This window comes from Micromonospora sp. CP22 (genome assembly GCF_009712475.1).
Lineage (GTDB): Bacteria > Actinomycetota > Actinomycetes > Mycobacteriales > Micromonosporaceae > Micromonospora.
Genome location: NZ_VCJO01000002.1, coordinates 1 through 461,373, shown reverse-complemented (window position 1 = coordinate 461,373; position 461,373 = coordinate 1). Strand labels below are relative to the sequence as shown.

384 protein-coding genes, 3 tRNA genes, 1 other RNA gene and 2 pseudogenes (1 of these 390 only partly in view) are annotated in these 461,373 nt (G+C 71.0%); 229 read left to right on the top strand and 161 right to left on the bottom strand.

Annotated elements, in window-relative coordinates:
* Positions 1-825 carry the 5' portion of a steroid 3-ketoacyl-CoA thiolase gene (locus FF096_RS05405; protein ID WP_309222731.1) on the bottom strand. 372 nt of this gene lie to the left of the window's left edge, so only the first 825 of its 1,197 coding nucleotides appear in the window; the start codon lies at positions 823-825; the stop codon falls past the left edge of the window.
* A complete protein-coding gene (locus tag FF096_RS05400) occupies positions 789-983 on the bottom strand; it encodes a ferredoxin (protein WP_155215223.1) in 195 nt (64 codons plus the stop codon). The genes FF096_RS05405 and FF096_RS05400 overlap by 37 nt, the downstream gene beginning before the upstream one ends.
* Positions 984-1,061: 78 nt before the next feature.
* On the opposite strand from FF096_RS05400, the gene FF096_RS05395 reads away from it, so the two are divergent.
* Complete coding sequence (locus FF096_RS05395) at positions 1,062-2,657, top strand: AMP-binding protein (protein ID WP_309222730.1); 1,596 nt, start codon at positions 1,062-1,064, stop codon at positions 2,655-2,657.
* On the opposite strand, the gene FF096_RS05390 is transcribed toward FF096_RS05395, so the two are convergent.
* The 5 genes from FF096_RS05390 to FF096_RS05370 are packed head-to-tail and all read right to left on the bottom strand — an operon-like array spanning position 2,591 to position 17,234.
* Complete coding sequence (locus FF096_RS05390) at positions 2,591-3,343, bottom strand: alpha/beta fold hydrolase (RefSeq protein ID WP_309222729.1); 753 nt, start codon at positions 3,341-3,343, stop codon at positions 2,591-2,593. The genes FF096_RS05395 and FF096_RS05390 overlap by 67 nt on opposite strands.
* Positions 3,336-4,466 carry a Gfo/Idh/MocA family oxidoreductase gene (locus tag FF096_RS05385; RefSeq protein ID WP_309222728.1) on the bottom strand — a complete coding sequence of 377 codons (1,131 nt, stop codon included), beginning with the start codon at positions 4,464-4,466 and terminating at the stop codon, positions 3,336-3,338. Before FF096_RS05385 ends, FF096_RS05390 begins: the two co-directional genes overlap by 8 nt.
* Positions 4,463-5,548 (bottom strand): NAD-dependent epimerase/dehydratase family protein, encoded by a 1,086-nt coding sequence (locus tag FF096_RS05380; protein WP_155215221.1) that lies wholly within the window; start codon positions 5,546-5,548, stop codon positions 4,463-4,465. Before FF096_RS05380 ends, FF096_RS05385 begins: the two co-directional genes overlap by 4 nt.
* Entirely contained in the window at positions 5,545-10,731 is a 5,187-nt protein-coding gene (locus tag FF096_RS05375; RefSeq protein WP_155215220.1) for a non-ribosomal peptide synthetase, read from the bottom strand. The genes FF096_RS05380 and FF096_RS05375 overlap by 4 nt, the downstream gene beginning before the upstream one ends.
* A complete protein-coding gene (locus FF096_RS05370; protein WP_309222727.1) occupies positions 10,728-17,234 on the bottom strand; it encodes a non-ribosomal peptide synthetase in 6,507 nt (2,168 codons plus the stop codon). Before FF096_RS05370 ends, FF096_RS05375 begins: the two co-directional genes overlap by 4 nt.
* A 135-nt stretch (positions 17,235-17,369) precedes the next feature.
* Between FF096_RS05370 and FF096_RS05365 the strand changes: the two genes are divergently transcribed.
* Positions 17,370-18,566 (top strand): cytochrome P450, encoded by a 1,197-nt coding sequence (locus tag FF096_RS05365; protein ID WP_155215219.1) that lies wholly within the window; start codon positions 17,370-17,372, stop codon positions 18,564-18,566.
* On the opposite strand, the gene FF096_RS05360 is transcribed toward FF096_RS05365, so the two are convergent.
* Both FF096_RS05360 and FF096_RS05355 read right to left on the bottom strand, forming a co-directional pair.
* Positions 18,553-19,590 (bottom strand): methyltransferase, encoded by a 1,038-nt coding sequence (locus FF096_RS05360; RefSeq protein ID WP_309222726.1) that lies wholly within the window; start codon positions 19,588-19,590, stop codon positions 18,553-18,555. The two genes, FF096_RS05365 and FF096_RS05360, sit on opposite strands and share 14 nt — an antisense overlap.
* The gene (locus FF096_RS05355; RefSeq protein ID WP_230462280.1) at positions 19,587-20,543 is read right to left on the bottom strand and encodes a ferritin-like domain-containing protein; all 957 of its coding nucleotides are present in this window, start codon (positions 20,541-20,543) and stop codon (positions 19,587-19,589) included. Before FF096_RS05355 ends, FF096_RS05360 begins: the two co-directional genes overlap by 4 nt.
* Positions 20,544-20,589: 46 nt before the next feature.
* Here FF096_RS05355 and FF096_RS05350 point away from each other — a divergent pair, with 46 nt between their 5' ends.
* A complete protein-coding gene (locus FF096_RS05350) occupies positions 20,590-21,912 on the top strand; it encodes a condensation domain-containing protein (RefSeq protein WP_196222464.1) in 1,323 nt (440 codons plus the stop codon).
* On the opposite strand, the gene FF096_RS05345 is transcribed toward FF096_RS05350, so the two are convergent.
* The 4 genes from FF096_RS05345 to FF096_RS05330 all read right to left on the bottom strand — a co-directional run bounded on the left by FF096_RS05345 (position 21,892) and on the right by FF096_RS05330 (position 27,027).
* On the bottom strand, positions 21,892-22,863 hold the full coding sequence (locus tag FF096_RS05345) for a ParB/RepB/Spo0J family partition protein (protein WP_155215216.1): 972 nt from the start codon (positions 22,861-22,863) through the stop codon (positions 21,892-21,894). The two genes, FF096_RS05350 and FF096_RS05345, sit on opposite strands and share 21 nt — an antisense overlap.
* Before the next feature lie 146 nt (positions 22,864-23,009).
* Complete coding sequence (locus FF096_RS05340; protein ID WP_155215215.1) at positions 23,010-23,342, bottom strand: hydroxyisourate hydrolase; 333 nt, start codon at positions 23,340-23,342, stop codon at positions 23,010-23,012.
* A gap of 4 nt (positions 23,343-23,346) precedes the next feature.
* On the bottom strand, positions 23,347-25,797 hold the full coding sequence (locus tag FF096_RS05335; RefSeq protein ID WP_196222463.1) for a BTAD domain-containing putative transcriptional regulator: 2,451 nt from the start codon (positions 25,795-25,797) through the stop codon (positions 23,347-23,349).
* 192 nt (positions 25,798-25,989) lie between these two features.
* Positions 25,990-27,027 (bottom strand): methyltransferase, encoded by a 1,038-nt coding sequence (locus tag FF096_RS05330; RefSeq protein ID WP_155215213.1) that lies wholly within the window; start codon positions 27,025-27,027, stop codon positions 25,990-25,992.
* A 122-nt stretch (positions 27,028-27,149) separates the two neighbouring features.
* Here FF096_RS05330 and FF096_RS05325 point away from each other — a divergent pair, with 122 nt between their 5' ends.
* Genes FF096_RS05325 through FF096_RS05315 form a run of 3 tightly spaced genes read left to right on the top strand, consistent with a single transcriptional unit; the run spans position 27,150 to position 30,836 of the window.
* The gene (locus tag FF096_RS05325; protein ID WP_309222725.1) at positions 27,150-28,196 is read left to right on the top strand and encodes a pyridoxal-phosphate dependent enzyme; all 1,047 of its coding nucleotides are present in this window, start codon (positions 27,150-27,152) and stop codon (positions 28,194-28,196) included.
* Positions 28,193-29,629, top strand: coding sequence for a lyase family protein (locus FF096_RS05320; protein ID WP_155215212.1), 1,437 nt, complete (start codon positions 28,193-28,195; stop codon positions 29,627-29,629). Before FF096_RS05325 ends, FF096_RS05320 begins: the two co-directional genes overlap by 4 nt.
* Positions 29,622-30,836: an ATP-grasp domain-containing protein gene (locus FF096_RS05315; RefSeq protein WP_309222724.1), complete on the top strand. Its 1,215-nt coding sequence runs from the start codon at positions 29,622-29,624 to the stop codon at positions 30,834-30,836. The genes FF096_RS05320 and FF096_RS05315 overlap by 8 nt, the downstream gene beginning before the upstream one ends.
* Before the next feature lie 33 nt (positions 30,837-30,869).
* Here the strand turns inward: FF096_RS05315 and FF096_RS05310 are convergent, their stop codons facing one another.
* Together FF096_RS05310 and FF096_RS05305 are read right to left on the bottom strand one after the other, a co-directional pair.
* Entirely contained in the window at positions 30,870-33,236 is a 2,367-nt protein-coding gene (locus tag FF096_RS05310) for an amino acid adenylation domain-containing protein (protein WP_155215210.1), read from the bottom strand.
* 36 nt (positions 33,237-33,272) lie between these two features.
* Positions 33,273-34,769, bottom strand: a complete 1,497-nt coding sequence (locus FF096_RS05305; protein ID WP_196222462.1) for a hypothetical protein — start codon at positions 34,767-34,769, stop codon at positions 33,273-33,275.
* A 264-nt stretch (positions 34,770-35,033) separates the two neighbouring features.
* Here FF096_RS05305 and FF096_RS05300 point away from each other — a divergent pair, with 264 nt between their 5' ends.
* Both FF096_RS05300 and FF096_RS05295 read left to right on the top strand, forming a co-directional pair.
* The gene (locus FF096_RS05300; protein WP_155215208.1) at positions 35,034-35,777 is read left to right on the top strand and encodes an SDR family NAD(P)-dependent oxidoreductase; all 744 of its coding nucleotides are present in this window, start codon (positions 35,034-35,036) and stop codon (positions 35,775-35,777) included.
* A 175-nt stretch (positions 35,778-35,952) separates the two neighbouring features.
* Positions 35,953-37,401: a family 43 glycosylhydrolase gene (locus FF096_RS05295; protein ID WP_196222461.1), complete on the top strand. Its 1,449-nt coding sequence runs from the start codon at positions 35,953-35,955 to the stop codon at positions 37,399-37,401.
* A gap of 69 nt (positions 37,402-37,470) precedes the next feature.
* On the opposite strand, the gene FF096_RS05290 is transcribed toward FF096_RS05295, so the two are convergent.
* From FF096_RS05290 to FF096_RS05280, 3 genes are all read right to left on the bottom strand, one after another.
* Positions 37,471-38,262 carry a peptidase gene (locus FF096_RS05290; protein ID WP_155215207.1) on the bottom strand — a complete coding sequence of 264 codons (792 nt, stop codon included), beginning with the start codon at positions 38,260-38,262 and terminating at the stop codon, positions 37,471-37,473.
* A gap of 3 nt (positions 38,263-38,265) precedes the next feature.
* On the bottom strand, positions 38,266-39,549 hold the full coding sequence (locus FF096_RS05285) for a VWA domain-containing protein (protein WP_309222723.1): 1,284 nt from the start codon (positions 39,547-39,549) through the stop codon (positions 38,266-38,268).
* Positions 39,550-39,634: 85 nt separating this feature from the next.
* Complete coding sequence (locus tag FF096_RS05280) at positions 39,635-40,291, bottom strand: 4'-phosphopantetheinyl transferase superfamily protein (RefSeq protein WP_309222722.1); 657 nt, start codon at positions 40,289-40,291, stop codon at positions 39,635-39,637.
* A gap of 250 nt (positions 40,292-40,541) precedes the next feature.
* On the opposite strand from FF096_RS05280, the gene FF096_RS05275 reads away from it, so the two are divergent.
* Entirely contained in the window at positions 40,542-40,814 is a 273-nt protein-coding gene (locus FF096_RS05275; protein ID WP_375335288.1) for a hypothetical protein, read from the top strand.
* Positions 40,815-41,162: 348 nt separating this feature from the next.
* On the opposite strand, the gene FF096_RS05270 is transcribed toward FF096_RS05275, so the two are convergent.
* Positions 41,163-42,851 carry a dolichyl-phosphate-mannose--protein mannosyltransferase gene (locus FF096_RS05270; RefSeq protein WP_375335287.1) on the bottom strand — a complete coding sequence of 563 codons (1,689 nt, stop codon included), beginning with the start codon at positions 42,849-42,851 and terminating at the stop codon, positions 41,163-41,165.
* A gap of 66 nt (positions 42,852-42,917) precedes the next feature.
* Here FF096_RS05270 and rsmI point away from each other — a divergent pair, with 66 nt between their 5' ends.
* Complete coding sequence (gene rsmI, locus FF096_RS05265; protein ID WP_375335286.1) at positions 42,918-43,784, top strand: 16S rRNA (cytidine(1402)-2'-O)-methyltransferase; 867 nt, start codon at positions 42,918-42,920, stop codon at positions 43,782-43,784.
* 32 nt (positions 43,785-43,816) lie between these two features.
* Here rsmI and FF096_RS05260 read toward each other — a convergent pair whose 3' ends face one another.
* On the bottom strand, positions 43,817-44,737 hold the full coding sequence (locus FF096_RS05260; RefSeq protein WP_309222721.1) for a hypothetical protein: 921 nt from the start codon (positions 44,735-44,737) through the stop codon (positions 43,817-43,819).
* A 158-nt stretch (positions 44,738-44,895) separates the two neighbouring features.
* Here FF096_RS05260 and metG point away from each other — a divergent pair, with 158 nt between their 5' ends.
* Positions 44,896-46,713 (top strand): methionine--tRNA ligase, encoded by a 1,818-nt coding sequence (gene metG, locus FF096_RS05255; RefSeq protein WP_155215203.1) that lies wholly within the window; start codon positions 44,896-44,898, stop codon positions 46,711-46,713.
* 100 nt (positions 46,714-46,813) lie between these two features.
* Here metG and FF096_RS05250 read toward each other — a convergent pair whose 3' ends face one another.
* On the bottom strand, positions 46,814-47,665 hold the full coding sequence (locus tag FF096_RS05250; protein ID WP_155215202.1) for an alpha/beta fold hydrolase: 852 nt from the start codon (positions 47,663-47,665) through the stop codon (positions 46,814-46,816).
* Positions 47,666-47,855: 190 nt separating this feature from the next.
* On the opposite strand from FF096_RS05250, the gene FF096_RS05245 reads away from it, so the two are divergent.
* The 6 genes from FF096_RS05245 (at position 47,856) to FF096_RS05220 (ending at position 53,845) form a co-directional block, all read left to right on the top strand.
* Positions 47,856-48,764 carry a TatD family hydrolase gene (locus FF096_RS05245; RefSeq protein WP_155215201.1) on the top strand — a complete coding sequence of 303 codons (909 nt, stop codon included), beginning with the start codon at positions 47,856-47,858 and terminating at the stop codon, positions 48,762-48,764.
* Between the two features lie 18 nt (positions 48,765-48,782).
* Positions 48,783-49,655 carry a 16S rRNA (adenine(1518)-N(6)/adenine(1519)-N(6))-dimethyltransferase RsmA gene (rsmA, locus tag FF096_RS05240; protein WP_155215200.1) on the top strand — a complete coding sequence of 291 codons (873 nt, stop codon included), beginning with the start codon at positions 48,783-48,785 and terminating at the stop codon, positions 49,653-49,655.
* A 74-nt stretch (positions 49,656-49,729) separates the two neighbouring features.
* Entirely contained in the window at positions 49,730-50,677 is a 948-nt protein-coding gene (locus FF096_RS05235; RefSeq protein WP_309222720.1) for a 4-(cytidine 5'-diphospho)-2-C-methyl-D-erythritol kinase, read from the top strand.
* Between the two features lie 100 nt (positions 50,678-50,777).
* Positions 50,778-52,583 (top strand): ABC-F family ATP-binding cassette domain-containing protein, encoded by a 1,806-nt coding sequence (locus tag FF096_RS05230; RefSeq protein WP_309222719.1) that lies wholly within the window; start codon positions 50,778-50,780, stop codon positions 52,581-52,583.
* Between the two features lie 151 nt (positions 52,584-52,734).
* A complete protein-coding gene (locus tag FF096_RS05225) occupies positions 52,735-53,190 on the top strand; it encodes a DUF4383 domain-containing protein (protein ID WP_155215198.1) in 456 nt (151 codons plus the stop codon).
* A 175-nt stretch (positions 53,191-53,365) separates the two neighbouring features.
* Positions 53,366-53,845, top strand: a complete 480-nt coding sequence (locus FF096_RS05220; RefSeq protein ID WP_155215197.1) for a DUF4383 domain-containing protein — start codon at positions 53,366-53,368, stop codon at positions 53,843-53,845.
* A gap of 3 nt (positions 53,846-53,848) precedes the next feature.
* Here the strand turns inward: FF096_RS05220 and FF096_RS05215 are convergent, their stop codons facing one another.
* Both FF096_RS05215 and FF096_RS05210 read right to left on the bottom strand, forming a co-directional pair.
* Positions 53,849-54,532, bottom strand: coding sequence for a TetR/AcrR family transcriptional regulator (locus FF096_RS05215; RefSeq protein WP_155215196.1), 684 nt, complete (start codon positions 54,530-54,532; stop codon positions 53,849-53,851).
* A 121-nt stretch (positions 54,533-54,653) separates the two neighbouring features.
* Positions 54,654-55,607 (bottom strand): acyl-CoA desaturase, encoded by a 954-nt coding sequence (locus FF096_RS05210; protein WP_155215195.1) that lies wholly within the window; start codon positions 55,605-55,607, stop codon positions 54,654-54,656.
* A 131-nt stretch (positions 55,608-55,738) separates the two neighbouring features.
* On the opposite strand from FF096_RS05210, the gene FF096_RS05205 reads away from it, so the two are divergent.
* From FF096_RS05205 to cysN, 9 genes are all read left to right on the top strand, one after another.
* Entirely contained in the window at positions 55,739-56,593 is an 855-nt protein-coding gene (locus FF096_RS05205) for a helix-turn-helix domain-containing protein (RefSeq protein WP_155215194.1), read from the top strand.
* Between the two features lie 26 nt (positions 56,594-56,619).
* A tRNA-Gln gene (locus FF096_RS05200) sits at positions 56,620-56,691 on the top strand.
* Positions 56,692-56,792: 101 nt separating this feature from the next.
* Positions 56,793-58,328 carry a bifunctional UDP-N-acetylglucosamine diphosphorylase/glucosamine-1-phosphate N-acetyltransferase GlmU gene (gene glmU / locus FF096_RS05195; protein WP_309222718.1) on the top strand — a complete coding sequence of 512 codons (1,536 nt, stop codon included), beginning with the start codon at positions 56,793-56,795 and terminating at the stop codon, positions 58,326-58,328.
* 64 nt (positions 58,329-58,392) lie between these two features.
* Positions 58,393-59,373 carry a ribose-phosphate diphosphokinase gene (locus tag FF096_RS05190; RefSeq protein WP_155215193.1) on the top strand — a complete coding sequence of 327 codons (981 nt, stop codon included), beginning with the start codon at positions 58,393-58,395 and terminating at the stop codon, positions 59,371-59,373.
* Positions 59,374-59,630: 257 nt separating this feature from the next.
* The gene (locus FF096_RS05185; protein WP_309222717.1) at positions 59,631-60,320 is read left to right on the top strand and encodes a 50S ribosomal protein L25/general stress protein Ctc; all 690 of its coding nucleotides are present in this window, start codon (positions 59,631-59,633) and stop codon (positions 60,318-60,320) included.
* Between the two features lie 119 nt (positions 60,321-60,439).
* Positions 60,440-61,030 carry an aminoacyl-tRNA hydrolase gene (gene pth / locus FF096_RS05180; protein WP_155215192.1) on the top strand — a complete coding sequence of 197 codons (591 nt, stop codon included), beginning with the start codon at positions 60,440-60,442 and terminating at the stop codon, positions 61,028-61,030.
* Between the two features lie 165 nt (positions 61,031-61,195).
* Positions 61,196-62,014, top strand: coding sequence for an inositol monophosphatase family protein (locus tag FF096_RS05175; protein WP_155215191.1), 819 nt, complete (start codon positions 61,196-61,198; stop codon positions 62,012-62,014).
* A gap of 74 nt (positions 62,015-62,088) precedes the next feature.
* Positions 62,089-62,997 carry a sulfate adenylyltransferase subunit CysD gene (gene cysD / locus FF096_RS05170; RefSeq protein WP_155215190.1) on the top strand — a complete coding sequence of 303 codons (909 nt, stop codon included), beginning with the start codon at positions 62,089-62,091 and terminating at the stop codon, positions 62,995-62,997.
* Positions 62,997-64,301, top strand: coding sequence for a sulfate adenylyltransferase subunit CysN (gene cysN, locus FF096_RS05165; protein ID WP_155215189.1), 1,305 nt, complete (start codon positions 62,997-62,999; stop codon positions 64,299-64,301). Before cysD ends, cysN begins: the two co-directional genes overlap by 1 nt.
* A gap of 101 nt (positions 64,302-64,402) precedes the next feature.
* On the opposite strand, the gene galK is transcribed toward cysN, so the two are convergent.
* Together galK and galE are read right to left on the bottom strand one after the other, a co-directional pair.
* Positions 64,403-65,572: a galactokinase gene (gene galK, locus FF096_RS05160; RefSeq protein ID WP_155215188.1), complete on the bottom strand. Its 1,170-nt coding sequence runs from the start codon at positions 65,570-65,572 to the stop codon at positions 64,403-64,405.
* A complete protein-coding gene (galE, locus tag FF096_RS05155; protein ID WP_309222716.1) occupies positions 65,569-66,552 on the bottom strand; it encodes a UDP-glucose 4-epimerase GalE in 984 nt (327 codons plus the stop codon). The genes galK and galE overlap by 4 nt, the downstream gene beginning before the upstream one ends.
* Before the next feature lie 80 nt (positions 66,553-66,632).
* On the opposite strand from galE, the gene FF096_RS05150 reads away from it, so the two are divergent.
* From FF096_RS05150 to FF096_RS05125, 6 genes are all read left to right on the top strand, one after another.
* A complete protein-coding gene (locus FF096_RS05150) occupies positions 66,633-67,631 on the top strand; it encodes a hemolysin family protein (RefSeq protein ID WP_155215187.1) in 999 nt (332 codons plus the stop codon).
* Between the two features lie 33 nt (positions 67,632-67,664).
* On the top strand, positions 67,665-68,690 hold the full coding sequence (gene trpS, locus FF096_RS05145; RefSeq protein WP_155215186.1) for a tryptophan--tRNA ligase: 1,026 nt from the start codon (positions 67,665-67,667) through the stop codon (positions 68,688-68,690).
* A 36-nt stretch (positions 68,691-68,726) separates the two neighbouring features.
* Positions 68,727-69,296 carry a 2'-5' RNA ligase family protein gene (locus tag FF096_RS05140; protein WP_155215185.1) on the top strand — a complete coding sequence of 190 codons (570 nt, stop codon included), beginning with the start codon at positions 68,727-68,729 and terminating at the stop codon, positions 69,294-69,296.
* A gap of 63 nt (positions 69,297-69,359) precedes the next feature.
* Complete coding sequence (locus tag FF096_RS05135; protein WP_309222715.1) at positions 69,360-70,283, top strand: YhjD/YihY/BrkB family envelope integrity protein; 924 nt, start codon at positions 69,360-69,362, stop codon at positions 70,281-70,283.
* Positions 70,284-70,302: 19 nt separating this feature from the next.
* Entirely contained in the window at positions 70,303-70,671 is a 369-nt protein-coding gene (locus FF096_RS05130; protein WP_309222714.1) for a GntR family transcriptional regulator, read from the top strand.
* 100 nt (positions 70,672-70,771) lie between these two features.
* Entirely contained in the window at positions 70,772-71,203 is a 432-nt protein-coding gene (locus FF096_RS05125; RefSeq protein WP_309222713.1) for a hypothetical protein, read from the top strand.
* A gap of 27 nt (positions 71,204-71,230) precedes the next feature.
* Here the strand turns inward: FF096_RS05125 and FF096_RS05120 are convergent, their stop codons facing one another.
* Positions 71,231-71,644, bottom strand: coding sequence for a nuclear transport factor 2 family protein (locus FF096_RS05120; protein WP_309222712.1), 414 nt, complete (start codon positions 71,642-71,644; stop codon positions 71,231-71,233).
* Between the two features lie 87 nt (positions 71,645-71,731).
* Here FF096_RS05120 and FF096_RS05115 point away from each other — a divergent pair, with 87 nt between their 5' ends.
* Positions 71,732-72,172: a MarR family winged helix-turn-helix transcriptional regulator gene (locus tag FF096_RS05115; RefSeq protein ID WP_155215184.1), complete on the top strand. Its 441-nt coding sequence runs from the start codon at positions 71,732-71,734 to the stop codon at positions 72,170-72,172.
* 159 nt (positions 72,173-72,331) lie between these two features.
* Here the strand turns inward: FF096_RS05115 and FF096_RS05110 are convergent, their stop codons facing one another.
* The gene (locus tag FF096_RS05110) at positions 72,332-73,963 is read right to left on the bottom strand and encodes a glycoside hydrolase family 13 protein (RefSeq protein WP_155215183.1); all 1,632 of its coding nucleotides are present in this window, start codon (positions 73,961-73,963) and stop codon (positions 72,332-72,334) included.
* A 179-nt stretch (positions 73,964-74,142) separates the two neighbouring features.
* A complete protein-coding gene (locus FF096_RS05105; RefSeq protein ID WP_155215182.1) occupies positions 74,143-75,222 on the bottom strand; it encodes a LacI family DNA-binding transcriptional regulator in 1,080 nt (359 codons plus the stop codon).
* A 330-nt stretch (positions 75,223-75,552) separates the two neighbouring features.
* Between FF096_RS05105 and FF096_RS05100 the strand changes: the two genes are divergently transcribed.
* From FF096_RS05100 to FF096_RS05050, 11 genes are all read left to right on the top strand, one after another.
* Positions 75,553-76,854 carry an extracellular solute-binding protein gene (locus FF096_RS05100; protein WP_155215181.1) on the top strand — a complete coding sequence of 434 codons (1,302 nt, stop codon included), beginning with the start codon at positions 75,553-75,555 and terminating at the stop codon, positions 76,852-76,854.
* Positions 76,855-76,943: 89 nt separating this feature from the next.
* Positions 76,944-77,960, top strand: a complete 1,017-nt coding sequence (locus tag FF096_RS05095) for a carbohydrate ABC transporter permease (protein WP_155215180.1) — start codon at positions 76,944-76,946, stop codon at positions 77,958-77,960.
* 1 nt (position 77,961) lies between these two features.
* Entirely contained in the window at positions 77,962-78,861 is a 900-nt protein-coding gene (locus FF096_RS05090; protein WP_155215179.1) for a sugar ABC transporter permease, read from the top strand.
* Positions 78,862-78,957: 96 nt separating this feature from the next.
* The gene (locus FF096_RS05085) at positions 78,958-79,299 is read left to right on the top strand and encodes a hypothetical protein (RefSeq protein WP_309222711.1); all 342 of its coding nucleotides are present in this window, start codon (positions 78,958-78,960) and stop codon (positions 79,297-79,299) included.
* Between the two features lie 277 nt (positions 79,300-79,576).
* Positions 79,577-80,638, top strand: coding sequence for a BMP family protein (locus tag FF096_RS05080; RefSeq protein WP_155215393.1), 1,062 nt, complete (start codon positions 79,577-79,579; stop codon positions 80,636-80,638).
* Between the two features lie 160 nt (positions 80,639-80,798).
* Complete coding sequence (locus FF096_RS05075) at positions 80,799-82,523, top strand: ABC transporter ATP-binding protein (RefSeq protein WP_155215392.1); 1,725 nt, start codon at positions 80,799-80,801, stop codon at positions 82,521-82,523.
* Positions 82,520-83,845: an ABC transporter permease gene (locus FF096_RS05070; RefSeq protein ID WP_155215177.1), complete on the top strand. Its 1,326-nt coding sequence runs from the start codon at positions 82,520-82,522 to the stop codon at positions 83,843-83,845. Before FF096_RS05075 ends, FF096_RS05070 begins: the two co-directional genes overlap by 4 nt.
* Before the next feature lie 3 nt (positions 83,846-83,848).
* Entirely contained in the window at positions 83,849-85,129 is a 1,281-nt protein-coding gene (locus tag FF096_RS05065; protein ID WP_155215176.1) for an ABC transporter permease, read from the top strand.
* Between the two features lie 15 nt (positions 85,130-85,144).
* Positions 85,145-85,846, top strand: coding sequence for a cytidine deaminase (locus FF096_RS05060; protein WP_155215175.1), 702 nt, complete (start codon positions 85,145-85,147; stop codon positions 85,844-85,846).
* A 193-nt stretch (positions 85,847-86,039) separates the two neighbouring features.
* Positions 86,040-87,320, top strand: coding sequence for a thymidine phosphorylase (locus FF096_RS05055; RefSeq protein ID WP_155215174.1), 1,281 nt, complete (start codon positions 86,040-86,042; stop codon positions 87,318-87,320).
* A gap of 105 nt (positions 87,321-87,425) precedes the next feature.
* Complete coding sequence (locus FF096_RS05050) at positions 87,426-88,106, top strand: DUF4272 domain-containing protein (protein ID WP_309222710.1); 681 nt, start codon at positions 87,426-87,428, stop codon at positions 88,104-88,106.
* Here the strand turns inward: FF096_RS05050 and FF096_RS05045 are convergent.
* A complete protein-coding gene (locus tag FF096_RS05045) occupies positions 88,103-88,978 on the bottom strand; it encodes a putative RNA methyltransferase (protein ID WP_309222709.1) in 876 nt (291 codons plus the stop codon). The genes FF096_RS05050 and FF096_RS05045 overlap by 4 nt on opposite strands.
* Before the next feature lie 58 nt (positions 88,979-89,036).
* Between FF096_RS05045 and FF096_RS05040 the strand changes: the two genes are divergently transcribed.
* A complete protein-coding gene (locus FF096_RS05040; protein ID WP_155215173.1) occupies positions 89,037-90,116 on the top strand; it encodes an adenosine deaminase in 1,080 nt (359 codons plus the stop codon).
* A gap of 19 nt (positions 90,117-90,135) precedes the next feature.
* Here FF096_RS05040 and FF096_RS26515 read toward each other — a convergent pair whose 3' ends face one another.
* On the bottom strand, positions 90,136-90,507 hold the full coding sequence (locus FF096_RS26515) for a hypothetical protein (protein WP_230462279.1): 372 nt from the start codon (positions 90,505-90,507) through the stop codon (positions 90,136-90,138).
* 433 nt (positions 90,508-90,940) lie between these two features.
* On the opposite strand from FF096_RS26515, the gene FF096_RS05030 reads away from it, so the two are divergent.
* The 4 genes from FF096_RS05030 to FF096_RS05015 all read left to right on the top strand — a co-directional run bounded on the left by FF096_RS05030 (position 90,941) and on the right by FF096_RS05015 (position 95,886).
* Positions 90,941-94,411 (top strand): sensor histidine kinase, encoded by a 3,471-nt coding sequence (locus FF096_RS05030; RefSeq protein WP_309222708.1) that lies wholly within the window; start codon positions 90,941-90,943, stop codon positions 94,409-94,411.
* Positions 94,408-94,812, top strand: coding sequence for a roadblock/LC7 domain-containing protein (locus FF096_RS05025; RefSeq protein WP_013731521.1), 405 nt, complete (start codon positions 94,408-94,410; stop codon positions 94,810-94,812). The genes FF096_RS05030 and FF096_RS05025 overlap by 4 nt, the downstream gene beginning before the upstream one ends.
* A gap of 101 nt (positions 94,813-94,913) precedes the next feature.
* Positions 94,914-95,291 (top strand): DUF742 domain-containing protein, encoded by a 378-nt coding sequence (locus FF096_RS05020; protein WP_155215170.1) that lies wholly within the window; start codon positions 94,914-94,916, stop codon positions 95,289-95,291.
* Between the two features lies 1 nt (position 95,292).
* The gene (locus FF096_RS05015; RefSeq protein ID WP_155215169.1) at positions 95,293-95,886 is read left to right on the top strand and encodes an ATP/GTP-binding protein; all 594 of its coding nucleotides are present in this window, start codon (positions 95,293-95,295) and stop codon (positions 95,884-95,886) included.
* A 104-nt stretch (positions 95,887-95,990) separates the two neighbouring features.
* Here FF096_RS05015 and FF096_RS05010 read toward each other — a convergent pair whose 3' ends face one another.
* From FF096_RS05010 to FF096_RS05000, 3 genes are all read right to left on the bottom strand, one after another.
* Positions 95,991-97,208 carry an ABC transporter substrate-binding protein gene (locus FF096_RS05010; protein WP_155215168.1) on the bottom strand — a complete coding sequence of 406 codons (1,218 nt, stop codon included), beginning with the start codon at positions 97,206-97,208 and terminating at the stop codon, positions 95,991-95,993.
* Positions 97,209-97,380: 172 nt separating this feature from the next.
* Positions 97,381-99,726: a transposase gene (locus FF096_RS05005; protein WP_309222707.1), complete on the bottom strand. Its 2,346-nt coding sequence runs from the start codon at positions 99,724-99,726 to the stop codon at positions 97,381-97,383.
* Between the two features lie 40 nt (positions 99,727-99,766).
* Entirely contained in the window at positions 99,767-100,714 is a 948-nt protein-coding gene (locus FF096_RS05000; protein ID WP_309222706.1) for a DNA primase, read from the bottom strand.
* A 146-nt stretch (positions 100,715-100,860) separates the two neighbouring features.
* On the opposite strand from FF096_RS05000, the gene FF096_RS04995 reads away from it, so the two are divergent.
* Positions 100,861-101,199: a PadR family transcriptional regulator gene (locus FF096_RS04995; RefSeq protein WP_155215167.1), complete on the top strand. Its 339-nt coding sequence runs from the start codon at positions 100,861-100,863 to the stop codon at positions 101,197-101,199.
* Between the two features lie 3 nt (positions 101,200-101,202).
* On the opposite strand, the gene FF096_RS04990 is transcribed toward FF096_RS04995, so the two are convergent.
* The 10 genes from FF096_RS04990 to deoC form a co-directional block, all read right to left on the bottom strand.
* The gene (locus FF096_RS04990; protein ID WP_155215166.1) at positions 101,203-101,874 is read right to left on the bottom strand and encodes a permease prefix domain 1-containing protein; all 672 of its coding nucleotides are present in this window, start codon (positions 101,872-101,874) and stop codon (positions 101,203-101,205) included.
* 67 nt (positions 101,875-101,941) lie between these two features.
* Positions 101,942-103,735: a thiol reductant ABC exporter subunit CydC gene (gene cydC, locus FF096_RS04985; protein WP_155215165.1), complete on the bottom strand. Its 1,794-nt coding sequence runs from the start codon at positions 103,733-103,735 to the stop codon at positions 101,942-101,944.
* Positions 103,736-103,786: 51 nt separating this feature from the next.
* Positions 103,787-105,499: a thiol reductant ABC exporter subunit CydD gene (gene cydD / locus FF096_RS04980; protein ID WP_309222705.1), complete on the bottom strand. Its 1,713-nt coding sequence runs from the start codon at positions 105,497-105,499 to the stop codon at positions 103,787-103,789.
* Entirely contained in the window at positions 105,496-106,503 is a 1,008-nt protein-coding gene (gene cydB, locus FF096_RS04975; RefSeq protein ID WP_155215164.1) for a cytochrome d ubiquinol oxidase subunit II, read from the bottom strand. The genes cydD and cydB overlap by 4 nt, the downstream gene beginning before the upstream one ends.
* Positions 106,504-106,513: 10 nt before the next feature.
* The gene (locus FF096_RS04970) at positions 106,514-107,770 is read right to left on the bottom strand and encodes a cytochrome ubiquinol oxidase subunit I (protein ID WP_155215163.1); all 1,257 of its coding nucleotides are present in this window, start codon (positions 107,768-107,770) and stop codon (positions 106,514-106,516) included.
* Between the two features lie 113 nt (positions 107,771-107,883).
* Entirely contained in the window at positions 107,884-108,789 is a 906-nt protein-coding gene (locus tag FF096_RS04965; RefSeq protein ID WP_309222704.1) for a M56 family metallopeptidase, read from the bottom strand.
* Positions 108,790-108,799: 10 nt separating this feature from the next.
* A complete protein-coding gene (locus FF096_RS04960; RefSeq protein WP_309222703.1) occupies positions 108,800-109,279 on the bottom strand; it encodes a BlaI/MecI/CopY family transcriptional regulator in 480 nt (159 codons plus the stop codon).
* A gap of 128 nt (positions 109,280-109,407) precedes the next feature.
* Positions 109,408-110,232 (bottom strand): aldehyde dehydrogenase family protein, encoded by an 825-nt coding sequence (locus tag FF096_RS04955; protein WP_155215162.1) that lies wholly within the window; start codon positions 110,230-110,232, stop codon positions 109,408-109,410.
* On the bottom strand, positions 110,225-111,655 hold the full coding sequence (locus tag FF096_RS04950) for an aldehyde dehydrogenase family protein (protein ID WP_155215161.1): 1,431 nt from the start codon (positions 111,653-111,655) through the stop codon (positions 110,225-110,227). The genes FF096_RS04955 and FF096_RS04950 overlap by 8 nt, the downstream gene beginning before the upstream one ends.
* Positions 111,656-111,660: 5 nt before the next feature.
* Positions 111,661-112,620, bottom strand: coding sequence for a deoxyribose-phosphate aldolase (gene deoC, locus FF096_RS04945; RefSeq protein WP_155215160.1), 960 nt, complete (start codon positions 112,618-112,620; stop codon positions 111,661-111,663).
* A gap of 132 nt (positions 112,621-112,752) precedes the next feature.
* Here deoC and upp point away from each other — a divergent pair, with 132 nt between their 5' ends.
* Both upp and FF096_RS04935 read left to right on the top strand, forming a co-directional pair.
* On the top strand, positions 112,753-113,385 hold the full coding sequence (gene upp / locus FF096_RS04940; RefSeq protein ID WP_309222702.1) for a uracil phosphoribosyltransferase: 633 nt from the start codon (positions 112,753-112,755) through the stop codon (positions 113,383-113,385).
* 50 nt (positions 113,386-113,435) lie between these two features.
* Positions 113,436-114,110 carry a GPP34 family phosphoprotein gene (locus FF096_RS04935; protein ID WP_155215159.1) on the top strand — a complete coding sequence of 225 codons (675 nt, stop codon included), beginning with the start codon at positions 113,436-113,438 and terminating at the stop codon, positions 114,108-114,110.
* A gap of 94 nt (positions 114,111-114,204) precedes the next feature.
* On the opposite strand, the gene FF096_RS04930 is transcribed toward FF096_RS04935, so the two are convergent.
* Together FF096_RS04930 and FF096_RS04925 are read right to left on the bottom strand one after the other, a co-directional pair.
* Positions 114,205-115,869 carry a phospho-sugar mutase gene (locus FF096_RS04930; protein ID WP_155215158.1) on the bottom strand — a complete coding sequence of 555 codons (1,665 nt, stop codon included), beginning with the start codon at positions 115,867-115,869 and terminating at the stop codon, positions 114,205-114,207.
* 47 nt (positions 115,870-115,916) lie between these two features.
* On the bottom strand, positions 115,917-118,010 hold the full coding sequence (locus tag FF096_RS04925; RefSeq protein WP_309222701.1) for a serine/threonine-protein kinase: 2,094 nt from the start codon (positions 118,008-118,010) through the stop codon (positions 115,917-115,919).
* Between the two features lie 204 nt (positions 118,011-118,214).
* Here FF096_RS04925 and FF096_RS04920 point away from each other — a divergent pair, with 204 nt between their 5' ends.
* Together FF096_RS04920 and FF096_RS04915 are read left to right on the top strand one after the other, a co-directional pair.
* Positions 118,215-119,798 carry a methylmalonyl-CoA mutase gene (locus FF096_RS04920; protein WP_155215157.1) on the top strand — a complete coding sequence of 528 codons (1,584 nt, stop codon included), beginning with the start codon at positions 118,215-118,217 and terminating at the stop codon, positions 119,796-119,798.
* A gap of 492 nt (positions 119,799-120,290) precedes the next feature.
* Complete coding sequence (locus tag FF096_RS04915) at positions 120,291-121,550, top strand: amidohydrolase (RefSeq protein WP_309222700.1); 1,260 nt, start codon at positions 120,291-120,293, stop codon at positions 121,548-121,550.
* Here FF096_RS04915 and FF096_RS04910 read toward each other — a convergent pair.
* Positions 121,507-122,478 carry a DUF4349 domain-containing protein gene (locus tag FF096_RS04910; RefSeq protein ID WP_155215156.1) on the bottom strand — a complete coding sequence of 324 codons (972 nt, stop codon included), beginning with the start codon at positions 122,476-122,478 and terminating at the stop codon, positions 121,507-121,509. The two genes, FF096_RS04915 and FF096_RS04910, sit on opposite strands and share 44 nt — an antisense overlap.
* Before the next feature lie 114 nt (positions 122,479-122,592).
* Between FF096_RS04910 and FF096_RS04905 the strand changes: the two genes are divergently transcribed.
* The 3 genes from FF096_RS04905 to FF096_RS04895 all read left to right on the top strand — a co-directional run bounded on the left by FF096_RS04905 (position 122,593) and on the right by FF096_RS04895 (position 124,962).
* Complete coding sequence (locus tag FF096_RS04905; RefSeq protein ID WP_155215155.1) at positions 122,593-123,225, top strand: MBL fold metallo-hydrolase; 633 nt, start codon at positions 122,593-122,595, stop codon at positions 123,223-123,225.
* A gap of 4 nt (positions 123,226-123,229) precedes the next feature.
* On the top strand, positions 123,230-124,153 hold the full coding sequence (locus tag FF096_RS04900; protein ID WP_155215154.1) for a hypothetical protein: 924 nt from the start codon (positions 123,230-123,232) through the stop codon (positions 124,151-124,153).
* 71 nt (positions 124,154-124,224) lie between these two features.
* Entirely contained in the window at positions 124,225-124,962 is a 738-nt protein-coding gene (locus tag FF096_RS04895) for a hypothetical protein (protein WP_155215153.1), read from the top strand.
* A 94-nt stretch (positions 124,963-125,056) separates the two neighbouring features.
* On the opposite strand, the gene FF096_RS04890 is transcribed toward FF096_RS04895, so the two are convergent.
* Positions 125,057-125,512 (bottom strand): gamma-glutamylcyclotransferase, encoded by a 456-nt coding sequence (locus tag FF096_RS04890; RefSeq protein WP_093406228.1) that lies wholly within the window; start codon positions 125,510-125,512, stop codon positions 125,057-125,059.
* Positions 125,513-125,618: 106 nt separating this feature from the next.
* On the opposite strand from FF096_RS04890, the gene FF096_RS04885 reads away from it, so the two are divergent.
* Positions 125,619-127,022 carry an NAD(P)H-quinone dehydrogenase gene (locus FF096_RS04885; protein WP_309222770.1) on the top strand — a complete coding sequence of 468 codons (1,404 nt, stop codon included), beginning with the start codon at positions 125,619-125,621 and terminating at the stop codon, positions 127,020-127,022.
* Here the strand turns inward: FF096_RS04885 and FF096_RS04880 are convergent.
* Both FF096_RS04880 and FF096_RS04875 read right to left on the bottom strand, forming a co-directional pair.
* Positions 126,956-127,636: a DUF998 domain-containing protein gene (locus FF096_RS04880; RefSeq protein WP_155215152.1), complete on the bottom strand. Its 681-nt coding sequence runs from the start codon at positions 127,634-127,636 to the stop codon at positions 126,956-126,958. The genes FF096_RS04885 and FF096_RS04880 overlap by 67 nt on opposite strands.
* A gap of 117 nt (positions 127,637-127,753) precedes the next feature.
* Positions 127,754-128,368, bottom strand: a complete 615-nt coding sequence (locus FF096_RS04875; RefSeq protein ID WP_309222699.1) for a VTT domain-containing protein — start codon at positions 128,366-128,368, stop codon at positions 127,754-127,756.
* Between the two features lie 488 nt (positions 128,369-128,856).
* On the opposite strand from FF096_RS04875, the gene thrS reads away from it, so the two are divergent.
* A complete protein-coding gene (gene thrS, locus FF096_RS04870) occupies positions 128,857-130,077 on the top strand; it encodes a threonine--tRNA ligase (protein ID WP_155215151.1) in 1,221 nt (406 codons plus the stop codon).
* Positions 130,078-130,313: 236 nt separating this feature from the next.
* Here thrS and FF096_RS04865 read toward each other — a convergent pair whose 3' ends face one another.
* The 3 genes from FF096_RS04865 to FF096_RS04855 are packed head-to-tail and all read right to left on the bottom strand — an operon-like array spanning position 130,314 to position 134,172.
* On the bottom strand, positions 130,314-131,753 hold the full coding sequence (locus tag FF096_RS04865) for a GuaB1 family IMP dehydrogenase-related protein (RefSeq protein WP_309222698.1): 1,440 nt from the start codon (positions 131,751-131,753) through the stop codon (positions 130,314-130,316).
* 14 nt (positions 131,754-131,767) lie between these two features.
* Positions 131,768-132,364 (bottom strand): LysE/ArgO family amino acid transporter, encoded by a 597-nt coding sequence (locus tag FF096_RS04860; RefSeq protein WP_155215150.1) that lies wholly within the window; start codon positions 132,362-132,364, stop codon positions 131,768-131,770.
* 56 nt (positions 132,365-132,420) lie between these two features.
* A complete protein-coding gene (locus tag FF096_RS04855; RefSeq protein ID WP_309222697.1) occupies positions 132,421-134,172 on the bottom strand; it encodes a biotin carboxylase N-terminal domain-containing protein in 1,752 nt (583 codons plus the stop codon).
* Positions 134,173-134,357: 185 nt separating this feature from the next.
* Here FF096_RS04855 and FF096_RS04850 point away from each other — a divergent pair, with 185 nt between their 5' ends.
* Positions 134,358-135,317: an ATP-binding cassette domain-containing protein gene (locus FF096_RS04850; RefSeq protein ID WP_155215149.1), complete on the top strand. Its 960-nt coding sequence runs from the start codon at positions 134,358-134,360 to the stop codon at positions 135,315-135,317.
* 17 nt (positions 135,318-135,334) lie between these two features.
* The gene (locus FF096_RS04845) at positions 135,335-136,090 is read left to right on the top strand and encodes an ABC transporter permease (RefSeq protein ID WP_155215148.1); all 756 of its coding nucleotides are present in this window, start codon (positions 135,335-135,337) and stop codon (positions 136,088-136,090) included.
* Between the two features lie 103 nt (positions 136,091-136,193).
* Here FF096_RS04845 and FF096_RS04840 read toward each other — a convergent pair whose 3' ends face one another.
* From FF096_RS04840 to FF096_RS04820, 5 genes are all read right to left on the bottom strand, one after another.
* Positions 136,194-136,847, bottom strand: coding sequence for an O-methyltransferase (locus FF096_RS04840; RefSeq protein WP_155215147.1), 654 nt, complete (start codon positions 136,845-136,847; stop codon positions 136,194-136,196).
* A gap of 9 nt (positions 136,848-136,856) precedes the next feature.
* Complete coding sequence (locus FF096_RS04835) at positions 136,857-137,513, bottom strand: nucleoside triphosphate pyrophosphatase (RefSeq protein WP_309222696.1); 657 nt, start codon at positions 137,511-137,513, stop codon at positions 136,857-136,859.
* Positions 137,514-137,605: 92 nt separating this feature from the next.
* Positions 137,606-138,760, bottom strand: coding sequence for a type VII secretion-associated serine protease mycosin (gene mycP / locus FF096_RS04830; protein WP_155215146.1), 1,155 nt, complete (start codon positions 138,758-138,760; stop codon positions 137,606-137,608).
* A 1,324-nt stretch (positions 138,761-140,084) separates the two neighbouring features.
* Positions 140,085-140,552, bottom strand: a complete 468-nt coding sequence (locus FF096_RS04825) for a hypothetical protein (RefSeq protein ID WP_155215145.1) — start codon at positions 140,550-140,552, stop codon at positions 140,085-140,087.
* Between the two features lie 123 nt (positions 140,553-140,675).
* Positions 140,676-140,888, bottom strand: coding sequence for an acyl-CoA carboxylase subunit epsilon (locus FF096_RS04820; RefSeq protein WP_155215144.1), 213 nt, complete (start codon positions 140,886-140,888; stop codon positions 140,676-140,678).
* A 91-nt stretch (positions 140,889-140,979) separates the two neighbouring features.
* Between FF096_RS04820 and FF096_RS27200 the strand changes: the two genes are divergently transcribed.
* On the top strand, positions 140,980-143,343 hold the full coding sequence (locus FF096_RS27200; RefSeq protein WP_155215143.1) for a serine/threonine-protein kinase: 2,364 nt from the start codon (positions 140,980-140,982) through the stop codon (positions 143,341-143,343).
* Between the two features lie 123 nt (positions 143,344-143,466).
* Here the strand turns inward: FF096_RS27200 and FF096_RS04810 are convergent, their stop codons facing one another.
* Entirely contained in the window at positions 143,467-144,219 is a 753-nt protein-coding gene (locus FF096_RS04810) for a GH25 family lysozyme (protein WP_155215142.1), read from the bottom strand.
* Positions 144,220-144,371: 152 nt separating this feature from the next.
* Between FF096_RS04810 and FF096_RS04805 the strand changes: the two genes are divergently transcribed.
* The 3 genes from FF096_RS04805 to FF096_RS04795 all read left to right on the top strand — a co-directional run bounded on the left by FF096_RS04805 (position 144,372) and on the right by FF096_RS04795 (position 146,553).
* Positions 144,372-145,112 carry a M50 family metallopeptidase gene (locus tag FF096_RS04805; RefSeq protein ID WP_155215141.1) on the top strand — a complete coding sequence of 247 codons (741 nt, stop codon included), beginning with the start codon at positions 144,372-144,374 and terminating at the stop codon, positions 145,110-145,112.
* 66 nt (positions 145,113-145,178) lie between these two features.
* Complete coding sequence (locus tag FF096_RS04800; protein WP_309222695.1) at positions 145,179-145,679, top strand: SigE family RNA polymerase sigma factor; 501 nt, start codon at positions 145,179-145,181, stop codon at positions 145,677-145,679.
* Entirely contained in the window at positions 145,672-146,553 is an 882-nt protein-coding gene (locus tag FF096_RS04795; RefSeq protein ID WP_155215140.1) for a hypothetical protein, read from the top strand. Before FF096_RS04800 ends, FF096_RS04795 begins: the two co-directional genes overlap by 8 nt.
* A 69-nt stretch (positions 146,554-146,622) precedes the next feature.
* Here FF096_RS04795 and FF096_RS04790 read toward each other — a convergent pair whose 3' ends face one another.
* Positions 146,623-148,206, bottom strand: a complete 1,584-nt coding sequence (locus FF096_RS04790) for an acyl-CoA carboxylase subunit beta (protein ID WP_309222694.1) — start codon at positions 148,204-148,206, stop codon at positions 146,623-146,625.
* A 75-nt stretch (positions 148,207-148,281) separates the two neighbouring features.
* On the opposite strand from FF096_RS04790, the gene FF096_RS04785 reads away from it, so the two are divergent.
* Together FF096_RS04785 and FF096_RS04780 are read left to right on the top strand one after the other, a co-directional pair.
* Positions 148,282-149,157: a biotin--[acetyl-CoA-carboxylase] ligase gene (locus tag FF096_RS04785; RefSeq protein ID WP_309222693.1), complete on the top strand. Its 876-nt coding sequence runs from the start codon at positions 148,282-148,284 to the stop codon at positions 149,155-149,157.
* A gap of 116 nt (positions 149,158-149,273) precedes the next feature.
* The gene (locus tag FF096_RS04780) at positions 149,274-149,831 is read left to right on the top strand and encodes a PH domain-containing protein (protein WP_309222692.1); all 558 of its coding nucleotides are present in this window, start codon (positions 149,274-149,276) and stop codon (positions 149,829-149,831) included.
* Positions 149,832-149,908: 77 nt separating this feature from the next.
* Here the strand turns inward: FF096_RS04780 and FF096_RS04775 are convergent, their stop codons facing one another.
* Positions 149,909-150,622 (bottom strand): GtrA family protein, encoded by a 714-nt coding sequence (locus tag FF096_RS04775; protein WP_155215138.1) that lies wholly within the window; start codon positions 150,620-150,622, stop codon positions 149,909-149,911.
* Between the two features lie 63 nt (positions 150,623-150,685).
* Positions 150,686-151,267: a GtrA family protein gene (locus FF096_RS04770; protein ID WP_375335297.1), complete on the bottom strand. Its 582-nt coding sequence runs from the start codon at positions 151,265-151,267 to the stop codon at positions 150,686-150,688.
* A gap of 391 nt (positions 151,268-151,658) precedes the next feature.
* Here FF096_RS04770 and FF096_RS04760 point away from each other — a divergent pair, with 391 nt between their 5' ends.
* From FF096_RS04760 to FF096_RS04750, 3 genes are all read left to right on the top strand, one after another.
* Positions 151,659-153,509, top strand: a complete 1,851-nt coding sequence (locus tag FF096_RS04760) for a phosphoenolpyruvate carboxykinase (GTP) (protein WP_155215136.1) — start codon at positions 151,659-151,661, stop codon at positions 153,507-153,509.
* A gap of 31 nt (positions 153,510-153,540) precedes the next feature.
* Positions 153,541-154,386, top strand: coding sequence for a hypothetical protein (locus FF096_RS04755; RefSeq protein WP_155215135.1), 846 nt, complete (start codon positions 153,541-153,543; stop codon positions 154,384-154,386).
* Positions 154,387-154,544: 158 nt separating this feature from the next.
* Positions 154,545-155,315 carry an isoprenyl transferase gene (locus FF096_RS04750; RefSeq protein ID WP_155215134.1) on the top strand — a complete coding sequence of 257 codons (771 nt, stop codon included), beginning with the start codon at positions 154,545-154,547 and terminating at the stop codon, positions 155,313-155,315.
* Between the two features lie 21 nt (positions 155,316-155,336).
* On the opposite strand, the gene otsB is transcribed toward FF096_RS04750, so the two are convergent.
* From otsB to FF096_RS04735, 3 genes are all read right to left on the bottom strand, one after another.
* Positions 155,337-156,161: a trehalose-phosphatase gene (otsB, locus tag FF096_RS04745; RefSeq protein WP_309222691.1), complete on the bottom strand. Its 825-nt coding sequence runs from the start codon at positions 156,159-156,161 to the stop codon at positions 155,337-155,339.
* A gap of 67 nt (positions 156,162-156,228) precedes the next feature.
* Complete coding sequence (locus FF096_RS04740; protein WP_155215133.1) at positions 156,229-156,582, bottom strand: hypothetical protein; 354 nt, start codon at positions 156,580-156,582, stop codon at positions 156,229-156,231.
* A 160-nt stretch (positions 156,583-156,742) separates the two neighbouring features.
* Positions 156,743-157,183 carry an XRE family transcriptional regulator gene (locus tag FF096_RS04735; protein WP_309222690.1) on the bottom strand — a complete coding sequence of 147 codons (441 nt, stop codon included), beginning with the start codon at positions 157,181-157,183 and terminating at the stop codon, positions 156,743-156,745.
* Between the two features lie 264 nt (positions 157,184-157,447).
* Between FF096_RS04735 and FF096_RS04730 the strand changes: the two genes are divergently transcribed.
* From FF096_RS04730 to FF096_RS04710, 5 genes are all read left to right on the top strand, one after another.
* Positions 157,448-157,792 carry a hypothetical protein gene (locus FF096_RS04730; protein WP_309222689.1) on the top strand — a complete coding sequence of 115 codons (345 nt, stop codon included), beginning with the start codon at positions 157,448-157,450 and terminating at the stop codon, positions 157,790-157,792.
* A gap of 28 nt (positions 157,793-157,820) precedes the next feature.
* Positions 157,821-158,249 carry a hypothetical protein gene (locus tag FF096_RS04725; protein WP_155215131.1) on the top strand — a complete coding sequence of 143 codons (429 nt, stop codon included), beginning with the start codon at positions 157,821-157,823 and terminating at the stop codon, positions 158,247-158,249.
* 440 nt (positions 158,250-158,689) lie between these two features.
* The gene (locus FF096_RS04720; RefSeq protein WP_309222688.1) at positions 158,690-160,105 is read left to right on the top strand and encodes a PhoH family protein; all 1,416 of its coding nucleotides are present in this window, start codon (positions 158,690-158,692) and stop codon (positions 160,103-160,105) included.
* 283 nt (positions 160,106-160,388) lie between these two features.
* Positions 160,389-161,066 (top strand): lytic transglycosylase domain-containing protein, encoded by a 678-nt coding sequence (locus FF096_RS04715; protein WP_309222687.1) that lies wholly within the window; start codon positions 160,389-160,391, stop codon positions 161,064-161,066.
* Between the two features lie 100 nt (positions 161,067-161,166).
* Complete coding sequence (locus FF096_RS04710; RefSeq protein WP_309222686.1) at positions 161,167-161,820, top strand: rhomboid family intramembrane serine protease; 654 nt, start codon at positions 161,167-161,169, stop codon at positions 161,818-161,820.
* On the opposite strand, the gene FF096_RS04705 is transcribed toward FF096_RS04710, so the two are convergent.
* Both FF096_RS04705 and glpX read right to left on the bottom strand, forming a co-directional pair.
* A complete protein-coding gene (locus tag FF096_RS04705) occupies positions 161,750-162,766 on the bottom strand; it encodes a DMT family transporter (protein WP_155215370.1) in 1,017 nt (338 codons plus the stop codon). The two genes, FF096_RS04710 and FF096_RS04705, sit on opposite strands and share 71 nt — an antisense overlap.
* A 5-nt stretch (positions 162,767-162,771) precedes the next feature.
* On the bottom strand, positions 162,772-163,803 hold the full coding sequence (gene glpX, locus FF096_RS04700) for a class II fructose-bisphosphatase (RefSeq protein WP_155215130.1): 1,032 nt from the start codon (positions 163,801-163,803) through the stop codon (positions 162,772-162,774).
* A 144-nt stretch (positions 163,804-163,947) separates the two neighbouring features.
* On the opposite strand from glpX, the gene FF096_RS04695 reads away from it, so the two are divergent.
* The 3 genes from FF096_RS04695 (at position 163,948) to FF096_RS04685 (ending at position 166,519) form a co-directional block, all read left to right on the top strand.
* Positions 163,948-164,574, top strand: coding sequence for a DUF4245 family protein (locus FF096_RS04695; protein WP_309222685.1), 627 nt, complete (start codon positions 163,948-163,950; stop codon positions 164,572-164,574).
* A gap of 144 nt (positions 164,575-164,718) precedes the next feature.
* On the top strand, positions 164,719-165,516 hold the full coding sequence (locus tag FF096_RS04690) for a hypothetical protein (protein ID WP_309222684.1): 798 nt from the start codon (positions 164,719-164,721) through the stop codon (positions 165,514-165,516).
* A gap of 172 nt (positions 165,517-165,688) precedes the next feature.
* Positions 165,689-166,519, top strand: a complete 831-nt coding sequence (locus FF096_RS04685; protein ID WP_155215129.1) for a hypothetical protein — start codon at positions 165,689-165,691, stop codon at positions 166,517-166,519.
* 82 nt (positions 166,520-166,601) lie between these two features.
* Here FF096_RS04685 and FF096_RS04680 read toward each other — a convergent pair whose 3' ends face one another.
* Together FF096_RS04680 and xseA are read right to left on the bottom strand one after the other, a co-directional pair.
* Positions 166,602-166,832, bottom strand: a complete 231-nt coding sequence (locus FF096_RS04680; protein WP_375335285.1) for an exodeoxyribonuclease VII small subunit — start codon at positions 166,830-166,832, stop codon at positions 166,602-166,604.
* Between the two features lie 47 nt (positions 166,833-166,879).
* Positions 166,880-168,046: an exodeoxyribonuclease VII large subunit gene (gene xseA / locus FF096_RS04675; RefSeq protein ID WP_375335296.1), complete on the bottom strand. Its 1,167-nt coding sequence runs from the start codon at positions 168,044-168,046 to the stop codon at positions 166,880-166,882.
* 208 nt (positions 168,047-168,254) lie between these two features.
* On the opposite strand from xseA, the gene FF096_RS04670 reads away from it, so the two are divergent.
* From FF096_RS04670 to FF096_RS04660, 4 genes are all read left to right on the top strand, one after another.
* On the top strand, positions 168,255-169,244 hold the full coding sequence (locus tag FF096_RS04670) for a 4-hydroxy-3-methylbut-2-enyl diphosphate reductase (protein WP_309222683.1): 990 nt from the start codon (positions 168,255-168,257) through the stop codon (positions 169,242-169,244).
* A 56-nt stretch (positions 169,245-169,300) separates the two neighbouring features.
* The gene (locus tag FF096_RS04665; RefSeq protein ID WP_155215125.1) at positions 169,301-169,747 is read left to right on the top strand and encodes a hypothetical protein; all 447 of its coding nucleotides are present in this window, start codon (positions 169,301-169,303) and stop codon (positions 169,745-169,747) included.
* 70 nt (positions 169,748-169,817) lie between these two features.
* A complete protein-coding gene (locus tag FF096_RS26270; protein WP_196222457.1) occupies positions 169,818-170,039 on the top strand; it encodes a hypothetical protein in 222 nt (73 codons plus the stop codon).
* Positions 169,997-170,311: a hypothetical protein gene (locus FF096_RS04660; RefSeq protein ID WP_155215124.1), complete on the top strand. Its 315-nt coding sequence runs from the start codon at positions 169,997-169,999 to the stop codon at positions 170,309-170,311. Before FF096_RS26270 ends, FF096_RS04660 begins: the two co-directional genes overlap by 43 nt.
* Positions 170,312-170,410: 99 nt before the next feature.
* Here FF096_RS04660 and FF096_RS04655 read toward each other — a convergent pair whose 3' ends face one another.
* The 4 genes from FF096_RS04655 to FF096_RS26265 form a co-directional block, all read right to left on the bottom strand.
* Positions 170,411-173,671, bottom strand: coding sequence for a S8 family serine peptidase (locus FF096_RS04655; RefSeq protein WP_309222682.1), 3,261 nt, complete (start codon positions 173,669-173,671; stop codon positions 170,411-170,413).
* A 163-nt stretch (positions 173,672-173,834) separates the two neighbouring features.
* Positions 173,835-175,004, bottom strand: a complete 1,170-nt coding sequence (locus tag FF096_RS04650; protein WP_155215123.1) for a DNA recombination protein RmuC — start codon at positions 175,002-175,004, stop codon at positions 173,835-173,837.
* 67 nt (positions 175,005-175,071) lie between these two features.
* Entirely contained in the window at positions 175,072-177,858 is a 2,787-nt protein-coding gene (gene ppc, locus FF096_RS04645; RefSeq protein WP_309222681.1) for a phosphoenolpyruvate carboxylase, read from the bottom strand.
* A gap of 321 nt (positions 177,859-178,179) precedes the next feature.
* Positions 178,180-178,881 (bottom strand): hypothetical protein, encoded by a 702-nt coding sequence (locus FF096_RS26265; RefSeq protein ID WP_196222456.1) that lies wholly within the window; start codon positions 178,879-178,881, stop codon positions 178,180-178,182.
* Between the two features lie 463 nt (positions 178,882-179,344).
* On the opposite strand from FF096_RS26265, the gene mfd reads away from it, so the two are divergent.
* The 4 genes from mfd to FF096_RS04620 all read left to right on the top strand — a co-directional run bounded on the left by mfd (position 179,345) and on the right by FF096_RS04620 (position 186,566).
* On the top strand, positions 179,345-183,013 hold the full coding sequence (gene mfd / locus FF096_RS04635) for a transcription-repair coupling factor (RefSeq protein WP_155215121.1): 3,669 nt from the start codon (positions 179,345-179,347) through the stop codon (positions 183,011-183,013).
* A 124-nt stretch (positions 183,014-183,137) separates the two neighbouring features.
* On the top strand, positions 183,138-183,884 hold the full coding sequence (locus tag FF096_RS04630) for a hypothetical protein (protein ID WP_155215120.1): 747 nt from the start codon (positions 183,138-183,140) through the stop codon (positions 183,882-183,884).
* Between the two features lies 1 nt (position 183,885).
* Positions 183,886-184,860: a nucleoside triphosphate pyrophosphohydrolase gene (locus FF096_RS04625; protein ID WP_155215119.1), complete on the top strand. Its 975-nt coding sequence runs from the start codon at positions 183,886-183,888 to the stop codon at positions 184,858-184,860.
* Between the two features lie 86 nt (positions 184,861-184,946).
* Positions 184,947-186,566 (top strand): DUF885 domain-containing protein, encoded by a 1,620-nt coding sequence (locus tag FF096_RS04620; protein WP_309222680.1) that lies wholly within the window; start codon positions 184,947-184,949, stop codon positions 186,564-186,566.
* Positions 186,567-186,577: 11 nt separating this feature from the next.
* Here FF096_RS04620 and FF096_RS04615 read toward each other — a convergent pair whose 3' ends face one another.
* Positions 186,578-187,270: a hypothetical protein gene (locus FF096_RS04615; protein WP_155215118.1), complete on the bottom strand. Its 693-nt coding sequence runs from the start codon at positions 187,268-187,270 to the stop codon at positions 186,578-186,580.
* 221 nt (positions 187,271-187,491) lie between these two features.
* Between FF096_RS04615 and eno the strand changes: the two genes are divergently transcribed.
* The 13 genes from eno (at position 187,492) to FF096_RS04550 (ending at position 199,126) form a co-directional block, all read left to right on the top strand.
* Positions 187,492-188,775, top strand: a complete 1,284-nt coding sequence (gene eno / locus FF096_RS04610; protein WP_309222679.1) for a phosphopyruvate hydratase — start codon at positions 187,492-187,494, stop codon at positions 188,773-188,775.
* Between the two features lie 29 nt (positions 188,776-188,804).
* A complete protein-coding gene (locus FF096_RS04605; protein WP_155215117.1) occupies positions 188,805-189,425 on the top strand; it encodes a septum formation initiator family protein in 621 nt (206 codons plus the stop codon).
* Between the two features lie 51 nt (positions 189,426-189,476).
* Positions 189,477-190,034, top strand: a complete 558-nt coding sequence (locus FF096_RS04600) for a DUF501 domain-containing protein (RefSeq protein ID WP_309222678.1) — start codon at positions 189,477-189,479, stop codon at positions 190,032-190,034.
* The gene (locus tag FF096_RS04595) at positions 190,031-190,543 is read left to right on the top strand and encodes an amino-acid N-acetyltransferase (RefSeq protein ID WP_309222677.1); all 513 of its coding nucleotides are present in this window, start codon (positions 190,031-190,033) and stop codon (positions 190,541-190,543) included. Before FF096_RS04600 ends, FF096_RS04595 begins: the two co-directional genes overlap by 4 nt.
* A gap of 151 nt (positions 190,544-190,694) precedes the next feature.
* A complete protein-coding gene (locus FF096_RS04590) occupies positions 190,695-191,639 on the top strand; it encodes a Ppx/GppA phosphatase family protein (RefSeq protein WP_309222768.1) in 945 nt (314 codons plus the stop codon).
* A gap of 111 nt (positions 191,640-191,750) precedes the next feature.
* Complete coding sequence (locus tag FF096_RS04585) at positions 191,751-192,437, top strand: dienelactone hydrolase family protein (protein WP_155215116.1); 687 nt, start codon at positions 191,751-191,753, stop codon at positions 192,435-192,437.
* Positions 192,430-193,170 carry a uracil-DNA glycosylase gene (locus FF096_RS04580; RefSeq protein WP_155215115.1) on the top strand — a complete coding sequence of 247 codons (741 nt, stop codon included), beginning with the start codon at positions 192,430-192,432 and terminating at the stop codon, positions 193,168-193,170. Before FF096_RS04585 ends, FF096_RS04580 begins: the two co-directional genes overlap by 8 nt.
* Before the next feature lie 75 nt (positions 193,171-193,245).
* Complete coding sequence (locus tag FF096_RS04575) at positions 193,246-193,974, top strand: DUF4129 domain-containing protein (RefSeq protein WP_155215114.1); 729 nt, start codon at positions 193,246-193,248, stop codon at positions 193,972-193,974.
* Complete coding sequence (locus tag FF096_RS04570) at positions 193,971-194,558, top strand: hypothetical protein (RefSeq protein ID WP_309222676.1); 588 nt, start codon at positions 193,971-193,973, stop codon at positions 194,556-194,558. Before FF096_RS04575 ends, FF096_RS04570 begins: the two co-directional genes overlap by 4 nt.
* Positions 194,558-195,565, top strand: coding sequence for a MoxR family ATPase (locus tag FF096_RS04565; protein ID WP_155215113.1), 1,008 nt, complete (start codon positions 194,558-194,560; stop codon positions 195,563-195,565). The genes FF096_RS04570 and FF096_RS04565 overlap by 1 nt, the downstream gene beginning before the upstream one ends.
* 6 nt (positions 195,566-195,571) lie before the next feature.
* Positions 195,572-196,957, top strand: a complete 1,386-nt coding sequence (locus tag FF096_RS04560; protein WP_309222675.1) for a DUF58 domain-containing protein — start codon at positions 195,572-195,574, stop codon at positions 196,955-196,957.
* A 123-nt stretch (positions 196,958-197,080) separates the two neighbouring features.
* Entirely contained in the window at positions 197,081-197,647 is a 567-nt protein-coding gene (locus FF096_RS04555; RefSeq protein ID WP_155215360.1) for a hypothetical protein, read from the top strand.
* Positions 197,648-197,800: 153 nt separating this feature from the next.
* On the top strand, positions 197,801-199,126 hold the full coding sequence (locus FF096_RS04550; RefSeq protein ID WP_309222674.1) for an NAD(P)/FAD-dependent oxidoreductase: 1,326 nt from the start codon (positions 197,801-197,803) through the stop codon (positions 199,124-199,126).
* Positions 199,127-199,200: 74 nt separating this feature from the next.
* On the opposite strand, the gene FF096_RS04545 is transcribed toward FF096_RS04550, so the two are convergent.
* Positions 199,201-201,057, bottom strand: coding sequence for a hypothetical protein (locus tag FF096_RS04545; RefSeq protein WP_309222673.1), 1,857 nt, complete (start codon positions 201,055-201,057; stop codon positions 199,201-199,203).
* 102 nt (positions 201,058-201,159) lie between these two features.
* Here FF096_RS04545 and FF096_RS04540 point away from each other — a divergent pair.
* From FF096_RS04540 to FF096_RS04530, 3 genes are all read left to right on the top strand, one after another.
* Positions 201,160-201,240 (top strand) — tRNA-Leu (locus tag FF096_RS04540).
* A 104-nt stretch (positions 201,241-201,344) separates the two neighbouring features.
* On the top strand, positions 201,345-202,178 hold the full coding sequence (locus FF096_RS04535) for a Bax inhibitor-1/YccA family protein (protein ID WP_309222672.1): 834 nt from the start codon (positions 201,345-201,347) through the stop codon (positions 202,176-202,178).
* Positions 202,179-202,320: 142 nt separating this feature from the next.
* Positions 202,321-202,650: a hypothetical protein gene (locus tag FF096_RS04530; RefSeq protein ID WP_309222671.1), complete on the top strand. Its 330-nt coding sequence runs from the start codon at positions 202,321-202,323 to the stop codon at positions 202,648-202,650.
* Positions 202,651-202,691: 41 nt separating this feature from the next.
* Here the strand turns inward: FF096_RS04530 and FF096_RS04525 are convergent, their stop codons facing one another.
* From FF096_RS04525 to FF096_RS04515, 3 genes are all read right to left on the bottom strand, one after another.
* A complete protein-coding gene (locus tag FF096_RS04525; protein ID WP_155215111.1) occupies positions 202,692-203,954 on the bottom strand; it encodes an acetyl-CoA C-acetyltransferase in 1,263 nt (420 codons plus the stop codon).
* A 92-nt stretch (positions 203,955-204,046) separates the two neighbouring features.
* The gene (locus FF096_RS04520) at positions 204,047-204,850 is read right to left on the bottom strand and encodes an SGNH/GDSL hydrolase family protein (protein WP_155215110.1); all 804 of its coding nucleotides are present in this window, start codon (positions 204,848-204,850) and stop codon (positions 204,047-204,049) included.
* Between the two features lie 52 nt (positions 204,851-204,902).
* Positions 204,903-205,955, bottom strand: a complete 1,053-nt coding sequence (locus tag FF096_RS04515; RefSeq protein ID WP_155215109.1) for an SGNH/GDSL hydrolase family protein — start codon at positions 205,953-205,955, stop codon at positions 204,903-204,905.
* A 139-nt stretch (positions 205,956-206,094) separates the two neighbouring features.
* Here FF096_RS04515 and FF096_RS04510 point away from each other — a divergent pair, with 139 nt between their 5' ends.
* On the top strand, positions 206,095-206,451 hold the full coding sequence (locus FF096_RS04510) for a YkvA family protein (RefSeq protein ID WP_155215108.1): 357 nt from the start codon (positions 206,095-206,097) through the stop codon (positions 206,449-206,451).
* A gap of 82 nt (positions 206,452-206,533) precedes the next feature.
* Positions 206,534-207,904 carry a cystathionine beta-synthase gene (locus FF096_RS04505; protein ID WP_309222670.1) on the top strand — a complete coding sequence of 457 codons (1,371 nt, stop codon included), beginning with the start codon at positions 206,534-206,536 and terminating at the stop codon, positions 207,902-207,904.
* 135 nt (positions 207,905-208,039) lie between these two features.
* Here FF096_RS04505 and FF096_RS04500 read toward each other — a convergent pair whose 3' ends face one another.
* The 9 genes from FF096_RS04500 to FF096_RS04460 all read right to left on the bottom strand — a co-directional run bounded on the left by FF096_RS04500 (position 208,040) and on the right by FF096_RS04460 (position 217,190).
* Positions 208,040-208,549 (bottom strand): GNAT family N-acetyltransferase, encoded by a 510-nt coding sequence (locus FF096_RS04500; protein ID WP_309222669.1) that lies wholly within the window; start codon positions 208,547-208,549, stop codon positions 208,040-208,042.
* A complete protein-coding gene (locus tag FF096_RS04495; protein ID WP_309222668.1) occupies positions 208,546-209,475 on the bottom strand; it encodes a ribonuclease Z in 930 nt (309 codons plus the stop codon). The genes FF096_RS04500 and FF096_RS04495 overlap by 4 nt, the downstream gene beginning before the upstream one ends.
* A gap of 319 nt (positions 209,476-209,794) precedes the next feature.
* Positions 209,795-210,988: an osmoprotectant NAGGN system M42 family peptidase gene (locus FF096_RS04490; RefSeq protein WP_155215107.1), complete on the bottom strand. Its 1,194-nt coding sequence runs from the start codon at positions 210,986-210,988 to the stop codon at positions 209,795-209,797.
* Entirely contained in the window at positions 210,985-212,880 is a 1,896-nt protein-coding gene (ngg, locus tag FF096_RS04485) for an N-acetylglutaminylglutamine synthetase (protein ID WP_309222667.1), read from the bottom strand. Before ngg ends, FF096_RS04490 begins: the two co-directional genes overlap by 4 nt.
* Before the next feature lie 2 nt (positions 212,881-212,882).
* Entirely contained in the window at positions 212,883-214,667 is a 1,785-nt protein-coding gene (locus FF096_RS04480) for an N-acetylglutaminylglutamine amidotransferase (protein WP_155215106.1), read from the bottom strand.
* Between the two features lie 277 nt (positions 214,668-214,944).
* Positions 214,945-215,607 carry a peptide-methionine (S)-S-oxide reductase MsrA gene (gene msrA, locus FF096_RS04475; RefSeq protein WP_309222666.1) on the bottom strand — a complete coding sequence of 221 codons (663 nt, stop codon included), beginning with the start codon at positions 215,605-215,607 and terminating at the stop codon, positions 214,945-214,947.
* 104 nt (positions 215,608-215,711) lie between these two features.
* On the bottom strand, positions 215,712-216,128 hold the full coding sequence (locus tag FF096_RS04470; protein WP_309222665.1) for an HIT family protein: 417 nt from the start codon (positions 216,126-216,128) through the stop codon (positions 215,712-215,714).
* A gap of 41 nt (positions 216,129-216,169) precedes the next feature.
* A complete protein-coding gene (locus FF096_RS04465; RefSeq protein ID WP_155215105.1) occupies positions 216,170-216,763 on the bottom strand; it encodes a hypothetical protein in 594 nt (197 codons plus the stop codon).
* A gap of 100 nt (positions 216,764-216,863) precedes the next feature.
* On the bottom strand, positions 216,864-217,190 hold the full coding sequence (locus FF096_RS04460) for a hypothetical protein (protein ID WP_155215104.1): 327 nt from the start codon (positions 217,188-217,190) through the stop codon (positions 216,864-216,866).
* A gap of 78 nt (positions 217,191-217,268) precedes the next feature.
* On the opposite strand from FF096_RS04460, the gene FF096_RS04455 reads away from it, so the two are divergent.
* The 3 genes from FF096_RS04455 to ilvA all read left to right on the top strand — a co-directional run bounded on the left by FF096_RS04455 (position 217,269) and on the right by ilvA (position 221,149).
* The gene (locus tag FF096_RS04455) at positions 217,269-218,411 is read left to right on the top strand and encodes a cystathionine gamma-synthase (RefSeq protein ID WP_155215103.1); all 1,143 of its coding nucleotides are present in this window, start codon (positions 217,269-217,271) and stop codon (positions 218,409-218,411) included.
* 16 nt (positions 218,412-218,427) lie between these two features.
* Complete coding sequence (locus FF096_RS04450; protein ID WP_309222664.1) at positions 218,428-219,837, top strand: amidase family protein; 1,410 nt, start codon at positions 218,428-218,430, stop codon at positions 219,835-219,837.
* 91 nt (positions 219,838-219,928) lie between these two features.
* Positions 219,929-221,149, top strand: coding sequence for a threonine ammonia-lyase (ilvA, locus tag FF096_RS04445; protein WP_155215102.1), 1,221 nt, complete (start codon positions 219,929-219,931; stop codon positions 221,147-221,149).
* A 59-nt stretch (positions 221,150-221,208) separates the two neighbouring features.
* On the opposite strand, the gene greA is transcribed toward ilvA, so the two are convergent.
* Positions 221,209-221,706, bottom strand: a complete 498-nt coding sequence (gene greA, locus FF096_RS04440) for a transcription elongation factor GreA (RefSeq protein ID WP_309222663.1) — start codon at positions 221,704-221,706, stop codon at positions 221,209-221,211.
* A 197-nt stretch (positions 221,707-221,903) separates the two neighbouring features.
* Entirely contained in the window at positions 221,904-222,338 is a 435-nt protein-coding gene (locus FF096_RS04435) for a DUF4307 domain-containing protein (protein WP_309222662.1), read from the bottom strand.
* 226 nt (positions 222,339-222,564) lie between these two features.
* Here FF096_RS04435 and mca point away from each other — a divergent pair, with 226 nt between their 5' ends.
* The 6 genes from mca to purE all read left to right on the top strand — a co-directional run bounded on the left by mca (position 222,565) and on the right by purE (position 230,383).
* Positions 222,565-223,446: a mycothiol conjugate amidase Mca gene (gene mca / locus FF096_RS04430; RefSeq protein WP_155215100.1), complete on the top strand. Its 882-nt coding sequence runs from the start codon at positions 222,565-222,567 to the stop codon at positions 223,444-223,446.
* A gap of 48 nt (positions 223,447-223,494) precedes the next feature.
* Complete coding sequence (locus tag FF096_RS04425) at positions 223,495-223,791, top strand: hypothetical protein (protein WP_155215099.1); 297 nt, start codon at positions 223,495-223,497, stop codon at positions 223,789-223,791.
* A 264-nt stretch (positions 223,792-224,055) separates the two neighbouring features.
* Positions 224,056-226,500 carry a bifunctional diguanylate cyclase/phosphodiesterase gene (locus tag FF096_RS04420; RefSeq protein WP_155215349.1) on the top strand — a complete coding sequence of 815 codons (2,445 nt, stop codon included), beginning with the start codon at positions 224,056-224,058 and terminating at the stop codon, positions 226,498-226,500.
* A 110-nt stretch (positions 226,501-226,610) separates the two neighbouring features.
* Complete coding sequence (locus tag FF096_RS04415; protein ID WP_309222661.1) at positions 226,611-228,650, top strand: thioredoxin domain-containing protein; 2,040 nt, start codon at positions 226,611-226,613, stop codon at positions 228,648-228,650.
* A gap of 51 nt (positions 228,651-228,701) precedes the next feature.
* Positions 228,702-229,898, top strand: a complete 1,197-nt coding sequence (locus FF096_RS04410; RefSeq protein WP_155215098.1) for a 5-(carboxyamino)imidazole ribonucleotide synthase — start codon at positions 228,702-228,704, stop codon at positions 229,896-229,898.
* A complete protein-coding gene (purE, locus tag FF096_RS04405) occupies positions 229,895-230,383 on the top strand; it encodes a 5-(carboxyamino)imidazole ribonucleotide mutase (protein WP_309222660.1) in 489 nt (162 codons plus the stop codon). Before FF096_RS04410 ends, purE begins: the two co-directional genes overlap by 4 nt.
* A 70-nt stretch (positions 230,384-230,453) precedes the next feature.
* Here the strand turns inward: purE and FF096_RS04400 are convergent, their stop codons facing one another.
* Complete coding sequence (locus FF096_RS04400) at positions 230,454-235,379, bottom strand: SCO7613 C-terminal domain-containing membrane protein (protein ID WP_309222659.1); 4,926 nt, start codon at positions 235,377-235,379, stop codon at positions 230,454-230,456.
* Between the two features lie 110 nt (positions 235,380-235,489).
* Positions 235,490-236,917 (bottom strand): UDP-glucose/GDP-mannose dehydrogenase family protein, encoded by a 1,428-nt coding sequence (locus FF096_RS04395; protein ID WP_309222658.1) that lies wholly within the window; start codon positions 236,915-236,917, stop codon positions 235,490-235,492.
* A 248-nt stretch (positions 236,918-237,165) separates the two neighbouring features.
* On the opposite strand from FF096_RS04395, the gene FF096_RS04390 reads away from it, so the two are divergent.
* Complete coding sequence (locus tag FF096_RS04390) at positions 237,166-238,329, top strand: acyl-CoA dehydrogenase family protein (RefSeq protein WP_155215096.1); 1,164 nt, start codon at positions 237,166-237,168, stop codon at positions 238,327-238,329.
* 60 nt (positions 238,330-238,389) lie between these two features.
* On the opposite strand, the gene FF096_RS04385 is transcribed toward FF096_RS04390, so the two are convergent.
* The gene (locus FF096_RS04385) at positions 238,390-239,046 is read right to left on the bottom strand and encodes a hypothetical protein (protein WP_155215095.1); all 657 of its coding nucleotides are present in this window, start codon (positions 239,044-239,046) and stop codon (positions 238,390-238,392) included.
* A 23-nt stretch (positions 239,047-239,069) separates the two neighbouring features.
* Between FF096_RS04385 and FF096_RS04380 the strand changes: the two genes are divergently transcribed.
* Positions 239,070-239,591, top strand: a complete 522-nt coding sequence (locus FF096_RS04380; RefSeq protein WP_155215094.1) for an acyl-CoA thioesterase — start codon at positions 239,070-239,072, stop codon at positions 239,589-239,591.
* 167 nt (positions 239,592-239,758) lie between these two features.
* Positions 239,759-241,747, top strand: coding sequence for an acetoacetate--CoA ligase (locus tag FF096_RS04375; protein WP_309222657.1), 1,989 nt, complete (start codon positions 239,759-239,761; stop codon positions 241,745-241,747).
* 423 nt (positions 241,748-242,170) lie between these two features.
* Here the strand turns inward: FF096_RS04375 and FF096_RS04370 are convergent, their stop codons facing one another.
* Entirely contained in the window at positions 242,171-242,902 is a 732-nt protein-coding gene (locus FF096_RS04370; RefSeq protein ID WP_155215093.1) for a TIGR03089 family protein, read from the bottom strand.
* A 150-nt stretch (positions 242,903-243,052) separates the two neighbouring features.
* Between FF096_RS04370 and FF096_RS04365 the strand changes: the two genes are divergently transcribed.
* Positions 243,053-244,198, top strand: coding sequence for a glycosyltransferase family 1 protein (locus FF096_RS04365; RefSeq protein ID WP_309222656.1), 1,146 nt, complete (start codon positions 243,053-243,055; stop codon positions 244,196-244,198).
* Between the two features lie 49 nt (positions 244,199-244,247).
* Complete coding sequence (locus tag FF096_RS04360; protein ID WP_309222655.1) at positions 244,248-245,339, top strand: sugar phosphate nucleotidyltransferase; 1,092 nt, start codon at positions 244,248-244,250, stop codon at positions 245,337-245,339.
* Here FF096_RS04360 and FF096_RS04355 read toward each other — a convergent pair.
* The 3 genes from FF096_RS04355 to cofD are packed head-to-tail and all read right to left on the bottom strand — an operon-like array spanning position 245,308 to position 248,018.
* Positions 245,308-245,922, bottom strand: coding sequence for an NUDIX domain-containing protein (locus tag FF096_RS04355; RefSeq protein WP_155215092.1), 615 nt, complete (start codon positions 245,920-245,922; stop codon positions 245,308-245,310). The two genes, FF096_RS04360 and FF096_RS04355, sit on opposite strands and share 32 nt — an antisense overlap.
* 27 nt (positions 245,923-245,949) lie before the next feature.
* Positions 245,950-247,038 carry a coenzyme F420-0:L-glutamate ligase gene (locus tag FF096_RS04350; protein WP_309222654.1) on the bottom strand — a complete coding sequence of 363 codons (1,089 nt, stop codon included), beginning with the start codon at positions 247,036-247,038 and terminating at the stop codon, positions 245,950-245,952.
* A complete protein-coding gene (cofD, locus tag FF096_RS04345; protein ID WP_155215091.1) occupies positions 247,035-248,018 on the bottom strand; it encodes a 2-phospho-L-lactate transferase in 984 nt (327 codons plus the stop codon). The genes FF096_RS04350 and cofD overlap by 4 nt, the downstream gene beginning before the upstream one ends.
* A gap of 97 nt (positions 248,019-248,115) precedes the next feature.
* On the opposite strand from cofD, the gene FF096_RS04340 reads away from it, so the two are divergent.
* The 3 genes from FF096_RS04340 to FF096_RS04330 all read left to right on the top strand — a co-directional run bounded on the left by FF096_RS04340 (position 248,116) and on the right by FF096_RS04330 (position 252,887).
* A complete protein-coding gene (locus FF096_RS04340) occupies positions 248,116-249,216 on the top strand; it encodes a hypothetical protein (protein ID WP_196222454.1) in 1,101 nt (366 codons plus the stop codon).
* 74 nt (positions 249,217-249,290) lie between these two features.
* On the top strand, positions 249,291-251,870 hold the full coding sequence (locus tag FF096_RS04335; RefSeq protein WP_155215090.1) for a bifunctional FO biosynthesis protein CofGH: 2,580 nt from the start codon (positions 249,291-249,293) through the stop codon (positions 251,868-251,870).
* 759 nt (positions 251,871-252,629) lie between these two features.
* Positions 252,630-252,887: a WhiB family transcriptional regulator gene (locus tag FF096_RS04330; protein ID WP_013731688.1), complete on the top strand. Its 258-nt coding sequence runs from the start codon at positions 252,630-252,632 to the stop codon at positions 252,885-252,887.
* Positions 252,888-252,950: 63 nt separating this feature from the next.
* Here FF096_RS04330 and FF096_RS04325 read toward each other — a convergent pair whose 3' ends face one another.
* On the bottom strand, positions 252,951-253,400 hold the full coding sequence (locus FF096_RS04325) for a metallopeptidase family protein (protein ID WP_155215089.1): 450 nt from the start codon (positions 253,398-253,400) through the stop codon (positions 252,951-252,953).
* Positions 253,401-253,552: 152 nt separating this feature from the next.
* Between FF096_RS04325 and FF096_RS04320 the strand changes: the two genes are divergently transcribed.
* The 20 genes from FF096_RS04320 to ahcY all read left to right on the top strand — a co-directional run bounded on the left by FF096_RS04320 (position 253,553) and on the right by ahcY (position 273,960).
* Complete coding sequence (locus FF096_RS04320; RefSeq protein WP_309222653.1) at positions 253,553-253,930, top strand: DUF3499 domain-containing protein; 378 nt, start codon at positions 253,553-253,555, stop codon at positions 253,928-253,930.
* Between the two features lie 283 nt (positions 253,931-254,213).
* Entirely contained in the window at positions 254,214-255,398 is a 1,185-nt protein-coding gene (locus FF096_RS04315; RefSeq protein WP_155215088.1) for a spermidine/putrescine ABC transporter substrate-binding protein, read from the top strand.
* Positions 255,343-256,545, top strand: coding sequence for an ABC transporter ATP-binding protein (locus tag FF096_RS04310; RefSeq protein ID WP_155215087.1), 1,203 nt, complete (start codon positions 255,343-255,345; stop codon positions 256,543-256,545). Before FF096_RS04315 ends, FF096_RS04310 begins: the two co-directional genes overlap by 56 nt.
* Before the next feature lie 22 nt (positions 256,546-256,567).
* Positions 256,568-257,473, top strand: coding sequence for an ABC transporter permease (locus FF096_RS04305; RefSeq protein ID WP_309222651.1), 906 nt, complete (start codon positions 256,568-256,570; stop codon positions 257,471-257,473).
* Between the two features lie 55 nt (positions 257,474-257,528).
* Entirely contained in the window at positions 257,529-258,347 is an 819-nt protein-coding gene (locus FF096_RS04300; protein ID WP_309222650.1) for an ABC transporter permease, read from the top strand.
* Positions 258,348-258,549: 202 nt separating this feature from the next.
* Entirely contained in the window at positions 258,550-259,365 is an 816-nt protein-coding gene (locus FF096_RS04295; protein ID WP_155215341.1) for a G5 domain-containing protein, read from the top strand.
* Between the two features lie 206 nt (positions 259,366-259,571).
* A complete protein-coding gene (locus FF096_RS04290; RefSeq protein WP_309222766.1) occupies positions 259,572-260,237 on the top strand; it encodes a response regulator transcription factor in 666 nt (221 codons plus the stop codon).
* On the top strand, positions 260,234-261,292 hold the full coding sequence (locus tag FF096_RS04285) for an ATP-binding protein (RefSeq protein ID WP_309222649.1): 1,059 nt from the start codon (positions 260,234-260,236) through the stop codon (positions 261,290-261,292). Before FF096_RS04290 ends, FF096_RS04285 begins: the two co-directional genes overlap by 4 nt.
* Before the next feature lie 268 nt (positions 261,293-261,560).
* Positions 261,561-262,703, top strand: coding sequence for a threonine/serine dehydratase (locus FF096_RS04280; RefSeq protein ID WP_230462276.1), 1,143 nt, complete (start codon positions 261,561-261,563; stop codon positions 262,701-262,703).
* A 59-nt stretch (positions 262,704-262,762) separates the two neighbouring features.
* Positions 262,763-263,887 (top strand): D-alanine--D-alanine ligase family protein, encoded by a 1,125-nt coding sequence (locus FF096_RS04275; protein ID WP_155215085.1) that lies wholly within the window; start codon positions 262,763-262,765, stop codon positions 263,885-263,887.
* Entirely contained in the window at positions 263,884-264,519 is a 636-nt protein-coding gene (locus FF096_RS04270) for a M15 family metallopeptidase (RefSeq protein ID WP_309222648.1), read from the top strand. Before FF096_RS04275 ends, FF096_RS04270 begins: the two co-directional genes overlap by 4 nt.
* A 106-nt stretch (positions 264,520-264,625) precedes the next feature.
* Positions 264,626-265,306 (top strand): hypothetical protein, encoded by a 681-nt coding sequence (locus FF096_RS04265; RefSeq protein WP_309222647.1) that lies wholly within the window; start codon positions 264,626-264,628, stop codon positions 265,304-265,306.
* 71 nt (positions 265,307-265,377) lie between these two features.
* Positions 265,378-265,698 carry a hypothetical protein gene (locus FF096_RS04260; protein ID WP_155215084.1) on the top strand — a complete coding sequence of 107 codons (321 nt, stop codon included), beginning with the start codon at positions 265,378-265,380 and terminating at the stop codon, positions 265,696-265,698.
* 121 nt (positions 265,699-265,819) lie between these two features.
* Positions 265,820-267,169: a hypothetical protein gene (locus tag FF096_RS04255; RefSeq protein ID WP_155215083.1), complete on the top strand. Its 1,350-nt coding sequence runs from the start codon at positions 265,820-265,822 to the stop codon at positions 267,167-267,169.
* A 69-nt stretch (positions 267,170-267,238) separates the two neighbouring features.
* Complete coding sequence (locus tag FF096_RS04250) at positions 267,239-268,618, top strand: phosphomannomutase/phosphoglucomutase (protein WP_309222646.1); 1,380 nt, start codon at positions 267,239-267,241, stop codon at positions 268,616-268,618.
* 62 nt (positions 268,619-268,680) lie between these two features.
* Complete coding sequence (locus FF096_RS04245) at positions 268,681-268,863, top strand: Trm112 family protein (protein ID WP_309222645.1); 183 nt, start codon at positions 268,681-268,683, stop codon at positions 268,861-268,863.
* Positions 268,860-270,056 (top strand): SIS domain-containing protein, encoded by a 1,197-nt coding sequence (locus tag FF096_RS04240; RefSeq protein ID WP_309222644.1) that lies wholly within the window; start codon positions 268,860-268,862, stop codon positions 270,054-270,056. Before FF096_RS04245 ends, FF096_RS04240 begins: the two co-directional genes overlap by 4 nt.
* Positions 270,053-271,006 (top strand): cation diffusion facilitator family transporter, encoded by a 954-nt coding sequence (locus FF096_RS04235; RefSeq protein WP_309222643.1) that lies wholly within the window; start codon positions 270,053-270,055, stop codon positions 271,004-271,006. The genes FF096_RS04240 and FF096_RS04235 overlap by 4 nt, the downstream gene beginning before the upstream one ends.
* A 3-nt stretch (positions 271,007-271,009) precedes the next feature.
* The gene (gene manA / locus FF096_RS04230) at positions 271,010-272,167 is read left to right on the top strand and encodes a mannose-6-phosphate isomerase, class I (RefSeq protein WP_309222642.1); all 1,158 of its coding nucleotides are present in this window, start codon (positions 271,010-271,012) and stop codon (positions 272,165-272,167) included.
* Positions 272,168-272,460: 293 nt separating this feature from the next.
* The gene (ahcY, locus tag FF096_RS04225) at positions 272,461-273,960 is read left to right on the top strand and encodes an adenosylhomocysteinase (RefSeq protein WP_155215081.1); all 1,500 of its coding nucleotides are present in this window, start codon (positions 272,461-272,463) and stop codon (positions 273,958-273,960) included.
* A gap of 82 nt (positions 273,961-274,042) precedes the next feature.
* Here the strand turns inward: ahcY and FF096_RS26260 are convergent, their stop codons facing one another.
* On the bottom strand, positions 274,043-274,195 hold the full coding sequence (locus tag FF096_RS26260) for a hypothetical protein (RefSeq protein ID WP_196222453.1): 153 nt from the start codon (positions 274,193-274,195) through the stop codon (positions 274,043-274,045).
* Positions 274,192-275,085: an RDD family protein gene (locus tag FF096_RS04220; RefSeq protein ID WP_309222641.1), complete on the bottom strand. Its 894-nt coding sequence runs from the start codon at positions 275,083-275,085 to the stop codon at positions 274,192-274,194. The genes FF096_RS26260 and FF096_RS04220 overlap by 4 nt, the downstream gene beginning before the upstream one ends.
* 41 nt (positions 275,086-275,126) lie before the next feature.
* Here FF096_RS04220 and FF096_RS04215 point away from each other — a divergent pair, with 41 nt between their 5' ends.
* A complete protein-coding gene (locus FF096_RS04215) occupies positions 275,127-276,095 on the top strand; it encodes a stage II sporulation protein M (RefSeq protein ID WP_309222640.1) in 969 nt (322 codons plus the stop codon).
* Positions 276,096-276,113: 18 nt separating this feature from the next.
* On the opposite strand, the gene FF096_RS04210 is transcribed toward FF096_RS04215, so the two are convergent.
* The 5 genes from FF096_RS04210 to FF096_RS04190 are packed head-to-tail and all read right to left on the bottom strand — an operon-like array spanning position 276,114 to position 281,173.
* Positions 276,114-277,424 (bottom strand): DUF58 domain-containing protein, encoded by a 1,311-nt coding sequence (locus FF096_RS04210; RefSeq protein WP_155215079.1) that lies wholly within the window; start codon positions 277,422-277,424, stop codon positions 276,114-276,116.
* Positions 277,421-278,392 carry a MoxR family ATPase gene (locus FF096_RS04205; protein ID WP_155215332.1) on the bottom strand — a complete coding sequence of 324 codons (972 nt, stop codon included), beginning with the start codon at positions 278,390-278,392 and terminating at the stop codon, positions 277,421-277,423. Before FF096_RS04205 ends, FF096_RS04210 begins: the two co-directional genes overlap by 4 nt.
* 11 nt (positions 278,393-278,403) lie before the next feature.
* Entirely contained in the window at positions 278,404-279,771 is a 1,368-nt protein-coding gene (locus FF096_RS04200) for a DUF4350 domain-containing protein (protein WP_196222452.1), read from the bottom strand.
* Positions 279,768-280,340 (bottom strand): DUF4129 domain-containing protein, encoded by a 573-nt coding sequence (locus tag FF096_RS04195; RefSeq protein ID WP_155215078.1) that lies wholly within the window; start codon positions 280,338-280,340, stop codon positions 279,768-279,770. Before FF096_RS04195 ends, FF096_RS04200 begins: the two co-directional genes overlap by 4 nt.
* Positions 280,337-281,173 (bottom strand): hypothetical protein, encoded by an 837-nt coding sequence (locus tag FF096_RS04190; protein WP_309222639.1) that lies wholly within the window; start codon positions 281,171-281,173, stop codon positions 280,337-280,339. Before FF096_RS04190 ends, FF096_RS04195 begins: the two co-directional genes overlap by 4 nt.
* Before the next feature lie 210 nt (positions 281,174-281,383).
* On the opposite strand from FF096_RS04190, the gene mtrA reads away from it, so the two are divergent.
* The 5 genes from mtrA (at position 281,384) to hpf (ending at position 287,238) form a co-directional block, all read left to right on the top strand.
* Entirely contained in the window at positions 281,384-282,073 is a 690-nt protein-coding gene (gene mtrA / locus FF096_RS04185) for an MtrAB system response regulator MtrA (RefSeq protein WP_155215076.1), read from the top strand.
* A gap of 13 nt (positions 282,074-282,086) precedes the next feature.
* The gene (gene mtrB / locus FF096_RS04180) at positions 282,087-283,844 is read left to right on the top strand and encodes an MtrAB system histidine kinase MtrB (protein ID WP_309222638.1); all 1,758 of its coding nucleotides are present in this window, start codon (positions 282,087-282,089) and stop codon (positions 283,842-283,844) included.
* Positions 283,841-285,640 (top strand): LpqB family beta-propeller domain-containing protein, encoded by a 1,800-nt coding sequence (locus FF096_RS04175; protein ID WP_309222637.1) that lies wholly within the window; start codon positions 283,841-283,843, stop codon positions 285,638-285,640. Before mtrB ends, FF096_RS04175 begins: the two co-directional genes overlap by 4 nt.
* 6 nt (positions 285,641-285,646) lie before the next feature.
* On the top strand, positions 285,647-286,345 hold the full coding sequence (locus tag FF096_RS04170; protein WP_309222636.1) for a phosphoribosyltransferase family protein: 699 nt from the start codon (positions 285,647-285,649) through the stop codon (positions 286,343-286,345).
* Positions 286,346-286,593: 248 nt separating this feature from the next.
* The gene (gene hpf, locus FF096_RS04165) at positions 286,594-287,238 is read left to right on the top strand and encodes a ribosome hibernation-promoting factor, HPF/YfiA family (RefSeq protein ID WP_309222635.1); all 645 of its coding nucleotides are present in this window, start codon (positions 286,594-286,596) and stop codon (positions 287,236-287,238) included.
* Between the two features lie 55 nt (positions 287,239-287,293).
* Here the strand turns inward: hpf and FF096_RS04160 are convergent, their stop codons facing one another.
* Together FF096_RS04160 and FF096_RS04155 are read right to left on the bottom strand one after the other, a co-directional pair.
* Entirely contained in the window at positions 287,294-288,418 is a 1,125-nt protein-coding gene (locus FF096_RS04160; protein WP_309222634.1) for a GNAT family N-acetyltransferase, read from the bottom strand.
* A complete protein-coding gene (locus FF096_RS04155; protein WP_155215073.1) occupies positions 288,415-289,560 on the bottom strand; it encodes a GNAT family N-acetyltransferase in 1,146 nt (381 codons plus the stop codon). The genes FF096_RS04160 and FF096_RS04155 overlap by 4 nt, the downstream gene beginning before the upstream one ends.
* Before the next feature lie 170 nt (positions 289,561-289,730).
* Between FF096_RS04155 and secA the strand changes: the two genes are divergently transcribed.
* Positions 289,731-292,646 carry a preprotein translocase subunit SecA gene (gene secA, locus FF096_RS04150; protein ID WP_309222633.1) on the top strand — a complete coding sequence of 972 codons (2,916 nt, stop codon included), beginning with the start codon at positions 289,731-289,733 and terminating at the stop codon, positions 292,644-292,646.
* Positions 292,647-292,791: 145 nt separating this feature from the next.
* Here the strand turns inward: secA and FF096_RS04145 are convergent, their stop codons facing one another.
* Together FF096_RS04145 and FF096_RS04140 are read right to left on the bottom strand one after the other, a co-directional pair.
* Entirely contained in the window at positions 292,792-293,457 is a 666-nt protein-coding gene (locus FF096_RS04145; protein ID WP_155215072.1) for an Rv3235 family protein, read from the bottom strand.
* A 112-nt stretch (positions 293,458-293,569) separates the two neighbouring features.
* Positions 293,570-293,803, bottom strand: coding sequence for a helix-turn-helix domain-containing protein (locus FF096_RS04140; protein WP_203991763.1), 234 nt, complete (start codon positions 293,801-293,803; stop codon positions 293,570-293,572).
* 208 nt (positions 293,804-294,011) lie between these two features.
* On the opposite strand from FF096_RS04140, the gene FF096_RS04135 reads away from it, so the two are divergent.
* Positions 294,012-294,530 (top strand): DUF6912 family protein, encoded by a 519-nt coding sequence (locus FF096_RS04135; protein ID WP_309222632.1) that lies wholly within the window; start codon positions 294,012-294,014, stop codon positions 294,528-294,530.
* A 46-nt stretch (positions 294,531-294,576) separates the two neighbouring features.
* Here FF096_RS04135 and FF096_RS04130 read toward each other — a convergent pair whose 3' ends face one another.
* Entirely contained in the window at positions 294,577-295,557 is a 981-nt protein-coding gene (locus FF096_RS04130; RefSeq protein ID WP_155215071.1) for a hypothetical protein, read from the bottom strand.
* A gap of 284 nt (positions 295,558-295,841) precedes the next feature.
* On the opposite strand from FF096_RS04130, the gene pruA reads away from it, so the two are divergent.
* The 8 genes from pruA to FF096_RS04090 all read left to right on the top strand — a co-directional run bounded on the left by pruA (position 295,842) and on the right by FF096_RS04090 (position 303,469).
* Positions 295,842-297,473 (top strand): L-glutamate gamma-semialdehyde dehydrogenase, encoded by a 1,632-nt coding sequence (gene pruA / locus FF096_RS04125; protein WP_155215070.1) that lies wholly within the window; start codon positions 295,842-295,844, stop codon positions 297,471-297,473.
* A 213-nt stretch (positions 297,474-297,686) separates the two neighbouring features.
* The gene (locus tag FF096_RS04120) at positions 297,687-298,205 is read left to right on the top strand and encodes a PadR family transcriptional regulator (RefSeq protein WP_155215069.1); all 519 of its coding nucleotides are present in this window, start codon (positions 297,687-297,689) and stop codon (positions 298,203-298,205) included.
* A gap of 169 nt (positions 298,206-298,374) precedes the next feature.
* Positions 298,375-299,496, top strand: a complete 1,122-nt coding sequence (prfB, locus tag FF096_RS04115; RefSeq protein ID WP_309222631.1) for a peptide chain release factor 2 — start codon at positions 298,375-298,377, stop codon at positions 299,494-299,496.
* A 118-nt stretch (positions 299,497-299,614) separates the two neighbouring features.
* The gene (ftsE, locus tag FF096_RS04110; RefSeq protein WP_013731749.1) at positions 299,615-300,295 is read left to right on the top strand and encodes a cell division ATP-binding protein FtsE; all 681 of its coding nucleotides are present in this window, start codon (positions 299,615-299,617) and stop codon (positions 300,293-300,295) included.
* Positions 300,296-300,362: 67 nt separating this feature from the next.
* Positions 300,363-301,238, top strand: coding sequence for a permease-like cell division protein FtsX (gene ftsX / locus FF096_RS04105; RefSeq protein ID WP_155215066.1), 876 nt, complete (start codon positions 300,363-300,365; stop codon positions 301,236-301,238).
* A 148-nt stretch (positions 301,239-301,386) separates the two neighbouring features.
* A complete protein-coding gene (gene smpB / locus FF096_RS04100; protein WP_155215065.1) occupies positions 301,387-301,866 on the top strand; it encodes an SsrA-binding protein SmpB in 480 nt (159 codons plus the stop codon).
* 106 nt (positions 301,867-301,972) lie between these two features.
* Positions 301,973-302,348, top strand: a transfer-messenger RNA (tmRNA) gene (gene ssrA, locus FF096_RS04095).
* 179 nt (positions 302,349-302,527) lie between these two features.
* Positions 302,528-303,469, top strand: coding sequence for a hypothetical protein (locus FF096_RS04090; RefSeq protein WP_155215064.1), 942 nt, complete (start codon positions 302,528-302,530; stop codon positions 303,467-303,469).
* A 50-nt stretch (positions 303,470-303,519) separates the two neighbouring features.
* Here the strand turns inward: FF096_RS04090 and mdlC are convergent, their stop codons facing one another.
* Positions 303,520-305,115, bottom strand: a complete 1,596-nt coding sequence (gene mdlC, locus FF096_RS04085) for a benzoylformate decarboxylase (protein WP_155215063.1) — start codon at positions 305,113-305,115, stop codon at positions 303,520-303,522.
* Between the two features lie 285 nt (positions 305,116-305,400).
* On the opposite strand from mdlC, the gene FF096_RS04080 reads away from it, so the two are divergent.
* The 3 genes from FF096_RS04080 to FF096_RS04070 all read left to right on the top strand — a co-directional run bounded on the left by FF096_RS04080 (position 305,401) and on the right by FF096_RS04070 (position 306,787).
* Positions 305,401-305,991: a YqgE/AlgH family protein gene (locus FF096_RS04080; protein ID WP_155215325.1), complete on the top strand. Its 591-nt coding sequence runs from the start codon at positions 305,401-305,403 to the stop codon at positions 305,989-305,991.
* Between the two features lie 90 nt (positions 305,992-306,081).
* Positions 306,082-306,154 (top strand) — tRNA-Ala (locus FF096_RS04075).
* A gap of 327 nt (positions 306,155-306,481) precedes the next feature.
* Positions 306,482-306,787: a hypothetical protein gene (locus FF096_RS04070; protein ID WP_155215062.1), complete on the top strand. Its 306-nt coding sequence runs from the start codon at positions 306,482-306,484 to the stop codon at positions 306,785-306,787.
* Positions 306,788-306,924: 137 nt separating this feature from the next.
* On the opposite strand, the gene FF096_RS04065 is transcribed toward FF096_RS04070, so the two are convergent.
* Positions 306,925-308,126 (bottom strand): IS3 family transposase gene (locus tag FF096_RS04065; RefSeq protein WP_375335284.1). Its coding sequence is split into 2 segments (ribosomal slippage): positions 306,925-307,839 and positions 307,842-308,126, totalling 1,200 coding nucleotides; the frame shifts between segments, so codons are not numbered across the junction.
* A 313-nt stretch (positions 308,127-308,439) separates the two neighbouring features.
* Between FF096_RS04065 and FF096_RS04060 the strand changes: the two genes are divergently transcribed.
* A complete protein-coding gene (locus FF096_RS04060; RefSeq protein ID WP_155215061.1) occupies positions 308,440-309,021 on the top strand; it encodes an RNA polymerase sigma factor in 582 nt (193 codons plus the stop codon).
* 692 nt (positions 309,022-309,713) lie between these two features.
* On the opposite strand, the gene FF096_RS04055 is transcribed toward FF096_RS04060, so the two are convergent.
* Together FF096_RS04055 and FF096_RS04050 are read right to left on the bottom strand one after the other, a co-directional pair.
* Positions 309,714-310,235, bottom strand: coding sequence for a peptidase inhibitor family I36 protein (locus FF096_RS04055; protein WP_155215060.1), 522 nt, complete (start codon positions 310,233-310,235; stop codon positions 309,714-309,716).
* Positions 310,236-310,642: 407 nt separating this feature from the next.
* Positions 310,643-312,145 (bottom strand): ISAs1 family transposase, encoded by a 1,503-nt coding sequence (locus FF096_RS04050; protein WP_196222451.1) that lies wholly within the window; start codon positions 312,143-312,145, stop codon positions 310,643-310,645.
* A gap of 70 nt (positions 312,146-312,215) precedes the next feature.
* Between FF096_RS04050 and FF096_RS04045 the strand changes: the two genes are divergently transcribed.
* Positions 312,216-312,815, top strand: a complete 600-nt coding sequence (locus FF096_RS04045) for a hypothetical protein (protein ID WP_155215058.1) — start codon at positions 312,216-312,218, stop codon at positions 312,813-312,815.
* Between the two features lie 668 nt (positions 312,816-313,483).
* Positions 313,484-314,203: a DUF4304 domain-containing protein gene (locus FF096_RS04040; RefSeq protein ID WP_309222630.1), complete on the top strand. Its 720-nt coding sequence runs from the start codon at positions 313,484-313,486 to the stop codon at positions 314,201-314,203.
* Between the two features lie 123 nt (positions 314,204-314,326).
* Here the strand turns inward: FF096_RS04040 and FF096_RS04035 are convergent, their stop codons facing one another.
* The 5 genes from FF096_RS04035 to FF096_RS04015 all read right to left on the bottom strand — a co-directional run bounded on the left by FF096_RS04035 (position 314,327) and on the right by FF096_RS04015 (position 320,271).
* Positions 314,327-315,229 carry a sulfite exporter TauE/SafE family protein gene (locus FF096_RS04035; RefSeq protein WP_309222629.1) on the bottom strand — a complete coding sequence of 301 codons (903 nt, stop codon included), beginning with the start codon at positions 315,227-315,229 and terminating at the stop codon, positions 314,327-314,329.
* Complete coding sequence (locus FF096_RS04030; protein ID WP_155215057.1) at positions 315,226-315,831, bottom strand: rhodanese-like domain-containing protein; 606 nt, start codon at positions 315,829-315,831, stop codon at positions 315,226-315,228. The genes FF096_RS04035 and FF096_RS04030 overlap by 4 nt, the downstream gene beginning before the upstream one ends.
* Before the next feature lie 90 nt (positions 315,832-315,921).
* Positions 315,922-317,334, bottom strand: coding sequence for an MBL fold metallo-hydrolase (locus FF096_RS04025; protein ID WP_155215056.1), 1,413 nt, complete (start codon positions 317,332-317,334; stop codon positions 315,922-315,924).
* 172 nt (positions 317,335-317,506) lie between these two features.
* Entirely contained in the window at positions 317,507-317,776 is a 270-nt protein-coding gene (locus FF096_RS04020; protein ID WP_309222628.1) for a metal-sensitive transcriptional regulator, read from the bottom strand.
* A gap of 230 nt (positions 317,777-318,006) precedes the next feature.
* The gene (locus FF096_RS04015) at positions 318,007-320,271 is read right to left on the bottom strand and encodes a N,N-dimethylformamidase beta subunit family domain-containing protein (protein ID WP_155215055.1); all 2,265 of its coding nucleotides are present in this window, start codon (positions 320,269-320,271) and stop codon (positions 318,007-318,009) included.
* Positions 320,272-321,662: 1,391 nt separating this feature from the next.
* Here FF096_RS04015 and FF096_RS04010 point away from each other — a divergent pair.
* The 17 genes from FF096_RS04010 to FF096_RS03930 all read left to right on the top strand — a co-directional run bounded on the left by FF096_RS04010 (position 321,663) and on the right by FF096_RS03930 (position 361,726).
* Positions 321,663-322,019 carry an acyl carrier protein gene (locus FF096_RS04010; protein ID WP_196222450.1) on the top strand — a complete coding sequence of 119 codons (357 nt, stop codon included), beginning with the start codon at positions 321,663-321,665 and terminating at the stop codon, positions 322,017-322,019.
* Entirely contained in the window at positions 322,016-325,171 is a 3,156-nt protein-coding gene (locus tag FF096_RS04005; protein ID WP_155215053.1) for a type I polyketide synthase, read from the top strand. The genes FF096_RS04010 and FF096_RS04005 overlap by 4 nt, the downstream gene beginning before the upstream one ends.
* Complete coding sequence (locus FF096_RS04000; protein WP_155215052.1) at positions 325,168-328,512, top strand: non-ribosomal peptide synthetase; 3,345 nt, start codon at positions 325,168-325,170, stop codon at positions 328,510-328,512. The genes FF096_RS04005 and FF096_RS04000 overlap by 4 nt, the downstream gene beginning before the upstream one ends.
* Positions 328,513-328,515: 3 nt before the next feature.
* The gene (locus tag FF096_RS03995; protein WP_155215051.1) at positions 328,516-333,921 is read left to right on the top strand and encodes a type I polyketide synthase; all 5,406 of its coding nucleotides are present in this window, start codon (positions 328,516-328,518) and stop codon (positions 333,919-333,921) included.
* A 1-nt stretch (position 333,922) separates the two neighbouring features.
* Positions 333,923-337,201, top strand: coding sequence for a non-ribosomal peptide synthetase (locus tag FF096_RS03990; protein WP_155215050.1), 3,279 nt, complete (start codon positions 333,923-333,925; stop codon positions 337,199-337,201).
* Positions 337,198-343,212: a non-ribosomal peptide synthetase gene (locus FF096_RS03985; RefSeq protein ID WP_155215049.1), complete on the top strand. Its 6,015-nt coding sequence runs from the start codon at positions 337,198-337,200 to the stop codon at positions 343,210-343,212. Before FF096_RS03990 ends, FF096_RS03985 begins: the two co-directional genes overlap by 4 nt.
* Complete coding sequence (locus FF096_RS03980) at positions 343,209-344,009, top strand: thioesterase II family protein (protein WP_155215048.1); 801 nt, start codon at positions 343,209-343,211, stop codon at positions 344,007-344,009. The genes FF096_RS03985 and FF096_RS03980 overlap by 4 nt, the downstream gene beginning before the upstream one ends.
* Complete coding sequence (fabG, locus tag FF096_RS03975; protein WP_309222627.1) at positions 344,002-344,739, top strand: 3-oxoacyl-ACP reductase FabG; 738 nt, start codon at positions 344,002-344,004, stop codon at positions 344,737-344,739. Before FF096_RS03980 ends, fabG begins: the two co-directional genes overlap by 8 nt.
* A complete protein-coding gene (locus tag FF096_RS03970) occupies positions 344,736-346,229 on the top strand; it encodes an MFS transporter (protein WP_196222449.1) in 1,494 nt (497 codons plus the stop codon). The genes fabG and FF096_RS03970 overlap by 4 nt, the downstream gene beginning before the upstream one ends.
* On the top strand, positions 346,229-347,125 hold the full coding sequence (locus FF096_RS03965) for a thiamine pyrophosphate-dependent dehydrogenase E1 component subunit alpha (RefSeq protein ID WP_155215046.1): 897 nt from the start codon (positions 346,229-346,231) through the stop codon (positions 347,123-347,125). The genes FF096_RS03970 and FF096_RS03965 overlap by 1 nt, the downstream gene beginning before the upstream one ends.
* A complete protein-coding gene (locus tag FF096_RS03960; protein WP_155215045.1) occupies positions 347,122-348,102 on the top strand; it encodes an alpha-ketoacid dehydrogenase subunit beta in 981 nt (326 codons plus the stop codon). The genes FF096_RS03965 and FF096_RS03960 overlap by 4 nt, the downstream gene beginning before the upstream one ends.
* A complete protein-coding gene (locus FF096_RS03955; RefSeq protein WP_155215044.1) occupies positions 348,099-348,374 on the top strand; it encodes a biotin/lipoyl-containing protein in 276 nt (91 codons plus the stop codon). The genes FF096_RS03960 and FF096_RS03955 overlap by 4 nt, the downstream gene beginning before the upstream one ends.
* On the top strand, positions 348,371-348,649 hold the full coding sequence (locus FF096_RS03950; RefSeq protein WP_155215043.1) for an acyl carrier protein: 279 nt from the start codon (positions 348,371-348,373) through the stop codon (positions 348,647-348,649). The genes FF096_RS03955 and FF096_RS03950 overlap by 4 nt, the downstream gene beginning before the upstream one ends.
* Positions 348,634-349,596, top strand: coding sequence for a 3-oxoacyl-[acyl-carrier-protein] synthase III C-terminal domain-containing protein (locus FF096_RS26510; protein WP_309222626.1), 963 nt, complete (start codon positions 348,634-348,636; stop codon positions 349,594-349,596). The genes FF096_RS03950 and FF096_RS26510 overlap by 16 nt, the downstream gene beginning before the upstream one ends.
* A complete protein-coding gene (locus tag FF096_RS03940; protein WP_230462275.1) occupies positions 349,596-350,759 on the top strand; it encodes a zinc-binding dehydrogenase in 1,164 nt (387 codons plus the stop codon). The genes FF096_RS26510 and FF096_RS03940 overlap by 1 nt, the downstream gene beginning before the upstream one ends.
* Before the next feature lie 160 nt (positions 350,760-350,919).
* Complete coding sequence (locus FF096_RS03935; RefSeq protein WP_155215042.1) at positions 350,920-359,376, top strand: type I polyketide synthase; 8,457 nt, start codon at positions 350,920-350,922, stop codon at positions 359,374-359,376.
* The gene (locus tag FF096_RS03930) at positions 359,369-361,726 is read left to right on the top strand and encodes a polyketide synthase (RefSeq protein ID WP_155215041.1); all 2,358 of its coding nucleotides are present in this window, start codon (positions 359,369-359,371) and stop codon (positions 361,724-361,726) included. The genes FF096_RS03935 and FF096_RS03930 overlap by 8 nt, the downstream gene beginning before the upstream one ends.
* Here FF096_RS03930 and FF096_RS03925 read toward each other — a convergent pair.
* The 5 genes from FF096_RS03925 to mgrA all read right to left on the bottom strand — a co-directional run bounded on the left by FF096_RS03925 (position 361,707) and on the right by mgrA (position 367,605).
* Positions 361,707-362,474 carry a thioesterase II family protein gene (locus FF096_RS03925; protein WP_196222448.1) on the bottom strand — a complete coding sequence of 256 codons (768 nt, stop codon included), beginning with the start codon at positions 362,472-362,474 and terminating at the stop codon, positions 361,707-361,709. The two genes, FF096_RS03930 and FF096_RS03925, sit on opposite strands and share 20 nt — an antisense overlap.
* Before the next feature lie 53 nt (positions 362,475-362,527).
* A complete protein-coding gene (locus FF096_RS26255) occupies positions 362,528-364,057 on the bottom strand; it encodes a hypothetical protein (protein WP_196222447.1) in 1,530 nt (509 codons plus the stop codon).
* Positions 364,054-364,974 (bottom strand): ABC transporter ATP-binding protein, encoded by a 921-nt coding sequence (locus FF096_RS03920; protein ID WP_375335295.1) that lies wholly within the window; start codon positions 364,972-364,974, stop codon positions 364,054-364,056. The genes FF096_RS26255 and FF096_RS03920 overlap by 4 nt, the downstream gene beginning before the upstream one ends.
* A 555-nt stretch (positions 364,975-365,529) precedes the next feature.
* Positions 365,530-366,531, bottom strand: coding sequence for a 2-hydroxyacid dehydrogenase (locus tag FF096_RS03915; protein ID WP_155215039.1), 1,002 nt, complete (start codon positions 366,529-366,531; stop codon positions 365,530-365,532).
* Between the two features lie 78 nt (positions 366,532-366,609).
* Positions 366,610-367,605 (bottom strand): L-glyceraldehyde 3-phosphate reductase, encoded by a 996-nt coding sequence (mgrA, locus tag FF096_RS03910; protein WP_155215038.1) that lies wholly within the window; start codon positions 367,603-367,605, stop codon positions 366,610-366,612.
* A gap of 113 nt (positions 367,606-367,718) precedes the next feature.
* On the opposite strand from mgrA, the gene FF096_RS03905 reads away from it, so the two are divergent.
* The 4 genes from FF096_RS03905 (at position 367,719) to FF096_RS03890 (ending at position 372,703) form a co-directional block, all read left to right on the top strand.
* Positions 367,719-368,687, top strand: a complete 969-nt coding sequence (locus tag FF096_RS03905) for an aldo/keto reductase (RefSeq protein WP_155215037.1) — start codon at positions 367,719-367,721, stop codon at positions 368,685-368,687.
* Between the two features lie 138 nt (positions 368,688-368,825).
* The gene (locus tag FF096_RS03900; protein WP_375335283.1) at positions 368,826-370,271 is read left to right on the top strand and encodes a magnesium chelatase; all 1,446 of its coding nucleotides are present in this window, start codon (positions 368,826-368,828) and stop codon (positions 370,269-370,271) included.
* Between the two features lies 1 nt (position 370,272).
* Positions 370,273-372,225, top strand: a complete 1,953-nt coding sequence (locus FF096_RS03895) for a VWA domain-containing protein (RefSeq protein WP_155215036.1) — start codon at positions 370,273-370,275, stop codon at positions 372,223-372,225.
* Between the two features lie 10 nt (positions 372,226-372,235).
* Entirely contained in the window at positions 372,236-372,703 is a 468-nt protein-coding gene (locus tag FF096_RS03890) for a DinB family protein (protein ID WP_309222624.1), read from the top strand.
* A 33-nt stretch (positions 372,704-372,736) separates the two neighbouring features.
* Here FF096_RS03890 and FF096_RS03885 read toward each other — a convergent pair whose 3' ends face one another.
* The gene (locus tag FF096_RS03885; protein WP_196222446.1) at positions 372,737-373,723 is read right to left on the bottom strand and encodes a GlxA family transcriptional regulator; all 987 of its coding nucleotides are present in this window, start codon (positions 373,721-373,723) and stop codon (positions 372,737-372,739) included.
* Between the two features lie 71 nt (positions 373,724-373,794).
* On the opposite strand from FF096_RS03885, the gene FF096_RS03880 reads away from it, so the two are divergent.
* Positions 373,795-375,096 (top strand): MFS transporter, encoded by a 1,302-nt coding sequence (locus FF096_RS03880; protein WP_309222623.1) that lies wholly within the window; start codon positions 373,795-373,797, stop codon positions 375,094-375,096.
* A 4-nt stretch (positions 375,097-375,100) separates the two neighbouring features.
* On the opposite strand, the gene FF096_RS03875 is transcribed toward FF096_RS03880, so the two are convergent.
* Positions 375,101-375,799, bottom strand: a complete 699-nt coding sequence (locus FF096_RS03875; RefSeq protein WP_155215034.1) for an RICIN domain-containing protein — start codon at positions 375,797-375,799, stop codon at positions 375,101-375,103.
* Positions 375,800-375,912: 113 nt separating this feature from the next.
* On the opposite strand from FF096_RS03875, the gene FF096_RS03870 reads away from it, so the two are divergent.
* From FF096_RS03870 to FF096_RS03840, 7 genes are all read left to right on the top strand, one after another.
* The gene (locus tag FF096_RS03870; RefSeq protein ID WP_155215033.1) at positions 375,913-377,292 is read left to right on the top strand and encodes an FAD-binding oxidoreductase; all 1,380 of its coding nucleotides are present in this window, start codon (positions 375,913-375,915) and stop codon (positions 377,290-377,292) included.
* A gap of 21 nt (positions 377,293-377,313) precedes the next feature.
* Positions 377,314-378,654 (top strand): class I SAM-dependent methyltransferase, encoded by a 1,341-nt coding sequence (locus FF096_RS03865; RefSeq protein ID WP_155215032.1) that lies wholly within the window; start codon positions 377,314-377,316, stop codon positions 378,652-378,654.
* A gap of 73 nt (positions 378,655-378,727) precedes the next feature.
* Positions 378,728-379,819, top strand: a complete 1,092-nt coding sequence (locus FF096_RS03860) for a hypothetical protein (RefSeq protein ID WP_309222764.1) — start codon at positions 378,728-378,730, stop codon at positions 379,817-379,819.
* Between the two features lie 31 nt (positions 379,820-379,850).
* A complete protein-coding gene (locus FF096_RS03855) occupies positions 379,851-381,344 on the top strand; it encodes a hypothetical protein (protein WP_155215031.1) in 1,494 nt (497 codons plus the stop codon).
* 517 nt (positions 381,345-381,861) lie between these two features.
* The gene (locus FF096_RS03850) at positions 381,862-384,153 is read left to right on the top strand and encodes a bifunctional diguanylate cyclase/phosphodiesterase (protein WP_230462274.1); all 2,292 of its coding nucleotides are present in this window, start codon (positions 381,862-381,864) and stop codon (positions 384,151-384,153) included.
* A 39-nt stretch (positions 384,154-384,192) separates the two neighbouring features.
* Complete coding sequence (locus FF096_RS03845; RefSeq protein WP_155215030.1) at positions 384,193-384,951, top strand: MerR family transcriptional regulator; 759 nt, start codon at positions 384,193-384,195, stop codon at positions 384,949-384,951.
* A gap of 169 nt (positions 384,952-385,120) precedes the next feature.
* Positions 385,121-386,239 carry a hypothetical protein gene (locus FF096_RS03840; protein WP_309222622.1) on the top strand — a complete coding sequence of 373 codons (1,119 nt, stop codon included), beginning with the start codon at positions 385,121-385,123 and terminating at the stop codon, positions 386,237-386,239.
* A gap of 9 nt (positions 386,240-386,248) precedes the next feature.
* On the opposite strand, the gene FF096_RS03835 is transcribed toward FF096_RS03840, so the two are convergent.
* Positions 386,249-386,608, bottom strand: a complete 360-nt coding sequence (locus FF096_RS03835) for a helix-turn-helix domain-containing protein (RefSeq protein ID WP_155215028.1) — start codon at positions 386,606-386,608, stop codon at positions 386,249-386,251.
* A 148-nt stretch (positions 386,609-386,756) separates the two neighbouring features.
* Here FF096_RS03835 and FF096_RS03830 point away from each other — a divergent pair, with 148 nt between their 5' ends.
* Positions 386,757-387,626: an NAD(P)-dependent oxidoreductase gene (locus tag FF096_RS03830; protein ID WP_155215026.1), complete on the top strand. Its 870-nt coding sequence runs from the start codon at positions 386,757-386,759 to the stop codon at positions 387,624-387,626.
* 74 nt (positions 387,627-387,700) lie between these two features.
* Here FF096_RS03830 and FF096_RS26505 read toward each other — a convergent pair whose 3' ends face one another.
* Positions 387,701-388,144: a MarR family transcriptional regulator gene (locus FF096_RS26505; RefSeq protein WP_309222621.1), complete on the bottom strand. Its 444-nt coding sequence runs from the start codon at positions 388,142-388,144 to the stop codon at positions 387,701-387,703.
* A gap of 108 nt (positions 388,145-388,252) precedes the next feature.
* On the opposite strand from FF096_RS26505, the gene FF096_RS03820 reads away from it, so the two are divergent.
* The gene (locus FF096_RS03820) at positions 388,253-389,476 is read left to right on the top strand and encodes a multidrug effflux MFS transporter (protein ID WP_155215024.1); all 1,224 of its coding nucleotides are present in this window, start codon (positions 388,253-388,255) and stop codon (positions 389,474-389,476) included.
* Positions 389,477-389,694: 218 nt separating this feature from the next.
* On the opposite strand, the gene FF096_RS03815 is transcribed toward FF096_RS03820, so the two are convergent.
* The gene (locus FF096_RS03815; protein ID WP_309222620.1) at positions 389,695-391,797 is read right to left on the bottom strand and encodes a choice-of-anchor J domain-containing protein; all 2,103 of its coding nucleotides are present in this window, start codon (positions 391,795-391,797) and stop codon (positions 389,695-389,697) included.
* A 521-nt stretch (positions 391,798-392,318) separates the two neighbouring features.
* Here FF096_RS03815 and yidD point away from each other — a divergent pair.
* Positions 392,319-392,573 (top strand): membrane protein insertion efficiency factor YidD, encoded by a 255-nt coding sequence (yidD, locus tag FF096_RS03810; protein ID WP_375335282.1) that lies wholly within the window; start codon positions 392,319-392,321, stop codon positions 392,571-392,573.
* A gap of 19 nt (positions 392,574-392,592) precedes the next feature.
* On the opposite strand, the gene FF096_RS03805 is transcribed toward yidD, so the two are convergent.
* A complete protein-coding gene (locus tag FF096_RS03805) occupies positions 392,593-393,582 on the bottom strand; it encodes a phosphotransferase family protein (protein WP_196222444.1) in 990 nt (329 codons plus the stop codon).
* 56 nt (positions 393,583-393,638) lie between these two features.
* On the bottom strand, positions 393,639-394,670 hold the full coding sequence (locus FF096_RS03800) for an MBL fold metallo-hydrolase (RefSeq protein ID WP_230462273.1): 1,032 nt from the start codon (positions 394,668-394,670) through the stop codon (positions 393,639-393,641).
* A 176-nt stretch (positions 394,671-394,846) separates the two neighbouring features.
* Here FF096_RS03800 and FF096_RS03795 point away from each other — a divergent pair, with 176 nt between their 5' ends.
* Positions 394,847-395,890: a DUF5937 family protein gene (locus tag FF096_RS03795; RefSeq protein ID WP_309222619.1), complete on the top strand. Its 1,044-nt coding sequence runs from the start codon at positions 394,847-394,849 to the stop codon at positions 395,888-395,890.
* Positions 395,891-395,984: 94 nt separating this feature from the next.
* Here the strand turns inward: FF096_RS03795 and FF096_RS03790 are convergent, their stop codons facing one another.
* On the bottom strand, positions 395,985-396,194 hold the full coding sequence (locus FF096_RS03790) for a hypothetical protein (RefSeq protein WP_196222472.1): 210 nt from the start codon (positions 396,192-396,194) through the stop codon (positions 395,985-395,987).
* On the opposite strand from FF096_RS03790, the gene FF096_RS03785 reads away from it, so the two are divergent.
* Together FF096_RS03785 and FF096_RS03780 are read left to right on the top strand one after the other, a co-directional pair.
* Complete coding sequence (locus FF096_RS03785; RefSeq protein WP_155215309.1) at positions 396,193-396,324, top strand: helix-turn-helix transcriptional regulator; 132 nt, start codon at positions 396,193-396,195, stop codon at positions 396,322-396,324. The two genes, FF096_RS03790 and FF096_RS03785, sit on opposite strands and share 2 nt — an antisense overlap.
* Positions 396,325-396,439: 115 nt before the next feature.
* The gene (locus tag FF096_RS03780) at positions 396,440-396,997 is read left to right on the top strand and encodes a class IV adenylate cyclase (protein ID WP_155215308.1); all 558 of its coding nucleotides are present in this window, start codon (positions 396,440-396,442) and stop codon (positions 396,995-396,997) included.
* Here the strand turns inward: FF096_RS03780 and tmk are convergent.
* The 9 genes from tmk to FF096_RS03735 form a co-directional block, all read right to left on the bottom strand.
* Positions 396,955-397,611 (bottom strand): dTMP kinase, encoded by a 657-nt coding sequence (tmk, locus tag FF096_RS03775; RefSeq protein WP_309222618.1) that lies wholly within the window; start codon positions 397,609-397,611, stop codon positions 396,955-396,957. The two genes, FF096_RS03780 and tmk, sit on opposite strands and share 43 nt — an antisense overlap.
* On the bottom strand, positions 397,608-399,122 hold the full coding sequence (locus tag FF096_RS03770; RefSeq protein WP_309222617.1) for a B12-binding domain-containing radical SAM protein: 1,515 nt from the start codon (positions 399,120-399,122) through the stop codon (positions 397,608-397,610). Before FF096_RS03770 ends, tmk begins: the two co-directional genes overlap by 4 nt.
* The gene (locus tag FF096_RS03765; protein ID WP_155215019.1) at positions 399,055-399,609 is read right to left on the bottom strand and encodes a hypothetical protein; all 555 of its coding nucleotides are present in this window, start codon (positions 399,607-399,609) and stop codon (positions 399,055-399,057) included. The genes FF096_RS03770 and FF096_RS03765 overlap by 68 nt, the downstream gene beginning before the upstream one ends.
* Before the next feature lie 314 nt (positions 399,610-399,923).
* On the bottom strand, positions 399,924-403,001 hold the full coding sequence (locus FF096_RS03760) for a DEAD/DEAH box helicase (protein WP_155215018.1): 3,078 nt from the start codon (positions 402,999-403,001) through the stop codon (positions 399,924-399,926).
* Between the two features lie 51 nt (positions 403,002-403,052).
* Complete coding sequence (locus FF096_RS03755) at positions 403,053-404,132, bottom strand: macro domain-containing protein (protein ID WP_155215016.1); 1,080 nt, start codon at positions 404,130-404,132, stop codon at positions 403,053-403,055.
* On the bottom strand, positions 404,132-404,818 hold the full coding sequence (locus FF096_RS03750; RefSeq protein WP_155215015.1) for a DUF4433 domain-containing protein: 687 nt from the start codon (positions 404,816-404,818) through the stop codon (positions 404,132-404,134). Before FF096_RS03750 ends, FF096_RS03755 begins: the two co-directional genes overlap by 1 nt.
* A gap of 3 nt (positions 404,819-404,821) precedes the next feature.
* Positions 404,822-405,532 carry a restriction endonuclease gene (locus tag FF096_RS03745; RefSeq protein WP_309222615.1) on the bottom strand — a complete coding sequence of 237 codons (711 nt, stop codon included), beginning with the start codon at positions 405,530-405,532 and terminating at the stop codon, positions 404,822-404,824.
* Positions 405,533-405,626: 94 nt separating this feature from the next.
* Positions 405,627-406,424 carry an inositol monophosphatase family protein gene (locus FF096_RS03740; protein WP_309222614.1) on the bottom strand — a complete coding sequence of 266 codons (798 nt, stop codon included), beginning with the start codon at positions 406,422-406,424 and terminating at the stop codon, positions 405,627-405,629.
* On the bottom strand, positions 406,421-407,230 hold the full coding sequence (locus tag FF096_RS03735; protein WP_196222443.1) for a DUF5919 domain-containing protein: 810 nt from the start codon (positions 407,228-407,230) through the stop codon (positions 406,421-406,423). Before FF096_RS03735 ends, FF096_RS03740 begins: the two co-directional genes overlap by 4 nt.
* A gap of 229 nt (positions 407,231-407,459) precedes the next feature.
* Between FF096_RS03735 and FF096_RS03730 the strand changes: the two genes are divergently transcribed.
* The 4 genes from FF096_RS03730 to FF096_RS03715 all read left to right on the top strand — a co-directional run bounded on the left by FF096_RS03730 (position 407,460) and on the right by FF096_RS03715 (position 409,874).
* Positions 407,460-407,714, top strand: a complete 255-nt coding sequence (locus FF096_RS03730; protein WP_155215012.1) for a hypothetical protein — start codon at positions 407,460-407,462, stop codon at positions 407,712-407,714.
* The gene (locus FF096_RS03725) at positions 407,711-408,001 is read left to right on the top strand and encodes a DivIVA domain-containing protein (RefSeq protein ID WP_155215011.1); all 291 of its coding nucleotides are present in this window, start codon (positions 407,711-407,713) and stop codon (positions 407,999-408,001) included. The genes FF096_RS03730 and FF096_RS03725 overlap by 4 nt, the downstream gene beginning before the upstream one ends.
* On the top strand, positions 407,998-409,275 hold the full coding sequence (locus tag FF096_RS03720; protein ID WP_309222613.1) for an FAD-binding oxidoreductase: 1,278 nt from the start codon (positions 407,998-408,000) through the stop codon (positions 409,273-409,275). The genes FF096_RS03725 and FF096_RS03720 overlap by 4 nt, the downstream gene beginning before the upstream one ends.
* 140 nt (positions 409,276-409,415) lie before the next feature.
* Positions 409,416-409,874: a nitroreductase family deazaflavin-dependent oxidoreductase gene (locus FF096_RS03715; RefSeq protein WP_155215010.1), complete on the top strand. Its 459-nt coding sequence runs from the start codon at positions 409,416-409,418 to the stop codon at positions 409,872-409,874.
* A 69-nt stretch (positions 409,875-409,943) separates the two neighbouring features.
* Here FF096_RS03715 and FF096_RS03710 read toward each other — a convergent pair whose 3' ends face one another.
* Positions 409,944-410,879: a cellulose binding domain-containing protein gene (locus FF096_RS03710; protein ID WP_155215009.1), complete on the bottom strand. Its 936-nt coding sequence runs from the start codon at positions 410,877-410,879 to the stop codon at positions 409,944-409,946.
* Between the two features lie 398 nt (positions 410,880-411,277).
* On the opposite strand from FF096_RS03710, the gene FF096_RS03705 reads away from it, so the two are divergent.
* Positions 411,278-411,733 carry a peptidase inhibitor family I36 protein gene (locus FF096_RS03705; RefSeq protein WP_155215008.1) on the top strand — a complete coding sequence of 152 codons (456 nt, stop codon included), beginning with the start codon at positions 411,278-411,280 and terminating at the stop codon, positions 411,731-411,733.
* 6 nt (positions 411,734-411,739) lie between these two features.
* Here the strand turns inward: FF096_RS03705 and FF096_RS03700 are convergent, their stop codons facing one another.
* Entirely contained in the window at positions 411,740-414,202 is a 2,463-nt protein-coding gene (locus tag FF096_RS03700) for a hypothetical protein (RefSeq protein WP_155215007.1), read from the bottom strand.
* A 256-nt stretch (positions 414,203-414,458) separates the two neighbouring features.
* On the opposite strand from FF096_RS03700, the gene FF096_RS03695 reads away from it, so the two are divergent.
* Positions 414,459-415,394 (top strand): S-4TM family putative pore-forming effector, encoded by a 936-nt coding sequence (locus FF096_RS03695; protein ID WP_155215004.1) that lies wholly within the window; start codon positions 414,459-414,461, stop codon positions 415,392-415,394.
* On the opposite strand, the gene FF096_RS03690 is transcribed toward FF096_RS03695, so the two are convergent.
* Positions 415,388-416,335 carry an alpha/beta fold hydrolase gene (locus tag FF096_RS03690; RefSeq protein WP_155215002.1) on the bottom strand — a complete coding sequence of 316 codons (948 nt, stop codon included), beginning with the start codon at positions 416,333-416,335 and terminating at the stop codon, positions 415,388-415,390. The genes FF096_RS03695 and FF096_RS03690 overlap by 7 nt on opposite strands.
* 113 nt (positions 416,336-416,448) lie before the next feature.
* Between FF096_RS03690 and FF096_RS03685 the strand changes: the two genes are divergently transcribed.
* Positions 416,449-417,033, top strand: coding sequence for a TetR/AcrR family transcriptional regulator (locus FF096_RS03685; protein WP_309222612.1), 585 nt, complete (start codon positions 416,449-416,451; stop codon positions 417,031-417,033).
* 77 nt (positions 417,034-417,110) lie between these two features.
* On the opposite strand, the gene FF096_RS03680 is transcribed toward FF096_RS03685, so the two are convergent.
* Entirely contained in the window at positions 417,111-417,413 is a 303-nt protein-coding gene (locus tag FF096_RS03680) for a GYD domain-containing protein (RefSeq protein WP_155215304.1), read from the bottom strand.
* A 279-nt stretch (positions 417,414-417,692) separates the two neighbouring features.
* Here FF096_RS03680 and FF096_RS03675 point away from each other — a divergent pair, with 279 nt between their 5' ends.
* The 3 genes from FF096_RS03675 to FF096_RS03665 all read left to right on the top strand — a co-directional run bounded on the left by FF096_RS03675 (position 417,693) and on the right by FF096_RS03665 (position 424,164).
* On the top strand, positions 417,693-419,291 hold the full coding sequence (locus FF096_RS03675; protein WP_309222611.1) for a DHA2 family efflux MFS transporter permease subunit: 1,599 nt from the start codon (positions 417,693-417,695) through the stop codon (positions 419,289-419,291).
* A gap of 72 nt (positions 419,292-419,363) precedes the next feature.
* A complete protein-coding gene (locus FF096_RS03670; RefSeq protein WP_309222610.1) occupies positions 419,364-420,743 on the top strand; it encodes an AAA domain-containing protein in 1,380 nt (459 codons plus the stop codon).
* A gap of 127 nt (positions 420,744-420,870) precedes the next feature.
* On the top strand, positions 420,871-424,164 hold the full coding sequence (locus FF096_RS03665) for an AAA family ATPase (protein WP_155214997.1): 3,294 nt from the start codon (positions 420,871-420,873) through the stop codon (positions 424,162-424,164).
* A 127-nt stretch (positions 424,165-424,291) separates the two neighbouring features.
* Here the strand turns inward: FF096_RS03665 and FF096_RS03660 are convergent, their stop codons facing one another.
* The 3 genes from FF096_RS03660 to FF096_RS03650 all read right to left on the bottom strand — a co-directional run bounded on the left by FF096_RS03660 (position 424,292) and on the right by FF096_RS03650 (position 427,458).
* Positions 424,292-425,149 carry an ABC transporter permease gene (locus FF096_RS03660; protein WP_155214995.1) on the bottom strand — a complete coding sequence of 286 codons (858 nt, stop codon included), beginning with the start codon at positions 425,147-425,149 and terminating at the stop codon, positions 424,292-424,294.
* Complete coding sequence (locus tag FF096_RS03655; RefSeq protein ID WP_155214994.1) at positions 425,146-426,162, bottom strand: ATP-binding cassette domain-containing protein; 1,017 nt, start codon at positions 426,160-426,162, stop codon at positions 425,146-425,148. The genes FF096_RS03660 and FF096_RS03655 overlap by 4 nt, the downstream gene beginning before the upstream one ends.
* Positions 426,163-426,471: 309 nt before the next feature.
* A complete protein-coding gene (locus tag FF096_RS03650) occupies positions 426,472-427,458 on the bottom strand; it encodes an aldo/keto reductase (protein WP_155214992.1) in 987 nt (328 codons plus the stop codon).
* Between the two features lie 191 nt (positions 427,459-427,649).
* Between FF096_RS03650 and FF096_RS03645 the strand changes: the two genes are divergently transcribed.
* Positions 427,650-430,826, top strand: a complete 3,177-nt coding sequence (locus FF096_RS03645; RefSeq protein WP_155214990.1) for an NACHT domain-containing NTPase — start codon at positions 427,650-427,652, stop codon at positions 430,824-430,826.
* 9 nt (positions 430,827-430,835) lie between these two features.
* On the opposite strand, the gene FF096_RS03640 is transcribed toward FF096_RS03645, so the two are convergent.
* Positions 430,836-431,066: a Rho termination factor N-terminal domain-containing protein gene (locus FF096_RS03640; RefSeq protein WP_155214989.1), complete on the bottom strand. Its 231-nt coding sequence runs from the start codon at positions 431,064-431,066 to the stop codon at positions 430,836-430,838.
* A complete protein-coding gene (locus FF096_RS03635) occupies positions 431,063-431,995 on the bottom strand; it encodes a ParA family protein (protein ID WP_155214987.1) in 933 nt (310 codons plus the stop codon). The genes FF096_RS03640 and FF096_RS03635 overlap by 4 nt, the downstream gene beginning before the upstream one ends.
* A 100-nt stretch (positions 431,996-432,095) precedes the next feature.
* Here FF096_RS03635 and FF096_RS03630 point away from each other — a divergent pair, with 100 nt between their 5' ends.
* From FF096_RS03630 to FF096_RS27440, 4 genes and pseudogenes are all read left to right on the top strand, one after another.
* The gene (locus tag FF096_RS03630; protein WP_155214986.1) at positions 432,096-432,599 is read left to right on the top strand and encodes a helix-turn-helix transcriptional regulator; all 504 of its coding nucleotides are present in this window, start codon (positions 432,096-432,098) and stop codon (positions 432,597-432,599) included.
* A gap of 97 nt (positions 432,600-432,696) precedes the next feature.
* The gene (locus FF096_RS03625; RefSeq protein ID WP_155214984.1) at positions 432,697-434,169 is read left to right on the top strand and encodes a serine hydrolase; all 1,473 of its coding nucleotides are present in this window, start codon (positions 432,697-432,699) and stop codon (positions 434,167-434,169) included.
* Positions 434,170-434,719: 550 nt separating this feature from the next.
* Positions 434,720-435,040 (top strand): annotated as a pseudogene (locus FF096_RS27445) (PA domain-containing protein); the annotation flags it as partial.
* An 81-nt stretch (positions 435,041-435,121) separates the two neighbouring features.
* A pseudogene (locus tag FF096_RS27440) lies at positions 435,122-435,847 on the top strand (M20/M25/M40 family metallo-hydrolase); the annotation flags it as partial.
* Between the two features lie 213 nt (positions 435,848-436,060).
* On the opposite strand, the gene FF096_RS03615 reads toward FF096_RS27440, so the two are convergent.
* From FF096_RS03615 to FF096_RS03605, 3 genes are read right to left on the bottom strand one after another with little or no spacing between them, the layout of a single operon-like run.
* Positions 436,061-436,762 carry a hypothetical protein gene (locus tag FF096_RS03615; RefSeq protein ID WP_309222608.1) on the bottom strand — a complete coding sequence of 234 codons (702 nt, stop codon included), beginning with the start codon at positions 436,760-436,762 and terminating at the stop codon, positions 436,061-436,063.
* Positions 436,759-437,532, bottom strand: coding sequence for an ABC transporter permease subunit (locus tag FF096_RS03610; protein ID WP_155214982.1), 774 nt, complete (start codon positions 437,530-437,532; stop codon positions 436,759-436,761). The genes FF096_RS03615 and FF096_RS03610 overlap by 4 nt, the downstream gene beginning before the upstream one ends.
* Entirely contained in the window at positions 437,529-438,461 is a 933-nt protein-coding gene (locus FF096_RS03605) for an ABC transporter ATP-binding protein (protein WP_155214980.1), read from the bottom strand. The genes FF096_RS03610 and FF096_RS03605 overlap by 4 nt, the downstream gene beginning before the upstream one ends.
* A gap of 133 nt (positions 438,462-438,594) precedes the next feature.
* On the opposite strand from FF096_RS03605, the gene FF096_RS03600 reads away from it, so the two are divergent.
* The 3 genes from FF096_RS03600 to FF096_RS03590 all read left to right on the top strand — a co-directional run bounded on the left by FF096_RS03600 (position 438,595) and on the right by FF096_RS03590 (position 441,224).
* Complete coding sequence (locus tag FF096_RS03600) at positions 438,595-439,842, top strand: histidine kinase (protein ID WP_309222607.1); 1,248 nt, start codon at positions 438,595-438,597, stop codon at positions 439,840-439,842.
* A 35-nt stretch (positions 439,843-439,877) separates the two neighbouring features.
* Positions 439,878-440,576: a response regulator gene (locus FF096_RS03595; protein WP_375335294.1), complete on the top strand. Its 699-nt coding sequence runs from the start codon at positions 439,878-439,880 to the stop codon at positions 440,574-440,576.
* Positions 440,577-440,690: 114 nt separating this feature from the next.
* Complete coding sequence (locus FF096_RS03590; protein WP_309222605.1) at positions 440,691-441,224, top strand: hypothetical protein; 534 nt, start codon at positions 440,691-440,693, stop codon at positions 441,222-441,224.
* A gap of 34 nt (positions 441,225-441,258) precedes the next feature.
* Here the strand turns inward: FF096_RS03590 and FF096_RS03585 are convergent, their stop codons facing one another.
* Positions 441,259-442,047: a D-Ala-D-Ala carboxypeptidase family metallohydrolase gene (locus FF096_RS03585; RefSeq protein ID WP_309222604.1), complete on the bottom strand. Its 789-nt coding sequence runs from the start codon at positions 442,045-442,047 to the stop codon at positions 441,259-441,261.
* A gap of 302 nt (positions 442,048-442,349) precedes the next feature.
* Here FF096_RS03585 and FF096_RS03580 point away from each other — a divergent pair, with 302 nt between their 5' ends.
* Entirely contained in the window at positions 442,350-442,979 is a 630-nt protein-coding gene (locus tag FF096_RS03580) for a DUF6642 family protein (protein ID WP_309222603.1), read from the top strand.
* Positions 442,980-443,092: 113 nt separating this feature from the next.
* Here FF096_RS03580 and FF096_RS03575 read toward each other — a convergent pair whose 3' ends face one another.
* Both FF096_RS03575 and FF096_RS03570 read right to left on the bottom strand, forming a co-directional pair.
* Entirely contained in the window at positions 443,093-443,737 is a 645-nt protein-coding gene (locus FF096_RS03575; protein WP_309222602.1) for an NAD(P)H-binding protein, read from the bottom strand.
* A gap of 133 nt (positions 443,738-443,870) precedes the next feature.
* Positions 443,871-445,103: a serine hydrolase domain-containing protein gene (locus FF096_RS03570; RefSeq protein WP_309222601.1), complete on the bottom strand. Its 1,233-nt coding sequence runs from the start codon at positions 445,101-445,103 to the stop codon at positions 443,871-443,873.
* 72 nt (positions 445,104-445,175) lie between these two features.
* Between FF096_RS03570 and FF096_RS03565 the strand changes: the two genes are divergently transcribed.
* From FF096_RS03565 to FF096_RS03545, 5 genes are all read left to right on the top strand, one after another.
* Positions 445,176-445,772 (top strand): pentapeptide repeat-containing protein, encoded by a 597-nt coding sequence (locus tag FF096_RS03565; RefSeq protein WP_155214975.1) that lies wholly within the window; start codon positions 445,176-445,178, stop codon positions 445,770-445,772.
* Positions 445,773-445,989: 217 nt separating this feature from the next.
* On the top strand, positions 445,990-446,922 hold the full coding sequence (locus FF096_RS03560; RefSeq protein WP_309222600.1) for a hypothetical protein: 933 nt from the start codon (positions 445,990-445,992) through the stop codon (positions 446,920-446,922).
* A 45-nt stretch (positions 446,923-446,967) separates the two neighbouring features.
* Entirely contained in the window at positions 446,968-447,315 is a 348-nt protein-coding gene (locus FF096_RS03555) for a DUF1330 domain-containing protein (RefSeq protein ID WP_155214974.1), read from the top strand.
* Between the two features lie 92 nt (positions 447,316-447,407).
* Positions 447,408-447,725: a hypothetical protein gene (locus FF096_RS03550; protein WP_196222442.1), complete on the top strand. Its 318-nt coding sequence runs from the start codon at positions 447,408-447,410 to the stop codon at positions 447,723-447,725.
* Positions 447,726-447,913: 188 nt separating this feature from the next.
* Complete coding sequence (locus tag FF096_RS03545; protein ID WP_155214972.1) at positions 447,914-448,195, top strand: adhesin; 282 nt, start codon at positions 447,914-447,916, stop codon at positions 448,193-448,195.
* Here FF096_RS03545 and FF096_RS03540 read toward each other — a convergent pair.
* Entirely contained in the window at positions 448,179-449,195 is a 1,017-nt protein-coding gene (locus FF096_RS03540) for a hypothetical protein (protein ID WP_309222599.1), read from the bottom strand. The two genes, FF096_RS03545 and FF096_RS03540, sit on opposite strands and share 17 nt — an antisense overlap.
* A 93-nt stretch (positions 449,196-449,288) precedes the next feature.
* Here FF096_RS03540 and FF096_RS03535 point away from each other — a divergent pair, with 93 nt between their 5' ends.
* Complete coding sequence (locus tag FF096_RS03535) at positions 449,289-450,167, top strand: sulfotransferase domain-containing protein (protein ID WP_309222598.1); 879 nt, start codon at positions 449,289-449,291, stop codon at positions 450,165-450,167.
* 113 nt (positions 450,168-450,280) lie between these two features.
* Here FF096_RS03535 and FF096_RS03530 read toward each other — a convergent pair whose 3' ends face one another.
* The 3 genes from FF096_RS03530 to FF096_RS03520 all read right to left on the bottom strand — a co-directional run bounded on the left by FF096_RS03530 (position 450,281) and on the right by FF096_RS03520 (position 452,878).
* Positions 450,281-450,739 carry a PepSY domain-containing protein gene (locus FF096_RS03530; RefSeq protein WP_155214968.1) on the bottom strand — a complete coding sequence of 153 codons (459 nt, stop codon included), beginning with the start codon at positions 450,737-450,739 and terminating at the stop codon, positions 450,281-450,283.
* A gap of 178 nt (positions 450,740-450,917) precedes the next feature.
* Positions 450,918-452,186 carry a HAMP domain-containing sensor histidine kinase gene (locus FF096_RS03525; RefSeq protein WP_155214967.1) on the bottom strand — a complete coding sequence of 423 codons (1,269 nt, stop codon included), beginning with the start codon at positions 452,184-452,186 and terminating at the stop codon, positions 450,918-450,920.
* Positions 452,183-452,878, bottom strand: coding sequence for a response regulator transcription factor (locus tag FF096_RS03520; RefSeq protein WP_309222597.1), 696 nt, complete (start codon positions 452,876-452,878; stop codon positions 452,183-452,185). Before FF096_RS03520 ends, FF096_RS03525 begins: the two co-directional genes overlap by 4 nt.
* 103 nt (positions 452,879-452,981) lie before the next feature.
* Here FF096_RS03520 and FF096_RS03515 point away from each other — a divergent pair, with 103 nt between their 5' ends.
* The 4 genes from FF096_RS03515 (at position 452,982) to FF096_RS03500 (ending at position 456,644) form a co-directional block, all read left to right on the top strand.
* Positions 452,982-453,461, top strand: coding sequence for a septum formation initiator (locus FF096_RS03515; protein ID WP_155214964.1), 480 nt, complete (start codon positions 452,982-452,984; stop codon positions 453,459-453,461).
* 246 nt (positions 453,462-453,707) lie between these two features.
* Positions 453,708-454,115 (top strand): hypothetical protein, encoded by a 408-nt coding sequence (locus FF096_RS03510; protein ID WP_155214963.1) that lies wholly within the window; start codon positions 453,708-453,710, stop codon positions 454,113-454,115.
* Positions 454,116-454,368: 253 nt separating this feature from the next.
* Positions 454,369-454,761, top strand: a complete 393-nt coding sequence (locus tag FF096_RS03505; protein WP_155214961.1) for a cupin domain-containing protein — start codon at positions 454,369-454,371, stop codon at positions 454,759-454,761.
* An 83-nt stretch (positions 454,762-454,844) separates the two neighbouring features.
* The gene (locus FF096_RS03500) at positions 454,845-456,644 is read left to right on the top strand and encodes a glycoside hydrolase family 15 protein (protein ID WP_155214960.1); all 1,800 of its coding nucleotides are present in this window, start codon (positions 454,845-454,847) and stop codon (positions 456,642-456,644) included.
* A gap of 6 nt (positions 456,645-456,650) precedes the next feature.
* Here FF096_RS03500 and FF096_RS03495 read toward each other — a convergent pair whose 3' ends face one another.
* Together FF096_RS03495 and FF096_RS03490 are read right to left on the bottom strand one after the other, a co-directional pair.
* Complete coding sequence (locus FF096_RS03495) at positions 456,651-457,844, bottom strand: threonine synthase (RefSeq protein ID WP_309222596.1); 1,194 nt, start codon at positions 457,842-457,844, stop codon at positions 456,651-456,653.
* A 15-nt stretch (positions 457,845-457,859) separates the two neighbouring features.
* Positions 457,860-458,906 (bottom strand): DNA polymerase ligase N-terminal domain-containing protein, encoded by a 1,047-nt coding sequence (locus FF096_RS03490; RefSeq protein ID WP_309222595.1) that lies wholly within the window; start codon positions 458,904-458,906, stop codon positions 457,860-457,862.
* A 97-nt stretch (positions 458,907-459,003) separates the two neighbouring features.
* Here FF096_RS03490 and FF096_RS03485 point away from each other — a divergent pair, with 97 nt between their 5' ends.
* Positions 459,004-459,792, top strand: coding sequence for an aldo/keto reductase (locus tag FF096_RS03485; RefSeq protein ID WP_155214957.1), 789 nt, complete (start codon positions 459,004-459,006; stop codon positions 459,790-459,792).
* A 99-nt stretch (positions 459,793-459,891) separates the two neighbouring features.
* Here FF096_RS03485 and FF096_RS03480 read toward each other — a convergent pair whose 3' ends face one another.
* Positions 459,892-460,428 (bottom strand): GNAT family N-acetyltransferase, encoded by a 537-nt coding sequence (locus tag FF096_RS03480; protein WP_155214956.1) that lies wholly within the window; start codon positions 460,426-460,428, stop codon positions 459,892-459,894.
* A gap of 221 nt (positions 460,429-460,649) precedes the next feature.
* Between FF096_RS03480 and FF096_RS03475 the strand changes: the two genes are divergently transcribed.
* On the top strand, positions 460,650-461,315 hold the full coding sequence (locus FF096_RS03475; RefSeq protein WP_196222441.1) for a hypothetical protein: 666 nt from the start codon (positions 460,650-460,652) through the stop codon (positions 461,313-461,315).
* Positions 461,316-461,373: the final 58 nt, after the last annotated feature.

Genomic DNA, 461,373 nt, shown 5'->3' with positions numbered 1-461,373 from the left:
CAGGCCGTACGCGCGGGCCCGCTCCGCCGACATCCACAGGATCGCCGCCGCGCCGTCGGAGAGCTGGGAGATGGTGCCGGCGGTGTGCAGCCCGTCGTCGACGACCGGGCGCAGCGCTGCCAGCCCGGCCGGGGTGGTGGCCCGCAGCCCCTCGTCACGGTCGACGCGGCGGGTGCCGTCGGCGGTCGGAGCGTCGACGGCGACCAGCTCGGCGTCGAACCGACCGGCGTCCCACGCGGCGGCGGCTCGTTCCTGCGACCGCACTCCGTACGCGTCGAGTTCGGCCCGGCTCAGCCCCTGCCGCCGCGCGATACGTTCGGCCCCGCCGAACTGCGCGTGCGGTGGGTCGTCCCAGGGATAGTCGCGGGTCTTGTAGTGGCCGGGCCCGAGGTGCAGGTTGCTGCCGATCGGCACCCGGCTCATCGACTCCACCCCGCAGGCGATGCCGACGTCGATCGCACCCGCCGCGATCAGAGCCGCGACGAGATGGTTGGCCTGCTGCGCGGAACCGCACGACACGTCCACAGTGGTGCACCCGACCGCCGGGCTGAAACCGGTGCTCAGCCAGGCGTTGCGGGTGACGTTGAGGCTCTGCTCGCCGATCTGTGTCACACAGCCACCGACGACCTGGTCGACCTCGTCCGGCTGGACACCGGCCCGGTCGAGGACCTCGCGCTGCACGATCCGCAGCAGCTCGACCGCCTTGAGGCCGGACAGCCAGCCGTCCCGACGACCGATCGGGGTGCGGGCGGCGGCGACGATCACCGGCTCACGGCCGCTGACCGACGTCACCGCTCCACCAGTTCGATCGCCAGCTTCGGGCACGCCCGCACGGCCTCCTCCGCTGCCGGTAGCTGCGGTGGGTCAAGCGTCGGTGTCCGTACGACGAGGACGTCGTCGGCGTCGAGGGCGAAGATCTCCGGTGCGATCTGCGCGCACAGACCGGTGCTGTCGCACTGATCGGTGTCTACCCGAACCCGCATTCTCCGCACGCTACCCGCGCCCTCCGGGGCCGCCTAGTGTGCTCGACAGTGGAGGCGTACACCGAGGTGGGGCGGGCTGTGGACATCGACTTGCTGGCCTGGACGCGACGCCCCCGCCCCGGCGGGTGGGTGCGGTTCGCGACCGCCGAGGGGTGGGACGAGTGGCCCTACGACGCCCTCGCCGCGCTGACCCGCCGGTCGGCCGGTGCACTGGTCGCCGCCGGAGTGCGTCCCGGTGACGTGGTGGCGCTCGGGCTGGCGGGCGGCCCACGGTTCGTCGCCATGTTCTTCGGCGCGCTGCTCGCCGGGGCGACACCGGCCCCGCTACCGCCGCCTGCGGCCTTCGCCAGCGCCGACCGCTACGACGCGCACGTCGACCGGATGCTCGGCTGGTCGACGCCGATCCTGGTGGTGCACGACGAGGCCGCCGTCCGCGCGGGTGAACTGGCGGCCGTGCGGGGCGTCGACGCCGCCCCGGTGGACGCGCTCCTCGGCGCGGCCCCCGACGCCGATCGCGAGCCGGGTCGGCCGCTGCCGGACGTGGCGATCGTCCAGTTCACCTCGGGCACCACCGGTCCCGCCCTTGGCGTACGGGTCGCCACCGGCTCGTTGACCGCCAACCTCGGCGCGATCGCCCGCTGGCTGGGCATGACACCGGCCGATCCGACCGCGTCATGGCTGCCCGTGCACCACGACATGGGGCTGGTCGGATGCCTGCTGCTGCCGGTGACGGTCGGTGGTGACCTGTGGTCGATGCCGACCGTCGAGTTCCTCCGCCATCCACTGCGCTACCTGGAGTGTTTCGGGCGGCACGGGGCCCGGCTGACCGCGATGCCGGCGTTCGGCCTCGACTACGTGACCCGACGGGTAGGCCCGGAGAGCCTCGTCGGCCTCGACTTCGGCGCCTGGCGCTCGGTCATCGTGGGCGCGGAACGGATCCCGCCGGCCACCCTGCGCCGGTTCGCGGAGTTGCTCGGACCGTTCGGTCTGCGCCCGACCGCGCTGCGACCGGCGTACGGCCTGGCGGAGGCGACCCTGGCGGTCACCGGGGTGCCGTCGGGCGCGCCCTGGCGCGCGGTGACCTCGCCCTCCGATGGTGAGGTGGTGGGGTGCGGCACGCCGCTGGCCGGGGTCACCGTGTCGGTACGCGACGCTGCCGGGCAGCCGGTGGCACCGGGACGGGTCGGCGAGATCGTGGTCGGTGGTACCGGCGTCGGGTCGAACCCGGTCCACACCGGCGACGCCGGTTTCCTCCTCGACGGGGAGCTGTTCCTGGTCGGTCGGCTCGGCGACGGGGTGAAGGTCCACGGCCGTTTCGTCTTCGCCGCCGACGTGGAGACCGCGATCGCCGCCGACGGTGACATTCCGCTGGGGCGGGTGGCCGTGCTGGCCGGTAGCCGGGGCGGCCGACCGACCGTGGTCGTCGTGCTGGAACGTCCGCAGCCCGGCTGGTGGCAGCGGTCCGCCGCGGCGCTGACCGGCCGGTTCGTCGGCGCAGACCTGGTGGGGGTGACCGCCACCGCCGGAGGCATCGCCCGCACCACCAGCGGGAAGCCGCGTCGAAGGGCGATGTGGGAGGCGTTCCTCGACGACCGGTTGGGCCCGGTTCAGCCGCTGACGCCGAGCCCGAGTTCGAGCGCCGAGACCACGGCGTCGAGTTCGTCGACGAGATAGAAGTGGCCGCCCGGCCGCACCAGCTGCCGGTACCGGCCGGTGGTGAAGCGCGCCCAGTCCGCCAGATCGGCCGGATCGACATCCGGGTCGTCGTGCCCGCCGAGGGCGGTGACCGGGCAGGACAGCGGGGGAGCGGGCGCCGGCCGCCAGGCTTCGATCAACTGGTAGTCGCCGCGCAGCGCCGGCATGATCAGGGACCGCAGCTGGGGATGGTCCAGGGTTTCCGCGCTGGTGGCGTCCTGTCGGCGCAGCTCGTCCCAGAGCGCGTCGTCGGAGCCCAGGTGCAGATCGCCGCCATGGTGCCGGGCGGGCGACGGGTGAGCGGAGACGAACAGGTGCCGTACGGCGAGGCCACGCCGGTGCTCCAGGCGGCGGGTCACCTCGTAGGCGACCGCGGCACCCATGCTGTGCCCGAACAGCGCCACGCCCGTGTTCCGGGTCAGCGGCATCAGGGCCTCGGTCACCCGGTCGGCCAACTCGTCCATGTCGGTGACGCAGGGCTCCGACAGGCGATCCAACCGGCCCGGGTATTGCACTGCCCAGGTCTCGACACCGTCGGGCAGCAGGGCACCCCAGTCGCGGTAGAACAGCGCGTTCCCGCTGGCGTGTGGCAGGCAGACCAGGCGTACCCGGGCGGTGGGGCGGGGGTGGAAGCACCGCAACCACTGGTCGACGAGGTTACTCACCGGCTGCGGCCTTCCCGGCCTGCGCCAGCGCGGCGACGTCGGCCGCGCCCAGCGGGTCCAGCTCACCACCGGTGATCAGTTCCGGCGGCCCGAGCAGCGCGCTGACGTCCTGCCAGAGCTGGCACAGGGTGAGTTGGTACTGACCGTCGGCCCGGGCCGGACCACCGGGGATGTCGCGTCGCAGCTGGTCGACGGCGGCGGCGACACCGGCCGGCCACATGGTGGCGAACAGTTCCTCGTAGGAGGCCGAGGTGTCCGGTCCGAGCACGACCGTGCTGGGTGCGGCCCGGACGTCGACCGCCTGGTCGAAGTGGGCGGACGCGCCCGGGTCGGCCACGGTACGGGGGAAGACCGGCCGGGCTGACCAGACGACCGGGCCGTGGGTGCCGACGAGCGTGAGGTTGCCCGCGTCGGTGCCGATGGTGACCCGGTGCAGCAGGTGGGCGTAGTTGTCCGGATCGGCGGGATCCAGCTCGTTCTGAATGCGGATCGTCGTGGGTACGCCGGCGAGCACCCCCTCCAGCGTGCGGAACGGTGGCGTCCGATCGGGCCGGACCGACGCCCCGGGCACCGCTGGTGGGTCGAAGGACCAGGGGCGTAGGCCGGACAGGGCCAGCCCGAGGATGTCGAACAGCGAGTAGGCGAGTTGGAAACCGCAGGCCGCGTCGACGTAGCGGGGGCGCTGCCGCCGGAGCAGTTCGCGGACCGCGCCGACGAACCGCCGGACCGGGGGCATGTGCCGGTAGAACGGGTTGAGCCGGTAGATGACCCCGTGTCGCCGGGCGGTCCGCAGGCAGTCGGCCAACTCGTCATGGTGCAGCGGGTGTTCCTGTAGGACGTGCACTCCGCGCGCCATGAGCCGGTTGGCGAGTTCGGTGCCGGGGCCGCCCAGCAGCCCGCCCCGGATCACCACGCAGGCGATGCGGACGTCGTCGGGCAGCTCGTCGGGGTCGCGGTAGAGCGGGACACCGTAGCGCGCGGCGCACGCCTGGGACCGCTCACTGCCCCGGGCCAGCACGCCGGCCAGCCTGATCGGCGCGTCGGTGGCCCGGAACGCCTCCAGGTAGACCTGCCCGAACCGGGTGCCGGCCACGACCACGGGGGTACGACTGTCACCGGTCACAATGTTCCCTCCCGCCAGTGGAGACCGTCGGTGCTGTCGACCTCGACGATCCGGGTGACCGCGTCGGCCTGTCGGAGCGCGGTGACGGTGGTGACCGGATCGAGCAGATCGGCGGCGTGGTGGGTGCCGGGCGGCCCGCCCTCGTCACGCAGCAGGATGGCGCAGTGGGCGACCATCGCTCCGGTCAGCTCGCTCGCCCCCCGCCCCCACAGCGCCACCGACCGTGCCGACCCGTCCGCCCCGCCGACCTCGACCACGATCACCTGGTACGGAGTGCGGCCGAACAGGTCGAGCCGGGCGGCCCGACGCAGCGCCTCGCCGGTGGGGCGCTCGGGTGACGCGGCTCCGCGCAGCAGTGCCGCCACCTGACCGTCGACGAAGGCCGAGTGCCAGCGCACCTCGGTCAGTCCGGCGGCGGCGGCGATGCGGGCGGCCTCGGTGCTGAGGAAGGGCATCGACAGCACGGGTTCGGGGAAGAACGGCACGGTGACCGCCCGGCCGGTGGGTGCCGACGGCACCAGGCGACCGGCGTGCCACTCGACGTGCGCGGTGCCGAACTCCTCGGCCCGCAGGTAGTCGGCGGCACCGGCCGGGCTGAAGTGGTCCCGGCCGCCCACGTGGCCGGTCAGCCGGTGTACCGGCGTCGGCGTGGTGGCGATCAGGTAGCGCGGCAGGACACCACTGAGTCCGGGCATCATGCCGGCGGAGAGCACGGCGCACCGGTCAGTGCCGGCGGTCAGGGGCGTGATCAGGTCGGCCAGCCGGTCGTCGCCGGCCGGGTCGACGTAGTGCGCGCCGACCGCGAGCGCGACCCGGGCGACCCGGTCGCCGACCACCGTCGACGGCCCGGCGCAGTTGGCGACCACGGCGGCACCGGAGCAGAAGTCGTGCAGGGCTGCCGTGTCGTCGACGTCGAGCCGGGTCACCGGGGTGCCGTTCTCCGCCGGTCGACGTGCACCCAGGCGCAGTGGTCCGCCGCCGCTGGCGGCCAGGTGACGAGCGGTGGCACGGCCGACCGCCCCCGAGGCGCCGACGACGGCGATGACACCGCCGTCCGGGGTGGTGCGCCGGCCGCCGATCACGTTCGCGTCCCGCCGTCGGACAGGGCCGCCGCGAGGGTCTCCGGCGCGGCCGGGAGGCGATGGCGGGGCGACGCCACCGTGACGACCTGCGCGGGGTCGAGACACAGGTCCGCCCAGAACTCGTCGGTGTCCTCGTCGTCGACCGGGCGGACGAGCGTGACGTCCCCGGCGTAGAGGGTGGGTCGGTGGGCGGCGAGGACGGTGTGCAGCGCGGTGAAGGTGGACAGCTCGTCGGGCGACGGTTCCCGGCCGGTCTCCTCGACGAACTCGGCCCGCATCGCCTCCGGATCCAGCGACCCGTGGGCGGGGCGGCCGCCGACGATCACCAGCTGGTCGACCACGACGCCGCTGTCGGCCAGCGCCCGGCCGATCTCCATGGCCAGCAGCGCCGTGTACCCGTAACCGACCAGCCGTACCGGTCCCGGGTCGGCGGCGCTGACCGCTCGGGCCAGCTCGGCGGCGAGGCGGTCCAGGTCGAGGCCGGTGCCGAGGGCACGCACCGTCGAGGCGTCCACACCCTGCACGAACGCCCCGTCGGCGGCTGCCGCGAAGGTCTGCCACAGGGCCAGGGAGCCGGCACAGTCGTGCACCACGGTCAGCGTCGGACCGTCGTCCGTCCGGCTCCGCAACGGCACCACCGGGGAGCCCTCACCGGTCACCGGTTCGTCACCGGCCGCCGGGGCGGTCGAGACGGTCCGGTCGGCGCCGATCCACCGGGCCAGTTCCCGTACGGTCGGATGCTCCAGCAGTTCGCGCAGCAACTCGTCGAAGTAGAGACCTTCGGCTTCCGGAATCTCGGCCTGCACCTGACTGGCGATCCGGGCCGAGATGAGGGAGTCACCGCCGAGCGCGAACAGGTTCGCGGTCGGCTCGACGGTGGAGAGCCCGAGCGCGGTGGCCCAGATGGCGGCGAGCCGGCGTTCCAGGTCGCTGCCGGGTGCGGCGGCGGAGATCCCGGTGGTGTCGGTCTGCGCGCCCTCAATGGCGGGTCTCGGTGCCAGGTCTCGCAGCGCCGCCCGGTCGATCTTTGCGTTGTCGGTCAGCGGCAGCGTGTCGAGCACCTGGAACGCGGACGGCAGCAGGTAGGCCGGAAGCCGCTCGGCCAGGTGCGCGGTCAACTCGTCGGGGGTGACGGCGGCCCGGTTCTCCTTGAACCGCGTGGCGAACAGTCCCATGCCGAGGGTGCCGGCGGGTTCGTCGCCGTCGGGCAGACTGACCGTGCTCGTGCCACCGGCTCCCGCCAGTACGCCGAGCCACGTCGCCGGATCGAGGAAGGTGTCGCCGGTGTCGGCGCGTACGTCGGTGAACTCGCCGGCCGCCCTGTCGGGGGAGAGCAGGAGTTCGAGCGAGGTCATGATCTGGTAGTGGTCGCGGGTCATCTCCAGCGCCACCAGCCAGCCGCCGGGTACGACCAGCTCGGCCAGGCTGCGCAGGGTGCGGTCCACGTCGGTGCACGCGTGCAGGACGTCACCGGCGATGACGAGGTCGAAGGTGTTGGGCGACAGCCCCTGGTCGCGGGCCGGGAGGTTGAGGTCGAGGGTGGCCCAGCGCATCCCGGCTTGTTCGGCGAACCGTTCCCGGCTGTGCGCGAGGAAGAACGGGGACAGGTCGGTGCACAGGTAGTCGACCTCGATCCCGTCGAGGGCGGCGAGGATCGCCGCCGTGGTGCCGCCGGCACCGGCACCAACCTCCAGCACCCGCAGCGGCGAGCCGGTCGGCCGGTCCGCCGCGATACGGCGTACCGCACCGGCTGCGGCGGCATTGGCCCACCTGTTGAACGGCGCGTCCTCGTAGAGCCTGCGGGAGATGTCGATCGACCCCTCCGGGAAGAGCAGGTCACGTGCTCCGGCGTGGTCGAGGAGCAGGTCCGGCAGCCGGTCCAGGCTGGCCCGGAAGTAGCCGACCAGGCTGGCGTCCTCCGGGGCGGTGAGCCGATCGACCTCCTGCCAGGCGGCGTCCACATCGGACTGCTCGACCGGCCGGTCGAGCCGTAGGCCGGTGCCGGTGGACGCGAGGTAGCCCTCGGCGGTGAGCGCCCGTAGCCAGCGACGGACCAGACGGCGTCGGGGGCCGGCCACCGCGGCGATCTCGTCGGGTGTGTGCACCGCGTCCGGGGCCCCGAACAGCCCGAGCCGCCGCAGTGCCAGCACCATCCCGGGCAGCGCCGCCCGGTCGAGCGCCGAGGTGAACCGGCGGTACGCCCCGAGGTCCACCCCGGGCAGCGCCTCGGCACCGGCGTCGCGGGCGCTGGCGGCGACCGGTGCCTCGGCGGCGGCACGGTCGGTCGGCGGGCGGCCCGGTTGGTGGGCCGGTTCGACGAAGGACACCAGCCGACGCCCGAGGGGTGGTTCGCCGACGGCGATCGTCACGGCGCGGCCGACGGCTGGATGGGTGACCAGCGCGGCGTCCACCTCGGCCGGTTCGATCCGGTACCCACGGATCTTGACCTGGTGGTCCTCGCGGCCGAGGAACTCGATGTCGCCGTTCGGTAGGTACCTGCCCAGGTCGCCGGTGCGGTAGAGCCGCTGCCCGGTCTCCGGGTGGATCGGGAAACGTTCGGCGGTGCGGTCGGCGTCGCCGAGATACCCGTCGGCCAGGCCGACGCCGCCGATGAAGAGTTCGCCCACCACGAGATCGGGACGGGGGCGCATGGCCTGGTCGAGGACGTGGAACGACTGGTTGGTCAACGGCCGCCCGTAGGGGATGCTCGGCCAGTCCGGGTCCACCTGGTCGATCGGGTGGAAGATCGACCAGATCGCCGCCTCGGTGGCGCCGCCGAGGCTCACCACGCGGGCCGCCGGTAGGTGCCGACGGACCGCGTCCGGCAGCGGCACCGGGATCCAGTCGCCGGAGAGCAGCACCAGCCGGAGGGCGTCGAGACCGGGGGTGGGCGTCGCGGTCAGGTAGTCGACGAGCAGCTGCATCTGGGCCGGGACGGAGTTCCAGATCGTCACGCCGTGGGCCACGACCAGCGCGGCGAGGTGCGACGGATCGTTGCGCCGGTCGGTGGCCGGCACGACCAGGCAGCCACCATGGCTGAGCGGGCCGAACATGTCGTAGACCGACAGGTCGAAACCGAGCTGGGAGAGGCCGAGGATCCGGTCGTCGGGTCCGACATCGAAGCGGACGTTGACGTCGGCGACGGTGTTGAGGGCGGCCCGATGGCTGATCATGACGCCCTTGGGCACGCCGGTCGAGCCGGAGGTGTGGATGACGTAGGCGAGCCCGTCGGGGTCCACGGGCGGGATCTCCGGCGGCCGGGCGGCGGGCGGACAGGTGGCCACGACGATCGAGGTCGTCCCCGGGCCGGTCGCGTACCCGGGGTCGGTGAGAACGAGCCGGATGCCGGCGCGTTCGATGATCTCGGCCCGGCGACGGGGCGGATGGGCCGGGTCGACGGGCACGTACACCGCGCCGGCCAGCAGCGTTCCCAGCACGGCGACGAGCTGGTGACAGCTGCGGTCGAGGGTGATGCCGACCAGCTCACCCGGGCGGCAGCCGGTCTTGAGCAGCGCGTCGGCGACACCGTTGGCGTGCACCAGCAACTCGCCGTAGCTCATGGTGCGGTCGGCGTCGATCACGGCCGGTCGGTCGGGGTGCCGGGTGGCCTGCGCGACGACGCCGTCGTGCAACAGACCGGCGGGCACCGGCCCGGCCGTGTCGTTGACCGTGGCCCGGCGCCGGGCCTGGGCTTCCGGCAGCCCGACCGGGTACGCGGCCGACCAGGCCGAACCGTCGGCGAGCCGGGCCAACAGGTCCTCGTAGGCGGCGAAGGCGTCGTCGAGCAGGGCGTCGGGAAGCACTCCCTCGCGGGCGTCCCAGGTGGTGGAGAGCCCGCCGTCGCGCTCGATGTTCTGGCAGTCGATCCAGACCTGCGGGGTCTGACTGATGCCGTGGCCGAGGGTCGGCGCGTCCACCGGGGTGGGCGTGTCCAGCCCGATCGCGCTGGTGAACACGATCGGGAAGATGGCGGCCCCGGCACCGCTGCGTCGGGTGATCTCACGCATCACCTCGACGCCGCTGAACGCGCGGTGGTCGATGTCCTGCCACAGCCGTAGCTGCGTCTCGCGGGCACGGTCGGCGAAGGTGGCCCCGGTGCCGTCGCGGGCCAGCAGTGAGACCGAGGTGAAGTCGCCGACGAGTTGCGACACCTGCGGATGCAGGGGCAGCCGGTTGAGCAGGGTGACGTTGATGGTGAAGGCGGGATTACCGCTCCACGCCGCGATGACCTCCTGGTACGCGGTGAGCACCGCGGTGGACGCGCTCACCCCGTGGCGGCGTGCCTGGTCACGCAGCCGGTCCCAGTTCTCCGGCGACACGACGGCGGCCCGCCGCCGGAACCGGGGCTCGGGAGGCGACGGGAGCACGGGCAACGCCGGTGCCGGAGGCAGGTCGGGCAGCCGGTCGAGCCAGTAGCGGCGGGCCGCCTCGTGGTGCGCCTCCCGCCAGCGACGTTCGGCCGCCAGATAGTCGCGGAAGGTCAGCTCCAGCCGGGGCAGCTCCGCGTCGGGCTCCAGGTAGAGCCGGTGTACCTCGTCGAGGATCACCTGCACACTGACGAAGTCGGCGACCAGGAAGTCGATCGAGGCATGCACGACCGCGGTCTCGTCGTGCAGGGTGAGGCGTACCTCCACCAGCGGCCACCGGGTCGGATCGGCTACCCGGTGGTCCAGTTCGGCGCGGTTGCGCCGCACGGCGGCCTGGTACTCCTCGACCGGCTTGCCGCGCAGATCGCAGACGGTGACCGGTAGCGGTGGCGGATCGGGCAGCACCCGCTGGGTGCCGGCCAGGTCGACGACGGCGCGGAGCATGTCGTGCCGGCGTACGACCTCCTGCCAGGCGCGGACCATGCGTGCCTCGTCGACACCCGGGTAGGTCAGCTCGCCGTAGCCGTGGCAGGCCACCCCGCCGTAGGCGAACGTGCCGGTCCGGCCGAGCAGGTAGGCCGACTGGACGTCGGTGACCGGGAACGGCTCGTGTCGGGCGTCCGGGTCGGCCACGACCTCGGGGGTGCCCTGCTCCAGGTACGCGATGATCTCCTCGCGTACGGCCCGGACCGCGTCACGCGCGTTGTCGTCGAGTACACCCTGTGGTGCCCGGAACCGTAGCTGCCCGTCGTCGACCCAGAGCCGTACGCCCTGCTCGGCCAAGGATCGCACCAGCCGCGCCGCCGTAGTGTTCACAGCACCCCCTCGTCCACCGGTCCGCTGGTCAGCCTCGACTGCTGGTCCACGACGGCCGCCATCTCCGCCAGCGTCGGCGCGGCCAGCACATCGCGTAGCGTCAGCTCGACGCCGTGTTCGCGGCGCAGCAGATCGACCAGCCGGGTGGCCAGCAGGCTGTCACCACCGAGTTCGAGGAAGTTGTGTCGGCGGCCGACGCACGGGATGTCCAGCAGCCGGGTCCACGCCGCAGCCAGCAGGTTCTCCGCCGGACCGTCGGGTGGCTCGTCACCGTCGGTCGACGGCGCGTCGAAGAGCCGGGCCACGCGGCCCCGATCGACCTTGCCGTTCGCGGTGACCGGGAAGCGGTCCACCGTCACGATCAGCTCCGGAACCATGTACGCGGGCAGTCGCGCGGCGAGCTGACGACGGATCTCGTCGGGCTGTGCGTGGTGACCCGGCTCCACCTGCACGGCCAGGACGAGCCGACGGCCCCGCGCGGCCGGCACCGCGAGCGCCACCGCGCCGGTGACTGACGGCTGCCGTACCGTCATCGCCTCGACCTCGCCCAACTCCACCCGGTAGCCGCCGATCTTCACCTGGAGATCGGTCCGGCCGAGTAGTTCGAGCGTGCCGTCCGGCCAGTAGCGGCCCAGGTCGCCGGTGCGATACCAGCGACCGCCCGGACCGTCGACGAAGGACGCCGCGGTCAGCTCCGGTGCACCGCGATAGCCGAGCGCCAGGCCGACCCCACCGATGTGCAGCTCGCCGGCCACCCAGTCGGGGCAGTCGAGGCCACGCGGATCCACCACCCGGAACCGTTGGTTGCGCAGCGGCCTGCCGTACGGGATCGAACGCCAGCCGTCCTCGACGGTGCTGACCTCGTGGAGGTTCGACCAGATCGCCGCCTCGGTGGCACCGCCGAGCGAGACGAACCGAGCCCCGGACGCGGCTGCGGCGACGAACCGGCCCGGCAGGTCCAGGGAGATCCAGTCACCGGACGCCAGGCCCAGCCGCAGGGTCCGCAACTCACCGGGGTCGGCTGCGGTCAACAGCATGTCCAGCAGGGCTGGCGCGGAGTTCCAGACGGTCACTCCTCTGGCCGCGACCAGCGCCGCCCACCGTCGGGGTTCCTGCCGCTCCTCCTCGGCCACCAGCACCACCGTGCCGCCCGCGCCGAGGACGCCGAACAGGTCGTAGACCGACAGGTCGAAGTCGAGGGCGGACACCGCGAGCACCCGGTCGTCGGGACCGACCGCGAACCGGCGGTTGATGTCGGCGATGGTGTTCAACGCGGCCCGGTGGGTGATGTCCACGCCCTTCGGCGTGCCGGTCGAGCCCGAGGTGAAGATGGTGTACGCCAGCGCGTCCGGTGCGACCGGCACGGCGGCGGGCAGCGGGTCGGCCGCCAGGTCGAGGGTGACCACCGGGACGACCTCGGTCGCGCCGGGCAACCCGATGACCAGCCGAACGCCTGCGGCGCGCAGGATCCGGTCCCGGCGGTCGGCGGGCTGGTCGACGCCGAGCGGAAGGTAGCTCGCACCGGCGGCCAGTACCCCCAAAACGGCCACCACCTGAGCAGGTCCACGGGGCAGGCTCACCGCCACCCGGTCACCGGTCACCACTGCGGCGTCGCGCAGTAGGCGGGCGACCCGCAACACCGAGTCGGCCAGGTCGCCGTAGCTCAGACCGCCGTCGTCGGTGCCCCAGGCCAGGGCCGGCGCGTGCGGCCGACGGGCCGCCTGGGCGAGGAACCCGTCGAGCAGGCTGCCCTCGGGTAGCGGGCCGACGGTGTCGTTGATCGCGTCGCGGACCCGTCGCTGCGCCGCCGGTAGGAGGTCGGGTGCGGGCTGCTCCCACGACGCGTCGGCGAGCCACTCCAGCAGTTGGCGATAGGCGTCGAAGGCATCATCGAGCAGCCCCTCGGGGAACAGCTCGTCCACCCCGTCCCAGGTCAACACGAGCCCGCCGTCGCGCTCCATCACCTGGTTGTCGAGCCACACCTGCGGGGTCTGGGACAGACCGTGCACCAACTCGCCGAACGGGAACCGCAGCTCGGTCAGCTCGTCCGCCACGCCGAGGGCGCTGGTGAACACCACCGGCATGGTCGAACCGGCGTCGCGGTCCCGGCGTTGCCGCTCGCGCAGCACCCACAGAGCCGACACCGCGCCGTGCTCGACGCTCTCCCACATCGCCTGCTGCACCTGGCGGACCGTCGCCGTCCACGCCGTGCCGGGTGCGAGCCGAGCCGGTACGAGGGCCAGCGACGTGAAGTCGCCGAGGACCCGGTCGACGTGTGGGTGCACGTCCCGCCGGTTGAACATGGTGACGTTGAGGGTGAGTTCGGTACTGCCCGACCAGCGTCCGAGCACCTCTGCGTACGCGGCCAGCAACACCCCGGCGGGGGTGACCCCGGCCTGCCGGGCCCGGTCCCGCAGGGCCTGCCACTGCCCGGGGGTCAGCCGCGCCTCCCGCCGACGGAACCGGGGTCGTCGCACGGTGTCCGGATCGCGGGCCAGCGGCAGCGCCGGTGGCGGGGGTAGCTCGGCCATCCGCTCGTGCCACCAGGCTTCGGCGGCGGCGCGTACCTGCGGGGCCGGGGCGGCCTGGGTGACGTAGTCGCGGAAGGTGATGTCGACCGGTGGGAGTTCGGCGGTCGGGTCGCGGTAGAGCGCCGACAGTTCGGCGAAGAACCGCACGATGCTCAGCGCGTCCAGCACGATGTAGTCGAAGCTGAACCCGATGGCCGTGCGATCGCCGCCGTAACACACTGCGCGGACCTCAAGCAGCGGCCACCGGTGCGGGTCGGGAACCCGCTCGGAGAGCGTGCCCCGCATCCGGGTGACGGCGTCGGCGTCGGCCCAGGTGACGCCGATCCGGAAGGCCGGCACCCGGGCCAGTACGCGTTGCCGCCCGTCCTCGTCGAAGATCGCCCGCAACATGTCGTGCCGTTCGACGAGCCGACCGATGGCCGCCTCCAACCGTCCGATGTCGACACCCTTGCCGTCGAACTCCCAGTACCAGTGCGAGCCGACCCCGCCGAGCGCGAAGTCGTCACGGCGGCCCAACCAGTAGGCCCGTTGCACGTCGGTGGCGGGGAACGGGTCGTGGCGGTGCGCCGGATCGGGCACCACCGGGGCCACCTCGCAGTGACCGGCCGGTAGGTCGGAGAGGCCGGCGGCGAATTCCGCGAGCACCGGTGTGGCGTACAGGCGGCTCAGTTCGGCACCGCCGAAGCCGTCGGCGGCCAACCGGGCCAGCATCCGGGTGGCGACCAGGCTGTCACCGCCGATCGCGAAGAAGCTGTCATCGCGGCCGACGACGTCGAGCCCGATCAACTCGGCCCACAGTTGCGCCAGCCGCTCCTCCCGCGCGCCCACCGGGTCGCGGTGAGCCGGGCGTACCGGGGCGGAGGCGAGCAGGTCGGTGATCCGGCGACGGTCGAGCTTGCCGTTGGCGGACGAGGGCAACTCGGCGAGCACGGTGAACGACTGGGGCGTCATGACGCTCGGCAGCCGGTCCCGGACCCATTCCTGCAGCGCCTGCGGGTCCACCGTCCGTGGATCGTCGGCGGCCGGCACCACCGCCGCCGCCAACCGTTTCTGCGCCGCCGTGCTGACAGCCACCACGACGGCGTCGGCAACGGCCGGGCAGGCCCGCAGCACGGCTTCGATCTCGCCGGGCTCGATGCGGTGGCCACGAAGTTTGATCTGGTGGTCGGCGCGGCCGAGGAACTCCACCGTGCCGTCCGGCCACCAGCGGGCCAGGTCACCGGTGCGGTACCAGCGCAGACCGTCCCGGTCGACGAAACGATCGGCGGTCAGGGCGGGGTCGGCACGGTATCCGTGCGCCACCGACGCGCCGCCGATCCACAGCTCTCCCGGAACCCAGTCGGGGCGGTCGGCACCCCGTCGGTCGACCACCCGTAGCCGTTGGTTGGCCAGCGGTCGCCCGTAGGGCACCGCCGACCAGTGCGCCGGCGGTACGGGTGGGACCTCCTGGATCGTGGAGTGGATCGCGGTCTCGGTGGTGCCGCCCAGCGCGACGAGGCGTGCCGCCGCCGCGACCCGGGCGAGCCGTGTCGACAGGGCGGGGCTCACCCAGTCCCCACCGACCAGGGCCAGCCGCAGCGGCACCGGTTCGCCCTGTTCGGCGGCGGTGGTCAGGAACGTGTCGAGCAGCAGCGGCACGGACTGCCAGACGGTGACCTGCCAGGTGGTGACGAGCCGCCACCAGGCCGTGACGTCGCGCCGCTCCTGCTCGTCGACGACGGCGAGGGACGCCCCGGTGCCGAGCGCCCCGAAGATGTCGAACACGGACAGGTCGAAGTCGAGGGCCGACACGGAGATCAGCCGGTCGTCCGGCCCGATGGCGAACCGGCGGGTCAGGTCGTCGATGGTGTTGAGGGCGGCGGCGTGACCGACCTCGACGCCCTTGGGTTCGCCGGTCGATCCGGAGGTGAACAACACGTACGCCACCGGGTCGGTGGATGGCGGCACCGGGGCATCGGCGCTCGGCTCGGCCGGGGCGATCGTCTCGACCACCGGTTCGGTGTCGGTGTCGGCGGTGATCGTCAGCCGTACGCCCGCCCGAGCCAGGATGGCGGCCCGGCGCGGAGCCGGCTGGTCCGGTCCGACCGGCACGTACACCCCGCCGGCCCGCAGCACGGCGAGCACCGCCGCCACCTGCCAGAAGCCCTTCGGCAGGGTGACGGCCACCCGGTCGCCGTCGCGTAGGCCGCGACCGGTGAGCGTCGCGGCCAGGGCGTCGGCCCGCCGGGCCAATTCGCCGTAGTGCCATCGGCCGCCGCTGCCGCAGAGCGCCACCCGGTCGGGTTGCCGTTCGGCGTACGTGAAGAAGTCGTCGGGCAGCCGCCGTCGCCGCACCGGGGCGTCGGTGTCGTTGACCGCCGCCCGGCGGGCGACCACCGCCGGGTCGAGCGTCACCGGCAGCGGTCGGTCCCAGTCCTGCTCGGTGACGAGCCGGTCGACCAGTCGTTCGTAGGCGTCGAACATCGCGTCGACCAGGCCGGATGGGAACAGCTCCTCGACCACGTCCCAGTTCAGCAGCAGGCCACCCTCGCGCTCGGTGACCTGGAAGTCGAGCCAGACCTGGGGTGTCTGCGATGTCGTCCAGCCCGGCGTGCCGAAACAGTGGCGGACCTCGGGCGCGAAGAGGTCGCCGAGGCTGAGCGCGCTGGTGAACACCACGGGCGCACCGACCGCCTCGGTGCCACGGGTCCGGGCCAGCTGGCGGAGCACCTCGACACCGCTGACGCCGCCGTGGGACAGGTCGCGGCGCAGTTGGTCCTGGAGGGCGGTGGCCCGACCGGCGAACGTCTCCGCCACGGCCACGTCCACCTCGAGGAGGACGAGGTTGGTGAAGTCACCGACGACCGCGCCGATGTCCGGGTGCACCGGGCGGCGGTCGTAGCGCGGCAGGCCGAGCACGAACCGGTCGTCCGCGCTGAACGCGGCGAGCACGTCGGCGAAGGCGTTGAGGAAGGCGACCGCCGGGGTGAGTCCGTGTCGGTGCGCGGTCTCGCGTACCGCCGTCGCCGTGGCCGGGTCGAGACTGCGGTGCCGGCGGCCGACGCGGTGGCCGTGGACGGCGGCGGGTGGGGCCGCCAGTGGTAGCTGCGGCGGGCCGGGCAGGGTGTCCTGCCGCCCACGCCAGTAGGCCACGTCCTCAGCCGGGGGTTGTTCGGCGCTGGTCGAGGCCAGGTACTCGGCGTACGACAGACCGATCGGGGCCAGGTCGTCGCGGCCCAGGTAGAGAGCGGCCAGGTCGGCCAGGAGCACCCGGAAGCTGTGGGCGTCGGCGACCAGCATCTCGATCTGCACGTGGACCCGGGTGCGGCCGTCGGGCAGCAGCGAGAGCTGCACGTCGAACACCTCGCCCACCTCCACCCGCATCCGGCGGTGGGACATGTGGTCGCGTACCCGCAGCAGCGTCTCGTCGCGCTGCTGCGGCGGCAGGTCGCGCAGGTCGTGGACGGTCAGCTTCCAGTCGGAGTCGGGCAGCACCCGCTGCTGGGCGTCCGCGAAGGTGGCCCGCAGCATCGGATGGCGACGGATCAGCGCGCGGACCGCCTCCTCCAGCCGGTCGGGGTCGACGCCCGCGCCGTCGAACTCGTTGCAGAAGTGGGCACCGACCCCGCCCAGCGGTACGCCGTCGGAGCGGCCGACCCAGTAGGCGTGTTGCATGGTGGCGAGCGGGAACGCGGCGGTGGCGTCGACCGGCTCGACCGGTGGTGGCGCGGTCTGCGGGGCGGTTCCGGGCAGCGCGGACATCAGGTCCCACCACTGCCGGACAGTGCGCCACTGGAACAGGTCGCCGTAGGTGATCGGCACCCCGGCAGCCTGCCAACCTGCCGCCAGCCGCATCACGCTGATCGAGTCCAGCCCCAGATGCAGCAGATCGCTGTCGTCGTCGAGCTGTGTCGGCGAGCAGCCGAGCAAGTCGGCGACATCGCGCCGGACGTCCGCGAGGGTCATTGCGCTCGCGTCGGTGGGATTCTGCACCGCGCCTCCCAGCATGACCGGAACGGGCGCTAGCTAATCAAAGGGGGTGGGTGCCGTCGAGCGGATCGACCACACGGCGGCGGTCCACGGAGAGCATCACTTGGCCGGGATGGACTGTCCGCTGAGACTGGGCCGATGCCGACCAACCTGCCACCCAAGGTCGATCCCCTGGAGATCCTCGACGACCCCTATCCGACGTACGCCGAACTGCGCGCGGCCGGGCCGCTGTGCCGCTTCGGACCGGGTGTCTGGGGGGTGACCCGCCACGCCGACGTGACCGCGCTGCTTCGCGATCCCCGGCTGGGCAGCGAGTTCCCCGCCGACTACCACCGGATCTCCGGTGGCGGTGGCGCGGCCACCCAACTGCTGCGGCGGATCCTGCTCTACCGCGACCCTCCCGCGCACACCCGGCTGCGCCGGCTGGTCGGCAAGGCGCTGACCCCGGCCGTGGTCCGCAGGATGCGGGCCGACATCGCCGCGCTGGCCGACGAACTGCTCAGCGCGGCCTGGGCGCGGGGCGAGTTCGACGGGGTGGCCGAGGTGGCCTACCCGCTGCCGGTGCGGGTCATCTGCCGCCTGCTGGACCTGCCCGTCGCGGCCGGCGACGAGCTGCGGCAGCGCGCCACCGACCTGGGCCGCGCCTTCAACCAGATCGTGCCGCAGGAGGCCGGGCCCCGGGCCGACAGCGCCGCCACCTGGCTGCGGGGCTACGTGGCCGACCGACTGGCGGGCCGCCGTGCCGACCCCGACGGCGATCTGCTGTCCCAGCTGTTGGCGGCCGAGGACCAGGGCGACGCGTTGACCCACGAAGAAGTAGTCGACAACGCGGTGTTCTCGTTCTTCGCCGGCTTCGAGACGACGGTCCACCTGATCGCGACGGGGCTGGCCGCGTTGGCGGGCGACGATTCCCGGCAGCGGCAGCTGCACCAGGATCCGACGCTGGTCCCGACCGCGGTCGAGGAGTTCCTCCGCTACGACAGCCCGATCCAGGGCGTCGCCCGGTTCGTCCGGGAGCCGATCGAACTCGGCGGACGGATCATCCGTCCGGGGCGGGTGCTGGTGCTGATGCTCGGCAGCGCCAACCACGACGAGGCGGTCTTCGCCGACCCGGGACGGCTCGACATCGCCCGCCGACCGAACCCGCACGTGGCCTTCGGCGGTGGCGCCCACCTGTGTCTCGGCGCGTACCTCGCGCGGGAGGAAGCCACCGCGGTCCTCGGCTGGCTGGCGCGCCGAGGCGAGTTGTTGCGGCCGTCCGGTGCGGCGGCACGTGAGCCGGGCAGCCCGTTCCGGGGCTACGCGCGGCTGCCGTTGCGGGTCAGGACCGGCTGACCCCGGGGTCGGCCGGCGACACCTCCAGGACGGACAGGGTCGCGGTCGGTATCACCCGCAGCAGACGTAGTCCGGCCTCGACGAGTAACCGCTCCATGTGCTCGGGCGACCGGTGGGATCCGCCCGTCAGCACCAGGGTGTGCACGTCGAAGAGTTTGGCGACGTCGAACACGTCGCCGGGGGGCAGCACCGCCTCGATCAGGATCAGCAGTGAGTCGTCGCGCATCGCGGTGCGGACCCGGCGCAGGATCGACACGGTGTCCTCGTCGTCGAAGCCGGGCAGCACGGTCTTGAGCAGGTAGCCGTCGGCCCCGACCGGGAGCGGGTCGAAGAAGCTGCCGGGAACGATCCGGCAGCGGTCGGCCACGTCGGCTGCGGCCAGCACGTCCGGGGCGGCCTCGACGACGTGTGGCAGGTCGACCAGGACACCGCGCATCGCCGGGTTCCGGGCCAGCAGTCCGGCGAGGAACGCGCCGGTGCCACCACCGACGTCGACGACGGTGCCGAACCGGGCGAACGGGTAGGCCGGCAGGACGGTGCGCAGGTGCAGCCGGTTGACGCTCTGCATCCAGCGGTCGGTCCGCGCGCTCTGCTCCGGCTCGGCCGCGAGGTAGCTCCAGTAGTCGACGCCGTGGGCGAGCGGAAAGCCGGGCTCACCGGTGCGCAGCGTCTCCGCGAAGAAGGCCCACGCCCGCAGGTCCGCCGGCAGCAGCGGATAGGCGTCGCGCAGCGACAGCGGGTGCTCGGCGCGCAGCGGGCGGGCCAACGGGGTGAGCCCGAACGTCTCCGGCTCGACCTCGGTGAAGACGCCCCGCGCGGCCAGTGCCCGCAGGGTCCGCAGCAGCGTCGGCGCGTGCACGCCGAGCCGCTCGGCGAGCTGGTCGACCGGCAGCGGTCCGTCAGCCAAGTGGTCGGCGACGCCGAGTTCGGCGACCGCCCGCAGCGCCAGGGGAGTCACGTAGTCGGCCAGGTCGGCGAGCTTCGCCACGGCGGGCAGGTCCAGGGGGATCCGGTCGGCGCTCACCGGGTCACCGCCCCGGGCGGCGGCAGCAGGTCGAGCCCTTCCAGACCTCGGACGACCCGGTCGGTGAGCAGGTCGACCTGCCGCAGCGCCCGGCACACCCGGGAGAAGATGGCCTGTCGATAGCGGACCATCAACGGGTCGGTGGCGGCGAACTCGGCACCGTCCCGAGGGTCGACCTCCAGCCGCTCCCAGACGTCGACGAGCAGGAACCGACGCCGGATGAGTTCGGCGGCGTCCAGCACCAGTTCCTCCCGTTCGGCCCGCTCGGCGCTGGTGAGTTGCTGATAGAGCCCTTCCAACGAGAGCACGCCGAAGGAGACGTGGCGGGCCTCGTCACGGCCGACTCGACGGGTCAGATCCTTGATGAGTTCGTCGTGGAACGTCGACTCGGCCAGCCGGAACGCGGCCATCGCGACCGCCTCGACCATGATCTGCATGCCGAGTGCGGTGACATCCCAGCGCGACTCGGTGAGTACGTCGTCGAGCAGGTCCCGCAGCGGCGGTGAGACCGGGTAGGAGTTGTCCACCTTCTCCCGCAGGTAGCGGGAGAAGACGTCGAGGTGCCGAGCCTCGTCGATCGCCTGACTCGCGGCGCACAGTTTGCTGTCGAGGTCGGGGAGGCTGCCGACCAGCCGCCCGGCGACCACCATCGCCGCCTGCTCGCCGTGCAGGAACTGGCTGACCATCCACACCTGCAGCTCCCACCGGAAGGCGTCCCACATCGGTCGGCCCCGATCGGCCAGCGGTGAGGCGCGGAACGCCGACATCGCGAAGGCCGAGTCGTCGGGCAGCGGCGACCCGTACGGCACGGTCAGGCTCCAGTCGACGTCGTCGGCGCTCCACTGCGCCCGGATGCCCCGTTCGTACAGCGTGCGGAAGGTCGACCCGAGGTGGTCGGCGTAGTTCCAGTCAAGATGTGTGTCGATGGATGACGAGACAGAATGCCTGGACACCCTGGCGACGCTAGCGGAGGCGGGGCCGGCAGGGTACGGGTGTGGGATGACACCCATCCTCGCTCCCGGCCCCGACAGCGTGACGGCACCGGCATCGGTGTCCCAACGTCTGCTGTGGATGATCCAGCACTACCGTTCCGACTTCGGGGCACTGAGTTGCCCGCTGCTGTGTCGCATCAGTGGTCCGGTCGATCTCGACCGGCTACGGGCCGCGCTCGACGAGGTGGCGCGTCGGCACGCCTCGCTGCGGACCACCTTCCAGGGCCGGGGTGCCCGGCTGTCCCAGGTGATCCACCCACCCCGGCCGATGCCGTTCGAGGTTCGGGACCTGTCGGCGACCGCCGACCCGAGTCGGACGCTGGCTCAGGAGACGGTCGAGGAACTGGCCCGGCCGGTCCCGGTCGACCAGTGGCCGACCAGGGCGACGGTGTGGCGGCTGGCCACCGACCACCACGCGCTCTGCCTCAACCTGCACCATCTGGTGACCGACGCGTACTCGACCGGGGTGCTGCTGGCCGACCTGGCCACCTGCTACGGCGATCCGGGCGCCCCGACCGGCGACAGCTGGTCCTACGCGCACTTCGCCCAGTGGCAGCACGACCGGCTGCGCGGACCCGAGTTGGACCGTCAGCGGAGCTACTGGCGTGACCGGTTGGCCGGCGGGCAGTTGCCGTCACTGGGTCGGCCCACCGGAGCGCGTCCCGGTGGGCCGGCGGTGGCCGAGGCCGGCTTCCCGGCCGGGGTCCTGCCGGCGGTGCGGGAGTTGGCCGCCCGGATCGGCACCACGCCCTTCGTGGTCCTGCTGGCCGCGTTCTACACCAACCTCCACCGGCACACCGGTCAGACCGACGTCTGCGTGGCCTCGATGTACGCCAACCGGTCGCGGCCGGAGGTCCGCGAGACGGTGGGGCTGATCGCCAACATGGTGCTGCTGCGGACGTTGGTGGACCCGGCGGCGAGCTTCCTGGACCTGGTGCGTGCCGCCCACCGCACCGCCGTCGGCGCGCTGGTCAACCAGGACCTGCCGGTGCAGATGCTGCCGGCCGGTGCCGCCCCGACCGGGCCGGGACGTCCGGACGACGTGGTCTTCAACGTGATGGCCGATCTCGCCCGTGCCGCGACCGTCCGCGATGTGACGTTCGAGCTTGAGCTTCCGGTGCAGTTGGGCAGCCGGTTCCCGCTGGAGCAGACCGTGGTGCCGATCGGTGCCGAGCCACGCGCCGTGCTGTTCCGGGCCGACGACCGGATGACCGACGACACCGCCGCCGAGTTCCTCGCGGGATACGTGCGGATCGTCGGCGACGGGGCCGTCGATCCCTCGCGGCGGGTCGTCGATCTCGCCGGTCGGTCAGCTGGCCACGTCGTGTGACGCCGGCTCGGTGTCGTCGATGATGGCCTGCAACTCCTCGGCCAGCTGCTGCCACGCCTGGGCGCAGCCGACCGCCAGTTCGGCGATCGTGTACCCGCAGTGTGGCGGGATGTGCGTGACGATCCGATTCCAGTCCGGTGTGTCCACCACGTGCGAGTCGAGCCAGCGCAGGATGAACCGGCCGGCGTCGGTGTAGCGCAGCGACGGGTCCTTGCGCAGCACGTCCATCACGATCGAGGTGGGTCGGGGGTGGGCGAAGGCCGTCGCCCGTGGTCGGTTGCCTCGCCGCCGTGTCGACTGGCCGGCCCGGTCCGTCGCCGAGTCGTCGTCCGCGGGTCGCATGCTCGCCGGCAGCGGGTTCTCCCCGGAGCTGATGCGGAGCCGTACGTCCCGGGCGGTGCTCACCGACACCCCGGCTGCGCTGGCGATGTCGCGCAACGACGCCTCCGGTCGGCGGGCGATCACCTCGGCGGCCCGCAGTCGCCCCTGCGCCGGCTCCAGCGGTCGGGTCCGGCCGTCGCGCCCGATCCGCATGTTCGACTGCGCAATCGAGTCAGTCGAACTGCGGATCGTGGCGACCGTCCGTGGTCCCAGCCGGGTCACCTCGGCGACCGCCCGGTCCGACCACTCCGGGAACAGGGCGATGATCCGCCGGGCCGCCTCGCGCCGGTCTTCGAGGGTGAGCGGCAGGCCGTGGGAGGTGTTGGCCTCGACCGCCCGTACGAACGCTTCGCGGGCCTCGCCGGTGAAGAAGACGACGGCGATGTGCTGTTGCCCGTTGAGCCGTGCCACCTGTACGCGGTGCTGGCCGTCGACGACCCGCATGGTCTCCCGATGGACGAGGATCGGCGGCAACTCGGTGCCCGCCTCGGCAAGCGTCTGGATGTGGCCTGGGTCCTCCCCGGCGAGCCGGGGGGAGTCGCCCAGAACCAGTGCGGAGATGGGAACCATGGTCGGGCGGTCGGTCGGTCGGCTCGATGCGTCAACAGAAGTGATCACGTCTGGCTCGCTTTCGCTCTGGCCTTTGTGCACCCTCAGCCGAGCCTGCGACCGTCCAACATTGGTCACTTATCGTCGTGCTATCGATAACTGCCACATCAATAAGCAGCGATGCGTACGGAGTACGCGGCCGGAGCCAGCACGACCTCCAGGTGGTAGCTCTCCACCTCGTCGGCCACCCGGAAGACGGCGATCACGGCCGGAAAGCTGGCGACCATCCCCAGCCCGACGAAGTAGTGGTCGCAGTCGAGCACCAGCCGGTAGGCGCCGGCCCGGGGTCCGGCAGCCGGCCAGAGCCGGACGAATCCGTCGCTGTCGGTCTCATCCCAGGCGATCGGTCGCCAGCCGTCGTCGTCGCGTTCGAAGCGGATCCGTAGTCCCGCGGCGGGCCGACCGAGGACGCCGTCGAGTGCCCGTGCCGATACGGCCATGGCGTCACACCGAGCCGGCCCTGCGCCCCGGAGACGGTGGCTCAGGCGGATCGAGGGCCTCGCGATGGGCGAGCAGCCGGCGCAGCTCGCTCACCTCGTCGGCGCGTTCGTGCGCGTCATCGGTTTCGCCGGACAACGCCATCGCGCGCAGCAGTTCGCGGACCGCGTCGGCGGTGCGCCGCTGCGCCGTCGACAGGGCGGCCGAGGTGTACAGGGCGGCGGCCTCACCGCACTGGTCACCGACCCGTCGGGCGGCGGAGAGGGCGATCCGTTGCGCCTCCCGGGCGTGGCCCGCGTAGGGCAGCGACTCGGTCGCGCGGACCACGGCGGCGGCCAACTGGATGCTCGTACCGACGAGACCGGCCTGCGCGGCCTGGCGTACGGCCGCGAGGACCATGCTGTGCTCCAACTCGTACCACTGCTCGATCGGGGTCACGATCCGGTCGGCCGTCTGGTCGGAGAACAGGCGTACGGGTGGGCCGCAGCGGGGTCGCCGCGCGGTCCGTTCGTTGCACCGCTCCACCGCCGCCAGCAAGGTCAACACGGCGTCCAGATAGCGCTCCAGCGCGGCATGCCGGTCAGCCGGGCGCTCCTCCGCGGCGAGCCGTTCGCGGGCGAACACCCGCACCAGTTCGTGCAGGCGATAGCGGGGATACCCGCCGGGCCCCTGCGTCGTTTCGAGCAACTGCGCGTCGGACAGCTCGTCCAGCACGTCCTGGGCGCGCTCCAGCGACACGTCGAGGACCGCGGCACCGACCCAGGGCGACACCCACGACCGGCCGACCAGCACCAGCAGCCGCAGGAGCCGGCGGGCGTTGTCGCAGAGTGCGTCGTACGCGAAGGTCAGGCTGCTTCGGACACAGATGCCCGCGTGGGCCAACTCGTCGAGCCGGCGTCGTTCGTCGGCCAGCCGGTCCACCAGGTCCGCGACGTACCAGTGGGGGCGTGACGCGAGGCGGGCACCCGCGACGCGCAGGGCGAGTGGCAGGTGACCGCAGAGCCTGGCCAGGTCGAGCACGTAGCCGGGCTCCCGGTCGACGCGATCCGAGCCCACGATGTGCCGCAGCAGGGTGATCGCGTCCCGGGGCGGTAGCGGGCCCACCGGGGCGGTGGTCGCCCCGGGAATAGCGGCGAGGGGAGACCGGCTGGTGACGATCACCGCCGAGCGGCAGTCACCGGGCAGGAGCGACAGCACCTGGGACTCCCCGGCCGCGTCGTCGAGCACGATGAGCAGCCGTCGATGGGCGAGCCGGTCGCGGAACACCTCGGCCCGCTCGTCCACGCCGTCCGGGATGGCGTCGGGCGGCACCCCGAGGGCGCGCAGGAACCGTTGCAGGGCCTCACCCGCCGACACCCGCTCCGGTCGGCGTCCGTGCAGGTTCACGAAGAGCTGGCCGTCGGGGAACCGGTCGCGGAGCCGGTGCGCGACGTGCACCGCGAGGGTGCTCTTGCCCGTGCCGGGACCGCCGGTGAGCACCACCACCGGCACCGCCACCCGGTCCGGGTCACCGCCGGTCAGGTGTTCCTCGATGAACCGCACCTCGTCGTCGCGGCCGGTGAAGTCGCTGATGTCGGTCGGCAGCTGGCGGGGCACCGGTTCTGCTTCCGCCGGTTGGCTCGCCACGACCGAGACGGGTGTGGACGGTAGGGTCAGCGCCGGATCGCCGGTCAGGATGCCGTGCTCCAGCCGACGCAGCCAGTCGCCGGGCTCCAGCCCCAACTCGTCGATCAGGGTGCGGCGGGCGTCCCGGTAGGCGTCCAACGCGTCAGCCTGCCGCTCCGATCGGTGCAGGGCGATCATCAGCAGCCCCCGCAGGCGTTCCCGTAGCGGGTGCGCGATGACCAACTCGGTCAGCTCGGGAATCACCTCCCGATGCCGACCAAGGCTCAGGTCCACCTCGATGCACTCCTCGATGGCCGTCAGGCGGCGCTCGTCCAGGCCGTGCGCGATGGCCCGGATGGCGGCGCTCTCGACGTCCCGCAGGGCCGGCCCTCGCCATTTCCCCAACGCGGTGCGGTAACCGCGCTCCGCCTCGGCGAACCGCCGGGCGTCGCGGGCCTGACGGGCCTCGGCGATCAGGGCCTCGTACTGGTGCAGGTCGAGGGCGCCCGCCTCGACGTGGAGCCGGTAGCCGGTCGGGTAGGTCTGGATGGCGTCGGCGTGGCCGTGCCCGGCCAGCAGGCGGCGTAGCGCGGAGACGCAGATCTGGATCTGGACGCGTGAGGTGGGCGGGGCGTTGTCGCCGTAGATCGCCTCGACGAGGTGCCCGAACGACACGACCCGGTTGGCCTGTAGGACCAGGCTGGCCAGCACCGTGCGTTGACGCGGCGCGCCCAGGTCGATGCCTTCGTCGCGGGCCCGCACCTCCAGCGGCCCGAGGATGCGGAACTCCACCGCTGCCCCCGGTCCGGCAGCACCGTCGGCGGTGTCGTGCACGTCCTCGACCTGAGCCATCGACCTGCTATCCATCCCGCTCACGACCAGCCGGTTCGGTCGGCTGGACTGACGATCCAATTAACCGAGATAGGGGTGGACGAACCGTAACTTCTGAACCGGCGGTGGGACAGGAACCGAACGACAGATACCTAACAGCAACCTTGACCGTCGACCATGGACGTACCCGCCTTCGATGTTCGAGTCGCCCCGTCACGCGGGGCAGATCTCCAGGATCGGCAGGGTGAGGGTGCCGATGGTGCGTACCAGTCGCAGATCCGCGTCGCGCGCCAGGTTCTCGATCGCGGAGACCTCACGTGCGCCACCACCGGCCATGGTCAGCAGCAACATGTCGTACCGCAGCCCGGTGACGTACGCCTCGCCCTGCACGACGGGATCGACCACCGGTTCGATGATGAGCAGCCGACTGTCCGGGCGCATCGCGGCGCGGGCCTTGCGCAGCAGGACCGTGGCGCTCTCGTCGTCCCAGTGGTAGAGCACCCGCTTGAACAGGTAGGCGTCGGCCCCGGCGGGCACCGGTTGGCCGTCCGGTTCGAGGAAGCTGCCGCCCACCGCCTCGGCCCGGTCGGAGACTCCGGCGTCGGCGAACACCTTCGCCGCGCCGGACGCGACGTGCGGCAGGTCGAAGAGGGTGCCCCGGAGATGCCGGAACCGAGCCAGGATGCCGGCCAGGAACCCGCCGTCCCCACCACCCAGGTCCACCACCGTGTTCAGCTCGGACCACGGGTACGCGCCCAGCACGCTGCGCAGTTCCAGTCGTGTCGCGGCCCGCTGCGAGGCGTCGAACCGGCGGCTCTCGTCCGGATGCGTCGCCATGTACTGCCAGTAGTCGGTGCCGTGCACCAGGTCGAACGCGGCCTGGCCGGTACGCACGCTGTGGTCCAACCGCCCCCAGGCGGCCACGTCGCAGCTCAGCAGCGGGTAGGCGTCGGCGAGGGAGAGCGGGTGGTCACTGCGCAACGGCTGGGCGAGATCGGTCAGGGCGAAGACCGTCGGCGTGGTCTCGGCGAACACCTCGCGGCTGGCCAGCGTACGGAGCAGGCGCAGCAACGGGCCCGGTCGAGTGCCGGTGAGGTCGGCTAGTTCCTCCACACTCCGGGGACCGTCGGCGAGGTGGTCCGCCAGTCGTAGGTCGCAGGCCACCCGCAGACAGAACGGCACGACGTAGTCGGCCAACTCGGTGAGCCGGACCATCGCACGCAGATCGACCCGATGTCGTGGGAGTTCCATGTCGGCAATCCTCCGCTCGGCGCTGGCTGAGCCAGACGTTAGACCGCGCATCAGGTGTGTGTCATGGTGCTGGTCACGACAGACCCGACGCGCCGCGAGTACCGAGGAGGTGCGGGATCACCGTGACATGTGTCCCTCCGGAAGCGGGCGTCGACGCGGTCGCCATGGATCTGATGCCGGCCGTGGTGCCGCTCGGCGGCTCGCTCTGGGGCGCCTCGTTCAAGCTGATGAAGATGCTGCCCGCGCATCACATCGTCGACGCGGCCCTCGCCTCCGGCGAGATCGGCCCCAACACGATGATCGTGGAGTCGACCAGCGGCACCTTCGGCGTGGCGCTCGCCGTGAAGGCCGCCCTGATCCGCCGCCCGCTGACCCTGGTCACCGACCCGGTGATGGACCGGCGGCTCTGCCGCCGCCTGGCTGACCTGGGTGCCAGCATCGAGATGTGCGCGACGCCGTCGCCGCGCGGGGAGTTCCAGACGATGCGCTTGACCCGCCTCGCCGAGATCCGCGAGCGCTATCCCGACCACTTCTGGCCGAGGCAGTACGACAATCCGCGCAACCCCGCCTCCTACGCGGTGCTCCTCGACCACTTCGCCGGCCAGCTCGGCCGGGTCGACGCCCTGATCGGGCCGGTCGGCTCGGGCGGCTCGATGTGCGGCACCGCGACCGCGCTGCGGGCCTGCTTTCCACACCTGGTCGCCGTCGGGGTGGACACCCCCGGCAGCGTGCTGTTCGGCCAGCCCGACCAGGTACGGGAGCTGCGTGGGCTCGGTAACAGCGTGCTGCCGCGCAACCTCGACCACACGGTCTTCGACGAGGTGCACTGGTGCCCGCCCGGGGTCGCCTATCGGGAGACCCGCCGGCTGCACCGCCGGCATGCGCTGTTCCACGGCCCGACCTCGGGGGCGGCTCTGGCGGTGGCCCGCTGGTGGGCGGCGTCCCACCCCGGCAAGGTCACCGTGGTGATGCTGCCCGACCAGGGCGACCGCTACATCGACACCGTCTACGACGAGGCTTGGCTCGATGCCGACCCCCGTCGTCGGGTGCCCGCCGATGTCCGCCCCCGGGAGGTGCCGACACCGTCCGGCGATCCCGACTGGACCTGGATGCGGTGGGGACGTCGCACGCTGGCCGAGGTCTGCGGCGAACAGGCCCTCGCCGGATGAGCGGACCGCTCGCGTCGTCGGACACCGGCCGAATCGCCCGCCCCCTCGCCGGCAAGGCACAGCGGCTCTGCTACGAGGCCCCCGACCCGGTGGTCGACCGGGCGCAGCTGCGCCTGATCGCCCAGGTCGACCGGGCGCACCTGGTGATGCTGGCCGAGCGCGGGGTCATCGTCGGCGAGAAGGCGGCCCGTCTGCTGCGCACCGTACGTCAGATCGAGGCCGAAGGCTTCGCCCCGGTGCTGTCGCTTCCCCGGCCGCGTGGCATCTACCTCGCCTACGAGGAGGCCGTCACCCGTCGCTGCGGCCCTGACGTGGGTGGCCTGCTGCACACCGGCCGGTCCCGCAACGACCTGAACGCCACCACCACGCTCCTGGCGTTGCGGGAGCGTTGCTCCGACGTGGTCGCCGAGGGCGGCAGGTTGGTCACCGCGTTGCTCGCCGCCGCCGGCCGCCACCTCGACGACGTGATGGCGATCCACACCCACTACCAACCGGCCATGCCGATCACCTACGGCTACTACCTCACCGGGGTGGCGCTCGCCCTGCTTCGAGAACTCGACCGGATGGTGGCCTGTCTCCGCTCGATCCGTCGATGCCCGCTCGGCGCACACGCGGTGGCCGGCACCGACATCGACCTCGACACCGAGCGAACGGCGGCGTTGCTGGGCTTCGCCTCCGGTCCCCTGCACGCCGTGGACGCGATCGCCTCCCGCGACGCCTCCCTCGATGCGCTCGGCGTCGCCGCCAACCTGGGTGTCACGGTGTCGCGGCTCGCCGCCGACCTGCAACTGTGGAGTGCGGCCGACCTGGGTTACGTGCACTTTCCCGACTGGCTGGTGGGCGGCTCCTCGGCGCTTCCGCAGAAGCGCAACGCCTTCGTCCTGGAACACCTCAAGGCGCGGCCCACCCGGGTGCTGGGTGCCTGGGTGAGTGCGACGAGCGCGATCCGCTCGGCGCCGTTCACCAACTCGATCGAGGTCGGCACCGAGGCGATGGCGTCGGTCGGGCCGGCACTGCGGACCACGCGGGACGTGCTGGCCCTGGCCGCCCTCGTGGTCGCGGGGGCTCGGCCACGTCCGGACACCATGGAGTCCGTCGCCGCCCGCAGCTTCGTCGAGGCCACGGCGGTCGCCAACGACCTGGTCCGCCAGGGGGTGCCGTTCCGCGAGGCCCACCACCGGGTCGGTGCTGCGGTGCTACGGGCAGTGGACGAGGGCGCGGACTGGCCACCGGAGGGGTTCGCGCGGATCGACCCGCGTACCGCCGCCGACCGTGCCCGCTTCGGCGGTGGCCCCGGCAGCCGGGCGGAGGCACTGGCCGCCGCCTGGACGCTGCGGCACCGGCTGCGCGCGGAGCTGCGGGACCTGCGCCGGGGATGGAACCGGGCGTCCGATGCGCTCGCTGCGGCCAGCGAGGCGATCTGTCGTGGCTGAGCTGCTGATCCTGGTGGAGAGCAACACGACCGGCAGCGGTCGCCTCTTCGCGGAACGAGCCCGCGACCTGGGTCTCGTCCCGGCGCTGCTGTGCGCCGATCCGGCCCGTTACCCGTACGCCGCGGAGCTGGACCTGCCGGTGCACCGGTGCGACACGGCGGCGCTGCCCACGGTGCTGGCGCACTGCCGTGACCTGGCCCGGTCGCAGCAGGTCGTCGGAGTGACCTCCAGCTCCGAGTACTTCATCGCCACCGCCGCCGCCGTGGCTCGCGCCCTCGACCTGCCGGGGGAGGACCCGGACCGGTTGGCCGCTGCCCGGAGCAAGAGCGTCCAGCGTGCGCGGTTCGCGGCCACCGGCGTCGCCTCACCCGGGTTCCAGGTGGTGACGTCGGCCGCCGACGCGGTCGACGCGGCGCAGCGACTGGGCCTGCCGGTGGTGGTGAAACCGGTCAGTCGTTCGGGCTCGATCGGGGTACGCCGTTGCGACGACCTGCGCGGGGTGGCCGCCCACGCTGCCGACCTGCTCGCCACCAGGACCGACGAGCGGGGCCTGCCGTTGCCGTCCGCCGTGCTGGTCGAGCGTTACCTGCCCGGCCCGGAGTTCTCCGTCGAGTTGCTCGACGGCGAGGTGCGGATGGTGGTAGCCAAGCATGTCGACGAGACCCGGGGGTTCCTTGAGATCGGGCACGATGTTCCCGCCCCCGTCGAGTCCGGCACCGCCGAGCTGCTCGCGGAGAGCGCCCGCGCCGCGCTCGCCGCGCTCGGGCTGCGGTGGGGCGCGGCCCACGTCGAGCTACGGGTGACCGGCGGCCGGGCGGTCGTGGTGGAGGTGAATCCCAGGCTGGCCGGCGGCATGATCCCGCAGGCGATCCGGGTCGCCACCGGACAGGACCTGATCGCGGAGCTGGTGGCGCGCAGCGCGGGTCGTGTCCCACCACCGCAGACGGTGCGCAACGGGTACGCCAGTGTCCGCTTCCTCGTGCCGACGGCGGACGGTGTCGTCGAGACGGTGCCCGACCCGGCGTCAGCGTTGGCGCTGCCCGGTGTGGTCGACGCGGTGGTCACCGCGCGGCCGGGCCGACGGATCGTCCGGCTCGGCTCGTTCCTGGAACGGCTCGGCTACGTGATCGCCCAGGGGCGATCAGCGGCGGAGGCCGGCGCGCGAGCCGACCGGGCGGTCGCGGCGCTGCCGGTGGCGATCGGCTGACACCACCCCGCCGGACCGGTTCCGACCCGCACGCTATCCGGAGACGTCGGTGTCCTCAAGACGAAGCGCGATCTCACGCAGTGTCGGACCGGCCAACATGTCGGACAGCGACAGCCGGTGTCCCAGCCGGGTCAGCAGGTGGATCGCCGCCAGCGAGGTGCCGCCGGACTCGAAGAAGTCGTCGTCCCGGCCCACCCGCTCGACCGGCAGCCCCAGCACCTCGGACCACTCCAGTGCCAGGCGGCGCTCGACCGCCGTGTGTGGCGGCTCGGCAACGGCGGTACCGGCGGTCGCCTCCCGGGCCTGCCGCCGCAGTCGGGCCAGGTCGACCTTCCCGTTGTCGTTGAGCGGCAGCGCGTCGAGCCGGACGTGGTGTGCCGGGATCATGTAGTCCGGTAGCCGCGTGGCGAGCTGCTTGTCGAGGTCGTCCGACGAGATCTCGTCAGTGGCGACGTGGAAGCCCACCAGCCGGGCCCGGTTGCCCTCCCCGACGGCGACGACAGCGGCGTCGAGCACCCCCGGTACCGCCGCCAGCGCGGCCCGGACCTCCTCGACCTCCACCCGCAGACCTCGGATCTTGACCTGGTGGTCGCGGCGGCCCAGGAACTCCAGCCGCCCTTCCGGCAGCCAGCGGCCCAGGTCACCGGATCGGTAGAGCCGCTCGCCCGGATGGTACGGGTCGGTGGTGAACACCTCGGCGGTGCGTTGCGGGTCGTTGAGGTAGCCGTGCCCCACGCACACCCCGGCGAACACGATCTCACCCCGGGCACCCTCCGGCATCAGGCGCAACCGGTCGTCGACGACGTAGACCCGCATGTTGCGCAGGGCCCGGCCGACGCTGACCACGGGCAGGTCCCGCTCCCCGGGCCCGTCGAGCACCTCGTGCATGGCGTCGTCGGAGGTCTCCGTCGCTCCGTACGCGTTGAGCAGCCGCACTTCCGGCAGCACCGCGAACCAGCGACGGACCAGGTCCGAGCGGAGCGCTTCACCGGTCACCGACACCGACCGGAGCCGGGGCAGCCGTACCGTACCGGTCTCCAGGTGGGTGAGCAGCACCTCCAGATAGGAGGGTACGACCTGGATGGTGGTCACCTGGTGCCGCAGCAGCAGCGCGGTGAAGGCGGCCACGTCGAGTTGCCGGTCGACGTCGACCACCACGCAGGTGCCACCGACCAGCAGGGGCGCACAGACCTGCCACAGCGAGATGTCGAAGCACTGCGAGGCGGTCTGAGTCACCACGTCGTCGGGCCCGAGGTCGTGGTCGTCGACCTTCGCCCACAAGTGGTTGATCATCCCGGCGTGGGCGCAGACGGCACCCTTCGGCTGCCCGGTCGAGCCCGAGGTGAAGTACACGTACGCGGGACGCTCACCGGTCGGCGGCGGCAGGTCGACCGGGACCGGGTCGGCGCCGGAGTCGGCGATCGGCGCCACCGCGCCGGACCAGCCGTCGGTGCCGACGACGTCGGACATGAGGATCGAGCCGGGTTCGTCGACCAGCGCCAACCGACAGCAGGCCCGGTCGAGTTGGCCCTGCACCCGTGCCGGCGGGAAGTCCGGCCGCACCGGTAGGTACACCGCGCCCGCGCGTAGGACGCCCAGCATCGCCACCACCCAGTCGAGGTGCCGGTCGCTGACGACGGCCACCGTGTCGCCGTCGCGGACGCCGAGCCCGCGCAGGCGATGGGCCAACCGACGGGAGGCACGATCGAGTTCGCCGTAGGTCAACGTGCCCTCGCGGTGGCGGACCGCCGGACGGTCGGGTACGGCCGCCGCCCGCGACTGGAAAGCCGCGACGAATCCGTCGGGACCGTTGTGCACCCGGGCACCGCACAGGTCGACGAGCTGACGCCGTCGCTCCTCGGGGCTCAACATGTCGCCGAGATCCACTGCCGCGTCCGGCGTCTCCGAAAGCCGTCGCAGGGCGTGGAGCAGGTAGCCGAGCACCCGCTGGGCGGCGTCGTGTCCGACGTGCTCAAGGTCGTAGGCCAGCTCCAACCCGGCGCAGCCGGGTCCGAGCCGTACCACCAGGTCGGCGGTGTCGTCGGCAAGCGTGCCCCGGGCGTCGACGGCGCTGTGTGGTCGACCGTCCAACGGAACCCGGCGCAGCGCTGCTGCCAGGTCGGCCCAGGTGAGGTCACCGACCTGGCTGCTGACCTGGTCGAGACCCCCGGTCGCACCGATCACCGCTGTGCTCACCGTGGGCTCGCCGACCGACCGCGACAACACCGCGAGCCAACCGGTGAGCAGCATCCGCTCGCGGGCGGCGGTGTCGTCGCGTACCCCGGTGAGTGCGTCGCGCAGCGCCACCGGCAGCTCGCGGGTCAGGCGGACGCGGCCCGGCTGTGCGCCGGGCAGGGACCACGGTGGCAGGGCTGTCGTCCCGGATGGACCAGGTGCCATGTCTCGACGGTACGGGCCGGTCCGTGCCCGGTGGTGTCACATAAATCGGGGAGGCGCATCGTGCCGCCCTTCGTGCACGGGGAAGTCGTCCCGGGTGGGTCGCCAGGTGCCTGCCCGCGCGGACTCAAGCTGCCTGCGGGTCAGTACAGTGCCGCGCGGCATCGTGATCCGGGTGAGCCGGCGCAGGCCGTCCGGGGCTCCGGTAGCGCTGTCCGCCGCCTGGGCGTTGATGTCGTCGAGCAGCCGGTCGATCAGCAGGGCGAGACAGCTCGGCCCGAAGCCCGGATACCCCCAGCCGATTCCCCAGAAGGAGCCCTGCGGAGCGGGGTAGAGCGTGCCGTCGGCGGTGCGGACCCAGATCGGGTGGTCGAGGATGATCTCGGCCAACGGCGAGGTCGTGGGTAACCGTTGCGGTGCGGCGGCGCGCAACTCGGTCCCGTCGCCGTCGCGGCGGCGGACCACGGGAGCTTCGGTGGCCGGGTCACGCAGGGTCTCGTGGTCGGTGCCGACGTCGCCCAGCAGCCGGAACGCGGCGGTACGCACCGTCGGCTCCAGCCGTGCGGTCCACTCGTCGGCGGTCGGGCTCGCGCGCCTGACCGTGAACCGATGGCCGAAGGGGCAGTCCGCGCCGTTGTCCCACTTCAACATCTGCGACAGGCAGTGTTCGGCGAGGGCGTCCTGCCGACACAGGATCTCCCGCCAGCCCGCACGGCGGGTGGCCTCGTCCAGCTGGTCCCGATCGACCAGCGGTACGGGCAGCGGCCGGGCGGCGACGACGGTGGTGCCGGCAGCCACCGTCGGCGCCACGGTGTCGATCTCCCGGCCCGCGGACTCGGCTTTCCGGCGGAGGATGGTGCGGGCGAGTGTGACCAGGAGGCGGGCGGCCGGATGGTCCGTCGGGTACAGGATGGCCAGCTCAAGTAGCGCGTCGGTGTCCAGCTCCGAATCCCCGGCGAGCGCCTGGACCGTCGGCTGGCCGGGCCGCCAGCGAGTGATCAGCACTTCCCGCCGCAGTGGCAGGGGCCAGTACGGCAGTGGTTGGCCGACCAGCGCCGACAGGTCCGTCCAGCTCAATGCGGCCTCGTCCTGCGCTGGAGTCATCGGCAGCGGATCGACGTCCGGCCCACCGTCGCCGAGCCCGGGGGCCACCGCCGCCGCACCCACCACACCCCAGGCACGCAGCAAGGGAGGCAGGTGGGCGCGTGGTGTGGGGCGCCGCCCGGAGACCGGCCACACGACGGCCATCGTGCCCACCTGGGTGGCCCACAACAGCGCGACGTTGCCGGCGACCAGACGGGCGCCCAGGTAGGGACGGGGGCCGGTGGCTGTCGGCCAATGGCGCAGCGGCACCCGGTCGGCCAGGTGCAGCGGAGAGGTCGCCGCCCATTCGTAGAGGTCGGTGCGACACCATCGACGGTGGGTGCCCTGACCGGTGCGAGGTGGGGCGAACTGCCCGGTGGAGTCCCACCGTTGCACCTGAAGTCTGCTCACCCCGAGGGTCGCGGCACACCCGGCGAGGTCAAGGACTGGCATCTCCGAGCCGATCGATGAGTGACTCTCAGCAAGCGGGCGACCGCACATGGTGTCGACCATGCCAGAGTCCGCCGACACTTTCCGACCTGCGGCTGTTCCGGTGCGAGGTTCTCACCCCGCGAACGTCCGTGCGGTGTGGACGCTGCTGTGGATCCGGCGCGGGTGGTGCCCCAGCGTAGCCGTTGCCGACCGGATGGGTGTTCCCGTTCGGTCGATCAGTGACCCGGAGCACGGCTGTCCTGAGTCGACTGTCAGGATTGTGGCATGACGGTTCAACTCGCCGGCAGGGTCGCACTGGTCACGGGTGGCAGCAGAGGCATCGGAGCGGCCGTCGCGCGCCGGCTCGCCGCGGACGGCGCAGACGTCGCGTTCACCTACCGCAGCGCCGAGGACAGCGCGAAGTCCGTCCTGGCCGACATCGAGGCGTACGGACGCAGCGGCCTGTCGATCTGTGCGGACAGCGCGGACCCCACGGCGGTGGTCGGTGCGGTGGAGCGCACTGTCGCCGAGTGGGGGCGACTGGACATCCTGGTCAACAACGCGGGGGTGTTCGCGGGCGGGCGGATCGAGTCGGTCGGCATCGCCGATCTCGACCGGGCGATCGCGGTCAACGTGCGCGGGGTCTACCTGACCACCCAGGCGGCGGTGCGGCACATGGGCGAGGGCGGCCGGATCGTCAACATCGGCAGTAGCTTCGCCAGTCGGGTCCCGGCCCCGGGAGTGAGCGCGTACGCGATGACCAAGAGTGCGGTCAACGGGCTGACCCGCGCGCTGGCCCGGGAGCTCGGCCCGCGCGGGATCACCGTCAACCTGATCCTCCCCGGGTCGACCGACACCGACATGAACCCGGCCGACAGCGCCGGGGCTGACGCCCAGCGGACCCAGATCGCCCTCGGCCGGTACGCGGCGCCCGCCGACGTGGCGGCGACGGTCAGTCACCTGGTGGGTGAGGGTGGCCGACACATCACCGGCGCGTCGATCGCCGTCGACGGCGGCGCGACGGCCTGACGCGGCTGCCCGGCCCGCCGCCTCTCCGGGTGCGAATCTCGACCTGACCGCCGGTCGTCCTATCGATGACAGTCTCTTGACGGCGATTGTTGTGAACGTTAACAATGGCCGGTGGGCGCTCCGGTCGACGCCGCGACGGTGTCCGCTCCGGTCCGACGACGGAAGGACGACGACGATGACAGCTATCCGAAGCGGTGTCAGACGGGTGTTGGCACTGGTCGCGGCCCTGGCCACGGCGGTGACCGGCGCAGTGGTGGTGGCGGACGCACCGGCGCGGGCGGCGGCTGTCACCTTCACCAACCCGCTGGCCGAGCAGCGCGCCGACCCGCACATCTACCGGCACACCGACGGCTACTACTACTTCACCGCGACGGTCCCGGAGTACGACCGCATCGTGCTGCGACGCGCCACCACCCTCCAGGGCCTCGCCACCGCCAGCGAGCGGGTGATCTGGCGTCGCCACGGCAGCGGCGAGATGGGCGCGCACATCTGGGCCCCGGAGATCCACTTCATCGACGGCCGGTGGTACATCTACTTCGCCGCCGGGCGCACCGACGACATCTGGGCCATCCGGCCGTACGTGCTGGAAAGCAGCGCCGCGAACCCACTCGACGGGCCGTGGGTGGAACGCGGCCAACTCCAACCCGCGCGCAACAGCTTCTCCCTCGACGCGACCACCTTCGTGCACAACGGTCAGCGCTACCTGGCCTGGGCCGAGTACGCGGGCAACAACTCGAACATCTACCTCGCCCGAGCCGTCAACCCCTGGACGTACGCGGGCACCCCGACCCTGATCGCCACCCCGACCCACGCCTGGGAGACCCGGGGTTACCGGGTGAACGAGGGACCTGCGGTGCTGATCCGCAACGGCCGGGTCTTCATGACCTACTCGGCGAGCGCCACCGACGCCAGCTACGCCGTCGGCCTGCTCACCGCCGCAGCCGGCAGCAACCTGCTCGACCCGGCCTCGTGGACCAAGCGCGCCACGCCGGTGCTGGCCAGTGACAGCCGGAGCGGGCAGTACGGGCCGGGGCACAACTCGTTCACCGTCGCCGAGGACGGCAGCGACGTGATCGTCTACCACTCACGCAACTACGAGCGGTATCTCGGCAACGGCTACGACCCGCTGAGCGATCCGAATCGGCGGACCCGGATCCAGCGGGTCTACTGGAACGCCGACGGCACCCCGAACTTCGGCGTACCGGTGCCGGACGGCCTGACGCCGGTCCGCCTGCGCGCCCACGACCTGCCCGACCGCTACCTGCGGCACTGGGAGTTCCGGGTCCGGTTGGAGCCGAACGTGACCAACCTGGCCGACTCGCAGTTCCGGATCGTCACCGGCCTGGCGAACTCCTCGGGCATCTCCCTGGAGTCGACCAACTATCCCGGCTACTACCTGCGGCACCGCAACCACCAGATCTGGGTGGAACGCAACGACGGCTCGAACCTCTTCCGGCAGGACGCCACCTTCACCCGCCGGAGCGGGCTCGCCGACGCGGCGAAGGTGTCGCTGGAGTCGGTGAACTTCCCCGGCCAGTACGTCCGTCACCGCGACGGGCTGCTCTACCTGGAAGCGGTGCCGGACGCGGCCGGACGGGCGTCGGCCACCTTCGCCCTGGAGTAGGCCGTCGCGGCTCGACCCGGGGCCGCCGGCAGGTCGTGTGGGCACCTCAGCACGACCTGCCGGCGGGGCTCACCTGGTGGCGGGGCGGCGGGTGAGAGCGAAGCCGACCACGCCCGCGATCGCGGCCAGCATTCCGCCGGCGGTGGTCCAGATCCAGCGGGAGCCGGCCTCGGGCAGCCAACCGGTGAGGTTGAGGTTCCAGCCGTCCTCCTCGTCGTCCTCCGGTGCGACCGCCGGTTCGGCGTCCAGGACGGCACCGGCGTTGGTCGGCGGCACCAGCGCCTTCTCCAACCTGCCGTCGTCGGCGGAGGTGCCGACGTCGTCGACGGTCGAGATCAGCAGGTCCACGTCGACCGGTAGGCCGAGGTCGGCCTCGGGGACGTCGACCACGGCCAGCCGCACGTAGTAGGTGCCGGGCAACGGGTCGCCGGACCACGGCTCCGCCCACGGGCGCACCCGCCGCAACGTGCAGCCGAGCCCGACGGTACGCGCCGAAGCGTCGGCGGTCGGGGTCTGCGCACCGGCCGTGCACGCCTGTCGGCGTCGCAGCCCGTCGAAGACCTCCACCGTCCAGGTGGACCGGCCGGTGCGGTTCTGCGCGAGGGTGACCGTCGCGGTGATCTCGTGGATCTCGCCCGCCTCGGCCGGGAACGACCAGTAGAGGTACTCACCGGTCGAGGCGGCGACCCGGACGGGCTGCCCGGCGGCCACCGGGGTGGCGCTCAGGTACGAGGTGCCCGCCTTGGTGACGGTGACGGCACCGGGGGAAGGGGTGGGGGTGGGGGCCGCGAGTGCCGCACCCGGAGCCAGGGCGACACCGACGGCGAGCAGGGCGGCGACGGTTGCCGATCGGGTGAGCATCTCTCAGTTCCTCCAGGTGGCTACCCACCAGCGGGTCAGCAGGCCGGTGATGAGCCCGGTGAGCAGGCCGGCCAGGGTCAGCAGAAGCAGCAGGACCCAGCCACGGCCCAGGTCCGGGCCGTCCGGGGCGGACGAGGCGGCGACCACGTCGACGGTCAGCTCGACCGGCATACCCGGGTCCGCAGCGGTGCCCGCCCGAGGCGAGAACATGTTGCTGACCACCAGGCAGACGGTGGTGTAGGCCGGGGGCGTCGTTGCCGCCTCGGTGTCCTCGCTGTCCTCGGCGTCGTCCCCAGCGGACCAGCGCAGACCGGTCGAGACCACGTCGGTACGTCCACTACCGGCGTCCACGCCCCGGACGAGTTCCCGGCCGTCCGTCGCGGTGGCCCGCAGCAGCACGCCGTAGTCGGGGTTGACCGGCCGGTCGAGCGCCACGCTGACCGAGGCGCGCAACTCCTGCCCCGGTCGCACCGGCACCCGGTACCAACGGTGTTCGGAGAAGCTCTCCCGGTCGGTGTAGACGCCGGGGGAGAGCAGCGGCGCACCCTGGCAGGCGTCCGTCCCGTCGACCTTCGCCGGGGTGGTGGCGTACGTGTCGCGGGCCCGGTCCACCAGTTGCTTCAGTCGGTCGGTCAGACCCTCGGCGCTCTGCGCGGCGGTGTAGGTGCCACCGGTGGCGGCGGCGATGCAGAGCAACTGCCGGCGTACCTTCTCGTCGGGTGCGAGGCCGAGGGTGTCCACCACCAGCGTGGTGCCCTGCGCGGCCAACTCGCGGGCCACCTGGCAGGGGTCGGGTGGGGCGCAGGTGTCCTCGCCGTCGGTGATCAGCACGATTCGTCGGGCGGTGGTGCCGGTGCCGAGGTCCTTGGCGGCTTCGCGCAGGGCGAGTCCGACCGGAGTGAAGCCGGTCGGCCGCAGCGTCGCCACGGCGGCCTTGGCCTGCTCCCGGTCGACCGGGCCGACCGGCACGATCTGCTGGGTGTCCAGGCAGCCCTGCTGCTTGTTCTTGCCCTGGTAGGTGGCGCCCAGCACCCGGATACCCAACTGTGTCTCGTCCGGCAGGGCGTCCACCACCTCGCCGAACGCCTGCTGAGCAACCGAGATCCGGCTACGTCCGTCGATGTCGGTGGCCCGCATCGAGCCGCTGACGTCCAGGACGAGCTGGACCCTTGGCGGCTCGGCGGTTGGTTCCGTCCGTTCGTCGGCAAACGCCGGCACCGGGCCGGCCAGCGTGGTCGCCGCCAGCAGCCCGAGCAGGGCGGCTGACGACCATTTCTTGTTGATCACCGGGCGGAGTGTAGACAAGTCCACTCAGGACAGATCATCCGGCCACCATGCGGCCGTTCGGTGACCCGGATTCAGCCTCGGACCCCTAGCGGACGGCGAGCGTGGCGGCGGTGCGTACCAGGCCCGCCTCGACCGCGAAGCGGCCGGTGACCAGCGCGGGCGGATGGTCGACCGGCGCTTCGGCGACCCGCGCGGGGGCGATCCGCGCGGTGAACGTCCCGGCCTCGGGGTCGAGGCGCACCAGCGCGTCGTGGAAGTCGAGCCAGGTGCCGACGACCGGATGCCACACCTTGTACACGGTCTCCTTCGCGCTGAAGACCACTGCCGGCCAGAAGACGTCGGTCGGCAGTCGCGCGATCTGCTCGTCCTCCTCGGGCAGGCAGATCAGGCGGCGTACGCCAGCGCTGAGTTCCCGATGCTGCTCGGCGTCCATGCCGACGGCCCGGATCTCCTCGCGGCGGGCGACGGCTGCGGCACAGTAGCCGTGGGTGTGGGTGATGGTGCCGACCGTTCCCGTCGGCCAGACGGGGGAGCGGTCGGCGGCGGCCGGTACGGCGACCGGCGGGAGCCCCAACGCGGCCATGGCGCGCCGGGCGCACACCCGGCCGGCTGTGAAGTCGCGGCGGCGGCTTTCCACCGCACGATCTCCCAGACAGGCGGCCTCGGCCTCGTGCAACTGTCCGGTCCAGTCGTCCTCAGCTGCCACGGCCACCGCGACGGTGGACGGGAGAAGATCACGCACCGGTGACTCCCGGCTGGTACGTGCGGTCGGTGGAGCCGGTGCGGGTGCCCGGCGGTGACGGCATCCGGTTGGGGCGGTTCGCGGCGGCCATGGTTGGTCAACGTACCGCAATCCTGTAACACCGGAGCGTCCCCGTTCGCTGACTGTGTGCACGGGGACGGTCGACCCGACGGCGGGCGGCGGCCCGCCGTCGCCGGTGGAGGCGGAAGGGAACGCGATGACGGGTGTTGCGGATCGACCGGGTGTCACGGTGGCGGAGGCGGACGGCAGCACCCCACCCGGTCGGGCGGACGAACACGCCCCGGTGACCCCCGGATGGATGTGTGGCACCTGTGACGCCCAATGGCCGTGTGAGCCCAAACGAGAGCAGTTGCTGGCCGAGTACGGCATGGACCGCGCGATGCTCAGCGTCTACCTGGGTGCCTGTCTCGCCTCTGCGGTCGAGGATCTGCACGCCGCCGGTTCGACGTCATTGCAGGACCGGTTCTTCGGCTGGTTGCCGCGTCGCCCCAAAGGGCACTGAGTTCCCATCCCGGATGATCGTTCAAGCGGGGCGGGAAATCGCTGTCCGGCGATTCGTTGGACAGCTGCGTGGCTGGACGGAACGGTTCAGCCCGATGTCGTCCGGTCACTCTTCGACGGCGCATAGTCGGCACGGAGTAACCCAGCGGCGGCGGTCACCCTGACTTCTTGTCGCATTCGGCATTCGTCGGAAATCTGACCGGGGCTGCCCCGTTGTGCCCCCGGTCGCGGGTGGTTAAGCTGCTGGTGCGCGCCCCAATCGCCCGCTTCCCCCGTGGCAGGCGATCGGGGCGCGTCCTATGTGTCGACGATGGGCCCGTACGCCGAGGCGTACGGGCCCATCGCGTTGTCAGATCCAGCGACCGTCCAGCCACATCCGCGCCGACCAGTCCTCGTACGGAATCGTCAGGCCCACGAAGATCGGGTAGAAGTACGCGAAGCAGAGGACGACCAACACCACGTACGCCCCGGCGACCACACTGCCGACCAGTCGGCGGTCCCGACTCGCCTCCTCGTCTGGGCCGGTCACCGCTCGGGTGCCGCTCATCCCCGCTGGCGAGGCGATGGCACCCAGCACGTAGACCACGGCGAGCACCAGGAACGGCACCACGGGCGCGGCGTAGAAGGAGAACATCGTCCGGCCCTCGAGGGCGAACCAGTACCAGGGCAGCAGCCCGGCCGCCACGGCGAGCAGGATCGCCCCGGCCCGCCAGTCCCGCCGGGCCAGCCCGAGCCAGATCAGCGCCACCAGCGCGGGCAGGAACGACCACCACAGCAGCGGGGTGCCCAGCAGCAGCACCTCCTCGGCGCAGCTCGCCGCGCCGCAGGGGCCGTCGCCGGTCCAGTGGAACGCCACCGGGCGGCCCAGCAGCAGCCACTGCCATGGCCACGACTGGTACTTGTGCGGGTCGTCGAGCTGGTTGTGGAAGCCGAGTGCGGCCTGGTGGTACTGCACCAGGTTCCACAGCGGGCCGATGATCGGCTTATCGCTGAGGTTGGCGTCCGGGTACCGCTCGGCGAGCCGGTAGTAGCCCTCCTGGCTGAACAGCCAACCGGACCAGGTCGCGACGTAGGTGACCGCCATCGCCAGGCCGGCGAGCACCATCCACGGCACGCCGTCGAGCAGCGTGTCCCGCCACGGCCGGCGTACCCCGGCCGACTTTCGGGCACCGACGTCCCAGAGGAACATCAGCAGCGCGAAGACCGGTACGAAGAACAGCGCGCTCCACTTCACCGCGAAGGCGCAGCCGAGCAGCACGCCGGTGGCCAGCCGCCACCAGGGCCAGTTCCGCCAGCCGCCGGGCGGTCGACCGGCGCGCCCCGGAGCGGTCGGATCCAGCCCGGACTCCAGGGCCCGCGCCCAGCGGCGGCGGGTGGCGTCCCGGTCGAGCACCAGCGCGCCGAAGGCGGCCAGGACGAAGAAGAGCAGGAAGATGTCGAGCAGCGCGGTACGGGAGAGCACCAGGTGGAACCCGTCCACCGCGAGCAGCAGACCGGCGGCGCAGCCGAGCACCGTGGAGCGGAACATCCGGCGGCCGATGCGGACCAGCAGCAGCACCGACAGGGTGCCCACCAGCGCCGCCGAGAAGCGCCAGCCGAACTCCGGCGCGGTGGTGAACAGGTTTCCGGGCACCAGGATGCCGTGCTCGGCGTCGCTGTAGCCGAAGGCCCACTCGCCGAGGCCGATCAACCACTTGCCCAGCGGCGGGTGGACGACGTACGACGGGGCGTTGTTCTGGTAGTTCCACTCGACGCCCTTGTCGACCAGCCCCCAGGCGTCCCGGGCGTAGTAGACCTCATCGAAGATCTTGCCCGGTGGATGACTGAGGTTCGCGAACCGGAGGACCGCCGCGATGGCCACCACGACCGCCGTGGCCAACCACGACCGGTCGTTCAACCCGGCCTCGACGGTGGCCAGCCGGCGACGGATCGCCGCCGGTATCCCGCCCGTCGGCGGATCGGTGCCGGCGGCTGTGGTCGCTGTCGGCTCCGAGGGCTGGTCGGGGCTCGCGCTCTGTGCTGTCGACGCACTCGTCACCCGGCGATCGTAGGCTGCGGAAGGGGTCGGTGGTGCCTGTCGTCCCCATATCCGGTACGACCTTCGATGAAGGAGCGCGGCACATTGGGTGAAATGTCCGAAATTGGCCGCCTGGTCCTCCTCGGCGCGCCGCTCGGCAACCCCGCCGACGCCTCCACCCGACTCCGGGAGGTGCTCGCCGCCGCCGACGTGGTCGCCGCCGAGGACACCCGTCGGCTGCACCGGCTCGCCCGCGACCTCGACGTGACCATCGCCGGTCGCGTCGTCTCCTACTTCGAGGGCAACGAGGAGCGGCGTACCCCGGAACTGGTCGACGTGCTCACCGAGGGATACGTCGTCGCGCTGGTCACCGACGGTGGCATGCCCAGCGTCTCCGACCCCGGCTACCGCCTGGTCCGGGCCGCCCTGGACGCCGGGGTGCCGGTCACCGCCGCGCCCGGTCCCAGCGCCGTCACCACCGCCCTCGCCCTCTCCGGGCTGCCCTGCGACCGGTTCTGCTTCGAGGGGTTCCTGCCCCGCTCCGCCGGTGCCCGGCGGGCCCGGCTGCGGGCGCTCGCCGCCGAGGAGCGCACGCTGGTCTTCTTCGAGGCGCCGCACCGGATCGCCGCCACGCTGACCGACCTGGCCGACGCGTTCGGCGCCGATCGCCCCGCCGCAGTGTGCCGCGAGCTGACCAAGACGTACGAGGAGGTGCTGCGTCGCCCGCTCGGTGAACTCGCCCGGTGGGCCACCGACGGCGAGCCGCGCGGCGAGATCACCCTGGTCGTGGCCGGCGCTCCGGCCACCCCCGCCGCCCGTCCCGACGATGACGCCCTGCGCGCGGCGGTGGCCGAGCGGGAGGCGGCCGGACTCAGCCGTCGGGACGCGATCACGGACGTCGCGACCGCGTACGGGCTGCGTCGCCGCGACGTCTACACGCTCGTGCACCAGTGAACCGCGCTCGGGTATCCCGCGACCGTCGGCGATCACCAGGCCGCGATCAGGAACCCGAACGTGGTCAGCAGCGGACCGGCCACCGAGGCGGCGATCGCCCAGCGCCGTTCGGTGGGGTCGGGCAGCCGGGTCGCGCCGGTCCAGCGGGCGATGCCCACCGCGCAGCCGAGCACACCGAGCATCCCGAGCAGCCAGCGCAACTGCGCGCCCACCCCACGGTCGGCGTACGCGACGTGCCCGTCCGGGCCGGTCACCCGGGCGGGTAGGGCGGAACCGGGCGCGGTGCGGTCCCGGGGTACCCCGCTGACTCGTACGCCGTGGGTCCGGAACTCCTCGTCGGCCGCCGTGAAGATGCCCCGGCAGCGCTGGGTCAGGCCGTCGCCGGTGCACCCGGTGACGATCACCGTGCCGGAGGTGGCGTGCCCGACGGCGACCCAGAGCGGTCCGGCGCTGACCCAGGCGAAGAAGGCCGCCGCGAGGCTCAACCCGATCATGGCGGACAGCCCCGCCCAGGGGTCCGGTGGATGGTTGCTCCGTTCCCGGCGGCGGACCGGCCGCAACCGCCGCCACCACGGCTCACCCCTGCCGGGCGTCTCCGGTCGGACCGGTGTGCCGTCCCAGTGCACCTCCTCGATCGGTGCCCAGAAGGAGTCCTCCTCCGGCGGATCATCGTCGAACGACACCTGTCGGCGACGCGGGCGTCCGCTCGCCCGGACCGGAACCCGACGCGGCAGCGTGTCCACCGGCGCGCCGGTCGTCGGCTCCACCTCGACCACGTGCCGCAACTCGACGGTGGCGGGCTCGGCCCGGTCCGGCCCGGTCTCGCCATCGGGCGACGGCACCGTGCGGGGTTGCGGCGCCACCGCCGGGGTACGCGGCGGCGCGGTGGTGTCCGGCCCGGCGTCGGAGGGAGGGCCGTCGGAGTGCTCTCGGGCGGCTCGGCTGCCAGTCACGCGTTCATTGGACACCGGTACGGGGGGATGATCGGGCAGCTCAGGCAGCGTGTCGGCGACATTTCGGACGAATTGCTGACCCGGTCTGGGGCACCACACCGACCGACGGGCCCTATTGGTTCGCGGGCCCTGCGCGAGGGTCACTAGGCTTTCTGTCCATGAGTCACGTTCTCGCGGCGGTGGCCTGGCCGTACGCCAACGGCCCACGCCACATCGGCCACGTCTCCGGTTTCGGCGTACCCTCCGACGTCTTCGCCCGATACATGCGGATGGCCGGCCACGACGTACTCATGGTGTCCGGCACCGACGAGCACGGCACGCCGATCCAGGTGCAGGCCGACGCCGAAGGGCTGAAGCCACGGGAACTGGCCGACCGGTACAACCGGGTGATCGTCGAGGACCTGCACGGCCTCGGCCTCTCCTACGACCTGTTCACCCGCACCACCACCGGCAACCACTACGCCGTGGTGCAGGAGCTGTTCGAGGGGATGTACCGCAACGGGTACATCGTGCCGAAGACCACCATGGGCGCCATCTCGCCGTCCACCGGCCGGACCCTGCCCGACCGGTACATCGAGGGCACCTGCCCGATCTGCGGCTACGACAGCGCCCGGGGCGACCAGTGCGACAACTGTGGCAACCAACTCGACCCGATCGACCTGGTCAACCCGCGATCGAAGATCAACGGGGAGACGCCGGAGTTCGTCGAGACCGAACACTTCTTCCTCGACCTGCCCGCCCTGGCCGACGTGCTGCGCAAGTGGCTGGACACCCGGGAGGGCTGGCGGCCGAACGTGCTGCGCTTCTCCAAGAACCTCCTGGACGACCTGCACCCCCGCGCCATCACCCGGGACCTGGAGTGGGGCGTCCCGATCCCGCTCGAAGGCTGGCGCGAGCGCACCGACAAGCGCATCTACGTGTGGTTCGACGCCGTCATCGGCTACCTCTCCGCGTCCATCGAGTGGGCCCGCCGCACCGGAGACCCGCAGGCGTGGCGGAAGTACTGGAACCACCTGGACGGGCCGGACCTCGCCGCGTCCGGTGACGCCCAGGCCTACTACTTCATGGGCAAGGACAACATCGTCTTCCACTCGGTCATCTGGCCCGCGTTGCTCGCCGGCTACTCCGGTGAGGGCAGCCGGGGCGGCGAACCGGGCCGACTCGGGCAGCTCAACCTGCCCACCGAGGTGGTCTCCAGCGAGTTCCTGACCATGGAGGGCCGCAAGTTCTCCTCGTCCCGCCGGGTGGTCATCTACGTCCGGGACTTCCTCCAGCGGTACGACGCCGACGCGTTGCGCTACTTCATCGCGGTGGCCGGGCCGGAGAACAACGACACCGACTTCACCTGGGCCGAGTTCCTGCGCCGCAACAACGACGAACTGGTCGCGGGCTGGGGCAACCTGGTCAACCGGTCCATCTCCATGGCGGCGAAGAACTTCGGCGAGATCCCGCCGATCGGGCCGGACGGGCTCACCGAGGCCGACGAGACGCTGCTGGCCGTGGCGCGCGCCGGCTTCGGCACGGTCGGCGACCTGATCGCCCGGCACCGGCAGAAGCAGGCCATCGGCGAGGCGATGAAGGTGGTCGCCGAGGCCAACAAGTATCTCTCCGAGCAGGCGCCGTGGAAGCTCAAGGACGCGGCGGACAAGCCCCGGATGGGCACCATCCTGCACGTCGCCCTTCAGGTGGTCAGCGACGCCAACACGCTGCTCACCCCGTTCCTGCCGCACTCCGCGCAGAAGATCCACGAGCTGCTCGGCGGCACCGGGGTGCACGCCCCGATGCCGGTGATCGAAGAGGTCGACGACCTCGACGGCGGGCCCGGGTACCCGGTGCTGACCGGCGACTACACCCAGGGCGCGCGCTGGGAGTCCGTACCGCTCGTGGTGGGTCGCCCCCTCGCGGCGCCCAAGCCCGTCTTCCGCAAGCTCGACCCCTCGATCGTGGACGAGGAACTGGCCCGGCTGGAAAGCTGACCGACGCCGCGATGGGCGTGACCCCGACCGGGTCGCGCCCATCGCGTGGCCCCGCGGCCCGGCGTGACCCGGTCCACGCCCGCACCCGCCCCTGACCGGATCAGGCGCGGGCCATGGTCGGCGAGCCGATGAACTCCATGATCGCCTGGTTCACCTCGGTGGCGTTCGTCCACGGAATGCCGTGCGGCGCGCCCTTGAGGGTGACCAGCCGGCTGTCGGCGAGCATCGGCTGCAACCGCTGGCCGGTCTTCGGGTACGGCAGCACGTTGTCCTGGTCGCCCTGCACGATCAGCACCGGCACGTCGATCCGCGACACGTCGGCCCGGAAGTCGGTACCCCAGGCGTCCACGCAGTGGTACGTGGCGAACGCCGACGCCTGCGCGCCGATCTGCCAGTGCGCCCGGTGCGCCTCCTCGCTGACCAGCTTGCCCTTGTTCTCGCTGTAGTTGAAGAAGGCTTCGCAGAACTGGGTGAGGTAGGCGAACCGGTCCTGCTGGATCGCCTGCTTGAACCCCTCGAAGAGGCTCGCCTCGACCCCCTCGGGGTTGTCCGGCGCCTGCCGCAGATACGGCGCCAGCGGTGCCAACAACACCGCCCGGTCCACCCGCTCCGAGCCGTACGCGCCCAGGAAACGGGTCACCTCCCCGGTACCCATCGAGTGGCCGACCAGGATCGCGTCGCGCAGGTCCAACTCCGTCATCAGCACGTCGAGGTCGGCGGCGAAGGTGTCGTAGTCGTACCCGAACGCCGGCTGCGCCGAGTTGCCGAAGCCGCGTCGGTCGTACGTGATCACCCGGTAGCCGGCGTCGAGCAGCGGTCCGGAGACCTTCTCCCAGGTCGCCCCGTTGAAGGGGAACCCGTGGATCAGCACGATCGGCTGACCCGACCCGTGGTCCTCGTAGTACAGGTCGATGGGCGCGGAGTTCTCCGTCCCCACGGTGATGAAGGGCATCTCGGTCCTCCTGTCAGCGGAAAGACCGAGCCTTCCCGGCCGGGCGGGTGATATTCCTGCCCGGCCCGGGTCCGGCTGGCCGACCCACCACCCGATCCGCACCGCCGGGGCCGGTGCCCCGCCCCGCCCCGTTCGGGGCACTCCGGGTGGCGGCCGGTGCACTCGTCCCGTGTGTGATGCTGTCGAGGAGATGAGCGAGCCAACCGAATCCCGTAGCCAGCGCGCCGCCCGCCGCGCCGGAGAGTTCCCACCCGCGCCCGAGCCGCTGCCCCGGCCGGTACTGGACAGCCACACCCACCTCGACATCACCGTCAGCGAGGCCGGGGTGCCCGGTGGCGGCAGCGCCGACGACCCGGTCGCGGCGGCCATCGACGTCGCCGCCGCCGTCGGGGTGGACCGGCTGGTGCAGGTCGGCGTCGACGTCGCCTCCTCCCGCTGGGGTGCCGAGGTGGCCAGCCGCTACCCGGCGGTGCTGGCCACTGTCGCGCTGCACCCCAACGAGGCGCCCCGGCTGGCCGACCTCGACGAAGCCCTGCGCGAGATCGAGGCACTGGCGGGTCAGGACCGGGTACGCGGCATCGGCGAGACCGGCATGGACCACTTCCGCACCGGTGACGACGGCCGCGCCGCACAGGAGGAGAGCTTCCGGGCGCACATCGCCATCGCCAAGCGGTACGGCCGGACGCTGGTGATCCACGACCGGGACGCGCACGCCGACGTGCTGCGCATCCTCGACGACGAGGGCGCTCCCGACACGGTGGTGTTGCACTGCTTCTCCGGTGACGCCGAGTTCGCCGCCGAATGCGTCCGCCGGGGCTACCTACTCAGCTTCGCCGGCACGGTCACCTTCGCCAGCGCCGGGGCGCTGCGCGAAGCAGCCGCGCTGACCCCACTCGACCAGATCCTGGTGGAGACCGACGCGCCGTACCTCACCCCCGTCCCGCACCGAGGCCGCCCCAACGCCTCGTACCTCATCCCGCTGACCGTCCGGGCGTTGGCCGCCGTCACCGGCGCCGACCTCGACGAACTCTGCGAAGCCATCTCGGCCACCGGCGAACGGGCCTTCGGTGGCTGGCGCTCGGCCGACGTCACCGGCTGACCCGTACGCTGTCGGGTTATGGCCGCAGACCTGCTCGGCCCGGCGGAGATCCGGGACCTCGCCGCCCGGCTCGGCGTCGCGCCCACCAAGAAGCTCGGCCAGAACTTCGTACACGACCCCAACACGGTGCGCCGGATCGTCGCCACCGCCGCCCTCACCCCCGACGACGTGGCGTTGGAGGTCGGCCCCGGGTTGGGCTCGCTCACCCTCGCCCTGCTGCCCGCCGCCGCCCACGTGCACGCCGTCGAGATCGACGCCACGCTGGCCGACGCGCTCGCCGACACCGCGGCCCGCCACGCCGGCCCGGCCGCCGAGCGGCTCAGCGTGCATCACGGGGACGCACTGCGGATCACCGCCGCCGACCTGGCCGACCCGGCACCCACCGCGTTGGTGGCGAACCTGCCGTACAACGTCGCCGTGCCCGTGGTGCTGCACCTGCTCGCCGAGCTACCCAGCCTCCGGCACGGCCTGGTGATGGTGCAGAAAGAGGTCGCCGATCGGCTGGTGGCCGGTCCCGGCTCCAAGGTCTACGGCATCCCGTCGGTGAAGCTCGCCTGGTACGCCCACGCCCGCCCCGCCGGGAAGGTCCCGCCGAACGTGTTCTGGCCGGTGCCCAACGTCGACTCGGGTCTGGTCGCCTTCACCCGCCGCGAACCGCCCCGCGCCGACGTCCCCCGCAACGAGGTCTTCGCGGTGGTGGACGCCGCCTTCGCCCAGCGCCGCAAAACCCTGCGAGCGGCCCTGGCCGGCTGGGCCGGCGGTGCCGACCGGGCCGCCGCCGCGCTCACCGCCGCCGGCGTCGATCCGGGCGCCCGTGGCGAGTCACTCACCGTCGAGCAGTTCGCCGCCGTGGCCGCGTCGGCTCCGAGCCGCGCGACGGCAGCACAGTAGGCTGAGGCCGTGCCCGAGGAGCTGATCGTGACCAAGCCGTTCGACCTGCGGTTGCCTGTTCGGGGCAGCACCCCGTGACCGAGGCCTGGCGTCCGGATGACGATGAGCCGCGCGGGGCGAGCGGTCCCGTCCGGGTACGGGTGCCCGCCAAGGTCAACCTGCACCTGGGGGTCGGCCCGCTGCGTCGGGACGGCTACCACGAACTGAACACCGTCTACCACGCGATCTCGATCTACGACGAGTTGACCGCCCGACGTGGTGACACGCTGACCCTCACCATGGAGGGCGAGGGCACCGGGGAACTCGCCCTCGACGACTCCAACCTGATCATCCGGGCGGCGCACGCCCTCGCCGGATACGCCGGTGTGATGCCACACGCCCGACTGCACCTGCGCAAGCAGATCCCGTTGGCCGGTGGGCTGGCCGGCGGCAGCGCCGACGCCGCAGCCACCCTGGTCGCCTGCGACGCGCTCTGGGGCACCGGGCTGTCCCGTGACGAACTGGCGAGCATCGCCGCCGACCTCGGCTCGGACGTGCCCTTCCTGATCCACGGCGGTACCGCGCTCGGCACCGGCCGGGGCGAGGCGGTCAGCCCGGTGCTGGCCCGCCCCACCTCCTGGCACTGGGTGGTCGCCATCGCCGACGGCGGGCTGTCCACCCCACAGGCGTACCGGGAACTCGACCGGCTCCGCGAGGCCGGTGCCGCCGGGCCACCCCTGGGCAGCACCGACGGTCTGCTCGCCGCGCTACGGCAGCGTGACCCCCGGGTGCTCGCCCCGACCCTCGGCAACGACCTCCAGGACGCCGCCCTGGCCATGCGGCCGTCGCTGGCCACCACGCTGAAGGCCGGCGAGGCGGCCGGTGCGCTGGCCGGCATCGTCTCCGGTTCCGGGCCCACCTGTGTGTTCCTCGCCACCGACGCCGCCCACGCCGAACGCGTCGCCGCCGAGTTGGAGTCCGCCGGGGTGTGCCGCCAGGCCCGCACCGCCCACGGACCGGTACCCGGCGCCCGGATCACCTGACGCCCCCCGGCCGCCGCCGACCCGTCCGCGTACCCTTGAACGACAGGCGTCCCCAGGTGCCCCCCGGCACCGGGACGCCTTGATCATGAAAGGTGGGTATGTGGCCAACATCGTCAACCTGGACCGGGTATCCAAGGGCTACGGCGCGGCCGGGCCACTGCTGACCGATGTCTCGCTCGGCCTGGACGACGCCGACCGGATCGGCGTCGTCGGCCTCAACGGGGCCGGCAAGTCCACTCTGCTGCGCCTGCTGACCCGCACCGAGGAACCCGACGACGGCCGCGTCACCCACCGCCGCGACCTGCGGGTCGCCTGGCTGCCGCAGAACCTCACCCTCAGCCCCGAGGCCACCGTCCGCGACGTCGTCCTCGGCACCGAATGGCTCACCGAGAGCATGGGCGCGGAGCACGAGTGGGCCGGCGACGCCGGGGTACGCGGCATCCTCGCCGGGCTCGGCATGCCCCACCTGGGCCTCGACGCCCCGGTCGGGCCGATGTCCGGCGGTGAGCGCCGCCGGGTGGCCCTGGCCGCCCTGCTGGTCCGCGACGCCGACCTGCTCATCCTCGACGAGCCCACCAACCACCTCGACGTCAGCGGTGTCGACTGGCTGGCCCGGCACCTGCTCAGCCGCAAGGGTGCCCTGGTCGTGGTCACCCACGACCGCTGGTTCCTCGACGCCGTCTGCACCACCACCTGGGAGGTCGCCGACCAGACCGTACGCGCCTACGAAGGCGGCTACGCGGCCTGGATCCTCGCTCGGGCCGAACGGGAACGCGTCGCCGCCGCCACCGAGGCCCGCCGACAGAACCTGCTCCGCAAGGAGATCGCCTGGCTGCGGCGTGGCCCACCGGCCCGCACCTCCAAGCCGAAGTTCCGCATCGACGCCGCCAACGCCCTCATCGCCGACGTGCCGCCGCCGCGCGACACCATGTCGTTGCAACGGCTGGCCACCGCCCGGCTCGGCAAACAGGTGTACGACCTGGAAGACGTCCGGCTGCACGCCGGTCCCAAGACCATCCTCGACGGCGTCACCTGGCAGGTCGGCCCCGGCGACCGGGTCGCCATCCTCGGTGCCAACGGCGCGGGCAAGACCACCCTGCTGCGGATGCTCGCCGGTGTCACCCGCCCCGACGGCGGTCGACTGATCACCGGCAGCACCGTACGTCCTGCGTTCCTCTCCCAGGAACTCGCCGAACTCCCCGGCGAACTGCGCGTACTCGAAGCGGTCGAGGAGGTCGCCCGACGGGTTCGGCTCGGTGACCGGGAGATCTCCGCCGCCCAACTCGCCGAGGTGTTCGGCTTCGACGACCGGCGGCTCTGGACCCCGGTCAGTGACCTCTCCGGTGGTGAGCGACGTCGGCTACAGATGCTGCGACTGCTCGCCGGCGAACCGAACGTGCTGCTGTTCGACGAGCCCACCAACGACCTCGACACCGACACCCTGGCCGCCCTGGAGGACCTGCTCGACTCCTGGCCCGGCACGATCGTGGTGGCCAGCCACGACCGGTACCTCATCGAGCGGGTGGCCGACTCGGTGTACGGCATGTTCGGTGACGGCCGGCTGGTGCACCTGCCCGGCGGGGTCGAGGAGTACCTCGCCCGCAGCACCGACCGGCCAGGACCCGGGCGTACCCCGGCACCCGTGGCCCCGACCACCCCGCCGGCCGGCGGCGGTGGGATGAGCGCCGCCGAGGCCCGGCAGGCCCGCAAGGAACTAACCCGCCTCGAACGGCAGATCGGCAAGCTGGAACAGAAGGAGGCCGCGCTGCTCGACCAACTCGCCGCGAACGCCACCGACTACACCAAGGTCGCCGAGTTGGACGCCCAGCTCACCCAGGTACGCGGCGAACGGGAGGCGGCCGAGCAGGCGTGGCTCACCCTGGCCGACGAGATCCCCGCCACCTGAGCCACCCGACTCGGCTGTTCCTACGGCCGAGGTTGCGGCACCCGGTCCACCAGCGGTCGACGCCGCTGCCAGGACCCCGTGTGCGGCGTCACATGGCCGGATGCGGGAGAATCCTCGTCGACCCTCACCCAACGGCGTTGGAGACACAGACATGGCCCACACCCCCGTCAACCACCCCGCGCGGCCGATCTACCGGGCGATCGGCGGCCTGATCGGCCTGTACCTGGTGGCCTTCGGTGTGATCGGCCTCCTGACCAGCACCGGTGAGCCCTTCTTCGGCCAGGGCGACATGCGGGCCCTGGGGCAGGGCACGAACCTCGGCTTCTCCGTGTTCAGCCTCGCGATCGGCGCGCTCGTGCTGGCCGGCACCGCCATCGGGCGCAACCTCGACGTGCTGGTCAACCAGTGGTCGGCGTACCTGATCATGGTGGTCAGCCTGGCCGGGCTCGCCTTCATCCGCACCGAGGCCAACATCTTCAACCTGAGCGTCGCCACGGTGATCGTCAACATGGTGCTCAGCCTGGTGCTGCTGATGGCCGGCATGTACAGCAAGGTCGGCACCGACGAGGAGCACGAGGCGTGGCAGCAGGCTCGGCTCGTGCTCTGAGCTGTTCCTGTTCTGGTTGGGTTTCCGCCGGAGCCCGGCCCGCTCCGGGCGGTCAGGCTTGATCCCTGCGCGGGCCGGGCTCCGGCGAAAACCCGTCGGGTTGCGCATCCGCCCGCATCGGCTGCCCGACTGGGGAACAATGTCCTTGTTGTTCCCTATGGGGTGAGGAGAGCCGATGCCGCACTTTCCGGTCAACCATCCGGCGCGGCCGTTCTACCGGGCGCTGTCCGGTCTGATCGGGCTCTACATCCTGGTCTTCGGCGTCTGGGGCACCGCCCTCACCTGGGGCCAACCGCTCTTCGGGCGCAACGGCGACTGGGCCCTCGGTCTCCGCACCAACCTGGCCTTCTCACTGGTCTCCATCGTCTTCGGAGCCGTGCTCATCATCGGCGCGTCCCGGCGTGGCAACCTCGGCCACTACATGAACCTCACCGCCGGAGTCGTCTTCCTGGTCACCAGCATCCTGATGATGTCGGTGCTACAGACCGACGCGAACTTCCTGAACTTCTCCATGTCGACGGTGGTCGTCTCGATGATCTTCGGGCTGGTGCTGCTCGGCACCGGCCTCTACGACAAGGTCGGCCCACACGAGGACGCCGAGGCCGAGCGGAACCGCCGGTACCACCCCGTCGCCGAGATGCACCGCCGCCGCTGACCGTCAGTGGCCGCCCGCGGTGATCAGTCCCGGCTTGGCCTCCAGGTTCGACAACCCGTTCCAGGAGAGATTCACCAGGTGCGCGGCAACCGTCTCCTTACGCGGCTTCCGCACCTCCAGCCACCAGCGGCCGGTCAAGGCGACCATGCCCACCAGCGCCTGCGCGTACAACTCGGCCAGCTTCGGGTCGTACCCACGACTGGAGAACTCGGCGCCGAGGATGTGCTCCACCTGGTGCGCGACGTCGTTCATCACGCTGCTGAAGTTGCCGGTCGCCGAGAGGACCGGCGACTCCCGCACCAACACCCGGAAACCGCTGGTCTCCTCCTCGATGTAGCCGAGCAGGGCCAGCGCGGCCTGCTCCAGCAACTCCCGGGGATGACCTGCGGTCAGCGCCGTGGTGATCCGGTCCAGCAGGGACCGGACCTCCCGGTCCACCACCACCGCGTAGAGCCCTTCCTTGCCGCCGAAGTGCTCGTAGACCACCGGCTTGGACACCTTCGCCCGCGACGCCACCTCCTCGATGGAGGTGGCGTCGAAGCCGCGCTCGGCGAAGATCTGCCGACCGATCGAGATCAGCTGCTCGCGACGCTGAGCGGCGGACATGCGTACCCGGGACGCCGGCTTGGCCGACGCGGGCACCGCCCGCCGCCGCTTGCCGCTCGCTGCCTTGGGAGCCTCGACCATCTCGTCACCTCGCTGGCGCTCGGTGACGCCCTGTCGTGGGATGCTGCCTGCTTTCCGCCCGTCCACCCGGACATACTGCCAGGTAACTTGCGGGGTGGCTGCCCGGTGATCCCGGGCGCGCCTATGCCGCCGGCTTCGCCAGCTTCGCCGCGATCCGTTCCGGCTTCGGCCAACGCACGTCCCATGCCGCGCCCACCTTCTCGAACAACCAGATCACCCGGGCCGAGATGTCGATCTGCCCCCGTAGCACGCCGTGCCGGGCGCTCGTCGGATCGGCGTGGTGCAGGTTGTGCCAGCTCTCCCCGAAGGACACCAGTGCCAGCGGCCAGAAGTTCGCCGCCCGGTCACCGTGGCGCATCATGAACGGCCGCTCCCCGTACACGTGGCACACCGAGTTGATCGACCAGGTGACGTGGTGCAGCAGCGAGATGCGGACCAGACCGGCCCAGAACAACGCGGTCAACGCCCCCTGCCAGGACCAGGTCAACAGCCAACCCATCGCCGCCGGCCCGAGCACCGAGACGATCACCAGCACCGGGAAGAACTTGTCCATCCGCCGGATGTCCCGGTCGGCCAGCAGGTCCGGGGCGAAACGCTCCCGGTTGGACAGCTCGCGACCGAACAGCCAGCCCATGTGCGCATGGAACAGCCCCTTGATCAGGCCCCGCACACTCTCACCGAACCGCCACGGTGAGTGCGGATCCCCGTCCAGGTCGGAGAAGGCGTGGTGCCGCCGGTGGTCGGCCACCCACTGGATGATCTCGCCCTGCACGGCGAGCGAGCCCGAGGCGGCCATCGCGATGCGCAGCCACCGCTTCGCCTTGAACGAGCCGTGGGTGAAGTAGCGGTGGTATCCGACCGTGATGCCCAGGCCCGACACCACGTACCAGAAGGCCGCGATGCCCACGTCGACCCAGCTGAGCCAGCCACCCCAGGCCACGGGAACGGCGGCGATCAGCGCCGCGAACGGGATCACCACGAACGACCACAGCGCGATCAGGATGCCGCGTGACTGGGTGCCCTGAGTAAGGGGTTTGGGGCCGGCCGGGTGAGGGTCGAGAAGGGCGTTGGACATGGCACCTCACAGGAACGTCGGATCGCGAATCTACGCCTACGTCACCGTAACTTACGCCCCCGGTAGATCACATCAGGCAGCGACAAGAATGGATGCCGGATCTGTCGCACGCTCGTCCTAACCTGCACCACATGACTGGTTTCGACGCCACCGAGGTGCGCCGACTGCGCACCGAGGAGCAACTGTCGGTGCGTGAGATCCGCGCGCGTACGGGGCTTGGCCGCAACCGGATCTACGACCTGCTGCGGGGCGTCCCGGCTCCGCAACGGGTACGACGCCCCAGGGCGAAGGACGACCTGCGTGCCGAGGCGGCGACGCTTCGGTCGACGGGGCATTCGGTTCCGGAGATCGCGAGACGACTCGGGGTGAGCCGGTCTACCGCCTACCTGTGGACCCGGCAACTTGCGTCCGAACGGGACTCGCAGAGTGAGCGGGAGCGTCGGCGTCAGCGGGGGAGGGCGATGGCCGAGTCGTGGTGGTCGGCTGACCGTGCGGCGCGGGACGAGGCGCAGGCGGAGGCGCACGGGCTCGCCGCGCGGGTGGTCGGCGAGCTCGACGAGCGGGACCTGCTCCTCCTCGGAGCGGCGATCTACTGGTGCGAGGGCACTAAGTCGAAGCCGTGGCGTCGGGATGACCACGTCCAGTTCGTCAACAGCGATCCGGGGCTGCTTTCGCTCTTTCTTCGCTTCCTCGAAGCCTGCGGAGTCGACCGCGCTGCACCGACCTACCGGGTGAGCATCCACGAGACGGCCGACCCGGACGCGGCCGCCGAGTGGTGGGCGGCCGAGCTGGCGGTGCCGCGCGAGCGCTTTCGCCGGGCGAGCCTGAAGAAGCACAACCCCACGACCGTCCGCCGGAATGTCGGCGACGGGTACCGAGGCTGCCTCGTGATCAACGTGCCGCGTAGCCGCGAGCTCTACTGGCGAATAGAGGGTATGATCGCCGAGCTGTTCCGGTCCGCGGCTGGGCGTACGTTCGTCAGTTGATGCGGGCTGTTGGCTTGACATGTCAATGGGGTGTGGGGTAACGGCAACCCGCAGGCCTTTGGAGCCTTGAGCTCCTGGTTCGAATCCAGGCACCCCAGCAGATACCCGCAACTGCCGATCCTCGTGCCCCTGCCGACCAGGCCGGTTTGTCCGGTTAGCATGGCCGCGAGACTGTCCGCGTTCCGACGGGAGCCACGTCGTGTCCGAGCCCCACCCCCGTACCGTCGTCGTGCTTGCCGCGGGTGAGGGCAAGCGGATGAAGTCTTCGCTGCCCAAGGTGTTGCACCCGATGCTCGGGCGGACCCTGGTGGGTCACGTCCTCCACGCGGCCGACCCGCTGGAGGCGGCGCGCACCCTGGTGGTGGTCGGGCACGGTGCCGACCAGGTCCGCGCCCACCTGGCCGAGATCGCCCCGGAGGCCACCGCGGTCCACCAGGCGGAGCAGCTCGGCACCGGACACGCTGTGCGGATCGCGCTGGAGGCGGCTCCCGAGGTCACCGGCACTGTGGTGGTGCTCAACGGCGATGTGCCGCTGCTGCGGCCCGAGACGGTCGTCGAGCTGGTCACCGCCCACGAGAGCGAGGGTGCCGCCGCGACGGTGCTCGCCGCGGAGGTGCCGGACCCGACCGGGCTCGGCCGCATCGTGCGGGACGCGTCCGGTCGCCTGGAACAGATCGTGGAGCAGCGGGACGCCACGCCGCGCCAGTTGGCGGTACGTGAGATCAACGCCGGCATCTACGCGTTCGACGCGGCCCGGCTGCGGGATGTGCTCGGCAAGTTGTCGACCGACAACGACCAGGGCGAGGAGTACCTCACCGACGTCTTCAAGCTGCTGGTCTCCGCTGGCGAGCCGGTGGGCGTGCATGTGGCGGCCGACCACACCGAGACGCTCGGTTGCAACGACCGGGTGGAGCTGGCAGCGCTGCGTCGACTGCTGCGCGACCGGGTCAACGAGCGCTGGATGCGTGCCGGGGTCAGCCTGCTCGACCCGGAGACCACCTGGATCGACGTGACGGTGGCGCTGGACCGCGATGCGGTGGTGGATCAGAACACCCAGCTGCGGGGTGGTTCGGTGGTCGGCACCGGTGCGGTGGTCGGGCCGGACGTGACGTTGATCGACACGGTGGTGGGGCCCGGCGCGACGGTGCTGCGCAGTCACGCGGTCGGCGCCGAGGTGGGCCCGGGGGCCAGCGTCGGGCCGTACGCGTACCTGCGGCCGGACGCGCGGTTGGCGGAGCGGTCGAAGGTCGGCACGTTCGTCGAGGTGAAGAACTCCGAGGTGGGTGCCGGCGCCAAGGTGCCGCACCTGTCCTACGTGGGTGACGCGACGATCGGGGCTCGGGCGAACATCGGCGCGGCGACGATCTTCGTGAATTACGACGGGGTGAACAAGCACCGCACCGTGGTCGGCGAGGCGGCCTTCGTGGGGTGCGACACGAACCTGATCGCGCCGGTCGAGGTGGGTGCCGGGGCGTACGTGGCGGCGGGTAGCGCGATCAGCAAGGACGTGCCGCCGGGGGCGCTGGGGGTCAGCCGGGCGACGCAGCGCAGTCTGGAGGGGTGGGTGGCGCGCAAGCGTCCGGGCACGCCTTCCGCGGCTGCGGCCGAGCGCGCCCTGCGGGGTGCGCAGGGTGCTCCTGCGACGCCGTCGTCCGCAAGTCAAGGTGAGGCAATCCACGGCACCGCCGAGTCAGTAGGCGGGACGCCCGAGGCGGGAGATACTGCAACCGAATAGCCCCGGCCGCACCACCACCGCGCAGGCCGGGTACCGCCTACCGAATACGGGAGCAGACGGGCCCATGGGCAGCATCGTCGCCGAAAACCGCAAGAGCCTGATGCTCTTTTCCGGACGTGGCTTTCCGGAGCTGGCCAAGGAGATCGGTGAGGTGCTCGGCGTCGCGCCGACGCCTGCCGACGCGTACGAGTTCGCCAACGGCGAGATCTTTGTACGGTTCAAGGACTCGGTGCGTGGTTCGGACGCCTTCGTGGTGCAGTCCGTCACGCACGGGGTGAACACGTGGGTCATGGAGACCCTGATCATGATCGACGCGTTGAAGCGTGGTTCGGCGAAGCGGATTACGGTCGTCCTGCCGTTCTATCCGTACTCCCGGCAGGACAAGAAGCACCGCGGTCGGGAGCCGATCTCGGCGCGGCTGGTCGCGGACCTGCTGAAGACCGCCGGGGCGAACCGGATCCTCACCGTGGACCTGCACACCGCGCAGATCCAGGGTTTCTTCGACGGCCCGGTGGACCACCTCTTCGCGATGGACATCCTGGCCGAGTACGTGGAGCGCAAGTACGCGGGTCGGCCGATGACCGTTGTCGCGCCGGACTCGGGTCGGGTGCGGGTGGCCGAGCGGTGGACGGACCGGTTGGGCGGTTGCCCGCTGGCGTTCATCCACAAGACCCGGGATCCGATGAAGCCGAACCAGGTGGTGGCGAACCGGGTGGTCGGTGAGGTCGAGGATCGGGTCTGCCTGATCGTCGACGACATGATCGACACGGGCGGCACGATCTGCAAGGCGGCGGACATCCTGCGGGAGGCGGGTGCGGCGGACGTGATCGTGGCGTCCACCCACGCGTTGCTCTCCGATCCGGCGACCGAGCGGTTGAAGAACAGCCCGATCAGCGAGGTCGTGGTGACCAACACGCTGCCGTTGCCGCCGGAGAAGCAGCTCGACAAGCTCACCGTGTTGTCGATCGCGCCGCTGCTGGCCAGGGCGATCCGCGAGGTTTTCGACGACGGTTCGGTTACCACCCTCTTCGGTGGGCTGAGCTGAGCACGTCGCGCGGTTGATCCGTCGGGCTGGTGCCGGGCGGGGGTTACGGGGACTGCCGGAAGGCTTGGAAAGCGCTCGGGTAGACTGGTGCGGTTGCCACGGCGAGGGTGCCCTGCGGGCCGCTGCGAAGCGCCGCACGGAGGCACCGTGATCGACGCGGTGCTCCGGGCAGTCTTCTGACGCATGAGCCCCTGCGAGCCCCCCGCCCAGCACCGCCAGACGACAAGCTGCCGCAGCGAAGCATCAGGAGTTTCCCCGTGTCCGAGGTAAAGATCAGCGCCGAGCCCCGTACCGAGTTCGGCAAGGGTGGTGCCCGCCGTACCCGCCGGGCCGGCAAGGTGCCCGCCGTGCTGTACGGCCATGGCGAGAAGCCCAAGCACATCGCGCTGCCGGCCCGCGAGTTCGCGGCCGCGATCCGTAAGGGTGGCGCCAACCAGCTCTTCGCCATCGACGTCAGCGACGGCACCCAGGCGCTGGCCCTGCCGAAGGCGATCCAGCGTGACCCGATCAAGGACACGTTCGAGCACGTCGACCTGCTGCTGGTGCGTCGCGGTGAGAAGGTCACCGTGGATGTGCCGGTGCAGCTCACGGGTGAGGCGGCCCGGGACACGCTGATCGTGCACGACCACGACACCCTCTCGGTGACCGCCGACGCCACCAAGGTGCCGGATTCCCTGGAGGCTTCGGTCGAGGGTGCCGAGGCGGGTTCCCAGGTCACCGCCGCCGATGTGGCGCTGCCGGCGGGTGTGGAGCTGGCCGCCGACCCGGAGTTGGCGATCGCGACGGTCACCGCCGCGCCGACGGCCGAGCAGCTGGAGGCGACGCTGCCCGAGACCGAGGAGGCCACCGAGGAGGCCGAGGCCGAGGTTGGCGAGGTCACCGAGGGTGCTGCCGAGGCACCGGCTGCCGAGGGCGAGGCGGGCACCGAGGCCCGTACCGAGGCCTGATCGTCTCGCGGTTCAGTTTGCGGCAGGCGTCCCCGGATTTCGGGGGCGCCTGTCGGCGTATCGGGTGATCGACACGGTGGTGGGTGGTTGACCGCCGTCGGGAGCGGGAAGGTCGGGCGATGACGGACGAGACCGGGCCGTGGTTGGTGGTCGGCCTGGGTAACCCGGGTCGGGAGTACGCGGGCAATCGGCACAATGTCGGGTTCATGGTGGCCGACCTTCTGGCGGACCGGCTGGGTGGCCGGTTTGGCCGCCATCGCCGGGTGATGGCGGATGTCGCCGAGGGGCGGCTGGGGTTGGGCGGGCCGAAGCTGGTGCTGGTCAAGCCGCTGACCTATATGAATCTGTCGGGTGGGCCGGTGGCTGGCCTGGCGCAGTTCTACAAGGTGCCGCCGGGGCGGGTGATCGCGGTGCACGACGAACTCGACATCGGTTTCGGCCAGGTTCGGGTCAAGTGTGGTGGTGGCGAGGGCGGGCACAACGGCCTTCGGTCGATGTCGAAGTCGTTGGGCACGAAGGATTACGTGCGGGTGCGGTTCGGGATCGGCCGTCCGCCGGGGCGGCAGGATCCGGCGAACTACGTGCTGTCGGATTTCGGCACCGTGGAGCGCAAGGAGTTGGACTTTCTGGTGGACCGGGCCGCAGATGTCGTGGAATCCGTGGTCATCCGGGGTGTGGAGCCCACGCAGAACCTGTACCACGGGGCCTGATCCGACCGTCGATGTCGGCTGCCTGGGCTCGGCCTGGGCGTCGCGTTGTGTCAAGGGGCGGACTACGGAGGCCGGGTTCGCCGATTGCCCGGTAGGGTGCGGGTTCGGCGGTCGGGCGGGGCCGGCTGCTCGGCGTACGCGGCTGGTGGCGACGGGAGCGGAAGCATGAGCGGTCCACCGATGAGCGACGGGGCGTTCGCGCGGTGGCTGGCGGATCGTGCCGGGCGGGCGTTGTTGGGCCTGCGGGCGGAGTTGGGTTTCGCCGATGCCGGTGCGTTGAAGTCGGCGGGGGACAAGGTCTCGCATGAGCTGATCCGTACCGAGTTGGCGAGGTGGCGTCCGGGTGACGCGGTGCTCTCCGAGGAGGACGAGGGTTCCCGGCTGGCGTGGGCGGCCGAGGTGGATGCCGGTGCGGTGTCGCGGTTGACCGCCGACCGGGTGTGGATCATCGACCCGTTGGACGGCACCCGGGAGTTCAGCGAGGAGGGGCGCGCGGACTGGGCGGTGCACGTGGCGCTCTGGGCCCGGGACGCGACCGCGTCGCATGGGCTGGTCGCAGGTGCGGTCGGGTTGCCGGCACAGCGCCGGGTGCTGGGGACGGACCTTCCGCCGGTGACGCCGGAGCCGGTGGCTGGTGGTGCGGGGCCGGTGCGGTTGGCGGCGAGTCGTAGCCGACCGCCGGTTTTCCTGACCGATCTCGCTGCGGATGTCGGGGCGCAGTTGGTGCCGATGGGTTCGGCCGGGGCGAAGATCGCCGCTGTGGTCACCGGTGAGGTGGATGCGTACATCCATGCCGGCGGGCAGTACGAGTGGGATTCGGCGGCGCCGGTGGCTGTGGCGACGGCCACCGGGCTGCATGCTTCCCGGATTGATGGTTCTGCGCTGAAATACAACGAGGCGGACCCGCGTCTGCCGGACCTGTTGGTGTGCCGCAAGGATCTCGCCAGCCGGTTACTTGCGGCGTTGCAGCGGCATTGCGGGTAGCCTGTCGTCAGTTCCTGACATCTCCGACCGGAAAGGTCTGGAAAGCGGATGACTGAGCGAATCGAGCCGGTGTCATGACCAGCGCTGCGTACCAGGTCACCCATCTCGACGCGCTGGAGGCGGAGAGCATCTTCGTGATGCGCGAGGTGGTCGCCGAGCTGGAGCGACCGGTGCTGCTCTTCTCCGGTGGCAAGGACTCGATCGTCATGCTCCGGTTGGCGCAGAAGGCGTTCGCGCCGAGCCACATTCCATTTCCGGTCATGCATGTCGACACCGGGCACAACTTCCCCGAGGTGCTGGACTACCGGGACCGGCGGGTGGCCGAGTTGGGCCTGCAACTGGTCGTGGCCAGTGTGCCGGAGGCGCTGGCCAGCGGCCTGGTCCGCGAGTCCGCCGACGGGACGCGTAACCGGATCCAGACCCCGGTGCTGCTGGAGGCGGTGGAGAAGCACCGCTTCAACGCCCTCTTCGGCGGTGCCCGGCGGGACGAGGAGAAGGCCCGGGCCAAGGAGCGGATGTTCAGCTTCCGGGACGAGTTCGGCCAGTGGGATCCGAAGAACCAGCGGCCCGAACTGTGGGCGCTCTACAACGGCCGGCATCATCCGGGCGAGTCGATCCGGGTCTTCCCGCTGTCCAACTGGACCGAGTTGGACGTGTGGCACTACATCGCCCGGGAGCAGATTGAGCTGCCGTCGATCTACTACGCGCACGAGCGTGAGGTGGTCGAGCGCGACGGGATGCTCTACGCGGTGAACGAGTTCCTGCCGGCACGGGCCGGTGAGGAGCGGTTCAAGGCCCGGGTGCGCTACCGCACGGTGGGTGACGCCTCCTGCACGGCGGCGGTACGGTCCGACGCGGACACGGTCGAGAAGGTCATCGAGGAGGTCGCCGCGACTCGGATCACCGAGCGCGGGGCGACCCGGGGCGACGACCGGGTCAGCGAGGCCGCGATGGAGGACCGCAAGCGGGAGGGCTACTTCTGATGACCACCGAGACGCTCGCGCCGACCGGTTCCGAGACGGCCGGACGGCCGATGGACCTGTTGCGCTTCGCCACCGCCGGGAGTGTGGACGACGGCAAGTCGACCCTGATCGGTCGGCTGCTCTACGACACGAAGTCGCTGTTCTCCGACCAGTTGGCGGCGGTTGAGGCGGTCAGCGCGGCCCGGGGCGACGAGTACACGGACCTCTCCCTGCTCACCGACGGGCTGCGGGCGGAGCGGGAACAGGGCATCACGATCGACGTGGCGTACCGCTATTTCGCCACCCCCCGGCGAAAGTTCATCATCGCCGACACCCCCGGGCACATCCAGTACACCCGCAACATGGTCACCGGTGCTTCCACCGCCGACCTGGCGCTGATCCTGGTGGACGCCCGCAAGGGCCTGGTCGAGCAGTCCCGCCGGCACGCCTTCCTCTGCTCGCTGCTGCGGGTGCCGCACCTGGTGCTCTGCGTCAACAAGATGGATCTGGTCGACTTCTCGCAGGAGGTCTTCGAGCGGATCGCCGACGAGTTCACCGCCTTCGCCGCGAAGCTGGACGTGCCGGATCTGACGGTCGTGCCGATCTCCGCGCTGCGGGGCGACAACATCGTCAGCCGTTCGGAGAACATGCCCTGGTACGAAGGCCCGGCGTTGCTGCACCACCTGGAGCGGGTGCACATCGCCAGCGACCGCAACCTGGTCGACGTCCGTTTCCCGGTGCAGTACGTGATCCGTCCCCAGTCGACAACGGTCACCGACTACCGGGGCTACGCCGGTCAGGTGGCCTCCGGGGTGCTCAAGCCGGGCGACGAGGTGATGGTGCTGCCGTCGGGCTTCACCAGCCGGATCGCCGCGGTGGAGACCGCCGACGGGCCGGTCGCGGAGGCGTTCCCACCGATGTCGGTGACGGTACGCCTGGCGGACGAGATCGACATCTCGCGCGGTGACATGATCTGTCGACCGAACAACGCGCCGGCCGTGGCTCAGGACATCGAGGCGATGGTCTGCTGGATGGACGAGACCCGTCCGCTCCAGATCGGCGGCAAGTACGCGATCAAGCACACGACCCGTGCCGCGCGGGCGATCGTTCGGGGTTTGCACTACCGCCTCGACATCAACTCGCTGCACCGTGACGAGTCGGCGAACGAGTTGCGGCTCAACGAGATCGGCCGGGTCCGGCTGCGGACCACCGTTCCGTTGCTGGCCGACGAGTACCGCCGCAACCGCACCACCGGTGGCTTCATCGTCATCGACGAGACCACCAACCGCACCGTCGGTGCCGGCATGATCGTCGAAACCCCCTGACCCACTCGCCCGGAGCCCCCCGAAAACCCTGGTTGATCAAGAGCTTTTGGTCGGGATCGCGCGCGATCCCGACCAAAACTTCTTGATCGACGGGTCGAGGGTCAGGCCAGCCGGGTGGCGCCGGGGGCGGGGGTGACGGTGGTGACGGTGGGTGGGGTGAAGGCGCGGGTGGCGTAGGCGGCGGTGACGGCCTCGCTCACCCGGTCGGACTGGTCTGCCTCGACCAGGGCCAGCACACAGCCGCCGAAGCCGCCGCCGGTCATCCGGGCACCCAGTGCCCCGGCGGCCAGCGCCGCCTCGACGGCGGTGTCCACCTCGGGGACGGTGATGGCGAAGTCGTCGCGCATGCAGGCGTGCGAGGCGGTGAGCAGCGGCCCGATCTGCCGGACCTGCCCGCCGCGCAGCAGCGCGACGGTGTCGAGTACCCGCTGGTTCTCGGTGACCACGTGGCGGACCCGGCGGCGGATTTCGTCGTCGGGCAGCCGGGCCAACGCGTCGTCGAGACCGGCGGCCGGCACGTCCCGCAGGGCGGGCACGCCGAGCAGGGCGGCTGCCTTCTCGCAGCTGGCGCGGCGGGCCGCGTACTCACCGTCGGCGTGCCGGTGCGGGGCACGACTGTCGATCACCAACATGGCGAGGCCGGCGCTGTCGAGGTCGAAGGGGATGTGTTCGACCTGTTCGGTGCGGCAGTCGAGGAAGAGCGCGTGCCCGCCGCGGCAGCGGATCACCGCCGACTGGTCCATGATGCCGGTGGGCGCGCCGACGTAGTGGTTCTCGGCGCGCTGGGCCAGCCGAGGCTGCCCCTCGGCGGGCAGCGTCAGCCCGCCCAGGTCGACCAGCGCGGCGAGCACCGCGGCCTCCAGCGCGGCGGAGGAGGAGAGCCCGGCACCGAGCGGCACGTCGGAGGCGACGGCCAGCGAGACGCCGGGCACCGGGTGACCCGCCTCCCGCAACGCCCACACCACCCCGGCGACGTACGCCGCCCAGCCGGCCACCCGGCCGGGGTTGGTCACCTCGTCGACGCCGAAGCTGACCGTCTCGCCGGTCAGCTCGGAGTAGACCCTCCAGCGTCCGGGCTGCTGCACGGTGGCCGCCACGACGGTCCGCAGCGGTAGCGCGAAGGGCAGCACGAACCCGTCGTTGTAGTCGGTGTGCTCGCCGATCAGGTTGACCCGGCCGGGAGCCGCCCAGCGGCCGGCGGGTGCCTCACCGTACGCGTGCTGGAAGCAGGCGGTGGCGCGCTCGGCCACCTCGTCGCGGCGCGCGGTCATCGACGGTCCAGGATCTCGGCCCGGTAGAACGCCCAGGCGTCGGTGACCATGTCGTGCAGGGTGGGCTTGCGCGGCTGCCATCCCAGCTCGGCACGGGCCAGGTCGGAGGAGGCGACCAGTTCGGCCGGATCGCCGTCGCGGCGGGGGGCCATCTCGACCGGTACCGGCTGCCCGGTGACCTCGCGGACGACCTCGACCACCTGCCGGTTGGTGAAACCGTTGCCGTTGCCGAGGTTGTAGATGCGGTGCTGTCCGGCGGTCGCCGCGTCGAGGGCCAGCAGGTGGGCCTGGGCGAGGTCGGAGACGTGGATGTAGTCCCGGACGCAGGTGCCGTCGACGGTGGGGTAGTCGTCGCCGAAGAGTTGCAGCTTGTCCCGCCGACCGGCGGCCACCTCCAACGCGATCGGGATGAGGTGGGTTTCCGGGTCGTGCCGTTCACCGAGGGCGACGTCACCGTCGAGGTGGGCACCGGCGACGTTGAAGTAGCGCAGCGAGACGGCGGCCAGACCGTGACCGATCGACTCCGAGGTGAGCGCCATGTCGGCGGCGAGCTTGGTCGCTCCGTACGTGTTGGTGGGTGCCTTGACGGCGGTCTCCGGGATGGGCAGCTCGGTGGGGTTGCCGTAGACGGCGGCGGTGGAGGAGAAGACCAGCCGGGGCACGCCCGCGGCACGCACCGCGTCGATCAGCGCCAGGGTCCCGACGGTGTTGTTGTGCCAGTACCGTTCGGGGGCGACCATCGACTCGCCGGCGGCGATCAGGGCGGCGAAGTGCAGCACCCCGTCGAAGCCGGCCTGTGGGGTGAGCACCTTGGCCGCGTCGTGGATGCCGACCTCGACGTGGGTGGCCTCGGGAGCCAGCGCGACCCGGTGACCGGTGCGCAGGTCGTCCAGCACGACCACCTCGTGCCCGGCGTCGAGCAGCATCCGGGTCACCACGCTGCCGATGAAACCGGCCCCGCCGGTGACGAGCAGTTTCACGTCGCTTCCTCCTACCTGGCCGGTGCGGACGCGGCCTCGTGGTGGTCACCCTACGGGGCGTGGCTGGCTACCATCACTGCATGCGGGCCTCGCGTCGGCGCACACCCCGGCGGCGTGGCCACGACCTGCACCGCCGTCAGCCGGGACCGGTGGCCCGAGCGGTGGCCCGGGTCGTGGTCCGGGTCGCCGACGGTGCCGTGCGGCTCGTCACCCATCTGCTCGGCGCGGGACCGGCCGCCGGTCGGGAGCGGATCAGTGAGGCGGAACTGCGCGACCTGGTCGCCGCCAACACCGTCCTCGATCCGGTGGGGCAACGCATCATCGACGACGTGTTGGCCGCCGGTGCGAGCCTGGTACGCGAGGTGATGATGCCCCGTACCGAGGTGGTCTTCCTCTCCGCGGCGCTGACCATCGCCGAGGCGGAACCGTTGGTGCGGGCGGGACCGCACACCCGCTATCCGGTGGTCGACGGCACCCACGACGACGTGGTCGGCGTCGTGCATCTGCGTGACCTGGTGCTCAATCCGGACCGGGAGCCGGGCACCACGGTCGGGCAGTTGGCCCGCGAGGTCAAGCGCCTGCCGGCGAGCAAGCGGGTGCTGGCCGCGTTGACCGAGATGCGCCGGGAGGGGCATCACCTGGCGGTGGTGGTCGACGAGTACGGCGGCACCGCCGGCATCGTCACCTGCGAGGACCTCATCGAGGAGTTGGTCGGCGAGATCCACGACGAGTACGCGGAGGCGCCCGAGCCCGCGTACACCGGGTTGCCGGCGGTGGTGGACGGTCGGCTCAACCTGGCCGACTTCGCCGACCGCACCGGTGTCTCTCTGCCGACCGGGCCGTACGAGACGGTGGGCGGGTTCGTGATGGCCGCGCTGGGGCGGCTGCCGGCGCCGGGCGACGAGATCCCGGTCGGTCCGGAGCCGGTGGGGGCACCGGCCGGTGGCTGGCTGCTGCGGGTGTTGACCCTGGAAGGCCGGCGGGTGGCCCGCCTCGCGGTCACCGTCGCGCGGCTGCCCGAACAGCGCCGTGAGCCGGTGGCGGCGGCGGACCGGAGCCGACCCGCCGGCCCGTCATGACGTACGCCGGGCGTAGCTGACAGAATTGTCGGCATGTCCGACGTTCCGGCCCGCCCCCGCGTCTTCTCCGGTATCCAGCCGACAGCCGACTCGTTCCATCTCGGCAACTATCTCGGCGCGGTGCGGCACTGGGTGGCGTTGCAGGAGTCGCACGACGCCTTCTACTGCGTGGTGGACCTGCACGCCATCACCGCCGGGCACGATCCGAAGGTGCTGGTCCAGCGTTCCCGGGTGGCCGCCGCGCAGTTGCTCGCGGTCGGGCTGGACCCGGAGCGTTGCACCCTGTTCGTGCAGTCCCAGGTGCCGGAGCACACCCAGTTGGCGTGGGTGCTCGGCTGCCTGACCGGGTTCGGCGAGGCCAGCCGGATGACCCAGTTCAAGGACAAGTCGCAGAAGCAGGGCAACGAGCGGTCCAGCGTCGGCCTGTTCACCTACCCGATCCTGCAGGCCGCCGACATCCTGCTCTACCAGGCCAACGCGGTACCGGTCGGTGAGGACCAGCGGCAGCACCTGGAGCTTTCCCGGGACCTGGCGCAGCGGTTCAACTCGCTGTTCGGTCGGACCTTCACCGTGCCGGAGCCGCACATCGTGAAGGCCACCGCGAAGATCACCGACTTGCAGGATCCGACCGCGAAGATGTCGAAGTCGTCCTCGTCGCCGGCCGGCATCGTCGACCTGCTGGAGGATCCGGCGCGTTCGGCGAAGAAGATCCGGTCGGCGGTGACCGACACCGGTCGGGAGATCGTCTTCGACGAGGCGACCAAGCCGGGGATCTCCAACCTGCTCACCATCTACTCGGCGTTGAGCGGGCGGGGCATCGACGACCTGGTCGTGGCGTACGTCGGCAAGGGTTACGGCGACCTGAAGAAGGACCTCGCCGAGGTGGTCCGGGAGTTCGTCAGCCCGATCCAGCAGCGCACCCGCTCGTACCTCGACGATCCCGCCCAGTTGGACAAGCTCCTCGCGGCCGGTGCGGAGAAGGCCCGCGCGGTGGCGGCGCCGACGCTGCGTACCGCGTACGAGCGGGTGGGCTTCTTCCCCCCGGTACGTGGTGAGTGACCGCTCGGTCGAGGGCGGCGGTGTGGGCAGGCGTCGATGGCCGAAGGGGTGGCGCGGAGCGTGGATCAGGGGCCCGGAGCACCGGTGGCCGGCGACAGCGTCCAGATCGGCATCGCGGTCGACATCCCGGAGCCGTGGGGCAGCCTGCTGACCCGGCGTCGGCTGGAGGCCGGTGACCAGAACACGGTGCCGGCTCACGTCACCCTGCTCGGGCCGACCGAGATTCCGGTGAGCGCGTTGCCGGCCGTGGAACGGCACCTCGTCCGGGTCGCCGCCGAGCACCTGCCGTTCACCCTGCACCTGCGGGGTACCGGCACGTTCCGGCCGGTGACCCAGGTGGTCTTCGTCACGGTCGCCGCCGGCATCAGCGAGTGCGAGCTGCTCGCCGCCGCCATCAACGCCGCTCCGCAGCTACGCCGGGAGCTTCGGTTCCCCTACCATCCACACGTCACGGTCGCCCAGGATGTCGCGCCGGAGGCGCTGGACCAGGTGTACGAGGACCTGGCGGACTTCTCCGCGATGTTCGAAGTGGATCACTTCACGCTCTTCTCGCACAGCGGACAGACCCGCTGGCAACCGCGCCGCGACTTCCGACTGGGCGGCTGAGCGTCGCCGTCGGCGGTGTCGGGTACCTCTGACACGCGACGACGGATCGGCGAGGATGACGACGTGAACGTTCTGGGTCGGGTCGAGGCGGCCGTCGACCGTCGGCTGACCGCCGTGCGTCGCCGCTCCCCGGCCTTCAGCCACCTGTGGCGTGCCGGGGTGCTCTACACCGATCTGCAGGGCGGTCGACTGGCTGCCGCCATCGCCTACTACGGCTTCTTCGCGGTCTTCGCGCTGGCCCTGGTCGCGTACGCGATCTTCGGCGCGATCCTGGAGGACAACGACGAGGTGAGCGCGGCGGCGGAGGAGTTCCTCGGCGAGAATCTGCCGTTCCTCGATCCGGCCCAGGTCGCCGACAGCAGCGGCACCGTCGGGCTGGTCGGCCTGTTGATCCTGGTGTTGACCGGGATCGGGTGGGTGGAGGCGATCCGGTCCTCGCAGCGGCTGATCCACGGGCTCAACCAGCATCCGGGCAACCTGGTGGTGCGCCGCCTGGTCGACCTGGGTGTGCTGGTGGTCGTCTTCGTGCTGCTCGGTCTCTCGGTGGCGGCCGTGGACGCCCTGGAGTCGTTGCTGCGGTTCCTGCTGCGCAGCACCGGTTCGTTCGCGCTCACCACGGTCAGCGCGGTGCTCAGCGTGCTGGTCAACGCGGTGTTGGCCACGCTGTTGCTGGTCGCGGTGCCCCGGGTGCGGATGAGCCGGTCCCGGCTGCGGCCGGTGGTGCTGATCGTCGCGGTCGGCATTACCCTGCTCAACACCGTCGGTCGTTTCTGGGTGGGTCGGGTCGAGCACAACCCGGCGTACACGGTGGTGGCGACCGCCGTCGGGCTGCTGGTCTACCTTTACCTGCTCAACCAACTGGTGCTGTTCGGTGCCGCGCTGGCGGCGACGAGCCGGCACGGCCGGACGGTGGACTTGGCGGTCCGTCCCCGGCCGACCGAGGTCGACGTGGACGCCGATCCGGGTGCGCCGGGTGGGGCGGGTTGACGCGGTGGGAGGGACAGGCGTGCAGATCTCGATCGACCCGGGTTCGTCGGTGCCGCCGTACGAGCAGGTGCGCGGGCAGCTCGCGGAGCTAATCGGGGATGGTCGACTGCCGGTGGGCGCGAAACTGCCCACCGTCCGGCAGTTCGCCGCCGACCTGGGCTTGGCGGTGAACACGGTGGCTCGCGCGTACCGCGAGTTGGAGGCGGCGGGTCTGCTGGAGACCCGTGGTCGGCACGGCACCTTCGTCGCGCCCGGCCGCGATGACGCGGTGGACCGGTTGCAGCGGCTGGCCGCCGGGTACGCGACCGAGGCGACTCGGTTGGGTGTTCCGACGGACCGGGCGCTGTCCCTGGTCCGGGCGGCCCTCGACGCGGCACGGCCGAGCTGAGAGCAGGCCCGCGCTTCTGGGCCGTCGGCAGGGCACCTCGACGGTGGGATGCGCGGGGAAGTCGCACCCGGGTCGGGCGGGAAACCACCATGATGGGCCCGTGGGGGCACTTGTGACGCTGGACCTGCCGGACGACTCGCCGATGCTGGACCTACCGTGGATCATCACGTTCGGTCCGCTCGACGACATCGACGAGTGGGAGGCGGTGGTCTGCGGCCCGTACGAGCGACCACACGCGTTGGCGTTGGCCGAGGCGGTGGTGGCCGAGGAACAGTTCATGGCGGTGGTGGAGCCGCTGGTGCCGGCGGTTTCGGTGGAGCAGATCCGCAGCGAGATCACCGCCGCGCAGTCCGCCGCCGCCGAGGCAGCCCGGATCGACCAGGCCGACCTGTACGGCGACGTCGAGGACGTCGTCGACGAGGAACTGACCGAACCCGACCACCCGGCGGAGCCGCTACTTGCGCCGAGCGAGGCCGAGCTACGCGCGGGCTTCCGCCGCGTGGCCGCCCGCCTGCCCGGCGCGACCGAGTGAGGACCACCCGGCGCGCGCCCGATCAGGTCACTGTTCGTGCGTCCAGGCGAGGGTGATGCGCAGCTGGCTGATTCGCCAGCCCGCCGAGGTACGCACGGCGGTGCAGGCCACGCGTACGCCACTGGTCTGGTGCGGTGGCGCGCCATCCCGGTAGCGGTGGACGAGCTGGTTGGCGCTCGCCTCGGCCTGCTCGCCGTTGACGTGCACGAGGACGTCGCCGTGCACATGCAGGGTTTGCTCGCCGGCAACCTGGCTGCGCTTCAGGTAGGAGGCCACCTCGTCGAGACCGTGCAGCTGGCCGCCTAGCGGGGAGTGCACCACGACGTCGGGGTGGTAAACGGTGTGGACGTCGTCGTAGCGGCCGTCGTCCAGCAGGTTGGCCAGCCGGGCGAACAGCTCGGCGATCTCGATGCGGTCAGTGGTCAGGGTGGCGGTGGACACCAGAGCCCTCCTTGATGGTGACTCCAACATTGGTGAAACCAACATAGCGGCAAATGTTGGAGAGGCCAACACATTAGGGTGGGTGTCATGGATGACGTTCCCCAGCGCTTGACGGTGAAGCCGAGTTGGCTGATCACCCAGCTTGCCGTGCACACCCGCCGGCTGGTGTCCGACGGCTTCGCGGCAGCGGGAGCGCGCGGCTACCACTACCGCATCCTGGCCGCCTTGCACGAGTTCGGGCCGTCAAGCCAGGCGTTGCTCGGCCGCCGCTGCCGCATCGACCGCAGCGACGTCGTCGCGGCCGTCAACGAACTGGTCGAGCTGGGCTTCGTCGACCGGATACCGGACCCGGAACACGGACGGCGCAACCGGGTGACCCTCACCGAAGCCGGTCTGCGGCAACTGCACCGCATCGACGGGGTGCTCGACCAGGTGCAGGACGAACTGCTCAAGACGCTGTCGGCGACCGAGCGGCAGACACTGACCAATTTGCTCAGCCGGGTGCTCGCCCAGCACGAACCGAGCTGACCACCGGTCGCCGCCGTGACTCGACGACACAGAGTGGCCGGTGCCCGGGGGATCGCCCCGGGCACCGGCCACCGTCGCACCCCCCACCACAGGGGTCTTGCTCAGCCGCCCGGCGGCGCGTAGCACGCCGGACGGCCGAGTCGATGGGTTTGTACCCGTTCAGGACCGCTCGAACCACACCGCCGCGTCCACCGGCAGCAGGTGCCCACCGTCGCGTTCGGTCAGCGTCGCGCTGGCGACGAGGGGAGTGCCGTACCCGTCGATCGCCACCGGCGCGTCGCTGATGTTCACCACGCAGGTCAACACGGTCTCGTCGGCCCGGCGCTCGAAGGCGAGCACTCCCGGACCGGTCTCCAACCAGGTGATGCCGCCGACACCGGCCAACGCCGGGTGCTGGCCGCGGATCCGCAGCGCCGCGCGGTACAGCTCCAGGGTGGAGCCGGGTGTGCCGGTCTGCGCGGCCACCGACAGGTCACGCCAGGTCGCCGGAGCGGGCAGCCAGCTCAGCTCGCTACCGGCCGGGCCGAAGCCGTACGGCGCCAGTTCGCCGCTCCACGGGATCGGCACCCGGCAGCCGTCCCGGCTCTCACCGGTACGCAGGAAGGCCGGGTCCTGGCGCAGCTCGTCGGGCAGGTCCAGCACCTCGGGCAGGCCCAGTTCCTCACCCTGGTAGAGGTAGGCGCAGCCGGGCAGGGCGAGCATCAGCAGCGCGGCGGCCCGGGCCCGGCGCAGCCCGATCTCCCCGTCGCCGTAGCGGGTGACGTGCCGTTGCCGGTCGTGGTTGGACAGCACCCAGGTGGTCGGTGCGCCGACGATCGTCGACTCGGCGAGCGCCGTGTCGATCACTTTGCGGAACGAGTCCGCCGACCAGGTGGCGTCGAGGAAGTCGAAGCTGAAAGCCTGGTGCAGCTCGTCCGGGCCGATGTAGCGGGCCAGTCGCTGCGGGGTCTCGGCCCACGCCTCGGCGACGGCCATCCGACCACCCGGGTAGCTGTCCAGGATGGGTCGCCAGGCGCGGTAGATCTCGTGCACCTCGTCCTGGTCGAAGTAGGGCAGCCGACCCTTGCCGAGCAGTTCGGACTGGCGTCGGCCGGTGGTCATCGAGCTGAATCCGACGTCCGGCAACCCTTCGGCCTTGATCATGCCGTGGGCCACGTCGATCCGGAATCCGTCGACGCCACGGTCCAACCAGAAGCGCAGGATGTCCTCGAACTCGGCGCGTACCTCGGGGTGTCGCCAGTTCAGGTCGGGCTGGGCCGGGTCGAACAGGTGCAGGTACCACTGACCGTCGGCAACCCGGGTCCAGGCCGGGCCGCCGAAGATGCTCTCCCAGTCGTTGGGGGGCAGTTCGCCGTCGTCGCCCTTGCCGTCGGCGAAGAGGTAGCGCGCCCGCTCCGGTGAGCCGGGGGCGGCGGCCAGTGCCGCAGTGAACCACGGGTGCTTGTCGGAGGTGTGGTTCGGCACGATGTCGACGATGATCCGCAGGCCGAGCGCGTGGGCGTCGGTGATCATCGCCTCGAAGTCGGCGAGGTTGCCGAACATCGGGTCCACGTCGCGGTAGTCGGCGACGTCGTAACCGCCGTCGACCATGGGCGAGGTGTAGAAGGGGGTCAGCCAGAGCGCGTCGACACCGAGGTCACGCAGGTACGGCAGGCGTGCCCGGATGCCCTGGAGGTCGCCGATGCCGTCGCCGTCGGAGTCGGCGAAGCTGCGGACGTAGACCTGGTAGACGACGGCGGACCGCCACCAGTCGGCGTCGGAGGTCAGCGGCGAGGGGGTGCTGACGGTCATCGGGTGTTCCCCGTTTCTGCTGTCGCGGGACGGCGGCAACCCGGCGCTGGTGAGGTGGGGACGCACGGGTGTCTGAGAAGGATGCCGGGCCAACTCTGCAAGAGTCAAGCATTTCTTGCGCAAGATGCGCCACAGGAGCCGTCCTCTGGCCCAGTCGGGCCGGTGCTGCTTCGGGCGGGCTACGCCGGGACCGCGATCGCCGGCGGGGCCGGCCGCTGCCGGCTGGGACCGCTCGGCGTACCGTCCTGCCGGGCCACCGCCGTCGACCCCCGCACCACCAGTTCCGGCCGGAACAGGTACTCCGAGTGTGGGGCGCCATGGCCGTTGATCTCGTCGACCAGGGCCCGCACCGCGGCGATCGCCATGGCGGCCACCGGCTGGCGCATGGTGGTCAGGGGCGGGTCGGTGAAGGCCATCAGCGGTGAGTCGTCGTAGCCGACCACCGAGAGGTCCTCCGGCACCGACATGCCCCGCTGTCGGGCGGCCCGGATGGCACCGAGGGCCATCAGGTCGGAGCCGCAGACGATGCCGGTGGCGCCGCGCTCGATCAACCGGGCCGCCGCCGCCTCCCCGCCTTCGACGCCGAACAGCGACAGCTCGGTCAGCTCGGCCAACTCGGGTTCGTCCACACCCGCGAGACGTTCCATCGCCGACTTGTATCCGCTGACCTTGCGCTGCACCGGCACGAAGCGGTCCGGTCCGGTGATCAGACCGATCCGGCGGTGGCCCAGAGCCACCAGGTGGGCCACCGCCAGTTCGGCGGCCTCCCGGTCGTCGCAGGAGACGAAGGGCGCGGGCAGGCCCGGCGCGTACCCGTTGATCATCACGATCGGCAGCGGGCGGGCGAGCAGGGTGCGGTACCGGTCGTGGTCGGCGGCGGTGTCGGCGTGCAGGCCGGAGACGAAGACGATGCCGGACACCTGTCGGTCCAACAGCATCTCGACGTACTCGTCCTCGCGTACGCCGCCGGGGGTCTGGGTGCACAGCACCGGGGTGTAGCCGGTGGGGGCCAGCGCCGACTCGATGATCTGGGCGAACGCCGGGAAGATCGGGTTGTCCAGCTCCGGAACCACCAGACCGACCAACCCGGCGCTGCGCTTGCGCAGTCGGGCGGGGCGCTCGTAGCCGAGCACGTCGAGGGCGGTCAGGACGGCCTGCCGGGTCTCGGGGGCCACGCCGGGGCGGTCGTTGAGCACCCGCGACACCGTGGCCTCACTGACGTCGGCCTGCTGGGCGATGTCGGACAGGCGAGCGCGCATGGCGGCACTGTAGCTCACCACCATCTTCTTGCGCAGTGGCCAGCAAGAAGTTGCAGGACCCGGCAGGGTGTGTCGAGGGCACGCCTCGCCAGTGCGCGGCAGCCGTGCCGTTAGGGCACGTTCGGTCCGCACATGCTGCGCTGATGGTGACCGATACGGCGAGTTCGGTCACCGGATTCTGTGGGCGAAATGCCCCGACGGCGGCCACTTGTCGGTAACCGGAGTTGCGGATGGGGCACGGTTGTTGCAGCGGTGTTCGCAAGGGGTTTCTAGTTTCGAAAGTTCTTGCTACTGTCCCGCCGTTACCCGGCAGGCAACCTAGGAGCGAACATGCGCCGCACAGCCAGGGGGATCGCCGTACTCGCCTCTGCCACTCTCGCCCTTTCCGTCGCCGCGTGCGGCGGCGAGGAGAAGGCGGCCGAGGGGCAGCCGGCGGTCGACCCCGCCTCCCTCACCGCAGAACTGACCTGGTGGGACACCTCGGACCCGAAGAACGAGGGCCCGGCGTTCCAGGAGCTGATCGCCAAGTTCAACCAGACCTACCCGAACGTCAAGATCAACTACCAGTCGGTCCCGTTCGGTGAGGCGCAGAACAAGTTCAAGACCGCCGCGCAGGCCAAGACCGGTGCCCCGGACATCCTGCGGGCCGAGGTCGCCTGGGTGCCCGAGTTCGCCTCGCTGGGTCACCTGTACGCGCTGGACGGCTCCGAGCTGCTCGCCGACGAGTCCGACTTCCTGGAGACCCCGCTCGCCTCCAACAAGTTCGACGGCAAGACCTACGGCGTTCCTCAGGTCACCGACAGCCTCGCGCTGATGTACAACAAGGAACTGCTGAACCGGGCCGGCATCAGCGAGCCGCCGAAGACCTGGGCCGAGCTGAAGACGGCGGCGAAGACCATCAAGGACAAGACCGACGCCGAGGGGCTCTACCTCAACCCGGCCGGCTACTTCCTGCTGCCCTTCATGTACGGCGAGGGCGGCGACCTGGTCGACGCCGCGAACAAGAAGATCATCATCAACTCGGAGCAGAACGCGGCCGGGCTGGCGATCGCCAAGGACCTGATCGACAGCGGGGCGGCTGCCAAGCCGTCCGCCAACGACGCCTACGGCACCATGATGACCCTCTTCAAGGAGAAGAAGGTCGCCATGATCATCAACGGGCCGTGGGAGGTCAACAACGTCCAGCAGGCACCGGACTTCGGCGGCCTGGAGAACCTGGGCATCGCGCCGGTGCCGGGCGGCTCGACCCGCGCCGGTGGTCCGGTCGGCGGCCACAACTACGTGATCTGGTCCGGCATGCCGCAGGAGAAGGTCGACGCCGCCGTCGCGTTCGTCAAGTTCATGAGCTCCGCCGAGTCGCAGGCGTTCCTGTCCGAGAAGCTCGGCCTGCTGCCGACCCGCAGCTCGGCGTACGACCTCGACGCGGTGAAGAACAACCCCACCGTCGCCGCCTTCCAGCCGGTGGTCGAGGCCGGCGTCGGTCGTCCGTGGATCCCCGAGGCCGGTCAGTTCTTCGGCCCGCTCGACCAGATGGCCACCGAGGTCCTGATCCAGAACAAGGACCCGAAGGCCGCGCTGGACACCGTCGCGAAGAAGTACAAGGCCGAGGTCGTTCCCTCCTACGAGAACTGACCTCAGCCGGATCTCTCGGCACCCGGCAGGGTCGCGTGACCGGCACCGGTCACCGGCCCTGCCGGACCTCCCCTCATGGAGCGCAGCTGATGACCACCGTGACAGCCGAACCGGCGCCCCCCTCGCCGCCGCCCGGCCGATCCGCTCGTCCCTCCCGGCTGCGCCGCAGCTGGGAGCAACACTGGTACGCCTGGGCGATGGTGCTGCCCGTCGTCATCGTCCTGGCAGTCCTGATCTTCTACCCGCTGGTCCGGGGGATCTGGATCTCCCTCACCAACCTCACCGAGGCCAACCAGGCCGCAGAGATCTGCACCAGGTCGATCACCGGTGGCGAGGTCTGTGCCGAGAACCCCAACCGGTGGGAGTTCGTCGGTCTCGACAACTACATCAACGTGCTCAGCGGCAATGTCGGCGACTTCTGGCAGTGGACCGGCATCACGCTGATCTGGACTCTCGGGTGCGTCGTGTTCCACTACGGTCTGGGCCTCGGCCTGGCCGTGATGCTCAACCGTCCGATGCGGGGTCGCGGTCTCTACCGGGTGCTGCTGGTCCTGCCCTGGGCGGTACCGGCCTTCGTCAGCGCCTTCGCCTGGAAGTTCATCTTCAACGAGCGCTTCGGCCTGGCGAACTCGCTGCTCACCTCGCTCGGCATCGACTCGGTCGACTGGTTCGCCAACCAGTGGACGTCGCTGCTCACCGCGATCATCACCAACATCTGGCTCGGCGTGCCGTTCATGATGGTCGCCCTGCTGGGCGGGATGCAGACGATTCCCGGCGAGTTGTACGAGGCCGCCGAGATCGACGGTGCCTCCGCGTGGCAGCGGTTCCGCAACATCACCCTGCCGGGACTGCGCCCGGTCAGCATGACGGTGATCCTGCTCGGCACGATCTGGACGTTCAACATGTTCCCGATCATCTTCCTGGTGACCGAGGGGCAGCCGGCGGGCGAGACCGAGATCCTGGTGACCGGTGCCTTCCGGGCGGCGTTCGAGGGCATCCGCAACTACTCGCTCGCGTCCACGTACGGCGTGCTGATCCTGTCGATCCTGCTGGTGTTCTCGCTGTTCTACCGGCGGGCGCTGCGCAAGCAAGGCGAGGTGTGGTGACATGAGCCAACTGACCACTCCCGCAGCGGCGGTTCCGGCCGCCCCGGCGAAGGTCGGCAACCGGCCCGGCCGCAGCCGGCGCAGCCCGGTGAAATCCCTGCTGCTGCACGGCACGCTGGTCATCGCCTCGCTGATCGCGCTCGGCCCGATCGTCTGGGTGCTGCTGGCCTCGTTCAAACCCGGGTACGCGGTGCAGAGCAGCGAGCTGACCCTGGTCAAGGACCCGACCCTGGCCAACTACAGCTACGTGCTGTTCGACACGAACTTCCCGAGGTGGCTGCTGAACTCGGTGATCGTGGCGGCGTTCACGATGCTGATCGGCATCTTCTTCTCGGCCACCACCGGATACGCGGTGTCCCGGTTCAACTTCCCCGGGCGTCGGCCGTTGATGATGACCTTCCTGATCACCCAGATGTTCCCGGCGGCCATCCTGATCGTGCCGATCTACACGATCATGGCCCGGCTCGGTCTGATCAACACGTTGCCGGCTCTGGTCATCGCGTACCTGACCATCGCGGTGCCGTTCTGCGCCTGGATGCTCAAGGGCTACTTCGACTCCATCCCCACCTCGCTGGACGAGGCGGCGGCGCTGGACGGCTGCGGTCCGTTCGCGATCTTCTGGCGGGTGGTGTTGCCACTGGCCCGACCGGCCATCGCGGTCACCGCCTTCTACACCTTCCTCACCGCCTGGGGCGAGGTGATGTACGCGTCGGCGTTCATCCAGACCGACGACACGTTCACCCTGGCGTACGGGCTCCAGCAGTTCGTGCCGCAGTTCAACCCGCAGTGGGAGTACCTGACGGCGGCGGCGGTCCTGGTGACCGTGCCGGCCGGTGTGGTGTTCATGATCGCTCAGCGGCACCTGGTCTCCGGGCTGACCGCCGGAGGCACCAAGGGCTGACCGGGCGTGATCGGCCGGTCGCCGGTGCCGGGAGCAGCCCGGATTTCCGGGGGCGCCTCTACTACAAAACGTCGTTGATAGGGCAGGATGGGTCGGGTGGAAGCACTTCGACTCATCCTCCTCTACGTCCATCTGATCGGGTTCGCGCTGCTGCTCGGTGGTGCGATCGCCCAATACCTCACCGGCAAGCTCCGGGTCAACGCCGCCATGCTCTGGGGGGCCGTGATCCAGGTGCTGAGCGGCATCGGGCTGAGCGCGCCGCTGCGCGACGGCGACGAGCCGGCGCCGGGGAAGCTTGTGACGAAGCTGGTGATCGCTCTGCTGATCTTCGTCATGGTCTTCTTCTCCCGTAAGCGCACTGAGGTCAACCGGGGGCACTTCCTCGCCATCGTGGGACTCACCCTGGTCAACGCGGCTGTGGCGGTCTTCTGGCGGTAGCGGGGCGGCCCACTGCGCCGACGGAGAAAACTCGCTTTTACGGCACACGCCCACCTGTCTACCGGCACCCTGAGTGACGGGGCCCACCCAAGCATTACGTAGGGGTAACAGGCCTCCAACAGTCCTGCACGATTGTCGGTCGGCAGGTGGGCGTGGGCGTACGCTCTCCTCCCGTAACGTGGGACGCCGGCGGCAAGGCGCAGGCCGGTTCAAGGGCTGCCACCGCGTAACCCGCGGTGTGCAATGGGAAGGAGACGTCTTGCGCTCGGTGCGTGGGATGCGGATCGCCTCGATCATCGCGGCGGGTGGGCTCGTACTGAGCGCCGCCGCCTGTGGCGAGGCTCCGGATGAGGACAACAACGCCGGTTCAGGCGAGAAGTACACCGCCTGCATGGTCACTGACGTCGGCGGCATCGACGACAAGTCGTTCAACGCCTCCGCCTGGAAGGGCCTGGAAGAGGCCAAGGCGGAGAACAGCAACATCGACATCAAGTACGTCGCGTCCAAGGCTGAGGCGGACTACGAGCCGAACCTCACCCAGTACGTCAACCAGGACTGCGACTTCATCCTGGCCGTCGGTGGGCTGATGCAGGACGCCACCAAGAAGATCGCCGAGGCGAACCCGGACCAGCAGTTCGGCATCGTCGACGCCAACCCGGGCGTGGCCAACGTCTACCCGATGGAGTTCGACACCGCCCAGGCCGGCTTCCTGGCCGGGTACGTCGCCGCCGGGATGAGCGAGAGCGGCAAGGTGGCGACCTACGGCGGCATGAAGATCCCGCCGGTGACCATCTTCATGGACGGCTTCGTCGACGGCGTGGCCTACTACAACGAGGCCAAGAGCGCGAGCGTCCAGGCCCTCGGTTGGAACAAGGAGACCCAGAACGGCTCCTTCACCAACGACTTCGTCAAGCAGGACGAGGGCAAGAAGGTCAGCGACGCGCTGGTCGCCCAGGGTGCGGACATCATCATGCCGGTCGCCGGCGGCGCCGGCCTCGGCACCACCGGTGCGGCCAAGGCCTCGGGTGGCAAGTACAACACCATCTGGGTGGACGTCGACGGCTGCGAGAGCACCCCGGACTGCCCGGCGATCATCACCACCGTGGTGAAGAACATCCCGGGTGCGGTCAAGGACGCCGTCCTCAAGGCCGCTGGCGGCGAGAAGCTCAACGCCGAGGAGGGCTTCGTCGGCACGCTGGCCAACGAGGGCGTCTCGCTGGCCCCGTACCACGACTTCGACAGCAAGGTTCCGGCCGAGCTGAAGGCCGAGGTCGACAAGCTGAAGGCGGACATCGCCGCCGGCACCGTCACGGTCACCTCGGCCGCCCAGCCGAAGTGACCCGGGTCGGCCGTCCCCGGTGAGACGATCACCGGGGGCGGCCGACGAGCAGAGCCACACAACGTTCCGGCCGCTGGGGCGCGGGGTTCACCCGCAGTGCCGCAGCGGCCGATCCGCGCCACCGGTTCGGCCGACGCCGTGCCGCTCGTCAGCAGCTACGCTGCACCATCGCTTCGCACTCCAGGAGGTTGCGCTGAGACTCGAACTGCGCGGCATCACCAAGCGGTTCGGTGATCTGGTCGCCAACGACCACATCGACCTCACGGTGGAGCCTGGAGAGATCCATGCCCTGCTCGGCGAGAACGGCGCCGGCAAGTCGACCCTGATGAACGTGCTCTACGGGCTCTACCAGCCCGACGAGGGTGAGATCCTGGTCGACGGCGAGCCGTTGAAGCTGCGCGGCCCCTCGGACGCGATCGCCGCCGGCATCGGCATGGTGCACCAACACTTCATGCTCGTGCCCGTTTTCACCGTCACCGAGAACATCATGCTCGGTGCCGAGCAGGTGCGCGGCGGCATCGCCGGCTTCCTGGACCGGCGTCGCGCCCGGCGCGAGGTCGCCGAGGTCTCCGAGCGGTACAACCTGCGGGTCGACCCGGACGCGGTGATCGAGGACCTGCCGGTCGGCGTCCAGCAGCGGGTGGAGATCGTCAAGGCGCTCACCCGCGACGTGGACCTGCTCATCCTGGACGAGCCGACGGCGGTGCTCACCCCGCAGGAGACCGAGGAACTGCTCGCGGTGATGCGGTCGCTCAAGGCCGCCGGCAAGTCGATCGTCTTCATCACCCACAAGCTCGGCGAGGTCAAGGCGATCGCTGACCGGATCACCGTGATCAGGCGCGGAAAGACCGTGGGCACGGCCTCGCCGGAGGCCAGCCGGGACGAACTGGCCGCGTTGATGGTCGGCCGCACCGTCCGGCTCACCGTGGACAAGGCCCCGGCGACCCCGGGCGAGCCGGTCCTGGAGATCGCCGGCCTGGTCGTCGACGACGACCGTCAGGTTCGCGCGGTGGACGGCGTCGACCTGACGGTACGCGCGGGCGAGGTGCTCGGCGTCGCGGGCGTGCAGGGCAACGGCCAGACCGAACTGATCGAAGCGATCATGGGGTTGCGGCCGGTGCTCGCCGGCACGGTCACCCTGGACGGGCAGCGGATCGACGGCTGGTCGACCAAGAAGGTGCTCCGGGCGGGCGTCGGCTACGTGCCGGAGGACCGCAGCGTCGACGGGCTGGTCAAGGAGTTCAGCGTCGCCGAGAACCTGGTGCTGGACATGTACGACCGGCCGCCCTTCGGTCGCGGCCTGTCGCTGCGACCGGACGAGATCGGCAGGTCGGCGGCGGAACGGATCGAGCAGTTCGACGTACGGACCTCGTCGGCCGACGCGCCGGTCGGCACCCTCTCCGGCGGCAACCAGCAGAAGGTGATCGTGGCCCGGGAGCTGTCCCGGCCGCTGAAGCTCTTCATCGCCGCCCAACCGACCCGGGGGGTGGATGTCGGCTCGATCGAGTTCATCCACAGCCGGGTCATCCACGAGCGGGACATCGGCACCGCCGTGCTGGTGGTCTCCAGCGAGTTGGACGAGGTCATCGGGCTGGCCGACCGGGTCGCGGTGATGTACCGCGGGCGGATCATCGGCGTGGTCGGCCCGGACACCCCCCGTGAGGAGATCGGCCTGCTGATGGCCGGCATCACCCCGGACGCCACGGGCGGCTCCCCGGACGACGGGACCGTGCCGACGGCGACCACCGACCCGGACGTGGCGGCCACCGCCGACGCGGACGTGTCATCCGACGCCGGCACCCAGGCGATCACCGACCGGGACGTCACGGCCACCACCGATGGCGTGGCACCTGCCCCTGAGGGTAGCGAGGACAAGAAGGCATGAGCGAGCGCAATTCCCAGCCGAGTTCCCCGGACAAGGAACCGGCGAGTGAGGACCAGGCCGCCCGGAGCGCGCTCGGCAACACCGAACGCGCCGAGCCGGCCAACACACCCGGTGAACCGGAACCGCACCCCACGCTGGGGCGGCTGTTCCTGGAGAACCTCTGGGCCGCCAACACCTTCACGGTGACCCTGCTTTCGCTGGTGCTGGCGATGCTCGTGGGCGCCGTACTGATGATCATTTCTGATCCGGACGTGCTGGCCACCTACAGCTACATCACCGCCCGCCCGTCGGACGCGATCAACGCCAGTTGGACGCTGGTCAGCGAGGCGTACGCGAACCTGTTCAAGGGCTCGATCTTCGATCCGGCCGCGACCAACGCCGACGCGGCGCTCAGCCCGATCTCGGAGACCCTCACCTACACCGCTCCGCTGGTCTTCACCGGCCTGTCGGTGGCGCTGGCCTTCCGTGGCGGCCTGTTCAACATCGGCGCGCAGGGACAGGCGACGATGGGCGTCATCCTGGCCGCGCTGGCCGGCTTCCTGCTGCCGCTGCCGCCCGGACTGCACCTGCTGGTCGCGGTCTTGGCCGGTGCGCTCGGCGGCGCCATCTGGGGCTTCATCCCGGGCATCCTCAAGGCGCGGACCGGCGCCCACGAGGTGATCAACACGATCATGCTCAACTACATCGCGGTCTACTTCCTCACCTGGCTGATCGTGCAGAACGGGGTGCAGGACCCGAACCGCACCGACGCGATCAGCCGGGCCGTGGACAGCTCCGCCCAACTTCCCCGGATCTTCGGCGAGCCGCTGCGGGCGCACACCGGCATCGTGCTGGCCGTCCTGGCCACCTGGGCGGTCGCCTGGCTGCTCAACCGCTCGACGCTCGGCTTCGAGCTGCGGGCGGTGGGCGCCAACCCGGACGCCGCCCGCACCGCGGGCATGAGCGTCACCCGCACGTACGTGCTGATCATGGTTTTCGCCGGGGCGCTGGCCGGTCTCGGTGGCTCGCAGATGGTGCTCGGCACCACCGCCGCCGCGCTGACCCCCCTGGTGGTCGCCCAGATCGGCTTCGACGGCATCCTGGTCGCCCTGCTCGGCCGGGTGAAACCGTGGGGGGTGGCGCTGGCCGCGCTGCTGTTCGGCGCGTTGCAGGCGGGCGGCAACCGGATGCAGTCGTACTCGGGGATCTCGCTGGAGCTGGTCACCGTGCTCCAGGCCCTGATCGTCATCTTCATCGCCGCGCCGGCCCTGGTGAAGGCGATCTTCCAGCTCCGGGCCGCACGGGCCGCCCGGTTGCAGACGAGCCTCGCGAAGGGCTGGTGAGGCATGTCCACCACGGCTGTTCCCGACGTCGCGGTCGCGCCGGTCGACGAGGGCTTCTGGACCCGTACCCGCAAGGTCGGCCTGGTGCTGCTGGCGCTCGGGCTGCTGGCCACCGTGCTGTTCGGTGTGCTCGCCACCGGCGAGCAGGCCCGCTTCACGCTCAGTGAGGACGCCGCCGGTGCCGCGCTGGAGATCAACGGTACGGTCGGTGCGGTCCTCTTCGGCCTGATCGCGCTGGCCGCCGGTGGGGCGATGCTCGTCGGTCTGCCGAAGCGCTGGTTCGTCCCGGTGCTCGCCGTCGGTCTGATCGCCTTCGTGTTCTCCTTCCTGTGCTGGCAGGTCTCCGCCGCGCCGACCGGGCAGAACTTCATGCCGCTGGTCAACATCGTGCGGGGCACCTTCCTGCTCGCCCTGCCGCTGATCTTCGGTTCCCTCGCCGGGGTGCTCTGCGAGCGCTCCGGCGTGGTGAACGTGGCGATCGAGGGGCAGCTGCTGATGGGCGCGTTCAGCGGCGCGTTGTTCGGCAGCATCTCCGGCAGCGTCTGGGTCGGCCTGCTCGCCGCCGCCGTCGGCGGGTCGTTCATCTCGCTGCTGCTGGCCGTGTTCAGCATCCGGTACCTGGTCGACCAGGTGGTCATGGGCATCGTGCTGAACCTGCTGGCGGTCGGCATCACCGGCTTCCTCTACGAGCGGCTGATGCAGACCGACGCCGCCAAGTACAACAGCGCGCCGCGCTTCAGCAACTGGGAGATCCCGCTGTTGTCGGACATCCCGGTGCTCGGTCCGGCGCTGTTCCGGGGCAACATCTTCCTCTACCTGGCCCTGCTGCTGGTGCTCGTGATCCACATCGCGCTGTTCCGTACCCGGTGGGGGCTGCGGACCCGGTCGGTCGGTGAGCACCCGACGGCGGCGGACACCCTGGGTGTGAAGGTGCTCGGCCTGCGCTACCGCAACGTGATCATGGCCGGCGCGGTGGCCGGTATCGGTGGCGCCTCCTACACGCTGGCGCTCTTCTCGTTCACCAAGAACATGATCGGCGGTAAGGGCTTCATTGCCCTGGCCGCGCTGATCTTCGGCCGGTGGAGCCCGACCGGCGCGCTGCTCGCCGCGCTCTTCTTCGGCTTCGCCGACCAGTTGGCCACCTACCTGGGTGCGATCAACAGCATCATCCCCGGTCAGTTCCTGGCCATGCTGCCCTACCTGGCGACGATCCTGGCCGTGGCCGGGCTGGTCGGTCGGGTACGGGCTCCGGCCGCCGACGGCAAGCCGTACATCAAGGGCTGACCCAGGAGGCAGACCATGGAGATCGACTGGGAGCGGCTGCGGGCCGCGGCCACCGAGGTGATGCGACACGCGTACGTGCCGTACTCGAACTTTCCGGTCGGGGCGGCGGCGCTGGTCGACGACGGCCGGGTCGTGGTCGGCTGCAACGTGGAGAACGCCGCGTACGGTGTGGTGCTCTGCGCCGAGTGCGGGGTGGTCTCCTCGTTGCACGCCACCGGCGGCGGTCGGATCGTGGCGCTGTCCTGCGTCGACGCCACCGGCGAACCGCTGATGCCGTGCGGGCGCTGCCGGCAACTGCTGTGGGAGCAGGGCGGGCCGGAGTGCCTCGTCGAGGCCAAGGGCGGGCCGCTGCGGATGGCCGAACTGCTGCCGCACGCCTTCGACGTGGCCGACATCGAGGCGGTCACCGGGGAGCGGCCGGTGCCGGTGGTCCCCGACCGGCTCGCCGCCTGGCGGGGGCGGGGCACCGTCTTCGTGCACCCTGACCTCTCCGCCGGGCAGCAGGTCTGGACGGCCTACTGGGAACGATCCGCCGGTGACGACGCGGGTGCCGAGACCGGGGTGCTGGAGGAGGGCCCGAGCTGGGACGACCCGACGGAGGCGATCGGCTGGGGGTTGGCGCGTACGCCCCGGGTGGTGGTGGTCGACGCGTCCGGCACCATCTTCTGGGCCGGTGAGGGCGAGCCGCCGGCGGAGATTCCGGTTCGCTGGGGTTGAGCTTGTCGTTGGTTGGGCTTGGAGCCCGGGGCCGACCGTTCCCGGCTCCGGGCGGTCAGGCTTGATCCCTCCGCCGGGCACGGTCGGCCCCGGCCCGTCGTGGGTCACCAGCCGTGCGACGGTGACCACATGGTGGTCCCTCGGCGATCGATGCACATATCCGGTATGCCGGACGACTAGGGAAGATCTTCTGATGAGTGGGTTTGCGGCTGTTGATGTTATTCGGGTGAAGCGGGATGGGGGGGTGCTCTCCGACGCGCAGATCGACTGGGTGGTGGACGCGTACACCCGGGGGGTGGTGGCCGACGAGCAGATGTCGGCGCTGGCCATGGCGATCCTGCTGAACGGCATGACCGGGCCGGAGATCGCCCGCTGGACGGCCGCGATGATCGCCAGCGGTGAGCGGCTCGACCTGTCCGCGGTGACCCGGCCGACCGTCGACAAGCACTCCACCGGCGGGGTCGGTGACAAGATCACTCTGCCGCTCACCCCGTTGGTCGCGGCCTGCGGTGCCGCGGTGCCGCAGTTGTCCGGGCGCGGGCTCGGGCACACCGGCGGCACGCTGGACAAGCTGGAGTCGATCCCGGGCTGGCGGGCGGCGCTGACCAACGCGGAGTTCATCGCCCAACTGCGGGACGTCGGCGCGGTGATCTGCGCCGCCGGCTCGGGCCTCGCCCCGGCCGACCGCAAGCTGTACGCGCTGCGCGACGTCACCGCCACCGTCGAGGCCATCCCGCTGATCGCCAGCTCGATCATGAGCAAGAAGATCGCCGAGGGGACCGGCGCGCTGGTGCTGGACGTGAAGGTGGGCTCCGGCGCGTTCATGAAGTCGGTCGACGACGCCCGGGAACTGGCCCGGACCATGGTGGAACTCGGCGGCGCGCACGGTGTGAAGACCGTCGCCCTGCTCACCGACATGTCCACCCCGCTCGGGCGGGCCATCGGCAACGGCATCGAGGTGACCGAGTCGGTGGAGGTGCTCGCCGGTGGCGGACCGGCCGACGTGGTGGAACTGACCCTGGCGCTGGCCCGGGAGATGCTCGACGCGGCCGGGCTGCCCGATGCCGACCCCGCCGCCGCTCTCCGCGACGGGAAGGCGATGGACTCCTGGCGGTCGATGATCCGGGCCCAGGGTGGCGACCCGGACGCGCCGATGCCCGAGGCCGCCGAGATCGAGGTGGTCCGCGCTGACACGGACGGTCACGTCGCGGCGGTCGACGCGTACGCCATGGGGGTGGCGGCGTGGCGGCTCGGCGCGGGACGGGCGCGCAAGGAGGACCCGGTCAGCGTGCCAGCTGGCGTACTGCTGCACAAGCGTCCCGGTGATCCGGTGCGTGCCGGGGAGCCCCTCTACGAGCTGCGGGCCGAGCGGGCGGAGCTGATCCCGGCGGCGCTGGCCGAGGCGGCCCGTGCGGTGACGGTCGCCGCCCGGCCACCGGCCGTGACGCCGCTGGTGATCGAACGCATCGAGTGACGAAACCCTGGTCCGGGCCATGGTGCCGGAGCGTGAGGGCCGCTATTCTCGCAGGCCAGGGGGGACTGTCGGCGCCGAGACATCGTGATCAGACAGGATGTTGCCGTGATCGTGCCTGCCCCTGACCCCCGCGCGGTGCGTGAGGCGAGCCTGGAGGAACTGGCTCGGCTGCGGCTGCCCCTGCCGCCGCCGCAGTTTCCGCTGGTCTGGGAGCCGGGCGACAACATCGAGCTGCGGCCGACGGCGGAGATCGAGGCACGGATTGCCGTGCTGCACCTGATCCTGGCCCGGTGCTTCGGCATGCCGCCGCAGGCTGCGATGAGTTGGCTGCTCGCCTCGCACTTGGTGGAGATGGTCACCCCGCCGGAGTTCCAGTTCGTCACCGGAGCCAAGGGCGACCACCGCTCCTTCGTGCTGCACCACGACGCGCTGTTCTCGCTGGCCTGGGTGCTCGGTCTGACCAAGCAACTGGACCCCACCATGCCGACCGACGACCGGCTGGTGGAGCGGCTGCCGCACATCGCCGAGGGGGAGACCTTCCGGCAATGGCGCTCCCGCATCCTGGCCGCGCCACAGCATCCGGCGGACGCGGCCGCCCTGCTCGACCTGCACTACTGCCTGGACTGGTCGTACCTGGAGGTCAGTCGCGCCGGGCGGACGCTGCCGGGCCTGGTGGACGCCAACGCGATCGGGCAGCGGCGGTGGGCGTTGGAGTGGGCGGTGATCCTGCGCGGGCCCTACCATGACGAACCCCCCGGCTGGGAAGAGGTCGACCTCTCCACCTAGCTCCGACGGTAGGTGCCGAGCCGGACCGCCACGGTCACCCGGACCGGCTCGCCGAGGGCGTCGATCCGGGCGGCCAGCCCCGTCGGGTCGGTGTGCCAGGCGCTCGGACCCATCCCGACCAGGGTGGCCACCTCCGCGCCGGACAATGTCAGCTGCCGCCGGTGCACGGTCGTCGACTCCTCGGTGAAGTGACCGGCCAGGCTGGCGGCCACCCGGTCCGCCTTGGCCGGGTCGACCCGGAGCAGGCCGAGGGCGGCGACCAACTCGGTGAGATGGTCGGTGTCCGGGGTCACCACCAGCAGCCGTCCGGTCGGGGTGAGGACCCGGCGGAACTCGGCGCCGTTGCGGGGGGCGAAGACGTTCAGCACCAGCGTTGCCGAGGCGTCCGCCAGGGGAATTCGCTGCCAGGTGTCGGCCAACGCGGCGGTGATCCGAGGGTGGGCGCGAGCGGCTCGGCGGAGCGCGGGTTTGGCGATGTCCAGCGCGAGCCCGACCGCCTCGGGCACCGCCGCCAGCACCCCGGCGAGGTGCCGGCCGGTGCCCGCCCCCGCATCCACCACCAAGGGGTACGCGTCGGTGGGGGAGTCCGCGAGCGCGGTGACGGCGGCCTCGGCGAGGGCTGCGGAGATGACGTCGTAGTGACCGGCGGCGAGGAAATCCGACCGGGCGGCGACCATCTCGGCGGTGTCGCCACTGTGCGGGGCGCGGCCGGTGAGCAGGTTGACATAGCCCTGTCGGGCGACGTCGAAGCTGTGTCGGCGCGGGCAGCGCAATGCGTGGCTGGTGCCGACCGGAGCGACCGCGAGCCCTGCACCGCAGACCGGGCAGCGCAGCCGGTCGACCACCCGTGGGTCCGGTCCTGCTGGGTTCACCTGGCCATTGTCCCTACCGGTCCGGCACCGGCACAGCGGCGGGGACTAGGGTCGAGCCATGACCACGAGTCTGCGGTACGAGGACATCGTCAGGGCGCCGAAAGCGCTGCTGCACGATCACCTGGACGGCGGCCTGCGCCCTGCGACGATCGTCGATCTGGCGGCGGAGGTCGGTCACGAACTACCCACCACCGACGCGGCGGAACTGGGGCGCTGGTTCGTGGCGGCGGCGGACTCGGGTTCGCTGGAGCGCTACCTGGAGACCTTCGCGCACACCGTCGCCGTCATGCAGACCGGTCCGGCACTGCGCCGGGTGGCCCGGGAGTGCGCCCTCGACCTGGCCGCCGACGGTGTGGTCTACGCCGAGGTGCGGTTCGCTCCGGAGCAGCACCTGGAGCGGGACCTCACCCTCGACGAGGTGGTCGAGGCGGTGCTGGCCGGTTTCGTGGAGGGCAGCACCCTCGCCGCCGAGGCGGGTACGCCGATCCGGGTCGGCACCCTGCTCACCGCGATGCGGCACGCGGCTCGGTCGCAGGAGATCGCCGAGTTGGCGGTACGACACCGTGACCACGGTGTGGTGGGCTTCGACATCGCCGGTGCGGAGGCGGGTTTCCCGCCCACCCGCCACCTGGACGCCTTCGAGTACCTCCAGCGGGAGAACTTCCACTTCACCATCCACGCCGGCGAGGCGTTCGGGCTGCCCTCCATCTGGCAGGCGATCCAGTGGTGCGGCGCCGACCGTCTCGGCCACGGCGTCCGCATCGTCGACGACATCACTCCCGGCCCGCAGCCGAAGCTCGGTCGGCTGGCCGCGTACGTGCGGGACAAGCGGATCCCGCTGGAGCTGTGCCCGTCGTCGAACGTGCAGACCGGCGCCGCCCCGTCCATCGCGGAGCATCCGATCGGGCTGCTGAGAGACCTGCGTTTCCGGGTGACCGTCAACACCGACAACCGGTTGATGAGCGGTACCTCGATGTCCCGGGAGATGGCCCTGCTGGTCGACGCCTTCGACTACGGCTGGCGGGAACTCCAGTGGTTCACGATCAACGCGATGAAGTCCGCCTTCATCCCGTTCGACGAGCGGCTGAAGATCATCGATGAAGTGATCAAACCGGCGTACGCGAAGCTGCTGGGCTGAGCGACTTCCGCGCCGATGGTCAGCCGACCCTCGGCGGATGGTCGGCGGCGAGCAAACCGGCGACCCGGCGCAGCACCTCGCGACCACGGGCGGCCTCCGCGCCGAGACCGGTCTGCCGACGCAACACGGCCGGCTCGGCGCGCAGCAGCGCCACTCCCCGGCGCACCAGCACCCGGGGGCCCTTGCGCTGTTCGGCGAGGTCCCGGGCCAGTCGCCTGAGGAAGGTCGCGCCCCGGGGCCGACGCAGCGCGTACGCCCCGGCGAGCAGGCCGCGTTGCCGACACTCCCCGACGATCTCGGCGGCAAAAATACCTTCAGCTACGAAAAGTGGCGAACCGGCCAGCTCGAAGCGCCGAGTGGCTACCCGTCGATCCTTATTGATGGCGTACACCGGCACCTCCGCGCGGCCGTGTCTGACCAATTGGTCAATAACGTCGACCGCCGCCCGGGCGTCCCACGAATCGGGCGACTCCCAGTCGATCTGACCGTTCCGCCTCGGTAACGTTGGGTCATCACCGTCCTTGTAGAAATCGTCCAAACAGAGCACCGGGAGACCGGTTTGTTGCGCTATGTACGACTTTCCGGAGCCGGAGGGGCCAGCGAGGAGGACGACTCGGTGCGGGGGGCTCATTACTTCGAGTAACTCCGAACAGACGGACCGCGATCAAATTGCATCAACATCTCATCACACCTCCGGCTGGGGCCAACCTGGGCTTTCTCTTTCCGTGGCGGCGTGATGGAATCTCGGATGGTCCGACCCGCCGGGTCGGCTGCTGGGCGTTGTCCGAGGGCAACGCGGACGCTGCAATCACGAGGGCGGTGACGTGAGCAAACGGCCGAAGACGGCAGGTTCCTTCCTGTCGCGTCTGCGCCGGCCGGCAGGTCGGCTCCGCGACATGCCGATCTGGTCCAAGCTCGGTCTCATCATGATCGTGCCGACCATCGCCACGGTCGTCGTGGGTACCAGCGGTCTGGTCGACCACCTGGACGCGCTCAACGACGCCAACCGGGCCGGCGACCTCGCCGAACTCATCGGCCACTCCGGTGCGCTGGTGGATGGTCTTCAGGACGAGCGGACCGCCGCCGTGCTGTTGCTCGGCCTGGATCCGCAACGGAGCACCGCCACGCAGAAGGACACCGCCTCCACCCGCTACAACGAGGTCTCGGCAGGAGTGGACTCGGCCAAGGCCCCCTACTCCCGGCAGCGCTCCGACCTCACCGACCTGCCGGTCAGCCTGCAGACCCTGCTCGCCCAGATCGACGAACGCCTCGGCGACCTGCCGGGCACCCGCAGCCAGGTGCTCAACGGGAAGTTCCGAATCACCGACGCGCTCCAGTCCTACGACGAGCTGATCAACCAGCTCCTCGCGGTCCGGGACTCGGCCAGCCAGCTGGCCGGTGACAACGACCTGAGCGACCGCATGCGGGCCGCCGCCGCGGTGGCCCGGGAGAAGGAGTGGCTCTCCGTCCGCCGGGTGGTCGTGCACCGGGCACTCATCTCGGGCGGCATGAGTTCGACCCTGCGGACCGACTACATCTCCAGCGAGACGGGTCAGCAACAGGCGCAGCAGAGCTTCGACGCGGTGGCCACCGAGGCGGAGGCGGAGTTCCACGCCCAGACCATCGGCGGTGGCGACCGTCGGCAGGCGACGATCTACATCAGCCAGGTCAACGCCGACAACTCGCAGAACCTCGCCGGCATCTCGTTCACCCCGCAGCAGTGGGACGACGCGCTGGTCGCCAACGGCAAGCTGATCCGGTCGGTGGAGACGAAGTTCGACTCCGACGTGGCGGAACAGGCCGGCAAGCTCCGCTCCGAGGTGCAGCGCACCGTGTTCCTGGAGACCGGCCTGCTGCTCACCATGCTGCTGCTCGCCATCTTCCTGGCGTTCCTGGTGGCCCGTTCGATGGCCCGGTCGCTGCGTGAGCTGCGGCAGGGCGCGCTCTCCATCGCCCAGTACGGGCTGCCGCAGGCAGTGGCCAAGCTGCGCGACCCGCAGGTCACCGGGCAGCTCTCGCCGGTGCAGCTGGCCAACCAGATCGCCGAACCACTGCCGGTACGCAGCAAGGACGAGTTCGGTCAGGTGACCGAGGCGTTCAACGCGGTCCACCTGGAGGCGGTCCGCACCGCTGCCGAACAGGCCGCCCTGCGGTCGTCGGTCGCGACGATGTTCGTCAACCTCGCCCGTCGGTCCCAGATCCTGGTCGACCGGCTGATCGGTCACCTCGACCGGCTGGAGCGCGGCGAGGAGGACCCGGACCGGCTGGCCGAGCTGTTCCAGCTGGACCACCTCGCCACCCGAATGCGTCGTAACGACGAGAACCTGCTGGTTCTCGCCGGTGCCGACTCGACCCGTGTGCAACGTGAACCGGCCGCACTGATCGACGTGATGCGGGCCGCCCAGTCCGAGGTCGAGCACTACACCCGGATCGAGTTCGGGGTGATCGACCGGGACATCGAGGTCGCCGCGCACGCGGTCAACGACCTCGTCCACCTCGTCGCCGAGCTGTTCGACAACGCGACCGCCTTCTCCCCGCCGGACTCGCAGGTGCTGGTCGAGGCGCGTCGGGTCGGCGACCGTGCCTCGCTGTACGTGGAGGACCGCGGCATCGGCATCAGCGGCGAGCAACTGGCCGAGCTGAACGAGCGTCTTGCCACGCCGCCGCAGGTGGACGTCGCCGTCTCCCGGATGATGGGCCTGGTCGTGGTCGCCCGCCTGGCCTCCCGGCACGGCGTCAAGGTCGAGCTGCGACCCGGCAGCGACCGGGGCACCGTCGCCGAGGTCACCCTGCCGCCCACCGTGCTGGTGCCTCGGGCGCTGTCCGGTCGGGGGCAGCAGCCCGCCGCCTTGCCGGCCCCGGCCGGCCCCGCGTCCGGGCCGAACCCGGCGTTCGGTGCGCTGGCCGCGCTCGGCAACAGCGCACACCCGCCGGCGCCGCCCACCCCGCGCAACCCGGGTGGCTCCGGTAACCAGGTGACCCTCGGCGGCCGGCCCTTCGATCCGGCGAACCGTAACGGTTCCGGCACCCCGACCTCGGTGGGCAGCGGAGGCAACCTGCCCGCCTGGTCCGACCTGACCGGAGCCAGCGGCACCACCGGTGGCAACGGCAACGGCTTCGCGCCGCTCACCTCGAACGGTCACCCGGTCGACCCGCTGCCGCAGCGCCGCTCCGGTGACGAGCCGGGCGGTCAGCCGCCGCACATTCCGCGCCAGCTGCCCAGCAGTCCCGAGTCCGGGCCGTACGCCCCGCCTACGGTGTCGGCTCCGCCGGTACCCCCGGTGTCGTCGCCCCCGGTGTCCGGTACGCCGTACTCGGCCCCGCCGGTCTCGGCGGCCCCGGTCTCCGGTCACCCGGTGTCGGCCTCGCCCGTCTCCGGCTCGCCGGTCTCGACGCCGCCCGGTGGACCGCTGCCGCAGCGGCCGGTCTCGGCGGCGCCCAGCGCCGCTGCCCCGGCACCACCGGCCTGGCCGCCGGTGGCCGGGGAACCCGCCGCACCGCCCGTGCCGGAGCGGTTGGCCGCCGCCCTGGACATGACCACCGAACTGCCTCGGGTGCCGCAGCAGGCCCCGGCCGCACGGCCGGCGCAGGCACCACCGGCGGCGCCCACGACGCCGCAGGCCCAGAACCGGCAGCGGTACGCCGATGAGACGATGGAGCTGCCGATTTTCCGGGAGCTGGAGTCGGCGTGGTTCCGTACCCGTCGTCCGGGCCCGGAGGAGTCGGCCGGTGCGCGTCAGGCGGCTACGGCCGGTGCGACGACTCAGCAGCTCTCCACGGTCGATGTCGGTAACCGGCCGGCCCAGCAGACCCAGACCGGGACGACAGGTAACGCACCGATGGCACAGACTCCGACGGGGGCGGGCGCGCCCGGCGGGAACGGCGCGGCAGCGAGCGGCGGATCCCGTCCCGGCGCTGCCGACAGCGCGCCCTCGCACCGTCCGACCCAACAGGAGAGCATCTGGCGGACTGCGGCCGACGACGGCTGGCGGGCGGCCAGCGCCGCCAGCCAGGCACCGGCGGCTGGCACCACCCAGACCGGGCTGCCGAAACGTACGCCGATGGCGCAGCTCGTGCCCGGGGCGGTGGAGAAGCCCACCACCTCGGTGCAGCGCCGGAACCCGGAATCGGTACGCGGTCTACTCTCCGCCTACCACCGGGGTGTCCAGCGGGGACGTAGTCACCCCTCGGACAGCAACCCGACCGGCCCGGAGGGAACTTCGGGCGGGCAGCAATCCTCGCAGTCTGGCTCTGGCCCGGTGGCCGGGAGCGGGCAGAAGGAGCAAGAAGGATGACTAGTACGCAGGATCTCGGTTGGCTGCTGGCCAACTTCGCCGATCGGGTACCCGGTGTCGCACATGCGGTCGCCGTCTCCGCGGACGGCCTGCTCCTGGCGTCGTCACGAGACCTCCCCCGGGATCGGGCGGACCAGCTGGCGGCGATCGCCTCCGGTCTGGTCAGCCTGACCCAGGGTGCGGCCCGTTGCTTCGAGGGAGGCGCTGTGCTGCAGACCGTGGTCGAGATGGACAATGGCTTCCTGTTCCTGATGTCGATTTCCGACGGATCGTCGTTCGCGGTGCTCGCCGCGCGTAGCTGCGACGTGGGACAGGTCGGTTACGAAATGGCCCTGCTCGTTGACCGGGTGGGCGACGCCCTGACCCCACAGCCGCGTACGGCTGTGGGGATGATGGGTTGATCGTCGCGCCAGCCGGTGGGGGCAGGCGGGGCGGCAACATTGCATACGACGGATAGCGCCGGTGCGAGCCGGTGCCGGGTACGAAGGAGGTGAGCGGCAACATGGCTGATCGTGACGAGCCGACCGGTGCGCTGGTCCGTCCATACGCCGTGACCCGCGGTCGTACCCGTCCTCGCCTCGACATCGCCATTGAGGCGTTGGTCGAGACGACGGTGCGCGGTCGGGCCGCTGCCACTGGCAATGGTGGCCAAGGCCGTGAGCACCAGTACATCGCCGCGCTGTGTGACGGACGCGTGCAGTCGCTCGCGGAGATCGCGGCGCGGATGCAGCTTCCGCTCGGCGTGGCCCGGGTGCTCATCGCCGACATGGCGACGGACGGCCTGGTCGCGGTCCACGAGCCGACCATCCTGGACGACTCGGACGACGCGGTGGGCACTGAATTGCTGGAGAGGGTGCTGAGTGGACTTCGCAGGCTCTGACATGTCGCACCGGCCGCCGGCCCCTAGCGGGCGCGTGACGTCGGCGAAGATCGTTATCGCCGGTGGATTCGGCGTCGGCAAGACGACGCTGGTCGGCTCGGTCTCGGAGATCACGCCGCTGACCACCGAGGCCATCATGACCTCCGCCGGAGTCGGCGTCGACGACACCCGGCAGGTGCCGGGCAAGACGACGACCACGGTGGCCATGGACTTCGGTCGTATCTCGATCGATCGTGACCTGATCCTGTACCTGTTCGGTACGCCGGGTCAGACCCGCTTCTGGTTCATGTGGGATGAGCTGGTGCGGGGCGCGATCGGCGCGGTCGTGCTGGTGGACACCCGCCGGCTGGCCGACTGCTTCGCGGCGATCGACTTCTTCGAGCACCGGCGGCTGCCGTACCTGGTCGCCATCAACTGCTTCGACGGGATGCAGTACCACGACCCGCAGGACGTTCGGGAGGCGCTCGCCATCTCCAGCGACGTGCCGGTGGTGGCCTGCGACGCCCGGAACCGGGAGTCGACGAAGCACGTGCTGATCTCGCTGGTCGAGTACGTGCTCACGATGCGCCGCTCCCGGGCCGTCGCTCCCGCCTGACGATCGCGCACCAACGCCCGGCGACGGTCACCGCCGTCACCGGGCGCTGGTGGGCGACCTGATGTGATGTGTCGACGGTGGGCACCCTCGGGTGCCCACCGTGGTCAGCTGAGGCGGTTCCAGGCGCCGGCGTCGACCCGGTACACCCCGAGAGAGTGGCGGTCCATGCCGCTGTGCCGGATGGGCGTGAAGGAGTACAACCCGGCCAGCCCGTCGGTGACCTGATTCTGCAGGTAGGCCCGGAGCCGTCCACGGTCCACACTGTCGGCCAACCGGGCCGCCGTGCTGATCAGCAGGAGCGCGTCCGAGGCGTACGGAGCGAAGCCACGGTAGGCCCCGTGGGCGCGGATGTACGACGCGACCAGATCGCGGTAGGCACGGCCGGCGGCGCTGCTGTTGGCGATGGTGGAGCCGCCCAGCGACGAGGGGTGGACCGCGTAGGCACCCTCGACTGCGGAGAGGTTGCGGCTGTCCAGCGTCTCGTCGGCCACCGCCCCGGCGTCGAAGAACAGTTCACCGTCGTGTCCGGCGGCCCGCAGCGCCCGTGCGGCGGCACCGGAGGTGGGCGCGGTGGCCCAGACCACCACACCGTCCGAGCGGGCCGCGACGGCCTGTTCAGCGGCGCGGGCGAGGCCGGCATTGCCGGCGGGCAGTCGTACGGTGCGAGCCAGCCCGACCTCTGCGGTGCGCAACGCGCCCCTCATCGCCCGTACGCCCGAGTCGCCGTGCAGTCCCTCCTCGGCCAGCACCGTCACCCGGCGCAGCCCCTCGGCGCTGATCAGTTGGGCGAGCCGCCGGGCCACGTCTCCGGCGTCCGGGGTGACCTTGTAGATGAAGGCCCGCTGGGCCAGGGGCACGGCGATGGAGTCACCGAACGCCAGTGACACGAACGGCAGCCGGAGCTTCTGCGCCACCCCGATGACCGGCATCGAGGTCTCCGCCAGGGTGGCACCGAGCAGGGCGTGCACGTCGTCTCGCTGGCCCAGTTCGGTCGCCTGCTGGGCGGCCAGCCGGGGATCGCTGCGGTTGTCCAGCACCTCCACGCGTACCGTCCGGCGGAGGTTGCCGACCGCCACGCCCTTCTCGTTGAGGGACGCCACGGTGATGGCCAGCGCCCGTTCCTGAAGCACGCCCAGTGCCGCGCCGGGGCCGGTCAGTTCCAGAGTGGCACCGATGACCAGCTCGTGGCCGGGGGTCGGCCGGGTGACGGCGTTCTCCCGGTCTCCGTCGCGCCCGCAGGCGCTCAGGAGGAGCGAGCCCGCCGCAGCGGCCAGTACGCCGCGCCGGGTGATCACGGATGGGCCGGTTGCCGGTGTCGCCATGAGTCGCCTTCCCGCCCGGCGACCTGCCGCCGGATGTTCCGCGGGTATGCTCCCGGCCCTGCCGACCCGGCGTCAAATTATCCGGGTGTGGAAAGAAACACGCAGGTGAAGGGCATGATGGCGGGGGTGGTGGGCGCGCTGCCCGCACCCCCGGCCCGGCGTCGTGCCAGCCTCAGGAGCGGTACCCGGCGGAGCGGTACTCGTACTCCCGATCGTCGTCGCGGTCACCGGTGTCGCGGGTGAAGTCCCAGCCGCCGGCGGATTCCCGGCCGGGACGCCCACCGACCGCGAACCCGCCGATCTCCTGCCCCCGGCGCCAGCCGCGGAAGTAGCCGGTGGTGTTCTCGGCCAGGCTCGCCGCGTCCCGCACGATGCGCAGCGGACGCTCCTCGCGCAGCGGCGAGCCGGGCACCAGGTTGGCCTGCGGTACGCGCTTGGGCAGCCCGGCGTGCGTCTCGGCACCGACCGCCGGACGGGCCGCCTGCTCGGCGGCCTGCCATCCGCTGTCGGCCGTGGTCGACCAGTCCAGGTCGGCCTCTTCGCCGTGCCCCACGAACCAGGCGGAACGGGCCTGCGCGAAGATCAGCAGGTCACCGTCGCCCTCGTCGGAGACCGGTGGCTGCCGGTGCTCGACCGGCGGCGCGGGCGTACGGCGGGCGGGTGGGAGGTCCAGACGTTCGGGTGCCCGGTCGTCGCGTTCCGAGCTGCCGCGGTCGACGAGCCGCAGCGGCGGCGTCTCCGGCTGTGGTTCGGTGCCGTTGCGCAGCGCCCGGTCGGCCAGCGGGGGCGGCTCGACCAGCCGCAGCACGGGCGGCTCCGGCGGGAGATCGTCGGCGAGCCACGGCGGCGTGACCCGGCGTTCGGCAGTGTGGTCGGCTGGCTTCTCGGGGGTGTTGCGCCGATCCCGGTCGTCGTACGAGCCGACGACGGGGTTACGGGGGGAGGTGTCGGCCGGGTCCTCCGGGTTGTTGACCAGCGGCCAGTTCGAGCGGGACCCGGGGGGAGCGGTCTTCTCCTGCTCCGGGCGGGGCGTCGGAACCGGAACGCTGAGATCGGTGGCGCTGAAGCCGCCGGTCGGTGCCGGCGGTTCGCCGTTGGTCTTAGGCCGGGGCGGGATGACGGTCCGTTGACGCTCGGCCCGCGCGCTGTTGATCGCAGCGGTGGTCAGGGTGGGCCGGAACGGTTCGCCGGCCTCGGCGGGCGGGATGGTCCCGCGCTGCGCCGGTGCGATCGGGGTGATGCCGGGCGGCGGCGGGGGCGGCGAGGAGATCGGCCGGTTGGCCGGACCGTCCCCACGGGAGGGTGACTCGGCGCGGGACGGCAGCGCGGGTGGGCCGGCAACGGCGGCCGGGGTCACCGGTGCGGGCGCGACCGGTGGCGGAGCGACAGGTGCGGGTGCCACCGGCGGCGGCCCGAGGGGACGCGGGGAGGGCGGTTGGCCACTGCCCGGCACCGGCTCCGGTCGGCTCCGGCGGCCGCCGGTCGGCTCGGGCCTGTTGGGGCGCACCGACCGTAGCCCGGAGGGGTTGCCGGGGGTGTTGGTGGACAGCTCGCCGACCTGCTCGCCGCGTCGCATCGCGGCCCGGCGACCGGATGCCGCCGTCGGCCCGGCGGTGCGGGCACGCAACGCGCCGACGAGCGCCTCGCAGCCCGCGTCGCAGGCCCGCACCGAGGCGACCGCCTGCCGGATGGTCTCCGCGGCGGCGGAGGTGAGGGCCCGGTTGACCGTGGCCCGGCGGGGGGTCTCGGAGATGGCCACCCGCAGCGCGGTGACCGCCTCGTCGATCGCCTCGGCGTCCCCGGCGCCTTCGGCGGTGAGCTGCGCGGTGACGGCATCGGCGGTGACCGCGATGTCGCGGTTACGACCGGCCGCGTCGGTGAGCATGCCCGGCTCGGGAAGCGCGTCCAGCACGGCCAGCGGAATCGTGTCGGCGGGGTCGGGGTAGGCGCGCAACGCGGCCGGGTAGAGCTCCCGGAGCACCTCGCGCAGCGCGACGGCGGCGGAGTGCCGACCGTTGGCCATCGCGGCGTGCGCGGCGAGGATCTGCTTGTACCCGGCGAGGTCACGGGGGGCCGGCAGGGTCACCGCGGACAGTGCCCCGGCCTGGAGTGCGCGGGCGAGACCGATGGCCCGCCGCACAGCCGGTGGCGACTGCATCTCCTCCAGCGAGTCGTCGTCGGCGAACCGCTCGGCGAAGTCGTCGACGGAGTCGTCGTCGGCGATCGCCAGTGGACGGCCGGCGGCGCTGAGCAGAGACGCGATGGTGTGATCGTCACTGTCGGCGGCGATCGCCGCACCGCTCGGCCCGCCTGAGCGTTCCACGAGCAGCGTGACCAGCCGGGCGTAGCCCGTCGGGTCGTCGCCGATCTCGCAGACATGCAGCAGACGGCCTGCGTCGTCGACCACAGCGGACGTCAGCGCCGATCCGGTCGAGACCGGTCGGTCGGCCGGGTCCGCCGAGGTCAGACCGCAGTACACGCGCACGAGCGCCACGGCGTCGTCCTCCTCCCGGGACACAGGGCTTTCTCTGCCAGAGACTGATGCTCCCTGGTGCGGGTCAGTCGCGCCAGTCCACGACCGCAGAGATCTTCCCGACAATGGTCCGCCAACCCAGACTTGCGGTTTGTGCCCCGATTTTCTTCAGCCTACGCCGTCCCATGAAGCCGCCGATGCCGCCACCGATCGACGCGCGCAGCGCCTCGTCCAGGTCGTCGAGGCTGGAGCCGGCGGAGAGCATGTGCAACACCGCAGGCAACCGCAGGGCGTACGACAGGTCGCGGGCCACCTCGCCGGCCTCGATGAGCAGCTTCGGATCCCAGGTGTCGTGCCCGCCGCGGAGGTTCTCCACGACGAGGTCCAGCTCGTAGACGTCATCGTCCAGCGGCACGATGTCGGCTGGTTCCACCCGTTCGGACAGTTCATTCCAGCTGTCCAGCTGAGACAGGTCGTTGGGGGCGCCGGAACGGATGAAGGTCACCAGCGACTCGGGCGTCTTGAACAGCAGCAGCCGACCCCGGTGGGTCAGGAAGATCGGCACTTCCTCGTCGCCCGCCTCGTCGTCGGCGGCCGCGTCGGCGTCGTCCTTGGCGGTCTCGTCGTCCTCGGTGGCGTCGTCGCCGCGCTGCGCCCGCTTTTCCTCGTCCTCGCTCTCGGCGAACTCCCGGGCGACGTCCTCGTCGAGGATGACGACGTCACCCTCGTCGTCGTCCTCGACCGGGTCGACCTGCCGCCGGGCGAGGAAGGGGTCGTCGGCGTCGCGTTCGGCCACGTCGGTCGGAGTCAGTTCCCGGGCCGGCCGGTACGCCCGCAGGGTGAAGCCGGTGCCGGAGGGCAGGGCGATCTCCACCGGGTCGATCCGCAGCTCGTCCCAGAGCGCGCGGTTCGCGGTCTGCGCCGCGTCGTCGGCGGCGTCGGCCGGCTCGGTGACGTCCGGCTCGCTGGTGCCGGTCGTGTCATCGAGCTCGGGCTCGTCGGCATCCGGCCGTTGGGGCGACTGGCGGGCCACGGTGACCTCCGTGTGCGTCGGGCTACCACCCCCCGGCGCTGGTGCCGGTGAGTGACTCTGGGCACATACCCTAGTTGGCTGCGCTGGGTAACCGCTGGCCGCACCCCGGTGGCCCGTCACGCGGATAACAAGTAGCGTGTCTACGCATGAACGCCCAGGCGCTGCACGGACACCTCGACGCCCTGCTCCTGGCGGTGCTGGAGCGGGGAGCCCTGCACGGCTACGCCATCATCGAGGCGCTGCGGGCACGCAGTGACGGTCGTCTCGATCTGCCCACCGGCACCGTGTACCCGGCGCTGCGACGTCTGGAGCGAGCGGGTCACGTGGTCAGCGCGTGGAGCACCGTCAACGGGCGGGAGCGGAGGACCTACGAGTTGACCGACGTCGGTCGGCGGGCGCTGGCCGACCAGCGGTCGGGGTGGCGCGAGTTCAGTTCGACCGTCGGCCGCTTCCTGGACCCGGGCACCACACCCGCCCCGCTCTGAGCGTCAGCGGGTGGCCAGCAGCCAGGTGCGGGCGGCGCTGCCCAACCAGATGTGGGCGGCGGTGGCGACGGCCAGTCCGAGAAGCATCGGTGGCCAGGTCAGGGCCGCGTCCCACAGCAGAAGCGACCAGGCGAACAGCCCGGCCCCGGCGACCGCGCCCAGCACGGCGGTCCCGGTGAGCGTGACACCGGTGCCGCGCGCCAGGGCGGTCAGGGCCGGACGCGCCGAGCGGGCCGTCGCCGTGACCAGCGCCAACCCGGCCAGCCCGAGCAGGAACGCCCCGGCCCAGATCCACTCCAACGACTGCGCCAGCAGCAGGTAACCGGAGGGTGGGGGCGGGCCGCTGCTCCAACTCGCCCCGTGCCAGGTCAGGTCACCGGCGATCGAGGCGGTCGCGGCGAACGCGACCACCCGCAGGGACAGCCCGCGCAGCGCGGCCACCGCGAGTTCGGCCTGGTAGGCGGGGGCCAGCTGATCCGGCGTACCGAAATCGACCACCGCCTGCCGCGACGCCTCACCCGCCGGCAGGCCGCTGTCCCGGTACGCCTCGACGGCATCGAGCAGCCCGTGTCGAGCCTCGGTCACCAGGTCGGCCCGGAGCCGACGCGGTCCACGAAGCCGGACGGCGAGCTGCCGCAGGTGCTCCTCGACCAACACGTCGTCCCTGACCGGCATGTCCCCAACCCTGCCATGCCGGCGGAGAGCCCGGCTTCGGGGATATCCCGGAGACGGCCCCGACAGGTCAGCTCGACACGGCCAGGTAACCGTGCTCGGCGGCCTGCTGCAACACCCACTGATCGCGGTACCAGCCGGGTGTCGCCACGAGGTCCGCGTGCCGACCCCGCTGCACGACCCGGCCGGCGTCCAGCACCACGATCTCGTCGAGCGTGGCGAGCCCGCTGAGCCGGTGGGTGATCACCAACACCGAGTGCTGCGTGGGAGTCGCCGTCAACGCGCTGGCCAGCACCTGATCGGCGGCGAGCGGATCGAGGCCCTCGGTGGGCTCGTCGAGCACCAGCACGCCGGGCGCGGCGAGCAGGGCACGGGCCAGGGCGAGTCGCTGCCGTTGGCCACCGGAGAGCTGCCCGCCCTCCTCGCCGACCACCGTGTCCCAGCCGTCCGGCTGGGCCCGGACCCAGTCCGCCAACCCGGCGGCGGTGGCGGCGGCGAACAGCGCGTCCTCGTCCGCCTCCGGTCGGCCGAGCAGCATGTTCTCCCGAACGGTGGCGTGGAAGACGTACGCCTCGGCGAGCAGCCCGCCGACGAGGTGGGGCAGTTCCTCGGGCGGGTACGCCGACACGTCCCGCCCGTCCAGGGTGACCCGACCGGCGGTGGGCGTCATCGCGCCGGTCAGCACGGCGGCCAGGGTGCTCTTGCCCGCGCCGCTCGGGCCGACGACGGCGACCCGGCATCCGGGTGGCAGGTCGAGGTCGAATCCGTCGAGCGCCGCGGGAGCACCGTTGCGGTACCGGACGGTCACCGCCTCGAACCGGACCGTCGGAGCCGGAGCGGTGTGCTGCGGGCCGACGGACGTCTCGGCGGTCGTGGGTGGGACGGCCTCGGCCGCCGGTAGCCCGGTCCGGGGGCCGGTGTCTTCGGCGGTCAGGAGTTGGGCGACGCGCGCCAGGCCGGACCGCAGCCCGGTCCACTGGCGGGCGGCGCCGACCAGCGCGAGGGCGATCTCCACGGCGGCCAGGGTGCCGACTGCCAGGACACCCACCAGCACCCCGTCGACTCCGGCGTTGAGGGCCACGAAGACCACCGTGCCGGCGGTGAGCCCGGCGACCAGCACCCCGACCGCGTCGACGGCGAAGCCGAGCGCCGCGAGCCGTCGCTCCAGCCGGGCCAACCGGCGGGTCCGTCGGTCGGCCGCCGCCAGCGCCTGTGCGGTCGCGCCGAAGGCGGCCAGGTCGGCCGCACCGTGGGTCAGGTCGATCGCGTCGGTGGCGAGCGCACCGCGCAGTGGGGCCACCTCGGCGCCGGCCCGTCGGGTCAGCGCGGTCGCCAGCGCCGGCAGGGCCACGGCGGCGACCAGCAGCCCGGCGGCGAGGGCGAGGGCGGCCGGCAGCGAGACCAGCGCGGTCAGCCCGACGGCCAGTACGCTCACCAGCCCGGCGGCGGTCGCGGGCACGACCACCCGCAGCAGCAGGTCCTGCACCGCGTCCACGTCCGAGACCAACCGGCTCAGCGCGTCCCCGCTGCGCGGCGGGTCACCGCGTCGGGCCGCCAGGGTGCCGAAGACCCGGGCTCGGACATCGGTGACCAGGCGCAGCACCGCGTCGTGCCCGGCCAGGCGTTCGGTGTAGCGCAGGACGCCCCGGCCCACCGCCAACGCCCGTACCGCCACGATCGCGACGGTGAGCCGATCCAGCGGGGGTTGCCCGGCGGCGGTCATCAGCAGCCAGGTCGCGGTCGCCATCAGGGCCAGCCCGGCGAACTCGGTGGCCGAGGCGAGCAGCCCGGCGCCGATCAGGCGCGTCAGGTACGGCCGGGCCAGCCGCAACACGGTCAGCTCGGGTGGGCGTACGCCGCTCATCGCCGCACCTCGCGCCGCTCGGGGTCACGACGAGGCACCACCGCACCTCGCTCACTCATTGGCGCTCCCGACGGGTGCCGGAGTCAGTTCGGTGACCTGCCCGTCCTCGACCCGCAGGATGCGGTCGACGTCGGTGAGCAGTGCGGGTCGGTGGGCCACCAGGAGTGCGGTACGGCCGGCGACCAGCTGCCGGGTGGCGGACAGCACCGCTGCCTCGGCGGCGGTGTCGAGCCGCGCGGTCGGCTCGTCGAGCAGGACCACCGGCGCGTCCCGCAGGAATGCCCGCGCCAGCGCCACCCGTTGCCGTTGCCCGCTGGACAGGCCGTGCCCCCGCTCGCCGAGCGTGGTCTCCAGACCGTCGGGCAGGGCGGCGACCACCTCGTCCAGCGCGGCGGCACGGATCGCGGCGGCGAGGGCGGCAGGGGTGGCATCGGGAGCGCCGAGCCGGATGTTGTCGGCCAGCGACGCGGCGAACAGGTGGGCCCGCTGCGGCACCCAGGCCACCTCCCGCCGCCAGGCGTCCAGGTCGGCGTCGGCCAGGTCGACCCCGCCGACGGTGACCCGACCCTCGGTCGGGCTGACGAAGCCGAGAAGCACGTTGAGCAGCGTGCTCTTACCGGTGCCGCTCGGTCCGATGATCGCGATGCGCTCGCCGGGGCGGATGGTCAGTGACACGTCGCGCAGCGCGACGGTGCGCTCGTAGGCGACGGTCACCGACTCGAAACGGATCTCGGCGCGTCCGTCCGGTCGCGGGCCCGCCTCGCCCGCGACGCCCTGCGAGGCGAGGTCCGCCGCCGCGCCCGTCGACGGCGGGGGCGCCGAACCGGAGAGGGTGAGCGCCTCGTCCAACGCGGTGAGCCCTTCCATGCTGGCGTGGAAGCGGCTGCCGGCCGCCCGCAACGGCAGGTACGCCTCCGGGGTCAGCAGCAGCACCAGCAGCGCGGTCTGCAACGCCAACCCGCCGTCGAGCAACCGGATGCCGACCGGGACGGCGACCAGGGCCACCGAGAGGGTGGCGACGAGTTCCAGCACCAGCGCGGAGAGGAAGGCGATCCGCAGCGTCTTCATGGTGGCGGTCCGGTGGCCGTCGGCCATCCGTCGTACCGCGTCGGTCTGCGCCCGCGCCCGGCCGAACGCCCGCAGCGTGGGCAGACCGGCGACCATGTCCAGGAAGTGCCCGCCGAGGAGGGACAGCCGCCGCCACTGACGGTCGGTGGCTGCCTGGGCCTGCCAACCGAGCAGCGCCCCGAAGATCGGGATGAGGGGCAGCGTCAACGCGATGATCACCGCCGAGCTCCAGTCGGCGAGGAAGATCCGGCCGAGCACCGCCACCGGCACGGTGACGCTGAGCACGAGCTGCGGCAGGTATCCGGTGAAGTAGGCGTCGAGCGCGTCCAGGCCCCGACCCGCGAGGGTGGCCAGCTGCCCGGCCCGCTGACCGGCGACCCAGCCGGGCCCGTGCCGGGCGACCGCGCCCAGCAGCTCGCTCCGCAGGGCCGCCTTGACCGTGGCGGCCGCCCGCGCGGACACCGCGCCCTGGGCCCAGACCACCAGCGCGCGGGCCGCGACGGCGATCAGCAGACCGGCCAGCGCGGCTCGGTCCAGCCGCCCGGTGAAGGCCGTGGCCAGCAGCGCGGCCAGCGCGGTGGCCTGCGCCACGACCAGGCCGGCGGCGAGCACGCCGAGCAGCGTGAGCAGGACGAGGTCACGGCGGGCAGCGGGAACCCGACGCAGCAGCCGCGGGTCGAAGGGGCGGCGGTTCACCAGTACACCGGTGCCCTGCCGTCGATCCGTCCCCGAAAAATCCACCAGCACATTGCCTGGAAGCCTAGTAGGGCCGGCAGCAGCGGCACCGCCAGCCAACCCAGCAGGCGTAGCGTCGGCGCGCTGGCAGCCGCGTCGGTCACGGTCAGTGACGCGTGCGGTTCCACCGTCGACACCAGCACGTACGGCCAGAGGGTCGCCCCGACCAGCAGCACCGGCAGGGCCAGGGCCGCCGAGGTGGCCGCGAAAGCCACACCGGGCCGGCGTCGCCCGAGCGCCACCCACGCCGTGAGCAGGGCCACCACCAGCAACACCGCCAGCAGTACGCCGACCATCGGGCGCTGCGCGGCAGCGCGTACCCGGTCGGAGAAGACACCGACGAGCACGGCCGCGCCGACCGCGACCAGCGCGGTGCGGAGCAGGCGGCGGGCCAGTGGCCGGAGCCGATCGCCCTCGACGGCGGGCAGCCGGAGCGTGAGGAAAGTCGCACCGTGCGCCACGGTCAGCGCCAGGACGGCCAGCCCGGCGGCGGCGGCGAACGGAGTGAACAGGTGCGTCACTCCGGCGACGTGTCCGTCGGCGTGCAGCGGCACGCCCTGAAGCAACCCGGCGAGCACCACCCCCCAGCCGAGCGCGGCGAGCAGGCTGCCGACGACGATCACCCGGTCCCATGTGGTGCGGGCCCGCATGCTCTCCGGACGGCTGCGCAACTGCACCCCGGCGGTCACCAGGATCACCCCGGCGAGCGCGGTGAGCACCGCCGGGTAGCTGCCGGCGAGCAGTTCCCCCTCGAGCACGGGGAACGCGCCGAACAGGATGCCGGCGGACGCCACCAGCCACACCTCGTTGCCGAGGAAGAACGGCCCGACCGCGTTGAGGGCGGCACGTCGGCGCGACGCGTCGGCGCCCCGGGCGAGCAGCAGGCCGACGCCGTAGTCGTAGCCGCCGAGCACCAGGTAGCCGGCGAAGAAGAGACCGAGCAGGGCATGCCAGGCGAGTTCCATCTCCGGCTCCTCAGGCGAAAGCGGGTTCGGGGCGGGCGTCGTCGGCGGGCGGCTGGGCCGGTGGTCGGCCGAGAGCGGGGTCGGCGGCACCCCGGGCGGCGTGCCGGGCGAGCAGCACCCAGTTGGTGACGGCGAGCGTGCCGAGCAGCAGGGTGAAGCCGATCAGCGAGGTGCCCATCAACCAGGGGCTGATCGGCGAGACCGCCTGGTCCACCGGCAGCAACCCGTACGCCACCCAGGGCTGGCGGCCGACCTCGCGGGCGATCCAGCCGAGGATCAGCGCCACGAACGGCAGGGGCAGGGCGAGCATCAGCAGCCAGAGCGGGAACCGGAGGCGGATGATCCAGTCCCTCCAGAGCAGTGGGACGAACAGCCAGAGCAGGCCGAGGGCGAACCCGATGAGGATCATGAAGCCGAGCCCGAAGCTGGACAGCACGGGAGGCAGGTAGTCGCCCGGACCGAAGCGGGCGGTCCATTCGGCGACCAACTCCTCGGCATGCGGGCTGGTGGCGCCGAACTTGGTCGGCTGCGCGCCGCCCACCGGGGCGAACTGGGCGAAGCCGAACCCCTGCACAAGGGTGATCGCCAGTGCGGCGGTGACCACACCGATCCGCAGCGAGCTGCGGAACAGCGCGAAATCGGGGGTACGGCGGTGCAGGTGCCAGGCGCTGATCGCCGCCACCAGCAGGCCACCGGTGAGCAGGGCGGCCGACACCACGTGCCCGAGCGCCGTCCACAGGGTCGGATTGGTCAGCAGCGCGGAGAAGTCGGTCAGGTGGGCGACGCCGTCGCGTACCTCGTAGCCGACCGGGTTCTGCAACCAGGAGTTGGCCACCATGATCCAGAACGCCGAGGCGTACGCGGTGATCGCGACCCCGTAGAGCAGGGCGAGGTGAACGCCGCGACGCAGCCGGTGCCAACCGAAGATCCACATGCCGAGGAAGGTCGACTCCAGGAAGAAGGCGACCAGCGTCTCGATCGCCAGCGGGGCGCCGAAGACGTTCCCGACGTAGCGCGACAACCCGCTCCAGTTGAGCCCGAACTGGAACTCCATCACGATGCCCGTCGCGATGCCGAGCACGTAGTTGATCACGTAGAGCTGGCCCCAGAAGCGGGTCATCCGCTCCCAGCGGTGGTTTCCGGTGACCACCCAGGCGGTCTGCATCCCGACGAGCAGCGTGACCAGGCCGAGCGTGACGGCCACGAAGAGGAAGTGGACCGAGGCGGTCGTGGCGAACTGCAGGCGAGCGAGGAGCAGGGTGTCCATGGCGGCCTCTCCCGAGACGGTGATCAATTCAGATAGGGAGACTACACGTAGAGACGCTACATATAGGTCCGGGAAGTGGCTGGAGCGGCAGGATCAGGGTCAGTTCAGGGTTGTCAGCTGAGGAACAGCAGGATCGGCAGCGCGGCGACGTGCACGGTCACGGTCAGGGCGACGGCACCGAGCAGGCGCGGTGGGCGCTCGGCGACCAGCAACCGCTGCACCCGTACGTCCAGGTCCCGGTCGCCGATGCCGAGCGTGCCGGCCGGGGTGATCTGGTGCCCGGCGGCGGCGAACCGGCGCAACGCACCGGCCAGCGGAGCTTCCGCGTGCACCTGCCGGGCCTTGTCGTCGGCGCGCATCTCGACCAGCAGAGACACCCGCTCGTGTGCCTCGCGGACCCAACGGAACCACGGCAGCGCTCGGCGGAGCGCGGTGAACGGCAGCAGCACCAGGTCGTGCCGCTCCTGCGCGTGCGCCCGCTCGTGGGTCAGCACCGCCTCCAGTTCCGCCCGGTCCAGCAGGCTGAGGGTGCCGGCAGTGACCACCACCCGGGGCTTCACCCCCGGCAGGCAGTACGCGGCCGTGCCCGGGTGGTCGAGCACCAGCGCGCCGGGCACGGTCGGATCCCGTCGGGCGACCAGGGTGAGCAGGTCCCGGTGTCGGCGCTGGGCGCGTACCGCGCCGTGGACGCTGCGTACCGTCGTGGTCAGCAGCACCGCCCCGATGCCGAAACCGACGCCGACCAGCCCGAGGTGCACGGGGCCGAGGTCGGCGGGCAGGACGCCGTGCCGGAGATCGTCCGCCAGCGCGAGCAGGGCCCGGCCGGTGCCCTGCTGGTACGGGCCGAGACCCAACGCGATCGGGATGCCGATCGCGGAGAGACCGGCCCCCAGGCCGATCGCCTGCCAGCAGACGATCGCCACCCGAGGGCTGCGCCATGTCCAGGTGGAACGGGCCAGCACCTGGGCGATCAGCCAGCACGCCACCATCGAGCCGGCGAAGTGCAGGGAGTACGCCACGATGCCGTCCCTACCGCTCCACGGCCTCGTCGGCCCGGCCGGCACGCGATGCCCGGTCGGTCGGCGGGGACTCGACCCGGTCGGTGAGCCCACCACCGGGGCCCTCCGTCGGCCCGGACGGTGCCATCCCGGCCTCCGCCGAGAGTGCGGCACGCAGCACGTCGGCCTCGGTGCCGGTGACCGAGCGGGCGAACCGGACCAGCGCCGCGTCCCGACTGCCGCCCAGGTCGAGCGCGTCGAGCATGAGTTGGGCGATGTACGCCTCGCGGCTGGCCGAGGCGCGGTAACGCCACGCTCGGCCCTCCCGTCGGCGCTGCACCATGTCCTTACCGGCCAGCCGGTCCAGCACGGTCATCACCGTCGTGTACGCCAACTCCCGCCCGTCCAGGGCGTCGGCCACCTCGCGCACGGTGATCCCATCCGACGTGGCGGGAACGGAGTCCCACAGCACGTCCATCACCGCACGCTCAAGATCCCCCAGCCGAGTCACCCCTGAATCCTACCCCCCGTAGTAGAACCACCCCCAACCCGGCTGAGGCAGCAACATCGGCGATGTTGCTGCCTCGACACCCACTCGACCCAGCAACTTCCGAGAAGTTGTCCGGATCTTGCGGGGGGTCAGGCGCCCTTGGGGTGCCAGACGGTCTTCGTCTCCAGCAGGGCGGTCATGCGGGTCAGGCCGGGGTCGGCCGACCAGTCGTGATCCGTCGGCACCGGGCGGAGCACCCGCTTGAGGTTCTCCGCCGCCTTGACCTCGAGGTCGGCGGCGACCTCCGGGTCGGTCACCCCGGTCAGGTCGATGGCATTGACGTCCATGTGGGCGGCCAGCGTCGGCACGGTCTCCGACAGGCGACCGGTGAGGATGTTGACCACCCCGCCCGGCAGGTCCGAGGTGGCCAGCACCTCGGCCAGGGTCACCGCGGCCAAGGGTGCCGACGGAGAGGCGGCCACCACCACCGTGTTGCCGGTGACGATCGCCGGCGCGATCACGCTGACCAGCCCGAGCAGCGCCGGTGTCTCGGGGGCCACCACCGCCACCACGCCCGTCGGCTCGGGCGACGACAGGTTGAAGTACGGCCCGGCGACCGGGTTCGCGCCGCCGTACACCTGGGGGAGCTTGTCCGACCAGCCCGCGTACCAGACCCAGCGGTCGGTCGCCGCGTCCACCTCGTCGGCCGGTACGCCGAGCCCGACGAACTGCTCGCGTCGGCCTTCCAACATCTCCGCGACCCGGTAGAGGATCTGCCCACGGTTGTACGCGGTGGCCCCGGCCCAGCCCTTCACGGCCGCCCGGGCGGCCACCACGGCGTCCCGCGCGTCCTTGCGCGAGGCCAGCGACACGTTGGAGTCCTGCACGAGATACGACCGTCCCGACTCGCTGCGCGGGAACTTCCCGCCGATGAAGAGTTTGTACGTCTTGCGTACCGCGACGCGCTCAGACATTGAGGTACGCCTCCAGCCCGTGCCGGCCGCCCTCGCGACCGTAGCCCGACTCCTTGTAGCCGCCGAACGGCGAGGTCGGGTCGAACTTGTTGAACGTGTTGGCCCAGACCACACCGGCGCGCAGCCGGTCGGCCATCCACAGGATCCGGGAACCCTTCTCGGTCCAGATCCCGGCGGACAGCCCGTACGGCGTGTTGTTGGCCTTCTCCACCGCCTCGGCCGGGGTGCGGAAGGTCAGCACGGACAGCACCGGGCCGAAGATCTCCTCGCGGGCGATCCGGTGCGCCTGGGTGACCCCGGTGAAGATGGTCGGCGCGAACCAGAAGCCACGGTCGGGCAGTTCGCACGGCGGCGACCAGCGCTCGGCGCCCTCGGCCGACCCGGCGTCGGACAGCTCCTTGATCCGGGCCAGCTGGGCCGCCGAGTTGATCGCACCGATGTCGGTGTTCTTGTCCAGCGGGTCACCGACCCGCAGCTGGGCCATCCGCCGCTTGAGGGACTCCAGCACCCGGTCGGCGACGGACTCCTGGATCAGCAGTCGGGAACCGGCGCAGCAGACGTGCCCCTGGTTGAAGAAGATGCCGTTGACGATGCCCTCGACCGCCTGGTCGACCGGGGCGTCGTCGAACACGATGTTGGCGGCCTTGCCGCCGAGTTCCAGGGTGAGCTTCTTGCGGCTGCCGGCGACCGCTCGGGCGATGGCCCGGCCGACGTCGGTCGAGCCGGTGAAGGCGACCTTGTCCACGCCGTCGTGCTCGACCAGCGCCCGGCCGGTCTCACCGGCCCCGGTGACGATGTTGACCACACCGGCCGGCAGGTCGGCCTGCTGGCAGATCTCGGCGAAGAGCAGCGCGGTCAGCGGCGTGGTCTCGGCCGGCTTCAACACCACCGTGTTGCCGGCGGCCAGCGCCGGGGCGATCTTCCAGGCCAGCATCAGCAGCGGGAAGTTCCACGGGATGACCTGACCGGCGACGCCGATCGGCTTCGGGTCGGGGCCGAACCCCGCGTGCGGCAGCTTGTCGGCCCAACCGGCGTAGTAGAAGAAGTGCGCGGCGACCAGCGGCAGGTCGACGTCGCGGGACTCCTTGATCGGCTTGCCGTTGTCGAGGGACTCCAGCACGGCGAGTTCGCGCGAGCGCTCCTGGATGATCCGGGCGATGCGGAACAGGTACTTGGCCCGGTCCCGGCCGGGCATCGGACCCCAGACCTTCTCGTACGCCCGGCGGGCCGCCCGGACGGCGCGGTCCACGTCCTGCGCGCCACCCTCGGCGACCTCGGCCAGCACCTCCTCGGAGGCCGGGTTGATCGACTTGAAACCGGACCCGTCGGCCGGGTCGACGAACTTCCCGTCGATGAAGAGCCCGTACGAGGGCTTGAGGTCTACCACCGAGCGCGACTCGGGGGCGGGTGCGTATTCGAACATCGCGGTCAGTCCAGGGTGAAGTAGTCGGGGCCGGCGTACACGCCGGTCGTCAGCTTGGTGCGCTGCATGAGCAGGTCGTTCAGCAGGCTGGACGCGCCGAAGCGGAACCAGTCCGGGTGCAGCCAGTCCGGGCCGACGACCTCGTTGACCATGACCAGGTACTTGATCGCGTCCTTGGTGGTCCGGATGCCGCCGGCCGGCTTCACGCCGACCTGCCGCCCGGTGGCGGCCCGGAAGTCGCGTACCGCCTCCAACATCACCAGGGTCACCGGCAACGTGGCGGCGACCGGGACCTTGCCGGTGGAGGTCTTGATGAAGTCGCCGCCCGCGAGCATCGCCAACCAGGAGGCACGGCGGACGTTGTCGTAGGTGGCCAGCTCGCCGGTCTCCAGGATCACCTTGAGGTGCGCGTCCCCGCAGGCCTGCTTGGTGGCGACGATCTCGTCGTACACCTCCGAGTAGCGGCCGGCCAGGAAGGCGCCCCGGTTGATGACCATGTCGATCTCGTCGGCTCCCGCCTCGACGGCGGCGCGGGTGTCGGCGAGTTTGATCTCCAGCGGCGCCTGGCCCGACGGGAACGACGTGGCCACGCTGGCCAGGTGCACGGCGCTGCCACGCAACACGTCGGCCACGTGGGGGACCATCGAGGGGTAGACGCAGACCGCGCCGACGTGCGGGCAGGACGGGTCGGCCGGGTCGGGCCGCAGTGCCTTGGCGGCGAGCGCCCGCACCTTGCCCGGCGTGTCCGCGCCTTCCAACGTCGTCAGGTCGACCATGCTGATGGCGAGGTCGATCGCCTGGGCCTTGGCGGTGGTCTTGATGGATCGGGTGCCGAGTTGGGCTGCCCGCTGCTCCGCGCCGACCTGGTCCACGCCCGGTAGGCCGTGCAGGAAGGTCCGCAGAGCGGTTTCGGATCGTCCCAGCTCGGAGAGGTCCGAGCGGGCCGACGTCGCTGTCGCCGTCATGCCTGGAAGTCTACGCAGGTTCACGCCGCGTGATCTTGGTCACCGCAGGCTCGGGTGCTCAGGGGTGAACGACATCGCTGGTCGCGCCGGGGTCGGCAAGCTGCCACCCGGAGGCAGGTAGGTTGACCGATCGTGGACGTACTCGTCATTGACCACCCGCTCGCCCAGTCCAGGCTGACCGCCATGCGGGACGAACGCACCGATTCCTCCTCGTTCCGGGCCGCGCTGCACGAACTCACCACCATGCTGGTGTACGAGGCGGCGCGCTCCTTCCCAGTGGAGACGTACCCGGTGCAGACGCCGGTGACCGCCACCGACGGCACCCGGCTGGCCAACCCGCCGCTGCTGGTGCCGGTGCTGCGGGCGGGCCTCGGCATGGCCGACGCCGCGCTGGGGCTGCTGCCCGAGTCCTCGATGGGCTTCGTCGGGCTCGCCCGCGACGAGGAGACATTCGAGCCGCGCGCCTACATGGAGTCGCTGCCCCGGGACCTCTCCGGCCTGCCGGTGCTGGTCCTCGACCCGATGCTGGCTACCGGTGGCTCGCTGGAGCACTGCTGTCGGCTGCTCGCCGAGCGCGGCTGCACCGACATCACCGTGCTCTGCGTGCTCGCCGCACCGGCCGGCATCGAGCGGCTGGAGCGTTCCGGGCTGCCGCTGCGCCTGGTCACCGCCGCCATCGACGACGGCCTCAACGACAGCATGTTCATCGTGCCGGGCCTCGGTGACGCCGGTGACCGGCAGTTCGGCGGCATGCCCCGCTTCTGAGCGCGGTTTGTGCTGCGGGCGGTGGTGTCCAGCGGCTAGCGTCTCGGGCCATGACTGGTGTTCCGCTCGCCGAGGAACTACTCCTGCTCGCGTACGACGACGAGACCGGTAAGGCGACCCTGCCGCGGATCAGTCTCGACCTGGGGATGGCCGCCGCCGTCCTGATCGAGTTGGCCCTGGCGGGTCGGATCGCGTACGTCGACGGGGCCCTGCGGGCGGTGGATCCGACGCCGACCGGGGAGCCGGTCGTCGACGCGGTGCTGGCGAAGATCGCGGCGGACCCGCCACACAGCCCCTCGTCCTGGGTGCAGCGACTACGCCACGGCCTCCGCGACAGGATCCTCGGCGACCTCTGCGAGCAGGGTGTCGTCCGTGACGTCGACGAGACGGAGTTGGGCTTCATCCACGTGCACCGGTACCCGGTGGTGGACCCGTCGGTGGAGGAGGAGACCCGGCAGCGGCTCGCCGTGGCGCTCACCGGTGCCCCTCCGGACGAGCGCACCGCCGCTCTCGCGACCCTGGTCGCCGTGCTCCGGATGGAGTCGGCGCTCGGCGTCACCGGCGAGGACGCCGACGCCGCCCGCGACCGGCTGGAGGAGATCGCCAGCGGGGCCGGCTTCTCCGGCCAGGTCAGCCTGGACGACTCGGTGGTCCGTCCCTCGGTCGCCCTGGTGGTGGCCGCGCTGGGCCGCGCCGTCGAACACGCCCTGGGCCCCCGCCCCTGATCCACCCGCACCTCTGCTCCCGCCCCGTTGATCGGCTGGGCGGTGTTAGTAGGGGGCCCTTCCTATACCGCAGGCGTTAACAAGGTGCCCTTCCTTACATGCCGAGGGCGGCGGCGGTTTCGGTGCGGAGCGCCGAAACCGCCGCCGCCGCGCGGGTGCGGGCCGCGACGATGTCACCGTCGGCGACCGGCTCCACCACTTCGAGGTACGCCTTGAGCTTCGGTTCAGTGCCGGACGGCCGGATCACCACCCGTGCCGTCTCGGTACGCAGGATCACCACGTCCGCCTCGGGCAGCAGGTCCTGTGCCTCGGTGACCGGCTGACCGAGCAGGCTGCCCGGGGTGGCCGCGCGGATCCGGGCCATCGCGTCGGCGATCAGGCGCAGGTCGTCGACGCGTACCGAGAGCTGGTCGGTGTGGTGCACGCCGAACTCGGCGGCCAGCTCGTCCAGCCGGTCGGTGAGCGTGCGGCCCGCTGCCCTGAGGCCGGCGGCCAGCTCGGCCACGGTCAGCGCGGCGGTGATGCCGTCCTTGTCGCGTACGTGGTCCGGGGCGACGCAGTAGCCGAGCGCCTCCTCGTAGCCGAACACCAGCGGCGTGGATCCGTCCCCGGCCCGCACGATCCACTTGAACCCGGTGAGCGTCTCCCCGTACGGCAGGCCACGCGCGGCGCACATCGCCCGCAGCAGTGACGAGGAGACGATGGTGGTGGCGTAGAGGCCACGCACGCCGCGCCGCATCAGGTGGTCGGCGAGCAGCACACCCACCTCGTCCCCGCGCAGCATCCGCCAACCCGGACCGTCCTGCACCGCGACGGCACAGCGGTCGGCGTCGGGGTCGTTGGCGATGGCCAGGCCCGCTCCGGTGCGTTCGGCGAGCGCGACCAGCCGGTCCACCGCGCCCGGCTCCTCCGGGTTGGGGAAGCTGACCGTCGGGAAGTCCGGATCCGGTTCGGCCTGGTCGGGTACCACGCCGGGCACCGGAAAACCGGCGGCGGCGAAGGCGGCGGTCAGCACCGTCGCCCCGACGCCGTGCAGCGGGGTGTACGCCACGGTCAGGTCCCGGGGGCCACCCGGTGCCACCACTTCCTTCGCCCGGGTCACGTACGCGGCGACCAGATCGTCACCGAGCACCTGGCCGGCGGGGCCGAGCGGGACCTGCGCCAGCGGGCCGACCGCGCGGATGGCGGCCTCGATACCGGCGTCGGCCGGCGGCACGATCTGCGCCCCGGCGCCCAGCTCTCCGCCCAGCTCGGCACCGAGGTAGACCTTGTAGCCGTTGTCCTGCGGCGGGTTGTGACTGGCGGTCACCATCACCCCGGCCACGGCCGACAGGTGTCGCACCGCGTAGGCCAACACCGGGGTGGGCAGCGGGCGGGGCAGCAGCAGGGCAGGGCGTCCCGCCCCGGTGGCCACCTGGGCGGTGCGTTCGGCGAACTCGCGGGAGCCGCGCCGGGCGTCGTACCCGATCACCAGCGGGCCGGTGCCACCCTGGGCGGCGAGCCACGCGATCAGCCCGGCGGCGGCCTGGGTGACCACCGCGAGGTTCATGCCGTTGGGGCCGGCACGCAGCGGCCCGCGCAGCCCGGCGGTGCCGAAGGTCAGCGGCCCGGCGAACCGGTCCGCCAGCTCCGCCGCGCTCTCCGGCAGCCGGTCGAGCACCGCCCGCAGCTCCGCCCGGCTGGCCGGGTCAGGGTCGTCGGCGAGCCAGCGTTCGGCCCGCTCGCGGATGGTGTCAAGGTCAGTGTGCTCCGCCGCCATGCCTCTTGATAGCACGGCGGCGGATCACCACGGGCGTGCGCCCCGACTCAGCCGGCCGCCGTGAGCTGGAACGACTTGAGCATCTCCGCGTAGATCGGCTTGCTCTCCTCGAAGCGGGCGTCGGTCGAGGTCAGGTAGAACGAGTAGATCCGGCCGTCGTGGGCTACGCCGTGCCAGATGCCGTGCCGCATGGTGTCACCCTCGCCACAGGTGTACTCGAACTCGGCCGACGGCTTGCCGACCAGCTCCTTCTCGGCCATGGCGAGTTGGGTGTACGGCTTGGCGCACGACTTCGACTTGGTCCTGAGCCCGTTCTCCGCGATCTCCGCCCAGCGGCTCGACGTGCCGCTGAACGGCTCGTTGAGGATCCGCACCCGACGGCCGCTGTCCTCCGGGTCGGTGTAGTCGATGTAGACGGCACCGGCGGGCGCGGCCCGCTTCCAGCCCTTGGGCACCATCATCCGCACCCCGCGCGCCGAGTGCTCCTGCATCTCAAGGCTCGGCCCCTCCTCGGCCGAGTTGGACGGCTCGGCGATCGGTGGGGTGGGTGTCTCGTCGCCACCGCTGGCGAAGGCCACGATGCCGAGCAGCAGGAGCACCGCGAGGCCACCGGCCGCCGCGAGCTGGGCCTTGCGCGGCCAGCCCTTCACGGTGTCGATCGCCCGGACCCCGGCGGCCTTCGCCCGGTCGACCGGGCTGCCGCCGTTGGCGGCGGGGGTCGGGGTGCCGTACGGCTGGTGGGGTGCGGCCGGCCACTGGGCTCCGCCGTAACCGCCGCCGATCCGCTGCGTCGCCTCGGGCTGGGAGCCGTAGCCACCGAGCTGCTGAGTGGCGTCAGGGCTGGCACCGTAGCCGCCGACCCGCTGGGTGGCGTCGGGCTGGGAGCCGTAGCCGAACACCTCCGGTCCGACCCGTTGGGTGCTGTCCGCGTCGATGCGCTGCGTCGCCTCGGCGCCGCCGTAGGTGCGCCCTGCGGGCGGGGACGCCGCAGCGCCACGCGGTGCCGGTCGGGCCAGGGCGTCGGCGCTGGTGTCCTCCATCGCGGTGGCACCGGCGACAGCGGTCTGGCTGGGGCGCTCGCCTCGGCGTAGCGCGGCCAGCCGGTCGGTCAGCGACTCGCCGGGGCCGAGCATGGCCCGGCCGCCGATCTGGCCGGACGGGGTCGGCGCCGCCGGGGCAGCCGGCGCGCTGATCGGTGTGGGCTGTGGCACCGGCATCACGGAGTACTGGTCGGTCATCGAGTTGACCCCGGCAGAGCTGCTGCTCAGCGGGCCGGCCAGCAGCTCGCGCAGCATGGCGCGGGCGGTGTGCACGTCGAGTCGACGGGCCGGATCCTTCTCCAGCAGACCCATCAGCACGCGGGTGAGCGGGCCGCTGCGTTGTGGTGGGGCGGGCGGATCCTCGACCACGGCGTGCATGGTCTCGATCGGGTCGCCCCGGTCGAACGGCGGCCGGCCCTCCACGGCGGTGTACAGCGTCACGCCGAGGGAGAACAGGTCGCTGGGCGGGCCGAACTCCTGCCCCATGGCCCGCTCGGGCGAGATGAAGTGCGGTGAGCCCAGCACCATCCCGGGGGTGGTGAGCTGCACGTCGGTGGGCATCCGGGCGACCCCGAAGTCGGTCAGCACGCAGCGACCGTCCGAGCAGATCAGCACGTTGGCCGGCTTGACGTCGCGGTGAAGCACCCCGATCGCGTGCGCCACCTCAAGCGCGCCGAGCAGCGCAATGCCGATCTTGGCAACCACGCGCTGGGCGATCGGCCCGTCCTCGATGACCATGTCGGCGAGGCTGCGGGCGTCCAGCAGCTCCATCACGATCCACGGCCGACCGGCCTCGGTGACCACGTCGTACACCTGGACCACGGCAGGGTGGGCGATGGCGGCGGCGGCCCGGGCCTCACGCAGGGTGCGTTCGTACATCGCGTCGCGGTCGCTCGGTGCCAGGCCGGGAGGAAGGACGACCTCCTTGACCGCGACGTCGCGGCGCAGAAGTGTGTCTGTGGCCCGCCAGACCGTACCCATGCCGCCGTTGCCCACCGCGGAGCGCAGCGAGTACCGCTCACCGATGACGGTGCCGGGTGTCGCGCGTCCGTTGGTGGGAGTGCTGACTGGTCCGCCGCTCCACGTCGGGATCTGAGTCACAGAAAAGCCACCGGGGGAAGTCGAGAGGGCTGGGACACAACCCCCCTATCTTGCTGGTTCAGACGCCCGATGCGAAAGCCGGCGCGGCGGACGTTTCAGTTACTCGACGGTACGTGAGCGGACACTCACCTGTTGTCGCGGCAGGTGTGATGGTGTGCGCTATCCCTCACCCGACGCCTGGCCCGCGCGTCCTACCATCCGGTGATGAGCGAACGGCGGTCAAGCGAGTCCGGTTTCCCGATCAAGGGCGTCTACACGCCCGCCGATCTACCTGACGACCTGGACTCCCGGCTCGGCGCGCCGGGCGAGTTCCCGTACACCCGTGGGGTCTACCCCACCATGTACACCTCCCGTCCGTGGACCATGCGCCAGTACGCGGGCTTCGGTACCGCCACCGAGTCCAACGCGCGCTACCACCAGTTGTTGCGGGCCGGCACCATGGGCCTGTCGGTCGCCTTCGACCTGCCCACCCAGATGGGGTACGACTCCGACGACCCGATCGCGCACGGCGAGGTGGGCAAGGTCGGGGTGGCCATCGACTCCATCGAGGACATGCGGCTGCTGTTCGACGGCATCCCGCTGGACAAGGTCTCCACCTCGATGACGATCAACGCGCCCGGCTCGGTGCTGCTGCTGCTCTACCAACTCGTCGCCGAGGAGAACGGGGTGCCGGGTTCGGCGCTCAACGGCACCATCCAGAACGACATCCTCAAGGAGTACATCGCCCGGGGGACGTACATCTTCCCGCCGAAGCCCTCGCTGCGGCTGGTCGCCGACACCTTCGGCTACTGCCGTACCGAGGTGCCGAAGTGGAACACCATCTCCATCTCCGGCTACCACATGGCCGAGGCCGGCGCCTCGCCCGTGCAGGAGATCGCGTTCACGCTGGCCAACGGCGTGGAGTACGTCCGGGCGGCGATCGACGCCGGGCTGGCCGTGGACGACTTCGCCCCCCGCCTGTCGTTCTTCTTCGTCGCCCGCACCACCCTGCTCGAAGAGGTGGCGAAGTTCCGGGCGGCCCGGCGGATCTGGGCCCGCCTCATGCGCGACGAGTTCGGGGCGAAGAACCCGAAGTCGATGATGTTGCGCTTCCACACCCAGACCGCGGGTGTGCAGTTGACCGCCCAGCAGCCCGAGGTGAACCTGGTCCGGGTCGCCGTGCAGGGGCTCGGCGCGGTGCTCGGCGGCACCCAGTCGCTGCACACCAACAGCTTCGACGAGGCGATCGCGCTGCCCACCGAGAAGGCGGCCCGGCTGGCGCTGCGTACCCAGCAGGTGCTGGCGTACGAGACGGATCTCACCGCCACGGTCGACCCGTTCGCCGGCTCGTACGTGGTGGAGGCGATGACCGCCGAGATCGAGGCGGCGGCCGACGCGCTGATGGCCCGGGTCTTCGAGCACGGGTCGGCGGTGGACGCGATCGAGGCGGGCTTCCAGAAGCGCGAGATCGAGCAGTCCGCGTACCGGATCGCACAGGAGATCGACTCGGGTGAGCGGGTGGTGGTCGGGCTCAACCGGTTCACCATCGACGCCGAGGAGCCGTACGAGCCGCTGCGGGTCGACCCGGCGATCGAGGCGGCGCAGGCGGAGCGGCTGGCGAAGCTGCGGGCCGAGCGTGACTCGGCGGCGGTGGAACGGGCCCTGGCCGAGCTGCGGGAGACCGCCTCGGGCACCGGGAACGTGCTGCACCCGATGAAGACGGCACTGCGCGAGCGGGCCACCGTCGGCGAGGTGTGTGGGGCGTTGCGCGAGGTGTGGGGCCGCTACCAGCCCACCGACCGATTCTGACCTCGACCACCGATCGTTTCGCCCCCGCGAAGCGTCGGTGGTTGGGTGGTTCGTCGCTCAGCGTGTCGGATGGCCCGGTCCCGGGTACTCCTCCTCCGATGATCAGACGGACGCACATGGTGTGCGGTCGAAGGGCCTGTGCGCATGTGAACGTTCGCGGGTGCCCGTTGCCGGGAGTGGTCGGGTAATTGTCGTAACGTCAGTTCACTGGCGCGACTAATGCGACAATTCGGAACGAGGACGATAGTTCCGAAGAGATTCTCGGCACCGTAGGCGCGATTACGCGTTGTAGGAGGTGAGGGGTGGATGACGGCGTTCGACCGCGATCTACCTGCTGTACCGCTCACCTGCGGACGCTCTCAGCAGGGCATACGTGACGCTGCGCGGTCTGATCATCACCGGAACGAGGTTGCGCAGAGTCACCGTCGGGGGTCTACGCTGTCTGCTGTTCCCGATGATCCATCCATTTCTAGTGATCGAAGAGAATTCGACGTGACGAGTGCGTTGACGATGCCGTCCGGTCACCATCTGGCGCCGTCCTGGCCGGATGCGCCGACCGGTACCCAGCCCCTGCCCTTCGAGTTGGATCACCTGCTCGCCCTCCGGGTACCGGGACTGATCGCCACACGCCGTCACATTCACTCGCACCCGGAGCTGTCCGGCACGGAGTTCGAGACCGCCGCCCTGATCGCGCGGGAACTCTCCCTGGCCGGGTTGCAGCCGCGACTGCTGCCCAAGGGCAACGGGGTGATCTGCGACATCGACGGCCGACCGGACGGTCCCGTGATCGCGCTGCGCGCCGACATCGACGCGCTGCCGCTGACCGACGTCAAGGACGTGCCGTACCGCTCCACCGTCGACGGGGTCTGCCACGCCTGCGGGCACGACGTGCACACCACGATCATGTTGGGCGTCGGCATGTTGCTCGCGCAGCTGGCCGACCTGGGCGAGCTGCCCGGCCGGGTCCGGCTGATCTTCCAGCCCGCCGAGGAGATCCTGCCCTGCGGCTCGCTGGAGGTGATCGAGGCCGGCGGCCTCGACGACGTGGTGCAGATCTTCGCGCTGCACTGCGACCCGAACCTGCCGGTCGGTCGGGTGGGCCTGCGGGTCGGCCCGATCACCGCCGCCGCCGACAACGTCACCGTGCGGCTCACCGGGCCGGGCGGCCACACCGCCCGCCCGCACCTGACGGTGGACCTGGTCGACGCGCTCGGCCGGCTGATCACCGAGGTTCCGGCCCTGGTCAGCCGTCGGGTGCCGGCGAATAGCGGTCTGTTGCTGGTCTTCGGTCACGCCTCAGCCGGCACCCGGTACAACGTCATCCCGTCCGAGGCGTCCGCCTCCGGCACGCTGCGGGTGATGGACCGCGACGCCTGGGAACAGGCTCCCAAGATCGTGTCGCAGGTGGTCCGGGACGTGATCGCACCGACCGGTGCCACCGTCGACCTGGAGTACCTGCGTGGTCGTCCGCCGGTCTGCAACGACGCGCGGGCGATCGGGGTACTGAACGCGGCCACCGCCGCCGCGCTCGGCCCGGAGGGCGTCGCGGAGACCCCGCAGAGCATGGGCGGTGAGGACTTCTCCTGGTACCTGGAGTACGTCCCCGGCGCTCTCGCCCGACTCGGGGTCGGCCGCTCCGGGCCGAACGTCGACCTGCACCGGGCGTCGTTCGATGTGGACGAACGAGCCATCCCGGTGGGCGTACGAGTCATGGTGCAGACCGCGCTCCAGGCACTGACGGCGGCACGCTGACACTCGGCGGTGGTGGCGCGCCGACCGGTGCCGTCGGTCGGTTCCGGCGGCGGCGACGGACCAGCCACCACAGCGCAGCCACCGGCACGCCGAGGACCAGCAGCCACGGCAGGATCGCCCCGAGCACGGTGAGCAGGACGTTCATCGAGGCCAGGAAGACCTTCCAGCCGCCCTTGAGCCCGACCAGGAAACCGGTCTGGTTGTCCTCCTCGTCGCTGATGGTGACACCCGGACCCACCAGGGTCACGGTGATGGTGGACAACGCGGTCAGGTCGGCGAGCCGCCGCTTCTTCGCCTCCAGCGAGGCGAGGTCGGCCTCCCGCCGGCCCAGTTCGTTCTCGATGGCGACCAGGTCACTGATCGAGTCGGCCTGGGCGAGCAGCCGTCGCGCGCTCTCCACCCGGGCCCGCTGGGTGGTGATCCGGGCGTCGAGGTCGACGGTCTCCTCGGTGACGTCCTGCGTGCTGATCTCCCGGCGTTCCTGACGGCCGAGACCGGCCAGCTCCTCCACCACCGCGTGGAACCGCGGCGCCGGTACCCGCAGTTCGAGATCGGCGACCGCGTCGTCGTCGGAGCTGCGGCGTTGGTCCCCGCCGACGAAACCGCCGGCCCGGGTGGCCGCGGCGGCGGCATCCCGTGCGGCGGCATCCACATCGTCCACCTGCACCCGGATGGATCCGGTGTAGATGATGGCCCGCTGGTCGACCCGGGTGTCCGTCGCCGCACCGGCACCGCCTTGCGCGTCGGCCAGGGCGCCGCCGCCCTCCTGCGCGGCGGCACCCTCCCGCGCCACCGCGGGCGCCTCGGCCGCCGCGTGGTCGGACCCGGAGTCGCTGCCGCCGCCGCTGCCGCAACCGGCGAGCATCAGCAGCGCGGCAAGTATCGCCACCGCCGTGGTCCCACGGCGGTGGGTTCTGCCCATTCTCATCCCCGTTCCCCTTTCGACTGCCCGAGTGGGCAATGGCTCGGACGTCGCACACCACCGCCCGGGTTCCGGCAGACTGCGCTCAGGACGTCACGAATCGATATGGGAGGCATCACGATGCGGCTCACCAAGTACGCCCACTCGTGCCTGCGGATCGAGCACGACGGGGGAGTGCTGGTCATCGACCCGGGGGTGTTCAGTGATCCGGCGGAGGCGCTGGACGGGGTCGACGCCGTGCTGATCACCCACGAACATCCGGATCACCTCGACCTGGCCGCGGTGAACCAGCAGCTGGCGCGACGCCCGTTCGCCATCCACGGCCCGGCGTCGCTGGCCGGTGCCCTCGGTGACGCGGCTGACGTGCTGCGCCCGGTGGCCCCCGGGGAGTCGTTCACCGCCGCCGGGATCCCGGTACGCGCCCACGGTGGCCGGCACGCGGTCATCCACCCCGACATCCCGGTGATCGACAACCTTGGCTACCTGGTCAACGAGGTCGTCTACCACCCCGGCGACGCCCTGTTCGTCCCGGAGGACGTCGAGGTCGACACCCTCTTCGCGCCGATCCACGCGCCGTGGTCGAAGTTCTCCGAGGTGGTCGACTTCATCCGGGCGGTGGCACCACGTCGGGTCTTCGCGCTGCACGACGCCCTGCTCAACGACAACGGCTACATGGTGCTCGACCGGCAGTACACGGCGCTGTCCGGCAGCGAGTACCAGCGGTTGGAGCCGGGCACCCGGATCGACGGCTGAGCCGATGCCCGACCCCCCACCGGACCTCGTCGAGCAGCTGTACCGCACGCCGCCCGACCGGTTCGTCGCCGCCCGCGACGCCGCCGTCGCGCAGGCGCGTCGTGCCGGTGATCCGCGTACCGCCCGGGAGATCGCCCGGCTGCGTCGGCCCACCGTGGCCGCCTGGCTGGTCAACCTGCTCGCGCTGGAGCGGCCCGAGCTGGTGTCCGAGCTGGTGCAACTGGCCGAGGCGCTCCGGGAGGCCCAGCGCGAGCTGCGCGGCCCGCGACTGCGGGAACTGTCCGCACAGCGGCGGGCGGTGGTCGGTGCCCTGGTCGCCGAGGTCCGTCGGCTCGCCGCCGACGTCGAGGGTGCCCCGTCGGGCGGGAAGTTGCCGCTGGCCGAGGTCGAGGCGACGCTCAACGCCGCGCTCTCCGACGTCGAGGTGGCCGAGCAGGTGCGTTCCGGACGGCTGCTGCGGTCGGCGCACTACGCGGGGTTCGGCGAGGTGCCCCGGCCGCAGTTGCGTCTGGTGACCGGCGGCGAGGAACCGCCGCCCGCCGCGCCGGTCCGGCAGCGCCCAGCGGACCGTGGTGCGCTGCGTACCGAACAGGCGCAGCGAGCCGCACGCGCCGAACGGGCCCGGCGCCGCCAGGCGCTGGAGAAGGAACTGGACCGGGCGCGTACCGACCAGGAACGGGCCGAGGCGGACCTGGCCGGCGCGGCGGCGGCCGAACGCGACGGCGCCGCCGCGCTGGATGCCGTCGAGGCGGAGCTGGCCGAGCTGGAACGCCGCCGGGCCGTCGCCGAGCAGGAACTCAGCCGGTCCCGGCTGGCCCGCCGGGCTGCCGAACGGGCGCTGACCAGCGCGCGGCGACGTACCGGCGAAGTTGAGGCCGCAATGGAGGCGTTGGCCGCCGAGGAGGGGGATGCCGACCCCGACGGTTGACCGGCAGACTTGTCCCTCATGGACGGACCTTCGGGCGGATCCTTCATGTGCGCGGGTGTGGGCGGGGCGGGATGACGCCGGAGCAGGTCGCGACGGCGAGCAAGCCGGCGGTGCTCGCCCTCGGCGAGGCGTACACCCGATGCCCCACCACGTTGCGCCGGGCGCGGCTGCTCGGCATCTCCGGGTGGGCCTTCTACGTCGCCGGTCGAGCCGGCGCGCTCGGTGACGTACGGGCCGAGACCGTGGCCGCGGCGCTCGGCTTCATCGCCCCCGACGCCGTGGCCGACGGCTGGGACGCCGCCGTTCGCGTGGTCCGGCCGTCCGAGGTGGCCGCTGTCAGCCTCGCCGAGTGTTGTCGGTGGGGTGAGGAGGTGCTCGGTGATCTGCCCCGCCTCGACCGACTCACCGTGCTGGTGGAGCGGGCCGTGGCGGCGGCCGACGCCAGTGGGATGCCGCTGTTCGCGGCGTGGCGGGCGATGCCGTTGGACGTGCCGACCCCCGGCGCCCGGGTCGCCGCCGGCCTACGCCTGCTGCGGGAGCACTTCACCGGCGCGCACCTGGTGGCCGTACGCGCCAGCGGGATGACGCCGCTGGAGGCGGTGCTGGCGGGCCCCGAGGGAGCCAGCGGCGCGTTGGCCTGTGGGTGGCCGCCGCCCTACCCGCCGGTCGGGCCGTTGGTGCGACGGCGGCTGTGGGCCGAGGCGATGACCGACCGGCTCGTCGCGCCCGCCTTCACCGCGCTGGGCCCCGCCGAGGGCGCGGAGCTGGTCGAGTTGCTGACCACGGCACGTAGCCACGCGGAGGGCTGAGAATCCGCCCATTCTGGGATGATCCACCCGGAGCACCGGGGTCGACGCCCGGTGCCATGACGCCCGGTAGCAGACTGGAGAGGTGGAAGACGCGCTACGCCGACGCGGTGCCGGTGGGCCGGGACCGCAGCTCGATGACGTAGTCGTCCGGCGCGCCGGCCTTCTCGGCGGCGTTCGCGATCTCCGAGAGGTACCACGAGGTGGGCAGCCCGCCCTCGTAGCCGTCGAAGACGTAGACCCAGGCCGTCACGTCGCCGTCCAGCGTCGAGACGCGCACGGTCAGCTTCCGGTACGTGCCGGAGGTGACGCCCTCGATCTCGTCCAGCTGGGCCGCGTCGTAGGGGTGGATGTCGTAGAGCGCCACGAAGACCCGGTCGCCGGGCGACTCGACCACGGTGCTGACCGCGCCCTCCCAGCCGATGACGTCCTCACCGGCGAAGGTCAGGCGCCATCCCTCCAGCCAGCCGATGCCCACCATCGGCGAATGCGGGCAGTAGGCGCGCATCCGAGCAGGGTCCAGGTTCGAGCCGTAGGCGGCGTAATGACGCACGGCGATGACGATAGCCCGGCTGGCGCGTGGGGGAGAATACGACGGTGCGTGTCGGACGCGTCGGGGAGAAGAAAGTCACTGTGAGTACGGAGAAGGGGCGGTCGTGGTGAGCCGGATCGTGATCATCGGCGGGGGTCCGGCGGGCTACGAGGCGGCCCTGGTAGCGGCGCAACTGGACGCCGACGTCACCGTCGTGGAGGCGGAGGGCGCGGGCGGCGCCTGCGTGCTGTCCGACTGCGTGCCGTCGAAGACGTTCATCGCCAGCTCCGAGGTGGTGACCGGCTACCGGGACACCGAGGTGTTCGGGGTGCACTCCGACGGGCTGGAGGCGGTCACCGTCGACGCGCAGGCGGTCAACGAGCGGGTCAAGCGGCTCGCCCTGGCGCAGTCCGGCGACATCCACTCGAAGCTGGTCAAGGCCGGGGTCACCTTCGTCTCCGGGCGCGCCCGACTCGGCGAGGACACGCTCGGCCACACCCACCGGGTGATCGTCACGCCGCACGGCGAGGAGGCCGCGTACGCGATCGACGCCTCGACGGTGCTGATCGCCACCGGTGCCACGCCGCGCCAGTTGCCCACCGCACTGCCCGACGGCGAACGCATCCTGACCTGGCGACAGGTCTACGACCTGCCCGAGCTGCCGGAGCACCTGATCGTGGTCGGCTCCGGGGTGACCGGTGCCGAGTTCGCCAGCGCGTACCTCGCGATGGGCGTCGAGGTGACCCTGGTCTCCAGCCGGGACCGGGTGATGCCGCACGAGGACGCCGACGCCGCACAGGCGATCGAGCAGGTCTTCCGGGCCCGGGGCATGAGCATCCTGAACAACTCCCGCGCCGAGAGCGTCCGCCGCGTCGGTGACGGCGTCGAGGTCGAGCTCTCCGACGGGCGTACGGTGACCGGCTCCCACGCGTTGATCGCCGTCGGCTCGATCCCCAACACCGCCGAGCTGGGCCTGGCCGAGTACGGCGTCGAGTTGGCCCGGGGCGGCTACGTGACGGTGGACCGGGTCTCCCGGACCAACGTGCCGGGCATCTACGCGGCCGGTGACTGCACCGGAGTGCTGCCGCTGGCCAGCGTCGCCGCGATGCAGGGGCGGATCGCCATGTGGCACGCGCTCGGCGAGGCGGTTCGGCCGCTGCGGCTGCGTACCGTCTCCGCGAACGTCTTCACCGACCCGGAGCTGGCCACGGTCGGGGTGTCGCAGGACGAGGTGGACTCCGGCAAGGTGCCGGCGCGTCAGGTGATGCTGCCGCTGGACGGCAACGCCCGGGCGAAGATGGGCGAGATCGCGGACGGTTTCGTGAAGCTGTTCTGCCGACCGGCCAGCGGCCAGGTGATCGGTGGCGTGGTGGTGGCGCCGAAGGCCAGCGAACTGATCCTGCCGATCACGATGGCGGTGGAGAACAACCTCACCGTCAACGAACTGGCCCAGACCATCACCATCTACCCCAGCCTCTCCGGCTCGGTCACCGAGGCGGCCCGCCAGCTGATGCTCCACGAGCTGGAGTAGGCGGCGACGACGGTGAGCAGGCCCACCTCGGCGAGGGTGAGGGCTCGTTCGATCAGGCCGTAGTAGGCGCGGTCGCCGGGGTAGGCGGACCAGGCCATGGCGACGGCCAGCAGCAGGCTGGCCACGGTCAGGGCGCGCAGCCAGCGCCCGGCCCGGTCCCCGGCGGGAAGCCGGGCGGCGACCAACCAGCCGGCGATCGGCAACGCCACGAAGGCGATCACCGAGGCGTACCGGTGCACGTAGGCGGCGGTGCCCATGTCGGTGCCGGGTGGGTTCGTCGGCACCAGGCCCGACACCAGTAGTCCGCCCGCCCAGACCCCCAACAGCCACTGGGCTGCCCGGCCACCGCGCCCGAGCGGGGCGGGCGCACCTGCGGGCCGATCCGACCGGAGACGGTCCAGCCGACCCAGGGTCGGGACGAGCACGGCGGAGGCGGCGGCGAGCAGCAACATCGCCACGTGGATGACCTCGCCGGAGTCGGAGACCGCGTAGTCGCTGACGGTCAGGCTTACCGGGTCGAGGTCGCTGACACCGGCGTGACCGATGACGGTGAGCAGCGCCGCGAGGACGATCCCACCGAGGGCCAGTGCACCGTTGTTCCGGATTCCAGGCATGCCTTCAGCCTGTCGTCGCGGGCACCTCAGACGGATCCGGGACGAGCACCGAAATCTGACCCGGGGACCACCCCGACAGGCACTCCGGCATTTCCCCCGGGTGAACGACCAGGGCGATCAGTCGGCGGGGACCTCGGCCGGGGCCGGGTAAAGCCGTGCGGTGACGGAGGCCAGCGCCCAACCGGTCAGCGCGAAGCCAGCGGCAGCCGCCGCCGCGACGACCACCATCCGCCAGGCGGACCCGGTCAGCGCGGCGCCGCCCAGATGCCCCACCAGCCCGCCGTACGCCGCCCAGCCCGCAGCCGCGATGCCGGCACACGGCAGGAACAGCCGGACCGGGTACCGGCTGCGGCCGGCGGCGAAGCAGGCGGCCATCCGTCCGCCGGGCACGAAACGGCACAGCAGGATCATCATCGGCCCAGGGCGACGCAGGCCCCGGGTGAGGCGGCCGGCTATCCGTCGGGCGCGACCCGTACCCGGCGGCTGCGGTGGCCGACGTCCCAGCGTGTAACGGCCGAGCAGGTAACAGGCCAGATCACCGGCGAGGACGCCGAGCGCGCCGACGGCGACGGTCTTCGGCAAACTCAGCCCGCCGTACACGGTGAGTGCCCCGCCGGTGAGCATCAGCAGTTGGGTGGGCACCACCGGCACGAAGGCGTCCACGGCCAGCAGGATGAACAACGCGAGGTACGCCACATCGGGGGATGCCACCTGGATGAGTAGTTCAGGCACCGGGCCACCTCGCGTGCTGTCCGACGGAACCTACCGAGCCTGACGTGGTGTGCGACATCACCCGCGACGGCCCTGGCCTGGCGTGACCAGTGACACCCACGCCTCGCTGCGCCCCAGCTGGGCCCCCCGAGCGCCGTTCACCGCATAATATCGATGGAGATTGACGGTAGGGCACGGTCGCCGAAAACTCGTTCGGCGGCGTACCGTTGACACGCGGTCCGGCGAGCGTCGGGTCCCCCGTTCCTGATGCCCGGGCCGCCTCCGGGCCGCTGGCAGGTCCCGTGCCAGCGGCCCGGTCCCAATCCTGTGTCGCAATCTGCGCGGCGGGCGTACGCTCGGCGCATGTGCAGTGCGGTGCTGACGACGACGCCGGGGAAGCCTGGCGCGCCGCACTGACGTATTCGACTGTCGAGTGCCCCGGGCGATCCGCCCGGGGCACTCGTGCGTCGTGGGTTCGGTCGTCGGGGCGTACCGCCAAGGAGCCAGACATGATCGACCACCGCCGGCTGGGCCGGGACCTGGACCTGTTCGCCACCGATCCGCTCTCCGGGGCCGGTCTGCCGCTCTGGCTGCCGGCCGGCGCCGCCGCCCGACACGCGGTCGAGGAGTACCTGCGTGACCTGGAACGCCGGGCCGGATACCAGCAGGTGTACACCCCGCCGATGGGGCGACGTGAGCTGTTCGAGGTCTCCGGGCACCTCGGCTACTTCGCGGCCGAGATGTTCCCTCCGATGCGGCTGGCAGACGGCGACGACGAGCTGATGCTCCGTCCGGCGCTCTGCCCGCACCACGCCCTGGTCTACCGGTCACGGGGGCGCTCCTACCGGGAGCTGCCGCTGCGGATCTCGGAGATCGGGGGCATGTACCGGGCGGAACGGTCCGGGGTGGTCGGTGGCCTGTCCCGGGTACGCGCCATCACCCTCAACGACGCGCACAACTTCTGCACCCTGGAGCAGGTCGGCGAGGAGGTGGCGGAGATCCTGCGGCTGATCCGGGCCGCGCACGCGGCGCTGGGCGTGCGGCCGGCGGGCGTACGGCTGTCGCTGCGTGGGCCGGGGGAGAAGTACGTCGGCGACGACGCGCAGTGGGCGCGGGCCGAGGACCTGCTCCGCGCCGCCCTCGACGGGGTGCCGTACACCGAGGCACCGGGTGAGGCCGCCTTCTACGGTCCGAAGATCGATGTTCAGGTGCGGGACGCGGCCGAACGCGAGTACACCCTCTCCACCGTCCAGATCGACTTCGACAAGCCCGAGCGGTTCGACCTGTCGTACACCGATGCCGACGGCGGGCGACGCCGCCCGGTGATGGTGCACCGCAGCCTCGCCGGCAGCATGGAACGGCTCTTCGCGTACCTGATCGAGGTGCACGGGGGCGCTTTCCCGCCCTGGTACGCCCCCGTGCAGTTGGTCGTCCTGCCGGTCGGCGAGGACCAGGCCGAGGCCGCGCTCGACCTGGCCCGACGGGCCACCGAGGCGGGCCTGCGGGCCGAGGTCGACCACGGCGGTTCGCTCGGTGCCCGGGTCCGCGACGCGGCACGCCGCCGGATCCCGTACGTCGCCGTGCTGGGTGCCCGGGAGGTGGCCGACGGTCGGGTGGCGTTGCGGTTGCGGGACGGGAGATCGCTGGAGCCGCAGCCGGTCGCCGAGGCGATCGGGCTGGTGAGCGCGGCGGTGGCCGCCCGCTCGGCGGATCTGCTGCCCACCGGCTGAGCCGGTGCCGAGGTGCGGTCGGGCCACGATCCGGGATCGGTCATGGCCCGACCGCGACGGCGGCGACGTGGCTGCCCGGTCGGTGATCCGGCACCTCTTCACCCCGACCGGGGAGACCGGCTGAGCGGCCCGGCCGGTCTTGGGACACGCCGTCCGGCCCCGGTCACGCCGACCGGCCCCGGTCACGCCGACCGGCCCCGGTCACGCCGACCGGCCCGGGGCGCGGCGAGTCGGCCTCACCAACTGGTCGGCAGGGGCATCCCCTCGGTGTATCCGGCGGTGCTCTGCACGCCGACCAGTGCCCGCTCGTGGAACTCGGCGAGGGTGCGTGCGCCAGCGTAGGTGAAGGCGCTGCGCACCCCCGAGATGATCTCGTCGATCAGGTCCTCCACGCCGGGTCGGGCCGGGTCCAGATACATCCGGGCCGTGGAGATGCCCTCCTCGAAGATGGCCTTGCGGGCACGGTCGTAAGGGCTGTCGTCACCGGTACGCGCACTGACCGCCCGCGCCGAGGCCATGCCGAAGCTCTCCTTGTAGCGCCGGCCGTCCTCGTCGGTGTAGAGGTCACCGGGGGACTCGTAGGTCCCGGCGAACCAGGAGCCGATCATCACGTTGGACGCCCCGGCGGCCAGCGCCAGGGCCACATCCCGTGGATGCCGCACCCCACCGTCCGCCCAGACGTGACGGCCCAGCTTCCGGGCGGCCGTCGCGCAGTCCAGTACCGCCGAGAACTGCGGTCGGCCGACGCCGGTCATCATCCGGGTGGTGCACATCGCGCCCGGACCGACCCCGACCTTGACGATGTCGGCACCCGCCTCGACCAGATCGCGTACCCCGTCGGCGGTGACCACGTTGCCGGCGGCCACCGGGACCGCCGGGTCGAGGCCGCGTACCGTCCGCAGCGCGGAGAGCATCCGCTCCTGGTGGCCGTGCGCCGTGTCCACGACCAGGGTGTCCACCCCGGCCTCCAACAGTGCCTTCGCCTTGCCCGCCACATCGCCGTTGATGCCCACCGCCGCCGCGACCCGCAGGCGACCCTGGGCGTCCACCGCCGGCTTGTAGAGCGTCGCCCGCAGCGCCCCGGCCCGGGTGAGGACGCCGACCAGCCGACCCGCGTCGTCGACCACCGGCGCGAGTCGCCGCCGCCCCGCCGACAGCCGGTCGAAGCCGGTACGCGGATCCGCGTCGACCGGCACGGTGTGCAACTCGGTCGACATCACGTGCCGCAACTGGGTGAAACGGTCCACGCCGACGGTGTCCGCCTCGGTGACCACTCCCATCGGCCGGCCGTCGTCGTCGACCACGATCACCGCACCGTACGCCCGCTTGGGCAACAGGTGGATGGCGTCACCGACGGTGTCGTTGGGGCCCAACGCGATCGCCGTGTCGTGCACCAGGTGCCGCTGCTTGACCCAGGCGATCACCTCGGCCACCACGTCGATCGGGATGTCCTGCGGGATCACCACGATGCCGCCGCGTCGGGCCACCGTCTCAGCCATCCGTCGCCCGGCGACCGCGGTCATGTTCGCCACCACCAGGGGGATGGTGGTGCCGGTGCCGTCACCGGTGGCCAGATCCACGTCGAGCCGTGAACCCACCTCCGAGCGCACCGGCGCCATGAAGACGTCGTTGTAGGTCAGGTCGTATCCGGGCGTCACGTCATTGAGGAACCGCACCCGGCAATCATGACTCAGCCCAACAGCAGTGCCACGGCCACGGCCACCATCACCACCGCGATCACGCCGTCGAGCACCTGCCAGACCCGTCCACGCGCGAGCAGCGGAGCGAGCCGGTACGCCCCGGCACCGAGCGCGGTGAACCAGCACACGCTGGCCGCCATCGCCCCGACACCGAACAGCCACCGGTGCGGATGCTGCTGAGCGATGCCGCCGAGCAGCAGCACCGTGTCGAGGTAGACGTGCGGGTTGAGGTAGGTGAAGGCGAGGCAGGTCAGCAGCGTCGGACCGAGCCGGGCCGGCGGCCGGTCGGCCGGTGTGAGCGCGCTGGGACGCAACGCGCGGCGGGCGGCGAGTGCCGCGTACCCGAGCAGGAAGGCCGCCCCACCCCAGCGGATCGCGGTGAGCAGGACCGGACGTCCGGCCACCACCGAACCCAACCCGGCGATGCCCACCCCGATCAGCAGCGCGTCGGAGAGGGCACAGGTCAGGACCACCGGCACCACGTGTTCCCGGCGCAGCCCCTGGCGCAGCACGAAGGCGTTCTGCGCGCCGATGGCGACGATGAGGGCGATGGACAGGGAGAAGCCGGCGACGGCCGAGGTGAGCATGCGCCCGACCTTAGAAGCGCGCCGCTACGCCGACCACCGCGGTCCGCGCCGGACGCTCAGGCGATGGTGCAGATCGGCGCACCGGCGGTGATCACCGCGCCGACCTCGGCCGACAGGCCGCTGACCGTGCCGGCCTTGTGCGCGTGCAGAGGCTGCTCCATCTTCATCGCCTCCAGCACCACGACCAGATCGCCCTCGGCGACGGTGTCGCCGTCGGCGACCGCGATCTTCACGATCGTGCCCTGCATGGGCGAGGTGAGCGAGTCACCGCTGGCCGCCGCGCCCACCGTGGTCCCGCCACCCCGGCGGGTGGGCTTGCGGGCGGCTGGCGCGGAACCGGCCGTACCGGCGCCGAGACCGGCGGGGAGGCTGACCTCCAACCGCTTGCCGCCCACCTCGACCACGACGGTCTCGCGCTCGGCCGGGCTGGCAAGCGGCCCGGCAGCGGCGGCGAACGGCGGCACGGTGTTGTCGAACTCCGTCTCGATCCAGCGGGTGTGCACGCTGAACGGCTCGGCGGTGAACGCCGGATCACGAACCACCAGACGGTGGAACGGCAGCGCGGTGGCCATCCCGTCGACCACCATCTCGTCCAGCGCGCGGCGGGCCCGCTCCAGCGCCTCGGTCCGGGTCTCACCGGTGATGATGACCTTGGCCAGGAGGGAGTCGAAGTTGCCGCCGATCACGTCGCCCGCCGAGATGCCGGTGTCCACCCGCACCCCGGGGCCGGTGGGCAGCCGCAACGCGGTGACCGTGCCGGGGGCGGGCAGGAAGTTACGGCCCGGGTCCTCGCCGTTGATCCGGAACTCGATGGAGTGCCCGCGCGGGGTCGGGTCCTCGGTGAACCGCAGCTTCTCACCGTCGGCGATGCGGAACTGCTCGCGTACCAGGTCGATGCCGGCGGTCTCCTCGGTGACCGGGTGCTCCACCTGGAGCCGGGTGTTGACCTCCAGGAAGGAGATGGTGCCGTCGTTGCCGACCAGGTACTCGACGGTGCCCGCACCGTGGTAGCCGGCCTCCCGGCAGATCGCCTTCGCGCTGTCGTGGATCTGGGCCCGCTGCGCGGCGGTGAGGAACGGGGCCGGTGCCTCCTCGACCAGCTTCTGGTGGCGGCGCTGCAACGAGCAGTCCCGGGTGCCCACCACGATCACGTTGCCGTGCTGGTCGGCGAGGACCTGCGCCTCCACGTGGCGGGGGCGGTCGAGGTAACGCTCGACGAAGCACTCGCCCCGCCCGAAGGCGGCGACCGCCTCCCGGGTCGCCGACTCGAACAGCTGCGGGATCTCCTCCATGGTGCGGGCCACCTTCAGCCCGCGTCCGCCGCCGCCGAAGGCTGCCTTGATCGCCACCGGCAGACCGTGGTCGACCGCGAAGGCCATCACCTCGTCGGGGCTGCCGACCGGGTCAGCGGTGCCCGCGACCAGCGGAGCCCCGGCCCGCTGGGCGATGTGCCGGGCGGTCACCTTGTCACCCAGGTCGCGGATCGCCTGCGGGGTGGGACCGATCCAGGTCAGGCCGGCGTCCATCACCGCCTGGGCGAAGTCGGCGTTCTCGGAGAGGAAGCCGTACCCGGGATGCACCGCATCCGCGCCGGAACGGTTCGCGATATCGATCAGCTTGTCGATGCGCAGGTAGGATTCGGAGGCGGTGTCACCGCCCAGGGCGTACGCCTCGTCGGCGAGCGTGGCGTGCAGGGCGTCCCGGTCGGAGTCGGCGTACACCGCGACGCTGCCGAGGCCCGCGTCCCGGCACGCCCGGATGACCCGGACGGCGATCTCGCCCCGGTTGGCGATGAGTACCTTGCGCACCTGGTAGCTCCTCCCGGCAGGTTACTGACCGGGAGTTTATCGGCCACCCCGGCGGCCCTAACGGTGACTAAGTGTGGGATGCCGCACTGTCAGGGCCAGGTAATTGAGCGGCGTGGTGTCGTACCGATGTGGTCGAGTGCCAGTGACGATGATGGCCGACACAGGCCACGAGCGGGGAGCTAGACATGATCCAGACCAGAGGACTGCGGAAATCGTTCCGCAGTCGAGCCGGTCGTGAGGTGAAGACCGTCGATGCGGTACGCGGCGTCGACCTCGACGTCCCGGCCGGTGAGATCTTCGGATTTCTGGGCCCGAACGGAGCCGGCAAGACCACCACACTGCGGATGCTCGCGACGTTGATCGAGCCGGACGGCGGCCAGGCCACCATCGCCGGTGCCGACCTGCTCAAGAACCCGGGCGAGGTGCGGCGCAGGATCGGCTACGTCGCCCAGGGCGGGAGCACCTGGGACGAATCCACCGGCCGCGAGGAACTGGTGCTCCAGGCCCGGATGTACGGCATCGGCAAGGCCGAGGCGCAGCGGCGGGCCATCCGGGCACTGGAGGCGTTCCAGCTCACCGAGTTCGCCGACCGCAAGTGCAAGACGTACTCCGGTGGCCAGCGGCGTCGCGTCGAGATCGCGCTCGGCATCATCCACGAGCCGAAGATCGTCTTCCTGGACGAGCCCACCACCGGGCTCGACCCGCAGAGTCGCGCACACATGTGGGACGAGATCCGCCGGTTGCGCACCGACGGGATGACCGTCTTCATCACCACGCACTACCTCGACGAAGCCGACGCGCTCTGCGACCGCATCGCGATCATGGATCACGGCGAGGTGGTCGCCGAGGGTACGCCGACCGAACTCAAGCGGGAGATCTCCGGCGACGTGGTGCAGGTCGGGCTGGACGTCAGCGCCACCGGCGAGGCCGAGAAGCTGCTCGACGGCGAGGAGTACGTCAACCGGCTGGAACTACTCGACGAGGGCGGGCTACGCCTCTTCGTCGACGAGGGCGCCACCGCCATCCCGAGGATCCTGCGCCGGGTCGACGCGGCAGGGCTCGACCTCAAGTCGATCGAGCTGCACCGCCCGAGCCTCGACGACGTCTTCCTCACCAAGACCGGCCGCTCGCTGCGCGAGTCCTGACCCGACCCGGAGAACTCATGAAGCTCGCCCGTGACACTTGGCTGATCTTTCAGCGGCAACTGAAACTGCTGCTGCGCAACCCTGTGTGGGTCTTCGTCGGTGTCTTCCAGCCGGTGATGTACCTGCTGCTCTTCGCTCCGCTGCTCAAGCCCGCGCTGAACGCGCCCACCCAGGCCGAGGCGTACAAGATCTTCGTGCCTGGCCTGCTGGTCCTGCTGGCCATCTTCGGTGGCCTGTTCCAGGGCTTCGGCCTCATCGCCGAGCTTCGGGCCGGGGTCATCGAACGGTCCCGGGTCACCCCGATCAGCCGGTTCGCCCTGTTGCTCGGCCGGTCCCTGCGGGACGTGGTGTCGCTGATGGTCCAGGCCGTCATCATCACCCTGCTGGCGCTCCTGTTCGACCTGCGGGTGTTCATCGGTGACCTGCTGTTGGCGTACCTCATGCTCGCCCTGATCGCGCTGATGACCTCGGCGGTCTCCTACGGCGTCGCGTTGAAGGTGAAGAGTGAGGACGCCCTCGCACCGTTGATGAACACGGTGGCGCAGCCGGTGCTGCTGCTCTCCGGCATCCTGCTGCCGCTCGCCTTCGCGCCGGGCTGGTTGCAGGGCGTCGCCAAATGGAACCCGTTCTCCTGGGCGGTCGACGGCACCCGGGCGCTGTTCAACGGCGACATCGGCAACGACCGGGTCTGGCAGGGGTTGAGCATCATCACGGTGCTCGCCGCCGCCGGTGTCTACTGGGCCGCCCGCCAGTTCGCCCGCAGCGTCCGCTGACCTGCGCCGATCGCGGCCGGCCGGTCCCGGTTGCGGCATGTCGAGGTTCCCGGAACACCCCCGACATGCCGCAACCCCTGCGCGGGTCACACCCGCGCCGGTGTCAGCGCACGTAGGCGAGGGTCAGGCCGTCGGCGATCGGCAGCATCACCGCGTCGACCCGCACGTCGGCCAGCACGTCATCGTTGAACGCCGCGATCGCCCGGTCGGCTTCGCTCTGCGGGGCCAACACCCGGCCGTCGCGCAGCACGTTGTCGACGGCGATCACGCCACCGGGCCGCATCCTGGGCACCAACTCGGCCCAGTAGATCGGGTAGCCGGTCTTGTCGGCGTCGATGAAGGCGAAGTCCAGGTAGCGGTCGTGCGACAGCTCGCGCAGCGTCTCGCCGGCCGGGCCGATACGCAGGTCGATGCGGTCGTCGATGCCGGCCCGCGCCCAGTAGCGGCGGGCGATCGCGGTGTACTCCGTCGAGATGTCGAAGCAGGTCAACCGCCCGCCGTCGGCCAGCCCGCGAGCGATCGCCAGCGACGACAAGCCGGTGAAGGTACCCACCTCGACGGCCTGCCGGGCACCGAGTAGCCGGGTCAGGAACGTCAGGAAGGCGGCCTGCTCCGGCGCGACCTGCATCGACGCCTCCTCGGGGAGCAGCGTCAGCGTTTCCCGCGCCAGGTCACTGACGATCTCGTCCGGTGGTGAACCGTGCGCCACGAGATAGCGGTGCAGGTCGTCGGTGAGTGGAATCGACTTCAAGGTCATACTCGGAACCTAACCGAGTGGTTCGACAACCTGGTTACCAGGCGCAACCTTCGTCCACAGGTCGGTGATCCGCAGATCCAACTCGGCGAGCAGCTTCCGCAGCAACGGCAGGGAGAGCCCGATGACGGTTCCCGGGTCACCTTCGATCCGTTCCACGAACGGTCCGCCCAACCCGTCGATCGTGAACGCGCCAGCCACCGCAAGCGGCTCACCGGTGGCGATGTAGGTGGCAATTTCGTGGTCGCTGAGGTCGGCGAAATGCACCACCGTGGAGGCCACCGCCTCGGCCCGCCGTCCGGCCACAATGTCCACGAGACAGTGACCGCTGTGCAGGATGCCGCTCCGCCCGCGCATCCGCTCCCACCGCTGCTTGGCATCCGCCTCGTCGTCGGGCTTACCGAGAATCTGTCCTTCGAAGGCGAGCACCGAATCGCAGCCGAGCACCAGGGTGCGCTCGTCGTCGGTCGGCCGCAGCCGGGTGAGCACCGCCTGTGCCTTGAGCCGGGCCAACTCCAGGCAGAGGTCCTCCGCCCGCTCAGTCACCACGAGCGATTCGTCGACCCCACTGACCAGCACGTCCGGCTCGATGCCGGCAGACTGGAGAGACTTGCGGCGGGCAGGGCTCGCCGAGGCGAGCACGAGGCGAAGCGGCAGAGCGTCAGGCACCCCGCCGACGTTACCGTCTGACCGCGTACGCCACGCCACACACCATCCGCTTGCCCGTCGGTGCGCGTCCGGGTGCGCTCGTACGGCTGGACTCAGCGTGAGATTGGCGGCGGCGGATCATCAGAGCGACGTCGACGGCGGACGACCAGCGCCCAACCGGCTCCCGCCGCCACCAGCACCCCCAGCGTGACCAGGCCGCGAATCGTCGCCACGCGCTGTCCGTCGGCACGCGGCCGGTCAGCCGCCGCCGTGGTGGGGCCAGCCCCGTCCGGCCCGACCGTCGGCACCGACTCAAAACCCCTCGGCGGTACGTCTGCCGTCAGCGCCGCCACCAGATCGATGACCCCGTAGCCGTACTGGTCGTCCCGCCCCGGCGGCCCCTTGTCGATCGCAGTCGCAGTCAGCCGATGAACCACCTCGTCAGCCGGCAGATACGGATACTTAGCCCGAACCAGGGCCGCTGCCCCCGCCACAATCGCCGCCGCCCCAGACGTCCCCGTGCCGACCCGATACCCGCCATCAAAGCTGGTGCTGACCAACTCAACAGCCGGCGCAACAATGTCAATCTCATCGCCTGTGACGGAAACGCTGGCCCGATGTCCTGTTCGGTCCACGCCGCCTACTGCGACTACTCCGGGGTAAGCTGCGGGGTATTGGACTCTTTTGTCGGTAGGCAAATTTCCGGCGGCGGCGATCACCACAATGTCTGCATCAATTGCCGCCTGGATGGCTTTTTGTTCTGTGAGACTTTGTTCCCCTCCAGATGAAATGCTGATGATGTCGGCGCCGTTGTTGATCGCGTACATAATCGCCTGGGCGAGGTTCTCGGTCGTTCCGCCTGAGCTTCGATCCTTGAATTTGATGGGGAGGATGCTTGCTTGGGGTGCAACTCCTACTGCCCCCTCGGGACCCTTGCCGTGGGCTGCGATCAGTCCGGCCATGGCGGTGCCGTGCCCGTCGTTGTCCTGCTGGCCATTTCCGCCGTTTCGAATCAGATCTGTGCCGGAGTGGAGGTTGTCTTGTAGGTCGGCGTGAGGATGCACTCCGGTATCGATTATGGCGACTACAACGCCGTCGCCCTGACTGATGTCATGAACTTTGCCAACGGAAAGGTATTGAAGGTGCCACTGCTGCCCTGCGCTGATGCTGGCGGGCTGTCGAGTTGTTGTTGCTGAACTATGCAGTGGTGGGGATAGGGTCAATGTGGTGGCAAGGAGTGCTGCGGCCAGGTAGTTGGTGTAGTCCATTACCGCGTAAGGCCAATGGCTGGACCTGGGTCGATCGGGCCCTCTTCGTCTGGTGGTCGTAGAATAGGGTTCACGCCTTCTGTGGTTGTCCAAGGCATATCTGGGTCCCACTGGCGTTCGTTATCGTTACGTGGTCCTTGTGGCTTTCTACCCTCGTTAAAGCGGTGTTGTTGCGGTGATCCGCCAATAGGCATTGATCCATGCATGACCCCGGCCGCTTTCCCGATGCCAGGTCTGGAGCCGGCCGAGCCAGCAGGGGCTGTGCCGGCTGCCCCGCCGCCGATAATCCCTCCTATTGGATTAACTCGACGGGGCTCGGAATTGTGATGTGGCTGACCTGTCCCGGACTTATTGCCGCCGATAACTCCTTCTACCGGCCTTGGAGTCGCACCGTGTTTGCCGCTTTGTGCGCCTTTGTCTAAACCCTCGATGTCGCGTGGTGCAGGCTGTGCAGTCTGGTTTATGCGTGGTCCGCTAGTGATTGGCTGTCCGGTATTCGGCGACAGGGGTTCGGGCGATGTAGAGGGCGTCTGCGGAAGCCCTTGGGGAGTTTTCGGGGAAGGGGGCGTCGTGGCGGGAATCCCACCGAGTACTGGGCCGACATGCGGATTTTGCTGAATCGCTAGCTTCGAACTTGGTGCCCTTACATGTGACGGAGTTGCAGTCGAGGGTACTTGTAGCGGCATTACTGGTGGGATTACTGGAGCGGCGGGGTAATTCTCGACAACGGTTTGGTCGTTCACTGCCTTAGGGCGAGGGGTGGGGGGTGGGTGGCGGAGGAGGGTTTGGGCTTGTTGGAGTTCGGCGCTGAGGCCGTACATGATGTTGCGGGCCTGGATGTTCAGCCGTTCCAGGTCGGAGTCCGTGACCGGTGACTGGATGCTCCTGCTGGCGGCGGCTGCTTTCGGGTCGGCGGCCGTTTCTTCCCAGGCGCGCCGCTGTCGCAGTTTGGCGGCGTACTCGTCGTAGAGCTTCTGGATTTCGGTTCGGCTGCTGCTGAGCGCCTGGGTCGCGGCGGAGAGCGCGGTCTGGTTGGTGCTGGCGGCGGCCTGCGTACGCAACACCTGCTCGATCAGCTCGTCCAGTTTGGCGAGGTAGGCGTGTGAGGCCGCGTTCGTCTCAGGTGGCCAGACCTGGGCGAGGCGTGCCCGGTAGCTCTTCAATGTTGCAAGGTGCTGACCGGCCAGCTCGGCGACCTTGCGCCAGCCAGCGACGTGCCGCCAGTGGCTGTCGGGGTGGTGGCCTTGAAGGCAGGCCCACATGTCGGCGACGTTCATCAGGTGCCACTCGGTGAGGCCACCGTTGCGGCCGACGCCTGGTTCTCTCACGGCATCACCACCGCGCTGGTGCCGGTCGGGTCGGTGAGCGAGGGCGACGCCGTGGCCAGCGAGGTCACGGTCGACGGTGGCGGTGTGTCGGGGTGTCCGAGCGCCTGGTGGATGTCGGCCACCCGGGCGGCGGCGAAGGCGTCGGTGTCGGCGTACTGCTCGGCCACGAGTTTGGCGGCCTCGGCGAGGTGGCCGGTGGCGTCACCGACACCCCAGACGGCGTTGGTCGTCGCCTGTTGGGTCTCCCAATGGGTACGCATGAACTGCACCAGCTCGATGAACGCGTCGGCCGGGTTGGGCACCCTGGTGAGCATGTCGTCGGCGATGTGCCGAAGGTGTGGCGCGTAGCCGCTCTCCACTTCGGCGCGGAGCTGCTCGGCGAAGTCGCGTAGCTGGCGGATGTCGGCCTCGACGCCCCCGGAACCTCGTAGCCAGGATGCTGGTCGATCCTCCTCAGGGATCATCGGCCCTCCCAATCTGTCACGGGCTCGCTCCCCTGAGTGAGGTTAGACCGTCCCCGCCGCCCGCCGCAGCCCTGACAACTCCTCACTCACGCTGCGCAGGACGACGATCGCGTACCCGATTGGTCAGCGTGGGAGGCCGGAGGTGCGCCAGGCACCGGCACCGGGCGTCAGCGCCGCGCCCACCGGGCGGCCACTGCGCGCCCAGACCGACGCCGGGGCCGGTGCGGGCCGGACCGCCGGGCGGGAGCGCGCGGTGATGACGCCCACCAACGCGGCCAGTTCCTCGGCGGTCGGAACGCCACGCACGATCCGGAACAGCGGCTCTTCGGCAGACATGACCTCAGGGTACGCGGCGTGAGCTTGATCTTCGTCGCACAGTGGCGTGCCGACGGTGTGACGATCCGCGCTGCCGGGTACCGTCTCAGCGATGTCAGAAGCTTCCCCCCAACTCGTCGCCGACCGGTACCGGCTCATCTCGCCGCTCGGTCAGGGCGGCATGGGTCGGGTATGGAAGGCGCGCGACGAGGTGCTGCACCGCGATGTCGCGATCAAGGAATTGGTTCCGCCGCCGGGCCTGACCAATGACGAGCGCCGCGAGATGCGCGAGCGCTCGCTGCGCGAGGCACGCGCCATCGCGCGGCTCAACAACATCAACGTGGTACGCATCTTCGACGTGCTCCGCACCGACGGTGATCCGTGGATCGTCATGGAGTACGTGGCGTCCAGGTCGTTGCAGGACACCATCGCCGAGGACGGTCCGCTGCCACCGGCGCGAGTGGTCGAGATCGGCCTGGGCGTGCTGAACGCACTGAAGGCGGCGCACAAGGCCGGCATCATGCACCGCGACGTCAAGCCCGGCAACGTGCTGCTCGGCACCGACGGTCGGGTGGTGCTGACCGACTTCGGCCTGGCCACGATCCCCGGTGACCCGAACGTCACCCGTACCGGCATGGTGCTCGGCTCGCCCGCGTACATCGCGCCGGAGCGGGCCCGCGACGGCACCTTCGGCCCGGAAGCGGACCTGTGGTCGCTCGGTGCCACCCTGTACGCCGCTGTGGAGGGCAAGTCCCCCTACGCGCGTCCCTCCGCCATCAGCACGCTGGCCGCGCTGGCCACCGAGCCGGTGCCACCGGCCCGTAACGCCGGGCCGCTCAAGCAGGTGCTCGCCGGGCTGCTCCGCAAGGATCCGCAGGAGCGGATCACTGCGGAGGCGGCCGAGCGCATGTTGCGCAAGGCCGGCGGCCGGCGCTCTCGGATCTCGCTGCTCGACGGCGTACGCAGGCCGGGGCCGAACGGCCCGCGCGAGCCGCGCCCACCCCTGGTGCCGGCTCCACGCCCGTCCGGTGAACGCCCGGCGAGCCCCGTCACGCCGCCCGCGCCCCGCACACCACCCACCTCCGGGCTGCTGGCGGGCGGTGTTGCGGCGGCAGGCTCCTCCCCGGACCGGTCGACCGGTGTACAGCCCGGCAGCGACGTCGACCCGACGGCGAAGATCGCCGGGCCGGTCGATCGTGTCGACGCCGCGCCGACGGCGAAAGTCTCGATGACCAATCCGTCGGAGGCGGCTGCGGTCGACGCGGAGAGCGAGCGCTCCGGTGCCGCATCGCCGACCTCGACGGGTGAGCGGGACACCGCGCTGGCCGCCGCTGCGGGTACCGCCTCGACCGCCGCTGCGGCAGGAGACACCACCGAGCCGGCCACCCCCGGCGACGAGCAGGCCGGAACCGACGGCAGCGGCGGCGAGCGGAGCGATTCGGGGTCGACGGGTGCCGACGCGACGCAGACCGGCGCGACGGCAAACCAGGCACACGTCGAGGACGCAGAGTCGGCGGCCCCGGCCGGGACGGACACCGACGGCACCCAGCGCGCCACCACCACTGTGGACAGCGCGGTCTCGGGGACGTCGGCCGCGACGGCGACCGGTGCGTCCGGCGGGGCCGTGAGGGCGGCGGCCGAATCGGACGGCGGCACACGGGTGGGCCTGCCCACAGCGGGCGACCCGCGACGAACTCCGCAGCCGACCTCGGTGATGCCGGCGGCATCGGTGAGCCCGGCACCGGCCCGCGGCTCCGTCTTCAAGGCCGGGCAGTTCCGCTCGGAACGGGCCCGGCGCGCAGTGCTCGTCGGTGCCTTGGTCGCGGTGCTGCTGCTTGGTCTGGCGGTGGTCGTGCCGCTGCTCACCGGCGGCGACGAGGACGGCGGCTCACCGCCGGTCACCGACGGCACCAGCAGTGCATCCCCACCGGCCACCTCGGCTCCGGCCGCCCCGCCGAGCGCCGCGTCGCCCAGCCCGTCCGTCTCGCCCAGCCCGTCGGCTTCGCCCAGCGCGACGCAGTCGGCTGGCGGGCTGCCGGAGGGGTGGACGCTGCGCACCGACCCGGTCGGTTTCAAGGTGCCCGTGCCGGACGGTTGGCGGCGCAGCGCCCGTGGCACCTGGGTGCTGTACAAGGAACCGAACGGTGTCCGTGAGCTGCTCATCGACCGCACCGACCGGCCGCAGCGCGACGCGGCCGCCGCGTGGCGCGCCATCGAGCCGGGGCGGAAGAACCTCGTCCGCAACTACGAGTTCATCAGCATTCAAGAAATCGACTGCAAGTGGCGGACCTGCGCGGACTGGGACTGGCGGGAGAGCCGGGACAACACTCGCATCCGGACCCGCAACCGGGGCTTCGTGACCGCCAGCAACCGGGGCTTCGCGCTGCGCTGGGAGGTCGCGGACCGGGAGTGGGACGCGCAACTGGCGAACTTCGAGATGATCTTCCGGGAGTTCGTGCCGGACCGTCAGGACTGATCGCCGGGTAGGGCCTCCGCCATTCGGAGGTGCGATGAGCCGGGTGACGCGCTGGGATCGTGGTGACGCGGTGGCAGGCCGACGCCGTCCGAGCGGGGGCGTCAGCCTGCCACGCGCGGTACGTCAGGTGTTGTTGGCGAGCGCGATCAGCCGGCTACGGTCGCCGTTCCAGTAGTTGCGGTCGACGTTGCCGCTGATGCCGGAGACCCGGCCGGAGTCGGTGTACTGCCAGAAGCTCCAGAACGGTGCGCCGGGCGGCAGCGTGCCGACCGAGGACGACCAGCGGGCGATCCACAACGGGTGGTTGTTCCACGGCCCGCTCCAGGAACCGGTGCACTGGTTCCAGAAGCTCGTGGTGGTGTAGATGACCGCGTAGCGGCCGGTGCGGGAGCGGTAGGTGTTGAGGAAGTCCTGCACCCAGTTGCGCATGGCGGTGGTGCTCAGGCCGTAGCAGTATCCGCCGCTGTACGGGTTCGCCTCCAGGTCCAGTGCCGCCGGCAGGGTGCGGCTGTCCGCCGACCAGGCCCCGCCGTTGGAGGCCAGGAAGTTCGCCTGGACCGCGCCGGAGGAGATGTTGGGTCGGGCGAAGTGGTACGCGCCGCGGATCACCCCGGCGTGGTACGCGTTGACGTAGTTGGTGTTGAACTTCGGGTCCTTGTAACTCGTACCCTCGGTGGCCTTGATGAAGGCGAACTGGATGCCGGCGTTGCGGACGCTGGTCCAGTTGATGGTGCCCTGATAGTGCGAGACGTCGATGCCCGGCACGGTGGCGGCGGCGGCCGGGGTCGCGGTGGCGACGAGCCCGGCGGCGGCGGTGGCGAGCACGGTGATGGCGGCGGCGGTCAGCCGACGCAACGATGATCTGGTCCGACCCATGGCGTCCTCCTGAGACGTTGATCGATAGACAGACATCTTTGGAGATCGCTACTCGTCAGTGCAAGAGGGGGTTAAAGAAACTTTCAACGCCATGATGTGTGGGCGGTCCACCTTGTGATCACCGCATGGCCGGAGCGGTAGGCTCGCGCCTCATGGTGTCGATCGAGGGCATGACCGAGTTCTGGGACCGCCTGTTCGGCGCGCAGCCCGACCCGCCGCCGCTGCTGGTGGTGCTCACCGGCCTGGTCGCGTTGCTGGTGGTCGTCACCGGGCTGCCGTGGCGGATCGCCCGCAACATGATCACGATTGCTCACGAGGGCGGCCACGCGCTGGTCGCCGTGCTCACCGGCCGCAAGTTGCAGGGCATCCGGCTGCACTCGGACACCTCCGGCCTGACGCTCTCCGCCGGCCGCCCTACCGGACCGGGCATGGTCTTCACCCTGCTCGCCGGTTATCTCGCCCCGCCTCTGGTGGGTCTGGGCGGGGCGTGGCTGCTCGCCGGTAACCGGATCACCCTGTTGCTGTGGATAGCGGTGATCCTGCTGCTGGCCATGCTGGTCATGATCCGCAACCTTTACGGTGCGTTGACGTTGGTGGTCACCGGTGGCGCGGTGCTCGCCGTCTCCTGGTACGCCAGTCCACAGGTGCAGGCCGCGTTCGCCTGGACCGGTGTGTGGTTCCTGCTGCTCGGCGGCGTACGCCCGGTGGTGGAGTTGCAGCGGCTGCGGGCCCGGCGCGGGATGCCCGCCTCCGACGCCGACCAGCTCGCCGGTATCACCCCGCTGCCGGCGTTCTTCTGGGTGGTTTTCTTCGGCCTGGTCAACCTCGCCGTGCTGGTGGCCGGTGGCCTGCTGCTGGCCGGCCCGCTGCTGGCCGAGGCCGGTCTCACCTGATTCGTCGGCAGATCGGCAACCTGCCCCGCCCCGGTGCGTGTGTTCTGTCAGGTAGGGGAGGTGCGGGTGGCGGACGTCGAGGGGTTCGACGAGTTCTACCGGGGCAGCCGGCAGCGGCTGCTCGGCTACGTCTACGTGTTGACCGGCGACCTCACCGAGGCCCAGGACGCCGTGCAGGAGGCGTTCATCCGGGCCTGGCAGCGCTGGTCCACGGTGGGCGCCTACGACGACCCGGAGGCGTGGGTACGCGTGGTGGCGGCCCGGATCGCGGTGAGCCGCTGGCGCAGCCTGCGCAGCCGGGCTCGGGCGTACCTGCGGCACGGCGCGGCCGAGAGCGTCCCGGCACCCACCACCGACACGGTCGAGGTGGTCGCCGCACTGCGTCGGCTCCCCGAGGAACAGCGCGTCGCGATCGCGCTCTACTACCTCGCGGGCCTACCGGTCGCCGAGGTGGCCCGGCAGACCGCGGCCCCGGTCGGCACGGTCAAGGCCCGGCTCTCCCGGGGGCGTGCCGCGCTCGCCGGGCTGCTCGCCGTCACTGACCTGGAGGAGGCGCCCGGTGCGTGACGAGATGAGGTTCCTTGAGCGGGTGCAGCACGAGCTACGGGAGGTTCGCTGGGCGACGCCCGAAGAGCTGCGCCAGCGGGCTGCCCGCCGCCGTCGACATGCGGTGGTGGGCGCGGCGATCGCCGTGGTGATGGTGGCGGCCTTCTCCGCCGTCGTCACGAAGCGACTGTCCGCACCCCCACCTCCACCGTCACTACCGGTGGCTGCTCCGCTGGCCGCGCCGACCGTCGCGGCGGCGCCCGCTGCGGAGATCCCCCGGGAAGCCCTGGTGCAGCCGGATGACCTCTCCGCGCGGACGGAACCACCGCTGGGTCGGACCGGGCTGGGAGAACCCGTACAGGTCGACCCGATGTTGCTCGCCTGCCACCAGGAGCAGGGCCGGGCCGCCGACTGGGAGCTTTCCCGCTACTCGCGCTCCCAGACGCTGCTGCGGTCGCAGGGCGGCCGCAGCGCGCCTGGCCTGGCGGAGCTGTTGTTCAGCCAGGACGTCTACCGACTCACCCCGCAGGTGGCTGACCGGATCGTGGTCCGGATCGACGCGCTGCTCACCCCGTGCGCGAGCTGGCTGTCCAGGGGCGAGGCAATCTGGGGGGACGATGTCGCTGCCGTGGAGGCCGAGCACCGGTGGGAGGTGACCGACCGCGACTTCGTCGGAGACCAGGCCATGATGATCGAGCACCGCGTCACGGAGGTGCGCAACCTGGAGACCGGCGAGAGCCGACGGCAGGATCATCTCGACCGGATCGCTGTGGTGCGTGTCGGCGACCTGGTCACGGTGATGGGTCTGGGGCCAGACGGTACGGCGAGGGAACTGCGCCGCCTCGCCGCCGTGGCCGCGAAGCGGCTCTGCACCGCCGCCAACCCACCCTGCTGACCCCGCGCGAGTGCAAGGAAGGGCCCCTTCCTATACACCAGGCGTTAGAAAGGGGCCCTTCCTTGCAAGCTAGAGCGGGATGTTGCCGTGCTTCTTGGGAGGGAGGGACTCGCGCTTGGTACGCAGCACCCGCAGCCCTCGCACGATCTGGGTACGGGTCTCGTGCGGCGGGATCACCGCGTCGACGTACCCGCGCTCGGCGGCCACGTACGGATTGGCGAGGGTGTCCTCGTACTCGGCGATCTTCTCGGCGCGTACGGCGGCGGGGTCCTCGGCAGCGGCCAACTCCTGCCGGTAGAGGATGTTCACCGCGCCCTGCGCACCCATCACCGCGATCTGGGCGGTAGGCCAGGCGAAGTTGAGGTCGGCCCCCAGGTGCTTGGAGCCCATCACGTCGTACGCCCCGCCGTACGCCTTGCGGGTGATCACGGTGACCTTCGGCACGGTGGCCTCGGCGTACGCGTAGATGAGCTTCGCGCCCCGACGGATGATGCCGTCCCACTCCTGGCCGGTGCCGGGCAGGAACCCGGGAACGTCCACGAAGGTCAGTACCGGGATGTTGAAGGCGTCGCAGGTGCGGACGAAGCGGGCCGCCTTCTCGCTGGCCGCGATGTCCAGGGTGCCGGCGAAGTGCATCGGCTGGTTGGCCACCACACCGACCGGGCGACCCTCGACCCGACCGAAGCCGACCACCATGTTCTGCGCGTAGAGCGGCTGGACCTCCAGGAACTCCCCGTCGTCGAGCACGTGCTCGATCACCCGGTGCATGTCGTACGGCTGGTTGGCCGAGTCGGGGATCAGCGTGTCCAGTTCCCGATCCTCGTCGCTGATCTCCAGGTCGGCCGGTGCCTCGAAGACCGGCGGCTCGTCCAGGTTGTTCGAGGGCAGGTGGGACAGCAGCGCCTTGACGTAGTCGATCGCGTCGGCCTCGTCGGTGGCCAGGTAGTGCGCGTTGCCGCTACGGCTGTTGTGGGTGTGCGCGCCGCCCAACTCCTCCATGCCGACGTCCTCGCCGGTGACGGTCTTGATGACGTCCGGCCCGGTGATGAACATGTGCGAGGTCTGGTCGACCATCACGGTGAAGTCGGTGACCGCGGGGGAGTAGACCGCGCCCCCGGCGCACGGGCCCATGATGAGCGAGATCTGCGGGATGACGCCGCTGGCCCGGACGTTGCGGAAGAAGATCTCGCCGTACAGGCCGAGCGAGGCCACGCCCTCCTGGATCCGCGCGCCGCCGGAGTCGTTGATGCCGATGACCGGGCATCCGATCTTCATGGCGAGGTCCATCACCTTGACGATCTTCTCGCCGAAGACCTCGCCGAGGGAGCCGCCGAAGACGGTGAAGTCCTGGGCGAACACACAGACCTGCCGGCCGTCGATGGTGCCGTAGCCGGTGATCACGCCGTCGCCGTAGGGGCGGCTCCGGTCCAGCCCGAAGTTGGTGGACCGGTGCCGGGCGAACTCGTCCAGCTCGACGAACGATCCCTCGTCGAGCAGCATCTCGATGCGTTCCCGAGCGGTCTTCTTGCCTCGCGCGTGCTGCTTCTCCACGGCGCGGGCCGACCCGGCGTGCACCGCCTCGTCGACCCGTCGTGCCAGGTCCGCCAGCTTGCCCGCGGTGCTGTGGATGTTGGTCCCGGTCTCGGTAGTCACCCTGGGAATATAACGATGGTTCAGGTCGCCGCAGCTGTGCATTTCGCCTCACCGGCCTACCCGTAGGCTGGTCAGGTGCCGGGTTCGCCGTACACCGATCTTGATCGCCCACCGCTGTCGGAGGCCCGGCTGCGTCGCGCGTTGGCCGCGCCGTACGGTCCGTGGTCCCGGCTGGAGGTGCGGACGGAGACCGGGTCCACCAACGCCGACGTGGCCGAGGCCGCCCGGAGCGGCGAGCCGGAGGGCCTGGTCGTGGTGGCCGAGCGGCAGACCGCCGGCCGGGGACGGCGCGGGCGGGTCTGGCAGTCACCGCCGCGTGCCGGCATCGCCACCAGCGTGCTGTTGCGGCCCGGCGAGGCGGTGCCGACCCGTGGCTGGTCGCCCGCACCCCCCTCGGGGTACGGCTGGCTGCCGTTGCTGGCCGGTGTGGCGCTGGTCGAGGCGGTGACCCTGCTGGCCGAGCTGGACGCCTCCCTGAAGTGGCCGAACGACCTGCTCATCGGGGGTGCCAAGTGCGCCGGGATCCTCGCCGAGGGGGTGCCCGGACCGCAGCCGAGCGACCCGCCCGCGGTCGTGCTCGGCATCGGGCTGAACGTGACGCTGCGCGCCGACGAACTACCGGAGCAGCCCACCGGCCTGCCGGCCACCTCGCTGCAACTGGCGGGCGCGGCGGCCACCGACCGGGATCCGCTCCTGCGGGCACTGCTCCGGTCGGTCGCCGACTGGTACGCGCGGTGGCGTGACGCCGGTGGGGACGCGACGGCCAGCGGGCTACGCGAGGCGTATCTGACCGCCTGCGGCACCATCGGCCGCGAGGTCCGGGCCCAGCTCCCCGACGGCACTGCCGTCACCGGGACGGCCACCGGCATCGACCCGGACGGTCAGCTCCTCGTCACCACGGCGACCGGGCGGCGATCCCTGGCCGCCGCGGACATCCGTCACCTCCGCTGACGCCGCACCGGCGCGGGTGTGCGCCGGTGGCGGTGCGTAACGAGCCGCGTGGCGGATGTAGGGCGGTGGCGCTGGGGGGTTACGGTCTGCCCGTCCGTTCCTGCGAGGAGGTTTCCGTGGCGTTCCCCGAAGACGTGCTCACCGAGGACGAGCACGTCGTGTTGCACCTGCATCCGCACTGGAAGGCATTGGTCTGGCCGGTGGTGGTGCTGGTGCTGTCCATCGCGGCGGTGGTGGTCGGCTTCGTGTTCCTGCCCTCCGGCGGCGGCGGTTCCCTGACGCTCGCGGTGATCGGCGGGTTGGCCCTGCTCGCCGTGCTGGTGCTGACGGTGTGGCCGTACATCTCCTGGCGCACCACGCACTACCTCTTCACCAACGAACGAGTCCTGCTCCAGCACGGGGTGCTCTCCCGGGAGCGCCGGGACATCCCGCTGAGCCGGGTCAACGACCACTCGATGAGTCAGCAGCTCGCCGGGCGGCTACTCGGCTACGGCACCCTCACCATCGAGTCGGCCGGGGAGCGTGGGCAGTCGGTCCTGCACGATGTGCCGAAGGTCGACCGGGTCCAGACCAAGCTCTACGAACTCGTGGAGGCGTTCCACGACCGGCACTCGCTCGGTGACGGTGAGCTTCGCGAGATTCTCAGCGAACGCGACAAGAGCGCCGGGGCGTAAACCCCGGAGCCGGTCCAGCGGGGCTGGCCTGGCTGGTTGGTCCGGCGGTGTTGGCCTGGCTCGGCTGGCTGGGTCGGTCAGCGGCGGCGGAGGCGGCGGGGGGCCGGGGCGGGCTGCAACTGGGCAGCCAACTCGGCCTCCAGCTCGGCGTCCAGGGCCGCCGTCAACTCGGCTTCGTCGGGCACTGACGCGGACCTGGGCTGGAGCGGTTGGGCAGCCACGCCGGGCCGGGCGGGTGGTTGCTCCTCCTCCAGCTCCGTCACGGACTCGGCCAACTCGGCCACCGGGTCCATGCCGGCCATCGTGTCCCACTCGTCGCGGGGTAGGCCGTGCCAGTGCTGCGTCGACTCGGCGGGTGCGGCGGGCTGGAAGACGAAGGTCCGGTACGACCAGAACCGGAACAGGGTCGCCAGCACCACGCCGCCCGTCTTCGCCACGTTCAGCGCCAGCAGCCCGGTCACGCCCAGCCCGTACTTGGCGGCGGCGAGCACGCCGAGTTCAATGAGCAGCCCCGCCCCGTTAAAAAGGAAAAACAGGGCGTATTCGCGCTGCATTGCAGATTTTGGGCGATCGCGGTACGTCCAGTGCCGATTCATCAGATACGACGTGATAGTCGCAACGATGGTGGCGACGACGGTGGCCTTCAGTTGGCCATCGACGAAAACGGTGAGTGCGAGCGCGTTGAACACGGCGTAATTGATGACCGTGTTGATGCCTCCGACCAGGCCGAACTTGAGTGCCTCGTGGATGAACTTCTGCCAGCGCTCCGGCAGCAGACGGACGAGAGGCATGGGCAACACCTTAGGGCAGCGGGTCGGGGTCGGCTGGCTCCGACCGAACGAGTGGGCGGCAGGTCACGCCCGACGGTCCTGGTTCGTTTCCGCGACGGGTGGTGTTCCCTCTTCGACGAAGACGAACCGTCGGTAGGACCAGAATCGGAACAGCGTGCCGAACCCGGTGCCCACGACGAAGCTGGCGATGTTGTCGGCCAGCCGGGTCTGGAAGACCGCCGGCCAGATGCTGCCGAGCCCGTAGTGGCTGATGGCGAGGCAGGCCACCGCGATGCCCAGGCCCACCGCGTTGAAGAAGAAGAAGAGCGCGTACTCGCGCGCCGGGTGGGAGCGCTTGCGGTGGCGCCACGTCCAGAACCGGTTGCCCAGGAAGGCGACGGTCGCGGCGATGACCGTCGCGATCGTCTTGGCCGTGACCTGCTCGACGCCCTGCGGCCCGATCAGGTAGTTGAACAGGACGAAGTCGATGACGAAGGCGATCCCGCCGACGGTGGCGAACTTGCTCATTTCCCGGATGAGGTGACCGAAGCGGTCGATCAGGGAGTGAACCAGACCCGGGCGGGTCTGCCGGGAGCCTGGCTCCCCGGTCATCGTCGCGGCCACTGTGCGAGCGTACCGGTTGGCGGGCTCGGGAGCGGGTAGCAACGGGCGTCGAGGAGCACCGTCACGTGGCCGGTCGGCGGTGTGGCGGCCCGGACCGACATGGACGGAGCGTAACGGCATCCGTGTGATCGGGTGTTGTTGACGCTTCGGCGCGCCAGGTCACAAAACGCTGCCACGGCCATCGGTGAGGCGCCGCCAGCAGGAGGTCCGCCGGAGAATTTGCGTGAAACTGCGCGTGAAAGCGGGTAAAGGCTCGTGATGCCGCAGCGTGACCACACCTTGTGCAGTTGTTCACAACCAGTCCCACTGACTGGGGAGGTTGCTCGGTTTACGCTGAGGCCAATCCCAGGTTTCCACGAAGGCGACGCGCATCGCGACGCCGAGATTCGTGCACTCCATAGACCGGTCAGCGTCGACCACAAGGAGATGTGTCATGGTTGCTCCGGCCACCGTTCGGGGTATCGATCAGGCCCCTACGTCCCACCCGAAACTTCTCGCCTGGGTCCGTGAGGTCGCTGAACTGACCACCCCTGACCAGGTCGTGTGGGTGGACGGGTCCGACGAGGAATGGCGTCGCCTCACCGACGAACTGGTCGAAGCCGGAACACTCGTCCGGCTGAACCCCGAGAAGAAACCCAACTCGTTCTACACGCGTACCGATCCGACGGACGTCGCCCGGGTCGAGGAGCGCACCTTCATCTGCTCCGTGGACGAAGCGGACGCCGGGCCCACCAACAACTGGATGGCGCCGGCCGAGATGAAGCGGACCATGACGGAGCTGTACCGCGGCGCGATGCGCGGGCGGACCATGTACGTCATCCCGTTCGTGATGGGTCCGGTCGAGGCTGAGAAGCCCATGTTCGGGGTGGAGATCACGGACAGCCCGTACGTGGTCGCGTCCATGCGGATCATGACCCGGATGGGTGCCAAGATCCTGGAGGCGATGGGCGAGGACGCGGACTTCGTGCGCGCCCTGCACTCGATCGGCGCGCCGCTGGCACCCGGCCAGCAGGACGTGGCCTGGCCGTGCAACGAGACCAAGTACATCTCCCACTTCCCGGAGACCCGCGAGATCTGGTCCTTCGGTTCCGGGTACGGCGGTAACTCGCTGCTCGGCAAGAAGTGCTACGCCCTGCGGATCGCCAGCGTGATGGGGCGGGACGAGGGCTGGCTCGCCGAGCACATGCTGATCCTGAAGATCACGTCGCCGGAGGGGCGGGTATACCACATCGCCGGTGCCTTCCCGTCGGCCTGCGGCAAGACCAACCTGGCGATGCTGGAGCCGACCATCCCGGGTTGGAAGGTCGAGACGATCGGCGACGACATCGCCTGGATGCGGTTTGGCCCGGACGGACGGCTCTACGCGATCAACCCGGAGTACGGCCTGTTCGGCGTCGCCCCGGGCACCGACTGGAAGACCAACGCCAACGCCATGCGGACGCTGGAGCGGGGCAATTCCATCTTCACCAACGTCGCCCTCACCGACGACGGTGACGTCTGGTGGGAGGGCATGGGCGAGCCGCCCGCCCACCTGATCGACTGGAAGGGCAACGACTGGACGCCGGAGAGCGACAGCCTCTCCTCGCACGCGAACAGCCGGTTCTGCACCCCGATCACCCAGTGCCCGATCCTGGCGGAGGACTACTACAACCCGAACGGCGTACCGATCGACGCGATCCTGTTCGGTGGCCGGCGTCGCGACACCGTGCCGCTGGTGACCGAGGCCCGCGACTGGGTGCACGGCGTCTACATGGGTGCCACGCTCTCCTCGGAGACCACGGCCGCCGCGTCCGGCGCGGTCGGTGTGGTCCGCCGCGACCCGATGGCGATGCTGCCGTTCATCGGCTACCACGCCGGTGACTACTTCCGGCACTGGATCGAGATGGGCAAGGGCGTCGACGGCGACGAGTCGAAGCTGCCGAAGGTGTACTACGTCAACTGGTTCCGTAAGGACCCGGAGGGTGGTTTCCTCTGGCCGGGCTTCGGCGAGAACTCGCGGGTCCTCAAGTGGATCATCGAGCGGATCGAGGGCCAGGCGGACGCCGTGGAGACCCCGATCGGCATGGTCCCGACGCTGGACTCGCTGGACGTCGAGGGTCTGGACATGACGCCGGAGGACGTCCGCATCGCGCTGAAGGTGGACCCGCAGGAGTGGCGTGACGAGTTGCCGCTGATCACCGAGTGGTTCGAGAAGTTCGGCGACAAGCTGCCCGGGGTCCTCTGGGCCGAGCTGGACGCCCTGCGGGCCCGACTCGACGCGGAGCAGCCGCAGCAGCAGGTGTGATCGACGCCGGATCCGGGCATCATCGGATCCCATGAGGACGGCCGCCGAGACCGAGGTCCGGCGGCCGTCCGCCGTCCGGGCCCTGACCGCACTGTTGGCGGTGACCGCCGCGGCCACCGTCGTGGTCGAGGTGCTCAACTGGTGGTACGCGCCGGAGCAGGGTTTCGGACTCGCCGTGCGCACCGGGTGGGCGATGCTTCGCTCGTTCGGATTCCTGCTGCTCATCGGGCATGTGCGGCGCGGTCGGACGGTGGCCCGTCCGTTCGGCCTGATCCTCTCCGTCACCACGGTCTTCGCGGTCGGGCGGCTGATCGTGCCCCGTCAGGGCGTACCGCCGTTGCCCGGTCTGCTCGGTTTCGCCCTGCTCACCGCGCTCTGCGCCACCGTGGTCTGGCTGCTGTACCGGTCGCCGACGCTCGCCGAACACCTGGTACGACACCGAGCCCGACTGGTGATCGACCGCTCCGGCATCTCCTGGCGGGAAACACCTCCGCGTCGGCCGGAGGCGAGCGCCTGGCTGTTGACCAGCCGGGTCGCGGCGTTCACGTACAGCCCGCTGATGCTGGTTCCGGCCCTGGTCGCCACCGCCGCGATCCTGGACGGGCGGTTGATCGCCGTGCCCGCCGTGCTGTTCTGGCTGGGCGCCGGCATCGCGACCAGCTACCTGGTGCTGTTCTGCACCGCGTTCCTGATGCGTGGGCGGCGGTGGGCGGGCACGCTGCTCGTCGTCGTCACCGTCGTCGTGCTCGCCGTCGACCTGCCATTGTGCTGGTGGCTGCTCGGCGTCGACGGCCTGGTACGCGACGGTGCGCCGCTGGTAGTCGCCGCCGTCCTCACCGTCTACGCCATCCGCCGCGCCGCCCGCACCCACCCCTAACCCGGCCTCAAGATCCGGACAACTTCCCTGGTGTTGCTGCCTCAGCCCGAGGCGGAGCCAGCAACTTCCCTGAAGTTGTTCGGATCTTGAAGTGCCGGCAGGCGCGCATCGGCCACCGGCACACGGATCCACGCGGCGGCTCGCTACCCTGCTAGGTGATGACTCTGCGGAAACTTCTCTACTCCGTCTACGAGCGGCGGCTCACGGCCAAGCTCGCGGGCCGACCGGTGCCCCGCCACGTGGGTGTGATGTGTGACGGAAACCGCAGGTGGGCGCGGGACATGGGGTTCGTCGATCCGAACGACGGGCACCGGCGGGGCGCCGAGCGGATCAAGGAGCTGCTGCGCTGGTGTGACGCTGCGGGTGTCGGGCACATCACGCTGTGGCTGCTCTCCACGGACAACCTCTCGCGCCCGGCGACGGAGTTGGACCCGCTGCTCCAGATCATCGAGGACCTCACCACCGAACTGGCCGAGGAGGGCAACCCCTGGCGGCTGCGGATGGTGGGTGCGCTGGACGTGTTGCCGGCGCACCATGCGAACGCGCTCAAGGCCGCCGAGGAGCGGACCCGGCAGCGCACCGGCGGCGCTCAGGTCAACATCGCCGTGGGCTACGGCGGCCGGCGGGAGATCGCCGACGCGGTGCGCTCGTTGCTGCTGGAGCACGCGGCGAACGGTGGCACGCTGGAGGAACTGGCCGGATCGCTCGACGTCGACGACATCTCCGAGCACCTGTACACCCGGGGACTGCCGGATCCGGATCTGATCATCCGGACCAGCGGGGAACAGCGGCTCTCCGGCTTCATGCTCTGGCAGTCGGCGCACTCGGAGTTCTACTTCTGCGAGTTGAACTGGCCCGAGTTCCGGCGGGTCGACTTCCTTCGCGCGCTGCGCTCCTACGCCACCCGCCAGCGCCGCTACGGGGTCTGAGACCCGGCGCGGCTCGCTCGCTCAGCTGAGCCGGTGGGTGGCCTCGGTGAGGAAGTCACCCAGGTCGGCCGGGGAGTCGATGGTGAGGTCGGCGGCTTCGGCGACCTCGTCGCCGGTCTCCGGGTTGGCGACGGCGACGCAGACACCGATGAAGTCCGGGTCGGCCGCAGCGCGGGCGCGTAGCGCCGCGAACGCCTTGATGTCGGAGACATCGTCACCGAAGTACCAGGCCGCGCGTACTCCCTGCACGAGTTCGTCGATCACCATGCCCTTGTCCCGGTCGACCGGCGGCTTGATCTCCAGGACCATCCGGCCGACCTGCACCCGTAGACCGAGGCGTTCGGCCTGGTCGCGTCCCCACTGCTCGACGGTGGCGGCGAGGTGCGGCGTGGTCCGCCAGTGCAGGGCGACGGAGAGACGCTTGTACTCCACGAGGGTGCCGGGCGGTAGTTCGGCGCGGGCCACGTCGGCGAGTTCGGCCATTGTGGGCACCCACGGCAGGGCGGCCGGCTCGGTGACCGTGTCGCCGCCGGAATGGCTGTGTTCCAGGCCGTAGAGCCCGTACAGGTCGACGCCGCTGAGCCCGTCGAAGTGCTCGCGCAGGAAGTCGACCGGCCGGGCCGAGACGATCGCGACGCGCTGTACGACCGGGGCGAGCGCCTCGATGGCGGCCAGCACCTTCGGTGCGGGCTGCACCTGGGTCGGGTCGTCGGCGACCGGCGCGAGGGTTCCGTCGAAGTCGAAGAAGAGGACGGTCTCGGCGACCCGGTCGGCGGTCGCCCGCCAGGCATGGTCGGCGTTCAGCGGAGTCTTCGGCTGCTGGTTGCCCAGATTTAACGGCGGCACGCGCGACAGCGTACCCCGGGTTCGGCCGGTCAATCCTGACGTGAATGCGGCGTGAAAGTGAATGGATTCAGCGTTCGGCGGCTCCACGTCCCCGGCGTCCGAACGGCACCACCGCCGCGTCCTGCCCGTGACTGAGCAGGTAGCCCTCCACGAAGCCGGAGTTCCGGTCGCCGGTGTGTGCCTCGATCTCCCGCAACCGCTCCACCAGGAACTCGGTGAGCGCGGTGAGCCGATCGTTGAGCCGCTCGTGTAGTTCGGCGACGACGGCCAGCACGATCGCGGTGCCCGCAGTGGCGAGCGCGAAGAGGTTGACGAGCAGCGGAAGCTGCCCGCCGTTCAGGGTCAGGGTCACCGCGTTCCCGGTGACGCACAGCGTCACGGAGACCGTCGCGACCACGACAGCCAACCATTTCAGGGTCATGGAGCGACCCCTTTCTGTCCCGCAGGGCTGGGTTCGGCCTTGTCCCGTCCCCCCGCCGACGACGAGCCCAAGCAGTACAAACACGGACGCTAGCGCGCCCGATCCCGCCCCGAAGCGAAACGAATGAGGTTGACCTGCCGTTCTTTCGCCATCTGAGGAACTAGCTGGCGGCTTCTCCTCGGTTCCGGACACCGAGCGGCAGCGTCGGGCGGTATGCGAGGTAACGAATGGTTTCTCGGATGTGGAACTTCTCCGCGTCCGAGACGGCCGGGTCGACCAGCCGGCGGAGCAGCGCCTCGACGTCGGGGTCCATCGGTGGTGGTGACGGCGCGCTCCGGCGGGAGGCTGTCCGGTCCCAGCCCAGCGCCGTGAAGGCCACGGCCGGGTCGAGCCCGAGGCCCTCGCAGAACGCCACCACCCGTTCGGCTTCCGGGTCGCTGGCCCAGTCACCGCGTACCCACCGGTTGATGGTCTGTCGGGAGACGCCGGTGCGTCGGGAGACCTCGGTGCCGCTCCAGGCCCGGGTCGCGCGGGCCTCGTCGAGGGCGCGCCGGACGAAGGTGGCGAAGGCGATCTTCCGCGCGCTGGTCGTCTCGGTCACCTCGTGACCGTACGGCCGCTGCGCCCGGGTAACGGTGCCTGCCACGCCTTTGTCACGCTTGCGTGACGTCATTGCAGTGTGGCCGGAGGGGGGTCCGGCACTCTTCCTGAGGGGTGCCACCTGGGCAGGATAGATGTACGTAGGTGTAGGGGCAAACGAACGAAAAGCTGATACTGTCACGTTCATGGGACAACCTACGGTGTGTCACGTGCATGAGACGATCAGTGCTCACCTGCGTCACGCGCCCGGTGCGAGGGGGACGCGGTGACCGAACTCGCAACCCGTGCCCAGGCGTTCGGCCTGGTGGCCGAGGGGGTTGCCGCCGGGCTGAGTGCGCCATGGCGCCTCTACCTCGCCCGCGGCTGCCGCTACCTCTCGCTCAGCGTCGGGGATCGAGCCGAATGGAACGCCTGGCGGACCCACCTCGGCTGCCCGGAACTGAGCGTGCGGGTCTACGACGCCGGCGGCGAGATCCGCCGTTCCTCCATGGCCGAGGTGGTGATGGACGGCTGCCGGATCAGCGTCGAGCTGGTGGAGGAGATCGGCACCGACGACCTCGACCGACTCCTGATGGCCGACCCCACCACCATCGAACCGGAGGAGCGATGACGGTCGCGCGGGGAACCGGAGCCGCCGGATGAGTCCATTCCTGGCGATCTTCCTGGTACTCGTACTCGCCGCGACGAGCTACGCGGCAGGGCGGCTGCACGGGCAGCTCAGCTACCGGATCGGCTATCGGTTCGGCTACCGGCAGGGCTACTTCGACGGGGATCGCGGCGCGTGGAACCGGCGTCGCCGGGACGCCCAGGCGGCCATCGCCTCCGCCCTCGCCGTCACGGCACGTCCGTCACCTGCCGCCCGAGTCTCGGCCACTGCGAACCCCCTGCCGCCCCGGGGCACCTGCCCGCCACCGGCGGCCCTGCGGTCCGACGGACCGTCTGGGGAGATCGAGCAGGGTTCCGGGGCCCGTCCAGGCACCACGTACACCGGTTCGTCCTTCGCGGAGCCGGCCGCCTCGATCACCGGGCGGCACCCGACCGGCACCCTCGTCCGACGGACCGGCTGAACCGGTCGACGGGCTCCGGCCCGTCCACACGCGCGGCGCGTACGCCTCTTCGCAGGTGGTGCCGCGGGGCCACGTCAGACCGGTGGCGGTGGTCCCACCGGCCGGGATGCGCGCAGGGGGCATGCATCCCGGCCGGTTCACCCCTGCTGGCGGCCAGTGCTACGCCGTACGCCGCCGGTTGCCGACGCCGTCCGGCCGCAGATCGTCACCAGGGATCCGGCGCGGCCGGGAGGCGTGGCCCGGTGCGGTGTCCAGGAGACGCACTAGCCGGGACGGGTGCGGGGAGCTAGCGTCTAGGCATGGCGCGGGGTTGTCCCGAGCCAGCCGGCCCGCCCGGCCTGCGACCTCGCGCACGGGGCCCGCATCCGACCCCGTGTCAGCCGGGCATCCGGAGGAGGCGGACCGCGGGTGGCCGGGTGCCCATCCGCCGGAGCAGGCCTGTGACGACTCGCCGTACGACCGCCGGTGCCGACCAGGGCCCGGCCGCGACTACCACGACCCGCCGCAGCACCCGGAGCCGCCGTGCGGCGGCCGCCGGTTCGGCCGATCCCCGGGAGCCCCGCCCAGCGGGCCAGTCCTTCGTGCTGGACACCTCCGTTCTGCTCAGCGACCCGGCGGCGTTCCACCGCTTCGACGAGCACGAGGTGGTGCTTCCGCTGGTGGTGATCTCCGAACTGGAGGGCAAGCGGCATCACCCGGAGCTGGGGTGGTTCGCCCGACAGTCGCTGCGCATGCTGGACGAACTGCGGGTGCGACACGGCCGGCTGGACCGGCCCGTGCCGGCCAACGACGTCGGCGGCACGCTGCGGGTGGAGCTGAACCACACCGACGACGGCGTCCTGCCGCCGGGTTTCCGCAACGAGTCCAACGACGCCCGGATCCTCTCCGTCGCGTTGAACCTCGCCGCTGAGGGGCGGGAGGTGACCCTGGTCAGCAAGGACATGCCGCTGCGGGTCAAGGCCGCCTCCGTGGGGCTGCGCGCGGACGAGTACCGGCACGGCCAGGCCAGCGACCCGACCTGGACGGGAATGGCCGAGTTGGAACTCGTCGAGGACGACATCGCCCGGCTCTACGCGGGAGAGGCCATCGACGTGGACGCGGCGGCGGGTCTGCCCTGCCACACCGGGCTGGTGCTGCACTCGTCGCGAGGCTCGGCGCTCGGCCGGGTGCTGCCGGACAAGACCGTACGGCTGGTGCGTGGTGACCGGGAGGCGTTCGGCGTGCACGGGCGCTCGGCCGAGCAGCGGGTCGCGCTCGACCTGCTGCTCGACGAGTCGATCGGCATCGTCTCGCTCGGTGGTCGGGCCGGCACCGGCAAATCCGCCCTGGCGCTGTGCGCGGGGTTGGAGGCGGTGATGGAACGTCGCCGGCACAAGAAGGTGATCGTCTTCCGCCCGCTGTACGCCGTCGGCGGGCAGGAACTGGGTTACCTGCCCGGCTCGGAGGCGGAGAAGATGTCGCCCTGGGCGCAGGCGGTCTTCGACACCCTCGGCGCGGTGGTGCACGAGAACGTGTTGGAGGAGGTCACCTCACGCGGTCTGCTGGAGGTGCTGCCGCTGACCCACATCCGGGGCCGCAGTTTGCATGACGCGTTCGTCATCGTCGACGAGGCGCAGTCGCTGGAGCGCGGTGTGCTGCTGACCGTGCTCTCCCGGATCGGTCAGGGCTCCCGGGTGGTGCTGACCCACGATGTCGCGCAGCGGGACAATCTGCGCGTCGGGCGCCATGACGGGGTAACCGCCGTGATCGAGGCGCTGAAGGGTCATCAGCTCTTCGCGCACGTGACGCTCAGCCGTTCGGAGCGCTCGCCTATCGCCGCGATGGTGACGGACCTGTTGGAGGACATCCCGACCTGACGGGCGGTTTGGGCGTTTCGCAGGGAAATATGGCGTGACCCACGTCACAATTGGGGTCCGTGGTTTCCCAACCGCCTCACTGTGCGCGATTGTGTCCCACGGGCGCCCACGCACCTCCCGCATCGTCGGTGATCGTTCGTCGCCACCAGGACGACGGAGGACGCCGGGATACGACAGGTGCGTCCACGGTGGCCGGCAAGCCGGCCACGGGCGCCCGTGGCGCGTCACGACCCAGTGCGGTCGCTGCGCGCCGCGTCCCTGAACCCGACGAAGGGATCACTTCGTGAGTCGGCCGTGGAGCCGGTTCGCCGCCCGCACCGCAGCCGTCGCGCTGCTCTCGGTGGGTGTAGCCGGCGGTTTCTACCTGAGCGAGGACCGCCAGTCGCAACGCTCGAATCCAGGCCAGCAGCAGGTGGCCGGCAGCGTCAGCGAGATCGACGTCAACGTCGAGTACCGGCAGGAGGAGACGGTCTCCCGCCAGGTCCGCACCGCCCGTCAGCAGGCGTCCGAGGTCCGGAAGCAGGCCAAGGCCGCCGCCGAGAAGGCCCGTAAGGCCGAGGAGGCAGCCCGCCGGAAGGCCGCCGAGAAGGCTGCCAAGGAGGCCGCCGCCCGAGCCGCGAAGCCGTACGACGGGCCGATCCCCGAGTCCTGCGAGGAGTACAGCGGCAACCGGAAGGTCGGCTGCGCACTCATGATCGACGCGGGCTTCAAGATCGACCAGTTCCCCTGCCTGGACAAGCTCTGGCAGAAGGAGAGCGGCTGGAACCACAAGGCCCGTAACCGCTCCTCCGGGGCGTACGGCATTCCGCAGGCGTACCCGGGGAGCAAGATGGCCTCGGTCGGCTCGGACTGGGAGACCAACCCGGTCACCCAGATCAAGTGGGGGCTCGGCTACATCAAGGGTCGATACAGCACCCCCTGCGGGGCGTGGACACACTCGCAGAACAAGGGCTACTACTGAGCCGAATCACAGCGGCGGGGCGCGGACGAACGCACCCCGCCGCTGTGTCGCGTCTCGGGAAGAGTGGCGGCTGCCCGCGTTTGCTGATAGCTGTTGACGGGTGACCCTGCTCCCCGGAAGTGGCGACCCCTACCGGTTCGGCACCGTAGCCTTCTACGCGTCCATCGGTCGGGCGTTCGTCGCCATGTGCGCGGTGGTGCCGGTGCTCTTCCTGATCGAGGGTCTCGATGTCTGGCTCGGCGCCGGGTTCGACTCCGCAGCCGGGATCATCCCGCAGCGCCTCGACGGGCTGGACGGCGTCTTCTTCTCACCGTTCCTGCACCACGGGTTCGACCACCTCTACAGCAACAGCATCCCGCTGATCCTCCTCGGCACCTTCGTGCTGGCGGCGGGCGCTCGGCGCTTCCTCTGGTCCACCCTGGTGATCGTCCTGGTCAGCGGGCTCGGCGTGTGGTTCACCGGCTCGCCCAACACGATCGTGGTCGGAGCCAGCGGGGTGATCTTCGGCTACCTCGGGATCCTGCTCACCCGGGGCATCTTCGAGCGGAGCTGGTGGAACTTCGCCGTGTTCCTGCTGGTCGGGCTCCTCTACGGCGGCCAGTTGGCCGGGGTGCTGCCCACCGACGAACGGATCTCCTGGCAGGGGCACCTGTTCGGGCTGCTCGGCGGCATCGTGGCGGCGATCATCTTCCGTCGACGCCGGTCCGACCTCGACGGGCCGTACCGCTCCGAGTCCTCGATGACCATGCCCTGACCCGTCCGCCGAGCGTCGCGATCGCCACGGCGGCCAGGGTCAGCACGACGCCGAGCAGGGTGGTCCCGTCGGGCCGCGCCGCAGCGGGCAGCAGCAGGTCCAGCAGCGCCGCACCGACCACCTGTCCGGAGACGGTGGCCAGGCCGAGTAGCAGCACGCCGGTGAGGCGGACCACTGCGGCGGCCACCGCGATGAAGGTGACGCCGACCGGTCCGCCGAGGTAGAGCCAGACATCGGAGGGGAGCCCGCCGGGCGGCAGGCCCCGGAACGCGAGGCTGACCACGAACGCGGCCAGGAGCACCGCCGTACCGACGGCGAAGTTCACCAGCGTGGCGGTCAACGTGCTGTCGCTGGCCACCCGCACCCAGCCGTTCACCGCCTGCTGCCAGGCCACCGCCACCCCGGCCAGCAGCGGCAGGACCGCCAGACCGAGGATCGCCGGCTGACCGATCCGGTCGCCGACCGCCACCAGCACCGCGACCACGGTCAGCACCGCGCCGGCCAACCGGGCGACGGTCACCGGGCGGCGGCCACCCGGGCCGATCCCCGCCCGGTCGACGAGCAGGCTGCTGGCGGACTGGCCGGCCACGATCGCCACGGTGAACACCGCGACTCCCAGGGTGCCGACCGTGACCCCCTGGCTGAACACCAGGAACGCGCCACAGGCGCCGCCGAGACACTGCCAGGGGCGAAGTGTCCCCCGGGAGAGGGCGGTCCGCAGCGTCGCCAGCCCGCGCCGCCCGGCAGCGGTGGCCGGGACCAGCACCAGCAACAGCACCAGGCCCGATCCGAACGAGATGACGGCGGCGGCGAGCCCGTCGCCGAGGCGTACGCCCAACTCGCCGTTGATCCGCGACTGCGTCGCCACCCCGACCCCGGCCACGGTCGCCAGCGCCACCGCGCCGAGCCGGCGACCCGCCGACACCGTCGGCCGGGTCGCCGTCAGGGTGCTCAAGCCTGTTCGTCCAGCGGTCGGCCGTCGAAATCCACCGCCGAGTAGAGCGCCAGCTTCTCCAACCGGTGGTACGAGTCGATCACCCGGATCGTGCCGCTCTTGGAGCGCATCACGATCGACTGGGTGTACGCCCCGCCAGCCCGGTACCGCACCCCGCGCAGCAGGTCACCGGAGGTGATGCCGGTGGCCACGAAGAAGCAGTTGTCGCCGGTGACCAGGTCGTCGGTGGTGAGTACCCGGTCCAGGTCGTGGCCGGCGGCGATCGCCTTCTCGCGTTCGGCGTCGTCCCGTGGCCAGAGCTTGGCCTGCATCATGCCGCCCATGCACTTGAGCGCGCAGGCGGCGGTGATCCCCTCCGGGGTGCCGCCGATGCCCATCAGCACGTCGACGTCCGACTCTCCCCGTGCGGCGGCGATCGCACCGGCGATGTCGCCGTCGGAGATGAAGCGGATGCCGGCGCCGGTGCGGCGGATCTCGTCGACCAGGCCGTCGTGCCGGGACCGGTCGAGCACACAGACGGTGACCTCGGAGACGCTGGTGCCCTTGGCCTTGGCGATGCGGCGCAGGTTCTCCACGGTGCCGGCCTCGATGTCCACCACGTCCGCGTACGCCGGGCCGACGGCGAGCTTCTCCATGTAGAAGACCGCGCTCGGGTCGAACATCGCACCCCGTTCGGCCACCGCCAGCACCGCGAGGGCGTTCGGCATCCCCTTGCTCATCAGGGTGGTGCCGTCGATCGGGTCGACCGCGACGTCCACCTCGGGGCCGTCGCCGTCGCCGACCTCCTCACCGTTGAAGAGCATCGGGGCGTTGTCCTTCTCGCCCTCGCCGATCACCACGACGCCCTTCATCGGGATCGAGTTGATCAGCTTGCGCATGGCGTCGACGGCGGCGCCGTCGCCGCCCTCCTTGTCACCCCGGCCGACCCACCGGCCGGCGGCCATCGCTGCCGCCTCGGTGACCCTGACCAGATCGAGGGCGAGGTTGCGGTCGAGGTTCTGGGGAATTCGCGTCCTGGTAGTGGTCATGTGAACGGCTCCTCCTCGCGGCGGTGCGGGGCGGGCCGGCGCTGCCGGCTTCGGTCCTGATCCTCACACGATGGCGGACGCGCGGCCGGGCCGGGGCGGTGATGGGAGGGATACCGCCGGTCGGGCGGCTGCCAGAATGGCGGGGTGGAACCTGCACAGCCTGCCGACCGCGTACCCGCTGATCAGCCTGGGCCCGCACCCGCTGCGGAGTCCGGGGCGACGCCGGGGGCAGCCGACCAACCCGTGCCGCCGCCCGCCGCCGTGAAATCCGACCGGTCCCCCCGGGACATGGCGATCTCGCTGCTGGTGCTGCTGATCCCGATCGTCCTGCTGCTCGCCTTCTACCGGGGTTTCCTCGGTGGGGACCAGCCGACCACTGTCGATCCCACGCCCGCCTTCGAGCAGGCGAGGGCGGCGGGTGCGTTCCCGGTGAGCGAACCGGCCGCACTGGGCGACGGGTGGCGCACCGTACGCGCGAGCTACCGCACGGCAGAGGGCGGGGCGGTCCTGCGGGTGGGATATGTCACCCCCGAGGGGCGGGGCCTGCAACTCGTGCAGAGCGACGTGCCGCCGGAGCGGCTGTTGCCGATCGAGTTGACCGAAGAGGGGCGGCCGCAGGGGCAGACCGACCTCGGGTCCAGCACCTGGCAGCGCTACACGGCCCGGGGCAACGAGCAGGCGTTGGTGCTGCTCCAGCCGGAGCGTACGGTGATCGTCGTCGGCGACGCCCGGGACAACGAGCTGCGGGCCCTCGCCATTGCCGTGGACTGATCCGGCCGCGCCCGGGACGGCCCCGGGGGCGCTCCGATCGGCGGTGGTGCCCCCTTTCTGTCGGTCGGGTCCGCTACGCTCCCCGGGTTCGATGCCTTGCCGGTTTCGACCGGCCAGGATTCCCGGCTTGAAGAGAGACAATCTGTGAACATTCGACGGTGGAGCGTCGGCCTCATCGCCGCCACGCTGCTCGTTCCCGCCCTCGTCGCCTGCAACAACTCCAGCGGCGACTCGTCCTCCACGGCGTCCGACGCGGGCGTTCCGTCCGACCCGAAGGCGGCGCTGGTCGCCTCCACCAAGGGGCTGGAGGAGGGCAACTTCACGTTCTCCATCGAGGCTGACTCGATGTCGGGCAAGGGCACGGTGCACAAGCCCAGCAAGAGCGCTCAGATGACGATGACCGTGGGTGGCGACGACTTCACCATGGACTTCGACCTCATCCAGATCCAGCCGGACACCTGGGTGAAGGTCGACCTGGGCGACCTCTTCGCCGGCATCCCCGGGATGGACGCCTTCAAGGACAAGTACCAGCACCTCGACGCCGCCAAGGCGAAGGGCGCCAAGAACCTCGACATCTTCAAGGACGGCACCGACCCGACCGACGCCAAGGGCATGTTCGACGGCCTCGTCGACGTGGAGAAGACCGGCGAGGGCACCTACCGCGGCACCTTCGACCTGACCAAGGTTGAGGATTCGGTCGCGGCCGACCAGGACCTGCTCAAGGAACTGGGCGACCAGGCCAAGTCGGTCCCGTTCACCGCGAAGCTGGACGCCGAGGGCCGGATCAACGAGCTGGTCCTGTCCATCCCGGCGGCTGGCGAGGCGAAGGCGCAGGACGTCAAGATCACCTACGGCGACTACGGTTCGGCGACGGAGGCGCAGAAGCCCCCGGCGGACCAGGTCATCGAGGCGAACGAGCAGACCTACGAGATGTTCAAGTAGGTCCAACGGCAGTGCTGCGGGGGTGGGCGCAAGCCCACCCCCGCTTCGCGTTCCGGCGACCGGGGTCGGGGACGCGTCCGGGGCCGGGTGATTGCGCGGGCGGGTGGCAGGGAACAGAGGAGAGCAGCCTCCGGGGCGAGAACGCGCCGGATGACCCTGCTGGGAGACACCGATGACCGTTCGACGACTGAGCGCCGGCCTCGTGGCCGTCGCCATCTTCACGCCCGGAGTCGCCGCCTGCACCACCACCGGTGACGCTGGGCCGACCGCCACGCCGTCCGTCACCGCCAGCGGTGCCGCCCCCGAGGCGGACGCCGACGCGAAGCAGGCGCTGCTGGACTCGACCCGGGAGATCCGCAACGGCAACTTCCGGTTCAGCATGTCCGGTGCCGGCTCGACCGCCGAGGGGCAGGTGCACCAGCCGAGCCAGAGCGCGGAGATCCGGCTACGCCTCGGCGAGCCGACCGACGACCTGGCGATCGGCCTCGATCTCGTCCACGCCAAGCCGGACAGCTGGGTGAAGCTGGACCTCAAGGGCCAGGCGGCCACCAGCGTGCCCGGGGTGGACCGACTCAACCTCGGCAAGTACCAGCACCTCGACCAGAACCGCATCCGGGGCAACCGCAGCCTCGGCTTCGACTTCGACAAGATCGACCCGGCCGGCAGCGAGGCACTGACCCAGGCGGTCACCGACGTCAGCCGGACCGGTGAGGGCGCGTACAGCGGCACCCTCGACCTGTCGAAGGCGGCCGAGGCCGGGTCGCTCGACCCGACTTTGATCACGACGCTCGGCGCGGAGGCGAACTCCGTGCCGTTCACCGCGACGACCGACGCTCAGGGGCGACTCACCGAGCTGGTCATCCGGCTGCCGGAGGCCGGCCGGGCCGCCGGGCAGGAGATCAAGGTGACGTACTCCGACTACGGCAACGCGACCGAGGCGACCAAGCCCACGCCCGACCAGGTCGTCGAGGCTCCGCCGGAGCTGTACCAGCTGTTCGACTGAGCCCGGGGCGTGGTGGACGCCGTGGCGACGCCCGCTCGGCCCGGTCAGCTCGCCGGGTCGGGCCGGGCGGCGCTCGGCCGGGTCAGGTCGCCGGGTCGGGCCGGGCGGCGTCGATGCGGGCCCGGGCACCGTCGAGCCAGCGCTGGCAGACGACCGCCAGCGCCTCGCCGCGCTCCCACAACGCCAGCGACTCCTCCAGCGAGGTGCCGCCAGCCTCCAGCCGCTCCACCACCGACGCTAGTTCGGCGCGGGCCTGCTCGTAGCTGAGCCGCTCGTCCGACCCGCTGGTCTTCTCGTCAGTCATCGCACCCATCTCAGCACAACCACCCGACACCCCGGACGACCGCACCACCGTCCGGGTCAGGTGTCGACCGTGGCGGACAGTTCACCGTCGGCGAGGCGTACCCGCAGCGGATCACCGGCGGCCACCTCGGCGGCCGCGCGGACGACCTGATCGTCGGCGCGTTGCACGATGGCGTAGCCACGGTCGAGGGTGGCGGCCGGCGAGAGGGCGCGCAGCCGGGCCAGACTGTGCCGGAGATCGTCGCTGGCGATGGCGAGGCGATGATCCAGGCAGCGACCGGCGCGCTGGCGCAGGGCGGCCACGTCGGCGGCCCGTTGCTCGACCATCACCTGTGGCCGGGCCAGCACCGGCCGGGAGCGCAGCGCGTCGATGCGGTGGGACTCCCGGTCGACGAGGTTGTGTACGGCCCGGTGCAGCCGGTGCCGCGCCTGCTTGATCAGGCGTACCTCCTCGGTCAGGTCGGGCACCACCCGCTTGGCCGCGTCGGTGGGGGTCGACGCCCGGACGTCGGCCACATAGTCGACCAGCGGTGCGTCCGTCTCGTGGCCGATCGCACTGACCACCGGCGTACGGCACGCGAAGACGGCCCGGCACAATGCCTCGTCGGAGAAGGGCAGCAGATCCTCGATGCCACCTCCGCCACGGGCCAGGATGATGACGTCGATGCTCGGGTCCGCGTCGAGCACCCTGAGCGCGTCCACGATCTGGGGAACGGCGCTCGGTCCCTGCACCGCCACGTTCACCGTGCGGAACTCCACTGCCGGCCAGCGGCGACGGGCGTTGGTCAGCACGTCCCGTTCGGCGGCGCTGGCCCGACCGGTGATCAGCCCGATGCGCTGCGGCAGGAACGGCGGTCGGCGCTTGCGGGCCCGGTCGAACAGCCCCTCGGCGGCGAGCAGCTTCTTGAGCTTCTCCAGCCGGGCGAGCAGCTCACCGAGACCGACCTGGCGGATCTCGTCCGCGCGCAGGCTGAGCGTGCCCCGGGCGGCGTAGAACTCGGGTTTGGCGTGCAGCACCACGCGGGCGCCCTCGCGCAGCTCCGGCGCACCGGAGTCGAGGACGTCGCGGTTGGTGGTGACCGTCAGGCTCAGGTCGGCGGACGGGTCACGCAGGGTCAGGAACACGGTGCTGGCGCCGGGCCGTCGGCTGATCTGCGCCACCTGCCCGTCGACCCACACCCACCCGAGCCGGGCCACCCAGGCACCGATCTTCTGGCTGACCACGCGTACCGGCCACGGCTCCTCCGAGCTGCTCTTCCCGCCCTCACCAGCCACCACCCCACCACCCTACGGCTCACCCGTACCAGCAGCGTTGATCATGAAGCTGTCGCCTGCGGTGCGGCGTGTCGCGGGGTGTCGACGGGGTGCTCGACGTGGGGTGGGCGGGGGCGCGACCACTGCCGGGTGTTTCACCGGCACGTACGATGGGCGGGTGACTGAGGTTGATGCGACGTCCCGGACCGGCAAGCGCGTGCTCCTGGCCAAGCCCCGCGGCTACTGCGCGGGCGTGGACCGGGCGGTGCAGACCGTCGAGGAGGCGCTCAAGCTCTACGGTGCCCCCATCTACGTCCGCAAGCAGATCGTGCACAACAAGCACGTGGTGCAGACACTGGAGGCCAAGGGTGCCATCTTCGTGGAGGAGAACGAGGAGGTGCCCGAGGGCGCCACGGTGATCTTCTCCGCGCACGGCGTGGCGCCGGAGGTCTACGAGCAGGCCAGGCAGCGCTCGCTCAAGGCGATCGACGCCACCTGCCCGCTGGTGACCAAGGTGCACCACGAGGCGAAGCGGTTCGCCGCCGAGGACTACGACATCCTGCTCATCGGCCACGAGGGGCACGAGGAGGTCATCGGCACCTCCGGCGAGGCACCGGAGCACATCCAGCTGGTGGACGGCCCGGAGGACGCCGACCGGATCACCGTGCGGGACCCGAACAAGGTCGTCTGGCTGTCGCAGACCACGCTGTCGGTGGACGAGACCATGGAGACCGTGGCCCGGCTCAAGAAGCGCCTGCCGATGCTCCAGTCGCCGCCCAGCGACGACATCTGCTACGCCACCAGCAACCGGCAGCACGTGATCAAGGAGATCGCGCCGCAGTGCGACGTGGTCATCGTCGTCGGCTCACGCAACTCGTCCAACTCCGTACGCCTGGTCGAGGTCGCCCTCGACGGCGGTGCTCGGGCAGGACACCTGGTCGACTTCGCCCACGAGATCGAGGACTCCTGGCTCGCCGACGCGCGGACGGTGGGCCTGACCTCCGGCGCGAGCGTGCCGGACGAATTGGTGCAGGAGGTGCTGGCGCACCTCGCCGAGCGCGGCTTCACCGACGTGGAGGAAGTGGTGACCGCGAACGAGCGGCTCACCTTCTCGCTGCCGCAGGAGCTCAAGCGCGACATGAAGGCCGCTGCGGCGGCCCGCGACTGAGCAGGGCCGGGAAGGCCGATGGGAACTGTTCACCGCGCCGGTGCGTCAGAGCTGGCATGAGGAGCCTTCGGATCGCCGCCACCGCGCTGATCGTCTGCACGGCGCTCGCCGCCTGCGGCGGTCAGGACGCGGGGGATGACACCATCACCCCCACCCCGACGGGAGCATCGCCGGTGACCGAGTTGCCGACCCCGGACCCGAGCCTGTCCGCACCCTCGCCCTCCGACCCGGTGGACCCGACGGCACCGCGCACCCGACCGACGGTGCGGCCGAGCGCCCCGTCGAAGCCGCCGACGACCGGTGAGATCACCCTGACCGGTCGGGTCGAGTCCGGTGTCGAGCCCGGCTGCCTCCTACTCGACGGCTACCTGCTGCTCGGCGGCCCCCGCGACGTGCTCACCTCGGGTGCCTCGGTGACCGTGACCGGGCGTCCCGACCCGACCATGATGTCCACCTGCCAGCAGGGCACCCCGTTCGTCGTCAGCTCCGCCAAGCGCAGCTGACGCGCGGCTCCGGGCATCCTCGGCGGCAGCACCGGCCAACGGTGTGATCGATTGATGGCAGTATGCCCGGGTGCGATACCGACCGATCCTTCCTGCGGCGGCCGGGGCACTCGCCGCCGTTCACGTCCTCGGCATCCTCACCGGCGTTCCCCTGCTGCGGCAGGCCGAGGTGGCCGCGCTGCTGCTGCTGTTGGCGTACGCGTTGACCGCCCGGCTACCGGTCCGGCCGGCGTGGAGGTTGCCGCCGCCATGCTCGTGCCGCTCGCACTCGCCTTCGGCTCACTCGTGCTGACTGCCCTGCTGGCCGAACACCGGCACCGGCTCGCTGCCGGTGCTGCCGTCCTGCTGGTGCCGGTCGCGCTGACCTATCTGGACATCGCGCTGGAATCGTTGACGCTGCCGCCGTACGCCGGACGTGGTGTCCTCGTCACCGCCGCGTCGCATGCCGCCGCGAGTCTGCCCGCCGTCGGACCGGCCGTCCTCGCCGGTGCCGAGTTGGTGGCTTACCTGCTGCTCGTGGTGGGTCTGGTCGGCCGCTACCCGCAACGGGCCGAGCCGGCCTGACGGATGCCGGGCGGCTGAGACCGCGCCGGGCAACCCTCGGTAGACAGACGGAAGCCCGTCTTCGGCGAACCGGAGACGGGCTTCCGTGTTGCGATGGTGTCAGTTCACCGCGCCGACCGAGACCGCGCCGCGGCCGACGACCGCGCCTTCGTCGGTCACCACGGACAGCTCACCGAAGAGCGAGCGACCCGCAGCCGGAGCGGACTGGGCGGTCACCGAGCCCGAGATGGTGCCGGTGGCACCGTTGGCGAGGGCGAGGCTGCCGCCCGACGCCGTGAGGGTGCCGAGCGCCGGGGAGGCGAACGAGTCCCGGTAGTCGTACTCGGTGCTGCCACCGGCACCGTCGACCGAGTACGCCTCGACGACGACGGTGTAGGTGCCCGCCGGCGGGTTGGCGATGGTCACGAACTCCTCGGAGTCACCGTCGGCGTTGTAGGCCACCAGGGCGCCGCCCCGGTAGACGAACAGGTCGAGGTCGGCACCGGCGTTCGAGGTGTTGCCGATGCGGGCGGTGAAGCTGGTGGCTCCCGCCGGTACCTCGACGGTGAACTCCTGCTCCGCGTGCTCCGCGATGGTCGGCCGCTCGCTGTGCGAGCTGGCCAGCGGACCACCCTGGCCGGTCACCGTGACCGGGCCGAAGGTGTTCTCCAGCGACCAGGTGACCGGGGTCGGGGTACCGGCGGCCACCGCCGGCAGTTCGACCACGGCCGGCTCGACGGCGACGCCCTGCACCCGTGCCTTGAGCTGGTACGGGTTGTTCAGCGCCGGCGAGGTCCGCCGGGACTCGACCTCGATCTCCCAGACGCCCGGCATCGGGTTCTGGTAGTCACGCTCGAAGGCGTTGCAGGCGCTGGCGAAGTTGGTGAAGCAGGTCAGGCTGGAGGTGCTCTCCACCGGAACGCCCCACGGGTTGAACGCGATGAAGCGGGTCTGGGAGCCGGTGGCGATGCCGGAGAGGTTCACCTGCAGCGCACCGGCACCCGGCGGCACCGTCACGAAGTACGACGTGGTGTTGTTCCGGTCCACCGAGCCCTGCGCCGAGTAGGCGAAGTTGGGCTTGCTGACGTCGTTCGAGGCCACCACGACGGCGGAGAACTCGAAGTCGATCGTGTTGGTGGCCGGGTCGTCGACGGTCACGATCGTGCTGTGCGCGCCCGCGGTCTTGGGCTTGGCGGTGATCGTGATGGTGACGGTCTGGTTGAGCGGCAGCTTGACGTCCTTCGGCGCCGAGAAGGTGCCGTTGTTGCCGCGCAGGCCGACCTTGTGCTTCACGTTGCCGGTCGGGCCGCTGGTCCGGGTCAGCTTGACCTGGTACGACTTCGACTGGTTGATCTTCTGGCCACCGTCTGCGGAACCGCAGCGGTTGTAGATGCCGGTGCCCCGGTGCGGGGTGGCCAGCATGCCGGAGAGCGGCGTGCAGACCGGAGCGTCAGCGGTGTACGAGCGGGTCTGCACACCCTTCTTGATCAGCTTCCACGCACCCGGCACGTCGAACATGCCGTAGCCCTGCCCGTAGGTCGGGGTGTCGGCGATCGGCTTGGCCGAGGTGAAGATCGCCCGGCGCAGCATCTCCGGGGTGACGCCCCGGTCGGTCGCCTTGGCCGCCGACAGCAGCAGCGCGGCGGCGCCGGCTGCCTGCGGGGAGGCCATCGAGGTGCCGTTGAACATGCCGTAACCCGGCGGCAGCGAGTAGCCGGCCTCGGGGACCGGGCTGCCGGCCTGCCAGACCGGGGTGGTGGAGATGGCCGAGCCCGGCGCGGCGATGTTCGGCTTGGCGCCACCGTCCTCACGCGGGCCGCGCGAGGAGAAGTTGAACAGCGCGTTCTTCTTCTTGACCACCGAGCCGTAGTTGGCCAGCCAGGTGTCCTTGCTGACGCTGGCGGCGACGCTGACCACATTGGTCGACGCCGACGGGTCGCCGATTGTGTTCACGCCCGGGCCGGAGTTGCCGGCCGAGATGAACATCTGCACCCCGTACGTGGTGATCAGGTTGTTGTAGAGGGTGGCGCGGGCGTTGTTGCCGTCGTTGAGCGCCGGCAGACCACCGATCGACATGTTGATCACGTCGACGCCGCGGTTGATCACCAGATCGGCCATGCCGGTGGTGAGTGCGGCGGCCGTGCAGCCACCGCCCCAGGAGCAGGCACGGGAGGAAACGATCTTGGCGCCGGGTGCCGCACCGTCGAACGCGCCGTTGCCGAGCATGTCGTTGGCGGCGGTGATGCCGGCGACGTGCGTGCCGTGCGCGCTCTCGATGATGCCGATGTTGACGTAGTCGACCAGACCGGGACCGCCCAGCGGAGTGGTGTCCACGTTCTTGCGGTACTCGACGACGAACGACATCCGCTCCTTGACCGGAGTGTCGGGGTTGTCGGTGCCGAAGTAGCCGACGTCGAACTTCTCCTTGTACGGCCGCATGACGGCCTCGTCGGTGAAGTCGCCGTCCTGGTCGGTGTCGACCCAGATGTTGTTGGTGGCCGGGTCGAACAGAATGCCGAACTGGTCGGTGTTGTCGCCGTCGCGGTTGACGTCACCGGCCGGGTCGCTGTTGTTCGTGATGTTCTCGCTGAACAGGTTGAACCGGTAGTTGCCCGCCGGCGCGGTCCACGTGCGACCGGCCAGGGTGAACGTCGGCCCGGTCACCTGGTTGATCATCGGCCGCCAGGTGGGGTCCTCGAACGGGTCGGTGGCGGTCACCCAGTCGACGATCTTGCGCTCGCCGGTGGTGGTCTTCTGCAGCGCGGGGTGCTCCAGGTCCACACCGGAGTCCATGATGCCGATGGTGACGCCGCGGCCGTCCCACTTCGGGTTCTGCTTGACGAACTTGACCGCGCCGGTCTCGTTCGTCGGCATGTACGGGTTGTCGGCCTTCGTCTTGGCACCCGGGCCGGGCAGCGTGCTGCCCTGCTTGTCGGCCTTCTTGCCGTTCGGGGCGACGTCCGGCGTCGGGTCCGGGAGCTGGATCTCCTCGTCCAGGTCGATCGCGGCGACACCGGGCAGCTTGGCCGCCTTGACCGCCTTGCTGGTCGGCACCTTCGCGAGCACATATCCGATGGTGTCGTAGCGCTCGGTAACGGCGGCGCCGAGGTCCTTCAGGTCGTCGGCGACGTCCTTCGCCTTGCCCTTGTCGGTGGCGACGATCATCGTGACGGTGGGGGCGTTCTTCGCCTCCGCCTCGGCGAGCAGCTTGGCGTCGTGCTGGCCCAACGCCTCGGCGGGGGTGGCCTGCGCGGCGTCCGGTCCGGCAGGAGCGGCGCTCGCGGTGGCGGCACCGCCCGCCACGGTCACGGCGCTGGCCGCCATCACCGAGGCGAAGAGCGCGGCAGAGGTACGCCGGCTCAGGTTTCGGGGTTTACTCACGTTCTCTTTCCTCCAGAGAACTCAGGCGCCCTCAGATGCAGGGCACGCGTGAGCGAAATCCTTCGTGGTGCCGCCCGTCGATGTCACTACCGGCAGGTACGTTGTGACCATCTCGTGATACGCGAGACGCACATTGTCATATCGAAGATGGTAAAGGTCGGCATCAGGTGGACCGACTTCGATCATCTGGAGTGGATTCCGCAAGCAGTTCTGGCGCTTGCGGCTGCCGGGGTGCCAACTCCACCTGCCCCGGCGTGGGCAGTTCCTGATCTGACACGCCCAGCTCGGCCAGCTTGCGGGCACTCACCAAGACGCGGGCCTCCAACGAGCCCACCGCCCGGTTGTACGCGGTGACCGCGCCACCGAGTGAGGCACCGAGCTTGCCGACGTGCTCACCGAGCGTCGACAGCCGTCCGTACAGTTCCCGTGCCAGTGTGTGCACGGCCATCGCGTTACGGGTCAACTGCTCCTGCCGCCACGACCAGGCGACCGTACGCAGCAGCGCGACCAGGGTCGCCGGGGTGGCCAGCACCACGTTGCGGGCGAACGCGTGCTCCAACAGCGTCGGATCGCGTTGCAGGGCGACGTCCAGGAACGGGTCGGCCGGCACGAACAGCACCACGAACTCCGGTGTGGACTCGAAGGCGGCCCAGTACGACTTGGCGGCCAACGCGTCGACGTGCGCCCGGAGGTGCTTCGCGTGCAGGTCGAGGTGGGTGTCCCGGCCCCGCTCGTCGCGCGCCTCCATCGCGGTGAGGTACGCGTCGAACGGCGCCTTGGCGTCCACCACCACGCTCCGGCCGCCGTGCAGGCGGACCACCAGGTCGGGGCGTACCGTCTGCTGGTCGGTGGTGGCGGTGACCTGCTCGGCGAAGTCGCAGTGCTCCACCATGCCGGCGGCCTCGACGATCCGGCGCAACTGGTGCTCGCCCCACCGGCCGCGTACCTGTGGTGCGCGCAGCGCCGCCACCAACTGTTTGGTCTCCGTACGCAACTCACCGGAGACCACGCTCATCGAGCGCACCTGCTCCCGCAGTTCGGCGTACGCGTCGACCCGCTCCCGTTCGAGGTCGGCGACCCGCTGCTCGTAGCGCCGCAGCGTCTCGTGCAGCGGGGCCACCGCCCGGGCGACCGCCTCCTGCGACTGGGCCGTCGCCTCGTAGCTCAGCGCGCGCATCGACTGCTCCAGCCGCCCCTCGCCCTCGCGGGTGGCGCGCAGCGTGGCATCCAACCGGGCGATCTCGCTCGCCGAGCGGGCTCGGGCGGCGAACCAGCCGACCGCGCCGCCGGTACCGAGACAGACGACGACAACCGCGAGGGTCGAGAGCTCCATCCTCATGAGCTTGCCAAAGACAGGCCCTTCCCGCCCGTACGGGTGCCGGGTGGCTTCCGCGCGTGGCTCAGCCGGTGTTGCGCATGCCGGCGGCGATGCCGTTGACCGTGGTGAGCAGGGCGCGCTCCAGGGCCGTGCCGTCGTTGGGGGCCCGTCGGCCACCCGGCGCGGTGGCCACCGCACGCCCGGCCGCCCCCGACTCGCGGTACTGCCGCAGCAGCGCCACCTGGAGGTGGTGCAACGGTTCCAGGTAGGTGTCGCGGACGGCAAGGGTGCGTTGCAGCACCGGGGAGTTCTCCAGCAGGTCCGGTGAGTCGGTGACCGCCAGCACCTCGCGCCGGGTCAGCTCGTACTCCTGCTCGATCTTGTCGAAGATCGGGTGCAGCTTCTTCGGGACGAGGGTCTCCACATACCGGCGGGCGATGCTGAGGTCGGTCTTGGTCAGCATCATCTCCACGTTGGACAGGAACGTGCGGAAGAAGTGCCAGTTGCGGTGCATCTCGGCCAGCACGTCGGCCAGACCGGCCTCCCGGGCGGCGGCCAGGCCGGAGCCGACGCCGAACCAGCCGGGGACGATCTGCCGGGTCTGGGTCCAACCGAACACCCACGGGATGGCTCGCAGCCCGGACAACCCGGCCCCGGTGTTCGGCCGCTTGGCGGGCCGGGAGCCGATGTTCAGCGCACCGAGCAACTCCGTCGGGGTGGAGGCCCAGAAGTACGCGGGCAGGTCCGGATCCTCCACCAGCGACCGGTACGACCGGAAGGCCGACTCGGACACCACGTCCATCGCCGCGTCCCAGCGTTCCAGCATCTCGGCGGGTTGCCGGGGCGCGGTGTGCAGCAGCGTCGCCTGGAGCACGGCGGCCACGCTCAGCTCCAGGTTCTCCCGAGCCAGCGCGGGCAGGGTGTACTTGTCGGAGATCACCTCACCCTGCTCGGTCACCTTGATCGCGCCGTCCAGGGTGCCGTAGGGCTGGGCCAGGATCGCGTCGTGCGTGGGGCCGCCGCCGCGCCCGACGGTGCCACCCCGGCCGTGGAAGAGCCGCAAATGCACCCCGTGCCGGGCGGCCACGTCGCGCAGTGCCCGCTGCGCCCGGTGGATGGACCACTGACTGGTGGTGATGCCGGCCTCCTTGTTGGAGTCGGAGTAGCCGAGCATCACCTCCTGCACGTCTCCCCGCGCGGCCACCAACGCCCGGTACGCGGGCAGTGACAGCAGCTCGTCGAGCAGGTCGCCACCGGCGTTCAGCTCGGCCGGGGTCTCCAGCAGCGGCACGAAACCGATCCGGGCCCGGCCGCTGTGCACGTCGACCAGACCGGCCTCCCGGGCGAGCACCACCGCGGCGAGCACGTCGTCGACACCGAGGGTCATCGAGATGATGTACGACTCGATGACCTCGGAGCCGAACCGGTCCTGCGCCTCACGGATGGTGGCGAACACGTCGAACGTCTTGCGGGCCGACTCGCTCAGCGGGGTGTCCGCCGTCGACAACGGTCGTCGGCCGGTCAACTCGTCGGCGAGCAGCTTGGTGCGCTCCAGCCGGCTCAGCGCCGGGTAGTCGTCGACCTCGCCCACCGCCGCGTACAGCTGGCTGAGCACCTCGTGGTGCTTCTCGGCGTGTTCGCGGACGTCCATGGTCGCCAGGTGCAGGCCGAACGCGGAGACGGTACGGATGGTCGAGGCGAGCCGACCGACGGCGGTGAGCTGGCCGGAGTTGCGGGCCAGCGAGGCGCGCAGCAGGTCCAGGTCGGCGATCAGTTCGGCCGAGCCCCGGTAGTCCCGTCCCGGCACATGCGGCGTGCCCTGACGCAGCCGGGCCCGGGTGTTGGCGAGCTTGGCGCGGATGCAGCGGGCCTTGAGCCGGTACGGCTCCTCGGCGTTGACCCGGCGGAACCGGGGTGCCACCTCGGGCAGCGCGTCGAGGTCGGCGGCGAGGCTGGCGGAGAGGTCGAGCGACACCCCGCGCAGTCGGCGGGAGACCGACACCTCGTTGATCAGCTCCTCCATCGCCGCCTCGGTGGCGGTCAGCCCGTGCTCGTGCTGGATGGCCAGCACCTCGCGGGTCACCGTCGGGGTGACGAACGGGTTGCCGTCCCGGTCGCCGCCGATCCAGGTGCCGAAGGTCAGCGGCCGGGCCGTGGGGGAGGTCTCCACACCGAGGGTGCGCAGCGTCTCGGCCAGGTCGTCGAGCACCTGCGGAGCGGCCTCGGCGTAGAGGTCACGCAGGTAGTAGATGGCGTTACGCGCCTCGTCGGTCGGATCGGGCCGATCCAACCGCAGCTCGTCGGTCTGCCACATCAGGTCGAGCAGCTCGGCCAGTCGCCGGTTCGCCGGACCCTCGTCGCTGGCCCCGTAGAGGATCGCGTTGGCCGTCTCGGCGTCCAACTCGTCAGCGATCGCGCGCAGCTTGGACAGGATCGACCGGCGGGCGGCCTCGGTCGGGTGGGCGGTGAAGACCGGGCGTACCGCCAGCCGGCGGGCCACCGACGCGATCTCCTCGGCCGGCACGCCGCGCTCGGCGATCATCTTGGCCGCCTGGTCCAGCCAGCCGCCCTGGACGGCCCGGCGGCGGCGCAGGTCCCGGGCCCGGTGCACCTGCTCGGTGATGTTGGCCAGGTGGAAGTAGGTGGAGAAGGCGCGCGCCAGCTTGGTGCCCGTGCTCACGTCGAGCCCGGCGAGCCGGCGGGCGGCGGCCGGGGCGTCGGTGCGGACCTGGGCGCGGATCTCCTCGACCAGGTCGAGCAGCGGGCGGCCCTCCTGGCGAGCCAGGGTCTGCCCGAGTAGCGTGCCCAACCTGCGGATGTCGGCGCGCAGGGCGGCGTCGGGGCCGTCGTGATCGTGCTGGTCGGTCACCATGCGCTCCTCACGTCAGTACGAAGGACAGCGCTGTCCGACTTCCTCCGATCGTATCCGCGCCGCCCCCCGTGCAAGGAAGGGCCCCTTACTAACGCCTGGCGTTGTACAAGGGGCCCTTCCTAACGTCTGGGCGTCCGAGGAGTTCCACACCGTCAGCCTACGGGCTGTCGTACGCCCGGAAGCAGCGCGCCGCGATCAGCCGAGCCTTCGCCGAGTACGCCCCGGCCGCGGTCCTGGTCTTCGACGTCGGCCTACGCGATCTTGGACATTGCGCATCAAAGGAAACTGGCCAAGTCAGATTGCACAGCTGCAGGGGTGTCAGGTGAGGGGGCAGCGACCGGCACTGAAATGGGCGACGGCCGCCAGGATCTCGGCCTCGGACTTGTCGGCGAAGTTCAACGTGGCGACGAGCCCGGAGCCGTAGAAGGCGCTCAACATCCCGGAGTCCAGTGCGGTGTACGTGCCGAGGTTCGCCAGGGCGTTCGGATCGTGCGGCCGGACGACCAGCATCTTCTCCAGGCTCCACCGGCGGCGCGAGATTTGCGCGACCCCCTCCCAGGGCAGCCAGATCGCCTGACCCCGAGTCGGCCGGGTGCGGATCCACAGACCGGCCGGGCCCAGGGCCAGCACCGGGCCGCCGGTGCCGATCAGCCACAGCTGGAGGCCCAGCGGCAGGCAGACGGCGGCCAGCAGGCAACCGAGCATGCCCACCACGGCGAGGACCGATCCCCTGCCGGACGTGGTCGAACTCGTGACGCCAACCCCGAAGCAGCAGGTGATCGGCACGATGAGCAGCAGCGCGAAACCCAGGAAGACCAGGCCCCGTTTGGTGACGTTGGGGCGTACGACGAAGGGTTGGTCCTCGGGGATGCGCCGCACGACCGGCGGTGGCTGACCGCCCGCCGGCGGTTGGTTGCCCGGCGGTAGGAAGTTGGGTGGGTACGGGCCGAGGGGGTTGCCGGCCGGCGGGCCGCTCTGCGGCGGCTGCGGCGGGAATTCGGGTGGCGGGGTCGTGCTCACCTGTCTCGCTTTCGGTCGATGGTGGCAGAGGCGCGGACCGGGAAGATGGTGGCAGAGGCGCGGACCGGGAAGATGGTGGCAGAGGCGTGGACCGGGAAGATGGTGCCAATCCCGGTGGGCAGCAGGGTGCGGGGGCTTACCATCAGCCGCCGGGCTCGTGTCGTCGATGTTGATCGGTTCGACGAAGTTCCCCGCTCATGGTTCGGTAGCCGATCACGCCAGCGGACCGGCGTCAACACGTCGGCGCCCGCCTGCCTCCGGGTGCCTGCTCGGCGCTGTCGCGCCGAACCGTCCGCGCTCTCAGGTCGACAGGGCCGGCACCACCTCCGGCACGCGGACCATCGCGGCGTCGGGTCGCCCGGTGCAGGGATGGATGTCGGGCAGGAGAGATAGTGTCGACCGGTATAACCCCCCGTTCGCCCGGACGCGGGGTGATCGTCGTGTCCCCACCTCGGAAGTGACCATGACTGCGCTCACCGGACTCTTCGCCGCCGCCCTGGCCGACCCGGGCCTGGCCCGCGTCCGTGACCTGGCGCGCTCCGGTGCGGCCCAGGTCGACGGGCTCGACCTGACCGCCCCGGCGGCGCTGCGCCCGTTCGCGGTCGCCGCCGTCGCGGCCGACCCCACCACCGACGCCGACAAGCAGGGCGCCGACAAGCAGGGTGGAGCGGGGCGGCCGGTGCTGGCGGTGACGGCGACCAGTCGAGAGGCCGAGGACCTGGTCGCCGCCCTGGGCAGCCTGCTACCACCCGAACAGGTGGCGCTCTTTCCGAACTGGGAGACGTTGCCGCACGAGCGGCTCTCCCCGCGTTCGGACACGGTCGGTCGGCGGCTGGCCGTGCTGCGTCGGCTCGCGCATCCGGACTCGGCGGACGCGCACGGGCACACCGGCCCGCTGCGGGTGGTGGTGGCCCCGGTTCGCTCGGTGCTGCAACCACAGCTCAAGGGGCTCGGTGACCTGGAGCCGGTGCGGCTGTCCGCCGGGGACGAGGCCGACCTGGAGCAGGTGGCCCGGCGGCTGACCGACATGGCGTACGCCCGGGTCGACCTGGTCACCAAGCGGGGCGAGTTCGCCGTACGCGGCGGCATCCTCGACGTCTTCCCGCCCACCGACGAACACCCCTGCAGGGTCGAGTTCTGGGGCGACGAGGTGGAGGAGATCCGCACCTTCGCTGTCGCCGACCAGCGCACCATCGAGCAGGTTCCCCAGCTCTGGGCGCCGCCGTGTCGGGAGCTGCTGCTCACCCCGGCGGTACGCGAACGGGCCGCCGCACTGGCCGAGCGGCACCCGGAACTGGCCGAGATCCTGGACAAGCTGGCCGGCGGGGTGCCGGTGGAGGGGATGGAGTCGCTGGCCCCGGCGCTGATCGGCGCGGACTCCATGGAGCTGCTGCTGGACTGCATGCCGGCCGGCACCCACGTACTGCTCTGTGACCCGGAGCGGATCCGCACCCGGGCGCACGACCTGGTGCGTACCTCGGAGGAGTTCCTCCAGGCCAGCTGGGCGGCGGCCGCCGTCGGTGGCCAGGCCCCGATCGACCTGGGCGCCGCCGCCTTCCACACCCTCGCCGACGTACGCGCACACGCCGCGACCCTGCGGCAGCCCTGGTGGACCCTGTCTCCGTTCGGGCTGGCCGAAGCGGGGGCGGTGCCGCAACGGCAGCCGTGGGAGGACGAGCCGGAGCCGGTCGACGTCACTCCCGACGACGCCATCGCGGTGGCCCTGACCGCCCAGCCCGCCCCGCTCTACCACGGCGAGACCGCCCGGGTGGTCGACGACCTCAAGCGCTGGGCCGGTGAGGGCTGGTCCATCGCGCTGGTCTTCGAGGGCCACGGCCCTGCCCAGCGAGCCGTCGAGGTGCTGCGCGACGGTGGCCTCGGGGCCAGGTTGACCGAGCAGGTGCCAACCGCACCCACGCCCGGCGAACTGCTGGTCACCTGCGGCAGCCTGACCGGCGGTTTCGTCGACGAGGCGGCCCGGTTCGTGCTGCTCACCGGCAACGACGTCACCGGTGGCCGGGGCGTGACCACCCGGGACATGCGCAAGATGCCGAGTCGGCGGCGCAACACCATCGACCCGCTTGAGCTGCGCGCCGGTGACCACGTCGTGCACGAGCAGCACGGCATCGGCCGGTACGTCGAGCTGGTGCAGCGCACCGTCAACGGGGCGTCGCGGGAATATCTGGTCATCGAGTACGCCCCGAGCAAGCGCGGCCAGCCCGGTGACCGGCTCTTCGTCCCCACCGACCAGCTCGACCAGCTCAGTCGCTACGTCGGCGGGGAACAGCCCACGCTGCACAAGATGGGCGGCTCGGACTGGCAGAAGTCCAAGGCCCGGGCCCGTAAGGCGGTCAAGGAGATCGCCGCCCAGCTGATCCAGCTCTACGCCGCCCGCAAGGCGTCCAAGGGGCACACCTTCGGCCCGGACACCCCGTGGCAGCGGGAGCTGGAGGACGCCTTCCCCTGGCAGGAGACGCCCGACCAGCTCGCCGCCATCGAAGAGGTCAAGCGGGACATGGAGCAGAGCATCCCGATGGACCGGCTGATCTGCGGCGACGTCGGCTACGGCAAGACTGAGATCGCGGTACGCGCGGCGTTCAAGGCGGTGCAGGACGGCAAGCAGGTCGCGGTGCTGGTGCCGACCACCCTGCTGGTGCAGCAGCACTACAACACCTTCGCCGAGCGGATGAGCCAGTTCCCGGTGACCATCCGGCAGCTGTCGCGGTTCCAGACGCCGAAGGAGGCCGAGCAGACGCTGGCGATGGTGGCCGACGGCACCGCCGACATCGTCATCGGCACCCACCGGCTGCTCCAGGCCGCCACCCGGTTCAAGTCGCTCGGGTTGGTCATCGTCGACGAGGAGCAGCGCTTCGGCGTCGAGCACAAGGAGCACCTCAAGTCGATGCGGGCGGCGGTCGACGTGCTGAGCATGTCGGCGACCCCGATCCCGCGCACCCTGGAGATGGCGATCACCGGCATCCGGGAGATGTCCACCATCGCCACGCCGCCGGAGGAGCGGCATCCGGTGCTCACCGCCGTCGGGGCGTACGACGAGCGTCAGGTGGCCGCCGCCATCCACCGCGAGTTGCTCCGCGACGGCCAGGTGTTCTACCTGCACAACCGGGTCGAGTCGATCGAGCGGACCGCGCGGAAACTGCGGGAGCTGGTGCCGGAGGCCCGGGTGGCGGTGGCACACGGTCAGCTGGGCGAGGACGCCCTGGAGAAGGTCATGGTCGGCTTCTGGGAGAAGGAGTACGACGTCCTGGTCTGCACCACGATCGTGGAGTCCGGCATCGACATCCCGAACGCCAACACCCTGATCGTGGAGCGGGCCGACCTGCTCGGCCTGGCCCAGCTGCACCAGATCCGGGGCCGGGTGGGCCGGGGCCGGGAGCGGGCGTACGCGTACTTCCTCTATCCACCGGACAAGCCGCTCACCGAGCACGCCCACGAGCGGCTGGCCACCATCGCCCAGCACACCGAGCTGGGTGCCGGCATGTACGTGGCGATGAAGGACCTGGAGATCCGGGGTGCCGGCAACCTGCTCGGCGGCGAGCAGTCCGGGCACATCGAGGGCGTCGGGTTCGACCTGTACGTGCGGATGGTCGGCGAGGCGGTGCAGGCGTTCAAGGGCGAGCGGCCCGAGGAAGAGACCGACGTCAAGATCGACCTGCCGGTGGACGCGCACCTGCCGCACGACTACGTCGGTGTGGAACGGCTGCGCCTGGAGATGTACCGCAAGCTCGCCGAGGCCCGCGACGAGGAGCGGCTGCGTGAGGTGGCCGCCGAGATGACCGACCGCTACGGCGAGCCGCCCGCGCCGGTGCAGAACCTCATCGCGGTGGCGAAGTTCCGGCTGCTGGCCCGCAGCTACGGGCTGACCGACGTCAGCATGCAGGGGCGGCACATCCGCTTCGGCCCGCTGCCGCTGCCGGACTCCAAGCAGCTGCGACTCAAGCGCTACCACCCCGACTCGGTCTACAAGGCCGCCCTCGACCAGGTCAGCGTGCCCCGCCCGACCACCCGTAGGGTCGGTGGCGAGCCGCTGCGTGACCAGGCCCTGCTGGAGTGGTGCGCCCAGTTGCTCTCCGACGTCCTCGGTGCTCCCGCCCTCGCCGGCTCGCCTCGTTGAGGCGGGCGAGGCCGCCCCGCTGACCCGCCGGGAGGCGGCGGCGACCGCATGGTCGAGCCGCTGGTCGGCGGGTGCGGGGGACCTGTCAGGGTTCGGTGCGGCGGGGCATGAGAGAGTGACGGGCATGCGTGCACGCCGTCTTGCCGCCGTCGCCAGTGTGGCGATCGGCCTCGTCGCCCTGACCGGTTGCCGTTCCGAGCCCGGGGTCGCCGCGTACGTCGGTGACCACCGCATCACCGAGGACGCGGTCACCGACATCATCGACGACGCGTCGGCGAAGAACCCGATGCCGACCGGGGAGGACGAACTGCCGCCCGGTCAGGGGCCGCAGCTGCCCGGACGCAGCCAGGTGGTGAGCACCCTGGTCCTCACCGAGATCTGCGATCGGGTCTCGGCCGACAAGGGTTACCGGCCGCAGGGGCAGGTCGATCCCGCGCAGGTCGGGCGGAGCATCGGGCTGAACCCCGAGACCGGGTACGTGCGGCAGCTCGCCGAGCTGTACACCTGCCTGTCGGCGATCCCGATCGGCACTCCGGTGGCCCCCACCGAGCAGGAGCTGATCGACCTGGTCGCGGCCGGCAAGCGGGCCGGCGCGGTGCCGCCCGAGGTGACCGTGGAGCAGGCCGCCGGGCAGCTCGACGGCGAGCAGCTGCGCCAGGCCCTGGCCAACCGCAACGCGCTGCGGGAGGCCGCCGAGACGTACGACGTGACGGTCAACCCCCGGTACCGGCCGTTGGTGTTCCCGGTGTTGAGCTTCACCGGCAACACCATCGCGGTGGGGGTGCCGCTGGGCGAGCCGGCCTCCGACGCGGTCACCGACGTCTCCACCCCGAAGCCCCGGCTCGAACCGGCCCCACCGACCGACGGCTGACATGCCCCGGATCGTCCTGCTGGTGACCTCACCCCGGTTGCCTGCCGGGCTGCTGACGGCAGCCGCCTGGGATGTCGTACGCGCGGCTCCGGTGCTGGCCGCCGAGGAGAGCGAGCTGACCACGGCGCTGCGGACGGTGGGCGCCGAGGTGCGGGTGCTCGACGGGCCCGCGGTGCCGGTGCTGCTGGAGACGGTTGCGGCGCGGGGCACGGTGGTCTGGTTGGCCGGTCCGACCGGTGACGAGTCGTTGGCCCGGGAGTTGGGCCTGCGGCTGGCCCGGGAGCCGGGGCTGGCGGAGCTGGAGCTGATGTACGGCTCGTGGGATCCGCCGGGGGCCCGCCTGCTCGACGCGGTGGCGGTGCTCGACCGGCTGCTGTCGCCCGGCGGGGATCCGTGGAAGCGGGCGCAGACCCACCGCAGCCTGGCCGGGTACCTGTTGGAGGAGAGCTACGAGGCGTACGACGCGATCAGCGCCGGGGACACCGACGCGCTGCGCGAGGAGCTGGGTGACGTGCTGCTCCAGGTGGTGCTGCACGCCCGGCTCGCCGAGGAGCTGCCGGAGGACGAACGCTGGACCATCGACGACGTGGCCGGTGCGCTGGTGGACAAGATGATCCGGCGTAACCCGCACGTCTTCGCCGGTGCCGAGGCGGGCACCCTGGAGGAGATCACCGCGAACTGGGAGCGGATCAAGCAGGCCGAGAAGGCCCGCGATTCGGTGCTCGACGGGGTCGCGCTGAGCCAACCGGCGCTCGCCCTCGCGGCGAAGATCCTGGATCGCGCCGCGCGTGCCGGGCTCACCGTGCCGTTGCCGTCACCGCAGGCACAACCCGACGCCGAGACCGCCCTCGGCGCCCGGCTGCTGGCGGCGGTCGCCCAGGCCCGCGCGGCCGACCTGGATCCCGAGGCCGCTCTGCGCCGCGTCACCCTGGCGCACGCGGACACCCTGCGCACCGCCGAGAACCCACCTGGTTGACCGAGAGGTTCGGCTTGGGTCGGGTACTCCGCCAGGCGGGAACTTTCTGATCAACAAGTGGTGGTGTCGGTGGGTAGGGTCGGGGGGTGGAACGGTTCGGGGTGGTGGGGGAGCGGGTTGTCGAGGCGCTGCTGGGGAGCCGACCTCACCTCGCCGCGACAGCGGGGGACCATCGGGTCGACGACCGGCTGCCGGATTACTCGGCCGATGCGGTCGCGGCAGACCGGGCGATGCTGGTCGACGCGGCGAGCGCGCTGTGCGAGATCGACTCCGATGTCCTCGACGCCGAGGAACGCGTCGACCACGCCCTGCTCTCCGCCCTGGTCGACCAGGAACTGTTCGAGCTGACCGAGATCCGGGCGCACGAGTGGGATCCGCTCGCGCACAACCCCGGTCCGCTGCTGTACGCGCTGCTGTCCCGCCCGTACGCCCCCGTGGACGTGCGGTTGACCGCCCTCGCCGGTCGTCTCGCCGCCATGCCGGACGCGCTGGCCACCGCGCGCGCGACGCTGCGCGACATGCCCCGGGTGCACGCCGAGACGGCGGTCGGGCAGTTCACCGGTGTGGCGGCCCTGATCCGCGACGAGGTGCCCACGCTGCTCGCGCAGACTCCCGCCGCCGTCGACCGGATCGAGCCGTCCGCGACGGCGGCGCTGGCCGCGCTCGACGAGTTCGTCGCCTGGCTGCGGACCGGTCTGGCGGCCGACAGCGGGCCCGGCCGTGATCCCCGGCTGGGGCGGCGGCGTTGGGAGGCGCGACTGTGGCACACCCTCGACACCGAACTGAGCGCCGCCGAGATCCAGCGCCGGGCCTGGGCGAACCTCGACCGGGTCACCGAGGAGATCCGCGCGGCGGCGGTCGAGCTGGTCGGTGGTCCGGCCGACGACGAGACCGTACGTCGGGCACTCGACCTGCTCGCCGCCGAGCACCCCGACGACCACACCATCGTTGACCTGGCCTCGATCACGCTGGACGAGGCGAGCGACTTCGTACGGGCGCACGACCTGGTGAGCGTGCCGGGGGACCCGTGCCTCATCCAGGTGATGCCGCCGTTCGCCCGGGGCGTCGCGGTGGCCTACTGCGACGCGCCCGGTGGGCTGGAGACGGCGGACGTGCCGACGTTCTACTGCATCGCGCCGGCACCCGAGGACTGGCCGGCGAGCCGGGTGGATTCGTTCTACCGCGAATACAACGACCACATGCTGCGCAATCTCACCGTGCACGAGGCGATGCCCGGTCACTTCCTCCAGCTCGCCCACGCTCGACGCTTCGTCGGCTCCACCCGGGTGCGGTCGTTGGTCCGGTCGGGTCCCTTCGTGGAGGGGTGGGCGGTCTACGCCGAGGAACTGATGGTCGGTCGCGGCTTCGGCGGCCTCCCGGTGCGGTTGCAGCAGTTGAAGATGCAGCTGCGGATGACCCTCAACGCCCTGCTCGACCAGCTCACCCACGCCGAGGAGCTGCCCGAGGCCGAGGCGATGGCGTTGCTGACCGGTCGAGGCTTCCAGGAGGAGGGCGAGGCGGCGGGCAAGTGGCGTCGGGCGCTGTTGACCTCGGCGCAGTTGTCGACGTACTTCGTCGGCTACAGCGAGATGGCCGAGATCGCCGCCACCCGCCCGCCCGACGTGCCGCTGCGCGACTGGCACGACGAGATGCTCGCCCACGGCAGTCCGCCGCCGCGCCACCTGCGCACCCTGCTGGAGGGGTAGGAACGAGGCGGTCAGGGGCCGGCGGTGCGCCGGTCCACCACGTCGGCACCGGCCGGCAGGTCGAAGGCGCCGCCGTCGACCTGGCCGCGATAGTGGCTCAGCGCCAGTTCGACCGGTTTCCCGTCGAGTTGCCCGGTGAAGCTGCCCAGCGCCCCCTCCCCGGTCACGCAGGCGGTGAAGCTCTCCGCGTCCTGGCGTACGTCGACGCAGGTGGCGTGGTGACCGACGACGGTGCTGCTGCGTTCGGTGATCAGCGCCTCCGGGTCCAGCGCCGCCGAGGTCAGCCGGCTCATCACCATCGGCGGCGTGACCAGCCCCTGTAGCTCGGCCTCGGCGAAGACCACGACCGAGGGCTTGCTGTTGGGGGCGGGGGGCGCTTCCAGCGTGCACACCGTCCGGTCGCCGTCGACGTCGCACCGGGTGGTCGCCTCGTCGGTGACGGTCACCTTCCCGCCGGGCCAGGTGTAGCTGGACCGGGCCGGGTCCTGCGACTGGACGAACGAGGCGCGCTGCCCGCCGGCCAACTGGTACTCCGCCGAGTAGGTCAGCTCCAGCGCCCGGTCCATCCGGGCGGCGAGGTCGTTGACGATGTCGGCTCGGCCCATGGCCCGTCCGGCGTCGTCCAGAGCCTGACAGCCGGTTACGGTGAGCAACGCGATGACCGACACAGCGAGCGTACGGAGAGTGGTCGAGGTGGCGGGCATGGCGACCAGCCTTGTCGATCGGGTCCCGGTCGTGCAAACCGGTTGCCGGTTGAGGTACGAGAATCCGGGAATGTCCGACCCGTCGGAACCGGAGAGTGACCGTTGACCCGACCGGTCGCGGTGCCGACGGGCGGGGACCGATACGCTGCGTTCAACACCTGCCTCTGCCGCACCGTCGCGGCCGATACCGGACGAGACCGCACGAACGAGGAGCAAACTCAGTGGCAACCATCGAGGTAATCGAGGCCCGGGAAATCCTGGACTCGCGGGGCAACCCGACGGTCGAGGTCGAGGTCGGGCTCGACGACGGCACGATCTCGCGGGCGGCGGTGCCCTCCGGCGCCTCCACCGGCGCCTTCGAGGCGATCGAGCTGCGCGACGGTGACAAGGGCCGCTACCTGGGCAAGGGAGTGGAGAAGGCGGTCGCCAACATCGAGGACCGGATCGTCGACCAGCTCATCGGCTACGAGGCCAGCGAGCAGCGGGCGATCGACCAGAAGATGCTCGACATCGACGGCACCGACAACAAGGCCGAGCTGGGCGCCAACGCGATCCTCGGGGTTTCCCTGGCCGTGGCCAAGGCCGCCGCCGGCAGTGCCGACCTGAGCCTCTTCCGCTACCTGGGCGGGCCGAACGCGCACCTGCTGCCGGTGCCGATGATGAACATCCTCAACGGCGGGGCGCACGCGGACAGCAACGTCGACATCCAGGAATTCATGATCGCCCCGATCGGCGCGCCCAGCTTCCGCGAGGCGCTGCGTTCCGGCGCCGAGGTCTACCACGCGCTCAAGTCGGTGCTGAAGAAGAAGGACCTCTCCACCGGGCTCGGCGACGAGGGTGGCTTCGCACCGAACCTGCCGACCAACGCCGCCGCCCTGGACCTGATCGCGGAGGCGGTGGAGAAGGCCGGTTACCGGCTCGGCACCGACATCGTCTTCGCCCTCGACGTGGCCGCCACCGAGTTCTTCGCCGACGGCAACTACACCTTCGAGGGCACGGCCAAGAGTGCCGCGGAGATGAGCGAGTACTACACCAAGCTGGCCGACGCGTACCCGATCGTCTCGATCGAGGACCCGCTGGCCGAGGACGACTGGACCGGCTGGCAGACGCTGACCGCCGCGATCGGCGACCGGATCCAGATCGTCGGTGACGACCTGTTCGTCACCAACCCGCAGCGCATCGCCCGGGGCATCGCCGAGCAGGCGGCCAACGCGGTGCTGGTCAAGGTAAACCAGATCGGCTCGCTCACCGAGACGCTGGACGCGGTGGACCTGGCCCACCGGGCCGGTTTCAAGTGCATGATGAGCCACCGTTCCGGCGAGACCGAGGACACCACCATCGCCGACCTGGCGGTGGCCACCGGTTGCGGTCAGATCAAGACCGGCGCACCGGCCCGGTCGGACCGGGTGGCGAAGTACAACCAGCTGCTGCGTATCGAGGAGGAGCTGGCCGACGCGGCGCGGTACGCGGGCGCTGGCGCCTTCCCGCGCTACCGTTCCGCCTGACGGATGCCGGACCTCGGGGGAGGGGTGTGATGCAGCAGCGCCGCACGCCGGGCGGCCAGCGTCCGGTCCGCCGGCCGGCCCGCGCCGGTCGGCCCGGCGTGACCCGCGACGGCGGCGTCCGCGCCGATTCGCGGTCCGCCGCCGGTCGGGCGCCGTCGGCGGCCCGGGGCGCCGAGAGCGTACGCTCCGCCAAGCGCCCCGCCGCCGCCCGGCGCACGGCGGCCGGCAGCGCGGTGACGCGGCTGTCCGCACCCCGTTCCCGAGGTCTCACCGGCCGGGCGACCGTGCTGTTCGCGGTGTTGATCGCCCTGGCTCTCGCCTACACCTATCCGGTCCGGGTCTACCTCGACCAGCAGGCCGACATCGAGCGGATGGAGGCGTCGCAGGCGGCCCAGCGAAAGCTGATCGCGGAGCTGACCACGCAGGCGGAGAAGTGGCAGGACGAGGCGTACATCGAGACCCAGGCCCGGGAGCGGTTCTTCATGCGGCGCCCCGGCGAGAAGATGCTGATCCTGCTCGACGACCCGGCCGGCGCGGCTCGGGAGGCGGGCACCGGCGAGAGCCCGACGCCCACGGACGTCTCCGATGCCTGGTACGACACCCTCTGGTCCAGCGTGCGGGCCGCCGACGCCCACCGGACCGAGGACTGAGCAGCACAGCGTGAGACACCGACGGTTCAGCACCCGACGAGAGATGGCATCGTGACTGTCGTACCACCGCAGGAGCCGGCGGCGGCTTCCGTACCTCCGCCGCAGCGGGAACCGGCCACGGAGGCCGACCTGGCGGCGGTGGCCGCGCAGCTCGGACGCCCGCCCCGGGGCACCCGGGCGGTGGCGCACCGCTGCCCGTGCGGCCTACCGGACGTGGTGGAGACGACCCCCCGGCTGGCCGACGGCACTCCCTTCCCGACGCTGTTCTACCTGACCTGCCCCCGCGCGACCGCGGCGTGCAGCCGGCTGGAGTCGGCCGGTCTGATGAAGGAGATGGCCGAGCGGCTGGCGACCGACCCGGAGTTGGCGGCCCGGTACCGCGCGGCGCACGAGGACTACCTGACCCGCCGCGAGGCCATCGCCGAGGTGCCCGAGATCGCGGGGATCTCGGCCGGCGGGATGCCCGGTCGGGTGAAGTGCCTGCACGTCCATCTCGGTCACGCGCTCGCCGCCGGGCCGGGGGTGAACCCGTTCGGCGACGAGACGCTCGACCTGATCGAGCCCTGGTGGACGGCCGGACGCTGCGTCGACGCGCCGGAGGCCGGGTGAGCGACAGCGGTGTCGTGGTCCGGCGGGCCCGGACCGCCGACGTGCGGGCGATCCGTCGGCTGGTCGACACCTACACCGACGACCGCCGGCTGCTCAGCAAGGCCACCGTGACCCTGTACGAGGATGTGCAGGAGTTCCGGGTCGCCAGCCGGGTCTCCGACGGCACGGTGGTGGGCTGCGGCGCGCTGCACGTGATGTGGGAGGACCTGGCCGAGATCCGTACGGTCGCGGTCGATCCCAGCTGCCGGGGCCAGCGGATCGGGCACCGGATCGTCACCGAGCTGATCGACGTGGCCCGGGACCTGGGGGTGGCCCGAATCTTCGTGCTGACCTTCGAGACCCGGTTCTTCGCGTCGTTCGGCTTCACCGAGATCGACGGTGCCCCGGTGCCGCACCCGGTCTACGAACAACTGCTGCGCTCCTACGACGAAGGTGTCGCCGAGTTCCTCGACCTGGAACGGGTCAAGCCGAACACGTTGGGCAACACCCGCATGCTGCTGCGCCTCTGACCCGGGCACCGATCACGCGGACGCGACGCTCCGCCCGTCACCCACTGTGGCCACCTCCCGGAGAGTAAGCGAGATGGCGCTACCGTGCGTGACCGTGGTGGTCGGAGTCGCGGGCTGCGGGTGGCGGTAGGGTTCCGTTGTGACGACGCGCGTGGCGGCCATCGACTGTGGCACCAACTCGATCCGTCTGCTGGTGGCAGACCTGCCCGATCCGTCGGCCGGACCGGCCGCACCCCTGATCGACCGGAGCCGACGGATGGAGATAGTCCGACTCGGCCAGGGAGTGGACGCGACCGGTCGGCTCGCCCCGGAGGCCATCGAGCGCACCCGGGTCGCGCTCGCCGACTACGCCGCCGAGATCGAGCGGTTGGGGGCCGAGCGGGTGCGGATGTGCGCCACCTCGGCCAGCCGGGACGCGGAGAACGCCGCCGAGTTCCGCACCATGGTGGAGCGGATCCTCGGCGTCCCGCCCGAGGTGGTCACTGGTGACGAGGAGGCGCGGCTGTCGTTCACCGGCGCGGTGCGCGGCCTGCCCGCCGACGCGCCGTCGCCGTACCTGGTGCTCGACATCGGTGGCGGCTCGACCGAGTTCGTCGTGGGCACCCGGGACGGTGGTGTCGAGGCGGCGATCTCAGTGGACATCGGCTGTGTGCGGATGACCGAGCGGCACCTGCGCGGTGACCCGCCGAGCCCGGAGGAGATCGCCGCGGCCGAGGCCGACATCGCTGCCGCGGTGGACCGGGCGTTGACGGCAGTGCCGGGACGGCAGGCGGCCACGCTGGTCGGGCTCGCCGGCTCGGTCACCACGGTGGTCGCGATCGCCGAGGGCCTCACCGGGTACGACCCGGCCCGCATCCACCATGCCCGGGTGTCGTACGAGCGGGTGGCGGAGGTCACCGCCGACCTGCTGGCCATGACGCGTGAGCAGCGACTGGCCATCCCGGTCATGCACCCCGGCCGTGCCGATGTGATCGGTGCCGGTGCGTTGGTGCTCCGCGTGGCCATGGAGCGGGCGGGCATGGCTGCCGTGATCGCCTCCGAGCACGACATCCTCGACGGCATCGCCTGGAGCATGGCAAACGCGAACAGGAGGTGAATGCCACTCTTCCGGCATCTTCCCGGCAATGGTCACCGCGTGGCAGGCTACCGGCACGTAGGACCACTGGGCGACCAGCCAACGATGACTGACCGCTAGGAGGACGGGCCGATGGGCGAGATGGTGACCTACCGTGGTGATGGCCGCACCGGTGAGGGATATCTCGCGATACCCGCCACCGGCGCGGCAAGCCCGGCGGTGATCGTGATTCAGGACTGGTGGGGCCTCGTGCCGCACATCAGGTCGGTGGTGGACCGTTTCGCCGAGGCGGGATTCGTCGCCCTGGCCCCCGACTTCCGGCACGGCGAGCCGGCCGGGAAGCCGAGCGAACCCCGGCGGCTGCTCAACGGAGCACAGATGGACGAGACGGCGCGCGAGATCGCCGCCGCCGCCGACTATCTCGCCGGCCGCACCGAGGTCACCGGCAAGATCGGCTGCGCCGGCTTCTGCGCCGGAGCGAGCCTGGCCCTGTGGGCGGCGAACTACTCCGAGCGGATCGTCGCCACCGCAGCCTTCTACCCCCGCCTGCCCTGGGAGGGCATGCGTACCGACTGGGTCGACTACGCGGGCAAGGACGCGTTGGTGCACTGCTCCGAGGCGGACGGCACCTCCGCCGACCCGGGCGTACAGGCGGTCCGCCAGGCCATCGAGAACGCCGGTGGCAACTGCCAACTGCACGACTATCCGGGCACCGCGCACGCCTTCTTCAACGAGGACCGGCCGGAGAAGTTCGACCAACGGGCCGCCATCAGCGCCTGGGCGCGCACTCTGGAACTCTTCCGGGCCAAGCTTGGCTGAGTCGCGTACCCCCGCCGAGGTCGTCGCCCGTGCCGCACGGGCGGCGGACCTGGCCGACCTGGACGCGGGCGTCGCCGACTGCTTCGCCTGCCCGCGCCTGGTCGACTGGCGGGAGGAGGTCGCCCGCACGAAGCGAGCGGCCTTCCGCGACCAGGAGTACTGGGGACGGCCGGTGCCCGGCATGGGTGACCCGGCGGCCCGGATCGCCATCCTCGGTCTGGCCCCGGCCGCACACGGCGGCAACCGCACCGGTCGGATCTTCACCGGCGACCGCTCCGGTGACGTGCTTTTCGCCGCCCTGCACCGGGCCGGTCTGGCCAATCAACCGACCAGTGTGTCAGTCACCGACGGTCTGACGCTGCGGGAGACGAGGATCTTCGCCGCCGTACGCTGCGCCCCACCCGACAACAAGCCCACTCCGGGCGAGCGGGACACCTGCGCGCCCTGGCTGCATCGTGAGGTCGAGCTGATCCGGCCGACGTTGCGGGTGGTGGTGGCGTTGGGCGCCTTCGCCTGGGCGGCATGGTGGCCGGCACTGCGCGCCGCGTACGGTGTCCGTCCGCCCAGCCCGCGACCGTCGTTCGGGCATGGGGCACACTGGTCCGGCACAGCCGTACCGGAACTGCTCGGTTGTTACCACGTCAGCCAGCAGAACACCTTCACCGGCCGGCTGACACCAGAGATGCTGGACGATGTGTTCGCTCGGGCGAAACAGCTGGCCGGGGTGGACTGAGGCTGCGGGGCGGTGACGATGGCGGACGACACTGGTGACCTTCCGCCGTACGCCCCGGTGGTCCGGAGGTAACCGATGGACGTGCTTCGCAGGTGGTGGCCGGTGACGGTGGTGGTCGCCCTGCTGGCCGCCGTCACCCTGGCGACCACGCACTCGTCGATCGGTGCGAGCCGGATACCGCCCGCAGTCAAGGACGCGCCCTTCGTACTGGAGTACCCGAGCGGGGAGCCGCGTCCCTCGATCCCGGTCGAACCCCGCGAGGCCGCCGAGGAGACCCGTACGCACATTCCATCCTGGCTCGGCACGGTGGCGGTGGCGATACTCGGGCTGGCACTGCTGATCGCCCTCAGTTATCTGCTCTGGACCGTGGCGCGGGGGGTGGCGCGCCGGGTCAGCCGGGCGTTGCCCGCGCAGCCGGTCCGGCGCAGCGCCGAGGGCACCGCCGCCGAGGTGGTGGCGGCCGTCGACGCCGGTCTGGTCGACCTGGACGACCGCGACACCGACCCACGGACCGCGGTGATCGCCTGCTGGGTACGCCTCGAGGAGGCGGCAGCCGCCGCCGGGGTGCCCCGGCTCACCGGGGACACCCCCACCGACCTGGTCACCCGGCTGCTCCGCGGAGACCCGTCCAATGGCGTGCCGGCGATCGTGAGCGCCGACGTGCTGGCCGAGTTCGCGAACGTCTACCGCGAGGCCCGCTACGCCACCCGGCCGGTCGACGAGCGGACCCGGGACCAGGCCCGGGCGGCGCTGCGGCGGCTGCGCGGTGAACTCACCGAACCGGCCGAGCGGGAGACGGTGTGAGCAGCACCAGCATCGACGACCTGCTCAGCTTCTCCGAGGAGCGGCCGGTCCAGCACGAGCCACGGCAGGGTGGCCGGCTGCGTACCATCGCCGGGGCGCTCGGTGTCACCGCGGCGGTCACCGTCGTCGCCGTCGCCGTACTGCGTGCGATCGGGCTGCGGGTGTCGCTGCTGGTGTTGGTCGCCGCCGTGGTCGCGTTGCTGGTGGTACGCCGGATCGTCGGCCACCTGGCCCCACCTCCGAAGTCCGCCCAGGGTGGAGCGTCGTCGCGGGGTGGCGAGGAACCCGGCGTCTACAACTGGAACGCCCGGGATGCGCTGCGCGTCGCGATCAACGGGTGGGCGACTCCGCTGGAGTGGTCCAAGACTCGCCCGGAACGCTTCACCACCGTGATCCTGCCCCGGTTGGTCGAGTTGGCGGACGAGCGACTGCGCCTGAAACACGGCGTCACCCGCGAGCAGGATCCGGCCCGAGCCCGGATCCTGCTGGGTGAGCGCCTGTCGACATTCCTGGAAACCCCACCCCGCCGCACCCCTTCGCCGCGCGACCTCGCGGCGATCGTCGCCGAACTGGAGAAGATCTGATGAACGACGTCGGCCGGACGATGCCCCCCATCGAGGTAGGTCGCCTCGCTCGGGCGGTGCTGGACGCGGTGGGCCAGGTCGTGGTCGGCAAGCGGGACGCCCTGGAGCTGGTGTTGGCCGGCATCCTCGCCGGTGGGCACGTGCTGTTGGAGGACCTGCCGGGGTTGGGCAAGACGCTCACCGCGCGGTCCTTCGCCCAAGCGCTGGGGCTGGACTTCCGCCGCCTTCAGTTCACCCCCGACCTGCTGCCCGCCGACGTCACCGGTTCGTTCCTCTACGACCAGCGCAGCGGTGACTTCACCTTCCGGGCCGGGCCGGTCTTCACCAACCTGCTGCTCGCCGACGAGATCAACCGGACCCCGCCGAAGACCCAGTCGGCCCTGCTGGAGGCGATGCAGGAGAAGCAGGTCTCGGTGGAGGGCGTGACGTACCGGCTGGACGAGCCGTTCCACGTGCTGGCCACCGCCAACCCCATCGAGTACGAAGGCACCTACCCGCTGCCGGAGGCGCAGTTGGACCGGTTCCTGCTGCGGGTGTCGTTCGGCTACCCGGCGCAGGACGAGGAGTGGGAGGTGCTGCGTCGACGGATGGCGCGCCGCCGGGAGGAGGCCGACATCAAGCCGGTCGTCGACGCCGGCACCCTGCGCGCCATGCAGGCGGCGCTGGAGGACGTCATGGTGGAGGACTCGGTCGGCCGGTACATCGTGGCGCTGACCGCGGCCACCCGCGAGCATCCGTCGGTGCTGGTGGGCGCGTCGCCGCGCGGTTCGTTGGCGCTGCTGCTGCTGTCCCGGGTACGGGCGGTGCTCTCCGGGCGGGACTTCGTGATTCCCGAGGACGTCAAGGACGTCGCGGCTCCGGCGCTGGCGCACCGGATCACGCTGCGGCCGGAGATGTGGCTGCGCCGGGTCGATCCGTCCTTCGTCGTCGGTGAGGTGCTCGACGGCACCCCGGCTCCGGCCAGCGGCGCGCTGCCCAGCTACGCCGCCGGTCGGCAGGGAGACTGACCCGGCGTGACTGCACCGGACCGCCCGGCACCGCCCAACTGGACGCCCACCTGGGCGTTCGGCCGGGCGGTGCTGCTCACCGGCCTGCTCCTGGTCGCCGCGGTGCTGCTGGGGCGGGTGGATCTGATCGTGCTGGCCGTCCCGTTCGCGCTCGGCACCGCGTACGCGTTGCGGCGTCGACCCGTCGACCTGCCCCGGGTGTGGCTCAGCGCCGACGAGGACCCGCTGGTGGAGGGTGGTCGGATGGCCGGGACGGTCAGCGTCGGCAACCCGGGTGCGGTCCACTACGACGTGGCGGTGCTGCGTACCCGGATCTCACTGTGGCTGCGGGTCGACCGCGTGGGCCTGGCCGGTAGCGCCGTCGTCGGGTCCGGGCGGTCCGGTGCCGGTCAAGCGACGGTGGCGGATCGTCCGTTCGTCACGTCGGTCGCCCCGGACACCGCCGTCGACCTGGAACTGACCGGCACCGCGCTGCGGTGGGGTCGGCATCCGCTGGGCCCGGCGGGTGCCCGGGTCGCCGCCGCGCAGGGCCTGCTGGTCTCGCGGGCGGTGATCGTCGAACCGGTCCGGTCCAAGGTGTACCCGAAGACCGAGCCGTTCGAGGCGGTCGAGGCGATGCCCCGGGCCGCCGGTCTGGTCGGTGCCCACCACTCACGTCGCCCCGGCGAGGGGGGCGAACTGGCCGGCGTACGGGTCTTCGCCCCCGGTGACCGGTTGCGCCGGATCGACTGGCGGGTGTCGCTGCGGGCCCGGCAACTGCACGTGGCGGCCACCCTCTCCGACCGGGACGCCGAGGTGGTGGTGCTGCTCGACGTGCTGGCCGAGGCGGGACGCTCCGGCGGGGTCACCGGTACGGCGTCGGTGTTGGACACCACGGTCCGGGCGGCGGCTGCCATCGCCGAGCACTACCTGCACCGGGGCGACCGGGTGGCGTTGCTGGAGTACGGCCCGAGCGCCCGGCGGTTGCGCCCGGCGACCGGACGCCGGCAGTACCTGACCGTGCTGGAGTGGCTGTTGGACGTGAAGGCGCAGTCCTCCCCGCACGAGCCGTACGACCAGGTCTTCGGGCCGCAACTGCTCTCGGCGGACGCGCTGGTGGTGGTGCTCACCCCGTTGCTGGAGGAGCGGTCGGCGCAGATGTTGGCCCGGTTGGCCCGTTCGGGACGGTTCGTGGTGGCCGTCGACACGCTCCCGGCGGACCTGCCCCCACCGAAGGACCGGGGCTGGGTCGAGGTGGCGTACCGGCTGTGGCGGCTGGACCGGGACACGATGATCGCGCAGCTACGGGAGCACGGGGTGCCGGTGGTGCCGTGGGCCGGTGCCGGCAGCCTCGACCAGGTGTTGCGCGACGTGGCGAGGCTGGCCACCGCCCCCCGGGTCGGTGGCCGGTGAGCGCGAGGAATGTAGCGCAGCGGAGTCCCGCAGTCGCGAACGAGAGGCCAGCTCGGTGAGCGCGAGGAATGTAGCGCAGCGGAGTCCCGCAGTCGCGAACGGAAGGCCAGCTCGGTGAGCGAGATGGTGGGGTCGATCGTCGGGCGGGTCCGCGCGCTGCGGACGGCCGCGACGCGGATCTCCCTGGCTCCCCTGCTGATCCGGGTGGGGATCTTTCTCAGCGCACTTACCGGGTTGCTGCTGGCGTACCCCGTGGAGGTCGTGGTCGGGGAGGCGCTGGGCCCGCTGGTGGCGGTCGCGGTGCTGCCGGCCCTGATGCCGCGCCGGCTCTGGCCGACCTTCGCCGCGTTGGTCACGGTCGGCGGGTGGCTGCTCGCCACCGAGGGGTACGACCGGCCGATCGCGCTGTGGCGGCTGCTGGCGGTGGCGTCGGCGCTCTACCTGACCCATACGCTCTGCGCGCTGGTGGCCGTGTTGCCGTACGACGCCGTGCTGGACCCGGACGTGATAGTGCGTTGGCTCACCCGTGCCGCCGGCGTGTTGCTCGCCACGTCGGTGCTCGGCGTGCTGCTGCTCGAACTGGCCGACGTCCGGGCCGGTGACGGAGGCTGGCAGGTGGTCACCATCGCCGGTCTGCTGCTCGCCGTCGGGGTGACCGCGTTGCTGGCTGGGCTGCTGCGACGCAGGTGACGCGGGGGCCTGGAGTGCCTCCGAGCGTGAGCGCTGCCACCGCCTCAGGGTTGCTCCCACCAGCCGCGTTAGCGGCGTCACAGCGGGCTTGTGCTCGGTCACAGAAGCCGGCCGCGCCGGGATTACTGCTGCCGGTGGGGGAAAGATGGAGGTGTGAATCCGAAGCGGATCCTTGTGGTGGGCGCCGGGCACGTCGGTCTCTACGCGGCGCTGCGCCTGTCGAAGAAGCTGAGTTCCCGTGAGGCTGAGGTCGTGGTCGTCGACCCCCAGCCGCACATGACGTACCAGCCGTTCCTGCCCGAGGCATCGGCGGGAAACATCTCCCCACGGCACGCCGTGGTGCCGCTGCGCCGGGAGTTGCGCCGGTGCACGGTGGTGGCCGGTGCGGTCACCCGAATCGACCATGCGAACAAGACCGCCACGGTGCAGCCGATCGTCGGCCCGCCCCGCGAGATCACCTACGACCACGTGGTGGTCGCCCCGGGCTCGGTCTCCCGGACCCTGCCGATCCCCGGGCTGCACGAGCACGGCATCGGCTTCAAGACCATCGGTGAGGCCATCTATCTGCGTAACCACGTGCTCGAACAGCTCGACGTGGCCGCCGCCACGACCGACCCGGACGTGCGCCGTCGTGCGTTGACCTTCGTCTTCGTCGGTGGTGGGTACGCGGGCATCGAGGCGTTGGCCGAGATGGAGGACATGGCCCGCCACGCGCTGAAGTACTACCCGGAGCTGAACGTCAAGGACATGCGATGGGTGCTGGTCGAGGCCACCCAGCGGGTGCTGCCGGAGGTCGACCGGGACATGGGCGCCTACACGGTGCAGCAGCTGTTGAAGCGGGACATGGACCTCCGCCTCGACACCCGGTTGGAGTCCTGCGTCGACGGGGTGGTCAAGCTCTCCGACGGGGACAGTTTCGCCGCGGACACCATCGTCTGGACCGCCGGCGTGAAGCCGTCACCGATGCTGGACGCGACCGACTTCCCCCGCGAGGAGCGCCGCCGGGTCACCTGCCTGCCGACGTTGCAGGTGGTCGACGGTGACCGCGTGGTCGAGGGCGCGTGGAGTGCCGGTGACTGTGCTGCCGTACCGGACCTGACCAAGCCGCCGGGCAACTACTGCTCGCCGAGCGCGCAGCACGCCGTACGCCAGGCGCAGCGGATGGCCGACAACATCGTCGCCGTGATCCGGGGCCGGGAGCCGGTCGCCTACAAGCACAAGCACGCGGGCAGCGTGGCCAGCCTCGGTCTGCACAAGGGTGTCGCCCAGGTCTACGGCATCAAGATGACCGGGTGGCCGGCGTGGTTCATGCACCGGACGTACCACATGAGCCGCATCCCGTCGCTGAACCGGAAGGTCCGGGTGGTGGTCGACTGGACGTTGGCGTTCGTCCTCAAGCGCGAGGTGGTCGCCCTCGGCCAGCTGCACGACCCGCGCGAGGAGTTCGCCGAAGCGTCCCAGCCACCGGCCAAGGTGTAAGGAAGGGCCCCTTCTTATCGTCTCCGGTAGAGCAGGGGCCCCCTTTTAACAGCCGGCCATTCGTTCGGGCGGCTTCAGACCCGCCAGAACCAGGCGTCGCTGATCCGGGCCGACGGGCCGTACAGCGCCTCCAGCGTCAGGCGCAGGCTGTCGGCGTGCGCGGTGTCGGCCGCCAGGACCACGCACGAGGCGCCCCAGTGCTCGACGTCCGCCGCAGCCTGTCGGCGCTGCTCGTCGCCGACGACCGGCCGGAGGCCGCTGCGGGCCACCTCGGCCAGCAGCGCGGAGGTGGGTCGTGGGGCGACACCCATCGCGGCGCTGCCGCCCCGACCGTGCGGGCCGATGAAGAATCCCTCCGGCATGCCGAACTCGGCGTTCGCGGCGGTCGCCCACCGCATCGGCCAGGGTTGCTTCGGTGTGGCCAGTGGCACCGGCACCAGGACCCCACCCGGTTCGACACAGGCCCGCCAGTGGCCATCGGTGATGAACTGTGGAACCGGCGGCCGGTGCGCGGTGGGCAGCGGTGCCGGGAGCAGCGGCACCACCGCCACGGCGACCGCGACCAGGGTCAGCCGACGGGTGCGGCCCCGGGCACGTAGCGCCCGGTCGACCGCCGACACCAGGAGCGTCGCGATCAGCGGCGGGGCGGCCAGGGCGAACCGCATCGGCAGCGCACCGTCGACCACCGGAAGGCCGGCGAGCAGCGCGTACGGCCCGGACACGCCGGTGCCCTCGCCGTCGAGGACCACCTCGGGGCCGAGTGACAGCGCGCCCATCACCACAAGGCCGACGGTGCAGGCCAGCACCAGCGGTCGACGTCCCAGCCAGATGGCGCACCCGATGGTGACCACCAGCAGCGGCCAGCCCAGGAAGGTGTTGTACTCGGCCGGACCGGTGCTCAGGTCGGCGGAACGCTCGTCCCCGAGCAGGGACAGCGGTGAGATCGCCCACCAGCTGGCCAGGTCGGCCGAGAAGTAGTGCGGGCTGAACATGCCGTCGGCGACGCCGAGGGGACCGGCGAACTGGAACCACAACGGGTACAGGAGCACCAGCAGGGCCAGCCCGGTGGCGAGGGCCATCGCACCGGCGAAGGCGGGTAGTGCGCGACGAGCCAGGTCACGGTCCACGACGATGATCGTCAGCGCCATCACCAGCAGGGTGAGCGCGGTGAGGAACAGCACCTCCTCACCGATGAGCACCTGGGCGGTGACGGCGGCGGCGAGCCCTGCTGAGGAGGTGGCGAGCCGACGCCGGTCCGCAGCGGCGGTGGGCCGAACGGCAGCCGCCCCGGGCCGGACGGCGGGGTCGGCGGCCCGCAGCAGGCGTACCACCAGCCAGACGATGACCGGCAGCAGCCACTGCGCCGTCATGTGCAGGTGACTGTTGCTCTGCGACACCATCCCGGGAGCGAAGCCGCACAACGCGCCGCCCAGCGCGGCGGCGGCCCGGTGGGCCCGCAGCATGCGGCTGAACAGTAGGTACCAGGCGGTGGCGGTACCGGCGAGGTTGACCGACACCAGCAGGACGAAGGTGACCGGAGCGCCGAACAGCAGGGTGACCGGGGCGAACAGCACACCGAGGGCGATCACCGACGTGTTGGCCATCAGGTTGACCCCGTCCGGGGCGTTGAGCCGGTCGGTGGCCAGACCGACGTCGCCCAGCAGCGCCCGCGCGTCGACGGCCAGGAACCACTCGTAGAGCACCTGGTCCTCGGGGTTGAGGGCGAGCACCAGCCCGCTCGGGTCGGCCCAGAGCCGGTGGGTGAGGATGCCGGCGAGCGCCGCGAAGAACAGCCCTGCCAGCAGGTCGGCGCGGTGCTGAGCGACGGCCCGGACCCAGCGCCGCAGCGGCTGCGGGCGTACCCGGGTGAGGGGGTGACCAACCGATGTCGCCACGTCCTCGGTGGGGGCGGTGGGTGGGCCGCTGCTCACGGCCTCGACCCTAGCTGCGGTGATCGACGGGGGACGCCGCAGCGGCGACGAACCCGCTACCGTGTGCACTGCACCGTGCGTGTCGGCGCGTCGGTGTCACCCGCCCGGGTGGTGGAACGGCAGACACGGCCGCCTTAAAAGCGGCTGCCGCAAGGCGTGCGGGTTCGACCCCCGCCCCGGGCACTCTCAGCGATCGCTCAGCCTTCCCGTCGCCATCGGGTCGTGCCGGGCGTTTACTCTTGTATGGCGCGTTGACGTGCCACGACCCCCTTAGGGAGGCCAGTAAAGTGAAGACTTCGAACCCGGTGCTCGCTCGGCTCGGTCAGGCGGCCGAGCGGGAGCGGGCCGCCGGGTACGCCCCGTCCGGGCCGTACGGACAGCCCGGCTACCCCCAGCAGTACCCGCCGCAGGCCGGTTACCCCGGCGCGCCCGGCTTCCCGTCGGCCCCGCCGGCGGTCACCCCCATGTCGATCGACGACGTGGTCGTCAAGACGGTCACCCTCCTGGCCATCGTCGGCGTCGCCGCCGCGGCGGCGTGGGCGTTGGTGCCCGACGCGCTGCTCGGCGTCGCCTGGATCGGCGCGGCCGTCGTCGGCCTGGTGCTCGGCCTGATCATCTCGTTCTCCCGGATGGCGAACCCGGCGCTCGTGGTCGCGTACGCGGCCGTCGAGGGTGTCCTCGTCGGAGCGGTGAGCAAGTTCTTCGAGTCGATGTACGACGGCATCGTGCTCCAGGCGGTCACCGCCACCTTCGGTGTCTTCTTCGTGATGACCATGCTCTACAAGGCGCGGGTCATCCGGGCGACGCCGAAGTTCGTCAAGGGCATGATCGCGGTGATGGCGGGTCTCTTCGCCGTCATGCTGATCAACCTGGTGCTGGCCATGTTCGGCGTCAACACCGGCCTGCGTGACGGCAGCCCGCTGGCTATCGGGTTCAGCATCGTCTGCATCGTGGTGGCCTCGTTGAGCTTCGTGCTCAGCTTCAAGGAGGTCGAGGACGGCGTCCGGATGGGCCTGCCGCAGCGCTACTCCTGGGTGGCCGCGTTCGGCATCCTGGTCAGCCTGATCTGGCTCTACATCGAGATGCTGCGTCTGCTGAGCTACTTCCAGGGCGAAGACTGACCTGGTCGTCGCCGACTGACCGACTGGTGCCCGCCCCACCCCGGGGCGGGCGCCGTCGTCATCCCGCCCGTTGAATCCTGGGCGCCGATCACACCGTTCGGCACCCGCCGGGACGGTGGGGCGGGTGCGTAGAGTTCGGGGGGTGGAGACGGACGCTGGGGCTGAGGTGGCGCGGGGGGTCGAGCTGTTGGTCCGGCAGGTCGGCCACTGGCAGCAGCCACGGTGGTCGGCACCCGCGTCGACCGGCAACGTGTCCCGGGCGGATCTGGTGCACCGGCTGGTGCAGGAGATCGCCAACCTGGCGGCGGACGCAGAAGGGCAGCCACGTCGAGCCGTACCCCGGCTCGACAACGACCTCGCCCTGCCCGACCAGCTCCGGGTGGTGACCGCCGACCTGCTTGCCGCCGACGCGGGCGAGGAGGCGCTGGCTCGGGCCGCCACCGAGGTGGCGGCGACCCGGGCCGCGCTCTAGCCACCAGGGACGCGCACCGGCCGCGACCGGCGGGCCTGTCGTCAGCTGAGGCGCTCGATGACCATCGCCATGCCCTGCCCGCCGCCGACGCACATGGTCTCCAGACCGATGGTCGCGTCGTGCCACTGGAGGGCGTTGAGCAGCGTGCCGGTGATCCGGGCGCCGCTCATCCCGAAGGGGTGACCGACGGCGATCGCGCCGCCCATCACGTTCAGCTTCTCCTCCGGAATGCCGAGCTGGCGGTACGACGGGATCACCTGGGCGGCGAACGCCTCGTTGATCTCGACCAGATCGACGTCGTCGATGGTCATGCCGGCGCGTGCGAGCGCCTGGCGGCTCGCCTCCACCGGACCGAGGCCCATGATCTCCGGGGACAGCGCGGTGACTCCCGTCGACACGATCCGCGCCAGCGGGGTCACGCCCAGTTCCTCGGCCCGCTGGGCGCTCATCACCACCACGGCGGCGGCCCCGTCGTTGAGCGGGCAGCAGTTGCCGGCGGTGATCCGGCCATCGGGGCGGAAGACCGGCTTGAGCGCGGAGACCGCCTCCAGGGTCACCCCGGCGCGGGGGCCGTCGTCGGCGCTGACCACGGTGCCGTCGGGCGTGGTGACCGGGGTGATCTCGCGGGCCCAGAAGCCGTCGGCGATCGCCTTCTCGGTCAGGTTCTGGCTGCGTACGCCGAAGGCGTCCATGTCCTCGCGGCTCACGTCGTACACCTGGGCGAGGTTCTCGGCGGTCTGCCCCATGGACAGGTAGACGTCGGGCAGCGCGTCGCGTTCGCGCGGGTCGGTCCAGACCGGCGCGTCGGCCTCGGCGCGGGCCTTGGACAACTCGCGTGCCTGCGCGAAGCGGGGATTCTCCCAACCGCCCCCGACCAGGGCCTGAGCCTCCGGGGGCAGGCCGTCGGAGCTGCCGCGGGCGTACCGGGAGACCATCTCGACACCGGCGGAGATGAAGACGTCTCCCTCACCGGCGCGGATCGCGTGCATGGCCATCCGCGTGGTCTGCAACGAGGAGGCGCAGTAGCGGGTGAGGGTGGCGCCGGGCAGACCGTCGAGACCCATCAGCACGGCGACCACGCGGGCCATGTTGAAGCCCTGTTCGCCGCCGGGCAGGCCGCACCCGAGGTAAAGGTCGTCGATGTGTCGCGGGTCGAGCTGCGGCACCTTGTCGAGGGCCGCCTGAACGATGGTGGCGGCCAGATCGTCCGGGCGGAGTTCGCGGAGGGACCCCTTGTGGGCTCGGCCGATGGGGGAGCGGGCGGTGGCGACGATGACGGCGTCGCGGGACGACTCAATCGGCATACCGCCACGTTAACTCGCCGGTAACTTGCAGCGGAAGTTTTCTGGCAGCCGGAAATGTCACCCCGCGCCACCCGGAACGACCGCCGAGTCGCTCAGTGGCGGGAGGCGATGGCCGCGGCGGCGACCACCGCCGGCAGCAGAGCGTGGGCCCAGACCCGGTAACCGTCGGCGGAGGGGTGGTAACCGTCGTGGCAGAAGGTGCCGGCATCGGCCCGGAACACCGGGCCCGTCTCGGTGGCCAGGTCGACCACCGACCCGCCGGCGTCGAGCACCGCAGCGGTCTGCGCCTGGGCGACGCGACGTCCCATCCATCCGACGACCTGCCGCAGGGGCGACGCGATCGCGCGTACGGCGCCGAGATCCGGGCAGGTGCCCACCACGACCTCGACACCGGCCTGGCGCAGCCGGTGCACGGCCGCACCGAGGTAGGCGGCGGCCTCGGTCGGACGCCGCATGCTGGTGACGTCGTTGGCACCGACCAGGATGACCGCCACGTCCGGCCGTTCACCGAGCAGCGCCCGAGCCACCTGGGTGGCCAAGTCGGTGGAGCGGGAACCGGAGACACCGACGCTGGACAGGTGCACCTGACGCCCGCCCGGCCCTTCGGCGAGCAGCTCCGCCAGTTGCCCGCCGATGGTGTCGCCGAGACGGTCGACACCGACGCCGAGAGCGGAGGAGTCACCGAGCAGCACCAGGCGCAGCGGTGGGGTGCCGGCCCGCCCGACAGTCGCCCGCAGCGCCAGTCCGAGTTCGGGTTGGGCGTATCGACGGTTGCGCGCCACCACGGCCTCGCCGGCGAGCACCGCAGCCCCGCCGAGCGCGCCGGCGAGCAGAGAGAGCGCGGCGGTGCGGGCGACCCGCGCGGCGACCCGGCTGCCGTGAGGGAGGGCGGTCATGGCGTCACCCTCGGGTCTGCGTCGAAACCGCATCGCCCCCTGATCCGCTCGGTCATGAGAATCCTTCCGCTGCCGGTGAGTCGACGGTGGGTGCCGGCTGTGGCATCGGCGCGATCCCGAAGCGCCGCCGCCGACGCAACTGCGCCCAACGACCGGCCGGACCGCTCTCGCTGCCACGGACCTGCGTGCCGCTGACCTCCGTCCCAGGGTGCCGCGCCGCCTCCTGCGCGGCCTTCGGCAAAGACCGTACGCCTTCGCGGCGGGTTGGCGTAGGTCTGCGTTCGGCACCGTGCCCCAGAGCGGAGATCACGGTCGGCAACAGCGCGGCGGCAGCCGCCGCGTATCCGTCCGCGGAGGGATGAAACCGGTCCCAGGCGAACATCCGCCCCGGCTCGGCGTCGAACCGGGGACCGAGCAGGTCGCCGAGGGAGACCGTCCAGCCTCCGGCGGAGACCACCGCGACCGTCTGCGCTGCGGCGAGTTGCCGGCTCCACCGGCGGGCCAGCCAGCGCAGCGGCGGCTGGATGGGGCGGATGGCGCCCAGGTCGGGGCAGGTGCCGACGACCACCTCGGCACCGGCCGCGCGCAGCGCGCGGACCCCCTCGACGAGGTAACGCACGGCCAGGGCCGGCGGCGTACGGTTGGTGACGTCGTTGCCGCCGATGAGGATGACCGCCACATCGGGGTCGCATTCCAGGGCCGCCTCGACCTGGAACTTCAGCCCGGCCGAGATGGCACCCACCACCGCGAAGCGGTGCAACCGGACGGGTCGTTGGAGGCGTCGGGACAGACCGGTGGCCAACAGCGCGCCCGGCGTCTCCCGCCGTCGGTGTACCCCGTAACCGGCGGCCGACGAGTCGCCGAGGATGACCATGGTGATGGCGGGCCCGGGGAACTTCGCGCCGTAGACGCCGTCGCAGCGCGGTGGCGGTGCCTCGGCCATCGGAATGGTGCGCCGGGCCTGTCGGGCCTGCCCGAAGAGCACCCCGGTCGTCGCTGCCGCAGCCGCCACCGTGGCACCCGTGCCGATGGCCGCCAACCGGGCCACCCGCAGGGCGCGCTGCCAGCGCGGACGATCCGGTACGACGGAACCAGCGAGCCCCATACCGTGACACTAGCGCGGCCCTCCGACGTCCCGCTGTCATCGTCGCGGCGCTCCGGTGCCTGGAAAACGACTGTGCTGGGTACCTGGGTGGACAGTGTTGCGGCGGGGCGTCACGCTGCACGTGGAGAGGAGCACGACGATGGCTAAGACGTTGAAGCGAGGTGCCGCGTTCGTGGCCCTGGCCCGGGCGATGACCGCCGGTGCCCGGGGCGGGCCGTCCCTCGGCGCCCGGCTCGGGGCGCTGCCCAGGATGATCGCGGCCACCGCCCGTGGCCAGTACGACGGTGGTCTGCGGCTGGCCATGATGACCGCGGCCACGGCGTACATCGTCTCGCCGATCGACGTGGTGCCGGAGATGTTCCTCACGGTCTTCGGGCTGATCGACGACGCGGTGATGGTCACCTGGCTGGCCGGCGCGGTGCTGGCCGAGACCGAGCGCTTCCTGGAGTGGGAAGCGCGACGCAGCACCGTGGTCCCCGGCCACGTGGTCCCCTGACCGACGTACTCTGGGCGGGAATTCCACCTGACTCACCCGCCCGGCCTGGCGTGCCGGTGCCGGAGCAGAAGGGCACGAAGAGGTGCAGTACTACGACAACGTCGTCGAAATGATCGGCAACACGCCGCTGGTACGGCTACGCAACGTCGCCGAGGGCATCCAGGCGACGGTGCTGGCGAAGGTGGAGTACGTCAACCCCGGCGGGTCGGTGAAGGACCGGATCGCGTTGCGCATGGTGGAGGACGCCGAGGCGGCGGGGCTGCTCCGCCCGGGCGGCACCATCGTCGAACCGACCAGCGGCAACACGGGCGTCGGGTTGGCTTTGGTCGCCCAGCTCAAGGGCTACAAGTGCGTCTTCGTCTGCCCGGACAAGGTCAGCCAGGACAAGCAGGACGTGCTGCGGGCGTACGGCGCCGAGGTGGTGGTCTGCCCGACGGCGGTCGCGCCGGAGGACCCCCGCTCCTACTACAACGTCTCCGACCGGTTGGCCCGGGAGATCCCCGGCGCGTGGAAGCCCGACCAGTACGCCAACCCGGCGAACCCGCGCTCGCACTACGAGACCACCGGCCCGGAGCTGTGGAAGCAGACCGAGGGGCGGATCACCCACTTCGTGGCGGGGGTGGGTACCGGCGGCACGATCTCCGGCATCGGGCGCTACCTGAAGGAAGCCTCCGGCGGCACCGTCAAGGTCATCGGCGCGGACCCGGAGGGTTCGGTCTATTCCGGCGGCACGGGTCGGCCGTACCTGGTCGAGGGGGTCGGTGAGGACTTCTGGCCCGAGACGTACGACCGGGACATCGCCGACGAGATCATCGAGGTGTCGGACAAGCAGTCGTTCGAGATGACCCGGCGGTTGGCCCGCGAGGAGGGACTGCTGGTCGGTGGCTCCTGCGGTATGGCGGCCGTCGCGGCATTGGAGGTGGCCCGCGCCGCCGGACCGGACGACGTGATCGTGGTGCTGTTGCCGGACGGCGGTCGCGGCTACCTCTCCAAGATCTTCAATGACGAATGGATGGCCCGGTACGGCTTCCTCGACGCCTCCGGTTCCGAGCCCACCGTGGCCGAGGCCCTGGCGGGCAAGCCGGGCGGCCTGCCCGAGCTGGTGCACGTGCACCCGACCGAGACGGTCCGCGACGCCGTCGACTACATGCGTGAGTACGGCGTCTCGCAGTTGCCGGTGCTGAAGGCCGAACCGCCGGTGGTGACCGGCGAGGTGGCCGGCTCGATCGCGGAGAAGGATCTGCTCGACGCGCTGTTCACCGGCCAGGCGCAGCTGCACGACACGATCGAGCGGCACATGGCACCGCCGCTGCCCATGATCGGCGGTGGCCAGCCGGTGAGCGAGGCGGTGAACCTGTTGGAGAAGTCCGACGCCGCGCTGGTGCTCATCGACGGCAAGCCCAAGGGTGTCCTCACCCGCCAGGACCTCCTAGCCCACCTCGGCGCCCGCTGAAGGTGCAAGGAAGGGCACCTTCTTAACGCGTGGTGTATAGCAAGGGCCCCCTCTTAACGCCGCCCTCGAATTCGCAAGATCGAGTGTTAAGAAGGTGCCCTTCCTATACCGCAGGCGTTAAGAAGGTGCCCTTCCTTACAGAAGCAGGGTGTAGCGGAGTTGGGGGACGGGGATGGTGCCGATGAATTCGTTCTGTTCGGTACCGGTTGGCTGCCAGCCGCCACGTTCGTAGAAGCGGCGGGCGGCGACGTTCTCGCGGAGCACCCAGAGCACCGCGCGCCGCCAGCCGCGCTCCCGCATCCCGGCCAGCGCCTCGATCATCAGCTCCCGGCCGACGCCTCGACCGCGCTCGGCGGGGGCAAGGTGGATCGCGCAGAGTAGCCCGGTGTCCGGCCCCTCCTCGTCGTCCGGGCCGGAATAACTGAACCCGACCAGAGTGTCGTCGCGTACCGCCAGGGTCATCCAGTGGCTGTCGCGTTCCCATTTCCATCGCTCGGCCCAGTACTCGCCCATGGCCTGCGGCGTCGGGTCGGCCAGCGCCTCGGGCGGCAGGAAGGACGAGTACGTGGCGACCCGGGAACGTTGGTGCAGGGCACCGACCGCCATCAGGTCATCGGGAGTCGCGGCACGCAGCGTGACGGTCACCCAGCCGAGGGTACCCGTCGGGGTGGCACCTGAACCGTGGTCAGATCCTCGGCGACCACCAGGTCACCGTCGAAATGCCGACGTGCCTCGTCGACGAAGCGGGCCGGATCGGTGTACCGCTGGGAGAAGTGGGTGAGCACGAGTGTGCGTACCCCCGACTCGGCCGCCACCCGCGCGGCCTGACCGGCGGTGAGGTGCCCGAACTCGGCGGCCAGCGCCGCCTCCGACTCCAGGAATGTCGACTCGATGACCAGCAGGTCGGCGTGCTCGGCGAGGGCGTACACCCCGTCGCAGAGCGCGGTGTCCATCACGAAGGCGAACCGCTGCCCCGGCCGACGCACGCTCACCTCCTCCCGGGTGACCCGGCGTCCGTCGAGGTCGAGGTGGCCGGTGCGGTGCAGCTCGCCGACGGCAGGCCCGGCGATGCCGTACGCGGCCAGCCGCTCCGGCAGCATCCGACGCCCGTCCGGCTCCAGCAGCCGATAGCCGTACGTCTCGACGCGGTGCCGCAGCCGCCGTGCCTCCAACGTCACGTGGCGCAGCGCGATCCGCTGCCCGTCCGTCTCGATGGGTTCCACGGCCAGTTCGGCGGTCTCGTGGAAGGCACTGGCGTGCCGCAGCCGGTCGAAGTAGTCGACACCTCCGGCGGGGAAGTGCACCGCCACCGGGCGGGGCACCCGGTCCAGGGACAGCCGCTGGATGATGCCGGGCAGGCCGAGGCAGTGGTCGCCGTGGAAGTGGGTGACGCAGATCCGGGTCAGGTCCGTGGCGGTGACGCCGCTGTGTTGCAGTTGCCGCTGGCTGCCCTCGCCGGGGTCGAAGAGGATCACCTCGTCGTCCCAGCGCAGCACGTAGCCGTTGTGGTTGCGGGTTCGGGTGGGCACCTGGCTCGCGGTGCCGAGCACCACCAGTTCGCGCATGGACACGGCCACCTCCGGTGCGGATGAAAAGCGACCCCCGGGGCTTCCGCGCTGACGCGCGGGCCGGCTGGACTGGGCCGGCACCCCGGGGGTCGGGTGGCTGTCGTGGTTTCGCCGCACCGCTGCCACACGGCCTCGACGACTCTTACCGTGGCCCACCCCTGGGGGTGAGCGTCACTGTCGAGGACAGCGGCTAGCGGACAGCCACCTCACGAGTCCGATTGCTATACAAGTCTGGACCACCTCCTTTCCCGTGTACCGCCACGCTATCGAGCTGCCGGTTCACCAGCAACGGATTTCGATCACACCGCCGGTCGGGCCGTCGTCAGCCCTCCGGGACGATGCCGATCGGGCCCTCGCGGGGGCCGTCGGCGCTGGCCGGCTGCACCGCCAGCGACGGGAAGTCGGCGAGGTCGCCCTCCGGCTCCGCGTCCCATTCGGGGAACACCAGGTCGCTCTGGAGGTACAGACAGAGCAGCTGGGCCAGGTGGCGCAGCCCTTCCAGGTGGGTGCGCTCGTGACCGTGGGTCGCGTCGACACCGAAGCCGAGCAGCGCCACCCGGGCGTGCGCCCCCGCCTCCACCGCCGCCGCCACGTCCGAGCGGTAGTAGTCGAAGACGTCCCGGACGAGATCGACACCGTGTTCCCGGGCGATCGCCGCCAGGTTGCGGCTGAGGTGGTAGTCGAACGGCCCCACGCCGTCGCCCATCGCCAGGGTGGCGGAGTGCTCCCGGGACTGCTGCCCGGGGGCGACCACCGCCGCGTCGACCGAGACGATCTCGGCCACGTCGGGGTCGAGGCCGTGGGACGCGCCGTGGCCGATCTCCTCGGTCACGGTGATCAGCAGATGCGCGGTCACCGCCGGTTTCACCCCGGCGTCGACCATCGCCTTCATGGCGGTGAGCACCGCCGCCACGCCGGCCTTGTCGTCCAGGTGGCGGGACTTCACGTAGCCGCTGGGGGTGACCGTCGGGTTGGGCAGGAACGCCACGAAGTCGCCCGCGTCGATGCCGAGTGCTCGCAGCCCGGCGATGTCCTCCACCGGCTCGTCGACGCGTACCTCCACCTGCTCCCAGCCGATGCCCTGGAGGTCGACCGCCTCGTTGTAGCGGTGACCGCTTGCCTTGAGCGGCAGCACCTGACCGGTGATCACCCGATCCAGGTCGTCGGTGAAGATCCGCACGTGGGCGCCTTCGGCGAACCGGGCGCTGTGCGTGCCGATCGGCTTCAGCTCCAGCCGACCGTTCTCCTTCAGCCGCTTGACCATCCCGCCGATGGTGTCGGTGTGCACCACGATGGCCCGGTCCGCCCCGGTTTCACGGGGGCCGGGCAGGCAGGCGCTCAGCGCGCCCCGGCGGGTCAGGGTCGACGGAATGCCGAGCGCCGACAAGCGCTCACCGACGTACTGCTGCACGTGGTCGGTGCGTCCCGACGGACTCGGGATATCGAGCAGCTCGACCAGCACCTGGCGGAGATAGTCCAGGTCGATGGGGAGCGGAGTGGTCTTGCGTACGGTCATGCCCCAGATGGTGCCGCACCGGCCGGGGTCCACAGCCGCTGCGGTGCCCGAGTCCCGGGAAAGAGTAGATCCACGAAGCGTTCGGCGGTCGGCTGCGGCTCGTGGTTGGCCAGCCCCGGCCGCTCGTTGGCCTCGATGAAGACGTGCTCGGGTTGGTCCGGTGCCGGGACCAGCAGGTCGAGCCCGGTGACCGGGATGTCGATGGCACGGCTGGCGGCCACGCACGCCTCGGCGATCACCGGATGCAGCTCCCCGGTCACGTCGTGGATGGTGCCGCCGGTGTGCAGGTTCGCGGTGCGTCGCACGGCCAGCAACTGCCCCTCGGGCAGGACGTCGTGCAGTCGGTAACCGGCCTCGGCAACCACGTCCCGGGTCATGTCGTCGAGCGGGATGCGGGACTCGCCACCGGTGGCGGCGGCCCGGCGGCGACTCTGCCGCTCGATCAGCTCGGCGATGTCGTGCACGCCGTCACCGGTGATCGAGGCGGGCCGGCGTACGGCGGCGGCCACCACCTCGTGATCGATCATGATGACCCGCAGGTCCTCACCGGCGCACAGCTCCTCCAGCAGCACCTCGGGGCAGAACCGGGCGGCCAGCGCCACGGCGGCGGCCAGCGCCTCCGGGGTGCGTACCCCGACGGTGATGCCCTGGCCCTGCTCGCCCCGGGCCGGCTTGACCACCAGCTGGCCCACCTCGGCCAGGAACTCCGCGTCGGCGGCGTCACCGGTGGCGGTGCGCCCGCGCGGCACCGACAGGCCGGCCTCGGCGAGGATCCGGCGGGTGACCCGCTTGTCGTCGCAGCGGCTCATCGCCACCGCCGAGGTCAGCTCGGACAGCGACTCCCGGGTGAGGATGGTCCGGCCGCCGCTGGTCAACCGCAGCTCCCCCCACTCCGGGTCGGTCACCTCCACCCGGATGCCCCGCCGCATCGCCTCGTCGGCGACGATGCGCGCGTACGGGTTGAGCCCGTCGTAGCCGACCGGCATGGCCGGCAGGAACAGTCGCTCGTTGATCGGGTTCTTCCGCTTCACGCAGAGCGTGGCGGTGCGGTAGAAGCCGAGCCGCTCGTAGAGCCGGACCGCCCCGGCGTTCTCGGCCAGCACGGACAGGTCGACGTACGCGCGGCCCCGGGCGACCAGCCGGGCGGCCAGCTCGGTGATGAGCGCCTGCCCGGTCCCCGGCGGGGCCTGGTTGAAGTCGACGGTCAGGCACCACAGGCTGGCGCCGTTGTCCGGATCGTCGAAGACCGCCACGTGGTCGATGCCGGTGATCGTGCCGACGATCTCGCCACTGGCCGCCTCGGCCACCAGGTGCAGGAAGCGGTCGGTCGCGGCGTTGTCGACCAGCACGTCGACCGGGGCGGTGACCATGCCGTTGGCCGCGTAGATCCGGTTGACCGCGTCGGCGTCGGCGGCGTCGCGCAACCGGCGGATGCGTACCCCGGGCAGCTCGTTGCGGCCGTCGAGCGGTGCCGGGATCTCGGCGGTGCCGGCCTCCTCGCTGGTGCCCGACCCGACCTGCGGTCCGCGACGCTCCCCGCCGAGTGGCAGTCGGTAGGTCAGGGACGGGTCGATGAACAGCTCGTCGGGCAGCCGGGAGACCAGCACGTGTGGATCCCGCAGATAGATGCAGATGTCCCGGGCACCGGCCGCCTCGGAGCGCAGCACGTCGGCGACCGCGGCCTGGTCGGCGAAGGTCTGGCCGAAGACCAGCCGTCCCCACCCGCAGTCGAGGATGACATCCGTACCGGTGTTCGGGCGTTCGTCGGCGGTCGGACCGGCGGTGCCGCCCGTGGCGACCGGGTCGCCGCCCGGTCCGACCCGCTCGTACCGTCTGCCGGTGCCGCGGCCCCGATCTGTCCGGGCGACTCCGGTGGCCAGGGTGTCGGTCACAGTCAGTCGATTCCGTGGCTCTGGAGCCACATTTCCAGGAGTCCGAGTTGCCACAGCTTGTTTCCGTTCAACGGGGTCAGTTCGGCGTTGGGGGCGTCGAGCAGGGCGTTGACGTAATCGGCGCGGAACAGGTCGCGGCGGCGGGCCTCGGGGGCGTACAGCGCGTCGCGTACCCGGTCGAGGAGCTTGCCCTCCAGGTGCGTCAGGCCGGGCACCGGGAAGTACCCCTTGGGCCGGTCGATGACCTCGTGCGGCAGCAGGCGGCGGCCGATCTCCTTCAGCACACCCTTGCCACCCTGCGCCAGCTTCAGTTCCGGCGGGCAGGCGGCGGCCAGCTCCACGAACTCGTGATCCAGGAACGGCACCCGGGCCTCCAGCCCGTGCGCCATGGTCATGTTGTCGACCCGCTTCACCGGGTCGTCGGTGAGCATGATCTGCGTGTCGATGCGCAGACCGGCGTCGACCGCGGTCTGCGCGCCGGGCCGCGCCAGGTGGGCGGCGACGAACTCCCGGGCCGGGTCGCCGTCGGTCAACCAGTCGGGGTTGAGCACCCGGGCCAGACCGGCGCCGTCACGGTCGAAGAAGGCCCGAGCGTACGTGTCGAGGGCCTGCTCCCGGCCGACCTGCGCCAGCGGTGGATACCAGTGGTAGCCGCCCAGGATCTCGTCGGCACCCTGACCGGACTGCACCACCTTGACGTGCCGCGACACCTCCTGGCTGAGCAGGTAGAAGGCGACACAGTCATGGCTGACCATGGGCTCGCTCATGGCCGCGACGGCCGCTTCCAGCGGCGGGACCAGATCCTGTGCGGCGACCCGGATCTGGTGGTGGTCGGTGTCGAAGGTCTTGGCGACCACGTCGGAGTAGCGGAACTCGTCACCCTCCCGGCCGCCGACCGCGTCGAAGCCGATGGAGAACGTCGAGAGCCCACGCTGCCCCTCCCCGGCCAGCAGGGCGACCACCAGGCTGGAGTCCAGGCCGCCGGAGAGCAGCACGCCCACCGGCACGTCGGCGACCATCCGACGGCGTACGGCGGTGGTGAGCGACTCGTGCAGCGCGTCCTGCCAGTCCCGCTCGGACCATCCGGCGTGCTCGTCGCGGCGCAGGAACGGCGGATCCCAGTAGACCCGCTCGTGGCTGCGGCCGTCGGCCTCGTATACCCGGACGGTGGCCGGGGGCAGCTTGGCGACCCCACGCAGGATGGTGCGCGGCGGCGGCACGATGCTGTGGAAGCTGAGGTAGTGGGCCAGCGCGACCGGGTCGATGGTGGTGTCCACCCCGCCGCCGGCCAACAGCGCCGGCAGGGTGCTGGCGAAGCGCACCACCCCGGCGGACTCGGCGAGGTAGAGCGGCTTGATGCCGAGCCGGTCCCGGGCCAGGATCAGGCGGCCGGTGTCGCGCTCGCTGATCGCCACCGCGAACATGCCGACAAGGTGGTCGACGAAGTCGAGCCCCCACTCGGCGTACGCCTTGATGACGACCTCGCTGTCGCCGCTGGAGAAGAAGTGGTGCCCCTTGGCGGCGAGTTCGGCCCGCAACTCGCGGTAGTTGTAGATGCAGCCGTTGAAGACGCCGGTCAGGCCGGCGGCCGAGTCGACGATCGGCTGGCTGCTGGCCGCCGACAGGTCGATGATTTTCAGCCGCCGGTGGCCGAGGGCGACCGCCCCCTGTGACCACACTCCGCTGCCGTCAGGCCCTCGATCGCACATGGTGGCGGCCATCCGCTCCACCGCCGCGACGTCGGCGCGTGACGCGTCCCGTCGGAACTCCCCAGCCAGTCCGCACATGTGAGCCCATGCTGCCAGAGGATGTTGCGATTTGCCTGTTGAGACCATGACGGTCGTGTAACAGCATTGCTAGAATCCGCGCCCCGCGATCAAGTGGCTGACACGTCGGCAGCCGCTGTGCGATTTCGGTCTCCGCGTGGCGTCTGCGGCTTTTGGAGTACCCGCGCGGGTGTGACAAACGCCGCAACACCGGGGGGCGGGTCCTCGCGTACCCACGTCGACGGCCGGCCCGCCGAAAGTCGGCAGACCGGCCGGTCACGTCACAACCTGTGTGGTCTCAGCCCGCAGTACGGGCCACACCGACCGGGCAGCTCAGCCCGTTCGGGCCGTGGTTGCAGTAGCCGTTGGGGTTCTTGGTCGGCGCGAGATACTGCTGGTGGTAGTCCTCGGCCAGGTAGTAGTCGCCGAGTCGGGCGATCTCCGTGGTGATCTCGCCCTTGCCGGCGCGGGCCACGATCGGCGCGAACGCCTCTCGCGCCGCCTCGGCGGTCGCGAGCTGCTCGTCCGTGGTGGCGTAGATCGCGGACCGGTACTGGGTGCCCACATCGTTGCCCTGGCGCATGCCCTGGGTCGGGTCGTGGTTCTCCCAGAAGACCTTCAGCAGATCCTCGTAGCTGATCTTCGTGGGGTCGAACACCACCTGGACCACCTCGGCGTGCCCCGTCATCCCGGAGCAGACCTCGTCGTAGGTCGGGTTCGGGGTGTAACCACCCGCATAGCCCGCAGAGGTGGTGAAGACACCGGGCAGGGTCCAGAACAGGCGCTCGGCCCCCCAGAAACATCCCATGCCGAACACGGCCACCTGGTGGCCCTCGGGGAACGGGCCCTTCAGCGGGGTCCCGAGCACCTCGTGCCGGTCGGCCACCGGCATCGCGATGGGACGGCCGGGCAGGGCCCGGTCGGGTGAGATCATCTCGGCCTTCATACGGCGGAGGAACACGGTGGGACTCCTTTCGTACCCTTCCCCGCGTGCAACACAGGTGGGCCATGCTTCCTTACCCGCCGCACCGTCGGTCAGGCTGACCGGCGGGTCGCTCGGCCGGTTCACGCTCCCAGGGCGGCGCTGATCCGGTCGGCGTGGGCCGTCGCCTCCGCGTCGTCGGCGTAACGGGTACGCGGCCAGAAGAAGCCCCGTAGCCCGTCGCCCTTGGTCCGGGGTACCACGTGCGTGTGCAGGTGCGGCACCGACTGGGACACCTTGTTGTTCATCGCCACGAACGTGCCACCCGCGCCCATACCGGACTCGACCGCCACCGTCATCCGCCGTACCAGGCCGAAGTAACCGGCGAGGGACTCCGGCGGCAGGTCGGCGAGGGTGACCACGTGGGCGCGGGGCACCACCAGCACATGCCCCTTGAACACCGGCCGGGTGTCCAGGAACGCCACCCCGTCCGGCTCGTCGGTCACCCGGAACGCCGGCACCTCACCGGCCACGATCCCGCAGAACACACACCCCGCCACCCGGCCAGACTAAGACCGGAACGCTGTCGCCGCCGTTGCGGTCACAGCCGATCGAGGTACGCGTCCCACTCGTCGTCGACCGACGGGGCCGGACCGTTGTCTCCGTTCGCCAGCCGAGACCGGATGTCCGCCTCCCAGTCGAGAGCCCACCCACGCAGCTCAACAATCCTCGGGTCGGTCAGTCCGTACGCGGCGAATGTCTCGTCGTCCAGCTCCCCGATGGCACCGAGCCTGTCGGCCAACTCCTCCAGGGAGAAACCGGCTGTGTGTCGAGCACCCAGCCGCTCCAGGTCCCGCCAGGCCAGGCAGCCGTTGGCGGCGTGGATGTCGATGTAGTCGCGGTGGGCCGCGCGCTCGTGAAGCGCTCGCATCTTGAGGCCGACCGCATCGTCGAAGGCGAGAACCGGTCCAAGGCTGAGCATGGTGGGTGGACCGATCGCCTCTTTCAACAGGTCCACCTCGCATGCCTCTTCTGTCGCGGTGACCAGCAACCGCGCCATACGAGGGGTCGCCTCGACGATGTGTGCGCCGAATCCTGCCGTGACGTACGCATCGACGAGGCGGTCGGCGACAATCGGTAACGGCAGCGGGGTCGACGTCGCGAAGTCGATGTCCCGGGACGGACGTTGGACCAGCTCGTAGCACCGAGGGCGTAGCCGCCAGCTAGGACGAGCCCGAGATCGTCGCCGGCAGCGAAGCCGACACGGAGTAACCGGAGGTGTAGTTCATCCACGCTCAGGAAACGAGCTCGGGAAGCCGACGTTCCCAGATCGCGATCAGACGCCTGGACGTGAGCCGCCTGATGCGGGGCCAGTCGTGGCGGAGCAGCGTCGCGTTGACGTAACGGATGATGTCGTCGCGTTGGCCGCAGTCCAGCAGTGTCCGGTACAGAGTCAGCCGCTGGCGTGGGTCGGAAACCTCGAACTCGCTCAGCCCTGACCAGGCCAACCGCAGGGGCAGGGCGACCCGGCCGTGCTCCGGCCCGGTGAGCTGGTCCAGTGACGTCGGAATGCGATCGGCCACGCCGGCCAGGCGAGACGGCAGCGTTTCCGGCGGACTCATCGGCCCAGTATGACCCAGCCCGCCAGCGGGGTGGGTTTCCTCCGGTGGGACGGGGCAGGGGGGACTAACGTCTGCGGAATGAACCACGGCTTCGAGACGCTCGCCATCCACGCCGGCCAGGACCCCGAGGCCCGCACCGGCGCGGTGATTCCTCCGATTTACCAGACCAGCACGTACGCCCAGGACGCCGTCGGCGCGCCACGGCTCGGCTACGAGTACAGCCGCTCCGGCAACCCCACCCGGGACACCCTCCAGGAGTGCCTGGCCGCCTTGGAGGCCGGTCGGGTCGGCCTCGCCTTCGCCAGCGGCCTCGCCGCCGAGGACACCCTGCTGCGTACCGTGTGCGGACCGGGCGACCACGTGGTGATCCCCGACGACGCGTACGGCGGCACGTACCGGCTCTTCGCCAAGGTCACCGAGCGGTGGGGGCTTTCGTACACCCCGGCCAAGGTCTCCGACGCGGACGCCGTGCGGGCCGCGATCCGGCCGGGCGTCACGAAGGTGGTCTGGGTGGAGACCCCGACCAACCCGCTGCTCGGCATCGCCGACATCGCCACCCTCGCCGCCGTGGCGCACGACGCCGGGGCGCTGCTGGTGGTCGACAACACCTTCGCCTCGCCGTACCTGCAACAGCCGATCGCCCTCGGCGCGGACGTGGTCGTGCACTCGACCACCAAGTACGTGGGTGGGCACTCGGACGTGGTCGGCGGTGCGCTGGTGACGGCCGACACCGAACTCGGCGAGCAGTTGCGCTACCACCAGAACGCGATGGGCGCGATCAACGGTCCGTTCGACGCCTGGCTGACCCTGCGCGGCATCAAGACCCTCGGGGTGCGGATGGACCGGCACTGCGACAACGCCGAGCGGATCGTCGCCTACCTGGACGGGCACGCCAAGGTCGCTCAGGTGCTCTACCCGGGTCTGCCGACGCACCCCGGGCACGAGGTCGCGGCCAAGCAGATGCGCCGCTTCGGCGGGATGATCTCCTTCCGGGCGGCCGGGGGCGAGGAACACGCCGTCGAGATCTGCAACCGGGCCCGACTCTTCGTCCTCGCCGAGTCTCTCGGCGGGGTGGAATCCCTGATCGAGCACCCGGGGCGGATGACACACGCGAGTGCTGCCGGCTCGCCGCTTGAAGTTCCCTCCGATCTCGTGCGACTGTCTGTCGGCATCGAGACGGTCGAAGACCTGCTCGCCGATCTGGAGCAGGCGCTGGGCTGACCGCTGGCTTGGGAGGGTGGCCGTGCAGGACATCATGCCGACCTGGGTCGGAGCGACCGCCAAACAGATCGCCCGGGGCGTACGCCGAGGTGACGTCTCCGCCACCCAGGTGCTTGCCGACCACCTCGACCACGTCGCCAAGGCCGACGTCGACCTCGCCGCGTTCCGCGTGGTACGCGGCGGGGGAGCGGTCACCGAGGCGGAGAAGGTCGACGAGCAGGAGGACCTGGCGAACCTGCCGCTGGCCGGGGTGCCGGTCGCGGTGAAGGAGAACACTCCGGTCGCCGGGGTACCCACCTGGAGCGGCTCGGCTGCCGTGCGTACCGCCGTGGCGGAGGCCGACCACGAGGTGGTCCGCCGGTTGCGTGGGGCCGGCGCGGTGATCCTCGGGGTCACCCGGATGCCCGAGCTGGGCCTGTGGGGCGTCACCGACGACGAGACAGCCGTCACCCGCAACCCGTGGGACCTCTCCCGTACGCCTGGTGGCTCGTCCGGCGGTGCGGCCGCAGCGGTGGCGGCCGGCATGGTGCCGATCGCCCACGCCAACGACGGCCTCGGCTCGATCCGCATCCCCGCCGCCTGCTGCGGGCTCGTCGGCCTGAAGCCCGGTCGTGGCGTGGTGCCGTGCCAACTCGGCGCGGAGGACTGGTTCGGCCTGGCCGAGCACGGCATGCTCAGCACCACCGTCGCCGACGCGGCGGTCGGCTTCCAGGTGCTGGCCGGGCGGGCACAGAGCAAGCTCGTCCCGCCGCAGCGGCTGCGGGTGGGTGTGTCGCTGCGGTCTCCGGTGCGGGGCGTCTCGCCCGACGCGCCGAACCGGGACGCCGTCGCCGCCGCGGGCCGGCTGCTCGCCGGTGCCGGACACGACACCGTGCCCGCCGATCCGGTCTATCCGACCTCGTTGGGCCTCAAGGGCATCGCCACCTGGCTCGCCGTCGCGGCGGCGGACGTGCGCGCCGCCGGGATCGACCGGCGCACCCTGCAACGTCGCAGCCGACGGCACGTCGCCCTCGGCGAATGGGCCCTGCGACGCGGGTACGTCCGGGAGGCCGACCGGCTGGCCTGGCGCGAACAGTCGATCAACTTCTTCGCCGACCACTCGGTGGACCTGCTGCTCACCCCGGCCTTGGCGAGCGTGCCGCCGCCGGCCGTCAGCTGGTCGACGCGTTCCTGGCAGGCCAACATGCTGGCCAGCATCCGGTACGCGCCGTACAACGCGCCGTGGAACATCGCCGGACTGCCCGCGTTGGTGGTGCCGGTGGGCCGTCGCCCGGACGGGCTGCCGCTCGCCGTCCAACTGGTCGGACCGCCCGGCTCGGAACTGCTGCTGCTCGGCGTCGCCGGTCAGTTCGAGATGGCGAGCCCGTGGCCCCGGCACGCTCCCGGTTATCCGCGCGTCGGAACGGAGTCACCCGCCATCACGTGAGCACCGGCCCGCACCGGCGTCCACGTCCGGTGTCGGCGGTGCCGGGTTGGCCGTCGCCGGTGCCGCCCGGTGCGGGTGGCACGATCTAGGCATGACGGAGCTGGTCAGCCTGGACGACGTGCGGGCGGCACGGAAACTGCTCGACGGGGTGGTCCGTACCACCCCGCTGGAGCCGTCCCGCCCACTCACCGCGGCGCTCGGCGGGCCGGTCTGGTTCAAGTGCGAGAACCTCCAGCGGGCGGGGTCGTACAAGGTACGTGGCGCGTACGTGCGGATCTCGCGGCTGTCGGCGGAGGAGCGGGCCCGGGGGGTGGTCGCGGCCAGCGCCGGCAACCATGCCCAGGGGGTGGCGCTCGCCGCCGGTCTGGTCGGCACCCACGCCACCGTCTTCATGCCGGTGAACGCGCCGCTGCCGAAGGTGGCGGCGACGAAGGGGTACGGCGCCCAGATCGAGCTGGTCGGCTCCACGGTCGACGAGTCGCTGGTGGCGGCGCAGAGGTTCGCGGAACGTACCGGGGCGGTGCTGATCCACCCCTTCGACCACCGGGACGTGATCGCCGGGCAGGGCACCGTGGCGCTGGAGATCCTGGAGCAGTGCCCGCAGGTGACCACGATCGTCACCGGCGTCGGCGGGGGAGGGCTGATCTCCGGGATGGCGGTGGCGGCCAAGGCGCTCCGGCCGGACGTACGGCTGATCGGGGTGCAGGCGGCCGGCGCGGCGGCTTTCCCGCCGTCGCTGGTGGCGGGCGAGCCGGTCCGGCTGCCGGCCTTCAGCACCATCGCGGACGGCATCGCGGTCGGTCGGCCGGGTGACGTCACCTTCACCCACGTCCGCGAGCTCGTCGACGAAGTGGTCACCGTCTCCGAGGAGGACATCTCCCGGGCGCTGCTGATGGTGCTCGAACGCGGTAAGCAGGTGGTGGAGCCGGCCGGGGCGGTCGGCGTGGCCGCCCTGCTGGCCGGTGTGGTCGAGGTGACCGCACCCGTGGTGGTGGTGCTCTCCGGCGGCAACATCGACCCGCTGTTGATGCTGCGCGTGATCGAGCACGGACTGGCGGCGGCGGGCCGCTACCTGCGGGTGACGGTGCGTTGCTCGGACCGACCGGGGCAGTTGGCCTCGCTGCTGAGCGAGATCGCCGAGCACCGGGCGAACGTGGTGGACGTGGTGCACCAGCGGGCCAACCCGCACCTGCACCTCGGTGAGGTCGAGGTGGCGCTGTCGGTGGAGACCCGTGGCGTCGAACACTCCGAGACGCTGATCGCCGCGCTGCGGGCCAGCGGCTACCAGGTGACGATCGCACCAGAGGCGTGACGCGGCGGCGTCACGCCTCTGGTCGGGAACGGATCGCCGGCTGGGCCGGCGGAGCACGATCAGCCGGAGAAGGGCTCGAAACTGACCACTGTCACCTTGATGTCGGCACCGCTCGGAGCGGTGTAGGTGCAGGCCTGGCCAGCCTTGGCGCCCAGGATCGCCTGGCCGAGGGCTGACTCGGGGCTGTAGACCGTCAGGTCGGTGGTGGAGGCGATCTCCCGCGAACCGAGCAGGAACGTCTCGGTGTCGTCGGCATCGTCGTCGAAGTAGATCGTCACGACCATCCCGGGTGCCACGGCGTCGACGGTCGGCGCCTCACCGACCTGGGCGGTGCGCAGCAACTCCTTCAGGTAGAGGATGCGTCCCTCGGCCTTGCCCTGCTCCTCACGTGCGGCGTGGTAGCCGCCGTTCTCGCGCAGGTCGCCTTCCTCGCGCCGGGCGTTGATCTCGGCGGCGATGACCGGCCGGTTGGCGATCAACTCGTCGAGTTCGGCCTTCAGGCGGTCGTATGCGTCCTGGGACAGCCAGGTGGCGGGCGCCTCGTTGCCATTGGACACAGGCGGTCCTCCTCGGTTGTGCGTGCTGGCTGACAGGTGAACCTCCAAGTTACCAGTGCCCCACGACAACGAGTGTCGGCGATCACGCCGGACGGGGGCGCCAGCGCTCGGTGCCATCACCTCCTTGCCCCGCGCTGACCGGCGGAAACTCGGGCGGGCGGAGCGGTGGAGAACTCAGGTGCGCGGGTCGGCGGAACTCAGGCGGGCGGCCGACAGCGGACGACCTCACCGATGAACGGCCGAGCCTCGGTGGCCAGGCGGTGCCGCACGGTGACGTGCCGTTCCCCGGCGGCGGCGGTGACCGGCACCTCCTCCCGGGCCACCTCGGCACCGGCATGGTCCCGGGCACGCAGCAGGCACACCGCGGAGCCGCCGTCCGGCAGGTTCACCCGGAAGTCGACCACTACCTGGTTGTCCGTGATGTCCCCATAACTGATCACCTGGACGTCGTACGCCGGGTCTCCGTACTGCCGGTAGAGCCGGAACGAGACGGCGGTGAGGCCCGCGACCAGGACGAGCGCGAGCAGCGCGACCAGCACCGGCCGGCGGCGCTGGGGCGCGCGACGGCGGCCGTAGCGACCGGGCGGAAAGACCGGCGCGTTCGGTTCAAGTGTGGCGTGCGTCTCGGACACCGGCGGGTATCTCCCTGGCGTTGTTGTCTGCGGTATCGGCAAGAATGGCAGAGTCCGCCGTTCCTGTTCGACTCGGTCGCCAGATCTGGCTCAGCGCCGCATGAGGCTGGGGTCAAATATGACAGGCCGGCGCGGTCGACGGCCGCGCCACGGGGAGGAAATCGGCAGGTCAGGTCAACGGGGGCCCGGGGTGGGTCGCCGGTGGGCAGAGACGAGGAGCGCCGACTTGGCAGAGCAACTTCGACTCATGGCCGTTCACGCGCACCCTGACGACGAGTCGAGCAAGGGCGCCGCGACGATGGCGAAGTACGTCGCCGAAGGGGTGGACGTACTGGTCGTGACGTGTACGGGCGGTGAGCGGGGCAGCGTGCTCAACCCCAAGCTCGACCGGCCTGACGTCTGGGCGAACATCGCCGAGATCCGGCGCGGCGAGATGGACGCGGCGCGGGCGATCCTCGGCATCGAGCAGGCGTGGCTGGGCTTCGTCGACTCCGGCCTGCCGGAGGGTGACCCGTTGCCGCCACTGCCCGAGGGCTGTTTCGCCCTCCAGGACGTGGACGTGGCCGCCGGTCCGCTGGTCCGGCTGATGCGCGAGTTCCGGCCGCACGTGGTCACCACGTACGACGAGGAGGGTGGCTACCCGCACCCGGACCACATCATGTGCCACAAGATCAGCGTGGCGGCCTTCGACGCCGCCGGTGACGCCGAGCGCTATCCGGAGTTGGGTGCGCCGTGGCAGCCGCTCAAGCTCTACTACGACATCGGCTTCTCCAAGGGCAAGATCCTGGCGCTGCACGAGGCCGTCATCGCGACCGGGGCGGAGTCGCCGTACGCCGAATGGCTGGCCCGCTGGGAGGACCGGCCCGACAAGGGGCCCCGGATCACCACCCGGGTGCCGTGCGCCGAGTACTTCCCGGTGCGTGACGACGCGCTGCGCGCGCACGCCACCCAGGTGGACCCGGACGGCTTCTGGTTCCAGGTGCCGATGGAGTTGCAGCAGCGCGCCTGGCCGACGGAGGATTTCGAGCTGGTTCGATCGACGGTCGACAGCCCGACCCCCGAGTCCGACCTGTTCGCCGGTGTCCGGGGGACGGCGCATGCCCGCTGAGCGGGCTGCGGGCTACCCTGGTCGCACACCGCTTACCGGAGGAATCCCATGTTGACCACTGTCGAGGTGCTCGCCCAGAACAACTTCGGTGACACCCGCACGGGTGGTCTCGCCGGGCCGATGGGCCTGTTCCTCATCCTCGTCCTCGGTGCCGCCACCGTGCTGCTGATCCGCAACATGAACGCCCGGCTGCGGCGACTCCCGGATCGTTTCCCTGGCCAGGGGCCGTCTTCGACGGGCCCGGAGGCGATGGATCGCGGGTCCGATGATCCGACAGGTGGGATCGTGACGGAGGATTCATCCACGGACGCCCCTAGCGGGCACCAGCAGCGCCTCAACGGTTGATCTGAGCATGATTCACGTCGAACCGGATGGTCGACCCCTGTTGCGACCATCCGGTTTGGCTTAGCCTTCCGCCGGGGGGACCAGAAGTCCTCAAGCTGCGCGGGAGGGGGCGCCGATGACCACCGCAGTCATGTCCGCCCGCCGCGCGGCCTCTTGCCGGTTGGCGGGAGGAGGCCGGTGACCTCCGGCAGGGCCGGTCAACCGCTGGACCGGTCCACGGGCCGTGGTACGCCGATCGGGCTGCGCCTGCTCACCGCCGCACTCATGGCCACCGCGTTGGTCGCCGCGGCGGTGGGGTTGAGCCTGCCGGCCCGGCTGCCGCCCGACGACCCGCTCGGTGGGCTGGCCCGCTTCGGTCTCGCGGTCGCGCTGTTCGCCCTGTCCCACCTGGTCCGGCTCCGCTTCCGCGCCGCCGCCGGGGTGCTCAGCGTCACCTGGGTCGAAGCCGCCCTGATCGTCTGCCTCTACCTGGTGCCACCCGGCTGGCTGCCGGCCGCCGCGCTGCTCGGCGTCACGCTCGCCTGGACGGCGCTCTCGGTGGTCGACGACGGTCGCACCACCTGGGACGTGGTCCGCGTCGCGGGCGCGCAGACCGCCGCCACCGCGCTGGCGGTGGCGGTCACCACCGCCCTGGGGCAGCCGATGCTGGCCGCTCCCACCCCGGCACTCGCGCTCGCGGTGGCCGCCGGTGCCGTCGCCTACCTGCTGGCCAGTGTCTGGCTGGGCGGGATGATGCTGGCGCTGCGGCACGGCATGCCGATCGGGCGTCCGTTGCTCGCCGCGCTGCGCGGCAAGGCACTGATGTTCGTCGGCAACGTGGTGGTCGGCCTGCTGGTGGTGGTGCTGATCGAGATCGATCCACACTGGCTGCTGTTGCTGCCCGCTCCGCTGTGGCTGTTGCAGCAGACCTACCGGCAGCGACTGCGGGAAGACCGCGACCGACGCATGTGGCGGTCACTCGCCGACGCCACGAACGCGCTCAACCAACTCGACGAGCGGGGTGTGGCCACGGCCGGTGTCACCGGGGCGTTGACGCTGTTCGAGGCGGAACTGGTCGACGTGGAGGTGATCCGGGGCGACGGACGCTGGCGTCGCTACCGGGGCGACCCCGGCGGCCAGGTGGTCGACCGGGAGATCGCCCCGCCCGGTGATGACGAACCCGAACCGGCGGAACTGCTCCGCGACCTGGTGGTCGGTGACACCCGGGTCGGCCGCCTGCGGGTGCGGTTGCCCCGTACGGCGCCACCCGTCGGGCGGGAACGCGACGCCCACGCGGCCTTCGCCGACGCCCTCGCCGCAGCTCTGCACGACGCCGCCACGCATCGGGAGCTGCGGCTGGTCACGGCTCGTTCCTCGTACGAGGCGGTGCACGACCCGCTGACCGGGCTGGTCAACCGGTCGGCGTTGCTCAGCAGGGGTGACCAGGCGTTGCGGCAACTGGCTCACGACCATCCGGTCGCCCTGCTGCTGCTGGACATCGACCAGTTCAGGGAGGTCAACGACACCCTGGGCCACGCGGCCGGTGACCAGCTGCTGCGGTTGGCCGCGAACCGGCTGGGTTCCCTGGCCCGCTCCGGTGACCTGCTGGCCCGCCTCGGCGGCGACGAGTTCGCCCTGCTGCTGAGTTCGGTCCCGGTGGTCGGCGACCGTGCCGCCCCGATGACGTACGCGCTGCGTCAGGCCCGGGAGATCGCCGAGCGGCTGGCCGCGCCCACCGAGGTTGCCGGGGTGCGGATGTCCGTCGAGGTCTCCGTCGGGGTCGTGGTGGCCCAGGCCGGTACCGCCGATCTGACCGAGCTGCTGCGCCGCGCCGACATCGCGATGTACCAGGCCAAGTCCGGTGGCGTCAGCGTGGCCGCGTACGACAGCTCTCGTGACGCGGCCAGCACCGACCAGTTGGCCCTGCTCGCCGAGCTGCGGGAGGCGTTGCAGACCGACGACCAACTGGTGCTCGTGTTGCAGCCGGCCGTTGATCTGGTCACCGGTGCGCCGACGGGTGTGGAGGCGTTGATCCGTTGGCGACACCCCCGGCGGGGCTGGCTGGGGCCCGCCGACTTCATCCGCGCAGTGGAGAACAGCGAGCAGCTCAGTGCCTTCACCCGCTACGTGCTGGACAAGGCGCTCGCGGTGGCCGCCGACTGGGCCCGGGAGGGCCTCGACGTGCCCATCTCGGTCAACCTCTCCGCACGTAGCCTGCTGGACCCGAGGCTGCCGACGGAGATCGCCGACGCGCTCCGCCGGCACCAGGTGCCGGCGGACCGGCTGGTCCTGGAGATCACCGAGACGGTGGTGATGAGCGAACTGGAGGTCATCGACCAGGTGCTCACCACGTTGCGCTCGATGGGCGTGCAGTTGGCGGTCGACGACTTCGGCACCGGGTTCTCGTCACTGGCGTTCCTCACCCGGATCACCGTGGACGAGCTGAAGGTGGACCGTTCCTTCGTACTCCAGATGGCGGACTCGCCAGAGGCGGCGGCCATCGTACGCAGCACCGTCGGGTTGGCCCACCAGCTTGGCCTGCGGGTGGTGGCCGAGGGGGTGGAGACGGCCGCGCAGCGTTCCGCGCTGGCCGAGCTGGGCTGCACCGCCGCCCAGGGCTACCACTTCTTCAAACCGATGCCCGCCGACAAGATCGGGGCCGTGCTCAACTCCCTCGCCGCCCAACCCCCCACCAACGTCCTCCCCCTACGCGCCGACGGGGCCTCCTGACCGCCCGACCCCGTATCGATCAAGAGGTTTTCGTCGGCGCGACCGCTCCCGCAGGCCGAAAACTTCTTGATCAACACAGTGCGGGTGGGTGGGATGGTTATGGTCGTTGGGTGAATCGACTTGCCGAGGCGACCAGCCCGTACCTCCTTCAGCACGCCGACAATCCGGTGGACTGGTGGCCCTGGTGCGAGGAGGCGTTCGCCGAGGCGAGAAAACGCGACGTGCCGGTGCTGATCTCCGTCGGTTACTCGGCCTGCCACTGGTGCCACGTCATGGCGCATGAGTCGTTCGAGGACGAGGCCGTCGGCCAGCTGCTCAACGAGGGGTTCGTCTCGATCAAGGTGGACCGCGAGGAGCGGCCCGACGTGGACGCGGTCTACATGACCGCGACCCAGGCGATGACCGGCCAGGGCGGCTGGCCGATGACGGTCTTCGCCACACCGGACGGCACCCCGTTCTTCTGCGGCACCTACTTCCCTCGGGAAAACTTCGTCCGGCTGCTGGAGTCGGTCGCCACCGCGTGGCGGGAGCAGCGCGAGGCCGTGCTGCGCCAGGGCGCCGCGGTGGTGGAGGCGATCGGCGGCGCCCAGGCCGTCGGCGGCCCCACCGCCCCGCTCACCGCCGAGCTGCTCGACGCCGCGGCAGACCAACTGGCCAGCGAGTACGACGAGGTCAACGGCGGTTTCGGCGGGGCGCCGAAGTTCCCACCGCACATGAACCTGCTGTTCCTGCTGCGTCACCACGAACGCACCGGATCGGCGCGGAGCCTGGAGATCGTCCGGCACACCTGCGAGGCGATGGCCCGGGGCGGCATCCACGACCAACTCGCCGGTGGCTTCGCCAGGTATTCCGTGGACGGTCACTGGACGGTGCCGCACTTCGAGAAGATGCTCTACGACAACGCCCTGCTGCTGCGGGTCTACACCCAGCTGTGGCGGCTCACCGGCGACGCGCTGGCGCTGCGGGTGGCCCGCGACACCGCCCGCTTCCTCGCCGACGAACTGCACCGCCCCGGGCAGGGCCTCGCCTCCGCGCTGGACGCGGACACCGAGGGCGTCGAGGGCCTCACCTACATCTGGACCCCGGCTCAACTGGTCGAGGTGCTGGGCGAGGAGGACGGCCGCTGGGCCGCCGACCTCTTCGCGGTGACCGACGCCGGCAACTTCGAACACGGCACGTCCGTGCTGCGGCTGGCCCGCGACGTCGACGACGCCGATCCGGCGGTACGGCAGCGCTGGCAGGCGGTGGTCGGGCGGTTGCTCGCCGCCCGGGACACCCGCCCCCAGCCGGCGCGCGACGACAAGGTGGTGGCTGCCTGGAACGGGCTGGCCATCACCGCGCTCGCCGAGTTCGTCCGACTGGTCGAGACCAGCGGGCGGATCGGTACCGAGGGCGAGGCGAACCTGCTGGAGGGGGTCGCCATCGTCGCCGACGGGGCGATGCGGGACGCCGCCGAGTACCTCGCCCGGGTGCATGTCGTCGACGGACGGCTGCGCCGGGCCTCCCGCGACGGCCAGGTCGGCGAACCGGTCGGGGTGCTGGAGGACTACGGCTGCGTGGCCGAGGCGTTCTGCGCCATGCACCAGGTCACCGGCGAAGGGCGGTGGCTGGACCTGGCCGGTCAGCTGGTCGATGCCGCGCTCACCCACTTCGCCGCGCCCGGTGGGGCGTTCCACGACACCGCCGACGACGCGGAGCAGTTGGTCGCCCGGCCCGCCGACCCGACGGACAACGCCACCCCCTCCGGCCGGTCCGCGATCGTCGCGGCCCTGGTCGCGTACGCGGCGCTGACCGGGGAGAACCGATACCGCGAGGCGGCCGAGGCGGCGCTGTCCACCGTCGCGCCGATCGTCGGGCGGCACGCCCGCTTCACGGGGTACGCGGCGACCGTGGGTGAGGCGCTGCTCTCCGGGCCGTACGAGATCGCGGTGGTGACCGACGACCCGGCGGGTGACCCGCTGGTGGCGGCGGCCTACCGGCACGCCCCACCCGGTGCGGTGGTGGTGGCGGGCCGGCCGGACCAGCCGGGGGTGCCGCTGCTGGCTGACCGTCCACTGGTCGACGGACGGGCCACCGCGTACGTCTGCCGGGGGTTCGTCTGCCAGCGGCCGGTCACCAACGTCGGGGAGCTGGTGGGGCAGCTGCGGTGAGCCGGTCCGCCGGTCTGCGCCGCGACCGGCCCGGATAGGCTGACGCCCGTTATGGATTCCCGTACCGGTCTGCCCGTTGTCGGCATGGTGGGCGGCGGCCAGCTGGCCCGGATGACCCACCAGGCTGCCATCTCCCTCGGCCAGTCGCTGCGTGTGCTCGCGCTCACGCCGGACGACGGCGCGGCCCTGGTCGCCGCCGACGTCCAGTACGGCGACCACACCGACCTCGCCGCGCTGCGCACCTTCGCCAAGGGGTGCGACGTGGTCACCTTCGACCACGAGCATGTCCCGACCGAGCACATCCGGGCCATGGCCGACGAAGGGGTGAAACTGTTCCCGCCCGCCGACGCCCTGGTGCACGCCCAGGACAAGCAGGTGATGCGGGAGCGGCTGGGCACCCTGAGCGCGCCGAACCCGCGCTGGCGACCGGTCACCTCCCCGGCCGACCTGGTCGCCTTCGGTGACGAGGTGGGTTGGCCGGTCGTGCTCAAGGCCGCCCGGGGCGGGTACGACGGGCGTGGCGTCTGGTCGGCCACCGACCCCGCCTCGGCGACCGAGCTGGCGCAGACGTTGCTCGCCGGTGGCACGAAGCTGATCGTCGAGGAACGGGTGGCGCTGCGCCGGGAACTGGCCGTGCAGGTGGCGCGCTCACCGTTCGGGCAGGTGGCGGTCTACCCGGTGGTCGAGACGGTGCAACGCGACGGGATCTGCGTCGAGGTGCTGGCCCCGGCTCCCGACCTGGCGGAGGACCTGGCCCTCGCCGCGCAGCAGCTCGCCATCGACCTGGCCACCTCGCTCGGCGTGGTGGGCCTGCTGGCCGTGGAGCTGTTCGAGGTGGCCGATCCGGCGGCACCGGGCGGCGGCCGGTTCGTGGTCAACGAGTTGGCGATGCGCCCGCACAACTCGGGGCACTGGACGATCGAGGGTGCCCGGACGTCGCAGTTCGAGCAGCATCTGCGGGCGGTGTTGGACTACCCGATGGGCGACACCTCGTTGACCGCTCCGGTGGTGGTGATGGCGAACGTGCTCGGTGGGCAGCCCGGTGGCATGTCGATCGACGAGCGGCTGCACCACCTCTTCGCCGCGGAGCCGACCGCCCGGGTCCACCTCTACGGCAAACAGGTACGCCCCGGCCGCAAGATCGGCCACGTCACGGTGCTCGGCGACGATCTGGACGAGGTACGCGCCCGGGCTGCCCGGGCGGCCAGCTGGCTGCGGGACGGAACAGCGGAGATGGGAGCGGCGTGAGCACGGTCGGTGTGATCATGGGAAGCGACTCGGACTGGCCGACGATGAAGGCCGCCGCCGAGGTGCTCACCGAGTTCGACGTGCCGTACGAGGTCGAGGTGGTCTCGGCGCACCGCACCCCGGTCAAGATGATCGACTACGGGCGGGCCGCCGCCGACCGTGGGCTCAAGGTGATCATCGCCGGTGCGGGCGGTGCCGCAGCGCTGCCCGGCATGGTCGCCTCGGTGACCCCGCTGCCGGTGATCGGCGTACCGGTGCCGCTGAAGCACCTCGACGGCATCGACTCGCTGCTGTCCATCGTGCAGATGCCGGCCGGTGTGCCGGTGGCGACGGTGTCGATCGGCAACGCCCGCAACGCCGGGCTGCTCGCCGTACGCATCCTCGCCACTGCTGACCGCGCCCTGCTCGACCGGATGTCCGCGTACCAGGCCGACCTGGAGCAGTTGGTCGCCGAGAAGGACGCCGCCCTCCGCGCCTCGCTGTAAGGAAGGGCACCTTGTTAACGCCTGGTGTATAGGAAGGGGCCCTTCCTAACAGCAACAGCGCCGCAGCGCTTCAGCGCATGCCGCGCAGCGCCGTCTGGAGGCGTTCCTGGGCGCGGCGACGGCGCTCGTTGCTGGCCCCGAGGATCAGCAGGAGGAAACCGAGCGGGATCAACGCCAGCCACGGCCCGAGGCTGAACAGCGCGTGCACGGCCGTGATGGCGGTGACCACCGCACCGACGATCACCGGTGCCTGCTGCTGGGTCATCGAGCCGAAGACCAGCACGGCGACCGCGCCGAGCAGCAACAACACCTGCCGTAACGTGCTCGAATCGGTGGCCAGCACGATCGCCAGGGTCGGTACGAACGCGGCGAGCAGCGCCGGCCCGTACGCCACCCAACTGCTCAGGTCGGTGCGTTGACGCAGCTCCAACACCCCGACCAGCAGGGCCAGCGCGGCGAACGGCAGGGTGTACGCCTCGGGCAGCGCCACGTCGGCGACCCGCATCAGGATCCACCAGGCGGTGATCTCGCAGAGCACCACCGCCCAGAAGAGGATCCGTCGCTCCGCCGGCCGCCGGCCGGGCCGGGTCGCCGCGACACCGAGGACCGCACCCCAGGCGGCGAGCAGCGCGGCGATGTGCCGGGGCGAGTCGAAGGCCATCGCCAGCGCGATCAGTGCGGCGGCGTAACCGCTCCACTCCACGGTCGCCGCCTCACGGCGTGCCTCTGGGCGGCGGAGCCGGGGCAGGGTGGCGGAGAAGACCTGCAACGCCGCGCCGACCGCCAGCACCCCGAACGCCGACCAGACCGGGGCGAGCCCGGCCACCAGGCCGGCGGTGAGGACGAACAGTTGCGCCATCAGCGAGGCGAACAGCCAGCCGAGGAGCCGGGCTCGGGAGGTGAGGCCGTAGAGGGCGGCGACCAGCCCGACACCGACCGCACCGCCGAGGGTGAACAGGGTCAGCTCCCGGGTGGCGAGGCTGCCGGCGAGACCGGCCCCACCCGCCGCGAGGCCGATCACGAAGACCAGGACGCGAGCCAGCCGCAACGAGCGGGCCCGCTCCACCAGGGCCGGTGGCGGCGTCAGCGCCAATCCGAGCATCGAGATGGTGAACACGGCCAGGGCCGACAACGTGCTCGCCGGCCAGCCGCCGCCCAGCGCGATCGGGGCGATCAGCAGGGTGACGGCGGCACCGGGCAGCACCACCGGCACCGCCCGGGAGCGGCGACCGCCGCTGAACCCGGTCGCGGCCAGCGCCGCCGTCACGGTGAGCAGCAGCGCGGTGAGCACATGGGTCGGGTTGGCCGCCGCCGACGCCGGTTCGAGCAGGAGCGCCGGTGGACCCTGCCAGATCCGGCCGACCGTGCGGTGCGGATCGACGAGGGCCGCCACCAGCGCCGGGGCGATGGAGAACAGGGCCAGGGCGGTGGGCAGGGCGGCGGCGGCCAGCGCACCGGCGGCCGGACTGACCCGCCAGCGGCGTCTCTCGTCGTCGGGCAGCCGACGCAGCGCCCCGTCGAGCAGTACGGTCCACCGGCGTACCGGTTGGGCCGCGTCGACCGGCGGCTCCGTCGCCCCTCGCACCAACTCGGCGAGCACCCCGAGCAGCGCCGCCGCCGCGGCGTAGACCCCGACGGGCAACGAGATCGGTACGGCGGCGAGTGCCGTCACGCTCGCCCCGCCGACCACTCCGGCGCTGGCCCAGGGCAGATACTGCGGAACCTGCCGGCGGGCCGTGGCCACCGCCGCCAGACCGAGGCTGGACGCGGCGAGCCCGGCGGTGAGGACCACCTGAGCGGTGTGGCCGTACTCGACGGCGAGGGCGGCGGTGGCACCCGGCAACGCCAGCAGCGCCGCACCCACGCCCGCGCCACCGATCTGCGCCAGGTGCGGCGGCATCCCCTCCGCCTCGATGTCGTCGACGAGCGGAACCGCCATGGTGCGGGCCAGCGCCGCCACCACCGCGCCGATCAGCACGATGCTGCCCAGGGCCAGCGCGGTCGTCCACGGCCGCACCAGACCGGCACCGGCGGCGTGCAGTGCGACCACCCCGGCCACCGTGATCCGGGACAGCGCCGCCCGGGGATCGACGGTGGCGACCGCGGCCATCCCGAAGACGGTGGCGACCATGCCACCGATCAGCACCGGCGACCACCAGCTGAGGTCGAACGCCGCAGGCGCGCCGATGGTGGCGAGCACGACCGCCACACCGGCCACGTCGTAACGCCACGGCGGTGGCAACAGGATGCCGGCGGCGATCGCGAGCAGGACCAGGGCGATCGGGCCCTGCCAGGTCGTACCGCCGGTCGGCGCGGCGGGCCAGCCGCTGAGGTCGCCGTTCCAGATCGGACCCGGTGTGGCCAGCACGCCGACGCCACCGCGCAGCGCCATCCAGCCCGCCAGCAGCCCGATCAGCAGCCCGCCGATGGTGAGGCCGAGCACCGGCCCGCGACGCCACTCCTCGGGCATCGCCCGTGCCGCCACGGCGACCACCAGGACCAGCGCGGCGGCGACGGCGAGCTGCCCGGTCGGTGCCAGCACCGTGCCGATCCGCAACAGCGTGGCGACCAGCGCGACGGTCACCGCGGCGGCGGACAGGTCGGAGCCGTCGAGGGTGAGATCGGAGCGGCGGCCGGTGTCGATGGAGGGGGCCAGGAAGAGCAGCACCGCCGACACCAGCAGCAGCGCACTGACCCAGGCGTCGGCCACGGTGGCGCCCGGCGCACCGAACCCGGCTGCGGCGACCACCAACGCGCCCAGGCCGGTGCCCACCGACAGAGGTGCCGGGATGTGCCGTTGCGACACCTGGACGATGGCGGCGTAGCCGAGCGTGACGCAGACGGCGAGGAAGCTGGCCGCGAGGATCGGCACGGTCGCCTCGCGCAGGCTCGCCGGGGTCGGCGTGGCGTCGCCGGGCAGGGTGGCTGCGACGAAGGCGGCGACCGCCCCGGGCAGGGCGAAGGCGGCACCTCCGGCGGCCCAGGCCGAGACGGTGTCCGCCGCCGCCGGGGCCAGCCGGATGCGCGGCGCGGCGGCGATCAGTGCACCGGCGAAGACGAAGGTGAGCAGCACGGCGGCGGTCAACCCCGGTCGAGCGAGGGAGGCGCCGGCCCCGGCGAGCCCGACCACGGCGGCGGCCACCGCGTGCGCCAGCGCGGCACGGGAGGTACGGGCGGAGAGGCCGACCGCCCCGATGCCGATCGCGGTCAGCACCATCGGCCACGGCGCCCACGCCCAGGACAGCCCGAAGGAAGCCGGCACGGCCAGGGCGGTGAGCGCCGCACCGGTCACCGCGAACTCGCGTCGGATCTCCGGCGGTAGGGCCAGCACGGCGGCCACGGTCAGCAGGAAGGCGCTGGCGGCGAGCTGCCAGGCGGCCGGGCCCACGGCGGCGGCCAGTTCGGCCGGGTACCGGTCGAGATCCGCCGCCCAGGCGGGCAACGCGGCCTGGATCGGGGCCATTCCGGCGCGGAGCGTGCTGCCCGCGACCACCACCCCGCTGACCGTCAGCGCCACCGCGGAGGCCAGCTGCGGACCCCGACGGGCGGACTCGGGTACCGCCCGGACCGCGAGACCGGTCACCGTGATGACCGCCGCGATCAGCAGCAGGGCGCGGCCGGGCAACGCCACCGAGGCGATCCGCCCCAGCGCACCGATGACGGCGAGGGTGAACACGCCCGCGCCCAGGTCGGGCAGGGGCGGGTGGCGCAGCACCAGCGTCCCGGCCAGGCAGACGGCGGCGGCCAGGAGGAGCACCAGCCCAGCGCCGGTCGCGCCCGGCACGGTGGTGGTCCGCAACAGGGCGGTCACCGCGTACGCCAGGGCGACGGCGACGGCCACGCCGTGCAACACCCAGGTCAGTTCCCGTAACCCCGGCACCGGCCGGGTCGGCCTCGCCGCACCACCCCCGACGGTCAGGTCCAGCAGTTCACCGGCCTCCTCCGGGGCCGCCTCCGGCCTACCGTCGGACGACTCCTCAGTCGACCGCTGTCGGGGCGCGCTCGACCGGCCGGGATCGACCGTCGTGTCGGTGAGCGGCTGCTCCACGGTGACCGGGGAGCGGGCGAGCCACAGGTCGAGCAGCGCCACCAGGGTCAACACCAGCGCCCAACCGGCCGGGCCGGTGATCCGGTCGTACGCCAGCAGCGGCAGCACCGGTTGGGCGGCCAGCACGGTGGCGAACCGGGGCGCGCGCAGCCGGGTCCACCCGGCGTAGCCGACCGAGACCGCGGCGGTGACCGCGAAGATCACTCCGGCGAAGACGGCACCGGAGGCGGCACTGTCGCCGATCCGGTCCACCGCCCACAGGGCGTATCCGGCGAGCGGCACCAGGAGCAGACCCACGGCGGCGATGGTCTCGGCCGTGGAGGTCAGTCCACGGCGGATCAGCACCGGCGGGGCGAGCAGCATGAGCACCGTGGCGAGCAGCAGGATGCCGAGGCGTACCAACGCGTCCATCGAGCTGGTGGCGACCACGGCGAACACCACCGCGGCGACGCCGAGCAGCAGCGCGCCGAGACCGAGCGGGATGTTCTGGACCTCCCGTGAGGAGGCCTCCGGCGGGTGTTCAGGGTCGTCGGCGGTCAGCCAGACCGGCTCGGCCGGTGACGGTGGCTGCTGGGCGGTGGCGCCCTGCCGAGGCACCCGGGGCGGCGGGGCGGCACCGTCGTCGGGCGACGAGGCACCCACCGAGGTGGGGCGGCGTAGCGGCCGACGACGCAGTACGCGGCGTGGCCGGGCGGCCTGCCGGAGCCGTTCGTCGCCCTCGTTCCCGGCGTGCGAGAGGATGTCCCGCTGGAAGAGTGCGGCCTGCATCTTCGCGGCGAGTTGCCGTTGCTCGCGGGCGATGGCGGCCTCGCGGGCCTTGATCTCCGCGATCGACCTGTCGATCTCTGCTAGGTGCGCTGACCACTGTGGCTGGTGCGCGCCGCAGTTCGGGCAGCGAACCGCCGGTTTGATCTCCCGGTCGCACGAAGGGCACTGAAAGCTCGCCACGACACCCCTCCACCCGCACTGTGGATATCCACTGTCGCAGCATGCCCAAAGTGGGCGGGGAATTCGACAGTTGTCGGCGGGTCAACCCTCAGTATCGCCAACCGACATGATCATGGACGTCCCATGCCCCGGTAGTCCCACCCGGCCTGGGTCCACAGTGCCGGGTCGAGGCAGTTGCGGGCGTCGACCACGCGGCGGCCGGCGACGAGGTCGCCGAGCAGGCCGGGGTCGGCGTTGCGGAAGTCGGCCCATTCGGTGAGGACGCAGACGAGGTCCGCGCCGGTGACCGCTGCGGTGATGTCGGGTTCGTAGGTCAACTCGGGTACCGCCCGGCGGGCGTTGTCCATGCCCTGGGGGTCGTAGACGTGGACGTCGGCACCGGCCTTGTGCAGTAGCGCGGCGACGGCCAGGGCGGGGGCGTCGCGTACGTCGTCGGTGTTGGGTTTGAAGGTGGCACCGAGCACGGCGATGCGGGTGCCGGACAGGTCGGGGCCGGCGGGGCCGGAGCGGCGACCGAGCAGGTCGGCGGCGAGTTGCAGCACGCGGGTACGGCGACGCAGGTTGATCAGGTCGACTTCGTGCAGGAAGCGCAGCGCCTCACCGGCGCCGAGTTCCTGGGCGCGGGCCTGGAAGGCGCGGATGTCCTTGGGCAGGCAGGCGCCGCCGAAGCCGAGTCCGGCCTGGAGGAAGCGGTTGCCGATGCGGGGGTCGTAGCCGATGGCGCGGGCGAGCTGGGTGACGTCACCGCCGGCGGCCTCGCAGACCTCGGCCATCGCGTTGATGAAGGAGATCTTGGTGGCGAGGAAGGCGTTCGCCGCGACCTTGACCAGTTCGGCGGTGGCGAAGTCGGTGACGACCAGGGGCACCTCGCGGTCCTCGGTGGCGGCGAGGTCGAACACGCCTTTGTGCGCGGCGTAGAGCATGCCGTTGGCCCACTCGCTTTTGACGCCGACCACGATGCGATTGGGCCGGAGCACGTCGTCGACGGCGAAGCCCTCCTGGAGGAACTCCGGGCTCCACGCCACCTCGACGCCGAGGTCGGCCGGGGTGTGCTTGCCGACGAGCTGCTCCACCCAGTCGGCGGTGCCGACCGGGACGGTGGACTTGCCGACGATGAGCGCCTTGCGGGTCAGGTGTTGGGCCAGGCCGGTGACGGACGCCTCGACGTACGACAGGTCGGCGCCCATGCCGTCGGCCCGCTGCGGGGTACCGACGCAGATGAAGTGCACGTCACCGAAGTCGGCCGTCTCGGCGATGTCGGTGCTGAACCGGAGCCGCCCGGCGGCCAGGTTGCGGCGCAGCAACTCGTCGAGGCCGGGCTCGTGGATCGGCACCTCGCCCGCGTTCAGCTTGGCGATCTTGTCCGTGTCGACATCGAATCCGAGCACCTCGTAGCCGAGTTCGGCGTAGCAGATGGCGTAGGTCGCGCCGAGGTAACCGGTGCCCAGGAAGGTCACCCGCGGCCGGGCGGCACCCGAGGGGGGTGTGACCGCCGCGATGGCGGGCACCGGCTGAGTGTTCGGGTACGGGATGGTCACGCCTGTCTTCTCCGCTCGCACTGGCGCCGCGTTGCTGCGTCGCGTTTCGCTGCGGCGCCAGTACGGGGGCGCCGGAGAGGTCTCGTCTACTGGGTCCATCATCGCCGAGCGGCGTCGGGCTCCGCCACGGCCCAGCCTACGCGCCGGTAACATCGGCTGAGCTGTGGTCGTTATCCTTCAGTCCGCGTAGTGGACGTCCCGGTGACGCTACAGACTGCGCATGATAGCCGTGAAGGGGAGGGGCCGACATGGCCGCAGAGCAGTCGTTCGACGCGTACCGCCTGTCCGAGGAGCACGATGCGATTCGGGAAGCGGTTCGTGAGGTCTGTGCGGCGAAGGTGGCTCCGCATGCCGCCGAGGCCGATGAGACGGGTGAGTTTCCGAAGGCGTCGTACGACGCGCTACGCGCGGCCGACTTCCACGCCCCGCACATTCCGGTCGAGTACGGCGGGGCCGGTGCGGACGCGCTGGCCACGGCGATCGTGATCGAGGAGGTCGCCCGGGCGTGCGCCTCGTCCTCGCTGATCCCGGCGGTGAACAAGCTGGGCACGATGCCGCTGCTGCTGGCCGGCTCCGACGAACTCAAGCGCCGCTACCTGACGCCGGTCGCCAGCGGTGAGGCGATGTTCTCGTACTGCCTCTCCGAGCCCGAGGCGGGCAGCGACGCCGCCGCGATGACCACCCGGGCGGTTCGTGACGGCGACCACTGGTTGCTCAACGGGGTGAAGCGCTGGATCACCAACGCCGGGGTGTCGGAGTTCTACACCGTCTTCGCCTCGACCGACCCGACCGCCCGCTCCCGGGGCATCTCCGCCTTCGTGGTCGAGAAGTCCGACCCGGGGGTCAGCTTCGGTGCCCCCGAGAAGAAACTGGGCATCAAGGGTTCCCCGACCCGTGAGGTCTACCTGGACAACGTCCGGATCCCGGCGGACCGGATGATCGGCGACGAGGGCACCGGTTTCGCCACCGCGATGAAGACGCTGGACCACACCCGGGTCACCATCGCCGCACAGGCGGTGGGCATCGCGCAGGGCGCGCTCGACTACGCCAAGGGGTACGTCGCCGAGCGTAAGCAGTTCGGCAAGGCCGTCGCCGAGTTCCAGGGCGTGCAGTTCATGCTCGCCGACATGGGGATGAAGCTGGAGGCGGCCCGGCAGTTGACGTACGCGGCGGCCGGTCGGTCCGAGCGCGGCGACGCCGACCTGACCTACTTCGGGGCGGCGGCCAAGTGCTTCGCCTCGGACGCCGCGATGGAGATCACCACCGACGCGGTGCAGCTGCTCGGCGGGTACGGCTACACCCGTGACTACCCGGTCGAGCGGATGATGCGTGACGCCAAGATCACCCAGATCTACGAGGGCACGAACCAGGTGCAGCGCATCGTGATGGCCCGCCAGCTGCTCAAGGACTGACGGTCGTCACCTCCGCCCGCGCCCGCCGGACGCGGGCGGAGGTGACGACCAGCTGCCGGCTCAGTTGGTGGCGTCGTCGCGTCGAGGCAGGTTGCCCGGCGGCGCTGACCAGGGCGACCCCCCTCCGGTGCGCCGGGGCAGCGGCTCGGTGGGAGTCGGATCCGGGTCCGGGTAGCCCAGGCTCAGCGGCGCGGTGTCCCGTTCCGCCGACGATGGGACCGGCGGCCAGTCGGTCAGGGTCGGATCCGGTGCCGGGGTGTCGGGCGTCGCCGGCACCGGCTGCGGCACCGTGACCGGCCAGCGCCGCCAGCGCTGCCCGCTGAACGTCGCGATCAGCAGCATCATACCGATCAGGAAGAGCGTCCCGTTCTCCACCGGCAACCTCAGCGGCAGCGGGTCGCCGAGGAACTCCCAGCCCGAGGGGATGCGCTCGCGCACCCGGAAGGGCGTGATGAACAGTCCGACATACGGGGTGATCAGCAGCAGCCCGGCCACCAGCGGGCCGAGCGGCGAGATGCGCAGCGTGCCGAGCAGGCCCAACACGATGCCACCGACAGCGAGGTATACGGCGGGTTCGATGAGGTTGGCGGTGTTGGAAGTGCCGATCTCCACCCACCGGTTGACGGTGCCCGCCGACCCGTCCTGACCGAGGGTGACGAGCACCCAGGTGACCGGCACCACCACCAGCCCTGCGAGGAAGCTCCACAGATGTCGCATCCGCGCACCGTACCGTTTCCGACATGACCGAGCACCCCACCACCGCTCCGCCGGGAAAACCGACCTCGTACTCCCGGGTGACTCTGAGTCGGATCATGACCGCAGTCGACGTGAACCTGTACGGAACGGTGCACGGCGGGGTGCTGATGAAGTTCGTCGACGACGTGGCCGGAGCGGCGGCGGCGCGGCACAGCGGCGGCACGGCGGTGACCGCCGCCATCGACGAGATCGTCTTCTCCGAGGCGGTCCGGGTGGGTGATTTGGTGCACGCGTACGCCCAGGTGAACTGGACTGGGCAGACCTCGATGGAGGTCGGTGTGCGGGTGATGGCCGAACGCTGGGACTCGGCCGACGCGTTGCCGGTGCGGGTGGCCACCGCGTACCTCGTCTTCGTCGGGGTCGAGGTGGGCGGCGCGCCCCGGCCGGTGCGTCCGGTGTTGCCGGAGACGCCGGAGGACGAGCGGCGCTGGCGCGAGGCGGAGATCCGCCGTGCCCACCGACTGGCCCGCCGTCGCGCTATCCAGGCGGCCCGCCGCGAACCCTGAGACGCCGCCGAGCTGCGGCCCGGCCCACACCGGTCGGCTACCGGGGATGTGGGTCTGCCACATGCGCCCGGCGGGCCCGGGTGCGGACAATGGCGCTGCGAGGTAGGGCAAGATGGCGCCACGGCCCACCGCACAATGTCGTGCCGGGCCAGGGGAGGAGTGGACCAGTGACGGACGTGCTGTGGACGCCACCGGCGGATGTGCTCCAGCGGTCACGGATCGGGGCTTACCTGCGATGGCTCGCCGAGCACCGGGGCCTGACGTTCGACGACTATGACGCCCTGTGGCGCTGGTCGGTCACCGACCTGGACGCCTTCTGGCGGTCGATCTGGGACCACTTCGATGTCGTCGCGCACACCCCGCCCACCGCCACCCTGGTCGACCGGGGCATGCCGGGCACCCGGTGGTTTCCCGGGGCCACCCTGAACTACGCCGAGAACGTGCTGCGGATGCCGGGCCGGGCCGACGACGACCCGGTGGTCGTGGCGCACAGCCAGACCCGGGGGCCGGTCACCCTCACCGCCGGGCAACTGCGCGAACAGGTCCGCCGGGTCGCCGCCGGACTGCGTCGGCTCGGGGTCACCACCGGTGACCGGGTGGCGGCGTACGCGCCGAACATCCCCGAGACGTACGTGCTGATGCTGGCCACCGCCAGCCTCGGCGCCGTCTTCTCCTCCTGCGCGCCCGAGTTCGGCACCCGCAGCGTCACCGACCGGTGGCAGCAGATCGAGCCGACGGTGCTGGTCGCCGTCGACGGCTACCGCTACGGCGACAAGCCGGTGGACCGGCGTGCCGAGGTGGACGCGATCCGGGCCGCGTTGCCGACGTTGCGGCACACCGTGGCGATCCCCTACCTCGACCCTGGGGGTTCGGCGCCGGACGGGGCTCTGAGCTGGGATGACCTGGCGGCGGAGACCGACGAACCGCTGGGCTTCACCCCGGTGCCGTTCGACCATCCGCTGTACGTGCTGTACTCCTCCGGCACCACCGGGCTGCCCAAACCCATCGTGCACGGGCACGGGGGCATCCTGCTGGAGCACCTGAAGATGCTCGCCCTGCACCACGATCTGGGCCCGACCGACCGCTTCTTCTGGTTCACCACCACCGGCTGGATGATGTGGAACTTCCTGGTCTCCGGGCCGGCCGTGGGTGCGGCGATCGTGTTGTTCGACGGCAACCCCGGGCATCCCGACCTGGGCGCGATGTGGCGGCTGGCCGAGCAGACCGGCACCACGTACTTCGGCACCTCCGCACCGTTCCTGCTGGCCTGCCGTAAGGCCGGTCTGGTGCCGCGTGAGATCGCCGACCTCTCGGCGCTGCGCGGGCTCGGCTCCACCGGTGCGCCGCTGCCCGCCGAGGGTTTCACCTGGGTGTACGACACGGTCGGCCGTCACCTTCAGCTCCAGTCGCTGTCCGGCGGCACCGACGTCTGCACCGGGTTCGTCGGTGGTGTCCCGCTGTTGCCGGTACACGCCGGTGAGATCACCTGCCGCGCGCTGGGCGCCAAGGTGGAGGCCCGCTCGCCGGACGGCACCCCGGTGGTCGGCGAGCTGGGCGAACTGGTGATCACCGAGCCGATGCCGAGCATGCCGGTCGGCTTCTGGAACGACCCGGACGGGGTCCGCTACCGGGAGGCGTACTTCGACGTCTACCCCGGGGTGTGGCGGCACGGGGACTGGATCACCATCAACTCGCGGGGCGGGTGCGTCATCACCGGCCGCTCCGACGCCACCCTGAACCGGGGCGGGGTACGCCTCGGCACCGCCGAGTTCTACTCGGTCGTGGAAGGGCTCGACGAGATCGTCGACTCGGTGGTGGTGCACCTGGAGGACGACGAGGGCGGCGCCGGTGAGCTGCTGCTGTTCGTGGTGCTCGCGGAGGGGCTCTCCCTCGACGACGAGCTGCGGAAGAGAATCTGCCGCGAGCTGCGTACCGCGTTGTCCCCCCGGCACGTCCCCGACGAGATCCACCAGGTCCGGGCGGTGCCACGCACCCTGTCGGCGAAGAAGCTCGAGGTCCCGGTAAAGAAGATCCTCACCGGGACGCCGGTCGACCAGGCCGCCGCCAAGGGCGCTCTGGCCAACCCCGAATCGCTGGCCGCTTTCGCCACCCTGGCCCAGCACCGCGCCCCAGCTCCGGCCCACCCCACCACCTGAACTCGCGCCACGTCCCCGGTCAGGCGTGCCGTCCGCCACCTGCGGTCTGCCGCCCGCCGTGTGGTTGCCGTCCGCTGGCTCGCTGTCGTCACGTTCTGTCCACTGTCCCGCCGTAACCCGCCCAGGTGACCTCCACCTCACCGCGCCCTTTGCTCTGCTTCAACCCACGCAACAGTCACCCTCGGTAGCCATCCGGCACTCAACGGGCCCGCACTGTCGCCGCGTCGGACCAGCTCAGCCGGTTGTGCGTCGGTTGAAGCAGAGCAAAGCGTCGAGATGGGTTGGTCGGGTCCCGACGGCGTGGTGACGGTGAGCAACCGTTACTGAGGGTGATGTGGGGCTCGGGGTGTGTCCACCGACCCGGGTCGCCCCGAGCCAGCCTGGCCGTGAGGACGCAAGCGATCAGCTCAGGGCACGGAGCGATCAGCTCAGGGTGCGGGTGACCCGCTCCATGGTGCTGCGCTCGGCCAGGCGGGCTGGATCGGGGTGGGCGCAGAGCACCAGGGTCGCCCCTGCGCTCAGCGGGGCCAGCAGCCAGTCGAGCGGATCCGGGTGCCGGTCGACGTCCACGAGGAGCCGGTCTCCCGCAACGATGCCGAGCTCGGCGGCGCGGGCGGTGGCCAGGGCGCGCAGCGCCGTGTGGTCGGGGCCGCCCGGGGGGTACGCCGTGAAGTGGTCGCCGTGGGCGCGGACCTCGGTGACGTAGTCGGCGAAGCCTTCCGGCACTTCCCGCAGCGGTAGCGCGAACGGGTGCAGCGCCAGCGCGTACCGGTCGTCGGCCGACCAGGCGGCGGCCTCGGCGACGCCGTCGGCGGTGGTGAAGAGTACGTCCACCTCGCCCGGTCGGTCAGCAGCCGCCAACCCGGCGGAAGGCACCGCCAACCCGGCAGGCCGCACCGTCAGCCCGGCCGACCAGCAGCCGAGCAACACGGCGGCGGTCTGCCAGTGCGGCGGCAGCAACACCGCTGCGGTGCTCCCCGGGCCGAGGACAAGTTCGTCGACGAGCAGGTTCGCCGTCTTGGCCACCCAGTTCGCCAGCGTGGCACCGGACAGCTCGGTGCGTTCGCCGGTCGCGTCGTCGTACCAGGTCAGCAGCGGGCGGTTCGGGTCGGTCGCTATCGCGTCGGCGAAGACCCGGGCAATGTTGTCGGCCATCGGCGCGAACGATACGCGCTCGCCGGCCGTACTCGATGGCAGCGACAAGTCTGCGTACCGTCGGGTCGCAGTCAGCGTCCGTGCCCGGCTCCGGCGTAGGCTTGCCGGAGTGTTGTTCCCCACAGTCCCGCCACCACAAGGAGTAGCCCCGTGACCGCCGGCCGTCCGCCCCGCGTGCTCATCGACGCCACGAGTGTTCCCGCCGATCGCGGCGGCGTCGGTAGATACGTCGATGGCCTGCTCGGTGCCCTCGGCAAGGTGTGCGGATCGGCCGTGGACCTGGTGGTCGTCAGCCTCCGCACCGATCTTGAGCGTTACCGCCGGATGCTGCCCGACGCGGAGATCATCCCGGCGCCGTCCGCGGTCGCGCACCGGCCCGCCCGGCTCGCCTGGGAGCAGACCGGCCTGCCCCTGCTCGCCCAGCAGGTCGGCGCCGAGGTGCTGCACTCGCCCTTCTACACCTGCCCGCTGCGGGCCGGCTGCCCGGTGACCGTGACGGTGCACGATGCGACGTTCTTCACCGAGCCGGAGCACTACGACAAGTCCCGCCGTACCTTCTTCCGCAGTGCCATCAAGACCTCGCTGCGGCGCGCGGACCGGGTGATCGTGCCCAGCAAGGCCACCCGGGACGAGCTGATCCGGCTGCTGGACGCCGACCCGACCAAGATTGACGTGGCCTACCACGGCGTGGACCACGACGCCTTCCACGCGCCCAGCGACGAGGAGAAGGCCCGGGTCCGGGCCCGCCTCGGGCTCGGCGGCGGCAGCTACGTCGCGTTCCTCGGGGCCAAGGAGCCCCGCAAGAACGTGCCGAACCTGATCCGGGGCTGGGCCCGAGCGGTCACCGACCGACAGGATCCGCCCGCGCTGGTGGTGGCCGGCGGGCAGGGGCACGACGACGACATCGACCGCGCGGTGGCCGAGGTCCCCTCGCACCTGCGCCTGCTGCGTCCCGGTTACCTCCGCTACGGCGATCTGCCCGGCTTCCTCGGCGGGGCCCTGGTGGCCGCGTACCCCTCCTACGGCGAGGGGTTCGGCCTGCCCATCCTGGAGGCGATGGCGTGTGCCGCCCCGGTGCTCACCACCCCCCGGTTGTCGCTGCCCGAGGTCGGGGGCGACGCGGTGGCGTACACCAGCGAGGACCCCGACCAGATCGCCACCGACCTGGCCGCGTTGCTCGACGACGAGCCGCGTCGGTTGTCGCTGGCCAAGGCCGGATTCGACCGGGCGAAGGAGTTCACCTGGGGATCCAGCGCCGAGGTGCACATCGCGGCGTGGACCAGGGCACGGGCGTGAGGCGGGCAACCGAGGCGCCCGGTCCGGGTGGTTCGGGCATGATGGCCTGGTGATCTATGTCGTCATTCCGGCCGGTGGCAGCGGCACAAGGCTGTGGCCGCTGTCCCGCGCCGGCCATCCCAAGTTCCTCCACCCGTTCACCGGTACCTCCGCGTCGCTGCTCCAGGCGACGGTCGAGCGGCTGGGGCCGCTGACCACCCCGGAACGCACCATGGTGGTCACCGGGGTCGCGCACGCTGCGGCCGTGGCCCGGCAACTGACCGGCCTGCCGGAGGAGAACATCCTGGTCGAGCCGTCGCCCCGGGACTCCTGCGCCGCCATCGCGCTGGCCGCTGCGGTGATCGCCGTACGCGACCCGGACGCGGTGATGGGTTCGTTCGCGGCCGACCATCTGATCGGCGACCCGCAGCAGTGGGTGAGCACGGTCCGGGAGGCGGTCTGGGGCGCGGAGCAGGGGCTGCTCATGACGGTGGGGATCACGCCGACCCGGCCGGAGACCGGCTACGGATACCTGCGGACCGGCGAGCCGGTCGACGGCGGCCCGATGCGCCCGGTCGTCGAGTTCAAGGAGAAGCCGAGCGCTGAGGTGGCCGAGACGTACGTGCGGTCCGGCCACTACCTCTGGAACGCCGGCATGTTCGTCTGGCGGGTGTCGGCGTTCCTCGCCGAGTTGGCCCGGCAGCAGCCCGACATGCACGCCGGGGTCACCGCGATCGCGGCGGCGTGGGGCTCCGACGAGCAGGACGACGTGCTCGGTACGGTCTGGCCAACGCTGACGAAGATCTCGGTGGACTACGCGGTGATGGAGGGGGCGGCTGCGGCCGGCCGGGTGGCGACCGTACCCGGTGACTTCCGGTGGAACGACGTGGGTGACTTCCACACCCTCGGTGAGGTGCTGCCGGCGGATGCCGACGGAAACGTGGTGCTCGCGGGCGAGGCCAAGCCGGAGGTCCTGCTGCACGACAGCAGCGGCATGGTGGTGGCACCACAGGCCGGTCGGCTGGTCGCCGCCGTGGGCGTACGCGACCTGATCGTGGTCGACACCGTGGACGCGCTGCTGGTCTGCCCGCGCGACCGCGCCCAGGACGTGAAGTCGATCGTGGACGAGCTCAAGAGACGGGGCGAGGACGAGCTCGTCTGAAGGCCGCCAGGCCCGGCGTGACCAGCCGGGCCGTGCCGCCGGCCAGCGGGTGGGGGAGCTGCTGCGGGGGGAACCAGCCGAGTGCCTCGGACTCGGCGCTGACCCGTTCCGTCGCTCCGGCCGGGGCGAACACCGCGAAGCGCACGTCGTGGTGCAGAGATCCGCCCTGGCAGGCCACCGGGTGCACGTCCACATCGATGGGCGTCGGATCGATCGACAGACCGCTGATGCCGGACTCCTCGGTGGCCTCCCGCAACGCGGCGGCGGCCAACGTCCGGTCGCCGGACTCGCAGTGCCCGCCCAACTGCACCCATCGGTGGAACTTCCCGTGCAGGCAGAGCAGCACCTGGGTGCCGGTCGCGTCGAACACCAACGCGCTGGCGGTGACGTGGCCGGCCCGGTGTTCCCGGCTCATCGCGATCGGCCCGGCGTTGAGTAGGTCGAGGGTGCGGTCGCGGGCCTCGGCCGCGTCCGGGCTGGTCGGCGTCCAGCGGGTGAGCACCGCCACCGCGTCGGCGTGCAACGCCGCCCAGCCGTCCGCGTCGCCGCGCGGGGATCCGTCCACCACCTGGGGCGTCGACAACGGCTGCTCCTTTCGTCCGAGCTTCGTTCAGAGAGCGAGGGTGGCGGCGGCGGTGGTGCCGTTGGGCGGTGGGAGGAGTTGGGCGGGGACATCCACCGCCGCGAGGGCGGTGCGCAGGCGCTGCACGTCCGTGCCGAACCGGACCAACTGGACCGGGCCGACGGGGGTGGGTGGGGAGCAGAGCACCAGAGCGGTGGCGTCGGTCGGCCATCCCGGCACGATGGCGGTCAGCGCCCGGCGTGCCTCGTCGTCGGTGACCTGGGTGAAGACCGTGCCGGGCGCGATCGCGTCGGCGACCGAGGCGATCGCCTGGTCGACCACGGCCGGGTCGGGTGCGGTGTCACCCGGGCGGTCCGGCAGGGTGGCGGCGGCCGCCATCCCGGCGGCCCTCGCCTCGGCGGTACCGAGCGAGAACAGATCCATCGAGGCGTCCCGGACCAGGACCCGGGCACCCTCGCCGTCCTCGGTCAGCGGGGGCGTCAGGTAGCCGCGGATCACCGCGACCGGCATCTGGTCGCACTTCCCCTTGATCAGTTCGCCGGCTCCGGCCAACTCGTCGACCACCGCCATCTGGGTCAGCACCAGCTCGTTGCCGTACGGGTCGACCTCGCCCCGGTGGTCGCGGATGGCGTCCATCCCGGCGACGCCGAGGGCCACGTCGGTCAGGCCGTTGCGCCAGGGGCGACCCATGGTGTCGCTGACGATGATCGCCACGTTCACGCCGTACCGTTCGCGTAGCCCGGCGCGGAGCGCGCGGGCCGAGGCGTCCGGGTCCTCCGGCAGCAGCACCAGCCGGGTCTTGTCGACGTTGGAGGCGTCGATCCCGGCCGAGGCCATCACGAAGCCGTGGTGGGTCTGCACGATCCGGGTCGCGCCGCGCGACGCCACCACGCGTGCCGTCTCCGCCGCCAGCACCCTGTCCCGGGCGGCCTGCCGGTCCGGGCCGTCGGCGGGTACGTCCACCAGCCGTCCCTCGGCCTTGGAGATGATTTTGCTGGTCACCACCAGCACATCCCCGTCGCGCAGCCACGGCGCCGCGCTCCCGATCAGGACCGCCAGGTCGTCGCCCTCGGTCACATGCCCGATGCCGGGCACCGGCAGGATCTCCAGTCTCACGTCAACTCCACCGCGGCGCGGACCATCGCCGCCGTCGCCGCCTCGTCGGTCATCCGCAACGGCACCGCACGGACCGTCACGTCCGGCACCAGTGTTCCCGCGTCCTCCTCGGCCACCAACCAGCCGTCGAGCAGACCACCTGTGGCTCGGCTCCCGTACAGCCCGCCGACTCCGGCGGCGGTGCAGTCGACACCGACGACCGCCAGGCAGCGGTCGGCCATGCCACGCACCGGCGCACCGCCGATGATCGGTGAGACGCCGACCACCGGGGCCGGACCGTCCGTCACCGCCTCGCGCAGGCCCGGCACGGCCAGGATCGGCGCGATGCTGACCACCGGGTTGCTCGGTGCCACGAGCACCACGTCGGCCCCGGCGATCGCCTCCGTCACGCCAGGTGCCGGCTTCGCCGTCTCCGCGCCGACGAAGACGAACCGGTGGGTCGGGATCTCCGCCCGGTACCGCACCCACCACTCCTGGAAGTGGATCGCCCGCTGGCCACCGTCGGAAGGCCCGCCGGTGGCGCTGGTCGCGCCCGGCGCGCCACTGACGACCGCGTGCGTCTCCAGGCGGTCGTCGGTCGCCGGCAGCAGGCGTACGCCGGGCTGCCAGCGGGTCGCCAGCGCCTCGGTGACCTGGTGCAGCGGATATCCGGCGTCGAGCATGGTGGTGCGTACCAGGTGGGTGGCGATGTCGCGGTCGCCCAACCCGAACCAGCTCGGCTCGGCACCGTACGCGGCCAGCTCCTCCTTGACCGTCCAGCTCTCGTCGACGCGCCCCCAGCCTCGTTCCGGGTCGGCGCCGCCGCCGAGGGTGTACAGCACGCTGTCCAGGTCCGGGCAGATCCGGAGCCCGTGCAGCCGTAGGTCATCGCCGACGTTGACCACCGCGGTCACCTCGGCACCCACCTCGCGGGCGTACGCCCGCACCCCCAGCAGGAACCGGGCACCGCCGATTCCGCCGGTCAGAACCACGATGCGCATTCGTCCATCCTCGCCTACGTGACGCCTCCGGCAGCCAAGTGCCCCGGGAGACTAGGCTCACGTCGGCATCCGTCCGCTTTCGCCTCAGGGAGAGTTCGTGACCAGCCCCGCCGAGCCCCCGCCCACCGACCCGACGCCGGCCCGACAGGTGACCGGCCCGCTGCGTGAACTCGTCGCCCTCGTGCTACTCGGCGCGAACGCCGTCCTCCTCTTCGTGGGGGTGATCCGGCTGCTGACCCCGCAGGGCGCCTACAGCACGGTGACCGGGCGCGCCGGCAACTCGTTCTTCGCCTTCGTCGGCGTCGAGGCGGTCGTCCTGCCGGTGCTGGCGGTCCTGCTGGCCACGCATCTGGCCCCGACCGTCGGGCGGGCGAAACTGATCGCGCAGGTGGCTCTGATCGAGTACGCGGTCAGCGCCGTGCTCGGCGGTCTGACCCTGCTGATCTGGCTGGTCGGCCGACTGGCCGAGGCGCAGCTCTTCGACGCGTTGACCGGCCTGCTGATCCGGGCCGCCTGGGTGGCGCTGTTCCTGGTGGCCGCGTACGTGGTGTGGAGTGTGTGGCGGCGGCTCTACTACGTGCCGCGTCCCAAGTCCGAGCCCGGTCTGTACGGCACGCCGCAGCCGGGCTGGCCGCAGTCGGGTGCTCCGGGCCAGTTCGGTGGCCAGCCGGGTGCTCCGGGCCAGTTCGGTGGCCAGCCGGGTCAGCAGGGCGGCGGGTGGGTGCCGCCCGGCCAGACGAGCTGGCCGGGCGCTGACCGTCCCGGCTACCCGGCCGGTTACCCCGGCACCGGTCAGCCGGGTGGGGGCCAGCCGAACCAGCCCGTCTCCGGTCAGCCTGGCGGCTACCCGACGCCTGGCCAGCCCGGCTGGCCCAGCGCGGGCCAGGCACCGTCGGCCGGTGGACCGCCCGAGTCGCCGCACACCTGGCCGCCGCACGGCCAGCCGGCCGTGCCACCCCAGTCGGCGGCACCGTCCTCGCCGGCGGCACCGCCGTTCGGGCAGCCGGCCTCGGCCGACCCGACGCAGAGCATCCCGCGTCAGGCTGCCGAGCCCACGCAGGCGATCCCGCACCAGGGGGTGGAGCCGACCCAGGCCGTCCCGCGACCGGGTGACGGCGACGCGGACCCGTCGCGTCCCCGCCCGGACGGTGACGTCGACCGCACCCAGCGGATCGATCCGGGCGACCAGTCGAGCTGAGCGGCGGTCGTCAGGCACGTGCGGTTGCCCACGCGGCAGGCGTCGAGCCGCAGCACAGCACATAGGCTGAGCGAATGGTTGATCAGAGCGAGCGCGGTTCGGGTGACGGAGGCGTACGGCGCGCCCTGCGTCGCGCCGCCACCGGGCGGGCGCTCGACGTCGACGAGGCGTCGACCCTGCTGAGCGCCCGGGGCGAGGCCCTTGCGGAACTGCTCGACATCGCCGGGGCGATCCGCGACGCGGGTCTGCGCGACGCCGGCCGTCCCGGCGTGGTCACGTACTCGAAGAAGGTCTTCATTCCGCTGACCCGGCTCTGCCGGGACCGCTGCCACTACTGCACGTTCGCCACGGTGCCGCACCGGCTGCCGGCCGCCTTCCTCGACCGCGACGAGGTGCTGGCGATCGCCCGCGCCGGTGCGGCACAGGGCTGCAAGGAGGCCCTGTTCACCCTCGGTGACCGGCCCGAGGAGCGCTGGCCGGCGGCCCGGCAGTGGCTGGACGAACGCGGCTACGGGTCGACCCTGGATTACCTGCGGGCCTGCGCCGTGGCGGTGCTGGAGGAGACCGGCCTGCTGCCGCACCTGAACCCCGGCGTGCTCTCCTGGGCGGAACTGCAACGGCTCAAGCCGGTGGCGCCGAGCATGGGGATGATGTTGGAGACCACGGCCACCAGGCTGTGGTCCGAGCCGGGCGGCCCGCACTACGGCTCCCCGGACAAGGAACCGGCGGTGCGGTTGCGGGTGCTCGACGACGCGGGCCGGGTAGGTGTCCCGTTCACCACGGGCATCCTGATCGGTATCGGCGAGACCCTCGCCGAACGGGTCGACGCGATCTTCGCCATCCGGCGTACGCAGCGCGAGTACGGCCACCTCCAGGAGGTGATCGTGCAGAACTTCCGGGCCAAGCCGGACACGGCGATGCGCGGCATGCCCGACGCGGAACTGCACGACCTCGCGGCCACCGTGGCGGTGGCCCGGATCCTGCTGGGCCCCAAGGCGCGCATCCAGGCACCACCGAACCTGATCGCCGGTGAGTACGACCTGCTGCTGCGGGCCGGGATCGACGACTGGGGCGGCGTCTCACCGGTGACCCCGGACCACGTCAACCCGGAACGTCCCTGGCCCCAGCTCGACGAGCTGGCGGCCCGCACGGCAGCGGCCGGGTTCACGCTCCGGGAGCGGCTGACCGTCTACCCGGAGTATGTCCGGGCCGGTTCGCCGTGGCTGGACGCACGACTACTACCGCACGTGACCGCGCTGGCCGATCCGGCGACCGGGTTGGCGGTCGAGGCGGCCCGTCCGGTGGGCCGGGCGTGGCAGGAGCCCGACGAGACCTTCGGCGGGCGTACCGACCTGCACGCCACCATCGACACCACGGGCCGTACGGAGGACCGGCGGGGCGACTTCGACCACGTCTACGGCGACTGGGCGGAGGTCGCCGCGAAGGCGGCTGTGCCACCGGCCCGGGTGGTCGCCGAGGGTGCCCCGGCGGCGGAGGCGGCGGGTGGGGCCCGGGTCGGCCGGCAGGCCACCGCCGGCTTTGGCGACGCTGACGTGCGGGCCGGGCTGCGGTTGGCCGCCGAGGACCCGGCGGCGCTGCTGGAGCCCCGACACACCGATGCCGCGCTGGCGCTGTTCGGCGCGGACGGACCGGCCCTGGACGAGCTGTGCCGCATCGCCGACGAGCTGCGCCGCTCGGCTGTCGGTGACGACGTGACCTATGTGGTCAATCGCAACATCAACTTCTCCAACGTCTGTTACGTGGGCTGCCGTTTCTGCGCCTTCGCGCAGCGGGAACGGGACGCCGACGCGTACCGGCTGTCGGTGGCGCAGGTGGCCGACCGGGCGCAGGAGGCATGGGAGGCCGGTGCGGGAGAGGTCTGTCTCCAGGGCGGCATCGACCCGCAGCTGCCGGTGACGATCTATGCCGACCTGGTCCGGGCGATCAAGGCCCGGGTGCCCGAGATGCACGTGCACGCCTTCTCGCCGATGGAGATCGTCACCGCCGCCGCCAAGGCCGGCGTGTCGGTGCGGGAGTGGCTGACGGGGCTGCGCGAGGCGGGCCTGGACACCATTCCCGGCACCGCGGCGGAGATCCTCGACGACGAGGTGCGCTGGGTGCTCACCAAGGGCAAGTTGCCGACCGCCGCCTGGGTCGAGGTGGTCAGCACGGCCCACGAGCTGGGCATCCGGTCCAGCTCGACGATGATGTACGGCCACGTCGATCACCCCGCGCACTGGTTGGCGCATTTCCGGGTGCTGGCCGGGGTGCAGGACCGTACCGGCGGGTTCACCGAGTTCGTGGCGCTGCCGTTCGTGCACACCAACGCCCCGATCTACCTCGCCGGCATCGCGCGACCCGGGCCGACGTGGCGGGAGAACCGGGTGGTGCACGCGATGGCGCGGGTGCTGCTGCACGGTCGGATCGACAATATCCAGTGCTCCTGGGTGAAGCTGGGTGACGCCGGGACCGCGGAGTTGTTGCGCAGTGGCTGCAACGATCTGGGTGGCACGTTGATGGAGGAGACGATTTCGCGGATGGCCGGCTCCGGCAACGGCTCGGCGCGTACCGAGGAGCAGTTGCGGGCGATCGCCGCGGCGGCGGGCCGACCGGCGCGGAGGCGTACGACCGCGTACGGGCAAATCGCTGCTTAGCGTGTTCGAGAAGGCCATGCCATGCAGCGCCGGCCTCAGACGACGACCGGCCGCGTCACTTAACGAATAGTTCTCACACCGCTGGGTTGAGTCACCGAACAGCGGTAACGGAACCGAATCCAGTGCGGCGCTCCTCCCGGCGTGTCTTCCACAGTGCTGCTTATCCGTCCAGGGCGGCGGATACCGTTTGGTGAGACGGTACGACGCCTCCAGGATGGATTGTCGGCGGTGGCATGACGGTCCCCGTTCTCGCTGTGTCGACCGGTCTGGCCAGCGTGAATACGTGACCGGTTCGGGTCTTCGGTCGCCGTGGTCCGTCCACATTGTGGGCGGAAGGCGGTCGTCGTTCGCCTGCTCGGCGGGCAGGGTTGGCCGAGTCGGGATAACCTTGCGAACCAAGATCAACCGGTCGTGGTGGGTGGCTTCCCCGGTGTCGGCGCGAAGCCCGAGCGCAGCTGTGGTGCCCGGCGCGCCACGGGAGAAAACTCGGGCAACTCGCCGGGGAGGGCGTTACTCGGCCGGGGTCTGAATCGATAGGGCAGGGCGGGACCGGGTGGTGCGAACGGCCGTCCGGGACACATGTCGGGAGGGCGACTCCATTATCAAGTTTGGCTTGACGGCGCACGCATTACACGCGTGTAATTTGAATGGGGTTGTTCGCACGGAACGCACGATAACGGGACCGGACGGACAAAGCACGCCTTTCGCGTGGGGGGTTGCAGCGGCGACGATGCCGGTGCGCGACAAGGAGGCAACTGAATGGACGGCCAGCTTGAGGCGGCCGACCTGCTCGGAAACGCGCCGGAGTGGCAGGAGCGGGCCCTGTGCTCGCAGACCGACCCGGAGGCGTTCTTCCCCGAGAAGGGCGGCTCGACCCGCGAGGCGAAGCGCATCTGCTCGCGGTGCGAGGTCAAGACGGAATGCCTCGAATACGCTCTCGGCCACGACGAGCGGTTCGGGATCTGGGGTGGGCTCTCCGAACGGGAGCGGCGCAAGCTCAAGCGCCGGGCGGCCTGACCAGAGGTGGGGATGGGACGGTTGGGGGCCGTCCCACCCGTGTCGGCCAGGGGGTGGCCGCGATCAGGCCAACTCGTCCGGGTCGACGCCGAGCAGGTTCGCCACCTGTTCGATGATCACATCGTGGACCAGGTCGGCCAGGTCCTCCCGGTCCATGGCCCGGAACTCCAATGGTCGCCGGTACAGCACGATCCGTGGCGGCATCTCCTGACGGCCGGGGCGACCGGGCAACAACCGGGCCAACGGCACCTCGCCGTCCTCCAGCACATCGGAGTCGTAGACGTTCAGGTCGGGCGGGACGTCCTCGACGGCGAACTCCACCCCGGCGAGTTCCTTGGCGAACCGCCGTTCCAGCGTCTCGACGGTGTCCAGCACCAGATCGTCGAAGATCTCCGCCTTGGTCCGGGCCAGCGGCACGGTGGCCGGCACCAACCGCCCACGCAGACCGCGTCCATGCCGGTCGCGGTGCGCCCGCCGGCCGATGCCGGGGCGGCGGTTCTCCGGGCTCGTCATGAGCCAAAGCGTAGCCCCCGGCTGGCTCCGGTCCGCGTCAGCGCCGGCTGTGTGGCGCGTTGCGCCACCGCACGAGAAATGTGATCACCAAGTCGGGCGTGTCGTAACGCGAACCGATGCGCCGAAGCCGGTAATGGAGATACCCTGCGCCGGTGAGGTCTCCACGGCGCTGCTCCCGCAACGGCTGCCCCCGGCAAGCGGTCGCCACGCTGACCTATGTCTACAACGAGTCGACAGCGGTGGTGGGCCCGCTGGCCGCTTTCGCCGAGCCGCACACGTACGACCTCTGTGAGCCGCATGCGCGCAGCCTGACCGCTCCGCGCGGCTGGGAGGTGGTGCGGCACGAGGGCGAGTTCGAGCCGCCGCCGCCCACCACCGACGACTTGGTGGCTCTCGCCGAGGCGGTCCGCGAGGCCGCCCGCCCCGCTCCCCGCCCTCCCCAGGAGGACCAGAACTCCTCCACCACGCCCCCCGCGTCGTCCCCCACCTCCCGCCGCGGCCACCTCCGCGTAATCCCCCCCACCCACTAACCCCCCACCCCCGGCCCTCCGGGCCCCTCCTTCTGCGTTGATCAAGAAGTTTTGGTCACCCAGAGGCCCGAAAAGAGACCAAAACTTCTTGATCACCCGGCGCGGGGTGGGGTGTGAGGGTGGGGTGGGTGGGGGTGGTGTTGTCGTATCCTGCTGCCGGTTTGTCATCGGCCGATCTTGGCCGTCACGGCGGGAGCGATCGGACCGTCGTCGCTGAGCTTCAGCCGCTAGCCGGTGCGCCCAGCCGGTCCCGCCGCCGACGAGCACCGATAGGAGTCGTCACATGCGTAGTGCCCTCCGGCCCCTCACCCGGCGCGGGATGCTCACCGGCGCTCTCGGGTCGGCCGCGCTGCTCGCGACTGGCGGCGCGGTGGCCGGCTGCGGCACCCCCGCCGCACAGCAGACCGAGGCGGGCTGCGTCAGCGAGGACCTGTCCGGCTCGGAGCAGACGTTGGCGTTCTCCAACTGGCCGCAGTACATGGACGTGGACCCCGACGACGAGTCGAAGCGCCCCAGCCTGGACGGGTTCGTCAGCCGCAGCGGCATCCAGGTGACCTACACCGAGGACATCAACGACAACAACGAGTTCTTCGGCAAGGTGCAGCACCAGCTCGCCGGCTGCCAGAGCACCGGGCGCGACATCATGGTGCTGTCCGACTGGATGGCCGCCCGGATGATCCGGCTCGGCTGGATCCAACGACTCGACCCGGCCAAGCTGCCGAACGTCGAGGCCAACATCCTGCCGTCGCTGCGCGACCGCTCCTTCGACGCCGACAACCAACTCGCCATCCCATGGCAGTCCGGCCTCGCCGGGCTGGCCTACAACGGCCGGGTCACCGGGGAGATCCGTACCGTCGACGAACTGCTCACCCGCCCCGACCTCAAGGGCAAGGTGACCGCGCTCAGCGAGATGCGCGACACCATGGGTCTGCTGTTGTTGTCCAACGGCCACGACCCGGCGGACTTCACCGCAGCCCAGTTCGACGACGCGCTGAGCAAGCTCAAGCGGGCGGTGGACTCCGGGCAGATCCGCCGCTTCACCGGCAACGACTACGCGCCGGATCTGGCCAAGGGTGACATCGCCGCGTGCATCGGCTGGTCCGGCGACATCATCCAACTCGGCTTCGACGACGAACGGATCAAGTTCGTGGTGCCCGAATCCGGTGTGCTGCTCTGGTCGGACAACATGGTGGTGCCGAACCGGGCCAGCCACAAGGCCAACGCCGAAGCGCTGATCAACTACTACTACGAGCCGGCCGTCGCCGCCCAGCTCGCCGCCTACGTCAACTACATCTGCCCGGTCCAAGGGGCGCAGGCGGAGATGGAGAAGATCGACCCGGAGCTGGCCGCGAACCCGCTGATCTTCCCGGACGAGGCCATGCTCGCCAAGGCCCGGGTCTTCATGGCCCTCGATGAGCAGCGGGAACGCGATTACGAGACCAGGTTCCAGCAGGTCATCGGAGCCTGAGGTGGCGCGGGAGACTCCGGCCGGGGACCTGCGGCTGGCCAACCTCACCAAGACGTTCGGCGCCTTCACCGCCGTCGACGACCTGAGCCTGACGGTCCCGCAGGGCTCGTTCTTCGCCCTGCTCGGCGCGTCGGGCTGCGGCAAGACCACCACCCTGCGGATGATCGCCGGTCTGGAGCCGCCGACCAGCGGGCAGGTGCTGCTCGGCGACCGCGACATCACCCGGCTGCGACCGTACAAGCGGCCGGTCAACACGGTGTTCCAGAGCTACGCGCTCTTCCCGCACCTGGACGTCTTCGAGAACGTCGCCTTCGGACTGCGGCGGCGCGGCATCCGGTCGGTCGACGGGCAGGTGCGGCAGGTGTTGTCTCTGGTGCGGCTCGACGGCTTCGAACGGCGGCGACCCGGCCAGCTCTCCGGCGGCCAGCAGCAGCGCGTCGCGCTGGCACGGGCCCTGATCAACCATCCCCAGGTGCTGCTGCTCGACGAGCCGCTCGGTGCGCTCGACCTCACACTGCGTCGCCAGATGCAGATCGAACTCAAACGGATCCAGACCGAGGTCGGCATCAGCTTCGTGCACGTCACCCACGACCAGGAGGAGGCCATGACGATGGCGGACACGGTCGCGGTGATGAACGCCGGACGGATCGAGCAGCTCGGTGCGCCGGCCGACATCTACGAGTTCCCGGCGACCGCATTCGTGGCCACCTTCCTCGGCCAGTCGAACCTGATCGCCGGTGTCGTCTCCGGCAGCAGCGGGGACGACCTGCTGGTCACCGCGCACGGCACGCGCTTCTCGGTGCCCGTCGGCCGGTCCCGCACCGACCAGGGCCCGGTCCTTTTGGGCGTACGCCCCGAGAAGCTGCGCCTGGCCGGGGCGGTGGCGCAGGTGCCCGCCGGAAACCAGCACCTCGAAGGCACCGTCACCGACGCCTCGTACCTCGGGGTCAGCACGCAGTACGCGCTGCGGACCGGCGCGGGCGCCGAGTTGAGTGTCTTCGTCGCCAACAGTGGCGACCGGCAGCGCTTCGCGGTCGGCGAGCAGGCGGTGGCGTACTGGCACCCACGGCACGCCTTCCTGCTCGGCCGCGCCGACGGCCAGGCCCGGACCACCCCGGAGCTGGGTGAGCCGGTCGGTGTGTCGTGAGTCGACCAGGCGGGTTCACCGCGTGACCGCGTTGACCCAACTGCCCTCCGGCACCGAGCGCTCGTCGCCGAGGGCCCGGTGGGGGCGTCGTCGGCTGCTGCCGTACCTGCTGGTGCTGCCGGGCGCGGCCTGGCTGGTGCTGTTCTTCGCCATGCCGGTGGGGCAACTCGCCGCCGCCAGCCTCTACGACCCCACCGGCTCGATTTCCACCGGGTACGCACCGGCTTGGGCGTTCGGCAACTATCCGGCGGCGTTGCGGGTGTACTGGCCGCAGTTCGGGCGGTCCTTCCGGTACGCCGGCATGGCGCTGGCGGTGGCGCTGGTGATGGGCTATCCGCTGGCGTACGCGATCGCGCGCAAGGCCGGCCGGTGGAAGAACCTGCTGCTGGTCTGCGTGATCGCGCCGATGTTCACCAGCTTCCTGGTGCGTACGCTGGCCTGGAAGACGATCCTGTCGGACAACGGCGCGCTGGTCGGGCTGCTGCGCGACGTGCACCTGCTCGGCCCCGACGGTCGGCTGCTGGCCACCCCGATCGCGGTGGTGCTCGGCCTGACGTACAACTTCCTGCCGTTCCTGGTGCTGCCGCTGTACGCGAGCCTGGAGCGGCTGGATCCCCGGCTGCTGGAGGCCGCCAGCGACCTGTACGCGAGCCCGCTGGCGACGTTTCGCCGGGTCACCCTGCCGCTGTCGATGCCCGGCCTGGTCGCCGGCACCCTGCTGTTCCTCATCCCGGCGACCGGTGACTACATCAACGCCGAACTGCTCGGCACCCCGAACGAGTACATGATCGGCAACGTCATCGACTCGGCGTTCCTGATCCGGCTCGACTACCCGCAGGGCGCGGCGCTGTCCTTCCTGCTGATGTCGGCGATCCTCGCGCTGGTCTTCGGCTACCTGCGCCGCGCCAGCCCCGAGGATTTGCTGTGAGCGCGGGGAGTGCGGCGGAGCGGGGCCCCGCAGTCGCGAACGGAAGGCAGACCCGGTGAGTCGGGTCTTTCGCTGGTGCACCGAACACTGGGTGATGGGGGTGGCCCTGCTGGTGCTCGGCTACCTGCTCCTGCCGATCGTCGTGGTCGCCGCGTTGTCGTTCAACCGCCCGTCCAGCCGGCTGTCGTACGACTTCAACGAGTTCACCCTGGACAACTGGCGTAACCCGTGCGCGACCTCCGACATGTGCGACGCGGTGCTGCGCAGCGTGCAGATCGGGTTCCTCGCCACCGTGGCGGCGACCGCGCTCGGCACGCTGGTGGCGTTCGCCCTGGCCCGGCACCGGTTCCGTGGCAGGTCCGGGCTCAATGTGCTGGTCTTCCTGCCGATGGCGACGCCGGAACTGGCGATGGGTACCTCGCTGCTCGCCCTCTTCGTCGCCGGTGGGGTGCCGCTCGGCTTCTGGACGATCGTCGTCGCCCACGTCATGTTCTGTCTGTCGTTCGTGGTGGTGACCGTCAAGGCGCGGCTGACCGGCATGGACAGGCGGCTGGAGGAGGCCGCGATGGATCTGTACGCCAGCGAGTGGCAGACGTTCCGGCGGATCACGCTGCCGCTGGTGTCACCCGGCATCGTTGCCGCCGCCCTGCTGGCGTTCTCGCTCAGCTTCGACGACTTCATCATCACGAACTTCAACTCGGGTACCACCGTCACGTTCCCGATGTACGTCTGGGGTGCCGCCCAGCGGGGCATCCCCCCGCAGGTCAACGTGGTCGGCACGGCCATGTTCCTGACCGCGTTGTTGCTGGTGTTCGCCACGTCGGTGGGTGGACGGCGAAGCCGCCGGGCAGCGGAGCCCGGCCCGCGTCCCTGAGTCGTCCACATCGTCCTTTCGCCCAAGCGGCGGTGGCGGGGTCGATGACGGTCAGCAGCCCGGTCGTGTCATCGGTGTGACGATCGGAGTCGTGTTGCGGCCCTGACGGTCACCTGACGAACGCGTTCGGTGTAGGTAGTCGCCGCAGCAGGGGATAGCGCCGGGAGTATCGCTGACGAGACTCACTGATGTGACTACTCCGATGACCTTTCCCGGTCCGCCGCAGCCTGTTCCGCCGTCGAACTGGTTCAGCCGGCTCAGCCCCGGCCACCGGGTCACGGTGATCCTGGGCGGAGTTCTCATGTCGTTCGTGCTGCTCTGCTGTGGCGGCAGCACCGTCGTGGGCGCGTTGGTGGGTGATCCGGAACCGGTGCGTACCGGCACCGTCGCCGACGAGGAGGCGGCCCCGGTCATCGTCGCCACCGCCGTACCCGCGCCAGCGGCACCCGCGTCGGACGATGCTGAGCCGTTGCCCGCCACCCCGCCTGCCACCTCCGGTGAACCGGCGGCGGGCGGCGCGTCCACGCCGGTGCCGTCGGCGGACGACGCGGTGGCCGAGTCGGCCGTGCCGGGCGGCGTCACCACGAGCCCGACCGTCGCCCCTACCCCCGTCGTGCAGACCCGTGACGTGGTGGAGAAGAAGGTGATCCGGCACGGCACCCGCACGGTGCAGGACCCGTCGTTGGCGAAGGGGAAGCGGGTCGTCCGCACCCGGGGCGTGGACGGCGTACGCACCCTGACCTACCGGGTGACGGTGGTGGACGGGGTGCAGACCAGCAAGAAGCTGGTCAGCTCGGTCGTGGCGAAGAAGGCGGTGACCGAGGTCGTGGCCGAGGGCACCAAGGCGGCCGCCCAGTGCGATCCGAACTACAGCCCCTGTGTGCCGATCGCCAGTGACGTCGACTGTGCCGGTGGCAGCGGTAACGGCCCCGCGTACGTGACCGGTCCGGTCAAGGTCATCGGGGAGGACATCTACGACCTCGACCGCGACAACGACGGCTGGGGCTGCGACGACTGACCCCGCCCCCGCCGGTCGGCGGGCCCTGGCGGGTCGATCTCCCACCTGACCTCCACCACCTCAGCCGCCCATCTCGCCCGCCTCGTCGGGCCGTGGTGGGCGGCTGGGGTGGTTACGTGGAGTATTGCTGCGGCGGGCACTTACGGAATCCTTAACTCCCGCCTGGGAACGTATGCCCGACAGCGATGACCACGGGGAGCGGAAGCGTGCGGGTGCTGGTGGCGGACGACGAGCGGTTGTTGGCGGACACCGTCGCCGAGGGGCTGCGTCGCCTCTCGATGGCGGTGGACGTCTGCTACGACGGTTACGGAGCGTTGGACCGGGTCGGGGTCAACCGGTACGACGTCGCGGTGCTGGACCGGGACATGCCGGGACATACCGGCGACGAGGTGTGTCGCACCCTGACCGCGTCCGGTTCCGGCACCCGAGTGCTGTTGCTCACCGCCGCCGCCGGGATCCGGGACCGGGTGGAGGGCCTGGGACTCGGTGCCGACGACTACCTGACCAAGCCGTTCGCCTTCGCCGAACTGGTGGCCCGGGTACAGGCGTTGGGCCGCCGCTCCGCGCCGGCCCTTCCGCCGGTGCTGGAGGCGTACGGCGTCCGGTTGGACGTGGCCCGGCACACGGTCACCCGGGGTGACCGCCCGGTCAGCCTGAGCCCGAAGGAGTTCGCGGTGCTGCACGTGCTGCTCCGCGCTGAGGGCCGGGTGGTCAGCGCCGAGGATCTCCTCGAACAGGCGTGGGACGAGTTCGCCGACCCGTTCACCAACGTGGTTCGGGTGACCGTGATGACGCTGCGTAAGAAGCTGGGCTCGCCCCAGATCATCCACACCGTTCCCCGGGCCGGGTACCGCATCGGCGGTGCCGAGTGAGTCCGCGCTGGCGCGTCGTGCTGGTCGGCGTGGTCGCCCTGCTCGTCGGGTACGCCCTGCCCGGCCTGACGAAGTCGGTGCTCGGTGGGGTGTGGATGGGGGCCGAGGGGTTCTGTCGCTCCGGGCTGCCCGGGATGAGTCTGGTGTGCCAACCGGCACGGGAACTCAGCACGCTGGCCTTTCCGCTCACCAGGTTGGCCGTCCTCGTGGTGTTGGTCGCCGCGATCTGGGCCACGGCACGGTGGTGTCTGCGTCCGGTGCGGGACCTGGCCGGGCCGATCGCCCAGGTCGGGCCGCAGAACCTTGGTCACCGGCTCTGCCCGCGTGGCGACGACGAGCTGGCCCGGCTGGCGCGCGCCATCGACGAGATGATGGAGCGCATCGCGGCAGGCTACGAGGGGCAACGGCGGTTCGCCGCGAACGCCTCCCACGAGCTGCGTACGCCGTTGGCGGTGCAGCGGACGCTGATCGAGGTCGGTATGTCCCGGGCGCTCACCGGGGAACAGTTGGAGCTGCTGACCGGGCAACTGCTGGAGACCAACGAACGCAACGAGCGGCTCATCGAGGGGCTGCTCGCGCTCAGCGAGAGCGACCAGGGGCTGCGCTCACGTACCGCGCAGCGGCTCGACCAGGTCGTTGCCGGGGTGCTGGCCGCCTACCAGGACCGGATCACCGAGGCCGGGGTGACGGTGCAGAGCCATCTGGAACCCCGCACGGTGCTGGGCGAGCGGGTACTGCTGGAACGCCTGGTGACGAACCTCGTCGAAAACGCGATCAAGTACAACCGGCCGGGCGGCACCATCACCGTCACGGTCGGCCGCAGTCCGGCCCTCACCGTGGTCAACACTGGCCAGGTGGTGCCCGCTGAGGCGGTGTCCGGGCTCTTCGAGCCGTTCCGCCGCCTGGCCCGGGACCGTACGAACCACAGCGGCGGTGCCGGCCTCGGCCTGGCCATCGCCCGCTCGATCACCCAGGCGCACGACGGCCTGATCTCCGCCCGTCCGGCCGAGTACGGCGGGCTGCGGGTGGATGTCGAACTACCCACCACGACCTGACCCGGCCGCCCGGCCGGTAACACAGCGCACCACCGCCCACGGGGCCGCACGTCCAAGGGCGGCTGCATCCTGCTGGTCCTGCTCTGGCACGTGATCGTCAAGGACCACCAGCAGATCGACTGATCGCCGGGCTGGACGGTACTGCCCGGCTCGACCTGCCCGGCCGGCGCGCTTCCGCCCGCGACCAACCATCCCGACCACTCCCGTCGAGCCTGCCCGACGCCGCAGCGCCGACGGGCCTTCGACGATCGACTTTCAAGGAGAGCAGATGTCCCACACCGATCCGTCCGGAGCCGCTCCGGACGTGCCGGAGGCGGCCCGGTGGCTGGCCGGGCGGGTACTGCGTACCCCGGTGTTGCGCGCACCCGCCATCGACCGGCTGGCCGGCGCCCGGGTGTTGCTGAAGGCGGAGAACCTCCAGGCCGGTGGTTCCTACAAGATGCGTGGCGGGCTGTTCGCGGTGGGCCGGCTGGCAGCGGCCGGGCACGCCGGGGTGGTCGCCCAGAGCACCGGCAACCACGCGGTGGCGGTGGCGCTTGCGGCGCGGCGGTTCGAGCTGGCCGCCACGGTGGTACTTCCGGTCGACGCGGCATCGACGAAGGTGGCCAGGGCACGCGCGGCGGGCGCCCGGGTGGTCCTCGCCGGTACGACGGTCGAGGAGCGGTTGGCCGTGGCGCGCCGGGTGAGCGACGAGACCGGTCACCCGATCGTCGACGCGTACGACCATCCGGACGTCATCGCGGGACAGGGCAGCGCCAGCCTCGAACTCATCGAGGAGGCCGAGCGGGCCGGTACCCCGTTGGACGCCCTCGTGCTGCCGGTCGGTGGCGGCGGTGGCGCGGCGGGTGCCTGCCTGGCCGCGACAGGTCGGCAGATCGAGGTGTACGGCGTGGAGCCGCACGGCTGCGACTCGCTGGCTCGCAGCCTGGCCGCCGGCCGACCGGTCCCGGTCATCCCGGGGCAGACGATCGCCGACGGACTGCGTCCGTCCTGTGTGGGCGAGCTGCCCTTCGCCGTCCTGCGCAACCGGCTGCGTGGCGTGGTGCGGGTGGACGACGACGAGATCGCCGAGGCGTTCCGGTTGCTCCTGCTGGAACTGAAGGTGCTGGCCGAACCGTCCGGGGCGGCGGGATTGGCCGGAGCCCTACGGCTCGCCGCCGCCGGGGCGCTGTGGCCGAGCGGCCCGGATGGGGGGCTGCGGCCAAACGGCCCGGATGAGCCGCTGCGGCCGAGCGGCCCAGCCGGGGGGAAGCGGCCGGTCGGCGTGGATGAAGGGGCACCGGCGCTGGCTGCCGGTCGGCGTCGGCGGCGCACGGTCGGCGTGGTGCTGACCGGCGGAAACGTGGAGGCGGAACTGGTCGCCCGGTTGGCGGCTACCGCCCGACGTGCGGCAGAGGTGGCAGTGGCGTGAACGAGTTGATCAGCAAGACGTCGGGTCTGGGCCGTGGGCGAGTAGAGCGAGGCGAGGGCATGAGTGCACCAGTACGGATCGGAATCCTGTTCGGCGGCCCGTCGGCGGAGCACGACGTCTCCTGCGCGTCGGCGCTCGGCGTGGCCCGAGCGCTGGCCGGCGGCGAGTACCGCGTCGTCGCCATCGGGGTCACTCACGACGGTGGGCTGCGGCTCGTGCCGGACGCGGCGCTGTCCGGGTTCCTCGGCGGTTCGGTCGGCGAGCGGGCCATAGACGACCGGCTGACGGTGATCGGTCCAGCGGTGGAACTGCGGGCCGGGCCACGTGCCGGTACGGCGGTGGTGACCGCGATGGACGATTCGGGCCTGGTGCACGCCGAACTGGACGTGGTCTTCCCGGCGTTGCACGGCCCGTTCGGTGAGGACGGGGTGGTGCAGGGGCTGCTCGAATCCCTGGGCGTGCCGTACGTCGGGTGCGGCATCCTCGCCTCCGCCGTCGGGATGGACAAGGTGGCGATGAAGCGTGCCCTGCGGGCCGAGGGGGTGCCGATCACGCCGCACGTCTCCTTCGACGCGACCACCTACCGGACCACGTCGGAGCCGGAGAAGCTGGTGTTGGGGCTGCGCAGGCCGCTGTTCGTCAAGCCGGCCCGGATGGGTTCCTCGATCGGCATCTCCCGGGTGGCCGAGGGGGACGACCTGGCGGCGGCGATCGAGGAGGCGCTGCGACACGACACGGTGGTCGTGGTGGAGCAGGGGGTCGACGGCCGCGAACTGGAGTGCGGGGTGCTCGGCGGTACCCGTCCGGAGGCGTCGGCGGTCGGCGAGGTGCGGGTCAGCGGCGGCTGGTTCGACTACCGCCAGAAGTACTTTGGCGAGACCGACCCGATGGTGGTCCCGGCTGCCCTGTCGCCCGAGGTGACCGAGCGGATCCGGGAGCTGTCGGTACGGGCGTTCGCCGCGATCGGCGGCTGGGGCCTGGCCCGGGTCGACTTCCTCTACGACGAGGACGCCGCCGAGCTGTACGTCAACGAGTTGAACACCATGCCGGGGTTCACCGCGCACTCGATGTACCCGAAGGTGTGGGCGGCGTCCGGTCTCGACTACCGGAAGATCCTGGACCGCCTGGTCGCGCTGGCCTTCGCCCGGCACGCGGAGCGGCCGAGCCGGGGAGGCCGACGGTGATCCTCCTCTGCGATCCCCGGGTCGCGGCGGTGCCCGGTGCCGACGACGGTGAGCCGCTGGTCGACCTGCGTGAGGTCCCCGAGTTGCGGCTGGACGAGCGGGCCGCCGACCCGATCGGCGCGTACGCCCGGCTGCGCCGACCGGTGGTGGACCGTCTCCTCACCGCGCAGCGCGCGTTGCCCGACGGGTTGCGTCTACTGATCATCGAGGGTTATCGGCCCTACCAGGCGCAGCTGGCCATCTTCACCGGCTACCAGGAGGAGCTGCGGCGACTCCACCCGGACTGGTCGCCGGAGCGGCTGCACCGGGAGACCACCAAGTTCGTCTCGCCGGTGGAGGTCGCACCGCACAGCACCGGTGGCGCGGTGGACCTGACCCTGTGCACCGCCGACGGCGTCGAACTGGACATGGGCACCGAGGTGGATGCCACCCCGGAGGCGAGTGGCGGCGCTTGTTTCACCGCGGCGTCGTCGATCGGGGCTGACGCCCGTCGGCACCGGCAGATCATGGCGGGTGCGCTGCGCGGAGCCGGCCTGGTGAACTACCCGACCGAGTGGTGGCACTGGTCGTACGGCGACCGCTACTGGGCGTTGTTGACGGGTGCGCCGAGCACCCGTTACGGACCGGTATGACCGGTGCTGTCGAAACGTGTTTCGATAAGTGTCACGTCGCTGAACTGGAAGCCGCCTCCCGGCCGTACCAGCCCTCGAACACATGGTGTGAGGACTGGAGGAACAGGTGAAGCTGGAGCGGAAGCACATGCTGGCGGCGGGGGTGGCGGTGGTCGCCGCGGCGACGCTGGCGGTAGGCACCGGACTCGGATTCGCTGACAGCGCACCGACCCGGTCGAGCGTCTGCTCGGGATCGATCACATTCTCGGCCGAGAGTGGCGCACCGGCCGCCACCAGCAACCAGTTCCCGGTCGGTACCCGGCTGCGGGTGACGAACCTCGACAACGACAGGTCGGCGGAGCTGACAGTGGTCGGGCCCTCGGGCAGCTGCGTGCTGCTCAACGCCGCTGCCATGGACCTCGTCCGCGAGCCCGGCAAGAACGTGATCCGGCGCAACGTGGTCGAGCGGATCGGTGAGGTCGCCGTGCAGCCGGACGCGCCACAGCCGGGGAAGGTCGGCGACCGTCCGGGTTCGGCCTCACCGCCGGCGGCCCGCCCGGTCACCGGATCGGCCTGCCAGGGGGCGATCACCTTCTTCGACGAGGCCGCCGGACCGGCTGCGACGAGCGACCGCTTCCCGGTCGGTACCCGGCTGCGGGTGACCAACCTGGACAACAACAAGTCGACCACGGTCACCATCACCGGTCCGTCGGGCAGTTGCGTGCTGCTGAACTCGGCGGCGATGGAGCAGATCCGGGAGCCGGGCAAGAACCTGGTGCGCAAGAACACCGTCGAGATCCTGCGCTGAGCGCACACCGGGCGGCGGTGGTGTCGACGCGTGGCGCTGCGGGCCCGGCGAGAGCGCAATAGGCTCGTGGGATGGCAGCACCGGAGAAGAAGGGCGGTGACCGACGGTTCTGGGCCTGGCCGGTGGGAATCCTGCTCGGCTTGGTGATCGGCATGGCGGCGCTCGACGGTGCCGCCGGAATCGGCATCGGGATAGGCATGGGCATCGCGTTCGCCCTGGCGTTCGATGCGACGGGTCGCGGAGGCGACAAGCCCGACCCCGACAGGCTCGGCTCGGACAGGCCCGATCCCGACAGGTCCGGGACCGACGGGCACCGCTCCGACAGGTCTGACCCCGGCGGCCATGGCTCCGACGGGTCTGGATCGGAGCAGGGGCCGGGCCGCCAAGCGTGATCGGTGGGTGGCCGTCGACGTGGTGCGGCGCACATGCGGGGTGCTCGATGAAAGGCCGACGTCTGGCCCCGGTAGTAGCCTGACCGGCGTTCCCCCGTCGGGGGAGGAACGGTGGTTGATCATGTCGGTACGTCGGCACACGGCGCGGCTCGCAGCGATCTGCGTGTTCCTGGGTGCCCTGGTGGCGCTCGGTGGTGCGCCCGCGCACGCCGACGAGGACCGGGTGCGGGTGCGTTCGGCGAGCAGCCTCACCGCGGGCCGTTCCGCCGGGAACGTGACGGTGGAGGTGCGCAGGCGCACCGACGGGTGCGTGCGGGTACGCACCGCGCTGGGTCTGAGCCTGCCCGACGTACGGGTCGACCAGGTGGCGGTGCAGGCGAACGTGGGCGGTAGCTGGGTGCCGGTGGGCGTCTCCGGCGGCACGGGACTGGTCACCACCGCACCGGTCGCCCCCGACAAGGACGAGCTGTGCAAGGGCAAGCGGGCGAACATGCGGTACCGCATCGCCTTCGCCGCCGACGCCCCCGGTGGGCGACTGGTGGTGACCGGCGAGGCGACCACGGCACGGGGCGTCGTGCTGGGCCGGGCGGCCACGTCGTCGCGGGTGGTGGGCGGGCGGGTCACGGCCTCGCCGTCGCCGTCGCCCACCCCCTCGCCCAGCGAGGAGGTGCTTGAGGAGCCGACCGTAGAGGCGTCGCCGACCGTGGCGCTCGCCGCCGAGAAGACCGACGGTCTCGCCCAGACCGCTCCGGAGTCCTCCGGCGGATCACCGGTGATGTACTTCGGCATCGCGATGGTCGCCGCCGGTGCGCTGCTCATCGGGCTGTTGATCCACCGCTCCCGCAAGGAACGCAAGGCTCGTCGCGGTTCGGCTGCGGGATTCGAGATTCCGCAGCCGCGCAACCCGGGCGGCACCACCTACCGGTCCGGTGGGCAGGGTGCCGCGCCGGTCGTACCCCCACTCGGTGCCGCGCCGATCCCGCCGGGCACCGCGCCGGCGTCGCCGCCAAAGCCGGCGGGCGGCGCAGCGCCCGGTCAGACGTACGGGACGAGCCGGCCCGGCACACCACGGGTCTACGGCGGCACCCCGGCACCCCGCCCGACCGGCGGTCTGTACGGTGCCCGACCGGCCGACCCGAGCGAGGCGCCCCTGCCGGGTGATCCGGCTGGTCAGACTCGACCGATCCCATCCGGCACGTCCGCCCGTGCGGCTGTGCCACCGGCGCGGACCGTTCCGCCCACCTCCGCGCCACCGGCCTCCGCCCCGGCCGCGCCGCTGTCCGACCCGGGGCGCCCCGGGGTCGGTCGGGCCGCGCCGCCGTCCGGCCCGGCCGCGCCGGTCTCGGGCGCACCGGCCGGATTCGCCGCCGTTCCGCCGACCGCGCCCGGCCAGCGGCCCGGATATCCGGACGGGTCACCGGGTGCCGAGAAGGGCGACGAGTCGGAGTACGGGCACGGGCTCGGCGGCTGAGCCGGGGTGGCTGCCCCCACTCCGATACGCTCAGGTTCGTTGACGACCCGCAGGCGAGGAGTGGAACCGGTGGCTGATCTGTCCCGGATCGTGAAGGCGTACGACGTCCGTGGGACGGTGCCGGAGCAGTGGGACGAGCGTGTCGCAGGTGCGCTCGGTGTCGCCTTCGCGCAGATGCTCGACACGGCCGGTGAGCCGGGGCAGGCCGTGCTGATCGGGCACGACATGCGGGCCTCCGGCCCCGGACTGGCCGCCGCCTTCGCCACCGGCGTACGCGCCGAGGGACGCCCGGTCATCGAGATCGGGCTCGCCTCGACCGACATGGTCTACTACGCCTCCGGTGCGCTCGGGTTGCCCGGGGCGATGTTCACCGCCAGCCACAACCCGGCGCAGTACAACGGCATCAAGCTGTGCCACGCCGGCGCTCGCCCCGTCGGGCAGGACAGCGGGCTGGCCGAGGTCCGCGACCGGGCCCAGGCGTTGCTCGACAAGGACGAGCCGCTGGGTGAGCCGACCGCCCCGACGCAGCGGCGTGACCTGCTGCCCGACTACGCGGCACACCTGCGCACGCTGGTGGACCTCGCCAATATCCGGCCGTTGACGGTGGTGGTGGACGCGGGCAACGGAATGGGCGGGCACACCGTGCCGAGTGTGCTCGGCGACGCCGTCCTGGAGGCCCTGCCGCTGCGGATCGTGCCGTTGTACTTCGAGTTGGACGGCACGTTCCCCAACCACGAGGCCAACCCGCTGGATCCGGCCAACCTGGTCGACCTGCAACGCGCGGTGGTGGCACACGGTGCGGACATCGGCCTGGCGTTCGACGGCGACGCGGACCGGTGCTTCGTGGTGGACGAGCGGGGTGAGCCGGTCTCCCCGTCGGCGATCACCGCCCTGGTGGCGGCCCGGGAGTTGGCCAAGCATCCGGGCGCGACGGTCATCCACAACCTGATCACCTCCAGCGCGGTGCCGGAGATCATCCGCGAGCACGGGGGTGAACCGGTGGTGGCCCGGGTCGGTCACTCGTTCATCAAGGCCGAGATGGCGCGTACCAACGCGGTCTTCGGTGGTGAGCACTCGGCGCACTACTACTTCCGGGACTTCTGGTTCGCCGACACCGGCATGTTGGCGGCGATGCACACCCTGGCGGCCCTCGGCGAGCAGCCGCTGCCGTTGTCCACGCTGGCCGCCGAGTACGAGCGGTACGTCGCCTCGGGTGAGATCAACTCCACCGTGGCGGACCAGGCCGCCAAGGTGGCCGAGGTGCGTGCCGCGTACCCGGAAGCCGAGGCCGACGAGATGGACGGACTCACCCTGCGTTTTCCCGACGGGGCGTGGTTCAACCTGCGCGCCTCGAACACCGAGCCGCTGCTGCGGCTCAACGTCGAGGCACCGACCGCCGAGCGGATGGCCGCGCTGCGCGACGAGGTGCTCGACCGGGTACGCCGATAAGATCGCTCGGGCCGGTCGGCACCGCCGACCGGTGTAGCCGCATACGTGGAAGGAGCCGCGCAGTGGCCCTCGACCCGCAATTGCTGGAAATCCTCGCCTGCCCGGACACACACCATGCCCCGCTGACCTACGACTCGCAGGCCCAGACGTTGACCTGCACCGAGTGCGGCCGGATCTTCGAGGTCCGCGACGACGTACCGGTGCTGCTGCTGGACGAGGCGCGCGGCCCCGCGGAGGGATCGTGATCGACGGAACGGCCGGTGTCAGCGGGCACCGCCACGCCGACGAACGGCTTCTCGACGACCCGGAGGCGCTCGCCGAGCGGGATCCGGGTGGCATGCTGCGGCACACCGCCTCGGCGGGCGCGCAGGTCCGCGAGTCGGCCGCCCTGGCCGCCGAGGCGAATCTCGCCGTACTCGCCGACGACGGACGCCCCCGGGCGGTCGTGATCGCCGGCATCGGCACCGCCGGGCGTACCGGTGACGTGCTGGCCACGGTCGCCGGGCCACGCTGCCCGGTGCCGGTCATCGCGCACCGCAGCGCCGGGGTGCCCGGCTGGGTCGGCGCGGCCGACGTGGTCATCGCGGTCAGCGCCTCCGGTCGCAGCCCCGAGGCGCTGGGTGCCGCCGAGGCCGCCCACCGCCGGGGAGCCCGGTTGGTCGCGGTGGGTCCGGCGGACTCGCAACTGCACTCGGTCGCCGATCGGGCCCGCGCCCCGTTCATCCCGGTGCCCCGGCGGGCACCGGCTCGGGCCAGCCTCTGGGGGCTTACCGTGCCGGTCCTGCTCGCCGCCCGGGCCCTCGGGCTGGTCAAGGTGAACGAGGCGGATCTGGCGGAGACGGCGGCCCGGCTGGACGCCGACGCGGACCGCAGCCGCCCGAGCGCGGAGTCCTTCGTCAATCCGGCGAAGTCCCTCGCCCTCGGGCTGGCCGGGTCGATCCCGATCGTGTGGGGCTCGTCGCCGCTGGCGGCGGTCGCCGCTCGTCGCTTCGGCGACACCCTGTCGGCCAACGCCCGTTATCCGGTGGTCACCGGCGCGCTGGGCGAGGCGGGTCGGGGCCGGGTCGGTCTGCTCGACGGTGTGTTCGGCGGGCTGGCCGAGGGGGAGCGGGACATCTTCGCCGATCCCGACGAGTCGAACGGGGACAGCACCCGCCTGCGGGTGGTGCTGTTGCGCGACGGTGGCCTGAACGCGGAGGACGACGCCGACGAGCCACTGGCGGTCGAGGAACGCCGTGCGGATGCGGTGCAGACCCTCGCCGAGCGGCGGGGCGTACGGTGTGACGTGGTCACCGCCGAGGGTGGTTCGGCGTTGGAGCGGCTCGCCTCCCTGGTGGCGGTGCCCGACTTCGCGTCCATCTACCTGGCGTTGGCGCACGGCCTGGACCCGATGGCGGTGCCGGCGATCACCGAGATGAAGGAACTAGCCAACCAGTGAGTGCCCAGGGTGGCAGCAAGGCGATCCTCGCCGCGTTGCTTGCCAACGCCGGCATCGCCGTGACGAAGTTCGTGGCCTATCTGCTCACGAGCTCGTCGTCGATGCTCGCCGAGTCCATCCACTCGGTCGCCGACACGGGTAACCAGGCTCTGCTGCTGCTCGGCGGCAAGCGGGCGCGGCGGGCTGCCACCCCCCAGCACCCCTTCGGCTACGGCCGGGAACGCTACGTCTACGCGTTCATCGTCTCGATCGTGCTGTTCAGCCTGGGCGGTCTGTTCGCGCTCTACGAGGCGTGGCACAAGTGGTCCGACCCGCACGGCATCACCAGTTGGCAGTGGGTGCCGGTGGCCGTCCTGGTGGTGGCGATCGTGATGGAGTCGTTCTCCTTCCGTACCGCCATCAGGGAGTCCAACCAGGTCCGGGGCAAGGAGAGCTGGACGCGGTTCATCCGCCGGTCGAAGGCGCCGGAGCTGCCGGTGGTGCTGCTGGAGGACTTCGGCGCGCTGGTCGGTCTGGTCTTCGCCCTGTTCGGGGTGGGGCTGACCCTGGCCACCGGTGACGGTCGGTGGGACGCGGCCGGTACCGCGATGATCGGTCTGTTGCTGGTGACCATCGCGATCGTGCTGGCCGTGGAGACCAAGAGCCTGCTGCTGGGCGAGGGAGCCGAGCCGGCGGACGTCGCGGCCATCGAGCAGGCGGTCACGGCTGGTCCCGAGGTGGAGCGGATCATCCACATGAAGACCCTCTACCTCGGCCCGGAGGAACTGATGGTGGCCGCGAAGGTGGCGGTGTCGCGGTGCGAGAGCGCCGAGGAGGTGGCCCGGGGGATCGACGTTGTGGAGCAGCGGATCCGCGCGGCGGTACCGGTGGCGCGGGTCATCTACCTCGAACCGGACATCTATCGGGCTCCGGAGGCGTCCTCCACCGCGTCCGGGCGCACGGAGAGCTGACCGGTGGAACCGCTGCACGGCCCGATCAAGGACTACGCCTGGGGTTCCCGCTCGGCGCTCGCCGAACTCCAGGGGCGGCCGGTGCCGAGTGCGACGCCCGAGGCGGAGCTGTGGCTCGGGGCGCACCCGTGCGCGCCGGCCGCCGTCGAGCGTGCCGGGCGGCGGGTCGCGCTCACCGAGGTGCTCGCCGCCGAGCCGGTCGACTGGCTCGGCCAGCCGGTGCTGGAGCGGTTCGGAACCCGCCTGCCGTTCCTGCTCAAGGTGCTGGCCGCAGCGGCTCCGCTGAGCCTTCAGGCACACCCGGACGCCGAGCAGGCCCGGGCCGGTTACGCCGTCGAACAGGCTCGGATCGGTGGGCACCGCAACTATGTCGACCCCTTCCACAAGCCGGAGCTGCTGGTGGCGCTCGGGCCGATGGAGGCGTTGTGCGGGTTCCGTGATCCGGACGCCTCGGCGCGGGCGCTCGCCGCGTTGGGCGTACCGCAGCTGCGGCCGGTGCTCGCCGCGTTGGCCGCCGGGCCGACGGGGTTGGCCGAGGCGGTGCGCCGGTTGCTGGAGTGGCCGATGGCGGAGCGGGCGGGTCTGGTGGCGGCGGCCCGCGCGGCGGGCGGCCCGGACGCGGACCTGGTGTCCCGGTTGGCCGACGCCTACCCGGCCGATCCGGGAGTGCTGGTGGCGTTGCTGCTCAACCGGGTGCGACTGGCCCCCGGTGAGGCGATCTGGATGCCGGCCGGGAACCTGCACGCGTACCTGGAAGGCACCGGCGTCGAGGTGATGGCCGCCAGCGACAACGTGCTGCGGGGCGGGCTGACCCCGAAGCACGTGGACGTGGCCGAGCTGCTGCGGGTGCTCCGCTTCGAGGTGCTCGACCGGCCGGTGGTCCCGCCCCGCGAGGTCGCCGACGGCGTGGTGACCTGGCCGGTGCCGGTGGACGACTTCGCGTTGCACCGGGTGACCGTGGGCGATCGGCGGCGCGAGGTGACGTTGGCCGTGCCCGGCCCCCGGGTGGTGCTGTGCACCGCCGGTCGGATCACCGTGACCGACGGGGTGGCGTCGGTGGCGCTGGAACCGGGGCGGGCCGCAGTCGGACGGGCCGCTGGCGGTGTACTCACCGTCACCGGTGAGGGTGAGACGTACATCGCGTCGACCGGCCTGGTCTGACCTTTTCGCATGTCCAGCTACCGGCCCATCCCCAACACGCCAAGTCCGACTTTTCCGGAATAGCTTGACTTGGCGCTTGCTTACTGTGACTCTATGAGTGCGCAGCGTTATCGCGACGATGGTCCGAGAGCGCGCGGGGGAACCAAACCGGGGGGATGCACGGGGCGGACGGAGATGGACGGCACACGTCCACACCGGCCGCCCCGTGCGCTGTCCGTAACCACCCCGGCCGACCGCCGTAGGCGCGCGTAAGGTGGGAGGTTGCGCAGCACCATCGTCCGACAGGAGCTTTCATGACCAGCACCCTCCCGGCGTCCGCCAGTGGCACGTCGTCCGAGGCCCGGCCGCGTACTGTCGCCGAGGGCGACTACAAGGTGGCGGACCTTTCGCTCGCCGAGTTCGGGCGCAAAGAGATCCGCCTCGCCGAACACGAGATGCCCGGCCTGATGGCGATCCGCCGCGAGTTCGCCGACGCGCAGCCCCTCGCGGGCGCGCGGATCACCGGGTCGCTGCACATGACGATTCAGACCGCCGTGCTCATCGAGACCCTGGTCGCGCTCGGCGCGCAGGTCCGCTGGGCGTCGTGCAACATCTTCTCCACCCAGGACCACGCCGCCGCCGCGATCGTCGTCGGCCCCGAGGGCACCGTCGACGCGCCCGCCGGTGTCCCGGTGTACGCGTGGAAGGGCGAGAGCCTCCAGGAGTACTGGTGGTGCACCGAGCAGGTGCTCGACTGGCCCGACGGGGACGGTCCGAACATGATCCTGGACGACGGTGGCGACGCCACCCTGCTCGTCCACAAGGGTGTCGAGTTCGAGAAGGCCGGGGCGGTGCCGCCGGTCGAGTCCGCCGACTCCGAGGAGTACGCGGTCATCCTCGAACTGCTGCACCGCTCGCTGGCCACGAGTGGACAGCGGTGGACGCGGATCGCCGCCGGCATCAAGGGCGTCACCGAGGAGACCACCACCGGCGTGCACCGGCTCTACGAGATGCACCGCGCCGGCACGTTGCTCTTCCCGGCCATCAACGTCAACGACTCGGTGACCAAGAGCAAGTTCGACAACAAGTACGGCTGCCGCCACTCGCTGATCGACGGCATCAACCGCGCCACCGACACGCTGATCGGCGGCAAGATGGCCGTCGTGCTCGGCTACGGCGACGTGGGCAAGGGCTGCGCCGAGTCGCTGCGTGGCCAGGGTGCCCGGGTCGTGGTGACCGAGGTCGACCCGATCTGCGCGCTCCAGGCGGCCATGGACGGCTACCAGGTCGCCACCCTGGACGACGTGGTCGAGCAGGCCGACATCTTCATCACCGCCACCGGCTGCTACGACGTCATCACCAACGAGCACATGGCCCGGATGAAGCACCAGGCCATCGTGGGCAATATCGGCCACTTCGACAACGAGATCGACATGGCCGGTCTGGCGAAGCGCTCGGACGTCACCCGGGAGAACATCAAGCCGCAGGTGGACCTGTGGCGCTTCGACGACGGTCACGCCATCATCGTGCTCTCCGAGGGCCGCCTGCTGAACCTGGGCAACGCCACCGGTCACCCGAGCTTCGTGATGTCGAACTCGTTCGCCAACCAGACGATCGCCCAGATCGAGCTGTACACCAAGACCGACGAGTACCCGGTCGGCGTGTACGTGCTGCCCAAGCACCTCGACGAGAAGGTCGCCCGGCTGCACCTGGACGCGCTCGGCGCGAAGCTGACCACGCTCACCAAGGAGCAGGCCGCCTACCTCGGCGTCGCCGTGGAAGGCCCCTTCAAGCCGGACCACTACCGCTACTGAGCGTCGAGAACACCCCCGGGCCCGGCCACCGAGGTCGGCCCGGGGGTGTTCTGTGCGGTCGCCCGCCCGGCGGGGCTGGTGGTCAGCGGGTACGGCGGCGGGTGGGGCGGATCCAGGTCCAGACACACCACAGCAGCCAGGCCACGGAGACCAGCGCCGCCAGGGTGCGCAACCGCAGCGCGCTGAGCAGCAGCACCACCGCGAGCACCGCCAGCCACGGCCCGAAGCCCCTCATCCCGACCTCCGTGAGGGTTCGTCGGCCGACGCCACCGGCAATCCCGACCACGCCGCCTCGGTGAGCACCCGTTCACCGGCGAGCAGGTGACGCGCCCGCCGGTGCCGCTCGGCGATGACGGCGGCCAGGTAATGGACCTCCGGCAGCGCGACCGGGGGCGGCGGGCCGGTCACCGCGGCGACCTGCCGCCACAGCAACCGGGCCAACTCGCCGCGCGCCGGCTCGCTGAGCCCGTGGGCCCGAGCCAGGTACTGCCGGACGGCCAGCGCCAGGTCCGCGTCCAACCGGCTCAGATCCAGCGTGTACGCCCACCCGATCAGCTGCGGCATGGTCGCCGGGACCGCACGCCACCTCGTCGCGGGCCGGGTGTGCACCACCAGCGTGCCCGCGGCCAGGTCACCCAGTCGCCGACCACGGTCGTCGCTGAGCATCACGGTCAGCCCGACCGCCCAGGACAGCAGCGGCAGCACCAGCCCCGGCCACTCCACGGAGACCCCGACCAACGCCCGGGTCAACGACTGCCGGAAGCCGACCGGGGCGCCGTCGACGCTGACCACCCGCAGCCCGACCGCCGCCTTGCCCGGTGTCCGGCCGTCGTTGAGGCGTTCCCAGAGCACCGGATAGCCGACCAGTAGCAGCACCAGCCCGACGGTGAGCAGCGCCCGTTCCATCGCCGCGTCGAGCAGCCCGTACGGCAGTGCGGCCAACAGCAGCCCGGCCAGCGCGAGGAGCAGCAGGCCGCACAGCAGTTGGATCAGCACGTCGAGCAGCAGCGCGAGGGTCCGGGAACCGATCCGTGCGGCCCGCACGTCCAGCTCGACCGCCTCGCCGCTGACCAGCCGGGCATCACCCCAGCCGGGGGCGGTCCACGCTCGTGCCGCTGTGCTCACCCCGACAGTGAACACTATGATCGCGCGGTCGGAGGTGGCTGGTGGATGTCGACGCGTACGTCGCGGAGCACGGCGGTCAGTGGCGTCGGCTGAATCAGCTCTGTGCGCAGCGCCGTCTCGACCCGGCCGAGGTCGACGAGCTGGTCGCGCTCTACCAACGGGCCACCACCCAACTGTCGGTGCTGCGTAGCCGCTCGCCGGACCCGGTGCTGGTCAGTGAGCTGTCCCAGGTGGTGCTCCGGGCACGGGCGCGGTTGACCAGCCGACCCCGGCCGTCCTGGTCGGCGGTGCGGCGATTCCTGGCGGCCGACCTGCCCGGTGCCATCTGGCGGGCGGCGCCGTGGTGGTGCGCGGTGGCGACCGCGTTCACCCTGCTCACCTTCACCCTGATGTGGTTCGTGGCGGACAACCCGGAGACGGCGGCGGCGTTCATCGGCGACGAGGAGGCCGCCCGGCTGGTCGAATCCGGCTTCGCCGGCTACTACACGGAGTTCTCCGCGCCGACGTTCGCCTTCCACCTGTGGACGCACAATGCCTGGCTGGCCGCGAAGTGTCTGGCGGCGGGCGTGCTGATCGTGCCGGTCGGCTACCTGCTCTGGCAGAACGCGGTGAACATCGGCGTGGTCGGTGGGGTGATGGTCTCCTACGGCCGGGAGGACGTCTTCTTCGGCCTGATCACCCCGCACGGTTTGCTGGAGCTGACCGGTGTGTTCGTCGCCGCCGGGGTGGGTCTGCGTATCGGGTGGGCGTGGATCGCACCGCCGGAGCAGTTGACCCGGGGGCAGGCGGTGGCCCGGGCAGGGCGCGACGGCGTCCTGGTCACCGTCGGCCTGGTCGGACTCTTCGCCGTCTCGGCGGTGATCGAGGCGTTCGTGACGCCGGCGCCGCTACCGGTGGCCGTGCGCGTCACCATCGGCGCGACCGCCTGGTTGGCCTTCCTGGCCTACGTCCTCGTCCTCGGCTCCGCCGCACCACCCGACCAGGAGGTCGCTACCGGCGACCTTCGGTAACGGGCAGCCCCGTCAGGGTCAGAGCTGCGCGGTGGCCTTCAGGTGCAGGTAGGCGTCGGCGAGGGCGGGGGCCAGTCGATCAGCCGGGGCGTCGACCACGGTGACGTCGTGTCGGGTCAGCGCTGCGGTGAGGCGGTCGCGTTCGGCGAGTGTCCGCCAGGCGGCGGCTGCGGCGTACGCGTCCTCGGGGCGTCGCGGCGGCCCGGCGGTGAGTCGGGTCAGCACCGGGTCCTGTGCCGCAGCCACCAGCACCCGGTGCCGGGCGGCCAGCCGGGGCAGCACCGGCAGCAGTCCCTCACCCAGCGCACCGGGCTCCAGGGCGGTGAGCAGCACCACCAGGCTGCGGGGGCGGTGTCGCCGCAGCAACTCGCCCGCGATCAGCCGGAAATCCGTCTCGACCAGCGCCGGTTGCAACGGGGCCAACGCGTGCGCCAGCCGGTTCCACTGCCCCGCTCGTTCGACGCCACCCACCGAGGCCCGGGGCACGGCGTCCGCCGCGAGCACGTCCACCCGGTCACCGGCCCGCGCCGCCAACGCGCTGAGCAGCAGCGCCGCCTCGATCGAGGCATCCAGGCGCGGCTCGTCGCCGAGCCGTACGGCCGAGGTGCGCCCGGTGTCCAGCACGCAGATCAGCCGCCGGTCCCGTTCCGGACGCCAGGTGCGTACCAGCACCTCCGAGTGTCGGGCGCTGGCCCGCCAGTCGATGGAGCGTACGTCGTCGCCGGAGACGTACTCGCGCAGCGTGTCGAACTCGGTGCCCGGTCCGCGTCCCCGGCCGAGGAGTGTGCCGTCGATGACGCGCAGCCGCGACAGCCGCTCCGGCAGGTGCCGTCGGGCGTCGAAACGGGGCAGCACCCGTACGGTCCAGGGCGGGGTGCCGGGCCGACCACCCCACTGCCGGTACGCCAGCCCGAGCGGCCCGAACGAGCGGACCGTCAGGGCCACGGCGGGCCGGTCTCCCCGCCGGGTGGGGGTGAGGCGGGTGGGCAGGGCGAGCACCTCACCGGGGGCGGCGCGCACCAGCCGGGTCGGCGGCAGCTCCGGCCGGGCCCCGGCGGAGGGCACCCAGGCGTCGCGGACCCGGGCGCGCAGCGGCCGGTCGGAGGTGTTGCGCAGGTACAGGGTGACCGTGGCGGTGCCGCCGAGCGGTACCGCCCGCTCACCGGCCCGCTCGACGGTCAGCGCCGCCAACGGCGCGGCGAGCGCGAGATCGAGGCCGACCAGCAGCAGCACCAGGCCGACCATCACCGCCACGCCGACGAACGGAACCGGCCATGCGGGCATGGTCAGCGCGCCCACCGCCAGCAGCGCCGCCGCCCGCCAGGTCATCGTGGGGCCGGCACGGTGGCCAGCACCGTGTCCAGGATCCGGTCCACCCCGACACCTTCGAGTTCGGCCTCCGGACGCAGGCGTAGCCGGTGCCGCAGGGTGGGCCGCGCCATCGCCTTCACGTCGTCCGGCACCACGTGGTCGCGTCCGTGCAGCCACGCCCACGCCTTGGCGGTGCCCAGCAGGGCCGTCGCGCCGCGCGGTGATGCACCCAACTCCAGCGACGGGGTGGTGCGGGTCGCCCGGCACAGGTCGACGACGTAGCCGAGCAGCGGATCCGCGACGTGCACGCGGCCCACCGCCGCGCGGGCGACGGCGAGTTCGGTCGCGTCCGCCACCGGGCGTACGCCGGCGGCGCTCAGGTCCCGGGGGTCGAAACCGGCATGGTGGGCGCGGAGCACTCCGAGTTCCTCGTCCCGGTTGGGTAGCGGCACGGTGAGCTTGAGCAGGAAACGGTCCAACTGGGCTTCCGGTAGCGGGTAGGTGCCCTCGTACTCCACCGGGTTCTGGGTGGCGGCGACGATGAACGGATCAGGGAGCGTGCGCTGCTCGCCCTCGACGGTGACCTGCCGCTCCTCCATCACCTCCAGCAGCGCGGACTGGGTCTTCGGCGGAGTGCGGTTGATCTCGTCGGCGAGCAGCAGGTTGGTGAAGACCGGCCCTTCGCGGAAGGTGAACGCCGCGGTTCGCGCGTCGAAGACCATCGAGCCGGTGACGTCGCCCGGCATCAGGTCGGGGGTGAACTGGACCCGCCGCGAGGTGAGGTCCAGGGCGGCGGCCACGGTACGCACCAGCAGCGTCTTGGCGACTCCCGGTACGCCCTCCAGCAGCACGTGACCACGGCAGAGCAGGGCGACGATCAGTCCGGTGACCACGCCCTCCTGACCCACGACCGCCTTGGCCACCTCGGTGCGCAGCCGGTGCAGCGCGGCGCGGGCGGGGTCGGTGGCGAGCGGGTCCACGGTCATCGCGGGTCGGGTCACCGGGGATCTCCTTCGGATCGGGGCTTCGGTAGCCGGGCCGCAGCCGGCGGGTCGGGGGTGGACGTCGACTCGCCGGTACGCGTGACACGGTCCAGCTCACCGGCGAGTTCCAGTAGGTCCCGGTCGGTGCGCGGCGCGTCGCCGTAGAGCAGTTCCCGGATGGTGTCGGGCTGGTCGCCGGTGTCGGCGGCCACGGTGGCGGCGACCGTGCCGGGTGGCGCGTCGGCGGGCAGGTGCAGGCGTCGCGCCAGCCGGGCGAGCGTCGCGGTTCGGAGCAGCCGCGCGGTGTTCTCCCGGGCTCGCGCCTGCTGGTAGAGCCGCCCCCGGCCGAGGACCGTCTCGGCGGCGGGCACGGAGACCGGCAGTGGTTCCGGGGTGGGCGGGCCGAGGCGGCGGGCCCGACCGATGGCTATCAGCAGTGCCGCCAGGGCGAGTTGCAGCAGCAGTGCCCAGAACCACGGTGGGAACGCCGACCAGAGGGGGTTGGGCTGCCCGGCGGAGTCGCGGGCGCGGGGACCGGAGGTCTCACCGCCCGGCCGCCCGTCCGATGCCGTCTCGCTGTTCCCCTCGCCGCGCCGGTCCTCCGGCTCGGCGGGCTCGTCGACTTCGTCGACGCGTTCCGGTAGCGGCCGGGTGGGTGTCCGATGGGGTTCGGGTGGTGGCGGTGCCGGGCCGTCCAGGTCGAGCCAGATCACCCGGCCGGCGGTGGCGAGCAGCCCGGTGGCGAAGGCCAGGTTGTCCCATTCGTCGATCCGCCCGTTGCGGAACGGGTCGCTGGCACCCACCACCACGCTCTCGGCGGCACCGGGCAGCCGGGCCAGGCCACCGGCATAGCAGAGGTCGACGTTGCCCACGCCGGTGGGCGCGTACCGCTGGCGGGCGACGGCGGCCGTGGTGACGGAGGCGGCCTCGGCCAGCGGGCAGGACCGGCCGTGCGCCTGCGGCGGCACGGCGCGGGTCGCCCAGCGTCGGCCGGTCGGGCGCAGCGGTAGCCCGGCGGCGGCCAGCACCCGCCGGGGTGGGTCGACCAGCACCAACCGGGTGCCGCCGGGCAGCAGACCGAAGAGGCTGACGGTGCGCGGGTGCAGCAACTCGGGCGCGGGGACGAACAGGGTGGCCGGACCGGGTCGGGTGGCTCGCAACGCCCGGAACGTGTCCGTCTCCCGCTGCACCGTCACCCCCTGCCGGGCCAGGCTCGCGGCGAGCCGGCTGCCGCCGTGGTCGTCGGTCACGGTCGGGGAGAGGAAGCCCCGGTCGGTCTGGTCCGGCTGGTCGATCTCGCGGGTGACCAGGGTGACGGCCGTCAGCAGCACCCCCACCAGCACGGGTATCACGATCCGGTGGCGGCGTCCCCGCGCGCTCACCGGTCGTCGTCCTTCGGGGCGGCGGTGACGAGCAGGTCCCCCAACCGCCCGGCATGGTCGCGCATCCGGTGATCGTGGTCGGCGGTGGCCGGGCGTTGGGCGTACCACAGCTCGGAGAAGATGGCGGCTGCGGCGGCCAGTGGCGGTCCGACCGGTGGATGGTTGGCGGTGGCCTCGGTGACCACCTCGGCGACGGTCATGCCGGGCCGGACCCGCACCACCTGCCGGTCGGTGAGCTGGTGGAGCATGACGCGCAGCCGCTCGCGGACCGCCTCGTCGTAGCGGCCCTCGGCCGCCAGCCGATCGGCCGCCACGACCGTCCCGGCGGGGTCGGCGGGCGGCTCCGGGGCGGCGGCCACCGGTGGTGCGGTCGTGGGCTGTCGCCCGGTGGACCGGGCGGGGCGGCGTCGGCGGAGCCGGGGAAACCGCCGGGGAAGCCAGGCGGGGAAGGTGTACCAGGCGGTCGCGGTCAGCGCCGTGGCCAGCACCAGCAGCAGCGCGGCCAGCGGTAGCGGCAGGTGGTCTCCGAGGGCGGCCGTGGTCTCGGTCCACCACCGGCTGAAGCTCATCCGCCCACCGCCAGCAGATCCGCGCTCGCGGGCGCACGGGAGATGCGGATGTCCAGGCCCTCGCTGCGGATCCGGGTCTCCAGGTGGACGACCGCGTCCAGGCTGGCCAGCGCGGCGTAGGCGATCGTGTTCACGGCTGCCCAGAGCAGCATCGCCACCGCGTTGGTCCAGCCCTCGTCGATCAGCCCGAGTGTGCTCAGCCCGACGAACGTCCCGCAGCTGAGCCCGACCCGGATGAGCCACCAGAGGAGGTATCCCAGTACCCGCAAAGCGGCGGCCCGTACGCCCAGACGTAACGCCAGCGTGGCGGAGCGGGTGATCGCCCGTACCGGCCGGACCCGGTCCACGACCAGGGCCGGGGCCACCGCGCCGAGCAGGGCGAATCCGAGGAACCAGGTGGGGCCGAGCAGGGACGTGGACAGCATGACCGCGCCGACCACGAGGCAGAGCAGGACGGTGGCGCCCCACCGGGCGGCACGGGGGTCGACCAACTCCGCGACGGTCGGTCGGCGGCCGACCAGCGTGCCGGCGGCGGCGCGGGCGGCCGGGTTGCCGAGCAGCGTGATGATCATCGCTTCGGTTGCCGCACCGAAGGCGAGGAGCAGCCAGAAGAGACCGAACTCGTTCAGACCGGACGGCCACCACAGGGGCCCGGTGGCATCCACCGCGAGCCGTAGCGGTCGCAGCAGGAGCTGTTCGCCGGCGGCCAGCACGGCGGCGAAGGGCAACAGGACCGGCGCCTGGGCGCGCAGTAGCAGCACCGCGGAGTCGAGCAGTTCCCCGACGGTGAGTGGGCGCCCGGGGAGTACGACTGTCGGGCCTGTTGCGGGCACGCGTACTCCTGGGAGGCGGGGGCGGTGGCGCGCTACGGCGCACCCGGGGATCATGTTGACATGCGCGGTCGTCCGGGGTGCAGTCCCGCCCCCCGGGTCGGCACGTGCGACTGGGACAAACCGAGCGGTGCTGGGCACAGCACACCTGACGGCAGTAGCGTGCGGGTGACGCCGAGCCCACCGAACTGACGGGATGGAACCATTAACCCCATGAGAGCCCGGGTACTGGTGGTCGACGACGACCCCGCGCTCGCCGAGATGCTCGGCATCGTGCTGCGCAGCGAAGGCTTCATGCCCTCGTTCGTGGCGGACGGGGAACGGGCATTGGCCGCGTTCCGTGAGAATCGACCCGATATCGTCCTGCTCGACCTGATGCTGCCCGGAATGAGTGGTATCGACGTGGCACGGGCGATCCGGGGTGAGTCCGGGGTGCCGATCGTGATGCTGACCGCCAAGAGCGACACGGTCGACGTCGTGCTCGGCCTGGAGTCGGGTGCCGACGACTACGTGGTCAAGCCGTTCAAGCCCAAGGAACTGGTGGCCCGGATGCGGGCGCGGCTGCGCCGTGGCGAGGACGCCGCGCCGGAACTGCTCACCATCGGTCCGCCCGGCAACCAGATCGCCATCGACGTGCCGGCGCACACCGTCAGCCGCAACGGCGAGGAGGTGAAGCTGACGCCGCTGGAGTTCGACCTGCTGGTCGCGCTCGCCCGTAAACCGCGTCAGGTCTTCACCCGCGAGGTGCTGCTGGAGCAGGTCTGGGGATACCGGCACGCGGCGGACACCCGGCTGGTCAACGTGCACGTGCAGCGGCTACGTGCCAAGATCGAACCGGATCCGGAGCGACCGGAAATCATCCTGACCGTTCGCGGCGTGGGCTACAAGGCTGGTACCGGATAGCCTGGGTCGCACTGTGGCCACCTCCCCGATCCCCGATCTCGACCCGACGTCCCGCCGGCGTGGTGCCGTGTGGGAGTTGTGGCGTGGGGTGAGTGGCCGGCTGTCCCGATCTCTGGCGAGGCTGCACCAGACTTGGCGCCGCTCGTTGCAGGTGCGCGTGGTGACCATCACGTTGGTGACGTCCAGCCTGCTGGTCGGCGGTTTCGCCTACCTGATCGCCGACAAGATCACCAACATCCTGCTGGACAACGCGAAGACCGACGTCCAGTTGCGGCTGCTCAACGGCGCGGAGTACGCGGCGAAGCAGTTCAGCCTCTACAGCCAGCCGCAGGAGGCCCAGCTCCAGGAGACGATCGACGGCACGGTCAACTACCTCGCGGGCGGTGACCCCCAGCAGAACAGCGGCGTGGTGGTGGCCCTCACCGCGGAGAACTGGCCCGGGGTGATCGAGCCGCGCACCTCGCCGTCGGTGAACGTCCGGCCCCTGATCAGCCCCGAGCTGCGGGCCGCCGTGGCCGACGGCAACGTGGCCAACCAGATCCGTACCGGTCGGCTCACCGGGGACGCCGAGACGAAGTACCTCGTCTACGGCTCCCCGGTGCCGACCGGGTTCGGTCAGGTGGAGCTGTACTACCTCGTGCCGCTGACCCTCCAGGACACCACCGCGGCGCAGGCGCGGGCCACCGTGGTGGCCACCGGGGTCGCCCTGGTGCTGCTGCTCGGCCTGCTCGCCGCGTTGGTGACCCGGCTGGTGGTGATCCCGGTACGGGTCGCCGCCCGGACCGCCCAGCGACTCTCCGCCGGTCTGCTCGACCAGCGGATGGCCGTCAACGGCGAGGACGACCTGGCGCTGCTCGCGGCCTCGTTCAACCAGATGGCCACCAACCTGCAACGGCAGATCCTGCGGCTGGAGGAGATGTCCCGGCTGCAACGCCGGTTCACCTCGGACGTCTCGCACGAACTGCGGACCCCGCTGACCACGGTACGGATGGCCGCTGACCTGATCTTCGCCGAGCGGGACGAGTTCGACCCGGCGGTGGCCCGCAGCGCCGAGCTGCTCCAGGCCGAGCTGGACCGCTTCGAGGAGCTACTGACCGACCTACTGGAGATCAGCCGGTTCGACGCGGGGTTCGCGGTGCTCGACGCCGAGCCGACCGACCTGGTGCCGGTGGTTCACCGGGTGGTCGACCGGCTGGCCGGGCTGGCCGAGCGGGTCGGGGTGAGCATCGAGCTGGACGTCCCGAACGCGCCGGTGATCGCCGAGATCGACCCGCGCCGGGTCGAGCGGGTGCTGCGCAACCTGGTCGGCAACGCGGTCGAGCACGGCGAGGGACGACCGGTGCGGATCACGTTGGGGATGGACGACACCGCCGTCGCGCTGACCGTCCGTGACCACGGCGTCGGGCTCAAGCCCGGCGAGGAGAAGCTGGTGTTCAACCGGTTCTGGCGGGCCGACCCGTCGCGGGCGCGGCAGACCGGCGGTACCGGTCTGGGGCTGTCGATCAGCCTGGAGGACGCTCGACTGCACGGCGGCTGGCTGGAGGCGTGGGGCGCCCCGGGGCAGGGCGCGCAGTTCCGGCTCACCCTGCCGGCGCGCGCCGGTGACCGGCTGACCACCTCACCGCTGCGGCTGGTACCGGCCGATGTCGCGTTGCCGCTCGGCGGCCCACCGACCGGGGAGCTGCTGGACATCGAGCCCGGCCCGGCCGGCACGCTCGCCATCGGTCCGGCGTCGCAGGCGGGGCAGCGGCGCGCGGAGGTGGGCTCGTGAGGCGCCGGCTGGTGACCGGGCTGCTCGGCGGCACGCTGGTGCTGGCCGTCGCGGCCGGTTGCGGAATCCCCGACAGCACCGAGGTGCAGATCGAGCAGCGCGGCCCGGCGGCGGAGACGAACTGGTCGCTGGGGCGCGGCACCGAACCGCCGCCCCGGGAGGCCAGCGGCAGCGACGCCGAGGCGTTCGTGCGCAACTTCCTGGCTGCGGCAGCGGGCGAGCCGGATCGGGCGTACGAGCGGGTCAAGCGGTACATCGCCACCTCCGAACGCAGTGGGTTGCCGGAGCGGCAGGGCAGCGAGGTGGCGCTGTCGGTGGTACGGCTCACCGACGATCCGGTGATCGAACCGGACATCGACAGCATGAAGGTCACCATCAGCGTGCAGCAGGTCGGCCTGCTGCGGGCCAACGGGATGCTGGTGCCGCCGGTGGCCACCGATTCCACGTACGAGTTCCGGCTGGTCAGCGCGGGCCCGGTAGGCGAGGACGATGCCGGCTACTACGTCAGCGACCCGCCGAACGTGCTGCTGCTCAGCGACGACGCGCTGCGCCGGTTCTACCAGGCGGAGACGATCTACTTCTGGAACTCCGACCGCACCCGACTCGTGCCCGACCAGCGGTACCTCTCCTCGGCCGTGCCGGCGGAGCGTCGGGTGAGCGAGGTGATCCGGTGGTTGACCGCCGGCCCCTCGGAGTGGCTGCGGATCGGCGTCTCCGGTCTGCCCGACCGCACCGAGATGATCAACAATGCCACCGGTTCGGACGGCCGGTGGGAGGTCAACCTCGACATGCCGGGTGCTGACGAGCGTCGTCTGGTGCAGTTCGGCACCCAGTTGGCGTGGTCGCTTCAGGAACTGCACGGCACCGTCGAGGTGAAGATCCTCAACCAGTCCCGCAAGGTGATCGACCTGGAGGAGCAGCGCCGGCTGAATCCGTTGGACCTGATCGACGGCAACGCGCGGCGATACTGCGTCTACGAGGGGGCGATCCATTCGCTGACGGTGGCCGGTGAGGCTGCCGGCTCGGTGCCGGTGGCGCCCGAGGTGAACCAGGACATCGTCTCCGCCGAGTTGCGGCGCGCCAACGGGGGCGTCCTGGCCGCCGTCGTGGTAACCGGCGAGGACGGGCGGCAGCGGCTGGCCGTCGGTCGTGGCGGTGCCGTGGTGGGGGCCCTCACCACCGGTCCCACCAAGTTCACCGCGATGAGTCGTCCGGTGTGGGTCCGTACCGAGGGCACCCGACCGGCGGGCCTGGTGGTCGCCGACGGTCGGCTCTACCGCTTCGACGACCAGGCGGCGACGCGGCAGGTCCAGCTCGGCCTGCCGGGCCGGGTCACCGCCGTGGCGGCGGCACTGGACGGGCATCGGCTGGCCCTCGTCGTGGACGGCGCGTTGCACGTCACGACGATCAACTGGGAGGGTGGCGTACCCACCGTGGGCCCGGCCCGGCGGCTGGTCAGTTCGCTGACCGACGTCACCGCGGTGGACTGGTCGGCGGCGAACCGCCTGCTGGTGGCCGGCTCGGCGAGCCGCCCGGCGATCTACGAGGTGAGCGTGGACGGCGCCGTGGAGACCCCGCTGCGGGAGGACACCGGCAGCCAGGTCGACCACCTCGCCGCGTACCCCGCCACCCCGGAGCGCTCCCCGCTGGCCGGGTCGTTCATGTACGAGGCGAACGGGGTGGCGTACCGCAGCAACCCGTTCGAGCGGATCAACCGGGACCAGGTCCAGGAGGTGACGCCGCCACCCGCCGGCGTACGTCCGGGCAACCCCACCGCGCCCGTCTTCCTCTACTGAGTCGCCGTGGCTGGCGGGCTCTGGGCGGACCTGGTCGACCTGGTCCTGCCCACCGACTGCGCCGGCTGCCGGGATCGCCGCGCGGGGCTGCGGCACGGCGTCTGCCCGCAGTGCGTCGACGCGCTACGGGCGATGCGGCCGGGCCCGGTACGGCCCGTTCCCGCCCCACCGGGCCTGCCGCCCTGTCACGCCCTCGGCGAGTACGGCGGGCCGCTGCGGGAGATGTTGCTGGCGTACAAGGAGCACGGCCGGCACGGCCTGGCCCGCCCGCTCGGCGCGCTGCTGGCCGAGGTCGTCGCCACGGCGGTCGGCGCGGTGGGACCGGTGCTGTTGGTGCCGGTGCCGGACACCCCGGCGGCGGCTCGGGCCCGCTACGGCGATCACCTCGGGCGGCTGGCCCGGCACTGCGCCGGTCGACTGCGCTCGGCGGGCTGGCCGGTGCGGGTGCACCGGGCGGTACGCGCCACGCCTCGACCGGACTCGGTGACGCTGGACAGCGCGGGTCGGACGGCGGCGGCCACCGCCGCCTTCCTGGCCCGGCCGGGGCGGGTACCGGCCGTCGCGGGGGCACGGGTGGTCCTGCTGGACGACATCGTCACCACCGGAGCGACCCTCGCGGCGGTCAGTCGCGTACTGACCGTGCGCGGACTGTCGCCATCCGGGGCGGCGGTGCTGGCCGCGACACGGAAAAGGCACCAACGGTAACCGATTGTGTTTCCGTTTCATACCTTCGTGTATGAGGTGTGGAAATTCTCCGAATGGTGTTGGCAACCGGGGGTGACTGTCGGGCTGGCAGGAGTTAGCGTTTGGCTGTCGGGGGTAGGAAGGCCACCCCACCCACCCCCGGCGGCGAGAGGAGGCGTAGCCGTATTGACCGGTCGACGCCGAATGGGGCCGTCCCTCGGGCGCGACCGGAGTTCTGGATCGAAGACCGTCCGATTAAGGGAGGTCACGTGGACATCGTGGTCAAGGGCCGTAACGTCGAAGTTCCGGATCACTACCGGGTGCACGTCGCAGAAAAGCTCGCGAAGATCGAACGCTACGACCACAAACTCATCCGTGTCGATGTTGAACTGTTCCATGAGCGCAATCCGCGCCAGGCCGATCATTGTCAGCGGGTGGAGATCACCTGTTTTTCCCGTGGTCCGGTGATTCGGGCCGAGGCCTGCACCAGCGACTTCTACAGCGCTCTGGACGCGGCTATCGCCAAGCTCGACTCCCGGCTGCGTCGCGCGGCCGACCGGCGGCGGGTACACCGGGGCCGGCACGCGCCGCTGTCGGTCGCCGCCGCGACCGCCGGCCTGCCGGTGGCCGACCTCCCGCCGCTTCCTACGGAGACCAGCCCGGCCGCCACCGAGACCGGCACGGCCACCGTGGTGGCCGAGCGGCCGGAGGAGGAGTACGCCGACGGCCAGCCATGGCACATCGCACGGGAGAAGGTGCACCCCGCCGAGCCGATGACCGTCGATGACGCCCTGTTCCAGATGGAACTGGTGGGCCACGACTTCTATCTGTTCCAAGACAAGGAGTCCGGTCGTCCGAGCGTGGTCTACCGGCGGCACGCCTACGACTACGGCATCATCTCGCTGGACATCTGACCGAGGCGACGGCCCGGGTCGGCGCACGCCGACCCGGGCCGTCGGCATCACGTCGTCAGTCGATCGGATCCGTGACCAGCAGGCCGTAGATCGTCGAGTCGGCCCGGCGGCCGGCCGCCCCGACGAGCCGGCCGCGCAACAGCCCCTCCCGGCGGAACCCCGCCTTCTCCAGCACGCGCATGGAGGCGACGTTCTCCGGCAGGGTGCCGGCCCACAACCGGGACAGACCGGCGTGCCCGAACCCCCACCGACTGACCAGCCGTACGACCCGGGTGGCGTAGCCCCGCCCGCGCCAACGCGGCAGCAGGCTGTAGCCGATCATCGCCTGGTCGCTGGCGGGCTGGTCACGGAGCAGCGTGCAGTTGCCGACGAAGTCCCCGCTGGCAGCGTCGACGATGGCCATCGCCGCGGCCGTGCCGACCAACCACTGGCTCTCTGCGACGTGGCAGCGGCGCGTCACCTCGTCGAGGGTCGCCGCCTCCGGGGGAACCCGGGTGACCACCACGTCGGGGTCGGTGTGCAGGCGATACGTCTGCTCGATGTGCTCCGGACCGAGTCGGCGCAGCACGACCACCCCGTCGGTGAGTCGCCCGTCGGGCAGGTCCGGCAGGCCACGTGTCGTCGGTCCCGGCGGGTCGTCGGCGAGGCGTACCCACGCAACCAGGTCACCCCGACCGCCGCCCCGCACGGACGTCACGCGGCGGCGTACCCCCTCGGGTCGGAAGCCGGCGGCCAGCGCGACCCGCTGGCTGGCCGCGTTCTCCAACTCGGTGAGCAACTCCAACCGGTAGATGCCGTTGGTGAACGCGTGCTCCGACAGGGCCCGGGTGGCGGCGGTCGCCACCCCGGCGCCGCGCGCCCACGGCGCCACCCAGTAGCCGATCTCCGCCTGCCCGCGTTGCGGCACCGGATAGCTCAGACCCACCGCGCCGAGCAGCCGGTCGGTCACCGGGTCGGCGATGGCGTACGCGGCCCCGCCGGCGGCGAAGGCGGCCGGAGCGCCCTCGGTGATCCACCAGCGCGCGTCGGCCTCGGTGTACGGGGAGGGCAGGTGGTTGAGGAACCGCTGGGTGACCGGGTCGTCGCAACTCTCGGCGACGTCGGCCAGGTCAGCGAGGTGGAACGGCCGCAGTCGGACCCCGTGCGCGTCGATGCGCTGCGCGAGACGCTCCTCGGTCACCGCAGGTCCTCTGCCAGTAGCGAGCCGACCCAGGCGTCGACGCGGGTACCACGGTGGTTGAGCAGCCCACGGGCAGTGCCCTCCATCGTGAAGCCGGCCTTCTCGGCGGCTCGGCGGGAGGCGACGTTGCCGACGTTGGCCCGCCATTCGATGCGCGCCAGTCCCAAAGTGGTGAACCCCCAGGCGCACAGCGCCGCGAGCGCAGCAGGTTGGTAACCCCGACCACGGACGTGTGGTGCGGTCATGAAGCCGATGTCAGCCAGCAGCGGATCGGCCGGTGACAGGCGCAGGTCGATCGAGCCGGCGTAGCGGTCCGTGGCGTCGGCGAGGACGAAGGGCGCGGAGGTGCCCGCGGCCCAGGAGTTCCGTACGAACCGCAGGAAGTCCTCGGCGTCCGCCCTGGTGTAGTTCTCCGGCACGGTCGTCCAGCGCAGCGTGTCCGGGTCCCGGCAGACCGCGACGAGCGCGTCGAGATCACGCTCGGCCAGGGGGCGCAGGCTCAGCTCCTGCGCGCCGGCCGTCGCGAACAGGGTCGGTTGCGGCCGGCCGAAGACCGCCGCGCGCCGGGCCTCCAACGTGTCGGGTCCGGCCGGGCCGACCTCGCCGGGAGCCGGTACGTCACCGGGCAGCAGCGAACCGAACCACTCGTACCCGCTGCCCGCCGGGTCGGCGGCCCGCAGCTTCCCCTCGATCCGGACGCCGGAGCGGAGGGCGACCAGCCGGGAGGCATAGTTGCCCACCTCGGCGCTCCAGAGCAGCCGGCGCAGCTTCAGCTCGTCGAAGGCCCACCGGGCGACGGCCCGGACAGCCCGCACGGCCACGCCCCGCCCACGCGCCCACGGCGCGGTCCAGTAACCGATCTCGCTGAGTTCGTGGTTGCGATCGATGAAGTTGAGCCCGCAGAGCCCGAGCACCTCGCTGGTGTCGGCGTCGCAGACCGCGAAGGACGCGCCGGTGCCGAGTTGCCACTGTCGGTCCCGGCTCGCGACGAAACCCTCCGCGTCTTCGTACCGGTATGGGTAGGGTACGCCCGTCCAGCGCTGGATGTCCGTATCCTGGCAGGCGCGGAACACGGCGTCGATGTCTGCCGACCGCCACGGCCGCAGCACCAGACCTTCCTCGACGATCTCCACGGGCTCCATTCCAGCCATCGTGCCGGATCGTTCGCCCACGGCGTAACCGGATAACCGGGACACGGGCCGGAGTGGGGAGTGTTATGTCTGTTTCGCGATGGCCGACCGCCGCCACCAGTGACCATCGACCCGATGGAACGCCTACGATGGTTCGAGACTGTCTAGGGGAGCGTTGATCCGTGTCGATTCTGGAAAAGGTCCTCCGTGCGGGCGAGGGGCGCATGCTGCGCCGCCTCAAGGCGATCGCCGCCGCCGTCAACTCGATCGAGGACGACTACGTCAACCTCACCGACGATGAGCTGCGCGGCATGACCGAGCAGTTCAAGGAACGTCTCGCCGACGGTGAGACCCTGGACGACCTGTTGCCCGAGGCGTTTGCGGTCTGCCGGGAGGCGGCGGCCCGGGTGCTCGGCCAGCGGCCGTACGACGTGCAGGTGATGGGTGGCGCGGCGTTGCACTTCGGCAACATCGCCGAGATGAAGACCGGTGAGGGTAAGACCCTGACCTCGGTGATGCCGGTCTATCTCAACGCGCTGTCCGGCAAGGGCGTGCACGTGGTGACGGTCAACGACTACCTGGCCCAGCGGGACGCCGCCTGGATGGGGCGGGTGCACGAGTTCCTCGGCCTGACCGTCGGCGTGGTGCTGCCCAACCGGCCGGCCGCCGAGCACCGCGCGGCGTACGAGTGCGACATCACCTACGGCACCAACAACGAGTTCGGCTTCGACTACCTGCGCGACAACATGGCCTGGTCGAAGGACGATCTGGTCCAGCGCGGCCACAACTTCGCCGTGGTCGACGAGGTCGACTCCATCCTGATCGACGAGGCCCGTACCCCGCTGATCATCTCCGGCCCGGCCGAGCACTCCGCCCGCTGGTACGGCGAGTTCGCCGCCGTGGTGGCCCGTCTCCAGCCGGGCAAGGACGGGGAGGGCGACTACGAGGTCGACTACTCCAAGCGCACCATCGCGGTCACCGAGCGGGGCGTGGCGAAGGTCGAGGACCGCCTCGGCATCGACAACCTCTACGAGTCGGTGAACACTCCGCTGGTCGGCTACCTGAACAACGCCATCAAGGCCAAGGAGCTGTACAAGCGGGACAAGGACTACATCGTCAGCGACGGCGAGGTCCTGATCGTCGACGAGTTCACCGGCCGCATCTTGCACGGCCGTCGCTACAACGAGGGCATGCACCAGGCGATCGAGGCCAAGGAGGGGGTGGAGATCAAGCAGGAGAACCAGACCCTGGCCACCATCACCCTCCAGAACTACTTCCGCCTCTACGACAAGCTCGCCGGCATGACCGGTACGGCGCAGACCGAGGCGGGCGAGTTCAACAAGGTCTACAAGGTCGGTGTGGTGACGATCCCGACCCACCGGCCGATGGTCCGGCAGGACCGGGCCGACGTCATCTACAAGACCGAGAAGGCCAAGTTCAACGCCGTCGTCGAGGACATCGCCGAGCGGCACCAGGCAGGTCAGCCGGTGCTGGTCGGCACGGTCTCGGTGGAGAACTCCGAGGTCCTGTCCCAGCTGCTGCGCCGCCGGGGCATCCCGCACTCGGTGCTGAACGCGAAGTTCCACGCCCGGGAGGCGGAGATCGTCGCCCAGGCGGGTCGCAAGGGCGCGGTCACGGTGGCCACCAACATGGCCGGCCGAGGCACCGACATCCTGCTCGGCGGCAACCCCGAGTTCCTCGCGGCCAACGAGCTGCGTCAGCGCGGGCTCGACCCGATGGAGAACCCCGAGGAGTACGAGAAGGCCCTGGAAGAGGTCCTGCCGAAATGGAAGCAGGCCTGTGACGCGGAGGCCGAGGAGGTCGCCGCCGCCGGTGGGCTCTACGTGCTGGGCACCGAGCGGCACGAGTCCCGCCGGATCGACAACCAGCTCCGTGGTCGGTCCGGTCGTCAGGGCGACCCGGGTGAGTCGCGGTTCTACCTGTCCTTGCAGGACGAGCTGATGAAGCGGTTCCGCTCCGGTGCGGTGGAAGCGGTCATGGACCGCTTCAACATCCCCGAGGACGTGCCCATCGAGTCGAAGATGGTCACCCGTCAGATCAAGAGCGCACAGGCCCAGATCGAGGGTCAGAACGCCGAGATCCGTAAGAACGTCCTCAAGTACGACGAGGTCATGAACAAGCAGCGCCAGGTGATCTACGCCGAGCGGCTGCGCGTACTCAACGGTGAGGATCTCTCCGAGCAGGTACGCAACATGATCGACGACACCATCGAGGCGTACGTGCGGGGAGCCACCGCGGACGGCTACGCCGAGGACTGGGATCTCGATCAGCTGTGGTCCAGCCTCAAGCAGCTCTACCCGGTGGGCATCACCATCGAGGAGATGGAGGAGGAGGCGGGGTCACGGGCCAGCATCGACGCCGACTTCCTGCTCGCCCGGCTCAAGGAGGACGCGCACGCCGCGTACGACCGGCGTGAGGAGCAGCTCGGTGCCGAGGGCACCCGGCAGCTGGAGCGGATGGTGTTGCTCCAGGTGATCGACCGCAAGTGGCGGGAGCACCTCTACGAGATGGACTACCTCCAGGAGGGCATCTCGCTGCGGGCGTACGCCCAGCGTGACCCGGTGGTGGAGTACCAGCGCGAGGGCTTCGACATGTTCGCCACCATGATGGACGGCATCAAGGAGGAGACCGTCGGCTTCCTCTACAACCTCGAAGTGCAGGTCAACGAGCCGGAGCCCGAGGCTGAGGAAGTCCAGCTGCTGGACAAGCCGGTGGAGATCCGGGCCAAGGGCCTGGGCCGTGCGCCGCAGCAGCAGGGGCTCCAGTACTCCGCGCCGACCATCGACGGTGAGGCCGGTGCCGGTTCCGTCGCCGTGCAGCGTGAGGAGCAGCGGGCACCCGCGCTCGGCATCGGCAGCCCGGATCCGGCCACCCCGGCGTCGCCGGGCCGGACGGCGCCGAACGCCCCACCGCGTCCGGCTCGTGGACCGGCGGTCCCGGTGGGCGCGGCCCGTCAGCCGGCACCGGGGCAGGCGACGGCCAGCAACGGCCCGTCCCGCAACGCGCCGTGCCCGTGTGGCTCGGGCCGTAAGTACAAGCGGTGCCACGGTGCCCCCGGCGGCCCCTCGGCCAGCTAGGGGCCGCCGCCTGGGCTCCGCCTCGGCTCGACCGAGGCGCTGACCAGACCCAGAAGCGCTTGACGTCGGGCCTGGACACCACTGGGTGTCCAGGCCCGACGCCGTCGTGCCGGCTCGCTGCCGGGTGTCCGCGTGCGCGGTGGGATCACAGCACCCGTAGGTCGGTGCAGATCCAGTTGCCGCGCCGGTGCTCCAGGCGTAGGGCCATCGCCCAGCTGCGGCCACCGGCTCCGGTGAGCACGGCGGCGGCCTCGATGGCGGCGGGGCGGGGTTCGCAGACGCGCAGCCGCCGCAGGCGTACCCCGGGGCGCGCCGAGCGGCGCCGGGGCGGTGCCCCACGGGCGGTGGCGCGGACCAGCTCGGGCAGCAGCACCGTGAGCCGGGCCGGGTCGAGTTGACGCCGGAGCTGCGCCGGTGGTCGGAATCCGTTGACCACCTCCAGGCAGGTGGCGACGAAGCGGTGGGCGACCCGGGTGGCCGCCGGGGTGGCCGTGGCCAGCGCACCGGGTGGCAGGTGCCGGGCGGAGGCCTGGCCCGCCGATCCCGCTCCGGGGCGGCTGGCCGTGCCGGGCCTTGATGCGCCCGGCGGGATCGGCCGGGTGCCGGAGCGCGCGGCCCGCCACGGCAGCGGTGGCTGGTCCGACCCACCGGGCCACTGGCGGGCGGCGGCGAAGAGGTCGAGGGCGAGTTGGCCGTCGGCCGGGCGCGGCCAGCCGGTGATGTCCTCCTCGACGGGCGGTGGCTCGAAGGCGGGTGCTGGTCGCAGCCGCACGGGTGGGCGGGCCGGCCCGGGCCGCCGGAGGTCGGTCATCACGCTGCCCCCTGCCGTCAAACCGCTTTTCGTTGCGTTTACCTTCGTTTGCCTTCGACAGCGTCGATTCTCGGGCATGGCAGAGCGGGCGGTCAATGTCTCGGCTGCGGTCCTACCGCTCCTCGGGATCGCGTTCCGCTAGCGGGTTGTCGCGTACCCAGTCGGCTGTCTCGGCGTACTTGCGCTGGATGTACTCCTCCAGCCGGGCCCGCTCCACCCGCCACTGCCCCCGACCACCGATCTTGATCGCGGGCAACTCGCCGCTGCGCACCATGTGGTAGACCTGCGAATCCGACACGTTCAGCTCGGTGGCCACGTCGGACAGGAGCAGGAACCTCGGTTCCACCGAAACTCCCCGGGTTGGCGTCGTTCGGTTCAGTTTGCCACCGGCTGCCTGGTCCCGACCAATGCGTCCCCCTGTCGGACACACCGGCTCGCGGCCGGAACTTCCACGAAAGCGATACGCGGTGTATGACGGTCAGGGCGGCGGGCAGGGCCCGTACGCCCAACCCGGCGGTGTCGCCGCCGGACGGAGCAGAACGGGGGAGACCACGGTGACCGACAAGCTTGTCCGGGTTTACGTGCCGGCGACCGTACCGATGCTGGCCAGGCTGCCGGAGCACGGACTCGCCGCGACCCAGGCGCACGCGGTGACCCCGACGTTGCGGGAGTGGTACGCGGAGGGCGACGAGGAGGAGTTGGAGTACGCCGCCTTCACCCGCGCCGCACAGGACTCGCTGCAACTGATCCGCCACGACCCGGCCGCGCCCCGGCGGCGGGTGGTCGTCTCGGCGGACCTGCCCGCGACGGCGGTCGGTCGCGGCGACGGGGAACTGGGTTCCAGCGTGGTGGAACTGCCCACTCCGGTGCCGTTCGCGGCGGTCGCCGCCGTGCACGTGGACGGGGCGGACGCCGCAGCGGACGTCGATGCCGCCGTCAAGGTGGTGTTGGAGGCGTTGGCCGGAGACGCCGACGCGCAGTTCACCGTCGACGGCACCGAGGACCACGAGCTGGAGTGGTACGACCCCAGCGAACTGAAGTCCCTGCTGGAGAGCATCACCGGGGAGAGCTGACCCGGCCGACCGGTGAACGGGCCGCCAGCCGAGCTGCGCCGTCGGCCTACTCCTCGTCGGCGGTGGGCGAGCCGAGCGTCCGGCCGAAGCTGATCACGGCGGCCAGCGCGCCGACGAACAACACCCAGATGGCGTTGTCCACCCGCGAGGTGCCGAGTGAGGTCTGCGCGACCGCGTCGGCGTCGCTGAGCGCGGCGGCCAGGTCGATCAGCGACCGTCCGCCGACTCGGATGATCACTTCGGTGAGCAGGAGCAGAAGTCCCGGCCCCGCGCCCGCCACCAGGTACGCCGGCCAGCGCGGGGCGTCGTCGCCGTCACGCTCAGCCCGTCGCCTGGCCCAGGTGAGGTAACCGAAGGCCAACCCGCCCGCGATGAGCCCGGCCAGCAGGGACTCGGTCCGGGAGACCCAGCTGGCGGCGTTGACCAGCGCCTGCTGGGTGTCGCCAGCGCTGTAGAGGTCGAACAGGGGGTCACGGGCCAGGCTGAACGCCACCACGAAGAGCAGGGTGCCCAGCGCGGCGGCGGCCACCGCCCCGACCACGGCACCGTTGCGGGCACCGGCGAGCGCGCCGCCGATGACGGCGGCGGCAGCGGTGGTGCCGGCGATCGTGCGGGTGGTGACGTCACCCGCGTAGGTGAGGTCGATCGCGAGCGCGGCGAGTAGCCCGACCAGCAGACCGGCCCCGACCGCCACCGCGAAGCGCAGGGTCACCCGTTCGGTCCGGCGGGCAACCGGTTCGCCGACGGCCAGTCCGACGGCGGCCCCGGCCACCAGCGCGGCCGAGATCACGCCGGGCAGCGCGAAGGCGGAGAGGCTGACCGCGGTGACACCGGCCGTCGCCGAGCTGATCGCCTCCCGGGTCGACCAGAGCATCGCGGCCAGCCAACCGGCCGCCAGCAGGGCCAGCACGGTCGCACCCGGTGCGGGCGCCGCACGGCCGGTGGTCGGGTGGTCGTCGACTCCGGTGTCGGTGGCCTCGGACTGGTCGGGCGCAGCGGCGGTCGGCCCACCGGGCTCGTTGCTCATGGTCTCCCCTTCGCCACCGGGCCCGACCGGGCCGGATCGTCACCGGCAATCCAGCGTACGCGGCGGGGACCGGGGTGAGTCCGAAGCCTGCGGTGCCTGCTTTTCTTCGGTCGTACGGGTCCTTCGGATACGAATCAGCTCCCGAGTAGCGGTCCTGCCTGGCGATCAAAGCTTCACGAGCGGTTGGGGTGTCATCGACCGCCGCCGGGCGTGGGAGGATTGGCGCAGGTCCCGCCACCGCGGGTCCGGTTTCGCCATCGCTGTCGAGATCGCCAGGAGCCCTGATGGACGCCGTGTTCTCCGTACCCGAGCCACGTAACGAGCCGGTGCGCACCTACGAGCCGGGTAGCACCGACCGCGAACGCCTTCAGCGGCGGCTCACCGAGCTGGCCGCCGAGCGAATCGACCTGCCGATGACGATCGCGGGCGAACAGCGGATGGCCGGCGGCGAGCCGATCCAGGTGGTGCAACCGCACCGGCATGCGCACGTGCTCGGGGTGACCGGGCACGCCACCCACGACGACGCGCGCATGGCCGTCAAGGCCGCCAAGGACGCCGCGCCGGGCTGGCGCGCCCTGCCCTTCGAGGAGCGGGCCGCGATCTTCCTGCGCGCCGCCGAACTGCTTTCCGGGCCGTGGCGGGACACCCTGAACGCGGCCACCATGCTCGGCCAGTCGAAGACCGCCGTGCAGGCCGAGATCGACGCGGCCTGCGAGTTCATCGACTTCCTGCGGTTCAATGTGCACTTCGCCCGCACCCTGCTGGCCGAGCAGCCGATGTCGTCGCCCGGGGTGTGGAACCGCTTCGACCACCGGCCGCTGGAAGGCTTCGTCTACGCGGTCACCCCGTTCAACTTCACCGCCATCGCCGGCAACCTGCCCTCGGCCCCGGCCCTGCTCGGCAACACGGTGGTGTGGAAGCCGGGCCCGACCCAGCAGTTCGCCGCGCACTTCACCATGCGTCTGTTCGAGGCGGCCGGGCTGCCCCCCGGTGTGATCAACATGGTGACCGGTCGGGGTGTGGAGGTGTCCGACGTGGTGCTGGCCGACCCCGACCTGGCCGGTATCCACTTCACCGGGTCCACCAAGGTCTTCCAGCAGCTGTGGCGCACGGTCGGGGAGAACATCGCCGGTTACCGGGGCTACCCCAGGCTGGTCGGCGAGACCGGAGGCAAGGACTTCGTGGTCGCCCACTCCAGCGCCGACGTCGACGCGCTGCACACGGCGCTGATCCGGGGTGCCTTCGAATACCAGGGGCAGAAGTGCTCGGCGGCCTCCCGGGCGTACATCCCGCGCTCGCTCTGGGAGGGCGGCGGTCTGCGCGACCGGTTGGCCGCGACCGCCGACGGGCTGGCCTACGGCGACGTCACCGACTTCCGCAACTTCGGCGGCGCGGTCATCGACGACAAGGCGTACGCCCGGCACACCGCCGCGCTGGAGCTGATCTCCTCCGACGACAGTTGCCGGATCATCGCCGGTGGCACCGCCGACGACTCGGTCGGCTGGTTCGTCCGGCCGACCGTATTCGAGTGCGACGACCTGGCACACGAGACGTTCACCACCGAGTACTTCGGCCCCATCCTCGGTGTGCACGTCTTCGACGACGCCCGGTTCGACGAGGTGGTGGCGCAGGCCGAGGCCATCGCCCCGTACGCCCTGACCGGGTCGATCTTCGCCACCGACCGCCGGGTGATCGACGCGGTGGCCGAGAAGATGCGGTACGCGGCCGGCAACTTCTACATCAACGACAAGCCGACCGGTGCCGTGGTCGGGCAGCAGCCGTTCGGTGGCGCGCGGGCCAGCGGCACCAACGACAAGGCGGGTTCCTGGCACAACCTGGTCCGGTGGATGTCCCCCCGGACGATCAAGGAGACCTTCGTCCCCCCAATCGACCACACCTACCCCCACATGGGCTGAGGTGTAAGGAAGGGCCCCTTGCTAACGCCTAGTGCATAGGAAGGGGCCCTTCCTAACGTCAACCTCTGGGACGGACGCCCGGTTGTCCAGTGGTGCCGAGGCCAGAGCTGCCGGAGGACCGTCGCGCGCCGACAGTGCACATAGGAAACCCCATCGGGTGGCGAAAAGGGGAAATCCTGGACGCCGGCCGCGCAAAGTGGCAGCGTGAGGGGCATGGCGGAATCCGGAGTGAACCCCACAGCGGCGGCCCTGCTCGGGCTGCTCCACGAGGGGCCCATGACAGGTGGCCAACTGATGGCCGCCGCCGAGCGTCGGTTGGCGCCGTACTGGTCGATGACCCGAAGCCAGGTCTACCGGGAATTGCCCGTGCTGGCCGAGCGAGGTCTCGTCCGGTTGGGCAAACCGGGGCCGCGGATGAGTCAGCCGTACGCGATCACGGCAGCCGGGAAACGGACATTCTCCCGCTGGTTGGCCGAAGATCCGGGGCGGGACACCATCCGCAACCCGATCGCCCTGCGCATCGCCTTCGGGGAACTGCACTCACCGAGCCAGCTGAAGAACCTCCAGGCCGCGGCCAACGAGTACCACACCGACGCGCTGGCCCGGGTCCGCGAGCAGGTCAAGAACGCCAAGAAGGAAGGCGACACGTACGACGCGACCGCGCTGGAGTTCGCGGTCGCCTACCACCGTGCCGCCCTGTCCTGGCTCAAGAGCGCCGCCGCCATCAGCTGATCCGAGGAAAACCGGCCCGAGCTCGCAAGCTCACTGGTCGTCCGAGCTGGGTTGTGTTGGCTCGGACTGCGGGGCTCGCAAGCTCACTGGTCGTCCGAGCTGGGTTGTTTTGGCTCGGACTGCGGGGCTCGCAAGCTCACTCCTCGTCCGAGCAGTACCCTTGTCTGTCGTGACCGCTGCCGACTTCGCCGAACAGCTCAAGGAACTCGACGCCACGCTGCGCAACATCGAGGCGGTGCTGGACCTCGATCGTCTCCGCGAGGACAAGGCCCGCCTGGAGCAGGAGGCGTCCGCCCCGGACCTCTGGGACGACCAGGCCCGTGCCCAGCAGGTGACCTCGCAGCTGTCGTACGTCAATGGCGAGATCGACAAGCTGGGCAGCCTGCGCTCCCGGCTGGACGACGCGCACGTGCTGCTGGAACTGGCCGAGGCGGAGTCCGACTCGGGGGTGCTCACCGAGGTCGAGTCGGAGATCGCCGGGCTGACCAAGGCCATCCAGGAGATGGAGGTCCGCACGCTCCTCTCCGGTGAGTACGACTCCCGGGAGGCGCTGGTTGCCATCCGGGCCGGCGCCGGTGGCGTGGACGCGGCGGACTTCGCCGAGATGCTGCTGCGGATGTACCTCCGCTGGGCCGAACGGCACGGCTACCCGACCGAGGTCTACGAGACCTCGTACGCCGAGGAAGCCGGTCTGAAGTCGGCCACCTTCGCGGTCAAGGTCCCGTACGCGTACGGCACGCTCAGCGTGGAGTCCGGCACCCACCGGTTGGTGCGGATCAGCCCCTTCGACAACCAGGGGCGGCGGCAGACCAGCTTCGCCGGGGTCGAGGTGCTGCCGGTGGTCGAGCAGACCGACCACATCGACATCCCCGAGAACGAGATGCGGATCGACGTCTACCGCTCCTCGGGCCCGGGTGGGCAGAGCGTCAACACCACCGACTCTGCGGTGCGGATCACTCACATTCCCACCGGCATCGTGGTGACCTGCCAGAACGAGAAGTCGCAGTTGCAGAACAAGGCCTCCGCGCTGCGGGTGCTCCAGGCCCGGCTGCTGGAGCGCAAGCGCCAGGAGGAGCAGGCCAAGCTGCAAGGGCTCAAGACCGACGCCGCCGGCTCCTGGGGTGACCAGATGCGGTCGTACGTGCTGCACCCCTACCAGATGGTGAAGGATCTGCGGACCGAGCAGGAGACCGGCAACCCGAGTTCGGTCTTCGACGGTGACCTCGACTCCTTTATCGAGGCGGGCATCCGGTGGCGCAAGCAGCAGCAACTAGCCGGCGACCGTGCGTGATCGATCGTGGGCGGAGCGCGCCGCTGATCTTCCCGTGACGTGCTGATTTGACGACTTCCTCCGCAACGGCGGGGCGTGGGACTTGGCACGACAGTTACACGGCGTAGACTCACCACCCGTGATTCAGCTTGAGCAAGTGACGAAGACGTACCCGAAGGCGTCGCGGCCTTCGCTCGACAACGTGTCCGTGTCGATCGACAAGGGCGAGTTCGTCTTCTTCATCGGCCCATCCGGCTCCGGCAAGTCGACGATCATCAAGATGCTGCTGCACGAGGTCACCCCCAACAAGGGGCGTGTCGTCGTCAACGGCAAGGACGTCACGTCGATGCGGTCCTGGAAGCGCCCGCATTTCCGCCGCTCGATCGGCTGCGTCTTCCAGGACTTCCGGCTGCTGCCGAACCGCACCGCGTACGAGAACGTCGCCTTCGCGCTGGAGGTGATCGGCAAGACCAAGGCGGTGGCCCGCCGGGTCGTGCCGGAGGTGCTGGAACTGGTCGGCCTCGGTGGCAAGGAGCACCGCTACCCGCACGAGCTGTCCGGTGGTGAGCAGCAGCGCGTGGCGGTGGCTCGGGCGTTCGTGAACCGTCCGCTGATCCTGTTGGCGGACGAGCCGACCGGAAACCTGGACCCGGACACCTCCATCGAGATCATGCGCCTGCTGGACCGGATCAACCGCACCGGCACCACCGTCGTGATGGTCACGCACGACTCCAACATCGTGAACCAGATGCGCCGCCGCGTCATCGAGATCGAGAGTGGCCGTATCGTTCGCGACCAGGCCCGCGGCGTCTACGGGTGACGGCCCTACCCACCGCACCCCGATCTGACGACGAACACCTCACGCCGGAGAGCCGGAGGAAATCCCGATGCGGATGAAATACGTCATGTCCGAGGTACTGGTCGGACTGTGGCGCAACGTGACCATGACCATCGCGATGATCATCACGATGGCGGTCTCGCTGACCATGCTCGGTGCCAGCGGCCTGATCTACACCAAGGTCGCCGACATGAAGCAGCTGTACTTCGAGAACATCGAGGTCTCGATCTTCCTGGACGCCGACGTGACGGACGAGCAGCGCACCGCGCTCGCTACCCAGTTGGAGTCCGACCCGCTGATCTCGCAGGCCACGTACGTCAACAAGGACGAGGCGTTCCAGCGCTTCCAGGAGATGTTCCGGGACTCGCCGGACCTGCTCAGCGCGGTCAAGGCGGATCAGCTCCCGGAGTCGTACCGGCTCAAGCTGGTCGACCCGGAGGAGTACAAGGCCGTCTCCGACCAGTACACCGCGGTCGCGGGAGTCGACCAGGTGGTCGACCAGAGCCAGGTGCTCGACAAGATCTTCAACCTCTTCACCGCCGGGCAGAACATCGCGCTGGTCGCCGCGATCGCGATGGCCATCGCCGCCCTGCTGCTGGTCGCCAACACCATCCAGGTGGCCGCGTACAGCAAGCGCCGTGAGGTCGCGGTCATGAAGCTGGTCGGTGCGTCCAACTGGTTCATCCAGGCGCCGTTCGTGCTGGAGGCGGTGGTCGCCGGTCTGATCGGCTCGATCCTGGGCCTCGGTGCCCTGATCGCGCTCAAGATATTCCTCTTCGACGGTGCGCTCAGCGCCCTGCAAGGGCTCTTCGCGCCGGTGAGTTGGGCCGAGGTGTTCCTGACCTTCCCGGTGATGGCCGGCGTCGGTGGTCTGATCAGCGCGATCACCGCCTGGGTCACGCTCCGCTTCTACCTGCGGGTCTAGTTACCCGTACCGCTTGCTCACGCTGCGCGGGGCCCTTCCACGCCGGAATAAACGGCGCGGGAGGGCCCTTGTCGTTCGGGTAGCATGATCTCCGCCTTGGGCCGGCCGAGCCGGCCAGGGGCGACGACGAAAGGGAGGTGGCGCGGCGATGCCACGGGAGAAGGGGCGTAAGGTCGTCGCCTCCAACAAGAAGGCGCGTCACGACTACGCCATCCTCGACACGTACGAGGCAGGCATGGCACTCACCGGCACCGAGGTGAAGTCGCTGCGGGCCGGGCGTGCCTCGCTGGTCGACGCGTTCGCGCAGGAGCGGGACGGCGAGATCTACCTGCACAGCATGCACATCCCCGAGTACGTGCAGGGCACCTGGACCAACCATGAGCCCCGGCGCACCCGGAAACTGCTGCTCAAGCGGCTGGAGATCGACCGGCTGATCGGCAAGCTCCGGGAGAGCGGGCTGACCCTGGTGCCGCTCCAGGTCTACTTCTCCGACGGCTGGGCCAAGGTGGAGATCGGCCTCGCCAAGGGTAAGAAGGCGTACGACAAGCGCCAGGACCTCGCCAAGCGGGACGCCGACCGGGAGATCCAGCGGGCGATGGGTCGGCGGGGTAAGGGAATTCGTGACTAATTTGTCCGGATTGTCCCGCGCGGAGCGTCGTTCCGGGCTCGGGATGAATCCGTTTGCGGCAGGCGTTACGCTTGTCGGAGCCGCCGGAAGGTCGGCGGCCTGTCGAGGGGGTGACTGGTTTCGACTTCGTACGTTGCGGCAGGGGAAGCGAGCCGAGGAAGCCGACGTCGTCTCGTGAATCGTTCGTCGGAAACCAATAAGCGCCAAGAACAATCGCGCTGACTTCGCTCTCGCCGCCTGAGGCGAGTAGCAAGTCTGTCGGCCTGGGAGCGCCTTCGACCCAGTTAGCCGGCATCAGCTAGAAGGCTGGCCAACCGGACCCGGTCGCGGGGTCCGTGCGGCGAGATCAATCAGCGACTGGGCCCGTCACACCGACTCGCTCGCGTGATCGGAGGGGCCGAGTAGAGGCACAGCGAGCTGCGCTCGGAGAAGCCCTGACAAGGCGGCGAAGGACCCGGGTTCGATTCCCGGCACCTCCACCACCACATGCGCGCCCCGGTCATCGACCGGGGCGCGCAGTCGTCTCCCGACCTGCCCCGGGCATGTCGCGCTGCGCCCACCCACCGGCTCCCCGACCGGCCGTCGCCGCCGATCGGTCGCCAACCCCCGGGTCCGCCGGGTCGCCGGGAACCGGTCGGGCCGCCGTGCCGTCAAACCGGTCATGCGCCGCATTCTCGCCCTGTTGGGCCTGCCGTTGCTGATGGTGTCCGCCGGTTGCGCCCAGGCCGGCAGCGGACCCGCCGGACCGGGTCAACCGACCGACCGTCACCAGGCGTTCGAGGACCGGGCGGAGGCGGTGGCGCAGCAGTGGCGTCCAGGTGCGGTGTGGACCACCGGCTATGTGCCGCTCCAGGAACCCACGGTGCTCGTCGGCGACCCCGAGTTCACCGAGGAGACCAAGCTCGCCTTCCAAGCCGGCTGGTACCGGCAGCAGGTGCCACTGCCATCCGGGAAGCCGGGCGACGGCACCATCGGCTTCGCCGACAAAGAACTCCGCGTGCCGTTGATCAGCGCGACCGAGGCGTACCGCCAGCTCGACCAGGGTGACCCGCCACCCTGCCCGGGCCGACCGAAGGGCCCGAGCATCCCGCCACCGGCCGACGGGCCGGACGCGCCGGTCAGCAGCGAGGCCCAGGTCTCCTGCGTTCCGCTCACCGTCACCGACGTCGAACTGGGCTCCGCGACGGTGCGCACCACCCGAGGCGAGGCGCAGGTGCCGGCGTGGCTGTTCACCGTCGAGGAGATCAACGCCGTGGTGGCCCGGGTCGCGGTGGCCGCCGACGCCATCGGTGCCCTGCCTGAACCGGTCCCGCCCACCGCGCCCGTGCCGCCGGAGCTGATCAGTGCGCAGGACATCGAATCCGTGGACGGCACGACGCTGAACTTCCGGCTCGGTGTCGGCAGCTGCGACACCGAGATCACACCACTGGTGCAGGAACACGACCATCTGGTCGTGGTCGGCGGCACCGCCGTGCGGTCCACCGGCATCTGCGACGACATGCTCAAACTGGAACCGGTCACGGTGGCGCTGCGGGCACCGCTGGGAGCCCGTCCGGTCCTGGACGTGGTCAGCGCCGCACCGCTGCGCCTCGCCGGGAACTGACCGTCGATCCGCACCGCCCCGGCATGCCGGGGCCGGTACCGCCGCGCCGCTCAGAGGATCGGCGGCACATCGGTGCGGATCGGCACCGGCAGCACCGTCGGCCCGTCGGCCCCAAGCGCCGAGGCGAGCGCCTCGCCGAGCTGGTCGGGGCTGTCGACGACGATGGTGGCGCACCCGTAGCCGCGGGCGATCGCCGTGATGTCGATGCCGGGCAGGTCCAGCCCGGGTACCCCCGAGGTCTGCTTGAACTCGGCGAACGCCTTGAGGATCGCGTACTGCTGGTTCACCGGCACGACGACGACCAGCGGCAACCGCAACTGGGCGGCGGTCCAGAGCGCCTGAACCGAGTAGTGGAACGAGCCGTCGCCGATCACCGCGACCACCGGCCGGTGTCGGCCGGTGTCCCGCTGCGCCAACGCGATGCCCACCGCCGCCGGCAGGCCGTAGCCGAGACCGCCACTGGCCATCGTGAAGTACGACCCCGGAGTGTCGAACCGCAGGCGACGGCGTAGCGCCGACAGGTTGGACGGGGATTCCTGCACCAGCACCCCGTCTGCGGGCCAGTGCCGGGCCAGCGCGGCGAAGAGGGCGTCGGCGCTGAGCGGGACCGAATCCTCCACCGGAGACGGAACGGGACGGGCGGGCGGTGGCGGCCGGTCCGCCGGTGGCATCAACTCGGCCAGCGCGGTGAGGGTGAGGCCGGCGTCGCCGAGGAGGCTGTCGCCGACCGGTGCCCGAGCCGCCTCCTCCGGATCGTCGGTGACGTGCAACAGCCGGGCACCGTCCGGCAGCGTTTCGCCGGGCACGTGCGGGTAGTACCGGAACACCGGTGCGCCGACCACCAGCACGGTGTCGTGCCCCTGGAGTTGCTCGGCAAGCGGGCCGATCGCGAAGGGCAGCACGCCCTGGAAGTGCGGGTGGTTCTCCGGGAAGGGGGTCCGTTCCGACGCGGGTGCCGACCAGACCGGGGCGACCAGTCGCTCCGCGAGGGCGACCCCGGCCGCCCAGGCGTGCGCGCGGTCCACGGCGGCACCGAACACCAGCGCCGGTGACCGGCTCGTCGCCAGTGCCGAGGCGAACTGACGCAGTCGCTCGGGATCGGGAGCGAACCGGGTGGCCACCGTGCGGACCTGCGGCGGCGGATCGGCGGGCTGCGCCCAGTCGTCCAGCGGAAGCGACAGGAAGACCGGTCCGGTCGGCGGCTGGATCGCGGTGGCGTACGCCCGCATGAGCGCCGCCGGGACGTCCTGGGCGCGGGCCGGCTCGTGGGCCCACTTGACGTACGGCTGGGGCAGTTCGGTCGGATGACGGGCGGCGAGCCGGGGTTCGAGCAGCAGCATCTCCCGGGTCTGCTGACCGGCGGTGACGATCAGCGGGGTCCGGTTGTGCCAGGCGGTGACGATGGTGCCCATGGCGTTGCCGGTGCCCGGTGCGGTGTGCAGGTTGACGTGCGCCGGGGAGCCGGTGACCTGTGCGTACCCGTCGGCCATGGCCACCGCCGACGCCTCGTGCAAGGCGAGCACGTAGCGGAAGTCGTCGGGGAAGGCATGCAGGAACGGCTCCTCGGTGGAGCCGGGGTTACCGAAGACGGTGGTCATGCCCAAGGCCCGGAGCAGGTCGTAGGTGGTGTCGCGGACCGTTGCCATCGCCTCTGAATGTATCGGGGCGACTCGGGTGTACAGGGGCGTTTCGGCACTGCCCCGGTGTCGATTCGCAGCGGCTTACCTGCGGGCTCAACCGACTCGACCGCCACCGTCGCCAGTCCGACCATTCCGAGCGCCGATCACCCGACCCGCAGACCTTCGCCTGGGTCGGGAACGCAAGCTATGGTGCCAGACATGGCGATGACAGTACGGATGTCACCGGTTGGGCACACCGCCGGAAAGTGTGACCGGTTCCGCCGTTCCGTGCACGACTGACGGGTGCGCGTGATGCAAGGAGAGGGGCAGGCGATCGGCGGGCGGGCGACGGAGTCGATGACCGGGAAGCTGCTGGTGGCGACACCGGCGCTCAAGGATCCGAACTTCGATCGTACGGTCGTGCTCCTGGTCGCACACGAGCCCGGCGGTGCGCTCGGCGTGGTGCTCAACCGGGCCACCGAGGTGCCGGTGGCGGACGTCCTACGCGACTGGGGTGACCTGGCTCGCCATCCGGCGGTGCTGTTCGAAGGCGGTCCCGTGCAGCCGGACTCCGCGATCTGTCTGGCCCGGATGCGTCCGCCGGTGCGTCGCCTCAAAGGCTTCCACCAGGTTTCCGGCGCGGTGGGCACACTCGACCTGTCGGTGGATCCCGAGCGGCTAAGAGAGAACGTGCAGGGCATCCGGGTCTTCGCCGGGTACGCGGGCTGGGGCACCGGGCAGCTGGAGCAGGAGATCGAGGACGGCTCCTGGTTCGTGCTCGACGCGCTGCCCGGTGACGCCTTCGTCGACCGACCCGACGACCTGTGGCCGATGGTGCTGCGTCGACAGGGCGGCATGATGGCCGCCGTCGCGCATTTCCCGCCGGACGTCGCGCTGAACTGAGCACCGGCCGACGGGCACCCCGCGAGATGACCATGCGGGGCGGCGTGTGTATAGTTCTTCCAGTGCCCGGGCGACCGGGTGCGAAGGCAAGGGGCCGTGGCGCAGCTGGTAGCGCACCACACTGGCAGTGTGGGGGTCAGGGGTTCGAGTCCCCTCGGCTCCACCCAAAACCGCAGGTCAGCGGCATTTTCAAGCGATGCTTGTGAATGTCGCTGGCTTCGCGTATCACCTCGTCTCACGAGGTGGAGGCTGTTGGGCCTCCTGGGATGGCCTGCCCCAGCCGTCGGGGCAGCCGCGAACCGTCCTTCTTCCGGAGCGATGTGCCTGGTGGTAGTGGCTGCGTCGGCCCGTTGGCCCGCCCGGCTCGTCGAAGTTTGCCGGGTCCGAGACCGTCAGCAAGGCACAGCACCACATCGAATCTGTGCTGGTGTGGCAACGCCTGGGTAGCCGTGAGTACCGTGTCCGATGCCGTCCTGCCGGGCTGCGGGCCGTGATCACTGCCGTTCGGTGTCGCGGTCTGAGCTGGGGGTCGGAGGTGTCGGCGAGCGGCAGCTACCAGATCCACCGGCTAGCCGGGGTACGGAGGCACGAGGCCGAGTTGGGCATCGGCATTCGGGGCATGGAGCCGGGGTGGGAACACTGGTCGGACGATGAGTGGACAGCCTGGTACGAAACGACGCCGTCTGAGCCCGATGTGATGGCGATGGCCGGTCGCTGGAGCATCGACCCGAGTGCTATCGACGACGCCACCGTGACGGCGACCGGCATCCACGGGCTACCCCCGATCGGCCTCTAACGCCCACAGTGACGATCCGGGTTGTAGGTTCTCGGTCCCCCTTGCGTACTCTGATCGGCCACGTCCGTCGAAACCAGTCCGGCCCAACGGATCTTGTTCTCACGGAGTGAGGTTCCCCTTGGGATGTGGACACCGGGTTACGCCGCGACTTGGTGGAGTGTAGTTGGTGTGAGGGTTTGTTCGTAGTCGGCGGGGCTGAGGTAGCCGAGTGCGGAGTGGCGGCGTCGGTGGTTGTAGAAGGCGATCCATCGGAACACGTCGCGGCGGGCGTCGGCCTCGGATGTCCAGCGTCGGTGGTCGACGTCGAGTTCACGCTTGCAGGTGGCGAAGAAGGCTTCGGCCAGGGCGTTGTCGTACGACGAGCCGATGCGTCCCATCGAGCGGCGGATGCCGTGCCGTTGGCAGGCGTCGGTGAAGTCGGCACTGCTGTACTGGCTGCCGCGGTCGCTGTGGAAGATCACGCCGTCAACGCGGCCGCCGCGGGCGGCGACGGCCGTGTCGAGGGCGTCGATGACCAGGCTGGTGCGCATGTGGGTGTTGATCGACCAGCCGATCAGTCGGCGGGTGGCGATGTCGATGACGGTGGCCAGATACAGCCAGCCGGCGCCGACGCGCAGGTAGGTGATGTCGCCGCACCAGCGCTGGTCGGGTGTGGTGGCGGTGAAGTCGCGGCCGAGCAGGTCCGGCGCCGGCGGGGTGGCCGGGTCCGGGATGGTGGTGCGTTTGCGGCGGCGAAGGTGCCGGCCGACGACGTCGCGTTGCCGCGTGATTCGCTCGACCCGCTTGCGGTTGACACGCACACCTTGGGCGCGTAGCTCGACGGTCACCCGAGGGGATCCGTAGGTGCCGCCGGAGTCGGCGTGAACCTGGGTGATCTGTGCGGCGAGGGCGTCCTCGGCGGCGGCGCGGGCCTGACGGGCGGGTTCGCTGCCGGTCCAGCGGTAGAACCCGGAGCGGGACACCGCCAGGACTCGGCACAGCCGCTTGACGCCGAAGGTGGCGCGGTGGGCGGAGATGAACCGGAAGCGGCTGGTCACCGATCCATCTCCTTCGCGAAATAGGCGGCTGCCTTGCGCAGCATCTCCTTCTCCTGCCGCAGCTCAGCCATCTCACGCCGCAGACGGGCGATTTCGGCGTCCTTGTCCGCCACCGACACCCCGTCACCGGAGGCAGCCGTACCCGTACCGGTCTGCCGATCCCGCTTACGAACCCAGTTCCGCAGCGTCTCGTGACTCATCCCCAGCTCACGAGCGACCTGGTTGATCGGCCGCCCCGACGAGTGCACCAGGTCGACCGCGTCACGCTGAAACTCTTCCGTGTACTTCGATGGACGCCCCAACGGGGACACCCCTTCCTCTGGACCAACGTCCAGTCTCAGGGTGTCCACGTCTCAGGGGGAAGCCCAAGGTGAGGAGGTGCCGTGATGACGGCGACACTGAACGATGTGACCGGACGGAAGAAGCGGGCTGAGCCGCCAGCCTTTCAACCTCTGTAGTCCCGGCTTGGTAGCTCGCAGGCGGCTTCCGTCGACCGGGATGCCGGATGGGCCGGCCCTGTGGCGGGGCAACTACCACCATAGTCCTGGGACACGTCGCTGGGTGTAAGAAACTCCGGGGTTTCGAACAAGTACGGGTAGACGCATCTCTGGAGGCATGGTGCCCGCCGAACATACACGCGCTGCCGTAGCAGCGGATCGACAGCGACTGACCGACCTGTTCCTTCGCCACGGGGACGCGATCTATGCATATGCCAGTCATCGGGTGACCGCTGAAGCTGCTAAGGATGTAGTGAGTGAGGTTTTTGCAGTGGCGTGGCGTCGGCTCGACTCTATACGTCCCGGAGAGGAGCGCCCATGGCTATTTGGTGTCGCACGGCGCGTTATTGCCACCGAAAAACGGCAAGTCGCTGATTGGGTCGCGCTGCACCAGCGCCTACAGGAATTCCCCGGCGAGGGCCTCGCTGACCATGCGGACGGTATCGTCGAGCAGCGCGAGGTGGTAGCTGCCCTGGGCAGACTCAGCGAGGCGGATCGCGAAGTCCTGCTGCTTCGCTACTGGTATGACTTGGCGGGACGCGATGCGGCGATCGCGGCGGGCTGCAGTCAAGCGGCTCTTGCGGTTCGCTTGCACCGAGCGAAACGTCGTTTTGCGGAAATAATTCGATTGAAGATCACCGAAAGTGGATCGACTACTCATTCGAATGCAGGTCAATCTCAAACAGGAGCAGCGCGTTGAAACTCTCGAACGATCAGGTGGAAAGGCTCCTCCGCGGGTCAAGGCCGGATCTATCAAACGGATATGCCCGCGGGACGGACGGAAAAGCAGTATTGAAAGACGTGCTGACGACAGGACAAAGATCCGCCAAGCGGCGTCGGCCCTCGCTCCGCGCCACGCTTGCAGCCACGGCGTTGGGGGTAGTGTTTGTTGGTGGGGCTACGGCGGCAATCGCCCGTTACGATGCGCCAATTGCCTCGCCCGAGTACCTGCCGGCCTCCGATTCGGCCTTTGTGTGTTCGACAGAAGGCCTTCAGAGTCAGGCGGAAACCGGCCTTGAGGAAGGAGAAGAACCAGTTGATGCGTGTCGCAGGATCTGGCGCCGAGTCTTCGATGAAGAAGCGCCGCAAAGCTTATTCTCGTGCGTGATCGGCGGGCCGACCCCTTCGACACAGGAGCCAATTCAGCCGCCGGCCGGAAAGCTAATCTATATCATAGATGGCGATAAGTTTAATAACGCTCCCGAGACCTGCGGGTCTGTCGGTCTTCAGGTGGCTCCCGTACGCCCGAGCACTTCGTCGCCGCAAGCTCCCGAGACAGGCTCCTCTTACCCTGTCCCGCCTACTCCGGCTCTTGAGAGCACTCGTGCAAGTTAGCGGACAGATCAGGCGTGCCCGGAGAAACTCTCCGGACACGCCTGATGTGCCGCTACGTTACGGCCAGTTCGGCTTCCAGGGAGAAGGAACGGGGCCGCAGACATGCACGCCGTCGATCCTGTCGTTAGCGTTCCCTCCGCCCGACTCAGCGGCGTCTAGCGCCAGATTGGCTCGCCGAGTGCCAGCAGCAACTGACAAGATTCTGTCCCAATTATTGTTGCCCACGTGGTCGTAGAAGTACGACCAGGTCCCACTACTCTGGTTGTTGTTGATGGACGAAATCTTGTCGTTCCACACACCGCCGCCCGGATAGGCGTAGTTGCCCAAGTTCCATTCCCGGCCGCACACCGTGAAGTTGAGACTGGGGTTAGTGTACTGTCGGTGCGCGTAGGCGCACATGTAAAGGCTGGGGCACGGCGGGTCTGCTTCTGCCACCCGCGCCCCGCCGTTAGCTGGCGGCAGCTGCATTATCAGCCCGGGGGCTAGTTCGATTTCCGCCGGACCAATCTGACGGGAGCCCGGCGTGCGCTTCAGGACGTCGGCGATGCCCGCCGCCAATTGCCTCTCGGTGGGCGCCACGGTTGCCGACTCCCAGTCGTAACTGTCACTCGAGGCCGGTGCGGCGATACTCGACGCGGGGGTCATGAGTAAAGTCACGCAAGCAGTCACTGAGGCTGCCGCCAGAACCCTGACCAGCCGAAATGCAGGTTTTGACAAGATAGGACCCTTCCCCGTCGATTGAACTTCGGTGACCGAGTGCAACCTGCAATTTACGGCGAGTGGTTGACTACGTCAATGTCTGTAATTTTTTCCGAAAGGAGATACTCCGACAGTCATTTGGGGGAGATTGACCCATTTGAAACAGCCAGATGAAGTAGGAGCCCGAGTGACGACAAGAGCCGCAGGTCGGCCACTTGGACCCCCAGGGCCATTGCGTGTTGGTGTAACTGCTGGTCACGGCCTCAATCAGCACGACCGTTTCAAGATCACTTTGTGAGTTCGAGGATGGCGAATGGCCTGGTCATGTGACGGCTGGCCCAGCGGGTGGCTTCGGTGATGTCAGGGCGGCCGGCCAGGCGTAGCGCGTTGATGGCGAGGTTACGCAGCGAGGCGAGGATGCGGGGTCCGGATCGGGTGCGCACGGTGGAGTGGTCTTCGCGGTAGCAGGTGTCTCGGATCCAGTGCAGGGCTTCGATGGCCCAGTGGCCTTGGACGTAGCCGGCGAGGTCGGCGGGTCCGGCCTGGTGAGGGGTGTGGCTGGCCACGCCGAGTTGAGCGACGGCGGACAGGTGCCGGCCGGTGGTGTCGGTGACGTAGCGTTCGATCAGCCAGACCTGGTTGACGTGCGGGAACGGCAGATCGGGTGGGGCGGGCAGAACCTGGATGGTGCGGCGGGTGATCCGTCCGTGTCCGGTGTCGACACTGCTGTAGGCGATCGGCGTGTCCGCCCAGGACAGCGCGTTCAGGGTGTCGAACAGTGCACGTCTGTTCTCCTTGACCGCGAACACGAATTGCCCGCCGCGCTGGCAGATGAGTTCGGCGGTGGCCTTGACCGTGTGTAACGCGTCCGCGGTGACCGTCACACCGGTCAGGTCGAGCACGTCGAGCAGGTCACGGGCCGTGGCCGGCTCGTTCGTCTTGGCTCCGGTGACCTCGGCCTGGGCAAGCACGCCCCTGGGTGCGCCGGACTCGGCCGTGCCGGACAGCGCCGCCAGCAGATGCAACTGATCACCATCGTTGCCCTTCGCCCCGCGCACCGTTTTCCCATCCAGCCGTACCTGCATCAGCGGCGGCGGCGCGCTGCCCTGCCGGTCATCCGCACCAGTGCCTGCGGCCATGCCGCGGCCCAGCCGGCCAGACGTCCCCGAGTCCAAGGCCTGCGCGTCGGCGTCGGTGCAGACCCGCCAGATCGTCGACCGCGACGGCCGACCCGCGGGCAGAGCCCCGACGCGTCGGTACGGATCCGCCACGACCACCTCCGGCACGTCGGCCACCCAACCCGACATCGCCGTGTAACCGGTCATCCCCGCCACGGTCGCCGCCGCAGCCGCGAGGACCACCGCCGCCGGATGATCCCGGCCCTGCGACGAGCGGCCGTCCGACACCTCGACCAACAGTTCCAGCAGGTCGCGACATACCTCCGCGACCGGCACATCCCCCACCGACACCGCCACCACACCGGCAGCGGGAATGACACACTGATCCAAGACGAAGCTCTGGCAGCGGCATGGCCTGGTGGAAGGATCGCTGGACGCGCGCGCATCGAGAACTTCGAGCACTGGGATTGCCGAGGAGGAGATCGATGCAGCCGCCGTACGCCTGGGACGCGATGACCCGGCGGTCGCTCCTCCGGGTGAGGGACGCGCCCTGCCGTTCAGCGATTTCCTCAAGGTGTTCCGCAGGAGGCAAGCGACCGTCAACTGGGTTGCGTGGGCAGAGCGGCAACATTTGCTCGTCCGTGGGGCAACGGTGGTGTGCCCTGAGTGCAAGGCCAAGTCCTGGCTGCCGATGGCCTCGGTCCCACCACCGGTGGTCTGCCCAGGCTGTGGACGCTCGATTGTGCAGCCCTACGAGCCGGAACTCCTCAGGTTCACCTACCGTATCGGAGAAGCCCTGCGGCGCGTCCTAGAAACGGACAGCCTGGGACACCTCCTCGCCTTGCGGTGGCTAGATCAGCTCTTCGAGCGACACGGCCTCGTCGGAGCGCATCCTGGGGTCAACTTCTTCGACGGCGACAGGAACATCGGGGAAGCCGATGTCGTCCTACTGTTCGCCGACGGGAGCCTCGTACCCGTCGAGGTGAAGCGCCGTATCGCGGGAGCGGACCAGCGTATGGCTGAGTCGCTGGACGTCTTGTCGGAAGCACTTCGGGCACCGTACGACATCGTCGCAGTCACCCAGCCGGCCCGCGACTGCCCCGAACTCCAACAGTTCGCACGTGAGCTTCCGGACCGCCCCCGGCTGCTCCTCACCGACGACCAACTCCACGCGAAGCACGCGATATTCATGCTGAACGACAACCCGTTCGCGTGGTCGCCGCAGGACGAGGAGGCGGAGAGAACCGGACAGGAGCAGTTTCTCGACCTGCTGGCCCGCGACGAACTCACCGCACCGCAGGACTGGGTGAGCGAACAACTACTGACTCGCGACTTGGCATGATTTACGCCGGGGCTTGGCTCATGAGTGCTACCAGCAGCGACAGTGACCAAGGAAGAAGCCCCACGGGGTCGATGATCTAGAGGGCAGTCCGTGATCTGCATCACCGGTGGAGGGAGAGGCGCTGGTCTTGAACTCCAACGCCTCTCCCAGGTGGAGCGCCGTGATATCTCACAACCGTCTCACGGACGGTCCGGGAAGACCCGGTATCGGTTGGCATGGCCCGGCCGATTGCCTGGCCCCTGACCTGCATCCCTGGCACGGGCTGGCACTGTCCGGCGCCCCCGGCAGCCCCGCTAGTTCACTGGCAGTGTGGGGGTCAGGGGTTCGAGTCCCCTCGGCTCCACCAGGATTGAACTGGTGATATAGAAGTGCGGCGATGATCTCTGTGGTCACCGCCGTGATCACAGAGATCCGTTACCGTGGTCCTCGCAGTCGTCGCGTGTGACCACGGGAGGCACAGACGAAGGTTCTCTGTGACCACGGGGCGAGGGAGTTTCGTAGCCCCTCGACCACGTTTGTGCATGCCTGAGGTCGAGCTGCCGGGTAGCCTTGCGTCTTGGTCGCCTCGCCGCTGGACGCATTCCGGCAAAGCCAGAGTCCTCTGCGGTTGGGCTCACTGAGGTGATCTCAGCGACGCATAGAGGTTGATTGGTGCGACACGGGCAAAGGTGTCGAGTCGGGTGCCGGGGCCCTGGATCCCGGGAAGGGCCGCACCCGCGCATGGCATCATCACCGATCAAGGTTCTGCTGCCAACTACACCCTGGGGCCACTGTTGTCCGCGCAGTCGTCGTTGAACAGCTTTGTCGAGGACTTGGCGACCCAACTCGCCGGGCACGGCTTCGAGCGCGGAGAGGATGGGCGTGTCTTCCGTCGGTCTTCGCCACGAGGGGACGTGCTCATCGTCGAGGTTCAGTTGTCCGACCACTCCAGCCGGCGGGAGAAGGCCTTTTACATCAACATCGGCCTGGTGCTGGCGCCGGAGTGGGAATGGAATCGGCAGCGAACCGGGCGGCCAGCTTCGGAGCTGCCCCGCCATTACGACGGCGGGTGGCGTCGGCGGCTTCGTTCCTCCGGGCTGTCGGGCGACGACCAGTGGCGTATCGCCGACGAGGAATCCGCAGCCCAGGTTTCCGCGCGGGTACGACAACAATTGGGCGACCTGATGCCGCAGCTTCTGTCGCTGCTCGACCGGGACGTCGTGCTGAACCAGACCCCGGACATTCTCGGTCCGGGCACCTGGCTGACCCGCGCCTGGATACTGGCTGGGGAGGGTTGCATCGACGAGTTGGAACGTCTGTTGTTCGTGGACAGACCGGCCCGTACCCATGACTCGGTGCCGGTCCGCATGGTGTGGAGCTATGCCACCGGCCGAGCTTGCTCAGCTTGACTGCCCGGTTTCACTTCCGACTGACGTCCATGTGGTGTGCGGGTCAGTACCTGTAGGCCCGCGTTGACCCGAAGCGCTCGCCGGGCTGCCTGATCTACGCGCCGTCCCCTGCTCCTCCCGGCGTCAGCCTCTCGCTGCGGCGGCCGCGTGCAGCGCGCGGCAGACCGGCGGGGGTGTCCAGCGGCGCCCGCCCCGGCAGCCCGCCGCGAGCGCACCCACCGCCACGATCGTGCCGGCTAGGCCAGCCACCGCGATTCCGGCGGCCCGGCCCCCGGCTAGTTGCTGGACCAGCACGAATACGCCCATGACGACGACGAACCAGCCGAACGCAGTGCGGAGTACGGCCTCGGCGACGCGCCCGGCGAACCGGCCGCCGACGAGGCTGCCGACGACGGCAGCGGTGGTCACCGCGGCCGCGAGGCTCCAGTCGATGCTGACGCTGGGCAGGTAGCCGGCCAGGCCGGCGATGGACTTCATCGCGATGACCACCAGCGAGGTGCCGACAGCCACGGGCATGGGCAGGCCGCCGAGCAGGGCGAGTGCGGGCACCACCAGGAAGCCGCCACCGGCTCCGACGAGCCCGGTGACCAGGCCGACAACGGTGCCGTCCAGCACGACGCGCAGCAGCGGGAGTTCGGGGGACGTGGGTGCGTCGGGAACGTCGCGGCGGCCCCGGATCATCGCGGCCGCCGTGGCGAGCATCATCAGCGCGAAGCCGGTGAGCAGGACCGCTGCCGGGACGAACGCGGCGAGTCGGCCGCCGACGTACGCGCCGGTCATACCGGCGACGCCGAAGATCAGGCCGGTGCGCCAGCGGATCCGGCCGGCCCGAGCGTAGGGCAGCGCACCGACGGCGCTGGTCACGCCGACGACCAGCAGCGAGGTGGCGATCGCTTCCTTCGCCGGTAGGTCGGCGACGTAGACCAGCAGTGGTACGGCGAGGATCGAGCCGCCGCCGCCGAGCAGGCCGAGGCTGATCCCGATGAGGACGGCCAGCCCGAGGGTCAGCGCGAGGCTGCCGGTCACGCCGGCCGTCCGGTGGGCGAGCCGTCGCGCAGTTGGCCGACGATGGTGTCCAGGTCGCAGCCGGCGCCCCGGTTGTACGGGAGCCTGCTGAGCAGCATCCCCATCGCGCAGGTGTTGGTGAACGCGGCGAAGGTGAGGCCGGTGCCGATGAACGCGGCTACCCACTTCAGCCCGGGTACGAACACCGAGGCCAGGATGCTGACCAGCACGATCGAGCCGGCGACCAGGCGGACCTGCCGCTCCAGGTCCCAGCGTGGGGTGCCCTGCTTGATCGGGGCGTTGGCACCCTGCCAGGCCAGCATGCCACCGTTGAGGATCTTGAGGTTGGGTAGCCCGGCTCCGGCGAGCGCCTGCTCGGCCTGCGTAGCGCGGGCGCCAGAGCGGCAGATCAGCACCACGTCCTCGTCGAGGTGGTTGCGCAGTTCCTCGCGGTGCTCCCTGAGCAGGTCGAGCGGCACGTTGTAGGCACCGGGAATGTGCGAGGTCTCGAACTCCGCCGGGGTGCGTACGTCCAGCAGGCGCGGGGCGCGACCGGAGTCGATCAGCTCCCGCAGGGTGGCGGCGTCGAGGGTGGCGGGGCGGGAGGTCTCGGAGGTGGTCATGTTCTCCTCGTTCAGGATTACCGGTGGGGACGGGTTCGGGGACCGGCCGCTCTCCGGTGAGGCGCGGTCCGGTCGGCGACCGGTGGGCGCTCAGGGACGGTCGGGAGCCGGTTCGGCCATGGCGACGCCGGCTGCTTCGGCCTTGTCGAACCGGTCGTCGATTGCGACGACGTCGCGGCCGGCGTTCGCCAGCAGCGAGGCGGCGGCGGTGGCCCGGTAGCCGGAGCCACAGTGCACCCAGACCGTGCCGGCGGGCACGTCGGCGAGGCGCTTCGGCAGGTCGGGTAGCGGGATGTGTACCGCGCCGTCGAGGTGGCCGGCGGTCCACTCGTTGGTCATCCGCACGTCGAGGACGACGTCCGGGGCGGGCAGCCCGGCGGGGGTGGCCCCGGCTCGGGCGGCGGCCAGCGCGGAGAAGTCGGCCATCCGCAGCTCGCGCAGTTGCCCGCGGTCGGTCGCCCACTGCCCGGCCTCGCCGGTGGCTTGGGCGGCGGGTCGGTCGATGCCGATGCGTACCAGCTCGCGCTGGGCGTCGGCGACCTGCGCGGGCGTCTCGGCCAGCAGGGTGATCGGCACCCCCCAGTCGACGAGCCAGCCGAGCCAGGTGGACATCGGTCCGTCGAGGCCGAGGCTGACGGTGCCGGCCAGGTGCGAGGCCGCGTACGCCTTGCGGTGTCGCAGGTCGACGACCCACTGCCCAGCGGCGATGCGCTGCCGCAGTTCGGCGGCGTCGGCGCGGCTCACCGGGGTGAGGTCGACCGGCGCGGGTCCGGCGGCGTTTGCCACGCCCATGTGGGCGTAGTACGCCGGGTAGGCGTCGAGGCCGGCCAGCGTCTCGGTCACGAAGTCGTCGGTGGCCAGCCGCAGCACCGGGTTGATTTGCTTCTCCCGTCCGATGGTCGACTCGGGCGCGTCGGACTGGCTGGCCGAGCAGAAGCTGCCGAACCCGTGGGTGGGCCACACCTCGGCGCCGTCGGGCAGCAGGTCCGCCAGCCGCTTGGCCGAGGCGTGCTGGTGGTGGGCGAGGTCGTGGGCGTGCTGCTTGCCGAGCAGGTCGGTCCGACCGGTGGTGCCGAACAGCAGTGAGCCGCCGGTGAAGACGCCGGCCGGGTACCAGCCGCCGTCGGTGGCCTCGTCGAGGATGTACGACAGGTGGTGGAAGGTGTGCCCTGGCGTCGCGACGACCCGCAGGCGAAGGGAGTCGGAGACGGGAACTGTGTCTCCGTCGGTGACCGCCACCCGGTCGAAGTCGACCTCGTCGGCGGCCGCCACCAGGTATTCGGCACCGGTGAGTCGGGCCAGTTCCAGCCCGCCGGAGACGTAGTCGTTGTGGATGTGCGTCTCGGCCACGTGGGTGATCCGGACGCCCTTCTCGCCAGCGAGGTACAGGATCCGGTCGATGTCCCGCTGCGGGTCGACCACGACGGCCACCTCGCCGTCGTCCGCGAGATAGCTGCGGTCGCCGAGCGACGAGGTCGCGATGACGGACACCTGGACGGTCATGGTCATTCTCCTTGTCTGTGTGTATACCCCGGGGGGTATGTGGAGGGCAGACGTCCGCCCGGCTGACGGGCACGTGCGGACTACCCGCTCCCGGCGCGGTCACGCCGGGAGCGGTCGGCTCCTGGTGGGGCGGCGCCTTCTCGTCTCGGCTCGACGACGATGCGCTGCGGGGTCAGGACAGGGCGAGGAACAGCTTCTCCAGCTCCTCCTCGGTCATTTCGGGCTGCTCGCCCCGCTCTCGGGCGAGGTTGCAGTGGCGCATGCCCGAGGCGATCAGCTTGTAGCCGGCGCGGTCCACCGCCTTCGACACGGCGGCCAGCTGGGTCAGCGTCTCGCGGCAGTCCTGCCCGGTCTCGATCATCTCGATCACGGCGTTCAACTGGCCGCGGGCCCGCTTGAGCCGGGTCAGCGCGTCAGCCGTCATCTCGGGTCGCAACTTCACCTGTCCACCTCCGTCTCCGAACATACCCCTGGGGGTATGGGATCGTCCACTGCCGTTCGGAGCGTCCGAGGCGGGCGCTTCCGCCCTCGAAGCCGCGGTTGCAACGCGTGGCCGCTGGGGAAGGGGACGCTGTTGTCCGCGCAGTCGTCGTTCGACGGCTTTGTCGAGGACTCGGCGATCCAGCTCGCCGAGCACGGCTCGCGCAGGTACGGAGCTTCCCCAGCTCGCCGTCACTGACGACTGACGCCCATGTGGTGCAGGACGTTGCGGGTCAGTGCCTGTAGGCCCGCGTCGATCGCGAGGGCGCCCGGGTAGTTCGTGGAGCCGGCGTTGAACACCCGACCGCCCGTCCGGCGTTCCCAGTAGATGAGGTCGGCGCCGTGACCGGGGTCGGCTCCCCAGTGCGCGACGAAGCGGGGGCCGTGGTCGGCGTGCGCGAGGACGGTCAGTCCGTCGGGGCCCGGTGTCGGCATGCCCTGCACCTCGGGTAGGCCGTCGACCTCGTAGCCGCTCACGGCCGGGCCGTCGTGTGACCTGGTCCCGATCAGGTTTCCGGGCTCGGTTGGCACCAGCTGCGGTTCGTGGAACAGGAAGTGATCGGGTGCGGTGACCGTGAACGGTGCGAACGCGGTCCGGTCCCCGCTGTCGATCCAGCCCAGCGTCTCCAGACCCAGCAGCTCGCTCGGCGGCTGCCCGAGGTGGGACCACTTGCCGCCGGGACGGCCGTCGGTGTGCCAGCGCTCACCCCACTCGTCCGGCGGCAGCCAGGCCACCCCGGTTCCCTCGCCGGGGTGCGTCGTCTTGCGGGTTTCGATGACCTTCGTCTGCCGGTCGTAACTGACGCGCCAGAAGGCGGTGTTGCCGCTGAGGCACACCACGTTGCCGCCGCCGCGCAGGTACGCCTCGACCTTGTCCCGCATGTCCTGCGTCCAGTACTCGTTGTGGCCCACGATCATCAGGGCGGCGAAGCGCTCCAGCAGGCCGGGGTCGGCGTCGAGTTCCGCGTCGGTGACGCACTCGTAGGCGTAGCCCTCGCGCGCCAACCAGGACTCCGCGTGCCGCTCCGGTCGGACCAGGTGCTGGTGGACGGTGGCGTCGCGCAGGTGGCTGCGGTGCACGAAGGGCTGCACCCGTGGCAGTGGCATCCTCAATCCCAGGTTGAAGAACAGCCGGCCGCTGATGTTACGGGTATAGGCGGAGGACATGAGGCCCGGGAGGTTGATCCCGTCGACGGAGCGCCGCGCGTAAGCGGCCCAGGTGAAGGTGGCGTACAACAGCGCGACGGAGCGCGGCCGACGGGGTTGCGGGCGCACCACGACGAAAGGCAACTCCAGCGGATCGTCGTCGGCACCGACCAGGGTCACCCGTACGTGGTAGGTCCCGCTGTCCGCGTCCTGCGGCACCACGATCTCGGCCGCCGCGGGCCATCCGCAGTCGACGAGGTCGTCGGAGGAGAAGCGGACACAGCCGCCCCGGGTCGGGTCGGTGTCCGGGTCGTAGCCCGGTCGGCCGATGGCTCGGGAGGCGGGCGGACCCGGGATGTTCAGCGTGGGGGTGTTGACCAGGGTCAGGTGCCGGTCGTTGCCGCTGACGTCCACCGCGGTCGTGCCCGACCGTTCCCGTAGCGGCCAGTGGGCCAGCAGCGCGTCCGTGGCCACCGGCACGGTCGGCGACATCGCCCGGTCCTCGGTGAGCGTGACCACCTCGTGCCGGGTCAGCGTGCGGGAGAAGAGAGCCACGCTGCTCACGTCGCCGTCCAGCAGATGGTCGACGAGGCCGCTCTGTGCCGCAGCGGCGACGCGCAGCGTGCCGCCCGTCGAGGCGCCCACCGCCGCCGAACCCTCGGCCGCGACGGTGCCGTCGACCCACAGCTGCACCCGTTCGCCGTCGACGGTGAAAGCGAGGTGGACCCACTCTCCGAGCCGGCCCAGCAGGGACGAGCCGGCGAACGTCCAGTTCACCCGGTCGTGGTGCCCGCCGTCGCCGATGTAGCAGCCCGGATGCCCGTCGGCGTCGACGCCGATCGCCCAGCCGCACCGGTCGGGGTAGTCCAGGTCGCTGACGACCGCCGCCCAACTGGACGTCTCCACCGTGGCGGGCAGGTGCCACACACGGACCCAGGCGGAGACCGTCGAGGGACGCTCGGTGGGGCTGTTTGCGGCGACACCGTACGAGCCGGGGTACACGTCGTGCCGGTTGGCCGAGGTCGACGCGGCACGTCCCAGCCAGGTCACCTCGACCCGGTCGGCCGCGTCGTCCGGCTCGGGTAGCAGCAACGCGTCGCGTCCCAGGCGGCCCACGGCGATCTCGTGCGCCGCCGGAGCAGAGAGATGCACCCGAAGCGTCTCGCCCGGGCGTACGCCCAGCGGATCGACGTAGCCCATGAGACTGGCGATCCGGACGGGACGGTGTGCGGGTGCCCGGTGTCCCCTCGGGTCACCGAGGCGCACCTTCCACCCGTTGGTGGGTGCTGCCTGTCGCGCATCTGTTGGCACGGGGTCTCCTGGTCGACGGTGGCGCGGCGGTGGTGGTCGCGCCGCTGATGCGGTGCCGGCCGACCAAAGCGATGGGTGACCAAAGGCCGCTCGTTATCGCGATTTTATTGGACATTGTCCACCGGTTTATCACGGAAAGCGATTAGCGCATTGCGCCGAGTAGTCTTTCGTCTTTGTGTTGTCCCCGATATATGTGACAGGGCGGAAGTGACACCCTTCTCGGTGCGGGGCGGTAGTCGACCCGAAACCTTGCTGTCGGTATCGCGGAAATCACGTACAGGTATCTCCGGCATTCGGGCAATATCACTGAGCATCCAACGGAACTTCTCAAAGTAGGGCTGCGGGGGCTTTCGTCGTAGCGCTCACTGAGTGAATTGCTGCGTTGTCGGGGTGTGACCACGGGGTGTCTGAGTATCCCGATTAATCACTGTCAAATGCCACTATCGCCGATTTTTCGCTTAGTGGGGGCGGGTAGTCTTCGCGCGCGGCACCGAATGCCCGATTGGTCGGAAACCGTGCTGTATCGCAGGTGGAGGCCACACTCGGTCCTGTCGTGACGAGGTGGCTACTCTCCGAAACATTGCTGGTCTCGAATGGACCTACCCGGGTGTAGGCCGTCTGGCCTGGACATTCGCGTCCAGCCATGGCTGAAACATTGTCGTCATATGTAAGACACACATTGCACATGTGTTTTTCACGAGTGGCATGTGAGTAAAGCAGATCGGCGTTGTCGGCGAGTGCGAAAACTGCCTGCTCAAGAGCGGTTTCGGGCAGTGGGGTTGCATTGCCCGTGCCCTTGTGGGTCGTCGGAATCCTCGCCGGGGTATTGGTCCATGCGGCGGCAGAAGGTAATCCCTCTTAAGCGTGTCCGGAGGGTGAACATGTCGTTCTGTAAGGACGACGAAGTGGCGCATGTCACTGCGACCGAAGCTTTCATGGGCGTCGGTCTGGTGTGCGCGTATATACCCGAAACGATCTGGGGGTGAGCAATGGTAACAGGATGATGTAGTAGCCTTTCAGCCCTGTATCCGCTCGCAATGAGCTTGTACGCTCCTCCTGTCGTAACGGGAGGCCCCCGCACTAGCTGCCGTTTTGGATGAAAGTGCTGGTCGGGGGCTGTTTGGCGCACTATCGGGACACACGGGGGTGGTCCATTGGTCTGTCCGTATTGACCTGTATCGCGGCGGCTGCGTAGCTCATGAGAAACGCATGGGTGCGGCGGTCGTGAAAAATGCATGGATCCGGTAGCCAAATTGGTGGAACCGGCCCTGTAGTCACCCCTTCGGTCACTTAACGAAAAGGTTAAGCGTATGCACGACGCCTCTGCACACGCCTCGCACGCACCCGCCTCCGATGTCCCGACACAGGTTTCGAACGGAACGCCACCCCCGGTGCTATCAGGCGCTGCTGATCCGGCCCGTGCCGCCGACGAGCTGTACCGCCGGCTCGTCAGCACGCAACCAGGTCGGCAGCGGCGGAAGCTCATGACCTCGTTCCTGGTGGGCCAGGTGGCTGAGATCGCCGGCCTCGCCCCTACCGATATCGACGAGACGCGGCCGTTCGCGGAACTCGGCCTCACCTCCCAGTCCATCGCCGAGCTGGCGGAACGCCTGCGGGTGGCGACCGGGGCGGAGCTGTCGGCGACGGCCGGCTGGCGCTACCCGTCCATCGCCGCTCTGGGTGACCACGTGGCGGAGCTGATGGGCGTCCAGCTGGATCGCGCGACAGAGAGCGTCGGGCAGAAATGAGCGCGCCCCAGCGAACGGACATCGCGGTAGTCGGTGTGAGCTGCCGGTTCCCGGGCAACGTCCGGGGCCCGGAACAGTTCTGGGAGTTCCTCCGGACGGCGGGGGACGGCATCACTGAGGTTCCACCGGACCGCTGGGACATCGACGAGTTCTACTCGCCGGAATCCCAGGTCCCCGGCCGGATCAGCAGCCGCTGGGGTGGGTACCTGGACCGGGTCGACGTCTTCGACCACGAGTTCTTCTCCATCGCTGAGCGCGAAGCCCAGATGATGGATCCGCAGCACCGGATCTTCCTGGAGTCGGCGTGGGAGGCGTTCCAGGACGCGTCGGTCGATCCGACGACCCTGGCCGGCTCCCGGACCGGCATCGTGCTCGCGATGACCGGCATCGAGTACGCCACCGAGGTCTTCAGCGACCTGAACCGGATCTCCGCGTACTCGGCTCTGGGAACGCTGCCCAGCATGGCCGTCGGCCGGCTGGCCTACATGCTCGACCTGCACGGCCCCGCCACGGTCCTGGACGCCGCGTGCGCCTCGGGGCTGGTGGCCGTCCACCGGGCCTGCCGCGACCTCCAGACCCACGACGCGGACATGATGGTCTGCGGGGCCGTCAACCTGCTGCTCGGCCCCGAGGCGAGCATCGCCCTGTCGCAGCTCAACGAGTCCTTCGTGGGTGACGGGCGGATCAAGGCGTTCGACAAGGACGCCGACGGCTTCGTCCGGGGTGAGGGCTGTGGCGTCCTGGTGCTCAAGCGCCTGGAGGATGCGGTCCGCGACGGTGACCCGATCCGGGCGGTGATCGCGGGCTCGGCCGTCAACCAGGACGGCAGGGGCGCCGGGCTCACCGCTCCCAACGGCGCCGCGCACCGCGACCTGATCCGCCGCGCGCTCGACGACGCCGGGTTGGCACCGAGCGACATCGGCCTGATCGAGGCCCACGGGACCGGCACCAAGCTGGGTGACCCCATCGAGGCCCAGGCCCTTACCGAGGTGTTCGCGGGCGACGGCGGGCCGGATCTCCTCCTGGGATCGGTCAAGTCCAACTTCGGGCACCTGGAGACCGCCGCCGGTATGGCCGGCCTGATCAAGGTCATCCTCGCCGTCGAGAAGGGGTTGGTCCCGCCGACCTGCAACTTCTCCGAGCTGAACCCGCGCATCGACTTCTCCGGCAGCCCGCTGCGGGTCGTCACCCAGGTCGAGCAGTGGCCGGACCGGCCCGCCGGGCGGGTCGCCGGGGTGAACAGCTTCGGCCTCAACGGCACCAACGCCCACGTCATCGTCCGGGAGGCACCGCCGCGCGTGCGCCGTGCGCCCGCCGAGCAGCGTCCGGTCGCCACGCTGGTGCTGTCGGCGAAGACGCCACGGGCGCTGACCAAGACCGCCCGACGTCACCAGGTCTGGCTCCGCGACGACCTCCCGCTCGACACGCAGTGCGCCGCCGCCACCGTCGGGCGCACGCACTTCCGGCACCGCCTGGCCGTGTCCGGTCGAGACGTCCAAGAGGTACGCCGAGCGCTGGCCGAGTACGTGCGGGGTGACTCGCCCGGCCGGCTGCTTGTCGGCCAGGCGGCGAAGGACCCGGAGGTGGCCTTCCTCTTCAGCGGTGCCGGCACCTACTACGACGGTGCCGCCGCCGGGCTGTTGCAGCAGGTGGAGGCGTTCCGTGCCGCGGTCGCCGAGGTCGACGCCGTGACGAGGAAGCTGGCCGGCTGGTCCGTGCTCGAAGCGCTCGAACGGCCCGCGACGGTGGACGACCCGAACGCGCGGACGGAGCACCAGACGCTGCGCCTGTTCGCCATCGAGTACGCCCTGGCCACCACCTGGCGGTCCTGGGGTGTGGAACCGGCGGCGCTGATCGGGCACTCCCTGGGCGAGTACGTCGCCGCGACGTTCGCCGGTGTGCTGGATCTGGAGCAGGGGATCGGGCTGGTCCTGGAACGCTCGCGCCTGCTCGACGGCCTCGACGCACCGGGCGTGATGGCCGGCGTGTTCGCCGCCGAGGCGGAGGTGACGTCGATCCTCCGCTCGCACCCGAAGACCGCCGACGTCGTCATCTCCGCGGTCAACGCCGCTACCCAGGTGACGCTCTCCGGCGATCCGGAGGGCGTCGAGCAGGCCACACGCATGTTGCGCGAGGCCGGCTTCGAGGTCCGTCCGGTCGACGCGAACCGGTCGGGTCACAGCCCACTGGTCGAGCCGATCCTCGCCCCGCTGCGCGACTACTGCCGAGGGCTGGAGATGGCACCCCCGGCGATTCCGCTGGTCTCCAACGTCACCGGCCGACCCATGCCGTGGGACCAGGCGCCGGACCCGGACTACTGGTGTCGCCACACCCGTTCCCCGGTGCGGTTCGCCGACGGTGTGTCCTACCTGGCCGAGTTGGGGATCTCCACGTTCATCGAGGTGGGCCCCGGTGCCGAGCTGCTCGGTATGGCGCTGGGCAACTTCGCCGCCGGCGACGACGTCCTCATGGTGCCGAGCCTTCGCCGCCGCCAGGACGACCTGGGGGCGATCAGTACCGCGCTGACCCGGCTGTACGTCCGTGGCGTGAACATCGACTGGTCCGCGTTCTACCGCGGCGTCGACCACCACGGTGTCACCGCGCCGACCTACCCGTTCGAGCCGGTGAGGTGCTGGCACGGCATCGACTCGGCGGCCCGGCGCACGCGGACGGACAGCGTCGCCGACCAGGTCGACAGCCCCCGCGTGGACGACGGCCCGGTCGACGTCCCGAGTGGCGAGACGGCAGCGGCGGTCTTCGCGGTCACCCGCGAGGAACTGGCCAGCCGGTCGCCGAGGGAGGCGAAGGACCTGCTGGTGCAGCAGCTCACCGCAGCGCTGACCACCGCCATGGGCTTCTCCAACACGGAGATCGACCCCGACGTCACGCTCACCGAGCAGGGCGTCGACTCGCTGATGGCGATCGAGCTGCACAACGCCGTCCAGGGTGCGCTGGCAGTCGACCTCACCATGACCGACTTCCTCCGGGACGCCACGGTCAGCGGCCTGGCGTCGACCATCCTCGCCAGGATCGAACAGTCACGGACGGACGAGCCGGCCCAGAGTCCGATCGCCGTCATCGACCGCCGTCAGCTCATGGCAGAGCAGCTGCTCAGCCGGTTGAGCACTGAGGAAAACGGGACGAGCGCATGACGCAGGACTTCGACGAGCGCCTGGCCCGGTTGACGCCGGAGCAGCGTGCGCGCTTCGAGCAGTTGTTGGCCGAGCAGGACCAGAGCGTCAGTTTCCCGCTCTCCGTCCTGCAGGAGGGCATGTGGTTCCTTGAGCAGCTCCAGCCGGGCAACCCCGCGTACATCGGGGTCTCGGCGGTGGAGATCGCGGGACACCGCCTGGACGTGGGTGTCCTGGAGCGGGCCTTCGAACAGGTGGCGCGGGTCCACGAGGTGACCCGGACGACGTTCACCGTCCAGGACGGCCGTCCGGTCCAGGTGGTGTCGGCACCGGCGAAGGTGTCGATACCCGAGATCGACATGCCGGGTGCCGACGACCGGGCGGTCGCCGAGCGGGCGTGGCAGGCCGTGGCGGCGGAGGGCTTCGACATCCAGGTGTCGCCGCCGCTGCGCTTCGCGGTCATCCACACCAGCCCACAGCGGTCCGTGCTCGCTGCCGCCGCGCACCACCTGATCTTCGACCGGCAGGCGTTCGGGATTCTGCTCGGGATCCTGTCCGACGCCTACCTGGCCCTGCTCGACGGCAAGCCCGCCGAGGTCGCCGCGCCGCGCATCCAGTACGGCGACTTCGCCGCCTGGCAGCAGCAACAGCGGGCCGGTGGCGCGTGGGCCAAGGAACTCGCCTACTGGCGTCGGGAACTCCAGGGCGCACCCGCGTCGCTCGACCTGCCGGTCGACCGGCCCCGTCCGCTGGTGCAGGGGATGCGGGGTGAGCAGGTCCCGGTCACCCTGAGCGCGCAGCTCATGGAGGGGATCGCCACGCGGGCCCGGGAGACCGGCGCCACCCCGTACATGGTGCTGCTGACCGCCTTCATGATCGTCCTTCGTGGTTGGAGCGGGCAGGAGGACCTCGTCGTCGGCTCACCGGCGTCGAGCCGCGACCGGCCCGAACTCGGCGACCTGCTGGGCTACTTCATCAACGTGCTGCCGATCCGCGCCGGGATCCGTCACGACGACAGCGTCCGTACCGTCATCGGCGACGTCCGTCGGGCCTGCCTGGGTGCCTACGAGTACCACGACGTGCCGTTCGACCTGGTGGTGGCGGACCTCAACATCGCGCGTGACCTGAGCCGGCCGCCGGTGTTCCAGGCGAGCTTCACCTACGGCCGCGAACCCGTGCCGGGCAACGGCTTCGGGGGACAGCTGCGTCGCCTGGAGACGCCCAGCGAGGGATCCCGGTTCGACCTCGAGATCCAGGCGTTCCACCATGACGCCGAGCTCGAGGGCTGGCTCGAGTACGACCGGGACCTCTTCGACCGGGCGACGATGGAGCGGCTCGTCCGCCACTTCCGCAACGTCTGCGCGGAGATCGTGGCCGACATCGACCGGCCGGTCGGCGAGATCGACCTGATCGACGCGCAGGAGCGCCACCAGTTGGTGGCGGAGTTCAACTCCACCGACACCGCGTGGCCGGAGCGTCCCCGCTGGGTGGACGAGTGCTTCGCCGACCGCGTCGTCGACCAGCCGGGTCAGCCGGCGGTGGTGTTCGGGACGGAGCAGCTCACCTACGCACAGCTCGACGAGCGGTCCAACCGGCTCGCCCACGCGTTGATCGCCGCCGGGGTGGGCCGGGACCGGATCGTCGCCCTCGCCCTGCCGCGCAGCATCGACCTCGTCGTGGCGGTGCTGGCTGTGATCAAGGCGGGGGGCGCCTACCTCCCGCTCGACCTGGACTATCCGTCGGCCCGCATCGCGGGGATCGTGGACGGGGCACGTCCGGTCGTCCTGCTCACGCAGTCGGCGCAGGCGTCCCGACTGACCGATCTCGACGTCCCGGTCTGGGCCCTGGACACCGAGGTCGACCGGCTCGCGGCCATGCCGACGGCCCGCCCGGAGGTGACCCACACCCCGGACGACGCCGCCTACGTCATCTACACCTCCGGATCGACGGGCCAGCCCAAGGGCGTGATCAATACGCATCGCGGGTTGAGCAACCGCCTCTGGTGGATGCAGCAGGCGATGCCGATCGGCACCTCGGACCGGGTCATGCAGAAGACCCCGTACACCTTCGACGTGTCGGTCTGGGAATTCCTGTGGCCGCTCATGACGGGTGCCGCGATCGTCGTGGCGGCACCCGACGGGCACCGCGACCCGGAGTACCTCGCGTCCGAGATCCGGCGGACCGGGGTCACCACGCTCCACTTCGTACCGTCGATGCTCCGGGCCTTCCTCGACTCGGTGGGCGAGGTGCCCGCGTCGGTCCGCCGGGTGGTCTGTAGTGGGGAGGCGCTGAGCGCCAGCCTGCGCGACCGGGTACTCGACTCGTCCGACGCCGACCTCTACAACCTGTACGGGCCGACCGAGGCGGCCATCGACGTCACCTGGTGGGACTGCCGACGGGAACCGCGTACTCCGGTGGTCCCGATCGGCAGGCCGATCGCGAACACCCAGGTGCACCTGCTCGACGAGCAGGGACGGCTGGTGCCGTTGGGGGCGCGCGGGGAGATCTGCCTCGGCGGCGACAACCTGGCGCGCGGATACCTCGGCCGCCCCGACCTGACCGCCGAACGCTTCGTCGAGAACACCGTCGACCCGGCTCGCAGCCCCCGGCTCTACCGGACCGGGGACCTCGGTCGCCGACGTGCCGACGGTGTCATCGAATACCTGGGTCGCCTCGACGACCAGGTCAAGCTACGCGGTCAGCGCATCGAACTGGGCGAGATCGAGTCCGTCGCGCTGCGGCACCCGGCCGTGTCCGCGGCAGTCGTGGTCATGCGCGAGGTCCGGCCCGGGGACGAGCGGCTCATCGCGTACCTGGTCGCCGCCGCCGGAGCCGACGCCGACACCGAAGCGGTCCGCGACCACCTGCGTACGCACCTGCCCGACTACATGGTCCCGGCGCACACCGTCTGGTTGGACGCGATACCGCTCAACCGCAGCGGTAAGGCCGACCGGAAGGCGTTGCCCGACCCGGTCCTGACCCGGGAACCGGGCCGCGACTACGTGCCGCCGGCCGACGACCTGGAGGAGCGGATCGCGGCGCTGTGGGTCGACGTCCTCGGCGTCGACCAGGTGGGACGCGACGACAACTTCTTCGACCTCGGCGGTCATTCGCTGCTTCTCACCAAATTGCGCGATCGGCTGGCCGCCGACCTCGGTCACGAGGTGAGCCTCGTGGACCTGTTCCAGAACCCGACCGTCGCCTCCCTCGCCCGCCTCCTGGCGGGTGGCGGGGACGACGCGCCCGTCGCGGTCGCGGACCGCGCGGTCGACCGCGCCGCGAAGCGCCGCGGTTCCCTCGCCTCTCGTCGCGCGTCCGCGGCGCGACGGTCCGCCGCCTCCAGCACACGAGAAGGTTCATGAAATATGTCCCAGGACACAGATCTCCCACGCGTAGCAGTCATCGGCTTGGCCGGTCGGTTTCCGGGTGCGAACGACATCGACGACTTCTGGCGCGGTGTCGTCACCGGCCGGGACTGCCTGACGAGGTTCGACCACGAGTCGGCCGCCGAGCCGGGGCAGGTCCCGGTCAAGGGTGTGCTGGAAGGGGCGGATCTGTTCGACGCGGGACTGTTCGGTTTCAGCCCGAGAGAGGCTGAGGTCCTCGACCCGCAGCAGCGGATCTTCCTGGAGTGCTCGTTCGCGGCGCTCGACGACGCCGGCATCGTCCCCGCCTCCTTCGACGGCCGGGTCGGTGTGTTCGGCGGCTCCTCGCTGAACACGTACCTCATGAACAACGTGCTGCCGGACACCACGGCGATGTCCTCGCTGGGCCCGTACCAGGTGATGCAGGCCAGCGACAAGGACTTCCTCTGCACCCGCGTCGCCTACAAGCTCGGGCTCACCGGACCGGCCATGACGGTCCAGACCGCCTGCTCGACGTCGCTGACCGCGGTCCACCTGGCCTGCCAGAGCCTGCTGGCCGGTGAGTGCGACGCGGCGCTGGCCGGAGGCGTGAGCATCGGTGCGCCGCTGGAGCAGGGCTACCCGTACCAGGAGGGCGGCATCGCCAGCCCGGACGGGACGTGTCGGCCGTTCGACGCCGAGGCCAACGGGACCGTGCCCGGCAACGGTGTCGGCGTCGTGGTGCTGCGCCGCCTGGAAGACGCGATCGAGGACGGCGACACCATCCTCGCCGTGATCCGAGGGACGGCGGTCAACAACGACGGTGGACACAAGGCCGGCTACACCGCGCCGAGTGTCGACGGTCAGGCGTCGGTGATCCGGGAGGCCCTCGCCGTCGCCGGGGTCGGTCCGGAGGAGATCGATTACCTGGAGGCGCACGGCACCGCTACCGATCTGGGCGACATGATCGAGGTCGCGGCCCTGCGTCAGGTGTTCGGCGAGACGTCGGCCACCCCGCGGGTGCTCGGGGCCGTCAAGGGCAACGTCGGCCACCTGGACGCCGCCGCCGGGATCTGCGGCTTCATCAAGACCGTCCTGTCGCTGGTCAACGAGTGCCACGCTCCCACCGCCCACTTCACCTCGCCGAACCCCCGGCTCGCGCTGGACACCAGCGGGTTCGAGGTGCTGAGTGAAGCCCGGCCCTGGCCGCGCGGCAGCCGGCCACGCATCGCCGGGGTCAGCTCGTTCGGGATCGGCGGGACCAACGTCCACGTCATCCTGGAGGAGGCGCCGCAGCTGGCATCGGCGTCCCCGGCCACGAGCGACGACGAACCGCTGCTCTTCGAGCTGTCCTCCAGCAGCGCGCAGGCCGTGGTGGAGACCGGCCACCGCCTCGCCACGCACCTGGAGGAACAGCGCCCCGCCCTCGCGGAGGTCACGGCTGCCCTGTCGCGCCGCCGCGACCTCGACTGGCGGGCGGCCGTCGTGGCCACCGGCCACGACGAAGCGGTCCGCCGGCTGCGCGATCTGGACCCCGGTCAGGTGGTACGGAGCCGCCCGCGTCGCCGCGTGATCTTCATGTTCCCCGGACAGGGTGCCCAGTACCCCGGCATGGCCGCCGGGCTGTACGCCGCCGACGAGACCTTCGCGCGCGCCTTCGACGAGTGCGCGGCGGCCTTCAAGGAGCAGGCCGGTCTGGACCTGGCCGACCTGGTCCTCGGCGAGCGCACCCCGCAGGCCGACGAGCGGTTGGCCCGGACCGAGTTCACCCAGCCGGCGTTGTTCACCGTCGAGTACGCGCTGGCCCGCGCCTGGATGTCGGTGGGTGTCGAGCCGGCGGCGATGGTCGGGCACAGCATCGGCGAGTACGTCGCGGCCTGCCTGGCGGGGGTCATGGACCTGCCCGACGCGGTCCGCCTGGTCGCGGCCCGGGGACGCCTGGTCCAGACGATGCCGACCGGCGGCATGCTCGGGGTGACGCTCCCCGCGTCCGACGTGACGAAGCTGCTCGCCGAAGAGGCCCCGGACTGTGTCGTCGCGGCGGTCAACGCGCCGGAACTGGTGGCGGTCTCCGGGCCGGTGGACTCCATCACCCGGCTGGAGAAGCACCTGGACTCGGCCGGTGTCGGTAACCGCAGGCTGCACACCTCGCACGGATTCCACAGCCCGGCGATGGAGGGGGCGGTCGAGCCGCTCAGCGCGGTCGTGGCCACGGCGACGCTGCGCGCGCCGAACATCCCGTTCTACTCGAACACCAGCGGATCGCTGATCACCCCGGAGCAGGCCCAGGACCCCGGGTACTGGGGACGGCACGTGCGGGAGCCGGTGCTCTTCGCCGACGCGATCGCCGAGCTGCTGACCGACGACCGTACGGTGCTGCTGGAGGTGGGACCGGGCCGTACGCTGGGCGACCTCGTACGCCTGCGTCCCGACCGGGCTCCCGACCACGTCGTGGTCTCCTCGCTGCGCCACCCGAACGACCGGGTCAGCGACCGGGAGACCATGCTGGCCGCTGCGGGGACGTTGTGGGCGGCCGGTGTCGAGTTCGACCACCACCGCCTCGCGCCGACGTCCGCGCGACGGGCCCGGCAGGTGCCGGCCCGCGCGCTGACCCGCGAGCGCTACTGGATCCACCCCGAGACCCGGGCGGTGGGTACGGCTTCGGCCGATGCCTCGGCGACCGGCCCGGTCGTCGTGCCGACCTGGCGTCGAGCCGCCGCCAAGCCGGTCGGCGAGGGCCGCCCCGAACAGCGTTGGGTGGTGCTCGACGACTCCACCGGACTCGGCGACGCGCTCGCACGGGCCCTCGACGCGTCCGGCCGCGCGGTCCGCCGGATCGGACCGTCGGAACTGGACGGACCGGCACTGACGCGACACATCTCAGAGGCCCTCGCCGACGGCGGAACCGAACTGGTGGCCGTGGTCGTACCGGGTGAGGCGGCTGACGAGGCCGACGGACGTCGGCGCACCGCGCAACGGCTGATCGACCTGTCCCAGGCGGTGGAGGGGCTCGACCCCGAGACGCCGCTGACGGTCGCCACGCTCACCCGAGGGGTCTTCGACGTACTCGGCGACGAGCGGACGGTGGTCACCGACGCCATCGGTCAGGGCCTCGTCGCCGGGCTGGCGCACGAGCGCCCCCGCTCCCGCCAACTGGTCGTGGACATCCCCGGGGACGACCCGTGGATTCCGGCGGTGGTGGCGGCGCTCACCGCGCACAGCGGCGTCGTCGCGGTGCGCGGGCGGCACTGCTGGATCCGGGAGTACGCCCCGGCTGTCACCTCTCCCGGGCACTCGCTGCTCCGCGACGGTGGGACGTACCTGATCACCGGAGGATTGGGTGGCGTCGGTCTGGCGCTGGCGCAGCACATCGCCTCCCGGGTGACCCGGCCCACCCTGGTCCTGGTCGGCCGGCGCGGCGAGGTCGCCGGTGAACTGGCGGAGCAGTTGAAGTCGGTCGCCGAGCTGGCGGAGGTCGTCACCCTGGCCTGCGACGTGTCCGACCCGGCGGCGGTGGCCCGCCTGGTGGACGACCTCGCCGACCGTGGTCACCGGCTCGACGGCGTGATCCACGCCGCCGGGGTCAGCGGTGGCGCCATGGTGGCCCGGTCGACCGTCGACAGCGTCGACGACGTGGTGCGTCCCAAGCTCGACGGAGCCCGTGCCGTGGCGTCCGCGTTCGCCGACCACCAGCTCGACTTCCTCATGCTGTGCTCGTCCCTGACGGTCACCACCGGTGGCTTCGGGCAGGGCGACTACGCCGCGGCCAACGCCGCGCTCGACGCGCTCGCCACCCAGGGGCTGGCCGGGCATCCGGTCGTGTCGGTGCAGTGGGGGCGCTGGGAGGGCGTCGGGATGGCATCGGCGATGCCGGTCGGGGCGCCGGGCCGTTCCGACTCGTCGGGGTCGGACCACCCCCTGATCGGCTCCCGGAACGTGGTGTCCGAGTCGGAGGAGGTCCTCACGACGACCCTGCGTACCGACAAGGACTGGGTGGTCGACGACCACCGCCTCATGGGCCACGGGCTCGTCCCGGGCACCGCCTACCTGGAGATCGTGCGAGCCGCTCTCGCCGACCGCGCGGGCGGGGGCACGGTCGAACTGCACGACATCATGTTCGTCCAGCCGGTCGTCGTGCCCGACGGTGCCGAACGCACCATCCACACCACCGTGCGGGAGGTGGGTGAGGGCAACGTCGAATTCACCATCCGCAGCCGCGACACGAGCGGTGGGGTCTGGCAGGCACACGCCACCGGATGGGCGCGGATCGCCGACGCCGTCGAGGACACCTACCGCGACCTGGCCGAGGTGCGTGCCCAATGCCGCGTCCGGGAGACCCTGGGATCGCGTCAGGAGATCCTCGAACGGGCCCGCGCGGAGCGGTGGACCGACGGTCCGCTCCGGTTCCAGGTCGGCCCCCGGTGGGAGGTCCTGGACACGTTGGAGCTGGGCGAGGGACACGTGCTGGCCCGGCTGGCCCTCAACGAGCGGTTCTGGGACGACGTCGACACGCACCACCTGCACCCCGCCCTCCTCGACATGGCGGTGGGCGTCTTCCGGATCGACGCCGACGACCCGAACTACCTGCCGTTGAGCTACGGCGCCGTCCGGCAGCACCACCCCCTGACGCCGGTGATCTGGTGCCACGCGTGGGCGGCCGAGCGGAACCGGGACTCCGTCGAGACGCTCTCGTGCGACATGGAGATCCTCGACGCCGAGGGGAAGGTGCTCGTCGAGATCACCGACTACTCGGTCAAGCGCGTACACGACGTCGACTCCCTCATGGAGCAGATCACCGGCAGCGTCGAGGCGGCCCGCGCGCTCGTCGACCGTCCGGCTGAGCCGGACGTCCTGGACGAACTCTCGCGCGGTCTGGACCTGGCGACCGCCCGAGCCGCGTTCGACACCGTGCTGGCCTGCCGGGACCTGCCCCGCCACGTGCTCGTCACGCCACGTCCGGTGGCGGCGATGGTGGCGTTGGCGGAACGGGCCACCGAGGTGCTGTTCGGGGTGTCCGACCAGTCGGAACAGGCGGGCAGCCGCCATCCTCGGCCGGCCCTCGACACGCCCCTGGTCGAGCCGCGTACCCCGATCGAGGCGGACATCGCGGCGATCTGGGAGGAGACGCTCGGCATCGACCAGGTGGGTGTGCTCGACGACTTCTTCGCATTGGGCGGCCACTCCATCGCCGCCGTGCAGATCGGCACCCGGGTGCGCAGCCGCCTTGGCGTGTCCTTCGACCTCAAGGACTTCTACGGCACGCCCACGGTGGCGCACCTCGCGGAGCTCATCGCGGGAGCCGGGGACGCCGCGCCGGAGGCTGTGCCGCTGGTCCGGGTCGCCGACGAGATCGACGACATGGTCACCGACATGACCCCTGAGGAGATCGACCGACAGCTGCGAGCGATGCTCGCGGAAGGGCACTGACATGGCCGCGATAGACCCGGATCAGCTCACCGTCGAGGAGAAGCGGGCACTGCTGATCGAAGGACTCCGCCGCCGCCGGCAGCGCGAGTTTCCCGCATCGTTCCCGCAGCAGCGGATGTGGTTCCTCGATCAACTCATGCCCGGGAACACCTCCAACAACCTTCCCCGGGCCATCCGGATCACCGGACCGCTGGACATCGAGGCGTGGTCGAAGGCGGTCAACCGGATCGTCGAACGTCACGAGGCGCTGCGCACGACCTTCCGGGACGAGGACGGCAGCCCGGTGCAGGTCGTCCACCCCTGGCTGGAACCGGAACTCGTGGTCGAGGACCACCCGGAACTGGCCGCCCCGGACGCGTGGGACGCGATCCAGGAGCGGGCCCAGCGGGAGTTCAACCGCGCCTTCGACATCGAGACCGGCCCCCTGCTGCGCCTGAGGTTCCTCCGGCTGAGCGCCGACGACCACATCCTGCTGGTCACCATCCACCACATCGCCGCCGACCTCTGGTCGACCACGCAGTTCCTCACCGAACTCGCGGCACTGTACGGGGAGATCACCGGCGGGCCCCGGGCGGAACTGCCCGAACTGCCGATCCAGTACTCGGACTACTCCCAGTGGCAACACCGCCGGATGCAGGAGGGGGCCGCCGCCCCCGACCTCGACTACTGGCGGCAGACGCTGGAGGGTGTGCCGGGCGGCATCGACCTGCCGGCCGACCGTCCCCGCCCGCCGGTCCAGGGCATCCGGGGCTCCACCGTCCTGTTCGAACTCGAACCGGCCATGTTCGACCGGCTGCGCGCGTTCTGCAAGGACGCGGGGGTCACCCCGTTCATGGCCACCCTGGCCGCCTTCTCCGTCCTGCTGGCGCGGGTCAGCCGCACCGACGACGTGGTCGTCGGGGTGCCCACCGCCAACCGGGACCGCGACGAGATCAAGCATCTGATCGGCTACTTCGTCAACATGCTGCCGATGCGGGTCCGGATCGACCCCGACGCCGACTTCCGGACCCTCGTCCAGCAGGTGCGGTCCACGGCGCTGGGTGCCTTCGCCCACCAGGAGCTCTCCTTCGAGCAGATCGTCGACGCGGTCCAGCCCGAACGGGACGCGGCGCGCAGCCCGCTGTTCCAGGTGTCCTTCATCTACCAGAACATCGACATCCCGACGTTCTCGGCCGGTGGACTGTCGCTCGAACCGCTCGACATCCCGAGCCGTACGGCTCGTTTCGACCTGGAACTCCAGGTCTTCGAGAGCGCCGGGCTGACCGGCTGGTTCGAGTACAGCACCGACCTGTTCGACCCGCCGACCATCGAGCGGCTCGGGCGGGAACTCACCGCCCTGATCGCCGGGCTGCTCGACGAGCCCGACAAGCCGGTGTCCGCCGTCAACCTCCTCGACCCGGCTGACCTGCGGCAGATCGAAGCCCTCGGGCGGGGACCGCGCAAGGACTGGGGCGGCAGCGGCCTGGCCGACGACCTCGTCCGGCAGAGCGCGGCGCTGCGTCCCGACGACGTGGCCGTGATCGGCCGTGGGAAGTTGACGTACCGCGAGTTGATCAGCGAGGTGGACGCGCTGGCGGTCCGGCTCCAGGCGCGCGGGGTGGGCCGAGGCAGCCTCGTGGGCATCTGCCTGCCCCGGGACGAGCGGATCATCATCTCGCTGCTCGCCGTGCTCAGCTGCGGTGCCGCGTACGTGCCGATCGACCCCGCCTTCCCCGAGGCGCGGATCCGGCACACGGTCGAGGACTCCGGGCTGAGCCTCGCCATCGCCGTCGAGGAGACCAGCGGGCCGCTGGGCGGGGTGGCGATCGAGCTGCTGGACCTGCCGGGCAGCGCCCCGGCCACCGACGGTGGCTCGGTGCCGCGCCCGGTCGACGGGCGAAACGGTGGGGACACCGCGTACGTCATCTACACGTCGGGCTCCACCGGCGTGCCCAAGGGTGTCGTCGTACCGCACCGGGCACTCGACAACTTCCTGCGCTCGATGGCCGAGCGGCCCGGCATGTCGGCCGGTGAGGTCCTGGTCGCCGTGACCACCTTCTCGTTCGACATCTCCATGCTCGAACTGCTGCTGCCGCTGAGCATCGGCGGCACGGTGGTGCTGGCCGAGCGCGACGTGGTCGTCGACGCCGTCCGCCTGGCGGCGCTGATCGACGAGAGCGGCGCCGACCTCATGCAGGCCACGCCCACCACCTGGCGGATGCTGCTCGACCAGGGGTGGCGTCCGGCGGGCTCGTTCCGCGCGCTCGTCGGTGGGGAGGCCCTACCGCCCGCGCTGGCCACGGACCTGACGGCCGTCGTCGACGAGACGTGGAACATGTACGGCCCGACGGAGACCACCATCTGGTCCTCGGTCGACCGGGTGGGTGACGGTCCGGTCCGCCTGGGTGAGCCGATCGCCAACACCGACCTGCTGGTGGTGGAACCGAGCGGCCTGCCCGCGCCGATCGGTGTACCGGGTGAGCTGTGGATCGGTGGCAGCGGCGTGAGCCTCGGCTACTGGCAACGCCCCGAGCTGACCGCCGACCGGTTCGTCTCCCGTGCCGACGGGGAAGGGCTCTGGTACCGCACCGGCGACCTGGTGCGCCGGGACAGCAACGGCGAACTCGAATTCCTCGGGCGGCTCGACCACCAGGTCAAGCTCCGGGGCTACCGGGTCGAACTCGGCGAGGTCGAAGCGGCCCTCCTGGCCGACGACACGATCGTCGAGGCGGTGGCGATCGTCCGTGAGGACACCCCCGGCGACCAGCGCCTGGTCGGCTACGTCCGGCTCGCCGACGGCGCCGGACCACTCGACCGCGCCGCCCTCCAGCGGCGGCTGGCCGACCGGCTGCCGGAGTACATGGTCCCGCCGGTGATCGTGGAGCAGGAGAGCTTCCCGCTCACCGCCAACGGGAAGATCAACCGGTCGGCGCTGCCCCGGCCGGGCATGGTCGAGCGCGAGTACGTCGCGCCGCGCAGCGCCACCGAGAAGGTCGTCGCGGCGATCTGGGAAGAGGTCCTGGGCGTGGACCGGATCGGGGTCCGGGACGACTTCTTCGCCCTCGGCGGGCACTCGCTGCTGAGCACCCGGGTGCTGGTCCGGGTCCGTACCGCCTTCGGGGTGAACGTTCCGCTCCAGCGGATCTTCCGGGATCCGACGGTCGCGGGTCTCGCGGTCGCGGTGGGCGAACTCGCCGACAGCCCGGAGACGGTCGAGCGGATGGCGGAGCTGATCCTCGAGATGTCGGACCTCGGCGACGACGAGGTCGCCGCCGAGTTGCGTGGCGAGGGCGACCGATGAGTCTCCGCCTGAACCTCAGCCCGGAGCGGCTCGCGCTGCTCGACAGTCGGCTGCGGGCCGAGGGCGTCCAACGGGGGCCACGGCTGACCGTCGAACGGCGCAGCGATCCGGCGCGTCCGGTGCTGCTCACCCCACAACAGCGGCAGATGTGGATCCTCGACCAGATCGTGGGTGAGGTCTCGCCCTACGTGATCCTGGGCGGACTGCGCATCGACGGGCCGCTCGACGTGGAGCTGTTCACCCGGGCGTGCCGTGCCATGGCGCAACGCCACGAGTCACTGCGGACGGTCTTCCGGGACTTCGGGGACGGTCCCCGCCAGGTGGTGCTGGACAACCTGGAACCCCGCGTGACGGTGTCGGAGGTCGCGGGCGACCCAGTCGAGGCGATCCGGCGCCGCCAGGACGACATGGCGTTGGAGCCGTTCGACCTGGCGAACGGCTCACTGCTCCGCGTCGACGTGCTGCGCTTCGGCCCCGGCGACCACGGCGTGATCTTCGGGATGCACCACATCGTCTCGGACATGTGGTCGATCGGCGTGCTGATGCGCGAGGTGATGCAGATCTACGGCGGGCTGGTCCGGGGATCGGCCCCGCTCACCCCGCTGACCATCGACTACCCCGACTTCGCGCTCTGGCAGGCGGCCCGGGAGGGCGAGGACGAGGCCGCCGACATCGCGTACTGGACGGAGAAGCTCGCCGGTGCGGACCCAGAGACCGGGCTGGTGGGCGACCGTCCCCGCCCGGCGGAGAAGTCGTACCGGGGGCAGTCCGTACCGATCACCATCCCGGCCCCGGTAGCCGCCGGTGTCACCGCGCTGGCCAAGGAACTGGGCTGCACCCGGTTCATGGTGCTGGCCGCCGCGTTCGCGACGTTCCTCGTCCGGGTCGGTCAGAACGACGAGGTCGTGGTCGGCACCCCGGTCGCGGGTCGCCCACTGCCCGAGCTGGAAGGGTTGATCGGCTGCTTCGTCAACACCGTGGCCCTGCGCCTGGACGCCGCTGACGACCCGACCTTCGGCGAGTTGGTGAAGCGGACCGCGAGCACCGCGCTGGAGGCGTTCGCGCACGACCGGACGCCGTTCGAGAAGATCGTGCAGAGTCTCGCACCGGGCCGGAGTCTCTCGCGTAATCCCCTGTTCCAGGCGATGTTCTCGTTCCAGAACGCCCCGCTGCCGCAGTGGGACTACGGTGACCTGCGCATCCACCCGCTCGGCGTCGAGGCGTTGACGGCGAAGTTCGACATCCAGCTGGACCTCATCGAGGACGGCGACGCGCTCTGGGGCCGACTCGTCTACAGCGCCGACCTGTTCGACGAGGCGCGCGGCGCACTGCTCGCGGAACAGCTCAACCGGGTGCTCAGGATCGCCGTCGCCAATCCCGGCCAGCGGGTGAGTGAGATCGACGTGCTCGACCTGGCGTGGCGGCGACGCATCCTCGCCTGGGGCGACGGCGGTGAACCGCAGACGCCGGACGTCGGCAACGTCTACGAGCTGGTCGCGCGGGCGGCGCAGCGGCAGCCCGATGCCGTCGCCGTCGCGACCCACTCCGGCGACACGACCTACGCCGAACTGCTCGGCAACGCCGACCGACTGGCGGCGCGGCTCGCCGCCGCCGGGGTGAGCGCCGGGGACGTCGTCGGTCTGACGTACGAGACCGATGAACGCTTCCTCACGACGATGCTCGCCTGCTGGCGACTGGGGGCGGCCTACCTTCCCCTCGATCCCGGGTGGCCGGACGAGCGGATCGCCTTCATGCTCCAGGACTGCGGCGCGTCGGTCGTCGTCGGGGAACGCGAGCCCGGCGGGTTCGTCCTTCTGGCCGCCGACAAGGCGGGGGAGGACCCGGCGCAGCCGCCGGCGGTCGACACCGACCCCGGCCGGACCGCGTACGTGATCTTCACTTCCGGCACCACCGGGCGTCCCAAGGGGGTCGCCATCGCACAGCGGGCCCTCCTGCACTACGCCCGTAACGTGCCGCCGAGGCTCGGCTGGGGGCGTCCGGGGGAGAGCTACGCGCTGCTCCAGCAGGCCTACACCGACTTCGCGCTGACCACGCTCGTCACCTCGCTGACCACCGGCGGCACGCTGCGCGTCCTGGGGCGTACGGAGGCGACGGATCCGGCTGTCGTGGCCGCCGCGCTCAACGCGGTCGACCACGCGAAGCTGGTCCCGTCGCACCTGATGGCGATCGTCGCGACGGCCGGTCCGGAGGCGGTCTGGCCGCGTCGCAGCCTCGTTCTCGGCGGCGAGGGCATCGCCGTCGACGACCTCGTGCGGCTCTGCACCGAGCGGCACGGGCGGCAGCTCGTCAACCACTACGGGCCGACGGAGACGACGATCGGAGCGCTCACCGGCCCGGTGGACGACGCCGACGTCGCACGCGGCACCCTCGCCCTCGGACGGCCCGTGCCGGGCATGCGCGCGTTCGTGCTGGACGCGGCGGGTCGGCTGGTGCCGCCCGGGGTGATCGGCGAGCTTCACCTGGCCGGCACCCAGGTGGCCGAGGGCTACGTCAATCGGGAGGAGCTGACCGCCGAGCGTTTCGTGCCGGACCCGTTCGGTCCGGCGGGCACGGTGATGTACCGGACGGGCGACCGCGTCTGGTGGGACATGGACGGCCGGATCCGGTTCCTCGGCCGGGTCGACCACCAGGTGAAGATCCGGGGCTACCGGATCGAGCCGGCCGAGGTGGAGATGGCGATCCTCGCCGCGCCCCGGGTGACCGCCTGCTGCGTGTGCGCCCGGTCGGACGAGAGCTCCGCCCGCCTGGTCGCGTACGTCACCGGCGAGCCGGGGGCGGAGCCCCTCACGCGGCGGGAGGTGCTGGACGCGGTGGCCCAACGGCTGCCCGAGCACATGGTGCCCACCGATGTCGTCGTACTCGACGCGATGCCGTTGCAGAGCACCGGAAAGATCGACCGGGCTGCCCTGCCCTGGCCGGTCGCGACGGTCGACGACACCGCGTCGGTGGTCGCACCGGACGCGCCGGACGAACTGGCCATGGCCGAGGCGTTCGAGGCCGTCCTCGGTCGGCCGGTGCGTGACGCGCACGCCACCTTCTTCGACCTCGGTGGCGATTCGATCAAGGCGATCCACCTGGTGTCCGCAGCCCGCGAAGCGGGCTTCGAGCTGACCACCCGCGATGTCTTCCTGCACCAGAGCGTCGCCGCGCTCGCCGCCGCCAGCCCGCGATCCGAGGTGCGGGTGGCCGTCCACGATCCGGGTACGGGAGTCGTCCCCACCTGGCCCGTGCTGGCGCGCATGCGCTCGGCGGGGACCCTGTTGACCGGGTACACGCACCGGGTACTGCTCCGGCTGCCGGTGGCGACCCGGCCCGCCGACCTGCAACGGGCGCTGGACGCCGTGGTCGCGCACCACCGCATCCTGGCGGCGCGACTGGAGACCGACCGCGAGGACTGGCGGCTGGTCGTACCCGACGAACCGGCCGCCGCCAAGCTGGTCGTCGTCGACGCCGAGGGCCTGCCCGACGACGCTGTCGACCGGCTGGTCACGGCGCACGTCGGAGCCGTCAACAGCATCCTGGACCCCCGCGAGGGACGTAACGTCGCGGCGGTTCTGCTGAACCGGGGATCCGGCGAGCGCCCGCTGCTGGCCGTGGTCGTCCACCACCTCGTCGTCGACGCGGTGTCGTGGGGGATCGTCCTCGGTGACCTGCGTCGCGCGTGGCAGCGGATCGCCGCAGGTGGCCCCGGCGAGTTGCCGGCGGTGCCCGTGTCGATGCACACCTGGGCGCAGGCCGTCGTGGACCTCACCGACAGCGACGAGGTCCGCGACCGGGCCGGGTTCTGGCGGGAGGTCGGCGCCGGCACGACGGCCGTTCTCCCGGTGGCCGACGTGAGTGCCCCGACCCGTGAAATCGTCCAGCACGTCGACTCGCGACTCAGCGCCCGGCTGCTCGACACCACCGCGGTGGAGTTCGGCGTCGGTGTCGACGAGCTGTGCCTGACCGCGATGGGGATCGCGCTGGCCGAGACGTTCGAACCCGGCGTCGCCGAGGCGGACGTCCTCGTCGAGGTCGAGGGGCACGGTCGCGACGTGGCCGGAGCGGACACCGTCCGGACGGTCGGCTGGCTGACCGAGATCCACCCGGTCCGGGTGCCGGTACGCGCCGGAGCCACCCAGTCGGCGGTCACCCTGGCCGACACGGTCCGCACCACGGTGGGTGCCGTCCGCGCCGTGTCGGAGGTCGGCTGGACCTACGGCGTGCTGCGCTATCTCGACCCGGCCGGGCAGGAGCTGCTCGGCGCGCCGGACCCGCAGATCGTCTACAACCACCTCGGGTGGGTGGGGCAGCGTTCCGGCGACGGCGACTGGGAGGTCGACACCGGCCGGGCGGCGGCCCTGCGCGATCCCGCGCACGGCCTCGCGCCTCGGCTGACGCGTGCGCTCAACCTCAACACCCGCGTCGAGGGCGATGCCTCCGCTCCCCGGCTGGTGGCCGAGTGGACCTGGCCCGAGGGGGCGGTGTCGGACGAGACGGTCGCCGCCGTGACCCGGGCGTGGCAGGAGACGCTCGCCCGCCTCGCCGACGTCGCGGAAAGCGGCACGGGCGACATCCGGCTCACCCCTCGGCACTCGGGTGGACGCATCACGCGGGTGCCCCGGCGCCGGCCGATGCCGCTCTCCTTCCCCCAGCTCAACAACGTGCTCCAGCCCGCCGGTCTGGACAACCCGCACCACAACGTCGTCGTGGCCACGGTCCTGCAAGCCGCACCGGACGCCCCCGGGGCCACCGTCGACGTCGAGGCGCTGCGCCGCGCGCTGGTGGAGGTGGTACGCCGACACGAGGTGCTGCGTACCCGGGTCATGGAGATCGACGGCGAGTGGCGGCAGTTGGTGGTCGAGGAGCCGGCCTGGCCGCTGCGCGTCGTCGACGCCTCCGGGGCCGAGAACGCGTGGTCCGTCGTCACCGAGGTCATCGCGGACGAGCAGCGGGTGGGCTTCACCATGGCCGACGGCCGCCCGGTGCGTTCCGCGCTCGTGCACGTGGGCGACGGGCGTCACGTCCTGGTCATGGTGCTGCACCACATCGTGATCGACCCGTGGGGGTACAGCCAGCTGCAACGTGACCTGGCCACGGCGTACCAGAAGGCGATCGCGGGGGAGGACCCGCGCCTGGCGGCCCTGCCGGTGTCCTACCTGGACTTCGCGGTGTGGCAACAGGACCGCCTGGCCACGGGCGAACTCGACGAGCAGGTGAACTACTGGCGCGAGACGCTGCGTGACCTGCCCGCACCGCCGACCTTCAGCGCGCCGGAGCACCAGCTCGGACGCCCGGTCGACGGGTACACCCAGGGGTTCGTCCTCTCCGAGTCGGTCACCCGGGACGTGCACGAGGTGTCCCGGCGGCTCGGCGTCACGCCGTTCATGTTCCTCCTGGCGGCGTTCGACACCCTGCACGCCTGCTACTCCGGGTCGGACGACCTCAGCGTCACCGTGCCGCTCGCCGGTCGGGACCAGCCGGAGACGCAGTCGATGGTCGGGTACTTCATCAACGAGATCGTGGTCCGGGTACGCCTCGACTGGCGGAACTCCTTCGCCGACGTCGCGCGGCTGGTCCGGGACTCGTTCCTCCAGGGCCAGGCGAACCAGGAGGCGCCGCTGCGGCTGCTCTTCGGCGGCCAGCAGCAGCTCGACCCGATGCGGACCATGTTCAACCTGGTCAACTACGAGCCCTTCGCGCTCGACCTGGGTCCGCTGGTGTCCAGCCCGCTCTCCGACGTCGGCTCGGACAACGACGAGGCGATCATCCCCGAGGTGATCACGGCGATGCAGCCGTTCAACCTCGACTTCTACCTCGCCATGCACGAGCGCGACGGTGTCCTCAACGGCATCTGGCTCTTCTCGCCCGAGGTGGTCGACCGGGACGTGATGGGTGCGATGACCGAGGCGTTCCCCCGACTGGTGTCGATGGCGGTGGCCGATCCCGAGATGACCCTCACCGCCCTGCGTGACGCGGTCCTCGCCCGGATGTCCGAGGAGGACCGATGACCGCCGTCGAGCTGTTCTGCCTGCCGCACGCGGGTGGCAGCGCCGCGTTGTTCAGGCCGTGGACCAACGACGCTCCGCCCGGCATCGCCGTCACCGCCGTGGAGTACCCCGGGCGGGGCGCGCGCCGGCACGAGCCGATGCTGTGGGACCTCCGCGCGCTGGTCGACGACGTCATCCGCAGCTGCCGGCGGGCCTCGGGGCCGTACGCGCTGTTCGGTCACAGCCTGGGCGGGGCCCTCGCCCTGGAGGTGGTCCGGGAGCTGGCCCGACGCGGGGAACCGCAGCCGGTCCGGCTGATCGTCTCGGCGGCCGGACCACCCGGCACGGGGCAACGGCCGCGATCGTTGGCACAGGCCGACGACGCGGCGGTGCTCGCCGAGATGCGCCGCATCGGCGGCACTCCCGAGGCGCTGCTGCGCGAGCCGGAGATCCTCGGCGAGGTGCTGGAGGCGTTCCGGGCCGGCGTGGAGATCCTCCACCAGATGCCGCTGAAGCCGGCCGTGCTCCTCGACGTACCGGTGACGGTGCTCGGCGGGCTGGACGACCACGTCGTCCCCGCTTCGGCGCTGTCGCGCTGGGGTGAGACCACGGTCGGCCCGGTCAGCCAGACGATCTTCCCCGGCGGGCACTTCTTCGTCGTCCAGCACCGGCGGGCGGTGCTGGACACCGTGGCCCGTCAGCTCCGACAGGACCTGCTCCGCCCGCCAGCGGCTGTCGCGGTCGGGGCACGCCCCGCCCGCACCGCAGCCGCAGTCATCGACGAACGCCGACAAGACGAAAGGTACTGGCGTGACTAAGCCGGGCGTGGCCATCGTGACCGGTGGCAGTAGGGGCATCGGACGTTCGGTCGTCCTCGAACTGGCTCGCCAGGGCTACGACGTGGGCTTCTGCTTCGCGTCGCGGTCCGAGGCGGCCCAGGAGGTGGAGGACGAGGTCCGGGCCCTCGGGCGGGAGGTCTACTCGCGGCGGGCCGACGTCTCCGACCGGGCCCAGGTGGACACCTTCCTCGACGGTGCGCGGGACGCCCTGGGTCCGGTGACCTGCCTGGTCGCATCGGCCGCGGTCGTCCGTGACACCCCGCTGCTGACGATGCGGGACGAGGACTGGCAGCGGGTGATGCGAGTCGACCTCGACGGCGTCTACCACGTCTGCCGTGGCGTCGTCGAGGAGATGGTCACCCGCCGCCGTGGCGTCGTGATCACCCTGTCGTCGGTCTCCGGTATCCGGGGCAACCCGGGCCAGAGCAACTACTCCGCGGCCAAGGCGGGGATCGTCGGATTCACCCTGGCACTGGCGCAGGAGGTCGGCCGGTTCGGCATCCGCGCCAACGTGGTGGCGCCCGGTTTCGTGGAGACGGAGCAGGTCTCCGAGCTGCCCGAGGCGTTGCGCGCCGAGGCGAAGCGCCGGGCCGCGCTGCGGCGCTTCGGTCGCCCCGAGGAGGTGGCGGACGCCGTCTCCTTCCTGGCCTCGCCACGGGCGTCGTACATCACCGGGCAGGTCCTGACCGTCGACGGCGGCCTCTGGTGACAAAGCCCGACCGGCGCCGTTGGGCCGTTCTCGCCTTCGCCACGCTCGGACAGTTCGTCGTGGCGATCGACGTGACCGTGGCCAACGTCGCACTGCCCTCGATCCAGGCCGCCGTCGGGCTGTCGGACTCCACCCGTCAGTGGGTGGTCGCCGCCTACTCGCTGGCGTTCGCGGGGGCTCTCCTGTCGGGCGGACGGCTGGCCGACACCGTCGGGCATCGGCGGACGTTCGTCGCCGGGCTGGCCTCGTTCGGTCTCGCGTCGATCGTCGCCGGTTGCGCCCAGGAGCCGGTGCTCCTGCTGGTCGGCCGGGTCTGGCAGGGACTGTCGGGAGCGGTACTCGCGCCCTCGGCGCTCGCCATCGTCTCCGCGACGTTCCCTCGGGGACGCGACCGGGCCAGGGCGATGGGCATCTACAGCTCGGTGGCCGCCAGCGGCCTGGCCCTGGGCCTCGTCGTCGGCGGTCTGCTCACCCAGATCCTCACCTGGCGCTGGGCGTTCTGGTTCGTCCTGCCCTTCGTCGCGGTCGCGGCGGTGGGCGGGGCGACGCTGCTGCCCCGGGAGGCCCACGCGGTGCGGGTACCCCGCAACGACCTCGTGGGTGGAGGGCTGCTGCTGGCGGGCCTGGCCGCGCTCGCCCTCGGGGTGGCCCGCTCGCAGTCCGACGGCGTCGACCCGACGGTGGTCGCCCTGTTGGCGGCCGGTGTGCTGTCGATCGTGGCGCTGATCCTGGTGGAGCGCCGGGCGAGCGCTCCGCTGCTACCACCGGCGGTCGTGGCGCAGCCGGCCCGGGCCGGGGCCTACCTCGTCACGACGTGCGTGCTGATGGGCCTGTTCGGCCTCTTCATCCTGGCGACCTTCTACCTACAGGACGTCAAGGGGTACTCCCCGGTGGCGACGGGGCTGGCGTTCATCCCCCTGGTCGTGAGCATGGCGTTGGGGGCGACGGTGCTCTCCGGTCGGTTCGCCAACACCCATCCCCGACTGCTCATCCTGGCCGGACTCGGCCTCGCGGTGACCGCAGTCATGATCATGCGGCAGCTGAACCCCACCAGTTCCTACGTGACAGTGCTGCTGCCGGCCGAGATCCTCCTCGGCTTCGGGCTGGGGACGGTCCTCGTCCCGTGCACGAACATCTCGACCTACGGAGTCGTCCCGGGCAACGCGGCCGCGGCGTCGGCGATCTACGCGGCGGTCCAGCAGGTGAGTGCCGCGATCGGCACCATCGTCCTCAACGGAATGGCGGCCGCCGGCGCGGCCTCCTGGGCAGCGGCGCACCCCGACGCCGCGCCGTTCGAGAACACCATCGCCGGCCTGGTCGACGCCCTGGGGCTCACCATCGGGCTCCTGGTCCTGGCGGCGGTGGTGGCCGTGCTGTTCATCCGACCCACCGAGCCATCGGGTCCCGCCCCGCCGAACCGGTCGCCGGACTCCGGTGACCTCGCCATGGCCGCGCACCCGACATCCCGTACTAGCAGGGAGGAACCCTGATGACGCAGGCGACGACCGAACTAACGTCGGTCATGCGGCGGCAGTTTCTCGAGCAGATGCTCGTCGCCCGGGCGGTCGACGAGGAGGCGATCCTGCTGCGTAAGCAGGGGCTCATCGACCTCTGGGCGCCGTGTACCGGCCAGGAGGCCCTCCAAGTGGGCGCGGCGTACGCCCTCGACGGGCTGGTCATCGTGCCGTCCTACCGGGAGGCGGCGGTGGCCCTGGTCCGCGGGGCGACGCCGGAGCAGGTCGTCGCCGGTTGGTCGGGTCGGTCGTTCTGTGGCTGGCAGCCGCGACCGCTCCGGATGTTCCCGTTCACCCTCGTGCTCGCCAGCCAGATGCTCCCTGCGGTGGGTTATGCGCTCGGCACCCGCATCCAGGGGCGGGAGGAACCCGTCGCGGTCTTCTTCGGCGACGGCGCGAGCAGTGAGGGCGATGCCGCCGAGGCGTTCAACCTCGCGGCGGTCGAGCGGGCCAGCGTCCTGTTCCTGAACGTGAACAACGGGTGGGCGATCTCCAAGCCCACGTCCGAGCAGATGCGGACGAGCATCGCCGAGCGGGCGGCCGGCTTCGGCATCGCCTCCCGTCAGGTGGACGGCCGCGATCCCGAGATCGTCTACGAGGCCGTCACCGCCGAGCTGCGGCTGCTGGCCACCGAGCCCGGCCCTCGCCTGATCGAGTTCTCCGTCGACCGGATCCTCAGCCACACCAGCTCGGACACCCAGGAGATCTACCGCGACGAGGCGGACATCGCGGCGGCGGTCAGCCGGGATCCGGTGGTCGCCTACCGTCGGCGCCTGCTCGAGGACGGGACCGTCGACCCGGACTGGCTCGCCGACATGGAACGGCGGACCAGCGACCTGCGCGCAGACCTGCTGAAGGAGTACACCCGATGACGCAACCGAGAAGCCAGACCCTGGCGGCAAGCATCAACTCCTCGCTGGCGGGGCTCATGGAGGTCGACGACCGTATCGTCCTGCTCGGCGAGGACATCGGCCGCCTCGGGGGAGTGTTCCGGGTGACCCGTGGCCTCCAGGCCAGGTTCGGCGCGGACCGGGTGCGGGACACCACCCTGGCCGAGTCCAGCATCGTCGGGCAGGCCATCGGCATGTCCCTCAGTGGACTGCTGCCCATCTGCGAGATCCAGTTCGACGGCTTCTGCTTCCCGGCCGCGAACCAGCTCATCACCCAGGCGGCCCGGCTGCGCGGCAGGTGGGGCGGCACCGACGACCTGCACCTGGTGGTGCGGATTCCGTCCGGGGGTGGCACCCGGGGAGTGGAGCACCACTCGGAGTCCAACGAGAGCATCTTCGCCGCCGTCCCCGGGCTCCGGGTGGCCTACCCGAGCACCGGCGAGGACCATCGCGCGGTCATCGACGAGGCACTGGCCACGCCCGGCCCGGTCCTGCTCTACGAGCCCATCCGGCTCTACTGGAAGCGGGTGCCGCCCGCCCCGGCCGCCGTGCCGCCCCGCAACCCCATGGCGGTACGCACCCTGCGGCCCGGAGCCGACGTCACGCTGGTCACCTACGGCGCGATGACCCTGACGGCGCTGGCCGCCGCCGAGGAGGTCGCCGGTGAGGTCGACGTCGAGGTGCTGGACCTGCGCTGGATCTCCCCGATCGACCACGAAGGGGTGCTGGAGTCCGTGCGTCGGACCGGTCGGCTGCTCGTCGTCCAGGAGTCCTGCCTCACCCACGGCGTCGGCGCCGAGGTGGCCGCGACCGTGGCCGAGCACGCGTTCACCGCACTGAAAGCCCCGGTACGGCGGATGGGCGCACCGCACGAGCCGATGCCGCCGGCCAACGACGAATACCACTACGTCGTGCAGCAGAAGGACATCGTCCAGGCCCTACTGGAGGTCGCGTCATGAGCCATGGATCGGTCGAGATCTGTGTTCCCCCGTTCGGACAGGGCCTCGAAGAGGTGCTGCTGATCGAGTGGGCGGTCAAGCCCGGCCAGGAGATCAGCCGGGGTGACGCGGTGGTCGAGGTCGAGACGGCCAAGGCCACCCAGGAGGTCATCGCCGAACGTGCGGGAGTCATCGAATCACTACTGGCGGAGCCCGGCGCCATGTTGAACGTCGGCGATCCGCTCTACCGGCTTCAGGTAACCGAAACCATCAACGAGAGCGAGAAGTCATGAACAGCGCGGTCACCCTCGAACAGATCCCCCAGGTCGTGCTCGACGTCGTGACGGAGAAACTGTCCGCGTACGACGAGCAGGCCGACGAGACGGTCCTGGACGAGAAGATCGCCCAGCTCCCCTTCGACAGCCTCGACTCGCTGGAGGTCACCCACGAGTTGGAGCGCCGGCTCCACGTCCAGACCGACGCGGCGACCGTCGCCGCGTTCGAGACGTACCGCGATTACGTCCCGTACCTGCAGTCGCTGGTGGAGTCGTCGTGGCAGCAGGGCTGACCGACGTTCAGGCCTGGGTTCCGCCGGACCGGATCTCCAACGAGCACTTCACCGGCATCTCGCTCACCGACGCCTGGATCACCCGACGCACCGGGATCCACAGCAGGGCCTGGTTCGCCGAGGACGCCGATCTCGCCGAGGCCGCGGCCGACGTCGTACGCACCGTCGTCGAGCGTGGTCCGGACCGTACGCGGATCGGGGCGCTGCTGCTGGTGAGCACGTCGAGCGACGCGCGGGTGCCGGGGCTGGCGCAGGCGGTGGCGACCCGAGCGGGTCTCCCGCCGTCCGTGCTCAGCGTGGACCTGAACGCCGCCTGCTGCGGCACGGTGTACGCGTTGACGATGGCGCTGGGCATGGTGACCTCCGGGACGGTGTCGGAGGCGCTGGTCTGCTCGGTGGAGGCGATGTCGCGCATCACCGACCAGCAGGACCGCCAGACCGCCTTCCTGTTCGGTGACGGCATCGGCGTGCTGCGGGTGGCGGACCGCGAGCAGTTCGCCCCCGCCAGCTCGGTCGCCGGATGCGACGCCGCCTTCGGCGAACTGATGAAGATGGGGCCGAACGGCGTCCAGATCCGGGGCACCGAGGTCTACGAACGCGCCGTTTCCCGGATGGTGCGGGTACTCGCCGACGTCTCGACGGACTTCAAGCCGGACGTCGTCGTCGCCCACCAGGCCAACGGCCGGATCCTGGAGGAGGTACGCCGCAGGCTTCCCGCCCCCGCGCCGATCTTCGTCAACCGCATCGCCGACCTGGGGAACACCTCGTCGGCGTCCATCCCCCTCGCCTTCGCCGCCGAGCTGACCGACGGCGCGGTCGCCCGCCGGGCCCGGCTCGCCGCCGTCGCCTACGGCGCCGGAGAAGCCTGGGGTGGGGTCTCCGTCGACTACGACATCGACCATGAACTACCCGTCGGACCGCATCCGATCGCGGAAGGTGAGGCGTGATGGTGGCGACCGAGGCGTGGGTTCTGCCCGCCGCGGCCATGGCCCCGGACTGGGACGGCACCGCAGGTGGCGCCCTGCAACGCAGGGTTGTCGAGATCGGCGCACCCGGGCCGGGTGAGGCGCTCGTCGAACCGCTGCTCGGCGCGTGGGAGGCGAACATCGACCACGCCCTGACCCGTACGCCGATCGACGTGTGCAGCGCCCGGGGCGAGGAGTCGGTCATCCTGGGTAATCTCGGCGTCGTCCGGGTGCTGACCAGCAACCCCGTTCCCGGTGGGCCCTCGGTGGAGCCCGGCACGGTGTGCCTGTTGATGCCGTTCGGGCGGCTGGACCGCCACGGCTACGTCGAACTCGTGCACGCGTACGACTGCCCCGGCACCATGGGACTGCTCGCCAAGCGCAGCGTCCTGCCGCTGGCGAACCTGCTTCCGATACCCGAGTCGACGCCCTACAGCATCGAGCAGTGGGCCACCTACGGTCGGTACTTCACGGCCTGGGACAACTGGCGCGCAGCCCTGGGCTGCTGGCGGACCCAGCTGCCCGACGCCGATCCGGCGGAGCACCTGGTGCTCGGCTGGGGCGGCGGCGTGGCACTGGCCGAGCTGACGCTGGCCGCCCGCGCGGGCTTCCGGACCGCCATGACCGTCGGTAGCGACGAGCGCCGCGAACTGGTCGAGAAGTCCGGCATCACCGCTCTCGACCGGCGGAACTGGCCGGGGCTCCAGGTGCCGGCCCGGGGTGCTACGCCGGACGAGGTCGCCCGGCACGAGGAGTCGGTGGCCGCGTTCGTCGCCACGGTGCGGGAACTCAGCGACGGGGCGGGTGCCTCGATCCTCATCGACAACATCGGCACGCCACTGTGGAAGCTAAGCTCCGCCGTGCTGGCCCGTCAGGGCGTGATCTCGACGTGCGGATGGAAGGCCGGGATGCGTATCCCGGTGCTGCGGGGAGCCGAGTGCATGGCTCGGCACCTGCATGTCAACACGCATGTGTGGCGTAGCCATGACGTTTCGACCATCCGGGACGTCATGGAGACGACCGAGTTCCTCCCCCCGCAGCAGGCGATCGAGGTATGGGACTTCGACGACGTCCCGTCCCTCGCGCAGGCATACAACCAGGACCGGGTGGCGTCCTACTTCGCGCTATACCGCGTGAACGACTGATGAGCGACGAGTCCGCCGCCGGGCGAGCCAACCGGCTGGCGGCGGACACGCTCGGCGCCGACCCGGCGTCCGACCGGCCGGCGGGCGAACCGGTACCCGCCCGGATCTCGTAACCGCGGCCTCGCTCGCCGCCCACCCCTCGACTGACAGGAGTCCCCCGATGCCCCGCAGCATGGCGCACATGTTCCGCGACAGCCTCACCGCCCGGGAGGATTCGTCGACGTACCGTTTCCTCGACGACGGCGAAGGCCAGCCGAACGCCCTGCTCGATCGGGAGCTGGATCGGCGCGCTCGCGCGCTGGCTGTCGCCCTGCTCGCCAGGTTCCGACCCGGGGACCGGGTCATCCTCGCCTGCCCGTCGGGCCCCGACTACCTGACCGCCTTCATCGGCTGCCTCTACGCCGGGGTGGTGGCGGTCCCGGCGTACCCGATCGAGGGTGGTAACTCCGCGCGGTCCCTGTCGAAGCTGCACGGCATCGCCGCCGACTGCCAGGCGGCGGCGCTGCTCGTACCCCAGACCAGCCCGGAGCAGGACGCCATGTACACGGCGCTCGATTCGGTGCTCGCCACCCTGCCCCGGATCGGCCTCCAAGAGGTGACGGCCGACCCCGACGACTGGCGGGAACCCGACCTGGACGGGGACGACATCGCGTTCCTCCAGTACACCTCCGGCTCGACCGGGCAGCCCAAGGGCGTCATGGTGACGCACGGGAACCTGCTGGCCAACCTGGCCTGCATCGATCGCACCTTCTTCCCGCCCGAGGTGGAAGGCCGGCACATGGTGACGTGGCTGCCGCCGTTCCACGACATGGGGCTCATCGGTGGACTGTTGGAGCCGGCCTTCGGCAGGTTCCCGGTGACCGTGATGGACCCGATGTCCTTCCTCAAGCGGCCCGTACGCTGGCTCAGGGCGGTCAGTGACATGCGGGCGTCCATCAGCGGCGGACCCAACTTCGCCTACGAGCTGTGCCTGTCGAAGGTCACACCGGCAGACCTGGAGCAGCTCGACCTGTCGAGCTGGGACGTGGCGTTCAACGGTGCCGAGCCGGTGAAGGCCGCCACGATGGAGCGCTTCACCTCCTACTTCGCCCCGACCGGCTTCCGCTCCTCGACGTTCTTCCCCTGCTACGGGCTGGCGGAGAACACCCTGATGGCCACCGCCTCGCGGCGCCTTGAGGACCCGGTGGTCAACCGCTTCGACCCGTCCAGCGTCGAGGAGGGACAGGTCAGGCCGAGCGAGGAGGGCCGCGATTTCGTCAGCTCCGGTCTGGTCGGTGCGGGCGGCGATCTCGCCATCGTCGACCCCGACACCGCCCACCGGTGCCCGGACGGGCAGGTCGGAGAGATCTGGCTGCACGGGCCGTGCGTGGCCCGAGGCTACTGGGGTCGCCCCGAGGAGGATTTCGTCAGCCGGATCGACGGCGACGAGCGTGCCTGGTTCCGCACCGGTGACCTCGGGTTCGTCCTCGACGGCGAGTTGTACGTCACCGGACGCATCAAGGACCTCGTCATCGTCAACGGGCGTAACGTCCACGCCCACGACATCGAGAGCTCGCTGGCCGGTGCCCACCCGGCGCTTCGGCCCGGGGTGGCTGTCTGCCAGATCGTCGAGGACGACAGCGGTCGCCTGCTCGTGGTCAACGAGGTACTGAAGGCACCCGAGCCGGAGCAGGCGGCGGAGATCGTCGCTGCGATCCGCCGGGTCGTGTCGCGGGAGCACGATCTGGCGGTCGACGAGATCGCGCTGGTGCGTCGCGGCGGCATCCTCAAGACGTCGAGTGGGAAGACCCGACGCCGGGCGATCGCCAGCGCCTACCTGCGCGGTGAACTCGCGGCGGTCCACACCTGGTCGAGGGGCGGTGCGCAGACCTCCACCGACACCCCGGCGACGGCGACCGCCGACCGTACGCCCGCCGGAGCCCCGGCGACGGCTGCCACCGGCACCCCGGCGTCGGCGGTCGCGGACCGGCGGCCGGATCCGCGCGAGCTGACCACCTGGCTGCGCGAGCAGGTGGCCGCCGCCGCCAAGGTGTCGGTCGGTCAGGTCGACGTCGGTGCGCCGCTGGCCGAACTCGGGCTGGGTTCGAGTGACCTGGTCGGGTTGGCCGGGAGCCTGGAGACCCGGGTCGGCACCGAGGTGCCGGCCACCCTGCTGTGGGAGTACCCGACCATCGAGGCGGTCGTCGGCCACTACTGCGGCACGTCGTCCGCGTCGAGCGCCGAACAGGTCAACCGGCCGTCGGGCAGCGCGGGCGAACCCATCGCCGTCGTCGGCATGGCCTGCCGTTTCCCGGGCGCGCCCGACCTCGACGGGTTCTGGGACCTGCTGACCGCCGCCCGTGACGCGATCACCGAGGTGCCGGCCGACCGGTGGGACGTCGACGAACTCTACGACCCGACCGGGGCGACGCCCGGCTCCATGCGTACCCGATGGGGTGGTTTCGTCGACGGGGTCGCCGACTTCGACGCCGACTTCTTCGGGATCTCGCCGCGAGAGGCGGCCGAGATGGACCCGCAACAGCGGATGTTCCTCGAGGTCGCCTGGGAGGCGCTGGAGGACGCGGGGATCCGGACGGACGACCTGGCCGGTTCGCGTACCGGTGTGTTCGTCGGAGCGGCGACCAGCGACCACGCCAAGCTCGCCACCCGCGACCTGGCGTCGATCACCGCCTTCACCGGAACGGGGAACGCCGCCAGCATCATCGCCAACCGGCTCTCCTACCTGCTCGACCTGCGCGGGCCGAGCATGACGTTGGACACCGCCTGCTCGTCGTCGCTGGTGGCGCTGCACCAGGCGTGCGAGAGCCTGGCCTCCGGTACGTCGTCGATGGCGGTGGCCGGCGGGGTCAACGTCATCCTCGGGCCGGAACTGGCGGTCAACTTCAGCCGCGCCGGGGCCATGGCCGCCGACGGACGGTGCAAGACCTTCTCGGCCGCTGCCGACGGCTACGTCCGCAGCGAGGGGTGCGGCGTGGTCGTGCTCAAGCCACTGTCCCGGGCGATCGCCGACGGGGACCGGATCTACGCCACGGTGCTCGGGTCGGCGGTGAACCAGGACGGCCGCACCAACGGGCTGATGGCCCCCAGCAGCGCCTCCCAGAAGGCGGTGCTGCGTGACGCGTACGCCGCCGCAGGTGTCGCCCCGGACACGGTCGAACTCGTCGAGGCGCACGGCACGGGCACCTTGCTCGGCGACCCGATCGAGGTGTCTGCTCTGGCCGAGGTCCTGACGACCGGGCGGTCTGCGGACAACCCGCTGCTCGTCGGGTCGGTCAAGAGCAACATCGGGCACCTGGAGGCGGCTGCGGGAGTGGCCGGGTTCATCAAGGCCGCCCTGGCCCTGCACCGGGGCAGCATCCCGGCGAGCCTGCACTTCGACGAGCCGAACCAGCACATCGACTTCGAGGGCCTGCGCGTCGACGTCGTCACGGAGGCGCGGAAGTGGCCCGGATCCGGCCCCCGGCACGTGGCGGGGGTCAGCTCGTTCGGCTTCGGTGGGACGAACGCGCACGCGGTCCTGGCGACGCCGCCGGTGCAGGCGGACCAGGATCTGACCCAGGCGGGCGGCCCGCTGCTGCTGCCACTGTCCGCCAGGGACGACGAATCGCTGCGCCGCCTCGCGGGCCGGTACGCGTCGATCCTGGCGTCGAGCACGGCCGCGCAGGCGCGGGCGATCTGCGGGGCTGCGGCACGCAGGCGTACCGCCCACCCGTACCGGGCGGTGGGCTCGGCCGGATCGGTCCCCACGCTGGCGGCGATGCTCAGGACGTGGTCCCGGGGGCAGGACGCGGAGGGTGTGTCGACGCGTCGGGCCAGCACCGGAGGCCCGACGTCCACCGTCGCCGTCTTCCCCGGGCAGGGCAGCCGGTGGTGGCCGCTCGCGGCGGACCTGCTCGACAGCGGCGGCGCTTTCGAAGAGACGCTTCACCGGGCCGACGCCTGGTGCCGGAAGCACCTCGACTGGTCCCTCCTGGAGGACATCTCCATGCCGGACGGCGGGCAGCTGGCGCGTAGCCCCCGTCTCGCCCAACCCGCCCTGGTAGCCACCCAGGTGGCGCTCGCCTCCTGGCTGGTCGAGCACGGTGTGCAGATCGGATTGGTGGTCGGGCACAGCGTGGGCGAGATCTCCGCCGCCTGCGTCGCCGGTGCCCTGGATCTCGAAGTGGGTCTGCGGATCGCCGCGGCCCGTGGGGAGGCGATCGAGTCGTCCGCCGTCCCGGGTGCCATGGCGATGGTCGCGCTCGACGCCGAGGAGACCAGGAAGCGTCTGGAGGGCATGCGGAGATCCGACCTCTGGATCTCGGCCGAGAACGGGCCCGGCTCCACCATCCTGTCCGGCAGCGAGGAGGCCGTGGCGGTCTGGCTCGCCGCAGCCGAGGAGGACGGGGTGTTCTCCCGCTCCCTGGCGCAGGTCACCTTCGCCTCCCACTGCCCGATGATGGACACCGTCCTGCCCGCCTTCCGTACCGGCATGGGGGAGGTGTCCAGCGGCCCGACCCGCATCCCGATGCTCTCGACCGTTCTCGGTCGCGTGGTGGACGGCGACCGGCTGGGCACCGACTACTGGCTCGACAACCTCCGCCAGCCGGTGCTGTTCGACTCGGCGATCCGCGCCGCGCTGGAGCAGGGGTGGCAGCGGTTCACCGAGATCGCCATGCACCCGGCGCTCACCCGGGCGATCCAGGACCGCATCGACGACGACCAGGTGGACGCGGCGGTCATCGAGACGGTCCGGCGGGACTCGCCCGCCCTGCCCGCGTTGTGGCGGGCCGTCGGTGAGGCGTTCTGCAGCGGCGCCGACATCGACTGGGACGCCGTGTACACCGGCCGACGCATGGTCGACCTCCCGGTCTATCCGTGGAACCACGATCGTCACCTCGGCGTGGTGGCGTCGCGGGCGGCCCACGTGCCGTCCGGCGGGCACCCGATCGTGCACACGGTGGTGGAGGCCGGCGCTGAACCAGGTCTGTGGCTGGGCGTCGGCGAGGTGGCCGTGGACCGGCTGCCCTGGCTGGCCGATCACCAGGTGGCGGGGGCGGCGGTGCTGCCGGCGACCGCGATCCTCGACGCCCTGCTCGCGACGGCCCGGACGGCCCTGAGCCGGGACGACATCCAGCTCGAAGAGGTCGAACTGGCCTCGATGGTCCCGATCGGCCAGGCCGACGAGCCCGCCACGCAGGTGCGGATCGTGCTGCGCGACCGGTCCGGCAAACCGGCCGAGGCGGAACTGCTCTGGCGGCGGCCGGACGCGGCGGTCTGGACACCGGCGGCGCGGTCCCGGGTCGCGGATGCGGTCAGCCTGGAGACGCCGCCCGTCGAGGTGGCGCAAGACCGACGCACGGTCGCCCCGCCAAGGCTGTACGCGACCTTCGCCGCCGTGGGCATCGACTACGGGGACGCCTTCCGTGGCATCCGGTCCGCCTGGGCCGCCGACGGTGCGAGCGGTGGGACCGTGGCGCACGAGGAGGGCTGGCGCTCCGGACCGCACCCGGCCGAACTGGACGCCTGTCTCCAACTCGCCGCCGCCGGACTGGTCGACACCGTCCAGACCGGACCGCGAGTGCCCGTCCGGGTGGGCGGTTTCTCCTGCGTACCCGTGAGCGAGGGCGATCTCGACGTGGTGTGCGTCGGTTCCCCGACCGACGGTTACCGGATCGAGGTACGCGACCAGACCGGTCGGCTGGTGGCCCGGCTGGAGGGTCTCGAACTCTCCTCGCCCGGCCGCCACGACGAGGGCCTGCCGCTGCACCAGGTGACCTGGGAGGAGGCCACCGACCAGGCGGCCGGGCAGCCGAGCGCCCCTGGTCACTGGGTGGTCGTGTCGGCGGGCGAGACGGTCGACGCCCGGGTGGCGTCCCTCCTCGCGGACCGGTCCACGACCGTCGTACCGCAGGATCTGGACCGGGCGCGCCTGGCGGAGTTCCTCCGCGCCGAGTCGCAGCAGCACGGGGCGGCGATCGGCGTCGTGCATGCCCTCGCCTTGGCCGACCCGGCCGACGACGACGCGCGGCACGGCCTCGACCTGGTGGGATCGCTGGTGACGGTGGCGCAGGCCATGCGGTCGACGGGGCCGTCGGCGGCGGCGAGCCTGGTCGTGCTCACGGCGGGCGCCCAGGAGGTACGCGGGCAGGCGCGGCCGGACAGCGGGCCGGCAGCCCTGTGGGGAGCCGCCCGGACGCTCGTGGTGGAGGCGCCGGAACTGGGCGTACGACTGGTCGACCTGCCCGACGGACCGGACGGGGCGGCCGGGCCGAACCTGGACACCTTCCCCTCGGGCACCGAGGCGGCGTGGCGCAAGGACCGGTGGTGGGTGCCCCGCCTGCGCCGATTCGACCCGGAGGACCCGGCCGGGTGGCCGCTGCGCACGCTCCAGACTGGCCGGGAACGCGATTTCCGGCTGCTGGCGAAGGAGCCTGGTGACCTCGCCAGCCTGGCGCCGTTCGCCTTCGGCGTCGCGGCTCCGGCAGCCGGGGAGGTTCTGATCGACGTACGGGCCGCAGGGCTGAACTTCAACGACGTGCTCAAGGCGCTGGGGTCCTGCCCCGGCGTGGAACCCGGTCGGGTGCCGTTGGGCGCCGAATGCTCGGGTGTCGTCGCGGCCGTCGGCGAGGGAGTGACCCGGGTCCGGGTGGGCGATCCGGTGATGGCGGTGGCCGCCTCCAGCTTCTCCGGCCGGGTGGTGGCACCGGAGGCACTGGTCGCGCGGCTCGACGCACAGGTCGACCTCACCGAGGCGGCCGGGGTGCCGATCGCCTTCCTCACCGCCGCCTATGCCCTGGAGCACATGGCCCGGCTCGCGCCGGGCGAGACGGTGCTGATCCACTCCGCTGCCGGTGGGGTCGGCCTCGCGGCGATGCAGATCGCTCGTCGCTGTGGGGCGACGATCCTGGCCACGGCCGGCACCGCCGAGAAGCGGGAACTGCTGGCCTCGCTGGGAGCCGCCCACGTCTACGACTCGCGGAGTCTCGACTTCGCCGACCAGGTGCGTGCGGACACCCAGGGCAAGGGCGTCGACGTGGTGCTCAACTCGTTGGCCGGAGAGGCGCTGCGGGCCAGCCTGGCCCTGCTGGCGGAGAACGGGCGGTTCGTCGAGATCGGCAAGCGCGACATCTACGACGACTCCTCGATGGGTCTGTCGGTGCTCGCCCGCAACCGCAGCTTCATGGCGGTGGACCTGGAGGCGTTGTTCAACCGGCGGCCGTCGGCGATCACGCCGGTGTTGGATGCCGTCGCCCGGGCGTTGGGCGCCGGTGAGCTGACGCCGGTGCGGACGAACGTCTTCCCGATGGCGCAGGCGACAGAGGCGTTCACCACCATGGCCAGGGCCAAGCACATCGGCAAGATCGTCCTGGTGCCGGACGGCGTCGAGGACGTGATCGTCGCCCCCGGGGCCGCGCCGGTGCGGCGCGACGCCAGCTATGTGATCACCGGTGGACTCGGAGACCTGGGGTTGGAGGCGGCCCGTTCGCTGGCCGAGCGGGGCGCGGGTCGGCTCGTACTCCTGTCCCGCAGCGAGCCCGCCGAGGCGGCCCGTACGCGTCTGGACGAGATCACCCGCACCACCGGCGCAGACATCGTGGTGGCCAGCGCCGACGTCGGTGACGCGGACGCGTTGGCTGCCGTCGTGGCCCGGGCCGGTGCGGGTGGGCTGCCCGTCCGGGGCGTCGTCCACGCCGCAGGCGTGCTGGCCGACGCCGCGCTGGACGAGCAGGACGCCGCCTCGCTACGTCGCGTCTGGACGGCGAAGGCCCGGGGCGTGGTCAACCTGGCCCGTGCGTGCGAAGACGCCGACCTGGACTTCTTCGTCACCTACTCGTCGGCGGCGGGCGTCCTCGGTTCACCCGGCCAGCTCAACTACGCCGCCGCCAACGCGTTCGTCGACGCCTGGGGTCGCGGTGCGCGCCGCCGGGGAGTCCCGGTGGTCAACCTGGTGTGGGGACCGTGGGGTGAGATCGGCCTCGCCTCGCGCCAGGGCAGCGACGTGGCGCTGGCCAGGCTGGGGCTCAAGCCCATCGACGCCGATCTGGGGCGCGCGGTGTTCGACACCGTGACGGACGTACCGGCCGAGGTCGTCGTGCTTCCGATCGACGCCGCCGCCATCGCCCAGATGTCGGCCGACGACCTGCCGGGGCTGTTGTCCGGGCACGCGGGAGCCGGATTCGGCGGCGCGGATTTGGACTCGGCCGTCTCGGGCCTCGCCGACGAACTGCTGAGCCTGCCCCCGGGGCGTGCCCGTCGGGCCGCCGTCGTCGAAGCCTGCCGCAACGAGGTCGCCGCCGTGTTGCGCAGTTCACCGGAGGCGGTGGCGTCGAGCCGACCGTTCTCCGAGATGGGATTCGACTCGCTGATGTCCCTGGAACTGCGCAAGCGACTGCAACGCCTGACCGGTGTGTCGCTGCCCAGCACGGTGGTGTGGCGATACCCGAACGTCGACGCGCTCGCCGAGCAGTTGGCCGCCTCCATGGGCGTCGACCTGGGGAGCCAGCAGCCGGCGCGGGTGGAGACGGAACCAGAACCGCAGACCGGGCCGGACGACGACCTCGCCGACCTGTCGGAAGACGAGCTGGAGAACCTCCTGCGGTCCACCCTGCACGACCTGGAGAACTCGGATGGCTGAAACGGCAGCGGGATCCGGCACCGCCGACACCCTGCGGCGTGCCCTACGGACGATCACGGACCTGAAGCAGCGCCTGGCACAGGCGCAGCAGGCCCAACAGGCGGCGCGGGCGCCGATCGCCGTGACGGGACTGGCGTGTCGGTTCCCCGGCGCTGACGGGCCGGAGGCGTACTGGCGGCTGCTGTCCTCCTCGGACAGCGGGATCGTCGACATCCCGGAGGAGCGGTGGTCCGTCGATCGGTACTACGCCGATCAGCCGGGCAAACCGGGCCGGACCATGGCCCGCCGGCTCGGTCTCGTGACCGACCTGGAGCGGTTCGACCACGGCTTCTTCGGCATCGGCGCGGACGAGGCGTCCGACATGGACCCGCAACAGCGGCTCGCGCTGGAGCAGGCCTGGTTGGCGCTGGAGGACGCGGGCATCGACCCGACCAGCCTGGCCGGCACCAGGACCGGCGTGTTCACCGCGGTCTGCACGTACGACTTCGCCCTGTCGCGGTTCCGGGACGTGGCCGGGATTACCGCCCATTCGAGTATCGGCACCGCCCACGGTGCCGTGGCGGGGCGGATCAGCTACACGTTGGGGCTGGCCGGGCCGTCGCTCTCGGTCGACACGGCCTGCTCCTCGTCGCTGGTGGCACTGCACCTCGCCTGCCGCAGCCTGCGGGACGGGGAGTGCGACCTGGCGTTGGTGGGCGGAGTGAACGCGTTGGTCTCCCCGTCCACCAGCATCGCCTTCTCCCAGCCGGGGATGGTCTCCCGCAGCAGCGAGTCCAGGCCCTTCGACGAGCGGGCGGACGGCCCGGTCATCGGGGAGGGCTGCGGTTTCGTCGTGTTGCAGCGCAGCGCGGACGCCGAGCGTGACGAGCGGCGCGTCCGGGGCTTGATCCTCGGCTCGGCGGTCAACCACAACGGCCGCACCGCATCGCTCACGACGCCGTCGGTGGACGCCCAGCGTCAGACGGTGGCGGCGGCGTTGGAGGCTGCCGACGTCTCCGCCGCCGACCTCGACTACGTCGAAGCGCACGCCTCCGGCACCCCGTACGGGGACATCATGGAGGTGGAGGCGCTGGCGGGCCTCACCGCCGACCGGGACAGGCCGCTGTTTCTCGGCAGCTGCAAGGGGCACGTGGGGCACCTCCAGGCGGCCGGCGGCATGGCGGCCCTGCTCAAGCTGCTCCTTTCGATGGAGCACGGGCGGATCCCCGCCACCCTCGGGCTGGAACGGCCGAACCCCGGGTTGCCACCGGCTCAGGCCGGAGTCGAACTGGTGACGGCCGCCCGGGACTGGCCCTCCGGAACGGAACGCCGGATCGCGGGAGCCAGCGCGTTCGGCTTCACCGGTACCAACTGTCACATCGTCGTCGCTGCGGCGGATCCGATCCCACCTCGCGCCGAGGCCGGGCCGAGCGGGAGCTGTGTGCTCGCGCTCTCCGGTCGCGACGAGCGGGATCTCCAACGGGCCATCGCAGCCATGCGCACGTTCCTGGTCGAGGATCCGACCAGGTCGTGGCCTGACGTGGCACGGTCGTGGAACTGCGGCCGTACCCACTGGGGTTGGCGAACGGCAGTCGTCGCGTCTGATCCGTTGGCGGCTGCCGAAGCCCTGCGGACGGCACCGGCCCACCCGCCGGTGCCGTCCGCAGGGATCGCGTTGCACCTGGGCGAGTCCCTGATACCCGACACCGGGTGGGCGGAGACGCTGCGGAGCGTGCCGCTTCTCGCAGCGCTCGACGAGCAGTGCCGCGCCGCCGCCGATGGCGCGAGCGAGCCGGTGATCCGGCAGTGCGTGGTCGCCCGGGCCCTGCTCGCGGTGGGTGTCGTGCCGACCGTGGTCACCGGCGTCGGGGTCGGTGAGATCGTGGCGGCGTACGTCGCGGGTGCCATCGACCTGGCCGGTGTGGTCCAGTTGGTTTCCGGCGCTGTGCCGCCCGCAGGCGTCGCGGCGCGGACCCCCGAGATCCCTTGGGCGCCCGCCTCGCTCGGGCGGCTGTGGCCGTGGCAGGAGGTCCCCGGTAGCGCGCAGTGGCAGAGCGCCACCCGCGAGCCCGCACGGTGGCCGGGCTGCTTCGACGCGGCTGACGACCTGGACACCACCGGGTGGCTCGCGATCGGAGCCGATCCGGCCGCCGACGACCCCTTCCGCAGGACGTGTCAGGAGCGCGGTCGCGCCCTGTGGACGGTGGGGGAGGCGGCCGGAGGCCCCGGCGAATGGTGGTGGCGGACGTTGGGCTGGTGTTACGAGCTGGGTGCGTCGGTCGACTGGCGTACGGCGCTGCGGGGCGTCGGACATGTCGTCGGTGTTCCGACGCACGGCTTCGATCGTGAGGTCACCGTGCCGTTCCGGTGACCGGGGCGGCACGGTCGGTGGTCGCGGTCTGCTGGAGCTGGGCCAGCAGACCGGACGACACCAGCTCCGCGATCGCCTCGACGTGTTCCAGGATGAAGAAGTGGTCACCCGGGAACACGCGTTGTGCGAACGCGCCGTGGGTGACCTCGGCCCACGAGGTGGACGAGGTCACCGACACCGACGTGTCCGACAGGCCGTTGAGCGCGGTCACCGGGCAGTGCAGCAGCCGGCCCCGGTGGTACTGGTAGGTGGACAGGGCGCGGTAGTCCGCCCGGATCACCTGTAGCGCGAGCGCGCGCAACGCCGCGTCGTCGAAGATCCGGCGGTCGGTGCCACCGAGGTCGCAGATGTGCTCGATCAGCTGGGTGTCGTTCAGCAGGTGCTTGTCGCCCTTGGCCCGCGTCGCCGGATCACCCCGGCCCGACACGTAGAGCGCCACCGGTTCTCGCTCCTCCGAGGCCAGGATGCGGGCCGTCTCCAGGGCGACGAGCGAGCCCATGCTGTGACCGAGCAACGCGACCGGCCCGTCGACACAGGTCAGGATCGCCTCGGCGGTCTTCGCCGCCAGCTCGCCGATGGACCGGGAGAAGGGCTCCTGGATCCGGTGTGCCCGCCCCGGGTACTGGACGACCATCGTCGCCAGCCAGGGCGGGCAGGCCCGTACGAGCTTCAGGTAGGCGGCGGCCGAGCCGCCCGCGTGCGGGCAGACGACGAGGGTCGCCCGGGGATCCTCGGGTACGGGCGTCATGGTGACCAACCACGGCGACGTGGGTCGGGTGGTGTCTGATCGGGTGTCCACGCTCAGCCCTTGGCGAGGTCTCGGCGCTGGAACACGACGAGCGCGATGCCCATGAGCACCACGATCACGGCCGCCATCCCGGCCGACGACGTGGCCGACCAGGACTCGACCGGGACCTTGCCGGTCCACTCCACCGGCGAGATGTGCCGGACCCCTTCGCTGAGTTGCAGCATGTCCGCCCGCAGCGCCACCACCGCGGCCCATGCGACCAGGGTCCAGGCCAGCGCGGGGAGCCGCGCGTCCAGAGAGCCGAGGGCGAGCGCGAGCGCCACGATGAGCAGCGCCGCAGGTAGCTGCTGGGCGTTGCTCCGGAGCGCCTCACCGAACCTGCCCCAGTCGTCGAGGCTCAGACTCAGGCCGAGGCCGGACAGGGAGGCGAGAGCCAGCTGCGTGATGACCACGGCCGCGAAGGCGATGACGATGCCGTTGGCCTGCCACCGCGTGCGGGTCGGCAGCCCGGCGAGCACCCGCCCGGTCCGTCCGGACAGTTCCTCCCGCGCGAAGGCCATGCTGACCAGCACCCCGGCGGCAGCCGCGACGATGGCGTTGAGCTGCACCAGCAGCACGATCCGAGCGGTCAGCCCTTCGGTGGCCATGTCCTTGGCGAAGTAGCCGAAGGTGAAGGCCACCGCGCCGCCCGCGAGGAGCACGGCCAGCGTGGTGCCCCGGACCAGGCGCAGGAGCAGCGTCCGAGAGCCGACGAGCGTGGCACCGGCCTCGCGGGGGCCGGCGGAGGCGGCGAACATCCCGCCCCCGAGGTCACGTTTGGTGGCGAAGAAGATGCCCAGGAGCGCCTGCGCCACGATGGCCACCCCGAAGAGGAGGTAGGGCCAGGCCGGGGGAGTCTCGGCGAACGGTTTGGTCTCCGCGAGCCAGGACAACGGCGACGACCAGACCGCGTCCCAGGACCTGACGTCGACGGCGCTGCGGAGCAGGTAGAAGCCGATCACCACGGCGACGGCGGCGAAGGTGGCCTCGGCGCTGTTGCGGAAGAGTTGACCGGAGAGCGCGCCGAGGGAGACCGCCCACAGGAAGAACAGCAGCAGCGCCAACGCCCACAGCGCGGCACCCAGCGTGTCGTACCCGGTGGCCGCCAGCGCGGCGAACGAGAGAACCGAGGCGAGCAGGCAGGTGATGGCCCCGCAGCAGAGACCGGCGACGGTGGGCGCCAGCCGGCTGATCGTGCCGGCGGTGATGATGTCGAGGTAGTTCTTGTCCTCCAGCCAGCGGGTGAAGCGGACCCCCACGTAGACCCCGAGCAGGGGGACCAGGAACAGCACCACGACCGCTGTCTCCTGGGCGAAGATGCCCCCGATGGTGGTGAGGTCGTAGCCGCGCCCCTGGAACACCCGGACGGCGACCGAGTCGGTCACCGTCTCGGCGTACGCCAGGCGGTGCGCCTCGTCCGGGTACATGTCCTGGATGGAGGCCGCAGCCGACCAGACGAGACCGGCGATGACGACCGCCGGTACGACCAACCACAGCCACATCGTGCGAAGCAGCACCCACGTGGTGCGCGCGAGACCCTTCACCGCGCGCTCGCCGCCGGCTCGGGCTCGGGCTTGACGCCCTCGCGGTAGTTGGACAGGAAGACCTCGTCGAGGCTGGGCGGTGCGACGGTCAGACCGGTCAACCCGGCGCTGACGAGGATCGGCATGACGTCGTTGAGCGCGGCCGGCGGCACCTGGAAGGTCGACTTGGTCCGCCCGTCGACGTGCTCCGTGACCAGTTGGAGCACGTTCTCGGCGCGCAACATCGCCTCGGGGGAGCGCTCGGTGGTGGCGAGGACCTGCAGCGTCGTACGGCCGCGAAGCCGCTCCAACGTGTCAGAGGCCACCGTCTGCCCGCGCCGGATGATGGTCAGCCGGTCGCAGAGGGCCTCCACCTGGGAGAGGATGTGGCTGGACAGCAGGATCGCCTTGCCAGTCATCTTGATCTCGCGCACCGTCTGCTGGAAGGCCTCCTCCATCAGCGGGTCGAGGCCGGAGGTTGGCTCGTCGAGCAGGTAAAGGTCGGCGTCCTTCGAGAACGCGGCGATCAGCGCGACCTTCTGTCGGTTGCCCTTCGAGTACGACCGGGTGCGCTTCCGCACATCCAGGTCGAAGCGGTCGATGAGCTCGTCCCGACGACGGCGATCCCCGCCGCCCTGTAGGCGCATGAGGACGTCGATGCACTCGCCGCCGGAGAGCCCGTCCCACAATGCGACGTCGCCGGGGACATAGGCGACCCGCCGATGCACGGCGACGGACTCCTGCCAACAATCGTGACCGAAGATCCGGCATTCGCCGCTGCTCAACTTCAGTTGACCGAGCAGCGCCCTGATTGTGGTCGACTTACCCGCACCGTTCGGACCGAGGAATCCGTGTACTTCGCCGGGGGCTACTCGCAGTGAGAATCCGTCGAGCGCGCGCGTCGCGCCAAAGGACTTTCGAAGGTCGGTGGCCTCGATGGCGAGGGGTGACTCACTCCTCGCCTTGCCTGAGGTGTCGTGCTGCACGCGTACGTCCTAACCGGATCTGGGAGTGCGCCATTCGGCAGACTCCAAGCTGAATCGTGGTGCCGAAGAGCGAGCATTCGCAGCGGTTGCTACGGCCGGGATGCCGATTGTCCCCAGGCAACCGACTGAGCAGCGGAGTCGTCGAACTCGCCCCACCGCGAGGTGACCGCCGGGCAGTATTGAGCCCTCAAGAGTGCTGCATGGCATTCAAGCTCCTGGGATGTCTTTCGGCATACCCTCTGACAGCGGTGGCGGTTCGCGGTACATCGACAGTGTAGGTGATCCAACATGGATCTGTCGTGTCGCGTCGACCGTCTTCACGCTGGGTCAGGAGCCTTGAACGGTCGGCGTCGAAAAATGTGAGTCGCGCACCCCAATGTGCACTCCGACGTGGTCTTATGTGCGAAATTCACAACATTACCGAGCGTCCACCCCGGTCGATATGTGCGCCACCCCCGGCCACCGATCGGCTCGATCGCACACCGTCCCGGACCGGGACGGATGAGGTCAGCAGACGAGGGCGCAAGCGGGGACGGCTGCGGGACCGTCGTGCTCGACGGTGGTCAGGTTGGCGACCGTGGTGGCGGCGATGTTGTGCAGGCCGTCCTCGGTGAAGAACGCCTGGTGCCCGGTGATCAGCACGTTGGGGAAGGTGGTCAGCCGGGCGAAGTCGTCGTCACCGAGGACCGCCTCCGAACGGTCCTCGAAGAACAGGTCGCTCTCCTCCTCGTACACGTCGAGGCCGAGGTAACCGATCCGGCCGCTCTTGAGGCCGTTGATGACCGCGCGGGTGTCCACCAGCGCGCCTCGACCGGTGTTGACGAGCATCATGCCCTCGCGGAACTGGGCGATCCGTTCGGCGTCGATCAGGTGCCGGGTGTCCGGGGTCAACGGGCAGTGCAGGGTGATGATGTGCGACTCGGCGAACAGCTGCCCCAGCGGGACGTACTCGACCCCGGCGGCGACGGCCGCGTCGTTCGGCTCCGGATCGCTGGCCAGCACCCGGCAGCCGAAGCCCGCCATGATCTGGGCGACACAGACACCGATCCGTCCGGTGCCGACGATGCCGACCGTACGACCGTGCAGGTCGAAACCGAGCAGTCCGGTCAGCGCGAAGTTGTGCTCGCGTACCCGGTTGTAGGCGCGGTGGATCTTGCGGTTGAGGGCGAGGATCAGGCCGACGGTGTGCTCGGCCACCGCGTGCGGCGAGTACTCCGGCACCCGTACCACGGTCAGGCCCAGCTTGCGGGCGGCGGCCACGTCGACGTTGTTGAAACCGGCCGACCGCAGCGCGACCACCCGGACGCCGACGTCGGCGAGTTGGTCGAGCACCTCGGCGCAGAGGTCGTCGTTGACGAAGGCGCAGACCGCGTCGGCCCCCTCGGCGAGCCGGGCGGTCTGGGTGGTGAGACGAGGCTCCAGAAAGGTCAGTTCATGACCGGCCGTGGCGTTCGCCTCGGTGAGGAACGTCCGGTCGTAGGGCTTGGTGCTGAAAACCGCCACTCGCATGGGGCCACCTCCACCTTCCACGCTACGGCCGGGCATCCGTGCGCAGGCAGGGTTCTATGGCACCTTGACACGGGACCGTCAGCCCAACAGGGCGTCGATCTCGGCCAATTCCTCGGCCGTCAGGTCGAGGTTGTCGACCGCGGCGATGTTCGCCTCCAACTGCGGCACGCTGCTGGCACCGATGATCAGACTGGTCATCCTCGGGTCGCGCAGCGCCCAGGCGAGCGCGAGCTGCGCCAGGGACCGGCCCCGGCGCCCGGCGACGGCGGCCAGCGCCCGGATCGTGGTCAGGCGCTGCTCGGTCAGGTCGCTCTCGTTGAGGAAGACGCTGGTGCGGACCCGGGAGTCGACCGGGATGCCGGCAAGGTAGCGGTCGGTGAGCAGGCCCTGGGCCAGCGGGCTGTAGGCGATGCAGCCGGCACCGACCCGCTCCAGCGTGTCGAGCAGGCCGTCCTGTTCGGTCCAGCGATTGAACATCGAGTACGCGGGCTGGTTGATCAGCAGCGGGGTGCCCAGGTCGCGCAGGATCGCGGCGGCCCGCTGGGTCTGCTCGGAGGTGTAGTTGGAGATGCCGACGTAGAGGGCCTTGCCGGCGCGGACGACGGCGTCCAGGGCGCCCATCGTCTCCTCCAGCGGAGTGTCCGGGTCGTACCGGTGGCTGTAGAAGATGTCGACGTAGTCCAGCCCGAGTCGGCGCAGCGACTGGTCGAGCGAGGCGACGAGGTACTTGCGGGAGCCCCACTCGCCGTACGGGCCGGGCCACATCAGATAGCCGGCCTTGCTGGAGATGATCAACTCATCGCGGTACGGCTTGAGGTCCGTGGCGAGCATCCGGCCGAAGTTCTCCTCCGCCGAGCCGGGCGGCGGGCCGTAGTTGTTGGCCAGGTCGAAATGGGTGACGCCGAGATCGAAGGCCCGCCGGACGATGTCCCGCTGACGCTCGAAGGGACGGTCCGGCCCGAAGTTGTGCCACAGGCCGAGTGAGATCGCGGGCAGCCGGAGCCCGCTGGCTCCGCTGCGCCGATAGGTCATCTGGTCGTAGCGCGTGTCGGCCGCGAGGTAGGTCACGATCATGACCATAGCCCGGGGCCGGGCGGGTGGCGTCGGGATAGCGCCGGAGGCGGCTCGCCGGACCGACGCCGGAGGTTGCGGCGGTCGACGGGCCCGACGACGGGTAGCGTCGACCCATGCGTTACGTGCGGCTCGACACGCCGAAGCCCCTGTCCAGGATCGGCCTCGGTACGTGGCAGTTCGGTTCGCGGGAGTGGGGCTACGGCCCCGACTACGAAAGGTTGGCGGCGGACATCGTCCGCCGCGCCGTCGAGCTGGGCGTGACCCTCTTCGACACCGCCGAGATCTACGGCTTCGGCCGCAGCGAACGGCTCCTCGGCGGCGCACTGGCCGCCGACCGGGACAAGGTGGTCGTCGCCACCAAGTTCATGCCGGTGCTGCCGGTCGCGTCGGTGGTGCAGCAGCGGGCGGTCGCCTCGGCGGCGCGGCTCGGGGTCACCAACATCGACCTCTACCAGGTGCACCAACCCAACCCGCTGGTCGGCGACCAGCGGACCATGCGCGGGATGCGCGCGCTGCAGGACGTCGGCCTGGTCGCCGAGGTCGGGGTGAGCAACTACAGCCTGCGCCGCTGGCAGATGGCGGAGGCCGCGCTGGGCAGCCGGGTGCTCAGCAACCAGGTCCGCTACAGCATGGTCGACCGCAAGCCGGAGGAGGATCTTCTTCCGTACGCGGAGCAGGCGGGCCGCCTGGTCATCGCGTACAGCCCGCTGGCGCAGGGGTTCCTCTCCGGGCGGTACGACGCGAACCACCCGCCGTCCGGCGCGATCCGTCGGGCCAACCCGTACTTCCTGCCGGAGAACCTGGAACGCGGCGGCGCGCTGATCGAGACGCTGCGTCAGGTGGCCGCCGCGCACGACGCGACACCGAGTCAGATCGCTCTGGCGTACGTGCTGCGTCACCCGAACGTGGTGGCCATCCCCGGTGCGTCCAGCGTGGAGCAGATGGAACGCAACGCCGCCGCCGCGGAGATCGACCTGACCGACGACGAGTACGCCGCACTGGTCAACGCGGCCCGCGCGTTCCGCCCGGTCACCGGCCTGGCGGCGGTGCCGGAGTTCGTCCGCTCCCGCAGGCGCGGCTGACCGGGGCGGGCGTCGGTCGAGTCCCAGGGTTCGCGATCGATGGAGAGCGAAATGGCCCCTCCTTCTCACCGGCAGAGTTCATGATCCTGCCAGGTTGGTGGGGGTCGACGAAGCCGGGTGCGCGCTAGCGTGGGCCGAGTGAGTGAGTCTTCGTCTGTTTCGCCGCTCCCACCGGCCGACCTGCCCGCCACGCTCGGTGCGCTGCGCGCGGCCGGGTACCGGTACCGGACCGTCAAGCAGGAGCTGAGCGACAACCTTCGGGACCGGATGCGGTCCGGCGCGCCGCGCTTCGACGGCATCGTCGGGTACGACGACACCGTGCTGCCGGAGGTGGAGCGGGCGCTGCTCGCCGGGCACGACATGGTGCTGCTCGGTGAGCGTGGCCAGGGCAAGACCAGGCTGATCCGGTCGCTGGTGGCGCTGCTCGACGAGTGGACCCCGGTGATCGTCGGTTCGGTGCTCAACGAGCACCCACTGCACCCGGTCACTCCGGCGTCGCGGTCGCTGGTCGCCGAGGCCGGCGACGACCTGCCGGTCGGGTGGCTGCACCGTTCGATGCGCTACGGGGAGAAGCTGGCCACCCCGGACACCAGCGTCGGTGACCTGATCGGCGACGTGGACCCGGTCCGGCTGGCCCAGGGGCGCACGCTCGGCGACCCGGAGACCATCCACTTCGGGTTGGTGCCGCGTACCAACCGGGGCATCTTCGCGGTCAACGAGCTGCCCGACCTGGCCGAACGGATCCAGGTGGCGCTGCTCAACGTGCTGGAGGAGCGGGACATCCAGGTGCGCGGCTACCAACTGCGCCTGCCGCTGGACCTGCTCCTGGTGGCCAGCGCCAACCCGGAGGACTACACCAACCGGGGTCGGATCATCACCCCGCTCAAGGACCGCTTCGGCGCGGAGATCCGTACCCACTACCCGACCGACCTGGAACTGGAACTGGCCCTGATCCGGCAGGAGGCCGACCTGGTCGCCGAGGTGCCGGAGCACGTGCTGGAGGTGCTGGCCCGGTTCGCCCGGGCGGTGCGCGAGTCGCCGTCGGTGGACCCACGGTCCGGTATCTCCGCGCGGTTCGCCATCGCCGCTGCGGAGACCGTCGCCGCCGCCGCGCTGCGCCGGGCGTGCCTGCTGGGCGCGGACGCGGACCTGCCGTCGGCGGAGGCGGTGGCGCGGGTGGGCGACGCGGTGTCGGTGACGTCGACGCTGCGCGGCAAGGTGGAGTTCGAGAGCGGCGAGGAGGGCCGGGAGATCGAGGTCCTCGGTCACCTGCTGCGGACCGCCACCGCGGAGACGTTCCGGGCCCGGCTGGCCGGGCTGGACCTGTCCGGTTTCACGGCGCTGGTCGAGGAGGGGCGGACGGTGGAGACCGGCGAGCTGGTGTCGGCTACTGACCTGCTGCGCCAGGTGGGCACGGTGCCGGGGCTGGCCAAGGTGCTCGACCGGCTCGGGGTCGGCGACGCGCCGAGCCCCGGGCAGGCCGCCGCGGCCGTCGAGTTCGTGCTCGAAGGGCTGCACCTGAGCCGTCGGCTGGGCAAGGACGTCACCGACGCCGGGCGGACCCGCTACGGCGGCCGGGACTGAGATGGCCGGCAACCGGTTCCGCTACGGCCAGTGGCGCGGCGGCCCTGATCCGCTCGCACCGCCGTACGACGTGCAGGCGGCGGTGGATCAGGTCGGCGCGGACGTGCTGGCCGGCGGCAACCTTCGGGAGGCGCTGCGGGACCTGCTGCGCCGGGGCCCGCAGGGGCGTGGCGGGTTGGCCGAGCTGGCCGCCCGTGCCCGTCGGCTGCGCCGGGAGGTGCTGCGCCGGGGTGAACTCGACGGCGCGGTGACCCGGGCGCGGGCGCTGCTGGATCAGGCGCTGGCCGCCGAGCGGGACGAGCTGGCCCGCCGGGACGACGAGGCGGCCCGGTTCGCCGAGACGGTCCTGAACGATCTGCCCCGCTCGACCGCGCAGGCGGTGCGGGATCTCGCCGACTACCGGTGGGCCAGCGACGAGGCCCGGCAGACCTACCAGCGGATCCTCGACGGACTGCGTGACGACGTGCTCGGCCAGCGGTTCGCCGGGCTGCGCGACTCGGCGCGGCTGGCCGGTGACCCGGCCGTGCAGGAGCGGATCGCCGAGATGATGCGGGACCTCAACGCCCTGCTGGCCCGGCATGCCCGCGCCGAGGACACCACCGACGCGTTCGCCGAGTTCATGCGCCGGCACGGCGAGTTCTTCCCGGAACGCCCCCGCGACGTGGACGAGCTGGTCGATCTGCTGGCCCGACGCGCGGCGGCCGGGCAGCGGCTGATGAACTCGCTGTCGCAGCGGCAGCGGGAGGAACTGGCCGGGCTGATGCGCGAGTCCCTCGGTGACCGGCTCGTCGGCGAGATGGCCGAGTTGGAGGAGAACCTGCGCGCACTGCGGCCGGACCTGCGCTGGGGTCGCGGCGAGCGGATGCAGGGTGCCGGACCGCTGGGTTACGGCGAGGCGACCGGTGCCCTCGACGAGATCGCCGAACTGGACGACCTGATCGACCAGCTGGGCCAGACACACCCCGGCGCGACCCTGGACGACATCGACGTCGACTCGGTGACCCGGACCCTGGGCCGGGACGCGGCCGACGACGTACGCCGGCTGCGGGAGTTGGAGCGGGAGCTGCGCCGCCAGGGTTGGGTGACCCGCGACGCCGAGGGTCTGACCCTGAGCCCGAAGGCGCTGCGCCGCCTCGGTGGTACCGCGCTGCGGCAGGTCTTCGCCGAGCTGACCGCCGGGCCGCGCGGCCAGCACGACCTGCGTTCGGCCGGGGCGGCCGGCGAGGTGACCGGTGCGTCCCGGCCCTGGGAGTACGGCGACGAGCAGCCGCTGGACGTGGTGCGGACGCTGACCCGGGCGATCCGTCGCGCCGGTCCGGGGGTGCCGGTGCACCTGGCCGTCGAGGACTTCGAGGTCGTCGAGACCGAACGGCGGGCGTCGGCGGCGGTGGCGCTCTGCGTCGACCTGTCCTACTCGATGATCTCGCAGGGGCGGTGGGGCCCGATGAAGCAGACCGGGCTGGCGTTGGCCCACCTGATGGCGACCCGGTTTCCGCAGGACGCGTTGCAGATCATCGGGTTCGGTCGGCGCGCCGAGACGCTGACCCAGCAGGAACTGGCCGCCGTCGAGCCGGACCTGACGCAGGGGACCAATCTTCAACACGCGCTGCGGCTGGCCGGTCGGCACCTGCGGCGGCACCCGGACGCGGAGCCGGTGGTGCTGGTGGTGACCGACGGGGAACCCACCGCCCACCTGGACCCGGACGACGGGGAGGCGTTGTTCGCCTGGCCGCCGTTGGCGGAGACGATCGAGGCGACGGTCCGGGAGGTGGACCGGCTCGTCCGTTACGGGGCCACCCTGAACCTCTTCATGCTCGGTGACGACCCCGGCCTGCGCCGGTTCGTCGACGCGGTGGCCCGGCGCAGCGGTGGTCGGGTGTTCACCCCGGACGCCGACGACCTCGGCGAGTACGTGGTCAGCGACTACCTGCGCGCCCGCCGGGGCCGTCGCTAGGCTCGGGTGGGTGGAGGTCGACGGGCTGCGTGAGGCGTACGACGCGGTGCTGGCCGAGGTCGATGCGGGCGGGTTCGGACCGCCACCGCCCGGCCGGTACAGCGCCGAGCAGATCGTGGCACACCTGGTAGCCAACGACGAGCTGATGTGTGCGGCTACCGAGGCGGTGCTCGCCGGGTCGCCGTACGCCTTCTATGACCTGGACGAGGTCCACCGGCCGGAGTTGGACGAGCTGACCGCCGAGTGCGGCGGTCTCGACGGGCTCGCCGCCCGGCTGCGTGCCACCAGCGACCGGCTGATCGCCCTGGTGGCCCGGCTCGGCGCGGCGGCGGACACTCCGGTGGAGACGCACCTGCGTGAGGGGTTCGAGCTCGTCGTCGACGAGCCGTTGCCGTGGGGCCGCACGATCGACCTGCACACCCGGGTGCACCTGCCCCGCCACCTGGCGGAACTGTGCGCCCTGCGCGGAGCCGCCTGACCGCGAGTCGAGCAGACGGCGAGCCGGCGGGGGTCAGCGCGACCCGGCCACGTCGGGAGTACGACGGAAGGTCCGGCGGTACACCGACGGGGCGACGCCGATGCGCAGGTGCAGTTGCTGGCGCAACGCGGCGGTGGTGCCGAACCCGGTACGCCGGGCGATCTGCTCGATGGTCAGGTCGGTGCTCTCCAGCAGCAGCCGGGCATGGTCGGTGCGCTCGTGCAGCAGCCACTGCGCCGGGCTGAGCCCGGTCTCGGCCCGGAACCGGCGGGTGAAGGTGCGTACGCTCATCCGCGCCTGCTCGGCCAGGTCGCGCAGGCTCACCGGCTCGTGCAGTCGCTGGCGGGCCCACTCGCGGGCGACAGCGGTGCTGGTGCCCGGGGCCTGCGGTACGGGGCGTTCGATGTACTGCGCCTGACCGCCGTCGCGCCACGGTGGCACGACGCAGCTGCGGGCGGCCCGGTTGGCCACCTCGCTGCCGTGGTCGATGCGGATCACGTGCAGGCACAGGTCGATGCCGGCGGCGACCCCGGCCGAGGTGAACATCCGGTCCTCCGCCACGAAGAGCACCTCGGGATCGAGATCCACCCGTGGGTACAGGCGTCGGAAGCGGTCGGCGTACGCCCAGTGGGTGGTGGCCCGCCGCCCGTCGAGCAGCCCGGCGGCGGCCAGCAGGAACGCGCCGGTGCAGATCGACATGACCCGGGCACCCCGGTGGTACGCGGCCCGCAGCGCCTCGGTCACCTCGGTGGGGATGACGTCGGGGTGGATCGTGGCGTCGCCGTGCACCCCCGGCACGATCACCGTTTCGGCCCACTCCAGTAGTTCCAACCCGTGGTCGGGCAGCACCGTGAACCCGGCGGTGCTGCGCACCGGTCGGCCGCCGGGGGTGCACGTGTCGACGGTGTAGTGGTGGACGCCGTCGGCGTCGCGGGCGGCACCGAACACCTGGGCGGGGATGCCGAGGTCCAGCCCGACCACCTGGTCGACGGCGAGGACGGCGATCCGGTGGGCAGCCATGGCCCGATTATTGCGCAAGGTGGCTCGCCGGCCACTCGTCCGGTCGCTCCGGGTTGCCGCAAACTCGCCTGGTGAATCGACCCATCCGCCTCCATCCGGCCTGGATCGTCGCGGCCGTCGCCTTCGTGGCGTTGGTCGGTGCCGCCGGTTTCCGGGCCACGCCGTCGGTGCTGCTGCACCCGCTGCACGCCGAGTTCCGCTGGCCGCTGGCCACCATCTCGGCCGCCGTCTCGGTGAACCTGCTCCTCTACGGGCTGACCGCGCCGTTCGCCGCGGCGCTGATGGACCGCTTCGGCATCCGTCGGGTGGTCGCCGCCGCGCTGGCCCTGGTCGCCGCCGGTAGCGGCCTGACCGTCTTCATGACCGCGAGCTGGCAACTCATCCTCTGCTGGGGAGTGCTGGTCGGGCTGGGCACCGGGTCGATGGCGCTGGCCTTCGTGGCCACCATCACCGGGCGCTGGTTCGTGCGTCGTCGGGGTCTGGTCACCGGCGTGCTCACCGCCGGTGGGGCGGCCGGCCAGCTGATCTTCCTGCCGCTGCTGGCGGTGCTGGTGGACGCCTCCGGCTGGCGGGCGGCGTCACTGGTCGTCGCCGGTGCGGCGCTGCTGGTCGTACCGCTGGTGCTCTGGCTGCTGCGGGAACACCCGGCGGAACTCGGGATGCCGCCCTACGGTGCGACGGAGATCGAGCCGGTGGTCAAACCGGCGGGTGGGGCCGCGACCCGCGCGGTGCGCGTACTGTTCCAGGCCGCGCGTACCCGGCCGTTCTGGCTGCTCGCCGCCGGGATGGCGATCTGCGGTGCGACCACCACCGGCCTGGTCGGTACGCACTTCATCCCGGCCGCGCACGACCACGGGATGCCGCAGACCACCGCCGCCGGGCTGTTGGCCCTGATCGGGATCTTCGACATGGTCGGTACCGTCGCCTCGGGTTGGCTCACCGACCGCTTCGACCCTCGCCTGCTGCTGGTGGCGTACTACGCGTTGCGTGGCGGGTCGCTGCTGGTGCTGCCGGGTCTCTTCGCGGCGACCGCCGAGCCGAGCATGCTGGTCTTCATCATCTTCTACGGCCTGGACTGGGTCGCCACGGTGCCGCCCACGGTCGCGTTGTGTCGGGAGTACTTCGGCGCGTCCGGCGCAGTCGTCTTCGGCTGGGTGTTCGCGTCGCACCAGTTCGGCGCGGCGGTCGCCGCCACCGCCGCGGGCCTGGTCCGTGACCAGCTCGGCGAGTACACGCTGGCCTGGTATCTCGCCGGGGCGCTGTCGGTCAGCGCGGCCGTGCTGTCGGCGATGTTGCTGCGCCGCCGGGGCACCACCTTCACCGAGCCGGTCGTGGTCGCCGCCGCCCCGAAGGCGTGGAGCTACCGTGACTGAGAGGCTACTGAAGCGTCCAGCGCTGGGCCGGGTTGCCGTCGCAGGGTGCCTGGACGATGTCGGTGCCGGCCGTGGCGGCGCCGTCGCGGGCCTGGGCGCACTTGCCGCTGTGCACGGCCACCACCACGGCCGCGCCGCCGTCGACCGGTTGCAGCCGCCACTGCTGGTTGGCCTCGCCGTGGCAGCGGTACTGGAGCATCCGGGCCCCGTCGTCGCCGCTGCCGCCCTCGACGTCGAGACACTGGTTGTGGGCGGCGTTGGTGAGCGTCACCGCCTCCGCGCCGAACGCGGCCACCACCCACTGCTGCTCCGGCCCGCCGCTGCACTCGGCCAGCTTGGCGGCGGCCCGTTCGCCGTCACCGTCGAGGCCGAGACAGAGGCCGGAGCCGACCCCACGGAACACCTTCGGCCCGAGCGTCGGGTCCGGAGTCTGACTGGGGCTCGGCGTGGGGGAGGGCTCGGTCGGCGTGGCCTCCGGCTCGCTCTCCGTCGGGCTGGGCGGCGCCGCCCCGCTCGGGCTGGGCGCGGCGACCGGGGGCGCGGGCTCCGGATTCCGACCACCGAGCACGCCGGTGGCGAAGAGCACCCCCAGCAGTACGCCCACCAGCCCGATCGCCAGCGCGGTGACCAGGAGCGGGTCGCGGAGCAGTCCGGCGGGGCTACGGGTGCCGTAGACGGTGCCCGGACCATCGGTTTCCGACATGCCGGCATCCTGTCCCACGAGTGGTGGCGCCGGCCAGCCGCCCCCCGGCTTGCATGCGAAACGCCTCCGATGGACATCCCGTCGAGGCCACTCATCGCGCGTAAAGTGATCCCATGCACGCCTTGCGTGATCATGACCAGGCGGTGGCCGCGCTGCGACGGTCGTACGCGGCGGTGCCACCCGGCCAGCCGGTGCGGTTGGCCAAGCGCACCTCCAACCTGTTCCGTCCGCGCAGCGCCCCCACCTCCGGCCTGGACGTCAGCGGCCTCGACGGAGTGCTGAGCGTCGACCCGGTCGCCCGCACCGCCGATGTGCAGGGCATGTGCACCTACGAGCGGCTGGTCGAGGCGACCCTGCGGCACGACCTGATGCCGCTGGTGGTGCCGCAACTGCGCACCATCACCCTCGGCGGGGCGGTCACCGGGCTGGGTATCGAGTCGACCTCGTTCCGCAACGGTCTGCCACACGAGTCGGTGATCGAGATGGACGTGCTGACCGGTGCCGGTGAGGTGGTCGCCGCCCGCCCCGACGGTCCACACGCCGACCTTTACGCGGCCTTCCCCAACTCGCTGGGCAGCCTCGGGTACGCCACCCGGCTGCGGATCGAGCTGCAACCGGTCCGCCGCTACGTGGCACTGCGCAACCTGCGGTTCACCGACCTGACCGCGCTGACCGAGGCGATCGGCGAGATCAGCGCGACCCGCCGGTGGGCCGGGGAGAACGTCGACGCGATGGACGGGGTGATGTTCTCCCCCGATGAGGCGTACCTCGTGCTGGGCAGCTTCACCGACGATGTGCCGGCGGTCTCCGACTACACCGGCCAGCAGATCTACTACCGCTCGCTGCGGCAGCGCCCGGACGACGCGTTGACCACCCACGACTACCTGTGGCGCTGGGACACCGACTGGTTCTGGTGCTCGGCGGCCTTCGGCGCGCAGCATCCGGTGGTACGGCGGCTGTGGCCGGCCCGGTGGCGACGCAGCGACGTCTACCACCGCATCGTGCGGCTGGAACACCGGCACCAGGTGGCCGCCCGGATCGACCGGTGGCGGGGCCAGCCGGCCCGGGAGCGGGTCGTGCAGGACGTGGAGATTCCGCTGGAGCGCACCGCCGAGTTCCTGCACTGGTTCGCCCGGGAGGTCGGGATGACGCCGGTGTGGCTGTGCCCGCTGCGGCTGCGTGAGCCGGCGGGCGCGGGATCGGCCCGGTCCTGGCCGCTATATCCGCTGCGGCCGGGTCAGGACTACGTCAACATCGGGTTCTGGGGGAGCGTGCCGATCGCCGAGGGCGCCGCCGACGGCGACGTCAACCGGAAGATCGAGGGCGCGGTGTCGGAGGCGGGCGGGCACAAGTCGCTCTACTCCGACGCGTACTACGACCGGGATTCGTTCGACCGGCTCTACGGCGGCGAGACGTGGCGTGCCGTGCGGGACCGGTACGACCCGGAGCACCGGCTGACCGGACTGTACGAGAAGGCGGTAGCACGAGCATGACCGAGCGGAGCGGAGTACGGGATGAGCCTCACTGACCGAAACCAGGGAGCGGCAGGTGCTCCCGCCACGCCGCCCTCCGGGGGTCGGCGGCGTGGGGCGACCGTGGCGGACATCGTCCGGGCGGTGACCTCTGCGCCCCTGCCGGTACGCGTCACCGCGTACGACGGCAGTTCCATCGGCCCGGCCGACGCCGGGATCACCCTGTCGATCCGCTCCGAGCGAGGGCTGTCCTACCTGCTCACCGCGCCCGGCGACCTGGGCATGGCGCGTGCCTACGTCAGCGGTGACCTGGCCCTGGAGGGTGTGCACCCGGGTGACCCGTACGAGGCGTTGCGGGTGCTCACTGGGCTGCGGGTACGGCCACCGGCGCTGGCCGAGGGGCTGGCCCTGGTGCGTGAGCTGGGCTGGGAACGGCTGCTGCCGCCCCCGGCCCCGCCGCAGGAGGCGCGGCCCCGCTGGAAGCGCCTCCTGGACGGGGTGCGGCACTCGCGGACCCGCGACAGCAGCGCCATCTCGCACCACTACGACGTGTCGAACGCCTTCTACGAGAAGGTGCTCGGCCCGTCGATGACGTACACCTGCGCGGTATACCGCAGCCCGGACGACACGCTGGAGCAGGCGCAGGCGAACAAGTACGAACTGGTCGCCGGCAAGCTCGCGCTGCGGCCGGGGATGCGGCTGTTGGACGTGGGCTGCGGCTGGGGCGGCATGGTCCGGCACGCGGCGCGGGAGTACGGCGTCAAGGCGCTCGGCGTCACGCTGTCCCGGGCGCAGGCGCAGTGGGCCCAGGCGGCGATCGAGCGGGAGGGGCTGTCCGAACTCGCCGAGGTACGGCACCTGGACTACCGCGACGCGCCGCGCGAGCAGTTCGACGCGGTCTCCTCGATCGGCCTGACCGAGCACATCGGGGTCCGCAACTATCCGGCCTACTTCGGCTTCCTGCGCGACCGGCTGCGCCCGGGAGGGCGGCTGGTCAACCACTGCATCACCAGGGCGGACAACCGGGCGCCGCACCGCTCCGGGGCCTTCATCGACCGGTACGTCTTCCCGGACGGCGAACTGGCCGGCCCGGGTCGGGTGATCAGCGAGATCCACGACGTCGGGCTGGAGGTGCACCACGAGGAGAACCTGCGTCAGCACTACGCGTTGACGCTGGCCGCGTGGTGCCGCAACCTCGTGCGGCACTGGGACGCCTGCGTCGCCGAGGTGGGCGTGGGCACGGCCCGGGTGTGGGGGCTCTACATGGCCGGTTCGCGGCTGGCCTTCGAGCGCAACGGCATCCAGTTGCACCAGGTGGTGGCGACGCGCAACGGCCCGGACGGGGTGAACGGTTACCCGCTGCGCCCGGACTGGCTGCCCTGACCGGGCGTCGCCGGGTTCGCGCGATACCGCGCCGGGTCGGCCGGCGCGGCTATCGTGGCCTGTCGTGACGGACATCGAGCAGCGACTGACCGCGATCCGGGGTGACACGCCTCCGAAACGACACAACGCCCGCACCATCGCGGCGTTGACCGGCAACCCGGGCTGCACCCGTCGAGCGGTCCTCGACGGCGCCGGGGTGGACAAGTCGGCGCTGGCCGCGCGGGTCGGCTTTCCCGCCCGGTTCGGGCAGTCCCGCTTCGCCATCACCCGGGGCAACGCCTTCGAGGCGCAGGTGAAGGCCGACGGCGGCGTCGAGCTGCTGCGACTGGTCGCCGAGCGGCTGGGCGTACCGGTGCCGTCGACGGCCAGTTGGACCGACCTCGGCGACGGCGACGACCCGGCCGAGCGGGCCCGACGCTCGGCGACACTGCTCACCGACGAGCTGTCCGCCGACGACACCGCCGAGCCGGCGGCGTTGTTCGACCACCCGATGCTCGCGCTGGCGGTCGCCGGGCAGCGGGTGCACCTGGAACCGGACCTGGTGGCCGCCCGGCTCGGCGGCCGGTTCCACGTCGTCGAGATCAAGTCGTTTCCGGTGATCGACGGCCAGGCCGACCCGGCGAAGTTGGCCGCCGCGGCGGTGCAGTCCGCCGTCTACGTACTGGCCCTGCGGGAGCTGCTCACCGCCCGGGGACACGATCCGGAGCTGGTGTCACACGAGGTGGTGCTGGTCTGCCCCCGGGACTTCAGCAACGAGCCGGTCGCGCATCTGCTCGACGTACGCCGGCAACTGCTGGTGGTGCGCCGACAACTGGAGCGGATGGACCGGCTCGACGACCTGCTGGCCGCCGTACCGGCCGACTTCACCGCCGATCCCGCCGCCGACCCGGCGGAGCTGGCCGGTTCGCTGACCCGGGTGCCAGCCCGGTACGCCCCCGACTGCCTGGCCAACTGCGAGTTGGCGTACTTCTGCCGGGACGAGGCGCGGGGACAGTCCGAGGCACTCGGCCGCCCGGTCCGCGAGGCGCTCGGCGGGATCGCCGACATCGACGAGGTGCTGGCGATCGCGGCTGGGGAGCCCGTCACCGATCCGGAGTTGGCGGAGGCCGCCACCCTGCTGCGGACGGCGGCTCGGCTACGCGCCGAAGCCCTCGCCACCGCATGACAACGCAGTTCATCAGGCACAGTGGGGCGGCATGAGCACCTTGCGGGCATTGGCGGCGGCACAGGCAGTGGCTTCGGGCGTGGCCCAGCCGGTGGCCACCGTCCGGCATCTGCACCTGTCGCGGCGGCCGTTGGTGCTGGTGCCGCTGACGATGGCCGGGGAGGCCAACGCCCCGCTCGCCGTGCTGGTCGGCTCGACACCCGGCGAGGCACGGCTGTTGATCGTGCCGCAGCCGCGTAACCGGGACCAACGGTTCGCGTTCGCCGCCGAGCTGGCCGAGATCGTCCTGCCGTACGTCGACGGGCACCGCACCGCGAACGAGGCGATCAGCGTGAACCGGGGCCGGGACGTGCGGTACCGGTATCTCGACGCCCCGCAGTTGCTGGTGCCGAATCCGGCGGGGGTGACCTTCCTGCGGCTGCTCGGTCGGTCCACCCGGTTCCGTCGGGTCGACGGTGAGTACCCGGTGCCGCCGCAGGTGCCGCTGCTGGGCCGTTGGCTGACCTTCTTCGCCGAACGAGCCGAGCATCCCGGCTCGTCGGCGCTGGTGGCGATGACGCAGGCGTTGACGCTGCACTGGGCGACCGGGCAGAGCGCGGTGGAGGATCTGCACCTGCCGGCGTTGCTGGGATGGATCGCCCCACTGGCCGGGCTGTCCGGCCCCGAGGCAGCGGCCCTGGCCGAGGACCCGTCGATCTGCCCGCCGGCCGGTCCGGCCACCGATCCCGAGTTCGACAACCGGTTGCTGGCGCCGGCCATCGCGGCGTACGCCGAGGCCGAGGGCGACGAGGCGGCGCGCGTCGAGGCGTACGCGGAGCTGGAGAGGCTGCTGCGGAGCCAGCTGACGCCCACCTGGGAGCTGATGTGGCGCGGCGTGGGGTTGCTGCGTGCCCTGCCGCCCGGTGCCCGGGTCGCGACGCGGTGGGACGGTGACCGGGACGCTTTCACCGCCCACGTGGAGCACCTGGACGAGGACGGGCCTCCGCAGCCGCGCCGCGACGGCGCGGTGGCCGCGGCGGCCCGGCTGCACCGCCTGGAGCGGGCGGCGGCGGCCTACGCGGTGCAGCGCGCCTACGACGACCCGCTGGTGATGGCGGAGTATCGGCTGACCGGGGAGGCGTTCGTCGGCGAGGTGCTGCTGGCCGACCCGACCCGGATCGACGACAGCGGTCGGCGGCCGGTGCTGCGCCCGCGCATCCAGTTGATGACCACCGAGTCGGTGCTGCTGCCGGTCGGCGCGACCCTGTCCAGCCCGACCCGTCCCGGGCAGAAGGCACGCCTGGTGTCCGTCACCCCGGCGGCCGACGGCAAGACCGAGGTGGTGCTGGAACTGTCCGGTGGGATGGGACGCGGCCTGACGGCCAGTCCGGGCAGCGTGCCGGAGGTGGGGGAGCGGATCTGCTACACCGTGCTCAGCGACGCGTACGTGCCGGGCGCGGCGTTTCCGGCAGTCGAGGAGACCCCGTGGACCCACGGTGGTCCACCCGCGACCGGACTGGCGTCGCCCGACGAACAATGGGCGTGACCGTCGGCCGCGCTGCGGGCGGCACCGTGATTCCGTGACCCAGCGTCACCAGCCGTCCGCCACCCAACCTGCACCTGTCACCCCTTTGCTCTGCTTACCTATACGCACTGGTTGCTCTGCGTGATCCCGCTGGTTACGAGATCATCGACGTCGCCCCAGCTGGCAGCGGGGTTGCGTGGAGTGAAGCAGAGCAAAGCGTGGAGTCGGCGGAGATGGCGGGGCCAGGAACGTCGCTCTGAGTTACGAAACCGGGCCATCACTAACGGTCACGGCGGGCTCGGCTCGGGGGTGAGGCGGCACCGGGCGGAGGTAACGGAGACACCGGGAGCGCCGCTGTCTACACAGTAGACGGTTGGAACGGTGGACTCGGATGGCGGTGGATCTGGCGGCGCGGCTGCGGGCGTGGCTAGGCTTTCGGGGTTTGCCAGTGCCAGCTCCTCACCGTCGAGGGTACGCACGAGAAGAGGCCGGAGCGATCGCTGTGTCGCGGAGGGACGTCGAGCAGGTAGCCGCGCGCTTGCCCGGACAGGGCCGGGTCGGCCGTGCGGGGCTGATCGTCGCCGGCGCCGTCGTCACGGCCGAGGCGATCTGGCTGGTGTCGGGCCTGCCCAACGGCGCGTTGGTCAGTGATCTCGGTGCGCTCACGGTGGCGGGCGTGGCCGCAGTGGCCTGTGTCGGTGCGGCCCGTCGGCATCCGGCGACGTTGCGTCGATTCTGGCTCCTGCTGGCCGCCACCATGGCATTCTCGTTCGCCGGCCGGGCACTGTGGACGTCGCAGCGACTGCTCGGGGAGAGTCTGCCGCACACCCTGCCCGTCGGGTTGATCTTCGCAGCCAGCCTGCTGACCGGCACCGCTGCGCTGTTCTGCTCGACCACCGCGCCGCACACCACGGTGGGTCGGGTCCGGGCCCTGCTCGACGGGTTGATCGTCGGGCTGGCGCTGGTCCCGATCGGTTGGCTGCTGGTCTTCCGCAACGTCAACCTGGCCGACCTCGACGAGCCGTTGCGCACCGCCGGCCTGCTCTACCCGATGTTCGACCTGATGCAGCTGACCATCCTGATCGCGGTGGTCGGCCCCCGTCGGCCGGTCTGGCAGCCGATGACCGTGCTCGGCGTGAGCTTGACGGTACGGGCGGTGGCGGACGCGTTCTACGTGTCGCTGGTGGCCGCCGGCACCTACCAGACCGGCACCCCGATCGACGTGTTCTGGCCACTGAGCTACCTGCTGATCGTGGTGGCGGCCCGGATGGCCCCACCACGGGACCACGTCCCCGACGAGGAGGCCGGGGAGTTGCCGTTGCCGCCGTGGCGGCGGGTGGTGCTGCCCTACCTGCCGGTGGGTGGCGCGATCGTGGCGACGATGTTCGCCCGCGACGCCGACGGCCACACCCCGCTGCCGATCTTCCTGGCGATGATGGCGTTGTTGGCGGCGCTGGCTCTGCGGCAGGGGCTGGCGGCCAACGAGAACCGGCGTCTCGTGGTGCAACTGCGCCGGCTGGCCTACGTCGACCAGCTCACCGGGCTGCCGAACCGGCTGGCCTTCATCCGCCGGCTGCGGGGCGCGTTGCGCGGCACCGACCGGGTCGCGGTGCTGCTGCTGGACCTGGACGGGTTCAAGCAGGTCAACGATCGGTTCGGGCACACCACAGGCGACACACTGCTGTCCGGCCTGTCCCGGCGGATGCGCCGGGCGGTCGGCGACGACGGCATGATCGCTCGCGTCGGTGGTGACGAGTTCGCCGTGCTGGTCACCGACGGGCGGCCGTTGACGCCGGAACGACTGGCCGAGCGGTTGCTGGCGGCGCTGCAACCCTCTCCCGGAGAGGAACTGGTCGGGGTGCACCCCTCGGCCAGCATCGGCATCGCCGAGTACGGCCCGCAGCACATCTCCCACACCGATCTGCTGCGCGACGCCGACATCGCCATGTACGCGGCGAAGGCGGCCGGCAAGTCCGCGTACCGGCGGTGCACCCAGGGGCTGCGGGAGTCGGCGGTGAGCCGGGCCGAGCTGATCGCCGACCTGCGGCGGGCCGTGGACGAGGAGCAACTGCACCTGGAGTTCCAGCCGATCGTGGACCTGGCCACCGGGGAGGTACGCAGCGCGGAGGCGCTGGTGCGATGGCGTCATCCCCGGCTGGGCATGCTCAGCCCGGCCCGGTTCCTGCCGCTGGCCGAGGAGACCGGACTGATCATCGCGATCGACCGGTGGGTCATCCACGAGGCGTGCCGGGCGGCGGCCACCTGGCAGGACCAGGTGCCGGCGGCGACGGTGGCGGTGAACATCGCCGCGTCGCATCTGCGCCGACCCGACCTGATCGCCACCGTCACCGAGGCCACGGCGGGTGCCGGGCTGGCACCACGGGCACTGACCCTGGAACTGACCGAGTCGGCGCTGATCGAGGGCAGCGACGCGGTGCTGGACCGGCTGCGGCAGCTGCGGGAGCTGGGCATCCGGATCGCCATCGACGACTTCGGCACCGGGTACTCCTCGCTGAGTTACCTGCACCGGATCCCGGCGACCGAGTTGAAGATCGACCGCTCGTTCGTGGCCCGGATTCCCGAGGACGCGCGGGCGTACGCCACGGTGGAGATGGTGGCCCGGTTGGCCGACGCGTTCGACCTGGCCGTGGTGGCCGAGGGGGTGGAGACGCAGCGGCAGCACGACGCGGTGGCGGCGATCGGCTGCGTGCAGGGGCAGGGCTACCGCTACGGTCGCCCGACGGCGTTGGCCGAGCTGCGCACCGTCCTGGCAGGAACCGACCCGCCGGAGGTGACCGGCGTCGCAGAATCGGGCTTGACCCTCACGTAACGGCAGGCGGGACCGTGGTTCCGGAAGGGGGGGGGAACCATGGCTCACACGGTTGGCCAGGTGGCGAAGCTCGCCGGCGTGACGGTCCGGACGCTGCACCACTACGACGAGATCGGTCTGCTGACGCCCAGCGGGCGGAGCGGCTCGGGATATCGCCGCTACTCCGAGGCGGACCTGGAGCGGTTGCAGCTGATCCGGTACTACCGCGAGCTGGGGTTCCCGTTGGACGAGATCGCCGTGATCCTCGACGACCCGGTGAGTGGCCCAGGAACGCACCTGCGCCGCCAGCACGAGCTGTTGACCACACGGATCAAGCGCCTTCAGGAGATGGTCGCGGCGATCGAACTCGCGATGGAGGCGAGCAGGATGGACATCCGACTGACCCCGCAGGAGCGGTTCGAGGTCTTCGGTGGCTTCGACCCGGACGCGTACGCCGAGGAGGCGGAACAGCGCTGGGGTGGCAGCGAGGCGTACCAGGAGTCGAACCGGCGGACGTCGGGCTACCGCAAGGAAGACTGGCAGCGGTTCAAGGCGGAGACCGAGGACTGGGGGCGGCGGATCGTCGCGTTGCTGGCCTCGGGCGCGCCGGCCGACGGGCCGGAGGCCATGGAATTGGCCGAGGAGCACCGGCAGCAGATCAGCCGGTGGTTCTACGAGTGCTCGTACGAGATTCACACCGGGCTGGCCGACATGTACCTGGCCGACGAGCGGTTCACCGCGCACTACGAGGCGATGGCTCCCGGCCTGACGGAGTTCGTGGCCGAGGCGATCCACGCGAACGCGATCACCCGTGCCTGATCGGGCGTACGCTCCGGCGTCGCGGAACCACCGTATCGTCCGTATTGCTCCATCGATCGGGTAATTCGAGCACTTCTGGCCGTGTCCATGCCGGTGCCCGCACCCGTTAACACTGTGACACCCCATTAGGTGGCCTGCGGTTGGTGGCATGCGCGGCGAAGGAGTCGGCGTGGCAAGGACTGATTCGACGGGTTCGACATGGCGGTACCGGTGGGCGCGCCGGCAGAACGAGCGCCGGCTGCGGTTGTTCCGCAGCGCCGAGGGGACCTGGCGGCGACGCGACGACGAACTGCGCCGTCTGCGTACGCTCGCCGAGCAGTGCCAGGGATCAGCCGCAGCCGGTGACGGCCTGCCCTTGGAACTGGCCCCCGACGAGGTCGTCCTCCGGGTGGCACCGGCCGCGCAACTGGTGGAGATGCGGCACGACGCCGTGCTTCCGGCACCCGACCTGACCGTCGGCGTGTCGACCGGTCGGCTGCGGCGACGCCTGCCCGACGGGGTACGGGTCACCGACGCCGGCATGGCGGTGATCACCAACCGTCGGCTGGTGCTGCTCGGCGGCCGGGGTCGGCGCGACTGGGCGTACGGCAAGATGACCGGTCTGGCGCACGACCCGCACGCCTCGGTAACCCTGATCCAGGTGCTGGACCGGCGGCGGACCTCCGGAGTGTTGTTGCGCCCGGACGTCGCGGTCGAGTTCCGGTTCGTGCTCACCCTGGCCTTCGCCGACGCCATCGAGCAGCGTCAGGCGGTTGTCGACCAGCTCGACGAGTTGATCAGTGAGCACGCCCGGCTGCGCCCGTCCCGTCCCGGCATCGCCACCCCCGGGCAAGCCCGGCTGTCGGCACTCATCCCCGGCGGTCGCCGCACCGCGGTGGTCGCCGCCGCGCTCGCCGTGATGGTGCCGGTGGCCCTGGCCAACTCTGGGTCATCCGATCCGACCGGCACCGAGCCGGCCGTGGCCGCCGCGGCGAGTGCCCCGGCGACACCCCGGGCCACCGGCTCCGCGACACCCCGCGCCACCGGCTCCGCGAAGCCGCGCAAGGCCAGCCCGAAGCCCGAGCGGCGCTGCGGTGCCCCGGAGAACCCGATGGGGTACGACTTCTGCGGCGGGAAACGGATCCGTGAGCCCGCCCGCGAGGTGTGCGACCACTTCGACTGCGTACCCGGATTCTGGGAGGGGCGCGGATACCTGGTGCAGTGTGAGAACGGCAAGGTCAGCCTGGCCGGGGGCAGCCCCCGGGCGTGCGGCCTGCACGGCGGCGTCCGCCGCACCGTCTGGGACTGACCAGGTCGGTCAGGGGGAGCCGGTGGGTGCCTCGGCGGCCAACCGCTCGGCGCGGCGCTGTCCCCACTCGCCCAGCGGACCCAGCGCCTCGTTGAGTGACCGGCCGTGCTCGGTCAGGGAGTACTCCACTTTCGGCGGGACCTCGCGGTAGACCTCGCGGTGGACCAGGCCGTCCTGCTCCATTTCCCGCAGGTGCTGGACGAGCATCTTCTCGCTGACCCCGGGCAGGCCCCGTTTCAGCTCACCGAACCGGCGGGTGCCGTAGTTGTCCAACTCCCACAGGATCAACGACTTCCACTTGCCGGACACCACGTCCATCGCGGCGTCGATCCCGCAGATGTACGGGCCGCGCCGGTCACCCGATGCCATGGATCCGCCTCCTTGGTAGCTGATCTCAATACTTACCTTCAGGTCAGTATCGAACTAAATAGTGGGTACTAGCCTCCTCGATCGTGGTCCCCAACCATGGTGATCGGCGCGCCCGTCAGATCACCGAACAAGGCAGGGGACCACCGGAATGACTGTCAGCACCACCTTCCTGGGACTGGGCGCGATGGGTAGCGCGCTCGCAGCAGCGGCGTTGGACGCGGGCCACCGGGTCGTCGCGTGGAACCGCACCGGTCACCGGGCGCAGAGCCTCGGCGCGAGTGGTGCCACCATCGCCGACAGTGCCGAGGAGGCGATCTCCGGTGCACGTACGGTCGTCGTCTGCCTCTTCGACGCCGCCTCCGTACGCGAGGTGCTCGAGCCCGTGGCGACCGGGCTGTCCGGTCGTACCGTGATCAACCTGACCACCACGACGCCGGACGAGTCCCGCGACCTCGCCCGCTGGGCCGAGGAGCGCGGCATCGACCTCCTCGACGGCGCGATCATGGCCGTCCCGGAGATGATCGGCGGCCCCGGTTCGACGATCTTCTACAGCGGCTCGGCAAGTGCCTTCACGAGCCACCGGCCCCTGCTCGACCTCTGGGCAGAGAGCAGCTACGTCGGGCCGGACCCGGGCATGGCGGCGCTCTACGACACGGCGATGCTCTCCGGCATGTACGCGATGTTCGCCGGCTTCCTGCACGGCGCGGCGATGGTCGGTTCAGCAGGGGTGTCGGCCGACGAGTTCGTCCGGCGGCAGGCCCCTTTCCTCGCCGCGATGACCGAGCAGTTGGCCGGCTTCGCCGCGACGATCGACGAGCAGGACTATCTCGGGCCGGGCCAGCAGAGCCTGCGGTTCACCGAGACGGCCCTCACCACGATCATGCAGGCCAGCACCGGGCAGGGCGTCCCCGACGAGGTTCTTCAGCCGGTGCACGATCTCGTCCGTCGGCAGATCGCCGCCGGTTTCGGCGAGCACGGCACCGCCCGCATCTTCGAGGAACTGAGGAGTGCCCGCTGAGCGGGTCCGGCCGGTCGTGGTCGGCCACGGTGACCAGGGGGCTGGACGGCCCCGTACGAGGTGAGCCGGGCCGGTCAGGGCAGTTCGGCGGCGTGGTCGGCCAGGCGGGACAGGGCAGGCACGGCGGCGCACAGCCGCTCCCGGTCGGCGGCGTCCAGATTGGCCAGGGCGGCGGCGAGCAGCTCGCGCCGGTGCTGGCCGTAGGCGGCGATGCGCTCGCGCGCCAGCTCGGTCAACTCCAGTCGGGCGGTACGCCGGTCGGCCGGATCCCGGTTCCGGTGCAGCAGGCCGGCATTGGTCAACTCGCCGACGAGGGTGCTGACCGTGTTCGCGGCGGTGCCCAGCCGCTCGGCGGCCTCCCGGACGCTGATCCCGGGCTGACGCTGCACCAGCCGCAGCACCTCGACCTGCGCGTCGGGCAGGGCGGCGCGTCCGGTCCGCTGGACGGCTCGACGGCGGAGTACCCGGTGTAGGTCGCTGAGGGCGGCACCGAGCTGGTCGAGCGTTTCGTCGGTCACAGTGCCGCCCTTCCACGCTGCAATAGCTCTGTAGGCAGAGCTATCGTAGCCGGACGCCCCCGGCAGCCCACCACGCCGTGGTGGCGCCGAACGCCGAGGGGACCACCGATGCCGCAGACCGACGCGCCCGTACGCCCGCCGGAACGCATCACCCCACCCACCGGCCGGGCCGCACTCGCCTTGCTGCTGCTGCTCGGCTGCCTCACCGCGATCGGCCCGCTGTCGCTGGACACCTACCTGCCGGCGTTCCCGGGGATGACCCGCGACCTGGCCGCCAGCCAGGCGCAGATCCAGCTCTCCCTGACCACCTGCCTGATCGGCATGGCCCTGGGCCAACTCGTCACCGGCCCGCTCAGCGACCGCTGGGGGCGGCGACGCCCGGTGCTGGTCGGCGTCGCCGCGTACGCCCTGTTGTCACTGGTCTGCGCGCTCGCGCCGTCAGCGGAGACGCTCGCGGCGGCCCGCTTCGCGCAGGGCTTCGCCGGTGGCATGGGTACGGTCGTCGCCCGCGCCGTCGTGCGTGACCTGTACTCCGGCCGAGCCGCCGCGAAGTACTTCTCCCGGCTGGTGCTGATCTTCGGCATCGCGCCGATGGTCGCACCCGCCCTCGGCAGCGTGGTGCTCACCGTCGGCGACTGGCGCACCATCTTCATCGCCCTCGCGCTGGTCGGCGCCGTGCTCGCCGCCGCCGTCGCGGCACGGCTGCCGGAGACCCTGCCTGTTGCCCACCGCAACACCGGTGGCCTGGCCGCGACCGCCGCCGCCGGCCGCACCCTGCTCACCGACCGCGTCTACCTCGGGTACGCGCTGACCCAGGGCCTCGCGTTCGCTGGACTCTTCGCCTACCTCTCCGGCTCGTCGTTCGTCCTCCAGGACGTCTTCGGCCTCTCCGCCGGTACGTTCAGCGTCCTCTTCGGACTCAACGCCCTCTCGTTCGTCGCCGTCGGCCAGCTCAACGCCCGCCTGCTCGACCGTTACGATCCCCGGCCACTGCTGGTCAGCGGCCTCAGTCTCGGCCTGCTCGCCGCCTGCGGTGTGCTCGCCGGGGCACTGCTGAACAGTCTGCCGACCGTGGTCGTCGCGCTCTTCGTCTTCCTCGGCTCGCTCGGCCTGGTGATGCCCAACGGCACCGCCCTCGCCCTGGACCGGCACGCCTCCCACGCCGGCACCGCCGCCGCCATGCTCGGCGGCATCCAGGCCGTGGTAGCGGCCAGCGCCGCGCCACTGGTCGGGCTCGGCGGGGAGGGCAGCGCGCTTCCGATGGCCGTGGTGCTCAGCGGCGCTACGGCTGCCTCCCTGCTGATGCTGCTCACCCTCGCCCGGGCGCGCTGACTCGTCTTGTTCCGGCTTGTCGCAGTCGGGGCGGCCTCGCGCGAGGCGGGCGACCCCCCCGCCCGACTTCGGGGTTGATCAAGAAGTTTTCGTCATAGTTGATCTCCCTGGAGACGAAAACTTCTTGATCAACTGGACGGCGCTTGGGTGGGAGTGGGATAGGGAACTCCCGGTGCCGCAAAGGGGGTAGCGGGCGGCACCGGGAGTTCTTGGTCAGGTCAGCTCAGCGGTGCGCCGCCGGGCTGGACCACGTTGTTCACCGTCAGGGTGTACGGCGCGTACTGCGTGACCTGCTCGGTCGGCTCGTCGTAGGCGACGATGGCGACCACCTTCGGGAAGGCGGTCAGCAGCGCCGTCTGGATCAGACCGAGGGTGAAGCCCGACTTGCCGTCGACCTCGACCTGGTAGGCCAGCTTGAGTTGCTCGTCGATGCCGACGAACCGGACGTTCCAGTTCGCCACCGGCGTCGGGTTGATCTCCGACGGCGAGTCGAACGGCTCCAGGCTCGAACCGTCGCTGACCAGCGTGCCGCCGACCGCGATGTCGTCGATCAGCAGACCGCCCTCGTTGACCCCGCCGTCGCTGACGTACCGGAAGCTGACCAGCACGTCCTGCCCGGCGTACGCGGACAGGTCGAACGAGTGCGGCTCGAAGCCGTCGGTGGTGCCGTTCAGCGCCGGACCGAGCGGACCGGCGACGGTCTCCTCACCAGGGATGATGGTGTAGGTCTTGCCGCCGTCGGTGGAGACGCTGACGTAGCCGTAGTCGTAGCCGGCCTCGGCGCCGTACTTCGCCAGGAAGGTCAGCGTCGGGTCGGCCGCCGGCACGGACACCTCGGTGACCGCCGCGACGTCCAGGCTGTTGCCGTTGCCGGACCACAGCACCGGGTTGCCGTTGCGGTCCGGGTCGTTGCTGACGACCTGCCAGGCCAACGGGACAGCGGGCAGCGTCTTCGCCCCCTGGAACTTGATCGAGCGCAGGTCACCCCGGCTCAGCGGCTTGCCGTTGGCCTTCTGCAACAGGACGTAGTCGGCACCGTTGGGTGCCGCGCCGGCAGTCGCGTGCGAAGCGGGGTTGGCCAGGTTCACCGTGGCGTTCAGGCTGGGCGAGGTGACTCGACGCTTGTCCACCCCGAGCGTGATGCCGAGCTTGGAGTTCCCGACGATCCGGTCCACCAGATTCATCGTCTGGTAGTCGTGGATCACCTTGTACATGTCCTTGACGCCTTCGGCCTTCAGCGCCGCCGCAAGGCTGTCGAGACCCTGACGCTCGCCGTCACGGTGCAGTCGGGAGATGAAGTCCAGGCCGTACCGGTCGTACAGGAAGAGGATGAGCGAGTACGCGTTGCCGTAGTCGGCGAGCACCCCGCTGGAGGTACTGCCCTCGTTCCACAGGTTGATCGAGTTCTCTGGGCCGCCGCAGTCCCGTGGATTCGTGTTGTAGTCCGTCTGGACGATGCCGAAGCCCTGGAAGCAGTGGATGTGGCTGTCCGTGCCGGGCTGGTCGACCCGGGCCGTGGCGTCGACGTACCCGGCGAGCGTCTGCGCGAAGTCGGCGAGACCCTCGTTCAGCCACACCGTCTCGAACGGGTCGGCGTAGTAGTGCGCCAGGTGCTGCCACTCGTGGATGAACGTGCCCTCGTACAGCTGCGGGCGGGCCGGCCGGCTGGTGCACAGGTCGTCGGTCGGCTCGTTCGGCGGGTTCACGCCGGTGCGGTGCGCCCAGTCGAACGCGTCGACCGTCATGATGTTGCGGTCGAGCAGCTCGTTGAAGAGCGAGAAGTGGAACCCGGCGATGTAGCTGGGGGCGGCCGGGAAGTCGTAGAAGTTGTCGTCGCGTACGTTGTCGACGAGCGTGACCGTCCGGTTGCCGGCGCCGGTGAAGTCGCCCGCGATCTGCGCGTTGCTGCCGTCCCGCTCCGGCGGGGTGCTGAACGCGGCGATCGACTTCGGGTACATGTTCGTGTCGAACTCGTGGACCAGGTGCGCGACCTGCTCGTCGGTCACCACCGTCGAGTTGGGGATCTGCCGGCGGCAGTCGCCCTCGGGGAACTCGGTGTCGTTGGCGACCCAGACCTCGATGTTGTCGCCAACGCCGCGCAGCGTGTAGTCCTTCAGGTAGATCACGCCCTGGTAGTCGTCCAGGGCGAGCCACTGCCGCACCGTACCGACCGGCGGCGTCTCGGCCGTGGCGGCCTTCGACCGGGCCTGGGTACGGGGCTGATACCTGGTCGGCGCCTCCAGGCGCTGCCCGTTGAAGGTGAAGTCCTTGCGGGTCAGCTCACGGACATCGCTGGCGATCCCCGTGGCCGGCGCCGGCACCGGCTTCACTGTCGCGGCCTCGGTGGCCGAGGCTGAAGTCGGCGCTGCGATGACGAGTAACGGTAGGACGATTGCGCTGGCTGCTATCCCCGCGAAGCGGCGTCGTGCCACGAAACCTCCTCATAGGTGGAAGACCACCGCCCCGGGATCGTCCAGGCGACGGTGATCTACGCACGCTGATCGAGCGCCTTCGTATCCTGTGCACGTCGCCATCGATCAGGCAACCCTTCGTCACAATCGATCGGCCTGTACGAACTGATCGGTAACAATTTGCGAAGATCACAATTGGATATCCGGCGATCCTGATCTCCGCGGATCGGCACGTCCGGGCTCGTACGGCTCACGCGTACGCGTACTGCGGTCGGAGCGACCCGGCGGCCGGACGGGTGGCGCGGCTGTCTCATCATGTCGCCATGATGATGTTGGCGGGCCGCCGGAAGAGGAAGCGGCGCTCCTGTAGCGATCCCGGGTGCGACGGCCTGACCGCCTGTGACTGCTCCCTGTTCTCCACCTTGCTGATCATGGGTGCGATGGCCGCCCTGGTGGTGCCGGCGCGCCTTGCCGACGGCGCCGGCCGTGCGGCCATCCTCGGTTACCGGCGGTGGCTGTCCCCGCGCTGGCCGGGGCAGTGCCGGTTCGTCCCCACCTGTAGCGCCTACGGTCTCGCGGCCGTCCAACAGCACGGGTTGGCCGTGGGCGGACGGATCGCGGCGGCGCGACTACGCAGCTGCACGTCCGACCTGCCATCGGCCAGCGCACCGCACCCCGGCCGTTGACTCAGCCGCGAGCGGCGCGTCACCGCCTCGACGTGTCGAGGCAGGACAGCGCCGCGTCCAGATGCGCCAGTGCCTGCTGCCGGATCGGCGCGTACTCCTCGACCGGGTAGCAGCGGGTGGCGTCCTCGGTGACCAGGATCAGATCCAGATACATCTGGTAGAGCCGCAGCCGGTCGCGTTCGGAGTCGGTCAGGTGATCCCGACCCAGGTAGCCGAGCAGCAGGCCGGGCACCCCGGCCGGGTCGGCGAAGACCGCCAGCGACACCAACTCGGCGATCGGGTCGCCGTAGAAGGCCCGCTCGCCGTCGATGATCCCCTCGACGGCGAAACCGTCGCCGTCCGGCCGGACGAAGATGTTGCCGTCCCACAGGTCGAAGTGGACCAGGGCCGGGCGGGTCACCTCGTCGAGCAGATCGGCATGCCGGTGGATGAGCCGACCGATGGTCTCCGCCGGTGCCGGCAACTCACGGTCGTAGGTCACGGCGTCGGCGAGGACGTCGTCGATGATGGTCAGGAACGAGGTCCGCCAACTCGTCGAACGGGTACGACCGTCCCGACGCGGATAGCCGAACAGATCCCCGGTCACCGTGTTCAGCCGGGCCGCGAGCGCGCCGATGCGGTGGCGCAGCGCCGTCTCCTGCGCCGGGCTCATCGCCGCCTTCGCGGTCTCGAACGACTCGCCACGTAACCGGTCCACGATCAGATACCCGACGTCGGGGTCCGCGGCGCGCAGCACCGGCAGCGGCAGCCCCACCTCGGCCGCGCGCCGGTAGAACTCGACCTCGGTACGCATCAACTCGAACTCGTACCGCAGCAGGGGTAGCTCCGGTGGCGGCGCGACCTTCATCACCAGTTCGCGACCGTCGGCCAGACTCACCCCGTAGGTGGCGTTGAAATAGCCGTCGGTGAACTCGACGACGTCGCTCAGCTCGACCTGGGCACCCAGGGCCTGCCGCAGCAGACCGGCGATCTCGTCCCGGGACAGATCGCGCTTGGTGATGCTCCGCACGCCGCGGAGCATCCCACCCGTGGGAAGACTTCCACAACCACCGATAAGTTGGATGGTCAGCGGAGTTCGACGAAGGGGCGGTTGAGGTGCGCGGTGGCGAGCACCGCGCGTTCGCGGCGGGCCGAGTCGAGCAGGTTGCGGCGGGTCAGCCGCGCCAGGTGCTGGTCAGCCTCGTATCGGTAGCCGACATCCGGGTCGGCGATCTGGACGGCGTGGACGAGCACGTCGCCGGTGACCACCACCTGGTCGTGGCGACCGCCCTCCACCAGCACCGACTGGTGACCTGGCGTGTGGCCGGGGGTGGGCACCACCCGGATACGGTCACCGTGCCGGCCCGCCGGGGTGCGAGGCCCAGCGCCCACGGTGTCGCCGCTGAGCACCACCGTGCCATCCACCGGATGCAGTCGCCCCGCCTCCCGCAACGGCCGCACCACGTACCCGATCATCTCGCTGCCGTCGGCTTCCAGCGCGTCGAGTTCACGCTGCTGCATCACGTACCGCGCGTTGGGGAACATCGGCACACCCTGGGCCGTGACCGCCCAGCCGGCGTGATCCTCGTGCAGGTGCGTCAGCACCACCGTGTCCACCCGCCGCACGTCGATTCCGTTGCCCGCCAACAGCTGCGGCAGCACCCCCGGCACCGGCGCCCACGCCGAGGCCGGGCTGCCCTGCGGCCCGACACCCGTGTCCACCAGCGTGTACCGGTCGCCGGGACGGCGGATCGCGTAGCAGCGGAAGTCCAGCTGCCAGGTCCGGTCCGGCCCGAACGCGGCCGGATCGATGCGCCGGGCCGCCGCCCAGTCGTTGCTCGACGCCCCGGAGAACGCCTCGTCGTATGGGAGGAAGAACGGCCCGGCGGCGTCGCGCAGCGCGAGCACCTCGAAACAGCCCACCGAGCGGACAGCCGGGCGCTCCGGCCGGATCGGTCCAGCGTGCGCCGGTCGGTCCGGTCCGGGCCGGGCGTGCGCCGGTCGGTGCGGTGCGGGCCGGGCGTGTGCCGACGCCGGTCCGGCGGTGAGGACACCGCCGCCCGCCGCCGCTGCCAGCAGCAGCGTCCGCCGGTTCACCGATCCCTGGGGGTACGACATGGAAACCTCCTCCTCCACGGGGTACGCCGGTCGACGTGCCCGGACCGGCGGGTGCCACATCAGGGAAGACGTCCCCGTCGTCGCGGCGGGAGGCCGTCTCTTTCCCCGACGTGGTCAGCAGACCAGCGGGTCGAGGGTGGGTGCCAAGCATTCGAGAGGCTTCTAATGTTGGGGCTGTGCTGACCCTGCACGTCGACGCGGACCGGCTCGTCCGGTCACGGTTCGCGCTGTCGCGGCTGGCGGAGGTCACCAACGCCCTGGAGGTGCTCGCCCACCCCGAACGGGCTCCGTACGCCCGCAACTGGGTGACCCACACCCGGCGGGCCGTCGCCCCCGACTCGGTCGACGTCCTGTTCCCGCTGGTCAACGCCGCCACCGGATACATCCCCGACTTCCTGTCCCCGCTGCCCGGCAGCTACGAGCCCACCCTCGATGAGGAACTCGCGGCGGTGGCGGCCACCACCGAGGCCGACGTCCACCGGCAGCTGCGGCTGGCCTTCCGGATCGGCTCGCCCCCGCCGACCCTGCTGGAGCGGAGCCCGACCGGATGCGACCCCCGGCCACCGCTGCCGGCCACGGTCGCCGAGGTCCTCGCCCGACGTGGTGAAGCGAAGCTGCTCACCCGCGTCGTCGATCAGCTCGCCTGCTTCTGGCGGCACACCCAGGCCGACCTGTGGCCCACCCTGCACCGGGTGCTCGACGAGGACATCCGGCACCGCGCCACAGTGGCCACCCGGACCGGGCTCGCCGACATCGTCCGTACCCTCGACCCGAGGCTCACCTGGGACGGCCGCCGGCTCACCCTCGACTCGCCCGCCGAACTGTCCCTCGACGCGACGCAAGGGCTCATCCTGTCCCCGTCGGCGTTCCTGCCCCGCCCAGCGGTGTATCTCGGCCCGCCCGGCCTGGTCATGATCGGTTACCCGGCGCGAGGGCGCGGCCAGGTATGGTCGCAGCCCGCGCCGGCCGGCGAGGAAACCGGCGTGCTCGGTGCCCGCCGAGCCGCGCTCCTGACCGACCTGAGCATGCCGCTGACCACCACCGAACTGGCGGCGCGACACCGGATCAGCCCGGCCACCGCGTCGTACCACCTGGGGCGGCTGCGCCGCGCCGGGCTCGTGGTGTCCCGGCGGGAAGGACATGAGGTGCGGTACGAGCGGACCCGCTCGGCGGTGCAGCTGCTGCGAGCACTGCGCGCCGGCGGCGACCCTCGGGGCTGAGGACTTCCTCGACGTACGCCTGCCGCCCACCTGCACCGACGAGGGCCTGCAGGCGGCGCTCGCCACCCGCCCACCGAGAGTACGCAGTCGCGGATCAGCCGCAGTTGCCCCAACTGGATTGGCCGCCGCTCTGCCAACTGGTGCCGTACAGGACCTCGCCGCTGTACATCGCGCACCGGTCGCGGGCGGAGCGCTGAATGGCGGCGTAGTACTTGTAGCTCCCGGAGTCGTAGACCCAGGAACTGCCCTGCACCCGGAGTTCGGCGGAGACCCCGGTGTTCGAGCTGGCCCGGGCCGCAGGCATGATTCAGTCGGCGGTAGCCCGTCTCGAGGCCGGCGGCACCGTTCCGACCTTGACCGTCCTCGAACGGCTCGCTCGTGCACTTGACCGGAGGTTGGACGTGAGGTTCACCTTGAGGGCCGACGCCACCTGATCAGCCGACCCGCACCGTGGATCGCCGAGGCGTTAGCGGCGTGGGTCTGCCCGGATTCACATCGCCGCTGTGGTTGAGTGGCCCGGTACGTGACCTTTCGGTGCATGGGGATGCGATGGCCAACGCTGTTCGGGAGATCGAGGTCAAATACCGGGTGATCGAGCCGGCCGCGCTCGTCCGCGTGCTCAACGATCGCGGCTGCGTGTTCTCCGAGCCGATCCGGCAGGACGACCAGGCGTACGCGGTCAACGGTTGGAGCTACGGGCAGAGCAAGACCGGTGCCGTCTTTGCCCGGCTGCGCACCGAGAATGGCCGGCACAGGTTCTGCGTCAAGAAGCCACTCGACAACGAGCTTGCCTGCGCCGAGCACGAGACCGAGGTGCTCGCCCGGAAAGAGATGCACGAGGCGATCCTGGCCATGGGTTTCTACCCGACCATTCGGATCGTCAAGACCCGCCGGACCGCCCGCCTCGGACGGATGCTGCTCTGCCTCGACGAGGTCGATGGATTGGGCACTTTCTTCGAGATAGAGGCGATGGTGAGCGGCGACCGGCCGGCGGGCGAGGTGCAGCACGAGTTGGACGCCTTCGCGCGCTCCCTCGGCGTCGACCTGGTGCGCAGCACCGAAACCTACGACTCGCTGCTGCGGGCCGCATTGTCCGCCAACCGCTGACCGTTGGTGCTGCTCAGCATCACCCGGAGCCGGACGTGCAGCTCGTGCGTCACCCGTTCCGCTGTCCGCTCGGCAACCTCCTGGAGGTGCACCGGAAACCCCGCCGCTGCGAGCTCCACAGCCACCTGCTCGTAGCGCTCCCGCTCCTGTCGTCCGGCTTCGTGGCCGCCTCGGTGGAAGCGGCTGTGGATGCCGCGAGCCGCGGCTCTGGCACGCGAGCGGACCGGGTCACCGGTGAGAATGATCGTCAGATCAGGCTTGTCGACGTACCGATTCAGGGCCCAGATGAAGTCGACATCCACGCCGTCAATCTGTTGCAGCACCAGACTGGTGGGTAGATGGCGGTCACAGAGCACGACCTTGCCGTCGGCGAGCGCGGGCCGGACCTCGGTCTCCAGGTGGTGATAGCGGTCAGCGGTTACGAGACAGGCGAGGGTGAGACCGCGGTACTCGTCCGTGCCGTAGCGCGCCGCCTCGCCCAATCGGCTACGCGTGGGCTCCTTGGTTCGGTGCACGTCCCAGCCGTCGGCCCGCAGCAACTCCGCGAGCAGTTCGGTGACCGTCGTCTTGCCGACGCCGCTGGGCCCGTCGAGGACGACGAAGCGCCCGCTCACGGGCTGATCAACCGTTCGTGCTGAGCACGGGCCAACTCGATGAGCCGCCGACGTACGTGAGACAACTCGACCTCCCCGAACTGAAGATTCACCGAGAAGTTGAACTCGTCGCGGGCCCGCATGGCTTCGTCGAGTCCGTCATTGGTCAGGTCGACCGCCGTGTAGGCGAGGAGTTGGGCTGCCTCATACCGGCCGGTCGCTAGCAGCCGGTGCCACTCCGGCGTGCCCGGGTAGGGCCGGAACTCGAAGACACTCGCGCGGAAACCGCCAGCTTGGTTCTCGCTGATGTCCCACAGCTCATGTACGTGCCGAACCGTCATTTCCAGCTCGGCAGGTGTCTCGGTCGGCAGGCCGAGGATGAAGTATCCCTTGACGTTGATGCCGAGACGTGTGAGCCGTCGAACAACCTCCCTGGTGAGCTCCGGTCTGATGCGCTTGCCGATGTAACGCAGCACGCGTTCGCTGCCGGACTCGATACCGAGCGCCACCTCTCGGCAACCGTTAGCGGCGAGCGTCTCCAGCAGAACATCGTCGGCGCGGGCGAGGATATTGATGCGACCGGTGGCATCCCAGATGTACCGGCCGCCGACGTTCTCCTCGGCGAACGTCGCCATACAGCTGCGGATGAAACGCTCATAGCCCAGGAACAGATCATCGACGAACCGGAAGGCCGTCACGCCGTAGCGGCGGTGCAGGTCGTCCGTTTCGGCGACGATGTTGGAAGGTTCGCGGGTCCGGATCGTCACATCAGGGTTGGCGCTGACGGCCGCCCCGCAGAAGGTGCAGTCGTAGGGGCATCCCCGAGCGCCCACCATCGCTGCCTCCAACGGACCATGGTTCGGGCGGTACGGGTCTGCAGCGAAGAAACGGCGGTCGAGGAAGGGCAGGGCGTTGATGTCCGGTGCCAGGTGCCATGCCTTGCCCGGCATACCCCCGGTCACCGGCTTTCCGAGCACCGGATCCCGCCACAGCACCCCCGGCAGTTCGGCTCGCCGGCGGCGATCGTCGAGCAACTCCGCTACTCGGGTTTCGCCCTCGCCGACAACGAGCGCCTCCAGCCGCTGAAATCTCGGGTCCTCGATGACGGTTTCCGGCATGGCCTTGGCTTGGTGCCCACCGACCATGATGTGGATCGCTGGGTCGAGGCCGGCCGCGATGGTGGCGCTCAACTCGTAGGTGGGGGCGAGGAGGTTGAATCCCGCCCAGCGAGGTGCGGCCTCGTTGACGATCCTCTGGATGCGGTCGATTCCAAGGCCGAGCGCCTCACCGTCGAGGACTCCGACCGTGAATCCCTGGGAGGCGGCGTAGGTCGCGAGGTAACCCATCCCCAGCACCGGGAGGGTGAAGTCGTTGACGCGAGGCCGGAGCGAGTAGTCGCGAAGCGGTGCGTTGACCAGCAGGAGATCGATCGGTGCGTCCGGCCCGGCGCCGAGAATCGGCCAGTCAGACGGCAGCGGCGTGTCGAGTTCCGTGAGCGAGGGTGAGCAGTGTGTAGACGGCGAGGTGCTCACCAGTCACTCGCCGCCACTCGCGGACGAACGCCGACTCCTCGTTCGGCCATGGATGGTCCGGGCTTGCGTGACGCGCCCAGGTGCGTACGGCCAGGTCGCCATGCGGGTAGAGCGACCAGTCGTGACTCCAATCAGCGACTGCGGCGCCCGCGCTCCATGGGCCGATCCCGGGTACAGCCTGGAGTTCCTTGACCAGGACGGACGGTGCGAGTTCCGACCAGGACGACTGCTGAGCGAGGAAGGCAGCAGCGGTGTGGCGGAGGGCACGACGCTTGAACGCCATGCCACTCTCCGTAAAGCCGTCATCACTAATGGCTAGCACGCGCTCCGGAGACGGAAAAGCGAAGAGCTCGATCTCTTCGGATAGTGCGATCCGATCGCCGAAGCGGCGGCAGAACTCCCGGTACAACTTCCGTGCCTGAGCCGCCCTGATCACCTGGCGGATGATCGCCGTGGCGAGTGCCTCCCACAGGGTGGGTGTGCGCATTCGGGCCACCGCTCCACCGGGCAGCAGCGACCCGTGAAGCGCCCCGGCTGGGCGAGGCGGATCCGACGGTAGCGCGAAGACATCGACCGAGTGCGCAGCGGCGACCTCGCAACCCCGAACCTCGATCAACCCTACGTCCCCGAGTCGAGCAGCGCGGCACGGAGGCAATGCGAGCCGTTCGTGTGCCAGGCCGGGTGATCTGTCATGAGGAAGTCGAAATTCACGGCGTCGCCCCTGCCGTTGGTCGGTCCGCAGGTCCGCGATTCTGTCACCGCAAGTCATGACTCGCTGCCCCGCCGCGCCGTGCTGGTGGATCAGGCGGCGATGGCGCGGGCGGCGGCGTACATGTCGGCGGGCAGTGGGTGGTGCAGCCGCCAGATGATCCGCATCGGCCGGTCGCCGCTGTGCTCCTGGTAGGTCATCGGGCCGGCGTACAGGTAGGCTGGCGCGCCCAGGTCACGGTCCGGAATCCTCGTCTCCCGGACGAAGAGATGCACCGTCGAGCCTTGCTTCTCATGGTTGATGTAGCGCTGCCCGGTCGGCGACGCCGACGAGGTGGTGCTCTGCGACTCCCACTGGAACAGCGTGTCGGTGATGGCCCGGTCGGCGTACATCGTGGTGGGGGAGTAGTGCTGCTCGGACTTGACCAGGGTGACGAAGAAGATGTCAGCCTGAGCGTCCGGCAGCCACTTCACCCCTTCCCGCAGCGACCCGGGGTTCGGCATGCCGAAGGCGGCGCACGCCTCATTGCGGCTGTACCGGGCGTGCACGTTGAGCGGCAACCCCTCGGCCGGCACCGTGACCCGGTGGATGCGGTCGCGCAACACCTCGGCGACCTGCCGCAGCTCCGCGCAACGCGCCGACTCGGCGAGCAGCCGCGCCAGCCGGGCCTCGCGCTCGGTGAGCGGCGCGTTCGGCCCCCACAGGTCGAAGTGCAGCATGTCCCACAGCCGCCCGGCCGCCGGCCGCTCGCCGGCTGCCACCCGGGCCAGCAGGTCGAGCCGGTCCGGGTCGTCCAGGTGCAGCATCCGCCCGATGGCCCGCCCCAACTCGCGGTCGTCGCGCCCGCCCGGCGAGGTTTCCAGCCCGGCGAGCCGCCGCAACCCGGTCCACCCGCCGACGCTCGCCGACCGGTAGACGTCCTCGATCTCCACGCCGGCCTCGTGCAGGAAATCGGCCAGGCTGACGTCCCCGAGCAGCCGCAACTCCTTCGTCAGGCCTGTCTTCGAGGTCGGCACCGCCGAGCGCAGGTTGGCCAGCACGATCTCCTTGGCCACCCGGTCGAGCTGAATGTGGCAGCCGCTCGGCAGGGACGGGAAGTCGTCGCGTACCGCATCGGTTATCGCGCGGCGGCTGACCCCGGTCAAAGCGCGCCAGCGGAGGTCGAAGCGGAAGTTGGCATGCTGCCCGCCGATGAAGTCGAGCACGGTCAGGCAGGGCTTGTCGTCGTCCAGGCGCAGCCCACGGCCAAGCTGCTGGAGGAAAATGGTGGCGCTCTCGGTGGGCCGCAGCATCAGGATCGTGTCGACCATCGGCAGGTCGACGCCCTCGTTGAACAGGTCAACGGTGAACAGCACCCGGAGCGTGCCGTCCTTGAACTGCTTGAGCAGGGCCTGCCGATCTGTGGTCCGCGACGTCACCGCCGCCGACGGCACGCCGTGCCGGCTGAACCAGTCCGCCATGAACTCGGCGTGCCCGATGCTCACGCAGAACCCGAGCGCCCGCATCCGGTCGACATCGACGGTGTCACGTACCGCCCGCAGCACCATCCGTGCCCGCGCGTCGTTGCCGGTGTAGACGCCGTCCAGCTCCGTCGGGTCGTACCCCTGCCCGCGCTTCCAGCGCAACTGCGACAGGTCCACGTCGTCGTGCAGCCCGAAATACTGGAACGGCGCCAGCAACTGTCGTTCGAGGGCCTCCCACAGGTGCAGCTCAACGGCGGCGCGGCCATCGAACCACCGCCGCACGTCGCCGCCGTCGCTGCGGTCGGGGGTCGCGGTCAATCCCAGGAGTACGCGCGGCTTCAGCCGGTTCAGCAGTCGGGCGTACGTCGGCGCTTCCGCATGATGGAACTCGTCGACGATCACCATGTCGTACGCCTCGGGGTCGATCTCCCGCCGGTGCAGCGACTGGATGGAGGCGAAGACGTGCCGCCAGCGCTGCGGCGCCCGGCCCCCGACGAGCGTCTCGCCGAAGCTGCCGTCCCCCATGACCTGCCGGAACGTCGCCAAACTCTGCCGCAGGATCTGCTCCTGATGGGCGACGAAGAGCAGCGAGTCGACGGCCTTCTCCCGGTGCAGCCTCCGGTAGTCGAGCGCCGCCACGATCGTCTTGCCCGTGCCGGTCGCCATGACCACAAGGTTGCGCCAGCGGCCGTGGACCTTACGCTCGGCGTCGAGGTCAGCCAGAATCTCGGCCTGGTACGGGTACGGCCGCACATCCAGGTTGGCGATCTCGGTCGGTGCCTCGTCGCGCCGCTCCCCGCGCAGCGCTATGCGGAGCCGGTCGGCGTCCCTGCCGGGGTGGTAATCCTCGAACGCCGGATCGTGCCAGTAATCCTCGAACGTCGCGGTGAACGTGTCGATGACGTACGGCTGCTCGACGTTGGAGATCCGGACGTTCCACTCCACGCCGTCGACCAGCGCGGCCTTCGACAGGTTCGACGAACCGACGTACGCGGTGGTCATGCCGTTGTTGCGGCGGAACAGCCACGCTTTGGCGTGCAGGCGGGTGGTCCGGGTCTCGTAGGAAACCTTGATCTCGGCACCCAACTCGGCGAGCCGGTCCAGGGCACGCTGGTCGGTGGCACCGAGGTAGGTGGTGGTGATGACCCGGAGGCGACCCCCTCGCTCGATCAGGTCGCGGATGGCGGGTTCGATGAGACGCAGGCCGTGCCACTTGATGAACGCGCAGAGCAGGTCGACCTGGTCGGCCGAGGCCATCTCGTGGGTGACCTCGTGACCGATGCGTGGCTGGTGCCGGCCGTTGACCAGTAGCGCGCCGCTGGAGAGCGGGGTGGTGGGGCGTGCCGGAAAGGTGGGCTGTGCGGGCGGGATCGGTGGGGCGGCGATGGCGTGCAGAAGGCGCTTCGCGTCGGTGACCTGGTCCTGGACGGCGGCGGCCTGCGGGCTGAGGGCGGCGATCGCCTCGGCGATGTGATTGGCCAACTCGACTTGGCGGTGGAGCTTGTCGTCGCCGCCAGCGACCGCGTGCAGGGCGCGGTGGGCCAGAGCAGCGATGTGCCGGGCGAGAGCGTCCGGGGCGTCAGCCGGGTCGAGCTTCGCGTGCTGGATCAGCGCAGGGTCGATGTGCTGAAGCCGGTCGGCCAGGTCGCGCGTGACGACGTGCTCGTAGATGCCCCGCTCAAGATCCGTCACTCGGGAACCTCCCATTCCTGCTGGTCTTCACCGTCTGGCTAGCGAGTAGCTTGACTCCGCAGACGATCAGGCAGGATTCAGCACGGGTAGGAGGCCGGCTGACTGGAGCCGGTCATAGGCCAGCTTGATGTGCGGACGTGTGAAAAGGCGTGCCTTGCGGCCACTCCAACTGCGAACTCTTTCGGTCAACTCGGCGAGGTCGCTGGTTGGCGGAGTCAGCGTAGCCGCGTAGTGCACGGTGGCCAGCAGCTCAAGGCTGTAGGGCGCTTCGAAGCCGTCGACCAGCCGGGAAAGCTGCTCCAGGGCGTCGGGCGGTGCCGAGCACTGGGCTGTCCACCAGCTTGCGACAGCTTCGGTGGCGTCGGCGGTGAGCCGGATCGGCTGGAGCTCCTCGACCCGTGCCGACCGGTCGCCGAAGCCGGTGAGGTAATGCCCTTCCAGCCGGTCGAGGACGTGGTTGAGGTTCTCGGCGTACGGGCCGTACCGGCCGCGAGTGAACTTCAGACGTAGCGGCTGTCCCAGGACCTGGAGGAAGTAGGCGATCTTCTGGATTTCCAGGAGGGTGACGCCGTCGCGTGGTTCGAGGGCCCGTGCTCGTTGCAGGTAGTCGTCGATGGCCCGCAGCAGGGTGGCTCGCCCGGGGGTCAGCGAGGGCTTCTCGGTGGCCACCGGCATGTCGGCCGGATCCGGTGCTCCCTCCGGCGGGAAGAGCAGCACCCGCACGTCAGGAAGCTCGGCGAACGCCTGCTCGATAACTGGCCGAACCTCGTCCCAGTCCAGCCCGCCGTTACCGCAGCCCAGGGCGGGCACCGCTATCGACATTATCTGCCGTTCGCGTACGACGCGGACGAGATCAGTGAGGCCGGCTTGGATGTCGGATAGCTTGGAGTTGGCCCGCCAGTGGCCCTTGGTGGGGAAGTTGATTACGTATCTGCGGGGGCCGAGGCGGGTCGAGTCGAACACGAACATCCGGCCCAGCCGGACCTCGTTCTTCGCGCAGGCCGCGCGGTAGGCCGCGTAGTTGGCCGGGTAGGCGCGCTTGAACTGGAGAGCGATGCCCTTGCCCATCACTCCGACCGTGTTGACGGTGTTGACTAACGCGTCGGCATCGGCGGTCAGCAGGTTTCCATGACTCACGGTGATCATCAGCGCACCTCCCTCCGCGTGTATCCGTAGTACCAGTTCGGTCTGACATCAACGTACGGCTCGATCATGCCAGCGTCACGGAGGACCTGCCTCACCTGTTCCCGCCGTTGCGCTGTCCGTACGGCGTAACCGACGAGTAGGTGGATAGGGAACTCACGGTGCACGAGGAACTCGGCCGCTCGTCGGCGCATCCGGTCCATGTCTTCAGGGATGTTCCGCCAGACTTCCGCCCGTAGCAGGGGCCAGTCGACGAGCGTGGTCAGCTCATCGAGATTGGTCGAAAAGGTGGTGAGCCCGACGGCACAGTTGCCGTCGCTCGCCACCCAGCTGAGGCCGGCAGCATGAACCCGCTCCACCGTGCTTACCAGGTAGACGAGCGGGTCATCCCCTCCCGGGTAACAGCCCAGCTTGCCATCTCGGTGGTCGCGCGCGATCCGGTACATCATCGGGGAGCGTGGGGCGAGGTAAAACGGGACATAGTCGGCGACGAAGCCGCCCGGTGGGCAGGGGACGGGCCGACGCCGCCGAAGAGCCTTGATTTCTACGGCGCCGACATTGATCGCCAACTGCGGACCCACGCTGCTGTCCGAGAAGAGCCGGCCAGCCTTCAGGATGCGCGGCAGGTTGTCGACGTGCGTGAAATGCATGATCAGGGTTGGCTTCGGTCGGCCGACGTCGCTCGCCATCGATCAGTCCAGCTCACTTGGGTCGATGCGGGCCTTCACCTCCGCGTGCTCGGCGAGCAGAAAAAGCAGGTTGGAGCCGTCGATCAGCTCCAGCGGCTTGCCCGAGGCGAACTCATACGAGGCGGGACCGTACCCGCTGGTGGTCACCAGGATGCCCTTGGAAGCACCCTCGTTCTGCACCGTGCCGAAGAGGTCTCGTACGGACGAGACGTCGACGGTATTGCGGTAGCGCTTGGCCTGGATGACGACCTTGCCACCGAAGATGGGACGAGGGTCGAAGGCCACACAATCCACTCCACCATCCCGCGAGGGCCGGGTCTGCTTGGTGTCCAGCCCCATCTTGGCGAACAGATTCTGGATAAGGCTCTCGAACTCGGTGGGGCTCAACTTGAGCAGGTTCGGCCGCTGGTCGAGGTCAGCCAGCACGTCGACATGGTCGACAAAGCGCTTGTCGACCATGTCGAACTCCAGCACCGGGCGAACCGGCGCGAGCTCGGCCGGACGCTTCGACACCGAGGCGTTGAGATGCTGCAGGCATGCACTGGGATCGACCATGTTGAGGTTCAGTCCGACAAAAACCTCGCGGGTGGTCCGTAGCGTCACCAGACAGGGTTGTACGGAAGCTCCGGTGCGCGGATCTGTGGTGTCGACAATGCCGTTGAAGACGATCGTGTCCACGAGTCCTGAACGATCGGCTTCGAACAGCTCGTGCACGGTACGCAGCGTTGCTTGAGCGACGAGGTTCGCGTAGCGCTCCTTGATCTCCTTCGCGGGCCGGTAACCACCGCTCCATCAAAGCGGGGGGAACTCACCGAACAAGGGCGGCGGCCTTCTGATACGCCGCCAGGATTGGGCCCGTGAGCTCGGGTGTGACGGCGAGAGTCATGGTGGATGTGATGTCGTGCCGAGCACCGTTGCCGTCGGTGACGACGGCTCCCGCCTCCCGCGCGATGATCACCCCGGCGGCCATGTCCCACGGGTGGTTGGACAGGGTCAGGGCGGCGTCTAGCCGCCCCTCGGCGAGCCATGCCAGATCGAGCGCTGCGCTGCCGGTCATCCGTATCCGCTGAACCTCGGCTGCCAGTTGGCTGGTCAGGGCGAACCGCAGGCGGTTCCGCGTCTCCGCCCCAGGACCCACCGCATAATCGCCGATGGCCACGAGTGCCTGACTCATGCAGGTGGTTCCACTGATCGTGATCGGTTCCCCGTTGACGTGTGCACCCCCGCCACTCGCAGCGGTGTAGGTCGCTGAGAGGAATGGCAGTTGGATGACACCGGCTACCGCTTCGTTGCCATCCACGAGCGCGAGCGATACCGCGCACAGCGGCAGACCCCGCACGTAGTTCGACGTGCCGTCGATCGGGTCGAGAACCCATCGCCTGCTTGACGATCCGCTCGGTCCTTCCTCTTCGCCGAGGAAGCCGATGTCGGGAGTCTCGGCGTGCAGGAAGGTTCGTAGGTCTCGTTCGATCGCATAGTCCAGCTCGGAGACGACGTCCCGGTCGCCCTTTGCGGAGAGCGTGCCGGGTGATTGCCGCCGTATCGCGTCCCCCGCTCGCCGGGTAGCCTCCACCGCGATCGGCAGGTATGCCTGGTAGTCGTTCACAGTGCCCGCCGACCCTGCCACTGCGATTCGAAGACCTGTTCGAACACGGGGTACAGCCCTGCCCCTGGCTGTCCCCGGCGCATTACGAAGGCAGGAGAGTCGACGCCGCGGTTGTCTCCCAGATAGGGCTGGGCCACGCACAGGTCATCCACCAGGATGATGTTGAAGCGGAGTGTCTCGTCGTACGTCGCCAGTTCCAGCCTCTCCCGCAGTGCGACGGGAAGGCGGTCGCGGACCCGGAGCATGGTCTCGATATTCAGCTTGGTCAACGCCGAGAGTTGGCCGATCGGGAAGCCTTCCTCCCGCTCCCGCGACTGGATCGACGTGCCGTGCGGGTCGAGGAACAGGCAGCGGACTCGGGCCTCCCGCTCCAGAAGTTCCTGCCAACGTCGGTCGGCGTAGTCCTGACAGAGCAGGTTGAGTGACAGGCCGGCGGCCCGCACGACTCGTGCGCCATCGAACAGTTGGTCTGCCGGCATGGCCGCAGTGAGGTCACATCGACTCTGGTAGACCGCAGTCAGGCCCCCCAACGGGTCGGCAGCGGAAGGTACTGCCGGACTTTGGCCTCGGGTGAGGGCGATAGCAGCGTCGAAACGGTCACGTACATCCTCGGCGGACTTGTCGAGCACAGTGTCGAGCGCGGCTTGTATCTCTGGCCGTGGATGGACTGCCTCCTGGCCGGCTTCCCACTTGGACACAGTCCGCTCAGCCACCCCAAGATGAGCTGAGAAGTCGCGGATGCTCATTCGCAGCGCTTGACGTAGCGCTCTTGTCTCCAGGCCGGTCCACCGGTGCACCGTGGTCATCGTGCCGCTTTCCGTCGCGTCGGCATCGGTTGAAGTGCAGCCTATCGCCAGAGGGTGCAGTGCGGTTACCGGCAAGGTGCAGTGCGTAGTCATGTTGGCGGCGCAGTCTTCAGATCAGGGTGGATTTCGAGGCCCGGGGCGGGTGCTGGGCTCCGGCGGTGCCGCGTCCCCCGTTGTGGCTGCGCCGTCCCCGCCCGTCCCGGTGCCGTAACCACAGCCAGGGAGGGACATGGATTCGATAGACCTGGTGCTCGGCGAGCTGCCGATGCCGCCGTACGTGACCGCCGAGGACGTGGGTTTCGCCGTGAAGGCGGTGACCGTACACGCGGCGGAGCAGTGGCCGGACGGACCACGCTGCCGCAACGATCGCGCGCCGCATCCGTGCCGGTTGCATCGCTGGGGACGGCGGGTGTTGGACCGGCGTGGCCTCAGCGAGCGGCAGGTGCGGGCGTTGATCGCGGAGCAGGAGGCACCCCGGCGATGATCTACCTGTCCGGGGAGCGTCTGCACCCACATCACGTGCGCGCCGTCGAGTTCGAGCGGCGCTGGCGGGGTCTGGACCCGGTTCAGGTGTACGCCTACCTGGACCGAGCCGCCGACGAGATCGACAGACTGCACCGCGAGTTGACGACCGCGAACACCGAGGCGGAGCGGATCCGGCAGGCGTTGCGGCAGTGGCAGTCCCGGCACGCCGACCGCCGGCAGGCCGCACCCCGGCAGGCCGACTGCCGGCCGGCAACCCATCACCGCCCAAGTGGGGAGCGGCGGTGAGTCGCGAGGCGGTGGCCCGGTGGTTGCGGCTGCTGGAGGCGGACGCGGAGCTGTCCGCGTACCTCATCGGGGTTGATCGGGATCGGCTCACCGCGCACCTGACCCGGCAGCTCGCCGCCGGTGGACCGGTGCTGGACGGTTGGCCGGGGCTGCCGGAGGCGCAGCGACGGCGGGCCGCGGACTACCTGGCCGGAGTCCTCGCCACGGACCGCCAGGGGGTGATCGACGGGGCCGTCGCCGAGTTCCGGGCGGGCTTGGCGGGCCGCTGGCCGCTGCCGGCACCGGTGGCGGCGCTGGTCGTGGCCGCGCTGGCCCGGCTGGTCGCCGGTGGTGGTGACCGGGCCGGGCGGTTGGCGCTGCTGACGGTGCTCGGCCGGGTGTATCGCCGGTACCGGCTGCGCCCCGAGCATGGTCTGCTGATCGGCGCCGCGCTGGCAGCTGTCGCGCCGCGACTGTGCCCGCCACAGGTCGACTGGGAGCGACGGTGGCGACGGGCCTGGGCGCTGATCGAGCGGGCCGCCGGGCTCGTCGGCGACGGGCCGGCGTTCTGGCCGGCCGAGGTGGTCGGCCGCGACCTGGCCGCCGAGGGCATCGTCATCCTGACGGTACGCCCCTGGCAGCGGCTGCCGTTCCGTCCCGGCCAGGCGGTGCCGCTCTGCCTGCTGCAGCATCCCGGCCGGTGGCGCTGGTACTGCCCGGCCAACGCCCCACGCCCCGACGGCACCGTCGAGCTGCATGTCCGCGCGGTGGCCGCCGGCACCGTCTCCCACACCCTCGTCCACGAGGTACGCCCCAACGATCTGCTCCATCTCGGCCCACCCGTCGACATCGGCCTCAACCTGCCGACCGGTTCCGAGGCGGCCGGTGACCCGCCGCCCGACTCCGCCGTACCCGTCGGGGACCTGCTGCTGGTCGCCGGAGGGACGGGGCTGGCCCCACTACGCGCCCTGGTCGAGCAGGTCGCCGCCGCGCCGGACGGTCGCAGGGTCACCCTGATCGTCGGCGTACGCACCGTGGACGACCTCTACGACGCGATCACCCTGGACAAACTCGACCAGGCCCACCCCTGGCTGACCGTGATCCCGGCCTTCTCCCACGACCCCTGCGCGGCCCCCGCCGAACAGGGCAACGCACTGACCCTCGCCCTCTACCAGTTTCGCCCCAGTCGGCACCTCTACGTCTGCGGCCCACCCGCCATGCTCGACACCGCCCGACACCGACTCCCCGCCGCCGGGATACCCACCAATCAGATCCACCTGCCCAAGATCATCTAGTCCGGGAGTGACGCCGCACCATTCCCGCGATCAGGCAGTTGTGCTGCCGTGATGTGTCCCTTTCGACTGGTGGCACTCCTCGAAGATCGACGAGCCCGGCTTGGCGGTGACTCGGCTGGTGGTCGCGTAGTTTGAGGGGTATGGGATTGACGGGTGACTACGAGCCGAGCGCGTTGGAGTGGGTCCGCGAGCAGGTCGAGCAGATCGTGCGTACCGGAACGACCGAGGGCGTCACGATCGCCGGTCGGCCGATCGTGCTGATGACCTACCGGGGTGCCAAGACCGGCAAGCTCCGCAAGACCCCGGTGATGCGCGTCGAGCATGAGGGCCGTTACGCCGCTGTCGCGTCGATGGGAGGCGCGCCCAAGAACCCACAGTGGTACGCCGCGCTGGTCGCCGACCCGATCATCGAGCTTCAGGACGGCAAGGTGACCGCGCAGTACCGGGCCCGTGAGGTGTTCGGTGACGAGAAGGCACTCTGGTGGGGCCGGGCGGTCGAGGCGTTCCCGGACTATGCCGACTATCAGCGCAAGACCGACCGCCAGATCCCGGTCTTCGTCCTCGAACCCGTTCCGGAGTCGTCGGCCGGGACCAACTGACTCGCCGAGAGGTGAACGGAGCCGAAAGGCCGGCTGCTCGATCAACACCCCGGTGGAGCTTGAGGCCGGTTACGCGTCCGTGTCGCCGTACTCGCGGATGCCGTCGACGTCCAGGGTGATCCGGCTGTTGTCGGCCCAGCCGCCGGTGGCCTGCTGCCAACTGCGGTCGTCGCGCTCGTCGAGCGTCGACCAGTCCGGGCGATGGTGGCGGAGGTAGATGGGCCCGGTCGACTGGCCCGGGGCCAGTTCCCTGCTCGCGAAGGTCAGCTCGATCCAGCCGGGGACCGGCGTGCCGGGTGGCGGGAAGACCGTGGGCGTAGGTGTCGGCGGCGCGAGCGTCGGGGTCGACGTGCTCGGTGACGGCGAGACCTGCGGAGCGGGTGGGCCGGGCGGTAGGGGCGGCGGGAAGAACTGGAGGTGGCGTTGCACGTTGGCGCAGCCGATCGCGGCCCAGTCGCAGTTGGTGACCAGTGAGGTGTTCCCACCCTCGAAGGTCAGGTGGTAGCGGACCCGCACGTCGGCCAGGTCCAGCGGCGTGGTGCCGGTGTTGACGATGTCGAGTGCGTGGTGGATCTGGTTGTCGGTCGGTGACCAGTTCAGGTTGAGGTAGCTCACCCTCGCCTTTCCGTACGCGGTGCGCACCGGCGTGACGGGCGAGTCGAGAGAGTACCCACGATCGGCGTACGCCCAGACGGTGAGTCGGTATTCGGTGCCCGGCGCGAGGTTGGTGAGCGTCAGGTCGGCGTCGGTGGTGGTGCCGAGGATCCGGTAGACGTTGGGGCCGACCCAGGCCCGCACCTCGTGCCGGATCGGCGTCTGGCCCGGCTCGCCGATCCAGTCCGACGGTGCCCAGGTCAGGGTGAGCTGGTGTGGCTCGTTCGTCACCACCACAGGCGCGCCCGGGGTGGTCAGGACCGGATCGTCGGCCGCGTGGGCGACAGCGGTGCCGGCGAGCCCGAGCATGGCGGCGAGGGCCACGACGAGCGTGACGCGACGAGCACTCATGGTCGCATGCTAGAGGGCGGATGCATCGACATCAATGACTGCGCTGTCGCGTACGCCCTTCGGCGGTTTTCGTCATCGCTCGGTCGCGACTTCCCGCCGCCGGGATGTCCGCCGACCAAGTCTGTTCGCCCGCACCGTCGGAGAAGGTCAAGGGATTTGCATCTGGCAATTGCCGTCGCGCTGGTAATTGGGGCAATTCGAGAATGGTGAGGAGCTGTTCTTGGGGCCACTCCTGGTGATCTGAGCTGGGCGTTTTCTACCCTGGGTTGGGGCGGCTGGCACCGTCGATAGGCGAGGGTCGGCGCGATTGTTCGGGCTGCTGTCCGGCATACACGGCTGTGCTGCGGGGGTTTCAGATGACGATCACCTTTCCTTTCCGTACATTGACATCGTCGATTGTGGCCCTGTTCCTCCTCGGGGTGATGCTGCCCGCGCCAGCCCTGGCCGGGCCACCGACGAGCCTGAAGGTGCGGCAGTATCTCGCCGCCCACCCGGGCGGCACGGTGCTCAACCACAACGAGATCAGTTACCAGGGTGGCGAAGTGGTCGTCACCCTCGACGCCCCGGTCGGCACCTACGGCATGGCCGACTGCCCCTCGGGCTGGTTCTGCTTCTACGAGTGGCCGAACTACGGCTATCCGCGCGGCAAGCTCTCCTCCTGCGGCTGGCAGAACCTCTCCACCTGGAGTTGGCAGTTCCGGGTCGAGTCGGCGCACTACAACCTCGGCAGCGGTCATGTCGGCTTCTACTACCACGACCAGGAGCTGTTCCGGGTCAATCCGAGCAAGCGGGTGCTCGCTGACGCCGGCCAGTGGCGCAACTGGGCCAATCGCGTCTACCGGTCCTGTCCCTGACGGCACCTATCCGCAGGGCGTGTCCATCGTGTCCGTCCGCGTGGTGCGGATCAGATGGTGCTGACTGAGCAGCAGGTCGCCCTGCGTGAGGTCGTGCCTGAGTAGGCGGCCGTTGCTGTCGAACAACAGCGTGTCCCGCCGACCATCCTGGTCCTCCGCCTGGAAGGCCACCCCGGGCTCGCCCTCGTCGTCCGGGTAGCTGCCGGCGAACTCGATCCCCGACATCGTGGAGAGTTCCTCCAACAACACGGCACGCTGCGCGGGGGCGAGTGGGTGGTGTAGGAGGATCCGGGCGACCAGTTGCAGCATGCCGCTGGTGTTCCGCAGTTCGGGTGGCAGTTTGCCCCAGGTCCGCCACAGTTGGACCCGCAGTGCCTCCGGGTCTTTCTTCGGGACCGGGTCGACCTCGGTCATCTCTCCGGCGGTGAACGTTGTCGTGCGGGCACGTCTCGACCCGGTGGGGCCGAACTCGATCGCCACCTTCTTGCCGCCCTGCTCCGCCGTGAACCACAGCTCGTACCGGTGGTGGCTGGGCGTCGACCGGCCTTCGCCATGCTCCCAGGACCGCACCTCGTAGCGGGTGCACGCGTACTTGCCCACCGGTGTCTCCTCGACCAGGTCGGCGACGTACTCGGCGAACTCGCCCAGATCGTCGGGCAGGGTCGGGCCGCGATCGTCGCTGCGTCCGGGGGCCGACGGGACGTTTCGGGTGGGGATCGCGGTGATGGTCCGGGTCGGAGCCGCGAGGTGATCCTCGCGTCGCTCGGGTGGCGCGAAGTGGTACACACTCCCGGCCAATCCCACCCCGGCCAGGGTGGCCATCACGGTGCGTAGGCGGACCGACGGCAGGCGCAGCCGGTTCCGGCGTGCCCGGCCCAGGTTTGCCGAGTCGTCGTGCGGTGGCTTGCGGCGATGGGCTGCCCGGCCGCGCTGCTCCGCCCGGTCGGCGACCGGAGCCCCGTTGGCGGGCCAGCGGGCGGGCACGTCACCCCGGCCCGCGAACGCGGCGTCATGGGGGCGGGCCACCGGGTCACTGGCTGCCCCGAGGGGGACATCCCGCAGGTGACGGAGTGACCAGTGGGTCAACCACCGCTGGTCGAGCCGGGTGCCCGGACCGTTGGTGTGCCGCTGACCGGTCGAGGGCACGGCGGGCACGGTCAGCGGTGGTAGCGGAGCCAGCTTCACCGTGTCGCCCGCCCATGACAGCGGTGATCGCGGAGCCGGCACCGTTGTCGCGCTCGTCGGCGTCGGCAACGGCTCGGGGGCCAGCGTCGTCGGGTCCGCCCGGATCAGTTTCAGGTACGCCGCCAACGCCTTCGTCGCCAACCGTAGACACCAGCGGTGTCCGGCCTCGCCGATGTCGTCGAAGGTGAGGTGGACCAGTGCCTGGGCGACAATTGTGAGGCACCACTGCTGGTGCCACTCCGGCCCGTAGTTGGCCCGTCGGGCGTGGCGCGACCCGGTTCCGTACACCTTTTCAATGAGTGTCGCGAGACCGGGCAGCAGCCGGCTCGACGGCGAGCTGTCCGGATCGATGAGGAAGTGGCTGATGGCGTCGGCCTGGTCGCGGGGGAGCACCTCGGCCGGGGCCGGGCCGCAAGGGCGCGGTGCGACCGTCCCGAGCAGCGTGCTCAGCAGCGCGAAGACCAGGTCCCGGGTGAGCGGACCGTCGGGCCGGTAGCCGCCGAGGTCGACCAGCAGGAAGGCGCCGTATCGGGGTTCACCCCGCTCGTACGGGATGAGGACGTTGCCGCCGTTGAGGTCGCCGTGGGTGTGACCGACGAGGCAGTCCATGGTGCGCCGGGCCAGCGGCGAGTTGGTGCGGGTGAGGAGGGCGAGGGGGTTCGGTGCGCCGTCGAGGTCCAGCACCGTACCGGCGTTGTCGATGACGCCGAGTCGGGCGGCGGCGGCCAGCACCGAGCGCGCGGAGGCCAGCTGCGCGACCTCCTGCCGGACGAACTCGCCGACTGTGGTCTCGCGGGTCGGCAGGCGGACGCCGTGTCGACCGGTGTCGGGCGCGTTCCAGTCGTTGACGAGCGCGTCGACGATCTGTGGGAGGGCGTCCTGTCGTTCGTCGTCGTTCAACGCCGCCAGGCTCACGACCGCGTCACCGCCGTTGGCGACCTGTTGGATCAGCAGCCGGCGGCGGCTGTCCACCCGGTACCAGTCGAGCTGCTCGACGATGTGCCGTTCGGCGAAACCGGAGCGGGAACGTTGGGCCCGGTCATGTCCGGCGATGAGGTCGTCGGCGGACTCCGCCGAGACCACCTTGACGATGTACTTCTGCTTGGTCGACCCCGCGCCCTCGCGCCAGATGACTGACACGCAGTAGAGCCGGGCGTCTGTCTTGTGTGGATCGGGGGTGAACTCCGGCACGATCTGGACGTCGGTCGCACCGGCCCACTCGCGTACGGCCGAGAGGACGACGGTGTCCGGTGCCGGGTGCCCATTGGCGACTCTGTAGCCCATGTCCTTCGTTGGACCTTCCAAGGGTGCAAGCGGACGGGGCGACTCGCAGGTTGCCCGTCCGGAGAGGCGGCACACGTGCCTGTGCGCCGGCTCAATCTAACTGACTGTTGGGGCAATCAGTGAGTCTTTCCCATGTCGGTAAAAGGGCTACCAAAAGGTAACTAAGCGCCAACTCCACCTCGTGATCGCGACAGGACCGAGGGTGATAATCGGTGATCTTGATTTAGAATCGGCTTATCGGACCCGGGAGGCCGTCGTGACCGACCCCGCCAAGTCCCTGCTCAGCCGACAGACCGAGCCCGAGATGATGGCCCTGCTGCGGGCCATGTCCGTCTGCCACTCGCGGGCGCAACGACTCGACAACCTGCGGATGGTCCTGTCCATCCTGCTCGGCGTGGCGGGCGCGGTGGTAGCCCTCACCGGCGTGTCGTCCACGATGGTCACCGCGATCGGGGCGCTCTGGGCGCTGGCCAACGCGATGGGGCTCGGCACCTGGTCGCGCGGCCAACTCGGTCGCGGCGCGGTACTTCAGGAGATGTTCGACGTCCGACTCTTCGGCCTGCCGTGGAACGCCGTGGTCGCCGGCGGAGAGGTGGGTGCGGCCGAGGTAAGTCGCCTGGAGCGGCTCTATCGGGGCGACGAGAGGTACCTGCGCGACTACTACGAGGTGCCACCCCTGCCCACCCCGTACGACGTGCTCGCCTGCCAGCAGCAGAATCTCGGTTGGGGAGCCCGGGTACGCCGCCGCTACGCCCATGTCGTGCTCGGCGGCACGGCGGCGTGGGGCCTGCTCGGTGTGGTGTTCGGTGTGATCACCGAGCTGACCGTCTCGCAGTTGCTGCTCCAGTGGTACGTCCCGTCGCTCGGCGCGCTGCTGCTCGGCTTGGAGATCTACCGCAGCCAGCGGGACGTGGCGGCCGAGCGGGAGCGCGCCCTGGCCTTGATGCAGGAGCGGATCGCCGCCGCAGTCGGGCAGCGCGGGGTCGACGTCTCGGCTGATCTGCTCGCCCTGGCCCGACAGGTCCAGGATCTGATCCTCCGTAGTCGGCAACGGCAGTCCCGCGTACCCGACTGGTTCTTCCGACGCTTCCATGCGGCGGACCGGCACGACTTCCAGGTCGCCATGGCCGCCCTGACCCGCGTTCTTCAGGACGCCCGGCGGGTGGCCCCGCTCCCAGCCAGGGATTACTGAGCTGACCGTCCGACCGATTCGGGCGATGGTCGGCCTTCTCGGCGGGACTCGACGCGCCCCAGTGGGCCCGGATCCACCTGTGACCAGGTCGGGTCGCCCGGGTTGAACACGCTGCGCAGGTACGCCGTGGTGGCGCGCTGGATCAGGGCGACGCGCTCCGGGCTCTCGTCGGTGGTCTCGGTGACGCCGTAGCCGGGGATGCCGCCCAGCGAGTGTTCGCCGCCGAACACGGTGAGCAGGCTCTTCGGCCCGGGGCTCAGGAAGTACGGGTCGGTGAACCAGTCCGGCCCCCGTACCGACAGTGGTGAGGTGTCCTGGTCACCGGCGACGACCAGGGCGGGGGTGGTCATCTCCGTGAAGCTCGGGCTCATGAACGGGAAGTGCTCGGCGGCGAACGGGGTCAGGTCGGTGCCGCCGGTGCCGGTGGTGGCGAGCAGGACGCCCGCGGTGACCCTGGGGTCGGACAGATCCTCGCCCGGGGAGCCGTCGGAGTCGAGCACCCGGGCGCCGAGCAGCAGGCTCGCCGTCTGGCCGCCCCACGAATGGCCGGCTGCCGCGATCCTGTGGTGATCGATCCGCCCGGCGAGTCCGGGGACGGCTGCCGCGATCATCTCCATCGAGTCGAGGACCTGCGTCAGGTCGGCGGCCCGGATGCGCCAAATCTCGGGGTGGCGCGGGTCGTCCGGCCCGACGGCCAGGGTCCGAGAGTCGAGGTGGGTGGGCTGGAACACCGCGAAGCCGTGTGCTGCCCAGTGCTCGACCAGTGGCGCGTACATGTCCATGTTGCCGCCGAAGCCGTGCGCGAAGACGATGACCGGCAGTCCGGTCCCGTGGACCGGGGCGGTGACCCGCACCTGGAGGTCGGTGCCCCGGGTCGGCGCGGGCAGCACCACCGGTCGTACCGACACGATCGGGCTGGGGTGGCGTTCTGCGATGCTCATTACTGTTGCTCCTCGAGACGGGGAGAGGGACGATCGAAGCGGAACCGGGTTCCGTTTAAACGATACGGAACCTGGTTCCGTTTAGCAGTGATTGTGACGGAGGCCATACGACCGTGCCGGCCCGCGACACCGACCCACCGGCTCCCCGGAAGCGAGCCGATGCCGAGCGCAACAAGCAAGCCCTGCTTGAGGCCGCCGCCGCGGCCTTCGTCGACTTCGGTGTCGATGCCCCGGTCCGTGACATCGCCGTCCGGGCCGGCGTCGGCGTGGGGACGATCTATCGCCACTTCCCCAGCCGGGCCGACCTGATCGTGGCGGTGTACCGGCACCAGGTGCAGGCATGCGCTCAGGCCGCACCGGCGCTGCTGGCGAGCAGCCCGAGCCCGCACCACGCGCTCACCACGTGGATCGACCTGTTCGTCGACTTCCTGATCACCAAGCACGGCCTGGCCGAGGCGATGCACTCCGACGCCGCCGCCTTCGAGCCGCTGCACGCCTACTTCCTCGACCACCTGCTCCCGGCGGTCACGCTGCTGCTGGACGCCGCCGTCGACGCCGGACAGATCAACCCGATCGACCCGTTGAACCTGTTGCAGGGGGTCGGCAACCTCTGCATCGGCGCCTCGGCCGACTCCCGCTACAACCCCCGTCACCTCGCCGCCGTCCTGGTCAGGGGCCTGCGCGCGATACCCGACTGACCGCCGCCCTGACGGGAGTCCCCTGTGGGCGAACCCCGAGGCGACCCTCGGGTGACAGGGAGTGGCCTGAACGCGGGTCAGGGAGCCGGCGGCTGGTAGGCGACCGGCAACCGGGCGGCGGCGTCGACCTCCGCTGCGGTCAGCAGCGGCACGGTATGAGCGTCGACGCCGCCCGCCGCCCGTACCGCGATGCCGAGCGCGGCAGCTGTCACGTTGTCCGGCACCTCGCAGATCACGTACAGGTCGACCTGGCCGAACGCGAAGTACACGGCCTCCACCTGCCCGCCCGCGTTCGTGACGATGGCCTCGATCACCTCGGACCGCGCCGTCCCGCCCTCCTTGGCCAACCCGGCCATTCCCGGGACCGTGTAGGACGCCATGACCAGGAACTTCGCCACGCTGACACCACCTTCCCCAGCTGCCGGACAGCGACCGCGCGTGCCGCGCGTACCCGTTTCACGCTCCGGCACGCCTCGCGACGTGGAGTCACCGTGGCCGTGCTCACAGAAGGCTCTGCTGATGGCAAAACGGGCGGCGAAGTGTCGTTGCCGAGGGCTACTGTGCCGTGCGGGCTTCACCGCCGAGTCGCGCCGGTCAGCAGGCGCCACGTCGGCCACCACCGCTCGTCCCCATGGACAGATCCGACAACAGGAGACCTCGTGACACAGCAATCCGTCGCGGCACCGCAGCCTGTCCCGACTTCGGACAAGCTCGACGCCGCGGTGCTCAAGGTGGCCGGCGTCGTCGTGCTCGGTGCGCTCATGTCGATCCTCGACGTGACGGTGGTCAGCGTCGCCCTGCCGACGTTCCAGAGTGAGTTCGACGCCTCGTACGCCCGCGTCGCCTGGACGATGACCGGTTACACGCTCGCCCTGGCCACGGTCATCCCGCTCAGCGGATGGGCCGCCGACCGGTTCGGCACCAAACGCCTCTACATGATGGCGCTGGCGCTGTTCACCATCGGTTCGGGCCTGTGCGCCACCGCCGACACGATCGGTGAGCTGATCACGTACCGGGTGGTGCAGGGGCTGGGCGGCGGCATGCTCATGCCGATCGGCATGGCGATCATGACCCGGGCGGCCGGGCCGAACCGGATCGGCCGGTTGATGGCCGTGCTCGGCATTCCGATGCTGCTCGGTCCCATCGGCGGCCCGATCCTGGGCGGCTGGCTGATCGACGTGGCGAGCTGGCACTGGATCTTCCTGATCAACCTGCCGATCGGTGTGATCGCGCTGGTCTACGCCCAGCTGGCCCTGCCGAAGGACAATCCGCAGCCGTCCGAGTCCTTCGACTTCCTCGGCATGTTGATGCTCTCGCCGGGTCTCGCCCTGTTCCTGTACGGCGTCTCCACGCTGCCCGAGGCCGGCACCTTCGCCGACTCCGAGGTGTGGGGGCCGATGCTGATCGGCGCCGTGCTGGTGGTGTCGTTCGTCCTCTACTCGTTCAAGCCGAAGCACCCGCTGCTCGACCTGCGGCTGTTCCGCAACCGTCGGCTGACCATCGCGGCGCTGACCCTGTTCGTCTTCATCATCGCCTTCATGGGTGCCGGGCTGCTGTTCCCGAGCTACTTCCTCCAGGTGCGTGGTGAGTCGACGCTGCACGCCGGCCTGCTCATGGCCCCGCAGGGCATCGGTGCCATGGTCACCATGCCGATCGCCGGGATGCTCGCCGACAAGGTGCCGGTCGGTCGGACGGTGCCCTTCGCGCTGGTGCTCATCCTCGCCGGGTTCTTCACCTTCACCCAGCTCGACGCGGACACCTCGTACGTGCTGCTCTGCGGCTCGCTGTTCGTGATGGGTCTGGGCATGGGCGGCACGATGATGCCGATCATGACCTCGGCGCTGAAGACGCTGACCGGGCACGAGGTGGCCCGAGGGTCCACGCTGGTGAACATCCTCCAGCAGATCGGCGGTTCCGTCGGCGCCGCGGTGATGTCGGTGATCCTCACCAACGAGCTGAACGATTCCCGGCAGATCCCCGGCCTCGCCGACGACAGCGGCAAACCGGTCACCGAGGCGGGCCTGGCGATCGCCGCCCAGCAGCGGCCGGAGTTGGCGCAGCAGTTGCCCGACCCGTCACTGATCGAGCGCGGCCTGGACTTCGCCGCCAGCTCCTTCGCCACCACCTTCTGGGTGGCGTTCGCCCTGGTGGCGGCGACCTTCATTCCGGCGGCGTTCCTGCCCAGGCGGCGCGAGGAGTCACATCTGCTCGACGACCAGCCGGGTGACCAGCCGAAGACCCCGGTGATCGTCCACTGACCCCGCGTTGCGGTCGACGTGGCTGCTGGCCGTCGGCGGTGACGGCGAGTGGCTGGCGGTAAGGTGCGGCCGGTGGGGCAGACGAGGTTGACGCCGCAGCTGGCCGTACCGCCAGCTGTCGAGGCCGAACGCGTGATCACTGCCGTGCTGGCCGACCTGCGGTCGGGCGAGCACCGGGGCGTGGTGGTCGACTCACCGCCGGGGGCCGGCAAGTCGACCCTGGTGGTGCGGGCCGCCATCGAACTGGCGGGTGCCGACGAGCCGCTGATGGTGGTGGCCCAGACCAACGAGCAGGTCGACGACCTGATCGACCGGCTCGCCACGAAGGCTCCGCAGCTGCGCCTGGGGCGGCTCTCGGCCGGTGACTACCGGGCGTCGCCCCGGGTGCGGGCGCACCCGCAGGTCCGGGTCGCCGCGAAAGCCGGCGACCTGGCCGCCTCGGCCGTGGTCATCGGTACGGCCGCCAAATGGGCCACGGTCACCGAGGGCTGCTGGCCCTGGGCGATCGTGGACGAGGCGTACCAGATGCGCTCGGACGCCCTGTTGCGCGTGGCCGGCAGGTTCGAACGGGCGCTGTTCGTGGGTGATCCGGGGCAGCTCGACCCGTTCTCCACCGTCGACGTCGAGCGGTGGGCGGGGCTGACCTGGGATCCGATGCAGTCGGCGGTGGCGGTGCTGCTGCGGCACAACCCGCACCTGCCGGTGCACCGGCTACCGGTCTCCTGGCGGCTGCCCGACTCGGCCGCCCCGGTCGTGTCCCGCGCGTTCTATCCGTTCACCGGCTTCCGCGCCGGCACCGGCCCGGCCGACCGGGCACTGCACCTCACCGAGCCCGGGTCGGACGACGCCGTCGACCGGGCGGTCGAGTCGGCCGCCACCACCGGTTGGGCGCTGTACGAGTTGCCCGCCCGGCACACCCTGCGTACCGACGGGGAGGCCGCCGCCGCGTGCGCCGCGCTCGCGCTGCGGGTGCTGCGGCGCGGTGCGGTCGCGGTCTGCGAGCAGGCGCCCGGTGGCGCGCCGGTCACCGCGGACCGGATCGCCGTCGGTGCCGCCCACCGGGACCAGGTCGCGGCCATCCGCGCGCAGCTCGGCGAGGTCGGTGCGGACGTCACCGTCGACACCGCCAACCGGCTCCAGGGCCGGGAGTACGACGTGACGATCGTGCTGCACCCGCTCTCCGGTCGGCGCGACGCCACCGCCTTCCACCTGGAGTCGGGGCGACTCTGCGTGCTGACCTCCCGGCACCGGCAGGCATGTCTCGTGGTGGCCCGTGCCGGCATCGGTGAGCTGCTGGACGCGCACCCCTCGACCGAGGCGCCACAACTGGACGTGCCGGTCCGCTTCCCCGACGGCTGGGAAGCCAACCAAGCGATCCTCACCCACCTAACAGCCCCCCACCCCCCACCCCCACCCCCTAGACCCGGGTTGATCAAGAAGTTTTCGTCATAGTTGATCTCCTTGACGACCAAAACTTCTTGATCAACTGAAGTGGGGGCGGGCCTGGTCCTGGGGAGGGGGCGCTGGCGGGGCCGCGTGCGGCACGGCGTGTCGGTCTGGTCGGCTACCGTCGGTGGTCATGACGGGGCAGGCGGGCGGATTCATGATCGGGCGAGATCATCCGGCCGGTCTGTTGCGGGCCGAGGTGGACCGGGCCGGCACCAGCCACGGGGGCCTGGTGCTGGTCGCGGGAGAGCCCGGCATCGGCAAGACGACGCTGGTGACCGCCGCCGCCGACGAGGCCCGCCGTCAGGGGGCGTTGGTGCTCAGCGGGGCCTGCTGGGATTCGGCGAGTGCCCCCGGCTACTGGCCCTGGACGCAGGTGCTACGCCGGCTGCGTCGTTCGCCGGAGGACTGGGCGTTGGCCCGGGAGTCCGCCGAACCGGCGTTGGCACTGCTGCTCGGCGAGGCCAGTCCACTGGCGTCAGACGCTGTCCGTGGTGAGGCCGCTGTCCGTGGTGAGGCCGCCGAGCAGGAGGAGTTCGCCCTCTACGACGCGGTCACCACCGCGCTGGTCGCGGTCTCGCAGCGTCGCCCGGTCATGGTGATCCTGGACGACCTGCACTGGGCCGACGCGGCGTCGATGCGACTGTTGCGGTTCGCCGCCCAGCACACCTGGTTCGAACGGCTGCTGCTCGTCGGCACCTACCGCGACGCCGAGATGGAGGCCGTCGACCACCCGCTGCGACCCCTGCTGATGTCGTTGGTCGCCAAGGCAACCACGATCAGCCTCGCCGGCCTGAGCCGGGACGAGGTCGGCGCATTGATGGCCCGTACCGCCGGCAGGGTGCCCGATCCGTACTGCGTCGACGACGTGCACCGGCGTACCGGCGGCAACCCCTTCTTCGTGGAGCAGACCGCCCGGCTGTGGCACGCCGACGGCGCGCTCGCCACCATCCCGCCCAGCGTCCGGGAGGTGGTGCGGCGACGACTGGACCACCTGCCCGCCATGGTCGCCGACGCGCTCACCGTCGCCGCTGTGCTGGGCCGGGAGTTCCACGGTGCGGTTCTCGCGGCCGGTGCCGGGCTGCCGTCGGCCCGGGTCGGCGAGTTGCTGGACGTCGCGGTCGCCGCGCGCCTGCTGACCAGCCAAGGCGGCCGGTACGCCTTCGTGCACGACCTGGTCCGCGAGACGCTCTACGACGCGCTCACCGACGATGAGCGGCGCGCTCGGCACGCCGCCGTGGTGCGGGCCGTCGAGGGGCACGACGCGCTGAACCAGTTGCTGATCCCCGCCGACGTGGCCCGCCACGCGTGGCTGGCCGGCGGGCACCTGGACGCCGCCCACGTTACCGATCTGCTGCTCGACGCCGCTCGGGACGCCCGGTGTCGGCTGGCGCTGGAGGAGTCCACCGTCCACCTGCGACGGGCGCTGGAAGTGGTGCGGGACGACATCCAGCAGATCAAGATCCTGACCGCGTTGACCGATCAACTCTTCCACACCGGTGCCCGCGACGAGGCGCGCCGAATGCTCGGCGAGGCCGCCACGCTGGCCCTGGCGGGCGACGACCCGGCGGTGTTGGCCAGGTTCGCGCTCAACGTGCGTCGCCACTGGCAGCTCGAACCCGTGCCGGGCGTCGACAGTACGGAGTTGCTGCGCGAGGCGTACCGACGGCTGATCGGCGAGCCCGACGAGAGCGCCGGACCGGCTGCCCTCGAAACGGATCTGATCACCGCCACCGAGACACTCGCCCGATCGAAACGGGATGACGAGGCGCTCACCTTCAGCCTGTGGGTGCGGCACGACTCCACCTGGGGACTGGGTACCGCGCCCGAACGGGCCGCCCTCACCGGCGAGATCCGCGACGTCGCGCGTCGCACCGGCGATCGGGAGACGGAGCTGTGGTCGACCTCCCTGCGCTGGGTCGCCCTGCTCGAACTCGGTGACCCGCGCTACTTCGATGAGTTGACCGCCTTCGTCACCGGGGGGCGACAGACCGGCAAGCCTCGGCACCAGATGGCGACAGCCATCGACGGTGGCCTCATAAATGCGTTCCGGGGTGATTTCGCGGCTGCCGAGACCTGTTACCGCGAGTTCGATGAGGTCGACGACTGGGATCAGGCCGACCACGCCTTCCTCGGTCACCACCTGCGTTGGGGGTTGCTGTTGTTGCGTGGGCGGCTCGACGACGCCCAGGCCATGCTCGACGCGTTCACCGCCGTCGACCACCCGCACCTCGGTCTGCTGCGGGGGATCACCGCCGCCGAACGCGGCGATCACCGCACGGCGGCCCGCCTCGCCGCAGAACTCGACACCACGGACACCCGGTTCGTCGGGTCGATCTCGCCGCTGTGGTGGCGGTTGCGGGCGCAGGCCACGCTCGCCGACCCGAGCGACTGCGCCGAGGTCCGTCAGGCACTGTCGCCGTACCGGGGGCACTGGCTCGTCTCGCTGTTCGGATGCGACCTCAGCGGCCCAGTGGATCACTGGCTCGCCGTGGCCGACGTCGCCGAGCAGCGGTGGGACGACGCCGTCACCGGTTTCACCGCAGCCCGTGCCGCCGCCGACCGGATGGGTGCCCGCCCGTGGTCGGTGATCGCCGGGGCCGCACTCGTCGACGCGCTGACCGCGCGTGGCCGCCCGGGTGACGTCACCAGCGCCGCAATGCTGTACGCCGAGGTCGAGCGGGAGGCGCGCGATCTCGATATGCCGCACATCCTCGCCCGACTCGCCGCTGCCGCCCCGACCACTGACACAGCCGGGACATCCGCCGAGGCCACTCCGACCTCGGCCGGTTCGGCGGGCGCCGGCGGCGGGACGACGGTGGGGCCGGTGGGGCGGGCCGCAGGGTCGGTGTACGGCGGCAGCGGGGCTGATGTGGGCCCGGCGTTCGAGTTCCGGCGGGACGGTGCGGTCTGGCGGCTCACCTACGACGGTGACACCGTCCACCTGCCTGACGCCAAAGGGCTGCACGACCTGCGCCTGCTACTCAGTCGCCCGGGTGTCGACGTGCCGGCGGTCGAGCTGCTCGATCCAGCCGCCGGGCCGGACCTGGTCGCCGCCCGTCGGATGGGCGGTGACGAGGTGCTCGACGACGAGGCGAGAAGTCGCTACCGGCGTCACCTGGAACGACTTGACGACGAGATCGATCTCGCGGCCGGGCGTGGCGACGAGGCACGGGTGGCGGCGCTGGACGCCGAGCGGCAGGCGTTGATCGACCAGTTGCGGGCTGCTGCGGGCTTGGCCGGACGTAGCCGTCGGCTCGGTGATGAGGCGGAACGGGCCCGCAAGACGGTCACCGCCCGCATCCGTGACACGTTGCGACGTCTCGACCAGCGGCACCCGCCGCTCGCCGCTCACCTGCGCCAAACGGTCTCCACCGGCGCTGCCTGCCGCTACCTCCCACCCACCCCCCACCCCTGGCACCTCTGACCCCCTCCGACAAGCCCGGGTTGATCAAGAAGTTTTGGTCACCAGGGAGATCGACTATGACGAAAACTTCTTGATCAACGCATGCAGACAGGGGCAGGGGTGGGGGTGGGGGTGGGGGGGAGTGGGGTTAGCGGCGGTTGTAGCGGTGCATGGTTAGGGTGCCGAAGACGGCGATGAACGCGGCGCTCCAGACCGCGATCCACATCATGGCCGAGGCGTCCGTGGTGCCCGCCATCGCCGCGCGTACGGACGACACCAGGTGCGTGATCGGGTTGGCCTTGACGAACGCCTGGAGCCAACCGGGCATCGTGGACGGGTCGACGAAGACGTTGCTCAGGAAGGTCAGCGGGAACAGCACCATCATGCTGACCCCCATCACCGACTTCTCGCTGCGCAGGATCAGCCCGAAGAACGTCCAGACCCAGGAGAACGCGAAGGAGAAGACCACCAGCAGGCCGATCCCGGCGAGTATGCCGAACACACCGCCGTCGGGGCGGAAGCCGAGCACCAGCCCGACGGTCAGGATCACCACTGCGGCGAGGACGTAACGCAGCACGTCCCCGACGATCATGCCGACCAGTGCGGCGGGCCGCCACACCGGCAGCGTCCGGAACCGGTCGAAAACGCCCTTCTCGATGTCGGTGTTCAAGCCGACGCCGGTGTACATGGTGATCATCACGACGCTGGTCACCATGATGCCGGGCAGGAAGAACTGCAGGTAGTCACGAGGGCTGTCGGCGAGCGCGCCGCCGAACAGGTACGTGAACATCAGCACCATGATGATCGGGAACGCGGTCACGTCGAACAGCTGTTCCGGCACGTGCTTGATCTTCAGCAGGGCGCGCCAGCTGAAGGTCAACGACGCCGACAGCGGGCTCGGTCGAGGTGGCCGTGCGCCGGGCGCGAGAACCGTCGCCAACGCCTCGGAGGAGGGTACGAAGACCGTCGGTGCCCGACCGGTCGAGGTGGCGGTGTCGCTGCTCATCGGGCTGCCTCCAGCTCGTCGTCCCGCTCGTCGGTGGCCGGTACGGCGGGGTGGTCGGTCAGGGCCAGGAAGACCTCGTCCAGGCTCGGCTGGCCGAGGGAGAAGTCGTCGACCACGATCCCGGCGCGGGACAGCTCGCCCAGCGCCAAGGCGGCCTGGGCGCCGGCATCCAGCTCGCTGCCGTCGCCACCGACCCGGGCGGTGATCGCCACCGGGTCGGCCTCCAACTGGACCGGCACGCTCAGCGTGGCCTGCAACACCCGCTCGGCCTCGGGCCGCTGGTCGGCGTCGCGTAGCCGCAGGTGGACCGTGCCGGAGCCGACCGACGACTTCAACTCGCCCGGGGTGCCCTCCGCGATCACCCGGCCGTGGTCGACCACCGCGATTCGGCTGGCCAGCTTGTCGGCCTCGTCCAGGTACTGCGTGGTCAGCAGCACGGTCGTACCGTGCGCGACCACCGCCCGGACGATCTCCCACACCTGGTTGCGGCTGCGCGGGTCCAGCCCGGTCGTCGGCTCGTCGAGGAACAGCAGGTCGGGGGTGTTCAGGATGCTCGCCGCGATGTCGATGCGTCGCCGCATACCGCCCGAGTACTTCTTCACCTGCCGTCCGGCCGCCTCGGTCAGCCCGAACGCGGTCAACAGCTGCTCGGCCCGTTGCCGGGCGGCGGCCTTGGGCAGCCCGAGCAACCGACCCAGCAGGATGAGGTTCTCCGTGCCGGTCAGGTCCTCGTCCACCGAGGCGTACTGGCCGGTCAGGCTGACCCGGGCGCGTACCGCGTCGGCCTCGGAGACCACGTCGTGGCCGAACACCCGGGCGTGCCCGCCGTCCGGGCGCAGCAGCGTGGCCAGCACGCGTACGGCGGTGGTCTTGCCGGCCCCGTTCGGGCCGAGAAGCCCGTACACGGCACCGGCCGGAACCTGGAGGTCGATCCCGGCGAGCGCGCGGGTCTCGCCGAACGACCGGGTCAGACCCTCGGCCTCGATGGCGAGGCCGGTGGTGCGTCTACTCATGATTGTGAGGTTTCCTTCCGTTCGTCACGCCGATGGGCCGGGCCGTGACCCGGCGCCCCACCACACCCCACGGGTACGACAAGATGCTCCTCCTCCCGTGGCCACCCGTCACCTACAACGACGGTGGTCGGCGGCAGTGGTCGACTCACCGCACAGGCGCGAGACGGCGAACAGCCGCCGCTAGATCAGATCTAGCGACGGCTGTCCTGACACCCGTGGCACCGGGCACCACCTGTCGGCAGTTGTCGGGGGCCCGGCCGATCCGCCGTCTCGCGGCGTGGCAGGCCCCGTCGTGCTGCCGGCCCCCGTTCACCAGGCGGTGTCGAGCCGGTGCCGTTGCTCGGGTGTCAACTCCAGGTCCACGGCGGCGAGGCTCTCGTCCAACTGCGCCACCGAGGAGGCTCCCACCAGCGGAATGGTGGAGATCTCGCCGCCCATCAGCCAGGCCAGCACCACCTGGTTGGCCGTCGCACCGGTCTGCTGCGCCACCTCCCGCAGCGCGGCCAGCCGCACCGGCGCGCTCGGCAGGTCGTACTCCGGCCCCAGCGGCTTGTTCGGGTTCACGTAGGCACCCCACAGCAGTGACCCGTACGACACCAGGGTCAGCTCGGGTTCGGCCCGCAGGTAACTGATCAGCTCGGGACCGGCGGCGCCCACGTTGCCGTCCGCGTCGAGGTCGGTCGGCCCGTCCAGCCGGGCCGGCAGGTAACTGCGGTGGTACTGGAGCACCTCGTACCCGGGCAGCCCGGCCGCGGCGGTCAACGCCCGAGCCCGCTCCACCCGCCAGGTGCGGTGGTTGCTCGCGCCGAGCAGCCCCACGGTGCCCTCGGCGACCAACTCGGCGAAGCCCTCCACGGTCTCCTGGAGTGGCACCCGGTGATCCTCGATGTGGGCGTAGAGCAGATCCAGCCGGTCCACGCCGAGGCGTTCCCGGCTGCGCTCGGCGGACTCCCGGATCACCTTGGCCGACAACCCCTCGGCGTTGTCCAGGTAGCTGGTGCCGGGGGCCAGCGGACGGGCACCGAGCTTGGTGGCGATGACGATCTCGTCGCCGATGCCCCGGCTACGCCGCCACCGACCCAGCAATTCCTCGCTCTCGCCGCCCTGTCCGCCGTTCATCCAGAACGCGTAGTTGTCGGACGTGTCGATGAAGGTGCCGCCGGCCTCGACGAACCGGTCCAGAATCGCGTACGAGGTGGCCTCGTCGGTCTTCGTGCCGAACAGCATCGCGCCGAGGCTGAGTACGCTGACCTCGCGCCGGGTACGCGGGTCGCTGCCGATCGTGCGGTACCGCATGGAAACTCCTTTCGTGCGCCCGAGTGGACGCGGCACCAGCCTGCGTCTTAGAGCGCACTCGAGGTCAACCCCTCGACCCGTCCCGCTCGTCCGAAGGTCCATCGCCTGCGATCCCGAGGTCCGGTGTGGACCGGCAGGCGTCACCCTTACGGTGAGTTCCTGCCCGATGTCTGTCAGTGGAGGAGTCGCCCGTGCCACAGCTGCCGGATCTGCCCTTCGGTCTGGAGTACGCGGCACTCGGTCTCTTCCTGCTGACCGTGCTGGTCGGGGTGGTGCAGCAGTTCTTCGCCGACTGGATCAAAGGGCTGCTGGCCCGGGTGTGGGGGCTCGTCGCGGGTCGACGCCGGATCCGGGCGGACGAGTGGCGTCGTTACCGCGACTGGGTCGCCCGCACCTACAACCGGATGGAGCTCGGTTTCCTCCGAGACGTCTCGGTCACGCTCGACGAGGTCTACGTGCCGCTGGAGTACGAGCAGGACGGCCGGCGAATCGACATCTACCGCGACGTCCAGAACCGCCGGCGGACGGTGATCCTCGGCGCGGCGGGGGCGGGGAAGTCGATGCTGCTGCGGCACTCGATGGTGCGTTGGGCGGCGGAGCCCGAGCGGTTCGAGCGGGTACCGGTGCTGGTGGAACTGGCCCGGTCCAACCGCGACGGACGCACCGTCCGGCAACTGATCGTGGACGTCCTCGGGCGGCTCGACGACGAACCGGGCCGCCGTCGCCGACACCGCCGCGCCCGTCCACTCGTCGCCGACGCGGAGCACGTCGTCGACGTGACGCTGGCCAGCGGCCGGCTCTGTGTGTTCCTCGACGGGCTCGACGAGGTGGTCACCGAACGACGCGGCACGGTGGCCGAGGAGATCAAGGAGTTCGCCGAGCGCCATCCGAGGACACAGATCGTGGTCACCTGCCGCGACGCGGTCTACGACGGGGACCTGCGGCCGGTCTTCGACCGGGATATCCAGGTGGCCGGCTTCGACGACGCCGGAATCCGCCACTTCCTGCGGCTCTGGTTCACCCGCTGGCCGGGCAGCGAGGCCGAGCACCACGCGTCGGAGTGGGAGCGCGACGAGGAGTCCGCCGACACCGGGCACGTCGTGGAGCAACTCCTGGCGGAGCTGCGGTCGAGCCCGAGGGTGATGCGGCTGGCGCGCAGCCCGCTCATGCTCACCATGATCACCACACTGTACGAGGCGGACGCCGGCATCGGCCCGATGTTGACCAACTCGCGGGCGGAGTTCTACCAGCAGGCCGTCGAGCACCTGCTGCGCCGGGACCGGGATCTGGGTCGGCACCGCAATCTGGCCCGCTACCAGGCCGGCCACAAGATCATGGCGCTGCGCGCGATCGCGCTGGCCGCGCAGGGCGGCCGATCCCAGGGAACCGATCGTCGGGTGATCGGCGAGGCGGAGGTGTACGACGAACTCGCGCGCATCCTGCCCCGGTTCCGCCTGGACGAGGAGCACCTGCCCCGCATGCTCGACGAGATCGTGGAGCGCAGTGGGCTGTTGATCCGCATCGACGACAACAACCTGCTCTACGAGTTCGCCCACCTGACTCTGCAGGAGTATCTGGCGGCGGTGGAACTCGCGGACGACCCCGACCGGCTGCTCCGGCTCTACCGGGAGAACCCGAACCGGTGGCGGGAGACGGTGAAACTCTGGTGTGCCGGGGCAAACCGGGACTCCTCGGCCGTGGTCCGGCAGATCTTCGCCGGAGACGACCGGGACAAGCTGCTCGCGCTGGAATGCGTCGCCGAGGCCCGGCAGATCGACGAGAGCCTCGTCTCGGCCGTCGTGGACAGTCACGTGCGGCTGCTCGGCACGCCGGTCGCCGACAAGCATCTGGTCCTGGCGGCGCTGGGCGCGGTGGTCGGCAACCCCGGGCCGATCGGGCAGCGGCTGTTCGACAGCCTGTTGCGGCAGGTGCCGGTCGGTGGCCAGCTGGCCGCGGACGCTCTCGTGGTGCTCGCGGAGTCCCGCCGCCGTGAGGCGATCGGACTGCTCAGCGAGTTGGCGGAATGGAAGCCGGAGGCTCGTGCGGCGTTGCGGGCAACCGGCGAACTGGCCATTCCGACCCTCGCCGCGCGGGCCCGCGACGGCTCGGTGGCAGCCGTCGACGACCTGGCCGCGGTCGGCACACCGGCCGCCGCCGTCGCCTTGGCGGAACAGTTGTGGGCACCAGACCGGCAGGTCGCCGTGCGCGCGGCGTGGCGGCTGGCCGTCCTGGTCGGTGCGCCGGACGTGGAGAACGAACTGCGCACCTTCGACCCCACCGCCGTGGAGGCCGCGGCCGTGGCCGCCAAGAGGGGCCGGTCGGCCGACCGACGGTCGGGAAACCTACCCGGCGCGGAGTGGCACGACTGGCTGTGGGCTCCGTTCGAGCCGGGCACCCCGATCGCCCGGACGATGGGTCGCCTCGGCTGGCTGATCCTGAAGTCGACGGACGACGCGCCGGGTGATCTGGGTGAGGTCGACGTACGCCTCGCGGTCGGTCTCCTCGTGCGGCCGGGCAGGTTCAACGGCGGCGAGATACCCAAGGAACTGACCGAGGAACTCGACCGCACGGCGCACCGTCTCGGCCACAAGCGGCGGCTCTCCGGTGCCTTCGGCGAGTACGAGATCCGCGCCATGCTCGAACTGGTGACCCGGCGGGAGCCCGACACGGCCCGCGACATCGCGGTGCGGGCACTTCAGCATCGGGTGGACGGCTGGCGAACCGCACTGCTGGCCAGCCTCCCGACGCCGGTGTTGGCCGAGTTGAGCAGCCGGCTGTGGGCATTTCCCATGCTCGACGCGGACCTGCGGGACTGGCGGACGCTCACCGATCGGCCGGAGGAGCCCACGGTGCTGACCTTCCTGCGCAATGCCACGGCCACAGTCGGTGCGCTGGTCGGCGTGGTCCTGGTCGGCATCGCCATCACCCGCTCGGTCGGCACCTGGATCGGCTGGTGGGCCTGGGGGCCGAGGCCGCTGGCCGGGCTCGTCTTGTTGTGCGTGGTGGCCGGGGTGGCGGCCCTCATCGTCGCGGTGATCATGTCGGCTGACGACGATCGGCTGTGGATTCCCGTCGTCGTCCTGCTCTTCAGCGCGATCGGGCTGCTCGTCGCGGGTGCGCCGGTGGCGTTCGCCACCGTGGCCGGTTGGCTGGGCGTGGAAGTCACAGCCGTGTCGTCGGTCGCGTTGGTGAGCGCGATCGTCGTACTCACGCGGTGGACCAGCAGCCGGGAACGGGCGCTGCGTAACCCGTACCGAGCGCTGCTGGACCGGGTGCCGACCGCCCGGGGTGCCGCACAGACCGTGATCGGTCGGCAGGGCACCGGTGGCAGCGGTCCCGCACGGCAGCCGACCAGGACCGGCGGTTGACCGGGTCGGTCAGCGTCGGCGCAGCGCGGTGGAGGTGAGGCGGTAGCCGATGGTGTGCTCGACCAGCCGCTCGACCAGCTCCGCCTTGCGTAGCGCGCCGACGCCGCGCAGGCCCAGCTCCGCGGCCAACTCCCGCAGGTCGCGCAGCGGCCAGGGGGAGAGGTACGCGGTGCCTTCGGCGCGGCTGGCCATCGTCGCCAGCCGGTCGACGGCGTCGGCCGTGGCGTCCCGGCCGTTCATGCCGGCTGACGGGCCGGCTGGAGGTGGTCGAGGAACTCGGTGGCGAGATTGCGCAGCTCGTCGCGGACGGCGGGCACCGTGACGCGGTCGCGCAGCACCACCGGCACGCCGCGCGGGGTGTTGGTCGCGTAGAGGGTGACGTTCTCCCGCAACGCGGTGGGGAAGACCGGTAGCCCCAGGTTGCGGACCTGGTCCATGTAGCTCTGGTGGGTGGCGATGGGCTGCCGCGACAGCAACTGGATCATCGTGAAGACCACCCCGGCGACGTCGGGGGCGACCTTCTGGTGTCGGCGTACGGTGGCGAACCGGCGGGCGTCGGCGTTGTACTGCTCGACCAGTTCCCGCACGTTGCCGTGCAGGTAGTCGATGCCCAGCGTGGACAGGTAGTCGGCTCGGGCCGGGATGACGAGGTGGTCGCTGGCGATGATGGCCGACTGGGTGACCACGTTGAAGTTCGGTGGGCAGTCGATCAACACCATGTCGTACGGGTCGAGCCCGTCGGCGAGCAGTCCTTCGGCGAGGGAACCGCGTACCCGGAACAGTTCGGCGTCGTACTCCTCGCCACCGGCGACGCTGCGCGCCAGGGCCAGGTCGATGTCCACCAGTTGCAGGTGCGACGCGATCAGGTCGAGGCGTCCGGTGCCGGTGAGCCGGGCGTTCGCCGGGCCGGGCGACACCACAAGGTCACTCAGAGTGACTGGCGGGCTGCCCTCATGCAGGCTGTCATACCAGCGTTTCACCGTGCGGGTGTCACGCAGTCGCTCCCGCCAGTCGTCCGGGTCGTAGAAGCCGAAGGTCAGACTTGCCTGCGGGTCAAGGTCGATGAGCAGCACTTTCATCCCTCGGTTGGCCAGTTCGGCACCGAGGTTGGCGGTCACCGTGGTCTTGCCGACCCCACCCTTGTAGTTGATCACGGACACGACGTACATCGACGTACCTCCCCAAGACCACTGACGGTAGCGGTCCGTCCGGCGAAAAGTCGATCATCCCGGGATTGCACGTAACTACGTAAGTTCGTACTCTCGGAGTATGGCGAACGTGGAGGAGCGGTTGGCGGCGCTGGAGAACCAGGTCGCCGAGCTGGTCGAACGACTCGGCGGCGCGGACCAGCCGTCGATGCCCGCCGAGGGGGTCCTCTGGGCGCTGGACGGGCTCAAGCAGCGGCTACCCGCCGACAGTGCCGGTGCCGTGCTCTACACCGGTGCGGTCCGGCTCGCCGGGCAGCACTACGACTGGCAGTACGGGCGCGGCGTCGAGGATCTGCTGGCCGACGACTGGGCCGACCTGCCGGCCGTGCTGAGCGCCCTGGCCCATCCGGTGCGTCTGCGGCTGCTGCGCGAGATCCTCGGCGGCCGGCAGGGCACCGCCGAGCTGGCCGGAATCGAGGACCTCGGCACCACCGGCCAACTGCACCACCACCTGCGCCAGCTCACCGCCGCCGGCTGGCTGCGCAGCGCCGGTCGGGGCCGCTACGCCATTCCCGCCGAGCGGGTGGTGCCGTTGCTGGCCATCCTCACCGCCGCCGCTCGTTGACCGCACCCGCCGGGCGCGCCCGACCGTGGCCGGCACGAGGGTCGCGTGGGCGGCACGAGGGTCGCGTGGCGGCCCACCCGGAACGGAAGGAGCACCCATGCGTAAGACACCACTCGTCGTCCTCGTCGCCGGGCTGGTCGCCGGGCTGGCCGGGATCGGCGTCATGCCCCGGGAACCTCGGCTGACCGCGCAGGTCACCGGTGACGCCGACCTCGCCGCCGCCACGCGGGACGCCGTCGACGACCCCGGCGGCTACCGCGGCCTGGCCGTCGCCCTGATCGACGGGGGTCAGATCCGCACCGCCGGCCTCGGCGACCGCGACCGGCGCGGCAACCCGGTCGAGCCGGACACCGCGTTCGAGGTCGGTTCGGTGCCGAAGGTGCTGACCGGCATGCTGCTCGCCCAGCGGGTCGGCACCGGGGCGGTACGCCCCGACGACACCCTGGGCGCGACCTGGCCGACGGTCACCGGTGCCGCACGTGAGGTGACCCTGGCCGAACTGGCCAGCCACCGCTCCGGGCTGCCCCGGGTCGGGCTCGACTCGGTCACCGACTGGCTGCGCCTGTTCTGGGCCAACGTGGCGGCCGGCAACCCGTACGCCGGGCAGGACGTCGACCGGGTCCGCGCCGCCGCCGACGGCCACGCCCCCGGTGACGGGCGGGGTGAGGTCAACTACTCGAACCTCGGCATGGCCCTGCTCGGCCAGGCCCTCGCGGCCGACGCCGGCGCCGACTATCCCGAACTGCTCGACCGGGAACTGCTCACCCCGCTGGGCATGACCTCGACCGTCCAGGCCACCAGTGCGGACGCGCTGCCCGCCGAACGCGCCGAGGGCGCCGGTGCCAGCGGGCGCAGCCCCGACGCGTGGATCGGCGCCGGATACGCCCCCGCCGGCATCGGCTACTGGTCCACCGCTGCGGATCTCGCCCGGCTCGTGGCGGCCACCGCCGACGGTACCGCCCCCGGCGCCGACGCCCGCGACCCGCGCTTCGACGACACCGAGCGCGCCCGCATCGGGTACGGCTGGTTCACCACCCGCTACGGCGACCGTGAGATCACCTGGCACAACGGCGCCACCAGCGGCTTCCACTCGTACGTCGGATTCGACCGGGCCACCGGTCGGGGCGTGGTGGTGCTCGGCAACACCGACCGGGGTGTCGAGCCCATCGGGTTGCGGCTGCTCGGGGTGCCCCGCGAGCAGGCCGGCAGCGCCTCGCCGGGGCTGCCCACCTGGGTCGGCATCGGGATCGCGTTGCTGTTCACCTTCATCGGTGGCCTGTCGCTGCTCGGCACCGCGCTGCGCGCCGGGGCGGACCGACTGACCGTGCTGTCCGGTGCGGTCTGGGCGCTGGTCTACCCGGCCCTGGGTCACCAGCTCGGCGACTGGTCGGCGATTCCCGGCTGGCTCTGGCCGCTCGGGCTCGCGACCTCCGGTGCCGGGTTGGCCGCAGCCGTACGCCGCTGGCGGGAACTGCCGGTCAACGGTGCCGCCCGGCCATGGTTGCGGGTGGTCTCGGTGGTCGGTTCGCTGACCCTCGCCGCCGCGCTCACCGTCGCGCTGCTGTCCTGAGCGGGTGGGCCGGATCTGATCCGGACGGGCCCGGTGGGCACAACGGCCGAACGTCGGGCCGTCCCGGCTGATCAGATCTTTGCTCAGGGATCTAGATGTATCAGGATGGCGGAGTCCGGCACGGGGGTAGGGGAGCCGGACCAACCACAGAGGAAGGACGTGGCACATCGTGGTGCCTTTCTCCGGCAGGAAAGTGCTCGCCGCCATCGCAGCCGGCACGCTCTTGGGTACGACCGCGCTGGTAAGCCCGGCGCTGGCCAGCCCGAACAACAACTCGGCCAAGAAGCTGACCAAGGCGGTGACGGTCAAGGGGGTGCTCAAGCACCTCGACGCATTCCAGGCCATCGCCGACGCCAACGCCGGCACCCGCGCCTCCGGTACCCCGGGCTACGACGCCAGTGCCGACTATGTGGCCAAGCTGTTGAAGAAAGCCGGTTATCAGGTGACCCGGCAGCAGTTCGACTTCGCGTTCTACGAGGCGTTCAGCTCGTCGTTCGCCCAGGTGGCACCGAACGCGACCACGTACACCGAGGATGTCGACTACAGCCTGATGTCCTACTCCGGATCGGGCGCGGCGGAGGGACTGGTCGTCCCGGTCGACCTCGCGCTGGACCCGCCGCGTGACTCGTCCTCCGGCTGCGAGGCGAGCGACTTCGACGCCGTCGACGTGGCCGGCAAGATCGCGCTGATGCAGCGGGGCACCTGCGCGTTCGGCGACAAGGTCGTCAACGCCGAGGCCGCCGGAGCCATCGGTGCGATCGTCATGAACCAGGGCAACGGTACGCCGGAGGCCAACGCGGATCGCTACGACCTGTACGCGGGCACCCTCGGCACCCCGGTCGGCATCCCGGCCGTCTCCGTGTCCTACTACACCGGCGAGCAGTTCGCGGCCACCGCCGGCCTGACGGTGCGGATCGAGGCCGACACCACGTCGGAGATCCGGAGCACCGAGAACATCCTCGCGCAGACCAAGCACGGCCGTACCGACAACGTGGTCATGGCCGGCGCGCACCTCGACTCCGACCCGGCCGGGCCGGGCTACAACGACAACGGCACCGGCAGCGCGGCGCTGCTTGAGGTGGCGTTGCAGATGTCGAAGGTGAAGCCGAAGAACGCGGTCCGCTTCGCCTGGTGGGGCGCGGAGGAGGCGGGCCTGATCGGCTCGGAGCACTACGTCGCCAGCCTGACCGAGCAGCAGATCGAGGACATCGCCCTCTACCTCAACTTCGACATGGTCGGTTCGCCGAACTACGTCTTCGGGGTGTACGACGGCGACGACTCCGCCGAGCAGGGCTCCGGACCGGGCCCGGAGGGATCGGCGGAGATCGAGAAGGTGTTCGAGGACTTCTTCGCCTCCCGCAACCTGCCCACCGTGGCGTCCGACTTCACCGGCCGCTCGGACTACGGGCCGTTCATCGCCGCCGGTGTCGACATCCCCGCCGGTGGTCTGTTCACCGGGGCCGAGGGCGTCAAGACGGAGGCTGAGGCGGCGCTGTTCGGCGGGCTGGCCGGGGTCGCCTACGACCCCTGCTACCACCAGGCGTGCGACAGCCGTACGCCGGCCGCCGACGGCGGCGACGCCGCCATCTACCAGGCGTTGGGCAAGAAGTACAAGCTCCACGGCAACGTGAACCTCTTCGCGCTCGACGTCAACGCCGACGCCATCGCCACCTCTGTGATCACGTTCGCGTTCGACACCTCGAAGGTGAACGGTGTCACCGGGCCCGGTAAGGGCAAGGGCAAGAAGGGCCCCAAGCACGGCCACAAGCACGGTCACGGCCACGGCCACAAGCACGGTCACGGCCACGGCCACAAGCACGGCCACGGCCACCACTGGCGGTAACGGAACATCGCCGGGTGGGTCGGGCCTTGCGGGCCCGACCCACCCGGGTCAGTCGGGCAGCACGGCGCGGCGGGTCAGCCGGACGTGCTGCCGTTTGCCGTCGTCGCGGACCACCACCCCGTAGCGGGCCAGCTCCGCCCGCAGTTCCCGAGCCTCGTCCTGGCGGTCATGCTCCCGCGCCTCCCGCCGCGCCCGCAGCAGCGCGTTCGCGCCGTCCGGCAGGCCGGGCAGATCGGGCACCCAGAGCCGGTACGCCTCGCGGTGCGGATCCGCCTCCGCCCAGGGCCAGCCGTGTTGCCGGAAGGCTTCGGCCAACCGTTCGGCCGGCAGGTCGTGGGGCTGCCGGACCAGCTCGGCGTCGTCCGCGTCGAGCAGCACCAGGTCCTTGCCGTCCTGGAACGCCACCCGGGTGTCCCGCCGACTGACCACCTGCTCGGAATCGCCCCGGCGCACCAGAGCCTCCGCGTCGGAGACCGTCACGATCACCCGCTCACTGGTGCCGATGGCGGCGATCACCAGCCCGGCGAGGATGCCGACGCCGACCCCGCCGGGCAGCGCGTACCGGTCGGGCAGCCCGTCGACCGCTCGGAACAGGCCCTGCGCCGGGGCCCACGGCAGGCCCGCCACCCAGCCGGCCCCAGCCACCAGCAACCCGCCCAGTAAACCGCCGACCAGCGGGATCCCGGCCCAGAGCAGGACCAGCTCGGAGACGCCGCCGCTGACCACGGTTGGTTTCCCGTACGCCCTCACGCCACCTCCTGCCGCATGGTGCGGACCATACCGGCGACCAGTGGCACGACCATCCAGACCAGCAGCGACACCGCGAGCCGCTGCCACTGCCCGGCGGTCACCTCGGCGGTGAGCAGCGGCTCCATGGTGCGCCCGGTGTCCAGCCACTCGGCGGCGCGGTGCAGCGGCCGGACCACCTCCCCCACGATCGACCAGACGATCGGCAGCACCAGGTAGGCCACGATGGCCAACGGGGTGTTCAGCAGCAGCAGCCCGAACGCGGCTCCCATCAGGACACTCGCCACCTGGAACACCACCGCGTGAGCCAGCAGGGCCCCCTCGACCCGCCAGCTGCCCGCGCCACCCGTGGCACCCGCGATCGCGGTACCGGCGGCGGCGAACGCCAGACTGGTCACCACCGACCCGAGCGCCGCCAGCACCACCGCGACGAGCTTGGCGGCGATCACCCGTTCTCGCCGGGGCACCAGGGCGAACGTGGTCAATGCGGTGCGCTGCGACCACTCACTCGTGATCGACAGGATGCCCAGCACCGGAAGGAGCACCCCGGCGGGCAGCAGGGCGATGCTGAAGAAGACGGTGAAGGTCTGTTCCGGCGCTTCGGCGTACACCAGCAGCAGCGCGACGATGACGGCGCTGATCAGGCCGATGGTGACCAGCAACCAGCGACCGGCCCGGGTGTCGACGAGTTTGCGCAGTTCCACGGCGGTCAGCCGGGCCAGCGACGGGCGGTGCACCGGGGTGACCTCCGGCGCGGTGTGGACGGTGGTCATCGGACGACCTCCCGGGTCGGTTCGGTGTTGCCGGTGGCGGGCACGGCGGCGCTCGGCGCGCTGGCGGTCAGGGCGAGGAAGAGCTGTTCCAGACCGCCTCCACCGGCCGGGCGCAGTTCGGTGAGGGCCACCCCGGCGGTCAGAGCGATCTCGCCGACGGTGTCGGTGTCGGCGTTGACCAGCAGCCCTTCGGAGCCGTCACTGACCGCCAGCCGGGCCCGGCGCAGCGCGGCCCGCAGCGCTTCGGTGTCGCGGGCGCGCACCACGGTGCCGACGCCGGCCAGCAGCTCGTCCTTGCCGCCCTGGGCCACGATCCGGCCGCCCCCGATGACCACCAGCCGGTCCGCCACCGCCTCCACCTCGCGCAGCAGGTGGCTGGAGAGCAGCACGGTGCCGCCCCGGTCGGCGAAGTCCCGGAGCAGGCCGCGCATCCAGAAGATCCCTTCCGGGTCCAGGCCGTTGGCCGGTTCATCGAGCACCAGCACCCGGGGGTTGCCCAGCAGCGCGTGTGCCAGGCCGAGCCGCTGGCGCATGCCCAGCGAGTACGCCCGGACCCGTCGCCGGGCTGCGGCCGGGCCCAGCCCGACCCGGTCGAGCACCTCGTCGACCCGGTGACGGCCGACCCCCATCGTCGCCGCGGCCACGGCCAGCGCCTCCCGGCCGGTCCGCCCGACATGCTGGGCGGAGGCGTCCAGCAGCACCCCGACCGTGCGGCCCGGGTTGGGCAGTTGCCGGTAGGGGCGTCCGTCGACGGTCGCGGTACCGGACGTCGGCGGGGTGAGCCCGCAGATCATTCGCATCGTGGTGGACTTGCCGGCCCCGTTGGGGCCCAGGAAACCGGTGACTGTGCCCGGCTCGCAGTGGAACGACACGTCCTCGACGGCGGTGTGCCGCCCGTACCGTTTGGTGAGCTGTTGTACGGCGATCATGGTGAGAGCCTGTCCGGACCGGCCGGCCATCCGCAGCGGCCGTCGGTCTGGCTCTGCCCAGACCAAGGTCGGTACTCAGGTCTCGACTTTGGTAGCTGGTCCGGTGCCCGATGGGCTGCCTACCATTGCGCCTGTGACCAGCGCCGTCGTACTCGATCACCCGGGTCTGCTGCCCGGCGCGCTGGACCCTGGGACGGGTCGCCGGACGCGGCGGACCCCCCGTGACTGGCTGGTCGACGGCCTTGCGTTTCTGGTCTGCCTGGCCTGGGTGGTGCTGGCCACCTTCGACGCGGCCTCCCCGAGCCCGGCGTTGGCCGACCGGCTGCCGTACAACTGGATGATCCTCGCGGACGCGTTCTTCGGCCTGGCCTGCACGGCGGCGCTCTGGTTGCGGCGGCGCTGGCCGGTGGGGGTGGCGTTGGTGACGCTGCCGCTGGGGCTCTTCTCGATCACCTCCGTCGCCGCCCTGTTGATCATCTTCTTCACGGTGGTGGTGCACCGCCGGACGGCGATCGTCCTGGCGGTCACCGCGGGTGGCCTGTTCACCAACATGTTCATCGCCCTGCTGCGTCCCGAGCCGGGCAGCCCGTACTGGGTGTCCACCATCTGGGGCGTGGTGATCACCCTGCTGGTGCTGGCCTGGGGCATGTTCGTGCGGGCGCGCCGGCAACTGGTGCTGTCACTGCGCGAGCGCGCCGAGCGGGCCGAGGCCGAGCAGCAGCTACGTGTCGCCCAGGCCCGGCAGTTGGAACGCACCCGCATCGCCCGGGAGATGCACGACGTGCTCGCCCACCGGATCTCGCTGCTCAGCCTGCACGCGGGAGCACTGGAGTTCCGCCCCGACGCGCCCGCCCAAGAGGTGGCCCAGGCCGCCGGGGTGATCCGGGGCAGCGCGCACGCCGCCCTCCAGGACCTGCGCGAGGTGATCGGCGTCCTGCGGGCCGAGACCTCGCTCACCGACGACCCGGAACGCCCCCAGCCGACCCTGGCCGACCTGCCCGCCCTGATCGCCGAGTCCCGGGCGGCCGGTGTCCGCGTCGACCTGCTGGATCGGGTCTCCGCGCCGGAGCGACTGCCGGCGGCCGTGGGGCGTAGCGTCTACCGCATCGTGCAGGAGGGGCTCACCAACGCCCGTAAGCATGCCTACGGCGCCGCCGTCACCGTCGGCCTCAGCGGAGCACCTGGCGACGGGCTCCACGTGGAGATCCGCAACCGTAGACCGGTGGGTGAACCGCCCGAGAGGGCGGCCATCCCCGGCTCCGGCACCGGCCTGGTCGGCCTCGCCGAACGGGTCAACCTCGCCGGTGGGCGACTGGAGCACGGCTGCGACGAGCGGGGCGACTTCCGGCTGGCCGCGTGGTTGCCGTGGCCGGCGACGTGACCGGTCCGGAGCCGACCGCAGCCGAGGCCGACGGCGTGCCGCCGACGGCCGGAGCAGGTTCGGCGGCGGGCGGCGACCGACGGGTGCGTGTCTTGATCGTGGACGACGACGCGCTGGTCCGCGCCGGGCTGTCGATGATCCTCGGCGGGGCACCCGAACTCGAGGTGGTCGGTGAGGCGGCCGACGGCACCGAGGTCGTCCGGGCGGTCGCCGCCTGCCGCCCGGACGTGGTGCTGATGGACATCCGGATGCCCCGGCTGGACGGGCTGGCCGCCACCGAGGCGCTGCGTGCGCTGCCCCAGCCGCCGGAGGTGCTCGTGCTGACCACCTTCGACGCCGACGAGCACGTGCTGCGGGCGCTGCGGGCCGGTGCCGGCGGGTTCCTGCTGAAGGACACCCCGCCGGTGGAGATCGTCCGAGCGGTGCGTCGGGTGGCAGCCGGCGAGGCGACCCTGTCTCCCACGGTCACCCGGACGCTGATCGAGCACGTGACGGCGGGACCGGCGGCGGACCCGCGTCGGGAGCGGGCCGTGCGGCTGATTGAGGGCCTCACCGAGCGGGAACGGGCGGTCGCCGTGGCCCTGGGCATGGGCCGCACCAACGCCGAGATCGCCGCCGAGTTGTACATGAGCGTGGCCACCGTCAAGGCGTACGTCTCCCGGCTGCTGACCCGCCTCGGCCTCAACAACCGGGTGCAGGTGGCCCTGCTCGTCCACGACGCCGGCCTGGTCTGAGCCCTCTCACACACACGCTGAAATCGGTTTTGAACCTTCCCGCCCCGGTGGCCGTACCACTGCCCGAGGTGCGGTGCTCAAGCGCACCGCTACCGGAGCTGCGGGAGGTCTGCCGTGCGAGTTGATGAGCAGTCGACGGATCCCATCGATCAGATTCTGGGCGAGTTGCCGGTCCCGACGCCGTTGACCCCTGAGGACGTCCGGCTGGCCGTCCGGGCGGTGGTCGTGCACGCGGCCGAGGAGTGGCCGTCCGGGGCGCTGTGCCGCAACGACGGCGCCCGGTTCCCCTGCCGGCTGCACCGCTGGGGTCGGCAGGTGCTGCTGAACCACGGGCTCAACGAGCGGCAGCTCGATGCCCTGATTCGGCACGGCAATCCGTTCGTGCACGTGCCGTTCCCGTTCCTGATCAACGGGCCGTCGGCGGGACGTACGCCTGCGGCACGGCCGGCGGGCGCCGACCGCGCCGCCGGTTACCCCCCGAGGGCCGCCGGTCATCCGACCCGACCTGACCGCGCCGCCGGCTACCCGGCACGGGGGCCGGTGCCTCGGGTGGCCGCGCCAGCCGCGCGTACCGGCGTCCGGGCGCCCGGCTCCGGTCGGCCGGTGGCACCCCCCGCCACCGCGCCGCGCTGGCCGCGGGCGAGCTGAGCGGGCTCACCCGACGTCGCGATGCGCCGTGTGCTCAGCGGTACCCGGCGGGGATACCGCAGTCGGGTGCCGCCCAGTAGGTCCTGTTCGTGCTCCGGTCCTGGTTGTTCTCCCGCCGCGAGTCGACGTGGACGTGGGTGTTGTGTCCGGAGACGCCGGGCCCGATGATGCCGCTGAAGCCGTGGTTGCGCGCCTGGCGGGCGATCTGGCACAGCGACTTGTCACGGGAGACGAGATCGGCGGCGTTGCCGTAGAGGTGCTGGCTGTCCGACGCTCCGCCCACTCGGTTGTTGCAGGCGCGGCTGCGGAATCCGCTGGTCACGATGAGCGGTTTGTCGCCGAGGCTCTTGCGCAGCGCCTCCAGCTTCCACATGGTGTGCAGCGCGTTCTGGCGGGTCTGCGAGGTGCTCAGCGGGCCGCCGTCCCAGCCGCTGCCGCCGCAGCCGTCGTCCATCTCGCCCCAGCTGAAGTGCCGGGGTGTGCAGTTGTCGTCCTGGATCTGGTACAGCTTCCGGAACGTCTGTGGCCCGGCGATCCCGTCGACCTTGAGACCGTACGCGGACTGGAAGCGGCGTACCGCGGCGGCGGTCTTCGGGCCGTACTTCCCGTCGAGTTCCACGATGTTGTTGTTGCCGGCCCAGCCGGCCATCCGTAGCTGCAACTCACGTACGTCGCTGCCGGAACGCCCCTGGTAGAGGGTGCGGTTCCAGGTGTAGCAGCCGTCGGCATGGGCCGCTGGCGCGGCGACCACCGAGGCGATCGCGGCACCCGGCAGGGCCAGGGCGAGGGCGACGACTGCCCGTTTCAAGGTGTGTACGCGCACAGAAGTCCTCCCGATAGGAGAGCGAATGGGTGGCTTCCCGGGGTTCGGCCGGGCCGTCCCGTGGATCCACCCTCGCACCGGAGCGGCCGGTTGGAGACGATTAACGAGAATTGTCCTCACAATTCGCGGTAGCTGAGCATTGCCTGGGAATTGGCGGCATTTGTGAAACAGTCAGTCGGCACGCCAGCGCCGTACACGGGCCGAATCGGTGCGGAAGGTCACAGTCGGCCACACGGAGGGTGATGTTCTCCGGGTCGGTCGGCCCGGTAACGTCAGCGCGGAGCGACGACGGGGAGGTGGGCGTGGCGCGTGGTGGCATCTTCTGCGTCGAGGGTCAGTGGCACCGCGATCTCAACGAACGCGGATCCGTGCTGCCGACCCTGGAACTGCTCGAACGGCTGGGCAAGGTCCGTTTCATCCACAAGGACGCGGCCACCCGCGACGAACTGTTCTACTTCATCGACCGCTGGCTGCTGAAGCAGTACGCCGACCACCGGCTGGGCTTCTTCGCCATGCACGGCGAACCGAACCGGCTGTGCCTCACCGACTGGCAATCGGTGGAACTCGCCGAGGTGGCCGAACTGATGGCCGGGCGCTGCGAGGGGCGGCGGCTGTATTTCGGCAGCTGTTCCGTGCTGCGCACCTCCGAGGCGGTGCTGCGGGACTTCCTCGACGTCACCGGTGCGGCGTTGATCTGCGGCTTCACCCGCGAGGTGGACTGGGTCGAGTCGGCGGCGTTCGAGACGGTCCTGCTCGACGTGCTCGCCAACGGTCGCCGGCACAACGCCGCCGAACTGCGGATGGGCTCGGCCCACTGGGCACCGCTCGCGTCGTACCTCGGCTTCCGGATCATCTACGCCAACGGCCGGGCCTGGCGGCCGTCGATGCGCCCCCGCGTGCCCAGCCAGCCGTCCGTCGGCCAGCACGTCTGACCACCGAGGAACCGGAGGGCCACGCGTACGGGGTGAGACGCGACGCGGTGCCGCGCCCACCCGAGGCGCCCGGACCATCTATCCGGCGAGCTGCCGACACCCAAGATCAAGAATCAGTACCCGGCGGTGAAGCGTGTGTTCAGGAAGCGCCCGTTCTCGATCTCGTCGACCACCACGACCGCGAGATCCTCGTAGCTGAGCACGCTGCGGCCCTGCGCGTCGGTCACCGGATGATCGAGGCCGGTGCGATAACGGCCGGTACGCTCGCCCGGGTGGAACTCCAGCGGCGGCGGAGAGATATACGTCCAGGTCACCCCGTCGGCCGAGGAGCGGTAGACGTCCAGGGCCTCCGCCTGGCCGAGCGCGGCGTCGCGGTACTCGTCGGGAAAGTCCGGTTCGTCGAGCAGTCGGGTGCCCGCCGGGGTGAGCAGGGTGGAACCGCCGCCGACGTGGATCACCCGGGGGGCCGCCGGCATCCCCCGCAACACCTTGATCACGGTCCGCGCCGCGTCGGCCCAGAGGGTACGGTCACCGCCGCCGATCGCCAGCACCAGCACGTCCGCGTCCGGAGCCAGTTCCCGTACGCTCCGCTCGCTGGTCGCGTCCCCGGTGACGACCCGCACCCCGGGCGGCAGGAACGGCGCGTCCGCCTCGGGGCGACGTACCGCGGCCACCACCCGGTGCCCGCGGTCGAACGCCTCCCGGACGATCCGCGAACCCGCGGTGCCGCCCGCACCGAACACCACGACGTTACTCACGCCGCCGCTCCGCTCCGTGCCGCAGCGGCAAGCGGTGCCATGGCCGTGCCTGATGGTTCGCTCGCAAGCTCGCTCACGTCCCCAGGCTAGGGAGCGCGCCCGCCGGGCGTCGGTGGAACGGCGATCCCGGTGCTCAGTCGACCAGGGCCGAGTAGACCAGCTGACGCAGTTGCGGCCGGATGGGCCAGGTGCTCGACGGCATCAGCTGGGTGAAGAACATGGCGGTGATCTCCTCGACCGGGTCGACCCAGAACGCGGTGCTGGCCACGCCGCCCCAGTAGTACTCGCCGACACTGCTCGGCACCCGGCTCGGCACCGGGTCGTCGACGACCGCGAAGCCGAGGCCGAACCCGATGCCGTCGAGGGTGGTCTCGGCGAACCCGCCGGTGGACAGGGTGCCCAGGTCCCGCCCGCCGGGCAGGTGGTTGCGAGTCATGAACCGCACGGTGCGGGGGCCGAGCAGGCGGGTGCCGTCCAGCTCGCCACCACGCAGCAGCATTTGGGTGAACCGGTGGTAGTCGGCGGCCGACGAGATCAGGCCACCACCGCCGGAGAGCAGCGCCGGCCTCTCGTACGCCAGCGCGCCGAGCGCGTCGTGACGCACCGCGCGACCGGAGGCCGGGTCCGGCACGTACAGGGCGGCCAGCCGCTCGGCATCGGCACCGTCGACGTACCAGCGGGTGTCGTCCATGCCCAGCGGGCGCAGGATCCGTTCGGTCAGGAAGGTGTCCAGGCTCTGCCCGGAGACCACCTCGATCAGCCGGCCCAGCACGTCGGTGGCGACCGAGTAACCCCAGGCGGTGCCGGGCTGGAACAGCAGCGGCAGCTCGCCGAAGACCCGGCAGGCTTCGGCCAGGTCGATCCCGGCCGGTGGGTAGAGGTCGTAGCCGGCGGCCCGGTACAGCCCGTCGACCACCGAGGTCTGCATGAAGCCGTAGGTCAGCCCGGCGGTGTGGGTGAGCAGATGCCAGATCCGGATCGGCTCGATCGCCGGCACCGTGTACGGCTTGAGCGTCGAGCCCTTCGAGTAGACCTGCATCTCGGCGAACTCGGGTAGCCAGCGCCCGATCTCGTCGGTCAGCTCGAAGCGGCCCTGCTCCCACAGCATCATCGCCGCGACCGAGGTGATCGGCTTGGTCATCGAGTAGATCCGCCACAGGGTGTCCGGCTGCACCGGCGTGCCCGCCTCGCGGTCGCGCAGGCCGTAGGTCGAGCTGTGCGCGATCTCGCCGCGTCGGGTGACCACCGCCTGCCAGCCGACCAACCGGCCGGCGTCGACGTACCCGGCGAAGTGTTCGTCGATCCGGGCCAGCCGGGACGGGTCGAATCCAACCTTGGCGGCCTCGGTGCTGGGTGCGATGCTCACCCTAAGAAACCTACCGGCCGGTACGCGTGGCGGGGAAGACGTGTTGTCGGGCCCGCTGGTTACCCTCCCGGAATGCTGGAGTCGACCGAGGACGCCACCTTCCGCGACGAGGACTGGTACGCCGAGGAGCTGGCCGACCGACGCTTCACCAACTGCACCTTCCACCGGGTGGATCTCACCGAGGCGAGCAGCCGGGGCGCGGTCTTCGAGGGCTGCACCTTCGGCGACGTGGCGTTCAACGTCTCCCGGCACACCGACGCGGCCTTCACCCGCTGCGTCTTCACCCGGTGCAACCTCTTCGAGGCCGAGTTCACCGGCTGCAAGCTGGTGGGCAGCACCTTCGACCGGTGTGACCTGCGGCCGTTGACCGTGACCGGAGGCGACTGGTCGTTCCTCACGCTCGCCGGTGCGGACCTGCGCGGCGCACGGTTCACCGGCGTACGCATGCGGGAGACGGACCTGTCCGGGGCCGACCTGACGGGTGCGACGCTGACCGGGTGCGACCTGTCCGACGTGCAGTGGCGTGGTGCCCGGCTGTCCGGTGCGGACCTGCGCGGCAGCGACCTGTCCGGCCTGGACCCAGCCGTCGTGCACCGGGCCGGGGCGATCATCGACTTGATGCAGGCGGCGACCCTCGCCCGAGCCCTCGGCTTCGACATTCGTGGATGACCTGCCCGCGTACCTGCGGTGATGGTCTGCGGTGTGACCGTCTGGCCCGGCTCCCGCAACGGCACCGGGTCGCGTTCGTAGGATCACTGACGCGGCCGGGCACGCTCCGATGGGACGTGGCCTAGCGCGCAGGGTCCCGGCAATGCCAGTGTGAGGCGTCCACACATCCGGGCGGAGTGTGCCGGTGCGAGTCCGGTCCGGCAGAAGTGGAGAGTCGGTGGCGGAGGAGAACCCCCCACGGGCAGCTCACGACGGCGTCGCCCGGCACCGCGTACCGGCGACGCGACAGCCGCCCGGCCAGGACCAGGAGACCCGGGCCGCCCGTCGGCTGGCCCGAACCCGTCGACGCCGCCGCTGGGTCCTGGAGGGGGCCGCTGCCCTGGCCGGGCTGCTGGCTCTGGTCGGGTACGTGCAGTGGTGGTCGGAGCCGAGCCCGGAGCAGTCGAGTGAGCCGGACGGCCTGCCCGCGGTGGTCGGTCGCCCGAGCCTGCCCAGCATCGGACCGACCGCCCCGGCCGTGCCCGGGCTGCGACCCCGGGAGCGGCCGACCACCCCCAGCCCGGTGCCTACTCCCAGCCCCACCTCGGCCACCGCACGGGTGCCGGTGGTGCTGCTCACGATCGACCGGTCGGACATCCCGACGTCGGTGAACCTGACCGAGGTCGGTGACCGCGACTGGATGCACTGGGGGCTGGGCGGTGCCCGCACCACGGTGCGCAAGCGCGACGGCTCCGCCGAGATCCGCGATCTGGGCGGTCGGGGTGAGCGGGGCGGCTGGGACGGCAACCAGGAGGTGTTCCGGTGGCGCGACGGCGCGCCCGTGCGGTCCGCCGACGCCACGCCCGACGGGGTCTACACCTGCGGGACGGGCAACGGTTTCAACCTCGCGGTGGTCGCGGACGGTCAGCCGCGTACCGTCACCGTCTACCTTGGTGTGTGGATGGCCCGAGGGCGGTTGGACGCGCGGCTGAGCGGTGGTGGCCCGCGCCGCACCCTGCGGCTGGAGGAACGGCACACCAGCCAGTCCACCGGTGCGACCATCCGGTTCCAGGCGCCGAAGGGCACCCGGCTGCTGATCAGCTGGACGGTGGAGGAGACCTTCACCTCGCACTGCGGCAACGTCGGCCTCCAAGCCGTCGCGTTACGCTGACGCCCGCCGGAGAGCATGCCGGCAGAGCCGATACGGGGAGGACCGATGCCCGCCTTCGCACTGGCGCACCTGCGCACTCCGCAGATCAACGAGGACGTCCTGGCCTACCTGGAGCGGATCCAGGCCACTCTGGAGCCGTTCGGTGGCCGGTTCCTGGCCCACGGCCCCGAGGTCGACGTGCGCGAGGGCGACTGGCCGGGCACGGTGGTGGTCCTGGAGTTTCCCGACCGGCAGCAGGCGCACGCCTGGTACGACTCGCCTGCGTACCAGGAGATCCTGCCGCTGCGTACGCGGCACATCGACGCCTCGGCGATCATCTTCGACGGGGTCGCTCCGGGCTTCGACCCCGGCCGGAAGGCGGCGGAACTGCGGGCGCAGGCGACCGACAGCTGACCCCACGGGACAGTTTGTCCGTCACCCTGGGTCGATCGAGTCGTAACGTCCTGCTGTCCGTGTTCGACCGTCCTGTGTGGAGGTCAGGCCCGATGAACAGCAGTAGCAGTACCGTCCGTACCACCTCGTCGTCCGGCGAACGGACCGGGACGGGGTTGCGGGAGATTCCGCTGCCGCCCTACGTGACCGCCGAGGATGCCCAGTTCGCCGTCCGGGCCGTCGTGGTGCACGCGCCACGACGCTGGTCGGGGGGCACGGTCTGCCGCAACGACGCCAGCCCACACCCGTGTCGGCTGCACCGGTGGGGCACCCGAGTGCTCGCGCTGCGTGGTCTGCACGACGCCGACATCGCCGCACTCATCGAACGAGGCGACCCGGCTGCCCCGCTGCCGCCCCGCACACCCGCCTGAGCGCGCAGGCGCGCAACCGGTACGCGTACCCGTTCAGCGGGTGGTCATGCCGCGAGTCGCGCTGAAATCGCTCTATTTGACGGACCCCTCGACAGCGGGCACCGTGGAGGGCTGAAGGGGCCTTGAGCTGCCCCGATGTGGCCTCGGATGGCAGTGCCGGGAGCCCGGAACCCACGAGGAGTCCCACCATGCTCACGATGACCGACAACGCTGTCCTGGTGATCCGTGATCTCGCCGCGCAGCAGGACGTCTCCGAGGGCGGCGGTGTTCGCATCGCCGCCGACACCACGGCCGGCTCGCTCACCGTCGAGTTGGTTCCCGCTCCGGTCGAGGGCGACCAGGTGGTCGACAACCAGGGAGCGCGGATCTTCCTCGACTCGGACGCGGCCGACCTGCTCGGTGACGCCTCGGTCGACGCGACCGTCGACGACGAGGGCGTCGTGCAGTTCGGGTTCACCGAGAAGGAGTAGCGCGGGCGGGCCGGGCCAGCGAGTCCAGTACGTGGGCCAGATGGTGCGAGGTGCTCCACGCCATCCAGTTGGCGGCCGAGCCCGCCCCGGCACCTCGCCGGGCCCGCCGCGAGATCTCCTGGTCGCCCCAGGAGAAGCTCGCGCCCGTCGCCGGCCAGTGCGGTCCCGACACCAGCGTGCGGCACAGGTCGGCGACCCGCTGGTCGCCCTGGCCCCGGCGGCGCGACCAGCGATGGACCCACCAGGCGCCGTCGCCGGTGTAGGTGACCGTCAGGTGCCGGTCGATGGCCGGGGGAGCGGGGTCCGCCGGAGCCACCCCGTAGTCGCCGAAGGCGACGCCCAGGTCGCTCAGCCGTCGCCAGAGCAACCAGTCCCAACGATCCACCCGTACCGGCTCGTCGATGGGTAGTCGGGACAGGGCCGGCGGCATCCCACCGGCCACCACACTCACCGAACGCCAGGCGTGCCGCCGAGCCCAGTCCAGCACCCGCCGGACCCGGGGTTCGACCAGTCGGACGTCCGCCGGGCAGCACACGTCACCGCAGTCGACCACCAGGTCACACTGCTCAGGGCCGAGCCGTGCGTGTCGCCCGATCCGCTCCACGGCCGTGGTGGTGGCGTCGGGACCGGCCCGGTCCTGGCGGAGGCGTAGGCGCACCACCGCCCGATGGGCGTGCGCCCGGGCCGCGACGCCGTGCGCCACCAGCCGTCGTTCACCGTCGGTCAGGCCGATCACCGGCACCAGCGGTACGCCCCAGCGCGCCAGCGCGGATGCCGTGGTGTCGGGTAGGTCCCCGATGTCGACGGCGGGCAGCAGCCGGGGTGGCAGTCTGGCCAGGGAGTCGAGGACGGATCTGTCGATCTTCGATAGTTCCAGGATCGGGCTGAGCATCGGGGTGTGGGCGTCGTCGAGGTGGCCGAGCGCCTCCAATTCCCCGCGCCGTGCGGCGAGGACCGGACGGTAGACCAACTCCTGCGCCCGACCTCCGAGGACGGGCATCATAATTCAATGTAGCCAGCCGATTACCCACCATCCACGGCGGACAACGAGAAATGACCGGACAGGTGTCAGCTCCCCGACTATCCTCGCGCGGTGTCTGACGCGCCCATTCGATATCGGTCCGCCGACGAGGACAGCGCCCGCTGGCAGGGCTTTCCCTTCCGTCCAGGGGACATGGTGATCAGCACCCGGTCCAAGAGCGGGACGACCTGGATGCAGATGATCTGCGCGTTGCTGGTGCTGCGTACGCCGGAACTGCCCGCACCGCTGGTCGAGCTGTCGCCGTGGCTCGACTGGTTGGTCGAGCCGCAGGAGCGGGTGTACGCGCGGCTGGCCGCCCAGCGGCACCGTCGCTTCATCAAGACCCACACCCCGCTGGACGGGGTGCCCACCGATCCCCGGGTGCACTACATCGTGGTGGCCCGGCATCCGCTCGACATGGCGGTCTCGCTCTACCACCAGGGCGCCAATCTGGATCGCACCCGCCTGGCCGAGTTGACCGGCCGGGCCGCGCCGCCGGAGCCGGACAAGCCCCGACCGCCGGTCGAGCAGGCGCTCGTACGCTGGATCGACGCCGATCCGGATCCACGTGCCGAACTGGACTCCCTGCCGGGCGTCATGTGGCACCTCCGCAACGCCTGGGCCCGCCGGGACCGGCCGAACGTGCACCTTGTCCACTACGACGACCTCCAGGCCGACCTGGCCGGGCAGATGCGGCGGCTGGCCGAACGACTCGACCTCGAACCGCCCGGAGCCGATCTGGTGGAGGCGGCCACCTTCGAACGGATGCGGGCTCGGGCCGACCGGCTCGCACCGGACGCCGTCGGAGTTCTGAAAGACCGCAACGCCTTCTTCCGCAGTGGTCGGTCCGGTCAGGGCAACGTACTGCTCGACGAGGAGACGCGGACCCGCTACCACGCGCGGGCGGCGAGCCTCGCGCCGCCGGACCTGCTGGCCTGGCTGCACCGCTGAGATACCCCGCCGCTCCGGCGCCACCCGCGCCGAGGCGTGAACGGCGGCACCCCCGCAGTGGGGAGGCCGCTGCGGGGGTGCGGGTGGGCCGTCACCGGCCCCAGACGTTCGGGTCAGTCGTCGTCCCGGTCGTCATCGTCATCGTCGTCGTCCACCGGCTCCTGCTCGGCCTTGACGATCTCGCCGGTCTGCCGGTCGACGTCGATCTCGTGCTCGGTGTCGCCGTTGACGATCTCGACTTCCCAGACGGCCCGGCCGTCCTCCTCGTCCCGCTCGGTCTCGGTGACCTGCCCGCCGCCGACCTGCGCCAACGCGATCTCGACGGCCCGCTCCATGCTCACCGCGTCGCCCTCCGTGGCCGGCTGACTCGGCGGCACCGGCGTGCCGGTCGGGTCGGCGGGCGCGGTGGGATCGGCCGTGGTGGTGCCGCTCGGGGGTGCGGTGGCGGCGGTCAGGGTCGTCTGTCGCGTCCGGGTGTCGTCCGCCGCCGCGACGCCGAGGAACACCCCGGCCACCGTGAGCACCGCCGCCGTACCGCCGACCGTCGCCAGCATCAGGGGTTTGCGCTTCATCGTCTGCACCTCTCCTCGGTTGTTGCATCGAGGATCGGTCGCGCCACGATAGCGGTGCGCTGTCCGAACCCTAAGCCCCGGTTAAGACTGCGGCGCGACCATCCGGCACCGCCACCCGGGATCGATCAGCCTGGCCTCGAACGTCACGCCCGTCCTCGAACACGCCCGGCCTCGAACGTCACGCGCGGCCGAGCCGGAGCGTCACCTCGGCCCCGCCGCCGGGGCGTTCGCCCAGTTCCAGCACGCCACCGCTGGCCTGGGCCGCGCGTCGGGCGATGTCCAGGCCGAGTCCGGTCGACCCGGCCTGGCTCGCTCCCCGACGTACCGAGTCGACGGTGAGGCCGGGGCCCTCGTCGGCGACCGTCAGGACCACCTGGTCGCCGTCGGTGCGGAGTCGGACGGCGAAGGGGGTGCCGTCCGGGGTGTGCGCGAAGACGTTGCCGAGCAGGGCGTCCACGGCGGCGGCCAACTCGTCGGCCGCGACGCTCACCGGTACCGGGCCGGGTACCAGATCGAGATCGACCGCGCGTCCGGTCTCCTCCGCCAGCACCGACCAGAAGGCGACCCGGTCCGCCACGGTGGCCACCGCGTCGGTGATTACCGCACCGTCGCTCGGGGCGCGCCAACGGGCCTGCCGGATCAGGCCGGTGACCGCCCGTTCGAGCCCGTCCACCGCGTCGATCACCCGGGCCGCATCCTGTGGGTCGCGCAACGACTCGGCCTCCAGACGCAGGGCGGTCAACGGCGTACGCAGCCGGTGCGACAGGTCGGCCACCTGTTCCCGTTCCTGCACCAGCAACTCCTGGATCCGACCGGCCAGGTGGTTGAGGGCACCACCGACCTCGCGTAGCTCGGCCGGGCCGGACGGGCGCACCCGGGCGTCCAACTCGGCGTTGGCCAGCCGGTGCGAGACCTCGGACAGCTCACCGATCGGGCGGACCAGGTTGCGGGCCAGCCGATCGGCGACCGCCAGGGCGATCAGCACCAGCAGCGTGCCGAGCAGCGCCAGCACCAGCCAGGCACGCCCCACCCCGGCGGTCATCTCCGCCTGCGGCACGACGGTGCGGATCACCGCGGTGCCGTCGGAACGGCCCTGCACCGCGATGACGACCTCCCGACCGTCGGCCGTCTCGGCGGTGAGGCTCTGCCCGCGTCCGGCCAGCTCCACCGCCGGGGTACGCGTGGGGTCCGAGCCGAGCACCGTGCCGTCGGGTAGGAAGACGCTGACCGGTCGGTCCGTTTCGGCGGCGAGCTGTTCGACGGTCAGCCGCACCGTCTCGACGTCGGCGGTGCCGACCACGGAGGCGAGGCCCTGTGCGTCGGCGGTGGCCCGCACCGTCGCCCGGTCCTCGGCGGCGGTACGCAGCAGCAACGCCAGCGGTACCAGGAACGCGATCACGATGAGGACGCTGACCGCGGCGACCAGCAACGCCAGGCGAGCCCTCATCCGGCGGCCTCCGGGCTGACCAGGCGCACGCCGACCCCGCGTACGGTGTGCAGGTAGCGCGGGGACTGGGCGCTCTCGCCGAGCTTGCGGCGGAGCCAGGACAGGTGCACGTCGACGGTCTTGTCCGCGCCGCCGTACGGGATCTGCCACACCTCGGTCAACAGCTCCCGCTTGGTCACCACCTCGCCGACCCGGGTGGCCAGGTGCCGCAACAGGTCGAACTCGCGCGGGGTCAACTCGACCGGCTCGCCGTCGAGGCTGACCTGCCGGGACCGGGGGTCGATCCGCAGCCCACCGATCACCACCGTCGGATCCTCCCCGGCCGACCCGCCGGGCCCCCGACGCAGCACCGCGCGGATCCGCGCGTCGAGCTGGGCGGCGGTGAAGGGTTTGACCACGTAGTCGTCGGCCCCCGCGTCGAGCACCCGGACGATCTCCCGCTCGTCGTCGCGGGCGGTGGCCACGATGACCGGGACGGCGCTGACCGCCCGCAGCATCCGCAGTAGCTCACGGCCGTCGAGGTCAGGCAGTCCGAGATCGAGTACGACGAGGTCGGGGCGGTCGTCGAGGGCGTCGCGCAGCCCGGTCATCGCGGTCGACGCGGCGGCCACCGCGTGCCCGCGCTCGCGTAGTGCCCGTGCCAGCGGGGCGCGGATGGTCAGGTCGTCCTCGATCAGCAGCAGGCGGGCCACAGCAGGCAGAGTATCCCCGGTGACCATCACCGACCGGGTTCGTTAACCGTCCCTTAGCGCTGCCCGAAGGTGACCTCAACCGGCGATCGGGGATAGTCGGGTGATGGGCCGTCGAACCTTCCTCGCCGTGGCCGGCTGGCTGGCCACCGCGCTCGTCGCCACCCTGATCGGGCTCGCCGCGATCCGGCTGGTGGGTGAGAGCCTGACCGGGACGCCGGGCGGCGTACACAGCCAGGAGGAGGTGGCCAGAGCGCTCGCCGAGCCGGTGCCGAGCGGCGCACCGACCGGTGCCGCCCCGCCCGATCCGGGCGAAGCGCCGTCGAGCCCGGTGCCGCCGACCGGTCCGGGCACGGAGCCGGCCGACCGGCGCGGCTTCTCCACGGTGGGGGGCAGCGCGGTGGCCGAGTGCCGGCCGGACGGGGTGTACCTCGTCTCCTGGTCGCCCCGGCAGGGGTACCGGGTCAAGGACGTCGATCGTGGCCCGGACGACGACGCCGACGTGACGTTCGTCGGCCCGAGCGGTGAGTACGAGCTGTCGCTCCGGTGCGCGGCCGGAGTGCCCGTCCTCGACCTCGACGACTGAGGATCGCGGCGTCGGTGCAGGTCAGGGACATGGTCAACATGCCGAGTGTCCGTGATCGGACAGTCGCTCGTCTGGCTGAGGCAAGGGAACGCGACATACGTTCGATGCACAAAGGGGGCTGATCGGTGCTGATCCCCCTCTAGTCGCCACAAACAGTCCCCCTCTAGTCGCCACAAACAGTCCCCTTTTGTCGCCACCGACAACTCGACGCGCCAGGGCCGCTCGGCCAGGCTGGAAGGGAGTGCGATGTCCAGCGCCAGAGCCAGGAGCAACGGCGGACCCCAGCCGGTGCCGGGGCACGAGGCCACGGCACACGCCGAGGCGGAACACACCACCTGCGCCAGCGCCGGCATGCCGTTGACCGCAAGAGTCCTCTTCGCCGTGGTCGATGCCGACGGCCTCCTGGTTCGAGGGCTGGGCGCGGCGGCGGCGAACCGGTTGCGGACCGGGATGTACCAGGTGGTGTTCGACCAGGACGTGACCGGCGCCAGCCTGGTCGGCACCGTCGGCCTCACGGGTAGCTCCGGGCTGGCCCCCGTCGGCCAGATCGCGGTGGCCGGCCGTACCGGCATCCCGAACGCCGTCTTCGTGACGACCTTCGACTGTGCCGGGTCGGCCGCCGACCGCCCGTTCCACCTGGCCGTGCTCTCCTGAGCGCCCGTCGGGGGGCACCCGCACACACGAGCGCGCGGCGCCGTTGACCCTGAAGTCGAAACCGCGCCGCGCTCGACCGTCTCCCACCGCCGCAGCCATCCGGCGGTACGTCAGCGGGGACCTGGTATGACCGGTCGCACCGGTCGGTCGTGTCGATCCCCGATCGGTGCTGGTCCAAACCCTCCGACGGTGGCGAATTCCACCATCTGCGAAGCACGGCGTGGCGGGGCCCACGACGGGGTATGTGTCGGGCATGGAGCACTTCACTATCGCGACCGTCGCCGAGAAGAGCCCGGACTTCCGGCGGGTGCTGTGGACCGGGGAACACACCCAATTGGTGATCATGACCATCCCACCCGGCGGTGAGATCGGTGAGGAGGTCCACGAGGAGATCGACCAGATCCTGACCTTCGTCAGCGGCACCGGCGAGGCCCAGGTGGCCGGTGAGAAGCGTGAGGTGGTGCAGGGCGACCTGGTGGTCGTACCGGCGGGCACCCGGCACAACTTCGTCAACACCGGGCCGAACCCGCTGGTGCTCTACACCGTCTACGGGCCGCCGGAGCACGCCGACCAGGCCGTCCACCGCACCAAGGAGGAGGCCGACGCCGCCGAGGCCGCGGGCGAGGACGAGCCGCCGACCTCCTGACCCGTGCCGCCGGCCCGGCCCGGTCGGGCCGGCGGACACCGCGCGGGCGTGATGAGCCCGCAATTCCCGGGTACGCCGACGGCATGGAGCAGCCGGCGATCTCCGACTACGGGTACCTCTCCGACTGCCGCTCAGGCGCACTGGTCAGCCGGACCGGCTCGATCGACTGGTGGTGCCCGGACCGGTTCGATTCGCCCTCGGTCTTCGGTCGGCTGGTGAACTGGGACAACGGCGGTCACTGGCAACTGGCACCGGTCGCCGTGGGGCAACCCGGGCACCGGGTACAGCGGGCGTACCAGCCGGACACGCTGGTCCTGCGTACCGAGCACCACACCGCCGAGGGCAGCGTCGCGGTCACCGACGCCCTCGCCGCCGAGCCGGGCGCCCGCGCCCACGACTTCGGCATGAGTTCGCCCGCCGTGCTGCTGCGCGTGGTCGAGGGGCTGTCCGGCCGGGTGCCGATGGCCCTGGACTTCGACCCGCGACCCGAGTACGGCCTGCTCACCCCCTATGTACGGGAGCTACCCGACGGTACGGTGACGGCCGAGGCCGGCCCGGTACGACTGACCCTGCGCTGCGACGGGTTGCGCCTGAGCACCGAGCACGGTCGGGTGCGGCACACCTTCACCATCGCCGAGGGGCAGGCGCTCGCTTTCGACCTCACCTACGCTCCGGCGTACGGCGACCCGCCGGCCCGGCTCGACCCGGTCCGGGCGCTGGACGACACGATGCTGGCCTGGCAGGCGTTCCGCAACAGCCACCGGTACGACGGTTGCTATCCCGAGGTGGTGCGGCACAGCGCCACGGTCCTCACCGGGCTCACCTACGCCCGCAGCGGGGCGGTCGCCGCAGCACCGACCACCTCGTTGCCGGAGTGGGTCGGCACTGATCGCAACTACGACTACCGCTTCTGCTGGCTGCGGGACTTCGCCATGACCATGCGGGCCTTCTGGGTGGCGGCCTGCCCGACCGAGACGTCCCGGCTGTTCGAGTGGGCGGCCCGGTCGATCGGTCGGGTCGGCCCCGACCCGGTACCGGTGCTGTTCGGCCTGGAGGGGGAGCGGGACGTCTCCGAACATCCCTGCCCCCACCAGCCCGGATATCGAGGCAACGGGCCGGTACGCATCGGCAACGACGCCTGGCGGCAGCGGCAGCTCGACGTGCCGGGCGAGGTCATCTCGGCGGTGTGGCGGTTGCGCAACCGCCTCGGCCCCCAACTCTCCGACGAGGTACGCGACATGGTGGTCGGCCTCACCGAGCAGGTGGCGGCCACCTGGCGGCTGCCCGACCGGGGGATCTGGGAGCCACGCGACCGTGAACGGCACTACCTGTCCTCCAAGGTGCTCTGCTGGGTGGCGATGGACCGGGCGGTGCGGCTGGCCCCGCACCTCGGAGAGCGGGCGGACGTCGCGCGCTGGACCGGCGTCCGGGACGAAATCCGGGCCACGGTGCTCCGGGGCGGGTTCGACGAGCGCCGGGGCGTCTTCACCGGAGCCTTCGGCTCACCCGAGCTGGACGCCGCCGCCCTGTACCTACCGGTGGTGGGCTTCCTCCCGGCCACCGACCCCCGGATGCGGGCGACCATCGACACCATCGAGCGGGAACTCGGCGACGTCGACGGCCTGATCCACCGTTGGGAGGGTGACCCGGCCGCCTTCGTGCTCTGCTCGTTCTGGCTGGTGGAGTGCCTGATGCTGGCCGGTGAACGGGAGCGGGCCGCCCAGCTGTTCGAGCAGGTCTCCGGGCACGCCAACGACGTCGGGCTGTTCAGCGAGCAGATCGATCCGGCCACCGGGACGCACCTGGGCAACACACCCCAGGCGTTGTCCCACATCGGCCAGGTCAACGCCGCGTGGCGGCTGACCGAACCGGTCGCCGAGTGAGCCTGGTCAGCCCGGCAGCACCGGTACGCCGGAGACGTCGATCGTCTCCGGGTACTTCAGCCCCGTACCGGTGTTGAGCACGACCACCCGTTCACCCGCCCGGATCCAGCCGCCGGCCCGCAGCCGACGCGCGGCCGTCAGGCAGGCGGCACCCTCGGGGCAGAGCAGCAGGCCCTCCCGGGCGGCGAAGTCGCGCAGGTCGGTCAGGATCTCGGCGTCGTCGACCGCGATGGCGGTGCCGGCGGTGGCCCGCAGCGCGGCGAGGATCAACTCATCGCCCAACGGAGCCGGAACGGTGATGCCGAACGCCACCGTCTGGGCGTCCGCCCACGGCCGCGCCCGGTCCTCCCCGGCGGCGAACGCCCGCACGATCGGCGCGCAACCGGTGGACTGCACCGCCACCAGCCGGGGCAGCTTGTCCTCGACCCAGCCCAACTCGCGCAGCTCGCCGAGAGCCTTGTGGATGCCGATCAGCCCCACACCACCGCCGGTCGGATAAATGATCACGTCGGGCACCTGCCACCCCAGCTGCTCGACGATCTCGAAACCCATTGTCTTCTTGCCTTCGAGGCGGTACGGCTCACGCAGCGTACCGGCGTCGAAGACGGCGCCGTCGGCGGCCGCGACGAGCCCGGTCACCTGACGCCCCGCGTCGCTGATCAGCCCGTCGACCAGGCGCAGGTCGGCACCGGCGGCCACACACTCCCGACGGCAGATGGTCGGTGCGGACAACGGCATCACGATGGTGGCGTCGAGCCCGGCCCGGGTCGCATAGGTGGCCCACGCCGCGCCCGCGTTGCCGTTGGTCGGCATGGCGATCCGACGTACGCCCAACTCCCGGGCTCGGCTCACGCCCACCGCCGCCCCGCGCGCCTTGAACGAGCCGGTCGGGGTCAGCCCCTCGTCCTTGACCAGCAGCTCGTCGATGCCGATGCCCGCGCCGTACGACGGTGCCCGCAGCATCGGCGTCCACCCCTCGCCGAGCGTGGTGACGTTCCTGGAATCGGCCACCGGAAGCAGCTCCCGGTAACGCCAGAGATTTGCCGGGCGTAACCCGAACCGCTCCGGCTCGATCGCCCGTGCCACGGCGGCGAGGTCGTAACGCGCCAACAGCGGCGAGCCGCAGTCGCAGAGGTTCTGCGGCACCGTGGCGTCGTGGTCCCGGCCGCAGCGCGGGCATTCGAGGTGGGTCAGATACACGCCGCTCCTCGCGTCTCAGCTCGCGTTCACGCTGCGCCACGCGCTGCTGCGCCGACCCGGCTCGTAGCCGGAGTCCAATCGCTTCGCCACGACCCCGGGCAGGCCCTGTTCGCGTGCCGCACGCATGGTCTCGGCACCGGCGCCGGGAAACCACGGCGGAGTCTGCCAGTGCGGCCCGGCCAGCGCCAGAGAGTCGAGCAACTCACGGCGCTGCGGGTACGGCAGCTCTATGCTGCTCGCCCCCTCCAGCCAGAGCAGGTCGACCAGGAGGTACTGGGCATCGGCGGTGCTGCGTCCGCCCCGTGCCGGTCGAACCTGACCGGAGCGGTCGATGTGGACCAGGACCCCGTCCAGCACCACCTCGGTCGGGGCCAGGGCCTCGGCCATCGGCCGCAGCCACGGATACGTCCCGGTGATCTCCGCGCCGGTGCCGGAGAGCAGCCGCAACCGTCCGCCGGAGACGTACGCCACCGCGCGTACCCCGTCCCACCGCAGCTCGTACCCCCAGGCGGCCTGATCGGTGGGGAGCCGGCGGGCCGGTGTCGGACGCATCGGTGCGACCAGATCGGGCATGGCCGTCCAGCCGGGCGGCGGCGGGTCGGTACGCCGCACCATCCAGTCCCGGCCGTCGCGGCCACCGGTGGCGAAGAGTACGTACCGCCCGTTGGTCCGATTCCCCCGCAGCTCGACCACCACCTCGCGGTCCTGCCACTTGACGCAGCGGTAGGTGCCCTGGTCGTGGATGAGCATCCGGCCGCCGCCGTACTCGCCGGCCGGGATGTCGCCGGAGAAGTCGAGATACTCCATGGGATGGTCCTCGGTGTGCACGGCGAGGTGGTTGCGCCCCGGATCACGGGGCAACCCGCGCGGCACCGCCCAGGAGACGAGCACCCCGTCGCGTTCCAGCCGCAGATCCCAGTGCAGGCTGCGGGCGTGGTGCTGCTGGATGACGAACCGGGCCTGGTCGCCGGTCCGGCCCCGCCGGGGACGCTCGGTCGGCACCGGTTCGGGGGTACGCGCGGCGTCCCGCTTGCGCCGGTACTGCTCCAGCCGGTCAGCCACACCCGCATTCTCCGGCACATCGAGCCGTCCCGCCCGCCCGCCGGCGGGTCTGTGCGTCTGGGGCATGCCGGGCGTCATCGGGGGTAAAACGCTCGGTATGAACCACAGTGACCACCCCACCGCAGTTCTCCCCGGTGACGTCCGGATACCCCTGCTCGGGTTCGGCACCTGGCAGGCGACCGGCGAGGAGGGGTACAAGGCGGTACTCGCCGCGCTCGACGCCGGCTACCGGCACATCGACACGGCCACCATGTACGGCAACGAGGAGGAGGTGGGCCGGGCGGTCCGGGAGAGTGGACTGCCCCGGGAGGACGTCTTCATCACCACCAAACTGCCGCCCGAGCGGGTCGGCCGGGAGCGGGAGACGATCGAGGAGAGCCTGCGCGCCCTCGGGGTCGACTACGTCGACCTGTGGCTGGTGCACTGGCCGCCGAACGACCCCGGTGACCTGATTCCGGTCTGGCGGGAGATGCTCGCCGCCCGCGACGCGAACCTGGCCCGCGCGGTCGGGGTCAGCAACTTCAGCACCGCGCAGATCGACGAACTGATCCAGGCGACCGAGGAGAATCCAGCCGTCAACCAGATCAAGTGGAGTCCGTGGCTCTACGACCGGCAGCGGCACCTTGAGCACCGGGACCGTGGGGTGGTGCTGGAGGGCTACAGCCCGTTCAAGACCAGCGACCTGTCCGACCCGGTGCTCACCCGGATCGCCGGGGCGCACAACGTCTCGCCCGCCCAGGTGGTGCTGCGTTGGCACATCGACCACGAGATCGTGGTGATCCCGAAGTCGGTGACGCCGGAGCGGATCCGCGCCAACGCGGACGTCTTCGGCTTCTCGCTCAACGCCGAGGAGATGCGCGACATCGACGCCCTCGGCGGTTCCTGACCCGGCGTCCTGCGCGGATGCCGCGACCTGCGGCGGGCCGGGCTCTCCTCGCTGTCGGGTGAGCCCGAGTCGCCGCGAGTCCGGCACCGCCGATCGTCGTCAGCCGGCGGCCGGCGGTGCCGGATCCGCGTGTGCCCAGCGGTGCAGGGCGTAGCGGCGGCCCTTGTCCTCGACGAACACCGGCTCGCCGCCGGTCGGCCGGAAGCCACCGGACCGGGCAACGCCCACGCTGCCGACGTTGTCCGGCTCGATCTCCAGGTAGACCGTGGACAGGCCGACCACCGTGTGGGCGTACCCGGTCATCAACCGTAGGGCGCGGCCGGCCAGACCTTGACCGCGGTAGGCGGGCCCGATCGCGTAGCCGATGGTGCCGGCGGCCACGTTGAGCATCACCTCGCCCCGAGCCAGGTCGTCGCCGCCGGTCACGGCGAGACAGAGCCGGTGACCGGTCTGCTGGGCTCGCCGGGCGGTGACCAGGTACGCCTCGGCGGCGGACAGGTCGAACGGGGCGGGCACCGGCAGACGGTACGCCATCTCGGCGTCGTTGAAGATCGCTATCAGCTGCGGCACGTCGCGTTCGGCCCAGGGCCGCAGAACGACGCCGTCACCTTCCAACCGTACGTCCGCGCTGAGCATCCGGCCCCCCGTCGTCGACGCTCCAGTCTCCGAGCTTCGGACGGCCCGAGCAACCCGCGTAGAGCCCGGACGGCCCGCCAACCAGGGCTACCACTCAGCGGAAGCGATCGCGTACATAGAGCAATCAAAGGTCGTACGCAACCCCCTGAACGATTGGTTGACGAGCATGAGGGGTCCTCGTATGTTATCGCTGATCTTCTATATCGACCACGGGGGAATGAATGCTCTTCGGCCGATGGCGCCTGCCCAAGGTCGCTGCTCCAAGTGCTGATACGTCGTACCCGGCAGTGGGCCCCTCGTCATCGCCGGCCACGGGTCCGGACCAGTTGCGGACCGGGCTCGCGGCGGTCCTGGCGGCGGCGGTGGCAGCATCCTCGCTGTCGGTGGTGATCACCAGCGCCATGCCCGCACCAGCCGCCACACCGTCGTGCGACGGGACTGAAAGCTCCGAGCAGAGGGCGATCGCGGCGGCGGTCTTGTGCGATCAGCCGGTCGTGATCGAGTCCACGCTTAGCGAGTACGCACAGGTCCTAGCACAACCTGACGGTCGCCTGCGGTTCGAGTCGGCGGTGGAGCCGCAACGAACGCGCCGCGCTGACGGCTCGTGGGTCGACGTGGACCTGACGCTGCGGCTCGGTGTCGACGGTCTACTCCGTCCGGCGGCGTCGGTAGCGGATGTGGCCTTCTCGAACGGCGGTGACAAGCCGCTGGTGGAACTGCGCCGAGGCGGCCAGTCGATGGCTCTCTCCTGGCCCGGTAGTCTGCCGACGCCGACCGTCTCAGGTGACTCGGCGACATATGCGGAGGTCTTTCCCGACGCGGATCTGGTGGTCCGGGCGTCTAGCTTGATCTTTAACCTGTGGTCGGTTTGTATCGACCCTGGCTGATCATGGCCGCAGCCCTTGGTTGATCATTCTTCTTGTCGAGGGAAGAAGATCAGGGCCA

Bases quoted from the DNA above. Each gene is read 5' to 3' on its own strand.
- FF096_RS05400 (WP_155215223.1), bottom strand. From the start codon at position 983: ATGCGGGTTCGGGTAGACACCGATCAGTGCGACAGCACCGGTCTGTGC.
- FF096_RS05365 (WP_155215219.1), top strand. From the start codon at position 17,370: ATGCCGACCAACCTGCCACCCAAGGTCGATCCCCTGGAGATCCTCGAC.
- FF096_RS05350 (WP_196222464.1), top strand. From the start codon at position 20,590: ATGACACCCATCCTCGCTCCCGGCCCCGACAGCGTGACGGCACCGGCA.
- FF096_RS05345 (WP_155215216.1), bottom strand. From the start codon at position 22,863: ATGGTTCCCATCTCCGCACTGGTTCTGGGCGACTCCCCCCGGCTCGCC.
- FF096_RS05340 (WP_155215215.1), bottom strand. From the start codon at position 23,342: ATGGCCGTATCGGCACGGGCACTCGACGGCGTCCTCGGTCGGCCCGCC.
- FF096_RS05335 (WP_196222463.1), bottom strand. From the start codon at position 25,797: ATGGCTCAGGTCGAGGACGTGCACGACACCGCCGACGGTGCTGCCGGA.
- FF096_RS05330 (WP_155215213.1), bottom strand. From the start codon at position 27,027: ATGGAACTCCCACGACATCGGGTCGATCTGCGTGCGATGGTCCGGCTC.
- FF096_RS05320 (WP_155215212.1), top strand. From the start codon at position 28,193: ATGAGCGGACCGCTCGCGTCGTCGGACACCGGCCGAATCGCCCGCCCC.
- FF096_RS05310 (WP_155215210.1), bottom strand. From the start codon at position 33,236: ATGGCACCTGGTCCATCCGGGACGACAGCCCTGCCACCGTGGTCCCTG.
- FF096_RS05305 (WP_196222462.1), bottom strand. From the start codon at position 34,769: ATGCCAGTCCTTGACCTCGCCGGGTGTGCCGCGACCCTCGGGGTGAGC.
- FF096_RS05300 (WP_155215208.1), top strand. From the start codon at position 35,034: ATGACGGTTCAACTCGCCGGCAGGGTCGCACTGGTCACGGGTGGCAGC.
- FF096_RS05295 (WP_196222461.1), top strand. From the start codon at position 35,953: ATGACAGCTATCCGAAGCGGTGTCAGACGGGTGTTGGCACTGGTCGCG.
- FF096_RS05290 (WP_155215207.1), bottom strand. From the start codon at position 38,262: ATGCTCACCCGATCGGCAACCGTCGCCGCCCTGCTCGCCGTCGGTGTC.
- rsmI (WP_375335286.1), top strand. From the start codon at position 42,918: ATGAAGGAGCGCGGCACATTGGGTGAAATGTCCGAAATTGGCCGCCTG.
- metG (WP_155215203.1), top strand. From the start codon at position 44,896: ATGAGTCACGTTCTCGCGGCGGTGGCCTGGCCGTACGCCAACGGCCCA.
- FF096_RS05250 (WP_155215202.1), bottom strand. From the start codon at position 47,665: ATGCCCTTCATCACCGTGGGGACGGAGAACTCCGCGCCCATCGACCTG.
- FF096_RS05245 (WP_155215201.1), top strand. From the start codon at position 47,856: ATGAGCGAGCCAACCGAATCCCGTAGCCAGCGCGCCGCCCGCCGCGCC.
- rsmA (WP_155215200.1), top strand. From the start codon at position 48,783: ATGGCCGCAGACCTGCTCGGCCCGGCGGAGATCCGGGACCTCGCCGCC.
- FF096_RS05225 (WP_155215198.1), top strand. From the start codon at position 52,735: ATGGCCCACACCCCCGTCAACCACCCCGCGCGGCCGATCTACCGGGCG.
- FF096_RS05220 (WP_155215197.1), top strand. From the start codon at position 53,366: ATGCCGCACTTTCCGGTCAACCATCCGGCGCGGCCGTTCTACCGGGCG.
- FF096_RS05215 (WP_155215196.1), bottom strand. From the start codon at position 54,532: ATGGTCGAGGCTCCCAAGGCAGCGAGCGGCAAGCGGCGGCGGGCGGTG.
- FF096_RS05210 (WP_155215195.1), bottom strand. From the start codon at position 55,607: ATGTCCAACGCCCTTCTCGACCCTCACCCGGCCGGCCCCAAACCCCTT.
- FF096_RS05205 (WP_155215194.1), top strand. From the start codon at position 55,739: ATGACTGGTTTCGACGCCACCGAGGTGCGCCGACTGCGCACCGAGGAG.
- FF096_RS05190 (WP_155215193.1), top strand. From the start codon at position 58,393: ATGGGCAGCATCGTCGCCGAAAACCGCAAGAGCCTGATGCTCTTTTCC.
- pth (WP_155215192.1), top strand. From the start codon at position 60,440: ATGACGGACGAGACCGGGCCGTGGTTGGTGGTCGGCCTGGGTAACCCG.
- FF096_RS05175 (WP_155215191.1), top strand. From the start codon at position 61,196: ATGAGCGGTCCACCGATGAGCGACGGGGCGTTCGCGCGGTGGCTGGCG.
- cysD (WP_155215190.1), top strand. From the start codon at position 62,089: ATGACCAGCGCTGCGTACCAGGTCACCCATCTCGACGCGCTGGAGGCG.
- cysN (WP_155215189.1), top strand. From the start codon at position 62,997: ATGACCACCGAGACGCTCGCGCCGACCGGTTCCGAGACGGCCGGACGG.
- galK (WP_155215188.1), bottom strand. From the start codon at position 65,572: ATGACCGCGCGCCGCGACGAGGTGGCCGAGCGCGCCACCGCCTGCTTC.
- FF096_RS05150 (WP_155215187.1), top strand. From the start codon at position 66,633: ATGCGGGCCTCGCGTCGGCGCACACCCCGGCGGCGTGGCCACGACCTG.
- trpS (WP_155215186.1), top strand. From the start codon at position 67,665: ATGTCCGACGTTCCGGCCCGCCCCCGCGTCTTCTCCGGTATCCAGCCG.
- FF096_RS05140 (WP_155215185.1), top strand. From the start codon at position 68,727: ATGGCCGAAGGGGTGGCGCGGAGCGTGGATCAGGGGCCCGGAGCACCG.
- FF096_RS05115 (WP_155215184.1), top strand. From the start codon at position 71,732: ATGGATGACGTTCCCCAGCGCTTGACGGTGAAGCCGAGTTGGCTGATC.
- FF096_RS05110 (WP_155215183.1), bottom strand. From the start codon at position 73,963: ATGACCGTCAGCACCCCCTCGCCGCTGACCTCCGACGCCGACTGGTGG.
- FF096_RS05105 (WP_155215182.1), bottom strand. From the start codon at position 75,222: ATGCGCGCTCGCCTGTCCGACATCGCCCAGCAGGCCGACGTCAGTGAG.
- FF096_RS05100 (WP_155215181.1), top strand. From the start codon at position 75,553: ATGCGCCGCACAGCCAGGGGGATCGCCGTACTCGCCTCTGCCACTCTC.
- FF096_RS05095 (WP_155215180.1), top strand. From the start codon at position 76,944: ATGACCACCGTGACAGCCGAACCGGCGCCCCCCTCGCCGCCGCCCGGC.
- FF096_RS05090 (WP_155215179.1), top strand. From the start codon at position 77,962: ATGAGCCAACTGACCACTCCCGCAGCGGCGGTTCCGGCCGCCCCGGCG.
- FF096_RS05080 (WP_155215393.1), top strand. From the start codon at position 79,577: ATGCGGATCGCCTCGATCATCGCGGCGGGTGGGCTCGTACTGAGCGCC.
- FF096_RS05070 (WP_155215177.1), top strand. From the start codon at position 82,520: ATGAGCGAGCGCAATTCCCAGCCGAGTTCCCCGGACAAGGAACCGGCG.
- FF096_RS05065 (WP_155215176.1), top strand. From the start codon at position 83,849: ATGTCCACCACGGCTGTTCCCGACGTCGCGGTCGCGCCGGTCGACGAG.
- FF096_RS05060 (WP_155215175.1), top strand. From the start codon at position 85,145: ATGGAGATCGACTGGGAGCGGCTGCGGGCCGCGGCCACCGAGGTGATG.
- FF096_RS05055 (WP_155215174.1), top strand. From the start codon at position 86,040: ATGAGTGGGTTTGCGGCTGTTGATGTTATTCGGGTGAAGCGGGATGGG.
- FF096_RS05040 (WP_155215173.1), top strand. From the start codon at position 89,037: ATGACCACGAGTCTGCGGTACGAGGACATCGTCAGGGCGCCGAAAGCG.
- FF096_RS05025 (WP_013731521.1), top strand. From the start codon at position 94,408: ATGACTAGTACGCAGGATCTCGGTTGGCTGCTGGCCAACTTCGCCGAT.
- FF096_RS05020 (WP_155215170.1), top strand. From the start codon at position 94,914: ATGGCTGATCGTGACGAGCCGACCGGTGCGCTGGTCCGTCCATACGCC.
- FF096_RS05015 (WP_155215169.1), top strand. From the start codon at position 95,293: ATGTCGCACCGGCCGCCGGCCCCTAGCGGGCGCGTGACGTCGGCGAAG.
- FF096_RS05010 (WP_155215168.1), bottom strand. From the start codon at position 97,208: ATGGCGACACCGGCAACCGGCCCATCCGTGATCACCCGGCGCGGCGTA.
- FF096_RS04995 (WP_155215167.1), top strand. From the start codon at position 100,861: ATGAACGCCCAGGCGCTGCACGGACACCTCGACGCCCTGCTCCTGGCG.
- FF096_RS04990 (WP_155215166.1), bottom strand. From the start codon at position 101,874: ATGCCGGTCAGGGACGACGTGTTGGTCGAGGAGCACCTGCGGCAGCTC.
- cydC (WP_155215165.1), bottom strand. From the start codon at position 103,735: ATGAGCGGCGTACGCCCACCCGAGCTGACCGTGTTGCGGCTGGCCCGG.
- cydB (WP_155215164.1), bottom strand. From the start codon at position 106,503: ATGGAACTCGCCTGGCATGCCCTGCTCGGTCTCTTCTTCGCCGGCTAC.
- FF096_RS04970 (WP_155215163.1), bottom strand. From the start codon at position 107,770: ATGGACACCCTGCTCCTCGCTCGCCTGCAGTTCGCCACGACCGCCTCG.
- FF096_RS04955 (WP_155215162.1), bottom strand. From the start codon at position 110,232: ATGTCTGAGCGCGTCGCGGTACGCAAGACGTACAAACTCTTCATCGGC.
- FF096_RS04950 (WP_155215161.1), bottom strand. From the start codon at position 111,655: ATGTTCGAATACGCACCCGCCCCCGAGTCGCGCTCGGTGGTAGACCTC.
- deoC (WP_155215160.1), bottom strand. From the start codon at position 112,620: ATGACGGCGACAGCGACGTCGGCCCGCTCGGACCTCTCCGAGCTGGGA.
- FF096_RS04935 (WP_155215159.1), top strand. From the start codon at position 113,436: ATGACTGGTGTTCCGCTCGCCGAGGAACTACTCCTGCTCGCGTACGAC.
- FF096_RS04930 (WP_155215158.1), bottom strand. From the start codon at position 115,869: ATGGCGGCGGAGCACACTGACCTTGACACCATCCGCGAGCGGGCCGAA.
- FF096_RS04920 (WP_155215157.1), top strand. From the start codon at position 118,215: ATGAGCGAACGGCGGTCAAGCGAGTCCGGTTTCCCGATCAAGGGCGTC.
- FF096_RS04910 (WP_155215156.1), bottom strand. From the start codon at position 122,478: ATGAGAATGGGCAGAACCCACCGCCGTGGGACCACGGCGGTGGCGATA.
- FF096_RS04905 (WP_155215155.1), top strand. From the start codon at position 122,593: ATGCGGCTCACCAAGTACGCCCACTCGTGCCTGCGGATCGAGCACGAC.
- FF096_RS04900 (WP_155215154.1), top strand. From the start codon at position 123,230: ATGCCCGACCCCCCACCGGACCTCGTCGAGCAGCTGTACCGCACGCCG.
- FF096_RS04895 (WP_155215153.1), top strand. From the start codon at position 124,225: ATGACGCCGGAGCAGGTCGCGACGGCGAGCAAGCCGGCGGTGCTCGCC.
- FF096_RS04880 (WP_155215152.1), bottom strand. From the start codon at position 127,636: ATGCCTGGAATCCGGAACAACGGTGCACTGGCCCTCGGTGGGATCGTC.
- thrS (WP_155215151.1), top strand. From the start codon at position 128,857: ATGATCGACCACCGCCGGCTGGGCCGGGACCTGGACCTGTTCGCCACC.
- FF096_RS04860 (WP_155215150.1), bottom strand. From the start codon at position 132,364: ATGCTCACCTCGGCCGTCGCCGGCTTCTCCCTGTCCATCGCCCTCATC.
- FF096_RS04850 (WP_155215149.1), top strand. From the start codon at position 134,358: ATGATCCAGACCAGAGGACTGCGGAAATCGTTCCGCAGTCGAGCCGGT.
- FF096_RS04845 (WP_155215148.1), top strand. From the start codon at position 135,335: ATGAAGCTCGCCCGTGACACTTGGCTGATCTTTCAGCGGCAACTGAAA.
- FF096_RS04840 (WP_155215147.1), bottom strand. From the start codon at position 136,847: ATGACCTTGAAGTCGATTCCACTCACCGACGACCTGCACCGCTATCTC.
- mycP (WP_155215146.1), bottom strand. From the start codon at position 138,760: ATGGACTACACCAACTACCTGGCCGCAGCACTCCTTGCCACCACATTG.
- FF096_RS04825 (WP_155215145.1), bottom strand. From the start codon at position 140,552: ATGATCCCTGAGGAGGATCGACCAGCATCCTGGCTACGAGGTTCCGGG.
- FF096_RS04820 (WP_155215144.1), bottom strand. From the start codon at position 140,888: ATGTCTGCCGAAGAGCCGCTGTTCCGGATCGTGCGTGGCGTTCCGACC.
- FF096_RS27200 (WP_155215143.1), top strand. From the start codon at position 140,980: ATGTCAGAAGCTTCCCCCCAACTCGTCGCCGACCGGTACCGGCTCATC.
- FF096_RS04810 (WP_155215142.1), bottom strand. From the start codon at position 144,219: ATGGGTCGGACCAGATCATCGTTGCGTCGGCTGACCGCCGCCGCCATC.
- FF096_RS04805 (WP_155215141.1), top strand. From the start codon at position 144,372: ATGGTGTCGATCGAGGGCATGACCGAGTTCTGGGACCGCCTGTTCGGC.
- FF096_RS04775 (WP_155215138.1), bottom strand. From the start codon at position 150,622: ATGCCTCTCGTCCGTCTGCTGCCGGAGCGCTGGCAGAAGTTCATCCAC.
- FF096_RS04760 (WP_155215136.1), top strand. From the start codon at position 151,659: ATGGTTGCTCCGGCCACCGTTCGGGGTATCGATCAGGCCCCTACGTCC.
- FF096_RS04755 (WP_155215135.1), top strand. From the start codon at position 153,541: ATGAGGACGGCCGCCGAGACCGAGGTCCGGCGGCCGTCCGCCGTCCGG.
- FF096_RS04750 (WP_155215134.1), top strand. From the start codon at position 154,545: ATGACTCTGCGGAAACTTCTCTACTCCGTCTACGAGCGGCGGCTCACG.
- FF096_RS04740 (WP_155215133.1), bottom strand. From the start codon at position 156,582: ATGACCCTGAAATGGTTGGCTGTCGTGGTCGCGACGGTCTCCGTGACG.
- FF096_RS04725 (WP_155215131.1), top strand. From the start codon at position 157,821: ATGAGTCCATTCCTGGCGATCTTCCTGGTACTCGTACTCGCCGCGACG.
- glpX (WP_155215130.1), bottom strand. From the start codon at position 163,803: ATGACCACTACCAGGACGCGAATTCCCCAGAACCTCGACCGCAACCTC.
- FF096_RS04685 (WP_155215129.1), top strand. From the start codon at position 165,689: ATGACCGTTCGACGACTGAGCGCCGGCCTCGTGGCCGTCGCCATCTTC.
- FF096_RS04680 (WP_375335285.1), bottom strand. From the start codon at position 166,832: ATGGGTGCGATGACTGACGAGAAGACCAGCGGGTCGGACGAGCGGCTC.
- FF096_RS04665 (WP_155215125.1), top strand. From the start codon at position 169,301: ATGAGGAGCCTTCGGATCGCCGCCACCGCGCTGATCGTCTGCACGGCG.
- FF096_RS04660 (WP_155215124.1), top strand. From the start codon at position 169,997: ATGCTCGTGCCGCTCGCACTCGCCTTCGGCTCACTCGTGCTGACTGCC.
- FF096_RS04650 (WP_155215123.1), bottom strand. From the start codon at position 175,004: ATGGAGCTCTCGACCCTCGCGGTTGTCGTCGTCTGTCTCGGTACCGGC.
- mfd (WP_155215121.1), top strand. From the start codon at position 179,345: ATGACTGCGCTCACCGGACTCTTCGCCGCCGCCCTGGCCGACCCGGGC.
- FF096_RS04630 (WP_155215120.1), top strand. From the start codon at position 183,138: ATGCGTGCACGCCGTCTTGCCGCCGTCGCCAGTGTGGCGATCGGCCTC.
- FF096_RS04625 (WP_155215119.1), top strand. From the start codon at position 183,886: ATGCCCCGGATCGTCCTGCTGGTGACCTCACCCCGGTTGCCTGCCGGG.
- FF096_RS04615 (WP_155215118.1), bottom strand. From the start codon at position 187,270: ATGCCCGCCACCTCGACCACTCTCCGTACGCTCGCTGTGTCGGTCATC.
- FF096_RS04605 (WP_155215117.1), top strand. From the start codon at position 188,805: ATGCAGCAGCGCCGCACGCCGGGCGGCCAGCGTCCGGTCCGCCGGCCG.
- FF096_RS04585 (WP_155215116.1), top strand. From the start codon at position 191,751: ATGGGCGAGATGGTGACCTACCGTGGTGATGGCCGCACCGGTGAGGGA.
- FF096_RS04575 (WP_155215114.1), top strand. From the start codon at position 193,246: ATGGACGTGCTTCGCAGGTGGTGGCCGGTGACGGTGGTGGTCGCCCTG.
- FF096_RS04565 (WP_155215113.1), top strand. From the start codon at position 194,558: ATGAACGACGTCGGCCGGACGATGCCCCCCATCGAGGTAGGTCGCCTC.
- FF096_RS04555 (WP_155215360.1), top strand. From the start codon at position 197,081: ATGGTGGGGTCGATCGTCGGGCGGGTCCGCGCGCTGCGGACGGCCGCG.
- FF096_RS04525 (WP_155215111.1), bottom strand. From the start codon at position 203,954: ATGCCGATTGAGTCGTCCCGCGACGCCGTCATCGTCGCCACCGCCCGC.
- FF096_RS04520 (WP_155215110.1), bottom strand. From the start codon at position 204,850: ATGACCGCCCTCCCTCACGGCAGCCGGGTCGCCGCGCGGGTCGCCCGC.
- FF096_RS04515 (WP_155215109.1), bottom strand. From the start codon at position 205,955: ATGGGGCTCGCTGGTTCCGTCGTACCGGATCGTCCGCGCTGGCAGCGC.
- FF096_RS04510 (WP_155215108.1), top strand. From the start codon at position 206,095: ATGGCTAAGACGTTGAAGCGAGGTGCCGCGTTCGTGGCCCTGGCCCGG.
- FF096_RS04490 (WP_155215107.1), bottom strand. From the start codon at position 210,988: ATGACCGTACGCAAGACCACTCCGCTCCCCATCGACCTGGACTATCTC.
- FF096_RS04480 (WP_155215106.1), bottom strand. From the start codon at position 214,667: ATGTGCGGACTGGCTGGGGAGTTCCGACGGGACGCGTCACGCGCCGAC.
- FF096_RS04460 (WP_155215104.1), bottom strand. From the start codon at position 217,190: ATGAGTCCGCCGGAAACGCTGCCGTCTCGCCTGGCCGGCGTGGCCGAT.
- FF096_RS04455 (WP_155215103.1), top strand. From the start codon at position 217,269: ATGAACCACGGCTTCGAGACGCTCGCCATCCACGCCGGCCAGGACCCC.
- ilvA (WP_155215102.1), top strand. From the start codon at position 219,929: ATGACGGAGCTGGTCAGCCTGGACGACGTGCGGGCGGCACGGAAACTG.
- FF096_RS04425 (WP_155215099.1), top strand. From the start codon at position 223,495: ATGTTGACCACTGTCGAGGTGCTCGCCCAGAACAACTTCGGTGACACC.
- FF096_RS04420 (WP_155215349.1), top strand. From the start codon at position 224,056: ATGGCCACCGCGTTGGTCGCCGCGGCGGTGGGGTTGAGCCTGCCGGCC.
- FF096_RS04410 (WP_155215098.1), top strand. From the start codon at position 228,702: ATGGATTCCCGTACCGGTCTGCCCGTTGTCGGCATGGTGGGCGGCGGC.
- FF096_RS04390 (WP_155215096.1), top strand. From the start codon at position 237,166: ATGGCCGCAGAGCAGTCGTTCGACGCGTACCGCCTGTCCGAGGAGCAC.
- FF096_RS04385 (WP_155215095.1), bottom strand. From the start codon at position 239,046: ATGCGACATCTGTGGAGCTTCCTCGCAGGGCTGGTGGTGGTGCCGGTC.
- FF096_RS04380 (WP_155215094.1), top strand. From the start codon at position 239,070: ATGACCGAGCACCCCACCACCGCTCCGCCGGGAAAACCGACCTCGTAC.
- FF096_RS04370 (WP_155215093.1), bottom strand. From the start codon at position 242,902: ATGGCCGACAACATTGCCCGGGTCTTCGCCGACGCGATAGCGACCGAC.
- cofD (WP_155215091.1), bottom strand. From the start codon at position 248,018: ATGCGCATCGTGGTTCTGACCGGCGGAATCGGCGGTGCCCGGTTCCTG.
- FF096_RS04335 (WP_155215090.1), top strand. From the start codon at position 249,291: ATGGTTGATCAGAGCGAGCGCGGTTCGGGTGACGGAGGCGTACGGCGC.
- FF096_RS04330 (WP_013731688.1), top strand. From the start codon at position 252,630: ATGGACGGCCAGCTTGAGGCGGCCGACCTGCTCGGAAACGCGCCGGAG.
- FF096_RS04325 (WP_155215089.1), bottom strand. From the start codon at position 253,400: ATGACGAGCCCGGAGAACCGCCGCCCCGGCATCGGCCGGCGGGCGCAC.
- FF096_RS04315 (WP_155215088.1), top strand. From the start codon at position 254,214: ATGCGTAGTGCCCTCCGGCCCCTCACCCGGCGCGGGATGCTCACCGGC.
- FF096_RS04310 (WP_155215087.1), top strand. From the start codon at position 255,343: ATGAGCAGCGGGAACGCGATTACGAGACCAGGTTCCAGCAGGTCATCG.
- FF096_RS04295 (WP_155215341.1), top strand. From the start codon at position 258,550: ATGACCTTTCCCGGTCCGCCGCAGCCTGTTCCGCCGTCGAACTGGTTC.
- FF096_RS04280 (WP_230462276.1), top strand. From the start codon at position 261,561: ATGTCCCACACCGATCCGTCCGGAGCCGCTCCGGACGTGCCGGAGGCG.
- FF096_RS04275 (WP_155215085.1), top strand. From the start codon at position 262,763: ATGAGTGCACCAGTACGGATCGGAATCCTGTTCGGCGGCCCGTCGGCG.
- FF096_RS04260 (WP_155215084.1), top strand. From the start codon at position 265,378: ATGGCAGCACCGGAGAAGAAGGGCGGTGACCGACGGTTCTGGGCCTGG.
- FF096_RS04255 (WP_155215083.1), top strand. From the start codon at position 265,820: ATGTCGGTACGTCGGCACACGGCGCGGCTCGCAGCGATCTGCGTGTTC.
- ahcY (WP_155215081.1), top strand. From the start codon at position 272,461: ATGACCAGCACCCTCCCGGCGTCCGCCAGTGGCACGTCGTCCGAGGCC.
- FF096_RS26260 (WP_196222453.1), bottom strand. From the start codon at position 274,195: ATGAGGGGCTTCGGGCCGTGGCTGGCGGTGCTCGCGGTGGTGCTGCTG.
- FF096_RS04210 (WP_155215079.1), bottom strand. From the start codon at position 277,424: ATGACCTGGCGGGCGGCGGCGCTGCTGGCGGTGGGCGCGCTGACCATG.
- FF096_RS04205 (WP_155215332.1), bottom strand. From the start codon at position 278,392: ATGACCGTGGACCCGCTCGCCACCGACCCCGCCCGCGCCGCGCTGCAC.
- FF096_RS04195 (WP_155215078.1), bottom strand. From the start codon at position 280,340: ATGAGCTTCAGCCGGTGGTGGACCGAGACCACGGCCGCCCTCGGAGAC.
- mtrA (WP_155215076.1), top strand. From the start codon at position 281,384: ATGAGAGCCCGGGTACTGGTGGTCGACGACGACCCCGCGCTCGCCGAG.
- FF096_RS04155 (WP_155215073.1), bottom strand. From the start codon at position 289,560: ATGGAGCCCGTGGAGATCGTCGAGGAAGGTCTGGTGCTGCGGCCGTGG.
- FF096_RS04145 (WP_155215072.1), bottom strand. From the start codon at position 293,457: ATGACCGACCTCCGGCGGCCCGGGCCGGCCCGCCCACCCGTGCGGCTG.
- FF096_RS04130 (WP_155215071.1), bottom strand. From the start codon at position 295,557: ATGAGCAACGAGCCCGGTGGGCCGACCGCCGCTGCGCCCGACCAGTCC.
- pruA (WP_155215070.1), top strand. From the start codon at position 295,842: ATGGACGCCGTGTTCTCCGTACCCGAGCCACGTAACGAGCCGGTGCGC.
- FF096_RS04120 (WP_155215069.1), top strand. From the start codon at position 297,687: ATGGCGGAATCCGGAGTGAACCCCACAGCGGCGGCCCTGCTCGGGCTG.
- ftsX (WP_155215066.1), top strand. From the start codon at position 300,363: ATGCGGATGAAATACGTCATGTCCGAGGTACTGGTCGGACTGTGGCGC.
- smpB (WP_155215065.1), top strand. From the start codon at position 301,387: ATGCCACGGGAGAAGGGGCGTAAGGTCGTCGCCTCCAACAAGAAGGCG.
- FF096_RS04090 (WP_155215064.1), top strand. From the start codon at position 302,528: ATGCGCCGCATTCTCGCCCTGTTGGGCCTGCCGTTGCTGATGGTGTCC.
- mdlC (WP_155215063.1), bottom strand. From the start codon at position 305,115: ATGGCAACGGTCCGCGACACCACCTACGACCTGCTCCGGGCCTTGGGC.
- FF096_RS04080 (WP_155215325.1), top strand. From the start codon at position 305,401: ATGCAAGGAGAGGGGCAGGCGATCGGCGGGCGGGCGACGGAGTCGATG.
- FF096_RS04060 (WP_155215061.1), top strand. From the start codon at position 308,440: ATGGTGCCCGCCGAACATACACGCGCTGCCGTAGCAGCGGATCGACAG.
- FF096_RS04030 (WP_155215057.1), bottom strand. From the start codon at position 315,831: ATGACCACCTCCGAGACCTCCCGCCCCGCCACCCTCGACGCCGCCACC.
- FF096_RS04025 (WP_155215056.1), bottom strand. From the start codon at position 317,334: ATGACCGTCCAGGTGTCCGTCATCGCGACCTCGTCGCTCGGCGACCGC.
- FF096_RS04005 (WP_155215053.1), top strand. From the start codon at position 322,016: ATGAGCGCGCCCCAGCGAACGGACATCGCGGTAGTCGGTGTGAGCTGC.
- FF096_RS04000 (WP_155215052.1), top strand. From the start codon at position 325,168: ATGACGCAGGACTTCGACGAGCGCCTGGCCCGGTTGACGCCGGAGCAG.
- FF096_RS03995 (WP_155215051.1), top strand. From the start codon at position 328,516: ATGTCCCAGGACACAGATCTCCCACGCGTAGCAGTCATCGGCTTGGCC.
- FF096_RS03990 (WP_155215050.1), top strand. From the start codon at position 333,923: ATGGCCGCGATAGACCCGGATCAGCTCACCGTCGAGGAGAAGCGGGCA.
- FF096_RS03985 (WP_155215049.1), top strand. From the start codon at position 337,198: ATGAGTCTCCGCCTGAACCTCAGCCCGGAGCGGCTCGCGCTGCTCGAC.
- FF096_RS03980 (WP_155215048.1), top strand. From the start codon at position 343,209: ATGACCGCCGTCGAGCTGTTCTGCCTGCCGCACGCGGGTGGCAGCGCC.
- FF096_RS03965 (WP_155215046.1), top strand. From the start codon at position 346,229: ATGACGCAGGCGACGACCGAACTAACGTCGGTCATGCGGCGGCAGTTT.
- FF096_RS03960 (WP_155215045.1), top strand. From the start codon at position 347,122: ATGACGCAACCGAGAAGCCAGACCCTGGCGGCAAGCATCAACTCCTCG.
- FF096_RS03955 (WP_155215044.1), top strand. From the start codon at position 348,099: ATGAGCCATGGATCGGTCGAGATCTGTGTTCCCCCGTTCGGACAGGGC.
- FF096_RS03950 (WP_155215043.1), top strand. From the start codon at position 348,371: ATGAACAGCGCGGTCACCCTCGAACAGATCCCCCAGGTCGTGCTCGAC.
- FF096_RS03940 (WP_230462275.1), top strand. From the start codon at position 349,596: ATGGTGGCGACCGAGGCGTGGGTTCTGCCCGCCGCGGCCATGGCCCCG.
- FF096_RS03935 (WP_155215042.1), top strand. From the start codon at position 350,920: ATGCCCCGCAGCATGGCGCACATGTTCCGCGACAGCCTCACCGCCCGG.
- FF096_RS03930 (WP_155215041.1), top strand. From the start codon at position 359,369: ATGGCTGAAACGGCAGCGGGATCCGGCACCGCCGACACCCTGCGGCGT.
- FF096_RS03925 (WP_196222448.1), bottom strand. From the start codon at position 362,474: ATGACGCCCGTACCCGAGGATCCCCGGGCGACCCTCGTCGTCTGCCCG.
- FF096_RS03915 (WP_155215039.1), bottom strand. From the start codon at position 366,531: ATGCGAGTGGCGGTTTTCAGCACCAAGCCCTACGACCGGACGTTCCTC.
- mgrA (WP_155215038.1), bottom strand. From the start codon at position 367,605: ATGATCGTGACCTACCTCGCGGCCGACACGCGCTACGACCAGATGACC.
- FF096_RS03905 (WP_155215037.1), top strand. From the start codon at position 367,719: ATGCGTTACGTGCGGCTCGACACGCCGAAGCCCCTGTCCAGGATCGGC.
- FF096_RS03895 (WP_155215036.1), top strand. From the start codon at position 370,273: ATGGCCGGCAACCGGTTCCGCTACGGCCAGTGGCGCGGCGGCCCTGAT.
- FF096_RS03885 (WP_196222446.1), bottom strand. From the start codon at position 373,723: ATGGCTGCCCACCGGATCGCCGTCCTCGCCGTCGACCAGGTGGTCGGG.
- FF096_RS03875 (WP_155215034.1), bottom strand. From the start codon at position 375,799: ATGTCGGAAACCGATGGTCCGGGCACCGTCTACGGCACCCGTAGCCCC.
- FF096_RS03870 (WP_155215033.1), top strand. From the start codon at position 375,913: ATGCACGCCTTGCGTGATCATGACCAGGCGGTGGCCGCGCTGCGACGG.
- FF096_RS03865 (WP_155215032.1), top strand. From the start codon at position 377,314: ATGAGCCTCACTGACCGAAACCAGGGAGCGGCAGGTGCTCCCGCCACG.
- FF096_RS03855 (WP_155215031.1), top strand. From the start codon at position 379,851: ATGAGCACCTTGCGGGCATTGGCGGCGGCACAGGCAGTGGCTTCGGGC.
- FF096_RS03845 (WP_155215030.1), top strand. From the start codon at position 384,193: ATGGCTCACACGGTTGGCCAGGTGGCGAAGCTCGCCGGCGTGACGGTC.
- FF096_RS03835 (WP_155215028.1), bottom strand. From the start codon at position 386,608: ATGGCATCGGGTGACCGGCGCGGCCCGTACATCTGCGGGATCGACGCC.
- FF096_RS03830 (WP_155215026.1), top strand. From the start codon at position 386,757: ATGACTGTCAGCACCACCTTCCTGGGACTGGGCGCGATGGGTAGCGCG.
- FF096_RS03820 (WP_155215024.1), top strand. From the start codon at position 388,253: ATGCCGCAGACCGACGCGCCCGTACGCCCGCCGGAACGCATCACCCCA.
- yidD (WP_375335282.1), top strand. From the start codon at position 392,319: ATGGGTGCGATGGCCGCCCTGGTGGTGCCGGCGCGCCTTGCCGACGGC.
- FF096_RS03800 (WP_230462273.1), bottom strand. From the start codon at position 394,670: ATGTCGTACCCCCAGGGATCGGTGAACCGGCGGACGCTGCTGCTGGCA.
- FF096_RS03785 (WP_155215309.1), top strand. From the start codon at position 396,193: ATGATTCAGTCGGCGGTAGCCCGTCTCGAGGCCGGCGGCACCGTTCCG.
- FF096_RS03790 (WP_196222472.1), bottom strand. From the start codon at position 396,194: ATGCCTGCGGCCCGGGCCAGCTCGAACACCGGGGTCTCCGCCGAACTC.
- FF096_RS03780 (WP_155215308.1), top strand. From the start codon at position 396,440: ATGGCCAACGCTGTTCGGGAGATCGAGGTCAAATACCGGGTGATCGAG.
- FF096_RS03765 (WP_155215019.1), bottom strand. From the start codon at position 399,609: ATGCGCACACCCACCCTGTGGGAGGCACTCGCCACGGCGATCATCCGC.
- FF096_RS03760 (WP_155215018.1), bottom strand. From the start codon at position 403,001: ATGGGAGGTTCCCGAGTGACGGATCTTGAGCGGGGCATCTACGAGCAC.
- FF096_RS03755 (WP_155215016.1), bottom strand. From the start codon at position 404,132: ATGATCACCGTGAGTCATGGAAACCTGCTGACCGCCGATGCCGACGCG.
- FF096_RS03750 (WP_155215015.1), bottom strand. From the start codon at position 404,818: ATGGCGAGCGACGTCGGCCGACCGAAGCCAACCCTGATCATGCATTTC.
- FF096_RS03735 (WP_196222443.1), bottom strand. From the start codon at position 407,230: ATGACCACGGTGCACCGGTGGACCGGCCTGGAGACAAGAGCGCTACGT.
- FF096_RS03730 (WP_155215012.1), top strand. From the start codon at position 407,460: ATGGATTCGATAGACCTGGTGCTCGGCGAGCTGCCGATGCCGCCGTAC.
- FF096_RS03725 (WP_155215011.1), top strand. From the start codon at position 407,711: ATGATCTACCTGTCCGGGGAGCGTCTGCACCCACATCACGTGCGCGCC.
- FF096_RS03715 (WP_155215010.1), top strand. From the start codon at position 409,416: ATGGGATTGACGGGTGACTACGAGCCGAGCGCGTTGGAGTGGGTCCGC.
- FF096_RS03710 (WP_155215009.1), bottom strand. From the start codon at position 410,879: ATGAGTGCTCGTCGCGTCACGCTCGTCGTGGCCCTCGCCGCCATGCTC.
- FF096_RS03700 (WP_155215007.1), bottom strand. From the start codon at position 414,202: ATGGGCTACAGAGTCGCCAATGGGCACCCGGCACCGGACACCGTCGTC.
- FF096_RS03690 (WP_155215002.1), bottom strand. From the start codon at position 416,335: ATGAGCATCGCAGAACGCCACCCCAGCCCGATCGTGTCGGTACGACCG.
- FF096_RS03680 (WP_155215304.1), bottom strand. From the start codon at position 417,413: ATGGCGTCCTACACGGTCCCGGGAATGGCCGGGTTGGCCAAGGAGGGC.
- FF096_RS03665 (WP_155214997.1), top strand. From the start codon at position 420,871: ATGACGGGGCAGGCGGGCGGATTCATGATCGGGCGAGATCATCCGGCC.
- FF096_RS03660 (WP_155214995.1), bottom strand. From the start codon at position 425,149: ATGAGCAGCGACACCGCCACCTCGACCGGTCGGGCACCGACGGTCTTC.
- FF096_RS03655 (WP_155214994.1), bottom strand. From the start codon at position 426,162: ATGAGTAGACGCACCACCGGCCTCGCCATCGAGGCCGAGGGTCTGACC.
- FF096_RS03650 (WP_155214992.1), bottom strand. From the start codon at position 427,458: ATGCGGTACCGCACGATCGGCAGCGACCCGCGTACCCGGCGCGAGGTC.
- FF096_RS03640 (WP_155214989.1), bottom strand. From the start codon at position 431,066: ATGAACGGCCGGGACGCCACGGCCGACGCCGTCGACCGGCTGGCGACG.
- FF096_RS03635 (WP_155214987.1), bottom strand. From the start codon at position 431,995: ATGTACGTCGTGTCCGTGATCAACTACAAGGGTGGGGTCGGCAAGACC.
- FF096_RS03630 (WP_155214986.1), top strand. From the start codon at position 432,096: ATGGCGAACGTGGAGGAGCGGTTGGCGGCGCTGGAGAACCAGGTCGCC.
- FF096_RS03625 (WP_155214984.1), top strand. From the start codon at position 432,697: ATGCGTAAGACACCACTCGTCGTCCTCGTCGCCGGGCTGGTCGCCGGG.
- FF096_RS03610 (WP_155214982.1), bottom strand. From the start codon at position 437,532: ATGACCACCGTCCACACCGCGCCGGAGGTCACCCCGGTGCACCGCCCG.
- FF096_RS03605 (WP_155214980.1), bottom strand. From the start codon at position 438,461: ATGATCGCCGTACAACAGCTCACCAAACGGTACGGGCGGCACACCGCC.
- FF096_RS03565 (WP_155214975.1), top strand. From the start codon at position 445,176: ATGCTGGAGTCGACCGAGGACGCCACCTTCCGCGACGAGGACTGGTAC.
- FF096_RS03555 (WP_155214974.1), top strand. From the start codon at position 446,968: ATGCCCGCCTTCGCACTGGCGCACCTGCGCACTCCGCAGATCAACGAG.
- FF096_RS03550 (WP_196222442.1), top strand. From the start codon at position 447,408: ATGAACAGCAGTAGCAGTACCGTCCGTACCACCTCGTCGTCCGGCGAA.
- FF096_RS03545 (WP_155214972.1), top strand. From the start codon at position 447,914: ATGCTCACGATGACCGACAACGCTGTCCTGGTGATCCGTGATCTCGCC.
- FF096_RS03540 (WP_309222599.1), bottom strand. From the start codon at position 449,195: ATGCCCGTCCTCGGAGGTCGGGCGCAGGAGTTGGTCTACCGTCCGGTC.
- FF096_RS03530 (WP_155214968.1), bottom strand. From the start codon at position 450,739: ATGAAGCGCAAACCCCTGATGCTGGCGACGGTCGGCGGTACGGCGGCG.
- FF096_RS03525 (WP_155214967.1), bottom strand. From the start codon at position 452,186: ATGAGGGCTCGCCTGGCGTTGCTGGTCGCCGCGGTCAGCGTCCTCATC.
- FF096_RS03515 (WP_155214964.1), top strand. From the start codon at position 452,982: ATGGGCCGTCGAACCTTCCTCGCCGTGGCCGGCTGGCTGGCCACCGCG.
- FF096_RS03510 (WP_155214963.1), top strand. From the start codon at position 453,708: ATGTCCAGCGCCAGAGCCAGGAGCAACGGCGGACCCCAGCCGGTGCCG.
- FF096_RS03505 (WP_155214961.1), top strand. From the start codon at position 454,369: ATGGAGCACTTCACTATCGCGACCGTCGCCGAGAAGAGCCCGGACTTC.
- FF096_RS03500 (WP_155214960.1), top strand. From the start codon at position 454,845: ATGGAGCAGCCGGCGATCTCCGACTACGGGTACCTCTCCGACTGCCGC.
- FF096_RS03485 (WP_155214957.1), top strand. From the start codon at position 459,004: ATGAACCACAGTGACCACCCCACCGCAGTTCTCCCCGGTGACGTCCGG.
- FF096_RS03480 (WP_155214956.1), bottom strand. From the start codon at position 460,428: ATGCTCAGCGCGGACGTACGGTTGGAAGGTGACGGCGTCGTTCTGCGG.
- FF096_RS03475 (WP_196222441.1), top strand. From the start codon at position 460,650: ATGCTCTTCGGCCGATGGCGCCTGCCCAAGGTCGCTGCTCCAAGTGCT.